400 protein-coding genes, 9 tRNA genes, 2 pseudogenes and 1 riboswitch (2 of these 412 running past the window's edge) are annotated in these 461,373 nt (G+C 53.5%); of the genes and pseudogenes, 201 read left to right on the top strand and 210 right to left on the bottom strand.

What is annotated here, in order from left to right:
• From aprB to qmoC, 5 genes are all read left to right on the top strand, one after another.
• Positions 1-399, top strand: partial view of an adenylyl-sulfate reductase subunit beta gene (aprB, locus tag DESAC_RS03650; RefSeq protein ID WP_013705729.1) — the 3' portion only. 27 nt of this gene lie to the left of the window's left edge; the window shows 399 of its 426 coding nt (coding positions 28-426); its start codon lies off the left edge, out of view; its stop codon occupies positions 397-399.
• A 40-nt stretch (positions 400-439) separates the two neighbouring features.
• A complete protein-coding gene (gene aprA / locus DESAC_RS03645; protein WP_013705728.1) occupies positions 440-2,404 on the top strand; it encodes an adenylyl-sulfate reductase subunit alpha in 1,965 nt (654 codons plus the stop codon).
• 325 nt (positions 2,405-2,729) lie between these two features.
• On the top strand, positions 2,730-3,986 hold the full coding sequence (locus DESAC_RS16860; protein WP_013705727.1) for a CoB--CoM heterodisulfide reductase iron-sulfur subunit A family protein: 1,257 nt from the start codon (positions 2,730-2,732) through the stop codon (positions 3,984-3,986).
• Between the two features lie 3 nt (positions 3,987-3,989).
• Positions 3,990-6,128, top strand: coding sequence for an FAD-dependent oxidoreductase (locus DESAC_RS03635; RefSeq protein ID WP_013705726.1), 2,139 nt, complete (start codon positions 3,990-3,992; stop codon positions 6,126-6,128).
• A gap of 11 nt (positions 6,129-6,139) precedes the next feature.
• Positions 6,140-7,288 carry a quinone-interacting membrane-bound oxidoreductase complex subunit QmoC gene (gene qmoC, locus DESAC_RS03630; protein WP_013705725.1) on the top strand — a complete coding sequence of 383 codons (1,149 nt, stop codon included), beginning with the start codon at positions 6,140-6,142 and terminating at the stop codon, positions 7,286-7,288.
• Between the two features lie 191 nt (positions 7,289-7,479).
• On the opposite strand, the gene DESAC_RS03625 is transcribed toward qmoC, so the two are convergent.
• Positions 7,480-8,511, bottom strand: coding sequence for a hypothetical protein (locus DESAC_RS03625; protein WP_013705724.1), 1,032 nt, complete (start codon positions 8,509-8,511; stop codon positions 7,480-7,482).
• 572 nt (positions 8,512-9,083) lie between these two features.
• Positions 9,084-9,398 (bottom strand): cache domain-containing protein, encoded by a 315-nt coding sequence (locus DESAC_RS03620; RefSeq protein ID WP_052301882.1) that lies wholly within the window; start codon positions 9,396-9,398, stop codon positions 9,084-9,086.
• 497 nt (positions 9,399-9,895) lie between these two features.
• Here DESAC_RS03620 and DESAC_RS03615 point away from each other — a divergent pair, with 497 nt between their 5' ends.
• Genes DESAC_RS03615 through DESAC_RS03600 form a run of 4 tightly spaced genes read left to right on the top strand, consistent with a single transcriptional unit; the run spans position 9,896 to position 13,106 of the window.
• Entirely contained in the window at positions 9,896-11,491 is a 1,596-nt protein-coding gene (locus DESAC_RS03615) for an NAD(P)H-hydrate dehydratase (protein ID WP_013705722.1), read from the top strand.
• A complete protein-coding gene (locus DESAC_RS03610) occupies positions 11,467-11,922 on the top strand; it encodes a CBS domain-containing protein (RefSeq protein ID WP_013705721.1) in 456 nt (151 codons plus the stop codon). Before DESAC_RS03615 ends, DESAC_RS03610 begins: the two co-directional genes overlap by 25 nt.
• On the top strand, positions 11,919-12,389 hold the full coding sequence (tsaE, locus tag DESAC_RS03605; protein ID WP_013705720.1) for a tRNA (adenosine(37)-N6)-threonylcarbamoyltransferase complex ATPase subunit type 1 TsaE: 471 nt from the start codon (positions 11,919-11,921) through the stop codon (positions 12,387-12,389). Before DESAC_RS03610 ends, tsaE begins: the two co-directional genes overlap by 4 nt.
• Positions 12,390-12,431: 42 nt before the next feature.
• Entirely contained in the window at positions 12,432-13,106 is a 675-nt protein-coding gene (locus DESAC_RS03600) for a YfgM family protein (RefSeq protein ID WP_013705719.1), read from the top strand.
• Positions 13,107-13,202: 96 nt separating this feature from the next.
• On the opposite strand, the gene DESAC_RS03595 is transcribed toward DESAC_RS03600, so the two are convergent.
• From DESAC_RS03595 to DESAC_RS03550, 10 genes are all read right to left on the bottom strand, one after another.
• The gene (locus DESAC_RS03595) at positions 13,203-13,715 is read right to left on the bottom strand and encodes a peroxiredoxin family protein (protein ID WP_013705718.1); all 513 of its coding nucleotides are present in this window, start codon (positions 13,713-13,715) and stop codon (positions 13,203-13,205) included.
• A gap of 300 nt (positions 13,716-14,015) precedes the next feature.
• The gene (locus tag DESAC_RS03590) at positions 14,016-15,098 is read right to left on the bottom strand and encodes a deoxyhypusine synthase family protein (protein WP_013705717.1); all 1,083 of its coding nucleotides are present in this window, start codon (positions 15,096-15,098) and stop codon (positions 14,016-14,018) included.
• A gap of 50 nt (positions 15,099-15,148) precedes the next feature.
• The gene (gene speB, locus DESAC_RS03585) at positions 15,149-16,033 is read right to left on the bottom strand and encodes an agmatinase (RefSeq protein WP_013705716.1); all 885 of its coding nucleotides are present in this window, start codon (positions 16,031-16,033) and stop codon (positions 15,149-15,151) included.
• 29 nt (positions 16,034-16,062) lie between these two features.
• The gene (locus DESAC_RS03580; RefSeq protein WP_013705715.1) at positions 16,063-17,223 is read right to left on the bottom strand and encodes an RNA-binding domain-containing protein; all 1,161 of its coding nucleotides are present in this window, start codon (positions 17,221-17,223) and stop codon (positions 16,063-16,065) included.
• Positions 17,202-19,856: a TrlF family AAA-like ATPase gene (locus tag DESAC_RS03575; RefSeq protein WP_013705714.1), complete on the bottom strand. Its 2,655-nt coding sequence runs from the start codon at positions 19,854-19,856 to the stop codon at positions 17,202-17,204. The genes DESAC_RS03580 and DESAC_RS03575 overlap by 22 nt, the downstream gene beginning before the upstream one ends.
• Complete coding sequence (locus DESAC_RS03570; RefSeq protein WP_013705713.1) at positions 19,856-21,223, bottom strand: sigma-54-dependent transcriptional regulator; 1,368 nt, start codon at positions 21,221-21,223, stop codon at positions 19,856-19,858. Before DESAC_RS03570 ends, DESAC_RS03575 begins: the two co-directional genes overlap by 1 nt.
• 210 nt (positions 21,224-21,433) lie before the next feature.
• On the bottom strand, positions 21,434-22,150 hold the full coding sequence (locus tag DESAC_RS03565; RefSeq protein WP_013705712.1) for a hypothetical protein: 717 nt from the start codon (positions 22,148-22,150) through the stop codon (positions 21,434-21,436).
• Between the two features lie 125 nt (positions 22,151-22,275).
• Complete coding sequence (locus DESAC_RS03560) at positions 22,276-23,667, bottom strand: sigma-54-dependent transcriptional regulator (RefSeq protein ID WP_013705711.1); 1,392 nt, start codon at positions 23,665-23,667, stop codon at positions 22,276-22,278.
• 8 nt (positions 23,668-23,675) lie between these two features.
• Positions 23,676-25,958 carry a sensor histidine kinase gene (locus DESAC_RS03555; protein ID WP_052301881.1) on the bottom strand — a complete coding sequence of 761 codons (2,283 nt, stop codon included), beginning with the start codon at positions 25,956-25,958 and terminating at the stop codon, positions 23,676-23,678.
• 40 nt (positions 25,959-25,998) lie between these two features.
• Positions 25,999-27,843 (bottom strand): sensor histidine kinase, encoded by a 1,845-nt coding sequence (locus DESAC_RS03550; RefSeq protein ID WP_013705709.1) that lies wholly within the window; start codon positions 27,841-27,843, stop codon positions 25,999-26,001.
• 355 nt (positions 27,844-28,198) lie between these two features.
• Here DESAC_RS03550 and DESAC_RS03545 point away from each other — a divergent pair, with 355 nt between their 5' ends.
• The 11 genes from DESAC_RS03545 (at position 28,199) to DESAC_RS03495 (ending at position 36,028) form a co-directional block, all read left to right on the top strand.
• Positions 28,199-28,801 (top strand): CDP-alcohol phosphatidyltransferase family protein, encoded by a 603-nt coding sequence (locus tag DESAC_RS03545; RefSeq protein WP_013705708.1) that lies wholly within the window; start codon positions 28,199-28,201, stop codon positions 28,799-28,801.
• 21 nt (positions 28,802-28,822) lie between these two features.
• Entirely contained in the window at positions 28,823-29,467 is a 645-nt protein-coding gene (locus DESAC_RS14995; RefSeq protein WP_013705707.1) for an HAD family hydrolase, read from the top strand.
• 200 nt (positions 29,468-29,667) lie between these two features.
• Positions 29,668-29,919 carry a hypothetical protein gene (locus tag DESAC_RS03535; RefSeq protein WP_013705706.1) on the top strand — a complete coding sequence of 84 codons (252 nt, stop codon included), beginning with the start codon at positions 29,668-29,670 and terminating at the stop codon, positions 29,917-29,919.
• The gene (locus DESAC_RS03530) at positions 29,912-30,124 is read left to right on the top strand and encodes a hypothetical protein (protein WP_013705705.1); all 213 of its coding nucleotides are present in this window, start codon (positions 29,912-29,914) and stop codon (positions 30,122-30,124) included. Before DESAC_RS03535 ends, DESAC_RS03530 begins: the two co-directional genes overlap by 8 nt.
• Positions 30,125-30,129: 5 nt before the next feature.
• Positions 30,130-30,504, top strand: coding sequence for a 6-carboxytetrahydropterin synthase QueD (gene queD / locus DESAC_RS03525; protein ID WP_013705704.1), 375 nt, complete (start codon positions 30,130-30,132; stop codon positions 30,502-30,504).
• Between the two features lie 6 nt (positions 30,505-30,510).
• Positions 30,511-30,921, top strand: coding sequence for a cytochrome c3 family protein (locus tag DESAC_RS03520; protein WP_041283782.1), 411 nt, complete (start codon positions 30,511-30,513; stop codon positions 30,919-30,921).
• Between the two features lie 529 nt (positions 30,922-31,450).
• Entirely contained in the window at positions 31,451-32,017 is a 567-nt protein-coding gene (pyrE, locus tag DESAC_RS03515) for an orotate phosphoribosyltransferase (protein ID WP_013705702.1), read from the top strand.
• A 102-nt stretch (positions 32,018-32,119) separates the two neighbouring features.
• Complete coding sequence (locus tag DESAC_RS14990) at positions 32,120-33,292, top strand: potassium channel family protein (RefSeq protein WP_169311496.1); 1,173 nt, start codon at positions 32,120-32,122, stop codon at positions 33,290-33,292.
• A 9-nt stretch (positions 33,293-33,301) separates the two neighbouring features.
• Positions 33,302-33,817, top strand: a complete 516-nt coding sequence (locus DESAC_RS03505; protein WP_013705700.1) for a cyclic nucleotide-binding domain-containing protein — start codon at positions 33,302-33,304, stop codon at positions 33,815-33,817.
• A gap of 71 nt (positions 33,818-33,888) precedes the next feature.
• The gene (locus DESAC_RS03500; RefSeq protein WP_013705699.1) at positions 33,889-35,586 is read left to right on the top strand and encodes a sensor histidine kinase; all 1,698 of its coding nucleotides are present in this window, start codon (positions 33,889-33,891) and stop codon (positions 35,584-35,586) included.
• Positions 35,587-35,623: 37 nt separating this feature from the next.
• A complete protein-coding gene (locus tag DESAC_RS03495) occupies positions 35,624-36,028 on the top strand; it encodes a response regulator (RefSeq protein ID WP_013705698.1) in 405 nt (134 codons plus the stop codon).
• A 60-nt stretch (positions 36,029-36,088) separates the two neighbouring features.
• On the opposite strand, the gene DESAC_RS03490 is transcribed toward DESAC_RS03495, so the two are convergent.
• The 19 genes from DESAC_RS03490 to xseA all read right to left on the bottom strand — a co-directional run bounded on the left by DESAC_RS03490 (position 36,089) and on the right by xseA (position 59,878).
• A complete protein-coding gene (locus tag DESAC_RS03490; protein WP_013705697.1) occupies positions 36,089-37,033 on the bottom strand; it encodes a L,D-transpeptidase family protein in 945 nt (314 codons plus the stop codon).
• 13 nt (positions 37,034-37,046) lie between these two features.
• Positions 37,047-38,099, bottom strand: a complete 1,053-nt coding sequence (gene mtnA / locus DESAC_RS03485) for an S-methyl-5-thioribose-1-phosphate isomerase (protein ID WP_013705696.1) — start codon at positions 38,097-38,099, stop codon at positions 37,047-37,049.
• Between the two features lie 55 nt (positions 38,100-38,154).
• Complete coding sequence (locus tag DESAC_RS03480; protein ID WP_013705695.1) at positions 38,155-38,724, bottom strand: pyruvate kinase alpha/beta domain-containing protein; 570 nt, start codon at positions 38,722-38,724, stop codon at positions 38,155-38,157.
• A gap of 150 nt (positions 38,725-38,874) precedes the next feature.
• Positions 38,875-39,222 (bottom strand): c-type cytochrome, encoded by a 348-nt coding sequence (locus DESAC_RS03475; RefSeq protein WP_013705694.1) that lies wholly within the window; start codon positions 39,220-39,222, stop codon positions 38,875-38,877.
• Between the two features lie 83 nt (positions 39,223-39,305).
• The gene (locus DESAC_RS03470; RefSeq protein ID WP_013705693.1) at positions 39,306-40,325 is read right to left on the bottom strand and encodes a dihydrodipicolinate synthase family protein; all 1,020 of its coding nucleotides are present in this window, start codon (positions 40,323-40,325) and stop codon (positions 39,306-39,308) included.
• Positions 40,309-43,545, bottom strand: a complete 3,237-nt coding sequence (locus tag DESAC_RS03465; RefSeq protein WP_013705692.1) for an Eco57I restriction-modification methylase domain-containing protein — start codon at positions 43,543-43,545, stop codon at positions 40,309-40,311. Before DESAC_RS03465 ends, DESAC_RS03470 begins: the two co-directional genes overlap by 17 nt.
• 107 nt (positions 43,546-43,652) lie before the next feature.
• Complete coding sequence (locus DESAC_RS03460; RefSeq protein WP_013705691.1) at positions 43,653-43,841, bottom strand: CooT family nickel-binding protein; 189 nt, start codon at positions 43,839-43,841, stop codon at positions 43,653-43,655.
• Complete coding sequence (locus tag DESAC_RS03455) at positions 43,834-44,253, bottom strand: DUF3842 family protein (RefSeq protein WP_013705690.1); 420 nt, start codon at positions 44,251-44,253, stop codon at positions 43,834-43,836. The genes DESAC_RS03460 and DESAC_RS03455 overlap by 8 nt, the downstream gene beginning before the upstream one ends.
• 726 nt (positions 44,254-44,979) lie before the next feature.
• Positions 44,980-48,705 (bottom strand): translocation/assembly module TamB domain-containing protein, encoded by a 3,726-nt coding sequence (locus DESAC_RS03450; RefSeq protein ID WP_013705688.1) that lies wholly within the window; start codon positions 48,703-48,705, stop codon positions 44,980-44,982.
• Positions 48,706-48,762: 57 nt separating this feature from the next.
• The gene (locus tag DESAC_RS03445; protein WP_041283779.1) at positions 48,763-50,292 is read right to left on the bottom strand and encodes an autotransporter assembly complex protein TamA; all 1,530 of its coding nucleotides are present in this window, start codon (positions 50,290-50,292) and stop codon (positions 48,763-48,765) included.
• Between the two features lie 22 nt (positions 50,293-50,314).
• On the bottom strand, positions 50,315-50,578 hold the full coding sequence (locus DESAC_RS03440; protein ID WP_041283778.1) for a POTRA domain-containing protein: 264 nt from the start codon (positions 50,576-50,578) through the stop codon (positions 50,315-50,317).
• A gap of 74 nt (positions 50,579-50,652) precedes the next feature.
• Positions 50,653-51,582: a YihY/virulence factor BrkB family protein gene (locus tag DESAC_RS03435; protein WP_013705687.1), complete on the bottom strand. Its 930-nt coding sequence runs from the start codon at positions 51,580-51,582 to the stop codon at positions 50,653-50,655.
• Positions 51,583-51,846: 264 nt separating this feature from the next.
• On the bottom strand, positions 51,847-53,262 hold the full coding sequence (locus tag DESAC_RS03425) for an SH3 domain-containing protein (RefSeq protein WP_013705686.1): 1,416 nt from the start codon (positions 53,260-53,262) through the stop codon (positions 51,847-51,849).
• Positions 53,259-54,290, bottom strand: coding sequence for a peptidase associated/transthyretin-like domain-containing protein (locus DESAC_RS03420; protein WP_013705685.1), 1,032 nt, complete (start codon positions 54,288-54,290; stop codon positions 53,259-53,261). Before DESAC_RS03420 ends, DESAC_RS03425 begins: the two co-directional genes overlap by 4 nt.
• Positions 54,287-54,856 (bottom strand): hypothetical protein, encoded by a 570-nt coding sequence (locus DESAC_RS03415; RefSeq protein ID WP_013705684.1) that lies wholly within the window; start codon positions 54,854-54,856, stop codon positions 54,287-54,289. The genes DESAC_RS03420 and DESAC_RS03415 overlap by 4 nt, the downstream gene beginning before the upstream one ends.
• 430 nt (positions 54,857-55,286) lie before the next feature.
• On the bottom strand, positions 55,287-57,269 hold the full coding sequence (dxs, locus tag DESAC_RS03410; protein ID WP_013705683.1) for a 1-deoxy-D-xylulose-5-phosphate synthase: 1,983 nt from the start codon (positions 57,267-57,269) through the stop codon (positions 55,287-55,289).
• A gap of 14 nt (positions 57,270-57,283) precedes the next feature.
• On the bottom strand, positions 57,284-58,174 hold the full coding sequence (locus tag DESAC_RS03405) for a polyprenyl synthetase family protein (RefSeq protein WP_013705682.1): 891 nt from the start codon (positions 58,172-58,174) through the stop codon (positions 57,284-57,286).
• A gap of 48 nt (positions 58,175-58,222) precedes the next feature.
• Positions 58,223-58,471 carry an exodeoxyribonuclease VII small subunit gene (xseB, locus tag DESAC_RS03400; protein WP_013705681.1) on the bottom strand — a complete coding sequence of 83 codons (249 nt, stop codon included), beginning with the start codon at positions 58,469-58,471 and terminating at the stop codon, positions 58,223-58,225.
• A gap of 75 nt (positions 58,472-58,546) precedes the next feature.
• Entirely contained in the window at positions 58,547-59,878 is a 1,332-nt protein-coding gene (gene xseA / locus DESAC_RS03395; protein ID WP_218915707.1) for an exodeoxyribonuclease VII large subunit, read from the bottom strand.
• Between the two features lie 187 nt (positions 59,879-60,065).
• On the opposite strand from xseA, the gene DESAC_RS03390 reads away from it, so the two are divergent.
• The 6 genes from DESAC_RS03390 (at position 60,066) to DESAC_RS03365 (ending at position 66,080) form a co-directional block, all read left to right on the top strand.
• Positions 60,066-60,575 (top strand): CarD family transcriptional regulator, encoded by a 510-nt coding sequence (locus DESAC_RS03390; RefSeq protein WP_013705679.1) that lies wholly within the window; start codon positions 60,066-60,068, stop codon positions 60,573-60,575.
• A 65-nt stretch (positions 60,576-60,640) separates the two neighbouring features.
• A complete protein-coding gene (locus tag DESAC_RS03385) occupies positions 60,641-61,660 on the top strand; it encodes a PIN/TRAM domain-containing protein (RefSeq protein WP_013705678.1) in 1,020 nt (339 codons plus the stop codon).
• The gene (locus DESAC_RS03380) at positions 61,635-62,630 is read left to right on the top strand and encodes an RluA family pseudouridine synthase (protein ID WP_013705677.1); all 996 of its coding nucleotides are present in this window, start codon (positions 61,635-61,637) and stop codon (positions 62,628-62,630) included. The genes DESAC_RS03385 and DESAC_RS03380 overlap by 26 nt, the downstream gene beginning before the upstream one ends.
• Positions 62,627-63,232 (top strand): dephospho-CoA kinase, encoded by a 606-nt coding sequence (gene coaE / locus DESAC_RS03375; protein ID WP_013705676.1) that lies wholly within the window; start codon positions 62,627-62,629, stop codon positions 63,230-63,232. Before DESAC_RS03380 ends, coaE begins: the two co-directional genes overlap by 4 nt.
• A 356-nt stretch (positions 63,233-63,588) precedes the next feature.
• Entirely contained in the window at positions 63,589-64,836 is a 1,248-nt protein-coding gene (gene rho / locus DESAC_RS03370) for a transcription termination factor Rho (RefSeq protein WP_041284178.1), read from the top strand.
• A 323-nt stretch (positions 64,837-65,159) separates the two neighbouring features.
• Positions 65,160-66,080 carry an MBL fold metallo-hydrolase gene (locus tag DESAC_RS03365; RefSeq protein WP_169311494.1) on the top strand — a complete coding sequence of 307 codons (921 nt, stop codon included), beginning with the start codon at positions 65,160-65,162 and terminating at the stop codon, positions 66,078-66,080.
• Positions 66,081-66,125: 45 nt separating this feature from the next.
• Here the strand turns inward: DESAC_RS03365 and DESAC_RS03360 are convergent, their stop codons facing one another.
• Positions 66,126-66,788, bottom strand: coding sequence for a PAS domain-containing protein (locus tag DESAC_RS03360; RefSeq protein ID WP_083800185.1), 663 nt, complete (start codon positions 66,786-66,788; stop codon positions 66,126-66,128).
• Positions 66,789-67,349: 561 nt separating this feature from the next.
• On the opposite strand from DESAC_RS03360, the gene DESAC_RS03355 reads away from it, so the two are divergent.
• From DESAC_RS03355 to DESAC_RS03350, 3 genes are all read left to right on the top strand, one after another.
• The gene (locus tag DESAC_RS03355) at positions 67,350-68,990 is read left to right on the top strand and encodes an NAD+ synthase (protein WP_013705673.1); all 1,641 of its coding nucleotides are present in this window, start codon (positions 67,350-67,352) and stop codon (positions 68,988-68,990) included.
• A 389-nt stretch (positions 68,991-69,379) separates the two neighbouring features.
• Positions 69,380-69,508, top strand: coding sequence for a hypothetical protein (locus DESAC_RS16730; protein WP_258164926.1), 129 nt, complete (start codon positions 69,380-69,382; stop codon positions 69,506-69,508).
• Between the two features lie 110 nt (positions 69,509-69,618).
• The gene (locus DESAC_RS03350) at positions 69,619-71,154 is read left to right on the top strand and encodes an SDR family oxidoreductase (protein ID WP_013705671.1); all 1,536 of its coding nucleotides are present in this window, start codon (positions 69,619-69,621) and stop codon (positions 71,152-71,154) included.
• A gap of 111 nt (positions 71,155-71,265) precedes the next feature.
• On the opposite strand, the gene DESAC_RS03345 is transcribed toward DESAC_RS03350, so the two are convergent.
• The 10 genes from DESAC_RS03345 to DESAC_RS14985 all read right to left on the bottom strand — a co-directional run bounded on the left by DESAC_RS03345 (position 71,266) and on the right by DESAC_RS14985 (position 84,238).
• Positions 71,266-71,499: a YMGG-like glycine zipper-containing protein gene (locus tag DESAC_RS03345; RefSeq protein WP_013705670.1), complete on the bottom strand. Its 234-nt coding sequence runs from the start codon at positions 71,497-71,499 to the stop codon at positions 71,266-71,268.
• Between the two features lie 12 nt (positions 71,500-71,511).
• Positions 71,512-71,892 (bottom strand): hypothetical protein, encoded by a 381-nt coding sequence (locus DESAC_RS03340; protein ID WP_013705669.1) that lies wholly within the window; start codon positions 71,890-71,892, stop codon positions 71,512-71,514.
• A gap of 151 nt (positions 71,893-72,043) precedes the next feature.
• Positions 72,044-72,256 (bottom strand): hypothetical protein, encoded by a 213-nt coding sequence (locus DESAC_RS03335; protein ID WP_013705668.1) that lies wholly within the window; start codon positions 72,254-72,256, stop codon positions 72,044-72,046.
• A gap of 9 nt (positions 72,257-72,265) precedes the next feature.
• Positions 72,266-72,787, bottom strand: coding sequence for a hypoxanthine phosphoribosyltransferase (gene hpt, locus DESAC_RS03330; RefSeq protein ID WP_013705667.1), 522 nt, complete (start codon positions 72,785-72,787; stop codon positions 72,266-72,268).
• 82 nt (positions 72,788-72,869) lie between these two features.
• Positions 72,870-73,868, bottom strand: a complete 999-nt coding sequence (gene gap / locus DESAC_RS03325) for a type I glyceraldehyde-3-phosphate dehydrogenase (protein WP_013705666.1) — start codon at positions 73,866-73,868, stop codon at positions 72,870-72,872.
• A gap of 685 nt (positions 73,869-74,553) precedes the next feature.
• Positions 74,554-76,266, bottom strand: a complete 1,713-nt coding sequence (locus DESAC_RS03320) for an alkaline phosphatase (RefSeq protein ID WP_083800184.1) — start codon at positions 76,264-76,266, stop codon at positions 74,554-74,556.
• A gap of 178 nt (positions 76,267-76,444) precedes the next feature.
• A complete protein-coding gene (locus DESAC_RS03315; protein ID WP_013705664.1) occupies positions 76,445-80,866 on the bottom strand; it encodes an FAD-dependent oxidoreductase in 4,422 nt (1,473 codons plus the stop codon).
• Positions 80,867-80,936: 70 nt separating this feature from the next.
• Complete coding sequence (locus DESAC_RS03310) at positions 80,937-81,788, bottom strand: CoB--CoM heterodisulfide reductase iron-sulfur subunit B family protein (RefSeq protein WP_013705663.1); 852 nt, start codon at positions 81,786-81,788, stop codon at positions 80,937-80,939.
• Positions 81,789-81,797: 9 nt separating this feature from the next.
• Positions 81,798-82,385: a 4Fe-4S dicluster domain-containing protein gene (locus tag DESAC_RS03305; protein ID WP_013705662.1), complete on the bottom strand. Its 588-nt coding sequence runs from the start codon at positions 82,383-82,385 to the stop codon at positions 81,798-81,800.
• An 869-nt stretch (positions 82,386-83,254) separates the two neighbouring features.
• Positions 83,255-84,238: a thioredoxin domain-containing protein gene (locus tag DESAC_RS14985; protein WP_013705660.1), complete on the bottom strand. Its 984-nt coding sequence runs from the start codon at positions 84,236-84,238 to the stop codon at positions 83,255-83,257.
• Between the two features lie 807 nt (positions 84,239-85,045).
• On the opposite strand from DESAC_RS14985, the gene DESAC_RS03290 reads away from it, so the two are divergent.
• From DESAC_RS03290 to DESAC_RS03245, 10 genes are all read left to right on the top strand, one after another.
• The gene (locus DESAC_RS03290) at positions 85,046-85,858 is read left to right on the top strand and encodes a class I SAM-dependent methyltransferase (protein WP_013705658.1); all 813 of its coding nucleotides are present in this window, start codon (positions 85,046-85,048) and stop codon (positions 85,856-85,858) included.
• Positions 85,859-85,975: 117 nt separating this feature from the next.
• Positions 85,976-88,195, top strand: a complete 2,220-nt coding sequence (locus tag DESAC_RS03285) for a TonB-dependent receptor (RefSeq protein ID WP_013705657.1) — start codon at positions 85,976-85,978, stop codon at positions 88,193-88,195.
• A 32-nt stretch (positions 88,196-88,227) separates the two neighbouring features.
• Positions 88,228-89,487 carry an MFS transporter gene (locus DESAC_RS03280; protein ID WP_013705656.1) on the top strand — a complete coding sequence of 420 codons (1,260 nt, stop codon included), beginning with the start codon at positions 88,228-88,230 and terminating at the stop codon, positions 89,485-89,487.
• A gap of 35 nt (positions 89,488-89,522) precedes the next feature.
• Complete coding sequence (locus tag DESAC_RS03275) at positions 89,523-91,316, top strand: ABC transporter ATP-binding protein (RefSeq protein WP_013705655.1); 1,794 nt, start codon at positions 89,523-89,525, stop codon at positions 91,314-91,316.
• Between the two features lie 116 nt (positions 91,317-91,432).
• Positions 91,433-93,205 carry an ABC transporter ATP-binding protein gene (locus tag DESAC_RS03270; RefSeq protein ID WP_013705654.1) on the top strand — a complete coding sequence of 591 codons (1,773 nt, stop codon included), beginning with the start codon at positions 91,433-91,435 and terminating at the stop codon, positions 93,203-93,205.
• A 30-nt stretch (positions 93,206-93,235) separates the two neighbouring features.
• Positions 93,236-94,246: a class I SAM-dependent methyltransferase gene (locus DESAC_RS03265; protein ID WP_013705653.1), complete on the top strand. Its 1,011-nt coding sequence runs from the start codon at positions 93,236-93,238 to the stop codon at positions 94,244-94,246.
• A 635-nt stretch (positions 94,247-94,881) separates the two neighbouring features.
• Positions 94,882-96,345 (top strand): IMP dehydrogenase, encoded by a 1,464-nt coding sequence (guaB, locus tag DESAC_RS03260; protein ID WP_013705652.1) that lies wholly within the window; start codon positions 94,882-94,884, stop codon positions 96,343-96,345.
• Between the two features lie 137 nt (positions 96,346-96,482).
• Positions 96,483-97,709 (top strand): P-loop NTPase, encoded by a 1,227-nt coding sequence (locus DESAC_RS03255; protein ID WP_013705651.1) that lies wholly within the window; start codon positions 96,483-96,485, stop codon positions 97,707-97,709.
• A 239-nt stretch (positions 97,710-97,948) separates the two neighbouring features.
• Positions 97,949-100,198 carry a replication restart helicase PriA gene (gene priA / locus DESAC_RS03250; protein WP_013705650.1) on the top strand — a complete coding sequence of 750 codons (2,250 nt, stop codon included), beginning with the start codon at positions 97,949-97,951 and terminating at the stop codon, positions 100,196-100,198.
• Between the two features lie 343 nt (positions 100,199-100,541).
• Positions 100,542-100,979 carry a CCDC90 family protein gene (locus DESAC_RS03245; protein ID WP_083800317.1) on the top strand — a complete coding sequence of 146 codons (438 nt, stop codon included), beginning with the start codon at positions 100,542-100,544 and terminating at the stop codon, positions 100,977-100,979.
• Positions 100,980-101,010: 31 nt separating this feature from the next.
• Here DESAC_RS03245 and DESAC_RS03240 read toward each other — a convergent pair whose 3' ends face one another.
• The gene (locus DESAC_RS03240) at positions 101,011-101,709 is read right to left on the bottom strand and encodes a DUF4198 domain-containing protein (protein ID WP_013705648.1); all 699 of its coding nucleotides are present in this window, start codon (positions 101,707-101,709) and stop codon (positions 101,011-101,013) included.
• A gap of 366 nt (positions 101,710-102,075) precedes the next feature.
• On the opposite strand from DESAC_RS03240, the gene DESAC_RS03235 reads away from it, so the two are divergent.
• The 6 genes from DESAC_RS03235 (at position 102,076) to aroA (ending at position 108,035) form a co-directional block, all read left to right on the top strand.
• Positions 102,076-102,885: a 2-amino-3,7-dideoxy-D-threo-hept-6-ulosonate synthase gene (locus DESAC_RS03235; protein WP_013705647.1), complete on the top strand. Its 810-nt coding sequence runs from the start codon at positions 102,076-102,078 to the stop codon at positions 102,883-102,885.
• Between the two features lies 1 nt (position 102,886).
• The gene (locus tag DESAC_RS03230) at positions 102,887-103,882 is read left to right on the top strand and encodes a 3-dehydroquinate synthase II (RefSeq protein ID WP_013705646.1); all 996 of its coding nucleotides are present in this window, start codon (positions 102,887-102,889) and stop codon (positions 103,880-103,882) included.
• A 221-nt stretch (positions 103,883-104,103) separates the two neighbouring features.
• Positions 104,104-105,189 carry a prephenate dehydratase gene (gene pheA / locus DESAC_RS03225; RefSeq protein WP_013705645.1) on the top strand — a complete coding sequence of 362 codons (1,086 nt, stop codon included), beginning with the start codon at positions 104,104-104,106 and terminating at the stop codon, positions 105,187-105,189.
• On the top strand, positions 105,186-105,863 hold the full coding sequence (aroD, locus tag DESAC_RS03220) for a type I 3-dehydroquinate dehydratase (protein ID WP_013705644.1): 678 nt from the start codon (positions 105,186-105,188) through the stop codon (positions 105,861-105,863). The genes pheA and aroD overlap by 4 nt, the downstream gene beginning before the upstream one ends.
• A complete protein-coding gene (locus tag DESAC_RS03215; protein WP_013705643.1) occupies positions 105,860-106,687 on the top strand; it encodes a shikimate dehydrogenase in 828 nt (275 codons plus the stop codon). The genes aroD and DESAC_RS03215 overlap by 4 nt, the downstream gene beginning before the upstream one ends.
• A 49-nt stretch (positions 106,688-106,736) precedes the next feature.
• The gene (aroA, locus tag DESAC_RS03210) at positions 106,737-108,035 is read left to right on the top strand and encodes a 3-phosphoshikimate 1-carboxyvinyltransferase (RefSeq protein ID WP_013705642.1); all 1,299 of its coding nucleotides are present in this window, start codon (positions 106,737-106,739) and stop codon (positions 108,033-108,035) included.
• 118 nt (positions 108,036-108,153) lie between these two features.
• On the opposite strand, the gene DESAC_RS03205 is transcribed toward aroA, so the two are convergent.
• The 4 genes from DESAC_RS03205 to DESAC_RS03190 are packed head-to-tail and all read right to left on the bottom strand — an operon-like array spanning position 108,154 to position 112,441.
• Positions 108,154-109,320 carry an ABC transporter permease gene (locus tag DESAC_RS03205; RefSeq protein ID WP_013705641.1) on the bottom strand — a complete coding sequence of 389 codons (1,167 nt, stop codon included), beginning with the start codon at positions 109,318-109,320 and terminating at the stop codon, positions 108,154-108,156.
• Positions 109,321-109,338: 18 nt separating this feature from the next.
• Complete coding sequence (locus tag DESAC_RS03200) at positions 109,339-110,490, bottom strand: ABC transporter permease (RefSeq protein ID WP_013705640.1); 1,152 nt, start codon at positions 110,488-110,490, stop codon at positions 109,339-109,341.
• Positions 110,491-110,502: 12 nt separating this feature from the next.
• On the bottom strand, positions 110,503-111,204 hold the full coding sequence (locus DESAC_RS03195; RefSeq protein WP_013705639.1) for an ABC transporter ATP-binding protein: 702 nt from the start codon (positions 111,202-111,204) through the stop codon (positions 110,503-110,505).
• Position 111,205: 1 nt separating this feature from the next.
• Complete coding sequence (locus tag DESAC_RS03190; RefSeq protein ID WP_013705638.1) at positions 111,206-112,441, bottom strand: efflux RND transporter periplasmic adaptor subunit; 1,236 nt, start codon at positions 112,439-112,441, stop codon at positions 111,206-111,208.
• Between the two features lie 219 nt (positions 112,442-112,660).
• On the opposite strand from DESAC_RS03190, the gene DESAC_RS03185 reads away from it, so the two are divergent.
• Together DESAC_RS03185 and DESAC_RS14980 are read left to right on the top strand one after the other, a co-directional pair.
• Positions 112,661-113,146, top strand: a complete 486-nt coding sequence (locus DESAC_RS03185; protein ID WP_013705637.1) for a hypothetical protein — start codon at positions 112,661-112,663, stop codon at positions 113,144-113,146.
• 821 nt (positions 113,147-113,967) lie between these two features.
• Positions 113,968-115,755: a DUF6600 domain-containing protein gene (locus DESAC_RS14980; RefSeq protein WP_013705636.1), complete on the top strand. Its 1,788-nt coding sequence runs from the start codon at positions 113,968-113,970 to the stop codon at positions 115,753-115,755.
• Between the two features lie 376 nt (positions 115,756-116,131).
• On the opposite strand, the gene DESAC_RS03175 is transcribed toward DESAC_RS14980, so the two are convergent.
• On the bottom strand, positions 116,132-118,399 hold the full coding sequence (locus tag DESAC_RS03175; RefSeq protein WP_013705635.1) for a heavy metal translocating P-type ATPase: 2,268 nt from the start codon (positions 118,397-118,399) through the stop codon (positions 116,132-116,134).
• A 266-nt stretch (positions 118,400-118,665) separates the two neighbouring features.
• On the opposite strand from DESAC_RS03175, the gene DESAC_RS03170 reads away from it, so the two are divergent.
• From DESAC_RS03170 to DESAC_RS03155, 4 genes are all read left to right on the top strand, one after another.
• Positions 118,666-120,075 carry an FAD-binding oxidoreductase gene (locus tag DESAC_RS03170; RefSeq protein ID WP_013705634.1) on the top strand — a complete coding sequence of 470 codons (1,410 nt, stop codon included), beginning with the start codon at positions 118,666-118,668 and terminating at the stop codon, positions 120,073-120,075.
• Positions 120,065-121,321 carry a (Fe-S)-binding protein gene (locus DESAC_RS03165; RefSeq protein WP_013705633.1) on the top strand — a complete coding sequence of 419 codons (1,257 nt, stop codon included), beginning with the start codon at positions 120,065-120,067 and terminating at the stop codon, positions 121,319-121,321. The genes DESAC_RS03170 and DESAC_RS03165 overlap by 11 nt, the downstream gene beginning before the upstream one ends.
• A 281-nt stretch (positions 121,322-121,602) precedes the next feature.
• The gene (locus DESAC_RS03160; protein ID WP_013705632.1) at positions 121,603-121,920 is read left to right on the top strand and encodes a TusE/DsrC/DsvC family sulfur relay protein; all 318 of its coding nucleotides are present in this window, start codon (positions 121,603-121,605) and stop codon (positions 121,918-121,920) included.
• A 274-nt stretch (positions 121,921-122,194) separates the two neighbouring features.
• Positions 122,195-124,069, top strand: coding sequence for a B12-binding domain-containing radical SAM protein (locus DESAC_RS03155; protein ID WP_013705631.1), 1,875 nt, complete (start codon positions 122,195-122,197; stop codon positions 124,067-124,069).
• 4 nt (positions 124,070-124,073) lie between these two features.
• Here the strand turns inward: DESAC_RS03155 and DESAC_RS03150 are convergent, their stop codons facing one another.
• Positions 124,074-124,268, bottom strand: a complete 195-nt coding sequence (locus DESAC_RS03150) for a flagellar biosynthesis anti-sigma factor FlgM (RefSeq protein WP_013705630.1) — start codon at positions 124,266-124,268, stop codon at positions 124,074-124,076.
• 413 nt (positions 124,269-124,681) lie between these two features.
• Between DESAC_RS03150 and DESAC_RS03145 the strand changes: the two genes are divergently transcribed.
• The 14 genes from DESAC_RS03145 to DESAC_RS16725 all read left to right on the top strand — a co-directional run bounded on the left by DESAC_RS03145 (position 124,682) and on the right by DESAC_RS16725 (position 134,004).
• On the top strand, positions 124,682-125,200 hold the full coding sequence (locus DESAC_RS03145) for a tetratricopeptide repeat protein (RefSeq protein ID WP_013705629.1): 519 nt from the start codon (positions 124,682-124,684) through the stop codon (positions 125,198-125,200).
• A 429-nt stretch (positions 125,201-125,629) separates the two neighbouring features.
• Complete coding sequence (locus tag DESAC_RS03140; RefSeq protein ID WP_013705628.1) at positions 125,630-126,724, top strand: sigma 54-interacting transcriptional regulator; 1,095 nt, start codon at positions 125,630-125,632, stop codon at positions 126,722-126,724.
• Positions 126,725-126,752: 28 nt separating this feature from the next.
• Positions 126,753-128,090 carry an amidohydrolase family protein gene (locus tag DESAC_RS03135; RefSeq protein ID WP_013705627.1) on the top strand — a complete coding sequence of 446 codons (1,338 nt, stop codon included), beginning with the start codon at positions 126,753-126,755 and terminating at the stop codon, positions 128,088-128,090.
• 66 nt (positions 128,091-128,156) lie between these two features.
• Positions 128,157-128,408, top strand: a complete 252-nt coding sequence (locus DESAC_RS03130) for a hypothetical protein (protein WP_041283771.1) — start codon at positions 128,157-128,159, stop codon at positions 128,406-128,408.
• Between the two features lie 42 nt (positions 128,409-128,450).
• Positions 128,451-128,774, top strand: coding sequence for a hypothetical protein (locus DESAC_RS03125; protein ID WP_013705625.1), 324 nt, complete (start codon positions 128,451-128,453; stop codon positions 128,772-128,774).
• 96 nt (positions 128,775-128,870) lie between these two features.
• Positions 128,871-129,293, top strand: a complete 423-nt coding sequence (locus tag DESAC_RS03120; RefSeq protein ID WP_013705624.1) for a hypothetical protein — start codon at positions 128,871-128,873, stop codon at positions 129,291-129,293.
• Positions 129,290-129,793, top strand: coding sequence for a tRNA adenosine(34) deaminase TadA (gene tadA / locus DESAC_RS03115; RefSeq protein ID WP_013705623.1), 504 nt, complete (start codon positions 129,290-129,292; stop codon positions 129,791-129,793). Before DESAC_RS03120 ends, tadA begins: the two co-directional genes overlap by 4 nt.
• A gap of 55 nt (positions 129,794-129,848) precedes the next feature.
• Positions 129,849-129,942 (top strand) — tRNA-Ser (locus DESAC_RS03110).
• Positions 129,943-130,210: 268 nt separating this feature from the next.
• Complete coding sequence (locus DESAC_RS03105) at positions 130,211-130,615, top strand: type I restriction endonuclease (RefSeq protein ID WP_041283768.1); 405 nt, start codon at positions 130,211-130,213, stop codon at positions 130,613-130,615.
• Between the two features lies 1 nt (position 130,616).
• Entirely contained in the window at positions 130,617-130,790 is a 174-nt protein-coding gene (locus DESAC_RS16185) for a restriction endonuclease subunit S domain-containing protein (protein ID WP_169311492.1), read from the top strand.
• Positions 130,791-130,792: 2 nt separating this feature from the next.
• Positions 130,793-132,133, top strand: coding sequence for an HD domain-containing protein (locus DESAC_RS03100; protein WP_013705622.1), 1,341 nt, complete (start codon positions 130,793-130,795; stop codon positions 132,131-132,133).
• A complete protein-coding gene (locus tag DESAC_RS03095; protein WP_013705621.1) occupies positions 132,120-132,665 on the top strand; it encodes a hypothetical protein in 546 nt (181 codons plus the stop codon). Before DESAC_RS03100 ends, DESAC_RS03095 begins: the two co-directional genes overlap by 14 nt.
• A 116-nt stretch (positions 132,666-132,781) precedes the next feature.
• On the top strand, positions 132,782-133,318 hold the full coding sequence (locus DESAC_RS03090) for a hypothetical protein (protein WP_013705620.1): 537 nt from the start codon (positions 132,782-132,784) through the stop codon (positions 133,316-133,318).
• On the top strand, positions 133,315-134,004 hold the full coding sequence (locus DESAC_RS16725; protein WP_218915704.1) for a hypothetical protein: 690 nt from the start codon (positions 133,315-133,317) through the stop codon (positions 134,002-134,004). The genes DESAC_RS03090 and DESAC_RS16725 overlap by 4 nt, the downstream gene beginning before the upstream one ends.
• 569 nt (positions 134,005-134,573) lie before the next feature.
• Here the strand turns inward: DESAC_RS16725 and DESAC_RS03075 are convergent.
• The 6 genes and pseudogenes from DESAC_RS03075 to DESAC_RS03050 all read right to left on the bottom strand — a co-directional run.
• A pseudogene (locus tag DESAC_RS03075) lies at positions 134,574-135,983 on the bottom strand (IS1634 family transposase); the annotation flags it as partial.
• Between the two features lie 179 nt (positions 135,984-136,162).
• On the bottom strand, positions 136,163-136,492 hold the full coding sequence (locus DESAC_RS03070) for a hypothetical protein (RefSeq protein ID WP_013705617.1): 330 nt from the start codon (positions 136,490-136,492) through the stop codon (positions 136,163-136,165).
• Between the two features lie 130 nt (positions 136,493-136,622).
• Positions 136,623-137,240 carry a hypothetical protein gene (locus DESAC_RS03065; RefSeq protein WP_013705616.1) on the bottom strand — a complete coding sequence of 206 codons (618 nt, stop codon included), beginning with the start codon at positions 137,238-137,240 and terminating at the stop codon, positions 136,623-136,625.
• A gap of 31 nt (positions 137,241-137,271) precedes the next feature.
• The gene (locus DESAC_RS03060) at positions 137,272-137,907 is read right to left on the bottom strand and encodes an ImmA/IrrE family metallo-endopeptidase (RefSeq protein ID WP_013705615.1); all 636 of its coding nucleotides are present in this window, start codon (positions 137,905-137,907) and stop codon (positions 137,272-137,274) included.
• Entirely contained in the window at positions 137,897-138,397 is a 501-nt protein-coding gene (locus DESAC_RS14975; RefSeq protein ID WP_148231170.1) for a helix-turn-helix domain-containing protein, read from the bottom strand. Before DESAC_RS14975 ends, DESAC_RS03060 begins: the two co-directional genes overlap by 11 nt.
• Positions 138,398-138,500: 103 nt before the next feature.
• A complete protein-coding gene (locus DESAC_RS03050; protein ID WP_013705613.1) occupies positions 138,501-139,049 on the bottom strand; it encodes a TIGR02594 family protein in 549 nt (182 codons plus the stop codon).
• Positions 139,050-139,141: 92 nt separating this feature from the next.
• Between DESAC_RS03050 and DESAC_RS03045 the strand changes: the two genes are divergently transcribed.
• Positions 139,142-139,234 (top strand) — tRNA-Ser (locus tag DESAC_RS03045).
• Positions 139,235-139,377: 143 nt separating this feature from the next.
• Here the strand turns inward: DESAC_RS03045 and DESAC_RS03040 are convergent.
• The 8 genes from DESAC_RS03040 to lipA form a co-directional block, all read right to left on the bottom strand.
• Positions 139,378-140,022 carry an Ntn hydrolase family protein gene (locus DESAC_RS03040; RefSeq protein WP_013705612.1) on the bottom strand — a complete coding sequence of 215 codons (645 nt, stop codon included), beginning with the start codon at positions 140,020-140,022 and terminating at the stop codon, positions 139,378-139,380.
• Entirely contained in the window at positions 140,019-140,372 is a 354-nt protein-coding gene (locus tag DESAC_RS03035) for a HepT-like ribonuclease domain-containing protein (protein WP_013705611.1), read from the bottom strand. Before DESAC_RS03035 ends, DESAC_RS03040 begins: the two co-directional genes overlap by 4 nt.
• On the bottom strand, positions 140,365-140,715 hold the full coding sequence (locus DESAC_RS03030; protein ID WP_013705610.1) for a nucleotidyltransferase family protein: 351 nt from the start codon (positions 140,713-140,715) through the stop codon (positions 140,365-140,367). The genes DESAC_RS03035 and DESAC_RS03030 overlap by 8 nt, the downstream gene beginning before the upstream one ends.
• Positions 140,712-141,986 carry a DNA methyltransferase gene (locus DESAC_RS03025; RefSeq protein WP_013705609.1) on the bottom strand — a complete coding sequence of 425 codons (1,275 nt, stop codon included), beginning with the start codon at positions 141,984-141,986 and terminating at the stop codon, positions 140,712-140,714. The genes DESAC_RS03030 and DESAC_RS03025 overlap by 4 nt, the downstream gene beginning before the upstream one ends.
• Positions 141,987-142,110: 124 nt before the next feature.
• Positions 142,111-142,590 (bottom strand): DUF2335 domain-containing protein, encoded by a 480-nt coding sequence (locus DESAC_RS15640; protein WP_013705608.1) that lies wholly within the window; start codon positions 142,588-142,590, stop codon positions 142,111-142,113.
• Complete coding sequence (locus DESAC_RS03020) at positions 142,568-142,771, bottom strand: hypothetical protein (RefSeq protein ID WP_041283765.1); 204 nt, start codon at positions 142,769-142,771, stop codon at positions 142,568-142,570. The genes DESAC_RS15640 and DESAC_RS03020 overlap by 23 nt, the downstream gene beginning before the upstream one ends.
• A gap of 327 nt (positions 142,772-143,098) precedes the next feature.
• Positions 143,099-145,405 carry a DNA translocase FtsK gene (locus tag DESAC_RS03015; RefSeq protein ID WP_013705607.1) on the bottom strand — a complete coding sequence of 769 codons (2,307 nt, stop codon included), beginning with the start codon at positions 145,403-145,405 and terminating at the stop codon, positions 143,099-143,101.
• Between the two features lie 164 nt (positions 145,406-145,569).
• On the bottom strand, positions 145,570-146,412 hold the full coding sequence (gene lipA / locus DESAC_RS03010) for a lipoyl synthase (protein WP_013705606.1): 843 nt from the start codon (positions 146,410-146,412) through the stop codon (positions 145,570-145,572).
• A 391-nt stretch (positions 146,413-146,803) separates the two neighbouring features.
• Here lipA and mraZ point away from each other — a divergent pair, with 391 nt between their 5' ends.
• The 15 genes from mraZ (at position 146,804) to DESAC_RS02935 (ending at position 165,592) form a co-directional block, all read left to right on the top strand.
• On the top strand, positions 146,804-147,238 hold the full coding sequence (mraZ, locus tag DESAC_RS03005; RefSeq protein WP_013705605.1) for a division/cell wall cluster transcriptional repressor MraZ: 435 nt from the start codon (positions 146,804-146,806) through the stop codon (positions 147,236-147,238).
• Entirely contained in the window at positions 147,226-148,182 is a 957-nt protein-coding gene (gene rsmH / locus DESAC_RS03000) for a 16S rRNA (cytosine(1402)-N(4))-methyltransferase RsmH (protein ID WP_308726345.1), read from the top strand. The genes mraZ and rsmH overlap by 13 nt, the downstream gene beginning before the upstream one ends.
• Before the next feature lie 98 nt (positions 148,183-148,280).
• Positions 148,281-148,640 carry a cell division protein FtsL gene (locus tag DESAC_RS02995; protein ID WP_013705603.1) on the top strand — a complete coding sequence of 120 codons (360 nt, stop codon included), beginning with the start codon at positions 148,281-148,283 and terminating at the stop codon, positions 148,638-148,640.
• Between the two features lie 5 nt (positions 148,641-148,645).
• Entirely contained in the window at positions 148,646-150,706 is a 2,061-nt protein-coding gene (locus DESAC_RS02990; protein ID WP_013705602.1) for a PASTA domain-containing penicillin-binding protein, read from the top strand.
• 352 nt (positions 150,707-151,058) lie between these two features.
• Positions 151,059-152,654, top strand: coding sequence for a UDP-N-acetylmuramoyl-L-alanyl-D-glutamate--2,6-diaminopimelate ligase (locus tag DESAC_RS02985; RefSeq protein ID WP_013705601.1), 1,596 nt, complete (start codon positions 151,059-151,061; stop codon positions 152,652-152,654).
• Positions 152,651-154,042, top strand: a complete 1,392-nt coding sequence (locus DESAC_RS02980) for a UDP-N-acetylmuramoyl-tripeptide--D-alanyl-D-alanine ligase (RefSeq protein ID WP_013705600.1) — start codon at positions 152,651-152,653, stop codon at positions 154,040-154,042. Before DESAC_RS02985 ends, DESAC_RS02980 begins: the two co-directional genes overlap by 4 nt.
• Positions 154,043-154,063: 21 nt before the next feature.
• Positions 154,064-155,143 carry a phospho-N-acetylmuramoyl-pentapeptide-transferase gene (gene mraY / locus DESAC_RS02975; protein ID WP_013705599.1) on the top strand — a complete coding sequence of 360 codons (1,080 nt, stop codon included), beginning with the start codon at positions 154,064-154,066 and terminating at the stop codon, positions 155,141-155,143.
• Positions 155,144-155,163: 20 nt separating this feature from the next.
• Entirely contained in the window at positions 155,164-156,546 is a 1,383-nt protein-coding gene (gene murD, locus DESAC_RS02970) for a UDP-N-acetylmuramoyl-L-alanine--D-glutamate ligase (RefSeq protein ID WP_041284158.1), read from the top strand.
• Positions 156,512-157,696, top strand: a complete 1,185-nt coding sequence (gene ftsW / locus DESAC_RS02965) for a putative lipid II flippase FtsW (RefSeq protein WP_013705597.1) — start codon at positions 156,512-156,514, stop codon at positions 157,694-157,696. Before murD ends, ftsW begins: the two co-directional genes overlap by 35 nt.
• Before the next feature lie 46 nt (positions 157,697-157,742).
• Positions 157,743-158,885 carry an undecaprenyldiphospho-muramoylpentapeptide beta-N-acetylglucosaminyltransferase gene (gene murG / locus DESAC_RS02960; protein WP_013705596.1) on the top strand — a complete coding sequence of 381 codons (1,143 nt, stop codon included), beginning with the start codon at positions 157,743-157,745 and terminating at the stop codon, positions 158,883-158,885.
• Between the two features lie 15 nt (positions 158,886-158,900).
• Positions 158,901-160,334: a UDP-N-acetylmuramate--L-alanine ligase gene (gene murC, locus DESAC_RS02955; RefSeq protein ID WP_013705595.1), complete on the top strand. Its 1,434-nt coding sequence runs from the start codon at positions 158,901-158,903 to the stop codon at positions 160,332-160,334.
• Positions 160,335-160,336: 2 nt separating this feature from the next.
• Positions 160,337-161,269, top strand: coding sequence for a cell division protein FtsQ/DivIB (locus tag DESAC_RS16720; protein WP_013705594.1), 933 nt, complete (start codon positions 160,337-160,339; stop codon positions 161,267-161,269).
• Between the two features lie 10 nt (positions 161,270-161,279).
• The gene (gene ftsA, locus DESAC_RS02945) at positions 161,280-162,509 is read left to right on the top strand and encodes a cell division protein FtsA (RefSeq protein WP_013705593.1); all 1,230 of its coding nucleotides are present in this window, start codon (positions 161,280-161,282) and stop codon (positions 162,507-162,509) included.
• A 49-nt stretch (positions 162,510-162,558) separates the two neighbouring features.
• On the top strand, positions 162,559-163,758 hold the full coding sequence (gene ftsZ, locus DESAC_RS02940) for a cell division protein FtsZ (protein WP_013705592.1): 1,200 nt from the start codon (positions 162,559-162,561) through the stop codon (positions 163,756-163,758).
• A 199-nt stretch (positions 163,759-163,957) separates the two neighbouring features.
• The gene (locus tag DESAC_RS02935; protein ID WP_148231169.1) at positions 163,958-165,592 is read left to right on the top strand and encodes a radical SAM protein; all 1,635 of its coding nucleotides are present in this window, start codon (positions 163,958-163,960) and stop codon (positions 165,590-165,592) included.
• 24 nt (positions 165,593-165,616) lie between these two features.
• Here the strand turns inward: DESAC_RS02935 and DESAC_RS14970 are convergent, their stop codons facing one another.
• Positions 165,617-168,457, bottom strand: coding sequence for a hybrid sensor histidine kinase/response regulator (locus tag DESAC_RS14970; RefSeq protein ID WP_013705590.1), 2,841 nt, complete (start codon positions 168,455-168,457; stop codon positions 165,617-165,619).
• 365 nt (positions 168,458-168,822) lie between these two features.
• Positions 168,823-169,014, top strand: a riboswitch (cobalamin riboswitch).
• Between the two features lie 289 nt (positions 169,015-169,303).
• On the opposite strand from DESAC_RS14970, the gene DESAC_RS02925 reads away from it, so the two are divergent.
• From DESAC_RS02925 to DESAC_RS02915, 3 genes are all read left to right on the top strand, one after another.
• Positions 169,304-169,561 (top strand): hypothetical protein, encoded by a 258-nt coding sequence (locus tag DESAC_RS02925; protein ID WP_013705589.1) that lies wholly within the window; start codon positions 169,304-169,306, stop codon positions 169,559-169,561.
• A gap of 39 nt (positions 169,562-169,600) precedes the next feature.
• A complete protein-coding gene (locus DESAC_RS02920) occupies positions 169,601-171,673 on the top strand; it encodes a TonB-dependent receptor plug domain-containing protein (protein WP_013705588.1) in 2,073 nt (690 codons plus the stop codon).
• Positions 171,674-171,844: 171 nt separating this feature from the next.
• Complete coding sequence (locus DESAC_RS02915; RefSeq protein ID WP_013705587.1) at positions 171,845-173,908, top strand: adenosylcobinamide amidohydrolase; 2,064 nt, start codon at positions 171,845-171,847, stop codon at positions 173,906-173,908.
• Between the two features lie 33 nt (positions 173,909-173,941).
• On the opposite strand, the gene DESAC_RS02910 is transcribed toward DESAC_RS02915, so the two are convergent.
• Positions 173,942-174,139, bottom strand: a complete 198-nt coding sequence (locus DESAC_RS02910; protein WP_013705586.1) for a hypothetical protein — start codon at positions 174,137-174,139, stop codon at positions 173,942-173,944.
• 317 nt (positions 174,140-174,456) lie between these two features.
• Here DESAC_RS02910 and DESAC_RS02905 point away from each other — a divergent pair, with 317 nt between their 5' ends.
• From DESAC_RS02905 to DESAC_RS02840, 14 genes are all read left to right on the top strand, one after another.
• Entirely contained in the window at positions 174,457-175,359 is a 903-nt protein-coding gene (locus DESAC_RS02905; RefSeq protein ID WP_013705585.1) for an ABC transporter substrate-binding protein, read from the top strand.
• The gene (locus DESAC_RS02900) at positions 175,356-176,366 is read left to right on the top strand and encodes a FecCD family ABC transporter permease (protein ID WP_013705584.1); all 1,011 of its coding nucleotides are present in this window, start codon (positions 175,356-175,358) and stop codon (positions 176,364-176,366) included. Before DESAC_RS02905 ends, DESAC_RS02900 begins: the two co-directional genes overlap by 4 nt.
• Positions 176,363-177,229: an ABC transporter ATP-binding protein gene (locus DESAC_RS02895; RefSeq protein ID WP_013705583.1), complete on the top strand. Its 867-nt coding sequence runs from the start codon at positions 176,363-176,365 to the stop codon at positions 177,227-177,229. Before DESAC_RS02900 ends, DESAC_RS02895 begins: the two co-directional genes overlap by 4 nt.
• Before the next feature lie 294 nt (positions 177,230-177,523).
• Positions 177,524-178,198 carry a MotA/TolQ/ExbB proton channel family protein gene (locus tag DESAC_RS02890; RefSeq protein WP_013705582.1) on the top strand — a complete coding sequence of 225 codons (675 nt, stop codon included), beginning with the start codon at positions 177,524-177,526 and terminating at the stop codon, positions 178,196-178,198.
• Positions 178,195-178,590 (top strand): ExbD/TolR family protein, encoded by a 396-nt coding sequence (locus DESAC_RS02885; protein ID WP_013705581.1) that lies wholly within the window; start codon positions 178,195-178,197, stop codon positions 178,588-178,590. The genes DESAC_RS02890 and DESAC_RS02885 overlap by 4 nt, the downstream gene beginning before the upstream one ends.
• A gap of 11 nt (positions 178,591-178,601) precedes the next feature.
• Positions 178,602-179,408: an energy transducer TonB gene (locus DESAC_RS15985; RefSeq protein WP_013705580.1), complete on the top strand. Its 807-nt coding sequence runs from the start codon at positions 178,602-178,604 to the stop codon at positions 179,406-179,408.
• A gap of 336 nt (positions 179,409-179,744) precedes the next feature.
• A tRNA-Sec gene (locus tag DESAC_RS02875) sits at positions 179,745-179,839 on the top strand.
• A 552-nt stretch (positions 179,840-180,391) separates the two neighbouring features.
• Positions 180,392-181,249: a substrate-binding domain-containing protein gene (locus DESAC_RS02870; protein WP_013705579.1), complete on the top strand. Its 858-nt coding sequence runs from the start codon at positions 180,392-180,394 to the stop codon at positions 181,247-181,249.
• Positions 181,242-182,036: a 4Fe-4S binding protein gene (locus DESAC_RS02865; RefSeq protein WP_013705578.1), complete on the top strand. Its 795-nt coding sequence runs from the start codon at positions 181,242-181,244 to the stop codon at positions 182,034-182,036. Before DESAC_RS02870 ends, DESAC_RS02865 begins: the two co-directional genes overlap by 8 nt.
• Positions 182,033-182,908 carry a radical SAM protein gene (locus DESAC_RS02860; RefSeq protein WP_013705577.1) on the top strand — a complete coding sequence of 292 codons (876 nt, stop codon included), beginning with the start codon at positions 182,033-182,035 and terminating at the stop codon, positions 182,906-182,908. The genes DESAC_RS02865 and DESAC_RS02860 overlap by 4 nt, the downstream gene beginning before the upstream one ends.
• Positions 182,909-182,982: 74 nt before the next feature.
• Complete coding sequence (locus DESAC_RS02855; protein WP_013705576.1) at positions 182,983-183,822, top strand: phosphate ABC transporter substrate-binding protein; 840 nt, start codon at positions 182,983-182,985, stop codon at positions 183,820-183,822.
• Positions 183,823-183,849: 27 nt separating this feature from the next.
• On the top strand, positions 183,850-184,809 hold the full coding sequence (locus tag DESAC_RS02850; RefSeq protein WP_013705575.1) for a PstC family ABC transporter permease: 960 nt from the start codon (positions 183,850-183,852) through the stop codon (positions 184,807-184,809).
• Positions 184,799-185,677: a PstA family ABC transporter permease gene (locus DESAC_RS02845; RefSeq protein WP_013705574.1), complete on the top strand. Its 879-nt coding sequence runs from the start codon at positions 184,799-184,801 to the stop codon at positions 185,675-185,677. The genes DESAC_RS02850 and DESAC_RS02845 overlap by 11 nt, the downstream gene beginning before the upstream one ends.
• Positions 185,661-186,440, top strand: coding sequence for a phosphate ABC transporter ATP-binding protein (locus tag DESAC_RS02840; RefSeq protein WP_013705573.1), 780 nt, complete (start codon positions 185,661-185,663; stop codon positions 186,438-186,440). The genes DESAC_RS02845 and DESAC_RS02840 overlap by 17 nt, the downstream gene beginning before the upstream one ends.
• Positions 186,441-186,751: 311 nt before the next feature.
• On the opposite strand, the gene DESAC_RS02835 is transcribed toward DESAC_RS02840, so the two are convergent.
• Positions 186,752-187,654 carry a SphA family protein gene (locus tag DESAC_RS02835; RefSeq protein WP_013705572.1) on the bottom strand — a complete coding sequence of 301 codons (903 nt, stop codon included), beginning with the start codon at positions 187,652-187,654 and terminating at the stop codon, positions 186,752-186,754.
• Between the two features lie 873 nt (positions 187,655-188,527).
• Here DESAC_RS02835 and DESAC_RS02830 point away from each other — a divergent pair.
• From DESAC_RS02830 to pyk, 3 genes are all read left to right on the top strand, one after another.
• A complete protein-coding gene (locus tag DESAC_RS02830; protein WP_013705571.1) occupies positions 188,528-188,845 on the top strand; it encodes a hypothetical protein in 318 nt (105 codons plus the stop codon).
• A gap of 53 nt (positions 188,846-188,898) precedes the next feature.
• Complete coding sequence (locus tag DESAC_RS02825; RefSeq protein WP_041283761.1) at positions 188,899-189,180, top strand: hypothetical protein; 282 nt, start codon at positions 188,899-188,901, stop codon at positions 189,178-189,180.
• A gap of 105 nt (positions 189,181-189,285) precedes the next feature.
• On the top strand, positions 189,286-190,716 hold the full coding sequence (pyk, locus tag DESAC_RS02820; protein ID WP_013705569.1) for a pyruvate kinase: 1,431 nt from the start codon (positions 189,286-189,288) through the stop codon (positions 190,714-190,716).
• Positions 190,717-190,777: 61 nt separating this feature from the next.
• Here pyk and DESAC_RS02815 read toward each other — a convergent pair whose 3' ends face one another.
• The 3 genes from DESAC_RS02815 to DESAC_RS02805 all read right to left on the bottom strand — a co-directional run bounded on the left by DESAC_RS02815 (position 190,778) and on the right by DESAC_RS02805 (position 193,489).
• Positions 190,778-191,179 (bottom strand): cobalamin B12-binding domain-containing protein, encoded by a 402-nt coding sequence (locus DESAC_RS02815; RefSeq protein WP_013705568.1) that lies wholly within the window; start codon positions 191,177-191,179, stop codon positions 190,778-190,780.
• A 45-nt stretch (positions 191,180-191,224) separates the two neighbouring features.
• Positions 191,225-192,892 (bottom strand): acyl-CoA mutase large subunit family protein, encoded by a 1,668-nt coding sequence (locus DESAC_RS02810; protein WP_013705567.1) that lies wholly within the window; start codon positions 192,890-192,892, stop codon positions 191,225-191,227.
• Between the two features lie 381 nt (positions 192,893-193,273).
• Positions 193,274-193,489, bottom strand: coding sequence for a hypothetical protein (locus DESAC_RS02805; protein ID WP_013705566.1), 216 nt, complete (start codon positions 193,487-193,489; stop codon positions 193,274-193,276).
• A gap of 558 nt (positions 193,490-194,047) precedes the next feature.
• Here DESAC_RS02805 and DESAC_RS02800 point away from each other — a divergent pair.
• Together DESAC_RS02800 and DESAC_RS02795 are read left to right on the top strand one after the other, a co-directional pair.
• Positions 194,048-194,815 carry an N-acetylmuramoyl-L-alanine amidase family protein gene (locus tag DESAC_RS02800; protein ID WP_013705564.1) on the top strand — a complete coding sequence of 256 codons (768 nt, stop codon included), beginning with the start codon at positions 194,048-194,050 and terminating at the stop codon, positions 194,813-194,815.
• A 275-nt stretch (positions 194,816-195,090) separates the two neighbouring features.
• On the top strand, positions 195,091-196,041 hold the full coding sequence (locus DESAC_RS02795; protein WP_013705563.1) for a sulfite exporter TauE/SafE family protein: 951 nt from the start codon (positions 195,091-195,093) through the stop codon (positions 196,039-196,041).
• A gap of 91 nt (positions 196,042-196,132) precedes the next feature.
• On the opposite strand, the gene DESAC_RS02790 is transcribed toward DESAC_RS02795, so the two are convergent.
• From DESAC_RS02790 to DESAC_RS02770, 5 genes are all read right to left on the bottom strand, one after another.
• On the bottom strand, positions 196,133-197,962 hold the full coding sequence (locus DESAC_RS02790) for a triose-phosphate isomerase (RefSeq protein ID WP_013705562.1): 1,830 nt from the start codon (positions 197,960-197,962) through the stop codon (positions 196,133-196,135).
• A 215-nt stretch (positions 197,963-198,177) separates the two neighbouring features.
• Positions 198,178-199,959: an aspartate--tRNA ligase gene (gene aspS / locus DESAC_RS02785; protein WP_013705561.1), complete on the bottom strand. Its 1,782-nt coding sequence runs from the start codon at positions 199,957-199,959 to the stop codon at positions 198,178-198,180.
• Between the two features lies 1 nt (position 199,960).
• Complete coding sequence (gene hisS / locus DESAC_RS02780; RefSeq protein WP_013705560.1) at positions 199,961-201,229, bottom strand: histidine--tRNA ligase; 1,269 nt, start codon at positions 201,227-201,229, stop codon at positions 199,961-199,963.
• 146 nt (positions 201,230-201,375) lie between these two features.
• The gene (gene ribD, locus DESAC_RS02775) at positions 201,376-202,503 is read right to left on the bottom strand and encodes a bifunctional diaminohydroxyphosphoribosylaminopyrimidine deaminase/5-amino-6-(5-phosphoribosylamino)uracil reductase RibD (protein WP_041283760.1); all 1,128 of its coding nucleotides are present in this window, start codon (positions 202,501-202,503) and stop codon (positions 201,376-201,378) included.
• Positions 202,478-203,374 carry a DNA-methyltransferase gene (locus DESAC_RS02770; protein ID WP_013705558.1) on the bottom strand — a complete coding sequence of 299 codons (897 nt, stop codon included), beginning with the start codon at positions 203,372-203,374 and terminating at the stop codon, positions 202,478-202,480. The genes ribD and DESAC_RS02770 overlap by 26 nt, the downstream gene beginning before the upstream one ends.
• Before the next feature lie 169 nt (positions 203,375-203,543).
• On the opposite strand from DESAC_RS02770, the gene DESAC_RS14965 reads away from it, so the two are divergent.
• Positions 203,544-203,891 (top strand): nucleotidyltransferase domain-containing protein, encoded by a 348-nt coding sequence (locus tag DESAC_RS14965; protein WP_013705557.1) that lies wholly within the window; start codon positions 203,544-203,546, stop codon positions 203,889-203,891.
• A complete protein-coding gene (locus tag DESAC_RS14960) occupies positions 203,863-204,285 on the top strand; it encodes a HEPN domain-containing protein (protein ID WP_237671381.1) in 423 nt (140 codons plus the stop codon). Before DESAC_RS14965 ends, DESAC_RS14960 begins: the two co-directional genes overlap by 29 nt.
• Here the strand turns inward: DESAC_RS14960 and nrdR are convergent.
• From nrdR to DESAC_RS02700, 13 genes are all read right to left on the bottom strand, one after another.
• Complete coding sequence (gene nrdR, locus DESAC_RS02755) at positions 204,276-204,755, bottom strand: transcriptional regulator NrdR (protein WP_013705555.1); 480 nt, start codon at positions 204,753-204,755, stop codon at positions 204,276-204,278. The genes DESAC_RS14960 and nrdR overlap by 10 nt on opposite strands.
• 96 nt (positions 204,756-204,851) lie before the next feature.
• Complete coding sequence (gene glyA, locus DESAC_RS02750) at positions 204,852-206,141, bottom strand: serine hydroxymethyltransferase (protein ID WP_013705554.1); 1,290 nt, start codon at positions 206,139-206,141, stop codon at positions 204,852-204,854.
• Between the two features lie 11 nt (positions 206,142-206,152).
• Positions 206,153-206,614 carry a ribose 5-phosphate isomerase B gene (rpiB, locus tag DESAC_RS02745; protein ID WP_013705553.1) on the bottom strand — a complete coding sequence of 154 codons (462 nt, stop codon included), beginning with the start codon at positions 206,612-206,614 and terminating at the stop codon, positions 206,153-206,155.
• A gap of 5 nt (positions 206,615-206,619) precedes the next feature.
• Positions 206,620-207,867 carry a beta-ketoacyl-ACP synthase II gene (gene fabF, locus DESAC_RS02740; protein ID WP_013705552.1) on the bottom strand — a complete coding sequence of 416 codons (1,248 nt, stop codon included), beginning with the start codon at positions 207,865-207,867 and terminating at the stop codon, positions 206,620-206,622.
• A gap of 50 nt (positions 207,868-207,917) precedes the next feature.
• Positions 207,918-208,151: an acyl carrier protein gene (acpP, locus tag DESAC_RS02735; protein WP_013705551.1), complete on the bottom strand. Its 234-nt coding sequence runs from the start codon at positions 208,149-208,151 to the stop codon at positions 207,918-207,920.
• Between the two features lie 263 nt (positions 208,152-208,414).
• Positions 208,415-209,161 (bottom strand): 3-oxoacyl-[acyl-carrier-protein] reductase, encoded by a 747-nt coding sequence (gene fabG / locus DESAC_RS02730; protein WP_013705550.1) that lies wholly within the window; start codon positions 209,159-209,161, stop codon positions 208,415-208,417.
• Between the two features lie 142 nt (positions 209,162-209,303).
• Positions 209,304-210,494: an electron transfer flavoprotein subunit alpha gene (locus DESAC_RS02725; protein ID WP_013705549.1), complete on the bottom strand. Its 1,191-nt coding sequence runs from the start codon at positions 210,492-210,494 to the stop codon at positions 209,304-209,306.
• 44 nt (positions 210,495-210,538) lie between these two features.
• The gene (locus DESAC_RS02720) at positions 210,539-211,324 is read right to left on the bottom strand and encodes an electron transfer flavoprotein subunit beta/FixA family protein (protein ID WP_013705548.1); all 786 of its coding nucleotides are present in this window, start codon (positions 211,322-211,324) and stop codon (positions 210,539-210,541) included.
• Positions 211,325-211,387: 63 nt separating this feature from the next.
• On the bottom strand, positions 211,388-212,545 hold the full coding sequence (locus tag DESAC_RS02715; protein ID WP_013705547.1) for an acyl-CoA dehydrogenase family protein: 1,158 nt from the start codon (positions 212,543-212,545) through the stop codon (positions 211,388-211,390).
• Positions 212,546-212,557: 12 nt separating this feature from the next.
• On the bottom strand, positions 212,558-212,740 hold the full coding sequence (rpmF, locus tag DESAC_RS15630) for a 50S ribosomal protein L32 (RefSeq protein WP_013705546.1): 183 nt from the start codon (positions 212,738-212,740) through the stop codon (positions 212,558-212,560).
• Between the two features lie 25 nt (positions 212,741-212,765).
• Positions 212,766-213,317, bottom strand: coding sequence for a YceD family protein (locus tag DESAC_RS02710; protein ID WP_013705545.1), 552 nt, complete (start codon positions 213,315-213,317; stop codon positions 212,766-212,768).
• 302 nt (positions 213,318-213,619) lie between these two features.
• Entirely contained in the window at positions 213,620-214,060 is a 441-nt protein-coding gene (locus DESAC_RS14955) for a DUF5661 family protein (RefSeq protein ID WP_013705544.1), read from the bottom strand.
• Between the two features lie 111 nt (positions 214,061-214,171).
• A complete protein-coding gene (locus tag DESAC_RS02700) occupies positions 214,172-218,050 on the bottom strand; it encodes a thiamine pyrophosphate-dependent enzyme (RefSeq protein WP_013705543.1) in 3,879 nt (1,292 codons plus the stop codon).
• A 347-nt stretch (positions 218,051-218,397) separates the two neighbouring features.
• Between DESAC_RS02700 and DESAC_RS02695 the strand changes: the two genes are divergently transcribed.
• Positions 218,398-218,485: transfer RNA gene (locus tag DESAC_RS02695), tRNA-Leu, on the top strand.
• Between the two features lie 82 nt (positions 218,486-218,567).
• On the opposite strand, the gene DESAC_RS02690 is transcribed toward DESAC_RS02695, so the two are convergent.
• The 14 genes from DESAC_RS02690 to DESAC_RS02635 all read right to left on the bottom strand — a co-directional run bounded on the left by DESAC_RS02690 (position 218,568) and on the right by DESAC_RS02635 (position 226,653).
• A complete protein-coding gene (locus tag DESAC_RS02690; RefSeq protein WP_169311490.1) occupies positions 218,568-219,575 on the bottom strand; it encodes a tyrosine-type recombinase/integrase in 1,008 nt (335 codons plus the stop codon).
• A gap of 80 nt (positions 219,576-219,655) precedes the next feature.
• Complete coding sequence (locus DESAC_RS15980) at positions 219,656-219,919, bottom strand: hypothetical protein (protein WP_013705541.1); 264 nt, start codon at positions 219,917-219,919, stop codon at positions 219,656-219,658.
• A gap of 506 nt (positions 219,920-220,425) precedes the next feature.
• Entirely contained in the window at positions 220,426-220,656 is a 231-nt protein-coding gene (locus tag DESAC_RS15625; RefSeq protein WP_013705539.1) for a hypothetical protein, read from the bottom strand.
• A gap of 90 nt (positions 220,657-220,746) precedes the next feature.
• Complete coding sequence (locus DESAC_RS02680) at positions 220,747-220,977, bottom strand: hypothetical protein (RefSeq protein WP_013705538.1); 231 nt, start codon at positions 220,975-220,977, stop codon at positions 220,747-220,749.
• A gap of 198 nt (positions 220,978-221,175) precedes the next feature.
• The gene (locus DESAC_RS16915) at positions 221,176-221,415 is read right to left on the bottom strand and encodes a transcriptional coactivator p15/PC4 family protein (RefSeq protein WP_013705537.1); all 240 of its coding nucleotides are present in this window, start codon (positions 221,413-221,415) and stop codon (positions 221,176-221,178) included.
• Positions 221,387-221,878: an ERCC4 domain-containing protein gene (locus DESAC_RS02670; protein ID WP_013705536.1), complete on the bottom strand. Its 492-nt coding sequence runs from the start codon at positions 221,876-221,878 to the stop codon at positions 221,387-221,389. The genes DESAC_RS16915 and DESAC_RS02670 overlap by 29 nt, the downstream gene beginning before the upstream one ends.
• Complete coding sequence (locus tag DESAC_RS02665; RefSeq protein WP_013705535.1) at positions 221,856-222,143, bottom strand: DUF1599 domain-containing protein; 288 nt, start codon at positions 222,141-222,143, stop codon at positions 221,856-221,858. Before DESAC_RS02665 ends, DESAC_RS02670 begins: the two co-directional genes overlap by 23 nt.
• Before the next feature lie 76 nt (positions 222,144-222,219).
• Positions 222,220-222,528 (bottom strand): 30S ribosomal protein S27ae, encoded by a 309-nt coding sequence (locus DESAC_RS02660; RefSeq protein WP_013705534.1) that lies wholly within the window; start codon positions 222,526-222,528, stop codon positions 222,220-222,222.
• A 36-nt stretch (positions 222,529-222,564) separates the two neighbouring features.
• A complete protein-coding gene (locus DESAC_RS02655) occupies positions 222,565-223,044 on the bottom strand; it encodes a hypothetical protein (RefSeq protein ID WP_013705533.1) in 480 nt (159 codons plus the stop codon).
• Positions 223,045-223,056: 12 nt separating this feature from the next.
• A complete protein-coding gene (locus DESAC_RS02650; RefSeq protein ID WP_013705532.1) occupies positions 223,057-224,121 on the bottom strand; it encodes a primase-helicase zinc-binding domain-containing protein in 1,065 nt (354 codons plus the stop codon).
• A gap of 201 nt (positions 224,122-224,322) precedes the next feature.
• Positions 224,323-225,321 (bottom strand): AAA family ATPase, encoded by a 999-nt coding sequence (locus DESAC_RS02645; RefSeq protein ID WP_013705531.1) that lies wholly within the window; start codon positions 225,319-225,321, stop codon positions 224,323-224,325.
• Positions 225,314-225,463 (bottom strand): hypothetical protein, encoded by a 150-nt coding sequence (locus DESAC_RS16180; RefSeq protein ID WP_013705530.1) that lies wholly within the window; start codon positions 225,461-225,463, stop codon positions 225,314-225,316. Before DESAC_RS16180 ends, DESAC_RS02645 begins: the two co-directional genes overlap by 8 nt.
• Complete coding sequence (locus tag DESAC_RS02640) at positions 225,460-225,657, bottom strand: helix-turn-helix domain-containing protein (protein ID WP_013705529.1); 198 nt, start codon at positions 225,655-225,657, stop codon at positions 225,460-225,462. Before DESAC_RS02640 ends, DESAC_RS16180 begins: the two co-directional genes overlap by 4 nt.
• Positions 225,658-225,783: 126 nt before the next feature.
• The gene (locus DESAC_RS02635; protein WP_013705528.1) at positions 225,784-226,653 is read right to left on the bottom strand and encodes a hypothetical protein; all 870 of its coding nucleotides are present in this window, start codon (positions 226,651-226,653) and stop codon (positions 225,784-225,786) included.
• 365 nt (positions 226,654-227,018) lie between these two features.
• On the opposite strand from DESAC_RS02635, the gene DESAC_RS02630 reads away from it, so the two are divergent.
• Positions 227,019-227,201, top strand: coding sequence for a hypothetical protein (locus DESAC_RS02630; RefSeq protein ID WP_013705527.1), 183 nt, complete (start codon positions 227,019-227,021; stop codon positions 227,199-227,201).
• Positions 227,202-227,239: 38 nt separating this feature from the next.
• Positions 227,240-227,680, top strand: coding sequence for a coiled-coil domain-containing protein (locus DESAC_RS02625; protein ID WP_013705526.1), 441 nt, complete (start codon positions 227,240-227,242; stop codon positions 227,678-227,680).
• A 220-nt stretch (positions 227,681-227,900) separates the two neighbouring features.
• Here DESAC_RS02625 and DESAC_RS02620 read toward each other — a convergent pair whose 3' ends face one another.
• Together DESAC_RS02620 and DESAC_RS02615 are read right to left on the bottom strand one after the other, a co-directional pair.
• Positions 227,901-228,413 carry a zinc ribbon domain-containing protein gene (locus DESAC_RS02620; RefSeq protein WP_013705525.1) on the bottom strand — a complete coding sequence of 171 codons (513 nt, stop codon included), beginning with the start codon at positions 228,411-228,413 and terminating at the stop codon, positions 227,901-227,903.
• A 140-nt stretch (positions 228,414-228,553) separates the two neighbouring features.
• The gene (locus DESAC_RS02615) at positions 228,554-229,111 is read right to left on the bottom strand and encodes a Slp family lipoprotein (protein ID WP_041284134.1); all 558 of its coding nucleotides are present in this window, start codon (positions 229,109-229,111) and stop codon (positions 228,554-228,556) included.
• Between the two features lie 658 nt (positions 229,112-229,769).
• On the opposite strand from DESAC_RS02615, the gene bioB reads away from it, so the two are divergent.
• From bioB to DESAC_RS14950, 5 genes are all read left to right on the top strand, one after another.
• A complete protein-coding gene (bioB, locus tag DESAC_RS02610) occupies positions 229,770-230,708 on the top strand; it encodes a biotin synthase BioB (RefSeq protein ID WP_013705523.1) in 939 nt (312 codons plus the stop codon).
• Positions 230,705-231,466, top strand: a complete 762-nt coding sequence (gene bioD / locus DESAC_RS02605) for a dethiobiotin synthase (RefSeq protein WP_013705522.1) — start codon at positions 230,705-230,707, stop codon at positions 231,464-231,466. The genes bioB and bioD overlap by 4 nt, the downstream gene beginning before the upstream one ends.
• Positions 231,467-231,601: 135 nt before the next feature.
• Positions 231,602-232,789 (top strand): 8-amino-7-oxononanoate synthase, encoded by a 1,188-nt coding sequence (bioF, locus tag DESAC_RS02600; protein ID WP_013705521.1) that lies wholly within the window; start codon positions 231,602-231,604, stop codon positions 232,787-232,789.
• Positions 232,780-233,475, top strand: a complete 696-nt coding sequence (locus tag DESAC_RS15620) for an alpha/beta fold hydrolase (RefSeq protein WP_083800177.1) — start codon at positions 232,780-232,782, stop codon at positions 233,473-233,475. The genes bioF and DESAC_RS15620 overlap by 10 nt, the downstream gene beginning before the upstream one ends.
• The gene (locus DESAC_RS14950; protein WP_013705519.1) at positions 233,472-234,269 is read left to right on the top strand and encodes a methyltransferase; all 798 of its coding nucleotides are present in this window, start codon (positions 233,472-233,474) and stop codon (positions 234,267-234,269) included. Before DESAC_RS15620 ends, DESAC_RS14950 begins: the two co-directional genes overlap by 4 nt.
• 67 nt (positions 234,270-234,336) lie before the next feature.
• Here DESAC_RS14950 and purF read toward each other — a convergent pair whose 3' ends face one another.
• The 3 genes from purF to DESAC_RS14940 all read right to left on the bottom strand — a co-directional run bounded on the left by purF (position 234,337) and on the right by DESAC_RS14940 (position 240,899).
• Complete coding sequence (gene purF, locus DESAC_RS02580) at positions 234,337-235,776, bottom strand: amidophosphoribosyltransferase (RefSeq protein WP_013705518.1); 1,440 nt, start codon at positions 235,774-235,776, stop codon at positions 234,337-234,339.
• 259 nt (positions 235,777-236,035) lie between these two features.
• A complete protein-coding gene (locus DESAC_RS14945; protein WP_013705516.1) occupies positions 236,036-238,504 on the bottom strand; it encodes a response regulator in 2,469 nt (822 codons plus the stop codon).
• Positions 238,497-240,899 carry a sensor histidine kinase gene (locus DESAC_RS14940; RefSeq protein WP_013705515.1) on the bottom strand — a complete coding sequence of 801 codons (2,403 nt, stop codon included), beginning with the start codon at positions 240,897-240,899 and terminating at the stop codon, positions 238,497-238,499. The genes DESAC_RS14945 and DESAC_RS14940 overlap by 8 nt, the downstream gene beginning before the upstream one ends.
• Positions 240,900-241,525: 626 nt before the next feature.
• Between DESAC_RS14940 and DESAC_RS02565 the strand changes: the two genes are divergently transcribed.
• The 3 genes from DESAC_RS02565 to DESAC_RS02555 all read left to right on the top strand — a co-directional run bounded on the left by DESAC_RS02565 (position 241,526) and on the right by DESAC_RS02555 (position 244,300).
• Positions 241,526-242,536: a radical SAM protein gene (locus DESAC_RS02565; protein ID WP_013705514.1), complete on the top strand. Its 1,011-nt coding sequence runs from the start codon at positions 241,526-241,528 to the stop codon at positions 242,534-242,536.
• A gap of 202 nt (positions 242,537-242,738) precedes the next feature.
• Positions 242,739-243,494 (top strand): TerC family protein, encoded by a 756-nt coding sequence (locus tag DESAC_RS02560; RefSeq protein ID WP_013705513.1) that lies wholly within the window; start codon positions 242,739-242,741, stop codon positions 243,492-243,494.
• Positions 243,495-243,496: 2 nt separating this feature from the next.
• The gene (locus DESAC_RS02555; RefSeq protein WP_013705512.1) at positions 243,497-244,300 is read left to right on the top strand and encodes a cytidylate kinase family protein; all 804 of its coding nucleotides are present in this window, start codon (positions 243,497-243,499) and stop codon (positions 244,298-244,300) included.
• An 87-nt stretch (positions 244,301-244,387) separates the two neighbouring features.
• On the opposite strand, the gene lptF is transcribed toward DESAC_RS02555, so the two are convergent.
• From lptF to DESAC_RS02540, 3 genes are all read right to left on the bottom strand, one after another.
• The gene (gene lptF / locus DESAC_RS02550; RefSeq protein WP_083800176.1) at positions 244,388-245,623 is read right to left on the bottom strand and encodes an LPS export ABC transporter permease LptF; all 1,236 of its coding nucleotides are present in this window, start codon (positions 245,621-245,623) and stop codon (positions 244,388-244,390) included.
• A complete protein-coding gene (locus DESAC_RS14935; RefSeq protein ID WP_052301874.1) occupies positions 245,590-247,245 on the bottom strand; it encodes a glycosyltransferase family 39 protein in 1,656 nt (551 codons plus the stop codon). The genes lptF and DESAC_RS14935 overlap by 34 nt, the downstream gene beginning before the upstream one ends.
• 184 nt (positions 247,246-247,429) lie before the next feature.
• On the bottom strand, positions 247,430-249,502 hold the full coding sequence (locus tag DESAC_RS02540) for a sodium-translocating pyrophosphatase (protein ID WP_013705509.1): 2,073 nt from the start codon (positions 249,500-249,502) through the stop codon (positions 247,430-247,432).
• Between the two features lie 687 nt (positions 249,503-250,189).
• Between DESAC_RS02540 and DESAC_RS02535 the strand changes: the two genes are divergently transcribed.
• The 6 genes from DESAC_RS02535 (at position 250,190) to DESAC_RS02510 (ending at position 256,872) form a co-directional block, all read left to right on the top strand.
• Positions 250,190-250,756 carry an HD domain-containing protein gene (locus tag DESAC_RS02535; RefSeq protein ID WP_013705508.1) on the top strand — a complete coding sequence of 189 codons (567 nt, stop codon included), beginning with the start codon at positions 250,190-250,192 and terminating at the stop codon, positions 250,754-250,756.
• A 3-nt stretch (positions 250,757-250,759) separates the two neighbouring features.
• Entirely contained in the window at positions 250,760-251,689 is a 930-nt protein-coding gene (locus DESAC_RS02530) for a D-alanine--D-alanine ligase family protein (RefSeq protein ID WP_013705507.1), read from the top strand.
• 18 nt (positions 251,690-251,707) lie between these two features.
• On the top strand, positions 251,708-252,814 hold the full coding sequence (locus DESAC_RS02525; RefSeq protein ID WP_013705506.1) for a serine hydrolase domain-containing protein: 1,107 nt from the start codon (positions 251,708-251,710) through the stop codon (positions 252,812-252,814).
• 179 nt (positions 252,815-252,993) lie between these two features.
• Positions 252,994-254,409 (top strand): UDP-N-acetylmuramate:L-alanyl-gamma-D-glutamyl-meso-diaminopimelate ligase, encoded by a 1,416-nt coding sequence (gene mpl, locus DESAC_RS02520; RefSeq protein WP_041284125.1) that lies wholly within the window; start codon positions 252,994-252,996, stop codon positions 254,407-254,409.
• Positions 254,410-254,472: 63 nt separating this feature from the next.
• Positions 254,473-255,210 carry a hypothetical protein gene (locus tag DESAC_RS02515; protein WP_013705504.1) on the top strand — a complete coding sequence of 246 codons (738 nt, stop codon included), beginning with the start codon at positions 254,473-254,475 and terminating at the stop codon, positions 255,208-255,210.
• Between the two features lie 63 nt (positions 255,211-255,273).
• Positions 255,274-256,872, top strand: a complete 1,599-nt coding sequence (locus DESAC_RS02510; protein ID WP_013705503.1) for an SIR2 family NAD-dependent protein deacylase — start codon at positions 255,274-255,276, stop codon at positions 256,870-256,872.
• A 19-nt stretch (positions 256,873-256,891) separates the two neighbouring features.
• On the opposite strand, the gene DESAC_RS02505 is transcribed toward DESAC_RS02510, so the two are convergent.
• A complete protein-coding gene (locus DESAC_RS02505) occupies positions 256,892-257,581 on the bottom strand; it encodes a class II aldolase/adducin family protein (RefSeq protein WP_013705502.1) in 690 nt (229 codons plus the stop codon).
• Positions 257,578-259,089 carry an HD domain-containing protein gene (locus tag DESAC_RS02500; RefSeq protein ID WP_013705501.1) on the bottom strand — a complete coding sequence of 504 codons (1,512 nt, stop codon included), beginning with the start codon at positions 259,087-259,089 and terminating at the stop codon, positions 257,578-257,580. The genes DESAC_RS02505 and DESAC_RS02500 overlap by 4 nt, the downstream gene beginning before the upstream one ends.
• Before the next feature lie 322 nt (positions 259,090-259,411).
• Between DESAC_RS02500 and DESAC_RS14930 the strand changes: the two genes are divergently transcribed.
• The 9 genes from DESAC_RS14930 (at position 259,412) to DESAC_RS02455 (ending at position 269,412) form a co-directional block, all read left to right on the top strand.
• Positions 259,412-261,700, top strand: a complete 2,289-nt coding sequence (locus DESAC_RS14930; RefSeq protein ID WP_013705500.1) for a sigma-54-dependent Fis family transcriptional regulator — start codon at positions 259,412-259,414, stop codon at positions 261,698-261,700.
• An 849-nt stretch (positions 261,701-262,549) separates the two neighbouring features.
• The gene (locus DESAC_RS02490; RefSeq protein WP_013705499.1) at positions 262,550-264,040 is read left to right on the top strand and encodes a CaiB/BaiF CoA transferase family protein; all 1,491 of its coding nucleotides are present in this window, start codon (positions 262,550-262,552) and stop codon (positions 264,038-264,040) included.
• Positions 264,040-265,479 carry a CoA transferase gene (locus DESAC_RS02485; RefSeq protein ID WP_013705498.1) on the top strand — a complete coding sequence of 480 codons (1,440 nt, stop codon included), beginning with the start codon at positions 264,040-264,042 and terminating at the stop codon, positions 265,477-265,479. Before DESAC_RS02490 ends, DESAC_RS02485 begins: the two co-directional genes overlap by 1 nt.
• A gap of 15 nt (positions 265,480-265,494) precedes the next feature.
• Positions 265,495-265,983 (top strand): hypothetical protein, encoded by a 489-nt coding sequence (locus tag DESAC_RS02480; RefSeq protein WP_013705497.1) that lies wholly within the window; start codon positions 265,495-265,497, stop codon positions 265,981-265,983.
• A gap of 33 nt (positions 265,984-266,016) precedes the next feature.
• Positions 266,017-266,253 carry a hypothetical protein gene (locus DESAC_RS02475; protein WP_013705496.1) on the top strand — a complete coding sequence of 79 codons (237 nt, stop codon included), beginning with the start codon at positions 266,017-266,019 and terminating at the stop codon, positions 266,251-266,253.
• A 1-nt stretch (position 266,254) separates the two neighbouring features.
• On the top strand, positions 266,255-266,593 hold the full coding sequence (locus DESAC_RS02470; RefSeq protein ID WP_013705495.1) for a hypothetical protein: 339 nt from the start codon (positions 266,255-266,257) through the stop codon (positions 266,591-266,593).
• 80 nt (positions 266,594-266,673) lie between these two features.
• Positions 266,674-267,099, top strand: a complete 426-nt coding sequence (locus tag DESAC_RS02465; protein WP_013705494.1) for a hypothetical protein — start codon at positions 266,674-266,676, stop codon at positions 267,097-267,099.
• A gap of 184 nt (positions 267,100-267,283) precedes the next feature.
• Positions 267,284-267,700: a hypothetical protein gene (locus DESAC_RS02460; RefSeq protein WP_013705493.1), complete on the top strand. Its 417-nt coding sequence runs from the start codon at positions 267,284-267,286 to the stop codon at positions 267,698-267,700.
• A 476-nt stretch (positions 267,701-268,176) separates the two neighbouring features.
• Entirely contained in the window at positions 268,177-269,412 is a 1,236-nt protein-coding gene (locus tag DESAC_RS02455; protein WP_013705492.1) for an MBL fold metallo-hydrolase, read from the top strand.
• Between the two features lie 17 nt (positions 269,413-269,429).
• Here the strand turns inward: DESAC_RS02455 and DESAC_RS14925 are convergent, their stop codons facing one another.
• The 10 genes from DESAC_RS14925 to DESAC_RS02405 all read right to left on the bottom strand — a co-directional run bounded on the left by DESAC_RS14925 (position 269,430) and on the right by DESAC_RS02405 (position 284,647).
• Positions 269,430-273,200, bottom strand: coding sequence for a PAS domain S-box protein (locus DESAC_RS14925; RefSeq protein WP_013705491.1), 3,771 nt, complete (start codon positions 273,198-273,200; stop codon positions 269,430-269,432).
• 304 nt (positions 273,201-273,504) lie between these two features.
• Positions 273,505-274,728 carry a glycosyltransferase gene (locus DESAC_RS02445; protein ID WP_013705490.1) on the bottom strand — a complete coding sequence of 408 codons (1,224 nt, stop codon included), beginning with the start codon at positions 274,726-274,728 and terminating at the stop codon, positions 273,505-273,507.
• The gene (locus tag DESAC_RS02440; protein ID WP_013705489.1) at positions 274,712-275,404 is read right to left on the bottom strand and encodes a DUF5752 family protein; all 693 of its coding nucleotides are present in this window, start codon (positions 275,402-275,404) and stop codon (positions 274,712-274,714) included. Before DESAC_RS02440 ends, DESAC_RS02445 begins: the two co-directional genes overlap by 17 nt.
• A gap of 310 nt (positions 275,405-275,714) precedes the next feature.
• A complete protein-coding gene (locus tag DESAC_RS02435) occupies positions 275,715-276,293 on the bottom strand; it encodes an RNA polymerase sigma factor (protein ID WP_013705488.1) in 579 nt (192 codons plus the stop codon).
• 285 nt (positions 276,294-276,578) lie between these two features.
• Positions 276,579-276,935, bottom strand: coding sequence for a hypothetical protein (locus DESAC_RS02430; protein WP_013705487.1), 357 nt, complete (start codon positions 276,933-276,935; stop codon positions 276,579-276,581).
• Positions 276,936-277,035: 100 nt separating this feature from the next.
• Positions 277,036-277,446, bottom strand: coding sequence for a hypothetical protein (locus tag DESAC_RS02425; RefSeq protein WP_013705486.1), 411 nt, complete (start codon positions 277,444-277,446; stop codon positions 277,036-277,038).
• A 53-nt stretch (positions 277,447-277,499) separates the two neighbouring features.
• A complete protein-coding gene (gene gyrB, locus DESAC_RS02420; RefSeq protein ID WP_041284121.1) occupies positions 277,500-279,878 on the bottom strand; it encodes a DNA topoisomerase (ATP-hydrolyzing) subunit B in 2,379 nt (792 codons plus the stop codon).
• A gap of 145 nt (positions 279,879-280,023) precedes the next feature.
• Positions 280,024-281,190 (bottom strand): DNA polymerase III subunit beta, encoded by a 1,167-nt coding sequence (dnaN, locus tag DESAC_RS02415; RefSeq protein ID WP_013705484.1) that lies wholly within the window; start codon positions 281,188-281,190, stop codon positions 280,024-280,026.
• 240 nt (positions 281,191-281,430) lie between these two features.
• The gene (gene ilvD, locus DESAC_RS02410) at positions 281,431-283,092 is read right to left on the bottom strand and encodes a dihydroxy-acid dehydratase (RefSeq protein ID WP_013705483.1); all 1,662 of its coding nucleotides are present in this window, start codon (positions 283,090-283,092) and stop codon (positions 281,431-281,433) included.
• Positions 283,082-284,647, bottom strand: coding sequence for an Rne/Rng family ribonuclease (locus DESAC_RS02405; protein ID WP_148231166.1), 1,566 nt, complete (start codon positions 284,645-284,647; stop codon positions 283,082-283,084). The genes ilvD and DESAC_RS02405 overlap by 11 nt, the downstream gene beginning before the upstream one ends.
• Positions 284,648-285,263: 616 nt before the next feature.
• Between DESAC_RS02405 and DESAC_RS02400 the strand changes: the two genes are divergently transcribed.
• From DESAC_RS02400 to DESAC_RS02380, 5 genes are all read left to right on the top strand, one after another.
• Positions 285,264-285,761, top strand: a complete 498-nt coding sequence (locus DESAC_RS02400; protein WP_041284119.1) for a peptidylprolyl isomerase — start codon at positions 285,264-285,266, stop codon at positions 285,759-285,761.
• A gap of 126 nt (positions 285,762-285,887) precedes the next feature.
• Positions 285,888-286,850 (top strand): methylmalonyl Co-A mutase-associated GTPase MeaB, encoded by a 963-nt coding sequence (meaB, locus tag DESAC_RS02395; RefSeq protein ID WP_013705480.1) that lies wholly within the window; start codon positions 285,888-285,890, stop codon positions 286,848-286,850.
• A 108-nt stretch (positions 286,851-286,958) separates the two neighbouring features.
• Positions 286,959-287,297, top strand: coding sequence for a P-II family nitrogen regulator (locus DESAC_RS02390; protein ID WP_013705479.1), 339 nt, complete (start codon positions 286,959-286,961; stop codon positions 287,295-287,297).
• A 39-nt stretch (positions 287,298-287,336) separates the two neighbouring features.
• A complete protein-coding gene (locus DESAC_RS02385; RefSeq protein ID WP_013705478.1) occupies positions 287,337-288,074 on the top strand; it encodes an ABC transporter permease in 738 nt (245 codons plus the stop codon).
• A gap of 442 nt (positions 288,075-288,516) precedes the next feature.
• Positions 288,517-289,185 carry a hypothetical protein gene (locus tag DESAC_RS02380; RefSeq protein ID WP_148231165.1) on the top strand — a complete coding sequence of 223 codons (669 nt, stop codon included), beginning with the start codon at positions 288,517-288,519 and terminating at the stop codon, positions 289,183-289,185.
• A gap of 95 nt (positions 289,186-289,280) precedes the next feature.
• Here the strand turns inward: DESAC_RS02380 and cobO are convergent, their stop codons facing one another.
• Positions 289,281-289,889 (bottom strand): cob(I)yrinic acid a,c-diamide adenosyltransferase, encoded by a 609-nt coding sequence (gene cobO, locus DESAC_RS02375; RefSeq protein WP_083800174.1) that lies wholly within the window; start codon positions 289,887-289,889, stop codon positions 289,281-289,283.
• Positions 289,890-290,050: 161 nt separating this feature from the next.
• Here cobO and cobU point away from each other — a divergent pair, with 161 nt between their 5' ends.
• Genes cobU through cobS form a run of 3 tightly spaced genes read left to right on the top strand, consistent with a single transcriptional unit; the run spans position 290,051 to position 292,426 of the window.
• A complete protein-coding gene (gene cobU, locus DESAC_RS02370) occupies positions 290,051-290,599 on the top strand; it encodes a bifunctional adenosylcobinamide kinase/adenosylcobinamide-phosphate guanylyltransferase (RefSeq protein WP_013705475.1) in 549 nt (182 codons plus the stop codon).
• Between the two features lie 25 nt (positions 290,600-290,624).
• The gene (cobT, locus tag DESAC_RS02365; RefSeq protein ID WP_013705474.1) at positions 290,625-291,689 is read left to right on the top strand and encodes a nicotinate-nucleotide--dimethylbenzimidazole phosphoribosyltransferase; all 1,065 of its coding nucleotides are present in this window, start codon (positions 290,625-290,627) and stop codon (positions 291,687-291,689) included.
• A complete protein-coding gene (cobS, locus tag DESAC_RS02360; protein ID WP_013705473.1) occupies positions 291,686-292,426 on the top strand; it encodes an adenosylcobinamide-GDP ribazoletransferase in 741 nt (246 codons plus the stop codon). Before cobT ends, cobS begins: the two co-directional genes overlap by 4 nt.
• Positions 292,427-292,536: 110 nt before the next feature.
• Here cobS and DESAC_RS02355 read toward each other — a convergent pair whose 3' ends face one another.
• The 6 genes from DESAC_RS02355 to gatC all read right to left on the bottom strand — a co-directional run bounded on the left by DESAC_RS02355 (position 292,537) and on the right by gatC (position 298,021).
• Positions 292,537-293,307, bottom strand: coding sequence for an ABC transporter ATP-binding protein (locus tag DESAC_RS02355; RefSeq protein WP_013705472.1), 771 nt, complete (start codon positions 293,305-293,307; stop codon positions 292,537-292,539).
• A gap of 22 nt (positions 293,308-293,329) precedes the next feature.
• The gene (locus DESAC_RS02350) at positions 293,330-294,097 is read right to left on the bottom strand and encodes an MlaE family ABC transporter permease (RefSeq protein ID WP_013705471.1); all 768 of its coding nucleotides are present in this window, start codon (positions 294,095-294,097) and stop codon (positions 293,330-293,332) included.
• Between the two features lie 306 nt (positions 294,098-294,403).
• Positions 294,404-295,033 carry a 50S ribosomal protein L11 methyltransferase gene (locus tag DESAC_RS02345; protein WP_041283749.1) on the bottom strand — a complete coding sequence of 210 codons (630 nt, stop codon included), beginning with the start codon at positions 295,031-295,033 and terminating at the stop codon, positions 294,404-294,406.
• Positions 295,034-295,156: 123 nt separating this feature from the next.
• Positions 295,157-295,969, bottom strand: coding sequence for an undecaprenyl-diphosphatase UppP (gene uppP / locus DESAC_RS02340; protein ID WP_013705469.1), 813 nt, complete (start codon positions 295,967-295,969; stop codon positions 295,157-295,159).
• A gap of 46 nt (positions 295,970-296,015) precedes the next feature.
• Positions 296,016-297,479: an Asp-tRNA(Asn)/Glu-tRNA(Gln) amidotransferase subunit GatA gene (gene gatA / locus DESAC_RS02335; protein ID WP_013705468.1), complete on the bottom strand. Its 1,464-nt coding sequence runs from the start codon at positions 297,477-297,479 to the stop codon at positions 296,016-296,018.
• A 257-nt stretch (positions 297,480-297,736) separates the two neighbouring features.
• The gene (gene gatC, locus DESAC_RS02330) at positions 297,737-298,021 is read right to left on the bottom strand and encodes an Asp-tRNA(Asn)/Glu-tRNA(Gln) amidotransferase subunit GatC (protein ID WP_041284118.1); all 285 of its coding nucleotides are present in this window, start codon (positions 298,019-298,021) and stop codon (positions 297,737-297,739) included.
• Positions 298,022-298,906: 885 nt separating this feature from the next.
• Here gatC and DESAC_RS02325 point away from each other — a divergent pair.
• From DESAC_RS02325 to der, 3 genes are all read left to right on the top strand, one after another.
• Complete coding sequence (locus DESAC_RS02325) at positions 298,907-300,250, top strand: S41 family peptidase (protein ID WP_013705466.1); 1,344 nt, start codon at positions 298,907-298,909, stop codon at positions 300,248-300,250.
• A gap of 95 nt (positions 300,251-300,345) precedes the next feature.
• Positions 300,346-301,674 carry a S41 family peptidase gene (locus tag DESAC_RS02320; protein WP_052301979.1) on the top strand — a complete coding sequence of 443 codons (1,329 nt, stop codon included), beginning with the start codon at positions 300,346-300,348 and terminating at the stop codon, positions 301,672-301,674.
• Between the two features lie 114 nt (positions 301,675-301,788).
• Positions 301,789-303,138: a ribosome biogenesis GTPase Der gene (gene der, locus DESAC_RS02315; RefSeq protein WP_013705464.1), complete on the top strand. Its 1,350-nt coding sequence runs from the start codon at positions 301,789-301,791 to the stop codon at positions 303,136-303,138.
• Positions 303,139-303,170: 32 nt separating this feature from the next.
• On the opposite strand, the gene DESAC_RS02310 is transcribed toward der, so the two are convergent.
• Together DESAC_RS02310 and DESAC_RS02305 are read right to left on the bottom strand one after the other, a co-directional pair.
• Positions 303,171-303,440, bottom strand: a complete 270-nt coding sequence (locus DESAC_RS02310) for a hypothetical protein (RefSeq protein WP_013705463.1) — start codon at positions 303,438-303,440, stop codon at positions 303,171-303,173.
• A gap of 165 nt (positions 303,441-303,605) precedes the next feature.
• A complete protein-coding gene (locus DESAC_RS02305) occupies positions 303,606-304,334 on the bottom strand; it encodes a creatininase family protein (RefSeq protein ID WP_013705462.1) in 729 nt (242 codons plus the stop codon).
• A gap of 392 nt (positions 304,335-304,726) precedes the next feature.
• Between DESAC_RS02305 and DESAC_RS02300 the strand changes: the two genes are divergently transcribed.
• From DESAC_RS02300 to DESAC_RS02240, 13 genes are all read left to right on the top strand, one after another.
• Positions 304,727-306,214, top strand: a complete 1,488-nt coding sequence (locus tag DESAC_RS02300; RefSeq protein ID WP_013705461.1) for an alginate export family protein — start codon at positions 304,727-304,729, stop codon at positions 306,212-306,214.
• A gap of 300 nt (positions 306,215-306,514) precedes the next feature.
• Positions 306,515-307,567, top strand: a complete 1,053-nt coding sequence (selD, locus tag DESAC_RS02295; RefSeq protein WP_083800172.1) for a selenide, water dikinase SelD — start codon at positions 306,515-306,517, stop codon at positions 307,565-307,567.
• A gap of 74 nt (positions 307,568-307,641) precedes the next feature.
• A complete protein-coding gene (gene yedE, locus DESAC_RS02290; protein WP_013705459.1) occupies positions 307,642-308,733 on the top strand; it encodes a YedE family putative selenium transporter in 1,092 nt (363 codons plus the stop codon).
• A 20-nt stretch (positions 308,734-308,753) separates the two neighbouring features.
• Positions 308,754-308,978 carry a sulfurtransferase TusA family protein gene (locus tag DESAC_RS02285; protein WP_013705458.1) on the top strand — a complete coding sequence of 75 codons (225 nt, stop codon included), beginning with the start codon at positions 308,754-308,756 and terminating at the stop codon, positions 308,976-308,978.
• A complete protein-coding gene (locus DESAC_RS02280) occupies positions 308,975-309,532 on the top strand; it encodes a putative Se/S carrier protein (protein ID WP_013705457.1) in 558 nt (185 codons plus the stop codon). The genes DESAC_RS02285 and DESAC_RS02280 overlap by 4 nt, the downstream gene beginning before the upstream one ends.
• Positions 309,520-310,401 (top strand): NAD(P)H-hydrate dehydratase, encoded by an 882-nt coding sequence (locus DESAC_RS02275; protein WP_013705456.1) that lies wholly within the window; start codon positions 309,520-309,522, stop codon positions 310,399-310,401. Before DESAC_RS02280 ends, DESAC_RS02275 begins: the two co-directional genes overlap by 13 nt.
• Positions 310,388-310,645 (top strand): hypothetical protein, encoded by a 258-nt coding sequence (locus tag DESAC_RS02270; protein WP_013705455.1) that lies wholly within the window; start codon positions 310,388-310,390, stop codon positions 310,643-310,645. Before DESAC_RS02275 ends, DESAC_RS02270 begins: the two co-directional genes overlap by 14 nt.
• A 464-nt stretch (positions 310,646-311,109) precedes the next feature.
• The gene (locus DESAC_RS02265; protein WP_013705454.1) at positions 311,110-312,387 is read left to right on the top strand and encodes a (Fe-S)-binding protein; all 1,278 of its coding nucleotides are present in this window, start codon (positions 311,110-311,112) and stop codon (positions 312,385-312,387) included.
• A 444-nt stretch (positions 312,388-312,831) separates the two neighbouring features.
• Positions 312,832-314,871, top strand: coding sequence for an elongation factor G (fusA, locus tag DESAC_RS02260; RefSeq protein ID WP_013705453.1), 2,040 nt, complete (start codon positions 312,832-312,834; stop codon positions 314,869-314,871).
• A 259-nt stretch (positions 314,872-315,130) separates the two neighbouring features.
• Positions 315,131-315,550: a nucleoside-diphosphate kinase gene (gene ndk / locus DESAC_RS02255; RefSeq protein ID WP_013705452.1), complete on the top strand. Its 420-nt coding sequence runs from the start codon at positions 315,131-315,133 to the stop codon at positions 315,548-315,550.
• 43 nt (positions 315,551-315,593) lie between these two features.
• Positions 315,594-316,595, top strand: coding sequence for a thiamine-phosphate kinase (thiL, locus tag DESAC_RS02250; protein WP_013705451.1), 1,002 nt, complete (start codon positions 315,594-315,596; stop codon positions 316,593-316,595).
• 475 nt (positions 316,596-317,070) lie between these two features.
• The gene (locus tag DESAC_RS02245) at positions 317,071-317,313 is read left to right on the top strand and encodes a hypothetical protein (protein ID WP_013705450.1); all 243 of its coding nucleotides are present in this window, start codon (positions 317,071-317,073) and stop codon (positions 317,311-317,313) included.
• 24 nt (positions 317,314-317,337) lie between these two features.
• Positions 317,338-318,591 (top strand): hypothetical protein, encoded by a 1,254-nt coding sequence (locus DESAC_RS02240; protein ID WP_013705449.1) that lies wholly within the window; start codon positions 317,338-317,340, stop codon positions 318,589-318,591.
• Between the two features lie 13 nt (positions 318,592-318,604).
• Here the strand turns inward: DESAC_RS02240 and DESAC_RS02235 are convergent, their stop codons facing one another.
• The 3 genes from DESAC_RS02235 to DESAC_RS02225 all read right to left on the bottom strand — a co-directional run bounded on the left by DESAC_RS02235 (position 318,605) and on the right by DESAC_RS02225 (position 322,978).
• A complete protein-coding gene (locus DESAC_RS02235; protein WP_013705448.1) occupies positions 318,605-320,278 on the bottom strand; it encodes a long-chain-fatty-acid--CoA ligase in 1,674 nt (557 codons plus the stop codon).
• 264 nt (positions 320,279-320,542) lie between these two features.
• Complete coding sequence (locus DESAC_RS02230) at positions 320,543-321,175, bottom strand: class I SAM-dependent methyltransferase (RefSeq protein ID WP_013705447.1); 633 nt, start codon at positions 321,173-321,175, stop codon at positions 320,543-320,545.
• 489 nt (positions 321,176-321,664) lie between these two features.
• Positions 321,665-322,978 carry an HPr family phosphocarrier protein gene (locus DESAC_RS02225; RefSeq protein WP_013705446.1) on the bottom strand — a complete coding sequence of 438 codons (1,314 nt, stop codon included), beginning with the start codon at positions 322,976-322,978 and terminating at the stop codon, positions 321,665-321,667.
• 524 nt (positions 322,979-323,502) lie between these two features.
• Here DESAC_RS02225 and fabF (DESAC_RS02220) point away from each other — a divergent pair.
• The 4 genes from fabF (DESAC_RS02220) to DESAC_RS02205 all read left to right on the top strand — a co-directional run bounded on the left by fabF (DESAC_RS02220) (position 323,503) and on the right by DESAC_RS02205 (position 328,502).
• Positions 323,503-324,828, top strand: a complete 1,326-nt coding sequence (gene fabF / locus DESAC_RS02220) for a beta-ketoacyl-ACP synthase II (RefSeq protein ID WP_013705445.1) — start codon at positions 323,503-323,505, stop codon at positions 324,826-324,828.
• Positions 324,829-325,166: 338 nt separating this feature from the next.
• Entirely contained in the window at positions 325,167-326,564 is a 1,398-nt protein-coding gene (locus DESAC_RS02215; RefSeq protein ID WP_013705444.1) for a two-component system sensor histidine kinase NtrB, read from the top strand.
• Positions 326,552-327,547, top strand: a complete 996-nt coding sequence (locus tag DESAC_RS02210) for an ABC transporter ATP-binding protein (RefSeq protein WP_013705443.1) — start codon at positions 326,552-326,554, stop codon at positions 327,545-327,547. Before DESAC_RS02215 ends, DESAC_RS02210 begins: the two co-directional genes overlap by 13 nt.
• Positions 327,540-328,502 carry an ABC transporter ATP-binding protein gene (locus tag DESAC_RS02205; RefSeq protein WP_013705442.1) on the top strand — a complete coding sequence of 321 codons (963 nt, stop codon included), beginning with the start codon at positions 327,540-327,542 and terminating at the stop codon, positions 328,500-328,502. Before DESAC_RS02210 ends, DESAC_RS02205 begins: the two co-directional genes overlap by 8 nt.
• Before the next feature lie 129 nt (positions 328,503-328,631).
• Here the strand turns inward: DESAC_RS02205 and DESAC_RS02200 are convergent, their stop codons facing one another.
• Complete coding sequence (locus tag DESAC_RS02200) at positions 328,632-330,347, bottom strand: protein kinase domain-containing protein (protein ID WP_013705441.1); 1,716 nt, start codon at positions 330,345-330,347, stop codon at positions 328,632-328,634.
• Positions 330,348-330,551: 204 nt separating this feature from the next.
• Here DESAC_RS02200 and DESAC_RS02195 point away from each other — a divergent pair.
• From DESAC_RS02195 to DESAC_RS02150, 10 genes are all read left to right on the top strand, one after another.
• Positions 330,552-330,627, top strand: a tRNA-Phe gene (locus DESAC_RS02195).
• Between the two features lie 175 nt (positions 330,628-330,802).
• On the top strand, positions 330,803-332,248 hold the full coding sequence (locus tag DESAC_RS02190) for a sensor histidine kinase (protein WP_013705440.1): 1,446 nt from the start codon (positions 330,803-330,805) through the stop codon (positions 332,246-332,248).
• 12 nt (positions 332,249-332,260) lie between these two features.
• On the top strand, positions 332,261-333,598 hold the full coding sequence (locus DESAC_RS02185; RefSeq protein ID WP_013705439.1) for a sigma-54-dependent transcriptional regulator: 1,338 nt from the start codon (positions 332,261-332,263) through the stop codon (positions 333,596-333,598).
• Between the two features lie 294 nt (positions 333,599-333,892).
• Positions 333,893-334,822 carry a sulfite exporter TauE/SafE family protein gene (locus tag DESAC_RS02180; RefSeq protein ID WP_013705438.1) on the top strand — a complete coding sequence of 310 codons (930 nt, stop codon included), beginning with the start codon at positions 333,893-333,895 and terminating at the stop codon, positions 334,820-334,822.
• A gap of 1 nt (position 334,823) precedes the next feature.
• The gene (locus DESAC_RS02175; RefSeq protein WP_013705437.1) at positions 334,824-335,594 is read left to right on the top strand and encodes a TIGR02186 family protein; all 771 of its coding nucleotides are present in this window, start codon (positions 334,824-334,826) and stop codon (positions 335,592-335,594) included.
• A 44-nt stretch (positions 335,595-335,638) separates the two neighbouring features.
• Positions 335,639-338,209 carry a PEP/pyruvate-binding domain-containing protein gene (locus tag DESAC_RS02170; RefSeq protein ID WP_013705436.1) on the top strand — a complete coding sequence of 857 codons (2,571 nt, stop codon included), beginning with the start codon at positions 335,639-335,641 and terminating at the stop codon, positions 338,207-338,209.
• 9 nt (positions 338,210-338,218) lie between these two features.
• Positions 338,219-338,605 carry a response regulator gene (locus DESAC_RS02165; RefSeq protein WP_013705435.1) on the top strand — a complete coding sequence of 129 codons (387 nt, stop codon included), beginning with the start codon at positions 338,219-338,221 and terminating at the stop codon, positions 338,603-338,605.
• A 40-nt stretch (positions 338,606-338,645) separates the two neighbouring features.
• Entirely contained in the window at positions 338,646-339,437 is a 792-nt protein-coding gene (locus DESAC_RS02160) for a hypothetical protein (protein ID WP_013705434.1), read from the top strand.
• A gap of 56 nt (positions 339,438-339,493) precedes the next feature.
• Positions 339,494-340,357 carry a universal stress protein gene (locus DESAC_RS02155; RefSeq protein ID WP_013705433.1) on the top strand — a complete coding sequence of 288 codons (864 nt, stop codon included), beginning with the start codon at positions 339,494-339,496 and terminating at the stop codon, positions 340,355-340,357.
• A gap of 52 nt (positions 340,358-340,409) precedes the next feature.
• Positions 340,410-341,273: a universal stress protein gene (locus DESAC_RS02150; protein WP_013705432.1), complete on the top strand. Its 864-nt coding sequence runs from the start codon at positions 340,410-340,412 to the stop codon at positions 341,271-341,273.
• 557 nt (positions 341,274-341,830) lie between these two features.
• Here the strand turns inward: DESAC_RS02150 and mnmG are convergent.
• Complete coding sequence (mnmG, locus tag DESAC_RS02145) at positions 341,831-343,726, bottom strand: tRNA uridine-5-carboxymethylaminomethyl(34) synthesis enzyme MnmG (protein WP_013705430.1); 1,896 nt, start codon at positions 343,724-343,726, stop codon at positions 341,831-341,833.
• A 363-nt stretch (positions 343,727-344,089) separates the two neighbouring features.
• Between mnmG and DESAC_RS02140 the strand changes: the two genes are divergently transcribed.
• Complete coding sequence (locus tag DESAC_RS02140; protein WP_013705429.1) at positions 344,090-344,287, top strand: hypothetical protein; 198 nt, start codon at positions 344,090-344,092, stop codon at positions 344,285-344,287.
• A gap of 40 nt (positions 344,288-344,327) precedes the next feature.
• On the opposite strand, the gene DESAC_RS02135 is transcribed toward DESAC_RS02140, so the two are convergent.
• Positions 344,328-344,714, bottom strand: a complete 387-nt coding sequence (locus tag DESAC_RS02135; RefSeq protein WP_013705428.1) for a hypothetical protein — start codon at positions 344,712-344,714, stop codon at positions 344,328-344,330.
• 285 nt (positions 344,715-344,999) lie between these two features.
• Here DESAC_RS02135 and DESAC_RS14920 point away from each other — a divergent pair, with 285 nt between their 5' ends.
• Positions 345,000-347,906: an ATP-binding protein gene (locus DESAC_RS14920; protein ID WP_169311489.1), complete on the top strand. Its 2,907-nt coding sequence runs from the start codon at positions 345,000-345,002 to the stop codon at positions 347,904-347,906.
• Between the two features lie 950 nt (positions 347,907-348,856).
• Here DESAC_RS14920 and DESAC_RS02125 read toward each other — a convergent pair.
• From DESAC_RS02125 to shc, 20 genes are all read right to left on the bottom strand, one after another.
• Positions 348,857-349,216, bottom strand: coding sequence for a type II toxin-antitoxin system VapC family toxin (locus tag DESAC_RS02125; protein ID WP_013705426.1), 360 nt, complete (start codon positions 349,214-349,216; stop codon positions 348,857-348,859).
• Positions 349,213-349,458 carry a ribbon-helix-helix domain-containing protein gene (locus tag DESAC_RS02120; protein WP_013705425.1) on the bottom strand — a complete coding sequence of 82 codons (246 nt, stop codon included), beginning with the start codon at positions 349,456-349,458 and terminating at the stop codon, positions 349,213-349,215. The genes DESAC_RS02125 and DESAC_RS02120 overlap by 4 nt, the downstream gene beginning before the upstream one ends.
• A 316-nt stretch (positions 349,459-349,774) precedes the next feature.
• Entirely contained in the window at positions 349,775-350,014 is a 240-nt protein-coding gene (locus DESAC_RS02115; RefSeq protein WP_013705424.1) for a hypothetical protein, read from the bottom strand.
• Positions 349,983-350,276: a BrnT family toxin gene (locus DESAC_RS16910; protein ID WP_013705423.1), complete on the bottom strand. Its 294-nt coding sequence runs from the start codon at positions 350,274-350,276 to the stop codon at positions 349,983-349,985. Before DESAC_RS16910 ends, DESAC_RS02115 begins: the two co-directional genes overlap by 32 nt.
• Positions 350,277-350,525: 249 nt before the next feature.
• A complete protein-coding gene (locus DESAC_RS02105; RefSeq protein WP_218915702.1) occupies positions 350,526-350,846 on the bottom strand; it encodes a helix-turn-helix domain-containing protein in 321 nt (106 codons plus the stop codon).
• Between the two features lie 136 nt (positions 350,847-350,982).
• A complete protein-coding gene (locus tag DESAC_RS02100) occupies positions 350,983-352,662 on the bottom strand; it encodes an ATP-binding protein (RefSeq protein ID WP_041284110.1) in 1,680 nt (559 codons plus the stop codon).
• 161 nt (positions 352,663-352,823) lie between these two features.
• Positions 352,824-352,994, bottom strand: coding sequence for a hypothetical protein (locus DESAC_RS02095; RefSeq protein ID WP_169311488.1), 171 nt, complete (start codon positions 352,992-352,994; stop codon positions 352,824-352,826).
• 126 nt (positions 352,995-353,120) lie between these two features.
• A tRNA-Asp gene (locus tag DESAC_RS02090) sits at positions 353,121-353,197 on the bottom strand.
• Positions 353,198-353,224: 27 nt separating this feature from the next.
• Positions 353,225-353,300 (bottom strand) — tRNA-Val (locus tag DESAC_RS02085).
• Positions 353,301-353,390: 90 nt separating this feature from the next.
• Positions 353,391-355,859: an endopeptidase La gene (gene lon, locus DESAC_RS02080; protein WP_013705420.1), complete on the bottom strand. Its 2,469-nt coding sequence runs from the start codon at positions 355,857-355,859 to the stop codon at positions 353,391-353,393.
• A gap of 25 nt (positions 355,860-355,884) precedes the next feature.
• Complete coding sequence (clpX, locus tag DESAC_RS02075; RefSeq protein WP_013705419.1) at positions 355,885-357,138, bottom strand: ATP-dependent Clp protease ATP-binding subunit ClpX; 1,254 nt, start codon at positions 357,136-357,138, stop codon at positions 355,885-355,887.
• Positions 357,139-357,399: 261 nt separating this feature from the next.
• Positions 357,400-357,999, bottom strand: coding sequence for an ATP-dependent Clp endopeptidase proteolytic subunit ClpP (clpP, locus tag DESAC_RS02070; RefSeq protein WP_013705418.1), 600 nt, complete (start codon positions 357,997-357,999; stop codon positions 357,400-357,402).
• A 2-nt stretch (positions 358,000-358,001) separates the two neighbouring features.
• Positions 358,002-359,321, bottom strand: coding sequence for a trigger factor (tig, locus tag DESAC_RS02065; RefSeq protein WP_169311487.1), 1,320 nt, complete (start codon positions 359,319-359,321; stop codon positions 358,002-358,004).
• A 102-nt stretch (positions 359,322-359,423) separates the two neighbouring features.
• A tRNA-Leu gene (locus tag DESAC_RS02060) sits at positions 359,424-359,507 on the bottom strand.
• A 387-nt stretch (positions 359,508-359,894) separates the two neighbouring features.
• Positions 359,895-360,599, bottom strand: coding sequence for a rhomboid family intramembrane serine protease (locus tag DESAC_RS02055; RefSeq protein ID WP_013705416.1), 705 nt, complete (start codon positions 360,597-360,599; stop codon positions 359,895-359,897).
• Positions 360,580-362,277 carry an ArnT family glycosyltransferase gene (locus DESAC_RS02050; protein ID WP_218915701.1) on the bottom strand — a complete coding sequence of 566 codons (1,698 nt, stop codon included), beginning with the start codon at positions 362,275-362,277 and terminating at the stop codon, positions 360,580-360,582. The genes DESAC_RS02055 and DESAC_RS02050 overlap by 20 nt, the downstream gene beginning before the upstream one ends.
• Before the next feature lie 83 nt (positions 362,278-362,360).
• Positions 362,361-363,623 (bottom strand): BamA/TamA family outer membrane protein, encoded by a 1,263-nt coding sequence (locus DESAC_RS02045; RefSeq protein WP_013705414.1) that lies wholly within the window; start codon positions 363,621-363,623, stop codon positions 362,361-362,363.
• Positions 363,624-363,644: 21 nt separating this feature from the next.
• Positions 363,645-364,643 (bottom strand): adenosyl-hopene transferase HpnH, encoded by a 999-nt coding sequence (gene hpnH, locus DESAC_RS02040; protein ID WP_013705413.1) that lies wholly within the window; start codon positions 364,641-364,643, stop codon positions 363,645-363,647.
• A 1-nt stretch (position 364,644) separates the two neighbouring features.
• Positions 364,645-365,640 carry a hopanoid-associated sugar epimerase gene (gene hpnA, locus DESAC_RS02035; protein ID WP_013705412.1) on the bottom strand — a complete coding sequence of 332 codons (996 nt, stop codon included), beginning with the start codon at positions 365,638-365,640 and terminating at the stop codon, positions 364,645-364,647.
• On the bottom strand, positions 365,633-367,588 hold the full coding sequence (shc, locus tag DESAC_RS02030; protein WP_013705411.1) for a squalene--hopene cyclase: 1,956 nt from the start codon (positions 367,586-367,588) through the stop codon (positions 365,633-365,635). Before shc ends, hpnA begins: the two co-directional genes overlap by 8 nt.
• A gap of 371 nt (positions 367,589-367,959) precedes the next feature.
• Between shc and DESAC_RS02025 the strand changes: the two genes are divergently transcribed.
• The 7 genes from DESAC_RS02025 (at position 367,960) to tsaA (ending at position 374,494) form a co-directional block, all read left to right on the top strand.
• Positions 367,960-368,355 carry a hypothetical protein gene (locus DESAC_RS02025; protein WP_013705410.1) on the top strand — a complete coding sequence of 132 codons (396 nt, stop codon included), beginning with the start codon at positions 367,960-367,962 and terminating at the stop codon, positions 368,353-368,355.
• Between the two features lie 79 nt (positions 368,356-368,434).
• Entirely contained in the window at positions 368,435-369,799 is a 1,365-nt protein-coding gene (locus tag DESAC_RS02020; protein ID WP_041283744.1) for an amino acid permease, read from the top strand.
• Between the two features lie 226 nt (positions 369,800-370,025).
• Positions 370,026-371,963: an ASKHA domain-containing protein gene (locus tag DESAC_RS02015; protein WP_148231164.1), complete on the top strand. Its 1,938-nt coding sequence runs from the start codon at positions 370,026-370,028 to the stop codon at positions 371,961-371,963.
• A gap of 224 nt (positions 371,964-372,187) precedes the next feature.
• Positions 372,188-372,340 carry a DarT ssDNA thymidine ADP-ribosyltransferase family protein gene (locus tag DESAC_RS16905; RefSeq protein ID WP_083800169.1) on the top strand — a complete coding sequence of 51 codons (153 nt, stop codon included), beginning with the start codon at positions 372,188-372,190 and terminating at the stop codon, positions 372,338-372,340.
• 65 nt (positions 372,341-372,405) lie between these two features.
• The gene (locus DESAC_RS02010; protein ID WP_052301872.1) at positions 372,406-372,741 is read left to right on the top strand and encodes a hypothetical protein; all 336 of its coding nucleotides are present in this window, start codon (positions 372,406-372,408) and stop codon (positions 372,739-372,741) included.
• Positions 372,742-372,864: 123 nt separating this feature from the next.
• Positions 372,865-373,800 (top strand): hydroxymethylbilane synthase, encoded by a 936-nt coding sequence (gene hemC / locus DESAC_RS02005; RefSeq protein ID WP_013705407.1) that lies wholly within the window; start codon positions 372,865-372,867, stop codon positions 373,798-373,800.
• Positions 373,801-373,921: 121 nt separating this feature from the next.
• Positions 373,922-374,494 carry a tRNA (N6-threonylcarbamoyladenosine(37)-N6)-methyltransferase TrmO gene (gene tsaA / locus DESAC_RS02000; RefSeq protein WP_013705406.1) on the top strand — a complete coding sequence of 191 codons (573 nt, stop codon included), beginning with the start codon at positions 373,922-373,924 and terminating at the stop codon, positions 374,492-374,494.
• A 169-nt stretch (positions 374,495-374,663) separates the two neighbouring features.
• On the opposite strand, the gene DESAC_RS01995 is transcribed toward tsaA, so the two are convergent.
• From DESAC_RS01995 to DESAC_RS01980, 4 genes are all read right to left on the bottom strand, one after another.
• Positions 374,664-375,956 (bottom strand): alpha-amylase family glycosyl hydrolase, encoded by a 1,293-nt coding sequence (locus tag DESAC_RS01995; protein WP_013705405.1) that lies wholly within the window; start codon positions 375,954-375,956, stop codon positions 374,664-374,666.
• Between the two features lie 367 nt (positions 375,957-376,323).
• Positions 376,324-378,555, bottom strand: coding sequence for a 4-alpha-glucanotransferase (gene malQ, locus DESAC_RS01990; RefSeq protein WP_013705404.1), 2,232 nt, complete (start codon positions 378,553-378,555; stop codon positions 376,324-376,326).
• Between the two features lie 91 nt (positions 378,556-378,646).
• On the bottom strand, positions 378,647-379,141 hold the full coding sequence (locus DESAC_RS01985) for an FKBP-type peptidyl-prolyl cis-trans isomerase (RefSeq protein ID WP_013705403.1): 495 nt from the start codon (positions 379,139-379,141) through the stop codon (positions 378,647-378,649).
• Between the two features lie 191 nt (positions 379,142-379,332).
• Complete coding sequence (locus DESAC_RS01980) at positions 379,333-380,292, bottom strand: YbgA family protein (RefSeq protein ID WP_041284105.1); 960 nt, start codon at positions 380,290-380,292, stop codon at positions 379,333-379,335.
• Between the two features lie 256 nt (positions 380,293-380,548).
• Here DESAC_RS01980 and DESAC_RS01975 point away from each other — a divergent pair, with 256 nt between their 5' ends.
• The 4 genes from DESAC_RS01975 (at position 380,549) to ahbA (ending at position 384,618) form a co-directional block, all read left to right on the top strand.
• Positions 380,549-381,802 (top strand): family 8 glycosyl hydrolase, encoded by a 1,254-nt coding sequence (locus tag DESAC_RS01975; protein ID WP_083800168.1) that lies wholly within the window; start codon positions 380,549-380,551, stop codon positions 381,800-381,802.
• A gap of 123 nt (positions 381,803-381,925) precedes the next feature.
• Positions 381,926-382,900, top strand: coding sequence for a porphobilinogen synthase (hemB, locus tag DESAC_RS01970; RefSeq protein ID WP_013705400.1), 975 nt, complete (start codon positions 381,926-381,928; stop codon positions 382,898-382,900).
• A gap of 159 nt (positions 382,901-383,059) precedes the next feature.
• A complete protein-coding gene (ahbD, locus tag DESAC_RS01965) occupies positions 383,060-384,151 on the top strand; it encodes a heme b synthase (protein WP_013705399.1) in 1,092 nt (363 codons plus the stop codon).
• A complete protein-coding gene (gene ahbA / locus DESAC_RS01960; protein WP_013705398.1) occupies positions 384,148-384,618 on the top strand; it encodes a siroheme decarboxylase subunit alpha in 471 nt (156 codons plus the stop codon). Before ahbD ends, ahbA begins: the two co-directional genes overlap by 4 nt.
• 104 nt (positions 384,619-384,722) lie before the next feature.
• Here ahbA and DESAC_RS01955 read toward each other — a convergent pair whose 3' ends face one another.
• From DESAC_RS01955 to DESAC_RS01935, 5 genes and pseudogenes are all read right to left on the bottom strand, one after another.
• Positions 384,723-385,169: a universal stress protein gene (locus tag DESAC_RS01955; RefSeq protein ID WP_013705397.1), complete on the bottom strand. Its 447-nt coding sequence runs from the start codon at positions 385,167-385,169 to the stop codon at positions 384,723-384,725.
• A 72-nt stretch (positions 385,170-385,241) separates the two neighbouring features.
• Positions 385,242-385,796 (bottom strand): peroxiredoxin family protein, encoded by a 555-nt coding sequence (locus DESAC_RS01950; protein WP_013705396.1) that lies wholly within the window; start codon positions 385,794-385,796, stop codon positions 385,242-385,244.
• Between the two features lie 79 nt (positions 385,797-385,875).
• Positions 385,876-388,053 carry an adenylate/guanylate cyclase domain-containing protein gene (locus DESAC_RS14915; RefSeq protein ID WP_013705395.1) on the bottom strand — a complete coding sequence of 726 codons (2,178 nt, stop codon included), beginning with the start codon at positions 388,051-388,053 and terminating at the stop codon, positions 385,876-385,878.
• Positions 388,037-389,065, bottom strand: a complete 1,029-nt coding sequence (locus tag DESAC_RS01940; RefSeq protein ID WP_013705394.1) for an ABC transporter substrate-binding protein — start codon at positions 389,063-389,065, stop codon at positions 388,037-388,039. Before DESAC_RS01940 ends, DESAC_RS14915 begins: the two co-directional genes overlap by 17 nt.
• Positions 389,066-389,238: 173 nt before the next feature.
• Positions 389,239-390,197 (bottom strand): annotated as a pseudogene (locus DESAC_RS01935) (DNA-methyltransferase).
• A 169-nt stretch (positions 390,198-390,366) separates the two neighbouring features.
• On the opposite strand from DESAC_RS01935, the gene DESAC_RS01930 reads away from it, so the two are divergent.
• Positions 390,367-390,984 carry an O-methyltransferase gene (locus DESAC_RS01930; RefSeq protein ID WP_013705393.1) on the top strand — a complete coding sequence of 206 codons (618 nt, stop codon included), beginning with the start codon at positions 390,367-390,369 and terminating at the stop codon, positions 390,982-390,984.
• 2 nt (positions 390,985-390,986) lie between these two features.
• Here the strand turns inward: DESAC_RS01930 and DESAC_RS01925 are convergent, their stop codons facing one another.
• The gene (locus tag DESAC_RS01925; RefSeq protein WP_041284100.1) at positions 390,987-391,967 is read right to left on the bottom strand and encodes a DUF814 domain-containing protein; all 981 of its coding nucleotides are present in this window, start codon (positions 391,965-391,967) and stop codon (positions 390,987-390,989) included.
• 213 nt (positions 391,968-392,180) lie between these two features.
• On the opposite strand from DESAC_RS01925, the gene DESAC_RS01920 reads away from it, so the two are divergent.
• Complete coding sequence (locus DESAC_RS01920) at positions 392,181-393,695, top strand: HD family phosphohydrolase (RefSeq protein WP_013705391.1); 1,515 nt, start codon at positions 392,181-392,183, stop codon at positions 393,693-393,695.
• Between the two features lie 172 nt (positions 393,696-393,867).
• Here DESAC_RS01920 and larE read toward each other — a convergent pair whose 3' ends face one another.
• From larE to DESAC_RS01905, 3 genes are read right to left on the bottom strand one after another with little or no spacing between them, the layout of a single operon-like run.
• A complete protein-coding gene (larE, locus tag DESAC_RS01915) occupies positions 393,868-394,644 on the bottom strand; it encodes an ATP-dependent sacrificial sulfur transferase LarE (protein ID WP_013705390.1) in 777 nt (258 codons plus the stop codon).
• 41 nt (positions 394,645-394,685) lie between these two features.
• Positions 394,686-395,906 (bottom strand): homocysteine biosynthesis protein, encoded by a 1,221-nt coding sequence (locus tag DESAC_RS01910; protein ID WP_013705389.1) that lies wholly within the window; start codon positions 395,904-395,906, stop codon positions 394,686-394,688.
• A gap of 58 nt (positions 395,907-395,964) precedes the next feature.
• A complete protein-coding gene (locus DESAC_RS01905; RefSeq protein WP_013705388.1) occupies positions 395,965-397,278 on the bottom strand; it encodes a B12-binding domain-containing radical SAM protein in 1,314 nt (437 codons plus the stop codon).
• 649 nt (positions 397,279-397,927) lie between these two features.
• Between DESAC_RS01905 and DESAC_RS01900 the strand changes: the two genes are divergently transcribed.
• Positions 397,928-398,815, top strand: coding sequence for a class I SAM-dependent methyltransferase (locus DESAC_RS01900; protein WP_013705387.1), 888 nt, complete (start codon positions 397,928-397,930; stop codon positions 398,813-398,815).
• A 55-nt stretch (positions 398,816-398,870) separates the two neighbouring features.
• On the opposite strand, the gene DESAC_RS01895 is transcribed toward DESAC_RS01900, so the two are convergent.
• Positions 398,871-399,176: a hypothetical protein gene (locus tag DESAC_RS01895; RefSeq protein ID WP_013705386.1), complete on the bottom strand. Its 306-nt coding sequence runs from the start codon at positions 399,174-399,176 to the stop codon at positions 398,871-398,873.
• 242 nt (positions 399,177-399,418) lie between these two features.
• Between DESAC_RS01895 and DESAC_RS01890 the strand changes: the two genes are divergently transcribed.
• From DESAC_RS01890 to DESAC_RS01865, 4 genes are all read left to right on the top strand, one after another.
• Positions 399,419-399,835: a cupin domain-containing protein gene (locus tag DESAC_RS01890; protein WP_041283740.1), complete on the top strand. Its 417-nt coding sequence runs from the start codon at positions 399,419-399,421 to the stop codon at positions 399,833-399,835.
• Between the two features lie 107 nt (positions 399,836-399,942).
• A complete protein-coding gene (locus DESAC_RS01885) occupies positions 399,943-400,662 on the top strand; it encodes a metallophosphoesterase family protein (protein ID WP_013705385.1) in 720 nt (239 codons plus the stop codon).
• Positions 400,663-400,760: 98 nt separating this feature from the next.
• A complete protein-coding gene (locus DESAC_RS01880; RefSeq protein WP_013705384.1) occupies positions 400,761-401,948 on the top strand; it encodes a pyridoxal phosphate-dependent aminotransferase in 1,188 nt (395 codons plus the stop codon).
• Positions 401,949-402,616: 668 nt separating this feature from the next.
• Positions 402,617-403,633 (top strand): DHH family phosphoesterase, encoded by a 1,017-nt coding sequence (locus DESAC_RS01865; RefSeq protein WP_013705383.1) that lies wholly within the window; start codon positions 402,617-402,619, stop codon positions 403,631-403,633.
• Positions 403,634-403,666: 33 nt separating this feature from the next.
• On the opposite strand, the gene DESAC_RS01860 is transcribed toward DESAC_RS01865, so the two are convergent.
• From DESAC_RS01860 to rpmE, 5 genes are all read right to left on the bottom strand, one after another.
• Positions 403,667-403,846: a hypothetical protein gene (locus tag DESAC_RS01860; protein ID WP_041283735.1), complete on the bottom strand. Its 180-nt coding sequence runs from the start codon at positions 403,844-403,846 to the stop codon at positions 403,667-403,669.
• A 296-nt stretch (positions 403,847-404,142) separates the two neighbouring features.
• Positions 404,143-405,033, bottom strand: coding sequence for a peptide chain release factor N(5)-glutamine methyltransferase (prmC, locus tag DESAC_RS01855; RefSeq protein WP_013705382.1), 891 nt, complete (start codon positions 405,031-405,033; stop codon positions 404,143-404,145).
• The gene (gene prfA, locus DESAC_RS01850) at positions 405,030-406,103 is read right to left on the bottom strand and encodes a peptide chain release factor 1 (RefSeq protein ID WP_013705381.1); all 1,074 of its coding nucleotides are present in this window, start codon (positions 406,101-406,103) and stop codon (positions 405,030-405,032) included. The genes prmC and prfA overlap by 4 nt, the downstream gene beginning before the upstream one ends.
• A 102-nt stretch (positions 406,104-406,205) precedes the next feature.
• On the bottom strand, positions 406,206-407,153 hold the full coding sequence (locus DESAC_RS01845) for a DUF1385 domain-containing protein (RefSeq protein WP_013705380.1): 948 nt from the start codon (positions 407,151-407,153) through the stop codon (positions 406,206-406,208).
• Positions 407,154-407,159: 6 nt separating this feature from the next.
• On the bottom strand, positions 407,160-407,393 hold the full coding sequence (gene rpmE / locus DESAC_RS01840) for a 50S ribosomal protein L31 (protein WP_013705379.1): 234 nt from the start codon (positions 407,391-407,393) through the stop codon (positions 407,160-407,162).
• 411 nt (positions 407,394-407,804) lie between these two features.
• Here rpmE and xerD point away from each other — a divergent pair, with 411 nt between their 5' ends.
• Positions 407,805-408,692, top strand: a complete 888-nt coding sequence (xerD, locus tag DESAC_RS01835) for a site-specific tyrosine recombinase XerD (protein WP_013705378.1) — start codon at positions 407,805-407,807, stop codon at positions 408,690-408,692.
• Between the two features lie 265 nt (positions 408,693-408,957).
• Complete coding sequence (locus tag DESAC_RS01830) at positions 408,958-411,609, top strand: CBS domain-containing protein (protein WP_013705377.1); 2,652 nt, start codon at positions 408,958-408,960, stop codon at positions 411,607-411,609.
• A 95-nt stretch (positions 411,610-411,704) separates the two neighbouring features.
• Here DESAC_RS01830 and DESAC_RS01825 read toward each other — a convergent pair.
• From DESAC_RS01825 to DESAC_RS01800, 6 genes are all read right to left on the bottom strand, one after another.
• Positions 411,705-411,780: transfer RNA gene (locus DESAC_RS01825), tRNA-Ala, on the bottom strand.
• A 113-nt stretch (positions 411,781-411,893) separates the two neighbouring features.
• Positions 411,894-412,895 carry a Tim44 domain-containing protein gene (locus DESAC_RS01820; protein ID WP_013705376.1) on the bottom strand — a complete coding sequence of 334 codons (1,002 nt, stop codon included), beginning with the start codon at positions 412,893-412,895 and terminating at the stop codon, positions 411,894-411,896.
• A gap of 224 nt (positions 412,896-413,119) precedes the next feature.
• Positions 413,120-414,340, bottom strand: a complete 1,221-nt coding sequence (gene tyrS / locus DESAC_RS01815) for a tyrosine--tRNA ligase (protein WP_013705375.1) — start codon at positions 414,338-414,340, stop codon at positions 413,120-413,122.
• 168 nt (positions 414,341-414,508) lie between these two features.
• Positions 414,509-415,078, bottom strand: coding sequence for a nitroreductase family protein (locus DESAC_RS01810; protein ID WP_013705374.1), 570 nt, complete (start codon positions 415,076-415,078; stop codon positions 414,509-414,511).
• Between the two features lie 173 nt (positions 415,079-415,251).
• On the bottom strand, positions 415,252-416,022 hold the full coding sequence (locus tag DESAC_RS01805) for a dihydropteroate synthase (RefSeq protein ID WP_013705373.1): 771 nt from the start codon (positions 416,020-416,022) through the stop codon (positions 415,252-415,254).
• Positions 415,973-416,920, bottom strand: coding sequence for a glycosyltransferase family 2 protein (locus DESAC_RS01800; RefSeq protein ID WP_013705372.1), 948 nt, complete (start codon positions 416,918-416,920; stop codon positions 415,973-415,975). The genes DESAC_RS01805 and DESAC_RS01800 overlap by 50 nt, the downstream gene beginning before the upstream one ends.
• A gap of 362 nt (positions 416,921-417,282) precedes the next feature.
• Here DESAC_RS01800 and DESAC_RS01795 point away from each other — a divergent pair, with 362 nt between their 5' ends.
• From DESAC_RS01795 to DESAC_RS01755, 9 genes are all read left to right on the top strand, one after another.
• Positions 417,283-417,579, top strand: a complete 297-nt coding sequence (locus DESAC_RS01795) for an AbrB/MazE/SpoVT family DNA-binding domain-containing protein (RefSeq protein WP_013705371.1) — start codon at positions 417,283-417,285, stop codon at positions 417,577-417,579.
• Complete coding sequence (locus DESAC_RS01790; RefSeq protein WP_013705370.1) at positions 417,576-418,001, top strand: putative toxin-antitoxin system toxin component, PIN family; 426 nt, start codon at positions 417,576-417,578, stop codon at positions 417,999-418,001. The genes DESAC_RS01795 and DESAC_RS01790 overlap by 4 nt, the downstream gene beginning before the upstream one ends.
• 314 nt (positions 418,002-418,315) lie before the next feature.
• Positions 418,316-419,263 carry a lytic transglycosylase domain-containing protein gene (locus DESAC_RS01785; protein WP_013705369.1) on the top strand — a complete coding sequence of 316 codons (948 nt, stop codon included), beginning with the start codon at positions 418,316-418,318 and terminating at the stop codon, positions 419,261-419,263.
• Between the two features lie 86 nt (positions 419,264-419,349).
• Positions 419,350-420,690 (top strand): amidohydrolase family protein, encoded by a 1,341-nt coding sequence (locus tag DESAC_RS01780; protein ID WP_013705368.1) that lies wholly within the window; start codon positions 419,350-419,352, stop codon positions 420,688-420,690.
• A 34-nt stretch (positions 420,691-420,724) separates the two neighbouring features.
• The gene (locus DESAC_RS01775; protein ID WP_013705367.1) at positions 420,725-421,474 is read left to right on the top strand and encodes a SagB/ThcOx family dehydrogenase; all 750 of its coding nucleotides are present in this window, start codon (positions 420,725-420,727) and stop codon (positions 421,472-421,474) included.
• Between the two features lie 20 nt (positions 421,475-421,494).
• Complete coding sequence (locus tag DESAC_RS01770) at positions 421,495-422,592, top strand: HlyD family secretion protein (RefSeq protein WP_013705366.1); 1,098 nt, start codon at positions 421,495-421,497, stop codon at positions 422,590-422,592.
• Entirely contained in the window at positions 422,589-424,334 is a 1,746-nt protein-coding gene (locus tag DESAC_RS01765) for an ATP-binding cassette domain-containing protein (protein WP_013705365.1), read from the top strand. The genes DESAC_RS01770 and DESAC_RS01765 overlap by 4 nt, the downstream gene beginning before the upstream one ends.
• On the top strand, positions 424,324-425,454 hold the full coding sequence (locus DESAC_RS01760; RefSeq protein WP_013705364.1) for an ABC transporter permease: 1,131 nt from the start codon (positions 424,324-424,326) through the stop codon (positions 425,452-425,454). The genes DESAC_RS01765 and DESAC_RS01760 overlap by 11 nt, the downstream gene beginning before the upstream one ends.
• Positions 425,455-425,526: 72 nt before the next feature.
• Complete coding sequence (locus tag DESAC_RS01755) at positions 425,527-426,684, top strand: ABC transporter permease (RefSeq protein ID WP_013705363.1); 1,158 nt, start codon at positions 425,527-425,529, stop codon at positions 426,682-426,684.
• Positions 426,685-426,754: 70 nt separating this feature from the next.
• Here DESAC_RS01755 and nifB read toward each other — a convergent pair whose 3' ends face one another.
• From nifB to DESAC_RS15605, 26 genes are all read right to left on the bottom strand, one after another.
• Positions 426,755-428,023, bottom strand: a complete 1,269-nt coding sequence (nifB, locus tag DESAC_RS01750; protein ID WP_013705362.1) for a nitrogenase cofactor biosynthesis protein NifB — start codon at positions 428,021-428,023, stop codon at positions 426,755-426,757.
• A gap of 88 nt (positions 428,024-428,111) precedes the next feature.
• Positions 428,112-429,515 carry a nitrogenase component 1 gene (locus DESAC_RS01745; protein ID WP_013705361.1) on the bottom strand — a complete coding sequence of 468 codons (1,404 nt, stop codon included), beginning with the start codon at positions 429,513-429,515 and terminating at the stop codon, positions 428,112-428,114.
• A 123-nt stretch (positions 429,516-429,638) separates the two neighbouring features.
• Positions 429,639-430,988, bottom strand: coding sequence for a nitrogenase iron-molybdenum cofactor biosynthesis protein NifE (gene nifE / locus DESAC_RS01740; protein ID WP_013705360.1), 1,350 nt, complete (start codon positions 430,986-430,988; stop codon positions 429,639-429,641).
• A gap of 262 nt (positions 430,989-431,250) precedes the next feature.
• Positions 431,251-431,556 (bottom strand): (2Fe-2S) ferredoxin domain-containing protein, encoded by a 306-nt coding sequence (locus DESAC_RS01735; protein ID WP_041284094.1) that lies wholly within the window; start codon positions 431,554-431,556, stop codon positions 431,251-431,253.
• A 115-nt stretch (positions 431,557-431,671) separates the two neighbouring features.
• A complete protein-coding gene (nifK, locus tag DESAC_RS01730; RefSeq protein ID WP_013705358.1) occupies positions 431,672-433,048 on the bottom strand; it encodes a nitrogenase molybdenum-iron protein subunit beta in 1,377 nt (458 codons plus the stop codon).
• 162 nt (positions 433,049-433,210) lie between these two features.
• On the bottom strand, positions 433,211-434,863 hold the full coding sequence (nifD, locus tag DESAC_RS01725) for a nitrogenase molybdenum-iron protein alpha chain (RefSeq protein ID WP_013705357.1): 1,653 nt from the start codon (positions 434,861-434,863) through the stop codon (positions 433,211-433,213).
• Between the two features lie 34 nt (positions 434,864-434,897).
• Positions 434,898-435,278 (bottom strand): P-II family nitrogen regulator, encoded by a 381-nt coding sequence (locus DESAC_RS01720; RefSeq protein WP_013705356.1) that lies wholly within the window; start codon positions 435,276-435,278, stop codon positions 434,898-434,900.
• Positions 435,275-435,631 (bottom strand): P-II family nitrogen regulator, encoded by a 357-nt coding sequence (locus DESAC_RS01715; RefSeq protein ID WP_013705355.1) that lies wholly within the window; start codon positions 435,629-435,631, stop codon positions 435,275-435,277. Before DESAC_RS01715 ends, DESAC_RS01720 begins: the two co-directional genes overlap by 4 nt.
• A gap of 138 nt (positions 435,632-435,769) precedes the next feature.
• Positions 435,770-436,594, bottom strand: coding sequence for a nitrogenase iron protein (nifH, locus tag DESAC_RS01710; protein WP_013705354.1), 825 nt, complete (start codon positions 436,592-436,594; stop codon positions 435,770-435,772).
• A gap of 410 nt (positions 436,595-437,004) precedes the next feature.
• Complete coding sequence (locus DESAC_RS01705) at positions 437,005-437,844, bottom strand: energy transducer TonB (protein WP_013705353.1); 840 nt, start codon at positions 437,842-437,844, stop codon at positions 437,005-437,007.
• Between the two features lie 3 nt (positions 437,845-437,847).
• Complete coding sequence (locus DESAC_RS01700) at positions 437,848-438,243, bottom strand: ExbD/TolR family protein (RefSeq protein ID WP_013705352.1); 396 nt, start codon at positions 438,241-438,243, stop codon at positions 437,848-437,850.
• Positions 438,240-438,935 carry a MotA/TolQ/ExbB proton channel family protein gene (locus DESAC_RS01695; RefSeq protein ID WP_013705351.1) on the bottom strand — a complete coding sequence of 232 codons (696 nt, stop codon included), beginning with the start codon at positions 438,933-438,935 and terminating at the stop codon, positions 438,240-438,242. Before DESAC_RS01695 ends, DESAC_RS01700 begins: the two co-directional genes overlap by 4 nt.
• A gap of 67 nt (positions 438,936-439,002) precedes the next feature.
• Entirely contained in the window at positions 439,003-443,202 is a 4,200-nt protein-coding gene (locus DESAC_RS01690) for a cobaltochelatase subunit CobN (protein ID WP_013705350.1), read from the bottom strand.
• Positions 443,189-443,527, bottom strand: coding sequence for a DUF2149 domain-containing protein (locus DESAC_RS01685; RefSeq protein ID WP_013705349.1), 339 nt, complete (start codon positions 443,525-443,527; stop codon positions 443,189-443,191). Before DESAC_RS01685 ends, DESAC_RS01690 begins: the two co-directional genes overlap by 14 nt.
• The gene (locus DESAC_RS01680; RefSeq protein WP_013705348.1) at positions 443,496-444,101 is read right to left on the bottom strand and encodes a MotA/TolQ/ExbB proton channel family protein; all 606 of its coding nucleotides are present in this window, start codon (positions 444,099-444,101) and stop codon (positions 443,496-443,498) included. Before DESAC_RS01680 ends, DESAC_RS01685 begins: the two co-directional genes overlap by 32 nt.
• Positions 444,101-444,865 carry a DUF2162 domain-containing protein gene (locus DESAC_RS01675; protein ID WP_013705347.1) on the bottom strand — a complete coding sequence of 255 codons (765 nt, stop codon included), beginning with the start codon at positions 444,863-444,865 and terminating at the stop codon, positions 444,101-444,103. Before DESAC_RS01675 ends, DESAC_RS01680 begins: the two co-directional genes overlap by 1 nt.
• 223 nt (positions 444,866-445,088) lie before the next feature.
• The gene (locus DESAC_RS01670; RefSeq protein ID WP_013705346.1) at positions 445,089-447,416 is read right to left on the bottom strand and encodes a TonB-dependent receptor; all 2,328 of its coding nucleotides are present in this window, start codon (positions 447,414-447,416) and stop codon (positions 445,089-445,091) included.
• A 349-nt stretch (positions 447,417-447,765) separates the two neighbouring features.
• Positions 447,766-448,830: a transporter gene (locus DESAC_RS01665; RefSeq protein ID WP_013705345.1), complete on the bottom strand. Its 1,065-nt coding sequence runs from the start codon at positions 448,828-448,830 to the stop codon at positions 447,766-447,768.
• Between the two features lie 23 nt (positions 448,831-448,853).
• A complete protein-coding gene (locus DESAC_RS01660) occupies positions 448,854-449,084 on the bottom strand; it encodes a hypothetical protein (protein ID WP_013705344.1) in 231 nt (76 codons plus the stop codon).
• An 81-nt stretch (positions 449,085-449,165) separates the two neighbouring features.
• Positions 449,166-449,528, bottom strand: a complete 363-nt coding sequence (locus DESAC_RS01655; RefSeq protein ID WP_013705343.1) for a hypothetical protein — start codon at positions 449,526-449,528, stop codon at positions 449,166-449,168.
• Positions 449,529-449,598: 70 nt separating this feature from the next.
• Positions 449,599-450,822: a DUF2325 domain-containing protein gene (locus DESAC_RS01650; RefSeq protein ID WP_013705342.1), complete on the bottom strand. Its 1,224-nt coding sequence runs from the start codon at positions 450,820-450,822 to the stop codon at positions 449,599-449,601.
• 192 nt (positions 450,823-451,014) lie between these two features.
• Positions 451,015-451,755: a hypothetical protein gene (locus tag DESAC_RS01645; RefSeq protein ID WP_013705341.1), complete on the bottom strand. Its 741-nt coding sequence runs from the start codon at positions 451,753-451,755 to the stop codon at positions 451,015-451,017.
• Between the two features lie 31 nt (positions 451,756-451,786).
• Complete coding sequence (locus DESAC_RS15975; protein WP_013705340.1) at positions 451,787-451,933, bottom strand: hypothetical protein; 147 nt, start codon at positions 451,931-451,933, stop codon at positions 451,787-451,789.
• A gap of 2 nt (positions 451,934-451,935) precedes the next feature.
• The gene (feoB, locus tag DESAC_RS01640; RefSeq protein ID WP_013705339.1) at positions 451,936-454,461 is read right to left on the bottom strand and encodes a ferrous iron transport protein B; all 2,526 of its coding nucleotides are present in this window, start codon (positions 454,459-454,461) and stop codon (positions 451,936-451,938) included.
• Between the two features lie 69 nt (positions 454,462-454,530).
• Positions 454,531-454,800 (bottom strand): FeoA family protein, encoded by a 270-nt coding sequence (locus DESAC_RS01635; RefSeq protein WP_013705338.1) that lies wholly within the window; start codon positions 454,798-454,800, stop codon positions 454,531-454,533.
• Between the two features lie 12 nt (positions 454,801-454,812).
• Positions 454,813-455,562, bottom strand: coding sequence for a metal-dependent transcriptional regulator (locus tag DESAC_RS15605; protein ID WP_013705337.1), 750 nt, complete (start codon positions 455,560-455,562; stop codon positions 454,813-454,815).
• 559 nt (positions 455,563-456,121) lie between these two features.
• On the opposite strand from DESAC_RS15605, the gene DESAC_RS01625 reads away from it, so the two are divergent.
• Positions 456,122-457,843: an FAD-dependent oxidoreductase gene (locus tag DESAC_RS01625; protein WP_013705336.1), complete on the top strand. Its 1,722-nt coding sequence runs from the start codon at positions 456,122-456,124 to the stop codon at positions 457,841-457,843.
• Positions 457,844-457,883: 40 nt separating this feature from the next.
• On the opposite strand, the gene thrC is transcribed toward DESAC_RS01625, so the two are convergent.
• From thrC to DESAC_RS01610, 3 genes are all read right to left on the bottom strand, one after another.
• The gene (gene thrC, locus DESAC_RS01620; protein ID WP_013705335.1) at positions 457,884-459,374 is read right to left on the bottom strand and encodes a threonine synthase; all 1,491 of its coding nucleotides are present in this window, start codon (positions 459,372-459,374) and stop codon (positions 457,884-457,886) included.
• A gap of 175 nt (positions 459,375-459,549) precedes the next feature.
• A complete protein-coding gene (locus DESAC_RS01615; RefSeq protein ID WP_013705334.1) occupies positions 459,550-460,917 on the bottom strand; it encodes a sigma-54-dependent transcriptional regulator in 1,368 nt (455 codons plus the stop codon).
• Between the two features lie 64 nt (positions 460,918-460,981).
• Positions 460,982-461,373, bottom strand: partial view of an ATP-binding protein gene (locus DESAC_RS01610; RefSeq protein WP_013705333.1) — the final stretch only. 1,069 nt of this gene lie beyond the right edge of the window; the window shows 392 of its 1,461 coding nt (coding positions 1,070-1,461); its start codon lies off the right edge, out of view — the gene reads right to left on this strand; its stop codon occupies positions 460,982-460,984.

Genomic DNA, 461,373 nt, shown 5'->3' with positions numbered 1-461,373 from the left:
TGTGACGGTTGTAAAGCGTTAGACAAGACCGCTTGTCAGTACATCTGCCCCAACGACCTGATGGTCTTGAATGCCGAGATCAAGAAGGCTTACAACCAGGAGCCGGACCAGTGCTGGGAATGCTATAACTGCGTTAAAATCTGCCCCCAGCAGGCCATTGAAGTCCGCCATTACGCTGATATCATGCCTTTGGGCTCCAGCACCATTCCGTTGCGCGGCACCGACTCCATTATGTGGACCATTAAGTTCCGGGATGGCAAGACCGTGAAGCGGTTCAAGTTCCCCATCCGGACCACGGCTGAAGGTTCCATTGATTGTTTTAAGGGCAAGACCCTGCCCAGCGATGTGGCCGATCTGAAGAAACCCGGTTTCTTTAGTGGCCCGGCCCGCACCGAGTAAGTCTATCTATCAGGGAATACAATAAGGAGGATTTTGAGATATGGCTCTGGAAAGAGAATTTTGTAAATGGTCTTTTTGTGCGAAACCGGAAGTGGTCACTATAGAAACCGACCTGCTGCTGGTGGGCGGTGGCATGGCCTGCACCGGTGCCGCGGTTGAAGCTGCAGCTTGGGCGAAAGCCACCGGCTTGAAGACCGTTTTGGTAGATAAGGCCGCTTTGGATCGCTCCGGCGCGGTGGCTATGGGTCTGTCCGCTATCAATACCTACGTTGGTGCGGAAAATAAAGTCGACGATTATGTAAAAATGGTCCGCACCGACCTCATGGGCATCATTCGGGAAGACCTGGTCCACTCCATGGGTTGCCATGTCGACCAAACCGTGCATGACTTCCAGGATTGGGGCCTCCCCATTTGGCAAAAAGACAACGAAGGCCACACCGTTGATGGTCAGGCCGCCCGTGATGAAGGTCTGCCCCTCCTGAAAGACGGTGGCAAATGCTGCCGTTCCGGTCGTTGGCAATGTATGATCAACGGTGAATCCTACAAGGTGATCGTGGCCGAAGCCGCCAAAAACGCCTTGGGGATGGATAACATCTATGAGCGTGTCTTCATCGTCAAACTGTTGACCGACAAGAATAACAGCAACCGGGTCTGCGGCGCCGTCGGCTTCAGCGTCCGGGAACACAAAACCTATGTTTTCAAATGTAAAGCTATGATTATCGCCTGCGGCGGCGTGGTCAACGTCTTCCGGCCCCGGTCCGTGGGTGAAGGTCAGGGTCGTGCCTGGTATCCGGTTTGGAACGCTGGCTCCACCTATGCCATGCCGGCCGAAATCGGCGCCAAGATGGTTCTGATGGAAAACCGTTTCGTGCCCGCCCGCTTTAAAGACGGCTACGGTCCGGTTGGCGCCTGGTTCCTGTTCTTCAAAGCCCAGGCCACCAATGCTTATAACGAAGACTACATGGCCAAAAACTGGGATCGGGTCAAGGCCGAATATCCCGGCTATGCCGATTCTCCCGGCACCTGTCTGCGGAACCATGCCGCCATGATCGAAATGCGGGAAGGCCGCGGCCCCATCATGATGCACACCGACAAGGCTATGCAGGAACTGGCCAAGGTTCTCTCCAAGAAAGAACTCAAGCACCTCGAAGCCGAGGCGTGGGAAGACTTCCTGGATATGTCTATTTCCGCCGCCTCCCTGTGGGCCTCCTTCAGCATGGAGCCTGACAAGGTTCCGTCGGAAATCATCCCCTCCGAGCCCTACCTGCTCGGTTCCCATGCCGGTTGCGCCGGACTGTGGGTTTCCGGTCCCTCCAAGGGATATCTGGGCGCCCCCGATGACTGGTTCTGGGGCTATGACCGTATGACCACCGTCGAAGGTCTGTTCACCGCCGGTGACGGCGTCGGCGCCTCCGGTCATAAGTTCTCCTCCGGTTCCCATGCTGAGGGCCGTATGGCTGCCAAGGGCGCTTTGGCCTTCATCCTGGATCACAAGGATGACAAACTGGAAGCCGCGCAGAATATTGACGAGGTGATCGCCGAGATCTATCTGCCCTTCGAGATCTTCGAGAAATACAAAAACTACAGCACCGCTCCGGAGATCAACCCCAACTACCTGATGCCCAAACAGGTTCAGACCCGCCTGCAGAAGCTGATGGACGAATATTGCGCTGGCGTTACCCCCATGTACATGACCAACAAAACTATGTTGGAAGAGGGCCTGAAGCGCCTCACCCTGCTGAAGGAAGACGCCACCCGGTTGGCCGCCAGGGATCTGCACGAACTGATGCGGGCCTGGGAGCAGTATCACCGGATCCTCGCCGGCGAGGCTCATCTGCGCCACATCCTGTTCCGGGAAGAGTCACGTTACCCCGGTTATTACTATCGCTCCGACTTCCTGTCCATCGACGACAGCAAGTGGAAGGTCTTCACCATTTCCCAGTATGATATGAAGACCAACGAGTGGAAGTTTGAAACCAAACCTTACGTTCAGTTGGTAAAGTAAATTTAGCCTGATCCCCGGGGCGCTCCGGCGCTCCGGGTTTTGCCATCTGTGGCCGTGGCCACGACCGGCCACGGCCAAATCTTTGTGAATGCAGTGAGACCCTCCAACCCCCCTTTAAGAATGCGGATTTATTCATATACTCCCCACATTGCGGCGACTTCCTCATTCTTAAAGGGTGGGTCGGGGGAATATCCGCCTGGGGTGGATCCATTTTGGCCAAAGTCCAAACCTCTAGCACACCCCTCCCACTTTGTCATGCAAATCCAGAAGCTTTGGAACTCCTTATCCCATATCCGATGCCGGGAAGTTCTGAAGGAGGTCTGATGTGAACGCAAGTAATAAGAAAATTCTTGTCATCGGGGGCGGTATGAGCGGCCTGACGGCAGCTTTGGAAGCTGCGGAATCGGGCGCCCAGGTAGTCTTGGTAGAAAAGACTCCCTATCTGGGTGGCCGCGTGGCGCAGCTCAACAAATATTTCCCCAAGCTCTGCCCTCCCACCTGTGGTTTAGAGATCAACTTTAGACGGGTAAAAACTAACCCGGATATTACCTTCTATACCATGGCCGACATTACCCAGATAACCGGCCAGGAAGGTAATTTTAATGTCACTATTAACCTGCGGCCCCGCTTTGTGAATGACAAGTGCGTCGCCTGCAACAAATGCGCCGAGGTCTGCCCGGTCGAACGGGTGAATGATTTCAATTATGGTCTGGACAATAACAAAGCCGCCTATCTGCCCTTTGATATGGCTTTCCCGCTCCAGTACGTCATCGATATGAACGTCTGTTTAGGGGAGGCTTGTCAGAAATGCGTTTCGGCCTGTGAGTATAACGCTATCGATCTCACCATGGCCCCTCAGACCGTCAATGTCGATGTTACATCCATCATCCTAGCCGGTGGCTGGGACCTGTATGACGCTAGCAAGATTGACAATCTAGGTTTCGGTCAGGTGGCCAATGTCATAACGAATATGCAAATGGAACGGTTAGCCGCCCCCAATGGCCCGACTGGCGGCAAGATCCTCCGTCCTTCGGATGGAAGGGAACCCAAGAGCGTTGCCTTTGTCCAGTGTGCCGGTTCCCGGGATGAAAACCATCTGCCTTATTGTTCCTACATCTGCTGCATGGCCTCCCTGAAACAGGTCACCTACCTCTTGGATCTGGATCCGGAGGCTCAAGCCACCGTATTTTATATCGATATCCGCACTCCGGGTCGGTACGAACAGTTCTATTGGAAAGTACGGGATCGGGAAAACGTAGAGCTTATCCGCGGCAAGGTCGCCAAAGTAACTCAGGCGCCCGGAGATACTGTTGAGGTCATCGCTGAAGACACCGCCACCGGCAAAAAGGTGCGGCGCGCCTATGACCTGGTGGTCCTGGCCACGGGCATGGTGCCTTCAACCAAGACCGATAAACTCCCGATGGCTCTGAAATACACCGATGAAGGGTTCATCGACCCCAATGGCCTGCCCGCCGGAGTTTATGCGGTCGGCAGCCTGAAGAGTCCCTTGGACGTGGCCAAGTCCGTCCAGGACGCCACCGGCGCCGCTATCAAGGCTCTTCAGAGCTCGGTAGGGAGGTAACAGATGGAAGAAAGAAAATATGGCGTCTATATCTGCAAGGGCTGTGGCATAGCAGAAGCCGTCAACCTCGAGGGGCTGGAAAAAGCCGCTCGTAAGTCCGGTAAGGTGCCTCACATTAAATCCCATGATGTCCTCTGTAGTGCGGAAGGCATCGAATTCATTAAAAATGATATCGCCGCCGAGGGCATTAATTGTTTTGTTATCGCCGCCTGCTCCTCGCGGGTGAAGTATGAAGAGTTCGATTTTCCCGGCTGTTTAGCGGAAAGGGTCGGTCTCCGGGAACTGGTGGCCTGGACCCAGGAGCCGATGTCCGAAGAAACCCAGTCGCTGGCCGAGGACTATCTTCTGATGGGCTGTTCCAGGATCAAGAAGTCCGACATTCCAGAGGCGGTCCCCGCCGAAATCGATCGATCCATCCTGGTCATCGGCGGCGGCGTCACCGGGCTGACCGCGGCTTTAGAAGCGGCTAATTTCGGCCAGAGTGTCGTCCTGGTGGAGAAAGAAGCCGAACTGGGTGGCCTCGCCGCCGGCCTGTATCAACAGACTCCCCGCTCCTACCCCTATCAAGAGCTGGAAATCCCGGTGGTCTTCAGTAAGATCAAAGAGGTGCTTTCCCACCCGAAGATTAAGGTCTTGACAAAGTCGGAAGTGGTCCAGACCGATGGCCAACCCGGTCTCTACGATGTGACCATCAAGACTGGCGGCAAGGAAAACGTCTATAAAATCGGTGCGGTTATCCTGGCCGCCGGGGCCAAGCCCTATGACCCCACGAAATTGGGTCATTTAGGATACGGCGCCTCCGATGATGTGGTCACCAACTGGGAGATGGAAAAATTAGCCGCCGAAGGCAAGATTCTCCGCCCCAGCAATGGCAAACCGGCACAGAAGGTGGTCTTCATCCAGTGTGCCGGCTCCCGTGACCCCGAACATCTGCCCTACTGCTCCGCCTTTTGCTGCAATACTTCGTTAAAACAGGCAAGATACGTCCGACAGATGAATCCCGACGCCCTGGCGTATATCATTTATCGGGATATGCGGACACCGGGCCAGTATGAGCTGTTTTATAAACATACCCAAAATGACCCGGGCATCCTGCTCACCAAAGGCGACATCACCGGCGTCAACGTGGCTGATGATGGCACTCTGGCGGTAATTGCCGAAAACACCCTGTTGGGCGAGAGGATCAAAATCGAAGCCGATTTGGTGGTTCTAGCCACCGGTCTGGTTCCGGTCACTGTTGATAACCCGGTGCTGAATCTGAATTATCGGCAGGGACCGGGTCTGCCCGATCTGGACCTGTTCCAGGGTTTTGCCGACTCCAATTTCATCTGCTTCCAGTATGAAACCAGGCGTACCGGCGTCTATGCCGCCGGAGCCGTACGCCAGCCCATGGATATCGCCACCGCCATGGAAGACGCGGCTGGCGCTGCCCTGAAGGCTTACCAGTGCCTGGAACATACCTCCAAGGGCATCGCCGTGCATCCGCGAGCCTGGGACACCACCTTCCCAGACCCATTTATGCAGCGTTGCACTTCCTGTAAACGCTGCACGGAAGAGTGTCCCTTTGGCGCCATCGAGGAAGATGAAAAAGGTACGCCCTTCTATAAAATCAATCGCTGCCGGCGTTGCGGTACCTGTATGGGCGCCTGTCCGGAGCGTATTGTCAATTTCAAGGACTTTAGCGTTGATATCGTCGGCTCCATGGTCAAGGCTCTGGATATTCCGGATGAAGGCGTCCGAATTGTTGCTTTTGTCTGCGAAAACGATGCCTATCCGGCCATTGACGCCGCGGCGCTCCACAAACTACGCCTGCACCCGGCAGTCCGGTTTATCCCCGTACGTTGCCTGGGTTCCTTTAACCTGGTGTGGATCGCTGACGCCCTCTCTCGCGGCATCGATGGCATCATGCTCTTGGGCTGCAAATATGGCGATGATTATCAGTGCCACTTTGCCAAGGGCAGTGAACTGGCGAACTATCGCATGTCAAAGCTGCAGGAAACCCTGGACCGTCTGGGCCTGGAATCCGAGCGGGCCCAGTTCTTTGAAGTAGCCATTTCCGATTTCGACAGACTGCCGAAGATGATCGATGATTTTGTGGCGCGGGTAGAAGAAATCGGACCGAACCCCTATAAGGAGTTCTAGGAGGTTAACACATGGCTGAAGAAACCGTAATCAAATCTGACCTTCAATTTGTCAAGCGCCTGCAGGAATATGGCGGTGAGTCACTGAAGAAATGCTTCCAGTGCGCCACCTGCTCCGTGGTCTGCAATATTTCCCCGGATGACAGCCCGTATCCCCGCAAAGAGATGATCATGGCCCAGTGGGGTTTGAAAGACCAGATCTACAAAGACCCCGATATCTGGCTCTGCCATTATTGCGGCGACTGCACCGCCTACTGCCCCCGGGGCGCCAACCCCGGCGAGGTAATAGGCGCCATGCGGCAGGCGACCATTGAACATTATTCCACCCCCAGCTTCTTGGCCCGGCTCGTCAGCCAACCCAAGTTCTTGCCTCTGCTCATTGCCTTCCCGGTATTGCTCATTTTGGCCATCATGAAGCTGGTAGGCACCTTGGGCAATATCCCGGCAGGAAAAGTCGTGTATTCCAACATGCTGCCGCTGCTGGTCATTGACGCTATTTTCCTGTCAGCAGCCGGTTTTGCCGTTTTCGTATTTTTAAACGGCATACGCACCTATTGGAAGGATCTCAATTCCGGTGTCAGCCCCTGGAAGGCCAAGCTGAGCAACAAGAGCGTCGTGAGTACCCTGATCGAGGTCCTCAAGGAGTTCATCGTTCACAAACACTTTAAAAAGTGCGTTACCCATTACGCCCGGGCTACTTCGCACCTGATGCTGGTCTTAGGGTTTATTTCCTTGGCCACTGTTACCGCCTGGTCCGCCTATTATGAATGGGCTTCCCGGTTCGGCCTGATTCCTCATAAAGAATCGCCTTTCAGCCTAACCGAACCTATCAAATGGTTGGCTCTGGTCGGTACAGTGTTACTATTAAGCGGAATTTACTTAATCTATCGGGAGCGGCAGAACAAAGCCAATTCCGCCAGCTTCGGCGGCTACTTTGATTGGCTCCTGATCTGGGTGATCATCGCGGTCGGTTTTACCGGCGCTTTGAGCTGGCTGCTGCGGCTGGCCAACCTGGCATCATTGGCTTATCCCATGTATTTTCTCCATCTGGTGTCGGTCTTCTTCCTGTTCTTTTACGCCCCCTACACCAAGATGGCTCACATGGTCTATCGGACCACTGCCCTTGTCTTCACCAAAATGCAGGGTCGCGAATTAGCTTAAACCTGATATTGTGACAAAAAAGCCGGTTCCCCGGGGGGGCCGGCTTTTTTTTATATTATCTATCAGAGTCGTAGCAGAGTTATAGGGCGGGAAAGCGGCGCGCCTCCCGCCTTCTGGGATGCTCCGACACCGGACACCGCCCACCATTCATTACTCTATTCCCTCAGACAACTGAAAAGCTACGCGTGAGTTTATTTTTTCATATCGGTATAGCGCAGGTTATGGTCTCCGATAATAATGATATTGTGATTCGGTCCCAGCGCCTTGATGATCGCCTGCCGCAGGGTCGGATAGTTGCCTTTGGGAGCCGGATGCGACCAGACCTCCAAGACTTTCCTGATATTGGATTCATTGGCGAATCCCACCACCTTGCCGGTAAAGCCCAACATCGCCCGACCTTTGGTGGAACTATCGATTCCCAGGCCTTGATTAATAGTCATAACCGGCTTTTGCGGATCGGCCGGAGTGGCGGTGTTGCAACCGTTTAAAATAGTCAGCCTGGGCATATTGGCCTCACCTACCTGCTGGCGGTGTGCGGCCAGCTCCTGGGCGGAGAGAAAGACCCCCTTGCCAACCTGCAGATGATGTTCGTCCCGCTCCTGGGGGTTGTTGCCATGCACATTGGCATAAAAAATATCAGCCCCGTTCATGGCATTCAGAAAATCGTTTTCGTTTTCGACGTCGCTGGTGTTAGTGTTCTGTTGATTATCAAAAACCTCAGCCAGATTCTCCTTGCCTTTGGAGCCGACGAAAGGCCCCCAGGAAGCCGCGTCATAGCCTCGCACTGCAGTAACCTGAACAGTATTTGGAGCTGGCGGAGAAGGTAGAGCGGGTGCGGGGGACGCTACCGGAGGCTTGGTGGTCGGCACCTTCTCCGGTTTTTCTGCAGTAGTTTGAGAACTGGCAGGTTTGCCGGTTTTTGGAGGCTTTGCTGCCGTCCCTGTAGTTTCGGCTTTTTCCTCCTGCTCGGTGGTCTCGGTTTCCTCTTTGGTCACCTGCTCCTCCGGTTTGGCTTCCACATATGGTCCCGGAGTCGACTGGCCATTGCAACTACAGCCCCCCGGTCCCAGACTCGTGGGGGTTTGCAGGCCCGTTCCTGAAACTCGTTTATCTTGAGAGACGGTCGGCAGTTCACGATTCTGGGTGGCAAAAAGCTGAGAAACATAGCCGCCTGCATACCAGAATATCATGACCACCAGTAATCGTACGATAAATTTTACCATTTACGGGTCTCCTTAAACGTTAGGGCGTTGATTAGGGTTCAGGTTACAGAGTATGGGAATCGGATCGCGCCAGAATCACCCATAAAAACATCTGGTCAAGTTTAACCGAATACCGGCCAGGGTTAATTTAAAACTGCGGTGCGGTTTATGCCATATCCTTACTATTGGATGCAGCCGTTGCCAGCTTAAAAAAGTTTGGCTAAAAGAAAAAAGGAATGCGCCCCCCTGGAAGGAGGAAAGATCACATAATCATATTGTTTTAGATTATTGACGTAATGGGATATTGTGGCGAATTCTCTATCTTATAAATATTATAGATTTATTTCGGTACTCAACTAAAATCTGTTCAATTTATTGAATAAGCACCAGCATTAAATTTCGCAGAAAAATTATAACTGCCTATTTTTTCTGCGTATTTCTATACTAACTGTCATAGGCCGGTGATTTGCGGAAAAAGAAGGAAGGTTTGACGGCGGGCGTCCTTGTCCGCCGGTAAGGTCTGCGCCGGTTAGATTGCCTTTGGTGCTGGTATCACTGTGTTATCCAGGGGAAGAAAACGCTTCGGAGAGAAGCTACTCGTTGTAGCCGGAACCGACAATGAGCCCGCCCTTGGTTTTTCGGGAATAGGTGCATTTCTTGGCGCCGCCCCATTCATACCTGACGTAGGCGCCTTCGGGGGTCCCCTTGGCGACTTCATCGTAGACGGGGCCGGCTTTGTCCTTCAGACTCTCTCCTACCAGCGTCGGATGTACCAGCAATTTCCCACCCGCTTCCATAATAAAAACATACGGATCTTTTGTCGCCCAGGCAGCGAATTCTTCCGGTTTTTTGCCGCCGTCGATGGCGGCAACAATTTCATCCACCTGTTTTTTCACAACGTCTTTCATAAGTCCTCCTTTTGATTAGGTTACCGTGGAAAGCCTTTCCTTTCCTGAGATGACCAATGGTCATCAACCCGCCAAGGACTGTTGAGGCGTCGTTTCATCCATGGCCGATTCCACACTTAGCATAGTTTTAAAAATATTTAAAGAAATTTTTCAACATTAGCCATGCCGGGGTATGCCATATGAGTCCTGACGGTACCGGCTGCAAACCGGCCCGATTATCAACTCCGGCTTCAGGTGAGAATTCCTTGCATCTTACCGAAATCATGCTATCTTTAAACACAGATATCTGATTCTGCTTTATATGGAGAAAAGTTTCTGGTCTCAGGTTGTTAACAAGAAAATAACAACTGCACCGGCAATAAAATCATAGCGTTTTGCCATGCAGGGTCCGCTGTACCAGAAGGCCGGTAGCGCCGACCTCCAGGTCCGCGTCATAATGACCATTATATCGGAGAAGTCGTGAGAACATTTGGATTCCTGGTCCAAAGGTGAGATAGATGAAATTATTGACTGCGGCGCAGATGCGCCAGTTAGATCAGCAGACCATTGCCGAGATCGGCATTCCTTCCGTGGTGTTGATGGAAAATGCGGGTAGGACAACATATCAAATCCTGCGGCGGGAATTCCCCGAATTGGGCGAACCGGTGGTGGTGTTGGCCGGCCGGGGCAACAATGGCGGCGATGGATTTGTGGTATCTCGCTACCTGGCCAATGCCGGTTTTGAAGTGGTAGTGCTGTTGTTGGCGGAAAAGAGCCAGATCGGCGGCGATGCCCGGATCAACCTGGAGGTCTTGGAGCATCTTTCAGTACCGGTGCGGGAAGTTACCTCAGCAGCGGCGTTGCAGGAACAGGTTCCCCTCCTGAAATCAGCGGCTTTGCTGGTGGACGCCATCTTGGGTACCGGTCTGAACAGTGACGTTAAAGGGCTTTATCGGGATGCTGTTGTCCTGATCAACGAGGTCGCAACGCCGGTGCTGGCCATCGACATCCCTTCGGGTCTGTCGGCGGATACCGGTCAGCCTCTGGGAATGGCAGTGGCGGCCGATGTTACCGTCACCTACGGCTTCCCCAAGATCGGACAGATTCTGCCTCCGGGGCGACACCTGGTCGGACGCCTGTGGCAGGTCGACATCAGCATTCCTCCCGACTTGGCGGAGATCAGCGTTATGGAGTTGTCCCAGGCTAGCGGTCTCAGGCAATTTCTCCCCCGCCGTCCGGTCGACAGCCACAAAGGAACGTTTGGCCACCTGTTCGTGCTGGCTGGCTCCGTAGGCAAGACCGGCGCCGCCGCTTTGTGCGGGGAGGCAGCGCTCCGGATGGGAGCCGGCTTGGTCACCGTAGGGGTTCCGGCCAGCCTCAACCCGATTTTGGAAGTGAAGCTTACCGAAGCCATGACCCTGCCCTTGACGGAGGTGCAAGGGGTGCAGGCCTTGGGTAAAAGGGCTTTGGAGGAGATTGCGGCTGATTGGCCGGGAAAAACCGCCTTGGCAGTAGGACCCGGCTTGGGGCGGCATCCGGAAACCGTGGAATTAGTCCGCCAATTAGTGCGCCGCAGCACCCTTCCCGTCGTGGTGGATGCAGATGGTCTCAACGCCCTGGCCCATGATGTCGACAGCATTCGTGAGGCCGCGGCGCCGGTTATCCTGACACCCCATCCCGGTGAAATGTCAAGGCTGCTGGGAGCCACTACTAAAGATATTCAAGCTGATCGGCTTGGCGCGGCCCGGGAGCTGGCGGAGCGTTCCCAGGCTATTGTAGTGTTAAAGGGCGCACAAACCATTGTGGCCAGTCCTATGGGGAAAGTGATGATCAACACCACCGGCAATCCGGCCCTGGCCCAGGGGGGAGCCGGAGATGTGCTCACCGGTATGATCGGCGGTCTGCTGGCCCAAAAAGTAGATCCCTTCAATGCCGCCTGTCTCGCGATCTATCTGCACGGCTTGACTGCGGATGTCCAGGCCGCCTGGCAGGGTGACTGCGGCCTGTTGGCCAGCGAGTTGTTAGACCAGATTCCCCACGTAATCAAAGAATTCGCTTCCGGGGCCTTGCCGCACATAGAGGAGCATATATGTTACAGGCTCGTGATATCATGACTAAAACGGTGATTACCGTTACTCCCCAGACCTCGGTATTGGACCTGGCCCGATTACTGGCGCAGCACAAGATCAACGGCACCCCGGTAGTGGACGATGACGGACGCCTGGTAGGTGTTATAACCCAGACCGATCTCATCGACCGGGCCAAAAAGTTTCAATTGCCCCACGTTGTCACCATTCTGGACGCCCATTTTTATCTGGAGCGTCCCAGCACCTTTAGAAAAAATCTGGAAAAAATGTTGGGCAATCAGGTGGCGGATGTGATGACAGCGCCGGCCATTACCATCACCCCGGAACTGTCGGTGGATGAGGTTGCCACCATCATGGCCCACCGCAACGCCCATACACTGCCGGTGCTCCAAGATGGCAATCTGGTCGGGGTTATCGGCAAGATCGATATCATCCGGGCCCTCTCTCAGGAGGGATGAGACTGCCGCCGGTTTTCTTAATCACCCATAGCCCCCGGCAAACCCAGATTTTGGGCGAAAAAATCGCCGCCAGGCTGCAGCCTGGCGATATCTTGCTGCTTCACGGCGATCTCGGGGCTGGCAAGACCGAACTGGTGCGCGGTCTGGCCGTGGGTCTGGGAGCACCGCCGGATGCGGTGAGCAGCCCTACCTTTGCCCTGGTGCACGAGTACCCGACTCGAATTCCCCTGATCCACGTGGACCTCTATCGGCTGCCGGTCATGGAGGCGGAGTTTATCCTCGAGTTGGAGGAATATTGGCAGCGTCCGGTGGTTGTCGTCATCGAATGGGCAGAGCGTTTGGGAGAGGAGTTGCCGGAGGACTATCTCGATATCACCCTGACCTGGACCGAGGACCAGGAACGCTCCTTAGAAATCCGCGGGGCCGGCCGCCGGGGTAAGGAGTTGGCCGAAGTCTGTGAGGCCTGACAGTCGAAAACATCTCGAGCAATCGAGACACAAGGATCATCTATGACCAAAATCAAAAAACCGCTATCTTCCCGGAAAAAGCTGCAAGAACCTGATGAATTCATCACCTTTGGGGCTAGAATGCTGGACCTCGCCAGAAAAAACCTTAGGACCATAGTCATCGGTTTTGCCGTTATCATCGTGGCCGGCGCCGCCTGGGGATATATCCAAAAGCGCCAGATGGATCGGCAGGAAAGAGCCGCGGAATTCTATCAAGCCAGCGTGGGGCGGGCTTCATCGCATGTCCCGGATTTACTGAAAGAGCTTGAGATTATTATCCAGGACTATCCTGACACTGGCGGCGCCCTGCAGGCCCGCTTGTATCTGGCCAATGTGCTCTTTGGGGAGAGGCGTTATCAGGAGGCTGCCGCCGCTTTCACCGCCTTGGGCGAGGCGGCACCCGAACTTCGGGTGTTAGTGGCGGAGAATCTGAGTTATTGCTATGAGGCGCAGAAGGAATACCAGAAAGCCTCGGCAGTTCTGGAGCCGCTGGTGCAGGATAAAAATCTCCCCTACCGTCAAGAACTACAACGCCGGCAGGCCCTGTTATACGAGCTGGGCGGAGAGCCGGCCAAGGCCCTAAAAGTCTTCAAGCAGATGCTGGAAGAGAAGCCGCCGGCAGATTTTATCCCGTATATCCGGGAAAAAATCAAAATATTGGCGGAGAAAAAGACTTGAGGCGGAAAAGACCGTTAGCCAGCTCCCCGCCTCTCTGAGGGGGCAAATACAAGATTCGCCCCTACGGAAGAATGTATTTTTAATTGTACCTTGGTATTACAGCAAGGGCTTGATTACCTGGAGAAATTCCGCTTTGGTACGGGCGCCGACAATCTTATCGACGATTTTGCCCTGTTTATTAATAACGAAGGTAGTCGGTACGCCCACGATCTCGCCATAGTCTTTGTTTACTTTGTCCGTTCCCACTAAAATGGGGTAGTCCAGGTTCATCTGCTTGGCGAAGAACCGCAGTTGGTTCGGATCGACGTTAAGGCAGACGCCTACCATCTGCAGTCCTTTATCTTTATTCTCATTATAAATGGCATTTAATTCCGGCATTTCGGCGCGGCAGGGTTGGCACCAGATGGTGAAGAAATTCACCACTACCACTTTCCCCTGCATCTGGCTGAGGGATATGGTTTTCCCCGTGGTGTCGACAAGAGCAAATTCCGGCGCCTGAGCGCCTTTGCCGATTTCGGCCGCCGGACTGCCGCCGGTTAGACAGAAAATCATTACTAAGCTTGCTATCACAGCTAATAGTGGCTGCTGAGGCATTTTCCAAACTTTCATGTTTTCTCCTTCTTGTGGATTTGAGCCCTTTCGGAGCTCGCAAGACGATCATTGATAAGACGATCAGGGTTGTGTTTAGATTACCCTAGAAAATGATTTAATCCAGAGAAAAATTCATCTGGAAATAAGTTTCGAGTTCCAAGTTCCAAGTTCCGAGTTATTGAGTTATTGAGAAATTAACAACGGCACAGGCTAGAAAGCTTGTGCTGCTGACAATTGATTTTCATGGTTTGCAGGTGCTTTTTAATAAACGATAATCAGTACGATTACGGTTGAGTCTGGCATAAGATACAACCTGGATTATCGTACCTGCTGTCGTTTAACCAAACGTTGAGCGACGGCCTTGATCAGGATCGGCCAGGCGATGGTGGCGTCGCAGAGGACCTCGGCAAACCGGCCGCCTTCGCTGGCCGGGACGAATTTGCCCCAGGAAACTCCCTCTCGGTAGGTGCAGCCGCTCAGCCCGCCCCAATGGACCGGCTCGGGACAGATGCGGACGCCATAGTGAAAACGGACAAAGGGCAGCTCAAGCCCCAGGCGATTCTGCAAGATATCGAAGAATGGCCCCACCTGTTGGGCCCAATTCCGCGGGACGCCGCCCCCGATGGTAAAAATCCCCAGCTTTTCAGCCTTGAAAATCTCCTGCCCATACAACCCTAAGTCAAGAAAAGGATTAAAATTTAAAGACAGGGTGGTGAAGGCTTCGGGGATGGTCTTACCCTCCTGACAGGCTTTTTGGATCATCCAGTTGGCAACGTCCAGACCCAATTCCGAATCCGTGAAGGCGGGAATAAAGACCGGTACGCCTTTTAGGTAGGCGTTGCGCAGGATACCCGGTTGGTCGGTTACTTCGGCCAGGTATTTCCCCAATTCCCGGCAGATAACCGTTGAACACAGGGTCTGCTCCTTGTCCATACGGTTCAGGACGGTTTTAAACACGGCCTCGGCGTAATCTAAATTGCTCTCCATTTCCAAGGTATCATACACGCGGTTGTAGCCCAGGCGATAGAGTTCCTCGTCCGAGCGGCCGGGATTATGCTTATAATGGACCTGACCGACCGCCTCGATGAGGCCGTGGGCCATCAGGGCACCGGTGCTGATGATGACCTGGAGCCAGCCCCGATCGATCATATCGCAGATCAGCAGTCCCATTTTGGCCACCGTCATCGCGCCGGAGAAGGTCCCGACGATGGTGACCTCCGGATCGGTGACCATGGCCTGAAGCACCTCTGCCGCCTCGCCCAAGGAACGGCCGCCGAAAGCGGTTAGACTGTAGCCAGCCAGCAGCTCGTCGAAATCCTGAATTTCCTTGATATCTAAAGGCCTCAAAGGGGTCAGGCCGTCCTGGGCCCCGTCATGAAATTCTTCTGGTTTACGCCGCACGTACAACTCCTTCTTTTTTAGGCAACCTGTTGCAGGTGCCAACTTCCGCTTTATTTTGCCGCCCGACGCCCCTGATAGAGGTATCCCAGAAATTTATAGATCAACCGGGCAGCGGTGAATTCACTCACCCGGTGTCCCGGGATGGGAGCCAATTCGGTGAGATCCAGTCCCACCACCGGACCTCGTTCGACAATAGCCTTTAAGATAGTCAGGGTCTGGTAATAATTCAACCCACCCGGCTCTGGCGTGCCGGTCGCCGGCATGACCGCAGGATCCAGGGCGTCCACGTCCAGGGAGATATAGACCGGCCCCTTAAGGCGTCTCAAATGCTCCAGCGTTAGCTGCAGATAGTCAGGGTCGACCAGGCTCCTGGCCTTGAGCAGGGTAAGGCGGGGGGCTACCCGGATAAAGTCGTATTCTTTAGCCGAATAACTGCGCACCCCGATCAGGGTCAGGGGTCGACCCAGTTCCCATACCCGCCGCATAACGCAAGCATGGGAAAAGGGACTGTGTTCATAGGTATCCCGCAGATCCGCATGGGCATCCAAGGCCACCACGGTCAGGTCGGGGTGCCGGGTCAGATAAGACTCCACTAAGGCCTGAGCAATGGTGTGTTCGCCGCCCAGGCTGATTAATAACTTACCCTCGGCGATCCAAGGCTTCACCCGCTTCTTGATTTTCTCGAGCATAGGGCCGGGGCCGCCGGCATCCGGGGTGATCTCGGCAGCCGTAGCCAGACGGATAACCTGGCTCGGGTCCCAATCCCCTTCTTCGTCCCACAATTCTACCTGCCGGCTGGCCGATAAGATAGCCTCCGGACCATAGCGGGTTCCACCGCCATAGCTGGTAGTGGCTTCATAAGGGATCGGCACGACAACTATCTCAGCCTCACGTACGCTTATCGGCTCTAAATCTAAGAACGTCCCTGAAGGCATATTTTAAATCTCCGCTGGATTTAACGGGCTTACCGCTTCAAATCTTTCCGTTTGATAACAGCTTTAAACTGATTACCCTCGTGATCATCCTCGAACTCAATGTCCGGATATACCTTAAGCGCTCGGATAATGCCACTTCCCAGTCCACGGTAAGGAAGAATTTTGGTGGCATAAGAGGCCAGAATTGGATTTCGTATATTTGAATTGCCCCTTTTAATATTATCGATGGTCAGGTTATTTGGCAAATGCCCCGGACTGATGATCTCTACCCGATCCCTGAAGATAAAAATTCTAACCGGCGCTGATACGAAATAATCCCGGTGAATTAAGGCATTGACTATCAATTCCTCCAGAACGAGGCGGGGGATTTCCGGTTCCCCTGGGGCATTGACGTTCTGGTCCCTTTGAATATGTCTGATATTGCGTAAAACAAAGCTCATACTTTTATAAAAGATATCACCAAGTTTTCCCGTAATATCCTGGCTGTCTAAATAATGCTCTACATGAATATCAATGCCAGGATAAGACACCGCTTTTACAATGAAGAGAGGAAGCCTGGAACTGGGATTTTTCGCGAACAGTAATGCCCCGCTGATATTCAGGACGCCTTGTTTCATTAGATTCATATTTTCCAGGAGAAGTGGCAACGGTAGATTCTGTGCCTCAACTGACTCGCCGAAATTTTTTTCAAAGAAATCTTTAAAATAATCAATGTTTAAATCGGCCAGGGTCAATCCGCTTGTCGGTATGCCATCGCCATGGATTAGGCCAGCGGTTTGATAAATCCTCTGGATTTCCTCTCTCGATGTGACCTTGCGTTTGTCCGCACCACTTTTTACCCAAATCGCCCCGCTGTTGTCCATATAGGGCTTGCTCACGCCGTCCGGCACAGTAACAACCATGACAAGGCCTCGGGACGTCGAGACGTTCTCGGTCTGGGGATTGATGGGAGGGCGAACGGATTGCGAGGCGGCGTTGGAAACAAGTTGGTTCAAACGGCCCATGTCTTCGCGGGTGAGCCCCGCAAAGGAGCCGTCATCGCTTACTCCGATGAATATCGTTCCACCCCCGGAATTGCTAAAGGCTGCCAATTCCCCCGCCAGAGAATTCACGTTGGTGAAATTTGCCTTAAACTGGTGCTTGCCATCTTCACCCCGGGCAATAATCTCTAAGAGCTCCGTGGTTTCCATATCTCGTATATCCTCTTGCGTTGCTTAAAGGCTTCTTCGCCACCTTCCATGATGTCAACGATCTTGCGTTGCATGTCAGGGCAGTCGATACTGCCGCTGGTTATGGAGATGGAGTCATCGGCATAGGCGCAGGATATGATCTGCTCCGCATCGCCCAGTACGGGAAAATTGGCGTTATGGGTAGCGAAAATAAACTGGGTACGAGGCTTGAGCGTGCGGATAAGTTTGATGACGTCCTCATAAATGGTCTGGTTATCCAGGTCGTCTTCCGGCTGATCGATGATAATGAGGTCGTTATCCTGTTGGCTCAATATAAAGAGGATAAGCGCTGAGGCCCGCTGACCCAGGGAGTGATGCTTCAATTCCTTGTCACGATACTTAATGACGAAGCGGTTAGGTACCTGCCAGGTAAGCAAGGACGCAAGATTTTCGGTAAAATATTTCTCAAAGACTTGTACTAAAGCGTTGCCAATTATTGTCTTAGCCTTATCTAACTCCCTAAAAATTGCTCCGAAATCCGTAAACTCCTTGGCAAGGTTTTCAAAAGTTGTTTGCCGAATACGGCTGCCCCCGAATACGTCTTTCATGAATCCTGCAAAGGCTTTTTTATCACCTTTGAATTCGGCCTTTATTTTTAGTGATGAATGGCTCCGGTTGACCTTGCCCAGCTCGGCTTGGACCGCTTGGTATTCCTCCAGCCAGAGGTTATTGAGTGTGGCGAGTTCCTGCAACAGCTCCAGGTTGAAGATAATCCTCTGATCCTCTTGTTTGTTTAATGCTTCCAACATCTGCTTGGCTTGGTCAACGGTCTTGCGGAGCTGGCGGAATTCATCCGGGCGGATGGCTTTGGCGCCGCTGCCCTTAAATTCTTCAAATAGTTTCCGTTCGATCTCTGCGAATTCTTCTTTGAGACCATCTTTTAGTATTTCGAATTCTTTGAATTTTTCCTGCAATTCGGAAAGGGTCTTCTTTCCATCCGCAAGTACTTCCTTGATCTGCAAAAAACCTGCGATCAACTTTTTATAATTAACAAAGAAAGCATCAAAGAATACCGTGTTCTGTCTTGAGGTGTAAATACATTCGTTCTTCAAGTCATCTTCGTATCGATTGATAAATTCTTCCAAACCAGCCAGGTAATCTTTCACCAAAGAAATGACATGGTGACATTTTCTTGAATCCGCATCGAAGTCCACCTGTTTTTGCAGTTTTTCTTCAACGCCATGATCTTTATAGAACTTAAGCCTGAATTCTGCGTCCCGTTTCTTTGATTCGTATTCCTCCTTCTTTTCAGCGACATTTGCAAGCCTCTCTAATTGGTTAATAGTATCGGATACTTTTTGGCGCTGAGCCTCAATTTTTGACCGTATGCCGGTTAATTTTTCCCCGACAAGCTTTTCAACCAGGTCTTTTTCAAACCCCTCTCCTGTGCTGGATAGGTCTTTCTGTCCGAAATATATAGGCTTGTGCAATATGGTTTCTCGGATCGAGATCCCTGGCTGAAGAATGCCCTCCACATACACATCAGGCCTTTCCCGGCAGATGCGCCGCACTTCATAACGCTGCCCCCTTCGATCAACGGCCTGAATCGTCACCTTGCCGCCGCTACCGAGCACATGGTCAACGAGGAACCGCTTGTAGTCCTGGTCAAGAGCCTTTTCCCCGAAGGGAATATCAAGACCGTAACGCATAGCCTCTAAGATTGATGACTTGCCACTGCCGCGGATGCCGATAAGGGTGTTCAGCTCCGGGGAAAAATAGATAGTTTTGCCGTCAAGCACCCCGCCGTCAAAGGTCGCACTGAGGATATGCGAGCTGTCGTGTCTGTTAAGTTCGCCGGATAAGCGGTTTGCATGGTCCAGGAGGGCATATTTTACTGCTGCAAAGGTAAAAGAACCGATCTTAAGATAGCAGCATCCCCCCTGGCCGATCTGATCTATGGACTTGCAGTCGGAACCTTCGACTTCGGCAGGATAAGCCTCTCCAAGCCAAGCCCGTACCTTTATCCGGCATTTCCTATCGGAAATGTCATGCGTCCGGACTTTTTGAAAAGCGAGAGACCTTCTACGGAAAAACTCATTTTCCCCAAGCTCTTGCATGCGGCCCCCATCCAACTCATGCCACAAGCCGCTCCTTTCTTCAACGTGAGCAAAAACTAGGAAGAAATCTCTTTGATAACCCTCTAGTTTTTTTATAGTATCAATCAAACTTAGAGAACTGCGACCATTTGCGTTCTCATATTCTTGCGGTGTCCTGCCTTGAAAAGCAACATTCAAGAACTGGTTTATATAATCTTGCCCGTTTTCCAACCATTCATCACTGAAGACAATTAGGGTGTGGATTCCATTGGCTCCGTCCCCCACGGAATGTTCGACCCCGGGAAGAAGAAAAATATTCTCCCGCTTCGCTGTCTGGCGCAGGGAATTAAACTCTGCCAAGTCAAATTTGTTGTGATTGGTGATGACTCCGATTCTTATCTCAGTCTTCTTCAATCCCTGAATATAGCTTGAGAAGTAGTAACTATCTTCGCCGGTGTAGCAGAATTCCCGATCCGCCCTGGTATGAAGGTGAAAATCAGCCCTAAGCCAACGGCTCCCATGGGAAAAGAAAGGTTTTGCTTGTTTATCTAAGGGCATCAAGACTCCTCAACGGTTACCTCTTTGTGTTCCATCTCTTTTAGTCGTCGGTACAGCGTTGCCAGGCCGATACCCAGGATGCGGGCCGCGACCTCTTTGTCTCCGCCGGTTTTTTTCAGGGTTTGCCTGATAGCCAGGCGTTCTATCTCTTCCATGGAAGCTCCCACCTGAACGACGATATGGTCCTCCGTCTGAGATTGTTGCCGCACTTCATCGGGCAGGTCATCCAGTCCCACGGTAGAACCGGTGCACAGAGCCACCGCTCGCTCTACGACATTTTCCAATTCCCGGACATTTCCTGGCCAAAGATAATTTTTTAAAGCCTTGAGGGCTTCCGGACTGAAACCCATAGGCGGACGTTCATTTTCAAGACAGAATTTATCTAGGAAATGCTGGGCCAACAAAGGGATATCCTCGTCCCGGGCCCTGAGCGGCGGCACTTCGAGATGGATGACATTCAGACGATAAAAAAGGTCCTTGCGAAAGACGCCAGCCGCTACCATATCTTCGAGATTCTGGTTTGTAGCTGCCACCAGGCGTACGTCTACTTTCAAGGTGCGGGCCCCGCCGACGCGCTCAAATTCTCCTTCCTGCAAAACCCGCAGCAGCTTCACCTGGGTGCTGAGCGGCATCTCCGCCACCTCATCCAGAAAGATGGTGCCGCCATCGGCCAACTCAAAACGTCCTTTACGCTGCTGATGGGCACCGGTGAAGGCGCCTTTTTCGTGGCCGAACAGCTCCGATTCAATCAGCCCTTCCGGCAGGGCGCCGCAGTTAACCTTCACCAGGGGTTTATCCCGCCGGGGACTGCCATAATGGATCGCCTCGGCAATAAGTTCTTTGCCGACGCCGCTTTCCCCGGTCAATAACACGGTGCTGCGCAAGGGGGCGATCTTATTCACCTGATGGATGATCTTTAAGAAGGCCTGGCTGCGGCCAATGATGCGACCGCTTGCCAACCGCTCCTGCAAGGCCTGCCGCAGCTTCTGGTTTTCCTGCAGCAGTTGTTGGGTCTCCAGGGCTTTATTCACCACTTTACGGATTTCCTGCATGCGGAAATCTTTGGTGATGAAGTCGTAAATTCCCAGCTTGAGGGCGGACACCGCCTCATCCACCGTAGCCCGGGCGGAGATCATAATGGCGATAGTATAGGGGCGGATGATGCGCATGGCTTCGAAGAGATCGGTCCCCTCCATGTCCGGCAGCTTGAGATCGATGATGGCCAGCTCCACCGGCTGCTGCCGGACTAATTCCAGCGCCTCGGCACCAGCCCCGGCCAAAAAGACCTGATGCCCGATCTTCTTCAAACTACCAGCCAATGCTTCCCTGGTATTGGCGTCGTCATCCACTACCAGAATTTCACTCATATCGTTGTCCTTACGTGAAGAGAACCGGCTTCGGAACCGATCTCTCTTTGGCTCAATAATTTCATGACCGGTAAATCACCTGCAAACCATGAAAATCACCTGCCGGTGGCCCAGCTTCCGGCCTGTGTAAATGTTATTTTCTTATTAATTTGGAATTCGAAACCTATTCTATGGATAATGTACGAGCTGCAAGGTTCGAATTGTGTCTGATCATAGGTCTTTTCTGTCATCCAACAATACTATCCGGGGTCTCCCCGATGCCAGCCAGTCGGCCAGGCTATCTCTTTCAGGCCGGGGCGCCAGATGTTCCCACCCGCCCAGATGCACCAGCCGGTTGTAGGTGCAGGCCAGCCTCTTGATCCTGCGGGCCATTATCTTTTCCCGCATGGCTGCTTGGGGCGAGGGCTTGGAAAAGAGCGCCGTCGGCGTTATCATCGGTCTGCCATAAATCGCCCGCCTGGCTCGCTTATATTCCCGCAGTATATATTGTCGCCAATCTCCATCGGCGGTCAAGGTCAAGTTACGCAGGTTGTCTAAGGTCAACAATTCTCTTCGATAACGAGGGAGATGTTCCCGGGCGATGCAGTTGAGATCTACGGCCTGCCACGGGATACCGTGTTGTCCGGCATAGTCTTGGGCCGCCTGAACTTCAAACGGGTAATCGATCTGCGCCGCGACTTTTTTGAGGGCCGGATGTCTCTGCTCCGCAGGCGTCAGAGTCTTCAGAAGGTCTTGAAATCGGAGATGCCACCGGCTTTGATATCTCCACCGATACAATAGAGAAAAATCACTGATTTCAACGCTGATGACCCGAGGCCGCACCTTCGCCAATAACTCTAGAGCCTTGTCGTGGCCCTCCGGGTCGCCGTGCACCACTCCGACCAGGAATATTTCCGGCTGCACCTGTGTCTTTTCCTGGGCATTCATACATTATCCCAAAATCCATGATCCAAACTTGCACCGGGCTCTCTGTGGCCATCCGTTGACGCTACCCAGCATCGGCATTATGGCATGAACGACGGCAGAGACCTCCGGTCTGCCGTCAGTCCGGCTCATCCTCCGTCATTCGCCTCTTCTCCCTCCCGTCCGTGTTCTAAACCATAACTGCGGATTTTTTTATACAGATGGGAGCGCTCCAAACCGATGGCTTCGGCTGTCAGACCGACATTACCTTGAAATTCGACCAACTTCCGTCGGATAAACTCCTTTTCAAACCGGGAGCGGGCTTCCTTGAAGGAGTTGATCTGAAGAAAGTGCGATTCCGATTCAGTTCGGGGTTTTTCCTGTCGAAGATTGTCCGGCAGGTGCGGGGCATCGATCACCCGTCCGGGAGTAAGTATGGCCAAACGATGTACAAAGTTCTTTAACTCCCGGACATTTCCAGGCCAGGGTTGGCGGCGGAGAATGTCCACCGCCTCCGGGGTCATGATTTTCGGCCGGCTGGCGTCAGCGCGAGCAAATTCTTTGAGGAAATACTCAATAAGAAGAGGAATATCCTCGGTTCTCTCCTTTAAAGGAGGCACGGCAATGGGTATGACGTTGATCCGGTAATAGAGATCTTCCCGAAACTGTCCCTGGCCGATGAGTTCCTCCAAGTTTTTATTAGTTGCGGCCACGACCCTGACATCGACCTGGATCGGGCGATTGCCGCCTACCCGTTCAAAGCGTTGTTCCTGGAGAATTCGTAGGACCTTTGCCTGCGTCTTGAGGCTCATATCGGCAATTTCGTCCAGAAACAGAGTTCCTTCGTGGGCCTGGTCGAATTTTCCCCGTCGTTTGGCGGTGGCGCCGGTGAAAGCGCCTTTTTCATGGCCGAACAATTCACTTTCGATTAGATCCTCGGGGATGGCGGCGCAATTGACTTCGACAAAGGGCTTGGCCGCGCGTTTGCTAAAGCGGTGGATGGCCCAGGCTACCAATTCCTTGCCAGTGCCGTTTTCTCCGGTGATCAGCACCCAGGCATTAGTAGGGGCAACGATACGCACCTGCTCGCGTAGTTGTTGCATTGCTGGTGATTGGCCGATGATTTCCTGGGGGTGAACCGCCCGCTGGCGGAGTTGCAGGTTCTCTTCGGTAAGCCGGGACATCTCCAGGGCGTTGCGAACCGTGACAATAATCTTATCGGCGTGAGGCGGTTTTTCGATGAAGTCATAGGCCCCCCAGCGAGTGGCTTTGACCGCATTTTCCACACTGCCGAAGGCCGAAATCATCACCACCGGCGTTAATGGCTGCTGTTCTTTAAGATGCCGCAGCACCTCCAGACCATCCATACCGGGCAGGGCAATGTCCAGAAACACCAAATCCGGCGTCTCCTCTTCCACTACTTTGAGGGCGGTTTCGCCATCTTGAGCGGTAAGCACCTCGAAGCCTTCATCTTGCAAGATGCCGGAGAGGGTTTGTAGGATAGGCGGTTCGTCGTCAACTACCAGAATGGTTCTGGCCATGGTGCTGATTACTCCGATGTCCCAATATCACCGGCTATGATCGGCGCCGGATCCGGTTCCTTGGCTAAACCGCCAGGTTCCGGCTCCTTATGGCTGACCGGCAGTTCAATGATGAAACGGCTGCCATGGGGGAGGTTATCCTCCACCCAGATGCGGCCGCGGTGTTCCGAGATGACGGCCTTGGCGATGGCCAGCCCCAGACCGGCGCCGGTGATTTTGGTAGAAAAATAAGGTTCAAAAATGCGTTCCTTATCTCGATCCGGGATACCTTTGCCGTTGTCGCCCACTTCCAGGCGAACCCGGTCGGTGGCCGGCAAGTGGCGGCACTGAAGCAAGATGTAACCTTGCCGGTTGACCGAGGCGATGGCGTTTTCCAAGAGATTAACCAGGACCCGCTTCAGTTGTTCCCGATCCAGCGGTATGAAAGGCAACTGGGGGTCAGGTTGGAATTCAAAGACTACCTGTGGTTCGCTCGCCTGGTAGAGCACCAGAGTCTCCCTGATAAGCTCGTTGACATCCTCGTGCGAAAGCGTCAGGTGCGGCAGGCGGGCGAAACGGGAAAACTCATTAACCAGATTTTTAAGCTCCTCTACCTGGTGAATAATCATCTGGGTGCATTCCTGAAAAACTTGAGCATCATCGCCCAGTCTATCGGCATAGCGCCGCCAGAGGCGTTGGGCCGCCAGTTGAATGGGAGTGAGGGGATTTTTCACCTCGTGGGCAATGCGCCGGGCTACCTCCCGCCAGGCGGCCACCCGCTGGGCCCGATACAGCTCCGTCATATCTTCAAACACCAGAACCATACCCACATAACTTCCCTCTTCGTCTTTGAGCACCGTCGACTTCACCATCAGGGTAAGAACGTGGCTGGCAAGGTTGAGTTGCAGGGGTCTCTCTATCGAGGTTCGAGCAGTCTGGCGCGCCCATGACATAATATCGGCCAACTTGGCTGATTCACCCTCCGGCAGCAGCCGGTGGATGCTCTGTCCCAACGCATCCTTGGCGGCCACTCCGAAGATAGGTTCGGCGGAGTGGTTCATCGTGGTTACACGATCCTCGGCATCGACTGAAATGACGCCGGCGCCGACGTTTTTGAGGATAATCTCCATGTACTGGCGTCTGGCTTCCAACTCCTCATTTTTCTGAGAAAGCTGTTGGTTGGCGGCGTCGAGTTGGGCGCGGCTCTGCTGCAGGTCCTGGGTCATCTTGTTAAACGACTGGACTAAAAAGCCGATCTCATCTTTCCCCTCCAGATTGATATGGATGTTGTAGTCACCGTCTGCCACTTTCAGGGCGCCCTCGGCCAACTGACGGATGGGCGTGGTTATCTCCCGGGCCATATACATGCCCAGCCAGACGGCGGACATGAGGACCAGCAGGCTTACGGCCCCCAGTGCCACGTAACGGCTTACCCGTACTGGCCGCAACAGATACTGCAGACGCCTCAACTCCGTTACACCTTGATGGATGTCGGCTACTTGTTTCAAAATCGGCCCCGGAATCAACTGGCTGACGACCAGGAAGGCCGAGGGCGATAGGGAATCAGGGACAAGCGGTATGGGAAAGATGCCGCGCACTACCTCACCGCTTGTCTCCATCTGTCGATGCACCTGATTATGATCGAGTTTTAGAAGCGCCGCCAAGAGGTCGACATCAGTGCCGGGAATCCCGTCTGGGGTGGTGTCCTCCGAGGTGAGACGATTACCGTCGGCAGTAAATACCTCAAGATTATCCAGTTGATATTGTTGTCGGCTCTGCCTGAGAAAATCATCTAATTCCCGGCCGTCCTGTCCCAATAGTTCCTGCTCCTGAATGATGCGAGTCAGCAGTTGGCCGCAGACCAGGACTTTTCTTTCCATGCCGCGCAGATAAGACTGGCTGAGAGCTAAGGATTTAGCCAGAGATCTTTCTACCTGGGCGCTGAGCTGATATTCGGTCCCGCCGGAGATAAACTCGAAGGCCACAAATGACATCAACAGGGTTGGCAAGAGCGACAGAAAGACAAAGGTTAACACCAGGCGGATGCGGAGTTTGGAACCGAATATCCGCTGGCGCCGTTCCAGCACTAGTTTGACCAGATTGCGGAAGATCAAGAAGGTCAGGAACAACAACAGAATAGTGTTGAGGTTTACTAGACCGAAGGCCAGCAGACTGCTGGTGATGGACTCCCCCCGATGCCGCACCAGATAAACTTCCACCAAGGTTATGGCAATAACCAGCAGGATGATGATCCCGATGATGATCTTCTCCCGGCGACGGCGTTTGAATTCTCCCTGCTGTTCTTGGTTCATGGGGAGTCTGGACGGTGTGGGGGCCAGCATGGCGGGCTCGCTACGACTGGCACGGCAGACTGATGGTGAAGGTGGTACCCCGATCTTTGGAGCTTTCAACGGTGATGGCGCCGTTGTGATCTTCGATAATTTTGTTAATGACGGCCAATCCGAGGCCGGTGCCCGTCTTCTTAGTGGTAAAAAAAGGGTTGAAAATCTGTGGCATGATCTCCGGTTGAATGCCCTTGCCGGTATCAGTCACCGACAGTCGCACCTGATCTTCCCAAGCCGAGGTGGAAATGGTAATAACCCCGCCGGAATCAGTTGCCTCCAGAGCGTTTTTTACCAGATTGATGAGCACCTGCTTCATCTGATTGGCGTCAAAATTTACCAGTGGCAGTGTATTGGCCAATTTGGTTTCTATCTTGACACCCATCTCTTGGGTCGCTTCTCCCATCATGGCGGCGACGTCCTGAACCAATTCGTTCAAATCGGCCTCCTGCTTAAACGGAGGCGCCGGACGGGTGAAATCTCGCAATTCTCCCAAAAAATTTTCTAAGCGTCTTACCTCATCAATAATAATTCGCAGTTTGGAGCTGGCGGTTTGGGATACTTCTGGATTTCTTTCGAGTTGGCGGGCAAAACCCCCGATGACCATGAGCGGGTTTTTAATTTCATGGCTAACATAGGCCGCGGCTTCTCCTACTGCGGCAAATCGTTCGGAACGCAACAGACGCTCATGGCTCTGCCGCAAGGCCTCAGTCTTGCTTTCCACTTCCTGGGCGAGTACCCGGTTCCAACCATAGACCGCGCCGATCAGCAGATAGCTGACGCCCATCAGCAGAAACAGGAAAAAACCGACAAACAGTCCTTGATTAATTTGAAAGGTCCTGACCAGACCATATACTTCTTCTATGGGTGCCACCACCCCTACACCCCATAGGTTCCTACCATCGCCTTCCACCTGTGTGATGCCGCGAATCATGCCTTTGTCAAAGCGGATAGGGGTGTAGGCAATCAACTTTTTAATTTCTCCCACCCGCTCGCGATGCCAGCCGGAAATATACCAGTCTGTGCCCTCGCGCCCCCGAAGCATATAATTGTTTACGATATTATCAATCCTTTCATAAGACAGCGTCGGGTTGCGTTCTTGCCGGACTATATTTTGTTGACGACCTATAAAAGGCTTTTCATAGTGTGCCAAAAAAAAGCCATCTTGATCGATTATCATGGGATAGCCGGTCTTGCCGGAGCGGATATCTCTGGTGACCATACCACAGATGAAAAGGGGGTCAAAAATAATCTCTAAGACGCCGTTAAATTGTGGGTGGGTGGTATTTTTTGAGTTAGGCATCAACCTGTAAAGCGGCGTCAAGATCGCCATTACCCGTTGTCCCCGCCAGGGGGGGCCGGGCCAGGTAAAGATTTCCGTAAGGAACAGGTGGTTTTTATTCTTTGGGTTTTTTGTCCAAGCAAGGTATTTCGCCGGTAGGGATTCTGAACGCGCTGGATCAAAAAAATCTCTAGGAGAAAGAGTATTCGCTAACTGCCCCTCAGTATCGTATACCCTTATCCCCAACATGCCGAAGTCTTTCAGATAGTCTATCTGGAGGGTCAGGAAATCCCGGAAAAGAGAAAGGCTGATGCCTTCCACCTGATATGCCTGGGCGTAGCTTACTAACTGGTATTCTAAGAAATCAACATAAACTTCAACATTATCGGCGATTTTGCGGGCTAACATGAGCTGCTGTTCGTTGAATTGGTCAGTGATAATCCGTTCCATTTTTTTGCCGGCCCAAACCCAGACCGAGAACAAACCGAGGGCAATGAGCACCGTGGCAATCAGGATCGATGCTATGACCGTGCGGACGCGCAGTTGACTTAAGCGATAAAAAAGAGGACCCATATCTTGGCAGCAACATCATGGAAATTAAATTTTAATAATATCATTGATAAAAAGCTTTCGCAAGCTCGACTTCCAGGACCGCGCGGGGCGTGCCGAGGCGGCATTGGTCTCATACCTAAAAAGGCGCAAACGGCTTCACTCCCAAATCTCATTGTCTCGCACCAGATAATTTGTTATGGTAACTAAAATAATCATGATTGTAAGTTCACCGCCATAATGAACAAAAATCCTCTCGGACTTCCTCTTGGAAAAGGGAAAGGATAGGGCAGCCTTCCTAAAATCGCCCCTGAAAAAGAAGGGATAGAGGGATTTTCATTGTAACCTCAAAAATCTATCCTTATCAGGTTATTCTACTATGACGCTGGCCAATATTATCACGCTGTGTCGTTTACCGGTGCTGTTTATTCTGTTGGTGCTGTTGCTCGCCCCACGTTTTGAGTTGAGATTTATCAGCCTTTTTCTCCTGATCATCTTATTCCTCATGGACTGGTTTGACGGTTATGTCGCCCGTCTGAGGCGTGAAGTGACCGATCTCGGTGCGGTGTTGGATGTAGCGGTGGACCGGGCGGTGGAAAATATTCTCTGGGTCAGTTTCATTTATATCGGACAGGCGCCCTTGTGGGTTTCGATAATATTTCTCTGTCGATCATTCATAGTAGACGGCTTGCGGGGGGTGGCCCTGCAGCAGGGGAAATCGGTCTTTGGTATGATGCATTCCTCTTGGGGCAAATTTTTGGTGTCCTCAAGATTTATGCGGGCCCTGTACGGGTTCGCCAAGGCCTGGGTGTTCTGCCAATTAACTCTGGCTTACGCCTTGGCCTTGCGAGATTGTCCGTATCTACCGGCCCTGGAGGCCATGAATCAGGCTCTCATTTACTTTGTCTCGGCCCTGTGTCTGGTGCGAGGTATACCGGTTCTGACTGACAGCAGGATTTATCTCTCCAAACAGACCACCTGAGACCGCTAAGATTATCCGATAATGATGGTTCCGGTATCTGATAAAGCTGCAATCTTTGATGTTGATCGCACCCTAATAGGGGTACCCACAGAGCGCCTTTTTTTTGGCTTCCTCATCTGGCGGAAAAAAATCGCCTGGCGGCAGGCCACCAGATATTTTCAGCAATTGATCGGTAATTGGGAAGATCGTTATACCAATAAATCATATCTGCAGGGGTTAGCAGTACGAGAGGTGGATAGCCTGGCGGACGATTGCTATCGAAGCCTTATCCGACCGAGACTGAGCCCCAAGGGTCTGACCTGCCTTAAGGACCATCGGCGCCAGAGACACAGGATTGTCGTGCTGACCGGGTCCCTGGAATGTCTTATGGCGCCGCTGCAAAGGGATTTGGATGCGGACTGGCTTATTGCCACAAAATTAGAGACTGCTGGCGAATGTTATACGGGCAGGATATCAGGTGCTCACCCAAGGGGAAAACATAAACTGGAGTTGCTGCAAGACTTGGCCCGGCGCAATGGGATTGATCTTTCTGTATCCACCGCCTATGCCGATCATTCCTCAGATCTGCCGCTGCTGCTTCATATTGGCCGACCAGTGGTGGTCAATCCCTCCTTCAGGTTACTGGTCTTGGCGCGCCAGCGCCGGTGGCCCATTTGTCGTTTTTAAGTGCCTGGCTCTCTTATTGAGGGCGTGTCTGCATAGCAATTGGGTATGACTGGCCGATTGACAGGACACCATTTTTGCGGTATCAAGAGGCGTATCTACCGTGAGGAAGGCTTTCTGGGCCCATGCTTGGGGTCTTAGGAACCACAGGCGGGCAGAAGGACGGTAGATTGGCTAAACAATCAATCAAGTGAGGAATGCCTATGAAGTGTCCCCACTGCGGCGGTGATTGGAAAATGCAGATATGCCCGCAATGTGGCGGAGAAACCTTGCCGGAAGGGAAATTCTGCTGCCATTGCGGAGCTGAGCTAGAGGTGGAATTGCCGCCTGATTTAGCTAACCGGATATTGTGCCCGGACGGCGCCTGTATCGGCATTCTCAATGAGAAAGGGGAATGCAGCGTCTGTGGTATGGCGTATAAGGCAGTCCTCGAATCGGAGCAGTCTGATGGATGAAGCCCTGATCAAGCAGATAAAAAACCGGCTCGAGAGCGAAATCCGGCAGCGGGAACAGGATGTGGTCGAATTCTGGCTGGAAGAGATTAAAAAGATCGACGCCAAGCGCCATAAGGAGTTGGCGGCCATGCAAAATGACCTCAAGAACCTGATCACCCGGATGCAAAATCGCCTGAAAAATCTTAAAAGCTCCAGAAGTGGATAACCATCATGTATGAGTTAAAAGTTATAACCCAATTTGCCGCCGCCCATCGGCTGGATAATTTTTACGGTAAATGCGAAGCCCTGCACGGTCATAATTGGAAAGTGGAAATCTTTCTTCGAGCGGACGGCCTGGATGAAGCCGGGTTGGTCATGGACTTCGGCAAGATCAAAAGCCGTGCCCATGAAATCCTGTCCGAAATTGACCACACATTTCTGAATGAGCTGCCGGCCTTTAAGACGCAGAATCCTTCTTCGGAGAATATAGCCCGTTATCTCTTTGAGCGTTTAGGAGCGGCAATCAATAATGATCGGGTGACCGTCTCGAGGATTTCCGTGTGGGAATCAGACAATACGAGCGCCTCGTATTTCCTCGCCGGCTAGATGCCGATGAAACCGCAGAGCGCCGGGTGTATGTATGGCCTGGTATTTTTCGTAATCCTGATACTTCTGGCAGTTCAGGTTTTTGGCCGTACCGAACCTAACCCAGAGACACTGCTGCAAAGCCGGAAACTTAAACCCTTGACCAAGGCGCCGGTATCTTTCAGCCATTCCACCCACGAGGCTGCCGGGGTCGAGTGCCTAAAATGCCATCATGAATATACCGGGGGGCGAAATCAGTGGCGGCCGGGAATGCCGGTACAAAGTTGCGAGGCCTGTCATACCCTGGAGACCGTCGGTAGGCGTTTAGACCTCAAGAATGCCTTTCACCACCAGTGTAAGGGATGCCATCTGAAACTGAGGCAGCACAGTCGCGCTGCCGGGCCGATACGGTGCCAGGACTGCCATCGCGTCCCTTAAAAAAGTCATCATGTTCTGCCGAACACAACGAAGCATGAAAGAATGATTGGTGGCATAGGCCTCCTGGCCTGTGCATCAGCGTGCCGGCTGCAAAGCCTGCACCACCTTCTTTCATACAAATTGGCATGTTCTGGTGATCACAACGAAATATGAAAACAGAACCGTGGCGGCTGCTCACAATAATGCTTTTTCAGCTCACTGCTCGCTGTTTTCATATAAATTTTTTCTCATCGACCAAGTTAAACAAAAGCGGCGGCCATGGGACGCCCTATCCCATTATCGATAATTTATTGGCAATTTACTCATAGGGCGGGCCGCGCCCGCCGTCTTTAAGAGCACTGTTTCCATATAAGTCCACATGTTCTGCCGAACACAACGAAGCATAAAAACAGAATCGTGGCGGCTGCTCACAATAATGTTTTCGCTGCTCACGGCTCACGGCTCACGGCTCACTGTTTTTATATAAGTTTCCGGTTTCCGGTTATCGGCCAGAAATTAAGTTCTGCACAGGTGAAAGGAAAATAGTGCATTGGATACATCAGCTCGCAACCGATTGCTTGCCTTGTTGCAGCGGCAGGCCGTAGCCCGGCGGGAGGTCGTGCTTTCCTCCGGAAGGCGCAGCAACTACTATATTGATTGCCGATGCATCACCCTGTCGGCCGAAGGAGCCTTTCTGACTGCCCAGATGATGTTGGAAGTCCTTTTACCATGCAAGGTACACGGCATCGGCGGCCTTACCTTAGGGGCTGACCCCATCGTCTCGGCCGTGGCAGCCCTGAGTTTTGCGAGGCACACGCCTATTCAGGCCTTTATAGTCCGGAAGGCATCTAAGGAGCACGGACAGCGCCGGTCCATCGAGGGGCCTAGTCTCCCCTCGGGCGCCAGAGTGGCAATAGTGGATGATGTGGCCACCACCGGCGGTTCACTCTTACAGGCAATCCAACGGGTCCAGGAGGAGACGGATTGGCAGATCGCCAGGGTGCTCTGCCTCGTAGATCGGCAGGAAGGGGCGCGAGAACGCCTGGGCCAGGCCGGTTTTGACTTAAACTCAATTTTTACCGGGCAGGACCTGTTGGCTCAAACTGGTGAGCAATAAGCAAGGTGAATGGACTTCCGCAGTTATTTCTTTATAACCCGAAGGTTGCAGTTCCGTCCAACTGACCTGGTGATCGGATTATGCCGGTCGAGCAGGCAAGGTTTGTGCTATCTGCGACAGTTCTTTCTCACCCTGCGACAGGAGAGGATCTTTCTCCTCCTGAGCGCCGTTTTGGGGCTTATTATACTGGGAGGTCTGGGCTTTGCCTTCCAAGAATTGGGAGAGGGATCTTTCAGGGAGCGGTTTGGACGTGGCATCTGGTGGGCGGTGGTTACTATCACCACCGTGGGATATGGTGATGTCGTGCCACAAACCATCGGCGGACGCCTGGTTGGCGTTGGGCTGATGATTGCCGGACTGATCTCCCTCTCCCTGGTGACTGCGACGATTGCCTCCATCTTTATTGAACGTAAAATCCGGAGGGAACGGGGTTTGGAAGCAGTAGGTGATCATGACCATATCATAGTCCTGGGTTGGAATCGGGGGGGGGAACAGGTTTTACGCAACCTGTTTTTTCGCTTGGGACAGCGGACTCCTATCGTTTTAGTCAACAGTCTGTTGCCAGACCAGTTCGAAGAAATAAAGGGCTCCTTTCATGATTATAATCTCCATTTTGTCAGGGGGGATTGCTCCCGTGAGGAGATACTCGTAAAAACCAACCTTAGTAAAGCCCGCAGGGTCATAATCTTGGCGGATAGAACCGATGAGGGGTTGCTTCGGGAACAGATTGACCAAAAAACTCTCCTCGTTGCGTTGACGGTAAAGGCCTTGAACCCCAAAATCAGGATTACCGCTGAACTCATTTTTCCCGAAAATCGTCCCCATCTGGAACGGGCCCATGTGGAGGATATTATTATTCGAGGGGAATATGACAGTGCCTTGATAGCCTGCACTACCGAAGCAGAAGGTCTGTATCGCATCCTGCAGCGTCTCCTGTCGCCCGAGGGCTCCAATTTCTGGGCAGTAAAAATCCCACCGCGTTTTCATGGCCAACAATTTAAGGACTTGGCAAAATTCCTGCGTGAGGAACATCAAGCCCTGCTCATCGGCTTATATTCCGAAGGATATAAAATCCGCCTGGAGGAATTGTTGTCTCCGGAGCCGACCGCCATTGATGAATTTATCTATCGCAAGTTTGCTGAAGCTGGTAAAACCCATCTTTTTGGACGCCAAAAAATTGAGTTCCAGATTAATCCGCCGGATGACCATCTCATTTCTCCTCACGAGGTAGCAGTAGTGATCGCCACCAAACAACCCTCGGCGTTATTGAATTAGGGGAAAGCCATGATCAGCACACCCGCCGAAGGGTATCTGACATATATTCGCAAGAATCATCTTCTCCAGGAATTAACCGATGAAGAATTACAGCAGATTTTAAGGGCAGCGGTGATGCGAAATTTTGGCGAAAACGAAGTCATCATGCAGGAGGGTGATTCAGGCGACGCCATGTATATCATGTGCGAGGGCATCGTGCAGATCACCAAACGCCTGGTGCTGGAGCTCGATGAGGAGACACCGCGGGACAAGGTCATTATCCGGTTTCGAGCCGAAGAAGGTGTCATCCTGGGAGAGATGGCCCTGATCGAAAGCGATGTGCGGTCCGCCACGGTCACTGCCCTGACTCCATGCCAGATGCTGGAGCTGCATAAGGATGCATTTTATCGCCTGTTAGAGCAGTTTCCCGAGATGGGGGTCAAGATCCTCCTGCGTCTAACAAAAAATCTCTCCCATCGACTCCGCAAGAGCAGTGATGAAGTGGTGAAGCTGACCACCGCCCTCGCTATTGCCCTGGAATCGTGAGGCGGTTTTTTTCTTTAATAAACGGGTTTCCAGACGGACACTAGTAATTCTCTGACCATAGAACTAAAACGTTGAACTTTTCGGATCAAAAATACCAGCAACTCAGCTTAAGAATAGAGATAACGATCATCATCTTCTGCGCTGCGCCGCTTTTGTTGTTAGGCTTTGTCCTGTACGGTCATTTCAGCCAGCAGTATGAAGCAAAAATACGCGAAAATTTAAGGATTCTGGCTGAAAATCGCCGAGGGGCGCTCGATCTGTTCCTGGGTGAACGCACCTCTCAGCTTTTTATGTTGGGAAATACGTCCGGCTTGAAACAGATGACCGATGAAGCCTTTCTCGGCCAGGCCTTCGAGGTCATGCAGCAGCGCTCCAAATCTTTCCTGGACTTAAGTATTGTGGATCTGGCAGGCAATCACTTAGCCTATGTCGGCCCCTATCGCAGCCTTTTGAGCGGGATAAACTATCAGAATGAGGATTGGTTCCAAGCGGTAAAACAGAACGGAGAATATATCAGCGACATCTTTTTAGGGTTTCGAAACATACCCCACTTTATCATCGCAGTTCTGGTGCGGGGCCAAGCTGCTCCTTATATCGTACGGGCCACCATAAACTCGGATATCCTGGAAGAGATTGTGCGCGGGGCCCAGATCGGCAAAACCTGCGACGCCTTCATCATCAACCGGGACAATGTCCTGCAAACCAGACCGCGCCACGGGGGAGAGGTGATGCAGCATCCTTCGGGACCGGATTTTTCGCAAACCCCAGCCATGACCGTGGCTATGAAGGTCCTAAACGGCAGGGAGCATCTCTATGCCGCGGTCCCCCTAATTCATAAAGACTGGGTTCTGGTTATCAATGAAGATCCCAAAGAGCCGCTGGCGCCGTTGCTGCGGGCGAAATATATCGTAGCTTTTCTCTGCTTGGGAGGATTATTATTGATTATCGGCGTGGCGGTCTACGCCATCCGGAAATTGGTGCAGCGCCTGATGGTGAGCGAGCGCCACCAGGCGGCCAGTGATGCTCTATTGCTACAGTCCAGCAAAATGGCCGCCCTGGGGAAAATGGCCGCCGGTATCGCGCATGAGATTAATAACCCGCTCGCCGTCATCGCCGAAAAGGCCGGGTGGTTGAAGGACCTGCTCAGAGAACAGGATTTTGATCGAACCTCCGACCTGGAAGAATTTCAGGATACGGTCGACAAGATCGAATACCATGTTGCTCGAGCCAAGAAAATCACCCACCGTCTGCTAGACTTTGCTCGCCGCCATGAACCTCTCCGGGAGAATGTCGATGTTAACCGGGTGTTAGAAGAAAGCATCGGGTTTCTAGAGAACGAAGCGCATTTCCGCAATATCCAGATCCACCGGGAGCTTGATCCCCACCTACCTTTGGTAGTAAGTGATACGGGGCAATTGCAGCAGGTTTTCCTGAATATCTTCGATAATGCTATTGATGCCGTCGGCAAGGGTGGAGAGATCACCCTTACAAGCCGATATCTAGAGAAGGACGGAAAAGTCTCCATCACCATCGCCGACAGTGGCCCAGGAATACCGGAGGAAATCCTGAAAAAGATTTTCGACCCATTTTTTACTACGAAGGAAGTGGGCAAAGGAACCGGCTTAGGTTTATCAATTACCTACAGCATCATCAAAAAATTAGGGGGAGAGATTACGGTGGCGAACAAACCGGGCCAAGGCGCGCTTTTTACCATTATCCTGCCAGCGTCCGAACCGATTGAGACAACTTCAGGCGCCGCCGATCAATAAACCGGAGCCTTTATCTAGGGTTAGGGGGGAACGTTAGATGAGTGAACTACGAGTTTTGCTGGTAGATGATGAAGAAGATTTTCGGGAAACTCTCCAAAAACGGCTGCGCAACCGCAACATCCAGGTGGAGGAGGCGGAAAACGGCAACAGGGCCCTGGAAATACTCCAAACCCAGGATTTTGACGTAGTCATCTTAGACGTTAAAATGCCCGGACTGGACGGCATCGAAACCCTGAAAATAATCAAGGCGCAAAAACCCGATGTCGAAGTCATTATGCTAACCGGCCATGCTTCGGTAGAGTCGGGCATCCAGGGAATGCAACTAGGGGCCTTCGATTATGTCATGAAACCGGCGCCGTTGGATGAACTGCTGGAGAAGGTGCGCCAGGCCTATGACCGCCGGACAATGGAAACGGCCCCCGGCGAGCCAAAAAGAAGATAGCTTAAACTGCTGCAGGGCGGGAAAGCGAAGCGCCTCCCGCCACACGAACCTCTTTGTTTCTCAATTCCGTCCCGCCGGAGTCCGGGAGACCATATCGCTCCCAGTCTTACTGACCTCCTCTGGCACGCCGAATCTCTCCTCTACCACTTTTAACACTTTCATCATATTGACCAGCCCGGCAACCTGGGCGGCTTTTAGGCGGCCCAGGGTATAGGTGAGCATGTCTGGCAGGCGGTGGTAGAAGTCCTGATTCACCGAGAGATAAATCCGGCCATTTCTGACGCCGATCATGACGGGTTCGTAAATATATTCCACCGAGGTTCCCACTTTGACCAAGGGGAATAGTTTTTCGATATGTTCCGGATACATCCGGGTGCAGCCATGACTTACCAACCTCCCCACCCCAAAGGGCTGGCTGGTGCCGTGAATACCGTAATCACCCCAGGATAAGGTCAGCTTGTACTTGCCCAAGGGATTATCCGGACCCGATTCCATCACCGACATGCCGTATTTGGCCTGCAGCGTCTTGGGAACAAACCAGGGAGGATTGGTTTTCTTCTCCGTCACTTTGAAGACGCCGGTAGGAGTTTTAAAATCAAGGACACCCATACCGATGGGATAGGTGATAACCTTGGTGAAATTGTCGGTGAAAAAATACAGCCGCATTTCGCCGGTATTGACAATAATCGGGTGTTCGGGATGATCGGGAACGATCCAGGTGGTGGGAACGACGATCTCGGCACCTACCGGCGGCAGGAAAGGATCCCAATGGCGATAGATATTGCCCAACTCCATATAACCCAGACCGTAATTGCGGGCGATATCCAACAGGTTGTCACCTTTCTGGATGGTATAGGATTGCCCCTGTCCAACCACAGTGCGGGCATTCAGGTCAAAGGTCTGCCCTGGAACAGGCAGACGGATGTCAAAAGGTCCGGAGGCCGACGCCGGCAACGTCAAGCCTAATATAAAAAGTAAAACAATCTGAAGACAGAACCGAGACACAGAACAGACTCCTCTAAGCCTGCCGTAAGGCCGATACAGATTGTGGGAGGGGCGGCCGGCAGACGCTTTTTTCCGTAATGATGCCGCTAATCAGGCCGTGTGGGGTAACATCGAAGGCCAGGTTGAGAGCCCGGCAGCCCTCCGGGGCAATGCGGCGACCTCGAATGTGGGTTACTTCCTCGGGATCCCGTTCTTCAATGGGGATCTGGCTGCCGTCGCTTAGAGTGAAGTCGAACGTAGACCGCGGCGCCGCCACATAAAAAGGGATCCGATGATACTGAGCCACCACAGCTACGCCATAAGTGCCGATTTTGTTGGCTGCGTCGCCGTTGGCGGCGATCCGATCAGCTCCGACCACGATGACATTGACCTTCCCATTGGCCATCAAGGCGGCGGCAGCATTATCGGTGATCAGGGTGTGGGGGATGCCCAGTTTCATCATCTCCCAAGCCGTCAACCTGGCGCCCTGCAAGATGGGCCGGGTTTCGTCCACCAGCACATGTATCTTTTTCCCCGCTTCCCAGGCGGCTCGGATGACGCCCACGGCCGTGCCGTAACCGCCGGTGGCCAGGCCGCCGGCGTTGCAATGGGTCAGCACCGTATCGCCGTCGTGAATCAATTCCTGTCCAAGGACTCCTATCTGCCGGTTGATGGCGATGTCTTCCTGCAATATCGCCTTGGCTTCGGCTACCAGCCGGGTTTTCAAGGCGGACGAGTCCGGATGAACATTCGCCGCCACTAGGCTCATCATCCGCTCCAAGGCCCAGGTAAGATTAACCGCAGTAGGGCGGGCGGTTCCGATAACTTGGCAGACGTCTCGGAAGTGTCGGCGGAATCCGTCGATGTCAGTATGTGGAAATCTCAAGGCGCCCAGGGCCGCGGCCATGGCCGCCGCTACGCCGATGGCCGGAGCGCCCCGGATGGCCAGGGTCCGGATAGCGTCCACCACCTCACGGTAGTCAGTGCAGCTTAAATAGATTTCTTCTTCCGGCAACCGCCGTTGATCGATAAGGACAACCTGATCGTTGTCCCAGCGGATGGTGTCATAACCCGGAATATCAGTCATCAATTCTCCTTTGTGCTCTAGTCGTATGCGGGTGGAATAATACACAGGAGGATTTTCAACCCCTGGGTTTGGCCCAGATTTCCAATACCACCAGGCTCAGGAACCGTTTCGAGGCCGCCGACCGCAGCAGGACAACGGCGTCCCAGCCCCGGGCCGATCCGGCGGCGGCTACTATCTCCTCGCCTTCAGGGATCAACCCGGCATCCACCGCCTCCATAACGATTTCGCAACAGACCTTGAGGCCATGGCCGAGACGCCGCAGGGTATTGGCAATGAGCAAAGTAGGGGCACTGCCTTTAAAAAGTTCCGCGACGCTCGTCTCCAGGGAGTGGGTCAGGATGGTGCCTTTATATACCTTACCCCCTAAATCGGTTATCTCCTGGTAGTGCCCTTCTTGAAATTCATCGACGTTCGGTCCGCGGAAACCGACCGAATGGCCTACTACCACCAAGTTAATCCCTGGACCACAGAGACGGCGGGCCGCCATAGCCCCGGTGGTTCCCGTCGTGGAGGCCACCACAAAATGTTTATAGCCTTCCTGTTTGGCCTTCTCCAACAACCCTAGACAAGCCTCGGTGTTTTCCGGCCCGACTTGCTTAAAATATAAGACTTCCCGGCGGATCATGCGATTCTCTCCCGTTCTGGACGTTTTTTATGGTTATATCTATTTTTGGGGCGACTGCCAAGGTTGATAATCACATCCTGAGTGTTTCAGGAAGGGACCTTAAAGACGGAGAATTCAGTCTGATCGACCAATCGCCTGTCTGGAACCGATTTATTGTAAGGTCAGCAGATAGTCGACCAAGGCTTTTTGTTCAAACGGCCGGATAAAAGCAAAACTCGGCATCCGAGAGTCTGGGTGTCGGCCGCGAGGTGTCTGGAGTTGACCCTCCAGTTCCGCTCTCGCTAGACGGTTACCTACCCCGTCCAAGTTAGGGCCGAGGTCAGCCCCCTGGCCCTGATGTTGATGGCAGCCCCAACAGGAGAGGCGTTGGGAGAGTTCCAAACCTTTCTGAATCGTGGTCTGTGGTTCACGAGGAACCGGTGGCGTCTCCTGGCAGCCAGCCAGGGACAGACAGAAAACCGCGTTGGCCAACGTTAACCATAACCGCCTGATCTTCATGGCAGAAATGTTACCATAACAAAACCGGTCCGTTTCATCTTTGCCAACTTCCGGGCAATACGCCGTGTGCGATTCAAAAGTCTTTATCTAGGGGGATTGAAATCGAGTCTTCCCTGCACCTGGGCCAACATTGCCAAAAACCGTTCTTGCACCGGTGCTGGAGGAGTCTCGGTGGACGGCCAGACGGCGGGAAAATCTAAAACTCCCAGATGGTGCAGGCCGGCCTTGAGGAGCGCCGCTGGATAAACCCGATACAAGTCATGAAGTCGCAACAACAACTCGCTCCATTCCCACACCGATCCCGATCGGCCGCCTTTATCCTTCATATCTTCGGGGAACCAACAGACCTGGGCTACCTGCTGCCAGATCGACGGGAAAAGCTGGGCGCCGGATGAAAACAGCCCCCTTGCTCCTGGGCGGGTGAGAAAGCGGTATTCATCGGCTTCATACAGGATAAAATCGGGGCGCGTCGCCAAGGCGGCGCAGTAATGCAGGAAACGCCGCATGTCGCCTTGGTAGATCAGACCTGAAACCTGGGGCAGCAAGGCTAATTTCTTAAATACCGCCGTGCGGAGGTTGATGTGTTTTAAAAACTTGGCTTTACTCCGGATTACCTGCGGATGATTCATCAGGACCAGGGGACGGCTGAGGTATTGCAACAGATTGTGGCAGCTTTGGGGCAGCCCGCGGTTGCTATGGCCCCAGAGCGGCAGGTCCACCCAATAGACCGGTGGCGGGATCGGGAAACGCTGCAACTCAGCCTCTAGACGCCTCGCCAGACTCAGGGTCTGATCCGGATGCGCCCCGGTGATGCCAAAAAACAATGGTAGCCAGTCCGGCAGGATCTGCAGCAGAGTGGTAAAGAGTTCCAGCCGGAGCGAATCAGGAAGATCCAAGCCCTCGCCCACGCCCGGAAGACCGGCTGCCAAGGCCGGAGACGCAGGAACAGTCCGCTTGACCAGCCGGGCAAGACTCTCCCGGTCCAGACCGCCGATGGGCGTCAGCGGGGTCGAAAGCTCAATGACCAATCCTTCGGGCAGAGAACATATCGTTGGCGCAGCAATCATGGTAGTATCATAGCTGTCGTTAGGCAGCAGGTTCACTGAACAACATCTGTACCAGGCGGTCTACCTCTTTTTCACCCGGCAGTGCTTCTTTCCGCCCCTGGTTTGCGGTGATCTCATGGAGAGCGAGAGATAGTCTGGCTAGTGTTCGGTGCAGCTCATTATCAGGATTAAATCCGGGAATGCCAACATGGCTCATAACCGAAGGCGCCCCGAACCCCCGGCCGGCCGCAGAATAGGAGGCGATGAATTCCCGCACCGGAGTGGAGTTGATGATCGCACAAAGATAGTGAGCCTCGGGTTCATTGTCGGCGGCAAATAAAGCAGTGGTATCCGTCGGGACAACCATCTTATAACCCAATATCGTTTTGTGCTGCGAGATAACCGCGGCTACCATATCGCCGGCCATTCTCTTCCAGACAACTTTATAGCGGGCGGCGGTGTAGGGTCCGATGCCAAACATGGCATAGAACGCCGTCCTCTCGGCCAGGCTGCGGACCGTCTTGGAACCGCGCGACAGGAGAATATCTCTAAACTTCACCAGATAGCCATAGGTCCGAGGCCACCGGCTCTTCATCTGCCCCACGGGATAGGGCTCTCTGGTGGCAGGATCCTGCGGCATTAAAAGAAAAATCCCCGGGATTGCCTGCCAGCGCTGTATATCTGATCCCCGGACGGCGGGAAAGACCAGGTCCGGCTCGATCCTTTCCTCTACCTTGAGAATGTTCCTCTTGCCTTTTTCCGGCAGATTGCGGATGATCAGGTCGCCGTCTGACAATACCTGCCTGACTTCCAGCCAAAAAACCCCGTAGGGTTCTGTGCTTGCACCTCTTCTCGCCTTATACCTGCTTGCTCCCCGGATGCCTGCCAAGCTTTGCCTTTTCTTATCAATTGTCTGCCAAGGTCCGGTAAGTCCCTTTATTGGTTGAGCAATTAGATTTTTTTTCCGGAGGAGCGGCAATGCCTCTTTCAGGGAAAGATTAGTCTTAATTTTGCCGATGCCCTGTTTCCTCAGCCAGAGAGTATAGGGGATGGGATACTCTGTGATCTCAGATTTCTTAATGATAATCCCAGCGGTCTTATTCACTGCCCCTTCAAATGGCTGCACCGCGGCGAAGTCATGGGCTTTTACCACCTTGAGCGGCTCCCGGTCGCCCAAACGAAAACGGCGGAATCCCTCTCCGGCGCCTTTCGATTTAAAGACCTCCTGAGTTATCAGAAATCCTAATGTACCGCCTCTTTTGAGATAGAAATCCGTTGCGACGTAAGTAAATAACATGGAGAAATCTTTTTCCCCGCCGCCCAATCGGGCGGCCTGGCCCTTCAGAGAAAATAAGCCATACTCTTTCCATAAGGGCAACGTGGCCTGGCGATATTCCTGGGAGAGATAACCCCACCGAATCCAAGGGGGATTGCCGACGACGAAATCAAACTTCCCGGCAACGCTGGGCGCGAAGGTGTTCTTTAAAAACCTGGCCCAGATGCCGTTCTTGCCTTCCTTTTCGAGCTCCGCAATTTCCGTGTAAAATTGTTCTACAGCCGGTTCATGGGGAGGAAAGACCAAACCTGCTTTTTGCAGCCTCTCGAGAGCCTCCGCCGCCGTATAGCCCTGTCTGGTCATCTGCTCGAGCAATGGCGCCGCCTGTTGCAGGAGGAAACCCTCAGTCTTGATCCAGACCAGCGGCACATGAAATTTTTTTACCGAAGTCTGGATTGCGACATGGTCGCCGCCGGCAAAATTTAGTTCGTTCTGAGAGGTTTTCCCGGGCCACAGCACCGAATCGGCGAGATAGACGGGAATCTCGAGGGACGGCAGCTCGGTTATCAGATCACCCAGAGCAAAGAGATAGTTGGTACGCGTTGCGATGACGGCTAAGGGATTCAGGTCAAAGCCCCAGATATGGGCAGCAATTCTCTTCGCCGTTTCCAAAGGCGGCAGCCGGTGTTTATGGGCGTATTGTCTGGCGCGTTGAATGGCCAGAACCAGGAAGGTTCCTGAACCACAGGCGGGGTCCAGCAATCGTTTCAGGGTATCCCCCTCATAGCCGACTTCGTTGAGGACCAGTTCCGCCAGCCAATCGGGCGTGTAGTACTCGCCCAACTTATGGCGCACCTCCTGGGGTACCAGGTATTGATAGAGTTTTTTCAGCAGGTCTCGGGCAGATTCCGGTATGATTGCGGTTGTGGCCGGTTCAAATTCCGCCAGGGCACGGGCTATTTCCCGGATAGCCTCTTCCAGACGGGGCGAGAGGGCGTCCAGATACCAGCGGAAAAAATCTCCCTCCAAGAAGTTCGTAATACCCCGTTTGGCATAAAGCCCGCCATTTTCTATATCGGTCAGTTGAGCCCGACACTCCTCTGGGGAGGAATGCACGAACTGGTGAGAAAAAGAAGAAGTCAGGGAGGTGTCCTTTAAGGTGACGAGCTCCGCGACAAAGAACTTCATCAAGAGGGCGAAATACGTATGGATGGCAAAAAGCATCTTCTGGAAATCAGGCTGCTTACCGATTCCGTACACCTGGGCTATGGTTCTGGCCTGTTTTTCGGGCTGCACCCGGAATTGCTCGCCGTAAACTAAGCCGAACAGGCGCTGCCATTCCTGGTAAAACACCGCTACCCGGTTGTCTGACCAGTTTTCCAGGGCATCCACCAGAGCTGAGACCGCCATCGGCGCGATCCGACTTTGGGGTCCGAATCTGAGAGCCAGATTTTCAGCGGTTAGGGGCAGACGGGCCAAAGCCCGGAGATCGGTGAGAAAAGTGCGGGCGCTCTCCACATTAAATGGATAAGGGCCGTGACGGGCGAAATCGCTCTTCCTGACCGCGGCAAGGTTATCTTCTTTTTCCCCTCGATAGCGCAACAGGAAAATGGAGCTGCCATCAAAACCGATGCCCAACAGGCGTTTTAATAATCCCCAGGGATCTGCCGCCTGTCCCTGGGCCTCAGCCAGCAGATAGCCGATTAATTGATCTTCGGCATGGACAACTGCTCTTTCCGACGACAGCGAACCCGGCGATTCATATTCGATGATGACCTGTCCATGCACTGCATCAGGGCGGCCGCGAAAAATAGTCCGGGATGCCGCTCCCAGGCTCTCATACCTCGGGGTTGAGGTAACGCCGAGGCCTCTGATGATGGGGTCCAAACACTTTTCAAAACCGATTCGCAGGTTTTCTTCAGTTCTGGCACCTTGCATGAGCTCCCGAGTGGAGCGTACCAGACCGTCCGCTAGGGAATGCCAAGACTCAGTCACCTGCATGTAACGCCCTAAAGCATCTCACTGACTATCTCTTCATGCTTGCCTGCCAGGTTGTTAGCGGGGTGAATTATTGGCGGCAACAGCTTCTTGGCCCTCCCGGCCTCCGGCTATCTTTCCTTGAGAATAACTTTGTGATTCACCAGATTCAGGCTTTGAATAGCAGCTTTGATAACTTTCTGCTCGCCAAAAATACTCACCAGACGCAGCTCATCCCCCTCAGGTTCGATGATATCGACGTCCTCCAGAAATAGCTCTTCTTTTCCGTTGCGGATAATATATGCGGCTGCTTCACACATGTTGAATAATCTCCTTCAATCGGATAGTTACGATATGTTCAACCAGATGCGGTAGGGGTTCGGGTTTGAGGCCGACGACTTCGATGCGTTCCTGGGTGAGAGGCAGAAGCAATTTCAGGGCCGGAGACGAGGCGATGGCCTCGGCCATGCGAGAGGTAAGTTCTCCCATCATGGAGTTGGCCAAAACGATGGCGATGGGGCCGATGATGACCTGAGCGGTTGCTACGGTCCGAACGATAGCGTTCTCCCCCGTGGCGCCTTTATTGGCTCTAGCCTTGAGCATCTGGGCGGTGGCGATGGCATTGGTACCGAGCGCGACAACCTCATGCTCTTCCTGATAGACATCTTTGATTCTTTTGATGATGGCAGCGCCGATGCCGCCTCCCTGACCGTCGATAACGCAGATTCGCACCTGAAACCCCTTATCAGCTTACCCTTTTTTTTCTAATTTATCTAATCCCTAAACCAGATGCAAGGTGCAAAGGAAAAAAACCCGCTCGATCTTACATATATGAAAACCGTGAGCCGTGAGCCGTGGGCCGTGAGCCGTGAGCCGCGAGCCGTGAGCCGTGGGCCGTGAGCCGTGAGCCGTGAGCCGTGAACCGTGGGCCGTGGGCCGTGAGCCGTGAACCGTGAGCCGTGAGCCGTGAGCCGTGAGCCGTAAGCCGCGAGCCGTGAGCCGCGAGCCGTAAGCCGCGAGCCGTGAACCGTGGGCCGTGGGCCGTGAACCGTGGGCCGTGGGCCGTGAACCGTGGGCCGTGAACCGTGGGCCGTGGGCCGTGAGCCGTGAGCCGTGAGCCGCGAGCCGTGAGCTGTAAGCCGTGAGCCGTGAGCCGTGGGCCGTGGGCCGTGAGCCGTGAGCCGTGAGCCGTGGGCCGTGAGCCGTGAGCCGTGAGCTGTGGGCCGTGAGCCGTGAGCCGTGAGCTGTGAGCCGTGAGCTGTGAGCCGTGGGTAGAAAAAAACAATTGCTCCTCAGGCCAACTTGTTCTCATGTCTCGTTGTCTTCCTGAAAACATGAAAACTTATGGAACAAGACCATTACTGAGCGGCGGGAAAGTGCACCGCCTACCGCCTTGAAAGTAAAAAAATTGTAATAAATCCTGAGTACTCTTATTTGAATACTATTTCAGGCTTCGTACTAAAAATCAAATTTAAACAAGACATCGGCACCAGTGGAGCGTTGGCCCTGCTCGGCTTGCAGTCCTAAATAGCGATTGACCCGATACTCCAGGCGCAGCTTGGTAGGATCATCTTTGGCACCGGGGCTGGTCTGCTGTTCGACCGAAAGATCGATTTTTTTAGTCAGAGGCTTGACCACCCCCACGGTTCCAGGAGTGCTCTTGACCGAGACGTTTCCCAAAAGGGGAAAATCCTCCCCTAACAGGTCTTGGATTTTCTGTGCCGTGATGCCTCCCAAAACGCCCACCGCCTGCTGACTGACATTGAACTCCTCCTGGCTCAAAGCGGAGGTAGGGCGGCCGAAAAGCAGATATGATAAAAGATCATTCGGCGGCATGGGCGGTGAACTGGACAATTCAATCTGAGGTTTATCGACCGGACCGGTGACATCGACCTGTAGGGTGGCATCGGTCATGTCGTGAGTTACCTGGGCCTCCACGTACGGTTGTTGGTTGATAACCCCGGCAAAATTCACCATGCCCTTTTCGACCTTAAACTTTTTGCCGAAAACGTTGATATCGCCATGTAATGATCTTACCATTCCCAGAAGTTGCAACGGCTCGAGGGGTTGTTTTTTAGCTCGCAGGTTCAGGCTGAGCTCAACCTGAGCCATCTTGTCCCTCACCCAGATGTTTTCCGGGGCCTCCAGGCTCAGGGCAATTTTCATCAGATCAAACGGTCCTCTCAGTGCCTCGGGAGGATGCCTGCCTACTTTTTCGCCAGGAACCTGACGTTTCACTAAGATAATATCCGAGTGCTTGCCAGCCGTTGGCCGAAAGAGAGCTGTACTCAGGGAGGCATGGGGAATTGTCAACTGTCCCTGCAACACCATGGCCGACCAGGGACCGGCCAGATTGATCTGACCGCTGAGCAAAGCCTCCGAACCAAGACGCTGCAGAAACTTGAAGTTGTCCGCCTGAACTTGCGTCTTTACCCTCTGTGGCCGATACCCCGCCAGATTCAGGTCGCCGCCGATGACCAGGGTTCCGGTGCTCGTCAAAGTCAATTGTGGCAGGGAGATCGTATTCTCCGTCCAGTTTACCACACCGGGAGAGACCTGATAACGCGCCCCAGCCTGGCGCAGGATAACATGTCCCTCATGCCAGCGTATTTGGGCATCGACGTCGGGTTGTCGCCAGTTACCTTGAACGCGTCCTTGAAGGTCAACAGGAATATCAGCCTCCGATACTTCCGGGGTTAATCTGGCCACCAGCCCCAGATTGGCCCGCTCGGATTTGAACCTAAAATCCAAACCGCTCCCAGGGAGATCGAACTGAAACGGGGTAAGGGACAGCCGCATCGGTACAGATCCGTCCCATGAAAGGCGGGAGCCTTCGGAGCTCTCCTGCGCCGCACCGCGTATGCTTAAAGCGTCGTTCCTTAAACTCAGAGCTGATTCAATGGACTGTAAGGAAAGGCTTTGCCATTTCAGGCCGGTTATACTGATCTGGGCATCCATCTGAGGGTGGTGGGTTGAGCCGGTCACCGCTGCCCTGGTCTGGATTTTCCCCTGTAATCCCTTTACCCGGGCGATTTCCAGAGAAAGGTTGCGGACTTCCAGGCGACTAGAAATTTGCTCTCCTTGCATCTGAGCCATGACCTGCACCGTCCCCCCATTTACTTCAAAAACTGTTTCGGTCAGGTCTAATCCGGGAGAAAATCTTGCCCTTACCGGCGTGCGGTTCAGAACCGAGACCCCGGCCAAATGCAGCCGCAACTGTTCCAGGTCCAGTGCCAGGGGACTACCCCCCAGGTCCAGGCGACCGGCAAGTTCGATCAGCGGCCCTGGAGGGGGAGAGGACGCCTTAAGGTCGAACCGCCAGCGATGGTCAACACCATTAGCGGCGAGGATTACCCGAGAGAATAATCCTGCCGGGGTTCCTACCTCTCGGCCCTGCAAGTTAAGCGTACCGCTGCGAGGAGGCAAATCCCGGCCCTCAGCCTTGAGAGAAAAACCTTGCAGCTTAATATCCCCCAACGATAGATGTGCGCCTTGAACCTGAAGCAGGTATTGTGGCTCCGACAAGGTCCCCTGGAGTCGGCCATCGAAGGTCAGACTTCCCTTGAGAGCGGTGGGAATCGGCCAGTCACCCTCGGGCAGAGTTCGGCCTTGGAGAGAGAAATCAAGTTTCTCCTTTCCCAGGGAGCCCTGCAGTTCGGTAGCGATATTCCCGAGCACGAGGCGGAAGGCGGGAATGGCCAAAATTGATTTTCCCCAAGTGAAGCGACCCGAAAAGGTCTTGAGGGGATGATCTCCCCAGGACCCGGAGGCGTTGATCTCTCCGGCAACCATAAGCTGTTCAGTCTGAGTGAGCTCGGGCAACTGAAATCTGGCTTGAAAAACACCGCTGCAGGTTGTCTTGGGCGGTAGATCCAGCCCGGCGAGGCCAGGTTGGAGATCTTCGGCCCGGAGGCTTATTTCGCCCTGAGGGGAGGTAAACAAAGAGCCCTCGGTTTTAAGGCTCAGACGACCAAAATTGCCCGAGATCAGGCCGTCAACGGTCTGCCGCAGCGCCGATCCGGAAGCTGAGACCTGAAATTGATCGATTCTGATCCCTCGAAATGTGAGCGGCTTGGCCTTGAGCTGCCAGGAAAATTGCCGCGGCGGCCACTCTAGTCCCACCCCTTTGAGTTGAAGATTGATACTTAGGGGAGAAGCCTCGCGATAGAGTACCGCCCGGGGAACGTCTAACCGGGCCAGCATCTCTGGAGTAACATCGGTCAGATTGACCTGGAAATCATATCCCCAGGTATCATCCCGGCGATTTAGGGATCCGTTCAAAAAATAGGAGGCCTTATGAAGAGAGCCGTTGAGCTGAAGTTTAAGATCAATCAGCATACCGTGAACGTGTAATTTTCCGTTGCCCCCCCATTCGGAAGGCCACTTTTGATAGAGGCGTCCCAGCAAAGCGGACGGCAGCGGGCCGATCTCTCCGGTTAATTCCGTGCTGCCGGTTTCGTTGAGATAGACTTCTCCGGAAAGATTCAAGAAATTTTTGCCATCCGCAGCTAAAGCAAATAAGGGCAGACGAAGGCAATCGCGGCTGAATGTCAGAGCGGTTGCCAGACTGAATTTACCCCAGGGCGTTGACACAGCTAGATTGGATTCCCCCAGTTCCACCCGCTGCTGCGGTGACAGGGGCTGCAACAGGCGCAGACCCAGATCGGCAGCCACGCCGTCAATAATTGTCTCTCCCTGGGGCTGCTGCATCACGACTGCGCCGTTGTCGATGAGAATCCGGGAAAAACTCACCGAACTAAAGGGGAGGGATACCGGCTTGGCCTCGCCTTGGGATGGTACCACCAGATTGCTCACATTCCACTGGCCGCTCTGATCCTGTTCCAGTCTAAGGATGGGATCGTAGAGAGCCAGCTTGTCGACTACCGGTTGCAGTTGAAAGATCGAACCCAACGATATCCGCAGCATGAAGCTCCTGACCCGCAGAACTGCCCCGCGAGGTGTTTGCAGTCTGAGGTCGTTAAAAAAATAGCCTTTAAAAGGGGTACCGGCGATCTCCCGGACCATGATTTCGCCGTGCAACTGATTATTAACTGTAATGATCAGCTTCCGCCCAGCCCAACGCCAAAAGGTCTCCGAATGCAGGACAAACCACCCGGAGCAGCAGACTGCCAGACAGAACAGGAGAAAGTAAAAGAAAATCTTTCGGATAAGGGTGAATTTCATTCCTGCTACCCTGACCATTTCAGGCTGGTTATTACCAACATTAACGAGTTAAGGGAATTAAAAACTCTGACCGATGGTGAAATAAACCTGATATTTGTGGTTTACCCCGCTACTTGGATTTAAAGGAAAGCCGACATCGACGCCCACCGGACCGATGGGGGTATTATACCTCAGGCCGAAACCGGCACCGTATTTCAGCCGTCCGGCGTCCAAATCGGCAATCTTAGGATAGACGTTGCCGCAATCCAGGAACCCCACACCTCGCAAATCCTGATAGATCGGAAATCGTAGTTCGGCACCGCCCTCCAGCAGGGCGTTGCCGCCGACGTAATTTCCGGCAGCGTCCCTGGGCCCTAACCGGAAAAGGCGATATCCCCGGACAGTATTGTAACCGCCGGTGTAGAACCGGCGGAAGATTGGTATTTCACCGGTATCCTGGATGGGCTGCAGTAAGCCGACTCCGGCTCGTAAAGCCAGAACAAGTTCTTTCTGCCAGAGATTGATATATCGGCGGCCTTCCGTCCGGGCCGAAGCAAATTGTAGGTTGGCTCCGAAAAATTTCGGCGATACCTCCCCGTTTAGGTAAAACAGGCCTCCCTGCGTCGGATACAAAGCATTATCAGTGGTGTCCCGTTGAAATCCCAGGAATACCAAGGAAGTGCGAAAGGTCTGGTCTTGCGGTTCCTTAAACATGACCATGGTAGTTGCCGGTATATTGGAGGGCTCGTCGAACTGGAGCAGATAACCTCCATAAACCTTCCAATTCCAGGGCAGGTCGCGCTCCAAACGATTATTGAAAAAAAGGGTCTTGTCGTCGAAGGAAGGATAGTCGCGGTACATCAGGCCGCTGCTCATGATCAGATCGGCATAGCTGCCCCATAACTGGGGATTGGTAAAGGTGCTGGCAAACTTCGAGTCGATGCTGGAAAATTTACCTTCAAAATCGAGGTAGCGGCCTCCACCTCCGATATTGCGCCAACGCAGGCCTAAACGGGCTCGCACCTGGTCTTCGGTCCCCCAACCGAGACCTCCGGTGAAGGACCGTTTTGGTTTTTCTTTTACCCTGATACTGATCGGAATATCGGCTTCGTCAGCGGCTGTTTCCTCCGGAGTGACGGCCACACTGCTAAAGAGATCTAACTTATATAAGTCCTTTTGACTCTGGTAAATCTTCCGGAAATCAAAGCGCTCCCCCGGTTTAAAGGTCATCTTTCGGAGGATAATATAATCGGGGGTTTCCGGCCTGCCAGCAACCCTGGACTCTCCGAAGGAAGAGAGAGGACCGGAAGAGATGGAAAGCACAATATCTGCGCTGTTCTTCTCCTCGTCCAGATAAACCTTGCCCTCTACATTTCCCCGGGGATATCCATGTTCCAGGAGATAATTTAAGTAGAGACGCTTCAGATTGTCATAGCTGCCTTCGATGAACCGGTCGCCTGTTTTTAGAGGGCGATCGCTCTCCAGTGGGGCTAGATCGAGGGCGGCATCCTGATCCAAGAGGCGTATTTCAATGTTGGCAACCTGTATCCACGGTCCTTCGTTCAGATGAATGGTTACCTCCGCTTGGCCTTTGGCGTCCTGTTGCACCGTGGAGCTAACCTCGGTGTGGTTAAAAACCCTGCTGCCGATAGAGGGCCTTGACCCTCTCCAGGTCTGCCTCCAACTCTCCCTCGGTAAAGGTCGGCAGTTTTTTCCAGGGCCAGATAGTAGGGAGGGAGATGGTTAACTGGCTCTTGATCGCTTTGCTAGAGATTATCTGATTCCCAATGATTTTGAGGGACTTAAGTTTTAGCGCCGCCCCCTCTGACACCGATTCGGCTAAACTCCAAGGAGGCCAGACAATCTGCCCCAACAGCCAGAAAGCCAACAACATCCCCCTTATCCACAAACGATAAAAGTCCGTCATAAACCTCGCGACAAGGGTTGATTAAAAATGAAAACGGCTTGTTATAAAAATCTTGACACCGATTTATCGGCTGCTTCGAGCCCTACACCCTGTCTGGGCTCTATCGCCATCCCGAATTTTCTGGCATATACCTGGGTAAATTCAGCACCAATAAAGATTATCTGGGCGGAATAGTAGACCCAAAGGAGCAGAACCACCATGGAGCCGGCGGCGCCGTAGGCCGAACTAACGCTGGTGCGGGCCAGATACGCCCCTAAAAGATTCTTCCCCAACCCGAAGAGGAGAGCGGTGATTCCCGCCCCGACCCCGACCGCCCGCCATGACAGCCTGACATCCGGCAACACCTTGAACAAGAGCGCAAACATGAGGGTAAACAGCAGCAGGGATAAGCCGGTGTTAAGAGTTTGGACGAGTATTACCGGCAGAGGAAAGTACATCCCGATGAATGAATCCGCCATCGCCACCACTGAACTAATAAGCATGGACAAGAAAAGGACCAGGCCGACAAGGATAACCGTGAAAAAAGACTTTAGTCTGTCGATGATCGAATTCACCAAGCCAGCGGGTTGATACTTGACGCCCCACATGGTGTTCAAGGCATTTTTTAGGGTGACAAAAATAGTCGTCGATCCCAGGAGCATCAGGGAAATGGCGGTTATGGTGGCTGTCAGGCCGGAACCCGGTTTATAACTTCTTTGGACAATATGCATGATATTCTTGGCATTTTCAAGACCAACAAATCCGGTCAACTCCTGCATCAGATAGATCTGAACCGATTCCTTTCCCAAAAAAAAGCCGACTACCGCCATGATGATGATTAAGATCGGGGCCAGTGAAAAAATGGTATAAAACGCCAATGCCGCTCCTAATTGCGGGGCGTTGTCAGTGCTCCACTCTTGATAGGTCTCCTTGAGCAAGGACCATACTGTCTGAACGAGGAGGGTGATTCTGGTCTCCAAAGTATCTGCCATGGCTACCTCTTCGGCAACGGAGCGAGATGTTGCCGCCGCAGGGTTGGAGATTAGGTCTCTTGGTCAGGTTTGTTTCGACAAATTCGAGGGTATTTCTTTTGAGTTGCCCGGTGCCGCCAGCGGGAAAAACCATTGCCCGCAGAAGCCGTGCGCCAGTCTTCTTACAGAATCGCTTGGGAAGGTAATCAATTGCCCTTACCTTAACCTTTATGCTAAAATCTTTCAACCGGAAACCGGAAAACAAAAAACGGAAACGCGGTGCTCTTAGGGTTGAGTCAAGCCGGCCTGCTCCCGCAACTGCTGCAACTTCTTGGCTAATTTCTCCGGTGACTCAAAACGAGATTCTATATGGGAACGGTGCTTACCTTTCACCAGTGCTTCTTGGAGTACGCTAATCAGTGCAAGGGTGCGGGGATTGCGACTATCCAATTTCAGGGCCCGTTCCAGATTATACAAGGCTGTACCGACTAATTGCCCTTTGGTACACAATATAGCCAAGGCCTCAAGATTATAGGCGGCAGGGTCAAAAGGAGTCAACTCCACCGCATAACTAAAACTATCCAAAGCACCGGAAGCATCCTTCAGGAACAATTGGGCAGCACCCTTGAACTGCATAGATGTGGCTAGATTGGCACGGTCGCCTAACGTATATGATTCCTCCCGAAAGCTGGTAAATTCTTTTATGGCGGCCCGATAATTCCCGGCCCGGTAGCGGTACAGTCCGGCCATAAAATGCACCGCCGGCAGAGAAAACTTCGGGTCTACCAAATGCCCGGCCACCCACCCCTGGGTGTCGCCCAGATCAATCTTATACCAGAGACCACGCCGGTAGCGCATGTCCAACACCCGATATTCTCCGTCTAAATACACTGTTCTGATTTTGCGGGAATCTTGCCCGGGGCCCTGGAAGAGGGTAGCGGTGTTATACTTGCCTTCCACCTGCCGCGGCGGCACTTCAACCAGACTGTTATCGACAAAGGCTTTGCCGCCGTCCGCAGTTTTGACCACAAACCAACCACCTTGCATGGCGGTAGCCGCCAGGGGCGTATTGGTTGGCACGGTCTGGAGCGGCCGACCGTTTGCCTGGGGTTCGGCGCGCAGCACCGCCGAGCGCCGGGTAACCACCGTCCGCTCAAAAAGGTTGTTGCGATTGGTTTGTACCAGAGCAAAATTATATCTGGTGCGGGCAATCTCCGCTTCCAGGCCAGGCACCGGCTTCAGTCGGATCAGCAGATCACCGCCCCGCACCTCCGGTAAGACAGACAGGAAGCTGTTGAGGAAGACCTGTTCCCCCTGTTCCCAGACCGCGCCCCACAGGGCCATGGAACACCGCTGGTCGCGGGCGATCTCCAGAGCGGCCAGGTGATAATTTTTTTCGAGCAGATCGACAATCCGTTCCTGTCCCGGGGGGTGGGCCAGAATCACTCCGGCCCCACTCTGGTCGCTGATGGCGGTAAGCACCTCGCGCCAGATCAGATAGCCCAGACACTTGCCCAAACCGGTATCACCGGGGTCAAGGAATTCGGCGATCAACCCCTTGTTCTGCAGATGGGGCAGAGCTTCCCGCCCCTTTTCGACGCCAGGTTTTGTAAATTGACGGGTAATCACATATCCAGCCCAAACATCACTATTAAAGGCCAGGCTGAGGACCACGGAGATGAGAAAAAGAAGCGTCTTCATAATCCCAACTCCTTGTTTACCAGTCCCAGCATCAGATCGATCTGGGAAACGATCTTGTCTTCCTCGGTCAACCCGGCTTTCTCGGCGATGAGGCAGGAACGCACCCGCTCGATCCCTTGACGGTCGCCCTTGGCCTTGGCCCGCTTGAAGTCGCGCAGGCTGAAGGCCAGCACCGTGCGGGAGAGCCAGAGTTTATTAAACTTCTGCGACAGCCTGGGAGAGTTGAGCAGGTCGGCCGGCAGCACATCTTCCACGGTGTCCGCAACCGGCAATTCTTTGAGCGTGGGAATCATGATATAGCGTGAGGAGATGTTGACCTGGTTGTGGCCCGCTTCGTCGCGGCGTACCTCCCCCATGCCGCCGATCATGGCCAGGGCGTTGAGAAAAAAGCCCAAACGCCGGATTTTCTCGGTGTTGGTCCAGGACATCTTGATCTCGAGAGGTTCCAAGCTAATGTCCGGAGACGAGGCAATGGCCGCCGAAGAAGAGGCCAGCGCCTGGAGGTGGGTGGCAATAGCCATAAAGAGGCCTCTAGCCAGATAACCGGTTTGCGGCGGGGCGACCGGCCCACCTTCCACCGGGGAGGCAATCTCGTAGGGCAACAGGTAGAGCGTGTAGCCTTCCCGACTGACTAACTTTTTTAAGGGTTCCTTGATTTCCGGGGCAATCTCAGCCTCATCAAAAACCATGGGGACAGTGACCTCTTCGCACTCGGAAGCCGCCCCTGCCTTGCAGGTCAGAACCCGGTGGGCCTTGAGAAACGACGGGGCGCTGAAGGTGAGGGTAAGGCTCTTGCCCTCCGCGGCCCATTCTGGCGCAACCTGATTCAGGTCAATTTCAAAGCGCCCATAGACATCAGTCTGGGCCACGTTGGCCTTCTTGTCCCTGAGATCGATGGTTACCCCCTCCAAAGGATGTTCCCCGACCTCGGAAATCACCCTGCCCCTGATCTTGCCGGAAAAGGGCGTCTGAGCTGCCGCCGTACCGGTCAAGAACGTCAGGACAACCAAGACTGCCAGCCTTTTCATGGCTCACCTCCACAAGCAAAGTGCACCGCAACCCGCCCTTGCCGCAATTCCCGCCGTCCCAAGGAAAAATCCTGAGTTTTACAACCCGGCAGACGGAGCCGCAGCATCCGGGGTGGCACATCTCCCCTTCGAGGGTAGGAGAGGACAAACCTGCCGTCAACCGTATCCACTACTCCCTCTTCTAACGAAACCTTACGGCCCTGGTAGTCCAGCAGCATCACCCGCAGGTCCGCCAGCCGCTCTTTGGTGGCGCTGTCCGCAACCTCAACAACCCCGGTTAACTCCCCTGGCAGGGGATAGCAAGCCTGTTCCACCCAACTGAACACAATACCCGCCATGATGAGACCCAAACCCACCAGCCCCATCACCTGGAAAAAAGGTTTTTTCTTCGCTTTCCGGAGCTTGATGAACAGCCAGCCGAATAATAATCCAACAATGATGAAGAGAAAAATCTGGACCAGGAGGATGGGCAGGTCGATGCCAACCTTTTGCAGCACGCCCAGCACTTTTTCCAGCATGGCCGGGCCAAAATCCAATACCGCAGTTATGCTCTCCGGCTCTTCCATGGCTTCCTCTGCCCCATTTTGGGTCTATTGCAATGAGTTGACAGCGATTTTAGGTAAACTGCTCCTCAATAGTAAAAATTATATGATAGTACATATAAAATTATTTTTGATTATTGTAAATATTTTTAACGGATTTAACCGGCGGAAAGGAAAAATATGAGGAAATACCTTTTCTCAAGCTGGTGCTTGGAAACCAGGGGAAAAGGCCGGACGCGCTTCGCTTTGCCGCCCCACATCAATGGCCATTGCCCTTTGGTCACTGGCTACTGACCACTGTATTCTTTGCTAAGAGGGAACCATCGGTAATATGGTTTACGAAAGATCGTTGTTCCGCAGATCGGATTGAGAGTGAGGTGATTCGGGCAGGGTTATCGTTCTGAAAGGATCGCACCAGGGGCTAACTTTGTATTCGCCCCTGGTGCTGGCAATATTACCCTTCGGAATTCTGAAAATTCCCCCAGATGACATTTTTTTTGCCGTTGGGATGTCCCAGAAGGTTCAAAGCACCCTCTAGAATACCCTGCGGGTCAAGGCCGTATTTGCGGCGCAAAATCTTCTGGCTGCCGTGTTCGACAAAAAGATCTCCCACCCCCAGACGCTTTACAGGGATCCCATGGAGACCGTGGTCCGATAGGAGTTCCAGTACGGCGCTGCCGAAGCCTCCGGCCGCAACATTTTCCTCGACCGTAAGCACCCGGCCGCACCGAGCCGCCAGAGAGAGTATTTGAGCCTGATCCAGGGGCTTAATAAAGCGGGCATTCACGACAGTAGCTTTGAAACCCTGTTCCTCCAAGCCTCTAGCCGCCTCCAAGGCCGGGTAAACGCTGGCGCCGACGGCCAGGATAAGCAGATCGTCGCCCTCGGTGAGAACCTCGGCTTGGCCCAGGGGGATTTTCTTGAGAACGGGAGAGAGGGGGGTGCCGACGCCGCCGCCTCGTGGATACCGCAAGGCAATCGGACCTACATGCGAGACTGCGGTATAGAGCATATGCCGAAGCTCGTCCTCATCTTTAGGGGCCATGAGGATCATGTTGGGCAGATGCCGCAGGTAGGACAGATCAAAGAGGCCCTGATGGGTTTCGCCATCCTCGCCGACAATGCCGCCCCGATCCAGGGCGAAGATAACCGGGAGATTTTGAATGCAGACGTCATGCAGCACCTGATCATAGGCCCGCTGTAGGAAGGTGGAGTAGATGGCCACCACCGGCCGGAAGCCCTCGGTGGCGATGCCGGCTGCAAAAGTGACGGCGTGTTGTTCGCAGATACCCACGTCAAAAAAACGATCCGGATAGTGCAGCCGGAAATCCACCAGGCCGGTCCCATCCGGCATGGCCGCAGAAACCGCGACAATGCGGTGATCCTCACGGGCCAGTTTGATCAGGGTGTTGCCGAATACCTCGGTGTAAGTAGGGATATCGCTGACGGTTTTTTTGGGTTCGCCGGTCTCCAGGTCGAAGCATCCCAAACCGTGAAAACAGGTAGGATTGCATTCGGCGGGTTCGTAGCCCTTCCCCTTGGTAGTAAGAACGTGGACCAAAACAGGACCATTGAGATTCTTGACATTTCCGAAGGTCTCAATGAGATGGTCAAAACGATGGCCCTGAACCGGCCCTAGATAATTAAACTTGAGGGCTTCAAACAACATGCCGGGAGTAAGAAAGGATTTGAAGGACTCCTCACTTTTTTTGGCCCACAGCATCAGCTCATCACCGATGCCGGGAACCATTTTAAGAAAGTTTTCAAACTGGCGGCGGGCGTAGACCACCGCCCGCTTGGTGAGCTTACGGCTGAGAAAAGAGGAGAGGGCGCCGACATTGGGCGAGATCGACATCTCGTTGTCGTTGAGAACAACAATCAAGTCCTTGCTCAAGTCGCCGGCATTGTTCAATCCCTCAAAGGCGAGGCCGGCGGTCATGGAACCGTCGCCGATGACGGCGATAACCCGCCTACGCTCCTTTTTGAGGCACTTTCCCACTGCCATGCCCAAAGCCGCAGATATGGATGTAGAACTGTGACCGGTGTCAAAGGCATCATAAGGGCTCTCCCCCCGCTTGGGGAAGCCGCTGAGACCGCCGGATTGGCGAAGCGTATGAAAAACATCTTTGCGGCCGGTGAGAAGCTTATGGGTATAGGCCTGGTGGCCGACGTCCCAGATGATCTTATCCCTCGGCGTATCAAAAACATAGTGCAAGGCGATGGTGAGCTCGACGACACCGAGATTAGGAGCCAGATGCCCGCCAGTAGTAGAGACTGTGCTAATGATCTGTTGGCGGATTTCTTGGGCTAGTTGGGGAAGTTGCTCCACCGCCAGCCTTTTCAGATCAACCGGACTGTTAATGGCATCCAGTAGGCTTTTTTTCTGCAGGCTTAATGCCTCAGAGCACACCGAAAATTGAGGTTTGGGATCGGACATGGCTACTCCTGTGACTATTGACGTCTAACAAGTAGATACCGGGCTAATTGCCGCAGCGGTTCGGCCCGTTCGCCGAAAGGCTGGAGGTCCACCAGGGCGGCTGCGACGAGATCGCGGGCCTGGTTCTTGGCCGCAGCAACACCCATCACGGCCGGATAGGTGGCTTTCTGACGGATGGCGTCCATACCGGTGGGCTTGCCCATTTCAGCAGACTCGCCTTCCACGTCTAGTAAGTCATCGGTAATTTGAAAGATTAAACCGAATTTTTCTCCATAGTGCGTCAGGGCCAGAATATCTCGGGCTGAACCACCGCCCAGCAGCGCCCCGGAGCGCACCGAAGCCGTGAGCAAAGCTCCGGTTTTCAAGCGGTGAATAGCCTCAACCTGCTCCAGGGTACTCGGTTGACCCTCAGCTAATAAATCGGCCATCTGACCCCCTACCATTCCTTGATAGCCAGCCGCCCTGGCGATGGTTTGGACTACTTCATGGTAGACGCTTGCCTGGGCCGGGTGATTGGTCGCAGCAGCGGCCAGGACCTCGAAGGCGGCGGTGAGAAGGCCGTCCCCCGCCAGGATGGCAGTGGCTTCGTCAAATTTTTTGTGGCAGGTAGGGCGTCCTCGTCTGAAGTCATCGTCATCCATCGCCGGCAGATCATCATGGATAAGGGAATAGGTGTGAATCATTTCCAAAGCGCCGGCTACCGGCATGACCTGTTCCACATTGCCCGCCACCGCCTCAGCCGCCGCCAAACAAAGGATCGGACGGAGCCGTTTGCCGCCAGCCAGCAGCGAGTAGCGCATAGCCTCCACCACCCGTTGGCCGGGGCCGTTGCCAGGGGGCAGATAACACTCCAACGCCTGATCAATCAGGGTCTTGCGTTCCGAGAGATAGGTTTTCAAGTCCATGCGAAACCCAACCTAGCTAGTGAATTCACTGTATGATTCTAGTGTGACTCAGACATCAGACCCCTTGGCCTCGTTGGGGGTGAGAAAAGGTCTGGTGATCAGATTGCCGGCCTCGTCCTGCAAGAGGATTTCCACTTTCCGGTCCACGGCATCAAGCTGTTCAGTGCAGAGGCGGATTAGGCGCATACCGGCTTCGAATCTGGCCAGCGCGGCCTCCAGGGGAAGATCACCATGTTCCAACTGTTGTAGAATATCTTCCAGCGCTCGTAAATTTTCTTCAAAACTATTTTTGGCCATGTGAGTTTCCGGTTTCCTGGTTTCCGGTCGGTATTCAGAAATTAATTCTGCCCAGTCTGGAAGCCGGTGCCGCAGTTATTTTGTAGGCAACGGTAAAGTTTCGTCGGTTATGGACGTCACCTGACATCTGAGAGCACCGTGGTGCAGGTGTACTAACACCGGCGCACCCACGGCAGTCTGTTGGGATGTCCGCAAAACCGCCCGGTCGGGCAGCGTTAAGGCCACGGCATAACCGCGGGCCAGGATGGCAGCCGGATTGAGAGGGCGGAGACGGTCGGTCAGATGCTCCAACAACCTTCGGTGATCACTCAGCCGGCGCCTAAGAACCTGTTGCAGTCGGCGGTTATCCTGCTGTAGCAATAAACGCTGGCCTTCGCTCCGACGGCGGACGCTCAAGAGAGAGAGGCGGGCGGCGGCCAGCCTGAGTTTAGCGGCGGCGTCCCGACGTTTGGTCTGCCAGAGACGTTGGAGCTGCTCGGCACGTTCGTCCAACCTGAGTCTGAGGTCGGCTACCCGTCGGCGTGGGTCTTTGAGGCGATGGCCTGAGAGCCGCAGACGCTCCCGGCCCTGCTGTAATAAGTTCAAAAATCGGCGCTGCAATGAAAGGCTTAGGCGCTGCAGCTCAAGCTGCAACTCCTCCAGGGGGCGTACGACAAGTTCAGCGGCGGCCGAGGGAGTAGGAGCGCGTCGGTCAGCTACAAAATCGGCGATGGTAAAATCAATCTCGTGTCCTACAGCGGAAATCACCGGGATGGTTGATTGAAAAATGGCCCGGGCCACCTTTTCTTCATTGAAGGCCCAAAGGTCTTCGAGCGAGCCGCCACCCCGGGTCAGGATAATGACGTCCAGGTCGGGCATGGTGTTGAGGGTGCGCAGGGCACCGACAATCTCTTCAGCCGCGCCGGCGCCTTGCACCCGCACCGGATAGACCAGCACCTGTATATTGGGAAAGCGGCGATGCAGAATCTGCAAAAAATCCCGGATGGCGGCGCCACTGGGAGACGTTACCACGGCCAGTCGATGCGGCAGATAGGGTAGAGGTTTTTTGTATCGCGGGTCGAAAAGACCTTCGGCATCCAGGCGGGCCTTGAGCTGTTCAAAGGCCTGGGCCAGCGCCCCCATCCCCAGAGGTTCGGTATAGTCGGCTAACAGCTGATACTCACCCCGAGGCTCGTAAACCGTGAGCTGACCGCGACAGACAATCTTTAAAGAGTCGACCGGTTTGAAACGCATCGCCTGGTAATAACTCCGAAAAATTACTACCCGGAGCTGGCTTGCCTCGTCTTTCAGGGTAAAATAACAGTGTCCGGAGTGCGGCGACCGCAGATTTGACACCTCTCCCTGCACCCAAACCAAGGGAAACTCCTGCTCCAGACGATCCTTGATCATTCTGGTCAGATCTGCCACGGAGTAAATTCGCGGGTATTCCGGCGATATCGGGGTAATAATTGACCTCATAAACAATTGTTTCAGTAAAACACATATGAAAGAAACTAGCAATGCCTTTTTAGCAATCGGCGGGCTTGGAAATTTACTTGGCGAATCGATTAAAATTTGATATTATTAGAAATAATTAGAAGATGGAGGCATAAGTATGTTCCAATTGGGCGACTTGGCCGTATATCCGGCACACGGCGTTGGGGTTATCGAGTCAATCGAGGATAAAGAAATATCGGGGAATCACCAGACGTTTTATATAATGCGAATATTAGATAATAACATGATCATTATGATCCCGACGCACAATGCGTCCAACGTCGGACTGCGTGGAATTATCGACGGTCAGGCGGTGACCACTATTTATGAGATTCTGGCAAAAAAAGACCGGGTGGTGGAACACCAGACCTGGAACCGGCGCTACCGCGATTATATGGAGAAAATCAAAACCGGTTCGTTATTTCATGTCGCCGAAGTCTTGCGAGACCTGACCTTGCTGAAGCTGGACAAGGATCTTTCTTTTGGCGAACGCAAGATGTTGGATACCGCCAAGAACCTATTAGTGAAAGAACTTTCCATCGCCGAGAAGAAGGAGGAAGACAAAATCGAACAAAAAATCAACAGCTTGTTGGAGTTAACCGCAATGGAGCAGGTTGCGTTGGCCTGACTGCCCTTATCCACCGCTATTCAACCCATGACCATGGAAGGATGAAGAAACAGAGGTGATTGCGGTTGTTTCAAAAGATTGTCGTCGGGTGTATTTTAGGGGGTGTTTGTGCGGTTAGCGGCTACTTAATCGGGAGCCAGATTCCACATCTGCAACATCTCTGGTGGGCCGGCTGGGCGGGAGGAGGCTTTGGACTCATCGTTGCCTTTCTCACCCTGCAGTTGGAACGGGTCGTTAAGCGGGTACCGCTTAAAACGATTATGGGTGGCACCTTGGGCTTGTTTACCGGATTAGGTATCGCCAAATTAGCGAGTTATCCTTTCGAACAATTCTTAGAACTGCCCACTCTACAGATTCCCTTGTATATCTTTTTTTCGGCAATATTCGGTTACGTCGGGCTGATGTTGGGCGGCAAAAAGGTGGAAGAGATCGTCTCGCCGCCTTTTTTAGAAGGGGGCAAAACCTTTCGCCACCTGCCCAAGGTACTGGATACCAGCGTCATCATTGACGGGCGAATTGCCGATCTCTGCGATACCGGTTTTTTGGAGGGAACGATGATCGTTCCCAAATTTGTCTTGAAAGAATTGCAATATATTGCTGATTCTTCCGATGATTTAAAGCGGATGCGCGGCCGCCGCGGTTTGGATATCTTGCACCGCATCCAGAAGCAGAATCGGGTGCGGGTGGAATTTTTGGATACCGATATTGAACGGATGGATGTTGATTCGAAGCTGGTGGAGGTAGCCCTCAAGCTGCATGCCAAAATCTTGACCAACGATTTTAATCTTAGCAAAGTAGCGCAGTTGCGCGGCATCGAAGTATTGAACATCAATCAATTGGCCAATTCTTTAAAATCCGCCGTGTTGCCGGGGGAGACGATGCAGGTGCAGATTCTCCGGGAAGGCAAATCCCAGGGTCAGGGGATTGCCTATATGGATGACGGCACCATGGTAGTAATCGAAAATGCCCGGCAATACATCGGTAAAGAAGTCAACGTGGCGGTCACCAGCGTCCTCCAGACTACTGCTGGCCGCATGATCTTTACTGAAATCAAGGACGATGGCGGTTCCCACGTCCGATCCTGATTACCCCCCACCAACCGGGACAACCCTTGATGTCGAGGCTGAAGAGGAAGGTCTGCGGCTGGATCACTTTCTGGTACGGAAAATGCCATCCTTTTCCCGAGCCCGCCTGCAGAGATGGATAAAAGCCGGTTTGGTGCAGGTTAATCAAGAAGAGCGGCAACCTCATTACCATATGCGCAAAGGCGACCGAGTGGCCGTCAGCCCTCCAGAGGTACAGCGCTGGCATCTGGCTCCGGAACCCATCCCTTTAAAGATATTGTATGAGGATGAAGATCTGCTGGCGCTCAATAAACCGCCCGGTCTGACCGTGCATCCGGGTGCCGGTCAGAGTTCCGGCACCCTGGTGAACGCCTTGTTGCACCACTGTCCCGATCTGGGAGGAATTGGCGATGTGCAGCGGCCGGGGTTGGTGCATCGGCTGGATAAAGACACCAGCGGCGTGATGGTGGTAGCCAAAACCGACAGGGCGCATCAGGCGTTGATCAAGCAGTTCAAAAACCGTCGGGTGGATAAGAGGTATCTCGCTTTGGTCTGGGGACGGTTTTCCGAAAACCAGGGTGAGATCGAAGAAGAAATCGGGAGGCATCCCACTCAAAGACACAAAATGGCCGTAACTTCCCGCCGCGGGCGGCCGGCGGCAACGTCCTGGCGGCGGCTGCAGGAATACCCCGGACCTTTTAGTTGGCTGGAACTCAAGTTACACACCGGCAGAACGCATCAGATCAGGGTGCACCTGTCTTCTCTGGGACATCCGGTAGTGGGCGATAAAATCTACGGCGCCGGTGACCGGCGATTGCTGGTCCTGCCCCCGGAGCTAACCGAGTTGCGTCCCCTGGTGCGCCGACAGGCACTGCATGCCTGGAAGTTGCACCTCAAACACCCCTGCCGAGATCTTGAACTAGACCTGGAGGCGCCGCTGCCGGAGGATTTGCAGAAGATCTTGGATTTTTTGGAGCAGCAGCGCCTATGATTAAGGTAGCTTTGACTGGTGGAGTAGCCTCCGGCAAGAGTACCGTCGCCGCGATGATTCGAGAGGCTGGTATTCCGGTCATCGACAGTGACCAATTGGCCCGCAGGGTTGTTACTCCCGGTCGACCGGCTTGGGAGGCGGTGCGGCAAAACTTCGGGGGGGAATTCTTCCAGAAAAATGGCACCTTGGACCGGGGGAAATTGGCTCACCTGGTCTTTACCCACCCTACGGCCCGGAGAAAGCTGAACCAGCTTCTTCATCCCTGGATCGCCCAAGAGCTGCAAGAAAATCTGGCGCAGCTCCAATCACAAGGGGTGCCCCTGGTGGTAGTAGAAATCCCTCTCCTGTTTGAGTTGGGTCTGGAAGGCCTGTATGATTTCATTATTGTGGTCTACGCCAACCGGGAGAGGCAGAAGCGCCGACTGGCCCGGCGTGATGTCCGGTCAGGGCCAGAGATCGAGGGCATCCTAGAGGCCCAGATTCCCCTTGACCAAAAGATCGAGAAGGCGGATTTTGTTGTCGACAACTCTTTCTCAATTGAGGAAACCCGCCAACAGGTAAAAAAGATAACCCTTACCTTAAGAAAACAGCTTGACAAATAAATCTAAAAAGTTTACCGTGACATAAAGCCTGCCTTCAGGAAGTTCGGTTTTGAGCCGATAAGATAAATCAGATTACATCCATACCCCCATGAAAATAATCTAAACGTTACCGGTGGAATAGGCGGTTATTCAATTCGCATCCCCAACCACAATATCCCGGTTTGCATAATTGGCCATAGATCAAAAGTATTTGGGAGCCGAGAAAGGCTCTAATCAGTAAAAACCACAGCCTGGCATTTTCCCTTCACTCAGCGGAAAAAGGCAGTAGACGATTGCAGTAATGGAAGAGGAAACTTTGTGAAAAAAAGTATTTGTCTTATTTTTGGAGGAGCAGTGTAGTGCGGAATGGGGAGTTTATGAATTTAACAGAGTTAAAAGAAAAGAAGATCGGTGAGTTAACCAGTTTGGCCAGGGAGTTTAATATTGAAGGGGCGGCCGGACTGCGGAAGCAGGAATTGATTTTTGCCATCCTGCAGGCCCAGACAGAAAAGAACGGCTTTATTTATGGTGAGGGCGTTTTGGAGATTCTGCCAGACGGTTTTGGCTTCTTACGCTGCCCGGATTACAATTATCTTCCCGGACCGGATGATATTTATGTCTCCCCCTCCCAGATTCGCCGTTTTAATCTGCGCACCGGCGACACTGTTTCGGGTCAGATCAGGCCTCCCAAGGAAGGCGAACGGTATTTCGCCCTGCTCAAGGTAGAGCACATCAATTTTGAAGATCCGGAGAGCACCCGGGACAAGATCTTATTTGACAACCTGACGCCGCTCTATCCCAATCAAAGACTGCATTTGGAAACCGGCCCGGATAATTTTTCCCCCCGGATTATGGATCTGATGACGCCCATCGGCAAGGGGCAGCGGGGGCTGATTGTGGCTGCTCCTCGGACCGGCAAGACCATGCTGCTGCAAAGCATTGCTAACAGCGTTGTGACCAATCATCCGGAAGTAATTCTGATCGTGCTGCTCATCGACGAACGTCCGGAAGAAGTTACCGATATGCAACGGTCCGTGAAGGCCGAGGTAGTGAGTTCGACCTTCGATGAACAGGCTCAGCGTCATGTGCAGGTGGCCGAGATGGTTCTGGAAAAGGCCAAACGACTGGTGGAGCATAAACGCGATGTCGTAATCTTGTTAGATTCCATTACCCGCCTGGCGCGTGCTTATAACACCGTGGTGCCGCCCAGTGGCAAGATACTGTCCGGCGGGGTGGATTCCAACGCCCTGCATCGCCCCAAACGATTCTTCGGGGCAGCGCGCAATATCGAGGAGGGTGGCAGCTTAACCATCATTGCTACCGCGCTGATCGATACCGGCAGCCGGATGGACGAAGTGATCTTCGAGGAATTCAAAGGCACAGGCAACATGGAGATTCACCTTGACCGCAAGCTGGTGGAGAAGCGTATCTTCCCCTCCATAGATATTAACCGTTCCGGGACCCGCAAAGAGGAATTGCTTCTTCCTCAAGATGACCTCAACCGCATCTGGATCTTGCGCAAACTGCTGTCGCCCTTGAATCCTATCGACAGTATGGAATTCCTCCTGGAAAAAATGCGCGGCACAAAGGACAATGCAGAATTTCTGGCTTCTATGAGCCGTTAACCCTCTGTATATTTTGTAATATCAGGTTAGCCGGCTCCATCGTTATCCGAACTTCGGACTAATTAATCGCTACGATCAGCGTCATTTTCTTCTGCAACGGCCTCTCATCCCATTAATGAACCAACGTTAGAAAAGAATGTTTGATTTTTGCCGTCTGAGGTGACTTTCTGACTTGACAAAACCGCTGGCCCTGAGGTTAGAATGCAACAGTGGCTGGATGGGGCGCGGTTGGCTGTCAGCAGCGGCATAAGATCAACTATCTCAATGCCGTTTGCCACGTGTTGATCGTTTATTATCTTTGAGGCATGAAGCGGGGGTATGTTATGGAACTTCCAGAACTTGGGTCTGCGACGGTCGAGATGGTGGTGGACAATTTTATTGATGTCTTTGAACCCTCTCTGCCCGGGGTAGTGGAGCGGATGACGCCCGGGCGTCTCAAAAAACCTCTCATCGCAGCCCACGGTCTGTCCATGCTCATCACTATGGAGCTCAACGGCCAGACAAAACGGATTCTCATGGATACGTCGAATTCGCCCTTGGTCCTCTTTAACAATTTGGAGGCCTTAGAGAGGTCGGTAGAGGATATCGAGGCGCTTTTTTTAAGCCATGGTCATCCCGATCATTACGGCGGTTTGCAGGAAGTGCTGGCCAGGCGCCAGTCCCCCTTGGAGGTTTATCTGCATCCGGACTGCTATCTGCCCAAACTGTTGATCACCCCCAGAGGACGGGTGGGACCCTGGACCCTGGAGCGGGAGGCGCTCGAGCGGGCCGGAGCCAGACTGCGGGAAAACACCCAGCCGACTCTGATCGCCGGAGGCGCCCTGATCAGTGGTCCCGTTGAGGCCAGCGTCAGCTATGAAACCCCGTTGCCGGGGGCGAAGCGGATAGTCAATGGGAAAGAAGAACGGGATGATTTTCGGGATGAGCAGGTGTTAATTATGAAGGTCAAAAATCGCGGCCTGATCGTCGTCGCCGCCTGCTCCCATCCCGGCATCACCAACATGATCCGATACGCTCAGAAACTCACCGGAGAGACAAAGGTAGCAGCGGTTATCGGCGGATTTCATCTGACCGCGGGAGGGGAGCAATTAATTCAAAATACCATCAAGGGCTTGCAGGAACTTGACATCGGCCTGATACTTGCTGGTCATTGTACCGGTTTTCGGGCCCTGGCGTCCCTCTATGCCGCTTTCCCGGAGCAGTTTATGGTCAGTTGCGTGGGTACTAAGGTGATGATCAGCTAGTCTTAAGGGCACTTTCCTGCCCGGACCTCCAGGAGAATGGCCGGTCTATCGGAGATGCAGGCTGGTGCCCTCAGCGGTAGCCTCATCCAAGTCGAACATGCGGCGGCCATCCGGTCGCTCGATGACGGCATAATGGTGGATATTTGAGAGTTTATGAGTTGTTAAACGGATGTTTTCCAACTGTTCCAGTATCTTGTTAAGATAACTGTAACACGGGTGTTCGGGGGTCAGTTCGAGGGTCAGCAGGCTGACATATCCCATGATAACCTGCAGGTATTGATTGAGCTTATGGGCCAGGGTATTACTGATTTCGGTGACGCCGATGAGGCGTTCTTCCTCTAACACCCTTCCGGCCAGGTTACAATGATCATGCATATCCTCTACCAAGAGGAGCTGACGGTACTGCCCGGACGGATCACCGGGAAGCGGCAGGCTGCGGCAAAACAGTTTTTGGCCTCTGCGGTTATAGCAGATCTTACCCGATGCCAAGTCTTTGAGACAACACTCACTGGAGCCTACCTGGTTGTTGGGATACAGAATGTTCGGCAGGTCAGGAAGAAGTTGCGAGCATGTTTCACCGTAAGCCTGATGAGGATTAAGGTTAAAGAGACGGCAGGCGGCGTCGTTGCCATAGATAAATTTACCTTGGTGATCAAAAACGAGCACAGCCAGGGGCAGATTTTGAATAATGTCTTCCATAACTGACATATGACCTCATCGACTTGGCAAAATTGCCGATTTGCTAGATAAATATCTCGCTTCTATGAAAAGTTTCAGTAATTACGTGAAGAGGTGCTCATGCTCCAATCGATTGAGTTAAACCAAGCATTCGGGGTATAAGAAGGGCGCTGTTTCTCCAAGCATAGCCACACAGTCAGAAACTGTTTAGCATTGAGCCTTTGGCAAAATAGCTTTTTGTGTCATCCTGAGCGAAGTGGAGGATCTTAAGCCTTTAGAAATATTAGATTCTTCGCTACGATCAGAATGATAATAACCCTATAATACGAGTTTTGCAAAAACCTCCACTATCTTTATTTTTACCACAAAAGATGTATTTTGCAAAATGTTATAGGTAGATCGGCATATATAAGCAATTACATAAATCTAAAAATATAATTCCGCTAAAATAGCTGCCTTGGAGATCCCGGAGACAGCAAATGATTTTTTCCGGCACAAAAAAATATGCGTATTTCTGCTCTGCTTGGCAACCTCCAATGACCGGCAGGAGATGATTTTCCTTTTTTATATTTTTCCTCAGCTCTCAGGACAATGAACATAACTATCGCCCAACTCGATGCCGTAGTGGGAGACATTGACGGCAATGCCGCCCGAGCGGTCAAGGTATTTAGCGAAGCTGCCGGAAATTCCGATTTAGTTGTTTTCCCTGAGCTCTATTTGACAGCTTATCCACCTCGGGATCTCCTGGAAAAACACTCGTTGATCAACCGGGTCCAACAGGCGGTGGAAGAGTTGAGAGAAGTATCCGCTCGGCATCCGGAGACGGGGCTGCTCATCGGGGCCCCCGTACCTACCGGTCTGGCTACCGGTAAAGGGCTATATAACGCCGCTCTGTTAATCTACCAGGGGCAGATAAACTGGCAGGCGAAATCGCTGTTGCCCACTTACGATGTCTTTGATGAATCCCGTTACTTTGATCCTCCCGCCCTGGTTCGGGTGTTTCCCTTTAAAGACGAGATCCTTGGTGTATCCATCTGTGAAGATGCCTGGTATGAATATGACGCCAACGCCAGACGATTATATCTGTTCAACCCCATCCAGGAGCTGGCCCAACAAGGAGCAACAATTTTTATCAATATCTCCGCCTCCCCTTTTCATTGCGGCAAAGAAGAGATCCGCCGCCGACTTATCCAAGGACATTGCCAGGCCTATCAGGTGCCCTTTATCCTGGTTAACCAGGTAGGGGGCAATGATGAGTTGATTTTTGATGGCAGAAGCATGGTCCTTGACGCCCAAGGTACGCCCGTAGCGGTGTTGCCGGCCTTCGAAGAAGCCGTGGTAACAGTGGATACCTCTGTGTCTGGACGGGCGGAGATATATCAGCCGGCGGCGGAAATTGCTTCGGTACATGACGCCTTGATATTAGGACTGAAGGACTACTTGCGCAAATGTGGGTTCAGCAAAGCGGTGGTGGGATTGTCGGGCGGGATTGACTCGGCCGTGACCTGCTATCTAGCCCGGCAGGCGTTAGGGCTCGAGAATGTCCTGGGGGTGATCATGCCTTCGCTATATTCTTCCCCCGGCAGTATCGCTGATTCGGAACGTCTAGCCGATAATCTGGGAGTAAAAACCTGTACTGTGCCTATCACCCCGATATACCAGGCCTACCTGAGTTCCTTGCCGGCCTGTTTCCCGGTAGGCGATCTGGACGTGGCGTTGGAGAACATCCAGGCCCGTATCCGGGGCAATATTCTGATGGCGTTTTCAAACCGGTTGGGCTATATGGTCCTTTCTACCGGAAATAAGAGCGAATTAGCGGTGGGTTATTGCACCCTCTACGGCGATATGAGCGGCGGTCTGGCAGTGATCTCGGACGTCCCCAAGACCATGATCTACGATCTGGCCCGCTATATTAACCGCCAGAGAGAACTTATTCCGCAGGAGATTTTGACCAAACCGCCTTCCGCCGAACTGAGGCCGAACCAGAGGGATCAGGACACGTTGCCTCCGTATGAAATTCTGGATCAGATATTAGAATATTACATTAACGAAGGGTGGGGTTATCAGGAGATTGTGGATCGGGGCTTTGATCCCGAGACAGTGCGCTGGGTAATCCAAGCAGTGGACCGCAATGAATATAAGCGTCGACAGGCGGCCCCGGGTTTAAAGGTAACCTCAAAGGCTTTTGGCAGCGGCCGGAGGATGCCCATTGCAGCACGTTACGAGACCTAAGCCATTGAAACCATAGCAATAGTACGAAACTCTGGCGCCATAGTTGTTTTTATCTACCCGAACAGAATGAATGATCTTAGCCTGTCAGATACCTTACCAAGAAAAAAAGTTTCAAGTTTCAAGCTATTAAAAAAATTCTGCCCAGGCTGGGAGCCTCGCCAGCGGCAGAGGGTTTTCATGGTTTGCGGGTGCTTTACAGGTCATGAAAATTAAATTATTCATTACGCTCGGAATGACAAGCAAGGGAAAATTTAGTTTTGCCAGAACCTCATATGATAGTACAATATAAATGAGTATTTTTTTTCTTATCTGACCATCAGACAGGGAGCATAACAGCCATGAAGGTATATGTGCCTAAAAATTGCGAGCATTGCTATGGGCGAGGATGTATGTGTGAAGAAGATATGAATTACCTGCCGCCGGAGTACCTCCTCAGCGAGGAAGAATATCAGCAACTGCCGCCGCAAGAGCAAGAGAATTGGGTCATCGTCTCTACCTGCGGCTGCGTGCAGAATTAACCGGCGCAACCACAGGGCATCTGGAACGGGCGGGCATTCCCGCCTTTTTCTATTTGTGGTGACAGGGGAATGTCGGAAAAGATTGCAGGATCAAAAGGGAGAGAGGAACTATGCGGTCTGAACCGGTATTAGTTACAGGAGCTACGGGATATATCGGCGGACGCCTCATCCCGCATCTGTTGGCGGCTGGCTACCGAGTGCGGGCCTTGGGGCGCTCTCTCAGTAAGTTGCAATGCCGCCCCTGGGCCAGCCATCCTGCCGTGGAGCTGGCTCAGGGAGATGTCTTGGATCCGGCGTCCCTGAAGCAGGCGACCGAGGGCTGCTGGGCGGCTTATTACCTGGTGCATTCCATGATGGCGGCGCCGGATTCGTATACCACGGCCGACCGGACCGGGGCCCATAATATGGTGCAGGCCGCAACGGCGGCGAATTTAAACCGCATTATTTATTTGGGAGGCCTCGGGAAACCGGAAGACCCCCATTTGAGCGAGCATCTGCGCTCCCGCACCGAGGTCGCCCGCATCCTGCAATCCGGTCCGGTTCCCGTCACCTTTTTGCGGGCAGCGATGATCCTGGGTTCGGGCAGCGCCTCTTTTGAAATCCTGCGCTATCTGGTGGACCGGTTGCCAGTAATGATTACGCCACGGTGGCTGCGCAATCCGGTACAGCCGATAGCCGTCAGCAATGTCTTAAACTATCTGCAGGGTTGCCTGGAGCATGATGAGGTGCTGGGGCAGACCTTTGACATCGGTGGCCCGGACATCCTCTCATACCAGGAATTGTTCAACATTTATGCCAAAGAGGCTGGTCTGGCCAGACGGTTGATCATTCCGGTACCGGTACTGACTCCCGGATTGAGCTCCTGGTGGATTCATCTGGTGACACCGGTGCCTGCAGCCATCGCTCGGCCATTAGCCGAAGGCCTGCAAAATCCGGTGATTTGCCAGGAAAATCGCATCCGGGAAATCATCCCCCAAAAACTCTTGACCTGCCGCGAGACCATCCGACTGGCCCTAAATAAAATCAAGATGCAGCAGGTAGACACCTGTTGGACTGATGCCAGTGCCTCGGTCCCACCGGAGTGGGTCTATTGCGGTGATGTCAATTATGCTGGCGGGACCATCCTGGAATGCGGCTATCGGGTAACCCTGAGGGCAACGCCAGCCGCCGTCTGGCAGTCTCTGGTCAGCATCGGAGGGGAAAACGGTTGGTACTTCGGCAACATCCTGTGGAAAGTTCGGGGTTGGATCGATCGGCTCATCGGCGGCATCGGTTTCCGGAGTGGCCGGAGGCATCCTTCCGAGCTCTACGTCGGGGACGCCCTCGATTTCTGGCGAGTATTGCAGGTGGAGCCTGAGAGCCGCCTGCTGCTGCTCGCGGAGATGAAGGTACCCGGAGAAGCGATACTTGAATTTGCCATCATACCACTCGGTCCGGAATTGGTAGAGCTGCGGGAACTGTCCCGATTCCTGCCGCGAGGTTTAGCCGGCATCATCTATTGGTATAGCGTCTATCCCCTGCACCAATACGTTTTTAAAGGCATGCTTAGGGGCTTGGCAGACAGAATCGGTCGCCCGATCACAGCCGGACCGGAGCGTTTTACCCCCACACTGCCCCACGCCTGCCGTCTGCCGCGGAAAAAATGAAGATGTGGACATAATAGTAATCTGATGTCAAATATAGAGTAATTGAAAAAACTATTGGTGGCACAGGCGTCCCGCCTGTGCTCTTTATAAGACAATTTTACCAATCGGCGATCAGGGCTCGCCCCGAGATTTTTTATAGCGGTCATAAAGGTACCCGCCGACAACTCCGGCGCCGGCCCCGATAGCCGCTCCGGTTCCGGCCGAACCGGCGATGGCGCCGATGGCAGCACCGCCAGCCGCTCCGACGGCTCCGCCACTCAGGGTGCGTTGAGTAGTATACGACATACCCGAACAGCCCACTGCCAGAAAACTCACCAGCAAGACTAAGACAATGATTTTCCGCATGGTTTATCCTCTTTATTTTGTTGGTTCAGGCGGGCACAGTTTCGTAGCCCGTCGTACCATGACCTCTAACACGCTGGTTTTTATTTTCTCCGGATTTTCCTGATAATATTGATCGATATCTTTGACAACATCGCCTACGGCTTTGGCCTTTAGCTCCTCCACCAGCATCTTGGCAACGCAAAATCCCCGGCCCGCCCCGCCGATCTGACACTCGAAGTCAGCCATATTGCACACGCCTTTGACATACGTTATCCGGGCGTCATACGACAGATCCTGCCACAGGGTGCCGTCTAAGATGAAGGCCTGCTCCGCCGCCCAACCGGGAAAGACCACTATCAAAACCAAGACCAGGCAGCTAAGCACAAACAAACGGAAGGAATTAACTCTGTGCATCTTCAAGCTCCTGTATTTTTCTTTCATCATACCCAAGCTATTCTCGACTGTCAACGTTGATGAATAGACATTACATCGTTTTTGCTCTTCTTCCTGCAAACGGAAAGAACGGGCCGGATGACGGGGATGGATCATCTGGACATGGTCCGGTTTATTCGATGCTGATCTCGGGGAACCTGCGTTGGTGGCGGGGAGGCGGCGGTTGGCCTTCCAATCTCTCCAAGCGGGCCAGGATTTCTTCCAGCAGGGCCAGGCGCTGATTGATCTTCCAATACCAGCAGTTAAACTCGCGCAGCATCAGAAAGATGACAATGGCCCCGATGATCAGTAGGACATAAAAGAGATCTATTCCTAAAATCTGCATATTTGACAGTTATAGTTGGATTTTACAGATATCCGGGTAGTGACGATGTTGTTCGGCGTAGTCCAGGCCGTAGCCCACTAAAAAGCCTTGGTCTATTGAAAACCCGACATAGTCCAGAGGCACAGAGACAGTGCGACGCTCTGTCTTATCGATCAGGCAACAGATTTTCAAACTCTCGGGTCGGCGGGTTTGGAGATGCTGCAGGAGAAATGCCATGGTAAGGCCGCTATCGACGATGTCCTCGACGATGAGCACGTGTTGGTCTTTGAGTGATATCTCCACGTCCTTGCGGACCAAGACCTCCCCGGAAGAAGTTGAGCCTTGGCCGTAGCTGCTCAGATGGACAAAATCTATCCGGACCGGCATCTTCAGCAGCCTTACCAAGTCGGCTAAAAAGATGAAGACTCCCTTGAGCACCCCGATAATCACCAGCTCCTGATTGTCGTAATCATGGTTGATCCGGGTGGCCAGGTCATAGACCTGCTCCTGAATCCGCTGCCGGGAAATAACAGGCGTTATGACAGGCGACATAGAAATCCCGAAAGAGAAGGTGTTGATTCTCCGACTGACTTTAATGGGGTGGGGGAAAACCCCACCCGGGTTGTTGTCTATTTTAGCCTTTGACGATGCGGACGGCTTCCCGAATCATCTGATTGGTGTAACCCCACTCATTGTCATACCAGCTCATCACCTTTACCAGATCGCCGTCCACGACCGTAGTCATGCTAGGATCGAAGATAGAGGCTCGGCTGTCGCGGATGACATCGGAGGAGACAATCTCATCTTCGGCATAGCCCAGAACGCCCTGGTAACGGGGTCCGGCTGCTTCTTCTTTAAATATCTGATTGATTTCAGCCACTGTAGTGGGGCGGGCGCTCAGGAGAACAATATCCACCAGAGAGCCCACTGGGACTGGCCCGCGCACGGCCACGCCGTCAAATTTGCCTTTGAGCTGGGGCAAGGCGACGGTAGTGGCCTTGGCGGCGCCGGTGGAAGTGGGCACGAAGTTGGCCGCGCCGGCCCGGCCGCGCCTGACTTTTTTCGCCGGACCATCGACGATGGCCTGGGACGAGGTATAGGCGTGAATAGTGGTCATGAGCGCCTTCTTGATACCGATATGGCGATCGATGATCTCCATCACCGGGGCAATGCAGTTGGTAGTGCAGCTCGCGCTGGAGATAATCTGGCATCGGCCTTCAGGGGTGTTGACGCAGTGCACCACCATCGGGATTTCGCCATCGCCTTTTACCGGAGCCGAGAGGATGACGTTTTTGGCGCCGGCCTGGATGTGTTTTTCCAGACCCTCTCTGCTGGTAAAGACGCCGGTGCATTCTAAGACGACATCGATGTCAAGTTCCTTCCAGGGCAGCTTGGTGGGATCTTTTTCACTAAAAAATTGTATCTCTTTGTCTCCCACCCGTAAGATGCCGCCAACGGCCGATACCGGTCGGTCATAGCGGCCGTAAACCGTATCGTATTTTAGGAGATAAAGCAGGTTGTCCATCCCCATCAGATCATTTACGGCGGCCAGATCGAGTTCCGGGGTGTTGAGGATAATCTTTAACGCCGCCCGGCCGATTCTCCCCATGCCATTAATTGCAACCTTTGCCATCGACGACCTCCTTTGTAATTGTCATTATTTATAAGTTCCCATGTTCTCAAGAACACAACGAAGCATAAAAACAGTCGACTTCCAACGGATTGCCAGGTGTCATTACCTCTTACCTCTTACCCCTTACCTATAACCTGTTTTTATATAAGTCCACATGTTCTGCCGAACACAACGAAGCATAAAAACAGAATCGTGGCGGCTGCTCACAATAATGTTTTTGCTGCTCACGGCTCACGGCTCACTGTTTTTATATAAGTTCACATGTTCTGCCGAACACAACGAAGCATAAAAACAGAATCGTGGCGGCTGCTCACAATAATGTTTTTGCTGCTCACGGCTCACGGCTCACTGTTTTTATATAAGATACCGGCTATCCGTTAAAAATAACCCTATATTTCCTTCATCCTAACCCTTTCTTAGAAGAAGGGAATCAGGAAAAACCAAAAACCCGAAAAAAAGTTATTTTTTTATTAACCTGAAACTCGGAAATCGAAACTTATTCTCTGATTAATTGTTATTGCCTAGCGGCCACCCGCGAACTAGAAAAATCATCTGCCGGTGGCCCAGGCTTCCAGCCTAGGTAGAATTTTTTTTATTAGCTCGAAACTTTTTTCTTGGTAACAAATTTTCAGATAAGCCAGTGACGTGGAATAGCCTAAAAGTGTTGATTAATCTGTACTATACTTTATTTCGTAATCGGAGGCAACGGTTTGGATTCCCCTTTAATGGCCTGTATTGCCTGAACCGGAAGATACGTTGTCTCGGTTTCCGGAAGGTAGACCACGACCCCTTCGAGGGGAAGAACCTCTTCCCCCCAATAGAGGAGGTTTTTGTTCACCGGCAACGATGCCTGCCGGTCATGATAACTGATCCTGACTACCGGATTATAAGGGTCGGTGTGATCAAGCCGCACCGCCTGGGCCGGGAAGGCTTGCCGGGCCTCGACAAAGAGACGTGCACTAAGCAGGTTTAGATCCAGATCCATGGCCTCAGCGGTGAGGCGACCGATGTCAGGGGCATCGAGCAGACCGACGGGACGATGGGGGCCGCAGGCGAACAAAGGGATATCACCGCCGGTGTGCCCGTGGGTGGTCCAGCCGATATCAGTGTATTTCGGGCAGATTACCTCTCCAAAGGCGTTGTGGGCATTCTTGCCGTACTGTTCCGCTTTCTTGAGGATCTCCTGGGCATCTTTCTCGGTCAGTTGTATTCCCCAATATCTGATAACCGTGTCCTTGATTTTTTCAGGGGTCTTATCTTTGCCCACCCGACGCCAAAGGGTGGGTGCGGAAAGCTGCATTTTCTTCAGGGGGGCAATGAGGGCTTCCGGCTGCAACCGGGTATAATAATGATCAGAGCACTGATTGCCGATGCTCATGCCGCCGGTATTGTGGTCCGGTAAGGCCAGGAGTAAGGTCTGGCCATCTTTCTGGGCAAAATCTAAAGCTGCCTGAACTGCCCGGTCAAACATAAGCAGATCGCCAATCAGATGGGCCGGATCGTGGGCGTGGCAGGCCCAATCAATCTGGGAACCTTCCACCAGAAGAAAAAAGCCGGCCGGATTAGCGGACAAGAGTTGAATGGCCTTGCGGGTCATTTCCGCCAGTGAGGGTTGTTCGGGAGCACATTCCAGGCGGTCAATTTCAGCTTCGAGGTGGTTGGACGCAAACAGCCCGAAGACTTTACCTTTGTCAAGCTTGTGCAGTTCCGTCCGGTTCTGGATAACCCGATAGCCATGGGTCTGCAGCACACTGATAAGGTCTTCCTGATCTTGCCGGTTACCCCCGGCGGATTGGGGCCGGAAATATTTTTTCCCTCCGCCCATAACCACATCGATATTTTGGTACACAGCCTGCTCTGTGATGTCCTCATCCATTTTCCGGGAGGGTGTATGCGCCATATAGGTAGCCGGCGTGGCGTGGCTGATGCGGCAGGTGACCACTACACCGGTGGACTTTCCCAATAAGCGTGCCCCTTCCAGGACGGTAGCGCAAGGTTGTCGCGGCGTTTTTAGGGTGTGAGCGGGCGCTGGAGGAATAGTTGTAGTTTTAGGACTTAAACTGACCACCCCGCTATTGGTGCGAACCCCGGCAGCATACGCAGTGCCAGCCGAGGCAGAGTCGGGGATGACCGAATCGGCATTATATGTCTTGACTGCTCCTACCCGAATGGCGTCTAGGGCTAAGGGACTTCCCTTGTACCAGCGGGCCAGAGTGAGCTGTTCGTCCCCGCAACCATCCATGATCAGGACGATGACGTTCTTGACCGCGGCTATTGCTGTTGCGGGATAAACGAGGGAAAGAACAATGACAATCAGCATGATCGGACGGAGAATAAATTGCTGGAGGACCGTAGCGTTAGGGCTTCCCATATCCGGCGATGATGAATGATTTCCCATGATAAGTGCCGTCACTGTCCTGCGACATGGAACTATAAGGTGTTTAAAGAATTTTCATAATACTTCGGTTGCTGAGGGCAAACACAAGGTTCGCCTCCACATGGCATTATCTCTTCCCATTAAAATGGGTTGTTTCGCATCGGCTTTTTTTTCGTTCGAGGGTGTCCCATCCGATGAATTAAATTGCCTTTAACAGCGATTCGAACTGCGCACCCTTACTGTGTTTGATGTCGATAGCCATCGCCGGGCAGGTGGCGCAGCAGTTGCCGCAGCCATGGCAGGAGGCCGGGTCGATGACGATGCTGTCCAATTCCCGGTTGAACTCGGGCACGCCATAGGGACAGGCCCGCAGGCAATTAAGGCAGCCGACACAGGCATCCGGGTTGACATACGCCACGGCACCGCTGATTTCCATAGTGGCCCGGGAAAGGATGCCCATAGCCCGTGCCGCGGCCCCTTTTCCCTGGGCAATAGCCTCCTCGGTAAACTTAGGTGAATGGGCCGTTCCCGCCAGGAAAAACCCGTCACTGGTAAAATCCAGGGGCCGCAGCTTAATGTGGGCCTCCAGGAAGAAACCGTCCATGTCCAAAGACAGCTTGTAGACCCGGGCGGCTTCGGCCATGCCGGGGCTGGGACGCAGCGCCGCAGCCAACACCAGGCAATCAGCCGGCAGGAGGATGTTGGTCCGCAGGTTTTGATCAAAGACCGAGACTCTGAGGCCATCCGCTTCTGTTACCACCTCTGGTTTGTTTTCCCGATCAAAGCGGATAAAACGCACCCCCAGTTCTCGCGCCTTCTGATAGTAGAGTTCATTGAACCCGAACGTACGAATATCCCGGTAGAGTATAGCAACCTGGGCCGATGGGTCTTTTTCCTTAATCCAGATGGCGTTATTGATGGCTTTGGTGCAGCAGACCCGCGAGCAGTAAGGATGTTCGGGCTCCCTGGAGCCGACGCACAGGATCATGACGACACTGCCGCCTGGGGTTGGCTGCCACCCGCCAGCAGACTTCTCCTCCAGTTCCATTAAGGTCATAATCCGGTCAGATTGACCATAAAGATATTCTTCCGGCCGATATTCTACTGCGCCTGGCGCCAGTATGGCGGCACCGTGGAAAACTTCCCTGCGACTGCCGTCGCCGGTCTGCACAATGCTGGTAAATCTCCCCAGATGGCCGTTGAAATCAACAACCTTGGCTTCGGTAAGGACTTCGATCCGTGGATGGTTTCGCACCCGCCGGATCAACTCTTCCATGAAAGGGGTGACCAAGTGGCCGTCCCGGGTGAAGTGCGGCCGCCGGGCCATCCCCCCCAGTTCGGGTGTTTTTTCCACCAAGGTGGCTTCGTAGCCGGCCTCAGCCAAGGTCAGGGCCGCAGTCATGCCAACCAGACCGCCGCCGATAACCAGGCCGCGCTGGACTACTTTAAACTGAGTCTCCCGAAATGACTCCAGCTTCAGGGCTCGCCCGACTGCCATCCGGATGAGGTCCTTGGCCAACTCGGTCGCTCGCGCCGGTTCTCCCTGGTGAACCCAGGAATCCTGATCCCTGATGTTGGCCATTTCAAAGAGATACTTATTGAGACCGGCCTGGCGTAGATTGTCCTGAAAGAGAGGTTCGTGGGTTCGGGGGCTGCAGGAGGCCACCACTACCCGATTCAGCTTATGCGCTTCGATAATCTCCTTCATTTTCTCCAGAGAATCGTTGGCACAGGTAAAGGTGTAATGATCGGCGTAGGTGACGTAGGGAAGGGTCTTGACGTATTCAGTGACCTGGGCCACGTCCACGACCCCGGCGATATTGATGCCGCAGTGGCAGACAAAGACGCCCACTCGGGGTTCTTCTTGCGAAACGTCTCTCTCAGGGGGATAGGTCTTCTGTGACAACATGCTGCCCTGGGCCTCGGTCAGTAAGGCGGCGGCAGAGGCGGCGGCAGACAAAGCTTGGGTCACGGTCTCGGGAATATCCTTCGGGGCCTGATAAACGCCGCAGGTAAAGACGCCGTCACGGGAGGTAGCCACCTCATCAAAAGGACGGCTAATCGCATAATTCCATGGGTTAGTCTCGATACCCAAACACTCTCCCAACGGCAGGGCATCCGGGTGCACGTCCAGTCCGACTGACAAAACCACCAGATCAAATTCCTCTGTGGCAATAGTGCCGTTGGCGTCTACGAAGGAAAGTTCCAGGTTCTTGGTCTGGGGTTTCTCGGCGATGCGAGAGATCATTGAGCGGACATAGCGGACGCCGATTTCCTGCGCCCGTTCATAATAGCGGTCGAAACCTTTGCCATGGGCCCGCATGTCAATAAAGAAGATACTAGGTTCCACCTGAGCATCGTGTTCTTTGGCGATGATTGACTGCTTAGTGGCGTACATACAACAGACCGAGGAGCAGTAATTCCGGTTGATAGACTTGTCCCGGGAACCGACGCACTGAATCCAGGCGATCTTTTTAGGAGACTGACCGTCAGAAGGACGTTGAACGTGGCCATGAAACGGTCCGGTAGCAGACAGAATGCGTTCGAACTCCAGAGCCGTGACGACGTTGGCGTAGCGCCCGTAGCCATACTCAGCTTTCTGCCGGGCGTCAAAGGGGCGGTAGCCGGGGGCCAGAATAATCGCTCCTACCTGGAGTTCCTGGAGCTGCGGTCGTTGATCATGAATGATGGCCCCAGCCTGGCAGGCCGCCACGCACTGCATACACTCGGAGCAGCCGCCGCAGTTTAAGCACCGCGCCGCCTCGGCTCTGGCCTGCTCTTCGGTATAACCCAGCTTCACTTCATCAAAACAGGTGCAACAGAGTTCGTGCGGCAGTTGGGGCATGCCCTGACGAGGATGCTTCTCTTCATCCAGGGGAATGTCCATCCAGTGCTGCATGGCCTTGGCTTCTTCACTCAACCCCCGGCCCGCACCCAGGTCCCGGCCCCATAGAAACCGGTCAATAGATTCAGCCGCTTCTTTGCCTCCGGCCACGGCGCCGATGGCGATCCAGGGGCCGACGTGGACATCACCGGCAGCGAAGACGCCTTCCCGGGAGGTCATATAGGTGATCGGGTCGGCTTCGATGGTGCCCCACCGCGTGGTCCGGATGCCTGCACCGGTGATGCCGTTGAGGTTTGCCCGCTGGCCGATAGCGGGGACGATCATGTCGCAGTCCACCACAAATTCGGTCCCAGGTTTGGGGATAGGCCGCCGCCGCCCGGAAACGTCGGATTCTCCCAACTCCATGCGGATGCATTGCAGCCCCACGGTTACGCCGTCTTGGACGATGACTTCCTGGGGGGCGATTAGGTATTGGATATCGATGTCTTCACATTCGGCTTCTTCAATTTCCTCGATATTGGCCGGCATTTCCGTGCGGGTGCGGCGATAGAGGATGGTCACCTCCGAACCCAGCCGCCTGGCGGAGCGGGCGACGTCAAAAGCCACATTGCCGCCGCCGATAACCACGACCTTTTTGCCGATCGCCGGTTCTTGACCCAAAGCCAGCTGGCGCAAGAGATCAACTCCCTGAATAACCCCGGCAGCCTCCTCTCCGGGGATGCCCAGTTCCCCGCCCATGTGACACCCGAGACCCAGAAAGACCGCCTTGTAACCATTTTTAAAAAGATCATCCAGGGAAAAATCTGCTCCCAGGGCGGTGTTGGTCTTGATCTCGACGCCCCATCGCTGGATGTAGGCAATTTCCTGGTCCAACACGGTCTTGGGCAGACGATAGTCGGGGATGCCGACGCGCAGCATGCCTCCTGCAACCGGCAGGGCCTCGAAGATCGTGCACTGATAGCCTCGCCGGGCCAGTTGATAGGCGCAGGAAAGACCCGCCGGGCCGGAACCGATAATAGCGATTTTTTCCTTCTTTTTGGCTATCATGGGAATGGTCAGGCTGGCTGGATCCACCTGATCGGCGGCAAAGCGCTTCAGGTTGCAGATGGCTATGGCTTCGTCTATTTCTTGCCGGCGGCAGGCGCTCTCACAGGGATGCGGGCAGATGCGGCCCAGAACCCCCGGCAGGGGCAGGTCGTCCATGATTAACCTGACCGCTTCCTCGTATTTCCCCACCTTAATCAGTTGCACATATCCCTGAACTTTGATATTCGCCGGACAGGCGTTGACACAGGGAGGCCGGTCAAACTTTTTAATAGCATACTGGGCCGGAATGGCCTGTGGAAAATGCTGATAAGCAGCCCGGCGGAGGCCCATTCCCTCATCGAAGGCCGAAGGCATTTCCACCGGACAGACCTTGGCACAGTCGCCGCAGGCATTGCATTTTTCTAAATCAATGTACCGTGGCTGTTGTAAAAGGGTGACGGAAAAATTGCCGGGCTCTCCTTCCACCTTCTTGACCTCGGCCTGGGTGATAATCTCAATATCAGGATGCATACCTACTTCGATCAGTTTCGGGGAGAGCATACAGGTCGAACAATCGTTGGTGGGAAAGGTTTTGTCCAATTTCGCCATAATGCCGCCCAGGGAGATATCCTTTTCCACCAGATAAACTTTGAAACCGGCGTTGGCAGTGTCCAGCGCGGCTTGCTGACCGGCGATGCCGCCACCAACCACCATCACTGCCCCGATGGTTTTTTTTGCGTCCGTCACCATAGAAGTTCCTGTTGTAAGTCTGAAGTCATATTTTCTGCAACCGAAAATCCGGTTGCGGATTAAAATATAGTTATATCAAGCCCTTGTCCTGCAGCAGGGGCAAGGGATCGACAAAGTGGCGGCTAAGCCAGGTCTGAACGTCCGGGTGGCCCAGTGCCAGACCGATCAGTTCAGTAAAATAGAGCACTGGCAGGTAATAATTTTGGCCGGTGTTCCGGGCGATTCGCTCCTGCGAGATATCCAGATTGGCCTGGCACATCTGGCAGGAGACCACGAAACATTCCGCTCCGGCCTCGAGGGCCCGATCATAGAGGCGCTTGACCAGGGTGTCGATAATATCAGGCCGGGAAATCGTAAAGCCCGCCCCGCAACAATCGGTCTTGTAGGACCAGGGGTATGGATCGGCGCCCAAAGTTTTTACGAGTCTGTCCATATTGGTAGGGTTTTCACAATTCCTGCTGCTAGTGATCTTAGGCGGCCGGGCCACCATGCAGCCGTAATAGCAGACGGTCTGCAGACCCTTTAGGGGCTTGGCAATTCTGTCTCTGATCTGATCCAGGATTGCCTCTTGAGTCAAAAAATCCAGCAGATCCCAGACCCTTATGGTACCTTGGTAATCCATCCCGAGCGATGCCTGCTCGGGTCCCAGCAGGGCGTGTTCCGCCGCCTTAAGGCGATTAAAGCACAGAGCGCAGGGGACGACGACATCCTGGCCGATTCCTTCGGCATGGACCAGATTACGGGCCGGAAGGGCCAGGGATAGGTATTTGTTGAGGCTGTGCGCCGCAGTAGCGCCGCAGCAGTTCCAGTCCGGAATTTCCTCAAGCTGGACGTCCAGCAAACCCGCCACCGCCTCAATAGACTCCTCATAATCTCTGGCGCTGTGCTCCAGGGAACAACCAGGGTAGTAGGAAACTTTCATATTTTCATCCTACGACTTTGCTTTCTTAAAAAGGTTCTTCAACTCCGCCTTGGCCTGCACCTTCTGGGGCGGTTTGATACTGAGACGTCCTTTCTGAAACATTTTGAAACCCAGCTTAAGGTCGTCCGTCATGGCACCGGTCATCAGTTTGGTCAAAAGGCCCTTCCGCCGCAAGGCAAACAGGCCCATCAGAAGCGGTTCGTTCAGCCGCCCTCCCGAAAGTCGAATGTCAGCCAGAAAGGACCTATGAAAGGCCAGCACGTCTCGCTGCGGCGACGGTCGACCGGATTTAACAGCCTGTTCTTTAAGGTAGTCCATGACGCCGGCAATATCAATATCGTTGGGGCAACGCGTTGTGCAGGTTTCACAGGCGGAGCAGACCCAGATGGTATTGCTGCTCAGAACCAGGTCTTTTTGACCTAGCGCCGACAACCGGATGATCTGATGGGGCAGCAAGTCCATGGCAAAGGTGAGCGGGCAACCCGAAGAACATTTCGTACATTGATAACAATCCGTCACGGCGATGTGGCGGTCTTGCAGGATTTCATCGCTAAAACTAAAATCCGGCGTCAAATTTTGGGGTAAAGCCGTTTCCATCGGCGCTCCTCGAAGTATGGCATTTCACTCGCGGCGATGACAAAGATTTTCTTCTCGCCTGTCTGCTGTTTTGAACGAGACAAAGAATCTTGTATAAAAACAGTGAGCCGTGAGCCGTGAGCCGTGAGCAGCAAAAACATTATTGTGAGCAGCCGCCACGATTCTGTTTTTATACTTCGTTGTGTTCGGCAGAACATGTGCACTTATATAAAAACAGTGAGCCGTGAGCCGTGAGCAGCAACAACATTATTTTGAGCAGCCGCCACGATTCTGTTTTTATGCTTCGTTGTGTTCGGCAGAACATGTGCACTTATATAAAAACAGTGAGCCGTGAGCCGTGAGCAGCAACAACATTATTTTGAGCAGCCGCCACGGTTCTGTTTTCATGCTCCGTTGTGATCACCAGGACATGCCAATTTGTATGTCAGGAATTTAAGATTCTTCCAAACGATCAGGACAGCTAGCAAATTGGCAAGAAAATCAGTGCCATGTAAGTGAGAGGCTATTGTATCCTGCGGTCGAGCGGGGGATCAGACTACCAGGGGGGCAATGCGCCGCACCCTTCAATATCAAACCGAAGATGTCTAAAAACTTAAACCCGTTGGCCACATTATAAGATAATCGCAACAGTCTCAATTCCTGGCAATCAATGGAATATTCAGTTCTTTAATGATCGACTCCCAATTGATTCAAGTAATCTATTTAACTCAAGAGAAATATAAAATCAATCATTGGATCGGCTTCGGGGCAGTGGCGGGAAGCTGGCCATTCCGGACCATAATAAATAATAATAAATATTTCTTGAAAAAATTCAAGCTCCGAAGCCTCAGTTGTATAGTCAAAATCTTCCGGGAATTTATTTCACAAACTCAGTTAGCTGATTTCTGAGCAATTTTCGTTAGCGCCTCCTCAAGACTTTCCCGTAGCTCCGCCGCCTCGGTATCGACCAGGGCAGCTTCCAGAACCGGCAGCCAGGATGAGTCACCCCACTCGCCGATAAGATAGAGGATATCACCCTGCACCGCCATCTCATGCTGAGGATACTCCTGCCACAGCCAGGGCAAAACGCTGGCGGCCAGGACGGGGTCGACTTCACCTATCGCCTCCACCGCCACCATGGCCCCCAAGCGGACGTTGATCTCCGGATGCGTCAACAACGGCAGAAAATTGGTAAAGATAGCGCCATGGGCCAACATCATCTCAGCTACCCGCGCCGCCTGCCCGTCGGTGAGCATTCTTTCTAAAAAAGCCGCCGGCAGTTGGGCGGGGTCGGCCTTTTCCAATAGGTCCAGGAGCTCGTCCACCTGAAAAGCCCCGGTGAGCCGGTAGACGCCGTTTACCAACAGGGTCGGAACCGCTTTAATCTCAAACTGCCGGGCCGTTTCCAGAAACAGACTGGCATCGATTAAGGTGATCAGGGCCTGAGGTGGCACTATCGTGAGAGGAATCAGGCGTCGGACCATCTGAGGACAAAAAGGGCACTGAGGGGAGATGAAAATGGTCAACTCCGGGGCCAGGGGCAACTGTTGCCACCGATTCCGCCAGGTCTCTTCCCCGACCGAAACAGCGCCGTTCAAAGCCGCTAGAATTTCTCCCAACAGGATCAGCTTGATGCCCTCCGGCACGGCGTGATATCGCCAGACTTTCCCGACCGCCAACCCTGGAAGCTCATCTTCGGGAATGGCTTCGGTGATGACCGGCGTTGATGGGACATGTTGTTTGAATAACTCCAAGAACGGCATCAGCAGGTCGCTCTCCGGCCGTTGATTCTTAAGAAACCGCAAGGGGAGTGATCGGGTCAATTTGACCTGCCATTGCTGCAGATCGCATATGTCAGATGCTGTCAGCCCCATACTGCTAGGCCTTTCTTTGCGTAAATGATCGCTGAGTTGTGAGCTGAGATCCAAAGAGGTTGATGAAATACGGGGAAATTGATTGTATGTCTGGAAAAAAGAGGGGGTGGGGAGTCATCCCCTTCTTTGCGATCCGTCAATTTAGGCAATTGGGTGTTGTTCATGAGTTTGAAGAAGCAGCGATACAATTCTAATATAAATTTTGAATATTAGCAGAGCTTAAACCATTTGCAAAGTTTAATCTGGATCAAAGGCGAAACCGATGCATGGCGATGCTTAATTACTGGAAACTACGCGATATGATGACAGACTCAAATTAAATGCCAACAGGCTAGTTCCTCAACATATTAACGGCTTTGAAATTACCCTGTCCCAAAAACAAAAAAAGCTTGACAGATATTCATCTCGGAATGTAATGTTTTACACGTCAAACATTTTGAAGGAATTGATGCATGAACTGTCAAAACTCCCTACGGTGGGAGCTGATGGCGGACTCCAGGGGCAGGGGATTTTTACAGCCTTAGATATGGAGCTATCCATCAGGCCGCAACCACCGGCGGCCTCATCCTGGAGGCAACTGCCGTAGGCCCATGGGGTAGGACCTAATCAAAAAATGAATCTGGGTTAATTTTTTTTTTGTCCTAAATGTTTGATATATCATACATTGTATTAATCATCATACATTTATCTGGGTTGGTCGGATAAAGTTGGGCGGCAAAAGGGCCTGGCAGAGCGCGGTGGCGTAATTTTAACGGTAAGCGGTGTGAGTTAGATAAAAAAAGTTAAAGCCAGCAAAGGAAAATAATCATGGAAAACCCGGAGTTGCACGGCATTCCGGAAACAATGCTCATCAATCTGTGGGCCCGCGCCGCGGAATCCCGGCGGTCGCATCCCATCATCGTCGATGACAAGGCCGGCGAAATTGTGGCCTGCCTCCACTATGATTTTTCCCGCTTTGAGAGGGCCTGGATGACGCAAGTTGGCGTTTCCATCCGGTCGATGCTGCTGGACGCGGCCACCCGGGATTTCCTGAAACGCCACCCCCAGGGCATCATCATTAATCTGGGCGCGGGTCTGGACACGCGTTTCGAGCGTCTAGGCCTCCCGCAGGTTCGCTGGTATGACCTGGATGTGCCCGAGGCCATCGCCCTGCGGCAACGGTTTTTCTCTAAAGACCGGTTGGATCATTGTATCGCCAAATCCATCTTCGATTATTCCTGGATAGACAACCTGGGCGCCAGGGACGATCCGGTTCTCTTCATCGCCGAAGGTGTATTGATGTACTTCGCCATAGATGAGGTGAAGTCTTTTTTGGCGCACCTTATTCCCCGGTTTCCCGGAGCGGAGATGCTGGTCGACGTGCTCGGGCCGCTGCTTGCGGGCCGGAGCAAATACAACGACTCGATCAAGAAGATCGACAGCACCGTGGAGTTTAAGTGGGGAATGAAGAACAGCCGGGAGTTGGAAACCTGGCATGCAGGCCTGCGATTGGTGGAGGAATGGCACTACCTTGACTACTGCAAGGATCGGTGGGGCTGGGTCGGCTTCCTCATGCGACTTCCTCTACTAAGATCACGATTGTCGTGCAGAATCGTACACTTGCATTTCACCTCGCCATGAGTCTATCCCTTTCTGTGAGGTGCCGCTGAATCGGCGCGGAAGGCTAAGAATAATCGTCCATGACAACAAATTGCCCCGTTCAAGTTAAATCTCGATCGAAAAGGAGGTGTCAAGCAAGTGGGTCAGAAGAATTCCGGAGAAGAAAGGGGCCCCATCAATGGCTTTATGCGGCGTCTGAGGAATGTGGCGCGCGCCGCCTCCCCGTTACTGGGAATCATGGCGGCGGCTTTGCTGTTCGCCGCCCCAGCATACGATAATGCCTGGGCGGAGGAAACCGCGGTGGAGACAGCGGAGGAGACAAAGGATACGGCCGAGGCGAAATCCGTAACCCTGGAAGCCATTGCCGTAGAAGCGAACCGGATGGAGGAAGACATCGGCAGGGTTCCCCAGAGCGTTTCGGTCATCGACGAATCTGAGATCGAAGACAAGGAGATAAAAAATATCCCCGATGTCATCAAAGAGATTCCCAATATGAACACCAGCCCCTCTCACGGCAACGCCGTAAATATCCGGGGTCTGAACGCCTCCATGTTCACGAACAATAATCCGGTGGTCATGTATATCGACGGGGTGCCGTACACCGACAGGTGGGGTTTCGACGCCACCATGGCTAATGTGGAAAGAATCGAGGTATTGCGGGGTCCCCAGGGGGCCCTCTACGGCAAGGACGCCATCGGCGGGGTAATAAACGTCATTACGAAAACGCCGACCAACGTCTGGCAGGGCAGAATCGGCGCCGAGTACGGCAGTTTCAACTACATCGAGACCATCTTCAATGTGCAGGGGCCGGTAGTCAAGGATAAGTTCTTTGTCAGCGCCTACGGCCAGTACGAGCAGGACGACGGCTGGATCAAGAACACCTACCCAGGCATGGATAGGGATGCGAACAGCAAAAACGACAGGTGGTTCGGCGGCTCCCTGCTTTACAGACCCACGGACAGACTGAGCGCCAGGCTTAACCTGTCCTACGACTACGTAAGGCAAAACTGGATCGACGGCTACGGCCTCCCTGGGGGGACTCCGCTCGCCTCCTTCAACCGGGGAGACGCCGAATATGTAAATTTCGATGTGCCCTCTTTTGATAAAACGGAAAGCTTCTCCCAGAGCCTCAACCTGGCCTATAACTTCGACGCCGTGAACCTGACTTCCGTCACCACCCATAGGAAACTGGACATCGACCACAAATACGACGGCGATTACGGCAACAACAGCTACTATAACGGACTGCTTATATTCGACGAGCACAAACTCGATACCTGGACCCAGGAGTTCAGGGCGTCGAGCAACAAAAAGGAAGGGTTCCGCTGGGTCGGCGGCGTCTATTTCGATTTCGAGCAGCGCAAACAGGGGCCCTACGGTATGCAGTTTCCCACCTTCTTCGGCAATTATGAAATGAACGCGGTATCATGCGCCGACAGCAGCACCCAGGCCGTGTTCGGACAGGTGATGGTGCCCCTGATCGCGGGATTCGAACTTACGGCGGGCGGGCGATACCAGAGAATAGAGAAGGAGATCGATCTAAATACGTACTATCTGCCGGTGGGCGGCAGCGGTCCCCCCATGTACACGATGAACGGCAAGAAAACCTGGAACGTCTTTCTGCCTAGGGCGGCCCTGTCCTACTTGATCAACGAACATTGGACCCCCTATTTTTCCTGGTCGCAGGGTTATATGCCGGGCGGCTTCAATTATTTCGCCACCAGCGGCACAGTCGAAGACAACAGCTTCAAACCCGAGAGATCCACGAACTACGAACTGGGCGTGAAAGCCTCGTATGATCGCCTGCGGCTGGCCGCCTGTCTCTTCAGGATGGACATCAGGGATATCCATGTCTACAAGGCGGTGGGAACGGGGATCTGGGTCACCAGCAACGCCAGTAAGGCCCATTCCCAGGGGGCGGAATTAGAGGCGACGTATCTGCCGATTAACAGTGTCGAACTGAGCGCCGCGGTGGGCTTAATCGACGCCAAATACGACGACTACGACACGGGTACGGTAAATTTTGGGGGCCAAAGGATCGAAAACACCCCAGCCCATACCGTGAAAATCGGCATTGCCTATAATCACCCGAAAGGTTTTTACACCCGGACGGATGTCCGGAACCAGGGCGCCACCTGCTATTATGATGACGCCAACAAAATCTTCGCCAAGAAAGGAAACTATACCGTCTTGGACATGAAGATCGGCTACCGGTTCGGCTACTGGGACATCTACGCCTACGTGAAGAACCTGACCGATGAAGCGTACGTCACCGCATTCCAGTCCATGTCGACAGTGGCCGTGGCCGGTTTTGGCCAGCCGAGGACATTCGGAACGGGCCTCAGGTTCCGGTTCTGATCGCGGCCGGGGAAAACCAAAGGAGTCTCGAATTGAAAGAGCCTCGCCGCTCCTTACGGTGGTATCTCCTGCTGCTCTTCTCGCTGTACATTACGCAATACCTCGGGATCAGTTTCATCTTGGAGACGCTGGTGGCCGTATTGCGCCGGGGAGGGATGCCGCTGGAACGCCTGGGCTTCGTTTACCTCCTGGGACTGTTCTGGGGGATTAAGTTTCTCTGGGCGCCGGTCCTGGACCGCTATTCCCTTGTAAAGAGCGGTCACTTCAGGGGATGGCTCCTGATTCTCCAGTCGCTCCTCGCCATCTCGCTGCTGCTGACGGCGGGATTCGATCCCCAATCAGGGGGTCCGGCCGTTTTCTTTCTCTGCATGTTCATCTGTTTCTTCTCCTCCACGGGTGATATCGCCGCGGACGCGCTGGCCTACCGTCTGCTGACGGAAGACGAGCGGGGATACGGCAACGCAGTCAAAACCGGCGGCGGGCTCCTCGGGTATATGTTGGGCGGAGGCGTGGCGCTGATGCTCTATGCGCGCCTCGGCTGGACTCTCACTCTGCTGATCCTTGCCGCCGTCACCTTGCTATCGCTGGTGCAACTGATCTTTCTCAGGGAACCGGCCCACGTTCCGTCCCGTTGGGAGGAAACGGGGTACCTGAAACGCTTTTACAGCTACTGGACCGCCCCAGGAAGAAGCAGATGGCTGGTACTTCTGGTGCTTTACCCGCTGGCGATCAGCATCGCCTACGGCATAATCATTCCGATGCTGGTGGATGCCGGTTGGAACCTCGCACGCATCGGTTTCATCGTCAATATCGCCGGCGCCCTGATCGGGGCCAGCGCCGCCATGGGAGCGGGGTGGCTGATCCGGAAAGTGGGCCGCCGTTCCATGCTGGTGGGCACGGCCCTCGCCCAGGGACTGGGAATTCTGCTCCTACTGCTCCCCGCCTGGGGAAGACACGACATCTTCAGCGTCTGTCTGGCGGTGGGAGCGCTCATGTTCCTGCACACCCTTGCGGCAACCGTAATGTCCACGGTAATGATGGATCAGACCGACAACACCTCCCCGGCCACGGACCTGGCCATGCAGCACAGCCTGTATCAAGTCGTGGGATTCGTCGCCAGCGCGGTCAGCGTAACCTTTGCCGGCAAGTTCGGCTACGCCGCGACCATTTGCGCCGCTTCCGGCCTGGCGTTTCTCTCGCTGGCCGCCTCCGTAAAGCTCTATGCCCCCGGAACGCGGCGAGTCGGGGTTTCGGGAGCGTTCTCTCCCGCCATCGACAAACTGGAAGCGTAAGACAACAGGCAGGATTTTAAAGAGAATAGGCAACTATGAAACAGACCAAAAGGAAATCCGGGCTGCCCCGTCTCATCGAGATCGCAGGCGCGAAGAAATGGTGGCTGATCGGTTCCATGGCCTTGGCGGTGCTGTCCGCCTTCGCCCTGTTCACCCCTTATGTGGCGGTGTACCGGATTCTGACGGAACTGGCTCTCCATGCGGACGCCCCCGCAGCGATCAACCGGGACTTTATCTGGCGCTGGGGCTTCATCAGCCTGGGAGGCGTCTGCGCCTTCGGCGTGCTCTTCTATATTTCCAACATGCTTTCCCATATCGCCGCCTTCAACATTCTCTATGAACTGAGGGTGGCGCTGGCGGGCAAACTGGCGCGTCTGCCGCTGGGGTACTTCGACAAACGGGCTTCGGGCGACATCAAAAAGGTCATGTCCGAGGACGTGGAGCGGGTGGAACTCTTCGTGGCCCACCATATCCCGGATGCAACCACGGCCGTCGTCTTTCCCCTGATCATCCTCGGTTTCCTTTTCGCCGTCGACTGGCGGCCGTCGCTGGTAATACTCCTGGTGTTCCTGGGCGCGGTTCTCATTCAGTCGTCCATTTACTACGGTCCCAGATCAAAAGCAGTATATGAGAATTACCTCAAGTCACTGGGCCGGATGAACGCCAGCATCGTCGAGTACGTGCGGGGAATTCAGGTAGTCAAGATCTTCAGCCGCTCGGTGGAACCCTTCGAACGGCTCCAGAGGGCTATTCTTTCATATCGGGATTACGCATTGAATATCACAAGGAAATTCGCATTGACGTATACCGGATTCCTGACGATGCTTTCCTCTACCATCCTGTTCCTGACGCCGGTGATCATCTTTCTCCTCCTGAAGGCGCCGTCCTATTCCGCCTTTATGCCCACGGCCATTCTCTTCCTGATTTTTGGAGGAGGGATGTTCTTTCCCCTGCTGAAACTGATGCATATCGGCGGTCTGCTCAAACAGAACAGCATCGGCGTGGGTCTGATAGACGATATCCTCCACAAGCAGGAGATGACCGAACCCGAAGACCCCCGGCAACCCGCGGGAGCTTCCGTGGAATTCCGCCACGTCACCTTCGCCTATGATGAGGAAACGGTGCTCAAGGGGATCTCCTTCCTTGCCGAACCGGGCTCCATCACCGCCCTGGTGGGACCTTCGGGTGCGGGGAAGACAACGGTGGGCCTGCTTGCGGCGCGCTTCTGGGACGTGAATTCCGGAGAAATACTCATCGGGGGCGTTCCCATTCGCCAGATCAGGACGGAAGAGCTCATGCGCCTGGTGGCCTTCGTCTTCCAGGACAATATGCTCTTCTTCGACACCATCGAGGAAAACATCCGCATGGGCAACGACACCGCTTCCCGGGAAGAGGTGATGGAGGCGGCCAGGGCGGCCCAGTGCCACGAGTTCATCGAACAACTGGAAAAGGGGTACGACACCCTGGTGGGGGAAGGGGGCACCTATCTCTCCGGCGGTGAGCAGCAGCGCCTAGCCCTGGCCCGGGCCATTCTGAAAGACGCGCCCATCGTGGTGCTGGACGAAGCCACCGCCTTCGCCGATCCGGAAAACGAAGGCAAGATCCTCGCCTCTTTTTCCCGGCTGATCAGGGGAAAAACCGTGCTGGTGATCGCCCATCGGTTGAGCACCATAACCGGCGCCGACCGGATACTGGTAATTGACGCAGGAATAATCGCAGAACAGGGCAGACACGAAGAATTGCTCTCTCTGGAGGGGCTGTACGCCAAGATGTGGCGAACTTACACCCAATCGCGCCAGTGGGTGCTGGGGTCGATGACCGACCGCTGAAAGCGTGGCGCCTGCCCCGGCGGATCGCCAGCCGGCGGAGGCGCCGCCACGGATCGTGCATTATTTCCGCGAAAACCGGATGCCGACACCATCTCTTCAGTAAAGGGACATACACCATGAACCTCATAGCGCTCATCAATGCCGCCACCATGGGCCAACCGCGCCGGGTGCGGCCGCTCATCATCTGGACCGTGCTCGAATATTTCCTGCGGGGGGCTCCCTACGGTATCCTTCTCCTCGTCGTCTGGGAAATTTTCAACCCCCTGGAGCATCCGGGAACTCCCCTGAACGTCACCCGGGTCACCTGGTTCTGCGTCGCTCTCCTGGCATCCCTGATCATCCTCTACCTGGTGAGCAGAAAGGCCTATTTCGCTGCATACAAAAGCAGTTACGAGATCTGCGCCGACGGCCGTCTGGCCATCGTGGAACATCTCCGCCGGCTCCCCATGGGATTTTACAACAGCCGCGATCCCGGAGATATCGGCGCCTACATCGTCTCCGATTACGCCAGCGTGGAACAGATATTTTCCCATTACCTGCCCCAGTTTTGCGGCGCCCTGGCGGCTCCCACGGCCCTCCTGGCCGGTCTGGCGTTCATCAACTGGAAACTGGCCCTGGCCGCGGCCCTGGTGATCCCGTTGTCCCTCCCCCTGACCTGGATCTCCGTGAAAATCATCACCTACCTGGGCAAGAAGCACCAGAAGCTGCGAGTTGACTCGGCCTCGAGAATGATCGAGTATATCCAGGGAATCCGTCTCATCAAGGCGTTCAATCTGAGAGGCGTGAAATTCGAACGTCTGGAAAAGACCTTCCGCCGCCTCAAATCCATCAGTATCCGCCTGGAAGCAGGAGCAGGGCCCACCATGATCCTCGGTTCCTTCGTCCTGCACGCCGGGCTGACGCTCATTATCCTATACGGATTCAGCCTCATTCTGGCCGGCGAGCTAGCCATCCCGGTTTATGTCATGTTCCTTGTCCTGGGGGCGCGCCTCTACGAGCCGCTCCTCTTCGCCCACATATTTTTCGGCGAAATGAACTATTTCAAGCTCGGCGTGGAACGGCTGGAAGACCTGCGCCTGACACCTCCCCTGCCGGATGGAAACGCCGGCGGAAGCCTCGAAGGCAGGGAGATCGAGTTCAAAAACGTGACCTTCAGCTACCACGACGCTCCGATCCTGAAAAGATTAAACCTGAAGATTCCGGCCGGGTCACTCACGGCCCTCGTGGGGCCTTCGGGGGGAGGCAAAACTACCCTTACCCGGCTCATCGCCCGGTTCTGGGATGTGGACCAGGGTGAAATCCGCATCGGCGGGAAAAACCTCCGCAGCTACCGGACCGACGATCTGCTGGCGAATATCTCCGTCGTGTTTCAGGACGTCTACCTCTTCAACGACACCATCTACAACAACATCCGCCTCGGCCGCCCGGACGCCGGTCGCGAGGAAATCATCGCCGCGGCCCGGGCCGCCCGCTGTCACGATTTCATCGAGCGCCTGCCCGACAGATACGATACCATGGTGGGCGAAGGCGGCAGCACCCTTTCAGGGGGTGAAAAACAGCGGGTCTCCATTGCCCGCGCCCTGCTCAAGGACGCGCCCATCGTCCTGCTGGACGAGGCCACCGCGTTCCTGGATCCGGAGAATGAGGTCTTTATCCAGGAGGCCATCAACGACCTGGTCAGAAACAAGACGGTCGTGGTGATCGCCCACCGTCTCAACACCATCACCGGGGCCGACAAGATCGTGGTGGTCGACCAGGGGAAGGTCGTGGAAGAAGGAAGACACGACGAGCTGCTGGCGGGCAACGGGCTGTACGCGGCGCTCTGGCGGGAACAGCAACGGCTAAAGGAATGGAAATTCGGCGACGTTCCCGCCCTTAGTCCGGCTTGACCCTATTCTGCCGTGAAGGAGGTTTTACCGATGAAACAGCTACCCGAATCAAAAGGAAGTTACGGACGTTTCTGGCGGATGCTCATGGGCGCCATGCCGGCCAGGATACTGATGAGCGCCCTGGACCTGGGGGTCTTCGATCTCCTGGACGACTTTCGTTCCCCCGCCGAAGTGGCCCAACGGCTCGACACACATCCCGCAAACACCCGCCTCTTTCTCGACAGCCTGGTTACCGCGGACCTGCTGGAAAAACGGCACGGCCTCTACCGGAACCTCCCGGATACCACCCACTTTCTCAAGCGGGGCACGCCCCTGTACCTGGGAGATCTGCTCCGCTTCTCATGGGGGCTCTGCGTCGATCCCCTAAAGGACCTGCCGAAGCTGCTCCGGGAAGGCCCCGCCCCGGGGCCGGGCATCGAAGACGAAAACCTGTGGGCCGAGGCGTCCAGGAGCAACGCCGCCTGGGCGTTCGGGGAAATGGGCAGGATGATGGCCGGGATCGTTTCGGAGCTGGACGGCTTTCCGGGCTTTGCAAGGATGCTCGACCTGGGGGGCGGACACGGCATTTTCACCCTCTATTTCGTTCAGGCCCACCCTTCGATGACCGGGGTGGTCTTCGACAGACCGGCCATTACCCGGGCGACCAGGGAATTCATTGAAGAATACGGCATGGCGGAACGGGTCGGCATCGCTCAGGGGGATTACCTAACCGACGACCTCGGTTCCGGCTACGACCTCATATGGGCTAGTAGCACCCTGAATTTCGCCAGGCAGGAACTGGATTCCCTGCTGACCAAGATATACGCCGCGCTCAAGCCGGACGGGTACTTCGCGGCCTTTCAGGACGGGCTGACCCATGAGCATACCAAACCGGATGTGGCGCTCGGGTTTCTGCCCGGGGCATTGCAAAGCGGCGCCGATTTCGGCTTCGACCAGGGAGAGATCGCGCAAGCCATGCTCAAGGCGGGTTTTCGCTCGGTTCGTTCCCACTCCCTGGACACGCCCATGGGAACAATGGATCTGGATATCGCCCGGAAATAGGAACGTGGTTCAGAATAGGAGGTTTACCTTTCACCATCAAAAGGAAAATGGAAAAAACGGCCCTCACCTGTCTTAATGTGACTAACATTTTCCAGGCATTGCGTCGCCTGGCTGCTAAACCACATTTAGCCCTGCGTTTCCTTGGCCTTTCATTATAGCCTCGAATTACTTATTTCTCAGAAGGATAGGGAGAAAACTGTCCTTACCACCCCAAAGTTTCTTTTTTTCCCTGCTAACCTCTGGTTTATTTTCCTACAAACAGGGATAAATTCTTGCCAAAACCCACCTCCATTCTTTTTTGCTCCACAAAGTTCTCTCGTTAACGGCTTTGAAATTACCCTGGTTCCTTTTGATCCTGGCATTGACTACGAAAAAGAATAAAATTATAATATAAAATTTAATATAAAATTATCGCGGTTAACCGCATGGCAGGTCTATCTTACCTGATAAATGGCAGGCTCGGACTTCGAGGTATCACCAACCTTCCGGTCTGTGCCGTTTGGATACCATCCGAAGGTGAGCGTTCCGGTTTCTACGTCGCGGTAACGGAATGAGTAACTTTAAATAGCTTCTATTTTAGCTGTTCAACTATTATTTTTTAGCCGAACGTTTATAATTATTGAGGAGAGTTTGCCATGGCCGGAGATCAGATTACTAGTGCTTTTACGTTCGACGACCTATTGCTGTTGCCAGCCGCTTCTGCGATTCTTCCCACCGATGTTGATTTAGAAACCCGTCTGACGAAGAACCTGAAACTCAATATCCCCCTATTGAGCGCCGCCATGGATACCGTGACTGAAGCCGAAACCGCCATCTGTATGGCCCGGCAGGGCGGTATCGGCATCATCCATAAAAACATGGATATCGAACGTCAGATACTAGAAGTAGAAAAAGTCAAAAAATCGGAATCCGGGATGATCTTGGACCCGGTCACCATTGAACCCGATGCCAAAATCAGTCAGGTCCTGGAACTCATGCGGCTGTATCGGATCTCCGGCATTCCCGTTGTGCAAAACCGTAGATTAGTCGGCATCGTCACCAACCGGGACTTACGCTTTGAAACCAATCTGGAGCTTCCCGTCAAAGACGTCATGACCAAAGACCGTCTGGTCACTGCCCCGGTAGGCATCACTCTAGAAGACTCGAAGGCCTTACTGCATCAATATCGCATTGAAAAACTCCTGGTAGTTGATGACGATTTTCAGCTCAGGGGGTTAATAACTATAAAAGATATTGAAAAAATTAGAAAATACCCTTACGCCTGCAAGGATGCCTATGGTCGCCTCCGGGTCGGCGCCGCCGTCGGGGTCGGCGCTGATCGGTCCACCCGCATCGAAGCCCTGGTTAAGGTCGGAGCCGATGTCATCGTTATTGACACGGCCCATGGACACTCTCAAATGGTCCTGGATGCCGCCATGGCCAGTAAACAGGAATTTCCTCAGATTGAGCTCATTGTCGGCAATATCGGTACTTATGAAGCCGCAGTAGACCTCATCAAAGCCGGGGCTGACGCCGTTAAAGTCGGCGTCGGCCCCGGTTCCATCTGTACTACCCGAGTTATTGCTGGCGTTGGCGTTCCCCAGATTACTGCCATTGCAAACTGTGCCCGCGCCGCCCATAAATACGATGTTCCGGTCATCGCCGATGGCGGGGTTAAATTCTCTGGCGATATTACCAAGGCCATTGCCGCTGGCGCCGACAGCGTTATGATCGGCAGCCTGTTCGCCGGCACCGACGAGAGCCCCGGCGAAACCGTTATCTTCCAGGGGCGCAGCTACAAGGTTTACCGCGGCATGGGCTCCCTGGAGGCGATGAAAGAAGGCAGCAAAGACCGCTATGGTCAGGAGGCCATCGAACTAGAGTCCAAACTTGTCCCGGAGGGCATAGTTGGTCGTGTTCCTCATCGCGGTAAATTGGCAGACATTGTCTACCAATTGATGGGCGGACTGCGCTCCGGCATGGGATATGTCGGCTGCCGCACTATTAGCGAACTTATGAACAAAGCTCGCTTCGTCCGCATTACCCCGGCTGGCTTAAAGGAATCTCATGTGCACGACGTGGTCATTATGAAAGAATCCCCCAATTACCGTCTGGATTAACGGGCTTAGGGGGTAGATCGGGGTAGTTTGACGCCGTGCCCGAAAATCTTACCGGAATCATCTCCCAGGTCAAAGGATTGGCCTTTGCATTATTGACCCTTTGAAGATTTCGGCATTTTAAGGAGGTCTTGGACATCATGACCACTTTTTCCTTTCTTACAGACATCATCCCTAACGAAACCTCTGAACTCCCACAAACCTCAGGTCAAGAGGCCCATCCTGACGAACACCATCTGCGTTGGAATCTGGATCAGATCCGATACAAGTTGTTCATTCTGAGTGGTAAAGGCGGCGTCGGCAAAAGCAGCGTTGCTGTCACCCTCGCCCTGGCCCTCGCCCGCCGGGGTTTTGACGTCGGTCTTCTTGACGTTGATCTTCACGGCCCCGACGTCTATCGTATGTTGGGTCTTGGGAAACCCTTGAGTTTAATCCATGGGGAACACTCTCTTCCCGAAGACCTCAAACATTTAAAAATTATCTCGGTGGAAGCGATGATGCAAAACCGGGACGCCGCCATCATCTGGCGAGGCGCCGTAAAACACAAAATCATCCGCCAATTTCTCTCCCAAATAGAATGGGAAGCCCTGGATTTCCTCATCATTGATGCTCCCCCGGGCACTGGTGATGAGCACCTTGCCATTGCCGAATCCATCCCGGAAGCCCGGGCCGTTATCGTCTCCACTCCCCAGGAAATTTCCCTCGCCGATGTCCGCAAGTCTATCAATTTCTGCCAAAAAATAGGCCTGCAGATAATTGGTGTCGTAGAGAACATGGGCCATGTCGTCTGCGCTGACTGCGGCACTTCCATTCCTCTGTTTCGGTCCGGCGTCGGCGACCAGGCCATGCGCTCTCTTAACCTTAATCTGCTGGGCTCTTTGCCCTTTGATCCCCAGATCGTCGCGGCCGCCGACGATGGGCGTCTAAAAGACCTTGACCCTGCAGACAGCCCCTTCTTCCAGGAGCTCGACACCGTCCTTAACAACATCTTCACCGCTGTCGGTCAAACTGAGCCCCAAAAATCTCTGGCTGCGGGCGAGCCAGGGGTGACCAGATTTGCCGTTCCGGTCCAAGATGGCCGGCTGGCGGAACAATTTTCCCAGAACCAGCATTTTGCTCTAATAACCGTGCGCCGAAACCAGATCGTTGAGCAACGAGAGGCCATTCCACCCGATTTTAAGCCCGGCATCCTCCCGGCCTGGCTAAAACGAGAGGGGGTTACTCATATCATCGCCGCCGGACTAAAGACTTCGGTGCAGGATTTTTTCAACCGCCAGGGCCTTACGGTAATCCTTGCCTCATCCGGCCTCTCCCCTGAAACCCTGGTCAAACAGCACCTTGATAACCTGTCGGCCAAGAATGATTGAGTCGGTATATCCTGCATCGCAATACTTCAGCTATTTGAGAGAATAGATCAAGGCATGGTGGGTGGCGACCACCCTACAGCACTACAGCACCGGCAGGCCCACCCGTAGGGGAGAATCTTGTATTCGCCCCAAACAACTGAATTGCTACCCTGCATCAACCGCAATCATGTGGCAATCTCAGCGAACCCGACCCCGATAGGATCATCCTCCAGGTCTGTCCCAAAGTTTAAGGGCAAAGAGTGAACCCATCGCCAACCCCGGTAAATAGTCTAACCCCAAACGGCTTGGTCGAAGTGGCGGTCACCCTCCCCCTCTTCCACACTCTGACCTATCGATTGCCCGAGAAATTGGCCACTGGCATCGGGATCGGCGTCCCCGTTCTGGTACCGGTGGGACGGCGTCAAGTAACAGGATATATCCTTGGCCCGGCCCGAGCAACTCCAACGGTCACCATAAAAGATGTCAACGCCATTCTCGACTCCTGGCCCAGATTCGACGCCGCACTGGTTCCCTTCTTCCGCTGGCTGGCTGATTATTACCAGCACCCCATCGGCGAGGTCTTCAGGACCGCCCTCCCCACTCCCCGGTCAGGGAAAAATGACGGCCAAGAATATTGGGTCACCCTTAACCTGACCGGCGCCGATGTCCAAAAACCGGGCCGTCTCGGTCCCAAAGCCAAGGCTATCCTGGCATTTTTAAAAGATATCGGTAGCTGCCCGCTCGCGCATCTATCCCGGTTTATTCCCCGGCCCCGCGAGACTCTCGGACGGTTAGCGCGAGCCAATCTTGTCATTCTCGCGCCGCGTGCCCGGCATTTCGATCCCCTTGCCGAAACACCTGCAGCCGCGCCGCCGCCCGTCTTGAGCCCTGACCAGGAGGAGGCCTGTCAGGCCATCCGTCTCGCCTTGAGGCGGCAGGGTTTCTCTCCCTTTTTGGTGTACGGGGTGACGGCCAGCGGAAAGACCGAGGTATATCTTCAAGCCGCCCAAGAAGCCTTGGCCTTGAAAAAAAGCGTTTTGGTGCTGCTACCCGAAATCGCCCTGACACATCCCATAGGCCAAGCCTTCCGGCAACGCTTCGGCCCTCGGGTCGCCCTGCTGCACAGTGGTCTGTCTGATAACGCCCGCGTCGATCAGTGGCGCCGTCTGGCGTTGAAAGAAATGGACATCGCGGTGGGCGCCAGGTCAGCCGTTTTTGCCCCCCTAGCCGACCTGGGCTTGATTGTGGTGGACGAAGAACACGACCAGTCTTATAAGAATGAAGGCGGACTGCCTTACCAGGCTCGAGACGCAGCCCTTTACCGCGGGCAATTGGCCGGAGCCGTAACGCTTCTGGGTTCGGCCACGCCATCGGTAACCACCTACTACCGGGCACAACGGGGAAAATACCAATATATCAGCCTGCCCGAGCGGGTCACTCCGCAATCCCTGCCGCAGGTCCATCTGGTAAACCTCAGGGAACACCGGGAAGGGCGTCGCCTACCGATCATCTCTGCCCCGTTGCGCCTGGCTATTGCAGAAACTCTCAGTCGCAAAGAACAGGTCCTCCTCTTCCTCAACCGGCGTGGTTACGCCAACGTTTATTTCTGCCTCTTCTGCAGCCACATCTTTCAATGCCAACACTGCAGTGTCAGCCTCACCCTGCATCGCCAGGAGGGAAAACTGCGCTGCCATTATTGCGGCTATCAGGAACCACTCCCGGTCGTCTGCCCCCAGTGCCAGTCCACTGCTTTAAAGCACTATGGCTTAGGCGGAGAATTTCTCGAAAGAGAGGTCCGCCGGCTCTTCCCAGAGGCCAGGATAGCTCGATTAGACCGCGACACCGCCTCTCACCGCGGCAAGGCGATCCAGATCTTAGAAGAGATGAAGACACACCGGCTGGACATCCTCATCGGCACTCAGATGATCACCAAAGGGCATGACTTTCCCCAGGTTACTCTGGTGGGGGCAGTGGCCGCCGATCTCAGCCTCTATTTTCCGGAGTATCATGCCGGGGAGCGGACCTTCCAACTTTTGACCCAGGTAGCGGGTCGGGCCGGGCGGGGAGACCGTCCCGGGCAGGTCTTCATCCAGACGTATCATCCGGAGCACTTTGCCCTGACTGCCGCCCAGCGGCACGACTATCAGGCTTTCTATGAAGCCGAACTGGCAGCCCGCCGCGACCTGGGTTATCCCCCCTTCACCCGCTTGGCGCTTCTCCGTCTCCAGGGCAAGAACGCCGCCACCGTAGAGGCCGCGGCCCATAAAGTTGCACGGGCGGCCCAAACCATCCTTCGCACGCATAACTTGGAGAAACACCTGCGAATATTAGGACCGGCACCAGCGCCGCGCTCTCGCCTCAAAGAGCAGTACCGCTGGCAGATATTGCTCAAAAGCTACGGCCGCCAACCCCTGAGCGCACTATTAGACCAGCTCCGGGCTAGCGGCGGCAAGGGTTGGGGACCGGATGTGACCCTCCTGGTCGATATGGATCCCGCCGGAATGCAATAGAACCCGAGACAAAAATCAACAATTCATTGAACATGTTCTCGGTTAAACTCATTCAATAGGATAGCCAGGAGGGTGGCGCCGTTTCCACTATGGTTCCCTCAAGAGTGCTTCCATCCGATACCACGTTATCTTCATGGTAGGTGGACGACTTACACACCATGAAAATTACCAAGGAAATAAGTTTCGAGTTTTGAGTTCCGAGTTAATAAGAAAATGACTTCCGTACCGGATGGAAGTTCATGCCACCGGCAGATGATTTTCATGGTTTGCAGGTGGCCGCTAGATAATGGCAATAACCAAGAAAAATTTGACATCTTTTCAAGAGATGATCATAATATATATTATGAAAGCCATCGCCTTCGATACTTTAGAGTTTGCCAATAGGCTCAAAGCCGCCCATTTCACCGTGGAACAGGCGGAGACCATGACCACGGCCATCGCTTCGCTGATCAACGACCAGGTAGCCACTAAACGCGACATCGAAGAACTCCATGCTGCTACCAAACGCGACATCGAAGAATTGAAAGCCAGCATCAAACTGGACATCGAAGAGTTACGAGCCGCCACCAAACATGACATCGAAGAGCTCCATGCTGCTACCAAACGCGACATCGAAGAATTGAAAGCCAGCACCAAACGCGACATCGAGGAACTCAGGATCGAACTCAAGCGCGATATGAAAGAACTCGAACTTCGCCTCCGACACGACCTCACCCTACGCCTTGGCGGCATGTTGGTGGCCGGCATCGGCATCGTCGCCGCCCTAGTCAAACTGCTCTAAAAGATTGACTTTTTAACTGCAACGCTCTATTTTATTTAACCGAAAAGCTGATATTGGCAATTTCGATTAAAACGTCGGCATCAGGATCGTTGACCGTGGGGGTCTTGCGTCTAGCCTTTACCACATTGAGGCCGTCCCTTTTGATGATCACCTCCGCCCGGCCATTGCCATCGGTTTTCAGTGAATCTTTCTCTATTCCTTCAGCTATCACCGCAGCCCCTGGCAGGGGGTGGCTATCATATAGTACCTGGAAAGGCAGCTTATCCTCAACCTTAAGGACAAGAGGATTTTTCAGTGGCAGAAGTTCCATTTTACCACCCAAAGGTTTAGCAAAGCGATCGTTCCACTGCCAGAAATTCTTATTCAATATTTCCGCTCTAATAGAATCAATAGCGTCTTTGGCATCGCGCTTGGAGATATTCTTATATCCTTCCGGAGTTTTACAATAAACTCCGGGGCTATAAACGATGGACACCAAAGCCGGGGGCTGGGCAGGAGCTAAAAGGGTTCGAGTGCCCTGCGGGATTACCCGTACTGCCACCTCTCTCCCGGATGAATCAAAGCCCTTGGCTGTCTTGACAAATTCCGGTTTATAAGGATCACTTTTGCCATCATGCTTAAACATAACCACCAGGTTACCTTTCTCTTTAGCCACCCAGAGTTCATGAGCGGAGAGGAGATCAATAAAAAGCAAAGTTAAGGCCGCCGCGATCACTATATTTTTTTCCATAGATATCTACCTCTCCCCGCTTGCGGGTGTTTTTGAAAGAATGACAATTACATCTGGCAATTTTCTTCCTGCGAGAAATATCCTTGACAGCCCCGGATAAATCTGTTTTATTATATTTCAATAAATTGAGGGGAATGGGAATCCATGCAGGTTCGGTCGGAAAGCCAGCAGAGCAGCACTTTTTATTTTTACTTTTATTATCTCTGGCCCTGAACCTGCGCCCTCCTTCTGCAACAAGTAACTACCTAAAATAAATAGTAAAAGCTGTGGCGCAGGTGAAGCGGCCACGGCTTTTTTTATGTCGGAGGCCGAGGGTTGTTTCAGTATCAGGGCGATGGCGCCACAGAAAACAAGGAGGCCCGTATTATGATCGGCAAAATGATCCGCCTGGAACGCATCCTGAATCGTGAGACCGGACGCACCGTAATCGTCCCTATGGACCACGGCGTCACGGTCGGCCCCATCGAAGGTTTGATCGATATGAAGACCACGGTGAATAGCGTGGCCATGGGGGGGGCCAATGCCATCGTTATGCACAAAGGCTTGGTGTCCACCGGCCACCGTCGCCGCGGTCGCGACGTCGGCCTAATCATCCATCTCTCAGGCTCCACCAGTCTCTCTCCCTTTCCGAACGCCAAGACCCTCGTTTGCAGCGTTGAGGAGGCTATCAAATTAGGGGCCGATGCGGTTTCCATACATGTGAACATCGGCGACGGTACTGAACGGGAGATGCTGGCCGACTTCGGACAGGTTTCCCGAGAGGCCAGGGATTGGGGCATGCCGCTGCTGGCCATGGTTTACCCGCGCGGGGAAAAAATCAAAGACGAATACGAACCCCGAGTTATCAAGCATGCGGCGCGCTTAGGGGCGGAATTGGGCGCCGACATTGTCAAAGTATCCTATACCGGCGCAGTGGAAAGCTTCCGGGAAGTGGTGGCCGGCAGTCCGGTGCCCGTGGTTATCGCCGGCGGTCCCAAGATGAATTCCGACCGTGAAATTCTCGAAATGGTGAAGGGTTCCATCGAGGCCGGCGGCTCCGGGGTCTCCATTGGCCGTAATGTCTTCCAGCATCGTAATCCGACGCGGATGGTGGGCGCTATCAGTCTGCTGGTACACGAAAACAGCACAGTGGACGAGGCCCTGGCCTTCCTGCAAACCCCAGATCTGGAGCGCTGAGATGAAACAGGTATGGGTTAAGGTAGACCCCTGGGACAAGAAGCGGGTGACTACGGCCCTGGAAGGGGGTGCCGACGCAGTCTGGACGCCCCCCGGCTATGCCGCGGAAGTAAAAACCCTGGGAAAGATTCCCGTCATCGCCCCGGATGGAGACCTGGCGCCGGGACAGGACCTTTTCGAGGTGACGCTCAGCAGGGCCGATGATGAGGCCGATATCGCGGCCAAGGCCAAGACCCATCCGGTGGTGGTGCATTGCGCGGATTGGACCATCATCCCACTCGAAAATTTAGTGGCCCAATGCCCTGCCAATCTTTTTGTTGAGGCCGCCACGGTGGAGGAAGCCCGCACCTTTCTGGGGATTCTGGAGCGCGGGGTCGACGGTCTGGTCATCACTGCCGCAGATTTAGGCGAGGTCAAGCAGTTACTCCGACTGGTCAAAGAAATCTCACCGCCGGTGGAACTGACACCTGCCACCGTAGCCTCGGTGCACCTCCTGGGCATGGGTGACCGGGTCTGCGTGGATACCTGCACCCAGATGGGTCGGGGCCAGGGTATGCTGATAGGCAATTCTTCCGCCGCCCTCTTTCTCGTGCACGCCGAATCCCTCGAGAATCCGTATGTCGCCGCCCGGCCCTTCCGGGTCAACGCCGGGCCGGTGCACGCCTATATCCGGGTTCCAGGTGGAAAGACCCGATATCTGAGCGAACTTAAGGCGGGAGATGAAGTCCTGGTAGTGGATTACAGCGGCCGCACCCTGCCCGCCACCGTCGGTCGGGTAAAGATCGAAAAGCGGCCCTTGATGTTGATTACGGCCACCCACGAGGGCCGGGAATGCAGCACCATTGTCCAGAATGCCGAAACCATCCGACTCACCCGGCCCGATGGGGAGGCCGTCTCGGTGGTGCAGCTATCCCCCGGCGATCAAGTATTGGTGGCCCTGGAAGAAGCCGGACGCCATTTCGGCTACAAGGTTACGGAGACTATTCTGGAAAAGTAAGTTAAGGTCTGGATTTCGGTTTCCAGTTTTCTGCTTGCCGTCTGAGGGTGCAAGAAACGTAATACTTCGGCTATCTGAGAGAATAAATCAAGGAATGGCGGACCGTATCCACCCCACAGCACCGACAGGTCCATCCGATAGGGGCGAATCCGGTGTTCGCCCCAAACAACTGATGTGTTACAATTCAGTTCTCATCCTGACTTTAGAGGTATCGGCTCCTCATGACAGATAAAAAAAGCGTTCGGCGTCAGATTGACATCACCGATGAACAGCTCTTGACCCTCATCAACCAGCGGTTACAACTGGCCCAAACCATCGGGGAAATCAAGAATCGGGAAGATCTGGCCACACTTGATCCCAAGCGGGAGCAGGAGGTCCTTGACCGTCTCAAGCGGTTCAACACCGGACCGCTTACCGAGGAGGGGTTGCGCAATATCTTCCGAGAGATCATCTCGGCGGCGCGCCAGGTACAGCGGCCATTGTCGGTAGCCTTCCTGGGTCCGGAGGCCACCTTCACCCATCTGGCGGCCATCAAAAAATTCGGCCGCTCCACTTTTTTTAAACCCCTGCCCACCATCTCGGAAGTCTTCATGGCGGTGGAGAAGAGCAACCATCATCTTGGCGTCATTCCCATTGAGAATTCCACTGAGGGGGTAGTAAACGAGACCCTGGACCAGTTCGTTGAAACCAAGCTCCAGATCTGCGGCGAAATCTATCTGGAGATCTCCCACGACCTGATATCCCGTTCCGGCCAGATAAACGATATTGAAATTATCTATACTCACCCCCACGCTCATGGCCAGTGTCGGAAATGGCTGCAAGGACACCTGCCCCAGATACCGGTGTTGGAAGTCAGTTCCACCGGTCTGGCGGCCCAGAAGGCGGCCCACAACCCCAATTCGGCGGCCATCGCCAGTGGTTTTGCGGCCTCCCTATACGAGTTGCGGGTAGTGGAATCACGTATTGAAGATCACCGGGAAAACGCCACCCATTTTTTTATCATCGGTCCCTATGCCCCCGGGGCTACCGGGGCGGATAAGACATCAATCATTTTTGCGGTAGCCGATACCCCTGGGGCATTGTATAACATGCTGCGGCCGCTGGCGGAGCGGGGCATCAATATGACTCGCATCGTCTCGCGGCCGATGAAGACCGTTGCCTGGCGGTATCTCTTTTTTGTCGACCTGGACGGTCATCTACAGGAGTCCGCTCTTCAGGAATGCCTGCACGAAATGGAAGAGATGAGCGCTTTTTTCAAGATCTTGGGATCGTTTCCCAAGGCTGAGGCCATCGAGAAAGTCAGTTGAGCTCCATCAGAATCTGCATCCCGGTGGTAGAGACCGACTGCGACGCCGCCTGCCAGTGCCTGGCCCGGATACATGCCCAGGGCTTCCTGGCAGAACTGCGGCTGGATTATCTCATTCAACCTGATTTGCAGCATCTACTCCACGCTCCGCGTGGCCCCGTCATCGCTACCAACCGCCTGCCCAACGAGGGAGGGCGGTTTTCCGGTCCGGAGTCAGCGCGTCGGCGTTTGCTGGAACAGGCCATAGATTTGGGGGCGGATTATGTAGATGTGGAGTTCAACGCCGATCCCTTCTGGCGAAATGACCTGTTGGCCCACCGCGGCGCGGTCAAGCTAATCCTCTCCTGGCATGACTTTAAAGGTCCCTCGACTCCCCCCCGGCTGCACGAGATTATGACGGCCATGATCGACTGCGGCGCCGATATTATCAAGCTGGTCACCTATGCCCATCACCCCTCAGACTGCCTCGCCCTATTGGGTCTCATCCCGGCAGCGCAGCAGCAGGGCCAGGACATTATCGCCTTCTGCATGGGGTCGGCCGGGAAATACTCCCGCGTCATCGCGCCGCTGTTGGGCAGTTATCTGACCTTCGCCGTCCTGGAGGCGGGGAAAGAATCGGCGCCGGGTCAACTCACCGTCCAGGAAATGACCTCCATCTGGGAGATGTTGACATGATTACCGGTGCAACCATTATTTTCGGCATCCTGGGCCGCCCCGTAGCCCATTCCCTCAGTCCGGCGATGCACAACGCCGCTTTTGCCGCCCTTGGCCTCAACGCCGTCTATGTTCCCTTTGCCGTTCAGGATTTGGTAGCAGCGGTGCAGGGATTACGCGGATTAAACATCGGCGGCGTCAGCGTCACTATCCCATTTAAAGAAGAGATCATCCCCCTTCTGGACGAGGTGGACGAGGAAGCTCAAACTATCGGCGCCGTGAATACCGTCGTGAACCGCCAGGGATGGTTGTGGGGTTGCAACACCGACTGGCAGGGAGCGCTGACGCCCTTGCAGGAACAGATTGCATTATCCGGGCAACAGATCATGGTTCTGGGCGCCGGCGGCGCTGGCCGGGCCATTGTCTATGCTGTTCGCCGGGCTGCAGGACTGGTAACCGTCGCCGACCTGAACCCAGATCGGGCCCGAAACCTGGCCCAGGAGTTTGGGGTCGCCTGTCTGCCTTTGGAGGAAATCGACCAAAGCACCGCCACGGTGCTAATCAACGCCAGTCCGGTGGGCATGGCGCCCCATATAGAGGCGACGCCGCTTCCGGCCAGGTGTTTAGACCGGTTCCAGGTGGTCATGGATATTGTCTACCAGCCCCTGCAGACGCGTCTGCTGCGAGAAGCGGCGGCACGAGGGGCTCGCACCATTGACGGCCTGCAGATGTTGATACATCAGGGTGCTCGGCAATTTGAGCTCTTCACTGGCCAACCGTCGCCGGTGGAGACCATGCGCCGGGCGGCTTTAGAGGCGCTGGGAAAAGAGCGAGCTGAGTCCTGAGTTTCGAGAAAAAAATATTGGAAACCTATAACGATTAAAGGTGTCGTGCTTGATTTACAAGGAAATTCAACCTGTAAAGGCAATGGAAGCGGTTATCACCCTTCCCGGCTCCAAAAGTTTCAGTCACCGGGCTCTCATCGCCGCCGGACTAGCCAGAGGAAGCAGCTCCCTGAGGAATCTCTTGCGCGCCGATGACACCCTCATGACCGCTCGGGCATTGGAACAATTGGGGGTCCGAATAACGTGGCAGGAAAAGGAGTGTCTGCTAGAGGGCGCCGGCGGCAGGCTAAAGGTTCCGACTGAGCCGATATATTTAGGCGATTCCGGCACCTCAATGCGATTCCTGACGGCCGTGGCGGCATTAGGGAATGGCCGGTATGTCCTCACCGGCTCGCCCCGTCTCTGCCAGCGCCCTATTCAGGACCTGCTTGACGCCCTGACCCTTCTCGGAGTTGTAGCCCACTGTGAGAACCACAACGGCTGCCCTCCGGTCATAATTCAGGCCCGAGGGTTGGCTGGCGGTGAATCCCGAGTGTCCGGGGGTATCAGCAGCCAGTTCCTCTCCGCCCTCCTGCTGATCTCGCCTTTTGCTGCCAGGGACGTAGAGATTGAAGTAGTGGGGGAACTGGTGTCGCGGCCGTACGTCGATATTACCCTTAGCGTCATGGAGGCCTTCGGCATCGCTTACTACCGTCGGGGCTACCAGAATTTTTGCGTCCCGGCCGGCCAGCGGTATCAGGCTCGAGACTACGAGGTGGAGGGGGACGCCTCCAGCGCCTCGTATTTTTTGGGCGCCGCCGCCCTTACCGGCGGGCGGATTACTCTGACCAACTTGAACCCGCAATCCTGCCAGGGAGATATCGGCTTCCTTGAGGTTCTGCAGCAGATGGGCTGCCAGGTGGAGCCGACCGGAAGCGGCGTGGTGCTCAGGGGCAGACAACTTCAGGCCATTCGGATTAACATGGCCCATATGCCTGACCTTGTCCCGACCTTGGCGGTGTTGGCCGCCTACGCTCAGGGCGAAACCGTCATCACGGGCGTCCCGCACCTCAGGCATAAAGAATCCGACCGCCTCCAGGCCGTGGCCACGGAACTGGCAAAGATGGGCATCACGGTTAACCAGACCAAAGACGGCCTCATTATTCAGGGAGGCAAACCGCGCGGGGTGGTTATCGAGACCTACAACGACCACCGCATCGCCATGAGCTTTGCCCTGGCCGGGCTTAAAACCCCTGGCGTGATGATCGCCAACCCGGACTGTGTAGCCAAATCCTTCCCTGATTTCTGGGATTATTTTGCCAAACTGGGAACGAACTCTGCTCTTTCAGCTTCGAAGGAGAACAGCTAAAGGAATGGAAAAGCAAGCCGCAAAACTCCATCTTCCCCTGATAACCCTGGCAAAGGCGCTTGCCGCCTTGGAAGACGCCCTCAGGGAACCGTACGCCCCGGTCGTCCAGGATGCCCTTCTATAACGCCCTGAGGGCTTCCACAATATTCATCCGCGCCCCCCTGAGGGCCGGCAGGAAGCCGCCCACCAACCCCATGCCCAGGGCAAAGAGCAGACTCTTGAGGAAAATATCAGCCGTGAGAGAGAAATTGAAGGCTACTTCGGAAAAGGTCTGCCAATTGGTAGTGGAGATAGTAAGAAACTGCATCAAGGAGGCCGCCCCCAAACCGACGAGGCCTCCCATCAGGCCAATAAGCAGGGACTCCAGCAGGATGGCAGTGAGGATGTTGCCCCGGCTGAAGCCCAGGGCTCTCAAGGCGCCGATCTCCACCGTGCGGCTGGCCACTGCCGCGTACATCGTGATCATGGCCCCCAGCACGGCGCCGATGCTGAAAATGCTGGTGAGTACCAGACCCAGCAGCCGGATAAAATCGGCCATCCGCTTAGACTGCTGCTCATAAAAGACCGTCTCCCGCTTCACCTCCACCGGCAGGCGGGGGTCGCCCTCCAAGCGGCTTTTTAGACTAAGGAAATCCCCAGGCTGGCGCAGGCGCAAAATGACGCTGGAAAAGAGAGGCCGGCGGAAGGCCTGCTGCATCTGATCGATATCCCCCCAGATTTCAGAACTGAAGGCAGTCTTGCCGGCATCGATGATCCCTACCACGATCCAATCCCGCATTGCAAATCTCAGGGTTTCTCCCAACCCGGCACCGCCAAACCGCTGGGCGATATCCCGGCCGGTGACAATCTCCGAAGAACCGGGGCGGAACATGCGGCCGGCAACAAGTTTGATCTCCGGGCGTAGTTGCACAGAGATTGGCGACACCCCGCGAATCGTAACGTTCGAAGGACTGTTTGACCCGCGCTTGCGCAGGTTCAGGAGCACGATCAACTCCCGGGCTGCCAATGGACGGCCCTCTTGATCAATGGCGATCTCCGGTTGGGCCGTGACTATGGCCGCTTTGTCCCGCTCGATGATGCTCTGCACCTCTGATTCAGCGGAAGCCCGGAGCACTATGGCATTGTCAAAGGAGCCGGTTGCCACCAGGGTCTGGCGCAGACCCTCCGCCAACATCAGCACCGCAGCAAAGACAAAGACCACCAGGCTCATCCCCCCCGCCGTAAGGGCCGTGGTCATACGCCGGGTGACCAGATTGCGGTAGCTGTAGGAGAAAGGAATCTTCACGGTGTGAACAACCCCTTTTTACCCAATCCTTCGCAGACCCTCGGCGATTGGCACCCGGGCGGCCCGCCAGGCCGGAAAAACAGCCGATAGGGCACCGATGATCAGAGCGATAGTTAGACAGATGGCCAGGGTTGCATCAGAGACGCTGAAGACCCGGAAATAGTTGCCCAGGGCAGTCCGGAAAAAATGCGCCGCCGGGAAGATGGCGATCAGACCGGCCACCCCCCCCATCAGAGCAATGGCAATCGATTCGCCGGCGATAAGGATTATTAAGTGTCGGCCCTGAAACCCTAAGGTCTTCAAAACGGCATGCTCACTCTGGCGTTCTCGGGCGGTCATAGCCATGGTGTTGGCCAACACGATCAGAATGACAACGATGACCACGTATGACACGATCTGGATGGCCATAACGATGGCTTTGGTCATGGAGACGAAGCCCATCTGAAAAGCCTTTTCGCTTTCGGTGAGGGTTTCCGCCAGAGAGTTTTTAAAGGCGTTATCGATCTGAGCGGCAATGGCTGGCGCTTGATCGAGATCCGCCACCTGAACGATAAACCAGCCTACCTGATTGGCCAGTTCTGGAAGATTTTTCTTATTGGTTTCGTTAACGTAATCCCAGTGAAAGAAAAATCGGCTTTCGTCGGTGGTATCCTCCGCTCCTTGATAGATAGCCCGCAGAACCAGCTCCCAATTACCGGGAAAGATGGTTCCTTTCAGGGTAATGATGTCTCCAAGCTTCCAGCCGAAACGTTGGGCCAGTTTACGGCCGGCGATACAGGCATTCCGCTCTTTGAGTAAGACCTGCCGCTGTTCCGGGGGAATCAGGAACTCGGTGTACATCTCGAGATAGGGACGCAGGTCCACGGCGAATTGAGGGAAAAATTTTTTTTCATCGATATAGACGCCCCCGAACCAATAACCGTATGACACCCGTTTGATCCCTTCCATGGGTTTGATTTTATAGAGGTAGGCCAAGGGAAGGCGGAAGAGCAAGGAGATGGCGTTGCGGGTGACCAGGCGGTCCGCCGCCGCGCCTTCCACCCCGGCATACCAGGCATCTACCACGGTGCGCAGCAGGCCGAAGGAGAGGATAGCGATAGCCATCCCTAAAACAGTCAGTGCCGTACGCAGTCGATGGCGCGTCGCATTGCGGAAGATCAATTTAAACATTTGACAAATATGCTAGCCGGTGCAGGGTTTGAGAACCCCTTTATCCAAATGCTGCAGCCGGGTGGATTTTTCCGCGGCTCGCGGGTCGTGGGTTACCATGATGATAGTCTTGCGCAGCTCCTGGTTGAGGCGGGTCATCAGATTGAGGACCTCTTCGGCTGAGACCTTATCGAGATCGCCGGTAGGTTCGTCGGCAGCGATAATGGTCGGATCGGTAACAATGGCACGGGCGATAGCCACCCGCTGCTGTTGACCGCCGGAAAGTTGCCGGGGATAGTGATCCCGCCGATCATAAATGCCTACCAACTTTAGGGCCAATTCAGCGTGCTGTCTACGCTTTGCTTTCGGGAGATCCGACAGCATGAGCGGCAGCTCCACATTTTCCAGTGCCGTGAGGACCGGGACCAGATTATAGAACTGGAAGATAAAGCCAACGTTGCGGTGGCGCCAGACGGCCAGTTCCGATTCCGATAGCCGGGAGATATCCACCCCGGCCACGCGTAAGATTCCGGCATCCGGCTGGTCAATACCGGCAATGAGGTTCAACAGGGTAGTTTTGCCGGAACCCGAAGGCCCCATAAGGGCCAGAAATTCACCTTCCTGAATGTCGAGGCAGACATGCTGCAATACTGGGATAATCTGGGCGCCCCGGCGGTATGATTTACTGAGATCTTTGATCTCAACGATGACCGGTAGGCCGACCTCGGATGCCATCTCAGCCTTCCTGGACCTGCACGCGATCACCGCTGGCCAGATTTTTCGGGGGCCGCAGCACTACTTTATTACCTTCCCGCAGTCCGGCGCGGATTTCTACCAGATCGCCCATCTTGGGGCCAACCTCCACCGATACGGCCTCCACCCGGTTTTCCTTGAGGACAAACGCCGTAGATCGGCCGTCCTGTTGGACTAGAGCCTCGGAATGAACCACTAAGCGGAGTTGCTGCTCTTCCGGCCTGAGGGAACGGGACAGAAAGGCGGCCTTGGCGCTCATTTCAGGCAGGATGCGGGGGTCCATCTCGTCAAAGGCGACTTTCACCATAATAGTGGCCTTGCTGCGATCTGCAGTCGGGACGATCATATGAACTTTGCCAGAGAAACGCTCCCCCGGAAGGGCGTCCAGGAGAATTTCGCAGGGCTGGTCTACTTTTACCTGATTAATGTTGGCCTCTGAAACATCGACCTCAACCATGAGCGAGTCCATGTCCGCCATGGTGGCCACTGCCGCCCGCGCGTTGGCGGCGGCGCCGAAGGGTGCTACAACCTCCCCTACTTCGGCGTTCTTGGTCAGGACCACGCCATTGAAAGGGGCTCGAATGAAGGAGTATTCCACTGCGGTCTGGGCTTCGGCCAGGGCCGCCACCGCGGCCTTGATCGTGGCTTGAGCATTGGCCACGGCCGCTACTGCTTTGCGATAGCGAGCCTCGGCGGCGTCGAAGTCCTGGCGTGAAATCAGGTTCTGGGCCAGCAGTTTTTCCTGGCGGACATAATTCAAACGGGCGTCGGTCAACTCCGCCTGGGCCTGCTCCAAGGTGGCCGTGGAGGCCTTAACGTTAAAGGCGGCCCGATCCCGGGCGGCATTCAGGTCGTCATTCTCCAAACGGGCAATGATCTCACCCTGTTGTACCCGACTGCCTTCTTCGATACCTAAATACGACAAACGGCCGGTGCTCTTGGAAGAGACGGAGGCCTTGCGCTGTGCTACCACGTAGCCGCTGGCGTTGAGCAGCGTGACAGCCTGAGAGGGATAGATTTTGAGAACCGTGGTCACCGCTACCTTCTGACCCCACAGAGCACCGGACCATACCCACCAGACGCCGGAAACCACCACAAGGATGATGAGGGAAAAAAACATCAGGTTGCGGCGTCGCCGGGAACGGATATAACGCAGCTCGGTCTCGCCCCGTTCTAGACGCAGGGATTCGAGATCGAGAGGATTTTCTGGGGATTTCAATTAAAACCTCAATATCAGGCAGGCGAAGTTGGGAGTTTCAAGTTTAAGGTTTAGAATGAACGAAAACATATTATAATTCTATCGTATCGATATGGATAGGGTGATCTTTCCTCAAACTCAAAACTCAAGTTAACGTTTTTTTATCCCGATTGATTCTAAATTATACCGGTTTCTTACAGATATCAATTCCCCCAATAAAAAATTGCACCGGAGGACTCTATGCACCTTTCCTTTTTCGGAGATCAAACATCCACCAGATCCAATCGTCTGCTAGCACTCATAACCCTGTGCCTGGCAGTCTTCGGCGGTTCCTTGACCACTAATGCCACCCAGACTATCACCTTGCCCCAACAGATTATTGGTCCCGGCGAGGCCACCTTGAAAATTGAACTACAATTACCACCTAACTGCAAATTAAATCAGGAGGCCCCCTCCACTGTGGCAATCCACTCCGAAGATAAAAAAATTGTCGGTCTGACCCAAAGTCTCGGCCAGAAACTGCCCGCCGCCAATCTGCCTATAACCCTGAGCGCCCCGGCGGCGCCCGGACGCACCGCCCTGCAGGCCGAATTCCGCCTTAATTTTTGCGATGATAAAATAGGCTTGTGCTTTTTTAAAGAGACCCTGTTGATCCTGCCGGTCGAAGTAAGCAAGACCTCGGTCAATAAGCAGTTGAGCATGAAATTAATTGTAAAAAACGAATAGCGGATGAGTTGTTTGGGGCGAATACAAGATTCGCCCCTACGGGTGGGCCTGCCGGTGCTGTAGCGCTGTAGGGTGGTCACCGCCCACCATGCCTTGATCTATTCTCTCAGATAGCTGAAGTATTGCGGAGGCTTTTTAAAGAATGGCAATTACTGTTGGAAAGTCTTCCCCGGATTAATTTTTTAAACCTCCATGAGGCTGCCTTTCCCACTGATATCCCTGCCCTAAACCTATCACCGGATACATCCCCGAGCAATTCTCGCGGCGCCATTATCAGATTGAGAGTCATAAGTCAAATTATTCTGTCTCATTTTCCCACCCCGACAAGATAACTTGACTGCATTTCGCAACTGCCACTTCATCGGTTGATATATCTCATTATATCAATCTGTTGCAGGTGTCTCGGATGGCACATTATTTGCTATTGAATTATTTGGAACACTTCAGTTATCTGGGGCGAATACAAGATTCGGCTCTACGGATAAGCCTATCGGTATTGGAGTGCTGTAGAGCGGGAAAGCGCAGCGCATCCCGCCTTCCGGCATGGTCCGACACCAATTTTTATGGTTTGCGGGTGACCTACAGATAATGGCAATTATCGGGAAATCGAGGTTTTTCAATGTATGGTGGGCACTACCTACCATTCCTTGATCTATTCTCAGATAACCGAAGTATTACGATGTTTTCATTTAAATTGGCATGTTTTGGTGATCACAACAAAACATGAGAACAGAACCATGGCGGCTGCTCGCAATAATGCCTTTTCTGCTCACCGCTCACCGCCCATTGCTCACTGTTTTCGTTAAAGAAGGAGAAAGGCGATGATAAAGATATTCTGGCGCACCTTTCCGGTGCTGTTGTTGATCTGTGCTCTGGGTATGGGGGCCGGGGTGCTGGCCCCGGCGCCAGGGCAAGCCGGACAGCAGGACGCCGCGCTCTTTCAGGAAGCCCTGTCCAGATTCGGCCAATGGCTGCATCACGGTCAATATGGCCCGGTCTGGCAGCCTCAGCAGGTCAATCAGGGGTGGCGGCCCTATACCAACGGCCGTTGGGTTCCCACCCAGGAAGGCTATGTTTTTGAAACGGATGAACCCTGGGGATGGGCCACCTACCATTACGGCAACTGGGCCAACACCAGTGACTATGGCTGGGTCTGGGTCCCCGGCCGTACCTGGTATCCTCACACAGTAAACTGGCGGACCAATGATGAATATATCGGCTGGAGCCCGGTAGCGCCTCCGGATACTGCTTCCTTAGGAGAATACTCTTCGGGAATGTATGCTGCGGAAGACTATCCTCAGCCAATGGATTTAGGGGCTGGCAGCGCCTGCATGTATCAAAGCTCGCCCCTGTCCTGGATTTTTACCCCAGCCTCGAATTTTCTCCTCGGTTGGGGAGAACCGTATTCGTCGTCCTATTCCTACGCCTACGCCAATGCCCTGGCCTCCTCCCAGTATATTCCAACCATTTATGAGCGGACCGTGTATGTCAACAATTATGTCTCTCCCAGCTATGCCCCGAGGGCCTGCTACAACTGGGGACCGCCCGCCACCTACATCAACAAAGTAACAAACATTAATATCGAACGCGACTGCCGCTATAAAAATCTCCGTCTGGCTCATCTGCGCCAGGCGCTGCCGCCCGCCAACCTGAAGGCCAGACACCCCGCTTGGCGGGAAATCATGCCGGCCTCGCTTGCCAGCCATAGATTCACCACCCGTCAGGTGGAACCCGCCAGGATACGGCCGGGAGAGGTAAACCGCCCGGATGCCATCGCCGCCCCGGCCTCGCTCAGCCGCTCCCGTGCGGGACTAGATAGCCGGCGGGAAGGGCGCCAACCGTTTTTGGGACAGCGGGCCCAGATATCGCCTTCATCCTGGGAAACAGCCGATGCGACGTCAAATTCCCAATCGGATCAGAGGCGCCGTATGATTTCTCAAACGTCTGGCAACCAGGGGGGCTCCCCCTCCGGCACTGATGGTAGGCCGAGGATTTGGCAACGCCAGTCCGCTCCATACCAGACAGTTTCGGCAACTTCGCCAACAGAGAGTAATGAGCCCACTCCGCCCCGGATGGGTGAGGCCAGACGTACCGGAGCCTCTCTCGAAAGCCAAACACCGCCGCAATCCCTGGACCGCGTTCAACCCCGACGCCGGTCATGGCCTCCCGAGGTCCGGAGAACGGCTTCCAATACCTCCCGTCCCCAAACGGTCAATACACCAGCAAACCAGGTGGTAAGACCGAACCCTCTACCCGCGCAGCAATCACCGCGTTGGCAACAGCAGGAGGAGCGGCGCCGCCGGGAACAGCGGCTCCAGCAGCAGCGGCGTTCGGTGGAACAGCAAGTCCAACAGGATCAGCAATTCCGCCGCCAGCAGCAACTTGAGATGGCGCGGCAACAACAGGAGACCCGGCTCAGACAGGAACAGCAACGCCAACAACAGATGCAGGGGCAGATACAACAGCAACGCCAACAGCAGATGCAGATTCAACAACGCCAGCAGCAGATAAGGCAGCAACGGCAGATGGCGGCCCCCGCTCCACCGCCGCGGCAAGCCCCGCCTCCACCTCAACGACAGAAAAAGCAGGAGAACAAGAGCCAGCCATGATCAGGGGGAGGTAAGCAAGGTTTCCGGTTAAATAAATCGATAATCTAGTGGCAATTTACTCATAGAGCGGGCCGCGCCCGCCGCTTTTAAGAGCTGTTTTCATATAAATCCTCATATTCTGAGGAACACAACGAAATATGAAGACAGAACCGTCGAATAGCCCATTATCCTGGCAAGGTGAAAGGCCTGCTCAATTAACTGTGCTCCAACCCCTTGTTTTCGGTGCTCAAGAATAACTGAAACAGGCCCCAGGAGAAAAATAGGATAGGTATTGCCCACCGCAGAACTCTGTTTAAGATGTTGTGAGCAGCAACAAACCGTGAACGGGGGGGAACTCTCCCTGACCAACATGGAAATATGAGAACCGGAAACCGTCTTAGGCGTTAAACCGCCGCAGTCGCAAAGAGTTACTTACCACGGTAACCGAGCTCAGGGCCATAGTCATAGCGGCCAAGGCCGGGTTGAGGAGCCAACCGGTAAGGGGATATAGGACCCCGGCGGCCACTGGAATGGCCACGACATTATAGAAAAAGGCCCAGAACAGGTTCTGCCGGATGATCCGCATCATCTGGCGGGAGAGGGCCACGGCTTTCGGGATCAAGGTAAGGTCGTCGCTCATTAGGGTAATATCCGCTGCGGCTAGAGCCACATCGGCGCCGCTGCTCAAGGCCAGGCCGACATCGGCTTGGGCCAGGGCCGGACCGTCATTAATCCCGTCGCCCACCATGGCGGTTACCCGTCCGCGGCGCTGCAGCTCAGCGATCCGGGAGGCCTTGTCTGCCGGCAGCACCTCCGCCAGGACCTTGGTGACTCCTACTTCATGGGCCACTGCCGTGGCCGTCTGCGTATTGTCGCCGCTGAGCATCCATACCTGCAAACCCATGTCGATGAGGGTTTTGACGGTCTGTGGGGCTTGGGGTTTTAGTGTATCAGCCACCCCGATTACTCCCGCTAATTGGCCGTCAACGGCAACCAGGATGACCGAGCGGCCAGCCTGGGTCAATCTCTGTACCGTAGGTTCGGCGTATAAGATCGACATCCGCAACCGGGAGAAGTAGTGGGGACTGCCCACCAGCAGTTGTTTGCCATCAACCTCGGCCTTAACTCCCAGTCCCGGAACGGCCTCAAACCGGGTAACTTCGGGCAGAGCGCTGGCCCCGGCCTGAAAGCGGCGGAGGATGGCAGCAGCTAACGGGTGTTCCGAGCGTTGTTCCACTGCCGCCGCCATGTTGACGATGTCTTCCTCTTGCCAGGGAGAAAAAGGAATGACGTCGGTCACTTCTGGTCTGCCCTGCGTCAGGGTGCCGGTCTTGTCGAAGATGATGTCCGTCAGGGCATAGGCCCGCTCCAGGGGTTCTCCGCCCCGGATGAGGATGCCCAATTCCGTTCCGCGGCCGACGCCCACCATCACTGCGGTGGGGGTAGCCAGTCCCAGGGCGCAGGGACAGGCGATGATCAGCACGGCCACCATGTTCATCAGCGCTCGGGAGAGGGCCGGGGAAGGACCGAACCAGTACCAGCCCAGAAAAGTAAAAACGGCAAGGCCGAGGACCACCGGAACGAAGATGGCGGCAACCTGATCAGCCAAACGCTGGATAGGGGCCTTGGAACTTTGGGCCTCCTGGACTAGATGGATAATCTGAGAAAGGACCATGTCCCGGCCCACCCGAGTGGCCTGGAAGACCAGGGAACCGATGGTGTTTAAAGTCGCCCCCCAGACTTCCTCACCCGGGCCTTTGCTCACCGGCAGACTTTCCCCGGTAAGCATTGATTCATCGACGGCACTGGCTCCCTCCACCACCACCCCGTCTACGGCGATCTTCTCCCCCGGTCGAACCACGATCAGGTCTCCCACCCGAACCTGCGACAACGGAATTTCTTGTTCCATGCCATTCCGGCGGACGGAGGCCCTCGGTGGCGCCAGGGCCATCAAACGCTGGATGGCTTCGGAAGCCCGCCCCCGAGCCCTGGCCTCCAGCCAACGGCCCAGGAGGATAAAGGTGATGATCATGGCACTGGTGTCGAAATACACCTCCGGGATGACACCGGCGGCGGCAAAGGCGTGAGGCCAAAAAGTGGCTATCAGGGAGTAAATATAGGCTGCCCCGGCACCCAGGGCGATGAGCGTGTTCATATCGGCGCTTTTACGCCGGGTTGCTTTCCAGCCGCCTCTAAAGAACGGGGCGCCGGCATAGAACATCACCGGCGTCGTCAACCCAAAGAGGAGATAATGCAACGTTTGGGGTGCCAGACCGAGCCAATGGGGGAGTGGATGGACCATTGATCCCAAAAAAATCGGGATGTTCAAGATCAGGGCGGTCAGAAACCGGTATTTAAAATCCTGGATATCAGGGTCCGGGCGGATCTCCTGGATACCGGTAGTATCTAGTTCTTCCTGCCCTTCATAGCTGAAGCCGGCTTCTTGAAGTGCCTGGGCAAATTGGGTCGGGTCGGCCTGGGAAGTGTCAAAGGTTACATGCGCCTGCCGGGTCGCGAGATTTACCATTGCCTTCTGTACTCCGGGAACAGCCTGCAAGGTTCTCTCGACCCGGGCGACGCAGGCGGCGCAATGCATCCCGCCCACTCCAATGACGATCTGGCGTTGGGGTGAGGCGGCGGATACGGTAGTTGATTGAGCGGTCATGATGAATACTCTCGCACTCGAATTCAAGCAGACGTTCGGCTTACTGAAAGTAAATACTATGAAACAGTGTTCTAAGCAATTTTTATGAGACTAGAGATATTCTAAGTAGTTGATTATCCAATAAGCATGGTTATAAAAAAACGGTTCTGTTCTCATGCTTCGTTGTGTTCCTCAGAACATGAGGATTTATATGAAACTAACCACCTCCAGTATGATAATCTCAAAACTTGAAACTCGAAACTCGAAACTATAGAATATTTATTAACATGATCCCTGCCAATGTCCTTAAACGTCTTCGAGCCATCATCGGATCGCCCAATCTGCTTACCGACAATGCCGATCGTCAGTGCTATGCCTATGACGCCGCCAACCTGATCTATACCCCTGAGGCGGTGGCCTTTCCGGCCGATGCAACCGAGATTTCCCAGATTCTGCAATTGGCCAATGAATATCACTTCCCGGTAACGCCGCGGGGGGCCGGTACCGGCACTACCGGCGGCGCTCTGCCGGTTCAGGGCGGTTTAATATTAGTCACCACCCGCCTGAATCGAATCTTGGAAATCGATCCGGACAACTTTATCGCCGTGGTTCAGCCCGGAGTCATCACCGGGAGCTTGAAATCCGCAGCGGCGAAATTCGGCCTCTTTTATCCACCCGATCCCTCCAGTGCCAATTTTTGTACCATCGGGGGAAATGTTGCGGAAAACGCCGGAGGCAGCGCCGCCGTGAAGTATGGCGTTACCCGTGATTATGTCCTGGGGCTTACCGTGGTCCTGCCCACCGGGGAGATTATTGATACCGGGGTCAGAACGGCCAAAGGAGTGGTGGGCTACGATCTTACCCGGCTCATTGTCGGTTCCGAGGGTACTCTGGGCGTTATCACCCGCATCATCCTGCGACTCATACCGCAGCCTGCTGCCAGACAGACGCTGTTGGCCGGATTTACCGACCTGCACTTCGCTACTCAAACTGTGGGCCGTATACTTCAGGCCCGTCTAACGCCCAGCGCCTTAGAGTTTTTAGATCGGACCTCCCTGGAGTGCGTACGGGAGTTATTGCCCTTTCCGATTCCAGAGGCGACCCAGGCTCTATTGCTCCTGGAGGTTGACGGTCATCCGCATGATGTCCGGGAAAGGGCGGAGGCCATGGAATCCTTCTGCCGGGCTCAGAACGCTGCCCTGGTAATGACTGCGGACGGAGCCGACGAAACGGCAAAACTCTGGCAGGCCCGTAAACTGGTCTCCCCAGCCTCTTTTAAGCTCAATCCACATAAATTGAGCGAAGATGTGGTGGTCCCTATCAGCCGCATTCCCGATCTCGTTGCTCGAGTGGAAGCCATCAGCCGCGACGCCAAACTGCCGATTCTGTGCTTCGGCCACGCCGGCGATGGTAATATCCATATCAATGTCATGTATGACCGGCAACAGGTCTCCCAAGCCCAGGCCGCTGCCACCGCCGTGAAAAATATCTTTGTCGTGGTGCGCGAGCTGGATGGCACCCTCTCGGGCGAACACGGCATCGGCATCACCAAATCCCCCTATCTTGGCCTGGAATTGTCGGCAGCCGCTATCGACCTCAGTAAGCGCGTGAAAAAGGCTTTTGATCCTCATAACATCATGAACCCCGGGAAAATCTTTGTCCCGCCATCCATTTCTACCGGCGTCCATGACATCTGATTTCAGTCAGACACTCAAAGCGGCCACAGCCTGCATCCGGTGCGGGGCCTGTATGGAAGTCTGTCCGCTTTACCAGAAGACAGGCCGAGAAGCCGCAGTGGCCCGGGGCAAGCTCAGCCTCCTGCAGGCGTTTCTGGGTGGGACCCTCTCTCCGAGCGGCCGCCTGCTGGAGATCCTGGAATATTGTCTTCTCTGCGGCGCCTGTGTTGAACGATGCACCGCCAAAATCCCTATTCCTGATCTGGTGAAGGCCGGACGGGCGGAAATCTATGATCGTTTAGGACATAACTGGAGTCCGAATCTCGCCCTGGCCCATTTGAGTCTCCATGCCGATCGCCTGCTTCCGGCCCTGAACGCCAGCTCCTCCCTCCTGCCGCGGCTAATCTCCTTGCTGGGGCGGAAAAGCGGTCTGCTTTATCGATTATGGCCCTCCCTGGCGGGCCTGGTGGAGCGTCTGCCGCAGCCCGCTTCGCAGCCCCTGACAAACCTGGTGCCAGATTTTTTGCCGAGCGCCGGAAAGCAGAAAATCGCTTTCTTTATCGGCTGCGGCTTGCAGGCCCTCTTCCCCCAGGCCGGGCTGGCCTTTTTAAAAATCTGCCAGCGGCTGGGCATCGAAGTCATCATACCGAAACAACAGAATTGCTGCGGCCTATTGGCCACGAGCGTCGGGGACCTGAAAACGGCCCGGCTCCTTGGCCGGAATGTCATCAGACAATTTGCCGGTCTCAAGGTGGATTACCTTGTCACCGCCTGCGCTTCCTGCAGTTATCAATTGAAACGCTTAGACCGGCTCTTCCCTGATAGTCTGGAAAGGGAACAGGCGGGAAGCCTGGCACTCAAAGTTAAGGAGGCCAGCGAATATTTGGCTGATTTAGAAAGACTGGATCACCTGCATTTCCCTGCTCGCGTCCCCTCCACATCCGTGGTGTTCCATGATCCCTGCCATGGGCGTCGGGGGCAGCAGATTGTGCGGCAACCCCGCCAGGTGCTTGCCGCCCGGCCCCGGCTGGAGCTGCGAGAACCGCACTCACCGGTAGCCTGCTGCGGACAAGGCGGCCTCTTCGGCATCTGCCACCCTGACATGGGAAAAGCTATCGGCCTCGACGCCCTGGCAAGCTACCAACAGACAGGAGCCGACCTGCTGGCGACGTCTTGCAGCGGCTGTTTAGTACAATTGATGAGTCTGACCACGCCAGCATTGCCGGTACGCCATTTTTTGGAAATTTTGGCCGAGGCCCTCGAATAATCAGGAAGAGGGGGCCGGTTTGAAACAATCAGCTTGCAGTTAAAACAATATGTTGCCTGTAAGCCTGTAATCTGGGTAGATTATTTATAATTTCCTTTCTCAATGATTTCCTCCATTAAGCCAACTGCTCAACCCTCCCGATAAGGATAATCAGCCTTCCTGGCCGATTTAATATATCTTGGCGATTTTCCTTGTTGACAAGGATTGCAACCTATAGTAAAAAAAATCACATGGCCCCGATCAAAAATCGTACAGATTAAAAATAACTAAGGAGGATATGTATGGCCACGGTAGAATACCAAGGTAAAACTTTTGATGTCGACGAAGATGGTTTCCTCGAGAATCTGGATCAATGGTGTATGGAGTGGGTTGATTACGTCAAGGACTCTGAGGGCATTAAGGAATTAAATGATGATCATTGGAAAGTAATCAATATGCTGCAGGATTACTACAAGAAGAATGGCATCGCCCCCATGGTGCGGATTCTTTCCAAAGTCACCGGGTTCAAACTGAAATATATCTATGAGCTCTTCCCCTCCGGACCGGGAAAGGGCGCCTGTAAAATGGCAGGCTTGGCCAAACCGACCGGTTGCGTCTAAGACGTTCTTCGGGGCAGGGCAGAACTCGGTTTAGGGGAACAACTCCCTCTCACCCTGTCGATTGTACGCAGACATCTTTTGAAGCAGATTCTTACCAATAGATGGTTGAATCTGCTTCAAAACCTTCCTAAGCTCACTCGGATCTTGTCTCCTAACATTCCCCTAAGGAACTATTTATTCAAAATATTTTGACTTTTAGTTGAATATAAGTTTTACTCTAGAAGAATTATCCAGCGGCTTTTCCGGAAGAACGCCCTAGTGAGGAGGGATTATCATGGGCCGACCGATCCGTCGCGTGCTGTTTATTGAACCGAGGAATCCCCGTCCGCATATATTTTCGCGGGTGGCGATTCCGCGCCTGGGCAGCATCCTTTTAGGAACAATCCTGAGAGATCAGGGCTTTGAAGTAAAGGTTGTCGTGGAAGAGGTACACCGACCTGATTTGGAAACGCTCGATTTTAATCCAGATCTGGTCTGTATCTCCTCTATCACGCCCACTACCCCCCGAGCCCATCTTTTAGGGGACTATTATCGGCAGCAGGGTATACCGGTGGTCCTGGGAGGGCCGCATCCGAGCTTTACCCCCGAGGAGAGTCTGGAACATGCCGATTTCGTGGTCTGCGGTGAGGGAGATGAAGCCCTGCCGGAGTTGATTGCGGCCCTGAACGGCGAACACGGTTTTGAGACCATCGGCAACCTTTGCTACCATGATAACGGAACCATAAGAAAAAATCCCTGGCGGCCTTTCTTTCAGGATTTAGACAGCCTTCCGATACCCGATTACAGCCTCATCCATGGCTGGCGGTCAGGGAAACAAGCCGTCATTTCTATTGCAACGTCACGGGGCTGCCCCTTCGGCTGTCGCTTCTGTTCGGTTATTCTCCTGTTCGGCCGGCAGTTTCGCTATAATTCGGTTGACCGGATCATGGCAGAAATTAAACAGAACGGCACCCAAGCCAATCACATCTTTTTCTGCGACGATAATTTTACTGCGGATCGGAACCGCTGCAAAGAATTGTTGGAGCGGATCATCGCCGAGAACTTGAAGATAGAGTGGAGCGCCCAGGTAAGGGTAGAAGCGGCAAAAGACCCGGAACTCCTGTCACTCATGGCCCGCAGCGGCTGTTTCCTGGTGTACATCGGTCTGGAATCAATCAATCCGGCTACCCTCAAGTCATACAAAAAGGCCCAGACAGTTGAAGACATCCGCTACTGTGTTGATACCTTCCATGATCATGGGATCAAAGTTCACGGTATGTTCATCTTCGGGTCCGAGGAAGACACCATCCAGGTCTTGCGCGATACCGTCGGTTTCTCACAGGAAATAGATGTAGATTCTCTGCAGTACCTGATTTTGACGCCCATTCCGGGAACGCCTATTTATGATGAACTGCAGAGCCAAGACCGGCTCCTACATCATGATTGGCAGTACTATGACGGTCACCATGCCGTCTTCGTCCCCCGCTATATGACCCCGTATGAATTGCAGATGGAAACGCTGAGGGCCATGAAGCACTTTTATACCTGGCCGTCGGTGCTTAAACGGCTCTGGCGGCGGGACTGGTTTTTCGCCAAACTAAAGTCCCATGGCCGCCTGCACCTGCGACGATCCTTTAAAGAAGTTAAGGCAGGCTATTTCCAGCAGCTAAAGGAACAACTTTTTGGTAAGGCCAGACAGTGGCGGCGGTTGACTCCTCACCGTCGAATCAGAAGGGTGGGGATACCAGAGGATATCTGGGGTCTGACGGCCTGGGAGTCCGGACCGCGGGAATTCCTGCTAAATTTCCTGAGTAAATTAGGGGTGGAGATTGTGCGGGAGGGACCTGAGACAGAAACCGCAACGACCGGTCTGGCTGACCAGGATCAGACCGCACGGTTGATGGCCGAAGTCGCGCGCCTCCAAGAAAAGACCGATATCGTTTTATTACCCATCTGGGAAGGGATCGAAAACGTCCGCCAAAAGGCCCGCGAGGCACAGCAGGAATTAAGCCAACTCTTGGCAACACACCGGCAGGCGTTGGCCTTAAGCTTCAATCCTACCCTCTTTTATAACGTCTGCATGCAGTTAGGCCTATTATTCAAGTCCCGGCCACGCCTCATACGTCGAATCTATTTTCAAACCCTGGGAGAGCTCGGGACCGCGGTTTAAAAACCTAAGGCTTCTTGAGGCGTAGATCTTCCCACTGCTCCTCAAGAAGCCGGCAGAGCAGACGATCTGTCAAGACATCGACATCGGGATGATAGGCTCCCTTTTCAACGGCCTCTTTTATGGCCGCGACCTTGGCCGCCCGCTTCTTTGCAGCCTGCTCTTCATTGGATGAAGGGGGAGCAGTCGCCTCTGGCTTCATAAAAATATGTCATACCCCAAAGTTAGGTCCGGCGAACCAGATCTCGTCAGGTTTTCTTTACCTTGAGCCCAAATCAATGGCTCACCATGTCTCCCTTTTAGATGATTCATATTTTATGCCAAAAATATATGTGAGTATATCTATCTACTTAGCTAACCTCCAGAATGGATACTAGTTCAGATTTTTGGACTTTTGTTACAATTTGTAAACAAAACAGAATCAATCCCTATTCGGGCAGGCATTTTATGGTTCGGGAGACCCGTTTTTTCCCCTTGGAAGTCGGATAAATTTATTTCCTGAAAAATGGGGCGTAAATTTATTGACATTTGAGGTATAATGGCCTTATTATTAAGGTTCAAGGGCGGCGATAACATCCAATTTATCACTTAATATCAGAAGGAGAGGAAAGCAATATGAAGAAGGCGCCGGTAGCGATTATCGTCTTCATGGTAGGTCTGGTCCTGTGTTTGGGTGTGGCGGTGGCGCAAGAATATTATGCTGTATGCCCCCCGGCCAAGATCGGCAGCCCTGTAGAAAAGAAACTATCCACTGCTTTTTGCCTGTACAACTCCTACAAAATTGATAAAAAGAAAAAATACCTCACTGATGCCACCAAGTTATTGGAATCCGTGTTGAAAGAAGATCCCGGCAATCCTATTGCACTGAATAATTTGGCCGCGATTAATGTCACGGAAGGCAAACTGGACAAGGCTGACACGCTGCTGGGCCAGGCTCTGGACAGCCTGAAACAAAAACCCTGCCTCGTACGGCTTAACCGGGTCTGCGACGTCAACAATATCTGCGTAGCCGTAGAACCGGTGCAGATAGGCGGCGGCAATCAAGACCTCGAACCTATGGTGAAATTCAACAAAGAAATGGTCAAAGACATGATGGCCAACCTGAAGTCACCTAAAGCAAAGGTCGGTCAATAATTCTTTTCCGCCGCCCTCGGACGGAAAGCAAACCGTAAACCTGGAAGAAAGAGGATTGGGCAAGAGGTCTCAGTCCTCTTTTTTTTCCCTTGCACAGACTGCGCTCAACCGCCACGTATGGCTACGCCCGTCCCTGACCGGACAGGCAACCGCCTGAAAAGTCCAAAGTGGGATACAAACCGAATGTGCAGGAAATTAAACAAGAAGGTAAATCGCCTTTCAAATCAAGCTGCGAATCCTTTAAGAACTTGAAAAAACAGCATTAAAAATGGTTTTCAGTATCTATTTGAAATAATTGTATAATCGTATATCTTTTTGAAATTATAAAAAAACTATTTACAAATAAATTGCATTGTAGTATATATTAAATTCACCATTTATAGAAGTTGATTTAACAATAGGTTAACCCGGTGTTGCAAGGAGGCAACCATGAAAAAGATCAGGACAGATCGCCGAGGTCAGCCGTTGGAAGCTTCGGGAGGAAATGAAGGGGGCCGACGATCGTCGTTGGCAAATGTTGTCGGCGGCGCCACTTCCCGCTATGCCCCCTGGCTTGCTTTAAAAAGGCCTATCCTGACCAAAGACTCCCGTTTTCAAAAGATTCTCAGCCTCATCCCCTTATATGCCCGCACAGATCTACCAATATTGATCACCGGCGAACCTGGAACCGGCAAGGAGCTGGTCGCCGAGGCCCTCTGGACCCATAGTCCTCAGGGCGAAAGCCAGTTTATCAAGTTGAACTGTGCTGCCCTGGTGGAGACCGTGGCTAACAGCGAACTGTTCGGACATGTCCGGGGGGCCTTCACGGATGCCCATCGCAGCAAAAAAGGGAAGTTTGAGTTGGCCCACCAAGGAACGTTATTTCTGGACGAAATCGGCGACCTGCCATTGTCGGTGCAACCGCGGCTGCTTCGGGCGGTGGAGTTGGGCGAGATTGAACCGATAGGCAGCGAGGTGCCGATTGCCGTAGAGGTGCGTTTGATTGCCGCCACCAACCAGGATTTAAGATCATTAATGTCCCAGGGGCTCTTCCGTCGGGATCTTTACGATCGACTGAGCACCTTATTGCTGCACCTGCCGCCGCTGCGAGAGCGGCCCGCCGATATCCTGTTCCTGGCTAACTATTTCGCTACCCAGACCGCTCAGGATTATGGCCTGGGACCAGTATACCTGGCAAATACGGTGGAAAAGAAATTGCTGGCCCATCCCTGGCCGGGAAACGTGCGGGAGTTGAAAAACGTCGTCACCCGGGCGGTGTTGTTGCGAGAGGACATTGCGGTAACAGAGGTGGAGTTGGACTCGGAATATGAGGCGGCCGGCTGGCGAGAACCGACCTCGGGAGCCGGGGTAGCCACCCTGCCGACACGACCGCCCAGAACCGAGTTAGTAGAGCTGTTACGTTTGGAACAGGGCAACATTTCGGCCATATCTCGCAAACTGGGGGTGTGCACCAAGACCATCTATCGATGGCTAAAACATTACAAGATCGAGCTCGAACAGTTCCGACAGGTAAGCGGATTATAAGATAACCCGGCGATAGAACGACCTAGCAATGCCTTTCGATCATCTCATTCATCAGGCGCTCCTGCTCACCATGGAGCCCCGGAGTCGACCGCTGGCACACGGCTTCGTGGCCATTCAAGGTACCGAAATTGTCGCAGTGGGCCAGGCCGAAGACCGGGAAAATCTCCCGCCGGCACGGCAGTATTGGGATATGAACGGCGATCTCGTCATGCCGGGATTGATCAATAATCACTGTCACGCCGCCATGACTTTATTCCGCGGATTAGCGGATGATCTTCCTTTGGACGAGTGGTTGCAGCAGCATATTTTTCCGGCCGAAGCCCGGTGGGTGGATTATGAATTTGTCTACACCGGGACGTTGTTGGCTGCAGCAGAGCTTATCCGAGGAGGGGTAACCGCCGTCGCTGATGCCTATTTTTGGGAAACCGCAGCCCGCCAGGCCTTTGCCGAGTCCGGTTTGCGGGGAGTGGCAGCCCAAGGCGTCATCGACTTCCCGGCCCCCGGCGTCCCCAATCCGACCGATAATATCCGGGTTGCGCAGGAGTTTATCGATTCCGGGAGTGCTTCGTCTCCCCCTCTGATCACCTCCACCCTGTTCTGTCATTCACCTTATACCTGCAGCGCCCCTACCCTGAAACAGGCCAAGGACCTCACCCGCCAGCGAGGTCTGTCCTTTTTCATCCATCTGGCCGAAACCCGATGGGAGGAGGCACAGATCCGGCGGCAGACCGGTCTGAGTCCCGTAGCCTATCTAGACAGCCTCGGCATTCTCGATGAAATGACGGTCGCAGCCCATGCGGTCTGGGTGGACCCGGCGGATCAAGAGATTCTGGCCCGCCGCGGAGTAAAAATCTGCCACTGTCCGGAATGCAACCTGAAGCTGGCATCAGGCGTTGCCCCCATTCCAGACCTCCTGGCCCGGGGGCTGGTTATCGGCTTAGGAACCGACGGCGCCGCATCCAATAACAATCTCAATATATTTGGTGAAATGAACCTTGCGGCCAAGCTGCATAAGGCGATCCGCCTGGATCCTACCGTAATGTCGGCACGTGAGGTCGTAGAACTGGCCACCTCCAAAGGTGCCCAGGTACTGGATCTGGGAGAGATAACGGGAACCCTGACCCCGGGCAAATGTGCCGATCTAATCGTCGTAAATCTCCACCAACCCCATCTAACTCCGCTGTACGATCCCTATTCCCACCTGGTGTATGCCGCCGCCGCAAGTGATGTCCAACACGTCATGGTGCATGGCCGCTGGCTCATGCTAGACCGGAGGCTGCTGACCCTCGACTGGCCGACTATCAAACGCAAAGCCTTGGCGTTGGCCGAGCGGATTAATTCGACTGCGGCCAGATTCCCCGCCTGACTTTTCCAGCTAATTGACAAACCGCTGAAATATTGCTAAGTTGATGAGTAAAGGAATTGTGTGGAGATGCTCAGCATGGAATATTTCCTGGGGCTGGGGACCGGCCTGGTTTTAGGTGTGGGCGGTACGTTAGCTGTGGCCAAGTTTAGGAATTTATTCAAAAACTCGGAAGTAAAAAAACTGCGGGACGAAGTCCGGCATCTCAAGCGTCGCCTGGATGAAAAAGACCGCCATGTCTCCCGTATGCTCACCGAGACCGAAAAGTTGGTCCAGGGCCTGTCCCAACTTCGAATACCGCCGCCGTCCCAGCTCCAATAACCTCAAGGTTTCTAGACAGCCGGAGAAGGGAGAATTCTCAATATGGCCAATACCAATATCTCTGTACGCGGCGCCCTGGCTGGCGGACTCACCGGCTTGGCCGCTGATCTGGCCATCGCCGAACTGACCGGACACCACATCCTCACCGGTCTGTGGGAACTGATCGGGGCTGGAGTGGGCATGTTCCGATTAGACCGGCGCATCTATGAGGCCATTCAGGACACCCTGAGAAGAGCCAAGGTTCAAGAGGATGAAGACTACCGTCAGGTAGCAGAACGCATCGATGAAATGACCATGGACCTGCCAGAGTTGCGGGAGACCATTCTGCGCCTGGTGGAAGCCGGCATCTCGGCCCAAAAGGCCTAAAAAGAGTTTGACCCAAAATCGGTTTTTTTAAAGGATAATAGCTGCTGGCAGCATGGGATGCTACTAGTCAACGTTCGAATTTGGGAATAAGGTTACATGGCATTAGGGATAAATCTGCTCTTTCGGATGGGCCGGAAGCTGGTGGCTGCGCCATTGGAGGATTCCGGCCTCCTTCCCAACAGATATTACTATTCCCAGGCGTTGGACGCCCTCGAGGGAAATGATTTTCCCGAATGCCTCCGTTACCTGCGCCTGGCCGGAGCAGACCAGAGACGCAAGGCCCGTTTGGTGTCCCAGCTCCTCATTCTGCGCTGTCGCATGCTTCAGGAGCAGCATAAACTGCACGTCCAGACCCTGCAGGAGATGCTGCGGATTAACTGCGGCGACGGCTTGGACCGCCGATACCAGGAAATCCTCACCGAAGAACAAAAGGCCATCGGGCTTCTCGAGGGTTATGTCCGCGATGCCCAGGGTCTTTTTGCTTTAATCCCAAACTCAATCTCGGTGACGCCGCATTGAAAACAAGTCAACCGCAGCTAAACGACCCCACCCTAATTGACCAGGAGGCGATTGACCAAGCGTATATGTGCCTGGCCATCGGAGAGGCGAAGAAGGCCTCGAGTCTTCAAGAGGTGCCGGTGGGAGCCGTAGTGATCGATAAAGCAGGAAAGATTATCGGTCAAGGCCACAACCAACCCATCGCCAGCCACGATCCCTCCGCCCACGCCGAAATCGTTGCTCTACGTCAGGCGTCAGCCTGCAGCCGAAATTACCGATTGCCCGACTGCACAATGTATGTTACCTTAGAACCTTGTATAATGTGCATCGGAGCCGTGTTGCAGGCCCGACTGCGGCGGCTGGTCTATGGCGCCGACGATCCGAAAGGCGGCGCCTGCGTTTCTCTCTACCGCCTGCCCGAGGATACCCGCCTAAATCATCGGCTGGAGGTCGTTCGGGGGGTGTGCGAGGCTGAGTGCCGCACCCTGCTGCAGGAGTTTTTCCGCCGGCGCCGACTGTGAGTTAGTACCATCATATCGAAGGAGATATTGACGGTCACCTTGCAGGAAATACTGCGGAGGGGTACCGAAGAGGCCGTAACGGGGTCGACTCGAAATCGACTTGGGGGCTCATCACTCCCACGTGGGTTCGAATCCCACCCCCTCCGCCAAGTTTTATATATGATATCAAATAATCATTTCTAAAAATCAGGCAGTATCACAGGCCTCCAAGAGGCTCCGACCCCCACAAATCATGCCCTGATGAGATGCAAAAACATTGCCCCCGCAGGGAGGGCGGCTTTTTTTGTAAAACAAATGCCTTATGACCTGCCCGTTATTCTTTTGACATTTTCTTAGCTACCAGATAACATGGTAGATTAAGGTATTGTGAAAATATTATCAAAGGCTGCCCTATCGCTATTATGAGGTAAAACGGGGATGTTCTCTACGGAAGCTGACGCCAGGATGAAAATCGATCAGCTTCTGAAAGAAGCCGGTTGGAATATTCACAATAAAACCCAGATATCCACCGAGGAGGCAGCGGCGGACGGCAGGGCCGACTACCTTCTGAAAAACTCCCGCACGCAGCCTCTGGCCGTAATCGAAGCCAAACGGTTTACCACCGATCCTTACAGCGCCAAAACCCAAGCAAAAGCATACGCTCAAGCCCTCTCCGCCCCTTTTGTTATCCTTAGCAACGGTCAGGAGCATTATTTCTGGGATTACGCCGACGGCGATGCCCGCCCGGTTCTTGGAATTCCCAACCAAGCAGATTTGGATCGTCGGGCTAATCTAAAAATTCACCAGATTCACCGCATATCAATGCCAACTAAGGGCTTTTAAGGTGCCAAAAATCCCACCCCAAGAACAGCGCTATATTGTGGATTATCTGAACAGCCTCCAGGTCAAAGCCGACGAGTTAAAACGCCTGCAGGCAGAAACCGAAGCAGATTTAGCGACACTTGTCCCGACGCTCTTCGCTAAGGCCTTCCGGTGTGGAGTTGTAAGAGAAATTTAATCATGGCTAAAAATATTCATGAGATTCGTGACTCTATTCATGTATTCATCCGTTTGGACGATCAGGAGCGGAAAGTCTTAGACTCCCGTCCCTTTCAACGCCTCCGTCATATTCATCAACTGGCGCTCACATACCTCATATATCCCGGCGCCACCCATAAGCGCTTTGATCATTCCCTGGGGGTAATGGAACTCGCTAGTCGAATCTTTGACGTGGTTACAAATCCAGATAATGTCACAGACGATGTAAGGAATTTGCTTCCGGAATTAAAAGATCAGAATAAACTCCAGTATTGGAGGCTTGTTCTTCGCATGGCGGCACTTTGTCATGACATTGGGCATCTTCCATTCTCCCATGCTGCCGAAAAAGAGTTACTACCTGAAGGTTGGAACCATGAAAAATTAACTCGTGAGATTATTCAAAGTAGTGAAATGCAGGAAATATGGAATAGTATAACTCCTCCACTTAGAGCTAATGACATTACAAAACTTGCCGTGGGCCCAAAGGAGGCTTCGGACCTAACATTTACAGATTGGGAAACTATTCTATCGGAAATTATTGTTGGAGATGCCTTCGGTGCTGATAGAATGGATTATTTACTAAGAGATTCACATCATATTGGTGTGGTTTACGGTAAATTTGATCACTATCGTTTAATAGATACGTTAAGGATTCTATCATTTTTACCATCATGCGAAAAAGGGGCTTCAGTAGAGCCGGCACTTGGTGTTGAAGAAGGTGGCATTCACACCTCTGAGGCCCTGATGCTAGCACGTTATTTTATGTATTCACAAGTTTATTGTCATCCAGTTCGTCGTATTTATGATATTCATTTAAAGGATTTCCTTAAGGAATGGCTACAGAATGGCAAATTTTCTACTGATATACAGCAACATATTAAAATGACAGACAATGAAATTACAGTAGCATTTATGGAAGAAGCGTTTGATGAAAGCAGGCCGATTCATCAACACGCTCGTAGGATTCTACGGCGAGAACATTTTAAAGTGATTTATGAGCGCAACCCCAATGATGTGAGGATCAATCCTGAAGCAGGGCAGTCAGTCTTCAATGCTCTCAAACAAGAGTTCGGAGAAGAACATTTTCGGCGTGACCGTTATCCACAAAAAGGAGGTGCTCCCGATTTTCCGGTCCGGCTCAGAGGCGGGCAGATTGTTTCGTCACTTGCCAAATCGGATACATTAAAAAGCGTTCCCATCGTCTCAGTCGACTACGTCTTTTGTGATCGCAAGATATACGGGAGGGCAGACGAGTGGCTGAAGGCAATCCGGGATAAAATCATACTACCTAAAAGAGAGGAGGATATTAATGGACAGAATTAAAAACGCCGCAATAATCCTGAGGCTGATTGATAAATTACGGGAAAAAGGGAGCTGGTGTGGCGAAACCCATATTCAAAAGGCCACATTTTTTCTTCAAGAGCTCATGCAAGTTCCCATGGAGTTTGATTTCATTTTATACAAGCACGGACCTTTCTCGTTCGACCTGAGAGATGAACTTACTGCGTTGCGCGCAGATGGTCTAATCGAGCTTGAACCACGATGGCCGTGTGGCCCTAGATTAGCCTCAACGGACCTCAACGAATATATTCAAAAATTATATTCAAACACAATTGCACGGTATGACAAGAAAATTACTTTCATTGCCGAGATACTCGGCGACAAAGGAGTGACAGAACTCGAACGTTTGGCTACGGCATTATATGTTACTAAAAACAGAACCTTTGAGACCTTAAACGCTGAAAGAGCTGAAGAACTCACAGAACTGAAGCCACATATCACGCTGGAAAGCGCCAAAAATGCTATCGAGGAAATTGACAGTATTACGAACGAGGCGAGGGTGCACATTAATTGAAGCTGAGGCAAAAAGGAAATTTGTCTCCATTACCCTCGCCCCACTTAGTGGCTAAGGCCTTTTGGGGGAGTTGTAACTTTTTTTAAATGTTCCAAGAAAAAGGATATTTCCCCTGAATGACATTAGAAGATGTGGAAAAGTTGGAATTGACCAGATTGTGTCAGGAAATTCATTATCTTACCCCAGAATTTGGCTCTTGTTTGATGCAGGCTGGAGCGATTTGTTTGGAAGATCAGGGTCATTTCGTCGGTGTTAATCTAACAATTAATGGCGAATTTAACAGAATCTTTGCATTATATTGGCCTGCTGTTACTGACCAAATGCGGAGGACCTGGCAGGATGAAGAAGTAGCAACCGAACACGGCGCTTATGGAATAGCTTTTCTCTTAATTCTGGACCTCACTGGATTAACAGTCATTGAAAGATCAATTAAAGGGACTGGTTTTGATTATTGGATTGGAGATGACAGCGGGGAGTTATTTCAAAATAAGGCTCGTTTGGAAGTCTCCGGCATACGTAGAGGAGATGATAGCTCCATAAAGGCGAGGGTGAAAAAAAAGATCAAGCAGACCCAAATATCTGATGGCTTTAACTCGGCTTATATTGTGGTTGTGGAATTCAGCCGACCTATTTCCCAGATAGTGAAAAGATGAAAAGTATTACACAACTCCATCGAGAAGCTATGAATCTGGCAGAATTGGCCTTTGCTGCTAAATTACAGGGAGACTTAGAGAAATCAAAGGCCCTGCTTCAACAGGCTTTTGAACATGAATTTAAACCAGCACAATTGATAGCTAAAGATTTGAGTGCCGAACCGAGTCGTGCGATTCTCCATAGAAGTGCCGCCACCCTAGCAATGGATTGTGGTTGTTTAAGGGAGGCAGAACGCCTGGTGGCAACGGGACTTGCTGGAAATCCCCCGGACCAAATCGCTGATGAACTCCGGGACCTGTTTAATCAAATAAATTTTCTCCGGCACTTGGAGCTGCGTGGCATTTCTTTAGAAGCCAATGAGTTTCAGCTTGCTATCGATGGTAAGGTTGTATCCCATGGAATGGCCCAAAGCGATGAATTTGTTGAGAGAGTTAAGTATACGGAAACACTATTATCTAGAACTGCGCAGCGCAAGGCAGGGAGACCATACCAGGAAAAAGGGAGAACTAAAAAAGATATAAAAGAAAGTTTTGAATTATATTTGTCAATACCGCGAGCGGCAAGTTTTGCCGTGACATTCAGAATAGGCGTCCCACAGCAACAACTCCTATTACCTGGATTTGATATCCAGTCAGATATCATCGATGAAATAATGGAGTGTTTAGAATTTGCATATTCCGACTGATTCCGGCCACTGATTCCGGAGTAATCCGGCCACCCATTCCGATTCAATCCGGCCACTGATTCCGCTGGAAGGCGGCCACTGATTCCGGGCGAATCCGGCCAACTCTTGTAGCACGGCCCAAGCGAAGCACGCTGATATAATCACCCAAGCATTGAGTATGACGATCGCAGATAAAGTCTGACCGGCGGCGGTTTGCGCTTTGGGGACTTAGCCCGCCAGCCTTGGCCGGGATAAGTTTATTGGTGCCATGAGGGGCGGATTCGGCCTGCCCCGCAAACGCTTGGTGCCGGCAGGCCGAATCCGCTTTGGCCGGCCGGCGGCTGGAATGGCTGCCTGCTTCACCCAGGCGAATGTCCTGAAAATAACCGGCTTGGTCAACATATAGGCGATGGTCAATTTACCCAACGGTGATATGTATCCTCTGTATTATTATAGGAGGAAGCATATGCCAGCAGAGAGATTATCTATGCGTAAGATAAAAGAGATTCTCCGGTTAAAATGGAGCTGTGGATTAAGTAATCGAAAGATCGCTCAATCATGTGCTATCTCCAGATCCACCGTCGCCTTCAGTATTGGTGGACGACCTCTGCTGGTGACAGCGTTTTGTTGGTGGTTTCCAAGAGGAGTTTACCGTCGATGAGCAGTTCCCAGCGGCGATTTTCCTCATCCGGATCACAGGCCACCCGGCCCTGTTGGTCAAGCCTGAGTTGATAATAGCGGCTCAGTTGCCGTTTTTTCAGATAGTCGTGGAGATGAACCAGGGTTTCCGGATGAGTGAGAGTCTTCCCCGGCATGTGCAAGCCGGTTTCCTGGTTCTGCAAGCGAGCCAAGCGACCCCGGATATACTCCGTGGCTACGGCCAGTTTCCGCTGTCGGGTTTTTTTGGTCTGCCGGGCAATTTCGGCCTTATAGGCCACGACAAAGCGGCGGCCGTCAAGGGTGACTTCCCGGAAACATTCTTGCTCCTCCAGGGGGGTGCCATCACTCTTCCACCGTTTGATTTGTGCCTGAACATCCTGAGCCGTGGCCTGGATGGCCTGCCGGGAGATGAGATTATGCCTCAAAGGCCGGGCGACGATATAATCCAGCTGAGCTTCGCCCAGGACCGCCAGGTTGTCTTGGCTGAGCAGTCCCCGATCACTGACCACGACGCAGCGTTGCACCGGGAAGCGGGCTTTGACATCGAGAATAACTTTCCGGAAGATCGCTTTATCAGTGGTTTCTCCAGGAAACACCTGATGACAGAGAGGAATACCATCTTTGGTCATGACCAGTCCCAGCACTACCTGAGGGCAACCGGAATGGTCCCGATCATAGCCGTAATTTTGCAACGTCGGTTTATCCGATTGGGAGGAGGGATTTCGGACCTTATCCGCTCGCTCAATCTCACAATAGCACGAGGTCAGGTCGTAAAAAACCAAGTCCAGGGGTGCGTCGAAGAGGGTCAGGATCGGCCAGGCCAGTTTGGGCTCCAATTCTGCTTTGTGTTCAATGAGAAAGTCCAAAGAGCGTAACAAGTGATTATAATCAACCTGCTGCCGGTCGATACCGGGAAGGTGCACCCCCTCGAGCCAATCCAAGAGGTGGAGTTTGGCCATGGGATCTAAGAGACGCTTGGCTACCATAACTTTGAGGTTGGCAATGACATCGAACTCGAACTGCCTACCCTGGAGGAATTTTTTGAAAACCTGGGTCCAGTCCATCTCCTCCCAGAGGCGGAAGATGGTATAAATGGAGCCGAAATCCAGGCTACCCGTAGGAGGGATGCTCTCTTGCGGCTTTGCTTCTTCGAGTTTAAAGAATATTTTCAATCCTGCGATAATTTCTTGGATTTGTTCAGAGGAGTATTGCGAAGCCGAGCCGAAGTTAACCAGAATCCGCTGCCGAACTTTGCCCTCTTTAGTCCGGTAAGATTCGACGATGTGGAGGGACTGATAAATCTTATCGCCCCGTTTTCGAGTGGTCGTCCGCAAGTACATGACGCCACTATAGCATGGTAGCTTAGATTGTCAATATATAAAGATATTATATATATTTAGTATTATATGCCGACACTACAGGATGGTGATTTTTCGTATCTAACCGATTGAATTTGTTCAGGGGCAACCTGGAATTTTGCGTTATACTGATAATCTCCGGTAATTTCTCATTAGTCAGCTTATTTTTTTGAAATCCGAATTTTTTTGCTTTTAGTCCCACTAAGATTCTCTACGTTGCCCGAAACACCGATAGCGCGCATGGCTGCCACAGCGACATCCATATCCGTCTGCGGAACTTTAAGTACCTTCTGGGGCGCTTCAGAAGCCTTGAGCCGGCGTGCCGCCTTTTCCAACTTTGCGGCATCTCCGCTACGTTCAATCTCAGTTGCACGTTTACCACTTGCCGTCAGGGCATCAAGGCGACGATTCCCTGAAAGCTGAACTTCGGTTTCCCCTTTTTTTCCGGCGGCTTTGGTTTTTGCTTTCTTGTGACTCTCGGTTTCACCCATGACCAAATTCTCCTTATCTTTATATTCTAAATCTGAGATATATTGATCTTAGCTCCAGCCCGCCTTCGATCTGATCTCTCTTCTCACTGCCATCTTAGACCGAGACTTCAAGGGATAGTTATAAGGGATTTTATTGTCTTTCTTGATATAAAACCCCTGTCTTCCTTAACTTCCTCAGCAAATCATTAACAGTTATTTTCATATCTGCATGATATTTTTTTATTACCTTTGCATATTCTATTAATAAGGTCCATGAATCATCAACATTTTTTGCTAAGGTGGGGTCTTTAGACTGCTGATAGAGCCTAAACCAGAATTCATTTTTTTGAACTAACTCATTATTTAACCTTATTGTATCTATCATAGCGCGAGCTTTTGTATACGTTGTAACAATTGACTTGCGCAATTCAACATCAAATATATGGCCGATTAATATTGCATTGCCAGTATATATTGTAAAATAGTCTTGAAGTATTGGAAATAAATAATTTAAAGGATGATTATCTGGTAAGGAATCAATTTTCGCACCTAATTCACTTGAGTAATGTTCCCATAAAGTTTCAATCTCGTCGTGAATTGCCTGTAGCAAAGCCTTTATAATATTTTCCTGATTGACCTTCTGCAGTTCTAAATTTTTTGCAAATGTTTTTTCAACTGCTCTAAAAGTATATCTTCCGCCTAAATACGCCGCTAATAAAGCCGCAACTACAGAACCTAATGCAGTAAAAAAAATTTCTATTCCTGTCATTGGTACCCTTTACTCTTAAATTTTATATCTTTCAGAAATCAGGAGGCCAGAGATTTTCCCTTTTGAGCCGGCGTTCAATAACTTCTTCCGAAACTCCAAAAGGCTTTCGGAGTACAGGAGACACCCGAGAAAGAACTGCATCAGGGTCTTTTTTCAGATACGTTGTCAATTCTTTATTCTGTTTAATCAGCTTTATTACTCCATCCAGCCGAGCTTTGAGAAAATTGTGGGGTACCAAGAAACGACCGGCAAATTCATTCGCTTGCCACTCGAAATCGCCATACTCGTCCTCTGGTACATTTATGATAAAATTTTTCCATTCTTCGGCGGAAGTAAGGTTTAATTTCAGGTAAACATCCTTATGAAGAATATAATGCCCAAGTTCATGCGCTAAAGAAAACCTCAAACGGTTGGCATATCTTGCTTCCATGTAGGAATCATAGTCAACTACGATGCCGCTTAAATCCATTTTCAAGTAAGCATCCATATCAATTAGATTTAACAGACCATGGGTCGGTTCAACATTAAGCTGCAGTTTTAATTCAATTATTTCCTCCATATCTATGGGTAGTTTTTCTTTGGCCCAAAGCTCATCTCTTGCCCGATCGGCAATATCCCATATGATTTTTTTGTCAATCCAGGCACACCTAAAATCCTTATAGTTCAATATCTTTATCCTTTCTTAAGATTTCTATGAGGACCTCCAGTTCTTCTTGTGTGGGTTTATCGCTCCTGATGGTGCGAAAAAACATTGGTAGGGCGTTGACTATCTGTTGATCTGATAAAATGTCTTTGGGGATCAGTCCTGCATCAATATTGGCGCTGTCCCGCAGTTCTTTCCAAGAGTCAGAGTTTAAGGGGATTTCCAGGACCTGGGCTATTTCCTGGAGCTTTTCCTCATCCTGAGGAGGTGAGAGCAAACCTCTCTCGACCTTGCTCCAATTGCTGGCATCCACATTCAGCCTTCGGCAAAATTCCCTTAACGTTATGCCCTGACTGACCCTCCTCCTTTTAATAAATTCGCCAAACATTTCTTCCTCCTCACCGTTGCCTCCATGGCTTTGCAAAATTATCAATTTTCTCTTTGTGGTAATTATAATACCACAATTAAATGAAGTCAATAAAATTTCGCCCAACTTTAAAAGGAAGATAGACAACACCAGCTTTTTGAAAGCAGGCTCATTAAATGGAAAGAGCAAAGAAGGTTTTAGGAAATCTATTTAGCAGGTGTCTAGATAGATTAAAATTTTTTGTTTTGTACTAATTCATTTTTCTTGGCACTCCTCTCCGAGCTACCAAAATAATACCCCACCACTGAAGTGGCGATAGAAGATAAGGCCCCGATAACCATAAACAGGACTTTCTCGTTGGCACCGTCCAGCCTTGTCGCTCCCGATACCCCAAGAGGTTAGCCTTGGGGAACCAGGCGATGGTTGCGGCGTTGCCCTGGTTGCCGCCTAGGACCTGGATGCGGGTGGCGTCTTCGGCCAGGTAGAAGCCCACATGCCCGGCGTTAGCTTTTCGGGAAAAGACCGCGATGGTCCCCGGTATCGGCTCGTCGGCAGCGACGCCCCAATTGAGCCAGGACCGAGCCCAGGCGGAGTTGGTCCGGGATTCGATGCCGGCCTGTTTGAGTACCCAATTCACGAAACCACAACACCATGGTGTTTCGTTATTCTCATTTCCCGGCCGACCCAGGGGCGTGGCTTCCAAGTATTCTACTATCCGCAAATTATCACTAGTTTCAGGAGCCCCTTTGACGCCCAGTTCCTGCCAGGCGATTCTCAACCACGCGGGTTCGAAACCCACCCCCTCCGCCAAAAATGTTTTTTAGTAGTTGACAACTAATAAGCAAAAGGTCACACTAAAGAAATATTTCTTTTCCGAACCGTCCTTTTCCCGGAGAGATGCCCGAGCGGCTGAAGGGGCGCGACTGGAAATCGCGTGAACGCCCAAAAGGTGTTCCGAGGGTTCGAATCCCTCTCTCTCCGCCAGCTTTATGGAAACAGAGGGCGAGCGCCATAAGGCTTTGTACTCCTCTCAGGACTTTTCCCTACCAGGCGCGAGATAATACAGACAGGATACTAGCCCGCCGTTCTTACCCTTCTGACACCAACTCGGTATTCTTGCAACAGAATTATGTTCTTGAGACAGACACAGGACCGAGGCTGCGGTATCCGGCTCGGGTAATAGTGGCGAAGTAAAAGGGCGGACCGATTCCTTCCTGCAAACCCGAGACTTTTTCCAAAAAATCCCGACACAAACAAGCCAATTCGTCCAGACCGGCGCCTGCGATCAGGGCCTTATGGAACCGCATTTCCATGCTCAGATTGCGGGGCATTACCAGCAACGGCTTTACCGGGGTGATTTTGAACGGCAGGGCGTTGTTTTCGCTTTCCACCAGATAAATCTGATACTGGTGGTCTGGGTCTTCCAGGGAATAGCCGGCGATGATGAAATTGAGCCGCCGCAGCTCCTCCTCTTTTTCCGGACCATGCACCGCCAGATAGTCAGCGTAGCGCGCCGACAGAAAAGGCTCGGCATATTCCAGGATGTCCTCCACGGCCAGCAGCCTGCGTTGGACTACCTCCTGGCGCAGACCATGGGTGAGCGGTATGCTGACGCCGGAGCCGCCGCTAACGATGCCGGCGTAGCGGCCTAAAGGAAATAGTTTCTCTACCGAAAAATATTCTTTCTCCCCTCGAGCATTAAAACGGGTAGCTCGGCTGTCGGAAGCCATGATAATGCCGTGTCGGTTGAATCCCGCCAGGGTCTGGGTCATTTTTCCTGCCTCAGGTCGGTAAGAACTGCCTCAATTTTGGCTTGCAACGTTTTGAGTTCTTCAGTGGCGATAGTCCAAACGATCTCATAATTGATACCAAAATAGTGATGAATCAACTTATCCCGAGCCCTGGCCATATCCCTCCAGGGTATCTGGGGAGAAGTTCTTCGCAACCGAGGAGACAGGTTTTTAACCGCCTCACCGATGACCTCGATATTTCGTATAACCGCATCCTGGGTTTTGGTATCATGCCAGAATTCCTCATAGGATAAATCGGCCGTATAAGCCTCGAGACGATTTAAGGCCTCAATAATATCCAGCACGTAATCGTGGTCACGGCGTTTAGACATAAATGAGTGACTTTTTAATATCCCGCACGATAGGCTGATGGCGAGGATTTGCCTCACTTCGGGTCAGGGTTTCGAAAGTCGTCAGGTCAACTTTGCGACCCAAAGCCTTTTCCAAATCAAAAGCTAAAGCGATAAAATCAAACCCCAGGGGTTTTATCAGGTGCACCAGGATATCGACGTCACTCTGCCCATGAGACCTTGCTTTGGCAAAGGAACCATAAAGAGCCAACCTTTGGATACCATACTTTTCTCGTAACTTAGGTAGTAGTTCTCTCAATAAGTTTAAAATCTGAGCCTGAGAAAGTTCCTGGGGTCGCTTATTTTTATCGGGTTTGGTTCTCATAAGCAGTTTTTTTTCAAAAGCACGATCCTATTGGTATTCGTCCCTTTCTTGAGATTGTCCACTCCCCAGCAATTGGCAGTCTTAGTAAAGGCCTGATTGTTGATGATAACCATGAGAGGCTTCAGTCCGGCTGCCTGAGCCGCAGGCACCACCAAAGTTTCCAACAGCAGTTTCCCCCCTCGAACCTCGCCCACTTCAAAGGCCACATGGCCCCCAGGCTTTAAGACTCTATTCAGTTCGGCAAAGACCTGCTGCATCCGTTCCTGCCACTCCAGTGGTCTTTTCACCTGCCAGATCCGGACCTGGGAGGCGTCCAGGCCATTGAACCAACACCTGAGCCAATTATCCGTCTGATAGTTGACAATGTCAAGGAAGGGTGGAGAGGTGACGACCAAAGACACGGTCTGATCCGGGATGGCGGGAGTATTCTCAGCCGAGCCGGTGAGCAGGAGGGCATGGGGGGCGTTTTCTTTCAAGGCCTGCCGGTCTGAAAGCGTCAATTTGCCCAGCAGGGAACGGCTTTTCTTTAGGATAATATCCGGAACATTTCGCCAGGGCGGGATTTGCTGGCGTTTTTCATTAATCCGCTGCTGTGACGCCACCGACACCGCCTGATTGGGCGGCATGGTATAGACAGAAAAAAATCCCTTGGAATGCCCGGTCAGCCGGTTAGTGGCCACCAGGCGAATCCAGGCATCGATCCGATCAAGCTCACCTCCCCCGGCCCGCTCTAACAGATAAGTGCGCAGATTGGTGATGGCGCGCAGGGTCTCAGGGTGATAGAAAACCAGCAGGTCATCCAAGATGTCAACCGGCTGATTAAAATCAATAGCAGTAAGCCTGGATTTCACTTCTGAAATATCCGGTGGGTTTAATCGGGGACGTATCAGTATCTCACTCAGGGGGTTGATATCGCAGCCGATTGGCACCCTCCCCCACAGAGCCGCCTCAATCAGGGTGGTGCCCCGCCCCATGAAAGGGTCGTAGACCACTTCGCCCAAGCGCGTCAGGCGCTCGATAAAAAATCGCGGCAACTGCGGTTTAAAACAGGCCCGATACGATATTTCGTGCAGAGAATGGGCCGCCCGCTGTTTGGCAGTCCAGAATTCATTAATATAGACCGGAATGTTGACTGCCTGGTCGGGGAAGACAAAAACTTGGGTTGCCTTGCCGAACTCATCAAACTTTTCAATTTCAGCGACAAACTCCGCCTCAGAACAATGCAGATTACAGGGTCCGACAGAGAATAAATCAAGCTGGTTATGCGTCATAAAAAATGCGCCCAAGTAAATTTATGGCCTTGGTGCGGCTTATTTTGGTGGTAATTCCAAGTTCACCGTTTATCCACCATTCTTCCACAATCAGCTATGGTATTCGCCGAAATTGAATATTCCGTCATTTTTTTTGGCTTTTACGTTGATTTTGGAAGGCAAGATATTTATGTTCTCGTTCAAGACGCCGTTCGCGAGTTCCATAAATAAAAGTTCCCACTAAAGAGGCTAAACTTATACCGCCGATTGTCGCTCCTGCAGCATCATGACCAGAATAAATACATAAACCGCTAGTTAAAAGGCCGAGCGTTCCCAGAAACCATCCCGCTAAAATTCCGAGTAAACTATTTCTTCCTTCTATAGATAGCGCTTTAACTTCCAACCTTTGCCTATGATTTGATTGAGCCTCAGCCATTAAAAATATTCGCTGGGCCGCTCCAGGCAAAATAGATTCATAGGCTTCTAATTCTGAAGGAAGAGGTAGTGGCGCCGATCGGGCTGCACTTAGAAATTGTAAATTATTAGGACTTGGAGAACTGGATGGGAGTGGGGAACAAGAGGAAAGGTCCCCTTTGTTTTTTTTATTCTGCCGGTTTTTTGGCATATAAGTTCACGGCAGTACTTATATCATCACCAACAGTGCGCCAATCGGAGAATAAGGCTTTTCTATCAGCTTCTTCGGGTGTAGGAGAATCATTATAGACAACCATTGTGCCACCGATGTCAACAACTCTGGCCAAGCCTTCAAAAAAACCAAAGCTTCCAAAGAGAAATAAATTAGTCATAATCCACCCGTGGGAGGATTGTATCTAGAATAATCATCCAATGTCAAACTAAAAATTTATAATTACCCCACCTTGGTTAATTAACTCTTTTTTCAATTTTATAACTGAACCAAATCCGCTAGATTCTCCAGAACAGTAGTTTATACTGTCCCTTTCATTCCACTATCCAGAATTTTCCAATAAACTGCCATCCATGAGAATTTGAAAATGATACATTACTATTTTTGGGCTTCTTTAATTGACAAGCTTTTTGATAATATTGATGGCCAATTAATAGGTTTTATCTAAATATGAAAGTTCTTATATTCAAAAAGCCAGGGAAAAGATTCACCGCCGCGGGACATACACCTCCCGTGCCTTGATGCCGTCGGACGGTCCCACCAGGCCCTCTTTTTCCATCATTTCGATGATGCGGGCGGCCCGGTTATAGCCGATGCGCAGCCGCCGCTGCAGCATGGAGATAGACGCCTGCCGGGTCTCGGCGACGATTTCAATGGCATCGGCGTATTTCTCATCTTTGTCCCCCATCTCCTCCTCTTTGGCCTCTTCTTCCTGCATCTCTAAGATGCCCACCTCAAAAACCGGCGCCTGCTGGGTTTTAAGATACTCGACCACCCGTTTGACCTCGTCTTCAGAGACGAAGGCGCCGTGGATACGTTTCAGCCGGGAGGTGCCGGGCGGAATGAAGAGCATGTCGCCCATACCCAGGAGGCGCTCGGCGCCGATGGTGTCCAGAATAGTGCGGGAGTCCACCTTGGAGGAGACCTGAAAAGAAATCCGGGTGGGGAAGTTGGCTTTGATGAGGCCGGTGATGACGTCCACCGAGGGCCGTTGCGTAGCCAGGATCAGGTGGATGCCGGCGGCGCGCGATTTTTGGGCCAGGCGGATGAGATATTCCTCCGTCTCCCGGGAGGAGACCAGCATCAGATCGGCCAATTCATCAATGATTATGACAATATAAGGCAGCAGGCGCAGCTTTGGCTCATCCTCGTCATCGGTATAGACCTGCTGCTCTTTGATCAGCTTCTGATTATAGTTTTCGATATTGCGCACTTCCATATCGGAGAGCAGACCATAACGCCGCTCCATCTCCTCCACCGCCCAGCGAAGGGATGTGGTGGCCACCTTGGGATTGGTAACCACCGGATGCAGGAGGTGAGGAATACCTTCATAGGTGGATAATTCAATGCGCTTGGGGTCCACCATGAGGAAGCGCACCTCTTCCGGGGTAGCCTTATAGAGAATGCTGATGATCATGGCGTTAAGCCCGACGCTCTTGCCCGTGCCGGTGGCCCCGGCGATGAGCAGGTGCGGCATTTTAGCCAGATCCGCTACCACCGACTGGCCGGTAATGTCCTTACCCAGGGCAATGGTCAGGCGGGAAGGGGATTTGTGGTAGATCTCATGGCTGAGCACTTCCCGCAGGGTGACCAACTGGCGTTTGGGATTGGGAACCTCGATGCCGATGACCGCCTTGCCCGGCACCGGGGCGACAATGCGGATGGACAGGGCCTTGAGGGCCAGGGCCAGATCATCAGCCAGACCGGTGACCTTGCTGATCTTGACACCCAGGGCCGGTTCGAATTCGATCATGGTGATCACCGGGCCGGGGCGGATGGCCACCACCTTACCTTCTACACCGAAGTGCATCAGCGTGTTTTCCAGCTTCCGGGCCTGGGCCAGTAGGGCTTCCTCCTGAACCTGCTGATCATAAGGCGGCGGCGGAGACAGAAAATCCACCGGCGGCAACTGGAAGTTACTGATAGGCGGCATTTTGGCCTTTTGGGTGCGTTTGCCGGATTTTTCCGGTCCTCCGGGCGCAGGTGCCGGTTCCGGCGTAGAGGCCGGGGGAGTTTCTAGAACAGGACTGGCAGGACCAGCCGAGGCAATAGGAGGTGCAGCTTCCTGTTTGACCGAATGATTGATCTCCAAGGCGGTAACTTTGGATAAAGATCGCTGCCGTTCGATGACCGGTTCCCGTTCACCTTCAGAGTGCGGCGCTGATGGCCGGGACCGGGCCAGGTTTCCCAACACTCCCGCCAACCGACGCAAAACGGCAACATAGGAAAGACGCGTAACACCCATAAAAGCGGCCAGGGAAGCAGCCGTCAGTACTAACACCGTCCCGGCTAGATTCAACACCGGCTGCGACAGGTCGGTAAGCCACCTCCCCATTGCGCCGCCTCCCCATAGCAGACCGCTCCCCCAGTTGAGGACAGGCCAACCCAACGCCAGAAGACCGGCGCTGGTCAGTGGCAATGCCAGGTAGGCAACCACCGTCCAGGGCGACAACACCCCGGCGGTCCTCTGGTAACATTGCAGGGCTAGCCAGCTCACCATGATGGGCAGCCAGAAAGCCGCCAGACCGATGGCGCCCATGAGCCAGGCCGACAATAAAGCCCCCGCTTTACCGGCCCAATTCGCTACCGCCGCAGCCTTGCCGAGGGCCGCCAGGGTTTGGGGGTCCGCCGGGTTGTAGGAGGCCAGGCTCAAAATCAGAAAGGCATCCAACACCAGGAGGACGAGGGCACCCAGTTCCTGACCGAGTCGCCGAACCGGGGGCGGTGCAATCGGTGGGGCTGGCCGACGGGAAACGGCGACGGCCTTCTTTTTTACTTTTTTATTGGTAGGCATAGAAAAATATTGGATTTTAATTGGCTCATGGTAGCCGCTCGGAAGCCGGAATGCAACGTCTATTAAAAAGTGAAGTCAGCATACTCAGCAGCGCCTCCAACGGCGATTTTTGAGGCATTATTGCCAATGAACCTTTCTCGCAGGAGATAATTTTCAGCTAGCGCTTACGGGGAGGAACTTCGAACCAATGGTCCGCTTTTAACTTTTGCAAAGCCCAGGCTGCGGGCGAAATTACCCCAAAAGTCAAATTCCGCCGGGACAACGTAGCGCGCTGCCGGAACGTGGCGTCGTGAGGGAGCCAGGTACTGCCCGAGGGTCAGATGCTGAACTCCTGCCTGTCTGAGATCGTGCAACACCTCGGAGATTTCCTCCCCGGTCTCTCCCAGACCTAACATCAGTCCGGATTTAGTGATAGTTCCGGGCTGGATCGTTCTGATCTGCGCCAACAACCGCAAAGAACGACGATAATCGGCACCGAGCCGGATGCTCGGGTAGAGCCGGGGAACGGTCTCAATATTGTGACCCCAGACATCCGGGCCAGCGGCGGCTACGGCCTTCAATGACTCGGTCTGACCCTGAAAATCCGGGGTCAGAAGTTCTAGGACGATGCCAGGAACCCCGCGGCGCACTACCCGCACTACTTTGGCAAAGTGCGCTACGCCGCCGTCCGCCAGATCGTCGCGGGTAACCGAGGTTACGACCAGATGCCTCAACTGCAACTCCTGCGCAGCCCTGAGCAGTCGCCAGGGTTCATCCTCCTCCACCTCCCTGGGTTTGCCGGGCCGGAGATTGCAGAACCGGCACCCCCGGGTACAAATCTCTCCCATGATAAGAAAGGTTGCCCTCCCCTGGGACCAGCAGTGCGCCTGATTGGGGCACCGAGCTGTCTGGCAAATAGTTCTTAACTCCAGGTTTCTCAGTCGATACGCCAGCTTTTCAGACTCTGCACTCCGCTCCGGGCTTAACCTTGAACCCAAGAGCCCCTGCAGCCACTCTGGATAAGCCATAATACCCTCACTTATCCAAGGCAACCCGGCTGGAAGGACAAAACAACATCCTCAACTTCTCCCGCAAGATCTCTAATATTTTTGGCCTTTTTTTTCCCTTGTGGTCACCCCGAGCTTATCTTTGTTTATTGTACCAAATTATTGGCAATATTACCTCCAATAAAAAAACGCGGTATGCTTCCCGCCGGTAATGACGGCATAGTTGAGACCGGTCCTGTTTTTAGAATCAGAAAATGTCTGTCCTATTGCCACGGCTTAGGTAAATGGAAGAGCATGAAATATTTTTCACAATAATAATTTTTTCTTGACAAGAACAATGAATAACCGTATTTTGCAGGTAAGTGGGAGAAAGTGGTACTAAGTGGTTAAATTTGGGGAATAGGGGGCCACATTGTTTCGGGGGCGCTTTTTCCATGTCATGGATGACAAGGGGCGCATTACCATCCCGCCGCGCTACCGTGAAATCCTTCAGGAGCGCACCGACAGGCATCTCATTGTCACCAACCTGGACGGCTACCTGATCGCTTTCCCCCAATCGGAATGGGAGGTCATCGAACAGCGATTAAGCCAGCTTTCTTTTCTCCGGAAGGATTTTCGTGCCTTTCAGCGGCTGTTTGTTTCCGGAGCGTCTGAATGTCCATTAGACCGGCAGGGCCGGATTCTCCTCCCACCCAGTTTACGGGAATATGCTAAGTTGGACAAGGATGTTGTTTTAGCAGGGGCGGTGCGTTGTTTTGAAATCTGGGACCGGCAGCTTTGGGATCAGGAGATGACGCGTATTGAAGCCATGGACAGTGACGAAGTGAGAAAGGAATTAGGGATCTAGCCATTGATACGGGAATTCTCCATGTCCCGGTGATGGTGCAGGAAGTTCTGGCGGAACTGCAGTGCCAACCCGGCCACATCTATGTCGACGGCACGGTTGGGTTGGGTGGACATGCCGAGGCTATTTTGCTCAGAAGCTCTCCTACCGGTCAGGTAGTGGGCTTAGACCAGGACTCGGCGGCCCTGCAGATTGCGGCCCTGCGATTGCTCCCTTACGGTCCCCGGGTATATCTCATTCACAGTTGTTATACGCAGTTGGCGGAGATTTTACAGCAGCGGCGGATAGAATCCGTCGACGGCATACTGCTTGATCTTGGCATCTCCACCGAACAGCTCAAGAGCTCTGGCCGTGGTTTCAGTTTTAAAGGGAAGGAACCCTTGGACATGCGGATGAATCCTGATGTTCAGACAACAACGGCCGCTGATCTGCTCAACACCGAACCTGAAGCCCAGTTAAGCCGGATGTTCTGGGAACTGGGGGAAGAGCGCTGGGCCCGCCGGATTGCCCGCAATATCGTGCGGGCGCGTCAACAGGCCCCCCTGATAACCACCAATCAATTAGTGGAGGTTATCCTCCGATCCCTCCCACCCAAGACCGGTATGAAACGGATTCATCCCGCCACGCGGGTTTTCCAGGCCCTCAGAATTGCAGTTAATCAGGAACTGGAAAAAATATCCGCGTTTATTCCCCAGGCTATCAAGGTCCTGGCCCCGGGCGGACGGTTGGTGATTATCGACTATCATTCTCTCGAAGACAGGATTGTAAAGCGGGCCTTTATCGAGGCGGAGCGGGCTGGATCAGTCCGCCGTCGATATAAAAAACCGCTGATTCCCGGCGAAGCGGAAGTCGCTAGCAATCCCAGCGCCCGCAGCGCCAAGATGCGGACAGTGGAGAAACTGCCCGCTTCCCCGGACAAAAACCTAAAAACCGGTTCAAGGAGGTGACTCAACCCGATCGTTTAGTCTACGGTGCATGCTTCCCCTGTAATTCAGGCGGTTCTTCTTGCCAACCACTCACCTGCAAGGAAAGGATCGAGGCGCCCATGGCTCGCAACAATGTTCGCACGATTGCATTAGACAAAGTACTCTTGGGTGATAATCGACGGTTCGCTTCAGCCAGTCCGGTTCCACAGATTGGGGCGGCAAAAATGATGGTCATTATCGTCCTGCTGGCCGGTCTGGTTTTTACCGGCCTGCTTTTTACCTGGTCGCATCTGCAATATCTCGAACTCAGTTCCCAGATCTCGCAGACCTACAATGACCAGAAGGAATTGCACAATTTAAACCGCAAGCTGCGGATAGAACTGATGAATCTGAAATCTCTGGCTCGGTTGGAAAGTTTGGCTACGGAAAACTTCAGCATGGCACCACCGGAGTCACATCAGGTGGTCAACCTGAGGTAAACGCCATGCTTGGCAAGTGGATACGTGTCCGCATAATTCTCGTGGGCTTGGGGTTGGGTATTTTCTTCCTGGCGGTGTTCTGTCGGATTGTAGAATTAAAATTCATCCGAGGCCCGGCCCTAGAAGAGATGGCGGTGCGAGAACATGAGAAGCACTGTCCCGTCCTACCTATTCGGGGCTCGATAATGGATCGCAACCAGGCGGAACTTGCCATCAGCACCTTTGTAAAATCCCTGGGAGCACACCCGCGCCGTCTTACTGAAAAGAAACTGCTTAGTAGAAAGCTTGCTCCTCTTATCGGTATACCAGCGCCTCAATTACTTGAGCTTTTAGCAAGAGACCGGCCGTTTATCTGGGTTAAACGCCACCTGACGCCACAACAGACCGAAGCAGTGGAAAACTTTAAAGCCAACTATGAGAAAATAAATTTAGGTCAGGAAAAGAATATTGACAGCAAAGATGCCAGTCTAGACGCCATGTATCTGATTCCGGAGGCACGACGCTATTATCCCCACCAGTCTCTGGCCGGACCGATCCTCGGATTCTGTGACATTGACGGACGCGGTTTGGAAGGTTTGGAACGCCAGTTCGATGAGTATATTTATGGCAAACCGCAGAAGTGCATTAACATACTGGACGCCCGCGGTCATATCGTTATCTCGAGCGAAAAAGAATTAATCGATGACACTATGGGCGACAACATAATCCTCAGCATCGATCGAACGATTCAATATATTGCAGAGAAAGAATTACAGCAAGGGGTCAATAAGTGGCATGCCGCCGGTGGTTATGTCGTGGTAGCCGCGCCTCAGACCGGGGAAATCCTGGCCATGGCCCAGATCCCAGGCTTTGATCCAAATCACTATTTTCAATATACTAAAGAACACTATCAGAATCGCAATGTAACGATGGCCCTTGAACCCGGTTCAACTTTTAAAATCTTTACTGTGGCGGCGGCCTTGGATGCCAAGGTGGTAAAGCCCATGGATAAATTCCACTGCGAGAACGGCGCCTATAGTCTGGGGGCATGCGGAGTGATCCATGACGTTCATCCTTACGGCGGCCTTACTGTCAGTGAAATAATCAAGAAATCGAGCAACATCGGAGCCGCCAAGATAGGTCTCAAGCTTGGCCCGCACCGAACGGCGCATTATTTAAAGGGCTTCGGCTTCGGTCAGCGGACTGGAATCTGTTATTCGGGAGAAAATTACGGTCTGGTGCGCAATATCACCTCCTGCCGGTCCCTGATTGATCGGGTCACCGTCTCCTTCGGCCAGGGCATCACTATCACACCGCTGCAGATGACCATGGCGCTGGCGGCGTTGGGCAACGACGGCATCCTTATGCAGCCCTTGCTTGTTAAAAAAATTATCGATCATAAGGGGGAAACCGTCAAAAATTTCCACCCCACCGCAGTTCGCCAGGTACTATCCCCCCAGACCGCGAAAACAATGCTGGACATGATGAAGACCGCAACTGAACCGGGCGGAACGGGGACCGAGGCGGTACCGCCAGGCTACACCGTAGCTGGCAAGACGGGCACGGCCCAAAAAGTGGTAGGCCGGGCCTTTTCCAAAAGCAAGTACAATTCTTTGTTTGTCGGATTAACGCCGGCCGAAAACCCCGTCTTGGCCATTGTGGTGGTCATCGATGAACCAAAAGGGGCGATTTACGGCGGTGTGGTGGCCGCACCCATCTTTCGGGAAATTGCCGCCCAATCGCTGAGATTTTTGGGTTATTACCCCCAACAGCACCCCCCCACCACCCCGACTTCGCCTCCGCTTAAGTCGCCGAAACCACCTTTGAAAGAGACTCCGACCCCGACGCCCGAACCATTGCCGACGGTGCAGGCCAGCCTGACAAGCATTCCGCTAGAAACCGATTCTCTCCAGCAGATGCCGAATTTTAAGGGTATGACCATCCGCCAGGTTATCTCTCTGCTCAACCGGGCGGGAATGCGTTATCGGATCGAAGGCCGGGGCTTCGCGGTGGAACAGCGGCCGGCACCCGGAGAGCCGCTGCCATCAGATAAATTCTGTTGGGTGAAATTTAAACCCCAGTCCTGAATTTTAAAGCATTCAGTGGCCCTTATGGAAAAATTTGATTTCAACCGTATTACCGAGAAAATACAACCGGTAGGGCGGGAAAGCGAAGTGCCTCCCGCCGCAGTGAGAAAATTACTTTTGCCCAGGCTGGGAAATAACCCTAAAAGCGTGCAGCCAACAGCGCCCCGACAGAGGGAATCTTCCTCGTGTGCGAATAATTATTTATAATGCTAATTACATACAAATGAATTATTTCTGGGTTGGAATATGAACTTGCAAAGAGAGGGGAGTTCAGTTAGTCTAAAAAGAACTTCACTAAATTCTCATCTTCTCCAAAATAATTTCTAAGCTGGCAAGAGTTAAAGGAATATTTTTGTCCGGATTAGACGGCCCAGCCGGTAAAAACCTGGCACAACTCTTGAGTGGGTTGAAGTATCTGCGTATCTGGGGAGACGAACAGGTCCCGGTTCAGGGATTGGCTTACCATTCCGGCAGAGTAGCCTCGGGTGAGGTTTTCGTAGCCCTCAAGGGCTGCCAAACAGATGGTCATCTCTATATCGACAAGGCTATCGAGAGAGGCGCAGCCGTCGTGGTGCTGGAAGATGCAGTCGAACCTACTCCTGGAGTGGTTTGCGTTCAAGTTCCTGATACCCGCCTGGCACTGGCGCATATGGCGGCGGCCTTTTATGATCATCCTTCTTGCAACCTGACCGTGGTCGGCATTACCGGCACAAACGGCAAAACCACGACATCGTATCTGTTAGAGGCTATCTGGCAGGCCAGCGGCGCCCAAGTGGGGGTTATCGGCACCGTGAACTGCCGTTTCGGTTCCCAGGTGCGCTCCTCGCCGGTAACGACGCCGGAGTCGCTGGACCTGCAAGATTTACTGGCTGAAATGCGGGCTGCCGCGGTTGATTGCGCCATAATGGAGGTATCCTCTCACGCCCTGGATTTGAAGCGGGTGCAGGCGGTGCGGTTTGCTGCGGGACTGTTCACCAATCTATCGCAGGACCATCTGGATTATCATGGCGATATGGAATCGTATTTTGCCGTTAAGAGCCGTCTTTTCTGCGAACTGTTGACAGACTGTGGCGATGGCCCGCAGTTGGCGGTGATCAATCGGGATGACCCCTGGGGGCAGAAACTGCTGCCGCAGACCTCGCCGCCGGTGTTGACCTATGGGTTTGCCGCGGGCGCTGATATCCGGCCAGAGGACATTACCCTGACGCACCAGGGTATTCAGGCTCGGTTACATACTCCCTATGGCAGATTGGACATTGTTTCGCCCCTGATGGGTCGCTACAATCTCTATAATATCCTTGCCGCCAGCGGAGCGGCCCTGGGTCTGGGGATCAGTCCGGAGCACGTAGTCACCGGGTTGGCCAACATCACCGGGGTGGATGGCAGATTAGAGCCGGTAGCGGCGCCCGGACAGCCCCTGGTCTTGGTTGACTATGCCCATACGCCGGACGCCCTGGAGAAAGTCCTGGCCGCTTTAAAGGCACTAGATTTCGACCGGATAATCACTGTCTTCGGCTGCGGCGGCGATCGGGACCGGCGCAAACGCCCCCTGATGGGCCAGGTGGTGGCCCGGGGCAGCGATGTGGTCATAATTACCAGCGACAACCCGCGTACGGAGGAGCCTTTAGCAATCATCGAAGATATTCTTGCAGGCTTGAGAGAGATGAACTGCCCCCGACTCGATGTTTCTGAAGCTCGAGAGGGTCACCGGGGCTATCTGGTGATTGCCGACCGCCGGCAGGCTATCCGTCAGGCGATCGCCATCGGCAATCCTGGTGAGGTTATCTTACTGGCCGGTAAAGGACACGAAACCTACCAGATACTGGGAACCAGGCGGATTCATTTTGATGATCGGGAAGAAGCGGCGGCGGCGTTATCTGCCAGGGCCAAAAATGTAACAGATCCTGACAAGCTGCGACAAGCTGCCAATCGGAGGAAGGGGGCATGAGTGCAGTTTTTTCCGTCCGGGACATTATCGCCTGCACCGGCGGCCGGCTGCTCCAACCCGGCGCTGGCGGTAATTTCGTCGGCGTCTCCACCGATTCCCGGACCGCCCAGGCCGGAGAGATTTTTATCCCTTTAAGAGGTGAGCGTTTTGACGGCCACGATTTCATTGATCGTGCCATAAAACGCGGCGTCAGAGCCCTGGTGGCGGCAGAGGCTTGGTGGCAGCGCCAGAACCACCAATTCCCCAAAGACCTGACAATTGTTCTGGTTCCCGAGACGCTCAGGGCTTTAGGTGACCTAGCCCATTGTTGGCGCCAGCGGTTTTCTGGTCCGGTCATTGCGATCACCGGTAGCTGCGGCAAGACCACCACCAAGGAAATGATCGCTCTGGTACTCGCCAGCCGCTTCCGGGTCCTGAAAAATGAATTGAATCTCAACAATCTCATCGGCTTGCCCCAAACCTTATTAGCCTTAAACACCGGCCATGAGACGGCAGTAGTAGAAATGGGAATGAACCATTTCGGGGAAATCCGCCGTCTGGCTCAAATTGCCCGACCCGATATCGCCGTCGTGACCAATGTGCATGCCGCCCATCTGGAAGGCTTGGGCAGCCTGGAAGGGGTAGCCCAAGCCAAGGCGGAAGTCATCCAAGGACTGAGAAACAACGGCTTGATCATCTATAATGCCGATGACCAACGGCTGAGAGCGGCGCTCCACCATTTTAAGGGACAAACGCTGAGTTTTGGCTTCGATCCGGGAGCTCAAATCCAGGCTGGACCTCCCTGCCAGTGCGGGGTTTGGGGGCAGCGGGCGGAAATTCGCCACCAGGGCAAGATCTGGCCCCTGGAACTCCAGCTTCCCGGTCGCCACCAGCTCTATAACGCCCTGGCGGCGGCGGCAGTGGGATTGGCCCTGGGTCTCCCAGCGGAGCAGATCTCTCAGGCCTTAGGCCGCTTCGCCGGCTTGAAGCATCGGAGCCAGATGCAATGCCATACCTCTGGAATACATATCTTCAATGATTGTTACAATGCCAACCCGGGCTCTATGGCCATGGCTTTGCAGACCCTGGCCAGTTTGAAAAATCAAGGCAGGGCAGTGGCGGCCCTGGGAGACATGTTGGAGCTGGGTCGGGAAACCATCCCGGCACATCGGCAGTTAGGGGCCCTGGCGGCACAGCTGCAGGTCGATCTATTAGTTGTCTGGGGAAAATTTAAGGACTCGGTCCGACAGGGGGCTTTGGCGGCGGGCATGCCTCACTCCCGTATTTATCTGGTGGCGTCCCATGCCGAGGGCGCCGACATTATCAGAGGGTTTTGTCGCCCCGGAGATACGCTGTTAGTCAAAGGCTCTCGCGGCGCAACAATGGAAAAGCTCCTGGCCTGCCTATAATTAGACCAGAGAAAGAAAACCGTGCTCTATCATCTGCTCTATCCACTCAAGACCGTATTTGGCGGTTTTAATGTCTTCCGCTACCTGACCTTCCGCTCCATCTACGCCATCTTGACCGCGCTGATTATTGCGTTCATCCTGGGACCTTGGGTAATCCGGCAATTGCGCCGGCACCAGATCGGTCAGTATATCCGGGAAGACGGTCCCGCCTCCCATCTCTGCAAGGCTGGCACGCCAACCATGGGAGGTATCCTGATCATTGCGGCTACGATCGGCTCAACCCTCTTATGGGCAGATTTAAGTAACACGTATGTCTGGCTGCTTATCTTTGTAACCCTGAGTTTTGGCGGCATCGGTTTTCTGGATGACTATCTCAAGGTCATAAAAAAGCACAACCGGGGGCTCAGCGGCCGGGGGAAGCTGGTCAGCCAGATTATTGTGGCTGCGGTGGTGGCGGTCTGGCTTTATTCCCTGCCCGGCTTTGAGACAACCCTGACACTGCCTTTTTTTAAGGAGCTAAATCCCGATCTCGGGTGGGGTTTCTTGCCTCTGGCGGTCTTCGTGATCGTCGGGGCGGCCAATGCCGTCAATCTAACCGACGGTTTGGACGGCCTGGCTATCGGTCCGGTGACTATTGCCGCCGCCTTCTTTATGATCCTGGCCTATTTGAGCGGCAATATCAAAATCGCCGACTATCTGCAGATTTCCTATGTGCGGGGCGTTGGTGAACTCGCCATCTTCTGTGGCGCCCTGGTAGGCTCCGGCATCGGCTTCCTCTGGTATAACTCCTATCCGGCCGAGGTCTTTATGGGTGATGTGGGGGCCTTAGCCTTAGGCGGCATCTTGGGAACGATAGCCATAGCCATCAAGCAGGAAATCCTTTTGGCGATCGTGGGCGGCATCTTCGTCGTCGAAGCCTTGTCGGTGATCCTTCAGGTAAGTTTTTTTAAGGTGACCAATGGGCGCAGAATTTTTCGCATGGCTCCCATTCACCACCATTTTGAATTAAAGGGTTGGGCTGAACCCAAGGTCATTGTGCGATTCTGGATTTTGGCGATCATTCTCGGGCTCTTGGCCTTGAGCACTCTCAAACTGCGGTAATGTTTCCCGGAGCTCCCGGCGTGGAATTAAACGGCAGAAAAATCTTGGTGGTAGGGTTAGGAAAAACCGGCGTCGGTCTGTGCCGTTTTCTGGCCTCCCAAAAGGCGCAAGTGACGGTAACCGATAGCGCCCCCGCGGCCGACCTGGCCCAGTCGCTAACGGCCATTCAAGACCTTGACCTCACCCTGGATTTGGGACGGCCGCAACCTGCCGATTGGCTCAACTTTGACCTGATCATTCCCAGCCCCGGAGCCCCGCCGGAACAGCCCTGGCTTCAGGACGCCGTGGCTCACGGTATCCCTTTATGGGGAGAACTGGAAGTGGCCGGATGGCATCTCAAACGGCCGGTGGCAGCCATCAGCGGCACCAACGGCAAGACCACCACTACGACCCTCGTAGGAAAAATGTTGCTAGCTTCGGGGAAGCGCCCGCTGGTGGGCGGCAATATCGGTACCCCCCTGGTGGACCTGTTGTCACAACAGGCCGAGGCCGATTGTATAATCCTGGAGGTCAGCAGTTTCCAACTCGATACCGCGCCTTCTTTCCGGCCCCGGGCCGCCGCTCTGCTTAACATCTCCGAAGATCATCTGGATCGCTACCCGGATTTTCAAGCCTACGCGCGCTCCAAGGCTGGGCTCTTCCGGCGGCAGGGCCCTTCGGAGACGGCGGTTCTTAATGCTGATGACCCTAAGGCAGCCGCCTTGGCCGACCAGGTGCAGAGTCAGGTTTATCTTTTCTCAACTCGAAAGAAATTAACCTTTGGCGCCTGGCAGGCGGGAGAAAGCCTCCGCGTCTGTTTAGCCCGCGGTCCGGAGGCGAAATTCCCCCTAAATAAGATTGTACTGCCGGGGAGGCACAATCTGGAAAATATCATGGCCGCCTTGCTGCTCGCCCTGGAGATGGGGGCCACGCCCCAGGGGTGCGCCGAGGCTCTAGCCCGTTTCAAGGGATTGCCGCACCGCCTGGAGTGGGTGGCGAATATCGGCGGGGTCGATTTTTATGACGATTCCAAAGGCACCAACGTCGGCGCAGTAGTGCGGTCGCTGGAACACTTTGACCGCCCGGTCGTCCTGATTGCCGGAGGCAGGGATAAGGGGGGGGATTATCGTCCGCTGTCCGCCCTCCTGCGCCAGCGGGTCAAGAAGGTAATTCTGCTGGGAGAAGCTCAGGATAAAATAGCTGCCGCCTTGAGTGGCGCAGCACTGATGCAACCGGCCGCCGATATGGCTCAGGCGGTGGAACTGGCCTATGCGGCGGCTTCTTCGGGGGAGGTCGTGTTGTTATCGCCGGCCTGTTCAAGTTTCGATATGTTTCGGGACTATACCGAAAGAGGTCGGGTATTTCAGGAAGCCGTAAGGAGTTTAGCACATGAAAGACACAACTCCCGCATCTGCGCCGCCTGAATGCGACCATCTTTTGATGATCGCCCCCCTGTTGCTTTTGGGCATCGGCCTGGTCATGGTATTCAGCTCCAGCGGGGTGCTGGCGGTGGACAGGTACCAGGACCCCACCTTTTTTCTGAAGAAACAACTGCTTTATGCAGTACTGGGAACCGGCCTGATGTTGTTTATAAGGCGGATTCCCTACCAGTTATACAATCGCCTGGCCTATCTTATTCTTTTTATCAGTCTGTTTCTGCTGATAATCGTCTTGATCCCCGGGGTGGGGGTGAGGATCCGCAGTGCCTCCCGCTGGTTGAGGTTAGGACCTCTGGTCATTCAGCCTTCGGAGTTTGCCAAATTGGCCATCATCATCTTCCTGGCTTATTCCATGGCCCGCAAACAGGAAAAAATCCGCTATTTCTCCATCGGTTTTCTCCCTCACATTATTATTGCCGGCATCTTTATCGTTCTCATCGAAAAAGAACCGGATTTTGGGACGGCCATGGCCCTGGCGGGAATAACCTTCCTGATGCTGTTTGTCGGGGGGACTCGTCTGACCCATATTTTCCTGGCAGTTATCGCGGCTTCACCACTCGTGGTATACGTTATCTTGAAGAATAAGATGCGTCTAGAGCGGATGACCACCTTTATCGACCCCTGGAAAAACCCCCAGGAGGCTGGCTACCAACTGGTACATTCGCTTCAGGCCCTCGGCTCCGGGGGCTTCTGGGGATTAGGCATCGGCAAGAGCCGGGAAAAGTTATTTTATCTGCCTGATTCCCATACAGATTTTATCTTTTCTATCCTCGCCGAAGAAATCGGCTTCCTCGGAGTCCTGATCGTTATCTGCCTGTTTCTCATTATTCTCATGCGGGGAATAGCTGCCAGCCTAAAGGCCCAGGATAACTTTGGCGCCTATCTCGCCATTGGCTTGACGGCGTTAATCGGCCTGCAGGCTGCTATTAATATGGCTGTGGTGAGCGGCATCCTCCCGACCAAAGGTTTGTCGCTGCCCTTCCTCAGCTACGGGGGCTCATCGCTGATTGTCAACATGGTAGCCATCGGGATTCTGCTCAACATCAGCTCTCAAGGGCGAGGGACCAAAGAGGCTCTGACGCGAAGCCCCAAAGGCGCCATAATACCTGCGAGAGGCGTACAGGCGGGCAAATAAGGCCTGCAGCGGGGGATCTAAGCTCCACTCCGGCGAGTCGACTCTGATGAGAACAGAATGTTTCAAGGAATCATCGTTATCGCTTACGGTCATGGGTGCTAAAACGACAAAACCCTGCAAGGTGCTGATTGCTGCGGGAGGTACGGGCGGCCACCTGTTTCCCGGTCTGGCCGTGGCCGAAGAATTCCGCCGCACCCTGCAGGCCAGGGTAGGCTTTATCACGACGCCAAAGCCGGTAACCCTTAATATCATTGAACAGTATGATTTCCCCAAGCAGATACTTGATGTCCGAACCCTCCGGGGAGGCGGCAAGGGACGGCGGCTGCTGGCCTTGGCTCACCTGCCGCTCAGTCTATGGCGGGCGCGGGGCATCCTCAGCCGGGAGAAACCTGATTTGGTAGTGGGAATGGGGGGCTATATTTCCGGGCCAGTCGGTTGGGCGGCACGTCGCTTGAAAATACCCCTGGTAATCCACGAACAGAATGCCGTCCTGGGAACCACGAACAGGATGCTGGCCGGAACGGCGGCAAAAATATTCCTTTCCTTCCCGCAGACCGAAAATAATCCAGCCCCGGAAAAGTCAGTATGGATAGGTAATCCGGTTCGAACCGAGTTCAGTCTGCCATCCCCGGCCAAACGGGAGGATTCGCCTTTCACAGTACTCGTGATGGGCGGGTCACAAGGGGCGCATCATCTAAACCTGGCAATCTTGGGTGCTTTGCCATTACTGGCATCCTACAAACAACAGATGCACTTCATCCATCTCACCGGCGAGGCCGACGAGGCTATGGTCCGGGCAGGATACAAACAGTTTTGGAGCAGCGCCACAGTAACGGCGTTCAGTCCGCACGTCATGGAGTTTATGCGTCGGGCGCATGTGGTCGTCTGCCGGGCCGGCGCTTCAACCCTGGCAGAGTTGACGGTACTGGGAAGAGTAGGAATACTGGTACCCTATCCCTACGCAGTCAACCAACATCAGCGGAAAAATGCTGATTTTCTTAGTAATGCCAGGGCGGCGTTCCTTGTCTTAAATGAAGAGTTGACGGGAGAGAAAATTGCTGCGATGATAGAAAAATTAATACTCCAACCCCTACAACTAACTGAGATGGAAGAACGCAGTCGGGTTTTGGGCCGTCCCCAGGCAGCCAGCTTATTCGTCGGGGAGTGTCAGAAACTGCTGAACTCCTGAGCAATGGACCTTTACATGCATCCAAAGACAACACATTACCACTTTATCGGCATCGGCGGCATTGGGATGAGCGGCTTGGCCGAATTACTCGTCCGCCGGGGTTACGCGGTAAGCGGCTCCGACCTCACAGCCAATGCGCTGACCGAAAAATTACAGCGCTTAGGAGTGACCTTTTTCCAAGGCCACGCCCCGGAAAATCTCTTGGAATCTGAGGTGGTCGTAATCTCCTCCGCTATCGGACTGGATAATCCGGAACTCAAAGCCGCCCAGGCGAGGGGACTGCAAATCTTATCCCGGGCCCAAATGTTGGCAATGCTCATGGCGGGAAAAACCCAGATCGCCATTGCCGGGGCGCACGGCAAAACTACTACTACTTCCATGACGGCCTCAGTCCTACGACAGGGAGGTTTGGCGCCTTCCGTGGTAATCGGCGGCATCGTAGATTCTCTGGGCGGCAACGCCGTGTTGGGTCCAGGCGACTATTTCGTTGCCGAAGCCGATGAAAGCGACGGCTCTTTTCTGGTGTTCAATCCTCACGTCGCGGTGGTGACCAATGTCGATCGAGAACATCTGGACCACTATCGAGACCTGGCGCACATCCAGGAAGTATTCGCCAAATTCATTCATCAGGTTCAGCCCGGCGGGGCAGTGGTGGCCTGTTACGACGACCCTAATCTGCGACCCTTGCTCTATGGCGTCCAAGGACGTTTAATCACCTACGGCCTCAAATCTGGTGGCAACTACCGGGCCGCACATATCCAGGTAACCGGCGGCGGCAGCTCTTATACACTGCTGCGACAGGAGAAAAAACTCGGACAGATCACTATTCCTTTGGCCGGATGGCATTATGTCGCCAATTCTTTGGCTGCAGCGGCAGTCGGATTCGCTCTGGGCCTGGATTTTCGCGATATTCAAGCCGGTTTGGCTCAAACCGGCAGAATCAAGCGCCGTTTCGAGATTAAGGGAGAGAATCAGGGCGTAACGGTGATTGATGATTACGGCCACCATCCTACCGAGATCCGCGCGACTTTGGACGCCATGGCCCAAGCCTTTGCCGGCCGCAGATTGGTCGTGGCCTTTCAGCCGCACCGTTTTAGCCGAACCCAGGCCCTGTTACCGGATTTCTTCGACATCTTTCAGCAGGCCCAATTACTGTTTTTAACAGATATCTACAGCGCCGGAGAACGGGTTATCCACGGTCTTTCCGGGCGCGATCTCTACCGCGGCATCAGAGAAGCCGGACATACTGCGGTGCAATACGTTGGGAACCGGGAAGAATTGGCACCTGAGCTTTGGAATTATCTGCGTCGCGGAGATGTCTTAGTAACTATGGGGGCTGGAGATATCTGGAAAACCGGTGAAGAAATGCTTCGGCGCCTGGCTTCCCATCCATTGCATGCCAGCGGCGGCTCGCGGTGCTTTGCCGTCCGATCGGGAGAGGTGTGTTAGCTATGACCTACGCCCGCAGTTACGCCAGCAGCCGCAGGTCAACGCGGTCAAATGCGTTTCATCGCAGTCACAAGAGAAAAATCGAAAAGATCAACTTCAAGCGAAATGCGTATCGACGGAATTCCCGCTCCTGGCAGCTCCCCTGGCAGGGGATAAGGCAATTTCTGGTCCGGTCATTTTATGTATTCGCCGCCACCTCTGTCGTAGCCGGGATCAGCCTCCTGTTTGTGCTCAGCTATCATTATTTGCTGACGCTGCCTTATTTCTGCATCAAAGACCCTGCAAGCCTGAAAATCGAGGGCCAGGCACGCTCACATCCGGAACAGGTCTTACAGGCAATGCAAATCAGGCCGGGCACCAGCCTTTTGGCAATTCAACCCTTCAAAGTAGAAAAAGCCCTGCTGCAGCAACGCTGGATTGAAAAGGTGGAACTGACCAGGCAGTGGCCTGATCAACTCCGGATCGTGGTGTATGAACACCAACCCTATGCCCTGGTGAAAATAGGCAAGTTTTATCTCATAAACCCACAGGGTATTTTATTCAAAGAATTGGAGCCTGAAGACCCTCATGATCTGCCAGTCATCACGGGCCTGCATTTTGAACATTTTAATCGGGTTGAAGGTAAAATAGCCCCTTTGCTGGCTAAGGTCTTTACTTTTATGGAATCCTTGCCAAAGGAAAACGATTCATTAAATCTAGCGAGCATTTCGGAAATCCACGTAGACCCAGAGAGAGGCTTAACCATCTACCCCTCCGGGCTGGGGGTTGGTGTAAGTATCGGATTTCAGGGTCATCAACAAAAATTAGCCGGTCTGCAGAAAGTAATGCCGCTTCTAAAACAGAGAGGCGACTGGCAGAAAATCGAAAAAATAGATTTGAATTATCCGCAGCGAGTACTGGTAAGTTTAAGAAATACAGAACCTCAAACACCTTAAGGGGAACATTGTGGGGCAGGATCTCATAGTTGGTTTGGATATTGGGACGACTAAGATATGCGCCGTGGTGGGCGAGTGGCGGAATAATTGTGTGGAAATCATCGGCATCGGCACTCATCCCTCACAAGGCTTGCGCAAAGGCGTCGTCGTTAATATTGAAAATACCGTCAAGTCAATCCGCCAGGCGGTTGAGGAGGCGGAGTTGATGGCCGGCTGTGAAATCCGCTCCGTGTACACCGGTATTGCCGGCGGTCATATCAAAGGGTTTAACAGCCAGGGGATTATCGCTATTAAGAGTCGGGAAGTCCTCCAATCCGACATTAATCGGGTAATAGATGCCGCCAAGGCAGTGGCCATCCCGCTAGACCGGGAGGTAATCCATATTCTCCCCCAGGAATTCAAAGTAGACGGGCAAGACGGTATCAAAGACCCCATCGGCATTCATGGTGTGCGTCTGGAGGCCGCGGTTCACATCGTCACCGGAGCCGTCGCCGCGGTAAATAATATTATCAAGTGCTGTAATAAGGCCGGGTTGGATGTGGCCGATATTGTCCTGCAGAGCCTGGCCTCGGGTGAAGCGGTAATGGCCGAGGAAGAAAAAGAGGTTATGGTAGCTCTCATCGACCTGGGGGGGGGAACGACTGACCTGGCCATCTTTAGCGACAATTCCATAAAGCATAGTTGGGTGCTGGCCCTGGGCGGCAATAACCTCACCAATGATATCGCTGTGGGGCTGCAAACGGCCTTGCCTGAGGCCGAGAAACTGAAACAGATTCACGGTTGCACCCTCAACGTGTTGGAAGATCGGGATCAGTTGATCGAGATTCCCGGTCTGGGCGGCCGCAAGGCCAGGACCCTGTCGCGAGGTATTCTGGCAGAGATTATCCACCTCAGGGTAGAGGAAATCCTGACCATGATCCAGAAAGAGATCATCCGCGCCGGCTTTGAGATGCCGATGATCTCTGGGGTGATCGTCACCGGCGGTGGATCTATGCTGGTGGGAATGCCCGAACTCTGCGAAGAAATTTTAGGCGTGCCCACTCGGCGCGGCTATCCCATAGGAGTGGGCGGATTGACTGATGTCATCAATAACCCAGCCTATGCTACGGCAGTCGGTCTGGTCCTCTACGGGGCCCGGGCACGCACCAGGCAATCCAAGGATACTTTTCGGATCCGGGATCAGAATATTTTTAATCGTATTCTATCGCGGATGAAAAGATGGTTTAAAGAAGTAATTTAATATACCGGTGGACGAACGGGCGCTATACCTGAGAGGGAGGGTGGATTAGATGAAGGTTCAAATGGTGGAAAATGAGTCCTCTGCCAAGATCAAAGTCGTAGGCATCGGTGGGGGCGGCGGCAACGCCATCAATGACATGATTCAGGCCCAGTTGATGGGGGTGGACTTCCTGGCCGCAAATACCGACTCCCAGGCCCTGGGACTGAATCAGGCGCCGGTGAAGATAAATCTCGGCACCAACCTCACGAAAGGACTGGGAGCCGGCGGCGATCCGGAGGTCGGCCGCAATGCCGCTCTGGAAGACGCCGATATCATTCGAGAAGCCCTGAAAGGCGCCGATATGGTCTTCATCACCGCCGGAATGGGCGGCGGCACCGGGACTGGCGGTGTGCCGGTGATTGCTGAGATCTGCAGAGATTTGGGCGCCCTGACCGTCGCGGTGGTCACCAAACCTTTCTTCTTTGAAGGCCGGAAGCGGATGAAACAGGCCGAGGCCGGCATTGAGGCCACCAAAAAAGTAGTTGATACACTGATCACTATCCCCAATGACCGTCTGCTGAGCGTTGCCGCCAAGAACACCCCGGCGCTTGAAGTCTTTCGACTGGCAAACGAAGTCTTGGTCTACGCTGTGAAAGGTATCTCCGATCTCATCATGGTGACCGGCCATATCAATGTCGATTTTGCCGACGTACGCACTATCATGGGCGAGATGGGCATGGCCCTGATGGGTACCGGCATCTCCTCGGGCAATAACCGCGCCGTAGAGGCGGCCCAGAAAGCCATCTCCAGCCCGTTGTTGGAAGACCTTTCCATCCGGGGCGCTCGGGGTATTTTAATTAATATCACCAGCGGCATGGAAATCTCCCTCGATGAATTGAAAGACGCTGCCGCCCTCATCCAGGAAGAGGCGCATGATGAAGCCAATATCATCTGGGGATGGGTGGTGGATGAAAACCTAGGTGATGAAGTGCGGGTGACGGTGATCGGCACCGGCATCGGCAAAAAACCGGATATCGAGGAGACCGCCCGACTTGCCAAAAAGGTCATGGTAGAACCGGAAGAGCTCGACGTTCCCACCATCATCCGCAAAGGAGCCGAACAGATTCAAACGCCTGACCGCGCCCGTACGGACAGCAAAAAACGTTCGCGCCTGGAATTGTTGCATTCTAAGAAGAATATAGTACATCCGGATCTCCATTATGAGGAGGATGAGCTCGATATACCCACCTTTTTGCGCCAGGCGGATTGAAAACCGGGTTCAGGGGGTTCCGGATGAGAATTAGTCAAGCGTCCAAAAGTTAGGAGTCAGGAAAAAACTGGGTTCTTTATCGAGAAAGATCATCGCACATCTGCAGCACCGACTGGGGCGCGAGCAAGGCGCCATCATCCGGGAATGGGGTCATCGACGACCGGTGGCCCTGGTTTATCCTCACGAATATGAAGTGGGGATGAGCAACCTGGGTTTTCAAACCATCTATCACCTGCTGAATGAACACCCTGATTTAACCTGCGAAAGGGCCTTTCTGCCGGGCCCCGAGGAATTACTAGAATACCAGCGCACCCAGACCCCGTTACTGACCCTTGAATCCCAGCGGCCTTTGACCGACTTTGCTGCCGTGGCTTTTTCCATCTCCTTTGAACCCGATTACCTCAATGTCCTCAGGATCATGGAGCTGGCCCGGATACCGCTGTTAGCCGCAGAACGGCAGGGGCAATTCCCCTGGATCGTCGCCGGGGGTATAGCAATCTCCATGAACCCCGAGCCTCTGGCGCCTTTCCTGGATGCCTGTTTTTTAGGGGAGGGGGAGCGCGATGCGGCAAGGTGGTTTGAGACGCTTACTGACGCGAGCCGCCCGGAAAACCGTCTCACCCGCTTGCAGTACCTAGCAGCCAATATTCCCGGAACATATATCCCCACAAGCTATCGGCCGGAGTATGATGAAGATGGGACTATGCGCCGCATGGCCGTCGCTCCGGGTTTTCCCGCAACCATCAGACCGCCACACCTGATGAATCTGGACGCTTATCCGGTCCACAGCCGACTGTTGGCCCCGGGCGGCGAATTCAGCCGGATGTTTCTGGTGGAGATCAACCGTGGTTGCGGCCGGGGCTGCCGCTTCTGCGCCGCTGGTTTCATTTACCGGCCGCCGCGCAGCCGCTCCGCCGCCACGTTGCACGATCAGGTTCGATTAGGCTTGGCCACCGGCGCCAAGATCGGGTTGGTAGGTACAGCGGTGGCCGACCACCCGGAGATTTTAGACCTGTGCCGTTGGATCACCACCGCCGGGCAACAGGTAGGGCTGAGTTCTATCCGGGCCGATCGCGCCGACCGCGAGCTCTTCGACCTCTTGAAAAAAGGCGGCGTTAAAAGCGTGGCCCTGGCCCCGGAAACCGGCAATGAAAGAATGCGGCGGGTTATCAACAAGGGGCTCTCAGAGGTCCAATTGGAACAGGCGGTGATCAATCTGCATGCCGCTGGCCTGTCGCATCTGCGCCTCTATTTTATGGCGGGGCTACCCACCGAGACCAGGCAAGATATAGCGGACATTCCCCACCTGACTAAACGGCTGCAACACGCAGTAGTCAAGCACAGCCAAGGGCGCTCCCGGTTGGCCGGCATCACCCTCAGCCTGAACTCTTTCGTGCCCAAACCCTTCACCCCTTTCCAGTGGTCGGCCTTTGCCGGGGTGGCCGAACTCAAAGACCGCATCAGGATGGTGAAGCGCGGGCTGCGCGGGGAGCGGGAGGTGCGGGTGCATGCCGACCTGCCCAAGTGGGCTTATATTCAGGCACTCCTGGCCCGAGGCGACCGCCGTGTGGGAACATTACTCCTGACGGCCCATCGCGCTGGCGGGGATTGGACTACAGCCTGCCGCCAGAGTTCTTTAAACCCGGATTTTTTTGTTTTGCGGGAGCGCCGCCAGGATGAGGTCTTCCCCTGGGATTTTATCGATCATGGCATCCATAAGGAGTATCTCTGGGAAGAATACCAAAACGCCCTGGCCGCGCGGGAGACTCCACCCTGCCAACCCGATATCTGCAGTAGATGCGGGGTATGCCCAAAAAGCCGAGATGCGGTATGAAGTGCTTGTCTCTCCCCCGCTTCCCTATTTCTTCTTCCCGGCCCTTATTATAACGCGACTGAGTTCCACTATGTCCACCGGCTTGGCGATAGCCTCACAAAAGCCATAGTTCTGATAATCAGACAGAATAGGATCGTCAGCATAACCGCTGGTAACGATGACCCGCGCCTGTGGATCGATGGCCTTGATCTTCGCCTGAGCCTCTTTTCCTCCCATACCTCCGGGAACTGTCAGGTCCAGAATAACCGCATCGAAGCCCCGCCCCTCTTTGTGGGCTGCAGTATAGCGCTCAAAAGCCTCCTGGCCATCTTCGGCAAAATCGACTTCATAACCCAAACGCTGCAGCATCTTTCCCAAGGTCTCCCGGACATCGGTCTGATCGTCCATAACGAGAATGCGCCCATGCCCAAAGGCTACCTGTTTCCGTTCGGGGATGACCGATGATACTTTTTTCAAGGAGGCTGGCAGATGGATGACAAAGACGGTTCCCTCCCCCAAGGTAGACTGTACGGAAATATCGCCGCCGTGCTTTTTGACAATAGAAAAAACGGTGGTTAATCCCAACCCGCTGCCTACCTGTTTGGTGGTGAAATACGGGTCAAAGACTTTTGCCAGATATTTGGGAAGAATGCCAACGCCCTGATCGGTTACTGTTATCTTCACGTATTCCCCAGGCGGCAGGGAAAAGCCTGAGCTGGTTTGTAGGACGGCATTTTCGGCCTGCACCCGAATTGCACCTCCGGTAGGCATGGCTTGAACGGCATTGATGGCAAGATTGTGAAAGACCTGACTGATCTGCCCGGCATCGATCTCGGCAGCCCAGAGGTCCGTGGCCAGATTGAATTCACACCGGACCGGGGAACCCCGGGTAGCAAAAATGAAGGTTTCTTGAATCAGCTCTTTCAGATCCGATAATTTTTTTACCGGCACCCCGCCCTGAGCGAAAGTGAGCAATTGCTGGGCCAGGGATTGGGCTTTGAGACAGGCCCCCTCGATAACGATGAGGTTATTCAGTTCCCGGCTGCCGGCTGGCAGGCTTAGGAGGGCCAACCCGGCATTCCCCCGGATGACCGCCAGAATATTGTTGAAGTCATGGGCAATGCCGCCGGCCAGGAAACCTAAAGATTCCAGTTTATCAGCCCGAGCCTGCTCTTCTTCCAACTTCTTCTTCTCAGTAATCTCGGTCATGATACCAACATATCGCAGCCCCCCTTTATTTTTACCTTTAATGGGGTTTAGCACCACCTGCCAGACCGAGGTTGGCTCTCCCCTTAGAGACATTTCTCCTTCAAAAGCCGCCGGACGCCCCTGCTCCACCTGCTGTTTGGCCGCCGTCAGGATGGATTGCATTTCACGAGGCCAGAGTTCACAGAAAGATTGGTCGGGGATACTCCCTTCCTGGACGCCTAATCGGTCCAGACCGACACGGTTAATAGCCAAGAAGCGCCATTTCTGGTCTAAGAGACAGATAATATCAGGTGAACCTTCCACCAGGGTGCGGTAGCGTTCCTCGGACTCCGAAAGGTGGCGTCCGGCATCAAATAACCGCTGTTGAAAAATGTATAAACCGGTGAGGAGAAGGGTAATGAGCAGGGTCAGGCTAAGTGGCAGGAGGCGGTGCAGGCGAATCTTCTTCTGCCAATCCTTGGCATCTACATCCATTCCGACTACAGCCAGATTCTGACCGGTGCTCGCCACCCTAATAAACTCAAAACCGGAAATCCAGGTACCCCAGCGATCAGAGTTAGGACCTTTTACGAAAGCCTGCCCTTGTTGGAGCAAGGTCTTCAGTTCGGCACTAGCTTCATAGTAAATCTGGCCGGGGGGTGAATAATTAGCGCTGCTAACATCCTCACTGTCTACCAGCAAAACCGGATAGGGCGACCGCCAGACCATGAGATAGACAAACCGGCAATCGCCGTTGGCCTGACGGATCGATATTAACTTCTTCTTCAAGTTTTCATAGACCTCGGTTCCCAGATCAGCCTCATTGCCCTGAAGTTGCTTGATAGCCTCGGGGTTGAGTGCCGAAGCCAGTGTTCGGACTCTGGTAATTAATATCTGACGCATATCTGCGTCCAGATACCGGCCATACCAGCCCGTGGCCAGACCTCCTATACCGAGGGTCAAAAAGATGACCAGAACCAAAGCAAACGAGCCGTACAGCGGCCATCTCCAAAGTGCTGCCACCTCTGCCGTCCGCTGCCAAAGCTGGTTCTGGTAGTAAATCCATAATGTTAGCGCCAGACACAGACTAAATAGACTCCGCAGGACCGACATCTGGATTATGTCCGGCGCAGCCATAAAATATTGCTCCCAGTTCTGCCAGGGAACGATTCCAGGATACAACGGTAGAGCTTGGCTCAAAAGCAACCCCGCTAATGACAGAGCCGCACCATGCAGGATACCGGACTTGGTAGAGATAGCTACCTGCCAAAGAGCCACGATAGTCCAAATTGAGGTGGCCAACCTGGCGATAACGGCAGCCGGAAGCCAGACCTGGGAAAGCCCGACCCAAGCACTGGCAATCAGCCCCACTAGATAAAGTCCTGCCAGGGCTCGCCCCCAAACTCGCCATTTCAGGGGCAGGATAATGGAGACCCCAAACTCGGTGAGAAAGACGACATTCGCCAATAGTTGCAGCAACTTCAATCGTTCGCTCAGGACCGGTCCCCCCAGCACCGGCATAATGAGCGAAAACCACTCGAAGCAACACTGACAGAGAGCAAAAAAACCCAGCCAGATAAAAGAGCGGGGGAATTGGGGATGGCGCCTCAACGTCAAGCCGAGAAGAAAGACGAATAAGCAACCTAATCCGGTCAGGAAAGACAGGTAGTCTCTTTGAGCCTGCAGAAGAGCCAGCATGTTCTTTTAACCTACTGCGATTATGGATTAATCCTTTCACACCATATCGTGATGGTAGCCGAAATTTCAAGACCAGCCTGCGGAGTTGCCACTCACAACCCGAGGCGACTCTAACTGGTCCTCCCTGCTCCACCCAAAACTTAAAGACAGAGTGCTCTGACAACGGACAAGAACCCGCTGAACCTGCTCTCACCTAATAGCAATAATAATTTAATATGCAGAATTAATTCGGATATCGGTAAGTCTTTACTCTCTACTGTATCTTAAATTAGGTTATTAGGAAAATAAAAAAATGCTAACAGGCTTAACGCCGTAAGCCGATACCCCATTTTTTGCTTGACAGGAAGGATGTTATTCTATTATAAATGGCCCTAGTTGGTTCAGGTGCTCCATTATGGGGCTTAATAGGGAAGCCGGTGGAAGTCCGGCGCGGTCCCGCCGCTGTAACCGGGGACAAAACCTTGCGAGGTGCCACTGTCTTGGGCTAATAAGATGGGAAGGCGCAGGGAAGAGGATGATCCGGGAGTCAGAAGACCTGCCTGCAATCTTTGTGCTTTTACCCAACGCCAGATTGGGTCAGGCCAGGCTGAGCGAGTTGAGGTAAAACTCTTCAGTCAATCCTAAGGAACAAGCTAAGCTGGGTGCAATCCTTGGGTCCACACGGACTCAGGGATTATTTTTTGGGCAGGCCTTACTCTTTCCTGACGCAGCAGCGTGGCACGGATTACCACTTTTATCTTTTGCCGGAGGTGTCTCCCTTGATTTATCCTCCCTCTCGCAGGCGAGCGGATCAAGGTGCGGGACAAAAGAAATTACTCTGGGGAAATATTCTACAGGAGGAAAGCTATGAAGACAGGGGTGATTGTGTATCTCGTCGGCGGGCAGGAAATTCCGGAGCCCTACGATCTTAAGAACCAGTGCGAGCAGGCAGGGGTCAAAGCCGACCGAGTTGAGTTGGTGGGGAACTACCAGGGCTATTTCACGGTGGAGGACGCCTGGCATTTTTTAACGAGTCGAGGCTGCGGCCATGTCAGCCTTTTGGTAGCGCAATGGGAGCAGCAGCATCTGCAGCCCATGCGGCCACCGGTACGGCTCTGCGGCTGAAACTGTACCGATTATGGTTTCGGGGGGGGGAGAAAAACTATGAAGAGAATACTGTTTTTATTGATATGCTTGGTTTTACATCCGGGGATTGGCTTGGCCCAGGAAACGGCGTCCAGCGAGGGGGTGAATCCGGAGGAAACGACGAACGTCGCAGCCTTAGGGCAATCCACATCCACTTCCGAGGATGTCCAGAAGGTGGATGAGATCATCATTACGGCCACCGGTACGGAGGAGCAGTTGAAAAAAACCAGTGTTTCCTCCACGGTAATCACCGCGCCGGAGATAGAAAAGCGCCAGGTAACCCGGGTGGAGGAAATGCTCCGCTCGGTACCGGGAGTGGTGGTCAACCAGACCGGCAGCCAGGGCGGCAACACCTCTTTATTTATGCGGGGTGGAAATTCCAATATGAGCCAAGTCCTGCTCAACGGCATCCGGCTCAATAATGCCGGTGGCACCTATGACTGGGCCAACCTGACGGTTGACAATGTGGAGCGGATCGAAGTCGTTCGGGGTCCCATGAGTTCGCTCTATGGGGCGGACGCTATGACCGGGGTTACGAATCTCATCACTAAAAAGGGCGTGGGGCCGCCAACTTTCACCTACTCCGGGGCTTGGGGGGCCCATAGCGAAAAAGGACAGTTCATCAGTGAAAATCGCTTCAGTCTTATGGGGAGCGCCAAAGATCGGTTTGGCTATTCCATCGGTTTCAGCCGCATCGACGATCAGGGCATCCTGCCGATCAACAACCGCTTCGGCAGCAACGTGCTAAATGGCCGCTTCGACCTGGACCCGACGGAAAAACTCTCTTTTACCTTCTCTACCCTTTTTATCGACACCTACTTTGGCTATCCGACCGAATATGGTGACCGGGTAGATCCTGCACCCGACCCGAATCAGAACCAGACGCGGACCGACCTCTTATTTGGCCTTACCACCAAATATTCCCCCTATTCCTGGTGGGAAAACGAACTGACCCTGTCTACCTACCACCGGGATTGGAGCTATGATGACGCCTTCGATCCCGTGGACATCTTCGGCGGTTCGGTTTTCCATCCCATTGAGGACCGTTCCAGTCTGGATTATCGCTCCAACCTGCGTTTCAATTTTAGTGATCGGATAGGAACGACTACTACTATCGGCTTGGCAGCCTTTACGGAACGCCTGAAACAGAGCTATGAGAGTTTCGGAGTCTGGCCTTATAGTTCGGAAACCAGAGCCCACCGCCGCAGCGTCGATTTCTATTTTCAGGAACAGATCAGTTTCTGGGAGCGGTTGTTTCTTACCGCCGGTATGCGTCTGGAAGACAATACCGCCTTTGACGGGACCGAGTTCAGCCCGCGGGCCTCGGCCGCCTTTCGGATCACCGAGACCGATACGACCTTGCGGGCCGCCGGGGGGCGGGCCATTAAGGCGCCTACCTTCAGTGAACAGTATTACCAATCCACCACTGCCGTGGGCAATCCCAACCTCAAACCCGAAAAAAACACCTCCTGGGAGGTGGGGGTGGACCAATACGCCCTCAATGACCGGCTGAAGTTCGGACTGACTTATTTCGAAAACCACTTCACCGACCTGATCGCCTACATCACCCGGGCCTGGCCCGCCACATCCTTTTACGGCAATATCAGCGACGCCCGCGTCCGGGGGCTGGAAACCAGCCTGACGGCCAAACCCTTACCTTATTTAACTCTCTCGGCCTCCTACACCTATCTTTTGTCGCAGGTGCTCAGTACCGGGGGCGAAGATCTGGGCCTCAACTACGAGGTCGGCAAACCGTTGGTAAGACGCCCCAAACATACCGTCAGCTTTACCATCAACTATGACCACAAACCCTTTAACGTCAATCTGAATGGCCTCTACGTCGGCAAACGGGATGACTTTTATTACATCACCGATCCTTTTTTTGTCACCCATACCGGCAGGGTCTTTAACCCGAGCTATCTCCTCTTTAATCTGGCCGCAACCTATGATATTGCAGAGAACCTGCGGTATGCCAAAAAAATGCAGCTTCAGGCGCGGATTGGAAATCTTTTTGATCAAAATTACCAGGAAACGTATAATTACTCATCTCCAGGCTTCAATTTTGTAACCGGTTTGCGGTTTGTTTTTTAACCGGTTCTCATCTGGAAATAATGGCTTGAATCTGGTTCCCACGCTGGAGCCTGGGAACAAAGAATGACAGGCAAGAGCCTGGGAACCAGGGAAATGGCAAAATTGAAAAGGGTGAGTTTTGCCAGAGCCTGTTTGGTAGAAAATTTCCACCGGTGGTAATGAGGTTAATTCATGAGAATGGTGCGGAACGGAAAACGATTGCCCGGTAAAAAATTTTATCACAAGGGTTTGTCCAACCTTAGTGTCTCTCTGATCTTATTGAGTGCGGTACTATTCCATACAGCTTCAGCTAATGCCGCCCTCAACCTCACCGATGCCTGGAACCGTCCCCTGACCATCACTCAGCCACCGCAGCGAATCGTCTCCCTGGTCCCTGGAGTTACCGAAATGCTGCTGGCGTTAGGTTTGGGGGAGAGATTGCAGGGCGTTACCATATACGACCACGTCCCCCCGCAGACAGGGAAGCCCGCGGTGGTGGGCGGCTTTTTCTCCCCTAATCTTCAGGCCATCGAACAATGCCGACCGGATTGTATCTTTGTCGCCGATTTGCAGAAGGAGGTGCAGCAGCGATTTAAGGATTCAGGGATTCCCGTGATCAATCTGTCGGCCCGGGCGGTCCAGGACATTTTTGCGCATCTGCGCCTACTCGGGGCTCTGTTTCAACAGGAGTCCAAGGCCGAAGAGTTGTGCCGCCACCTCCAGGCACAACTGGACCTCATCGGCAAGAAAACCGCTCAAATACCCCCTGTGAAAAAACTGCGGGTAGTACGGCTCATGAGTAACCGGGAGATGTTGACACCCGGGGATGACTCTTTTCAGAATGATTTTATCCGGCTGGCTGGCGGCATCCCACCTACCTGGGGGAAAAAGGGTCCCGTAGTTCCCGTCACCCTCTCGGAATGGCAGCAGTTCAATCCTCAGGCCATTTTCGCCTGCGGTCATGACTGGAAGAGATTTCATCAGTTGGTGCAGCAGCCGGGCTGGCAGGAGGTGGAGGGGGTCCGCCAGGGCCGGCTGCTCACCTTTCCCTGCGAACTGACCTGCCGGGCCTCAGTCCGTACCGCAGACTTTATCTCCTGGCTGGCGACCTCTTTATACCCTGAAGAACTCAGCGATGTCCGAAAGGTCGTCCTGAAACAGGAAATACTCGCCCGTAAGCCTCTGCATCTGGACCTGCCGTATGTCCGCCAGACTGAGGTCGTCACCAGCCGCATCCTGGACTTTGAACATAAATCCCTGGTCATCGATTTCACCACACCGGTGCAGGTCATCTCCACCCTCGAAGGACCCCGCAGCGGCATCCTGACGGCAGGCAATCATTATACCCCGCCCCCGTGCTGGCCCATCAGCCACTATCTGGGTCTGGAGAAAGACCGTCGTCTGGTGTACAATGTTCTGAAAAAAACCGAGGGCAAAACATCCTTCCTGTTTACCGGCGCTGACATGGGGAATCTCTCGGTTCAGAAGGCTGACTTCAAGGACCTCAAGCTTTACGCCCTCGTAACTGCCGGGGTGGAGAGCAACGCCCTGCGCCTCTCCCAAGATGAGGGCCGTTACTACGAACCCGGAACCATCAATATTATTGTCTTAAGCAATTATCGATTGTCTCCCCGGGCCATGAGCCGGGCTCTGATCGCGGTTACTGAGGCCAAGACCGCGGCACTGCAGGACCTGGATATTCGAAGCACCGAACAACCCCTGACCTATCAGGCGACGGGCACTGGCACCGATAATAGTATTGTGGTAGGAGGACAGGGCAAAACCTTGGATAACGCCGGAGGGCATTCCAAGCTGGGAGAACTGATCGGCAGGGCCGTTTATCAGGGAGTCCGGGAGGCCGTGGGGAAACAGAACGGTCTGGGCGCCCGCCGACCGATCTGGCAGAGGCTGCAGGAACGGCGGCTGGATATCTACGATGTCATAACAGCTTCCCTGCCACCTCAAGCGCGTCCACAAATCTTGCAGGCCTGGGAGGCCGTTATCTTGCAGCCGCGCTACGCCGGCTTCTTGGAGGCGGCTCTCAGTTTGAGCGACGCCTGGGAACAGGGACAGGTTCAGGACCTGGAAGCCTTCAAGGTCTGGTGTGAGTCTATCTCCCAAGAGTTGGCGGGAAGGCCCCTGAAACAGGAGGAGGAAAAAGCGCTGTCAACGGAGCTCCCCCTTCCGCTCAAAATGGCCGGTCAAGCCATTATCAGCGGCCTAGCGGTAAAATATCCCGCTACCACCAAGCAGTAAGGGGGCGGGCCTTCCCGGCAACCGGTAAAAAACTCAGACTTTCACTGCTACCAAGGAAATCCCTAAGCGGTTTTCCAAGGCCTGAATCTGGCTGAGCTGCGCCGAACTCATCTCAGCAGGCTTCAAATCATGGCAGGAAAAGGCCAACAGCGGTGTTGCCAATTCCTGCTCCAGGGTATTGATGGCCTGGAGCTCTTCGGGCCCCAATTTTGTAGAAAGACTGCATAACATGGTTTTTTCCCCTCCTTTCTGGTATTAGATTAACTATAATCACTGCGATGACGGGTTCAAGGGAATAATCGTATCTTTCCTGACCGCCGGACAGGATGGGAACCGATACTATTTGAAGGGCTGGCAAAATCCATCTTTGCCTTTCGGGTCAATTTGAGCGCAGCGAAGAATTTCTTGTCCTTAAAAGGTTAAGATCCTTCACGGCTTTGAGGACGATCACAATAGATATTTTGCAAGCGTTTCCTTCTTTATACTGAAAGCTGATAACTGAGTCCCTTTTTTCATTGATTGCTGCACGCCTACAAATAATATTGCCAATGACAATCATAAAGGTTATTTACACTGTTTGTCTGGTGCTGTATTTTGCGCTCCTGCCTCCCCCGGCATTTGCCCGCACCGTGAGCGACCAGTTGGGGCGGGAGGTAAAAATTCCAGAAAATCCTCAGCGCCTCGTTACCCTGGCTGCCAGCCTCACCGAAATCGTCTTCGCCCTGAACCAGGAACATCGGCTCGTTGGCGTCGAACAATTCAGCAACTATCCGGCGGCGGCGGAGAACCTGCCCAAAGTAGGTTCGTACATCAGTCCCGACGTCGAGCGCATCGTCGCCTTGCGGCCCGACCTCTGCCTGGCCATCAAAGACGGCAATCCCCGCCATCGGGTGGAGTGGCTGGAGAGTCTGGGCATCCCGGTTTATGCGGTTGACCCCCGCAATCTCGAGGGGGTAATTGCTACCGTGCACGAGATCGGTCATCTGTTAAACGCCGGGGATCAGGCCGAGACCCTGGCAAAAGACCTTTTTCAGAGACGCCAGCACATCATTTCCCTCGTAGGCCGCAGTGTTCACTGTCCTCGGGTATTTTTGCAGATCGGCATCTCTCCCATTGTCTCTGCCGGTTCTCATACCTTTCTCGATGAACTGATTACCACCGCGGGAGGGGTAAACCTGACCGCCGGCAAAGTTCCTTATCCCCGCTTCTCTCAAGAACAGGTATTGGCGCTGCAACCGGAAGTGATCATTATTACCTCTATGACTCGGGGGGAAATTTTCGAGCGGGTCAAAGCCTTCTGGCATCAGTGGTCGACGCTTCCGGCCGCCCGGGACAACCGCATCTATTTGGTGGACTCCGATATCGTCGATCGCCCTTCGCCCCGTATCTTTGCTGGCCTGGAGGCGTTATTCGGGCTGCTGCACCCTGAGCTGGCCGGAGGGTTGCAATGATCCTTTCCCAACCTCATCTTCTGCGCCGGCTGTTGCTCGTGAGCGCTCTCTTAGGTCTGGTGCTGGTCTTGAGCCTGTTGGCCGGTCTTCTCTGGGGGTCATCCCAGGCCGATTGGCGTCAATCTTTGTTGGCTTTGATCGGATTCAGCCCTACGGATGACATCCTCCCTACGATTCTGTGGCAGATCCGGTTTCCGCGGGTGGTCTTGGCTGCTCTGGTAGGGGGAACGCTGTCTCTGGGCGGGCTGGTCTTCCAAGCCCTGCTGCACAATCCTCTGGCAGAACCGTATATCCTGGGCATCTCCGGAGGCGCCGCGGTTGGAGCCATCATCGGCATCCTTTTGGGTTTGGCGCCGTTTCCGGGTGTAGCCGTCCTGGCCTTTTTAGGCAGCATGGGGGTCATGGCGGTAGTCATCTTCCTTACCCCCCGGCAGACCGGCGGGGGTAAGGACGCCCTGCTGCTTTCGGGGGTTATGGTCAACGCCTTATGCACCGCCCTCATCCTGTTTTTCGTCACCATTACTCAGGACTCCCGCCTGCACAACATCCTGCATTGGCTTATGGGAGACCTGTCAGTGGCCCTACCGCAGCAGATCCTGGCCCTGGCGATTCTATTGCCGCCCTGCCACCTGATTATTTTTATCCTCGCCCGCCCCCTCAACCTCCTCTCCATGGGCGAGGAACAGGCCAGTTATCTCGGGCTGGCCGTAACTACGGTGACCTATATCCTGCTCGGGGTGACTTCCCTGATGCTGAGCGCTACGGTCTGCCAATCCGGCCTGGTCGGGTTCGTCGGCCTGGTTGTCCCCCATCTCCTGCGCCTCTGGTTGGGGCCGGAGCATCGGGTCCTGGTTCCGGCTTGCATTTTGGGTGGAGGCGCCTACCTAGTCTGGTGCGACCTGATGGCACGCGTCCTGCCCTCTCAGGGAGAACTGCCGGTGGGGGTGATAACGGCTCTCATCGGCGCCCCGCTCTTTATCTTTCTGCTGCAGAGGTCTCGGTTATGAACCCAGCCGTTTGTCTTGAACAGGTTTTCGTAGGCTACGGCGACCGCCCCATCCTCCATGACCTCTCCTTTGAGGTAGCCACTGGGTCTTTTTTCATCGTCATCGGTCCTAACAGCTCCGGAAAAACGACTCTTGCCAAAACCCTGGCCGGGATAATCCGGCCGCTAGGCGGCAAGGTGGAGATTCTCGGCCGCCCGCTGGCCAGCTATTCAAGAAAATCCCTGGCGCGCCAGGTGGCGGTAGTTCCCCAATATTCTCCCATTGAGGCGCCATTTTCCGTCACCGAAGTAGTACTCATGGGCCGCTCTCCCCACCTGTCCCTGGCCGGCCTGGAAACAAACCGGGATCTAAGAATTGCCGCCGAGGCCATGGAGGCCACTAATGTCACACACCTGGCCAAACGCCGGCTCAACCAATTGAGCGGTGGAGAATTGCAGCGGGTCGTCATCGCCCGAGCCATCTGCCAGCAACCGCAGATCATTATCCTGGACGAACCTACCGCCTCCCTGGATCTGGCCCATCAGGTGCATATCATGGACCTGATGGAAAAACTGAAAAAAGAACGTGGTTTCACGATTATTATGATCTCTCATGATCTAAACCTGGCAGCGATGTATGGCGATACCCTCCTGTTGCTGCATAAAGGACGGGTTGCCAGCCAGGGATGCCCCTCCACTGTCCTTACCTATGAACAGTTGGAACAGATTTATGGGTGCATTCTCTTGGTAGGTGAAAATCCCCTCATGCACCGGCCCCAGGTAACCCTGGTTCCCGGGCGGTTTATCCAGGAGAATTTACAGGGTGTAAGTCAAATTAAAAGCAGAAACGCTTCACCTTTCCCCCAGAAGATCGAAAATCAATGATAAATGCAGATGTTAGCCTATATCAGATTCATTATCAGGGAAAGGCGGCGGCCAGTTTCACCTCAGGCGCAATCGCCACTGCCTCCCCCATGTTGAAAATTATGAGAACTTATCTGGCTCTTGATTAATCATCACTGATAACTTGATTTCTCCGGGGTCATGTGATAATTTACCAAAGTAATCGGAAAATGAATTTCCAGCAGACAGGTTTACCGCAATCGCACGTCCATTTTAGCCATGAAGGCTGTTGTCCATTCGGGACGATTTCCTCGTGGCTTTTTTTTTGGGGGATCAATGGATATTACTAAAAGTATGCTTAATTTGGCACTGGGAGGCGGCACCTGGGTACTCTGGCTTTTGGTGGTCTTGAGCATTATCTCTGTGATAATCATGGTTGAACGGGGGCTGATGTTCTATCGCTGCCGCTTTAACGATCAGGCCTTTGTCGATGAATTAACCCCTTTGCTCCAAACTCAAAACTGGCGGCAGGCCACAGCATTGTGTGAAAATTCAACCGCAATGGAACCGCAGATTCTCCTGGCAGGCTTGGGTCAGGTTTCGGAAGGGAAAGAAGCGGCGAATGAATCCATGGAGGCCGAGCGCATCAAGGCTGGCCTGCTGATGGAAAAGGGGCTGAATTTTCTCGGTACTCTCGGCGCCAACGCCCCCTTTATCGGCTTATTCGGCACGGTGTTGGGCATCATCCACGCCTTCAAAGACCTGGCCCTGACCGAGGGCGGGGGCGGCCCGGCGGTCATGGCCGGTATCGCCGAGGCCCTGGTAGCCACTGCCGTAGGTTTACTGGTAGCCATCCCGGCAGTAGTGATGTATAACTTTTACCATCGCCGCCTCCATATCGTTTTGGAACGCTCGCAGCGTTTGGGGCGGCTGCTGTTGGCCAGCTTAAGCCGCCAACCACAAGAGTTAGAAACTCCTTTGACATCTCGCAAAGCCGGGGGACTGCGGTGAAGCTGCACCGGCACGGTCCCATCACCGAGATCAATATGACCCCTTTTGTCGATATTGTCTTGGTCATTCTCATCATCTTTCTCCTGACAGCGACGGTGATGATGCCTCGCACCTTTTCCATCTGCCTCCCCCAGGCCACCCAGGCCGACAGGCTGGAAAAGGCGGTCGTCATCATCAGTATTGACCAGGAGGGTCGGATCGCCATCAATGGTATAAAGGTCAACCAAGACAACGACTTCAACCAGATTTTCACCGCACAGGTGCAGGGCAAAGAACCCCAAGCCGTCATTGCCGCCGACAAACACACCCGGCATGGACGCCTCATCGAAGTGATCGACCGGCTTAAGTGCCTCCAAGTGCAGCGCATCGGCATCGAAGTGGATCAGCCCTAAAGGAAAACGCAGTGCTGGACAGGGTTTATATTGCCGAGCAGGTAAAACACTGGGGACCGGCGGTGCTGGCCTCCCTGGTGATGCATGGTCTGGCTCTCTTCGTCATATTAGCCGCACCATTGGCCCTCCCGCCAGCCAAACGGGTTGTACAGGTGGAACCTATCTGTCTGACGAGATTAGAACCCAAACCTGAAGGCGGCGGTGGCGGCGCGCCCACCAGTGCCCCCAAACCGCCCCAACCTGAGCCTCAACCGATTAAACCGAAACCGCCTGAAAAAAAACCGGTCTGCAAACCGCCTAAAAAGGCAACTCCCGAACCGGAATCCATTCCCAAACCCCTGGCCATGTCCCGCCCGGTCCCCTCGCTGCCTTACCCCAATGTCGGTTCCTCAAGTGCCTCAGCAGCGAGTGGCGCCAGTGCAGGATCGTATCGCGGCAGGGGCGGCTCCGGTTCGGGCAGCGGCGCCGGTCGAGGCGGTTCCGGCAGCGGCTCGGGCACCGGCCGGGGCTCCGGATCCGGCACTGCCTTGCAGGGCTATTTGCACAAGGTGCGCAGCCTGTTGGAAAAATATAAAGTTTATCCCCCCATGGCCCGGCGGCGGAATGAAGAGGGCGTGGTGGTGCTCCGCTTTAATATCTCCGCCGACGGCGGGATCGCCAGCGTGTCCGTAGCCCGGTCCTCAGGTCATAATCTCCTGGATCAAGGCGCCACCGAGACTGTCTCCCGAGTCGGCAAATTCCCCCCGATTCCCGCCGAACTGCAAAAATCCAGCCTGCGCATCGAAGTACCATTGTCCTTCCGCCTGCAAAGCAGTTAAACAGGCGCTCAGTCATCAGCATCCGGCCTGTCGCGCCAACTTTCGGTCAGATCTCTTTATTACCAAGAAAATAAGTTTTGCGTGGAGTGGGTCTGAGACCAACCCCTGCGATAGCAACCCTCAATCGGTCAAAACTTGCATGAAAGATGGTGATGCAGTCTTCCCAGTTGGCGCGCTGATGCACAGGCCAGGAGGCCTAGGCTACCGGTAAACCATTTTCATGGGGCGCGGCTGGCCGATAGGCATTGAATAGTATTCTCTTAGGAAAAGGATTTGCCAATACCGGGGTTATTGTTATACTAAAAACGTCTCGCACCTAAGCGACAAAAACAGCATGGAAGTGCAAGGCTCACTGGTGGGGCCCCCGGACTTCAAATCCGGTGTATCGTCGCGAGGCGATGGGTGGGTTCGATTCCCATGCACTTCCGCCAAAGAATCTAACAACTGATACTTTTCTCTATCCTCTGCCGTCCTAATTTATTTTTTGCCCTTTGCCGTCACAGGCCTCCAGACCTCTTTAAACCTTGCCCACGACTTGTTCCGAGCAGAACAAACACGCCTCTGACTGCTAGTTCCCCTCCCGTCTAAATAAATATGGTATGTATCCGTAGCTAACCATCCAGGATTTATCTATATATCTTCAACTTGCTATAGATATTAGCGATTTGACATATTAATAATATCTAGATTATAGTGATTACATTATCAGGGAGTCTGTTGATATTATCCTTCGTTACTGCTTGAGTTTGCCCCATTTCTGCCTTGGGAGCAGGCACTCCTTGCTTTTGGTGCTGCCGCATCTTTCTTTTTATCCCAAATGAGGCCTAATTGAAACGAGGGAATCCAAAGCCGACAGGTACCTGAAAAATTGCGTGTCATTATTGTCATTACCTTAACCTTCTTGGTCGTTTGTATCTCTGCGACTGTATGATCTTAAAGCCTTGCTGACTTGCAACAGCCATTATTGCGGAAGGAAAATTTTTATGGAGCAACACCACGATGGTTGGAAACGACGGGATTTTTTAAAAACGGCCGCTCTCACGCTGGCCGGAGTCGCAGTTCCTTTCACCTCGGCCCAGACCCGGCAGTTTTCCCAAACCGACCTTCAGGTCTGGTCTTGCGGTGGGCTGGCCGAGGCCATGATGCCAGCTCATGAGCTATATGAACAACGCACCGGGGTCAAAATATCCTACACCGGCGCCTTTGCGGCAGCGTTAGGGAAATCGCTCCTGGGCAGTGCTCAAACCGAGGTTTTTTGCGGCCGAGTCCTGAGCCTGTCCCAAAAACTCCGTCAGACCGGCAAAATGGTTTATTTCAAACCCCTGTGCTTCACCTCGTATGTTGTGGTAACCCCTTTAGGCAACCCGGCCGGCATCCGGGAATTGAAAGACCTTGCCCGTCCGGGTATTAAAGTTGTATTGGCTCCAGACGCCTCCCCACCCGGTGGCAAGGCCGCCGATCTCATCCTGAAAAAAGCCGGTTTATATGAGGCTGTTCGGAAAAATGCCGTTGTTTTGGGAACTTGCGTTCAACGAACTCTAGAGGACATCATCACTGGCAGGGGTGACGCCTCGGTAGTAGAATTTCGCCTGACCAAAATACCCCGTTTTGCCAACAAAGTGGAAGTCATTCCTATTCCCGACAGATTGTTCCCTCCCGGTCCCCTGACTTTCACCGTGGGCGTCATGCAGTCTGCCAAAGACCGGACCCTGGCCGATGATTACGTCGATTACATTACCTCTCCTGTTGGTCAGGCTTTTTTTGAAAAATTCGGGTTTATTCCCGCCATATCAGCCCAGGGACAAGAATTAACCGAAAAATTAGGAGTGAAAGATGTCTGAAGCGATAACCGCGGCGCCCTCCTCCCCTCAGACCCGCGCCATCCCCGGAACCAGGCTGACAATCTGGCGGCGGTTAAGCCAGGTGGTTTTTTTAGGGATCTTAGGCCAATGGTCCTTTTATGGCATCTTCCGTTGTCCTTTTTTAGTTCCTTACGTAAGCTGTCAAAACTGTCCGGTCATCACCTGCCACGGGGCTATCTTTTCCATGTTTTGGGGTTTCTGGCTGCTGCTGCCGGTTTCGGCCCTAATTTTCGGCCGGGCCTTTTGCGGCTGGGCTTGTCCAGGCGGCCTGGTCACCCAACTCTTCGGCCTGCTGTCGAACTACCGCACGCAAGCTAACGGTCTTTGGGAAAAAGTCGCCCCTTACGGAAAGTATCTGGCTATCGTCATCTGTCTCTATCTCTATTTCGGCTTGGGTCAGCCCAGGTCAGACATACCCATCCGGGTGGGCGGATTTTTCCCCTCCATCGGGCTGACCTTCGAACACGCCGACCTGTCATGGCTAGTTCGCACCGCCTTCGTTCTCAGCTTTTTGGTCCTGGGTCTGGTGTTAACCAATGCCTGGTGCCGCTACGTCTGCCCTACGGGGGGCCTCTTGGAGGTTATCAAGCCTTTCTCTCTGTTTAAAGTGTATAAAACCCGGCGCTGCAACTTATGCGGCCGGTGTCGGGAGGTCTGTTATATGGAAACCCTGCCGGGCGAAGCGAACTGTACCAACTGCGGCGATTGCCTGAATTCCTGTCCCCGGGATGCCATCAAGATCGGCCGCAGGAAACAAGCCCCATGAACGATTCTACGGCAGACCAGCTCCTGAGACACCCTTGCTTTAACGCTAATGCCCGCCACTATTTCGGCCGCCTGCACCTGCCGGTGGCCGCGGGATGCAATATCCAGTGCGGCTATTGTGACCGAAAATACGATTGCCCCAATGAAAGCCGCCCGGGCGTGACCAGCCAGTTGCTCACACCACAGGAAGCAATTGACCATGTTGAATTTATCCTAAAAAATCATCCTACAATTTCAGTAGTAGGCATCGCTGGTCCCGGTGATGCTTTTCATAATCCGGCTGTCACCCTCGAGGTCTTGGCTCGCATCCGCGCGGCCCACCCTGATATCATCCTCTGCGTCTCCACCAATGGCCTCAATCTGCCGGATTATGTGGATTATTTGTCCAGACTGCGGGTGAATTTCGTTACCGTTACCATCAACACCTTGACACCTGCCATCGGCACCAGGATTTACGACTATATCTCCCACCATGGCCGTATTGTTCAAGGCCCAGAGGCTGTTACCATATTAACCCGGCTACAACTCCAGGCCATCTCCCTCTTGAAAAGAAAAGGCCTCCGGGTGAAAGTAAATACGGTGATCATTCCAGGAATCAATGACGCCGATATTTCATTGACCGCAGCTCGGCTAGCCGACTATCGGGTAGATCTCATGAATTTAATCCCTTTGATCCCGGTACCTGGGACCCCGCTGGCCGACATCCCGCCGCCATCAGCGGCCCTTGTGCAGCAGCTTCGTTGGCAGGCCGGGAAGTTTGTTCCTCAAATGACCCACTGCGTTCGCTGCCGAGCCGACGCCGTCGGACTGCTTAACCAGAATAATACTCTTTTTGACTTGACTGATACACAAACGAAAGAATCCTTCGGGTAATTATTTTCCTGCCTTCGGCAATAGGAAAAGGACCATTCGACCACCTTGCAAGTACACCAAAAGGGGATAAAATTATGTTTGGGATAAAATCATGTGCAGTTTTCGTATTTTCATCGTTGTTTGTCTTTCTGTTAGCTGCAGCCTCCGCTCAGGACAATCCTTTACAACGCTTTCAAGGTCTGCAAGGCAACCTTGATATCGCTGGAGGCACGGCCCATATCCCGGTGATGAAAGAGGCAGCGATGCTCATCATGAAAGCCAATCCCAACATCCGCATTACCGTGGCCGGCGGCGGCTCCGGTGTGGGAATCCAAAAGGTCGGCGAAGGATTGGTAAACATCGGCAACACCGGGCGGGCCCCCTCTAAGGATGAAATCGAAAAATATGGATTAAAATCCTTTCCCTTTGCCATTGACGGCGTGGCGGTGGCAGTTCATCCAAAAAATCCGGTAAGTGACCTGACCCCGGAAAAAGTGCAGGCTATCTACGCCGGCGCCATCACCAGTTGGAAGGACCTCGGCGGCCCGAACGCTCCCATTAACCTCTACACCCGGGATGAGGCCAGCGGCACTCGGGAGGTCTTTTGGAAAAAGCTTCTTAAAAAAGGTCCCGTAGCGGTCAAGGCCAATGTCGTGCCCTCCAATGGGGCCATGAAAGTTGCCATTGCCCAGGATGTCAACGCCATCGGCTATTTGGGAATCGGCCATGTGGATAAAACGGTAAAGGCGGTGAAGCTTAACGGCGTTGAACCCACCCAGGAAAACGCCAAAAGCAGCGTCTATCCGGTGGTTCGTCAACTCTATATGAATACCAAGGGAGACCCGACCCCGCTGGCCCAGGTCTTTATCGACTTTATTCTGAGCCCCGAAGGCGCTCAGATCAGCCGGAAACACGGTTATATCCCTTTGCAATAGCTAAAGGTTAAAGATATTGTGACATTTATGGTTCGGAGAAAAAAGGCGGGCGGAACAACTTCCGGCATCAAACATGGCTTGGACCACCAGATGGCACCGCCATTAGCCCGCGCCCTCCGCCGGGAGCTCTGGATCAAGAACCTTTTGGCCATCGCCGCCACCATTGCCTCGCTGTCAGTTTTGGTCATCTTCTGTTTTTTGGTATATTTTTCTGCACCGCTTTTCGGGGGAGGACAATTGCCTCACATTCTTTCCTGGCAATGGCGGCCTTTTCAGGGGCAATTCGGCATCCTGCCGATGGTGGTCGGCTCTGTCTGTCTTTCGTTCTCGGCCCTGGCACTGGCCTTCCCCCTGGGTCTGGGCTTAAGTGGTTTTGTCTATCTCAAAAGTCATCAGCCCATTGGTCGCCTGGTCTTCTCGGTTGTTCAATTTATGACCAGCATTCCCACCGTGGTTTACGGATTCGTGGCCGTTTTTCTGTTGATCCCGTTACTGCGGGAAAGTTTTAGCGGGACCTCCGGATATTCCTGGCTGGCCGCCGGGCTTATTCTCAGTCTGTTGATCTTGCCCACCATAGTCTTACTGATGCACAGCCAACTATCCCAGGTAGACGCCAATGTGCGTCTGGCCACCGCCTCCTTGGGGCTCACCCGCGTGCAGGAACTGCTCTGGGTAATCCTCCCTTTAAGTTTTCGGGGAATGTTGGCTGCCGGAATTTTGGGGTTTGGCCGGGCTCTCGGAGACACCCTGATCGCCTTGATGCTGTCCGGGAACGCCCCGCAGGTGCCGCATTCGCCTTTGGATGCGATCCGCACCCTGACGGCGCATATCGCCCTGGTGATAGCCACCGACAGCCAGAGCATGGCCTATTATTCCATCTTTGCCAGCGGGTTGATCATCTTCTCCCTCACCGTAGCCATAAATCTTGCTTTACGCTGGCTTAAATCCCAATCCCTCTCCCATGAACCGGACTCCCATGAAAAATAACCTTGCCCGGTTCTTCGTGGGATTTTCCTGGCTGGCGGTGCTGGCAACCCTGGCCGCAGTCATCCTCCTGGTGGGTTTCCTCCTCTACCGGAGTGGGCACATCTTAAATATTAGACTCTTTTTTGGTGAAACACCGCTCTGGCCGGCTATCATAGCCGGGACACCAGTTTTTGACGGTATCTGGCCGGCCTGCGTGGGCACTTTCTATCTCATCAGCCTCTCCTCTCTCATCGCCCTGCCCTTGGGCATCAGCAGCGGCATCTACCTGGCGCAATATGCCGCCGGACGCCCGAAACGGCTCATCAGCCTGGGAGTAGAAGTATTAGCCGGAGTCCCTTCAATTATCATGGGCCTGTTCGGTTTTGCCCTGATTCTCTTCCTGCGCCAAACCCTGTTGGCCGCCGCCAATACCGGCCTGCTCCTGGCCGCCGGGTGTATCACCTTACTGATTCTACCCTATCTTATTCTTACAACCCAGACCAGTCTGGAAGGGGTGCCGGATTCTCTCAAGCTGGCGGGTGTAGGCCTGGGCCTCACTCCTTGGCAGAACATCCGCGCTATCTTGTTGCCGGCCGCCAGTCGCGGGATCTTAAGCGGGGTGATTCTGTCCGTAGGCCGAGCCGCTGAAGATACCGCGGTGATCCTGCTTACCGGGGTAGTGGCCAATGCCGGGTTGCCCCGACATCTGACGGACAAATTTGAGGCATTGCCTTTTAATATTTATTACCTGGCAGCGGAACACCGGACCCAGACAGATCTTGATAGAGGCTTCGGCTCGGCTCTGGTGCTTCTCGCTTTAACCAGCGCCCTGTTCCTGGGCGCTCATCTGCTGCATAGAACTATCACACGACATGGCAACACAACCTAGCAATAATCTTATCCTGTCCGCGGTAGCGAAAAACCTCACAGTTGACTTTGTTGGCCGCCGGGTTTTACATGGAGTGCACCTCGAACTGCACCCAGGTCAGCTTACCGTCATCATCGGGCGCTCCGGCTCTGGGAAAACGACCCTTTTACGCACCTTCAACCGCTTGAATGAACATTATCCTGCTTGTGCCAGCTCAGGCACCCTTAAACTGCACTTTCAGGATGGCTGGCAAGATATTTACCAGGACGGGATCAATCTGGCCGAACTGCGCCAGCGGGTCGGGATGGTCTTTCAGAACCCCACTATTTTGCCCTTCAGTGTGGAGAAGAATATCTCTTTACTTCTGAAGCTCATCCTAAATCTCCCGCGATCGGAGCTAGAAGGCCGGGTCGAATCGGCGCTACGCCAGGTTCACCTCTGGAGCGAGGTCAAGAATCGCTTACGAACCCCGGCCGCCGTCCTCTCCGGGGGACAGCAGCAGCGCCTCTGCTTGGCCCGGACCCTGGCCCTGGAACCGGAATTCTTGCTGTTAGATGAGCCGACCGCCAACCTGGATTTTCGGATTGCCCAAAAAATTGAAGAACTGCTGCTGGAACTCAAAACCCGATGCCAGATAGTCGCCGTTTCCCACAGCCTGAACCAGGCCCGCCGTCTCGCCGATCAACTCCTGGTTCTCAAAAACGGCTCTTTAATGAGCACCCTGTCACCCGCCGAATTCCAACAACCCGAACGGTGGCAGGACCTGCTGACAGAAATGTTTTAATCTCGCCTGAATCAGGGAAGAGGGAAAAGGGATTAGTCAGAAAATAAAGTTTCCGGCTTCCGGTTGTTGGTCAAAAGTTAAGCTCTGTCCAGGTTAGAAAGCCAGCTCCGCCAGTAAACCATTTTTATGGCTTGTGAGTAATTTGTGAATGATGCCAATTAGTTTGGAATAAATCGACAAAGGGGAGCAGCGGATCGAGCCAGGCCCTCTCTCACAGAGCAGAGGGCCTTTGTTTTATGGCAGATGCTACCCCCCCACACCCCTAACAGGCGGGTAGTCAAAGCAGGACAGTTGCTTTCTTCCCGTGATACTCAGAAAGCATACCAGATTCTGACCCAGTTGCGGACGCCTTCGGGACGGTTGAGGGCCGCCATCTCGAATTGATTAATGACGCAGAAACTGAAACGGCCATAGTCATATTTGATGGCCGGCCCGATAGCAAACTCACGGCCATGAAAGCCGATTTTCACCCCATCGGCGGTGTCCCCGGTGGTTTGGGTGTAGTAATAGCCGGCCGCCCCCAGGCGGAGGTTGGGAAGGACGGCGTAGTCAACGCAGTAGTCAAAGTGGAAGGCCTGCCCGGAATGATAATGATCCCGAGCGCCGGTGATGGTCAGAGGCTCATTATTGCGGGTCGGGAAGTCATACATCATTTTGACGTTTATCCCCAATCCCCACTTGGGCATCCAGGCAAAGGCGAGAATTGGTTCAAAGGTGAAATAATTGCGTGACGGGCTGGCCGGATTATTGCGATTGTAGGATCCGGGAAATTGAATTTCGAGGGCCGAGGTCACATGAAACTCCTCGAAATGCCAGGCCAGGATGATGGGATCAAAGGCGGTGTTGGCGAATCCGAAGCGGCGGTCATCGGCGATAATGAAACCCGGGACCTCCGAGTTTAGGTCGGTATAGACCAGAGGCACCACCAGATGGGTTCCCCAATTGGCGCCCAGGATTTTAATCTTGCTGGAGTAGATAAACCGCAAAACCTCAGCGAAGATAAAGGCCTTGGGATTCGGCGGCCCCCCGCGGAATTGATCGGCCTTATAGAACAGCAAGTAATTCTGGTAATAAAACCCTGGCGGCGGAAAAGCCCCGGCAAAAAAGTTCTCTATACCGTCCGGATAAGAGGTCAGACCCAATTCCGTGCCTGCCGCCGGCGCCGGCAACATCAAAGCGGCGATCAGCAACCCTAAAATAATTCTCTTTCTCATCTGCGCATCCCCCCTTAAGATTAGAAACACCTGATTATTATCGTAGAGTTTCGCGTTGCAAGATTATTTCGAGAAAAAGCATCGTGTTGTCCAATGGATACGGATATCACATCCCTTCTCAAAACTCGAAACTCGAACCCCTACCCTCCAGCAGCATCAGTACTTCAAAAAATTAAGCGACTCGAACGCCCCTGCGGCACTCCGAGAATGGGTTGATTGGCCAAATGAAACATCCCAATTTTTGTTCCTGGACTCCCCAGTCCAGAACCAGCGGCAGAGGCGATCTCTCCCCAACTTTTCATGCCTGCCGAATTCACTGTCGATCAGTCCCTGATTGACCGGAAATACAAAAAATCCGCAAGATCCAGTGTATAGTTTATAACTTATTAATATATTTACCTATAACATCATAGCTCCGGTTCGGCTGAGATTTTTTCCGTTATTTTAAACAAAATTTAAATGAATGCAAAAATAATTATCCTTAAAAATAAGAACCCTCAAACCAATGTCTCGGGTACGGCCGATAATGCCTAAGCCGGACCTGGAGATGATGCGCTGTCGATAAATATTCAAGATACAGCGTGGTTTGGTCTACAATTCTTTTGGACCGCGAATCTGTTTCGCTTTATGGAATTCAAATACTGGGGTAGTTTTTTAGAGCTAGACCTCACTTAGGGGTCTTGATTTATGCGAGTTTATAGGCTAATATCCAGGTTATGGACAAGTCTTACCACTATCAGGCGAGCAAACTACTCCCATACAAATGGTTGGATAAAAAATATCTGACCAAGAAAATTGAACCGCCCTGTTTGATTGCCTATGCATGGAAATCAGCATCCGAATCTCACCAGTCCAATGAGGAAGAGGTCCAACATGAAAGAAGACATGCTGCGCACCGTGATACTGAGGAGCCAGACCTTAAAGGAGATCATGGAGAGGGACATCCAGGCCCTGATCAACTTGAAGCCGACAAACCTGATCGGGGAGAAAGAGATGACCTCGCTGATTCAGATGGCAAAAGAAGAAAAAGCCGGAGTCGAAGTAAGGACGATAAACGAGAAATGGAAGGTCTGGGCTGACACATACTCCCGAGTTCTCAACAAGTTCTCTATGCTCCAGGAAAAATATGGAGAACAAGAAATTCAGGAACTTTTTGACTCGGCGGAGGGTGAGTTAGTAAAAAGGGACTGATCAGAAAAGACCGGTCCGGCCTCAGGGAGCACCTGGCGGCCACCCGATATCTTTTGGGTTTGGAACCTCTCAAAGAAATCCATATCTTTATGGATGCTGCGGCAAAGCGATACACCGGCCCCGGTCATCGTCTCTTTCACCACACCTTGGAGACCGCAGTGATGTTTGAAAATTACTATAAAAAATTTGACGTGGGGTTATCCCATCAAGCCCGCCTGGAAGTCGCCCTGCACATCGCCTTTGATAAAGGCATTATCAATGGCCTTGACCTTGCCCTGATGCGGGAGCTTACCAAGGCTTGGTCACCGAAAAAAAAAGGCAGCCGGATTTTTTGATTTTTGGTGTAGTATCGATAGGTACTGAAAACCGTATGTTTAGTGCGTACGGTTTTTCTTTTTGATGCACGATCAACATGGAGCCTTGATGAGACGGAGTCTGCTATGGGGTTGCCCAACCACAAGACCAAGATTGTAGCCACTATCGGCCCGGCTTCGGAATCCTTGGAAGGAATTCAACTGTTGCTTAAAGCGGGAATGAATGTGGCCCGGATCAATTTTTCCCATGGTGATTTCAACTATCATAGACGGTTAATCCATAATGCTCGCCGGGCGGCTCACCTCACGAATAGCCGTCTGGCCATCATGGCGGACCTGCCCGGACCCAAAATCCGTCTGGGACAGATCGACCCGGAGCCGGTAGAGTTGAAATCAGGGGAAACATATTTCCTGACCACCGAAGATATCGTGGGGGACCGGTTTGGCGCCTCGGTAAGTTTTGCCGGTCTGCCCCAAGCAGTGAAGCCGGGGAATATCATATTTTTAAACGATGGCCTGATCCAGCTTGCCGTGGAGCAGGTAATAAATAATGTAGTGCACTGCCGGGTAGAGGTGGGGGGCGAGTTGCGCTCCCGCAAGGGACTGAATCTCCCCGGCATTCATCTCGGAATCAGCGCCTTTACGGAATATGACCGGCAGTGCCTGGAATTCGCCCTGGAGCATGGAGTAGACGCCGTGAGCCAGTCTTTTGTAGAGTCTGCCCAGGACATCACGGCAGTACGGGAGGCGGCCCAGGACATCGGTTGGCAGCCTTTTATTATCGCCAAGATCGAACGCCGCAACGCCCTCGACCACCTGGACGGGATCATCAAAGCGGCGGACGGGATTATGATTGCCCGTGGCGATTTGGGGGTAGAAATTCCCATTGAGCAGATTGCCGGAACCCAGAAGCGAATCATGCGCAAGGCCAACCTGGCCGGTAAACCGGTGATCACCGCCACCCAAATGCTGGAGTCGATGGTATCCAACCGGCGGCCGACCCGGGCCGAAGCCACTGATGTGGCCAATGCTATTCTGGACGGCGCCGATGCCGTCATGCTTTCGGAAGAGTCGGCCATGGGACAATACCCGGTAGAGGCCGTGGCCATGCTGGCCAAGATCGCCGCAGCTATCGAACCCCATCGGCCAGGGTCCCATATTAGAGGCATCCTGAAGGAAATATCCACTCAAAAACACCTTAATCTCTCGGAACTCATCGCTCTGAGTGTAGAGGCAACCCTGGAGCGGATCACCCCGGCGGCGGTATTTGTTCCTACCCGCAGCGGCGCCACGGCCCGCAGTATCTCCCGATTCCGGCCGTCGGTGTGGATCATGGCCCTAAGCTCTCTGGAGACCACCTGCCAGCGATTGATGTTCACCTATGGAGTCTGGCCGATTCACGAACCGGATCACCCGGAAGACTGGAAAGATTATATCCGTGGCTACCTACAGCGGTTTGAGCTGCCAGGCGATATCGTGTTGCTGACCGAAGGCCCGTCTTCCAAACACCCGCAGGTTAACAACCGCATGGAGTTATTTGATCTGTCAAAAAGATAGGGACAGACATTCTTTCCGATAAAAAGATCTATCTGTCCCTTTACATACATGAGGAGGGCGGCTAATTTCTCTTGATATTGGCCTTAATGAAATTAATAATCTCGCTCGTGGTGGCGCCGGGGGTGAAGATATCGGCGATACCCGCCGCTTTCAAAGAAGGAACGTCTTCTTCCGGGATAATACCCCCGCCCAGAACCAGGATATCTTCAACGTTTTTCTCTTTCAAAAGTTCAGTGACTCGAGGGAAGAGGTAGTCATGGGCGCCGGAGAGGCAACTCATCGCGATGACGTCCACGTCTTCCTGGATGGCGGCGCTGACGATCTGTTCCGGGGTCTGACGCAACCCGGTGTAGATAACTTCCATGCCCGCGTCTCTGAGGGCGGCGCAGATGACCTTGATACCCCGGTCGTGGCCATCGAGACCGGGTTTGGCGGCCAACACGCGAATTTTTCTTTCAGGCATATATATTCTCCTTCCGCAAGGCGTTAGGGTGATAAACGGGCGATCTTATACAAACGGCGCGGCCTCATACTCTCCAAAGACCCCTCGCAGGGTGTCGCAGATTTCCCCGAGGGTGGCCAGAGAGCGCACCGCCTCCAAAATCGGCGGCATCAGATTGGCGCCGGTCCGGGCCGCATCTTTGACTTTGGCAAGGGTTTCCTGCACCTGCTGTTGATTGCGCTGGCCTTTGAGTTTTTGCAGGCGTTCAACCTGTTGATCTCGCACGCTGGGATCAACCTTCAGGAGCTCTTTGGGTTTTTCTTCCTGGACCTGAAATTTGTTCAGGCCGACAATAATACGGTCGTTGGCTTCGATCTCTTTCTGATAGCGATAGGCGCTCTCCTGAATTTCCTTCTGAATATAGCCTTTCTCAACCGCAGCGACGGGCCCGCCCATCTTTTCGATGGTGTCGATATATGCCTGGGCTCGGGCTTCAATCTCGTCGGTAAGCTTTTCGATATAATAAGAACCGGCCAGGGGGTCTACGGTATCGGCGACGCCGGTCTCATAGGCAATGACCTGCTGGGTGCGCAGGGCCACCTGCACCGCCTGCTCAGAGGGCAGGGCCAAGGCCTCATCCATGGAGTTGGTATGTAGGGATTGAGTCCCGCCCAGGACGGCGCTCATGGCCTGGAAGGCCACCCGGACGATATTGTTCATGGGTTGAACCGCGGTGAGGGTACAGCCGGCAGTCTGGGTATGGAACCGCAGCATCAAAGTGCGGGGGTCTTTGGCACCGAAGCGCTCTTTCATCGTCTTGGCCCAGAGGCGGCGGGCCGCCCGGAATTTGGCCACCTCCTCCAGGAAGTCAAGGTGAGAATTGAAGAAGAAAGACAGACGGGGTCCGAAGACATCTACTTCCAGGCCGGCTTTGACGGCGGCCTCAACATAGGCAAACCCGTTGGCCAGGGTAAAGGCAACCTCCTGCACTGCGGTGGCTCCGGCTTCCCGGATGTGATAGCCGCTGATGCTGATGGTGTTCCACTGCGGCACTTCTTTGGAACAGTAGGCAAAGATATCGGTAATGATTTTCATCGATGGCCGGGGCGGGAAGATATAGGTTCCCCGCGAAGAATATTCTTTCAAAATATCGTTCTGGATGGTACCCCGCAGTTTATCAAAGCCGATGTTCTGCTGTTCAGCCAACACCAGATACATGGCCATAAGAATGGCGGCAGGTGAGTTGATGGTCATAGAAGTGCTGACTTTATCTAAGGGGATTCCCTTGAACAGGTTTTCCATATCCCACAGAGAGTCGATGGCTACACCCACCTTACCTACTTCACCCCGAGCCAATTCGTGGTCGGAGTCGAAGCCGATCTGAGTGGGCAGGTCAAAGGCCACGGACAGCCCGGTCTGGCCGGCATTTAAGAGATAATGGTAGCGCTGGTTAGTCTCCTCAGCGGAACCGAAGCCGGCATACTGCCGCATGGTCCAGTAGCGGCCGCGATAAGCAGTGGGTTGCACGGCTCTCGTATAGGGAAATTGACCCGGCATTCCCAATTTTTCCAGATAGTCGAAATCCTCCAGGTCTAACGGGGTGTACACCCGCTCCACCGGAATGCCCGAAGTATTGACAAACTGGTCCTTGCGTTCGGACATTTTCTGCAAGGTCTTGGCGACTTTCTCCTCGTATTTGGCTTTCGCCGTTTTAATGCGTTCCAAGGCTGACATCTACATCCTCCCTCTCCCGGATGAGCGGCGCATACTCATCCTCAAGGTTTTTGGCAATGATCCCGACATCCCTTCCCGGAAACCGGGAATGGCCGGCGGGTGGCGGCAATCTCAGTTAAATCGGCGCAGTGGCTGAGACTACCCAGATACCAATATAGCTAAAGTTGGAAGGCGAGAAAACAAGAAAGTTTGGAGGAGTAAAGAAATTCTTGATTAGTAATAGCTGTACGGCCGGTTCCACAGGGGAAAAAACGCAAAATTTATCGTTGCGGAGATGGATTGAAGAAAAGCTTGGCTGCTAATGCAATGCACATTTTCGGACGCGGGGTCAGGTCCCGGTTTACTTTTAGCCTGACCTGACCCCGGATATTCTAATCTTAATTACTTGGTTTCAGCCGGCTTGGTCTCCGCCGGTTTGGTTTCAGCCGGTTTTGGCGCTTCCGTTGCTTCTTTCTGGACCGGCGCCGGCTGAGCCGGGGCTACCTTCTGTTCTGCTGCCGGTTTCGGAGCCTTGGCAGGTTCTTCGGCCTTGCCACAGGCCAGCGCTAACGTTGCCATGAGAAAGACCATACCCAGGAGCAACACCAATCGTTTCATATGCAATACCTCCTTTTGGAATAATGGGGAATACCGTTGAAACATTTCAACCATTAGAAATGACTACGGATTCCGGATGTTTATGAATGAAAAACCCATCTTCGCTAGTAAAATATTTTCCATTCATAACCTGTCTATTCAAGGTAATAATATTAACTTACGAATCCGGGAAAGAAACCGACAGGCGGTTTCAGCCATCTTGAATATCAAATGATTATTTCAATCTAGGAAGAAGATATTCGGGGTCGTCAAATTGAGTGCAATATCTATGCTGAAAACCTAAATCGTTCAACTATGATATCTTATAAAAGTTTCCCTTGCTATGTCAACCCCAAGAGCTTTAAAAAAGGCTGTTTAGAGCTTGATAGTGTTGGCAGGGAACCTTGAACCTGTCGATCAGATTGAAAGGTTTAGGGTTTTCTGCTAACGTAATCCGTATACGCAAGGGCATTTTTGGGTTATTTTCCAAGTTTACCCGAGCCCGTGCAACCCGATAACCTTATGCGCACCCTGAGACAGGCGTGAAGGCAACAGATACCAGGGGATTAGGAAATAATAATGCAACTTAATAAGAGCTGGCCGCCGGTTTTTTTTCTGATACTACGGTGCCTCTGGGGTTTGGGAGGCTTGATCTGGCTCAGCGGCGACTGCTGGGCCAAGGATGCCGTCGTTGCCATCGATATCGGGCATACTCCTGAACGTCCCGGCGCTATCAGCGCCAGAGGACGTGCGGAATACCTCTTCAATAAGACCATCGCCGCCCTGGTGTATACGATGCTCCGAGGTGACCAGCGTTTTGAAAAGTCATTTATCATCAACGAAACCGGGTCTGACATCTCCCTGGCCGGCAGAGCTGCCCTCGCAAACAGCCGGGCGGCCAATCTGCTTGTCTCTATTCATCACGATTCCGTGGAACCCAAAGATCTATCCCTCTGGTGTTTCCAGGGGGAAATCATGCCCTATTGCGACAAATTTACCGGACACTCCATCTTTTATTCTGAAAAGAACGTCTGTCCGAACGATAGCCTGACCTTTGCCATTATCCTGGGTACGGAGATGTTAAACGCCGGCTTCTGCCCCACTCTACATCACGCCGAGAAATTTACCGGCGGCGACAAGGACCTGATCGACCGCTCCCGTGGCATTTATAAATACAACAACCTCATCGTGCTTAAAAAAGCAGCCATGCCCGCCGTATTATTTGAATGCGGCATCATCAAGAACAGAGAGGCGGAAGTGCAATTAAGAAATCCAGCTTATCAGAAGAAAATAGCCGCTGCCCTCTTTCGAGCGGTAAGGAAATATTTCCAGCTGGACAATCCCTAGCACTGTAGTGTGATTTTGCGGCATTCCAGACCTAAGAGCCGCTAACTAATTCTTATTCTATCAAAAAGCATTTGCGCCTTATAAAAATGTTTTGTTGCTAGCAGAGGCTTGTTATATTGTCCCGAAGTTTTTTCCATGTAGCTCATTCCTCATCGCATGACGCAGACCTGGAGTTCTGCGCTACCGATCTTTTGGTACCGCAGCCGCCGTTTGGTAAAGCGATATGATTTCCTGGCCTAGGCGAAACTTGCTTTCTTTGTAACAAAGGATTTGCCATGATTTTTCCTGTCAGCGGCGTTGAAACCAATCCTGCCGTGCCTTTTCTGGTCGCCCTGGTTGTCTCTTTCTTCACCTCTATGGGCGGTGTTTCCGGAGCTTTTTTGCTCCTGCCATTTCAGGTAAGTGTTCTAGGTTTTACCAGCCCGGCGGTCAGCCCCACCAACCTGGTCTTCAATGTTGTCGCCATCCCGAGCGGCGTCTATCGCTATATCCGAGAAGGCCGGATGGCCTGGCCTTTAACCTGGGTAGTAATCGCGGCGACGCTGCCGGGAGTATTTATCGGGGCCTTTCTCCGCATCCAGTACCTGCCGGACCCAAAAGCCTTTAAGCTGTTTGCCGGATGTGTCCTGCTCTATATCGGTCTTCGCCTCATGAACGACCTTTGGCGCCCCCGTCCCAGCATGAAGGCCCTGGAGGCAAAATTTAGCGAACGGGTTGCTGCCATGAAACAGGCTTCCCGAAGCCGGGTCGCCGCCGGATTGCCTCCCGAAGCAGTAGTATGCACCAAGAAGTTTACTGCGACTCGCATTGCTTATGAATTCTACGGAGAATGTTTTGAGTTTTCCACGTGGGGGATTTTTGCCTTGAGTTTTATCGTGGGGATTGTGGGGGGGACATACGGCATCGGCGGCGGGGCCATCATTGCCCCCTTTTTTGTGGCCGTTTTCGGACTGCCGGTTTATACCGTGGCTGGCGCTGCCCTGATGGGAACCTTCATCACCTCGATAGCGGGGGTAGGCTTTTATATGTTCATCGCTCCCTGGTATCCACAACAGGCCGTTTCTCCTGACTGGCTATTGGGTATCCTTTTCGGGTTGGGAGGAATAGCTGGTATGTATTTAGGAGCCCGCACCCAGAAGTTTGTCCCGGCAAAATTGATTAAGCTACTATTGGCGGCTATTCTGCTTTATCTGGCTCTCAATTATATCATTGGCTACTTCAGATAGCCCCGGGGCATCCGATCATCTGCCCGGTACACAAAGAGGGCGCCCCTCCCGGAGCGCCCAATCGTGCACCAAATACTTAACTTACTGTTCCCTAAATCTCCCCATCTCTTTCCATCTTGGCCAGGTCTTTAAAACGGATATCCAGACCCAGGACGCCCTGCATTTCATCTTCTTCATTGCGGATAGGAACGCTGACAGTAATGCAAAGCGCTCCGGTAAAGCGCGAGGTGTAAAAATCGGAGACAAATACCTTGCCGCTTTTCAAGGGATTGATAAACCAATCGCGGTTGGACAGATCTTCGTCCATATGAGCTGTCTCATATTTGGCCCGATCAGTTATGTGAGTAATGTTGCGCGTTGTCTTCTGTCCGTCCAGGTTGGTGATATACATAAACTGGATGAAGGGATTGGCATCAAGGGTGGCCTGCATGACCGGTTCCTGGCGTATCGGATCCATGGAACGAATTGCTTCATGCTCGGCCAGTTCTTCGGCCAGGGCGGCGGCCAGGTGTTCGGCTTTGGCCTTTAAGAGATCGAATTCGGAGACAAAGTATTCCGGCAGATACTTGCGGGCTAAGCTCTCCATCTCCTCATTGGAAATGGAGGTAATACGGCCAGCTTCATACATATCATTAATTTTATTATTGATCTTGACAACGGCGGGATGGCGTTTGTCAACTCTGGCTTCGCCGGCCAGATTCAAGCGGGAATTGAGCCAATGGACCACCCCGGCCCGGCCGGTTTTGTCGGTGATGGTGATCGTCAGGGGACGTTTCAAAATCTTTTCGGTATCGAAGATATTATAAATTTCCGGATTTTTCAGGACGCCGTCGGCGTGGATGCCAGCGCTGGTAGCGTTGAAGTCCTTGCCTACAAAAGGATAGTTATGCGGTATCTGATAGTTTAATTCCTTTTCAAAATACCGGCCGATGTCGGTGATGACCGTCGTATCGATGCCATCATTCTGCCCCCGGAAGGCGATATATTCAATAATCAAGGCCTCGATCGGGGTGTTGCCGGTTCTTTCTCCAAAGCCCAAAAGGGCGCCGTTGACTGCGCCGCAGCCATAGAGCCAGGCAGTAGTGCCATTAATGAAGACCTTGTGAAAATCATTGTGGCCATGCCACTCCAGGAGATGGCCGGGAACACCGGCGTCTTCAATGAAGGCCCGAATCAGGCGGGGGACGCTCCGGGGCAGGGCGGCCCCGGCATAGGGGACGCCGTAGCCCAGGGTGTCGCAGAGGCGGATCTTAACGTCAATGCCGTATTCCTGACGCAATTTCATCAGTTCCAAAGCAAAAGGGATACAAAACCCATAAGTATCAGCCCTGGTAACGTCTTCGAAGTGGCACCGGGGAATGACCCCCAAATCCAGGGCGGCTTTGACAATACCTAAATATTGGTCCATGATCTTCTGTCGGTTGCCGCCCATTTTGAAGAAGATATGGTAATCGGAGACCGAGGTAAGGATACCGGTTTCCTTGAGGCCCAGGTCCTTCACCAGGGGCAGGTCTTCGGCTTTAGCCCGAATCCAGCCGGTAATTTCGGGATACATATAACCCCGCTCCATACAGCTTTGGACCGCTTCCTTGTCCTTATTGCTGTAAAGAAAGAATTCACTCTGCCGGATAATCCCCCTGGGGCCAGAAAGTTTATTCAACATATCAAAGATTTCGACAATCTGTCGTACGGAATACGGGGGGCGGGCCTGTTGGCCATCCCGAAATGTAGTATCGGTAATGAGCATCTGTTTAGGGGGACTGGGCACGACGAATTTATGATCGAAATCGATGCGGGCAATCTCTTCGTAGGGAAAAATCTCCCGCATGAGATTGGGCTGATCCACATCTATGAGGCGATGTTGCCAGATAGTAGTGTGTTCATGATCCAGGAGTCGACGCTCCTTGTTCCAGCGAGCCATGTTTTTACTCCAGCTTGAAATAGTATTATAGTTTCGAGTTCCGAGAGGAAATAATAATATCCGTATCTATGGGATAAGTCTATAGTATATTTCCTTTTCTTTTAATATCAAAACTGGAAACTCCAAACTATAGGTGTTATTGACAATATAGAGTGTTTTACGGGAAAAGCAATGTCAGAGACCGCGTTGCCCCCCCCTTCGCCGTCCGAATGTGCTTAGCGATCCAGGCGGATGCCCAACTCCAGCAGTTGTGCTACATCTACCTCCGAGGGGGCCTGGGTCAATAAACAGGTGGCCTTCTGCGTTTTGGGAAAGGCGATAACCTCTCGGATAGACTTGGCCCCTGCCAGAATCATAACCAGGCGGTCAAATCCAAAGGCCACGCCGCCATGAGGAGGAGCGCCGTATTCCAGGGCCTCTAACAGGAAGCCGAACTTCTGTTGGGCCTCTTCCGGAGATATCTTTAAGGTGTCGAAGACCTTCTCCTGGACCTGGCGTTGGTGAATGCGGATGCTACCCCCTCCGACTTCGTTGCCGTTGAGAACCAGGTCATAGGCGCGGGCCCGCACTGCACCAGGATCGGTCTGCAGCAGTGGGAGGTCCTGCTCCAAAGGAGAGGTGAAAGGATGGTGCATGGCGACATAGCGTTTTTCCTCGGCATCGTATTCCAGCAGCGGAAAGTGGGTTACCCAGCAGAAGTCATAGGTCTCGGGCAGGATTAGATGTTCTTTCTTCCCCAGGTGAAGACGGAGTTGGCCCAAGGCGGTATGGACGATCTGGGGAATATCGGCAACAAACATCAAGAGGTCTCCCTGTCGGGCTTGGAGGCGGTCGTTTATGGCAGCCTGCTGCTCAGGGGTGAAAAATTTGGTCAGAGGGGACTGCCATCCCGTGGGAGTCAACTTGATCCAGGCTAATCCTTTCGCCCCGTAGATGCCTACAAAGCCGGTCAGTTCGTCCAGCTCCTTGCGGGGCAGGCGGGCCAGGCCTTTGCCGTTAATGGCCTTCACTACGCCTCCGCGGGCGGCGACATCCGCAAACGTGCGAAAATCGGACCCGGCCACCAGGTCGGTGACCTCCACCAGCTCCAGGCCGAAACGCCGGTCGGGTCGATCCACGCCAAAGCGCGAGATACATTCGGCATACGTGAGTCGAGGGAAGGGAAGAGTAACTTCCCGGCCTAAAATCTCTTTAAAGAGGATGGCCATCATCCCTTCAACCACATCATAAATATCCTCTTCGGAAATGAAGGACATTTCCATATCAATCTGGGTGAATTCCGGCTGCCGGTCGGCACGCAGGTCTTCATCCCGGAAACAACGGCAGAGCTGATAGTAACGCTCCAGGCCGGCCATCATCAAAAGCTGCTTGAAGAGCTGGGGGGACTGAGGCAGAGCGAAAAACCGACCGGGGTTGGTGCGGCTCGGTACCAGGTAGTCTCGCGCTCCCTCCGGGGTGCTGCGGGTTAATACCGGCGTCTCAACTTCGATGAAACCCTGCTGGTTCAGATAGTTGCGCACCACCTGGGCGGCTCGGTGGCGCAGCCTGAGATTGCGCATCAGGCCGGGTCGCCTCAGATCCAGATAACGGTAGCGCAAGCGAATGGCCTCGGAGGTATCGAGTTTAAAGTCTTCCAGCTCATAGGGCGGCGTCAGAGAAGTGTTCAGCAGGCGCAGTTCCGACGCCGCTACCTCTATCTCACCGGTTGGCAGACTGGGGTTAGCCATGCCCTCGGGTCGGGCGATAACCACGCCCCGGATAGCAATGACAAATTCGCTCCGCAGAATATCGGCTTTGGCATGGGCCAGATCGTTGACTTCAGGGTTGAAGACCACCTGGGTAAGGCCTTCCCGGTCGCGCAAGTCCACGAAAATCAGGCCGCCGTGATCCCGGCGGCGCTGCACCCAGCCCATGAGAATCACTTCTTTATTTAAATCATCGAGGCGCAGCCCGCCGCATGAATGCGTGCGCTGCATGCCGTCCAGTGAATCCAACACATTAGACTCCTTTTAGCTCCGGCTGCAGGTCGGCCAGGATTTGAGGCAGAGTATCCAGCGAGACCAGATGCTGTTCGCCGCGGCGCATGTCTTTCAACGGCGCCCGGCCGTCGGCAAGTTCCTGATCCCCCAGGATTAACACCCAGGCGGCGCCCCGTCGATTGGCCATAGTCATTTGAGCCTTGAGAGAGCGGTTGGTGAAGTCCAGGTCTGCGACGTAGCCCTGATGCCTGAGAGCCTGGACCAATTCGAAGGCCCGATCCCGAGCCGCCTCACCCAGAACGGCCACGAAGAGAAGCGGTTGCTGCAACAAGTCGGCGTCTTGCTGACTTAAGAGAGTAGCCAACCGTTCCTGACCGATGGCGAAACCGATAGCGGGAAGGTCGGGGCCGCCCAGATCTTTGATCAGACCATTATACCTGCCGCCGCCGGCCACCGCGTCCTGCGCCCCCAATTGCGTCGTGACTACCTCAAAGGCGGTGCGGGTGTAATAATCCAAACCGCGTACCAACCGGGGATTGCGCCGATAGGGAACCTGAAAGCGGTCTAAAAGTTCCAGGACGCGAGCCTCATGGCGCTGGCAATTGTCACAGAGTTTATCGGAGATAGTTGGCACCTGAGCCAAAAGTTCCTGGCACGTCTTGGACTTGCAATCGAAAACCCGGAGAGGGTTGGCGGCGCTCCGGCGTTGGCAGTCCGGACAGAGGTCGCGCAGACCCCGGGCAAACAACGCAGTGAGCTCCATAAGATAGGCCGGACGACATTGAGGACAGCCCAAGGAATTCACCACCAGTTCGAGACCGGTTACCTTAAGACGGCGAAAGATTTCCATAAGCAAAAGAATCAGTTCAGCGTCCAGCTCCGGCGCCTCTCCTCCGATGGCCTCGCAGTTGATCTGGTGAAACTGACGATAGCGACCTTTTTGAGGCCGCTCATAACGAAACATCGGGCCCATGGTGAAATACTTCTTCACCTCGGCACCCTGGTCAAGCCGGTTCTCAATAAAGGCCCTCACTACCGAAGCGGTAGCCTCCGGCCGCAAGGTCATAGACTCGCCCCGCCGGTCAAGGAAGGTATACATTTCCTTTTCCACGATATCGGTGCTGGCACCGATAGAACGGCTGAAGAGCTCGGTGCGCTCCAACAAAGGCAGGCGAATCTCCTGAAACCCATACGAGACAAAGACGGCGCGGGCCACGGTTTCAAGGTAATGCCAGCGGGCTGTTTCCGGGGGCAGCAGGTCTTTCATACCCCGAACCGCTTTGATCATAGGTTCACTCCCGATAAAATCATAAAAAATTAATATTTTAACACTTATTCTATGAGATGCAAGAATTATATGCCGGACGAGCAATATCAGGTTGAGTTCCTGCAGATGCCCAAATAGTGTAGGGTGGGCACCGCCCACCATCCCTTTTATCCTGCAGGGGTGGTAAGGTAGCCGCTAATGAGGATATCTTCGCCGATCCGACGTATGGAAAGATCGTGGGCTAGCTGGGCTTCGGCCAGGCGGGAGGCACCCAGGCCGCCCAGAATACCAGGGGCCTGGCGGCCACCGATAAATTTCGGGGCCAGGAAGAGGTGGAATTTATCCACCAGGCCGGCGTCAAAGAAGGCGCCCTGAACCTCGGCGCCGCCTTCCACTAAAAGGCTCTGAATGCGGCGCTCCCCTAAAATTTTCAGCAAGGTTCGAAGCTCGACCCGGTTCTCGATGGCGGGAGTGATTATAACCTCCGCCCCCAGTTCCTGGATAGCGGTGATTTTTTCTGAAGGCGCCGAGGGGGTGCAAACCATCCAGGTAGGGGCAGCAGAGATTTGCGTCAGCACCTTGGCGTTAAGTGGCAGGCGTAGACGGCTGTCAAGCACGAGTCGGATGGGGTCTTTGCCCTGTCCTCTAGGCAGCCGGGTGGTGAGCTGAGGATCGTCGGCCATAACAGTTCCCACCCCGACAAGGATAGCATCCACCTGGTGGCGCAGGCGGTGTACCCAGGTTCGGGCCGGAGCTCCGGTAATCCATTGCGAGTCGTTCGTCCGGGTGGCGATCTTGCCGTCCAGAGAGGCGGCCGCCTTTGCAATGACGAAAGGCTGGCCGATGGTCATGGCCTTAAAAAAAGCTTCGTTAAGTCGACTTCCGGCTTTCGCCAGGAGACCGCTTTGGACGAGCAGGCCTTTGGATTGCAGGTAGGCGGCGCCGCCTCCGGCAACATGGGGATTTGGGTCGGAATTGGCGATAACCACCCGACGGATACCGGCGGCCAGGATAGCTTCGGTGCAGGGCGGGGTCTGGCCGTAGTGGTTACAGGGCTCCAGGGTGACATACAGGGTAGCCCCGTCAGCCTGAGAACCCGCCTGGCGCAAGGCCTCCACTTCGGCATGGGGGCCGCCGTAGCGGCGGTGATACCCCCGGCCAACGATGTACCCGTCTCTGACTACCACCGCCCCCACCATAGGATTGGGAGAGGTGCAACCGACCCCCCGGGCGGCAAGCTTCAGGGCCAATGCCATATATCGTTGGTCTTCAGTATTTAGGATCGTAACAGACATTACTATTGCATTTTCCTATGAAGGCATAACCACTCCATTTGAGTCTCTCTCTGGCCAAAACAACATAATTTTCATTAATTTCGATACCGATAAACTTCCGGCCAAGCTTCAGGCATACTTCCCCAACTGTACCGGAACCAAAGCAGGGATCTAATACCGTATCCCCGAACTCAGAACCGGCAAGCAGACACAGTGCCACTAACTTGGAGGGAAAGGTGGCAAAATGAGCCCCCTTGAAAGCTCCGGTATTGATAGACCAAACTGTTCGCCTATTGCGTTTGCCGTGAGAGTTTGAGGTTTCTAAGATTGCCTCATAGTTATAATAATATTTTTCAGTCTTGGAGAAGAGAAAGATATACTCATGAGAGCGGGTAGGCCGGTCCTTCACGGATTCCGGCTGACAATTGGGTTTAAACCAGATGATATCACTGCGGAGATACCAACCTTGTTCTTGCAGGGCAATGGCAACCCTCCATGGTGTTCCAATAAGATCCTTGGGCTTAAGACCTTTTGGGGTGGGTGGGCGGTACCGCATATAACGGGCGGGATTTTTTTTATCGATGTCTCGCCAGGTGCGGTTGCCACTAGTATAAGAGTCTCCGAGATTTAGCCATAGTGTTCCATCGGGAGTTAATACCCGGTGTATCTCAGTGAAAATCTCTACCAGATTTTTTATGTAGTCTACAAGATGAGTCTCCGCCCCTATCTGATGGTCGGTGGGAACACCGTAATCTCTTAATCCCCAATAAGGCGGAGAGGTAATGCAGCAGCGACAGATGCCAGATTCAAGGTTGCGGAGTACGCTCAGGGCATCCCCACAGATGACCTCACCCGCTTTAGCTTCCTTGAAAAGAATTGCAGTCTGCACCATGCATACATTTTCCCATGGGTGAGGGGCGATTGTCAATATTGTAGCTTCACCCTAACCATACATTTCAAGGAACCGGAGGAGAAATACCATGACTCGGTCGTATGGTTGACAGATCAACTCATTTCGAGGTATTATCCTGATTAAATAAGCCAAGGTGATTGTTTGAGATATGGACCCCATCCTGGGACGCTTTCAAAAAATGCTTCAAACTGCCAGTGTCTGGGGCCAAATCCGGGAGATGTATTTATTCGGCTCCCGCTCGCGGGACGATTGGCGGCCGGATTCCGATTATGATCTGTTAATCGTCCTGGATCGGAAAGAACGGGAGATTATCAGTATTTTCTATGATGCAGTGATAGATATCCTGTTGGACACCGGCAGGTTGATCTCCTTAAAAATTTTCACCGTCCAGGAATTTAACCGGCTCAGGGCGATTCCCACCCCCTTTATGCAAAGGGTGACGACTGAAGGAATTAAACTTGCAGGCAGTGCGCGAACTGATTCAGGCATATCTTGAGAAGGCCCGGAAAAAATTAGAGGTGGCCAAAAAATTACTGGATCTCGGCGAGTTTGAAGATTCAGTGTCACGAGCCTATTATGCCGTTTTTCATGCCGCCCAGGCTCTGCTCCTTTCCGAAGGGCAGAAAGCAGAATCACATAAAGGTGTCATTACTCTGTTTAGCCTGTTATTTGTCAAAACCGGAAAAATGGACAAAAAGTTCGGAAAATATTTGACCGACTTGAAGGATAACCGGGAAACCTGCGATTACGAGTTATTTGCCTACGCCGAAGCGGAATCAAGCCAACGAGCCCTTCAAGAGGCCGAGGCCTTCGTGACGGAGACCGAGATCTATTTGACTGACGTGTTGGAAGGCGGCGTGGGGGTGGAAGGGACAAAAACTCAGGAATGATTGCCTTCTTTGGTGTTCTTGGAGGCCGCCAGCTTCTTGATTTCTTCCATAAAGGCGGTGATGTCGCTGAAATGGCGGTATACCGAGGCAAAGCGGACATAGGCGACGTCATCCCACTGCCGGAGCTGGGCCATGACTTTTTCGCCGATGAGCGTGGACGGAACTTCTTTCTGGCCTGATTCCTGGAGCTCCCGCTCCAGGCCGTCGAGGAACTGCTCAATGTCATCGATGCTGATGGGACGTTTCTCGCAGGCCTTTTTTATGCCCTCGTAAATCTTGCTCCGGTTGAAGGCCTCCCGCCGCCCGTCTTTCTTGATGACCAGAGGGGTAATATCTTCCACCTTTTCGTAGGTGGTGAAGCGTCGTTTGCAATCCAGACATTCCCGGCGCCGGCGGATGGCATTGGCCTCTTTGGTGAGCCGGGAATTGGCGACGCGGGTCCTGAGGCTATGGCAATAAGGGCAACGCACGTGGTCAGACGGTCTTCCCTTTAATTTTCCCTCGCCCCTTGAGAGAAGCGGGTCAGGGTGAGGGGTAAAATGCTATATCCCGTCGCAGTCCTCGGATCACTGCACCTCACAATACCATTCCGGTGAGAAAAGGGGATAGGTGCGGCAGAAGTCTTTTACCTCTTTCTGCAGATGTTCCAGGCTGCTGACATCGGTGGGTGCCGAGAGGGCCCGATGAATAAAATCAACGACCTGGCGCATTTCCGGCGCTTTCATCCCCCGGGTGGTGAGGGCTGGGGTGCCGATACGGATGCCGCTGGTGACTTTGGCCGGCCTCGGGTCAAAGGGGATGCGATTCTTGTTCACCGTAATACCGGCCTGATCCAGCGCTATTTCGGCCTGTTGTCCGGTGAGGCCGGTCTTGCTCAGATCGATGAGGAGCAGGTGATTGTCGGTGCCGCCGGTTACCAGCTTATAGCCCCGCTGGAGAAATTCTTCAGCCATGGTGCGGGCGTTGAGCAGAATCTGCTGCTGATACCGTTTAAAGGCGGGACGCAGGGCTTCTTGAAAGGCCACCGCCTTAGCGGCGATGGTATGCATTAAAGGACCGCCCTGAATACCGGGGAAGAGGTAGAAATCCAATCTCTGGGCATAAAACTCTTGTTTTCCCTGAAGCTCGATCTCCCGATTTTGGGCCAAAATCAGCCCCCCCCGGGGGCCGCGCAAGGTTTTATGAGTGGTAGAGGTAATGAAATCGGCCGACGGTGTCGGCGAGGGATGCAGTCCGGCTGCTACCAGACCGGCAATGTGGGCGATGTCCACCATGAGAAGGGCGCCATAGTGCCTGGCCAGTTGTGCGAAGCGTTCAAAGTCCAGGGTCCGGGGGTAAGCGCTGGCACCGGCTACCAGCATTCTGGGCCGGTGTTTTTTTAAACAGGCCTCGATGCCCTCAAAATCAATCTCCCCTGAATCTTTCTTTACGCCATAGGATAATGATCTATAGAGCTGACCGGAAAAGTTGACTGCGGCACCGTGGGAGAGATGCCCGCCGTGGGCCAGATCCATCCCCAAAATAGCGTCTCCGGGCTTTAAAAAGGCAAAATAGATAGCCATGTTGGCCTGGGTGCCGGAGTGGGGCTGGACGTTGACATATTCGACCCCGAACAGTTGTTTGGCCCGGTTGATCGCCAGGGTTTCGGCCGTGTCCACATGCTCACAGCCGCCGTAATAACGGCGTCCGGGATAGCCTTCAGCGTACTTATGGGTCAGGATAGAACCTTGGGCCTCCAGTACCGCCGGGCTGACAAAATTCTCTGAAGCAATAAGCTCTAATTTGGTAAGCTGGCGCTGTTCTTCTTGTTGAATGGCAGCATAGATCTCGGGGTCGATCTGAGCCAAGGAACTCATGTATATTCACCTTACAAATGATCTTTGGGATCGGGGTGCCAGGAATCGATGATATTGAGACGCTCCTGATGGCGTCCTCCCTCGAAAGGAGTGCTGAGCCAGACGCGTACGATCTCGCGTCCTAAACCGCTGCCGACGATGCGCCCCCCCATCACGAGAATATTGGCGTCGTTATGGAGACGGCTCATCTTGGCAGTATAGAGCTCTTGGCAGAGGGCGGCGCGAATGCCGGGGAAACGATTTGCAGCAACAGACATGCCCAACCCGGTGCCGCAGATGAGAATGCCGCGATTCTCCGGATTCGCCAAAACCGCCTCAACCACTTTTCTGGCATAGAGGGGATAGTCAACCGAAATGGTTTCGCTATCGCAACCCATATCCAGGACGAACAGGGACATATTCTGCAAAAGATCGATGATCTCTTTTTTTAACCCGAAGCCGGCGTGATCCGAGCCTAAAAAGATGTTTGCCATAACCGCTATCCGTTAAATTGTCTAAATATTAGCACGGCATTGGCACCGCCGAAGCCGAAGGAATTGGACATAATCACCCGCATGGGTAAGGAGCGGGCCCGATTGGGAACGTAGTCAAGATCACAGTCTGGATCAGGGGTTTCATAGTTAATGGTGGGCGGCGCGATACCATGCAACAGGCTCAGAACCGAGATAACCGCCTCTATGGCCCCGGCTCCCCCCAGGAGATGGCCGGTCATGGATTTAGTGGCACTGATGGGAATATTGTAGGCGCGTTTCCCAAAGACCCTTTTAATAGCCATAGTCTCGGAAGCGTCGTTCAACCCCGTGGAGGTGCCATGGGCGTTGATATGATCTACGTCTTCCGGGGTGAGGCCGGCATCGGTTAGGGCATGTTGGATACTCAAAATAGCACCGGCGCCATCGGGAGAGGGAGCGGTCATGTGATAGGCATCACCGGACAGCCCGTAACCGACAATCTCCGCATAGATTCTAGCACCGCGGGCGCGAGCAAACTCCAATTCTTCCAGGATCAGGATACCACCGCCTTCGGCCATGACAAAGCCGTCCCGATCCCGATCAAAGGGACGGGAAGCCCGTTCAGGCTCGTGGTTGCGAGTGGAGAGGGCTTTGAGGGCGTTAAATCCCCCTACCGCCAGGGGGGTGATGACCGATTCAACGCCGCCGGCAATCATGGCCTGGGCCGCGCCCCGCTGGATGGTCTTAAAGGCATCGCCAATAGCGTGGGCTCCCGAAGCACAGGCGGTTACCGTGGAGGTGTTCGGCCCCTGGGCCCCAAAGTGCATGGCCACCATACCCGGTGCCATATTGGCGATGAGCATCGGAATGAAGAAGGGGCTGATCTTTTTAGGGCCTTTTTCCAGTAAAACGGAATGATATTTCTCAATGGTGGCCAATCCCCCCAGACCAACGCCCACGATAACGCCGATCAGGGGCTGCAAAGCCGGGGTAATCTCCAAACCGGCATCCGTCATCGCTTGTACTGCGGACGCTACCGCTAATTGCGTAAAGCGGTCCATCCGCTTAATCAATTTTGTTGAGATAAACTCCTCGGGGCGGAAGTCTTTGACTTCCCCGGCAATGGTAGTGTCAAAGCCGGTGGCGTCGAAACTAGTGATCGGTCCAATGCCGGATTTGCCGGCGATTAAACCGCTCCAGGTCGGCTTAACCCCGATTCCCAATGGCGTTATCATTCCCAGGCCGGTGACCACGACCCGTGCGCGCGCTGCCAAATCCTCTCCTTATCCTCCTAAAACGACACAGTTCATGTTAAAATAACTGCTTATGAGTGAGCTTTGATGTAATTGATTACATCCTGGACAGTCCTCAGTTTTTCGGCTTCTTCATCGGCAATCTCCAAGTCAAACTCCTCTTCCATGGCCATAATTAATTCTACCAGGTCAAGAGAATCAGCCCCCAGGTCATCAATAAAAGCAGCTTCGGGTACGACTTCAGATTTATCAACCCCCAACCGGTCTGCAATGATATTTATTACTCGCTCTTCCATGTCTGACATCAGTCTTTACCTCCCTCTTTAAGCTGATTGAATCGTCACAGTGAAATAATATTTTTGAAAATTATTGCTGATTGCACCTTCGAACGTATAATCTCCTGCTGGTCTTGCAAGCCAGCCGGTTCTGTCATCCTGCACCTAGTGAAGCATCCGGACTTTGCAGTAATGTTATATTCTTCACCAGGCCATAATGATCGCGGCAAGAAAAATGAATTCTGCAACAGCCTTTAGTGCTTATAAAAACCCTTCCGCCGGTGGTTGACAACTTATGCCATAATCAAGCCGCCGTTGATGTGAATGACTTCGCCGGTGATATATCCGGCCGCTTCGGAAGCCAGGAAAGCAACCAGCGCGGCAACTTCTTCTGGAGCACCGAACCGGTTGAGCGGAATCTGAGCCAACATGTCGGCTTGAATCTTTTCGGGTAGCCCGGCGGTCATGTCGGTAGCAATAAAACCTGGGGCAATGGCATTGACCGTTATCTGGCGAGAGGCCAACTCCCGGGCTGCGGCCTTGGTTAAACCCACCAACCCGGCCTTTGAGGCGGCATAATTGGCCTGCCCAGGATTGCCCATAAAGGCCACCACCGAGGAGAGGCTGATAATGCGGCCCCACCGCTGTTTCATCATGGGGCGGGTGGCAGCCTTGATGCAATTGAAGGCGCCCTTCAGATTAACGTTCAGCACCTGGTCCCAGTCCTGCTCTTTCAGTCGGGCAATTAGATTGTCTCTGGCAATACCGGCGTTGTTGACCAGAATATCGAGGCGGCCTTGACTCTTAACGATGGTGTCGACGGCGGCGGTAACATCGGCAGGATCGGCAACATTGAAACCGAGCACCTCGGCTTGGGCGCCTTGGGCCCGCGCCTGTTCACAGGTCTCAGCCGCCTGATCAAAATTGGCCACGTCGTTCACGTAGAGCATCATCTTAGGTTGGGCCAGGGCGATGACACAAGCCCGCCCGATACCTCGTGAAGCGCCAGTCACCAGTGCAACGCGATGTATATCACTCAAGGCTGCTCCTTCATAAGCGGCTGTTTAGCTGACAAAGGGAAAAAACATCCATTGAACCGACTATCGTAGCATATATTAATCAACCCTATCCTGCCAACTAATTGTTTGAATTCCAATGTAAACTCACCGTGGCGCTCCCGCCTCAGCGGCTGGCCTTGATCTGTTGAATCAGAGCCGGAATGATCTCAAACATATCCCCCACTAGACCGATGTCGGCAATCTGAAAGATAGGTGCCTGAGGATCACTGTTGATGGCGACAATAAAATCCGACGACTGCATTCCCACCAGGTGTTGCGCCGCGCCTGAAATACCACAGGCGAAATAGAGCCGCGGGGCCACGGTTTTCCCGGTCTGGCCGATCTGATGCTGATAAGAAATCCAGCCAGCGTCAACTGCGGCCCGGGTAGCTCCTACCGCCCCTCCCAAGAGGTCAGCCAGTTCTTCAAGGAGTTGGAAGTTCTTGCCATCCTGCAGTCCCCGCCCCCCGGCGACAATAACCTCGGCTTCGCCCAAGGGGATGGCTTCGGTGATTTCGGAAACCGTCTCTAAAAAGCGAGAGCGGAAAGGCTGTTCCAACTCCTCCAATCTGACCGGGATGACGGTTCCCTCCCGATCCGATTGCAGAGCAAGTTTTTTCATGACGCGAGGCCGCACGGTGGCCATCTGGGGATATGACCGGGGTGTGAGGATGGTGGCCATGATGTTGCCGCCGAAGGCCGGCCTGGTTTGCAGCAGTAGGTTGGTCTCCGTCTCGAGGTCAAAGGCGGTGCAGTCAGCGGTAAGGCCGGTATCTAGCAGAGCAGCGACCCTGGGAATGAAGGCCCGCCCCAAATAGGTGGCCCCGGCCAGGATGATCTCAGGCTGCTCGCGCCTGGCCAAAGCCGTCAGGGCGGCAGCATAGGGTTCCTCAACGAAATCCGCCAGGCGGGGATGATCCACCAGATAGACCTTATCGGCCCCGCCGGCAATCAACCCGGCGGTTAGCTCCTGGACCTGGTGGCCGAAAAGCACTGCCGCTACGGGAACCTGCATCCTAGCCGCCAAACGGCGCGCTTCCCCCAAAAGCTCCAGGGATACCGGAGCCATGCGGCCACCCCGTTGCTCAGCAAAAATCCAGATGCCCCCATGAGGGCGATAAACTTCCGAAGACCCCGCCTCAGTGGCAGGGAGGCTCAGAGCGCCGTATTCACAGACCTCTACACAAGCGCCGCAGAGCGTACAGCCGTCATCGACCATAAGCCTGCCATCAAGCAGATACAACAGGCCAAACGGACAGGCATCCAGGCATTGCCCACACCCGGTACACCTTTCGAGATTGATAATGACAGACATTAACTCTTAATAGTTACTATAATAACAAGTAGTTATCAATCTATCTACCGCCGCTGCAACTGCTGCAACCGGGACCAGAGAGTTGCGGCCATCTCTGTAGCGGTACCGGCTAAGATCTCCCGCTGTCCGCGCGGCGGCGGGGGAAAAACCTTCACCACCCTCGTAAAAGAGCCTTTAAAACCAACCTGTTCTTCGCCAAGCGACAGATCGGCCAGGCCATAAACCGGAATGGTAGCAGATTTAGCCCGCAACTTGGCTTTAAAAGAAGGGAGGCGGGGCTCATTGATTTCTTTGACTATCGTGATCAGGGCCGGTAATTGAACCTCGACGCGGTCATAGCCGTGGTCTAGCAACCGCTCTACCTGTAGCAGCTCCGGCCTGACAAAAACCAGTTTACGGGCCCAGGCTACATGTGGAATATCCAGGAAAGCGGCCATTTCCGGCCCGACCTGGGCCGTATCGCCGTCGATGGCCTGTTTGCCGCAAAAGATCAGGTCGGCGCCACCCAGACGGCGCACGGCAGCGGCCAGGGTGAAGGCAGTGGCCCACGTATCAGCCCCGGCAAACGCCCGGTCAGATAACAGAAAGGCTTGATCGGCACCATAGGAAAGCGCCTCCCGCAGCGCCGCTTCGGCCTGGGGGGGACCCATGCTTAATACAATAACTTCACCGCCCTGCTGCTCCCGCACCCGCAAACCTTCTTCAAGGGCATAGAGGTCAAAAGGGTTGATGATACTTTTGACTCCCTCGCGTTGCAGGTTGTGAGTCGCCGGATCCAGGCGTACATCCTGGCTCTCGGGAACCTGTTTCAGACAGACAATAATCTTCATAATTGCTGGCGGTGCCTCGGCTACGAGGTTACCAAAAGCGGCAAGGCCATGAATCGCATCACCTTAGCGTTTTTTGCTGAATTCCTTATTAAGGGCCTGACCGATGACATTGCGCAAGATCTGGTTGGTACCCTCAAAAATCTGCAAGATTTTGGCATCCCGCATCATCTTCTCCACCGGGTATTCGCGCATATACCCATGGCCGCCAAGGATCTGGACTGCATCGGTGGTTACCTGCATGGCCATATCGGTAGGAAATAGTTTGGCCATGGCAGATTCTTTGGAAAACTCTTTGGGATCATGATCAATAGCCCGAGCTACGGCATAGACCAGTGCCCGGGCCGCCTCAAGCTGGGTGGCCATATTCGCCAGCATATGCTGCACCGCCTGAAAAGAGATGATCGGGTGTCCGAACTGCTGGCGCTCTCGGGCAAAGATCACCGCCTCCTCCAGAGCGGCCTGGGCCAGACCCAGGGCCAGGGCGCCCACCCCCGGACGAGAAAAGTCCAGGGTCTTGAGGGCGATGACAAAACCGAAGCCTTCTTTGGCAATAAGGCGATTGGCCGGAATCCGGCAGTTTTGGAAGACAATCTCCCGCGTTACCGAGGCCCGGATGCCCATTTTCTGTTCTTTTTTGCCAAAGGAGATGCCAGGATCATCGGCTTCGACAATAAAGGCACTGGCCCCGCGGGCTCCTTTGCTGCGGTCGCTCAGGGCGATCACCGTATAGATACCCGCCTCGCCGGCATTGGTGATCCACTGTTTCGTACCATTGAGGATATAGCTGTCGCCATCCCGTACCGCAATGGTCTGGATAGCACCGGCGTCGCTGCCCGCCTGCGATTCGGTTAAGGCAAAGGCGGCTAAATGGTCTCCCTTGGCTAAGGGCGGCAGATAACGCTTTTTTTGGTCTTCCGAGCCATACAGCAGGAAGGGGTAGGCGCCCAGAAAGGTGGCCGCAAAAGTGGTGGCAATCCCGACACAACCGGTGCTGAGAGCCTCCAATACCAGACAGTTTTCCATGCAGCCCAACCCTAAACCGCCATACTGCTCCGGAATAATCACCCCAAAAAGATCGGCCTGGGCCAGATCCCGCATGAGTTCAGTCGGAAAAATTTCATGTTCGTCCAGCTCCGCCCGCACCGGCTTGATGCGGTCATGCGCGATCTGGAGGGCCAACTCCTGGAGCATCTGCTGTTCTTCCGTCAGCAAGTAATCCATGGCCTGACCTCATTATTCCTCGGATTTGGGGATAACCAACCGGCCTTTATAAACGCCGCAATGCGGGCAGGCGTGATGCGGCAACCGGGGTTCGCCGCACTGAGGGCAAACGGCGACTTGAGGAAGGGTGAGGTGGTCGTGAGAGCGCCGCATGTTCCGTTTGGATTTAGAAGTGCGATGTTTCGGTAGGGCCACGGTTTAAACTCCTTTAATTCGTTAATCAATCCTGTTTTAATTTCTCTAACCCGGCAAAAGCGGGGTTAAAACCGGAAGAGCGGCAGGAACAGCTCTCTCGATTCAAGTTTGCTCCGCAGCGCCAACATAAACCGGCACACTCTGGCCGGCACAGCGGCTTCAGGGGCAGGGCTAAGAGAATCTGCTCGCGCAGATAAATATCGAGATCTAATTCTTCACCGCTGATATAGTCCTCGTTTAATTCCTCGCCGGTGAGTTCCCTTTCCTCATCCGGCACTGCCGTCTGGGAACCCTTAAGAAAAATTTCAAAGGCTAAATTCAGAGGTTCGGCAAAGACGTCCAAACAGCGGCTGCAGGTGTAGATGAGCTCCCCCTGGAGATTGCCGCGCAGCAAAATGGCATCGTCGTGCTTTTCCAGATGGACAACACCCGTAAGAGGCTTCCCCAGAGAAAACTCAAGGTCCGGGGCCTCCTGAAGCCACCGGGCAAACCATTCCTGTCCCAACGACACCGGTAGATCTATCCCCTCCCAGGTTATCTGCTCAATGGAAACGATGAACGATGATTTTTTTTTCATGGTGTAGTAGTGACTGGCTTGCCTGGTTGGGTCACAGTCGCTTATATAAAAACAGTGCGCCGTGAGCAGAAAAAAGCATTATTGTGAGCAGCTTCCACGGTTCTGTTTTCATGCTTCGTTGTGTTTGTCAGAACATGATGGCTTATATGAACATAAAATATTTATTATAATGAAAAAGAGACCCCTGTCAAGTTTTACCGGGGCTTAAAATTTCGATGCCGGGCCGTCCCGGCCAGACCCGAAAGTCCTGCCGTATAATGAGGTTGTCAGGGTATCGCCCGCATTTTGGCGTCTGGGCTCTCTCAGGCAAATGCCTTGGCTTCCAAGACCGCCAGGGCAGCCCGGGCCTTCAAGAGGGCCCGATACTTCTTTTCAGCCTTATCGAACTTTTTTGCGACCATGGCCTTGAGTAGATCGCCTTCGAGCTCCGCGATATCTAACCGTTGATAATAATCCATGGTCTCCTTCAGGTGAGCCAGGACAATCTTGCCGGTCAATATGGGGTGGTTGTTGGTGACGTTGGCATCCTTGAATCGCGTTCCATGTTCTAATTCCACTTCCAAACCGGTGATAAAATCCTCCAAAGGTATATCCATTTTTTCGACATTAACAACCTGCAGAATTTTTTCCGCCTCGTCCGGCAGCACCTGAGGGGGATCAGGGAGCTGGGTCCAGTCCCGGATGCCAAGCTCCTGACATATCCGTTGTACTTCGACAATAGGAACATAATCAGGCAATTGCATGAGACATCCTCCTGTCGGTAGAAAATATTAAGGGGAAAGATAGTGTTTCTCTCCCCCATTGAGTCCAGAGGCCGCAAAGTGGGAAGGAGAAGTGCATCCCGCCTTTAGGATTTACAACTGGTAGCGCTCTTCCACGATACGCTCCACTTCCTCTTCGGTGGGCATGGTGTCGCGGTAGCCGGCCATGTATTGGTTCCGCAGCCACCGGAAGAGGCTGACGGTTTCGTTGATGCGGACGATTTCCGGGATAACGCCGCTCTCCTGGGTCTTAATATGCTGGTTATATTGTCCCAGCATACTTACCACATCATAGAAGGTGGCGGCTTCCCGTTTGATGCCCTTCTTGAAAGACTTGCCTTCAGAGGGATAGATCTGTTCCGGTTCCGGGTTGCCCGAGATATCAACCCGTTGGAAAGGCCGACGCACCGCTATCTGCCATTTCCGGGATTCTACCATCATTCGGGACACGAGCGGTCCGGCCCAGTCGTGGCTCTGATGACCCTGCGGGCAGAAGGAGAAAAATTCGACCATAGACGGCCCGTTATAGGCAATGGCCTCCTTCAAGATTTTAATAGCATACATGGGATTGTCAATAGTCAACTTGGCAGCGTAGACATGGGAAATGGCCATAGCCTGGCTGATAACCCGGCGGTGCAGGGTTGTCTTACCGGCAAATTTAGCCCCGAAGGGTGAAGTGGAACGGTCGCTGCCGAATCGGGTGGCCCCGGATTTCTGCATGCCGGTATTCATATAACCTTCGTTGTTATAGATAATCCAGGTAATATCGAAGTTTTCCCCGAGGGCGTGGTTAAACGGTCCGTTGCCGATGTCATAGATGGCACCGTCGCCGGCGAAGACGATAACCTTGGTGAGGACGTTATTGTAACGGTTCTCATAGGCTTGATCCAGGCTGAACTTGGCGCCCAACGCCGCCGCGGAGGCAGTGCCGAAGCCATAATGCCCGCTCTGATAGATCCGGGTGTTGAAGGGATTCCCCAACTCCGAAACCTGGTTGCAGCCCGTGGCGTTAATAGTGTAGATGTTGAACCCATAGTCCAGCATATGCTCTATGGCCCGCTGGGTTTTATCGGAAAGAATCTTGATCCCCTGGTAGAAGGTGGCAATCCCCTCAGGGTTGTTGCGCAGCGATTCTGCCGCAAAAAAAGTCAGCAGGTTGATGGTCGGCTCACTGCACCCCGGACATAGCGTGTGTTTCCCGGGATACATCTTGGAAAAAACAAACAGCGCCTGATGCATCAAGGTCATCTGATGCACGTGCGGGGCCAGGCCATAGGTATTATCATAGTCCTTGCAGGGTTCAGGCAGAAAATCGCGTTCAGTCAGTTTGGTCTTATCCACCATGCGCAAGGCGTTGGTGGGGCAGACGGCGGCACACACCCCGCAACCTTTGCAGGCGCTGGGAACGGCATCGATATTCATGGCGAACCGCTCCCAGGGCACGCCCTTAGGCGGTTTTTTAAATACCTTGAAGAAACGTTCGTATTCCTCCGGAATAGGCCGTTCCGTCACGGTACAAAAGAGCGCCGAATCCGGGCAGGACGCCGTACACGTACCGCAGGCGGTGCATTTGGCCGCGTCCCAAACCGGCAGTTGCGTTCCGATAAAGCTGACGTCCCGGTATCTCGTAGTGGCGGCGGGCACCACCGGCAGGAAATGATCCCAACTGATCCGGCGCCCTTCAATCAGCGGGTGCACCATCTCCAGATAAAAGATCTCCTGGTAGTTAGGAATGAGGTTTACGGGCTTAATGGCACCCAGTTCATCCTTTTCTTTGACCTGCACCGGTAGCCCGGCGGAGCCAGGCGTCAGGCCGAAGTCCTCGGCTAGGGGCGGTTTGTAGCCCACCCCGCAGGCTTCGATCGCCGCCAGGCCGTTAAGTCCTTCTAACCCCCTCGTTCCCGCTTTCTCGATCCCGTATCGCAAGAGGGAGATGTTGGTGTCCAACACCGCCTTACCTTTCTTTCCTAATTTCCGTTCCAGAATGCGGATAAAGCGCGCCTCGAATTCCTTTTCCGGCAGGATGCCCATTTCCTTGTTGATCAGGCCCAGAATAGGCGCGCCGGGAAGGTTTTTCTTCATCTGCTTAAGTGCAGCCCACGTGGCGTCAATAGCCTTTAAGCGAATCTTGCGATATTGAATCAGGGTCTGCACCTGAGGCGGAAATCCCGCCATAATTTCTTCCGGGTCCTTTAGGGTATTGACCACCAGCAGGCCATTTTCTTTCAGTCCTCCCACATATTCCCGCAGAATCTGGCCTTCTAAAAATTTCTCATTGAAGAAGGCCAGCACGTCCCGTTCGGTCAATTCCGAACTGTTGCGGATGGGCAACGGACTGATGCGCAGGTTCATAAATACCGGCGACCCCTTGCGGGCGGCGCCATAGCGGGCCCCGGTCTGGATGTAATTGGTGTGTCCACCGCTTTCCTCGGCATAGATCAGCGCCGCTGATTCCAGGGCGGTCTTGACGCCTTCGGCACCGATGCCGATAAAAGTCATGCCCAGTTCCCGCTCCGGAAAACCGGGCAGCGGCGCCGGCTTCAAGGTGTAGGGACCTTCGATTCCGGCGGAAAAATCCCGCAAAAAGCCGCCCCGCTTTTTCTCAAAGCAGGCCGCCATGTTTTCCACTACCGCGGCAGCATCGTATTTATTGAAGTCTTTGCTGCCCAGACCATACACCCCGTGCAGCAACGTCGGCATGGAGGTCCGGCCGTAAACCTGGTGTTCCGGCTTGCCTTCCCGCCCCGCCCGCAAGGAGATTTGCAAGGCCGCCTGCAGGTCTGCCAACATCAACTGGTTGTGAGTAGTCCCGGTCCGCTCCAAGACCGTAATAACCCTGGCATTGCGCACCCCGTAGGCCAACTCCTCATAACAGGGAGGATTAAACAACACCGGCCGCACCACCCCGATCTTGTAGCCCTTGGCGTCGCGGTAGTAATCTACCACGTCTTTCACCACCCCGGCCGCCGATCCCATCACTATGACCACCATGTCGGCATCCTCGGTGCGATAGCACTCCACCACCTTGAGATTAGACCCCAGAATCTTATTGGCGGCATTCATGGCAGCGATATAGGCCTTGCGCATAAAATGGTAGGCAAAATCCTGGCCGATCTGCCCTTCCATGGTCAGATCGGTATCCGTAAACGTACCCGTCAGGATGGGATAAGAAAAATTCGGCTGATAGAACCGGTTGGGCGGTCCGACAAAATAGCGCAGGAACTCATCCGATAACTCCTTGATATTTTCAATGGCGTGGCTTTTAATAAAACCGTCGCCAATCACCATGCACGGCAGCATCACCTGCCGCATTTCGGAAACCTTAAAGGCTACCGGCAGGAGCTCATGCAATTCCTGGTTATCTCCGGCCACCAACTGGGCCCAACCGGCGTTGCGCACCGCGTAGAAATCCGTATGGCCGCAGTGAATGCTTAAAGAGCCTTTATTCACCTCCCGGGCCATCACCGTCATCACTACCGGCAGCCGCTTCCCGGCAACCGAGAACAGATTTTTGGTCTTGAGCAACAATCCCTGCGACGAGGTGTTGTCGGCGTAACGCCCCCCCTGACAGGCCATGGCCTCCACGGCGGAGATAGCCGACAATTCATCGCTGGGCTGGAAATACATCAATTCGTGCCCGAAAATATTACTGGCACCCTGGGACGAGGCCCGCGCAAACGTCTCGGCAATTGGCGTAGACGGGGTAATCGGATAGCCGCATAAGCCATCGACCAGCCGGGTCAGGATAGAGATCGCTCCCTGGTTGCCATCCATCAATACATCCCGGCGTTTTCGCATGGACTCCAGTTGCGATTCGGGGATTGTCGCCAGATCAAAATCGAACAATTGCTTGGCGTCAAAACGTTCCCACTCGGCTTGCCAATCGATCTCTACCTTACGACCCAACTTCTCCTTCAGGTTGTAGTAGGGCAGATTCATCTGGAGAGTCAATAAATTAATCCTGGATTCCATGCCACATCTCCTCAAACAAAATATCCGTCAACCTCTCGCTGGCGACGGCTTTTTCCCCGGCAGACTTATGACCTCTTCGCCGACGATAGAAAAGTGTTATATATTAACATATGATTCATAACTTGGCTACCGCCCGGTAAGAATTTCCGGTTTTAGACCATATTTTTCATTTTCCGCACCCGCTAAAACCCGGAATCTCCACTGCCTGGACTGAACAATTCCTTGCCAATCCGGGGAGGCTAGGGTACAATAACGCCGCAAAGAGCCTGATTCAGGCTCGGTTCCTTTCCAAGGTGCTGCTGCTTAACGTGCTCATGATGGGCAGTGGTGGCGGCTCTCACCGCATTGCCTGGGTGGCGGAATGGGTAGACGCAAGGGACTTAAAATCCCTCGGGGTTCATCCCCGTGCCGGTTCAAATCCGGCCCCAGGCACCAAGAATATTAAGAGGTTAGCAATTTCGCCAACCCCTCTTTTATTGTCTGACAAATCCTTGGTGAATATATAGGTGAATACCAATCAAATTTTCTCCCTCACCAGGGCCCTGAGTTCATCCCTGCCCACGGTGTTATATCTCAAAAACATGGCCGTGGTCTTGTGGCCGGTAATTGCCATAATCACAGAATCATGAATACCCGCCCGCCTCATGTTAGTCGTGAAAGTATGCCGGAGATCGTGGAAAGTAAAGTCGGTAATGTTTGCTTTTCGACAAGCCGATTGAAAGCTTTCACGAATTGACGTTATGGGGTTCCCGTTTTTCAGGAAGACCCTCAACTGTGGCAACCCCCTGGGTATGCCCTTAAATAAATCCATAAGTTCTGAATTGAGGGGAATTAGCCGGGCTTCGTTAGTTTTGGTATCTTCGGGCCGCAAGGTGATAAATCCCTCCTTCAAATCTATCTGTCCCCACGTCAAAGAAAGAATTTCCCCCTGTCTCATGCCGGTATGATAGGCAACCTTGACAATCGGCCTGAGGTATCCAGGGCATTGATTTATTAAATTTAAATACTCCGCTTCCGATAAAACCCGGTCCCTGGCATTATTTTCTTTGAGCATCTTCAAGCCTTTAACGGGAGTTTTTTCGGCTTTTTCGTTGGCTATAGCCTTGTTGAAGATAATTTTCAGTAATGCCATTTCCCGGTTTACGGTGGCCGGTTTTGTGGGGTTTCCCCGGTAAGATAGTTCGGATAACCTATCCTGCCGGTATTTCTCGACCATTGCCGGGGTTATATCCTTCAAGAGTTTGTCGCCAAAAACCGGGAGAAGTTTTTTCAAGCTCCTTTCATCCCGGCTATAACTCCGCTTGGCCTTAACTTCCGGGAGGTTTAAATACCAGTCAGCCAGGGTTTTGAATGTGGTCTTCGCATCAGGGCATTTCCTGACAAACCTCCCCTCAGCCAGTAAGCTCCTCACTTCCCGATACCGCTGCTCCGCCGCCGCCTTGTTGGGGCCGATCCGCTCCCGCCGCAGCCGTCGCTCATGATCGTAATACTCAATCCACCAAATCCGCCCGCTGTGCTTCGCCAAGAGGAAACCACAACCCTTACAGGCTTTCTCTTTTGCGGGGTTACGCCGCTTACATTGTGGACATTCGATTAACAAGGCCATTATTTGCACCGCCCATTTATCAATACCAACTTCTTTTTTCGTTTGCGCCGATTCAGCGCTAACCGATTTTCTTTTTCTCGTCTGTATTTTATGGCACATGCGGTATTATGATACCGTTTGACAACTACTTCAAATTCACGTTTTTCACCTTCAGGGAGCAGCATTAATATTTCAATCACATCGGCAAGGCATAACGCACCTGCACCATACGAACCATATAATATACGTTCGGCATGATATAAATATTCTTTTACCTCTTCCATTGCCTGCCTCCAAAAAGAAAAATGCCTGGCATTGTCAGGGAGCACTACACTCCCCCCGGTCCTTACGGAGTCGGGATGCCAGGCAACTTTATTTTCGGTGGAAAAAAAATCCTCATAACGGTGAGGTCTCCGGTAGTGGTGTTTTGACATTAGGATTAGAGCACACTTCCCCCGGCCTGTCAAGAAAAAGTATCCATGTTGATTTATTCGCCGGGAGTGGGTATATTTTGATCATCAAGTTTGCTTCGGCCTTGAGCGTCGGGCGCTCCCTGACCGGTAGCATTTTCAGGAGAGCGAGCGAAGGGGGGCTTTTCGCCGGAAGAAGTCGTATCGGGTGCGCTCCGATCCTGAAGCAGTTCTTTGTTTTTTAAGTACACTACACCCTCACCTTAATCCCCACAATTCCGCTTTCCACCCATGTTTCCCCCTGCCGCTCAAACTCCTGCGCAACCTCCTGCACTACATCATGGATAGAGAAGGTTATATACTTCAATAACCCGCTGTTATCAACGAGCCAGGCGTAGTAGTCTGCTTTTGGGATTTTCACTAAATCGCTCCTCTAAGGCATTTAGCCTGGTCTCAAGCTCACTGGTTTCGATTGCCCGGATAATGATGTTTGTGATATACGCCAAACGTCCAGCTATGTTCGGATCAAGCGTCCCGGCTTCCAAACGGTTGATGACGTTCGCCAGATACCGCCGACAATCCTGTGATGTATTTAGGCGTCTTCTTGGCATAATATACCCCCTTGATTTTATTAGCATATTATCATAATAGCTGCATTTAGCACGCCAAAAAGGAGTGTTAGCCGCCTATTTCCGGCCAATTCAGTCCAATCTCAGTCTTGCTTCCAACAAGAGATGAGTCATGTGAGTGACCAAAACCGGCGTTCCGTATACCTGCCTTTCGAAATCCAACTCCTCAGCCGAAACTTCTGCGCCGTCCACGCGCTTCCCGAAAATTCTAAACGCCTCGGCGATCGCCTCCTCCCCCTCTACAGTAATCTGGTTGCCGGAGAGTAATTTCTCCAATCGCTCAAGTCGTCTTTGGATTCGCATATCATCACCTCCAGCTTCTTTGCGTACTAATATCGCCTATCTTCGTGATATCAATAGATATTCTTATAATTTTCACCTACGCAACGGCCTCTACCTCGCATATGTAATGCGACGGCCATCGCTGCAACTAACCGATTCAAATCACTTATTTTGGCCGCTGTCATCCCAGTGAATACAGGGGTGAATATCCGATTTTTTTCACCGCTCAATCAACTTCCTCCTAACGAGTTCAGCCTCGACCTGGTCTAGGGCCGCCCTGAAATCACGCCAAAGAGAAGGTAATACAGTAATCCCCTTTTTTGTGGGGTGCCAACTCTGCTCATCATCGGCCAGGAAGTGCAGCCGCACGTCAACGAACTTGTGGCCTTGATACTCCCTGATGCTAAAATGGTATCGTTCTTTTGTGTTCTTATTCACTGTTACCAAGGGTTTTTCCATAATTCCCGCCTTTCACGGCCTGTTTATAGCGTTCCTCAATTTCCCTCAGATATTTCGCCAAGAGGGAAAAGGTCATATACTCAGCCCCCTGCCGGTCCCCCGCCCATACGAACGGCACCCGGTAGCGCACTTGAAAAGCACACAGGCTCTGTAGGGCTGCGTGGGGTTTCATGGCACTGCGATAGTCCCCCCGCCTCACGTCCTCAAGGGCCGCTTCCACTACCACGGCAAAAAGCTCATAGCTTTTTCCTTTCGCGAGTTCCCTTTCAAACCGGTCCCGGTTTTTATCCATCAAACAGGCAATCAGGTCGTTTAACTCCTTACGTTCAATAGCCACACGGTCCACAAAACCGGGCAAAGAGTAATCCCCCACTGGCAGGGCCGCCGGTTCCACAGCCACGTCATAGCCGCCAAAAGAGAAAGGCACCTGTTCCCTGGTGTCAACGAGAATATTCAACCGCACCCCGATCTCGCAGAGCCAGCATCGCCAGCACTGAGTAATTTGCCAGATCAAGAAGAGTGTCAGCAAGACTCTCATCGGCCACCGCCGCCTGTCCGCTGCGCACCAGGTTAGCAGCCCGGCTTACCTTGTCGATCATCCTGCTGAGCAACACTTCCACCACGGGCCGCCCTAAGAGGTCTGCCGCCAGTTCAAAAGAATTGCCATAGTCGGCGTTCTTGGCTTCGTGAACCGCCTGCATCTGCTTCAAGACCATTTCGAAAGTCATTTTCCCTCTTTCTGGATCGCCAGGATGCCCCACACGGCAAGTTTATGTGGCAACCCATGGGTTAGTATTCGTTTTTTTAATGACACACGCCTGCCGTATACGGGAATAGCTTCTCAATGCAATTCCAGTCCGGCGGTTCGCACTTGGCGCAGTGCTGCTCGCCAGTGTGGTCGGAGTAGAACACGCAGCCGCCGCATCTTGGGCAGTACACCCGCAAAAACAGAATGGCGGCGTCCCGCTCGGCCTTGATGGCTTCAAATAATGGCGCCACCGCTTCCATGTCCGGTTTGCCCTTGCCGCACCAGTCATAGCGAATCTTGTCACCATTCATCTTGAAGCGAAAACCCATTGCCGTAAGCTTCATGATTGCTGCACCGGGTTTCATAGATCACCCCCGTCAGAAAGTGTGTTTTTTTTTCCGTCAGCTTTTTTTCTGAGATGAAAATTTATCGTCACTACCGTCACTATCGTCGCCGTCATGGCTCACGTCTGACCGCTGCTTGAGCAAGTCTCTAAGCCGTTCAACCTCTTCAATTAAAGCCTTGATATCAGTAGGAGCGTTGGCAATAAGCTCGGCATCAGCAGGTAATGGCACCACGCCCAATAGAGCCTTTCCCTTAACCTGCGCCCACCTCAACCCAATGATATGGGGAAAATCATATTCATCTACATCCCCACATAAAATATTAAACGGGGTTAGTTCAGCAGCATGTTTGCTCGGTGGCCCGGCCAACAGCATCACCCATGCCTGGTCTGCCTTTGCCCCCGGCCTTGCTCGCCATTTCCCGTTACGCATCTTTTCCATATATTTCGGCCTGAAATCATTCTCACGCCACGCCCATGGCCCCGGTGTAGCTTTAGCCACGCGTTCTTTAATTGGCTCTAAATCTAATGGTTTCATACCACCTCCTGCTTATTTATAACTATTCGATATAATACGGTTTATAGTTTTATATTCGTCAATGCCTGCCCCTACCCATGCCTTGAGGTCAACCCATGCCTGCCACATTTCGCCGGGGTCTTTACCGCCCACAGGCGGCCACCGCCGGGCCTGGGTGAAGGTCTTTAGCCACCACTGCCAGCTTGCCACGGCCCCGGCCTGGTCAGCGTCCAGGGCCACAAGTATCAACTTGCTTTTTGCCAGAATAGCCGCCGACCCGGTGTCCGGTTTACTCTGAGCATTGCCAAGAGCAACTACCCCGGCCATGTCGCCGCAGTCCTGGGCAAGAAGAAAGCCATCAAGTTCGCTTTCCACCACTATGATAACATCCCCTTCCGGCCCTAATACCATCGGCCCCATGTAAGAACCTGACACATTCCAATACCGATCTTCCACGGCCTCTTGCCGCCGTATCCGTACCCGGGCCACCTTGCCGCCGATGAAATAGGGAATGACTACCCCGGCAGGAAGCCAGAGATCTTTTTCTCTGTCATGCTGGGTTAGCTGTTTCGGCAACCCCCACGGCCCCCGCTTGACGTATTTCTCAGCCGGTAACAGCCCCAACCGCCGGGCCTGTATGGTATCATCGGCCAGCCCCCGCCCGTTTAGATATGCCCATGTATCGCTGTTCAGCTTGCCCGCCGCATACTCTACCAGTTTCCCGGCCTGCTCCTGCCATTGTTCACCCGGCAAAGAAGAGGTCTTAGGTTTCCACGGCCCCGGCCCCTCTGTGGGCCTCGCCGCCGATCTCGCCCCGGTGGACGGCCCCCGGCCCCCAGCTCTCCCGCCGTTCAACTTATCTTCCCGGCCAGCTACTCGGCAGGCATCCGGAAATGACAGCCCCCGCTTATCCCTGAGATATTGAATAACGTCCCCTTTTTTGCCACAGCCCCGGCACCAATACCGCCCGGTTTCCGGCCATACCCTAAACCTGTCATTCCCGCCGCACCACGGACATGCCCCGGCATATTCGACGCCCTTGGTGGTCGCCACCTTTTTCAGTTCTGTATCTGCCTGACAAAGAGAAAGTAAATTCATTTTCTATAAACTCTTATTACTCTTGTGACTCTGTGACTCTTGTCTTGTATCTCTAATAAATTCAACAATATAAAAAATCCCAAGAGACACATTTGATAGAATATAGAATGTGACTCTTTGTGACTCTTTAAGCCAAGAGACACAAGAAACACAAGAGACATAATAGTAATAAGAGTAATAAGAGTAATATATTTATTATATTTATATACAGTATTTTCCGTATCCTGTTTTCTTAATTAATTCAGTATCTAACAGTATTTTTAGAATGTTTTTCACGTAGTTTTCGCCTATGTCTGTCATTTGAGAAATTTCTTTCGGTTTCAATGGTTCGCTCGAATTTTTCAAGCAATTTAAAATAGTTTCCTGGTTTTGACTAATTCTTACTTCCTTAGCATTGCCTAAATATGTCCAAAGGCAGTTTTCAAATTTAAGTGCAAGCTCGATCTCTGGAATATCCTTCCCGGTAATTTCGAGTATCCCGGTATTTTCCCGCCGCCCCCTAGAAAGCTGTGCAACAAAGTCCGGTGCTCCGGTTATCCCGGTGCTTCCTGCCAGTTCGTCTATAAAATCCCCGGTTTCAGACTTGCTTTTCCTGGTATGGTGGACGGCCAAGAGGCATACATGATATTTGTGGGCAATGGCCTGTAATTTCCCGCCGATCTCCATATCATTTTCATAGGCATCGGCCCCACGTTTAAGCCTGGGTTTCACTCTTGCCAAGGTATCCACTGTGACAAGTCGGCAGTCGTTGTAAGCTGTGAGATATGCTTCCAGGGCCTCTATGCCGCCCTCGTGCAACCGCTTCCATTCCGTTGTAAGGTGCAACCGTTCCGGCCCCCCGGCCTGCCCATTGAGTAAAACCGCTTGGCGCTCTTGAAGTCGGCGCTCGTGATCTTCCAAGGCAAGATAAAGAGCCGTTCCCGGGTCAACCGGATATTCGTTACTGCCGATAGCATAGCCGCCGCTGGCAACCGCCAAGGCAATGTCAAAAGCAAGCCATGACTTCCCGATCTTTGGACGGCCCCCGAGTATCCCGTATCCTTCCGGCAGTAGTCCAGGGACGGCCCACCGTATTGGTGGGAACACTTTGCCGGCCAGGTCGGCCCCGGTGATAGTTTTAATCCCGTGCTCATTCTGTAATTTCTCGGCCTTTATTCTTTGCCTGGCCTCATCAGCGATATTGATAATTTTGTCAGCCATTGCCGCCCTCTTCCAGGGTCACGATTAGCCGGTCGATTGCCAAGGACAGCCCACGGTCGAAATAAGAGAAGTCAATCAAATAGGATAACAGGGCAAGCCGCAGAACATAATGAAGGTTCTTAGCAATTTCCGCCGCGGTCATTTGCCAGCTTCCCGCCGGGGTTTGGCCGCCACCTTCCGGGACTGCACATAATCGCGCAAATCTGCCAAGTCAAACAGGGTCCGCCGCCCGATCTTCACGTATGGCACCATACCGCGGGATACATACCCACGCAAAGAATGAGGGGAAATGTTTAAAAATTCAGCCGCTTGTTGATTGTTTAAAAGATGCTCCATTTGCTTACCTCATCTGTTTTTTCTTTATGGTAAGCAATAAGGCGCAAGGGAAAAACTGAAGAAAGAGGGGAGGTTTATATTTCAGTACTGTAAAATGAGGGGGAGATTATATTTCAGTACAGCAGATTATTGTAGCAACTTTCCTTGTTCTCCTATTAATTTCTGTGCTTTCTTATAAAGCTGCCTTATTTTGTCATAAGCTGATCTTATTTCCTGTTGTGGAATTAATTCTTTTGCCACCTGCCATTTTGTTTTGTGCTCGTTTTGAACCATATCCCAGACAAGAAAAGGATTAATTTCATCATCATGAGCAATTGCCCTTTTGCCTTTGGAATCCCCACTTACCTCATGGCGATATTTGTTAACCCATCTTTCAACAAAAACCATTACCTGCTCTTTTGGGCAGGTCAGATCAATCTTGAGATTTAAATATCTCTTATTCTCTAAGTGAGAAGAAGGCCATATCATGCTATTGGTTTTGGGGTCAACCCGCGGTTGTTCGATACTGGTAGCAATAACGGGGAAGGTATCATAAAAAATAGGTTGATCTTTAGCGAATTTACTAACCCATGGGGGATTATGAGGGGGGAAAGGCATCACTAAGCCGCACTTCACCGCCAGGGACCGCCCTTCAGGGGAAGTTATAAATTCACCTTCTAACCTTTCCGGAGTCCATTGCTCATGAAATTTTCGGTCTCGCCATGATGGGTCGAGGATCATGGCATAGATGTTATTCCGGTCGGTTTCCCCATCATAATCATCAGAAGAGAAAACCATTTCCCTTTTGAGTCTGGCCTCCATAGCTTCAAAAGCTGCCTGATACGCCCCCCGGTATGCTTCCGATCTTCTTAGGGCCTCCCATCTATAAAGGTTTCGCCGTACTAAATCCTTGTGGGCCTCTTCCTGGTGTTTTTTCATGCCCCTTTTTGGGGTTTTTTGGGGTAAAATTTTTTTCTTTGCCTTGCATCGCGCCAGGGCTTTTGCATCTTCTTCCAAGTTCCACCTCCTTTAGTGGTCCTTTATGAATAGCCCCCCAAGGTGATAAGGAAGTCACCCTGTCCCCCGGTTCATGACGCCGCGGTTAGGGGAGCAAAATCTTAGATAATGTTATGGACATTCGCTTATTATTTTGGTGAATATATAGGTGAATATTCACCCCACAAAACAGGCTATTTCAGGCTTACTCAGGCACAATTTAATAAAACCTATCATATTAATACTGCTAAGTAAATATCACTTGCGCTTACTCAGGGTAAAAGGTAAAATTGACACTTAAAATCCCTCGGGGTTCATCCCCGTGCCGGTTCAAATCCGGCCCCAGGCACCAATGATTATTAGGGAAAAAAGAAGATATCACCCTGTTGCAACGTGACAACCGTGAACCAAATGCCCGGTTGCAACGGAACATCGATGAAAAAGTCGCTGGGTTGCACCGCAACATGCAAGAACTAGAACTCCGCCTGAAACACGACCTCACCCTGCGCCTGGGCAGTATGCTGGTGGCAGGCATCGGCATCGTCGCCGCCCTCGTCAAACTGCTTTAGAAATTGACTTTTTAAAATTTCCCTCGTATATTAACATCATGCCCACTGTCGACACCCTTAAGGCCTACGAAGCCCTCACCGCGGCCGACATGCCCGACCGCCAAGCCCGGGCCTTGGTTACCATCGTCCAGGAGCTTCAAGAAACCCGCCTCGCCGAGGTGGCTGGCAAAGCCGACATTGGCGCCTTGAAAACTGAACTGAAAGAGGATATCGGCTCCCTCAGAGCCGAGATGAAAGAGGACATCGCCTCCCTCAGAGCTGAATTGAAAGAGGATATTGTCTCCCTCAGAGCCGAATTGAAAGAGGATATTGCCTTCCTCAGAGCCGAGATGAAAGCCTTGGAAGCCCGTCATGAGATCAAGTTTACCGCCCTGGAAGCCAAAATCGACCGGGTTAAATTCGACCTGCTTAAATGGTTTATCCCACTGATCCTGGGCCAGGCCGCCTTCGTCGTCACCCTGCTCAAACTGCTCAAATAGCTCAACCCAAACGATAGAAGCCGCACCGGCCTCCTATCCAGGCAGTCCGGCCTTCTCCCCTCCCTGGCGGTCCCGCGGCTAGCCGCCCCATCCCCGACGGCGTCTTATTTGGTGTCAAATATTTTAGGTTCAATAGCGATTGAAAATCTTGTCAATTTATTTCTTAGGGTTTTTACGCTCCCCTACCCCAAGAAATTAGACATTAGGGCTACTGTTAATATCAAAACAGTCCTTGGCGCAGGTCGGCCCAGAGGTTTTGAAAAAAGGCGATGGCGTTCGGGTCGTGCCGGTCCGGGCTCCACAAAAAATAGGCCAGCCCTAATTGCCCCAGACCGTAGTAGGCCAGCACCAACTGCCCGATAGCAACGTAACCGCTGGCAAACTGGCCGACACCGGCTGCCAGGGCTACGGCAAATTGGGCCAGGGCGGTGAAGCCGAAAATAAACTGGCCGAATCCGAAGAGCAGGCCAACCCCGAATTGAGCCACGGTGATCACTCCCACGGCGAACTGACCGATGGCGATGATGCCTTTGGCTACACGGCGCTTGCCTCGGGCGTCTTTGCCAAAGGCGACATGAACTAGGGGGTAGCCCCAGACAGTCCGCTCTGACCGCCATTCATAGCCGGTACCGCGCCACTGCTGGTCGGCGGGCCGGGGGGCGCCGCAATGTGGACAGGAAACGGCTTCGGCGCTGACTTCACGGCGACACTCCCGACAGGGTGACAGGGGCATAAACCCTCCTTGCATGACATGAACCGAAGTTGGAGGTCATAGCCATAAGTTATCCAGCCAATCGTTGCCAATACACTGAATTTACCGAGTACTTATCGGCAAGATTCGACTAACCATCCAGTTTTGCTAACGAATTAGTATCAGGGGAGCAATAATGGACCGGTTCCCCAAGGACCCCAATAATACGGCCCCCAATAATAAGGATACCCCCAATAATAGGGCGGCGGCATCGGCCGGGGTTTGGGCCACAGTTTCATCTCCATAGCTTTAACGACCGGGTAGCGATAGTCTAATTCATCCAGTTTCCGGGTCTCGCTGCCGATCACTTCTCCTGCCACCGTGATTTTGCGGTCTTTCTTATAAATCTCCGGATCCAGGAACCCGTCGGCTCGGACCAGGAATCTTCCGTCGGATTTGTCCTCATTTTCCGGCTCGTTAAAGAAATCCAGGTTCTTTTGGACGATTTCTACCTCTGTCTCTCCCGGTTTCGGGGTCGTCTGGATGATGACCCCGCCGAGAATGACAATTTTGCCTTTGTAATTCTCCGGATCGGCGCTCAATAGTCCGAAACTGAGGCTTTTGTCCACCTGCTGCCGGAGTTGTTTGGAGATGACCGGAGCGCAGGAGCTGACCAAGAAGAGCATCATGACAACCGAAGCGACCCCGCACCCGCCGCGTCTGCAAGGAATTGATTTCATACACCAAATCATGGCTGTAGCTCCCTGGGTGAAATGAAGGCATCCGGTCCGCACGTCGCAATCTGGGACCGGGAGAGTATAATGTTTTTTTAACCGAAATACCGAAAGTTAACAAGAGCAATCATATTATTGTCAACTTTGCAGGCTTGCTAAAGTTGACAATCTTGATACAATTGATGGCGGTCGGCTGGCAGATACGGATCAACCTTCGGAGTTTCGCGTTTCATGGAAAATAATTTTGGCACAGGCTGGAAGCCGGTGCCACCGGTAAATAATTTCCCTGGTTTGTGGTTGATTTAGAATAATGACAATTAGATTGGGAAAAGGCTGCGATAGATTTAATTATCAATATCTCTTCTCAAAATTCATAATTCAAAACTTGAAGTCCGCAACTTGAAGCTCATACAAAATTGGCATGTTCTGGTGATCACCACGAAGCACGAAAACAGAACCGTGGTAGCTGCTCACAATAATGCTTTTTCTGCTAACCGATCACTGCTCACTGTTTTCATACAATCTTTTTCTCATCGACCATGTTAAACATAACCGGCGGCCATGGGCCTCCCTATTCCATTATCGATAATTTATTGGCATTTTACTCATAGGGCGGGCCGCGCCTGCCGTCTTTAAGAGCACTGTTTTTATGTAAGGCCAGAATATGCAGTTATCCGAATGGCAGGACATTTTTTGTCTTGATTTAACCGGCATTTGGGCCATATTTTCTCAAACCGCCCGTCTGCGGGAAGATCGATGCGGCAAGGGGGTCAGTCTCTGCGTTATTATCAACGCCAAGTCCGGGCAGTGCGGTCAGGATTGCGCCTATTGTGCCCAATCCCGTATTTCACGGGCGTCTATTCGGAAGTATCCCCTGCTTACCTCGGAAGAGTTGGTTAGGGCGGCGCAGCAGGCCGCAGCCCAGGGGGCGGCTCGCTTCAGCATCGTCACTTCGGGGCGGGGGGTGGGGAGTCCACAGGAACAGGAGACTATTCTCCAGGCTGTCGGTGCTATTCGCGCCTCTACCCCTCTTAAAGTCTGTGTTTCCCTGGGCATTGTGGAGCAGGATTTTCTTAAGGCCTTAGCGGCAGCCGGCGTACATCGCTATCACCATAATGTGGAGACGGCGGCCTCGTTCTTCCCCCAGATCTGCACGGCTCACACCTATGCCGAACGCCTGGCGACGATTCGCCGAGCCAAAGCAGCAGGACTGCCGGTCTGTGTCGGCGGTATCTTCGGGCTGGGGGAAAGTTCCGCCCAGCGTTGGGAGATGGCGCAAACGATCCGAGAACTAGAGGTCGATTCCATTCCCCTGAATTTTTTGCTGCCCATCCCCGGTACGCCTTTAGAGCATCGCCAGCCGATGGCGCCCCTGGAGGCCCTCCAGACCATTGCCGCTTTTCGGCTCTTTTTCCCGCACAAGCGTCTGATCATTGCCGGAGGCCGGGAATTTGCTCTGAGAAGCCTGGCGCCCCTGATGTTTGCGGCCGGGGCCGATGCCCTGATGACCGGAGATTACCTAACCACTAAAGGCCAACTGCCATCTCAGGACCTCGGGATGTTGCAGGACTTGGGTTTGCATGCGGTCCAGGAGGTTGTATGACTCAATCTTGGCCTGTAGTTCCAGGGGTGCGAGGGGTGTTTGTCACCGGCACCGATACGGATGTGGGCAAAACGGTGATCGCTGCCGGTTTGACTGCGGCGTTGCGCTCCCGCCAGGTTCGGGCAGTCTACTTTAAGCCGGTACAAAGCGGCTGCCGGGAAGAAGATGGCCAACTCATCGCGACCGACGCCCGCTTTGCCCAAACCCTGGCTGGATTAGGCGAACCGCTTTCCCGGCTCACCCCGATCACTCTCAAACTTCCCCTGGCGCCAGCCGTGGCCGCGGCCCAGGCCGGAGTTACCATCGACTTGGAGGTCATTGCCGCGGCTTACCGGGAGTTGGCCGGGCGCTACGATTTTCTGGTGGTGGAGGGAGCCGGGGGATTATATGTGCCATTGATTGACTATGACTTCCTGGTGCTGGATTTGGCCCGCTGGCTGAGACTCCCGCTGGTGATCGTGGCCCGTCCGGGTCTCGGCACTATCAACCACACCGTCATGACCGTCAAGGCCGCCTTGCACGCCGGGTTGTCGGTGGCGGGCGTCATTATCAATCAGTATCCGGAGCACCCGAACCTGGCGGGGCGCACCAACCCGGAGATCATCGAGGCCCTGAGTGGTCGGCCGATTTTAGGGAAAATACCGCTGATTAGTGATTTGCAGAGTGAGGCCGGGAAGACTGTCCTGATAGAATCGTTGGCGGATGTCTTGGCGGCCCCGACTTGGAGGCGATTTGGCGGACCGGTAATCAGAAAATAAGTTTCCGGTTTCTGGTTTTCGGAGGCTTGAAGGCGGGATGCGCTTCGCTTTGGCTTACGCCGATCTGCGATTCCCGCCCTCCATTGGAGCCAACTGTTGAGAGTAACAGGGGATTGATGGGAGAGGAAGAGATTATTGGGGTTTGATTTACAACCAGAACTCGAGGCCCTGGAGGCGCAACATTTGCGGCGGCGTCTCCAGGTCATCGATCAGGTGCTGCCGGGCGGCAAGGTCATAGTTGGAGGGCGGGAATTTCTCAACCTGTCTTCCAATGATTATTTAGGGTTGGCCCTTGACCCGCGTCTGATCGCGGCGGCGCAGGCTGCGGCGGGGCGTTGGGGGGCAGGCAGCACCGCCTCCCGCCTGATTACGGGTACCCTGGCCCTGCACCAGCAGGTGGAAACCGAGGTTGCCGATTTTAAGGGCACGGACCGGGCCATTATCTTTAATACCGGCTACATGGCCAATGTAGGTGTTATCTCCGCCCTGATGGGTAAAGGCGACGTCATCCTCTCGGACCGGCTCAACCACGCCAGCATCATCGACGGCATGCGGCTTTCGGAAGCCGGTTTTTACCGCTATCCCCATCGGGACCTAAACCGCCTGGAAGATTTGCTGAAGAAATACTGCGCAGTTAGGCGTCTGCTTATCGTCACCGACAGTGTCTTCTCGGTGGACGGCGATCTGGCTCCCCTGGCCGACCTGGTCAGGCTGAAAGAGCGCTACGGAGCCTGGTTGATGATCGACGAAGCCCATGCCACCGGAGTCTTGGGGGCGACGGGCGCCGGTCTGGCCGAAGCTTTGGGATTGTCTGCCGGCATCGAGATCCATATGGGCACCTTTTCCAAGGCCCTGGGGAGCTTCGGGGCCTATGTGGCCGGATCCGCGCCTTTGATCGACATGCTGCACAACCGGGCCCGAGCTTTTATCTATTCCACTGCCCTGCCGCCGCCGGTCCTGGGCGCCATGCAGGCAGCCCTGGCCATCGTCCGACAGGAGCCGGAACCCAGGGACTATCTGCTGGAGCAGGCCACGCTCTTTCGGCAACGACTGCAAGCCGCCGGTCTGGATACCCTGGAGAGTGAGACTCAGATCATCCCGGTGCTGGTGGGAGATAACCGGCGATCGCTGGAATTTGCCGCCCGGCTGCGGCAGATAGGACTCATGGCCGTGGCCATCCGGCCACCCACGGTGGCCGCCGGAAGCGCCCGGCTGCGGTTTTCCCTTTCGGCCGCCCACCAGCCGGCGGATTTGGCAAGGGCGGCGGAGCAGATTATTGCGGCGGGGCGGGAGATGGGGTTGAACAAGAGGACCTGCTCCTGACCGACCTGATTCTCTTACATGGCTGGGCGGCGGATGGCCGTATCTGGGGCAGACAGCAGGCCGTTTTTCAAGACCGGGTCAACCTGTGGGCGCCGGACCTCCCGGTCTGGGAAGCGGACTGGCTGCTGCAACGGTTGGAGGCTCATGACCCCGGCCAAACCATCCTGGTCGGCTGGTCCCTGGGAGGTATGCTGGCCCTGGAGGTCTGCGCTGCGGGTTTCAGACCGCGCGCGGTAGTCACCATCGCTGCTTGCGCCAGCTTTTGCCGCCGGCCGGACTATGGTCTGGGCGTCCCGGCGGCGGTGCTGCGAGCGATGCGGCAGAGACTCACAACCGAGCCGGAACAGGTTATACGGGATTTCCATAGCCGGTTGTTATCCTTGGGAGAAAGGAATTGGCAAGAGACCGTGCCGGCGTTGTTGCCCGAACGCTTCAATGGCGCCTGGCTGGCCCAGGGACTGGATTATCTCCGCCGGAAAGACCTGCGTTCTATATTATCCGAGGCGAAGGCGGAGGAGTTCGTTATCGTACACGGTTTTCGGGATCGGATTACCCCGGTGAGCCAGGCTTACGTTCTGGCCGAGCAACTGCCGTCGGCCCGCCTCATCATCCTGCCGTCGGCCGGCCACATTCCTTTAGTGACACAGTCTCAGGTAGTCAATGATTTAATAATGGAATTTTTATGAGTCTTGACAAGCATCGTTTAGGACACAACTTTGGCCGCCGGGCCGCCGGATACCATCGCTATGCCCTGGTGCAGGGCGTTATGGCCGAGCAGTTGCTGGCGGACTTGAAGCAATACGGGCGGCAGTATAGCCGCATCCTGGAGATCGGCTGCGGCGTCGGCCACTATACCCAGATGCTGCGGCGCGCCTTCCCGGAGGCCCTGATCACCGCCGTTGACCTGGCCCCGGCCGCCATTCAAGTTGCCCGGCAGAGATTGGCGGCGGAGAAAAACATCGAGTGGCTGATGGCCGACGGCGAGGAGATAGTGAGAGGCAGGTTTGACCTCATTACCGCCAATTCGGTCTTCCAGTGGCTCTCCCAACCCGACCGGGCCTGTCGGTTGTATTGGCAGAGCTTGCAGCCAGGTGGATGCCTGGCCTTTACGACGCTGGGGCCGCGGACTTTTAGCGAACTGGCTGCCAGCCTGGTCCGAGCCAGCCAGAAGTTTCCCGGATTAAGGCTGCCGGAGGTTTCGGCGCAGACCTTCGCCGCCGCCCCTAACTGGCGCAATTGTATGGCACAAGCCGGTTTTGAACAGATTGTCGTCCACGAAGAGCTCCGGCTGGAATACCACCCCGACTTTTGGAACCTGCTCCGGGCCATTCAGGGGATGGGGGCGACCTCTACCCGGCCGACTTTTATCCCGAAGCGCTTACTTACTGCGGCGGAAGAGTATTATGAGCGCAATTATCGCCGCAATGGCTGTATTCCGGCGTCTTATGAGGTCATCCGGGTGCAGGGAGTGAAAAATTAGGAGAAAGGGAGAGCCGGTCAGGTTTATTCCTTCCACTATACGGCTCAGGGCGTCGATTACCCGCAGTCTAGCGGGCCAGGCAGCTTTCGAAGCAGGTCTTGGAGAAATCTCCCGATAATTTGACGGCATAGTCTCCATTGAAACAGGCAAGGCAGAAGTTCTCTTCGTTCACCCGGGTGGCCGCCGCCATTCCCGGCAGGCTTATATACCCGAGATAATCCAGCCCCAGATAATCGCGGATCTCCGCTACCGTTTTATGGGCGGCGATGAGTTCGCCTTTGCTGGAAAAATCAATGCCGTAATAACAGGGGTAGCGAGTAGGGGGGCAGCTCACCACCATACTCACTGCTTTGGCCCCAGCCTCCCGCAGGGTCTTGACCCGGATACGGGAGGTAGTACCCCGGATAATGGAATCCTCTACAACCACAACGCGTTTCCCCTGAAGCAACTCCCGCACCGGATTGAGCTTTACCCGCACCGAAAAGTCCCGCATACTTTGAGAGGGCTGGATAAAGGTGCGGCCGACGTAATGATTGCGGATCACCCCCATTTCGAACGGAATGCCCAGGCCCTCGGCATAGCCCAAACCGGCATAGGTGCCTGAATCCGGAAAAGGCATTGCCAGATCGGCAGCCAGCGGATGTTCTTGAGCCAATCGGAGTCCTAAACGTTTTCTGATCTGATAGACGTTGTGGCCAAAAATGAGGCTGTCCGGCCTGGCGAAATAGATAAACTCGAAGATGCAGAATTTCTTGGGGGCCGGCGGCAGATTTTTAAAGGAGGTGAGGCCGTTTTCATCAAAGACGACGATTTCTCCCGGCTCCACATCCCGCAGATATTCGGCCTGCACTAGATCCAGGGCGCAGGTTTCCGAGGCCAGCACCAGGGCGCCGTTGAGTTGGCCGAGGCAGAGGGGTCGGAAACCATGGGGGTCGCGGACGCCGATGACCTTGTCTTTTGTGGCCAGGATCAGGGAATAGGCGCCGCGCACTTCTTTCAGGGCCTCGGTCAGGGCCTCCACCAAGCCTTTCTGAAAATGCCGCGCCATGAGGTGAACAATGACCTCGGTATCCATGGTGGACTGAAAGATGGAACCTTCTTTCTCAAGGCGGCGGCGGATCTCCGTGGCATTCACTAAATTGCCATTGTGACCGATAGCGAGGGTTTCACCCCCATGGTGCACCACGAACGGTTGCGCGTTCCTCAAGAGGGTAGAGCCGGTGGTAGAATAGCGCACATGACCGATGGCCAGGTGCCCCTTTAGGGTGTCCAGTACCGTTTGGTTAAAGACTTCCGGCGCCAAACCCAATCCTTGGTGAAACCGCACCCGGAAACCGTCGCCGGAGACGATGCCACAGGATTCCTGCCCGCGGTGCTGCAGGGCGTAGAGGCCGAAATACGCCAGACGCGCCGCTTCCGGGTGGCCATAGATGCCGAAAATACCACAGTATTCTTTAATCCGGCTTTTATCCGGAGGAAATAGTGGGGTTGGCTGAAATAAGTTCATAATTGCTGTGAATAATTCACCTTCCCGCCCCCGGCTCTGTGGCGGACGGGATGTGCTCGTCTCCCAAATCGGAAGGCGGGAGGCGCTTGGCTTTCCCGCCCTATATTTTCTATGAATTTACCAGGATTTAAAAATTTGACAATACTTTTTCGACCGGACGATATTCTTCGTAAGGATATCGGGGCAGGTTGACGATCAATTGCCGTAGCCTGACCTTGATGCTGGCAATTTGCGCCATAATTGCCTTAAGGCCGGTTGTTTACTCTTTAGAGGTAGCCAGGATGCGTCTTATGGTCTCGCCATAGGTTCTGGCGCTGATCGGTTTCATGAGATACTCTTTGATGCCGATTTTTCTCATTTCGGCCGCTACGGTGATATCGCTGTAGCCGCTGCACAAAATTATAGGCAGATCAGCCCGCCGTTGCAAGATTTTGCGCGATAATTCCAGTCCGGTTAAATGGGGCATGGTCAGGTCGGTGATCACCAGGTCGAAAGCGTCAGGGTTGGCTTGAAAAATCTTCAGGGCCTCCTGACTGTTAGTAACGGCGGTAACCTGATATCCTAACCGCTGGAGAAGCTGCTGCACCAGATCGGCGATCGGCGGCTCATCATCGACGACTAGAATCCGTTCCTGACCTCGGGGGATGCTTGCGGCGTAATCCAGCCTGGGGACGCTAGTGCCTTTCCAGTGGGGAAGATAGATCTGAAAGGTCGATCCCCGACCCGGCTCGGAATACACTACAATGGCCCCGTTCAGGTGCATGACGATGCCATGAATCACTGAAAGTCCCAGACCGGTGCCTTCCCCTGGTTTCTTGGTGGTGAAGTATGGTTCGAAGATTCTGTCCTTGACCCAGGCATCCATGCCTTGCCCCGTGTCCCGGACGGTGAGCTTGACATAGGAACCTTCCTGCAACTGGGGAATTGTCTGGATGGGTTCGTTCCTGAGTAGGATGTTGGTTAAAGACACCCGCAAAATACCGCCACGCTCCTGCATGGCCTGGTAGGCGTTGGTACACAGGTTCATGACCACCTGATAAATCTGGGCCGGGTCGGCCCATACCATATCATCGCCATTTTTAGCATCCAAATGAGCCTGTATCTCGATCGTTGTAGGAATCGAAGGGCGCAGGAATTTGAGTGCTTCCTGAACCACGAGGGAAACTTGCACGGGTTTTTGCTTCTCCTCGCTCTGGCGGCTGAAGGTGAGAATCTGCCGCACCAGGTCGCGGGCCCGGTTACCCGCCTGGATGACCGCCTCCAGGTTTTTCCTAATCTGTTCCTGATCGGGTTCTAAATCCAGGCCAAGCAGGCTCAATTCCGTATACCCTAATAAGGCCGCCAGGATATTATTAAAATCATGGGCGATGCCGCCGGCCAGGGTGCCGATGGCCTCCATCTTTTGAGTCTGTCGCAACTGTGCTTCAAGTTTGACCCGGTTTTCCTCTTCCTGTTTGAGATCAGTGATGTCGACGCTCATGCAGATAAATTCTTTGGAACCCTGCTCAACCGGTATAGAAAAGATGGTAGCTTTGGCAATGCCCTGGTGTCCCGCGGGATTATGAAAAACAAACTCTTGGGGGCCGTAGGGCAGGCCGGTCCGGTCCACCTCCGCTAAGATCATCTTCAGATTCTGTCTGCCGTTTTTATCGGTCAGGAGATCATCGAAGATATCAGCCACGCCGTTTATTTCAGGGCGGCCAAAGATGGCTTCGGCCGCCTTGTTCCAGAACAACATCCTGCCTTGGCGATCGAACCCCTGGATGGCGACGTTGGGCGCGTAGCTAAAGATGGCATGCAGCCTGGCCTCGGTCTGGCGCCGTTCTTCCTCTGCCAGCCGATTCTTTTCGGTCAGATAGATGCCGTGAATAGCAAAGGCAAGGTCTCCGGCCACTTCTTGGAACAATGATTGCTCCTCCACATCCCCGAGCATAGCTTGGGGCAACGCCACTCCCATAAGGCCGTATGGTTCGCCGGCTATTTCCAATCGGGTAATAAAAGCCCCTTCTTTCTCATAGTATTGACGCAGTGGACAGGTCGGACAGGAGTCAGCTAGAACTGACAAAATCGTTAACCCTGGTTGGTGAAAGAACCCGATACACCCCGGCCTCAGTCGCTGTTCCAGAAGTTCCAGCATCTCTCGGTCGCGTTCTGCGGATCCGGCGGTAGCGGTTTTGAAAATCTCAAGATCGGAGTCTAAGAGAAAAATCCAGGCCTGGTGATAGCCCCGGGTTTCTACCAGCAGACGGCAGGCCTGTTGGATAAGCCGGTCCAGGTCCTGTTCCCGGACGATCAACTGGTTGACGTTGCGCACGGCGCGCAAGACGGCGTTGAGGTGGGCGATGCGTTTCTGGGCCTGGCTCTTATAGAGGGCGATTTCTATGGCTGTATGTAGACTCTGATCCTCAAAAGGCTTGAGGATGTAGCCGAAAGGTTCGGTGACCTTGGCCCGCTCGAGGGTAGCTGCATCGGCATAGGCGGTAAGAAAGATTACGGGGGTCTGGTGGCGGGTCTGGATGACTTCTGCGGCTTCAATACCGTTCATCTTTCCCTGCAAAACAATATCCATCAGCACCAGGTCGGGGTTAAACTCAGCGGTCTTGGCCAATACCTCTGCTCCGGAGGAGACCATGCCCACAACCTGGTAGCCGAATTTCTCGAGGGTCCGGCGGATATCCTCGGCGACGATGGCCTCATCTTCGGCGATGAGGATTCTCTTTTTATCCATGGTCTTTTGCCTTGCATCTGATGGAAAATTCGGTTCCGTTGGTTTGATCCAGCCCAACCAACCCTTCAAGTTGTCCCGTTAATAATTGCACTAAGCGGAGTCCTAAAGAGGTGGTGTTACGAATGTCCAGGTCTGGGGGGAGTCCCACTCCGTCGTCCCGTACCACGAGCTCAATCTCCTGATCAGAGGTTTTTTGGACGGTGATACACACCACGCCCCTCCGTCCTTCCGGAAAGGCGTATTTAAGGGCATTGGAAACCAGTTCGTTGATAATCAGACCGAACGATAGAGCCTGGTCCACCTCTAAGTTCAGTTCCTCAGCCTCCAACTGCAAGGTTATCTGCTGCGGATCGATCTGGAAAGACCGACGCAGACCCTGGATCAGGGTCTCGAGGTAGGAGCTAAAATTGATCCGGGCCAGGTCGGGGGATTGATAGAGCATCTCATGCACCAAAGCCATGGAGCGGATGCGGTTCTGGCTCTCCTGGAAAACATTCTGCACTTCGGGGTTGACGACCTTGCCGGATTGCAGTCGGAGCAGGCTGGAGATGATCTGCATATTATTTTTTACCCGGTGGTGGATCTCTTTAAGCAGCACTTCTTTTTCGCACAGTGAATCCCGGAGCCGCTTTTCAGCCAGCTTTTTTTCAGTGATATCAATGGATATACCGACTACTGCAGTGATCTCCCCTCTGTCATTGCGCAAGGGGAACTTGATGGTTTGAAAAGAATAGGTTTCGCCTGCTATAACGAATACCTCTTCCGATTGTTTGGGTTGTCCACTGCTGATAACGTTCCAGTCATGTTCTCTGAGAGGTATGGCAATGGCTGGGGGATAGACATCATGCAGGTTGCGACCCTTCACCTCAGCCAAGCTTTTCCCGGTAAAGGCCTCCCAGGCCGGGTTGACCATAATATAATCACTGTCCCTGTTCTTGACATAAATAGGGACCGGAGCGTGGTTCAGAATCGAATGCAAAAATTCCTCGGTCTGGCGCAGGTTCTCCTCCGCCCTTTTGCGGTCGGTGATATCTCTGAGGGTGGCCAGGACCGAAATTTCTGAGATATGCGGGTTGGTCAGCGGCGTCAAGATATAGTTATAATATTTCATGCCGTGCAAGGTGGATAAGCTGATTTCGCCCTCACGTGAGCGTCCGCTTTGCCCGACCTGGGCAATGCCCTGGGCCAGGCGCCGCCCGTTTGCCGCCAAAAGCCGGGATTCCTGGATTTTTTCAACTGCCAGAGACTCTTGGTCGATTCCCCAGGCCTTGCCCGCCGCTCGATTGGCATATAAACATCGGCCCTCTTTGTCGAAACGATAGATCTGATCCGGGGTAGCCGAGAGGATGGCATCCAGCTTCTGCGCCTGTTCGGCTTCCAGCAGGGCCGTCTGGAGTAGAAATTCCAGATGTTGTCGCCGCCACAATAGGACCAGAGCCAGGCCGGCGGCCAGGATCATGACTCCCGCCAGACTGGCGCTGCCCAAGGCATAGTTATGCAATCCGGCGAAGATCTCCTGCCGGTCTTCTTTGGCAACCAAAAACCAGGGAGAACCGGGAATCCGCCGCATTACCGCCAATACCGGGATATTGCGGTAATCCCGGCCCCAGATAACGCCCTCCCGACCTGACGCTGCCAGGCCGGCAGGAAAATCCGGGGCTCCGATCGGCAGCCAAAGGGAGTAGGAGGCAAATTTGATGTGCCGAGGTTCATTGAGAAAAACTACGTCATCACCCTCCCACCGGCAGAGCAGTGTCTCCGCCGAAGTGCTGGGAACGGGCCAGGTCTGAATCATAGGAAAAAGAGACTTGCTGGGATCTATGCGAAAAAGGATCATTCCTTGGACGATGGTCTGGTCCCCCTGCCGCTCCAGGATGGGCGCCAGGAGACTGAGAGCCAAAGACTCAATTGCCGGGTTCCAGTAAAAGTCGGAAAAGAGCACCTGTGGTTTTTTAATTACCTCGGCAATCAGTTCCCGATCGCATGGATAGAGATCAGCCGATTCTTCCGATGACGCCAGAAGAGGTTTGCCCCGATGGTCCAGGAGGACGACGCTGTGGCAATGGTTGGCATCTTTAATGGCCAGCAGCCACTTGACAACGTCCGCCTGACACGGCAGGGGCTGCTGAAATCTGATCAAATGCTGCAAATGCTGCCTCAAAAATGGACTGGCGGAGAAAACCCGGGCGCCGTTTTCAAGCTCTTGACGCCAACGGACGATCTCCTCCACCTTTAGATTGCCTACAGCCTGCAATTCATCAACTTTTACTTTCTCCAGTTGGCGTTTCTGATTCCGGTAAAAATCGTAGCCCGCCCCGACTATAGCCAGAGAAAAAATCAGGAATACCGCCATCAGAGTCAGAGAATAATTTTTCTTGCGACGTGGCGCGGACATTTAAGATATCCTATGGACTGACCTTGAAGACCAGATGAAATTCAGCTCCATGGTCCCGATTGAGGGCTAAAGTTCCGTTCAGTGGCTTCATCAAAAGGCAGGGATCATATAAAAAATCGGGTTTTGAGGTATTGGGCCAGTTCCGCGGTCCGCTCCTGCACCCGCTCCTCCAGGGAATTGTAGACCAATCTAGCCTGGGCCATATTTTTTCTTTGTATTTCAGCCTGTTTGATCGTTGTCTGGCTGCCGCCTGGTGATATGTATAAGAGTGTCGAGTCCCGAGTTTTGAGAAGGGATACTAATATTGTCTCAAAGAATGTCGATTTACCGCTTGTAGCGCCGAATCTGGTATTCGCCCCGGAATGTGGGTGAACCCAGGGCTTACCCCTACAGGGACATTTTCTGGCCTTTTAATCTCGCATCTCCAAACCCGAAACTTGAAATTATTATCGGTAATTTTGATAGATTCGAATAAGAAAGTAAACAAATTTTAACGGTTATGATAATCTGAGCTCAGAGCCTCGATCTCATGATTTGGGGAAAGGCCTTCCTGTCTCTATAAAAATAGGCGGACTTGCGTCTGCCAGCGGCTTTGGTTTCCGACCGAAGAATCTGAGGATCATAACATGTGGTATGCTTGGCTGGGGCGGATGTTCCCCAGGAGATTTGACTGGCTCCAGGTAGAGGTGACGTCGCATTGCAATGCTCGGTGCGCCTACTGCCCCCATACGGTCTTTCGCAGTACCTGGACTAGCCGTCATCTTTCTTTAACGACCTTTCGGAATTTGGCGCCAGATCTGAAAAAAGTAAATCTGGTTTTTCTCCAGGGGTGGGGAGAGCCTTTTCTGCATCCTGATTTTTTCCACTTTGTTTCTCTGGCCAAAGAGGCTGGCTGCCGGGTGGGGGCTACCACTAACGGTACGCTTCTGACCGGGGAAAACATCAATCGCGTCGTTGAGTCAGGAATAGATCTGTTGGCCTTCTCACTCGCCGGGGTGGGAGAAGCTCATGATTTTTGGCGGGCGGGCGCCGGTTTTCAGCAGGTCCGGGAGGCGATCGCGGCGCTTCAGGATCGCAGGCGCCGTTTAGGAAAGAGCACTCCTCACGTCCATATCGCCTATCTCCTGCTCCGATCCGGCCTAGGGGAGCTGGAAAGACTGCCCGCCGCGCTCCGGGGGCTGGATATCGGCCAGGTGGTCATCAGCACCCTCGACCTGGTGCCATCCCCGGAGCTGGAGGAAGAATCGTTAGCTGGCCTCTCGCCTCGGGAATCCGCCGATATCATTGCCCGCCTCCAGAAAGTGGCCGAGACCGGTCTACCGGTCTATTTTCCCCGACACCCGGCTGGAGTGCAGAAAGCGGCCTGCCCGGAAAACGTCCTGCGGGCGGCAGTCATATCTGCAACCGGGGACGTATCTCCGTGCGTCTTTACCAACATCCCGGCTACCGGCGCCGTGCATTACCTGCATGGTCGACCATATCCCCTGCAGCCTTTGTGCTTCGGCAATGTGCAGGATGTGTCTTTTCGAGAGATCTGGCGCCAGCCGACGTATGCCAGCTTCCGCCGATCTTTTGAGGCCGGCGTGCTGGCCGAACCTTGCCGTCACTGTCTCAAACTCATCGGTTCGGAGGATTAATACCGATTCGCCGCCAACCGTAGATTCTACCTATAGGCGCGAATCTCGTATTCCCCCGTATCTTCCGCTGCACCGGCTAGAAAGCCTGTGCTACCGGTAAAAAATTGTTCTAATTGGCAAGTGGTAGGAAAAAGCCGGGGACGATTGATCTTCATGATATAATGACAGATATCTTTATTATGAGAAGGGTTGGAATCTTGCTATGGATTTAGCGGCCTGGGGCCTGGATAGATTGGATTGGAAGTTTTTTGCCGGCATCCTCAATATTGTCATCATCGATATCATTCTGGCCGGTGACAACGCCGTGGTGATTGCTATGGCGGTGCGTTCCCTGCCCCGGAGACAGCGGCAATGGGGAATCATCCTGGGCGCCGGGGCGGCGGTGCTGTTGCGGGTAGTGCTGACTTTCTTTGTGGCCAAGCTCCTGACGGTTGAATTCATCAAACTGGCGGGCGGGGCGCTCATTGCCTGGATTGCCGTCAAGCTCTTTGTGGAGGGGGCGCCGGAACAGGCTGACAAGGAGGCCAAGACCCTGATTCAGGCCATGTGGCTCATTGTGGTGGCGGATATCACCATGAGTACCGACAACGTTCTGGCGGTAGCCGGCGCCTCGCACGGCAACCTCTTTCTGCTGCTCTTCGGCCTGGCCCTTTCGATCCCGTTTGTGGTTTTTACCAGCAACCTCTTATCGATGCTTATGGACCGCTATCCCATCATTATTTATCTCGGGGCGGCGATCCTGGGCCGGGTGGCGGCCGAAATGATTTTTACCGATCCTTTAGTCGAGAGTTGGTTGATGCCGCCGACCTGGTTCAGATACGCCATGGAGGCGCTCTTTGCCTTGGGGGTTATTGTCGTGGGCAAGCTATGGCTCTGGTATAGTTTTCGAAAGGCCGAGAAGGCGGCGGTAGTCCTTAACGGCTGTGTTCCAGTTGAACAATCAGGAAAGGAGGAGTGAGCATGGCGATTCTGGCAGTTTCCCGGGAGTATGGCAGCGGCGGTCGGGAGATCGGCCGGCGCCTGGCGGCGCGGCTGGGATATGCATATGTGGATAAAGAACGTCTGTTTCAGGATTTAGACCACCGCGGGAAACGCTGGGGGCGGGCGGCGCGAGAATTGGACGAAGTCTGCCCGACCCTCTGGGAGCGCCATGATTGGCAGTATCAAGGGTACATATCCCTGGTGGAGTCCCTGATCCTGGACTACGCCGTCCAAGACCGGGTGGTGCTCATCGGGCGGGGCGCCGTCATACTGCTCCAGGGGGTTCCCTTCTGCCTGAAGGTACGTTTGACCGCACCGCTGGAAGTCCGGGTGGAACGCGTCATGTTAGAGGAGAGTCTTGACCGGGAGGCGGCGGCACAACTCATAACCCGGGTGGATCAGGACCGCGCCTGCTACCTGCAGACCAATTACAGCAAGGTTTGGAATGACGCGGGCAATTACGACCTGGTCCTTAACACCGGCAGGTTGGGCTATGATCAGACGGTGGAGCTGTTGCTCGCGGCGCTGGCCGAAAAAGAGAGCCTGGCAACTCCTGGTGCGAGGGATCGGCTGGCTGACCTGGCCCTGGCCTGCCGCCTCAAAGCGCGTCTGGCTACTGATTCACGGATATTGGCGCCTACCTTGAAGGTCCGCCTTGATGACGGCGGCGCCATCATCGTCTCCGGAGTCATCCACACCCCCAAGGAAATGCAGTTGGTGCAGGAAATTGCCGGCGAAGTCTGCGGATCGAAGGCCTTGCAGTTTGATCTTAAACGCCGGTAGCAATTTATAAAATCCTCATGTTCCGAGGAACCCAACGAAGCATAAAAACAGAACCGTGGCTGCTGCTCACAATAATGCTTTTTCGGCTCACTGCCCACCGTCCACTGTTTTCATAAATTTTCGTTTAATCCAACGTTTCACCTCAAAGGCGCCAGCGCCGATGGGAATGTCCCGCCGCGATCGCCGCCATAACCCCCAAGCCAGAAATAGAAAAATAAAGTCCGGCAGCCAGGGGGCCAATCCGGGGGGAATAATGGCGTGCTGGCCCAACCGCCAGGCTGCGGTGAGCAACAGATAGTAGAGCAGAAAGATGACCAGCCCCATGATGAGCCCCACCGCCCGACCCTTGATTTGAGTTGAGATGCCTAACGGCATGGCGATCAGGATCATGATGCAGGCCCCCACGGGCAGGGAAAACCGGCGGTTGAGTTCAACGAGCAGTTTGTTGTAATCCAGGGTTCCGGGTTTGTGCTGCGCTAGGGCCTGACGGAGTTCGCCGAGGAACATCTCATCTTCGGATTTCGGTTTGGGGACGAACTTAAACAATTCCAGAGGCACCTGGTATGTTTCAAATTCGATGCTATGAAATGAGGTGGCATCTTCTGACAGCCGCAGGACCCGACCCTGAAACAACTGCATGATCAGACGTTCCGACTTCAGATCGAAGAGCAGCAGGGCCTTATCGGCAGCGATAGTAATCGGCACCTGGGGATCGCGGTCATCGGAGAGAAAAACGCCCTCCATGGGTCCCCCGGAGGTGGGGACGCGATTCACAAAGAGGACTACATGCTCGAAGTCGTTATTAAAAACCTGTTCTCGAATCCCGAGATCAGCCCGCCGTTTCGTAACCTCCGAGAGAAGGCGCCGCATCTCTTGATTGCCCCAGGGAGTAGCATAAAGGGAGAAGAAAAGCGCGGTGCTGGAAATCACTAGAGCGAAGGCCAGTATCGGCGGCAAGAGCTGCAGGACACTGACGCCGCTGGTTTTCAGCGCCATGATCTCGTTGTCATTGGAGAGGCGGAGAAAGGTGATCAGCACTGCAATCATCGCCGCCATCGGTACGGTGAAGAGGAGCAGATAGGGCAGCAGCAGCACGCAGAATTTGCCGATATCAATGAGACTGACGCCCTTGGTGATGATCATCTGCATCACCCGGGTTATCCGGCCCATAAAGACAATAACGGTAATAGCCAGCAGACCGACGGCAAAGATGTCCCAGCATTCGCGCCAGAGATGGCGGTAGATGATCAGCGGCCAATGAATACGGTAGAAAGGAGCAGTCAAGCGGTTCATGGGCTGACTGCCAGCAGATATTTTTTCCATGGAGTTAGAATTCTCAGCGGCTTCGAATAAACCGCCTGAAAGGTCGGCAGCTCCTCAGGACTGATGAGCAGAAAAAACCGATGGCGGCGGTGCAGCAGTTCGCTCAACTCCGCTTCCGTGTTCAGGTAATACGGGTTGTGAGGAGACTGCCTGATGCCAAAATCCAGCTCCCCCCGTATCTTATATAGATAAAATGGCTGGCCGGTGTAGAATGACAGGCCCTGCGAATACAACTGGTAGCCCAACAGGATACCCTCAGGAGGCATATGGGAATTAATCACCTGAGCTGCCTGGCGCGGGGAGCGGATTTCACTGAGGCGCTCGCTGCCCATCATCAGGATGACGTTGAGTACGAGTGCGGCGGCCAACAAGAGGCGGCAACGGCCTCGGGGTGAGAATGGTTTCAGCAACAACAGGGTGGGTGTTGCCGCCAGGGTCAGGGTGAACAACCAGAGCAACGGCGCCAGATAAGCAATTTTATCCCATGCCTTGGGCAGTAGGGGCGGCAACCCCGCCAAGAGAACGATTAGCAGAACCGCCAGACCGAACCAGAGCCACAGTGTCAAGCGCCAGGCGCTGCCGTCAGGGTCAGGATTGGAGGAGGCCAGGGCTCGGCCTAGCATTATCGCCGCCGGTGGCAGGGCAGGCAGGACATAGGACGGCAGCTTGGCCCGGGAGAGAGAAAAAAAGATTACAATGACCCCAAACCAGCAGACAAGAAACATTCTGTCGGCAAAAAAATGCTCCGGAGCCCTCTCACCGGATTGTGTCAGCCAGGCCCAGGGCAGTAGAAAGGTCCAGGGGAGACAGCCTACCAGCAGCACCCCCAGATAATAATACACCGGCTGACCGGCGTGAATGCGCGGTGTCAGAAAACGCTGCAAGTTCTCCTGCAGGAAAAAATAGCTTATAAATTCCGGATTTTTCAAGGATACGAGGATATACCAGGGAAGCACCAGGGCCAGAAAAATCAGCATTCCGCCGGGATGCCAGAGCTGGACAATACCCCGCCATTGTTTTTGACTCAACAACCAGGCCAGGAAGATCAGGCCGGGTAATATCACCGCCACCGGGCCTTTGCTCAAGACTGCCAGCCCGAGACAGCCATAGGCCCAGGGGAGGTATCGACGCACCTTATCCCTGATGGCCAGATAGCCCAGTACAATCCCCCAGGTCATAAAACAGGTCAGGGTCATATCCAGGGTAAGGATGCGGCCCAGGATAAGATAGCCGAGGCTGGTGGCTGTTACGGCAGCGGAGATAACCGCAGTGGACGTATCCCATATTCTGGCGGTGAGCCAATATACCGCAGCCAGGCCACCGACGGCGCTCAGGGCCGGGATGGTGCGGGCGGCCCATTCGTTCAGACCCCCCCAACTCAGGCACAGAGACGTGAGCCAGTAGACGAGGGGCGGTTTTTCCAGGTAGGGCAGAAAATTGAGCTGCGGAGTGATGAGATCTCCCGTCACCAGCATCTCTCGGGCGATCTCGGCATAGCGTCCTTCATCGGGGTCCATCAGGCCGGGGACGCCCAGGCGGAAAAAGAAGAGCAAAGTCAGCAAACCCAACCCAAAAAGATGAGATTGAAGAAGCTGGCGGATCAGGGAAGGTGAATTGGTCATGGGCGATTGATGCTTTGGTTTTCTAGACAAATATTCGAAGAAGAATTTTAGGGTCGAATATACCATACCTGTTAGGAGAGGGGAAGTCTCGAAGGCTTGAGTATTTTCATTGAGCTGAGGACCTAGAAAGATAAAGGCCGGCTGATAAGCCGGCCTTGGCAGCATGAAAAGTTATACGATCAGATTATTTGGCCAACAAGGGCACGATCAAGAGGGCGACTATGTTGACGACCTTGATCATGGGGTTGATGGCCGGGCCAGCGGTGTCTTTGTAGGGGTCGCCGACGGTGTCGCCGGTGACTGCCGCTTTATGGGCATCGGAGCCTTTGCCGCCATAGAGGCCGTCTTCGATGGCCTTCTTGGCGTTATCCCAGGCGCCGCCGCCGGAGGTCATGGCGATGGCCAGGAACAGACCGGTGACGATGGAGCCGATGAGCATGCCGCCCAGGGCCACGGGACCCAGGCCAGGCATAAAGCCGACGATGACCGGGGACAGGACCGGGATCAGGGCCGGGATCATCATCTGTTTCAGAGCGGCTTTGGTGACGATGTCAACGCAGGTGCCATACTCGGGTTTGGCAGTGCCTTCCATGATGCCGGGGATTTCCCGGAACTGACGGCGGACTTCGTCCACGACGCCACCGGCCGCTTTACCCACGGCTTCCATACACATGGCGGCGAAGTAGTAGGGCAGCAGACCGCCGATGAACAGACCGGCCAGCACCCGCGGATCGGCCAGTTCAAAGGTCAATCCGCCTGGGAAGGAGCGGGAGTATTCGGCAAAGAGCACCAGGGCGGCCAGACCGGCGGAACCGATGGCATAGCCTTTGGTGACGGCCTTGGTGGTGTTGCCGACTGCATCCAGCGGATCGGTGATGTTGCGGATTTCATCGGGCAGTTCCGCCATCTCAGCGATGCCGCCAGCATTGTCAGTAATGGGGCCGTAGGAGTCGATGGCCACGACGATGCCGGTCATGGACAGCATGGCTACGGCGGTCAGGGCGATGGCATAGAGGCCGGTGCCCGCGTTAGCTAAACCGCCACCCAGGTGGAAGGCATAGAGAATAGCAGCGACTATAACGATAACCGGGGCGCCGGTGGCCTTCATGGAGATGGCCAGACCCTGGATGACGTTCGTGCCATGGCCGGTGGTGGATGAGGCAGCAATCGATTTCACCGGCTGGAAGCTCTTGGAAGTGAAGTATTCGGTGATGATCACGATGAGGCCGGTAAGGACCACACCGATAACTGCCAGCATAAAGACGTTAAAGGGTGGAATGACATGGCCGGCGGCAGCGCCTTTAGCAGCTTTGGCAGCAACACCTGCCATGAATTTGTTGGCCAGAGGGAAGAAGGCGATGGTGGCCAAAACGGCCGAAACCGCCAACCCTTTGTAGAGGGCACCCATAATGTACTCGGATTTGCCGAGCTTCACGAAGTAGGTGCCGATGACCGAAGCGATGATGGAGACGCCGCCGATAACCAGCGGGAAGATGACCGCCGGGGAATCGGCGCCATAAACGGTGGAGGCCAGCAGCATGGCGGCGACCACGGTCACGGTGTAGGTTTCATAGAGGTCGGCAGCCATACCGGCACAGTCGCCAACATTGTCGCCGACATTGTCAGCGATAACTGCAGCGTTGCGGGGGTCGTCTTCCGGAATCCCGGCTTCCACTTTACCTACCAGGTCGGCGCCGACGTCAGCGGCCTTGGTGTAGATACCGCCGCCCAACCGGGCAAAGACGGAGACCAGGGAACAGCCGAAGCCCAGACCTACCAAGGCGTGCATGGCGGTGACGGGATCAACCTTGGCAATGCCGGTAAGGAATTTGTAATAACCGGCGACGCCCAAGAGGCCCAAGCCGACCACCAACAGGCCGGTCACCGAACCGCCCCGGAAGGCTACGGTCAGCGCGAAGGCCATGCTCTTAAAGGCTGCCTGGGCGGTGCGGACATTGGCCCGCACGGCCACATACATGCCGATGTAACCGCAGGCGGCAGAACCGACAGCGCCGATGACAAAGCCGATAGCGGTATATTTGCCCAAGCCGAAGAGCAGTACGAAGAGTACCGCGCCGACCATGGCTACCGATTTATACTGCCGGTTCAAGAAAGCCCCAGCGCCTTCCTGGACGGCTGCAGAGATTTCCTGCATCCGTTCAGAGCCGGGATCCTGTTTGAGCACCCAGGTGGTGGTAAACAAGCCGTAGGCTACACCAATGGCGCCACAGATTAAAGCAAAATTCATAATGTCCATCAACTTCCTCCTTAAACGTTAATTCTACTTCCTCAGGAATCCGCCCAGCAGATCCTGAATAGCCGCAGATAGAACAATAAGACCTCCAAACCAAATTACAGGTGCAAATAAGCCTTAGAAAACCACCTCCTTAATAATAGTTAGTTAAATTAAGTAATCAAATCGGTTAACACCAATTCCGGGGTTTTGGCGCTTTACCCTGAGCTTGACAATGTGCAAACATTCACACAGTGGGAATAGCAAATCTCAGGGAAATTGTCAATATCTTTAAGTTCACAAACAGCTAACAAATCGTGCGGCAGGACCGTTGTGGCACAGATTTCTTGGATATTTTTCAAGGGAAGCGAAAAAATTATTTTACCTAGCCCATTTTTGAGTCGTATTGTAATTGGGTATGAGCTGCTCCGGGGTCTAAATAGCCTCCATCCGGAAGGTCCTTTATTCTTGGGGTTATCCCTTGCAGGGGCAAGGTAACCCCGTCTTTATAATCAAGATTTCCGCAGGGTGTTCAAGTTCGCAAGACTCACAGCCTAGGATAAGTACAAAATTTGCTCCTACGGGTAGAATCTACGTTTAACGGCTCAGGGATCCAGCCGGGATAACTCAGCCCCAGACTTGCATTATCAGGAGAATTTAATTATAATCCGGTTAATTTGGGATGCTTGTGAAGAATCGTCAAGGAAGGTAATGAAAGTTATGGGTCGGGGTCATCCTTCGGAGACCGAATGCCTGCGTTTGATGGATGAATATGAGATGCTTCCCAATATCCGGGCCCATAGTCGGCGGGTGCATGACGTTGCCCTGCTGTTGGGAGAACACCTTTTCGAGGCCGGATTGAAACTGGAACTGCCTTTGCTCAAGGCTGGTGCCCTGCTGCACGATATCGCCAAGACCGCCACTATCAATAATGGCGGCGACCACGCCCGCCTGGGGGCCGAATGGCTCAGCCGCCGGGGACATCCTGCCGTGGCGGAGATTATTCGAGAACACGTCTGTCTGAGCCGCAATCCCGAAGAACCCTGGCCTCTACGGGAAGTGGAGATTGTCAATTACGCCGACAAACGCGTCCTGCACGATCGGGTGGTGACCCTGAACCAGAGGTTTGATGACCTGCGACAACGCTACGGCCGGACAGAAGCGGCTCTCAGCCGTATTACGGCCAATCAACGGCGCAGTCAGTGTTTGGAACAGAAGATTTTTGCCCATATAACTATCTCCCCTGACGATCTTCTGGCTATCAATGAGTGGAGTTAAGAGATGCGGAAATTACGGCTGGCCTTGTTGAGCGGCGGCAAATCCTCGGAACGCGAGGTCTCCTTAAAAAGCGGCGGCCAGGTCTTTGAAGCCCTGGATAAAGCCAAGTATGATATTTACCGCTATGATCCACAGACCGATCTCCGGCAGCTTATTAACGATGCCCCTAATCTCGATGTCGCCCTGATCATCATGCACGGCCGTTGGGGGGAAGACGGCACCATTCAAGGGTTATTGGACCTTTTGGGATTGCCTTATCAGGGATCGGGGGTGATGGCCAGCGCCCTGGCCATGAACAAAGAACTCAGTAAAACGCTCTACCGTCAGGCGGGCTTGAAGGTTCCGCGAGCGGTCTTTTTTTCCCGGCAAGATGCCATAGACCCGCGCGCTCTCGAAGCGGCGGTGGGGCTGCCGGCGGTCATCAAACCGGTCAATGAAGGTTCCAGCATCGGGGTAACCGTGGCCCGCCATCTTGACCAGTTAGGGGCGGGCATTGGAGAGGCCCTGGCTTATGATCGCCGGGTGCTAGTGGAGGAGTTCATCTCCGGGATGGAAGTTACCGCCGGGGTGTTGGGCAACGATGCACTGCTGCCCTTACCGCTGGTAGAGATCGTTCCGGACAAATCCCATCCCTTCTTTAACTACGAAGCCAAATATCTGCCTGGTGCTACCGAGGAGATTGTCCCGGCGCGCCTCAGCCCCGAGATGACAATCAGGGTGCAGGAATGCGGCCTGACGGCCCATCGGGCCCTGGGCTGTTGGGGCTACAGCCGCACCGATACCATCGTGCGGGACGGTGAGATCTATGTTTTAGAGACCAACACCATCCCTGGCATGACTGCCACCAGCCTCTTCCCGCAGGCGGCCAGGGCTATGGGATTGGATTTCCCGGCCCTCCTCGACCGGCTGGTTGAACTGGCCCTCGAAAAATAGCCGGTCACGCAGGAAAGTATGACGGCGCGCTGGCGGCGGGTGGATGAGATCCTGCATTTCGGACTGGAAAACGGAGTATATACTGCCGCCGTCTTGTTAGCTGGAACTCAAGGGGAAGTCGCCTATGAGCAGGCATTGGGCCGTTTAAGTGCAGCGGTTGACAGCCCGAAGGTTACCCCGGATGCGGTCTTCGACCTTGCCTCGCTTACCAAACCGTTTGCCACCGCCCTGGCCCTCTTAACCTTAATACAGGATCAGCGCCTATCCCTGAAAGCAGAGTTGGGTGAGGTAGTACCGACTGGATGGCTGCCGCCGGATAAACGCCGCCTCTCCCTGACCTCATTGCTGGCCCATAATGCCGGTCTGCCTGCCTGGAGGCCGTTTTATCAAACCCTCCTTAAGGCACCGGCGGCAGAGCGGCCAGGGCTCTTGGAGCGATTGGCGGCTGCTGAACCCTTGGATCATCCTCCCGGTCGGACGATGGTCTATAGCGATTTAGGATTTATAATCTTAAAGGCTGTGGTGGAGGCGGTTGCCGCAGAGGATATGGACGCTTATTGCCGCCGGCGTCTCTACCGGCCCCTGGGTCTGACAACCGTGGGCTTTAATCCGCTGAAGCAGCCTGGCGGGGATAGGCTCACCTATCCGGCCACCGAAACCGGTTTGATTCCCGGACGGCGGATTCAGGGAGAAGTGCATGACGAAAACGCCTGGGCGGCGGGCGGCCTGGCCGGCCATGCCGGTCTCTTTGGCACCGGGCGGGAGGTCTTCCGTCTGGCGGTGGAGATATATTACGCGTATCATGACAAGAACTCTCCCTTTTTCTCTTTTGACCTGGTGCGCGCCTTTCTGACGCCGCCGCCGGGCTCTGAGCGCGCCCTCGGGTTTGATCTTCCTGCTGTCCAGGAAGCCAGTTGCGGCCGCTGCTTTTCTCCCCGCAGCGTCGGCCATTTAGGTTTCACCGGGGTTTCGTGCTGGATTGATTTGGAGCTGGGACAGATTGTCGTGCTGTTGACGAATAGAGTGCACCTCGGCAGAGACAATGCTATGATAAGGTCATTTCGTCCCCGGTTGCACGAAGCCACCTCTCGGGCGTTAGGATTTTTCCAGATATACAGGACATAAGACCGGGGTTGGTTTCCATTTTCGGGTTAAAGCCTCGGTCATGAGACAAGGTGATCCTCATCACCGATAAAACGCCCGCAAACCATGAAAATTTGAACCGGCAGCACAGGCTCCCCGCCGGTGCACCGGTTATGTTCCAACTATCTCGAACCTCGAAACTATATGACCCGGATACTAAAGTGGATTTCACCGAACCTCATCACCTGCACCTGTTAGGTATCTGCGGCACCGGCATGGCGGCCCTGGCCGGCATCCTGAAGGAACAGGGGTATCAGATCAGCGGTTCTGACGAACATACCTATCCGCCTATGAGCACCTTCCTGGAGCAGTTGGGTATCAACGTCTGCAATGGCTTCCGGCCGGAAAACCTTCAACCCCGGCCCGACCTGGCGGTTATCGGCAATGTCATCCGGGCTGAAAATCCGGAAGCCCAGGAAATCCTCCGGTTAAGGTTGCCTCATCTGTCCATGCCCGAGGCACTCAACCGCTTTCTGGTACAGGATCGCCAAGCCCTGGTAGTCAGCGGTACCCACGGCAAGACTACCACATCGTCGCTCCTGGCCTGGCTGCTGTTTGCCGCCGGTTTGGACCCCGGCTTTATGATCGGCGGTATCGTCAGAAATTTTAACGCCAATTACCGGGTCGGTCAGGGCCCTTACGTCGTGCTGGAGGGGGATGAATACGACACTGCCTTTTTTGACAAGCGTCCCAAGTTTCTGCTCTTTCACCCCCGGATGGCCATCCTTACGTCCGTAGAGTTTGATCACGCCGATATCTATCGAGATCTGACGCACGTCGCTCAGGCCTTCACCACCTTTGTGAGCCAGCTCCCCCCGGATGGAGAGTTGTTGGCCTGGGGGGATGCCCCCTTGGTGCGTCAGGTAGCATCCCAGGCCTCGTGTCAGGTAGCGTATTATGGCCTGAACTCTGACGCCTTCTGGCAGGGGCGCAATCTGACCCCCAAAGGCGCTGGCATGAACTTCGATGTGCACCGGCAGGGGCGATTCTGGGAGAGCTTCTATGTTCCCCTGGCTGGCCGGCATAATGTCCTCAACACCCTGGCGGCGCTTGCCGTCCTGAATGACCTGGGGGTGGACCGAAGAAGCCTTAAGGAGGCACTACCTGATTTTGTGGGGGTAAAGCGACGTTTGGAGGTCGTGGGTGATGTTGCCGGCGTCACGGTAGTGGATGATTTTGCCCACCATCCTACCGCAGTGGCCGAAACCCTGCTGGCGGCGCGGGGCCGCTTCCCTGGCCGGCGTCTGTTAACGGCTTTCGAACCCCGGACCAACACCAGCCGCCGGCGGATATTTCAAAGCGATTATGTCAATGCCTTGGCGGCAGCCGACCTAATCCTGGTGCGGGAGCCTCCGGATTTGTGGAAAGCGCCGGAAGATGACCGGTTTTCGTCTGCCCAGCTTGTGGCCGACCTTAACCGGCAGGGACGCCCGGCCTGGTATTTCCCCGATACCGATACCCTGTTGGCTGCCCTGATAGCCAAAGCGGAGCCGGGGGACGTGGTCCTGGTCATGTCCAACGGCGGTTTTGACGGTTTGATCCCCCGCTTCTGCCAGGCTTTGGCCCAACCATCTTGACCGATTGATAAGACATCTATCTTTCGTACTATCGATAAAAAGGCTGTTCAGGAGATAGAATCCATGGAAGATAGCAAACCAGCAGAGCCGAATAAATCCGATCACCGGGAAAAATTGTCGATCTGGATAACCTGGACCTCCATCATCGGGGTCCTCGGGTTGTCAATCGTCATGATCATCTCGGCCTGGCAAGATAAGGACACCAGGACTATGGTGTTCACCGCCGCCTTGCCGCTCTTCGGCGCCTGGGTCGGTACTATTTTGGCTTTTTACTTCGGCAAGGAGAATTTTGAGGCCGCCACCCGAAGCGTCACGGCCATTGCCAGGACTGTGGGGGTTATGGAGAAGCTCACCGAAATCCCGGTGAGAAACAAAATGATCCCCAGAAATGAAATGCTGGTGGAAACGTCGCCTCCCGATAAAATTATTCTGGTCGACGCCTTACAAAAGTTGCAGGAGAAACTCCGACTGCCCATTCTCAATGACCAAGGCCACGTCACTTATATAGTACATCGCAGCGCCATTGATAATTACCTGGTAAAAAAGGCGCTCCAGACGCCTACCCCGGATCTCAAGACACTTACCTTACAAAACCTTCTCGATGAAGATGCCGAACTGAAAAAATGGCTGGGAGAAAGCTTTGCCACCGTTGAGGAAGGAGCTTCCTTAGCCAAGGCCAAAATCATTATGGATAATCTGGATAAATGCGAGGACATCTTCGTCACCCGCAACGGCACTAAAAAAGAGCCGGTCATCGGCTGGGTCACCAACGGCATTATTCAAGAGGCGGCAAAACTCTGAGACATGAAGAACTATTGCGTCTAACCTGCTTTTTGTCAATCAGGCAGCGTTGAGGAGGTTGGCATGGATCGGTATGCCAGCAACAAAAATTACGCGTTGCTCGTACAGGCTTTGCAGAAAGGCCTCATTGTCCCTGTCGTCGGGGCCGGGGTAACTAAGGCTGTTTGTGAAACGGTTAATTGGACCGAATGTCTGGAGCAACTCATTGATGAAATTTTGAGCCGAGCTGGATCAAAGAGTAATCCTTCGATATCTGAACTTTTCCAGGCAGCAAAGCATAAAATAACCCTTGACGCGGGCGACAAGGATCCTTTATTTACGGCAGATCTATGCCGCACATATTTACAAGAGGACTTTGAAACATCCGTCGGGAGCATTATTAAAACGCACCAGGTATGCAATGTAAAGGCCGCGGATGGACTGAAAGCGTTTCTAGAACTGCCATTTTATCGCATTATTACCACAAACTATGACAACCTGTTGGCTGACCTGGATCGTCAGTTACACCCCGATAAACGGATAGAATTCTTCACTCATAAAAAAAGCGAGGAATTCGTCGAATTTCTCAGAAGTGGAGACACCTTTCAACACCGCAAGATTTTTCACCTGCACGGGAATTTAGAAGAACCGGGCTCTATCATTTTTTCAGAGTCTGATTACCAGAAGCTGTACACCAATGAGAAGGTTTTGGATCTGCTCCAGGCCATCTTCTTTTCCAAGTCAGCCCTCTTCATCGGCTTTAGTTTAAACGATTACGACGTCATGCAGACTTTTCGGCAACTAACAGGAAAATTTCCCTCCCCTGACATCAGACATTTTGCTATCTTCCCCCGACCCCTCAAAACTCAGGCCGAGTGCTGGCTGGAGACCTTGCGCTTTAATTACAAATATAGTGTGGGCCTCTTGTACTATGACTTGGAGCCAATTCCGGGAACCGATACATTTTGCCATGACAACCTGTGGAAACTTATTGGCGCTTTGCGAAAAGATGTCAAAGTCTCAGTAAAAGAACCGGTGGGCCGGATTGCCATCCTCTTGGACCAGGGATTTTCCTATGGGCCAGCCGTTGTCAAGCTTATAGATTATCTGAATAAAGTTCAGTCTGAGATCAGATATGAGCTTTTAACCGCGTCCGAAGTAGAAGTAAATTTACCAGACCGGTTTATCGGGGTTGATAAGCCAAAAGATCCGGCTTTTAAACCGGTAGATAGGTACAGCCAGGATCATCCGGATTTATTTGACGGCTATTTTATCTTTACCGATAAGAATGAAAGTAAGAATTATTTTTTTTACAATCGGCAATATTTAGGATGGGCCAGCACCTGGTTCTGGAAGAAATTTGTCGGCAGTCGTCCCACCATGGATGAATTTCTTCTACATGTATTAGTGCTGCTGACCTTATATTTTTTTGACGCGAAGTTAAACAAGTATAAGAAAACCGGAATAGAAAGAGCGTTCCTGAAACCTCATCCGACTGATGTTGGTTGCCTCTTTGATTTTACCGAAAAACTCCGGAATAGGTTGGCTATTATAAACTACCCGAGAATCTGTGAGGAGCACCAGGCAAAACTCGTAGAAGCCTTTAGGGGAAAACAGCTGAGAAATAAGGAACTATCCCTTGGCGTCGACTGGATCCGCCGGGTCATACCTCTCGCAGAATAACTTGCACCGGCCTCCGGCCTTATCCCGCCCCCGACGGCCGGTAGCCCTTGCTGATTCCCAGGTCGGTCAATTTTGCCACTTCCTCGGGAGGCAGCGGCCGGGCGGCGCCCAACTGTCGGGCCAACAACACGGTCAGAGCGGCATGTTCCACCTTTTCCATTTTGTTATAGGCGTCCCATAAGTCCCGGCCCAGCGTCAGGGCACCGTGGTGGTCCAGTAATATGGCGTCATAAAATGGAAGCAGATCCCGGACCGCCGTCGCCATCTCGGGAGTCCCGGTGGTGGCGTAGGGCGCCGTCGGGATAGCCCCCAAGGTCAGTACCACCTCCGGCAGGATGCCTTCCAGGAGAGGAACGCCGGCTATGGTAAAGGCGGTGGCGATGGGCGGATGGGCGTGGACCACTGCCTGAACCTCCGGCCGCACCTGATAGACCTCCAGATGCAGCAGCAACTCGGTGGTAGGCCGCCCGGAACCGGCCAACACCCGGCCGCTCAGGTCTACCATGATCATCTCTTCTTCCCGGACAAATCCCTTGTTGACTCCGCTCGGAGTAATGAGGAGGTTCTCACCCCAACGCACGCTCAGGTTGCCATCCGTGGCCGCCAGCAACTTTTTCTGGGAAAGCGCCCGGCACACCTGCACCAACTCCCGCTTCTGCTCTGCCAGCGCCTGTCTAATTCCCTTTTCCCTTTTCCCTCTTCCCTTCACTTTGCCTTTCCTTCCCGGTTTTCCCGCTCCCCGGTCATTGCATCCGCCAATAAACCCCTCACCAACTCCAAGGCCTCTTCCCGGCTGGTAATCTCTCCTGCCAAGGCCGCTTCCTCTACGGCCGTCAGCAGCTTGCTAAAAACCGGGCCGGGATTGAGGCGCAATACTCGTATCAGGTCATCCCCGGTGAGCAGCCGGGGGCGCTGCTCGAGGGGTTCCAGCCGTTCCTTTAGAAAAACATACACCTGATCGCAGAAACCGGCCAGGGCGGCTTCAGAGTCGGGAGGCTTAGCCGGTCCCTGACCGCCCAGGCTGTCGGCCATGGCCAGGAGAAATACGCCCGCCAGCTCGGGCCGGGCCGCCTTGATAAACCGACCCAGAGCCCGTTGGCTGAGCTTCCCCTGCCGATAATCCGGCAGCAGCAGAAAAGGCCGCATATGCAGTTCGATGAGCCGGGCGACAGTGCGGCTCTCCTCCTGGGAAAAACGGAGCCTGGCGGCAACTTGCAGAAAAATCTCCACCCCCAGCCGTTCATGATGGTAAAAGGTGTAACGCCTCTGATCCTCCCGAAACTGCCGAGTGAGCGGTTTGCCCACATCATGAAACAGCGCGGCCAACTTGAGGAGGGCCGCTTTTTTATCCTGTCGGCTATAGGTGGTGACATATGACGCACATTCCTGGAAATAGTTTTCCGGCGCGGCCAACAGCTCCTCCAAATGGCAGACGGTGCTGAGGCTGTGTTCGAAGACGTCCAGGTGATGGTAGCCGTCCTGGGCCACCCCTTTCATATCTTCCAGTTCCGGGAGGAGGTGGCCTAAAAATCCCAATTGATCCATCAGTCGGAGCACCGGATGCGCTCGCGGTGCACTGAGCAACCGGAAGAGCTCCTGGCGCTGGCGCTCTCCTGCCGCGGTGGCAATGGCCGGTCCGTATCGCTGAATGACTCTGCGCAATTGCGGCGACAGGTCGAAACCGTGGGTGGCGGCAAACCGGAAGGCCCGCAGCAGACGCAGGGGATCGTCCAAGAAATTTTCCGGCAACAGGAGTTGCAGCCGCCCGGCCGTCAGGTCCGCCCGGCCTCCCCAGGGGTCGATAATTTGCGGGGTTGACGGATCCAGCAGCTCTTCCAGCGGAATGGCCATGGCATTCAGGGTGAAATCCCGCTTCCGCAGATCTCCGGGCAGATCCGGGGCCCGGAATTCGGTCAGATCCAGCTCCCGTCCCTGCCAAACCACCCGGGCCGATTTTTCCCGTTCATCCAACAATACATAGGAACCGCCGATAGTCTGGGCCAACTCTTGACCTACCTCCAGGGCCTGCCGGTCCACTGCCAGGTCCAGGTCGTGCGTCTCGCGTCCGAGGAGGAGTTCCCGCACTGCGCCACCCACCAGGTAGACTTTGAGTCCTCGGGAGGCTGCCAACTTCGCTAGCACCTGCAGCATCGGCGCCCCGCCTAAAACCTGCAGGCGGCCCCCTAGTTCTTTGGGGGGCGGTGGATAGGATTTCATATAATGTTGTTATCTTTTTTTGCTCCGTCCGGCAAGCTTGGCCTCCCCCTAAGTCACGGTTTGAGCGCTTTTTTTTTCACGTGAGGACACATTTCCTTTTGACAATGCCCCATCTTCGTGCTATGGTAGTATAAAAAGTGACCCCCTAATGATGAAAATATCTGTTAATCGGAGTAGTTAATCTCATGTAGGAACACATCGCGATATCGTGCCGCTGCTTCTCATCTCTAGATGCCATACTGAACTGTGCGCTCAATCCCACATGGAAGTCTGGGTTAAGTGATGCTGCTGCGAATCAGTAGCGTAAGAAGGAGCATTTTGTATGACCCAGCTAACTGAAGCTTCTCTCGTGCGTATCTTTAACAGCGTCACCGATCCATTTGTTGTCTATGGACGCGATTACCGCATCCTGATGGTCAATCCGGCATTTGCTGCCACCTTTCAACGCCCTTCGCACAATCTCATCGGCCGTCGATGTTACGAAGTTTTGTATAATCGCCTCGATATCTGTGAAGATTGTCACATCAAGGAGATCTTTGCTACGGGCGAGCCCCGGACCAGGGAAATCCTCCTGACCTTGCCGGATAACAGCCAGAGGCACTTTGAGGTGCGTTCGCATCCGGTTAAAGACGCTGATGGTAATGTTATCCAGGCCTTTGAACATAGCCAGGATATTACTGAACGTAAGAGTTTGGAGCTGCAAGTTCGGACCTCGGAAGAGAAGTACCGCACAATCGTCGAAATGGCCCGGGAGGGAATCTTCATCCTGGATTATAAGGCCCGTTTCACCTTTGCCAATGAGTGTCTGGCCCAGATGTTGGGCTATACCCCGGAAGAATTTTTAGGGCGCACCCTGTGCAGTCTGATGGACGAAGAGACGCGCATTCGCGGCAAGGCTCAATTCAATCAGAATCGCAAGGGACTTCCATTGGCCCAGGAGCTGAGGCTTAATCGCAGAGATGGTTCTCCCCTGCACTGCTTGGTATCCATCACCCCTTTAATGGTGGGCAACGATTTTTTCGGCTCCATCGGTATCGTCACCGATATTTCACAGTTAAAACAGGTGGAGACCGAATTACGGGCCGCGAAAGACGCCTTGGCGGCCCAGGCCTGGGAGCTGCAGAAAACCCAGCACCAGTTGGAGACACTCCTCGAAATCTCCCGCCAGGTAAACGCCAAGGGCTCCCTGCCCGAAATATTCAACTACATCCGTGACATCAGCCGCAAAATCTTCACCGACGCCGAACCCATCTTTCTCATCCTGGATTCCGGCCGAAATGCTTTTCTAACATTAGATGATTGTCCGACCAAAATTGCCGCGCCGTTGGGACGGATGCTGCGGCAGTTGGAGAAGGGCGAGGCTGCTGCCGATCTCCTGCACTATCTGGATAAAATCAAAAACAGCCAGATTATTACCAAAACCCAGAATAATTCAGTGCCCCCGCAACTGCGCCAGGCCGTAGCGTCTTATCCCTCCTGGTTTGGCCTGCCGCTGATGACTCCGGATCAGTGTATCGGATTTTTTCTATTAGGGTCGAATACCGCGCTGGATTATGCCCTCGATGATCTGCGCTTTTTTCAGACCCTCTTTGCCCAAATCTCCGGTTATATCCGACAGCTCGTCGTGCGGGAGGCGGAGATTCGCTGTTTATTGCAGAAGGTCAGCGAACGCGCCTCTTACGGCGAGATCATCGGCCAGTGCGGTAAGATGCAGGAAGTTTACGAACTTATCGATCTAGTGGCCGGCTCCGACGCCACTGTCTTTATCACCGGCGAGAACGGCACCGGTAAAGAATTGGTGGCCCGGGCGATTCATGAGCGCAGCCATCGGCGGAAGGGGCCGTTCATTGTGGCCAACTGCTCCGCCTATTCTCCCACCTTGCTGGAGAGCGAGCTCTTTGGCCACGAAAAAGGGGCGTTCACCGGAGCCATCCGACAGAAGAAAGGCCGGATCGAGCGAGCCCAGGGCGGGACCTTGTTTCTGGATGAGATCGGCGATATCGCTGCCGCCACGCAGATTCTGTTGCTCCGTTTCCTCCAGGATCACTGTTTCGAGCGAGTCGGGGGTGAAGATACGATCATGGCTGATGTCCGGATTCTGGCCGCCACTAATAAAGACCTCTATAAGGAAGCAGAGGCCGGCCGATTCCGGGAAGACCTCTACTATCGCCTGAATGTTATTTCCATTCCACTGCCGGCGCTGCGGGAACGTAAAGAAGACATCCCCCTGCTGGCCCAACATTTCCTGGAGCGATTTAACGCCAAAGAAGGTAAACAGATCCAGCGTTTTTCCCCCAACACTTTGCAGGTGCTCATGGACTTCGACTGGCCGGGCAACGTCCGTCAACTAGAAAACGCCGTCAGCCACGCGGTCATTGTCTGCCAAGGCGATGTCATCGGCCGCAAACACCTGCCCCGCTTCCTCAAAGATAAACCCGAGGAAACCGTCTCTACCTCTCTGGCTGAGCAGGAACGCCGCCTGATCCTGCGGGTGCTGAAAGAATCCAATTGGAACAAACATGATGCCGCCCGCCGTTTGAAACTTAGCCGCAGCACCCTCTACAGTAAAATCCGCCGCTATAATCTAGCCCCCCTTGCCGCTGTTGTTTAAAATAAAAACAAGGGGGTCTTATTTTGAACATATTTAAAAATTATAGGGCAATTCAAAGAATTTCCTTTTGGTACGGCGGTATACATGAATCAGGGTCATAATTCATACAATACAGCCTGCGGCAGCGCACCCTTGGCGTCGGCCGAAAATTTTTCTGAATTATTACAACTCACTAATTATATTGCAAGAATAACTATAGATAAAAATCTTGGGCAGATTTCGGCGTTACGGCAGGATTCTTGTAATATCATGCTGAGGAGCAACCTCACCGACGCCTAGCTCGGGAAAGATTATAGAGTCACTGGTCGGGTTTTTTATACGGCACAAAGTATTGAAAGTGGGAAGGAGGTGAAAGTTCGTTGTCAGGATGACGCCAGGGTGGGCTAGGCCCAGTTAGGTAGAGCCCCTCGGACGGCGTGGTTGTAAGAGTTTCTTGTAGATGGCCTACGATGATCGACTAGGAATATGGTAAAGAGCTTGTCACGACAGGGATCCTTTCATGGCTAAACCAACTAAAGACAGCGGCCAGCCCCAGGTGGGCCGGTAACCTTCAACATGGGGACAATGAGGTTCCTATGAATTATATACATGGAAAAAATCAATTCCTCGGAAAGGAGGTGACCGGGCCAAAGAAGACAGCCTTTCAGGTGAGGCGTCTTTTTCCGCTCCTCGGATAGCATAACCTGGTGCGGAATATTTTGCGCCCTCAGGTAAGGGAGTGGCATGGGCCATACAGTGCAGTGAGCGTGTTGAGGTGGTTGTGATATAAGGAGGACCTTCGTGTTCAAGTTGTTGAAGTCATGGTTCAAGTCGTTCAAGTCTCAAGAGAGCAAAATGGGAGGTCTTAATATGGCAGAAAAAAGGGACATTGAAATCAACAGTCGGGCTGACACCATGGATTTGATGAATCCCGACATCCGCCCGTGGCCGGTAACGCCACCGCCCGATGCCGAATGGGTGATGGCCAATACCTATGCCAAACGGAAGGCGGAGGATTTCGGTAAATGGTGCGAGGACAATCTGAGGTATGAGTATGCCTTTGGCAAACCGGAAGCCCTGCAGGGATATCGGTTTCTGTGCTGCGGCCAATGGAGATTAGGAAACAAATTCTGCGCCGCCCTCTTGTGCGAGGCCGGGGCCGAAGTCATTAACATAGAACCCCCTGAGGGCGACCCCCTCCGGAAGCTCACCCCCTTCGGTCGGGAAGAGTACATGCTGGCCGACAAGTTCACCGGAGAAAAGTGCGGCATAGACTTTCTCCATGAAATGCGGGGTCAGAAATCCGTCACCCTGAATCTGGAGTCCGAAGAAGGCCGGGCCATCTATCAGAACCTGGCCGGCCAGGTGGACGGCATTATCGATGAGATGCCTCCCGGCTATATGGATAGCCTCGGGCTGGGCTACCGCCACTTTAAAAAGATCTACCCCAACCTCGTGTATTGCAACATCGCGGTGCGAGGCACCTGGGGTCCTTATAAAGACAAAGTATCCAAGTATGGTCAGTGGACCCTGGAGCCCTTTGGCGGCTGCGCCAACTCTTTCGTGCACAATACCGGCTTTCCCCAGGATCAGTGTCCCCGCGGCAAGGGCGGCGACCCCTGCCGGTCCGGCGTCTGGTTCGCCGACTACGTCGCCGGGGAACAGGCGGCCAATTCCATGCTGGCGGCCCTGTATTGGCTAAAAGCGCTGGGCGGCGAGGGCCAGTTCATCGAAGTGACCGGGGCTGAAAGCCAGATGGACATCCTGGACTTCGACATCGGCTGGTACGGCTTCAATGGCTCCATCAAGGCCCGCACCGGCGCCTGGGACCCCAACCTGAACCAGTATGAGTGGAACCCCTGCCGGGACGGCTACATGATGATCGGCGGGCAGACCGACCGTCTGTGGTACCGCATCGGTATGTGCATCGAGCGGGACTTCCCGCAGTTCGGACGTCTGATCCACGAAGATCCCATCCTCAAAGAGATGGGGGCCAGAAACGCTTTGGCCATGTTGATTAAGACCTACACGCTGACCACCCGCTGGCTGAGGGACATTAACCGCATCGAGGCGGAACAGAAGTTGATGGAATACGAAATCGCCGCCGGGCCGATTCTGTTCATCGACGAAGTTTCCGAGTTCCCCCACTTCAAGTATCGCCCCTGGGTCTGCACCATCGACACCGATCATTACGGCACCATCCTCTTCTCGGTGTCTCCCAACAACTACCAGATGCGGACGCCCCACCGGGTCAAGGTGATGGGCCGCCCCTTGGGTTTTGATACCTATGAGGTGATGCAGCGGTACTGCGGCATTGGCCAGACCAGGGTTAATGAGCTCAAGGAAAAGGGGGTAATCTAATGACCACCAAAGAAGAAAGACAGCAATATAAGCACCTGATAGACACTCCCTTAGAGGAGCAGTACGGCCCCAAGAGCAAACAAGAGCTCGACGAAATGAAGATGCCCTATGAGGATTTCTGCCGGGCCGCCTTCGCACCGGGCCATGAGATGGGCAAACCCGAGTCTCTGAAGGGGATTCGGTGGATGAGCACCACCATGTACATCTTCACCCCCCACTCCGTCTCCAACCTGGCGGAACTGGGGGCCGAGGTCATCAAGTTTGAGATGCCCCGCATGGGCGACCCCATGAAGCACACCTCGCCCTTCAACGAGGCCTATCTCTACCCGCTGCACGACACCCGGCCCATGACGGGCACGGGGTATGGCTTCCTGAACGCCAACCCCAATGAATACTACATCAGCATGGACTACCATCTTCCGGAGATGAAGGAGGCCTTTTACCGCATCGTCAAGATGTCCGACGGCCTCACCGAGTGCTACCGGCCCGGCACCTTCGACCGCTGGAAACAGAGCTACCGTTTCCTCGCCGAACTCAATCCCCGGTTCATCTATGTCTGGGGCGGCGGCTTTGGCTATGGTCCCAAGTGCTTCGGCGGTTCCTATGACATCCTGGGGCAGGCCCATGCCGGGTTGTCTTCGGTCACCGGCCATCATGAATTCATGGGCGGCCACTGCACCAAGCACTCCAACTGGTGTATTGACTGGTACTCCGGCTCCCAGATTACCTACGGCATCCTGGCAGCCATCCTCTGGCGGCTCAAGACCGGCCTGGGAACCATGATCGAGTTCTCCCAGGTGCAGGCCGCCACCCGCTGCCTGGGGCATGCCGCCCCCATGTATGGCCGCTTCGGCATCGTCCGCCAGCGCTGGGGCAACTGGGATACCCAGCTCTGCGTCCACGGCATCATTCTCTGCGGCAAGTCCGACTTCCCCGATGCCGTCAATCCGCAGGATCGCCTGGAGGCCCGCTACGCCATGGTCTCCGCCTTCCAGGATGCCGACTTCAAGGCCTTGTGCGACGTCATCAAAAAACCCGATCTGTACAGCACCTATAAGACTCACAAGGACCGGGTGGAAGGCGAAGCCCAGGTGGACATCTACGCCCAACTGGAAGACTGGGCCAAAGACAAGTCCCGCAGCGAAGTGGTCAGGGTGTTGCAAAATGCCGGGTTGCTGGCCGAACCGGTGCGGAACGACCGCGAGGTTTACGAATGCGAACACTTTAGACAGCGGGGCACCGTCCGCTGGATGGAAGACCCCCTGTTCGGCGATGTGTTGCAGCATGGAACGTACAGCGCTGGGCTGCTGTCCAAGACCCCCCGGAGACTCTACTGGATCTGGCGGCCGGTGGGTGCCGACAACGTCAAAATCTACCACGAACTCTTAGGCTATCCCATTTCCAAGGTTCAGGAATGGTACGACAAGGCCTGGATCTAAAAGGAGGAGAGCGCTGTGTGTGATATTATCTGGTGCAAAAAAGATGTAGACGGCAAGCCGTGCAACACGGTGAATTACCTCGACCCTTACTGCTTCTGGAACTGGAAGGGGACGGTTAACTGCGCCAATTGCGGCACGGTGTATTATATCCACATGATCCAGGGCCACATGTATGAGGGACCCACCGAACAGGCGGCTGGGACCAAACCTGATACCAGCCCGCTGTATGCCGACAAGCCGTTAGAAGGGTATACATTCATCACTATGGGGACTCCCGGTAAAACCCGGCCCTTTGAATGCCTGCCGCGGCATATCTACCTGGGCGTGCCTGATATGGTAAAGTTCAGCATCCGGGGACGGCCGGTGAGAGGCTGGCGGCCGCAAAAGGCCTCAGCCGGCATTGCCGGACAGTTCCCCTATCACTGGGATCTGAAAAATCTGGCGCCGGAGGTTTGGGAAGAATATCAGCAAAAAATCGCCAATGGAGAAGTGAAAGATTGGTAGATAGGTTCCGGTTCGTAGAGAAAGGAGTCGCACATGATTGAAGCGAAAGGGCTAACCCCGAGGCAATTCCTGGATAAGGTCCTGGAGCCGGAGAAGGAAAGTGATCACATCTGTTGGAATTGTGAATATCTTAAACCGGTGATCAAAGGCTCCAGCTTCCCCCCAGCAGACATCATCGGCTGGTGCATGAAGATTCACTGGCCCTATTATTGGTGCGTAGCCGACTTCAACGTCGTGAAAAAGTGCTACGCCTTTAAACAAAAGTCCTAGCATGGAAGAGAACGTTCGCCAGGAACTTGAGTCCATGGAAAAGATGGTGCTCAACTGGAAAAAGGTGTATTTGGACGATGCAACGCCGGATGGTAATAACGACTTCCTCATAGAGGAATTCGAAGAAGAAATTATTACCTACGTCTGTCCATACGTCCGCCGTTTGTACCAGTGCGAGTATCTTACCGCCAATGAGTCCCAAGAGTTCCTGAGCTTTTGTCAAGGCCAAGTGGAAGATCTCCGTAACCTCATCAAGGAAGTGGAGACCCCCCCAGCAAAGCCAGGATTTTGGCAAAAGATTGTGAAAGAGACCGTGATCACCTGGCGGAAAGCAACCTGATTTTTTCCCTGCGGATTGTCGGGCAAAACCGCCAGGTGTACAACCTAATAGGCGATTATTATAATAAAAGGAGAGTGAGCATGCCAGCAAAGGCCCGCGTTGGTGTCTGCGGATTCGATCCCATGCTCGTCAAGGGTTACTGCAAAACAGGATTCCGAGCCCTGTGGTGGCATATACCCGATGAGTTATTTGAATCATTTAACGTGAAACCCAATGATCATATCTCCGGCAAGCTTCTTAAAGTTTTTGCCGGCAAAACCGGGCAGATGACCCACGAACCCAATGAGTCGTTCCATTGGAAATTCTCCAAGGAATCAGGGTTGGCAGTCCTCATACCCGCAGAAACCATAGTCAAATACGAACTCACCGAGTTCCATTTCATCGAGGTGCTCATCGAGAAAATCAACGACCAGCCGGTTTATGCTGGCGAAGAGAAAGAAAGCACCAAGATGTGGCCCATGGAAAGAATGAAACTGGGGTACACGGTAGATTTCATTGCCCCGTAGAGCAGGGGCATTATCTCCTGGCGGGGTTCCTGAGCGGTCGGGCTTGATGGCCCGAAAAAACTGGGCCAAGCCAAGGAGGAGGTCCTGAGAAGAGAACCACATCCCCCTCCCTTATGAGGTTATCCAAGGGGAGGGGGATTTTTTATTGCAAATTGTCAAATTATTCACTCAGTGAAGTAAGTCTATGCATTGCCCCAAATGCGGTAAACTCATTGATCCTGCCCAGCATGGGGATTTAGTCTTTGACAGCCAGGTATGGTGCTCCCAATGCTTCAGCTACGAGGTGGGGCTTACGGAAACGCGAGAGTTTGCCGAACTGGTGGAATGGAGCCAAAAAATCTGTGCCGCCTTCTGCCAGGAACCAGTGTCCCTGGAGCGAGATCCAGAGTACCTCCCTGATCCCCGAAAATATTGGCGCGACAACACCTTTCTGTTGGCCGAAGCCGACCACCAAAAACGGCTCATCATGCTTTACCCGCCGGGAATGCGGCTTACAACACTCTGCCACGAGCTGGCCCATATCTTTACCGGCCAGGATCATACCGCAGAATGGGCCAGCATAAACGCCAAATTGACCGCCTGGGTCAAGTCGTTGTTATAGCTGCTTTCGTATAATTATTATCCTCGACCATGTTAAACATCTGCGGCGGCCACGGGCCGCCCTATCCCATTAAACGATACTTTATCGGCATTTTACTCATAGGGCGGGCCGCGCCCGCCGTCTTTTAGAGCATGAATACGAAAATCTTTTCGCAACTTTTATAACTTCATTAGGGCTGATTTCCCGCAATCACCTTGAGACTTGGAGACATGCAATGATCCACACACCCCATACCGATGTTAAACATCTGCGGCGGCCACAAGCCGCCCTATCCCATTAAACGATATTTTATCGGCATTTTACTCACAGGGCGGGCCGCGCCCGCCGTCTTTAAGAACATGAATACGAAAATCTTTTCGCAACTTTTATAACTTCATCGGGACTGATTTCCCGCAATCACCTTGAGACTTGGAAGTGATTCGGTTATAGTTATCTGTAGAAATAGAGAAACCGGCAATGGCAAAGGAGATGACACGATGGGAAAGGCCCAGGACGAGGAAAAACTGAATTTGCAGGCCGAGCAGGAACCTCAAGAAGCAAACGAAGAGGCGCCAGCCGAAGAACCCCAGCACCCAGGCTGGCTGACCCTCTCGGAGGTGTATGGCTTCTCCGACCCATTTTTCGATAACTTCCTTTATTTACTGGGTTATGATTACTCGTCCAATGTGTATGTCATCAAGGGCGATTATCTCACCGTCATCGACCCCGGCAACGATTATACCGGTTTGATGGACCTGTTCCGACGTGACCATCGCCCCGAGGATATCAAAAAAATCGTTTTGACCCACGGTCACCGAGATCATTCCATGGGCGCGGTCGAACTGTTGCGGGCCTACCCCCACTTCGCCGAAGGGGGAGGTTTCGAGCTGATCCTCCATCCCGAAAGCCCCGCGGAGCTAAAGGAAGTAATGAAAAAGTTCGGCTGTCAAGTCACTGAAGTCAAGGGTGGCGAAATCCTGGATCTTTGTGGGATGCCGTGGGAAGTGATCTATACCCCAGGTCATACCATCGATGGTCTTTCTTACTACCATGCCCCCAGTAAAACCGTTATTACCGGTGACACATCCCTCCCGCACGCCATGGCCAAGCCGGATGAAAACGCCGGAGGCCGGCTGGATCATTACCTCTATGGCATCAAAGCACTGCTTAAGAAAGATATTGTCAACCTCCTGCCGGGACACGGAATTCCTGTTGCCGAACTCGGCAAGTTCGTGGTGGAGCAGACCTATGAAAGCCTGTTGTTGAAGATCATCGGCATTGAGACCCAAATCCCCTGGATCGAGGGGGCGGAAAAACTGGTGGAAAAGGGGCTGTTGGAAGAAGCCATTTTTTGCGTAGACAAAGACCTGGCCCGCGACCCGGAAAATTTACGGGCCTTGCAGTTCAAGGCGTTCTGCCTGACCGACATGGGCCGCTGCGAGGAGTCACTCACCTACCTTGATAAGATACTAGACCAACAGGCCGATAATTTCCATGCGCTGCTGGCGAAAGGGCATGCCCTCCTGGGAATGGGGAAATACGACGATTGTCTGCCCTACTTCGACCGTGTTTTAAAACAGCATCCCAACGTCCGAGAGGCCTACATCTTTAAAGGCATGGCCTTATTCCTTTCCGGCCGAGTCGATGAGGCCATGGACATCCCGGCCTTTAGCACGGAATTCTCCGGCAGGTTTAAGGAGCAGTTGGAAAAACGGTCACAAACGGCAAAATGAAAGGCCGCGCCATGCCATCAAGGCTTATTGTTCTCCTCCTCTAAAATCTCCCGAATTTTTTCCAAAAGTTCAGTTAATCGAAATGGCTTCTGGATGAAGGAAATTTCTGGTTCCAGAATTCCATGGTGAACAATAACATTGTCGGTATAGCCCGACATGAAGAGCACCTTCAGATCCGGTCGCAGGGTTCTGAGACGCCCAGCCAGGTCGCGTCCGTTCATTTGCGGCATTACTACATCCGTCAGCAAGATATGGATGCGGGCAGGGTGATTTTCGCAGAGCAGTAAGGCGTCGCCGCCATTTCGAGCTGACAGCACCGTATAGCCATAGAGCTTAAGACTGCGATCGATCAGGTCTCTAAGCACCTCCTCATCTTCCACCACTAAGATCGTTTCCGAACCATGGAGATTCAGGGTAGTGGGTTTAGTCTCGGGGACCACAGAAACCGCTTCCTCAACCTGGGGCAGGTAGATTTTGAAGGTGGCGCCAGCCCCGATTTCGCTGTAAACCTGAATATGCCCGCCACTCTGTTTGACAATCCCGTAGACCGTTGAGAGGCCTAAACCAGTGCCGTTGCCCATCTCCTTGGTGGTAAAAAAAGGTTCGAAGATTCTTTCCCGCGTTGCCGCATCCATGCCCTGGCCACTATCGCTTATAGCCAACATTACATAAGGACCGGGAATGACGTAGGAGTGGCTGTCGGTGTAAGACTCATCCAGATAGACGTTAGCGGTTTCTATAGTGAGCTTCCCTCCCATAGGCATGGCGTCTCGGGCGTTGATGACCAGGTTCATGACAATCTGATCGATATGTGCCGGGTCGGTTTTCACTGTTCCCAAGGCAGGGTCGAGAACCAACAATACTTCAATGTCTTCGCCGATAAGACGCTCTATCAGAGTTTGCATACCGGCAAGATGGTCATTAAGGTTCATGAACTTTAAGACTGATATTTTTTTGCGGCTGAAGGCCAGGAGCTTGTCTGTCAGGGAAGCTGCCCGCTCAGCCGCTTTCCTGATTTCGGCCAGATATCCGACCAATGGGTCTTGCGGGGAAAGATCTCGACTCATGAGTTCGCAATAGCCTATCACCACTTTCAGCATGTTGTTGAAGTCATGGGCCACTCCGCCGGCCAACCGGCCCACCGCCTCCATCTTTTGTGCCTGAAGAAACTGGCTTTCCAGGTTCTTGCGCTCGCTGATATCAAGAAAATAGCCTAGGGCTGTCCTCTGATCCTGGTAAATCGTAGAAGTAATTTTTTCCATAACCCATTTTGTTTCACCATTTTTGATGATAACGGGAAACTCGATGGGCAGATCAAGTTCGCCTTTGAGCATTTTCAAGGCCTTTTGGCGCACCATTCTGCGGTATTCCGGCACGACCAGGCTTAAGCTGTCACGGCCTAATATTTCCTCTGCCTTGTAGCCGGTAATGTTTTCAAAACCAGGGTTAACCATGACAAACTTAAGACCCCGCAGGATAAAGATGCCTATAGGGGCGTTGGTTACCAGGACGTGGAAGGCCTCCTCGGCCTGCTTGCGTTTGCTAATATCCTGCCCCTGGGCGATGGTGGCGATGATGGCGTTTCCTCTCGAACCATAGATGTTAGCAGAGCTCCACAGCACCGTTCGTATTTCGCCGTCCCGGCGAAGGATTGGTATTTCTTGGGATTCCCAGGATTCACCTCTCATGACGTGGGATAATTGGTTTAAAAATTTCTCCTGATATTCTTCAGGCAGAAGGAAGAACAGCTTCTGGCCGATGACCTCCGAAGCTTTGTATCCGGAAAGGTGCTCGAAGGCCCGATTGAATCTGGTCACGACGAAGTCCGGGTCCCAGACGATGATAGGGGCATTGGCGTAATTGATCAGGTTGTTGAGATACTCATTGCTTTCCTGCAGTGCCTCCGCCATCTCCCTATGTCTCAAGATCTCCCACATCTTGTTGAGCAGGGAGGACAGGGCATTGATATCATCGGTAGTATAATCGGTAGCTTTATTGGCCACCGCGGCCATGGCCACCACCCGGCGGTCATCCAACACCGGAACGGCCAGAAACCGCCGGATGGGGGCATGCCCTTCCGGCAGGCCTTTATTGCCGGGATGAGGGGCCGGGTAATCATTGACCACCACCGCCTGCCGCAGCCTGATACAATCCGCCCACCTGCCCGCTTTCGCCACCGGGAAGTGGATTGGCTTATTGGCCATAGAGCATTCATCCATTACCTGCTTTGACCACCGGTGGATGGTCATCTCTGACTCATCCTCGTTTATCAGGCCGATAAAGGAAAATTCGCTCTGCAAAGTGGAGCCGACTGCCTCCAGACCAAAATCCAGAATCTCTTCCCGGGGGGCAGATGCCAACTGATGGAGGTCCACCAACGCCTGTAATCGCGTGGTATGCAGGGCCAGCTCTGCTCCGGTCTGCTTGCGATTGCTGATATCCCGAACGATCTCCTGGACATACTGCCTTCCCTCCACCTGGATAAGATTGACGCTGACCTCCACAGGAAAGATGCTGCCGTCCTGGCGACGGTGGTAACCTTCATAGATCTTCCCCTGCTCGGCCAACAGCTCCTGGCTCCACTGATATAAGGCCGGCACCTCGGCTTCCGGCACTATATCCCTGATATTAAGCTGCAATAACGTTTCCCGGGTGTAACCGTAAGCCGCCACGGCTCGGTCATTGACTTCTATTAAATTGCCGTCCTGGTCCATCAGGAGAATGATGTCGTTGGCGTATTTCACCAGGTATTCAAAATGCGACAGGAGAGCCTGGCGTTCCCGTTCAAGGTGATAGAGGGTTTCGTAATGCCACTTTCTTTGGATGGCGAGTATCCATCCCAATACGGCCCCCACCATCAGGATCAAGGCAACAACACCGGTAATGATCAATCTGGCCTCACGATATAGCGGCTGATACATCTCCTCGGTATCGATTTTGGATACTATCTGCCAGGGAGTTTCGGGAATGGACCTGGTAACCGCCAGTACCTCAACACCACGGAAACCGATGCCTTCCATAGCTCCCTGCCAGCCCTCTACAGCCCGGGCAACCGGGTGTCTCCTTTCGGTTAGGGGAACTCTCAGGGTAAGCGGGGTCCCTTTGGTATGCCGCAGTTCGTTGAGAATCACCACTGCATCGCCCTCCGGTTTAATTAGGAAGGTCTCGGCAGTGGGGCTGGGGGTGAGCCAGGATTGGATCAGCGGATAGAGGAACTTACCGGTGTCGATGTTGAAAATAATTAGGCCTGCTACCTCATCTCGATGGTTCCGCCGAATGGCAACAGGGGCAATGAGATCGAGGCGAACCGTCTGGCGTACCTGATCCCGATAGAAATCGCCGAGTACCGCCTTTTTTTTGGTCAAGGCTTCCTGAAACAACCGGTGGGTTGATTCATGGATCGTTCCGGGATGCTTTTCACCGATGCTGAGGATACCCTCTCCCTTTGTATTCAATAATCGAATATTGGCATAGTCGTCCAGGGATAAAATGGTTTGCAGCCGGGAGACCAGCTCTTGCGTCTCCCCCGGGAGCCTTGCCTGATCCTGGAAAAATGTACTGAGTAAACCCCATTGCGAGATGACCAGGGCATCATTCAGGCGATCCTGACGCCATTCCACGATCTGATTTCTTTTAAGTTCGGTGATGTGACCTAAGGTTTCCTCCCAGTTTTGCCGCACCAGTTTTTTCTGATTGCCGTACCACCAGACCCCCCCGATTATGATGCAGGCTGAAAATATGCCAAAGACAAATAAGATAAGTATTGTATTATTCGGTTTTTTCTTCATACAAATTATACGCCCTCAGCCTGAAGAGAATGTGAAATTATTCCTTTGAAAAATTATTCATAGCTTGGATGAGAGATGGAAACGATTGTTGAAGCAGGGCTATAAGTTATAATCCAGCAGCTTCGAGATAACATCAAATTTCCGACTACTGAAAATTATTATTCAATCATATGATCAATAAATCACTTTTGTCTATAATTATTTTCCGGTTATTTTGACGCAAGCAGATGAGAAGTGATGCTTAAAGAACGGATGGGGGAAAAGCGGCTTTCCCCCGGCCGGCATGCATCGGATCGTCCAGAAGCTACAGTTCGAGAACCCGGCTGGTGGGATTGTTAATGAAGATCATCAGGCTGAGGAAATCACGGATATGTCTGGTGATGAGAAAATGATTGCGCACGAATTCTTTGGCCAGCCGGCCCATGCGGCGAGACATTTCGGGGCGGTGCAGGAGGTAGCGGATGCGGAAGGCGCAGCCCTCTGGGGAGTGTACCAAAAAGCCGGTGTGGTAATCACGGAGTTGCAGCACGATGCCTCCGACGGCGCCGCCGATGACCGGTTTGCCCTTCCACATGGCTTCAGTAACCGTCAGGCCGAACCCCTCCCGGATGGATTTTTGGACAATGACGTCGGCGGCCCGCTGCAGGGCATTGACCTCATAATGGCTGTCCGGGGGCAACATCAGCAAGGTGATATCGGTTTCGCCGGCGGCTGCCTCTTGGACACGGGCGAAGATCTCAGGTCCTTCCGGATCGTCGGTAGCCTCTCCGCCCACCAGCAGCAATTGACAGGGGGTATGGCGCCGTACTAACTGAAAGGCCTGAATAACGCCCAAGGGATCTTTAAAAGAATCGAAGCGGGACACCTGCAGGATTATCGGACGATCGTTGACCACACCTAATCTGGCAAGAACAGCCTGAACTTCCCCAGGAGTAAGTTCACGGTTTTTATCGCTGAAAGGATCGATGGAAGGATGGATAATGTATTGGGGATGAGCCAGGTTTTGCGCAAACCTGGACATGGAAAAGACAGAAGCATCATATTGTTTAACGAACTTGCTGAGAAATTTCCAGACCTCAAGCCGTGGCCGGGAGGCATCGATATGACAGCGCCAGACCCAGTTTTTGGCCCGGGGACGCAGATCCTCTATCAGGGCAGCAGGCTGGGGATCATGGACCAGAACGAAATCCGCTTCCCAGTCAAAGCGTCGGGCGTTTTCCCGGTTGATCTCCCGATAATGAGCCGTCATGGCGGGAGTAAATTTGACCTTATCACCCTGGAGGCCGTTGTGCATGGCCTTGGTAACTTCAAAAAAGTCAGGGTCGCCGAAGATCACCTCCCATGATGTTTCCAGGCCTAGTTGATTGAGCAGGGGCACAGCCCGGGAGAGAATTTCGGCTACCCCACCGCCGCTGCGAGTAGAGTTGACGTGTACGAAACGGGAATTTTGGAGACGATCCGCCAGCCGCCGAAGCTGGTCGATGACTTGCTGGCCAACAATGGGAATATAATCACTCAGTTCGCTCACAGGCAGCCTCCAGGTGTTCGGTGATCAGGGCCAGCAGAGTCCGGCGCAACTCAGGCAGACTATAAAAATAAATGTCGATATCCCGGATGGCCTGCACCAGTTTCGGCAGGTCGAAATTATATTCGATCCAGAAGGAAAAGTCGTCCACCTTGTGAACTTTGAGGCGCCAGCGGGCTTCAAAGAAATGGTAATAAAATGAATCCAAACCGATTCTTTGCAGTCCCTGGCAGAATTCCGTCAAGGTATTGACGGGTGTCAATGACTGAATGATGGCAGTGGAGGCCTGGCAGAGATATAGCTCAAAACCCGGCCGCGCCCATGGGATGTAGGGAAGATCCCAGAGATACTCTTCCAGAATCTCCAGCACCGCCTCCCGCACCTGAGCCATATCGGAATAATCGAAGGGATCGAAGGAACTGAGTTTCTCTGCCAGCTTGGTATCCTGCAAGGCTTCCGCGGCCCACAGGGCGAAATCATTAGGATATTCAACCTCCGGATCGGTGAGGGCCAGACGTGCTTGAAAAACATGGTAGTACAGCACATCTTCAGAAACATCGCGGAGAATCTGCAACAGCTCCCGCAGATTGCTGGCCTTCAGACCGATCGGCATCCGCAACAGGAAGCAGTCACGGAACCAGAAGGGATCATGGGCCGGTTGATTGAAAATATCATTCACGGTCGATCTTCTCTCAGGGTAATTAGTAAGATGTCCGAGCTGTTCAAAGGGATGTAAGCCATTATATCAAAAACGCCTAAAACAAACACGATGAACTAGCATATGAATCGGCATTTTCTGGTGATTACAACGAAGCATGAAAACATAACCGCGGCGGCTGCTGACGATAATGCTTTTTCTGCTCACCGCTCACGGCTCACGGCTCACGGCTCACGGCTCACTGTTTTTATATAAGCCATTTTTCGCCCTGGGGCAAAACGCTCCGGTTAATAAAAGGGCGTCCAGGCTCAGTACTGCCAACCGGCATGGTCTAAAAATACTCTGCCAGCACCTGTCTTAATCTCTGCCGGGCTCGTTTAATTAAGCCATCGACGGCGGAGGCGCTAATACCTAATAGCTCCCCAATTTCCTGGTAGGAAAAATCGCCGTCGCGTTTGAGCAGCAGGGCCTGGCGTTGATTCTCAGGCAGAGCGGACAGCGCTTCCTGTAATTTGATCGCCAACTCTTTCCCGGCCAGAAGTTCCCCAGGATCGTCGTTTGAGGTAACTAATTCTGAAAGATCATAGGCGGGCGCATCCTGAGCTTGAGGCCTTTCCAGAGGAACTTCTTTTCTGACTGCCTGGGAGCGCAATCGGTTCAGGCAATGGTTGGCAGTTATGCGGTTGAGCCAGGCAGCCACCGTACCACTGGGGGTAAAACGACTGGCATGTTGAAAGGCTTTGAGAAAAACCTCCTGAGCAGCATCTTCGGCTTCCTGGGGACGCCGGAGCAGTCTCAGGGCCAGCCGATACACCCGGTCCTGATGTCGGCGCATAAGCTCTGCAAAGGCTTGTTCATTACCTTTGGCCACCTGCCGTAGAAGTGCGTAATCCAGATCAACGACATCCATGGCGGGTTATCGGCGCCGCTTTATAGAGATGTTCTCGAAATAGCTCGGAGGGCCAGCAAGCAGCGTTACTACAATAATTATATGCATGGAAATAATCATGGCCGATTCTGGCCTCCCCCGGAAATGGAAATTTCCTGGTAGGGGCGCAGCAGCCCAAGCCCCTACAGCCGGGAGATTTGCACAGAAAAATAACTCATGCACGGAATAACAGGCAAGTACCACCAACAGATAATTTCCGTGGTCCGTCAGAACCTTGTAAAGAAAGACGGTTCCATCTTTTTTTCATTAAAACAGGGTGATGGCCCTGCCATCCGATTTTTTGACGCCCCGCAGCAGTTCCATGTGCCTCAAGACGGTGAACTCCTGCTGCAATTCGGTTTGACTCCACTTCAATCTGGCCGCGGCCTCGATCATATCGACCTCTTTTTCAGCCCTGATCAGGGCCAGGAGTTTTTCTTGATTTGGGGTCAACCGCAACCCTTGAACAGCCAGCGTGCTTTTGGCGCTGTGCACCGCCCAAGGGTCGCAAGTCTTGCTGATCTCGACTCGATTGATGTAGCAGTCTTCGCATAAACGCTCACCGCCGTATTCTCTTAGTTCCTCTTCCTCGCATATCGCCTGACATGAACTACACGTCGCCATTAAATACCTCCTTCTTATCGACCCCAAAACCGAAAAGACCCGGCTGCGCGATGCTGTAGCCGGGTCTTGTGCAAACCCTTGCAGATTGCCGGCTCACTCCTCATAACTCATAATCGCCGTCGATTTCCAGGATATACTCATCGGGTTTGGTGCCGCTGCTCACCTTAAAGGTTCCCTGTCCTTTGATGTTTTTCAATTTGCCAACGCCTTTATAGGTCTTCCAAGTTCCAGTAGTGGTTTTGTTTTTAGCATCCCGTTGGCCTTCGTAACGGCTGTAAACCTGTCCTTCCTCAAACGTGGTGACGGCATAACCCTGCATCGGTCCAGACCCCTTGATGCGGTCATGGAAGCCCACACTGCGTCGAGAGACAAACTCCCCCGCTACACCTTTTTGGTATTCGACGGCCTCACCTTCCATGGCAGTTAGCGTCAGGGTGTGGTCCATCTCATCCCCGACGTAGAGCATTTCCCTCTGGATAGTAACGATCCGATATTTCGCTTTTCTCTTCATCTGACGCCTCCGTGCTCTTTAATGATTAAATGGTTGGTCTAGTCAACGGCCGGTTAGATATCGAGTTGGCTCAGCTCCAGAGCGTTATTTTGGATAAAATCCCGACGCGGCTCAACTTTATCTCCCATCAGGATGGTAAAGATTTCATCGGCCGCTACGGCGTCTTCGATATTGACTTGCAGGAGTGTCCGGGTTTCAGGGTCCATCGTTGTTTCCCAGAGTTGTTCGGGATTCATCTCTCCCAAACCTTTAAATCTCTGAACGCTAAGACCTTTTTGGCCTTCGTTCAAGACCACCTGCACCAGCTCCTCTAAGGTGGCTATTTCCCATGTCTTAGCCCCCTCCTGAAGCCGGTAGGGCGGCTGCCGCAACTCAGCCAGAGCCTGTTGTAATTTTACCAAAGTCTGAAAATCACTGCCACTTAATAATTCCCAATCCACGCACCAGGGATTTCCATCGTTAACACCAGGGTTATAAACTAATAACTTCCAGGCCTGATGTTCCTCATCTGCTTCCAGGCGGATTTGCAAGCCTGTAGACCGGAGAGCTTCGCCCCATGTTTGCATTTTCTCCCGCTGGCGCAAGAATTCTTTGTCAATAAGACCTAGATCAATAATTCTTTTCAGGAGTTGACGATCCACTCCCCGCTTCTCAAACCGATCCATGGAATGCTGGTGAGATATCACCTTTTTCAGATAGGTAATTAAGGCGGCGTTGGTTATGGTTTGAGAATTGCCCAAGGTCAGAGTTTTTTTATCCAGACCGCGGGCCAACAGGTAGTCCTGAAACGGCCCCTCGTCTTTGAGATAAATCTTTTCGTTACCGCGGGTCAGACGATACAGAGGAGGTTGCGCAATGTAGAGATATCCCCGGCTGATCAGCTCTGCCATCTGCCGATAGAAAAAGGTTAGCAAGAGGGTACGGATATGGGAGCCGTCCACATCGGCATCCGTCATGATGATAATGCGATGATAACGGAGCTTTTCCAGATCCTGTTCTTCTTTGCCGATCCCGGCACCCAGGGCCGTAATCAGCGTCCGGATTTCCTGGCTTTGCAGCATCTTATCATAACGGGCTTTTTCGACGTTCAGGATCTTGCCTTTAAGAGGCAAAATAGCCTGAAAACGGCGATCCCGGGCCTGCTTGGCCGAACCGCCGGCGGAATCGCCCTCCACCAGGTAAAGTTCCCGTCGGGAAGGGTCCCGCTCCTGGCAATCGGCCAGCTTTCCCGGCAAGGCCAGTTCGCTGAGGCCGCCTTTTTTGCGGGCTAATTCCTTGGCCCGTCGGGCCGCTTCCCGAGCCCGGGCCGCTTCTATCACTTTGGCCAGAATCTGCTTGGCAATGGTAGGATTCTCGCCCAAATAGGTCAACAGATTCTCATAGACCAGATTTTCTACCAGACCCTTAATATCGCTGTTCCCCAACTTGGTCTTGGTCTGGCCTTCAAATTGCGGGTCCGGCAATTTGATGCTGATCACCCCGGTGAGTCCTTCCCGGACATCATCGCCGGTAAGGTGTTCTTTTAAATTTTTCGGCAGATCAGCGGTCGCCATGTACTGATTGATACAACGCGTCAGACCGGCCTTAAAACCACTCAGGTGGGTGCCTCCTTCTCGCGTATTGATGTTGTTAGCATAAGTGAAAATCTGTTCGTTATAGGTATCGTTGTATTGAAAAGCGATTTCAATGATGACCTCGGCCCTGCTGCCATTCAGGTAAATTGGCGGTTCGTGCATCAATGTCTTATTACGGTTGAGGAAGATGACAAATTCCTGGATGCCGCCTTCATAGTAAAAATCATTCTTTTTACCGGAGCGTTCGTCTTCCAACATGATACGCACGCCGCGGTTGAGAAAAGAGAGTTCCCGCAGCCTGGTGGCCAAAATATCATAACTGAAGGTGGTTTCTGAAAAAATCTCCGCATCCGGTTTAAAGCTGATCTTGGTGCCCCGCCGCTTGGTCTCGCCGGTGATCGCCAACTGCGTACTGGTATTGCCCTGTTCATAGCGCTGATGATAGACTCTACCATCCCGGCGGATTTCCACTTCCAAATATTCCGACAAGGCGTTCACCACCGAGACCCCAACGCCATGCAGGCCACCGGATACCTGGTAAGTTTTATGGTCAAATTTGCCGCCGGCGTGGAGTTTGGTCATCACTACTTCGACAGCGGGCAGATTTTCTTCTTTATGCAGGTCAACCGGAATACCCCGGCCATTGTCTTCCACGGTAACGCTGTTGTCTGAATGGATGGTGACCTGAATCTGGTTGCAATAACCGGCCAGGGCCTCGTCAATGCTGTTATCCACCACTTCATAGACAAGATGATGCAGCCCCTCCGGGCCGGTATTGCCGATATACATCGACGGCCGCTGGCGGACTGCCTCCAATCCGCCCAGCACTCGAATATTGTCAGCCCCGTAGTCGAGCATTTCTTCGGTATAACCAACTTCAGAATTTACCAAAATCTAGTCAGCCTCCTTTGCAAAAAACAGCCGGGAGCGGCGATTCTACGTTTGTACCGTTCCTGTTACATCCGTACCGTTAGCCGCCCGCTTTTCCAGGCCCTCAGGCCGCTTATAAGTCCATGGGCATTACGATGCTAAGATACTTCGGGTCATTGGCATCCCGTAAACAGAGTGGCTTTTTCTTTTTTGTCAGCTCAAAATATATTTCATCGCTCTGCATCACACTCAGCGGCTCTATCAAATAACGGGCATTGTAGCTCAGCCGGATCGGCAGGCATAATGTTTCCTCATCGCGTTCCTGTTCAGCAACAACCTCACTGTTCAGGAAATTAACAGTGATAGGCAGACGCTCATCGCCTCCGCCGATTTCGGGGTTGTGATAACGAATATCAAGCCAACCCTCGCTGACCATCATAATTACTCCCTTAAATTTTTCGGCGGATAATAAACTGATCCGTTTTAAAACGTCTAGAAAGGCACGTCGGCCTACGGTGATTCGAACTTCCGGACTTGCCGGGATTATCCGTCGATAATCGGGATATTTTTTATCTAATAGGCGAATATAGAGATACTTATCTCCCTGTCTGAGAATGATGCTCTTTTTCTCGATGCCCAAGGCGCATCGCTCTTCTTCACTGATGAGCCGCAACATCTCCGCCACACCTTTGCGGGGAATAATAATTGCTTTCTCCAGGTTGATCTGTTCGATGGCCGGGATTTCCCGATCTATCAGGGAGAGACGATGACCATCACTTGAAACGAGGCGTACGATGATCCTGCCGTCTTCGGTAATTTTTTCTAAAAGCACCCCGGTTAAATGCGGCTGAATATCATCGGCGGCAATGGAAAAAATGGTTTTTTCGAGCATCTCGCTCAGTACCGAATTTGACAGCTCTATCATCGGTTGATTTTCCAGTTTGGGCAGTGGTGGAAAATTTTCGACCGGCAACCCTAAAAACTGGTAGCGGGCATCACCCACCTGAATGACGAGATTGCTGTTCTCGGTGCTTTCAAGGCTGATCGTCCCCGCCGGCAATTCGCGCAGGATATTATAGAAACTGACGGCCGGAACCGTCAGGCCGCCTTCTTCTTCCACTTGGGCCGGATAGTAACCGGAAAAGCTCACTTCATAATCTGTTGCCGAAATTTTTAGCTGGTTATTGCCGGCTTCAAGTAAACAGTGAGATAAGATCGGGGTATGTCCCCGACGATCGATAACGCCTTGAGTTCGACCTGCTCCTTGTAGAAGGGCGTCCTTCTCGATATGCAGTTTCATGTTTTCCTCAAGATTAAAATTAGCTTATTCTTTAATAACCTTTATAAAGGCTAACGAATGTTTATATTGTACTTAACATATTAATATTATAGCATTTTTTATCAACATAACAGTTTCATTTTTCGACTTTTCAGGCAACGCTAAACGAGATCTTAGGGAAAGGGAAAGCCGACAGCCCATAAGCATACTAATGTTCCCGGATAGATTCAAACTTGTGATCATAACGGCTTTCCCATCGGGTTAATCCTGTAGAACAGCACCCTGGCTGCCGGAGGTCACCTGGCGGCTGTAGCGATAAGCATAGCCGTGTTTGATCTTGGGTTCCGGGAGCTTCCACTGGGCCCGACGCCGGACCAGCTCGGTTTCGTCCACCTTCAGGGTGAGGGTTTTGCCGGGAATGTCGATCAGGATAGCATCACCCTCTTGAATGAGTCCAATGGGGCCGCCGGCGGCCGCTTCGGGGGAGATATGACCGATGGCTGCGCCCCTGGTGCCGCCGCTGAAGCGGCCGTCGGTCAGCAAAGCCACCTCTTTGTCGAGACCCATCCCGGCGATGGCGGCTGTGGGAGTCAGCATCTCCCGCATACCTGGTCCACCCTTGGGGCCTTCGTAGCGGATGATCACAACATCGCCGGGGTGGATGGCGCCTCCCAAAATAGCGTTAGCGGCTTCTTCCTCTGAGTCAAAGACTCGGGCCCGGCCCTCGCGAACCAACATCTGGGGATCAACGGCGGATTGTTTCACCACCCCACCTTCCGGGGCAAGATTACCCTTTAAAATGGCGATGCCTCCTTGGGTATGGTAAGGGTGGTCAAGGCTGCGAATGATTTCGTCATCCAAGACCCTGACCCCGGCCAGGTTTTCTGCCATAGTTTTCCCGGTAGCGGTCAACGGCTCGCCATTGATCAGACCGGCCTGCCAAAGCCGCGCCATAACTGCCGGCACCCCGCCGGCGCGATGCAGGTCTTCCAGATGGTACATCCCGCCAGGGCTGAGGCTGCAGATATGGGGAGTTTTTTCACTGATGGTATTGAATAGATCCAGTGGCAAGTCTATCCCGGCTTCATGAGCCATGGCTGGAATATGCAAAACGGTGTTGGTAGAGCATCCGAGGGCCATATCCACCGTCATGGCATTTTGAAAGGCGGTGAGGGTGGCGATCTGACGCGGTAGAATCTGTCGGCGGACCAGCTCCATGATCTGCCTGCCGCCTTGTTTGGCCAAGCGATAACGGGCCGCAGAAATCGCCGGGATGGCACCATTGCCGGGCAGAGCCAATCCCAAGGCCTCACTCAGGCAGTTCATAGAATTGGCGGTGAACATACCGGCGCAGGAGCCACAGCCCGGACAGGCGGCGTCTTCGATCTCCTTGAGTTCCGCTTCGGTCATTTTTCCGGCTTTGACGGCGCCGACGCCCTCAAAGACCGTGATGAGGTCAATAGCTCGGTTTTGCAGGCGGCCAGCCAACATCGGACCGCCGCTGATCACCAGGGCAGGGATGTTCAAACGCAGGGCGGCCATTATCATGCCTGGAATAATTTTATCACAGTTAGGAATCAGCGCCAGGCCATCGAAGGGATGGGCCATAGCCATGACTTCGATAGAGTCGGCGATTAATTCCCGGGAAGCCAGGGAATACTTCATACCGACGTGATGCATGGCGATGCCGTCACAGACGCCGATAACGCCGAATTCGATCGGTGTGCCCCCGGCCATCCGGATGCCGGCTTTAACCGCTTCGCTGATTTTGTCCAGGTGTATATGGCCAGGGATGATTTCGTTTTTGGCGTTGGCAACGCCGATGAGCGGCCGCTGCAATTCTTCTTCGGTGTAACCCATGGCCTTCATTAAGGACCGATGCGGTGATTTTTCCACACCGGTTTTCATCAGATCACTCCGCATGAAACAATCCTTTCTGATCTTTTAAACGTTCCTCGATGAGCCCCTCGAGTGCGGCTTTGGTTTTCTCCTGGTCTATCTGGCGTTTGATAAATTCCAGGCGGCTTTCCGTCCAGGCCAATCCCTCTTTGGAGGCAATAAACAGGCGCAGCTGAAATTTTTCTTCGAGGGAGACCAATTCCTTGCGTTTTTTATTGAGCAGGTAATTGGTGACTTCCTGAGGCAAGAGGGCCCGAACTTCCTGAATGTCGTTTTTCGCGGCTTCATGGCAGATTTTTCGAATCAGACTCAAGCCGCTGGCTTCCACCGATTTGATGAGACCGCGTCCCTGACAATGCGGACAGGTAATATACAGGCTTGTCTGCACTGCCGGACGCAATCGCTGGCGGGAGAGTTCCAGCAGCCCGAATTTGGAAATCTGCCCGACTGTTACTCGGGCCTTCTCTTTTTTAAGTGCCGCCTTCAGTTCTTTTTCTACTTCTTTGCGGTGCTTACGGTCTTTCATATCGATAAAATCGATGACGATAAGACCGCCTAGATCGCGCAGGCGCAACTGCCGGGCAATCTCTTGAGCCGCCTCCAGGTTGGTCTTAAAAGCCGTCTCCTCCACTTCCTTGGGGGAAATGCAACGCCCGGAATTGACGTCTATCGCTACTAAGGCCTCGGTGGGATTGATAACCACGCCCCCTCCGGATTTTAACGGCACCTGGTTGTCGTAGAGACGCTCGAGTTGCTCTTCGATCTGATACTTGGAAAAGATGGGGCGCTTTTCTTTATAGAGTTTCAATACATTGGTATGCTTTGGAGAAAAGGCCTTGAAAAAATTCTTTATCTGGGTAAAAGTCTCGACGTCATCGATAAGGATCTCGTTGATATCGGCGGTGTAATAATCTCGAATAGTGCGGATGACAAGATCTAACTCTTTGTAGATCAAGGCAGGTGCCGGAGATTGCCCGGCGTTCTTTTTGATTTCCTGCCAGATATTGTTCAGGTATTGATAATCTTTTTGTAACTCACGCTTCTTGGCAGCCTCGCTGGCCGTGCGTACAATCAGGCCCATGCCATGGGTCAGATTGAATTCTTTGATAAGTGCTTTGAGTTCCTGCCGTCGGGCCTCTTCTTCGATCTTGCGGGATATGCCGATCTGTTCCTGACCGGGCAGGAGGACCAGAAACCGTCCTGGCAGGGAGATATAGGTCGTGAGATAGGCGCCTTTGGAGGCGATCTCTTCTTTGATAACCTGGACAAGAAGTTCCTGTCCCTTTTTCAGGACTTCTTGAATCTTGGGCCGTGATCGCTGTGGGGCTTCGGGCTGAAAATATTCCGGATGTATTTCTGAGATCGGTAAAAAACCCTGCCGCTCGGCGCCATAATGAACAAAAGCTGCCTGGAGACTGGGTTCGATATTCGAAATGACGCCTTTGTAAATGTTGCCTTTAAGCTGTTCTCGACTGGCCGCCTCCAGGGCAAATTCCTCTAACTTGCCATCTTCAACGATGGCCACCCGGAATTCTTCCGGATCGGAGGCGTTAATCAGCATTTTATGGATGGGACTCATACAGTTATTGAAAAAGTTCCCCTTGGACCAGCGACCGCTTTCTGCTTCCGCCGTATCTTATACCAGGGCCCGTTCTGCTTCCTTTGTCTGTTGATGATTGGTCGGGAGGTTGAAAAGCTGTTCACTATGCCTAAATTAGAAATAATTTTAAATGGATAATTGTTTAATTGTATCCGCTTTTTTTTTGAGTGTCAATGACATCTTCGGATATAAGAAAGAATTATTGCCTTCGACATTTCAGAAAACGGCCATAGCGGATCCCGGAAGACTACCATTGGCCCAAGTCCTTAAGTTTGATCTCAATTTAGTGTAAGACATTGTAAAAACATATTAATTTATTCAAAAAGCGAATTAATTGTTGGAAATGTTTGTGGTCTGTATGATACTCTTTCAGTGAAAAAGGCGATCATGGAATGATGATCCTGAGAGATTGCCGGTCTTCACGAAATTTTTGGCCTTCTCAATGTTCTCATTAAGTAAGAAAGGAACGATGATGTTTAAACAGATGCTGCTTCTAGTCTTTACCCGCCAAAGGCTTGCCGGGATCTTGGCCCTGTTCGTCTGCGTGTCAGCCTTCGCCTGGGTAGGCGAGGTCGAAGCAGTGAGGAGACCCGTCATGGTAAAATTACAAACTTCCTTAGGTGATATTGTACTTGAGCTCAATGTGGAGAAAGCCCCAAATACGGTGGCAAACTTCCTGCGGTACGTCAAAGACGGATTTTACGACGGCACTATCTTTCACCGAGTGATCAACGGATTTATGATCCAGGGTGGCGGAATGGACGCCCAGATGAAGCAGAAGGCCAACCGGCCGCCCATTAAGAACGAAGCAGATAACGGGCTTACCAACGATGCCTACACCATTGCGATGGCCCGCACTGCCGTCCCGGATTCCGCCACCTCGCAGTTTTTCATTAACGTAGCCGATAATCAAAGCCTCAATCACACCGGCAAGAACCCTGCCGGTTGGGGTTATGCCGTTTTTGGCAAAGTGGTGCAGGGAAAAGACGTGGTGGACAAAATCAAGGCCGTTCCCACTACCAGCAAGGGCTTTCATGCTGACGTTCCGGTGACGCCGGTAACTATTATCCAGGCCAGTATTATCGAACCGTGAGGAGTGGGGAGTCCTCGGAGGGCACAGGAAACAGCGTCCTAGAGAGGTAATTTTTATGTCTTGCGGGGGCCTTGTAAAGAATAACAATTAATTTTTCCTCGGCAAACAGTACTAGGGACATCAATTATGGACATTATTCAGCAGGTGCGGCAAGGCGACATCCGGGCTACGGCCCGATTAATGCGGGACCTGGACGAGGGTGATCCCGCCGCTCGGGAAATCCTCAAAGGCCTCTACCAGTATACCGGCCGGGCGCATATCATCGGGATTACGGGATCCCCCGGAGTGGGCAAGAGCACTCTGACAGACCGCATGATCCAATTGCTGCGCCAGCAGGGTCTGACCGTAGGTGTGGTGGCGGTGGATCCGACCAGCCCCTTCTCCGGTGGCGCTATCCTGGGAGATCGCATCCGGATGCAGCGTCACGCCACCGATGAAGGCGTCTTCATCCGCTCTTTAGCTACCCGCGGGCATTTTGGGGGGCTAACGGCCTCGTCCCGGGCCGTCGTCAACGTCCTGGATGCTATGGGTAAGGATTTTATCCTGGTGGAAACAGTAGGCGTGGGTCAGGACGAGGTGGAGATCGCCAGCGCCGCCCACACTACCATCGTAGTGACGGTTCCGGGAATGGGAGACGATATTCAGGCCATCAAGGCAGGTATTCTGGAAATCGGCGACCTGTTTGTTATTAATAAAGCTGATCGGGAAGGAGCTGACCGCACCTATCAGGATCTGGTGAACATGATTGATCTGCGCCAGCCGAATCGGGAGGACGGTTGGCGTCCTTTGGTCTTCCGGACCGAAGCCCCCAAAAATTTAGGTGTTCCCGAACTTATGGCCGCCGTATTCGAGCACCGGGACTATCTACGCCGGGAGGGCGGCCGGGAGCTGGCCCGGGTTATGGCTCCCCGACTGCGGGGGGAGCTAATGGACCTCATCATGCAGGGCATTCGGGAGCAGATCATTTCCCATATGCTGTCGGCGAATGGCGTGAAACAGATATTGGCCGACATCGCCGCCAAAAAAACCGACCCCTACTCCATCAGCGATGAGATCGTGGCCCAACTGCGGCGGAGATGCGATTTGTAAGTTAGGAAGCCGGGGGTGAGGGAAAAAACCGGATCAAGCTAGCCTAAAGGTGTCTTAAGTAATATTCGTTCAAGTTGCAAATCTATCCGGTCCTGTTGAGGAGGCTGCGTGAAGAAAATCGAAGCAATTATCCAACCCTTTAAACTGGAGTCTGTGAAAGAAGCCTTGCACCAAATTAATATTCAAGGGATGACGGTTACCGAAGTAAAGGGTTTTGGCCAACAAAAAGGCATGCGGGAGGTTTATCGGGGCATGGAGTACCAGGTGGATTTTATTCCCAAGGTAAAGATCGAAATCGTAGCTCCGGATGACAAGGTAGTGGCCATTGTGCAGGCGATTCAGGAACAGGCGCGCACCGGACGTATCGGCGACGGCAAAATCTTCGTCTACCCGGTCTCGGAGGCCATCCGCCTCCGCACCGGCGAATCCGGAGATACGGCGCTTTAAAAGCCGGGGAAAGGGAGGAGGCAAAAGGCAAAGGGGAAGATGAACTGGTATCCCATCTTTCTTAGAGAAATACTGATCTTTAAACGGCGTGTGCTGCGGTTGGGTTTTGTCCTGTCCACCATGTTGACGCCGTTGCTCTATCTGTTGGTCTTCGGCGTCGGTCTCGGGCGGCGGGTGTCCATCGGTGGCAGCAGTTATTTGGACTACCTGATGCCGGGTTTGGTAGCGGTGACCTCGATGATCAATTCCTATACTTGGATCGCCAATGGCATGACCGTTTCCCGCCTGTTCTTCCGAACCTTTCAGATTTATATCCAGGCGCCGGTGAGTGCAGGTGCCATCATGTGGGGCGAAGTGCTTGCCGGCATGGTGCGCGGGCTGTTTGCCTCAATCATTCTGTTGGGTTGCGGTTGGGTGGTGGGCAGCCGTCTGGCCCTTAATGGTATTTTTCTAACCGCCTTGTTGGTCAATTGTTTTCTGTCGGCATCCATGGGAGTTATCGTCGGTTTAAAATCCCGCTCGCATGACGATGCCGCCAGTTTCACCAATTTTTTTATCATGCCCATGGCCTTTTTTAGCGGCACCTTCTTTCCGGTGGAGGAGATGCCGTGGGTGGTACAGAAGTTTATCTTCCTCCTGCCCCTGACGCACACCAACATATTGCTGCGATACCCGGAATGGTCAATGTCCTCCCTCGTTTCTTTTGCCTTTTTGGTCTTTTATGGTTTGGCCACCTTCTGGCTGGGGATTCTGCTGATCCGTCGCTACGACGAATGAGAGACATATTGGGCGGTAGCAATCAGTCCTGCTGATCGCCTGCAAAACAAGATTGCCATTTTTGGCTTTGTGCTGCGAGGGGCACCGCTGCAGTTTCCGGATGAACCGTAAATAAATCTTATCATTTCATATCAAAAAAAATTTAGAAATTTTACAAGATGCCGATGTCTCATTAGTATGAGATTTCGGTAACTCCTTATAAGAGTATGCTGTCTGTAGCACAGCCGATAATCCAATCCATTCAACCGATTATAGTCCCAGGAAGGTATAGTGCATGTTAAAAGGATTGTACTATTTAATTCAGAGTACCACGGAACCTTTCTATACGGTGATTTGGCAGACTCGATATTTTTTTATTGATTACTGGTCCCTGGTGCATTTCGCCAACGGCTTCATAATTATGCTCATTCTGCAAAATATGAAGGTCAGGCGCCCATCTGTAATGCTCACGTTCTTGCTGTTGCTCTGGGAAATAGTCGAACTCTGGTTTGTCTACGCCGCGATCGATGTATTTCGACCTGAGATTATTCCCGATCAGTTTACTGATCTGATTATTGGCCTGTTAGGCGGATTGGCGCGCCTAAAGGTTTCTTGCCGCCAGAAGGCAACCCGCTGGCGCCTGGGAGGGGTGTACCAATTTTCCCCGGACATGTTGGCGGAACTGGCTGTTGCCGTGGGCATGGCCTGCATCTGGGTAACCTACTATGATTATACTTACAACGTACCCTTTTTTAATTCTCCCGGTCTCAACTGGTTTGCCTGTACGTTATGGAGCCTTTGGCTGTTCTTTATTCTCTGCGTCTACAATTTCTGGCACTATCTGCTGAATAGTACACTCATGAGTCTGGCGGCAACCTGGCTTGTTTATTTTCCTCTTCTGCTGTTATTTGAAGGCATCGGTTATTATATCTTGGAAATCCGCCTCGTAACTACCGAAAGCCCATTGATGTTCGGCTTAATCCATGGCACCCCCACACTTAAGGGGTTTTATCTGATCGCCTGTTTTCTGGCGGTTTTTTTAAGTTATGCATTTAAAGCGGCAATAAAAATGTGTTTTCCCAAGGCCCAGCCAATCCTTTGGAAAGATCAAAAAATAGGATTTAATTCCTGATAATTGCTATTACCCTTCGGCCACCTGCGATCCATGAACACCATCCGAAGTCATTTTGTTATTGACTCGCCACTTGTTTTCTTGGTAATGAGCATTTACGATTCAATTCCTTTGCGGGCCTTTACGCCGGCGTGATAGTAATGCTTGATGTTTTTCATCTCGGTGACCAAATCGGCGGCCTCAATGATTTCTTGAGGAGCATAGCGGCCGGTGAGGACTACTTCTACATGGGGAGCTCGAGCCTGCAGTAATTTCAGAACTTCAGGTACGGAAACCAGTTCAAAGTAGAGCGCGACATTGATTTCATCCAAAATGACCAGATCATAATCACCCCTACGGAGAATATCTTTAGCTAAATTCATAGCTTCTTTAGCCCGCTGGGCATCTTCCGGACCGGCTTTGCCTTTGCGGATGAACCCTCCCAAACCGGTCTGGCGGATGACAAACTTATCCCCGAACTGCTGTGTCGAAAACAATTCTCCGGTATCATCGCCCTTGAGAAACTGCAACATGAATACTTTTAAACCACGGCCCAGGGCTCGCAGCGCCAATCCGAGGGCAGCGGTAGTCTTGCCTTTTCCTTCTCCGGTGTAAATCTGCACCAGACCCTGTTCTAACTTTCCCACTAGTATCATCCCTTCCTTGCTGCAGTTATGTCGGGCAGCCTCGTGCTCCCAACATGGTTTTTTATACCATGAAATCATAGGATCACAACATATTTCAGTTGCTTGCCTGCCCTTTTCTGATCCCGCCCTCGACACTGCAGAACATTACTGCAAACCCGTTTTGAGGCTAACCACTTGACGGTAGCCTAGAATAAGCATATTCTTAGCGGCAATACAACGTACCAGAAGGAAATCCGAGTATGTCGATAGTGCCGCCATTTCGGGTGGCTTTCCTGAGCGGCGGAGCTAAAAGTGGCAAGAGTACTTTGGCGCAGCGGTGGGCAGAGGCTCTGCCGCCGCCGCGTCTGTATGTGGCTACGGGTGAAGCCCTGGACGAAGAAATGGCCGCCCGTATCGCCCATCACCAACGGGCACGCGGGCCGCAGTGGCAGACCTGGGAAGAGCCCCTGGCCCTGGCCGCAGTTCTGCACGAGGCCAATGGCCGCTATGGGGTTATTCTGGTGGATTGTCTGACGCTATGGCTGTCAAATCTTCTAACTCATGATCATCAATTCGGCCATCCGGAAAGCGCCGCCGACCAATTTTGCAAGACTCTGGAAGGCTTGACTACACCGATCATTCTGGTCAGCAACGAAGTGGGCTGGGGAATCGTCCCCGAGAATTCCCTCGCCCGACGTTTTCGCGATCTGGCCGGCCGGTTGAATCAACAGGTTGCCGCCCTGGCGGATGTGGCTGTCCTGGTGGTAAGCGGTTTGCCGCTCTATCTTAAGGGGAGGCAAATCTTATAATTTCCACATGGGGTGAGTGTATTTTATGAATTCAGCAATAATTCAAGAGACCGCCAGCCGGATTCAACCTCTGAATCCGGCATGGCGAGCTCAAGCTCAGGCGCGCCTGGACCGGCTGACCAAGCCCCAGGGCAGTTTGGGGCGTCTCGAAGAACTGGCCGCCTGGTATGTCGCCGTTCGCGAGGACCTGAAGTCCTCCTTGAAAAAGAAAGTCGTGATGATATTTGCTGCCGACCACGGAGTAGTGGCTGAAGGCGTCAGCGCCTATCCCCAGGACGTCACCTTTCAGATGGTGGCCAACTTCCTGCAGGGGGGGGCCGGCATCAATGTCTTGGCCCGGCATGTAGGCGCCGAAGTGCAGGTGGTAGACATTGGCGTCAAATATGACTTTAGCGGATTCTCAGGTCTCATCTCCCGCAAGGTGGCTTTTGGCAGCCGCAACCTGGCGCAGGAGGCCGCCCTGAGCCGCGCAGAAGCCGAAGCGGCTATTAACGTCGGCATCGAACTGGCCCAGGAGAATATCGCCGCCGGGGCGGATGTGCTGGCCACCGGTGAAATGGGTATCGGCAACACGACGCCGGCGGCGGCCCTCGCAGCCGTCTTTACCGGGGAGCCGGCCGCAACTGTCACCGGCCGCGGCACCGGAGTGGACGACGCTGGCTACCGCCGGAAGGTCGAAGTGATTGAGCGTGCTCTAGCTCTCCACCAACCAGACCCTCGAGATCCTGTCGAAGTCCTGGCCAAGCTGGGCGGGTTGGAGATCGGCGGCCTGACCGGACTCATCTTGGGGGCCGCGGCGGCCCGGCGGCCGGTACTGTTGGATGGTTTCATTGCCACTGCTGCCGCCCTGGTGGCGGCCCGTCTCTGCCCGGCAGTATCGGATTATCTCAAAGCGGCTCACCGATCCGCAGAATTTGGCCATCAGGTAATGTTAGCATCCCTGGGTCTCAGGCCCCTGCTGGACCTGGACCTGCGTCTGGGGGAGGGAACCGGCGCCGCCCTGGGCATCAACCTGCTGGAGGTGGGCCTAAAAATTTATCACGAGATGGCTACCTTTGCGGAAGCCGGGGTGAGCGGCAAAGATTCATGATCAAAACCTTGAGCCTGGCCCTCACCTTTCTTACCATTATTCCCTGGCCGCGCCAGGCCACGGCCGATCACCAGGAACTGGCCAACTCCATGGCCTGGTTCCCGCTGGTAGGCCTCTTGCTGGGCGGCATCTTATCGGCCGCCGCCCTGGGTTTAAGCCACATTCTCCCCCCGGTAGCTGCGGCAGCCTTGCTGACGGCCCTGCTGACCATTGCCAACCGGGGGTTGCACCTGGATGGATTGGCGGACACCCTGGATGGCTTAGGAGGTGGCCGGGGTCGGGAAGATTCCCTGCGCATCATGAAGGATCACGCGGTGGGGGCCTTCGGAGCAGTGGGAATTGTCCTCATTCTGATGGTTAAATTCAGTTTCTTGGCTGGCGTGTTAGAGCAAAAGGCCTGGTGGCCAATCTTGATCTTTCCGGTGGTAAGCCGGGGAGCCATGGTGCTCCTGGCCTATCTGTCGCCCTATGCCAGAAGTGAGGGGGGATTGGGAGAGGCCATGACCACATTTACTTCGGGGCGCACCTTGATTTTTGCTAGCAGCAGCGCCCTCCTGATCGTAGGCCTGATCGGCAGTTGGCGCGGGTTGGTATCTCTAATCGCCGCTGCCGCCGTCACCATTCTGGCGGCCATTTACTTCTGGCGGCGCCTGGGGGGCGTTACCGGGGATGTATTCGGAGCATTGAATGAAGTTCTCGAAGTCCTGGTACTCGCAGTCTGCCTGATTCAGGTCTGATGGCAATTCATACTCAAATTAGGAAGCGTTGCCCACCATCCGGTTAAAAACCTGCACCCAGTTTCTTCTGCAAGAAGAAATTACCCAGTATCTTCTGTAAACCTGATCTCTTATACCTCAGCCGTCTCTAACCTGTCTGGCTGACCTTGTAAAAACTGCTGGACCGGCTCCAACCGGGACTGACGGAAGCTCTGAGGATCGGTGTGGCTGATTATCTGCCCCTGGTGTAAAAAAGCGATAGAGTCGGCCAGGGAGAAGGCCAACCCGAGATCGTGGCTGATAATAACGGCGGTTACCTTGAGCCGCCGGACGGTGGCGGCGATCAACTCGCCGATGGTGGTGGTCATGATCGGATCCAGACCGGTGGTCGGTTCATCAAAAAGCAGAATTTCCGGCTCCAGTACCAGGGCTCGAGCCAGCGCCACTCTTTTGCGCATACCGCCGGAGAGATCACCCGGCATTTTGTCTAAAATACCGCTTAATCCGACCTGATATAATTTTTCGCGCACTGCTGCTTGAATCCTGGCGCGGTGCCAGTCGGTGTGCTCGGTCAGGGGGAAGGCCACATTTTCGCCCACCGTAAGCGAATCAAAGAGGGCGCCATGCTGGAAGAGGTAGCCGAAGCGTTGCCGCAGGGTAAAAAGTTGTTTCTCTGATAAATTAGCCAGATCCTGTCCCATTACCTGCACCTGACCGCGGTCCGGGGACATCAGGCCCAGAAGATGCTTTAAGAGAACACTTTTACCGCCGCCGCTGCGCCCGAGGATGACGGTGATCTCCCCCGGAGTGATGGCGAGGCGAACGCCCCGCAATACCTCCAAGCCATTAAAAGATTTATGGACATCGATTAACTGAATGATTGCCGCTACTGCTGTGGTCATACCTCGAATCCACCTGCAAGCACTAGAATAACAAGGCCGTCAGAATATAATCGGCAATAAGAATGGAAATGGCGGAATAGACTACGGCTCTGGTGGTTACCAGCCCGACCCCCTCGGCGCCGCCTTTGGCCTGCAGGCCCTCGTAACAACTGATGAGAGCCAACAGCAGGCCGAAGATGACGGACTTGAACAGACCGTTGTAGAGGTCGGAACTATTCACCATTTCCAACATTTTTTGCATAAAGGTGCCAGGGTTGACGTCCAGGAGAATGACACCGACAAAATAGCCCCCGACAATACCGATATAAACCGCTATTACCGTTAAGAGCGGCGTCATGATGACAGCAGCCAACAGACGGGGCAGGGCCAGGTAGTGTACCGGCTGCACTGCCATGGCCAAAAGAGCGTCCACCTGTTCCGTTACCTTCATGGCGCCCAACTCCGCGGCCATGGCGGAGCCGGCGCGCGCCGCCACCATCAGCGAAGTCAAGACCGGGCCGAGTTCCCTGGTCATGGAGAGGGCTACGGCGCCGCCTAGGAGACTTTCGCCCCCAAACTTGCGGAAACCATAATACGCCTGCAACGCCAAGACCATACCGGTAAACAATCCCGTCAGGACCACGATAAAAAAGGATTTAACCCCGATAAACTCGAGTTGTCGGAAAAAATGCCGCCACCGGTAAGGACGCCGGGGCAGCCAGAGCCCGGCTTGAGCCAACAACAGGGCCATGCCGCCCAGCTCCTGGAGGAAATGGACCCATAACCGGCCAAGAGTAGTAAGAAAAAGCACAATACAATCCTTCCAGAGACTTATGGAATGGCGTCAGGAGTTAACCCGGCGCGCCGGGCACTTGAACGCCCGTCCCATGAATGGCTATGCTTCGGGGCGATTGCGATATCCCCAGGAAACCGCCTTCGACTTTTATTCGATAATACTCAATTTAATATACCAGGCGAGCAGGGGTCAAGCATCTAGAAAATAACCCCAGCAACCGAAGCTTTGGGGCTCAACTTTAAGCCAGCAACAGCAAAATATCCTTAAATGATCTGAACTTCAAATTGAAACGTCGGATTACCGGAGCAATAAACCTGGAAACTACCGTCTAGTATCATCTGCTACGAGATACAGTCCTACCCAGGTGTAACTGAGTTCGACCGGCGGCTCCGGCTCCCAGCGGTCCCGGGTGAGCCGCTGGCTAAGCCGCCAACCCTGCTCGAAGTAAAAATCGGCAACGAGACCTTCCTGGGAATCTCGGAAACCTGAAAGAATCAGTCCGCCTCGAAAGTCGGCCAGGCGGAGCAATTCCTCCTGTTTCTCCATCTGCACCACAAAAGGCAGATTGACGACAATGAGATGGAAACCGGGTTTCAGGGCTTCAGTGGAGCCGTGCAGCCAACAGACGCCGGTGGTCAAGCGGTTGCGCTGAGCATTTCTCCGGGAAGTGCGCAGGGCACGGCCGGAGATATCGCAGCCGAGGATCAAAGGGATGCCCAGCAAGGCCCCGGCCAGCGCCAAGACCCCGGAGCCGCAACCTAAGTCCAGCAGCGAGGCAGGTTGTTGCTCCTGGCAGGCCGCGACCATGAGCTCCAAACAGAGTCGGGTGCTGGGATGGCTGATGGGAAAAGTGCCGGAGTTGGACAGCCGCACCACTTTCTGCCCCTGCCGGGGCCAACAGGGGCGCCAGCGGGAACAGAGAAGGATTTTTGGGGTCAGAGATAACAGCATCCTTCCAAAATTGAGTCAGGAAACATAATGTTTACCCGGTATCAGGAGACGGGTAGATGCCCTGTGTAGTCCCGATTTTGAAAATATTCATGCTCTTGGTCTTTCCCAGATTCTCAGCCGCCATCACTTCGGCCCCACCTGATAATACTCCAACCCTAATACCACAAAGGCCAGGAGCAGACGGTAGAGGACGAAGATTATGAAAGTGTGGCGCTGCAGAAACCGCAGGAGGTAGCGGATGGTGAGATAACTCGACACGATGGCTGCCAGAAAGCCCAGGACATACGGCAACGTCAAGAAATTATTAGCGCCGCTCTTCAACAATTTGAGGCCTTGATGCACTCCGGCCCCGAAGATAATGGGGGCGGACATGAGAAAGGAAAAACGGGCAGCCGTTTCGCGGGTGAGCCCCAAAAATAATCCCATGGTCATGGTGCTGCCGCTGCGGGAGACGCCCGGCATAATAGCCAGAGCCTGGGCACAGCCGACGAGCACGGCGTCCTTCAGGGTGATGCCGGGCAGCCGCCGCTGATGTCGGGCTACCCGGTCTGCCAGGTACAACAAGATGCCTAACACTGCCAGGAGGACGGCAATCCGGGTAGGCGTCCGAAAGATGGTCTCCGCCTGCTTTTCCAGGAAATAGCCGGCGGCGGCGCCTGGAAGGGTGGCAATAACCAGGTACCAAAAGAGGCGGCGTTCGAAACGGTTGTGCCGCCCGGGACGCCAGAGCGCCGCTGCCATACCCTGCCAATCCTGCCAGAAGTAGGCGATCAACGCTACTAAAGTCCCAACATGCAACAGTATATCAAAAGTAAGCCCGGCCTCCTGAACTCCCAAGTAATGCTCCAATAAGACCAAATGGGCAGAGCTGGAGATCGGCAGAAATTCCGCCAGACCTTGGATGATCCCTAACAAAATGGCGTGTGCGATGTCCATGTCGTGAATCTCTCTTTCTTACTGCTTGGGCCACTGCCGGACAGAATCAAATAGGTGGTTTAAGAAGGTGAAAGGTGGAAGCCTGTTCAAAGGCGTGCGCGGCCTTAAGGAGCGTCGATTCGTCAAAGTGCCGGGCCAGGAGTTGCAGGCCGATGGGGAGCCCCCCGGAGTTGAGGCCGCAAGGCACCGAGATGCCCGGAATGCCAGCCAGATTTGCCGAGATAGTAAAAATATCAGAAAGATACATAGTCAACGGATCGTCCATCTTTTCCCCCAAGCGAAAGGCCGTGGTGGGCGCCACGGGGGTGGCTACAATCTGACAGGTCTGAAAGACCTCGTCAAAGTCCCGGCGGATGAGGGTTCTTACCTGCGAAGCCTTTTTATAATAGGCGTCATAATATCCGGCAGACAAGGCATAGGTCCCGAGCATAATGCGGCGTCGGACTTCAGCTCCCAAACCCTGGGCCCGAGTAGCGCAGTACATATCCATTAGATCGTTGGCCTCAGCAGCGCGGAAACCATACTTGACGCCGTCATAACGGGCCAGGTTAGAACTTGCTTCGGCCGTAGCGATGAGGTAATAGACCGCCACGGCGTATTGAGTGTGCGGCAGGCTGACCTCAACCAGTTCAGCCCCTAATCCCTTAAAGGTCTCGAGAGCGGCTCGCACCGCTTGCTCCACCTCCTCCTCCATGCCGGCAATGAAATATTCTTGCGGAACGCCGATTTTTAATCCTTTGATGTCTTGATTGAGGGCCTGAGAATAGTCCGGGGTCGGAACCGGCGCCGAGGTTGAGTCTTTTGGATCATAGCCCGCCAGAAACTGGAGCAGCAGGGCGCAATCGGCAACATCCTTAGTAATAGGGCCGATCTGATCCAAAGAACTGGCAAAGGCGACCAATCCGAACCGGGAGACCCGCCCATAGGTGGGTTTCAAGCCGACGACGCCGCAGTGGGAGGCCGGTTGACGGATAGAACCGCCGGTGTCACTGCCCAGAGAAGCCAGGCAAAGGTCGGCCGCCACCGCCGCGGCGGAACCCCCACTAGAGCCACCGGGGATGCAATCAAGCCGCCATGGATTGCGCGTTGCTCCAAAAGCCGAATTCTCCGTAGAAGAACCCATGGCGAACTCATCCATATTCACTTTACCGAGGATGACCGCACCCGCCTCCCGCAGCCGGTGCATAACGGTAGCGTCATATGGCGGCACATAGTTTTCAAGCGATCTGGAGGCGCAGGTAGTGCGAAGCCCCTGGGTAACGATGAGGTCTTTGATGGCCAAGGGGATGCCGGTCAAGGGTGTTGCCCGGCCGCTGGCCAACCGCCGGGTTGCCTCTTGGGCCTGGGCGAGGGCCTGCTGGGCCTCTACCGTTATGTAACAGTGCAAAGTGTCATCGAATTGGGAAATCCGGTCTAAGAATCCTTGGGTCAGCTCCACCGGAGAGATTTCCCCTCGCAGCATGAGAGGATGCAATTGCTGGATGGTCAAAGATTGCCATGATACGGTCATCAGTCCGACTCCATATGATGCGGATATCACCCAAGGCTGTTGCCGGATACCGTATCCTGGCAACACGCCAGAGAAATTCAGAGTTTAAATTTGAAGCAATACTTCAGCTATCGGATACAATAAATCAAAGAATGGGGGGCAGTGCCCATCCTACAGCTCTACAGCACCGACATGCCCATGCGTAGGGGCAAATTTTGTATTCGCCCCGAACAACTCCGTTCGCCTCTGGCCCCGGCTTTTATCAATAGCTGCCGCAGTTAAATTACTCTGGGAACGACAAAAAAAAGGCGTTGTGCCGCTGGCGCATTAGCCAAGGCCTCTTCCACAGACAGGCTGCCTTGGGTAGCATCATCTCGGAAAGCGTTCTGCACGTCCAGGACATGCGCCATGGGAGGAACATCCGTGGTATCCAACTCACCCAATTTTTCGACATAATTTAAGATATCATTCAACTGTCGGGTAAAAAGCTCCACTTCGCTTGCGGCTAACGTCAAACGGGCTAAGCGAGCTACCTGTTGCACTCTTTCTGACGTCAAGGGCATGCCAAAATCCTCGCGTGCTTCAGGAGATTGTAATCGAAAAAGACTAGACAGCCACGGTACGATGTTCTTGCGGTCAACCTGTCGGTTTCCTTCCACCGCCAGCTCAATGCCGCCAAAAACGTCCATGATCTCTATAAAACAGGCCGGGGAAGCTTTCCCGATACCATATAGTTGCGTCTAGAATTTGTATCGTGAAGAATTTATACCATAGGAAAAAAAAAGCAACGGCTCTTTCACCTCTTAGACAGGAAGGACCAGGAAAGCAATCGAGGCCCAATTGAGTTGTGAAGCAGACCGGAGGGTTCTTGGGGGATTGATAAATAAGTTGGCATGTTCTGGTGATCACAACGAAGCATGCAAGAATGATTGGTGGCATAGGCCTCCTTGGTCTGTGCATGGGTATGCGGGCTGGAAAGCCGGCACCACCTTCTTTCATACAAATTTTTTCTCATCAATCATATTAAACATAAACGGCGACCATGGGCCGCCCCATCCCATTATCGATAATTTATTGGCAATTTACTCATAGGGCGGGCCGCGCCCGCCGTCTTTAAGAGCACTGTTTTCATATAACCAGAATTGCCACTTGCGCGACCGCTCTGATTATGCTACCAAATAGCAAGGGAAGGAATAATTTGCCCGAGGCTAGCCCACCTGTAAAATTCAGTTTCCCGTCAGCGCTTAAAAATGAGTTATGGCAGTCAAAGGGCAAGAGAAAAGCTAGCGACGCCCAAACTCTCGAGGAGCCTTCCGGGACTGATGTTAATCGCCTGGCAGACCGGGGATTTCTGGACCCTTAGCCAAAAACCTTAGGAAGTCGACCTTATTTTACCAAAGATGAAGACAAACAGATACCGCTATCTCACCAGACCCTCTACACGAAGCATGTGGGTTTTCATTGTTTCTCTCTTTTTCTTCGGTGTTCTCTGTTGCGGGAGCGGTCCTCCGGCTGCGGCGACATCTTCCGAAGCTTATGCCCAACTGCGCCTGCTGGTGGAGGCCTTGTATGAGATAGACCAGAAGTATGTCACCGAAAAACAGGATCGCGATCTGATTTACGGGGCTATTCGCGGCATGGTGTCTTCTTTGGATGCCAATTCCTCTTTTCTATCGCCTTCGGAATATCAGGAAATACAAGCCGGCGTGAAACAGCCGGAAGCCAGTGCTGGGATGGAGCTGTCCATCAAAGATAACATCCTGACAGTGGTGTCTCCGATAGAAGGCGGACCGGCCTGGCGAACTGGCATCAAAGCGGGCGATCACATCCTGAAAATCAACAACCAAACCACCCGCAACCTAACTCCATTGGAGGCCGTCAAAAAGCTGCAGGGACCGCCGGGCACAAAAGTTAAGCTGCAACTTATCCGCAATGGTTTTGTTAAACCACTAGATCTTGAGCTGACGTTGGAGAAGCTGGCGGTGCCATTGGTAGCACATTATCAGTTAGAAGAGGGTTACCACTACCTACGGCTCAGATCTCCTCAAGAGGGCGCTGCCGCAGAGTTACAGCAGATATTGCGCTCGATACAAGCCAATGCCTCTCCCAAAAAAGGCCTCATCCTGGATCTGCGCAATACTGCCGGTGGCCGCCCGGATGATGCCAGACGCATTGCCTCGTCATTTCTGGGTAATGATGTCATTTATATTGTTAAGGGCCGCCATAGCGAGCAGAAACAGATAGTGAAAGGTTTGAAAGAATGCCTGGTCCTCAAGAACAAACTGCCATTGGTTATTCTGGTCGACCACGGCACCGCCCAGGCGGCGGAAGTTGTTACCGGTGCCTTACAGGCGCAATGGGGCGCTTTGCTTTTAGGGTATAAAACCTTCGGAGAATGCGGTGTTGTTCAGACCTTTCCGTTGAAGGATGGCTCCGCCCTGGTGATCAACGTGGCGTTTTGCTATACGCCTAAAGACCTTCTCATACAGGGACGCGGTTTGGAACCCGACCTGCCGGGACCTAAGAAAGACCCGGAAGAGCAACCGGTCCGGGAAGACTCCAAGGATCAGGAAAAACCCAGAAACCTACCTGATGTGCATGAGATCATGCAGGATCCTTTAGTCCATCAGGCCCTCTTTCAATTGAAAAACTGGGGTTCGGGACGCGCCATTCAGTCCCCTGGTGAACGCTCGCTTAAGAAAAATCAGGCAGCCTGCTTCCACTCCGAAGAACAGGAAATTACTAAGATCTCCATCTTGGGAGACCAGGAGCATTCCCTCTTCCAAGCTTGAGGCTCCTCCGCAACCATCAAACAAGAGGACAGAATCAATTGTCTATTTTCTCCATTTCCTCAAGGCGCCTGAAAAATACGACCGCAGGCCGGGCAGTGGCGGATACGTTCAGAGCTTGGGGTTTTCTCCTCTTAGCAGTGGCGTGGCTCCTGTTGGTCCAGGCAAAACCCGCGTGGTCGTTGTCCGAAGATACCCGCGAGCAATTATCAGTATTCGCTGAAGCCTTGGGAATCATTGAAGATAATTATGTAGAAGCCAAAGATACCAAGAAACTCATCTATGGTGCCATAAAAGGGATGGTAAGCAGTTTGGATTCCCATTCCTCCTTCATGGCTCCGGAGGAATTCAAAGAGCTGCAGATCGAGACCAAGGGCAGCTTTAGCGGCATCGGTATTGAAATAACCCACAAAGACGGACTGTTGATCGTGGTCTCACCTATCGAGGGGACGCCGGCGTACAAAGCCGGATTGCAGGCTGGCGACCGCATCGTCAAAATCGACGGGGTCAACACCAAGAATATGACCCTCATGGAGGCGGTCCGCCGTATTCGAGGCGCCAAGGGTTCCACCGTCACCCTCGGTATCATGAGGGAAAACCTCGGCAAACTCAAGAACTATTCCCTGGTCCGGGAAATCATCCCCATACGCAGCATCCGGACGCGCTACTTTGAAGACGGCATCGGTTATATTCGAATCACCAACTTTCAGGATAAAACTGATCATGATCTCCGGCGGGCTATCAAAGATCTGACGGCGAAATGCAAACCGCTCCGAGGTTTGATAGTGGATCTGCGGAATGACCCGGGCGGTTTATTGGACCAGGCCGTCAAAGTAGCTGATGAATTTTTATCCTCCGGTCTGATTGTTTACACCGAAGGCCGCAACAAGGCCCAGACGCATCGATTTTACGCCAACCAGGAAAACACCGGTTTAGAAAAAAGCATCCCGATAGTCGTGCTCATCAACGAAGGCAGCGCCTCAGCTTCGGAGATCGTTGCCGGGGCTATTCAGGATCAGAAACGGGGGCTGCTGGTGGGAGCGAAAAGCTTCGGCAAAGGTTCCGTGCAAACCATCATTCCGTTGGAGGATGGCTCGGCCTTGCGGCTGACCACAGCTCATTATTATACCCCGTCCGGCCGCTCTATCCAGGAAAAGGGCATCCAACCGGATCTCGTGGTGGAGGCGCCGCCGATTCCGGAAGGCAAAAGCGTGAAAGACCTGCGCCAAGAAGCCCTGCAACGACGGATGAAGGGAGAAGGGATCACTGATAAACCTTGGACAGTCCCTATTTCCTCGGAGGAGCTGGAGAAAGACCCCCAATTGGCCCAGGCGGTTCAGGTTGTGCGTCAAGGGCCGCCGAAAAAAACGGCGGATACGGCCAGCAAACCCAATAACGAACCTCCCCCGCCGCAAAAAGTCAAATAGTTCGCCAACGTCAGACCGGAGGTGCGATCCTGGGTCGCACCCGTTCCAGATTTCCGGAGGGAGCGGCCGGTTTTCCTGCCGCTTGTCTCTGTTTAGAGGATGACCCCCTGTCTAATGAAACCCCTTGTTGCCCTGATCGGCCGTACGAACGTCGGCAAATCGACGCTCTTCAATCGGCTTACCCGACAATCGCGCGCCTTGGTCGATGACCAACCGGGGGTTACTCGGGATCGCCTCTACGGCGATGTCACTTGGGAGGATCATGCCTTTCTGCTGATTGACACCGGCGGGTTTGGGGATACCGAAGATGCCTTAAGCAGTCGGGTGCGGCAGCAGGCGGAACTAGCGGCCGGGGAAGCCGATCTGGTGCTCTTTATGGTCGATGGCCGACAGGAGATCCAGCCTGATGACCTGGAAGTCGCCCAATATTTGCGTCGTTCGGGGAAACCGGTTTTGTTGGTGATCAATAAGATCGACGGTCCTAAACAAGAAACGCGCCTACCCGAATTTTATCGCTTCGGTTTGACTCCTTTGTTTCCCATTTCAGCGCAACATGGCCTGGGGGTGGGTTCGCTATTGGATGCCGTAGTCCGGTATCTTCCCGCTGCACCAGACGCCGGCGAGCCTCCCGAAGGTATTCGGGTGGCAGTGTTGGGCCGCCCCAATGTAGGAAAATCCTCTTTTATTAATCGGGTCTTAGGAGAAGAGCGTCTGATAGTAAGCGATACCCCCGGCACAACTCGGGACGCCATCGATGCCCCCTTGATCTGGGACAACCGTCCTTATGTCTTGATTGACACAGCCGGTATTCGGCGCCGGAGCCGCATCCACCAAAACCTGGAGCGGGGAATGATCTGGCAGGCTTTGCGGGCCCTGCAACGGGCCGAGGTCGTATTATTGCTACTGGATGCTCAGGAAGGATTAACCGAACAAGACCTGCGGATTCTCAATTTTATTGCGGTTGCCGGAAAGGGCTGTCTGATCGGAGTGAATAAGTGGGATGTGGTAGGCAAGGACTCCCAAACGCAAAAGGCGGCCCTGGACCGCCTCAACATGGGTTTGCAATTGATATCGTATGCCCCGGTGCTCCCTCTTTCGGTGCTCACCGGCTATCAGGTATCCAAGGTTTTTCCACTACTGGACGAGATTTACCGGCAATGCCAATTTCGCGCCGCCACCGGGGAACTCAACCGGATTTTTGCCCAGATAGTAGCCGCTCACCCACCGCCGAGATACCGCCACCGCAGCGTAAAATTTTACTATCTAACACAGCCGGACAGCCGGCCACCCACCTTTGTGGCGTTTACGAATATCCCCGGAGCAACGCCAGACTCGTACCGGCGTTATCTCATAAATCAATTGCGAGAGCGTCTCGGTCTCCCCTATGCGCCCATCCGCCTCCATTTTAAGGGCAAAAAACACCGCCGAGGCTCAAGGATCGCCTCCGGCCAATCGAAGGATTAACCTCAACTGCGTCCTGCCTGCAATGTGTTTGATTATTTCACCACTCGTAAGCGAGTCTGCTGGCGATGCGGGTCTGGTTGAGAAAATTGAAACAGGTTGTTTCTGCGCGACTGGGCATCCATCAGATTATTTTTGACCCGAACGCCGTTGATCAAAAAAAAGGCAATAACAGCTTTTTCCCACTCCGGGGTTGGGCTAAAATCTTCCATGATTTTTTTGTAGTGCTTTAATTGCTTTGCTAAGCCATCCTCGTCCAAAGATAAAACTGTTGCAGCTAAATCCTCTACGGTTTTTTGTATCATAGAAGGTTTGCCTCCGGGCTTAGATAAGCCTCTCCCCCTATTTGTTGGCAATATATTAAGACATTGCAATGCCTTTTGTCAACAAAAGAATGCATCTTTTTGTGCAAAATATACTTTGTTATATCATATAGTTATGTTGCCATTGAGAAAATTGTGCCCCCTGCCTTAATCTTCCATATTATTCATAGTGTTAAGCAATTCTAAGAGAAATTGCACCTCGAGATTAAGAATCTGCTCGCCCTGTTCAGCATTGGCCTGGGTTGGATCGCCCCATACCCCACCCGGCCAGAACTTGCGCTTGCGCCGGACGAGAACGAATTTTGGGAAACGGGGCCACTCGGCTGGCGCTTTGCCGGACACTAATTCAGGTCGAGCGGCTAACATGATTGCGGTCTCAACTTCTCCGGCATGGGAGTCGCCCGGGGTGTGGACCAGTCCCGGATACTGCACTAATACCTCCCGCAAAAGCTGCAGGATGTTGACCACTGCAATCTTGAGGTCTGGCAGCTCTACCAACAGCCGCTCCCCCGCTTCAATGAGAGCCGCAACATGGGTGCCCCCGGCATGTCCGGTAAGCAGGATCAGGCGGCGACAGCCCTGGCGATAAAACTCCCTTCCCAGGTCCAAAGCCAGAGTTCTCAAGGCATCACCGGAGATGCTGATCGTTCCAGGATGCTCGCGGGTTGAACGGCAGATGCCATAATGTACCGGCGCTGCTACCAGCATCGGGCATCGCTTTGCCAGCCGCGCGGCCACCTCCTGGGCATGCATAGTATCGGTGCTGAGCGGCAGGTGCGGCCCATGCTCCTCCACCGATCCGAAGGGAATGACAACCGTCTCGGTTTTGGCCATGGCAGCTTCGAATTCCGGCATCGTGAGCTGAGATATCAACATAGCGTTTATCCTCTTTTCTACTGCTCGTGGGCAGATGTCAGCCCGATCAGCTCTGGTTAACGAGAGTGAGGGCGATAAACAATGGATACGCGAATATAAATCGATTATTCCTATTTGACTAATCTACCTGGCCGATTATACTTTCTTTCAACTTATCAATAGTTATAAATTTATAATTTAATTAACCATGAGAAAATTAGCCCTAGAAGAACTTAAAGTTACGTGTATCGAGTTTTAAAAAATGATCATGATATCCTTGTCTATTGGCCAACTCCAGAATATGTTCCCTTTTATTGTATTCCCGAAACTTGAAACCCGAAACTTGAAATTCTAATCTCTTTTTTGGGGGGGGATCAGTCGTTCAGTCCATATCATAATCTAGCGGGGGAGTTATGAAAAAAAACGTAAGTCGGGGATTTTCGCTTTTTCTGGCCTTTTTCCTGGTGGGATGGGGCGCACTTCAGGCACCGGCGCGGGCGGAGTTTGACCTGGAGCGTTTTACCAGGTTCAATGACCATTGGCGTCTCGTCGGCCTCTGGCGGACCCGTTTGGAGGTCACCAATTTTTTTAACCCGAAAAGTACGGTTGATTTCCGCAATGCCTATGCTTACCCGGCAATATTGGGACGGCTGGGAGTGCAGATGAACTATCCCTGGATTGAGGGGTTGGCGGAGGGACAGTTGAGCGGCCTCTGGAATCTGCCGGGAGCGGCGGACGGATATGGTCCCGGAGCTTCGTATTTTGGCAACCGGCCGGTTCATAATCAGGCACGTGTCTTTTTGCATCAAGGCTATCTCCGCCTCAAGCCTCCGGCGCTGCCCGGATTAGCCCTGCAAGCAGGGAGGTTTGAATATTTTATGGAGGACGAGTTCAAAACCGGCGATAAGGCCATGGATTTTCTCCGTACCATCAGGTTGGGGCAGCGTCTAGTGGGTCCTTTCGGCTTTTCCCACGTCTGGCGTAGTTTTGACGGCATCTTAGCGAATTATAACGACTCTCGCCTGAATGTCACCTTCACCGCCTCACATCCCACCCAGGGGGGCTTTGATATCGGTGGCATGGATGAAATGAGCCATATTGACCTGTTGACCGGGGTGGCTACCCTCAAGTCCGGAGTCCTCCTGCCTCAGACTGAATTTGCCCTGTTTCACGTTACCTATAAGGATCAGCGGGGTGTGACCCCGACTGACAACCGGGTTCTGGCGGGCCTGCCCAGACCGCGTTTAGACGTGGACCCCTTGGAAATCTACACCTTAGGGGGACACGTTTTAGGAGTGTATCCGACTGATCGCGGCGCCCTGGATGCCCTCGGATGGTGGGCGGTGCAATGGGGTAATTGGGGCAATCAAGACCATCGGGCCTATGCCTATGCCCTGGAAGCCGGCTACCAGTTTCGCCAGGCGCCCTGGAAGCCCTGGATGCGACTGGGCTGGTTCATGAGCTCCGGCGACCCGGATGCCGATGACAGCACCCATGAGACTTTTTTTCAAATCCTGCCAACGGCCAGGCTCTACGCCTTTTTTCCCTTTTATAACCTGATGAACAACCAGGACTTATTTTTTCAATGTTTCTTATATCCCTACAAACAGGGTTTTATCCGGTTTGACTATCACTCCTTATGGCTGACGGACGCGTCCGACCTGTGGTATTTCGGTGCCGGGGCAACCCGCCGGAGTACGGTTTTCGGCTACGCCGGCCGCAACACCGGAGGACATCGCAGTCTGGCTCAGGTTCCCGAGGTGACCTTCCGACATAATTTCAATAAGTACGCCTGGATGGAGGCTTATTATGCCCACGCCTTCGGGGGCGCTGCCGTAGACCAGCTCTTCGATAGCCGGCAGGCCGACTTTTTCTTCCTGGAGTTCAACTTCAAGTTCTAATAGAGGGGTAGAATGTTCATCTTATCTTCTATACCTTGGTTCTCTATCATTATATTTTCCGATTTGACAAATAACTAATACCTAGGTGATAATGAGTTATGATAACGAGAACCCTTTTGATCTTTCCTGCCGTTTTCACCTGAGTACGCCTCATATCGGCTGCCGGGATCAAGTAAGCCGCACTATTCGTTCTTTCAGATCTCATTTCATAACATTTCCGGCAGTTGGCAGTATCCTTGGCGGGACCAGCGTCTCAAGATCATAATAAACCGGAGGAAAGTCGTTGCTAAGGGGAAAGGTATGACTGAAACACCCCATAAACCATTAATGGAGCAGGTGCGGGCGGCGGGTTGAGCTGCCAAGATTCCTCCCGGGGAATTGGAGGAAATCTTGGCGGGTCTGCCCCGGCAGAAGCATCCCAATCTCTTGGTAGGTCTCGAGACCGGCGACGATGCCGGGGTATACCGTTTAACGCCGGAGATCGCCCTCATCCAGACAGTGGATTTCTTCACCCCCATTGTCAATGACCCGTATCTGTTCGGTCAGATTGCGGCGGCCAATGCCTTAAGCGATGTCTATGCCATGGGGGGCAGGCCGCTCACGGCCATGAACATCTTATGTGTCTCGTTTAAGGCAGTGTCCAAAGAAGTGCTGCAGGCCATCCTGGCAGGGGGAATAGATACGATTCACGAAGCTGGAGCTTTGCTGGTAGGCGGCCATAGCGTCGAAGATCAGGAATTAAAATACGGCCTGGCGGTAACCGGGGTGGTCCACCCGGATAAGATCTTAACCAACGCCGGGGCGCAGGTGGGCGACAGCCTGATCTTGACCAAACCCTTGGGGGCGGGAATTATTGCCACGGCCAGCAAAGGCCGGTTGGCCTCACCGGCGATCGAAGCCCGGATTGCAGAGGTTATGCGAACCCTGAACCGAATACCGGAAGATGTTTTGGCCCAGGGCGGTATTCATGCCGCCACCGATATCACCGGCTTCGGGTTTTTCGGCCATGCCCTGGAGATGGCCGGAAATAGCAACGTGATCATGACCGTTTACGCCTCTCAGGTGCCGGTTTTAGATGCAGCCCGAGATTTTGCCCGCATGGGCTTGATTCCGGCCGGCAGCTTTGCCAACCGCCGCTTTTGCGCCAGCCATCTGCAACCTGCCCTGGGGATTGATCCGCTCGTGTTAGACCTTTTGAGTGATCCCCAGACCAACGGCGGTTTACTGTTATCGGTGAGTGCGGCCGCGGCAGCCGATATCGTTGCCCGTTTTCAGGAAGAAGGTCAGGAATCGGCCGGGGTAGTGGGAGAAATCACGGCGTCGGGAACAGGAACTATCCGTCTGGAAGTTTAGCAGGAAGATTTTTGCGGTCATACCGGATCATTGGGCAGGTTGCCGCCAATTCACTTGGATAGGGGGGGAACAGCATGGCAGCGCAGTGGAATTTTTTTGCCACTCGTAATGGTATCATTACAGTAGGGGCCGTTATCGGCGTGTTGGCCCCATTGCTGCAAAAATTCGGCAATCCCGGGAATATGGGCATCTGTGTGGCCTGTTTTGAACGGGATATCGCCGGGGGAGTGGGGTTACACCGGGCTGCAGTAGTGCAGTATATCCGACCGGAGATCGTTGGCTTTGTTTTAGGGGCGATGCTCGCCGCCTATCTTTTTAAAGAATTTCGTTCCCGGGCCGGCTCTGCTCCCATCGTGCGGTTCATTCTCGGCATGTTCGCCATGATCGGCGCCCTGGTCTTTTTAGGATGCCCTTGGCGGGCGTTATTTCGATTGGCGGCTGGGGACGGCAATGCTATCTTCGGCCTGCTCGGACTCGTCGGCGGCGTCGGCCTCGGCGTCCTGTTTTTCAAGAGCGGTTATAATCTCGGGCGCAGCCAGACGACGTATGCCTCGGTAGGCTGGCTTCTCCCCCTGGTAATGCTTGGTCTGCTGATTCTGATGTTGCTCTTTCCCCAGATTCCCGGCAAGGACCTCAGCGGCATCCTGTTTTATAGCGTCAAAGGGCCGGGAGCGCAGCATGCCCCCCTGCTCATATCGCTGGGCATCGGTCTGCTGATGGGCGTGATCTGCCAGCGCAGCCGTTTCTGCACTATGGGAGCCTTTCGGGATCTGCTGTTATTCCGCCAGGTCCATCTGCTTTCCGGCATCATCGCCCTTTTGGTAACCGCCTGCATTACCAACCTGGTGTTGTCGCAATTCAAGCCGGGTTTTGAAAATCAACCGGTGGCCCACACCATGGAGTTATGGAATTTCGGCGGCATGGTGTTGGCCGGATTGGCCTTCGCCCTGGCGGGCGGCTGTCCCGGACGGCAGCTCTTTCTGGCCGGAGAAGGTGATGGCGATGCCGCCGTCTTTGTTCTGGGCATGATCGTAGGGGCCGGCATCGCCCATAATTTTCTGCTGGCCAGCTCCCCTCAAGGTGTAGGCCAATATGGCATTGCCGCAGTTGTCATCGGCCTGCTGGTCTGCCTGGGCATTGGATTTACCATGAGACAGAAGGTTTAGGGTCCGGAGGAGTTATAGTTATGAGTTCAACGATTGACGCGAGAGGCCTTTCGTGTCCGCAACCGGTATTGCTGGCTCTGCAGGCTATGAAAAAGATTGACCGGGGACCGCTCATCGTGCTGGTGGACACAGATACCTCGAAAGAAAATGTCTTACGAGCCGCCGCCAGCCAAGGTTGGCGAGAAGAGGCAATCCAAGAGCAGGGCGGGGAATATCATATCACCCTGACTAAGGCCTCATTGTGAGTTTTTTTAATCTCTTTAAGAGAAAAACGGCGCCGTTAAGTTTAAATGAAACCTATGGTCAGGGTGCCGGTATTCTGATATTTGCCCATACGAGCGAAGTTATCCGGGCAGAAAAGGTATTAAAAAACGCCGGCTGGCCCATTCGGGTCATGGGGCCGCCGCCTGAAATTCAGACCGGCTGCGATCTGGTCATCGAATTTCCCCTGATGGAAAAATTGCGCCTCCTCCGCCTCTTAAAAGAGGTCAGGACAACACCCCTGGCAGTAGTTCCGGTCAACAGCCCTCTGCTCCAGCCGGTGGACCTGTTTCAGATCAAAGACTTCGGGGACTATCTTATGGTACGAGCCGCTAACATGAAGCTCACCCTCGATAAAACCAGCCGGCGCATCGTCAACGTCTCCGGCGGCGGCTGTCCTGACGTGCCTTTTCTGGCTCAGCGAATGGTTGGCCAGATCCTCGAGTCGGCGCCCTTGCCGCGGGACATCGGCCATACCCTCTGTGGCTACGCCCTGCAGTTGGCCTTTGAGGAGATGCAGCGCCTGTGCTCGCAGTAATCGGCACCGTCCCGGATACGGACTTTCCACTGACTCTCGGGGAGCCGGAATTGCAGGGTGAGCGTCTTGCCGTGGCCGGGCATACCTGTTCGCTGAACCGAGGTACGGCCGCGCTTTTGGCCGCAGCCGTCAAAACCGCCCAAACCTTGAGCCACCCTCGGCCCTGGGCCTATCTCATCGGCGACATCGGCTTGGGCGATGGCAGTAGAAAACTCTATGAACATCTCAGCCGTCATTTGGGCGAGACGGACTTTAGCACCTTATGTTTCCATTACCTCATGCCGGACGTGGACTGGCATAATAAAGTGCTCTTTGCCGTCCAGGCTATGATCGCCCGTCCTCTCCTCATTGCCGACGCCGGTTTTATGTATGCAGCCAAGATGAGCGGCCAGGCCGCGGAATACGACCTCTTTACCCCGGACGTCGGGGAACTGGCTTTTCTGGCAGATGAAAAGGCGCCGCATCCTTTCTATACCCGCGGGTTCATCCTGCAAGACAATAACCAGGCGCCGGATCTCATGGCCCGCGCCTACAGATACGACAACGCCGCCAGATATCTTTTAGTCAAAGGCAAGGTTGATTACGTTGCCGACCGCCATGGCATCCTGGCCACCGTGACAGAACCGCATATCGCCGCCCTGGAGGCCATTGGCGGTACCGGTGACACGATCACAGGTATTGCCGCTGCCCTCATCGACGCGGGCATGGCTATCCCGAAGGCGGCCTTGATTGCGGCCAAGGCCAACCGGCTGGCGGGGTTTTACGCCAACCCCACCCCTGCTACCCAGGTGGCGGCTATTATTGATCTTATCCCGCAAGCGCTCAAAGAGGCGTTGGCCGCATCTCTCCCAGACAATGGATCAAGCTGACGGGTTTCAAAAGGACCCCATCACTCCCCAGATGACGCTGATCGACATCATTTACCGCTGGCGATCTACCGAGCAGGTGTTTGTGGCTTACGAAGAACAGGCCGGAGTCTGTCTCCGCTGCCGGGCCCTGTTTGACACCCTGGCCGCGGCGGCCGAAAAATATGGGTTGGATCTCAACAGATTGTTGGCCGATTTAAATGCCTTGGCTCGAATATCCGATTGTGAAAAGGGTGATTTCCCCTGACCGCGCCCAAGCTTGCCTGCCGGGAATTTATCTATGAAATCGTAGATATGCGCTATGGAATCGATTCCCCCGCTCCCCTGCCGCCGCTTCCTTGTACCCAAAAATATATCTAAATTATAATTATTCTTTTGCCATTGTTGAATTGAAGTTTATAATAAGATGGCGGTGGACCAAAGGCCTCGAAATGACCCGTAACGGCGTTTCGCTGGCCTGTTAGGAAGCAGCCGAGGGCGAATACAAGATTCGCCCCGACGAAAAGAAAATATGTTTGTGGGCAAATGAGGGGGAACGCAAGATTCGCCCTTACAAGTAGAATATGCGTTTGACGGCAAATAAGTATTAATGGTATTAGAGGAAACAGGTGGAACCTTTAAAAAATGGAAATCAGCAATCGGTGGCTTCGACCTCAGGGTTTGTGGTAATGACAATTGCCATCAATGTTGATTATTGAAAGGAGACCTACCATGGAAACCATGGATTTGGGCAATCTGGCTGAACGGAGACAAAAGAGTATCTTTCGTGATATTATTCCGGAATCGTATATGCAAGCCTGCCTCACCTGCGGCACCTGCTCCGCCGGGTGTCCCTTGACCGGCATGGAGAGCTATCAGGACGAGAATTGGGATGCCCGTATGGTCCTCCGTATGGCCATGTTAGGTATGGACGAGGAGGTGATCAATTCCCGTTTTGTCTGGATCTGCACCGGCTGCCAACGCTGTGAGTACGGCTGTCCCATGGGCATCAAGCTGGTAAAAGTGTGGATAGCTGCCAAGGGGGCTCGGCCGCGTGAGAAAGTCCCCGGCGTCCTGCATAAAGGGGTGGACATGGTCCTCAGGACCGGCAATAACATGGGCATCCCAACCGACGATTATGTCACCCTGCTGGAGGAGTTGGGAGAAGAGCTGGCCGAGGATGAATGCCCCGGTTTTGTAACTCCGATAGACAAGGAAGACGTGGACTATATCCATTTCCAGAATTCCAAGGAGGCCTACGCCGAACCTGATGACATGAAGTGGTGGTGGAAGATTTTCTATGCCGCCAAAGCAAGTTGGACCACCTCTTCGACCAACTGGGAGTCGGTGGATTGGGGCATCTTTACCGGCAACCTGGAGGCCAGCAAAGAAATTGCCCGGCGCAAGGTAGAAAACATGAAGCGCCTGAAGGCCAAGACCTTCATCCTGCCCGACTGCGGTGGAGCTTCCTACGGCACCCGTCTCAATCTGGAGAAGTATTTCAAACACGAGTTCGGGCCGGAAACCGGACATAATTATATCTATTTCTATGATGTCTTGTTGAAGTTCCTGAGAGAGGGCCTCATCAAGGTAGATAAGAGCGTGCACGCCGACCGGATTGTTACCTGGCACGACTCCTGTAAACATATGCGCGCCCCCTATCTGACTTTTGGAGACGCTTCCAACCTGGAGAAACCGCGCGAGATTCTCTCCTATCTGATCGACATGAAGAATTTCCGGGAGATGCCCCACAATCGGTTAAACGCCTACTGCTGCGGCGCCGGATCGGGCAACTGGCCGGGGCCCTTCGAGAAGGAGAAAACCGAACATGGCGGCTTCAAGGCCAGGGACATCCAGGCTACCGGCGCTGACCTGGTAATCGCCGGCTGCTCCAACTGCCGGGATCAGATCATGAAAAACATAAAGCCGAAATACAAACTTGATATTGAGGTGAAGTACATCTGGGAGATGATCGCCGACGCCCTGATCTTGGATGAGGAAGAGGAATAATCTGCCTGCCATTCTCTCAAGTGGCGGTGTCATTTCGGCAACCAAGGGACCACAGCCGCAGGTCCTGTGCTTAATACAAACCGGAAGAATGAAAAACACCGGGGTGCGAGGCGCCGTGCCCCGGTGTTTGAAAGCGAAGCGCCACCCGCCTGTTGGCCGCCACCGTTTATTTTTCTCACCCGTCTCCACATCCGGTTGCCCACGGATCTAATGCCGATGCGCCCTCATATGTGGGTGAACAATTAGTTTCGCCCTTACATTCTAATGCCTTTTTAATTGCGAGTCGGCATAAGGAGCTGCTTGCCATTTTTTCCCGGCCAGGCCCGGGCAGTGGTTTTCCTGGTTGACAGCAAGGATAAATTTGCCTAAAAAGAAAGGGGCTTAACGGGCTGACTGCAGATGTGGGCCAGCCTACGGGATCATTGGGGGCATGGGGAAAGAGGCATGAGCGTTGCCGCTAGATTGAAAAATATCCGCAATATTGGCATTATAGCCCACATTGACGCGGGCAAGACAACCCTCACGGAGCGCATCCTGTACTATACCGGCAAAACTCATAAGATGGGTGAGGTGCATAATGGCGCCGCAGTTATGGATTGGATGCCGGAGGAGCAGGAAAGGGGTATCACCATCACTTCGGCGGTCACCACCTGTCAGTGGCGCGAGTGCCTGATTAACATCGTCGATACTCCGGGGCATGTGGATTTTACTATCGAGGTAGAGAGGTCTTTGCGGGTTTTGGATGGCGCCATAGGTGTCTTCGATGCTGTAAGCGGTGTAGAGCCGCAATCGGAAACCGTCTGGCATCAGGCGGATAAATATCGCGTTCCCAAGATTGCTTTTATCAATAAGATGGACCGGGTGGGAGCTGATTTTGAAGCGGCGGTGCAGAGCTTGCGGGACAGATTGGGGGTGCAGCCTTTGATCATCACGATGCCGATGGGGCAGGAAGATCGGTTTCAAGGTGTTATCGACGTCTTGCGGCAGAAAGCGATTGTCTGGGATGAGGTGTCTTTGGGTGCGGTCTTTCAAGAAATAGATATTCCCAAAGCATATGAGGAAGAAGCTTACCAGGCTCGCGAGGAGATGATTGAAGCCTTGGCGGAAGTAGATGATCAGGTGATGGAGTCGTATCTGGCGGAAGAGTTTTTGCCCCCGGAAGATTTGACGGCGGGCATTCATCGGGCCACGGTTGCCCTGAAAGCGGTCCCGGTTTATTGCGGCGCGGCGCTCCGAAATAAGGGGGTGCAGCCCCTTTTGGACGGTATTGTGAGGTTTTTGCCCAACCCGACTGAAGTTCCGCCCATCGAAGGAGAAAATCCACATACCGGGCTACGCGAATCACGCCCGGCGCGTCGCGAAGCGCCTTTGGCGGCCCTGGCTTTTAAGATCGCTATGGATCAGGGCCGTCGGCTAACCTACGTTCGGCTCTATTCCGGAACCTTAAAACCCGGACAGGATGTCTATAATCCGGTGAAAAAGGTTCATGAAAAGGCCGCTCGCATCCTTAGGATGCACGCCAATCAGAGAGAGCGCCTGGACGAAGCGCGGGCCGGCAATCTGGTCGGCATTATGGGCCTGAAATACACTACCACCGGAGACACCCTGTGCAGTCCGGAGGCGCCTATCCTGTTAGAACCGATAGGCTCTTATATCCCGGTCATGTCATTAGCTATAGAGCCTAAGACCAGGGATGATCAGGAAAAACTGGAACTGGCTCTCAACCGCCTGATGGAAGAAGATCCCAGCGTCCGGGTGGAAACAGATGAAGATACCGGCCAGATAATCCTTTCCGGAATGGGTGAACTGCATTTAGAGGTTTTGATCCACCGCCTGGAAAGAGATTTTAATACCCACGTGCTTGCCGGACGTCCCCAAGTGGTACATCGGGAAACGATTCACCAGACTGCCGAGGTCCTGGCCGCCTTTGACCGGGAACTGGCCGGTAAACGCCACTATGGCGCGGTTAAGGTACGGGTACAACCTCGAAGGCGTGGAACGGGAAACCAAACTGTCTCCCGCCTGCCCGAGGGGCATCCAGGATTAGTGTATTTGCCAGGTATCGAAGAAGCAGTGCAGAGCGCCCTGCTGGCCGGGGCGGCTTTCGGCCATCCGGTGGTAGATGTCTTGGTGGAGCTGACTGACGTCGAAGTAAGAGAGGGTCTGGCCAGCGATATGGCCTTCCGCATCGCGGCCATGCAAGCGGTGAAGCAGGCCTGCCGCGAGGCGAATCCAGTCTTGATGGAACCCATTATGAGAGTGGAGATTATCATTCCCGATGAATTTTTGGGAGAGGTAATCGGGGACTTCAATGCCCGCAAAGGGAAGATCGAAGACATGCAATCGAAAGGCACCAGCAAGGTTATTACCGGCCTGGCGCCGTTGTCAGGCATGTTCGGCTATTCGACCGCGCTGCGTTCGGCGACCCAAGGTCGGGGAACCTTTACCATGCAATTCCACCACTACGGTTCTAGCGACAAATGATGCAGACCGGCCAAACCGGCCAGATGATGAAACAGTGGCTTTGGCCGAGGCGCTCCGGTGGCATAGCAGAGCACGGAGGTGGAGGTTTGCCCCTTTCAATTGAGTTAAGAATGGGCTAGGCAAACAATAACTTCTGCATAGGTTAGAAAACCTGTGCTACCGGTAAACCATTTTCATGGTTCTCGGGTGCTTTTGGAAGAATGACAATGCGCAATGGGATGTAGTTCTAGACCTGAAGGGAAAGGAGGATCGGAACGCTATGGTGGTAGAACAGACATTATCCTTGATCAAGCCGGACGGGGTGGCTCGGGGATTGGTAGGGGAGGTCATCGGCCGTTTTGAACGGGCCGGCCTGAAGCTGAAAGCGATGAAGATGCTGCACCTGACCAAACAGCAGGCTCAAAAATTTTATGAGGTACATCAGGAAAAAAAATTCTTCGACAGCCTGACGGATTTTATGAGCTCGGGGCCCATCGTGGCAATGATCCTGGAGGGCCAAGGAGCTATTCTGAAAAATCGGGAGCTTATGGGCGACACCGATTATCAAAAAGCGGCGCCGGGAACCATCCGGGCCGATTTTGCCCGAGACATCGAAGCCAATATTGTGCACGGCTCTGATGCTCCGGATACTGCCGAAAAGGAAATCAATTTCTTTTTCAACGAATTGGAGAGGATATAAGCCCACCGCTGCTAAGACGCGGTTTGGTTCAGGAGATGCGGCCATGACCGGAGAGCGAGACCTGATAGATGAGCTAAGCCGGATTTTCGGCCTCCCCCCTCCCCAGGTAGTGTGCGGCATCGGCGATGATGCAGCCGTTATTGCTGGACAGGGGGGCGAATATCTTCTCTGGACCGTTGACGCTCTTATCGAAAAGGTCCATTTTGACCTGACCTACATGCCGCTCAGACAACTCGGCCGCAAGGCCCTGGCAGTAAATCTGAGCGATATTGCCGCCATGGGGGGAAAACCGCGGTATGCCCTGCTGGCTCTGGGATGGCCCCCGGAACGCGATCTGTTCGGCGCCCTGGAACTGGCCAGAGGTATGCAGGAAGTGGCGCAGGAAACCGGGGTGACCGTAATCGGCGGGGATACGGTGAGTTCACCAGGGTCGTTATCCATGAGCCTGACAGTATTGGGGCAGGTGAAAAAGGAGGAATTGCTCCGGCGGGATGGGGCGCAGATCGGCGAGCTGATTTATCTCACCGGTCCGGTGGGACTTGCGGCAGCCGGTTTAGAGACGCTCAGGAGGGGTTTAACCCTGACCGAGACAGAGCGCACGTTATTGCTGCAGGCGTTTTTCGACCCCCAACCCCAGATCCTGGCGGCCCGGGTTCTGGCCCGCAATCATCTGGCCACCGCCCTGATCGACCTTTCGGACGGGGTGGCTTCTGACCTGTTCCAGATCTGCCGTCGCAGCAATGTAGGAGCGGTAGTTGAGAGCACCCTGATCCCAGTTCCCGCTCCGGTAGCTGAAGTAGCGGCACAGATAGGCAAAGACCCCTTGGAGTTGGCCCTCAAAGGAGGTGAAGACTATCTGCTCCTCTTTACCTCGCCACCTGACCGGGAAAAAGCCCTATACTTACATTTCTCGGAAGCCGGCCTCGGAACCCCAATCTGTATCGGCAAGATCGTTCGGGGCAACAGGGTATGGCTACGACGGCCTGAAGCAACCCAGGATATCTCCGGCATGGGCTTTGATCACTTCAGGCTAAAGGAGCTTTGAGGGTAAATCTCCTATCGCTTGAAAAGGCCAGCCTTTTGCCGAATAGCCTTTTTTGTCGTCCTGAACGACGCAAAAGATCTTAAGCCTATAAATACATTAGTTGCTTCGCTACGCTCAAAATGACCGTATTCTGAAAGCTTAACTCTTTAGTTGTTTGCGGCCAATACAAGATTCGTCCCTATGGATGAGCCTGCCGGTGCTATAGTGCTGCAGGGTGCGCACCGCTCACCACTCCTTGGTCTATTCTCTCAGATATCTGAAGTGCTACATCCAATTTCACGGCAGTAACATTGGCTTGACAAATAGAGAAAAGTAATTAAAAGTAAATCGAGAGTACGAAAGATATCCAGACCTTCGGGCTTGCGCCCAGATTGCCTGTCTGGTATTGCAGTGAGTTTGAAGGTCTGCTCATGCTAAAGAGGTCAGGGAAGGAAAAACCCAAAGTTTCTGGGTCGGGAAGCCAGGAGAAGAAACTATGTCGATGAACATCGAAAAAAAGCGGGTGTTGCGGGTCATTCTCGATAAGGGCATGGTTCGCGGGGGCGAATTGATGCTGGAAGCCGGTTTGGAGCCCAAAGATTTGGTCAAAGAAGTGCAAGAACTGGTTGACGATAACATCGTTTTTAAGACTGGCAAAATCGATGAGAAAAATATTTTCTCGGCCCGGTTCCAGGTCCTGCCGGGAGATAGGGCATCTGTCAAGAATCTTTTGAAATAAGAATACAAAAAGATGTAAAGCCGGATGAGTCAATTTACCTCCCCAGATTTAGATGCCTGGCAATGCTACCTGATTGTGGCTTTGTTGGGTCTGGTGATTGCGGTTGTAAGGATAGTCCGTCTCAATGATGGGAAGGAACTGCCGGGCCGGTGGGTGTATGTGCAGACCTGGCTTCTCCTCTTTGTCTATGTGTTCATGCCGCTGCTCTTGTTCGCCATCCTGGACTGGACCGGGGTGATCAATGACACCTCGCTGTTGGCCGCGGTAGTGGTGGCCCTATCGTATGACCGCATCCTGGCCGGGGGAATGGAGGGAGTCAAGGCGCCCGTTTTTATCCTCTTCTGGTGGCAGAGCATCAAGAACTGGTCTAATGAGGTTTCTCAACACCTCCAGGAAAGAGAGGATTACAGGGAAGAACGGTTTAAAGATCGCCTGCAATACCAAGTATCCCGCGATGATGAGAAGTTTGTGAAGTTGAAGGGCCTGGCGCTCACCTGCAATAACAAAATCATTGATCAGAATAACTTGAATAATAATTTGAATAATATACAAATAGCGGGGTATAATACCATTACATCGCAGGAACTGCAAGTCCGGGAGATTTTGGAGAGAATCTTAGATCCGAAGGCCTTCAAATATAACCTGAGAAAATACGGTATTATCGATTGGTATGACGTGAGATATTTTTGGGAGCAACCCCGGGTAAAGACGGTTTTCTTGTTTCTAACCGTTATTGCTATTATACCGTTTCTTTCCTTTCCGGTGAGCAGTTATCTTCAACGTCCTGAGGTGCAGGACCGATACTATGCCTGGCGTCTGCGCAAGGCCGATACCACGGAGTTAGATCTGCACCGGGCCCGGGAGTATTTTCTGGCTGTTGTAGGGGAACAGAAAGAAGCGCGTCTATCCAGGCTTGCGGAGGTAATGATTCATCCGCAGTTGTCGGAAAATCGGCGCGAGGTGGTGATGCAGTTACTGTTGGCCCAGAGAAATACTGCTCCGGGAAGCCAGACCTCGCTGGCGGATGTATTGATCCCGTTGTTGCGCACTCAGAGCGCCATGGTACGTACCCAGGTGCACCAGACCCTGCTGAAACTGGCCCAGGACCGGAAAGTCACCATCAAAGACAAGGATCTAAAGACCTGGCAGCCTGATGGCAAGGAAACAGGTCTTGAGGTGGAAAAGCGGCTAGAGCAGTGGCAGGGCGTTTTTTCACCTTTACCCCAGCAAACCCCGGCATCTTCAGGCCGCATGACCGGAAAAAAGAGCCGAAGGTAAAAATCAATTCCCCTCAATCCGCTCCTTTCAGTTTAGCCTCTGCTTCGGCGCGCAGCTCGCGCCGGAGAACCTTCCCCACTGCAGTTTTGGGCAGTTCCCGTCGGAATTCGATAATTTTAGGGGTTTTGTAGACTGCCAGGCGCTGGCGGCAGAAGTCGAACAGGTCTGGGGCCGTCACCGGCATGCCTGGTTTTGGCACAACCACGGCCATGACCGTTTCGCCGCGATAGGCATCGGGGACGCCGAAGGCGACGGCGTCCTGAACAGCCGGGTGTTGGTGGAGGACTTCCTCCACTTCCCGAGGATAGATATTGTAACCGCTGGCAATAATGATATCTTTTTTGCGGTCGACGATATAAAAAAACCCATCTTCATCCATGCGGGCCAGATCACCGGTATAAAACCAGCCGTGGCGCAGGGCCAGAGCCGTCTCCTCCGGGTTTTGCCAGTATTCGGCCATTACCTGCGGACCCCGGAGCAAAAGTTCGCCGACATCCCCCGGCGGCAGATCGATAAGCCCGCTCTCGGCATCGACAATCCGGCAGGACGTATTGGGGAAGGGAAGGCCGATGCTGCCGGGCCGGCGTTTACCGGCAATGGGATTGAGATGCGTTACCGGTGAGGTTTCGGTCAAACCATAGCCCTCGATAATCCTGCCCTTGGTCAGGGCCTCAAACTGCTCCTGGACATCCTGGGGCAGGGGGGCCGAGCCGCTGATGCAACCCCAAAGAGAAGAGAGGTCATAACGCCGCAGGTGTGGATGGTTGATCAGGGCGATAAAAATCGTGGGAGCCGCCGGAAAGACCGTCGGACGCCGTTGGTGAATAGTCTTCAATACCTGGGCGGCGTCGAAACGGGGGAGGAGGAGGATGGCGCCGGCCAGATTAATGGGCCAGTTCATGGATGCGGTCATGCCAAAGACGTGAAAGTAGGGCAGCACAGCCAACACCCGTTCGCCGCCCCTCTGGCAATGGGGCAGCCAGGCATTGATCTGGGCGACGTTGCTGACCAGATTGCGGTGCGTTAAGGCTGCGGCCTTGGGCAGGCCGGTGGTGCCGCCGGTGTGCTGCAGTATTGCGACATCGCTGCTGCTGGCGGCCAGTGCAGGCGGGGCGTGGTCAGTGAGAAGGTCTTGAAAACTCATCTGCCCTGTTCCAGGGCGCGGTCCTACCTGTTGCCCCTTTCTCCTTGCCCGGAAATTATAGAGCCACTTCCAGGGAACGGGCAGGTAATCCGCCAGACTGGCGATGATCAGGTGTTTGAGATTGAGCGCCTTACGGACCTCTTCGACCTTGGGCGCCACATGATCGAGCGCCACAACCGTGTCGGCCTCGGTGCGCTGTATCTGGTCCAGGATCTCCCGCGGCGCGGCCAGCGGATTTAACATTACGATGATACCGCCCAGATGCAGGGTGGCATAATAGGTAATCACCGTCTGGGGGCAGTTGGGCAGGATCATGGCCAGCCGCTGCCCGGGTTTAAAACCGAGTCGGGCCAAGCCGGCAGCCGCCTGCCAGACCGATTGTTTTAGGCGGCGATAGCTCAGGGTGTGGCCTAAAAAGATGATTGCGGGATTATCTGGAAAATCGGAGGCGGAGCGGTATAACAATTCTGGGAGGGTGACGTCTGGTATATCGACCTCAGCGGGTACCTCCGGATCATAGTGCCGTCGCCAGATGCAATCCATGATTTATTCTTCCCGGCCTGATAAGTTCAAGGTTCAGTGAGCAGAAAAAGCATTATTGTGAGCAGTATCCACGGTTCTGTTCTCATATTTTGTTGTGATCACCAGGGATTGCCAATTAGTATGGCAGGTTCGCCAAAGCATGTCTGGTAATAATTTATACCACCGGGACGGGAAAAAGGAGGATTGTTGTGCATCCGGGGATTGAAGGAAAAAGGGAAGATGTTCTTCCCCTTTCCTGAAAGTTCCGCAGAGTCTCGAGGTTCCCTATCTTTTGGTTCCGGTAATGAGGCGGTGCAATTTAAAGATATTACAGCCGCAGATATGTTCAATGGACATACCGGACTCCCGCATAACCCGAACGACGTCTAAATCTGTAGTAAAACCGATGCGGACAAACAGGGGCGCCAAGGCGTCTTTGGCCTTTTCCAATAAGTGGCCATTTTCCCCGCGGGAATGTTGGACGGCAATAATCTGTCCACCCGGGCGGATAACTCGCAGGATTTCTTTACAGAGCCTATGGGGGTCAGGAACCGTCGTAATAACATAGGAGGCGATAACTGCGTCGAAACTCTCATTGGGAAATTCTAGATTGCAGGCGTCCATCACCTTGAGTTCGACATCATGGCCATTTTTTAGGGCTGCCAGCCGTTTTTTCGCCTTTTTGATCATGCCTTCGGAGATATCGATGCCGATGACCTGGGTGTGGGGGGGATAGAGGGTTAAACTGGCGCCGGTGCCGATGCCGATCTCCAAAACTTTTTGATGGGGGCGGGAGGAGAGGTATTTAAAAGCCTCCCTCCTGCCGGGCTCGAGCATCTTACCGAACACAAAATCATAAAAAGGAGAGTAAAAGGAATACAGACGTTCCATATATTGGCCATTGATCTTGGTTTTCATCTTTCAGCCTCGCTTGATCACACTAATTTCGCAGGTGCCAACCGGAAAAGTTTATCAGGTGCAAACATGCAGCAATCAGCCTGCAACCGCCGACTTCAACGGCAGAGACCAATGATGAAAAATCATCTTGCAAAAGAGCCTGCTTCACCCCACTCAATATCGTGGGGAATCTTAACAGGCTGAATACATAATATTCTTCGCTTTGTACAGAATGACAAGCCGGAGAAATATGCAATTATGCAAGAATCATAAGAGAGTAGGATGAGCAGCAGCATGCCGTCCTACCTCGCTTAACTAGCTGTTTTGGTTGCTTGCTGAACGCTTACAGCCAGACATTGGCACCGGATTGTTTATTGTGCAGTTTAACGCAAAGAATATTAAAATGTAAACCCAAACTTTGCATAATTTGCATAAAGATTGTCCAGACCTGAAAAGTTTTTTGAGTGAAGCAGGTTTCCATATTCCATTGATGGTGCCTGGGCCGGGAAATCACCGTAAATAGAACAACTCCGGCGGCAGGGGTATGCCTTTGCCCATGGTGTCCTCGCCGTAGTTAATGCTGGCCAGTATCTGGATGTCGGCTAAGGCTCGAACGTCGCCCTGAAATTTCACCTGGGAGAGGTCTTCGCGGTGGACTTTGCCGCCGGCCCACTGCAGATCAAGTATGGAGCTGGCGTCGAAATGGTCCTCACCGACGATCATCTCCACCTGGCCGCCGTAATGCTGTACGATTTTTGCCACCAACATGCACGGCCGACTGTGGAAGCCGAGCTTAACGGGAACACCGGCAGTGATTTCGCCGTGTTCGATATATTGATTCAGGAGGCTCTGGGCTAATGATTTGCCTTTGGAGAGAAATTCAGTACAATAATAAACCGCGTAGTTGATGATGGCGTCGAGCAGGAATTCGGTTTTAATCAGTCGACTCAACAGTCGTTGTATCTCTTGAAAAATACCGATGCGGCCGACGTCAAAGAGGTGACGTTCAAAATAATGGGACATACGTCCGCTTAATTCCAACAGATGCAGGGAGATGGAGATATGGTCCCGCAGGCTCTTAAATTTACTGCTCTCGGTGCGGCTGCTATCCCTGCCGATGTAGGTATCGTAGGACGACTGCAGGTTGTGAATAATCATCTCAAATTTGCGCAGAATTTCTTCGTTAATCCGGGCAGGAATAACAGCTCGAAAATCTTCGGCTTTAAATCTCTTATAAAAACCCAGGGCTTCAAAATCCCGGTTGATATTGAGGTACGCCGTAGTAATACGGACGATATGATGTTTCTCGCCATGTAAGTCTTGGGGGGAGACATCGAATTCCAGAAACCGGTTTGAGGACAGGTTGGAGAATCTGTCCCATTCCAGGGCTGGGGGCGTTAACCTGATCCCCAATTTTCTGGACTCAGCGATCAATTCTTGACAGATATTGATAAGGGTGTTAATCAAGAAGCGGTGCACGAGTCGGCTGGTGAAAATAAAAGAGCTGTCAGCGCCGATTTCGTAGAAGGAGATGCGGCTAACAATATGTTTCATCGTAAAGGCGGCAGAAGCAAAATTCAACACCGACGCCACTAGTTCGCGAAATTTACACCATTTTTGGTTGTTTTTGGCGCCGTGGTAGTCCAGCAGGTCTTCCACCAACTTAGAGGCGTAGCACAGGCGGGCGTAGAGACGTTCGGTGTCAGGTAGCTTCTCCTCGTAGTGAGCTACAAAAAACTGGCACAACTCAAGTAACTCGTCGGCAAAATAATCCACGAGTTCAAGAAATTCAGTACATGAAATAGTTTCTAATCTGGATGTCATAATTGCCTGTGATTGGTTTTGAAGCTGCTAGATCAATCGGCTAAAGATTTTGCCAGTTACGTAACAGTTCAGCGTGTTGAGGAAAAGATGAAAAACAGCCCCACCCTAACCCTCCCCGTAAGCGGGGAGGGAACTTTCCCCCGGTTTACGGGGGGATAAGGGGGGGTAAACATAGTAGCATACCTAAACCCTCAGAAGACTGAACTGTTGCCCAGTTACTATCTTTAATCTTTCCTGCCGTATTGTAATCCACCGATTAACACTAGTCTATCAAAAGTCAACGGTGCTGCTGGCAAGGGGTGCAATTTTAGATTGCTGCAGTAAAGCTTCTCCTTTGCGCCGGCTCAGCCTACCAGACAACGATAGATTGTTGGATGGCAGCGATCGAACTGCCTTTCGTAGAAGTATACGGCAAAGGAAGAGGAGTTTGACAGAAAAATTGTCTCTGACGTCCGATTTCCAAAAAGAATACAATGATCCCTCCACTCTTTTGATACTCGGGAAAAATCCCGCAGGAGATATACATGTTCACTAATAAAACCGTGGAATTGCGCCGGGTGGTAGTTACCGGTATGGGTCTTATCAGCCCCTTGGGAAATGACGTGCCTACGGCCTGGCGCCGACTATTGGCCGGTGAATCTGGCATCGGCCCCACAACCCATTTTGCCCAAAATGTCGCAGAATTTCAGGAGCGATTTCGGGCTCCGGATGATTTTCCCCTCATTGCCGGGGAAGTCAAAGACTTTGAGATAAAAACCATCTTGAGACAGCGCAAGAAAAACCAAACCAGGGAAGATAATAAGCTGATCAAATATACGGATCACTTTACTCAATATGCCCTGGCTGCCAGCCTCGAGGCAGTGAATAATTCGGGATTGGCATTGGAGCAGGAGAACCCGGACCGGGTCGGCATTATCATTGCCAGCGGCATGGGCGGCGTCGGCAGTTGGGAGGAGCAACATGAGAACCTTTTAACCCAGGGTGTGAAAAAGGTTTCTCCCTTCACCGTTCCCAAGCTTCTTCCCAACCTGGCGGCCGGCAATGTCTCCATCAGTTTTCAAGCCCGGGGGCCCAATGCCGCGCTTTCCACGGCCTGCGCCGCGGGGGCGCACGCCATCGGTTCGGCGTTCCGTTCGATTCAATTAGGGGAAGCCGAACTCATGGCCACGGGAGGAGCCGAAGCCGCTATCACCCCACTGACGGTAACCGGTTTTTACCGCATGGGGGCCCTGGCCACCGGTTACAATGATCGGCCGACGTTGGCCAGTCGTCCCTTCGACCGGCAGCATCAGGGTTTTGTCATGGCGGAGGGCGCCGGTATTTTGATTCTGGAAGAATTGGAACACGCCCGGCGCCGCAATGCCAGGATTCTGGCGGAATTAATCGGTTTTAGCACGACCGGAGATGCCCGCCACATTACCGATCCTGATATCAACGGTGCCGTCCGCTGTATGCACATGGCCTTGCAGGATGCCGGTTTGACCCCGGCACAGATCGATTACGTCAACCCGCATGCCACTTCGACGCCCACCGGCGACCGAAACGAGGCCGCGGCCTTAATCCAGTGCTTTTCTTCCTGTCAAAGGATGCCCTTGGTCAGCGCCACCAAATCTATGACCGGCCATATGCTCGGGGCCGCCGGCGCTGTAGAAGCGATCTTCGTAATTCTCTCCCTTTCCCAAGGGCTCATACCGCCGACCATCAATGTAGACGAAATCGACCCGGAATGCGTCGGCCTGAACCTGGTCCGAAATAAAGCCCTGGAAATACCCCTGCGCTATGCCCTGTCAAACTCCTTCGGATTTGGCGGGACGAATGCCAGCCTGGTCTTTAAACGGTATGAAGTATGATGAGAGTACGCCTCGGGATAATTCAATAGGTGTGACCGCGCCGCAGATTACTTTACAAGTGAGTATATCATTTGTATAGTTAGAAAATAAGTTTCCAGATTCCGAATTATTGGAAACATCAATTCTGCCCAGTCTAGAAAGCCTGTGCTACCGGTAAATGCTTTCATGGTTCGCGGGTGATTTTGAAAGCATGATATTTTTAACGCAACAAGCGTTCCAAGATCAGTAGTCAGAGTTTTGAAAAAGAGACCGCGATATTCGTATCTATCTGATAAATCCATGATTTATTTCTTTGCGCGGTAATCGTAAAACCTTATTGAGTAAATAATGGATCTATTATGAGCCTCAAATCGATCTTGCGAGTTGCTCTTCTGAAGAGCCTCCCGGAGGTCAGGCAGACTGTCGTCTCTCATCCGTACAGCCATGACATCTGTCCCCGGGTTGAGGTAGTGGAGTTAGGTCTGCCTCCGGGTCTCTCATCGGAGGCGTTTAAGGATGTTTGGAGGAATCTCAGCGATCCTGAATTCGATCTGATTCTCGATATGCGGGAGCAAAGATCGGGTGATCCGGACCTCGGGAAGATCATCAAGGCCAACCGTCTGGTCTCAGAGGCGGCGGCGCCAGTGGTATGGGATCTTTTGGAGCAGTTGCAGCGTACCTGTTCAACCGGCGAAATTCAGGCCGACATTATTGACAGCGCCGCTGACGCCATCATTACCATCAATGAAGATCACCTCATCGTGGGTTATAATCAAGGGGCGGCGACAATTTTTGGCTTCGACCGGGATGAGGCGATCGGGGCTGATCTGAATATCATCATCCCCCCGCCGTATAAAGAAAAACACCGGGAGTATGTCAGGCGTTATATCGCCACTCGGAAACCGCATCTGATCGGCAAACATGTCCAATTAAACGCCATCCGCAAGAACGGGGAGGAATTCCCCATGAGCATCTCTTTTTCGGTGGCGGACATCGGCGGCAACCTGTATTTTACCGGTATTGTCCGGGATATGAGCGAATATGTTGCCATGGAGGAGAGGCTGCGCCAGAGCGAACGGTTGGCAGCCGTCGGCAATACCATTTCTCATATTGTCCACGAGATCAAAAATCCCCTGATGATAATCGGCGGGTTTGCCCAACAGCTTCTCAAGGCTGGCACGCTGGACACCAAGGGTCTGCAAAAACTAGCCATCATTGCCGAGGAAGTCAGTCGCCTGGAGACTCTGATGGCCGAAATGAAGGATTATTCCAGACCGCCGGCTCTGAAGCGTCAGTCCGGGGAAATCGCCGGCCTGCTCCAGGAGGTCATTCAGCTGTACAGTGAAAATCTCAAGGAAAAAAATATCACTCTGACGCTGGAGCCGCCGGACCCGATGCCGCTCTGCAGCTTAGATTATCAGCAGTTGAAACAGGTGTTGATGAATCTCATTAAAAACGCCTCGGAAGCCATGCCCTCAGGAGGCCGGATTACTATTACGGCCCACCGGCGTCCCCCGTATTTCGAAATCGCCGTCGCTGATACCGGCGAAGGGATGACGTCGGATGTCGTAGAGCACATCTTTACTCCCTATTATACCACCAAAACCAAGGGCTCCGGTCTGGGGTTGGCCATCTCCCGGAACATTGTCCAGGCCCATAACGGCAATCTGGAGGTGGTCAGTCAGCCCGGCAAAGGCTCGGTTTTTACCATCAAACTGCCGTTGGTGGAAATCGAAACGGGCGTATGTCTCAGATAGCCGGGACGCTCTTAGAGGTTCGAGACCTGAGGACCGCTTTTCATACCCCGCTTGGTCTGGTCCCGGCAGTCAATGGGGTCAGCTTCCGCCTCGGAACCGGCGAGACGATGGGGTTGGTGGGGGAATCGGGATGTGGCAAAACGGTGACGGCCCTTTCCATTCTGCGTCTCCTTCCTGCACCGATCAGTCAGCAGAGCGGCCAGGTGATTTTTCAAGGTCAAGACCTCATGACCTTGAAACCGGCCGAGCTCCGTCGGATTCGAGGCAATCACATCGCCATGATCTTTCAAGAGCCTATGACCGCCTTGAATCCGGTATTGACCATCGGGGAACAGATCGCCGAGATCTTGCGGCTGCATCGGGGCTTGAACCGGACAGCCGCCTGGGGGGAAGCCGGACGCGGCCTGGTGCGGGTGGGGATTGCCGATCCCGAACAGCGCCTCCGCCAATACCCGCATCAACTTTCCGGTGGCCTGCGGCAACGGGTTCTGATCGCCATGGCCCTGGCCTGTGAACCGCATCTGATGATTGCCGATGAGCCGACGACGGCACTGGACGTCACCATTCAGGCCCAGATCCTGGCGCTCATCTCCCGGCTGCAGGCCAAACTCGGCCTGGCCCTGCTGCTCATCTCTCACAATCTGGGGGTAGTGGCCCAGATTGCCAACCGGGTAGCGGTCATGTACGCCGGTTTTATTGTCGAAACCGGCCCCACGACCGAGTTGTTCGCCCGGCCGCTTCACCCTTATACCCGCGGCTTACTCGATTCGGCCCCAAAGCTGAATTTCAACGAACACACCGAAGACCTGCCAACGATTCCCGGGCACGTGCCTAATCTTTCTGAACTACCGGCGGGCTGTCCATTCAGGCCTCGTTGCCCCGAGGCCTTGACGGTCTGTTCGCAACCCCCGCCCTGGAAAGTCTTCAATCAAGGGCGCGGCGTGAGTTGTTGGCTATATCGGGATGGCAGTGACGATGTCTGAGCCGCTTCTGGCCGCCCGCCGTTTAAGCAAAACCTTTACCGTGTCCGGCGGCTGGACGGCGCCGCGACGCCTCCTGCAAGCAGTGACCGAAGTTTCTCTGGAGGTGGCGGCGGGGGAGACTCTGGGTCTGGTAGGCGAATCAGGCTGCGGCAAATCAACCCTCGGACGCCTGGTGTTGGCTCTCATACCACCTACTCAGGGCGAGGTCTTTTTTACCGGGGAGGAATTGTGGGGTCTCAGCCGGGAGAAGCGGCGGCAACTGCGGCAGAAAATGCAGATTGTCTTTCAAGACCCTTATTCTTCGCTTAATCCACGTCTGACCGTCCGGCAGATTCTGGAGGAACCGTATATTATCCATAAGCTGGGTTCCAAGAACCAACGCCGGGAGTGGTGCGAAAAGCTTTTGGATGACGTCGGTCTGACCGGCGAAGCGCTCCACCGGTACCCACATGAGTTTAGCGGCGGCCAGCGCCAACGCCTGGGCATCGCCCGGGCCCTGGCCCTCAATCCTCAGCTAGTCGTAGCCGATGAGCCGGTCTCGGCCCTGGACGTCTCCGTGCAGGCGCAGATTCTCAACCTGTTTAACGACCTGAAAAGAAAATTAGGTTTGACCTATCTTTTTATCTCCCACGATTTGAGCGTTATCAGCCACATCAGCGACCGCATCGCCGTTATGTACCTGGGCCGCCTGGTGGAACTGGCGCCTCGGCAGATGTATAGCCAGCGGCGGTTACATCCCTACACGGAAGCCCTGCTGGAGGCGGCGCCCGTTCCCGATCCCCGGCGGCGGCCACCCACCCCGCGCCTGAAAGGCGACCCTCCCAGTTCGCTGCGCATCCCACCCGGCTGCCCTTTTCACCCCCGCTGTCCGGAAGCTCACTCCATCTGTCGGGAATTGCTTCCGGAGTTCCGGCAGGTAGGGACGGATCATTGGTTGAGTTGTCATAGGCGCTAACCGGATTTAGGCGAAGGAGTTCTTATGTTCCGGTTTTCGGCGACTAAAGCAGGATCAAGTTGTTATGATCACGGTTTGCTGCAGGGAAGATCGAAGTCGGGATGAGCGGAAGAATAGCGGTGCTTGAGTTCAAGGGGATCGGAGTTCTCCCTCCAGTTGCTCAAGTTCGACGGGTTCGGCGCCGAACGAAGGGAAGTGAAGCACAAGGTCATCCCGCAGGGCCTGGGCGTCGGGATAGCGTTTGCTGAGGTCTTTTTCCAGGCACTTGAGGATAATGGCCTCCAGAGCCAGCGGAATGTCTGGGTTTTCCTCGTGTGGCGGGATCGGCTCGCTTTCCAGGATCAGGTCGATGAGGTTTTTCTCCAAGTCGTCGTAAAACGGCAGCAGACCGGTATAAAGCAGGTACATAATAACGCCGATGGCCCAGACGTCGCTGGGGCGCTGGCTTTGGCCCATGATCTGCTCCGGGGCCATATAAGGCCGCGAACCCACCATCGTGGCGCTGATATCACGGTCCTTGAGTTCCTTGGCCGCGCCGTAATCCAACAGTTTGATAGTGTCATGCGGTCCGATAATAATGTTATTGGGCTTGATGTCCCGGTGCATGATGTGATGGCTGTGAGCAAAGGCCACGACATCGATCAGCTTCAGGATGATGCGCTCCTTCCAGGAATCCGGCAATTCTCTTCCCTCCAATAAATCCTGCAGAGTGCGGCCCCGGACATACTCCTGAATAATGATGAACCTTCCGGCCTCCTCTACCGAGTCAATCAAGGCGACAGCGCCGGGATGAGGCGCCAGTTTCTGGCAGATATCCGCCTCCTTGCGGAAACTTTTGTTATAGCCTCGGGAAAAGGGAATTTTGGCAACGTAATAGTGATCCTGTTCCACGGCTTCGGTATCCAAAACCAGCCAGACTTCACCGTAGCTGCCCTGTCCTAGTTTCTTTACCTTTTCGTAGCGTCCACCCAACAGTTCCGTCAGTTTTAGGACCGAGAGGATGTTGCCGGCAAAAGGGAGCAGACGGGAGATCATATTGAGCAGCGATTTTTTCCGGGACGGACGGCCGCTCAGAGAAGCGATGTGAGCGGGCAGGTGCGCCGGTGCCTCTGATAAATCCAGGTCAACATCGGCATAGGCGATGACGCGATCCGGTTTGCCCTTGACTACCTGGCCGCTCATCAGGACGGTGACTTTGTGGCCGTCACGATGCTTCAGGTTTACCTTGACCTTGCCGGTTTCTCCCTCACGGTTCAGCATGGCGTAAAAACGCTGATAGTCGGCGGGGGTATAGAAGAGATCCGCGGCCAGATCGAATTCGGTTATCTCGGTTGCCGCCTCATAGCCCAAGAGAGCTTTCAGGGCCTGGTTGCAATCCAACAGGCGACGGGTTTGATCGGTGATGAAGATTCCCTGGGGACTATCCTCAAAGAGGCGCCGATAACGATCCCGAACCGCCTGCAGCCGCAACTCATGTTCCCGAACCTTGAGGGCGACTGCAATGCGGGCCAGTATTTCACCTCCCTGAAAAGGCTTCAGGATAAAATCCTCGGCGCCGATTTCCAAACTGCGAGCGGCAAGATCAGTGCGGTGGGTGGCGATGATGAAAATGAAAGGAAGGTGTTTTAAAAAGTCCTGGCTCTTGAGTTCCCGGAAACGCTGTAATCCGAATTCCGTTTGAATATTGAGGATGACCAGATCAGGAGAGAATTGTTGCGCTTCCATCAGGGCATCGCTGTGCTCCGGCAGGAGGAATAGTTCATGTCCTTCTGAAGTCAGGATCTCCGCCAACGCCTGATAGTCTTCGGCGGCGAGGTCAACCAGCAAAATTCTGTATCCAGCCATGCCTGTGTCCCCTATTTTTCCATTAGAGGGTGCATGGTAGCAGATTTCCCCGTCTTAGTCTACCTTTTTATCAGTAGTTGAGATGGCTTGAATCTTGTCAGCCTTATGAGGGTGGAGTTCAGCAACGTTAGCCGGAGACAAGCCAAATATAGCTTGACATAGATCACAATATTCTATAAATAGATTTATTCGTAATCAACTTACGGCGGGGTAGCTCAGTCGGTAGAGCAGCGGACTGAAAATCCGCGTGTCCCCAGTTCGATTCTGGGCCCCGCCACCAGGTAATTCATGGGGTTAGCCGAAAGGAGCCCCCTTTTTTATAGGTTAATAATAAGTGTCTGACACATTTTATATCTATTTATGTTGTTGGCTTACATATATTATTTGGTATATTCTTCCTCCAAAAGGCGTCAAGCCGGACAGCCAAAGGCATCGGTCCGTTTCAGGAGGTTTTGGTGGATAAGGCTGCATTCAAAATCAGGCACCGGGTGATCACCCTCTTTCTCTTCTGCGTTATGTCGGTGGTGGTTTTTGCCGGTTTCAGTTTTCAGATACATCGGGATATCGGGCGGCGCCTCCGGCTCCTGGAGCTGGCCGGTGATCTCTTTTCCAATATCCTGGAGGCGCGGCGCTTTGAAAAAAACTTCTTCCTGTATAAACAGCCCGTCAGCCTACAAGAGGCGATGTCGTTCGTGCAGCGGGTAGACGATCTCTATAACAGCCATGTCGAAGAAATACTGCGCTTGAAACAGGGCTCCAAAGACCCGGAGTTCGGTCACACCTTGTCAGCCTATAAAACCGTTTTGACCCGGATTCAGAGCCAGATTCTCCTGCGCGGCGGAGATGGATCATCAGATTTTTCTAAGTTGGAGGATTCCCTGCGCAATCTGGGTCAGAAATTGGTTGAGGTGACGGAGCGCTGGCAGAAAGAGGAACGGGTTCAGATCGACCTACTATTCCAGCGGGCCATCTATCTTTTTCTGGTCTCGATCGGCATCTTCGTGGTATTGGGCATTCTGGTGGCATTTTATCTGGCCCGGTTATTGGTGCGTCCTATGAATCAGATGCAGGGGGCGATGGAGAGAATTGCCCATGGAGATTATTCTCCCATCCCGATATCCAGCCGTTCCGAAGAATTTCGCAGTCTGTTTCGGGCCTTTAACCGAATGATCCAGGAGCTGGAAGAGCATCAGGAACAGCTGCTGCAATCCCGCAAGATCGCCGCTATCGGCACCCTGACGTCCGGCATCGCTCATGAATTGAACAATCCCATTAATAATATTGTGCTGACGGCCGAAACCCTGAAGGAGGATTTCCGTCATGTAGGAGAGGAGGAGGCCGTGAGCCTGTTGCATGATATCCTGGTGCAGGCGGATAGGGCTTCCGAAATTGTCAAAGGGTTGCTGGATTTTTCCCGCTCTGAGCGGCCGGAATTTGAGCTTTTGACCATTCCTGCGGTAGTCGATGAAACTCTCAAATTGGTACGCAACCAATTGATGCTCTCCGGTATTCAGGTTGACAAGGAGGTTCCGGCAGAGATGCCGCTGATTTCCGGAGACCGCAAGAGCCTGCAGCAGGTTTTTCTGAATATTTTTATCAATGCCATACAGGCCATGCCTGACGGTGGTTATTTACGTATCAAGGTGTACCCGGAAGAGGATCACTGGCTGAAAATTGATGTCGGGGACACCGGCGCCGGTATTGATCCCGAGCACCTGCCCCGCATATTTGATCCTTTTTATACGACGAAAGAAGTAGGTCGGGGTACGGGTCTCGGCCTGTCGGTAACCTATGGCATCATCGAAAAACATGGAGGCCACATAGAGGCTCACAGTAAAAAAGGGGAGGGAACCGTCTTCACCATAACCCTGCCGATTGCCAAAGGAGATCATTGCTCTTAGCTCGAGAAGACTATGCGTATTGCCGTCGTTGATGATGAGGAGATTGTCCGAAAGCGCCTGCAGAAGACCCTGGAGAAGGAGGGGCACCGGGTGCAGACTTACCCTTCCGGAGAGGCCTTCTTGGGAAGCCTGGAAGGGGCCTCCTTTGATTTGGTCTTTCTGGACGTGATCCTTCCGGGGCTCGGCGGCATGGAAATCCTGCAGTCTATCAAGGCGCGCACCCCTGACCTGGAAGTTATTCTCATCACTGGGCATGCCTCCCTGGACGCAGCCATCGAAGCCGTGAAACTGGGCGCTTTTCATTATGTCTCCAAGCCTTTGAGACTGGAAGAGATCCGGCACCTGACCCGGAAGGCCCTGGAGCACAAACGACTTTTAGAGGAAAATCGCCAACTCAAAGCGCGCCTTGAGCCCCTGCAGGGCTGGGAAGAGATGATCGGAGTCAGCCCGGTTATGAAAGAGGTGTTCCAGATGGTCCGCAAGGTGGCCCCCCTGGATTGTAGCGTCCTCATTCAGGGCGAAAGCGGCACCGGCAAGGAACTCGTGGCGCGCCTCATCCACCGGGAAAGCTCCCGCCGGGATCAGCCCTTTTTAGCGTTCAATTGCGCCGGTTTTACCGAGGAGCTGATTGCCAGCGAACTCTTCGGTTACGAACGGGGTGCTTTCACCGGAGCCACGGCGACCAAGATCGGTTTCATGGAGGCGGCCCACCATGGCACCATTTTTATGGATGAAATCGGCGATATGCCTCTATCCATGCAGGCGAAACTCCTGCGGGTCATCCAAGACCGCCGGATATTCCGGGTGGGGGCCAGCCGCCCTATCCAGCTTGATCTCCGCTTTATCGCCGCTACCAATAAAGAATTGAAGCAGGAAGTACAGGCCGGGAGGTTTCGAGAGGACCTCTTCTTCCGCCTCAAGGTAGTGGAAATCACCCTGCCGCGGCTGGCAGACCGTCCCGAAGATATTCCTCTGTTGATGCAATTCTTTCTCTCTCGCTACAGCCACAGATTTGGCAAACAGGTCAGGATATTTAACCCGGACGTCCGGGAGATACTCCTCTCCTACGACTATCCCGGAAACGTCCGCGAACTGAAAAACCTCCTGGAACGGGCTGTAGCCCTGGCCGAAGGGGAAACCATCACCGTAGCTGAACTGCCACCGGAGATGCGGGAATCCGTGCGAGATTCTTCCGAGCCGTACACCACCCTGGAAGATCGGGAACGGGAGTATATCCTGAGGGTTCTACGGCATACCAACTTTAATGTGGGCGACACAGCCCGCATCCTTAATCTGCCGCGCACCACCCTGTGGCGCAAGATGAAGAAATATAATCTATCCAAGGCGTAATACCTACCTCATCCAATCCCCGCCAGCTATTTCATCATTTCGTTTCATACTGAAACAGTTTCCACGCTTCATTCCATTCTTTCTCCACTAAAGTCAGATAAAATTTCATAATGAAACATTATTAGCCAACCCCGATTCCCGGAACAATATAACTATCGGTATTGCCTTGTATTATTTGTTTGGCATGTTTGATGCTAATACCTTAGTAAGGCTGATAGAAGTCGGGTGTGGTGTGGGAGTGCAAGGCATCACAAGGCAAGGGTTTTTATCGATACCGAAAGGGGAGAGTGTGGTATGGTATTGAGTCTGTATCTGCCTATTTCTGGTAATGCCATTAACATATTAGTGCTCTTTGGGTTGGGAGGGGCGGTAGGGTTTCTCTCCGGGCTCTTTGGCGTCGGGGGTGGGTTTTTGATGACGCCCCTGCTCATTATGGCGGGTATACCCTCCACCGTGGCAGCAGCCAGTGATTCGAATCAGATTGTGGCGGCATCAACCTCAGGAACTTATGCTCACTATCGCTTGGGCAACGTAGACTTCAAGATGGGTTTTCTGCTGCTTCTGGGCGGAGTGGTGGGTGGTACTCTGGGGGTGCAGCTCATCATGGTTCTCAGGGCCATGGGGAATGCAGATTTTGTCATCAAAATCACTTATGTCATCATGTTAGGGGTTATCGGCTCCTACATGTTTGTGGAAAGCCTTCAGAGTATGCGTCAGAAGGTTCCGGAGGCAAGGCCGACAGGTCCTTCCCGGCCTTCGGCATATGCCCGTCTGATTCAAGCCCTGCCGTGGCAGATGAAATTCGAGAAGTCCGGCATCACCCTTTCCGGTTTCCTGCCTCTGATCCTGGGTGTTTTTGTAGGGGTACTGGCGGCGATTATGGGTGTGGGTGGAGGCTTCATCATGGTGCCGGTCATGGTCTACCTGTTGCGCATGCCGATGCATGTGGTGGTGGGCACGAGTCTTTTTCAGATCCTCTTTACCTGTATCAATGTTACCGTGATGCAGGCCATTACCAATCATACGGTGGATCTGGTTCTGGCCATTATTCTGCTCTTGGGCTCCACTCTGGGGGCGCAGTTCGGAGCCCGCCTCAGCCGTCATCTTAAGGCGGACCAATTGAAGATTCTCCTGGCCTCCATCGTGCTCGTCGTGATGGTGCAGATTCTCGTGGGTCTGGTCTGGCCCCCGCACCTGATGCTGAGTTACAAGGGGGGACACTGAGATGCAGGAAGGAGTAGGAAAAAGAGCGGCGATTATCTGGGGGTTGACAATCTTTTTGCTTTTAAACCTGATTGGTTCCGTCCGGGCTGAATCGGTCACTTTGAAGCTAAACCCGGCGGTAGTGGAAATCAATTCCTTCTATCAGGGATGCGAGGTTGCCATTACCGGAACAATACCTGCTGGGCACGAGGCAGTAGCGGAGATAGTGGGACCGACTGGAGAGGAAATTCTGATGCGCAAAGGGCGCCGAGGGCCGCTGTGGATGAATGTGGGAGAGTTGAAAATCAGCGGTGCTCCATCACTCTATCTTATTCTGGCCAGCGCCTCGGATCTTTTAACTGGGGCCGCGTCTTGGGGATTCGGAGCTATGAGGCAGCGTATTACGGTCGCCGGGCAGGTGCCGGCGGGCCAGGAGGACAAGTTGCGGGATCAATTTCTGAGGTTGAAAGAAAGCGAGGAGCTCTATGCCGCGGTGCCCGAGGGACTCAAGGTATCACCGGCCAAGGACGGCCGCTTGTCAGTTATTGGAAGCTTCTGGCTTCCTGCCAATGTAAAGCCCGATACCTATTCGGTCTGCCTGATGGCCGTTGCTGGAGACAGGTTGGTGGAACGGCAGTGTATGGCTCTGTCCGTGAAAATGGTAGGCTTCCCGGCTCTGTTCATGTCGTTGGCCTACCAGCACTCGGTTATTTATGGCGTCCTGGCGGTAGTCATTGCCATTCTGACCGGTTTCGTTATGGGACACCTCTTTAAAGGCGGAGGGGGTCATTAGAGCAGGGCCTCTCAACTCTGGTGGAAGGTCTTGAGGCGGGAAACATGGCGTATCTGCTTACGTCCTTGAAAAGGTTATTGGAAAGAATTCGCCGGTCGAAACCGGAGGCGGCATCATTTCCCGGAATCTTTGAGCAATTCCAAACACTATTACAGGATCATCAGCAGGTTATGGAGCTCATTGCCGATCTGGGAGAGAAATCCGGCGGCGAATACATTTTCGACCGGACGTATCTCATTGATACAATAAAAATTATGCACACGGTGTTATTACGTATGGTGAACAGCTTGAACCATATTGCGTCCAATCGCTATCTGGAGCTCTACACGACCCTCGATCGCATTTTCCAACCATTGGAAGCGGAATTAAGAGGAAGGCTGCTGCTTTCGGATGAGATGGCGTTGGTGGTTGACTTGCAGGACCTTCCCTTGGATCACCCGGAGTTGACGGGCGGCAAGGCAAACGCCTTGGGTCGCGTCCTCCAGAGTCTCAAGCTGCCGGCGCCGCCCGGGTTTGTTATCACGACCCGGGCCTACCGAAGATTTTTGGAGAGCAATCAACTTGAGGAACGCATTCATGCCTGGCTGGAATCTTGGGCTTCCGGAAAGTTGGATATCGGACAGACGTCCCGACAGATTCAGTACAGCATTTTGGCCGGTCTGGTGAGCCGGGAAGTGGCAGGGGAGATCAGACGCCGGACAGCCAAGGAAGGTGTTTATTGGGCCGTGCGAAGCAGCGCCTATGGCGAAGACGGCGAACTGTCGTTTGCAGGGCTCCATGAAACTCGCCTGCATGTGCCACCGACGAAGATCATCTCGGCCTACAAGGAGGTGCTGGCCAGTCTCTTTAGTCCCGGTGCCTTGAGCTACCGGCAAAAGATGGGGCTTTTAGGAGAAGAGGCAGCCATGGCCGTTCTCTGTCAGGAAACCATTGTCAGCCGAGCGGCTGGGGTCATTCAAACCCTGGATTTGTCTTGTCCCGGAGCAAATCACCTGGTGATCTATTCCTCTTTCGGGTGGGGGCGCTCGGTAGCGGAAGGGCGGGCCACGGTCGACCGGTTTGTGCTGGAGAAAGACCATTCGAATCATATCCTGGTTCGGGAGATCGCCGCCAAGCGGTTCATGGTAGGGCCGAAGCCGGGTGGCGGCGAAGAAGAAGTGCCCGTTCCCCAGGAAGAACAGCGACATCCCTCACTGTCGGACGAAGCCATCAAGACGCTGGTCAAATGGGCTCTCCACCTGGAGAGGTATTTTAAGCGGCCCCAGGAGATTGAATGGGCCCAAGATGAAAGCGGCGCCCTTTGGCTGCTGCAATCGAGGTTTATGAATATCTCGAAGACGGCTATGCCGCCGCAGGAGGACATTGCTCTAGTTGCGAGCCGCTATCAAGTCATTCTGAGAGATCAGGGGGCGGTAGCCCATGCCGGAGTAGGTTCCGGTCCAGTCTACCAGGTTGATTCTGAGGCCAAACTCAGCCGTTTTCCGGAAGGAGCAGTCCTGGTAATCAAATATACGGCGCCCTGGCTGACCCCGGTGGTGCCCAAGGCCGCGGCCATTATTGCGGAGCGGGGTTCCGCGGCGGGACATCTGGCCACCATTGCGCGGGAGTTCCGGGTACCGACTCTGGTGGGAGTGGAAGGAGCGTGCGAGCGTCTCCCGGCAGGTATCAAGATCACCGTAGATACCAAGCAGCGGATGGTCTATGCCGGCCGGGTCAAAGAACTGCTGCACTATGAGTTGGTTAAAACCCCGGCCTTCGAAGAAACGCATGAGTTTCGGCAGCTTAGGAGACTCTTGAAGCGCATCGCCCCTTTGCATATCATCGATCCTCAGGCGGTGGATTTCACCCCCCAGGGCTGCGAGTCGGTACATGATGTCGTTCGCTTTATTCATGAAAAGGCTGTGAATGAGGTGATCGACCTGCCGAGATTATTAAAGCGATTTAAAGGGGTGAAGATTTTTTCTCTGATTTCTGATGTACCACTCGACCTGAAGATTTTGGATCTGGGAGGGGGAATCACGTCTCCTCAAAAAGGAGATCGGGTTCTACCGGAAGGTATCCAATCGTTGCCTCTCAAGGCCTTGTGGGAAGGAGTCTCGGCCCCCGGGGTCTGGAGTACTGAGCCGGTGTCAGTAGATTTTAAAGGCATGATGTCGAGCCTCACGCAGACTCGGGCCGAAACGCCCGGCGCCTCGGCCTATATGGGATTCAACCTGGCGGTCATCAGTGAATTTTATCTGAACCTGCATCTACGGCTGGGTTATCACCTGAATCTGGTGGATGCCCGCATGCATCCGGAGCCGCAGCACAATCACATCTATTTCCGCTTCGTGGGCGGGGTAACGGACATGACTCGAAGATCGCGACGGGCGCAGCTCCTGGCTAACATTCTGTCAAAATTTCATTTCAAAGTGGATGTTAAGGGGGACCTGGTGGTGGCTCGGGTTCTTCACCTCCCCCAGGAAGAGATGCAGGCGCGCCTCATCGTATTGGGCCGGTTGATCGGGTTTACCCGCCAACTGGACATTCAATTGAAGAGCGACGCCGACATCCCGCAATTTATGGAGTCATTCTTTCAACCTGACTCCCAAACTCGTGAAACACCTTTGGCCTAGGAGGGGAAAATGAGCACGAAGCTCAAAATTATGGTCTTGGATGATGAGCCCATTGTCTGCAAGCGTCTGCAACCGGCCCTGGAGAAGCTCGGATACGAAGTTGAGACCTTTACCCAGAGCCTGGAAGCCTTGCATGAGATTCAGGAGAAAACCTATGACATTATCATCACTGATCTCAAGATGAAGGGCATCGACGGGATGCGCTTTTTGCAGGAAGCGAAGAAGCAACATCCCGCCACGGAAGTTATCGTTATTACCGGTTTTGCTACCTTGGAAACGGCCAAAGAATCCTTTCAAAAAGGGGTTTTTGACTTTATTGCCAAGCCGTTCAAACTGAGCGAAATCCAGGAAGTGGTCACCAGGGCAACGGCCAAGATTCAGGGGGCAAAAGCCTGAACGTTAATCCTCGGTTTGAAGCATCAAGGAGTTGTTATTTATGGTTAAGACACTTGTAGCCATTGAAGTGGACCTAGCCTCCAGCTTTGCCATCCGATTTGCCTGCCAGTTGGGCAACCTGATTCGGATGGAGATCCACCCGATCTACGTGAAATTTCCCTCTGCCGAATTTCCCATAACCGGTGTCGGTTGGGTGCGCTATAGCTGGGAAAGGGAGGTCGTGGAAAAAGGCCGGATTGAAATTCAGGAGATGCTCTCTGCAGAGACTGACTCCTGCCCGCTCATGCAGGAACCCCGGGTAATCTATGGCGACCGGGAAATCGAACTTCTCCACGTCATTGAGCAGGAACCCTTTGATCTATACATTGAGGGAGCGCCTTATCCTTTTACCCCGGCCACAATTTATAAGCGTTGGCATACTAAATTTTACCAGCGTTTGATCTGCCCCTTGATCTGGCTTCGGAGCGTTCGAAAAATTGATCAGGTGGTGGCAGTGTGCTTACATCCCGAGGGCCTCAAGGTCCTGGTCGAGGCTCTGAAAAGACTTTTTGTCGGAAGCCCTCTCCCCCTGAATCTGGCCTATGCCAAAAGCGGTGGGGGAGGAGACGATATGTTGCCTATGGTCCAGAAAGCTGTAGCAGATCTGAAGGCCCAAGGCTGCCAGGCGGCAGTGGGAATCGCCTTTACTCCGGGGGAGGGCGGACCTCCTCCGGAACTTTCCAAAACCTCCGGGTTAGTGGCCGTAGCTCTAGGCAGAGGGACTAGAAAAGACTCTCCCCCACTTTCCTGGCTGCCGCAGATAAGCAACCCGCTGTTACTGGTTCAGCTTTAACGATGAAACAACTAACCGGGCCGTCACAATAAGGCTTTAGAAAGGATGGGAGCGGTATGAAAATCCTGTTTGCCGGTGATGAACACCCATACAGCGCTTATGCCCTTAAAGAGGTAATCCGGCTGGCCCGGAACACTTGGGCAGACGTCACGATGTTGGCCGTGGCGCCGGGAGATAAAGGGGTTCCTAAGTCTGATCATCTTCTTATCCAGGCCCTGCAGGGGTATCGGGAGCATTTTTTAAAAAGTTCGGAGGCTGAAGGCTCACCTTATGCCCGGAAAGAGTGGCGTTATGAGTGGCTTCCCTTAAAAAACGGGGTTTGGGAGGAGCTCCTGGTCTGCCGGGGTGACAAAAGGGACGTCCGGGTCTGTTTCCGGGTCGGGAATATCGTTCAGGAAATCGTGGCAGAAGCAAAGGATGAGGAAACCGACCTGATCATTGTGGGCTGCACCAAGGGACGGGAATGTATCTGGCAGGACGCGGCCGCAGTGCCCCAAAAGGTGGTAAACGATGCCGATTGTTCGGTGCTCCTCGTAAAAGAAGAACAGCCTCTCAATCGCATCCTGGCCTGTCTCGACCAGAGTTATATCAGTCAGGAATCGCTGGAGATGATCAACCAGATAGCCACGATTCATCAGGCGGAGGTAGAGTTGGTCGGACTGAGCCAATCTGGTGATATGAAAAAGGATGTTTACCGGCGGCTCATTGAGATCGGCGACTATTATGAGGACCGCCAGATCAAGGTCTCTACTAAGCTTACGGATATCGGGGATTTTGAAAGTTTTGTCTCCGATGAATTGCAGCAAGACCTGTTGGCTCTCTGGATGGGGCGTAAATCCCTGCTGGACCGGGTCTTCCCGCGGGATTGGGTGGGGCGTTTTGTCAGTAAGTGTCAAACCTCAGTGCTGGTCATGCGCTAAAGGAACCTGTCTGACTATCGCTAGTTTTTCTTTTTGGTTATGAGGTGATACCATGAAAATTCTCGTTGCTGTGGACCAGAGCGAAGAGTCGCAGGAGGCCCTGCGCTGCACCTGCCACCTGCTGGAACACTTTGAGGCTAAAGTAGACGCCCTTTACGTTCAGCCCGATGTAGTGGAGATGGTGGCCGATAGTTCCTATGCGCCGTTCGCCACTAAAGCTGATGTGGAACAAGCGGTTGCGGCCGAGGCCGAAAAGGTATTGGATACGATTCTGGAGTCGTGCGAAATCTGCATGGGTGGCAAGATTCCCTGCACGCCTCAGATCGCCGTCGGCGACCCGACCGAGGAAATTCTCAATTTTGCCGAAAAGGGCCGCTATGAGCTTATCGTCTTGGGGGCCCACGGACGTTCTTCGCTCCGGGGATTCCTATTGGGGACGGTCCATAGCAAGATTCTGCACCACGCCCTGCAACCGGTGCTGATCCTGAGAAATTTCCGTCCTATTCAAAAGATCCTCGTGGCTTACCGTGGTTCCCAGTGCGATCAGGGAGCGTTGCAGTTTATTGCCCCTCTCTTTGCCAAACAGAAGCCGGAAATTACTATCATGCACGTGCAGGAAACCGAACTAGGGGAGAGCGAGGAGTTTGCCCAGGCCTGCGTGCTTACCGGGGAAGACACCCTGCGGGAGTGGGGCTACACCCCGATCAAGAAGGTGGCCAAAGGCGACTTTGTGGACGAAATTTTAAAGGCTGTTGCAGTGCAGCGGTATGATCTGCTGGTCCTGGGCGCTTATGGCCATCAACGTCCCAAGTACCTCAAAATCATCAGTGACGAGGCCCTTAATCTGGTGCGCCTGACTACGCGTCCGGTACTGGTATATAGAGATTATGGCAGTAAGATGATTTCACCAGCATAATTTGCCGGATATTGAATATTCGCAATACATCAGGTAATACTTCAGCTATCTGAGATAATAGATCAGGAACATGGTTGGCGGTGCCCACCCTACAGCACTACAGCATCGACAGACCCATCTGTAGGGGCGAATCTTGTATTCGACCCAAGCAACTGAAGTGTTACGGTGGTGCAGGCTTTCCAGCCGGTACGCTGATGCACAGGCCAGGAGGCCTATGCCACCAATTATTCTTTCATATTTCGTTGTGTTCTTGAGAACATGAGCACTTGTATTTGTCCCAAACAACTGAAGTGTTACTACATCAGTTATCTGAGAGAATAGATCAAGGAATGATGGGTAGTGCCCACTGTACATTTAAAGACCTCGATTTCTCGATAATTGCCATTGGCTGTAAGTCACCTGCGAACCATGAAAATTGGTGTCGGGGCATTTTAGAAGGCGGGATGCGCTCCACTTTGGCTTACGCCGATCTGAGATTCCCGCCCTTGACACTGTAGTACCGATAGGTCCATCCGATAGGGGCGAGGCTTGTATGCGCCTCAAACGGGAAACAGGACTCAAAAAAGGGAATCAGTAGGCCTCAGGGTGGGCCAGCGTTTGAGGTAGACCAACAGAATAGCAATGGCTGCCGGAGTGACTCCGGAGATGCGGGCGGCCTGACCCAGGGATAGGGGCCGGATGTCTTTGAGTTTCTGCCTGACTTCATTGGAGAGGCCAGGGATGGCGTCGTAATCGAAGTCCTGAGGAAGGCGTTTTTTCTCCAGGTGGACAAATTGCTTAACCGCTTCAAGTTGCCGGTTAATATAGCCCTCGTACTTATGTCGGATTTCCACCTGTTCCAGGATGGCCGCTGGGGCCCCGGGGACCTCGCCAGCCAGGGTGTAGAGCGTGGGCAGATCGAGTTCGGGCCGTTTCAGAAGTTTTAAAAATGGCGTCGGCTCTTTGAGCTCGCTGGAGCTTCGGGAACGCAGGGCTTGATTGACCTCGGGCAGGGGAAAAAGTCTTTTTCCAGCCAGTCTGGCTTCCTCTTCGGCCAGGAGCCGTTTTTTTTCCTGTAAAGCCTCCAGTGCCTGTCTATCTACAAGACCTAACGCAGCTCCGATTTCTGTAAGTCTCAGGTCGGCGTTGTCCTCGCGGAGCAGGAGACGGTATTCGGCGCGAGAGGTGAACATCCGGTACGGCTCGCGGGTGCCTTTGGTAACTAAATCATCCACCAATACGGCCATATAGGCTTGGGAACGATCGAGCAGGAAAGGCGGTCGGCCGAGAATCTGGCAGGCGGCGTTGACTCCGGCCCAGAGGCCCTGAGCGGCGGCTTCCTCATACCCGGAGGTGCCGTTGATCTGTCCGGCCAGAAACAGACCGCGGATGGCTTTGGTTTCGAGGGTGGGGAGGAGTTGGGTGGGATAGACATAATCATACTCAATAGCATAGGCCGGCCGCATGACTTCGGCAGCCTCCAGGCCGGGAACGCTGCGAAAGAGTTGGAGCTGGATTTCCACCGGCAGGCAGTTGCCCAGACCCTTGGCATAGATTTCCACCGTATCCAGGCCTTCCGGTTCCAGGGTAACCTGGTGGGAGGTCTTCTCGGGAAAGCGCATGACCTTGTCTTCCAGGGAAGGACAGTAACGGGCGCTGATGCCTTTGATGACGCCGCTGTAGAGGGGTGAATGCCGAATATTATCTCTGACCCAGCGATGCGTGGTGCCATTGGTGTGAGTAACGAAACAGGAGATTTGAGGTCGGTCTACCCGGGTGCTGCGCCAGGAGAAATGATAGGGTCGATCGCTCCCCTCGAGGCGATCCATTCCTGAAAAATCAATACTGGAGGCGCGCAACCGGGGTGGAGTTCCGGTCTTCATGCGTCCCAGGCGGAAACCCAATTCCTGGAGATTGGCGGCCAATTTAGTAGAGGCAAATTCACCGGCTCGGCCAGCCGGAGTTTGATGCGGGCCGATGTGGATAAGACCGTTTAAAAAGGTGCCGGTGGTAATGAGTACGGCCCTGGCGCGGTAGCAGAAACCGTAGGATTCCTGGACGCCTACGATGCGACCATCTTCGGTCAGAAGGCGATCCACCATGGCTTCCCGGATATGGACAAGCGGCTCTTTTTCAAGATGAGCCTTCATGGCCAGACGATAAGCCTGCTTGTCGCATTGAATGCGGGTGCCTCGGACTGCCGGGCCTTTTGAAGTATTCAGCAGCCGGAATTGAATGCCGGTCTGATCCGCCAGGTAGCCGATAACCCCCCCCAAGGCATCAATCTCTTTGACCAGATGACCCTTGGCAAGCCCACCGACAGCGGGGTTGCAGGCCATATGGGCGATGGTGTCCAGATTAAGGTTAAATATCAAGACCTTAAGACCCATACGGGCTGCTGCCAAAGCACCCTCACAGCCGGCATGGCCGGCGCCGATGACAATTAGATCATATGATTCGGGATGGAAAGCCACGGATGATTGAGTTATGGGCCCGGCGGTCAGCAGGTTGTCCCCAGCTTACATTTCGGTGCTGCCGAACAGGTTCTCATCAGAAAAATACGAATGGTCATTTTTTCAATAGTATCCACAAACCATGAAAACATCTTTCGGTAGCGCCGGCTTCCAGCCAGGGTAGAATTTTTTTATACAATCGAAAGTCGGAACTTGAAACTCAAAAAATATTTTCTCGGAAATGCCGGAACCGGAAACTTTATTTCCTGACTGACCGACATTATTAGGTTGAAATGAAACAGGTTATAGTTTAAACATAAAAACTGTTGATGTGGATCTATTGTCGGGGGGATCCCCTGCATCTTTACACGAGGAGAGAAACCTATGAGCGGGCAGCATCGTACTTTTGAGACCTTCGAACCCAAGGGTGAAATAGCAGTGGTTGAACGGCCGGATAGACTGATAAAGCTAGTCTTCTATCCGCAAGGCGGCCAATCCATGGAACTTGTAATGGAAAAACAAAAAGCGTTTGATCTGGCTATGGATATGCTGCAACACCTCTATCGTCTGGGCGAAGCCTAAACTAAACTGTGTGCCGACTAAATCCGGGAGGAGGGCGCAGTTATTGCCAGTCTACCTCCCGGAGTAGTTCGATGAATTCCGTTGATTCGATATATGCCTTCACTGATTCCTGGTAATTAAGCCAGTTCTGCCAGACATCCAGCCATTCCTGGTTGTGCCAATAATAGGGGCTTGGCTCACCACTCTCCTTGATTCTGATAAACTCCTCATATTCCTCCTGACAGCCGACGCAAAAGCGGTAAGGGCTTTTGTGGCGCTTGTACAGATCCTGGGTTTCAAACTGCACCCCGCACATGGCGCACCGGGCCAGGCAGCGTTTGCACTGCAGGAATTTGCGGATAAATTCGAGTTTCTTAGCCTTGTCTATCTTAGCCTTCTTTTTTTGTTCCTGTTGCAGGCGGTATTCGATATCAATGACCTTGCTCATCTCTGTAAGTCCTTACAATAAATAAAAACAGCCGATAATTCCTTTTCAATATAACCATGATCCAGGAATCCGTCAATCCCGCTTCACCCCCCAGCAAGGGACTGATGACAAACAATTAATGTTAGCGCCCCCTTGTCATTATTCCGTTCTCCTCCTTCATATTAAAGTTATTTTTTATATCCTTAAATTAAACTTTCGGATAATTATGCCGATTATTAATTATTCCTTTGGGAAAATTATTGTAACAGTGATATAATGAAAAAAACTATTCCCCATGCTAAGCATATGGAAAAGCATCACAGTTGCCTCACTACTCGGGCAGTGATCGAGTTTTTTCAGGAAAATTATCCTGAGGAAGTGGTGCGGCTGTTTGAGGGACTGGGCTCAGAAATAGACGCCTTGCCAGACCCGTTGGAATTTTTGACTGAGGTTAATAATTGGGTCTCCAGCGATGTCGTCCTCCGGATGTTTGAGAATGCCAAGAAAATTTCCGGAGATGATGATGTGGTTTATAAAATAGGCTATGAATCTGCAGCCCGGAAAAAGTTTAGTTATATCCAACGGATTTTACTCTTTGCCTATAAAAATCCGCGCCGTAGCCTAAAACGCGCCCAAGCCATCAACGATAAGTTCAACCGCACCAAAAGCGTCGAAGTTGTTCAAACCACGCGCGACAGCGCCGTCATCCGCTTACATTGGTTTAAAAATATCCCGACCTCGAGGGATTTCTGCCGTTTCAATCAGGGAATTTACCGCGGTTTTCCTACGGTCTGGAACCTGCCTCCAGCTCAGGTAATCGAAACCAAATGCTTTTTCGATGGTGATGAATACTGTGAATACCACACCAAGTGGGAGATGAAATTCTCCTGGCGCAAAAAATTAGCCGAAATATTTATCCCCTGGCAAGCACTGCGTTTCAGTATTGAGGAGATGGAGCAGGACAAAGAAAAACTGCGCCAGAACCTGGACGAGGTGCACAATCTCTATATCCAGCTTCAGGAAAAAAATCTGGAGCTGGAGCAGAAAAATATCAAGTTGAGGGAAAATTCCGAACTACTGCGCCAAAGCTTGCAAGAGGTCAATAATCTTAATATCCAGCTCCAGGAAGCGAACCTGAAATTAGGAGAGAGGAACATCCAGTTGAAGGAAAAGATCAATCAACTGGAGTGCCTCCAGGAAACCGGCACCACTATTTTATCCATCATCAATCCGGAAGAACTTTTTCAGGTGACCCTGCGGATGCTGGTGAATTTCGGTCAGTTGGACCGGGCCGGGATATTTTTGTTGGACGAAAAATCTCAATTTCTGCACTTTGCCTATGCCGTCGGGGTTGGAGAGCAGATGCTGCAAAAACTTAAAAACTACCAGATTCCTCTTTATAAAGTGGACAATTTGATTGCCCGGGTCGCCATGACCGGCCAATCGGTGTTAGTGGATGACGTGGCTCAGAGCAAGCTAAACCCCAATAACCCGATCTTACAATTATTCCGTCCCAAGACCTTCATTGCGGCTCCACTTACCGTCCGCAGCAAGGTAAAGGGTGTGCTTTTGGCTGACAGGGTGGCCTCCGACTCCAAGATCACCGCCAGTGACAAGGATTTTGTGGTGAGCTTTGCCAATCAGATTGCCATAGCGTTGGATAATGCCAACCTCTTCCGTCAGATCGAACTCTCCGAGCGCCGTTATCGGGAGGTGTGGGAGAATGCCCTTGTCGGTATCTGGATGCTTGATGAATTGGGCATCATCCGTTCCGTCAACCAGCGCATGCAAGAAATTTGCGGGTATGCCGATCAAACCGGTCGTCATATGTATGACTTTTTTGATCCCGACAATCAGAAGCAGTTGCAGCATATCATCACTCAGAACCGAGAAGGACGGGCTATCCAAGAAGAGCTGGAAATCACCTCCAGAAACCGCGGTCAGGTGGCAGTGTTGATGAGCTCGGTTCCCAATATCGATGAAAACGGCCTTTACCTCGGTTCAGATATCATGTTCATCGATATCAGTGAAAAGAGAAGCATGGAGAAACAACTCCATCAGGCTCAAAAAATGGAGGCCATCGGTACCCTGGCTGGCGGCATTGCCCACGATTTCAACAACGTCTTGATGGCGGTGATGGCATATACCGAGGATGCCATGCAAGATGTGCCGGATGATTCGGTATTGCGCTATAAATTAGGCCGAGCGCTCCAGTCCGGCCGCCGGGCCGCGGATTTGGTCAAACAGATTCTGACCTTCAGCCGGCCGCAGAAACACGAGCGCCAACCTATCCGTTTAAGTCCGATCGTTACCGAAAGCCTGAAGATGCTGCGGGCCACCCTGCCATCTACCATCATCATCCAACAGGAAGTTGACCATAATACCGATGCCATCCTTGGAGATGCGACCCAGATGCATCAGGTACTGCTCAATCTGTGTACTAACTCAGCCCACGCCATGCGCGAAAAAGGTGGCATCTTAAAGATTGCCTTGAAAAATACGCATCTGGACGAAGCCGCAGCCGCCAAGTGGCAGAATGCCGCTGCCGGCTCGTACGTTCAACTTACGGTCAAGGACAATGGCGTGGGCATGGATCGCCAGATACAGGAGAGAATCTTCGAACCCTTCTATACTACGAAAAAGCCAGGGGAGGGAACCGGTATGGGCCTGTCCGTCGTGCACGGGATCGTTAAAGCCCACGGTGGCGATATCTCTTTGGAAAGCTCTCCGGGACAGGGAACCACCTTTCACCTGCTCTTTCCCATTTATATCTCCTCCGAGCGGGAAGTTACGGCCGAACCGGTTGAAGTTACCAAGATACCTCGGGGACGCGAAAGGATTCTTTTCGTGGATGACGAAACCACCCTGATGGAAATCGTCAAACTCATGCTCGAACGCCTCGGTTATGAAGTGGTGGCTAAATCAAGCAGTTTGGAAGCCCTGGAGACGTTCAAGTCGCAACCCGATGCTTTTGACCTCATCATTGCCGACCAAACAATGCCTCACATTACTGGCGTTGCCCTGGCCCATGAAATAAATCGCATCCGCCCCGACCTTCCTTTCATCCTTTGCACCGGCATGATCGATAGTTCGAAGTTAGAGCCGGAAAAAGCCGCCAGCATCCGGCAGGTTCTCACCAAACCGGTATCTCTCAACGAATTGGCCCGAGTAGTGCGGCACACCCTGGACACGAAGTCGGTCTCCCTGCATTAGCCCCTTTCTTTCAGCTTGCATCGAACATACCCGGTTCGCGGGCAAGAAAGTCTGAACTACCGGCAAACGATTTTCATGGTTTGCGGTTTATAGCGATTGCCCACAGTCCTCATGTTCTCAGGAAAACAACGAAGCATGAAAACAGATTCGGAATAAATAAATATTTGGAAACCCCGGCGGCGCTGTGGGCCTCATGAGGTTGGAAATAGGGATGGAGAAATTGGCTAGGTTAAATAAAAAGGGGTTGAGATTGTATCTAACCCCCTGATTGAAGATTGTCAATGAAAATTGACCCCTTTGGTCATCGAAAACTGACCCCCCTGGTTAGCAGAAAAGTTGCTGTTAACGAGGGCCAGCCTTGGCCGGGGTAGACTTATTGGTGCCATGAGGGGCGGATTCGGCCTGCCCCGCAAACGCTTGGTGCCGGCAGGCCGAAGCCGCTTTGGCCGGCCGGCGGCTGGCAAGGCCGCCTATCTCTCGGGTAGACTTTATCCTTGATCTAAAAAACATCTAAAGGAGGCAATAGATATTCACTGGTGGGGTAACGGGAATACTAATTGTCGTTGACAAGAAAAAATAGTTGACGCTGATCAGTTTGAGGTTAGTCACGCTTGGCAGGGTTATCATTATGTTGGTTGATTTAAACATCACTTGCCTTGATCAAAAAGTCTTCGAGATCCCGATAAGCTGAAGATAAGGTCTGCATGCATATTGAAACCGGAAAAAATAATGTTTGGGTGCGGCATCAACAGTAGATATTCATTTCACCAGAGATTACTCATTTGAGAAAAATGAAGATGCTGGGATAGTTAATCGAAAAGAAGGGGGAAGGATTCGTCTTCGGCCCCTAGAATGGTGGTTACGGCCTCTTGCCCAATTCATAAGTACTTTAGGATGTCTCCGGCTTATGAAATGCCGCAATAGTAAAACCGCGCTCCATAAAATGCCTGTCAAAGGTGTAAGCCGTAGGGACCCCCCCAAGCCTCCATAATCTCAAAACTGAGACAGTCGGTGAGGCTGACGCTGCGTTTCTTTTCGACCTGAAGTCGTTGTACGGCCCTGGAGTGCCAGCCCGCGTCCGCCCAGACAACCTCAAGCAGCGGCATGATTTTGTGGTTGAAGTCCCACACAGATTCCAGGCTAACCCGCCGTTGCAACAGCGTCAAAGTCTCGAGCAGCACGTAAGAGCTGGTCAGAAGCTGAGTATGGTTTGCCATAAAATATTCGAAATTGGCTTTGGCGCGCCCATGCATGTCATCATCATGAACCAGAAGTGCGAACAGGGCGGAAGTATCCGCAAAGACCATCATGCTCCAAACTCCTCTTCGAGATAGCGGTCATGATTGACGGAGAGGTCGTGCATCCCGGCTTGGTATTTTCCCACTACGGACATGGCCTGGCGGTAAAGGGTACGGTGCTTCGGCTGCTGTTTCGCCAGATATTGGTCCAGTGCTTTGCGAATAATGGCCGCAATGGACTCGTTGCCTTCGTGTGCCAATTCTTTTAATTGCGCCGCCTGTTCCTCAGTTAATTGAATCTGAGTGCGGACCATACTACCTCCTATAAATAGCATGTTATCATTTTAATACATTATGATAACAATACCATCATGTCAATATGAAAGGTTGTGTTATCAATAGAGGAATATCACCCACCCGCCATCACAGTTCAGGAAACATTTGTCTCTTTTCTGAAGATTCTTCTCTAACAAAATGAGGAAGCTTTGCTTGCCACATAACTTGCCACTTCCGGAAATTATCTTTGAAGCGGGAAATATTCAAGATAAGATTTGAATATTCAAACCGGCAGCCGGGTCGGGTATTATCAGGATAGGCCAACCTTCATTGTCTCGGGGGGGATAACTGCTACTAAGTTATTTTTTCTTCTGATCGTGGAACCTTGGTTAATTTGATTACCAGACGGAGGGCTTCATTGACAGCTTCGTCGTTTGGAAACGCTTTGGCCACATCCCCATCCAACAAGACAATATTCGTTTCTTCTTGATACCGGCCAGCGTATTTGCCTTGAGTGCCGCTTTTAAGTAATTTTCCCAAGTCGTATTCTGGGCGAAGGTCGTCACTTTTTCCTTCTGTTAATTTCTTCTTCATAAGCTTTTCGCTCCACTTTGGTAAGTTCTCGAGAGCTAATGATGCGAATCTGGTCAACGCGCTCCGTATGGGCAACCATAAGAAGTCGGCCGATAGTGGAAAACCCAACGATCACAAAACGATCTTCTTCCTCGGAATGATCAGGATCATAAAAAGTAATGCTTAGGGGGTCCCGAAACACAGTAGCGGCCTCTTTAAAAGAAACACGGTGCTTTTTTTGATTTGCTTTCTCTTTTGCTGGATCCCATTCAAACCTGAGCATATGTCGTGAGGCCGAACTAGATTTTTAATTTCAATCATTCACATAGTATGAATATAGGAAAATTTGGTCTGAAAAGCAAGAATATGAGATTTTCCTAAGTTACATTCAAAAGAACCGCATATCTTGCCACTTCCGGAAATTATCTTTGAAGCGGGAAATATTCAAGATAGGATTTGAATATTCAAACCGGCATCCAGGCCGGGAATAGATTCAATAGGGACGGGGTAGTATTTTCTGGTTCCCTCGGGATTAACCGAGCGCGGCTAACCCCTTGCGCTCGATAAGATCGAGAAGCCGTTGCGCCGGGCCGCTTGGCTTCTTCTGGCCCTGTTCCCACTGCTGGAACGTAGTCTTGCCAGTGCCTATGATCGCGGCAAACACGGCCTGGCTGACATGATTCGCCAAGCGGATACGGCGGATATCCTCAGGCCGGAACTCCCGCTTAGGTGGCAAGCAGAGCGCCTTAACCTGGCGCATGGTAATTTCGCCCATGGCCCCGGCCCTAAACAAGTCTTGCGCCATATCATTGGCAATATCCAAAATTTCACTCATGGTGCTGTACCTCAACAATGGAACCTTCCTTGTTTGGAAACGCATTGGCCACATCCCCATCCAACAAGACAATATTGGTTCCTTCTTGATAGCGGCCAGCATATTTGCTTAAAACATTTTCCCTTGTAACATTTATCGTCAGGCCAATTCATGGCTATTCTGACAAGACGATATGGGCCGAGCGTCCCTTGTCCACCAGCCGTACCATGCCTTCGGCTTCCAAACCTTTGATTAAGCGATACACTTGGAGGCGATGGAAACCGGAGAAACGTCTAATCTCAGCATTGGTAAGCCGGCCGCGTTCTTTCAAAAGAGCTATTATTCGCAATCGCACCGCTTCCTCGTCCAAAGGCAGTTCCGCATCCACTGCGGCTCGGCCTCGGAGGCGATCCGCCAGTTCCCGCCGCAATTCATAACTAGCCCCACGCCCCCGGCCGCGGACTGCCAGATACCCGCGCTGACGCAAGCTGGCCAGGCGTTCGGCAGCTTCTTCTTCGGTCAGTTGCAAAACTTGGGCGGCCCGCCAACGATCTAGGAGGGAAAAGCGCAGAAAGGCTCGTAAAATCAAGAGGTCGTCCAATTCCAGGGGCCGCTCCCGGCGCTCTTCTTGTGCCACAAACATAGCGAACCCAGAATTCGTAGCCAAGGGCATTGTAAGGCGTACATGCACCTCGTCCGCGGTGTAGCGAGGGACATCTTTTCCCAGGCGCAATAGCTCCTCATAAATGCGGTCCACTCCCAGGCCCACTCGGTTCACTAATCCCACAGAATGAAGGGCACGGGCCAGTAATTCGTTTCGGTGCGCCGGTGGGTGCCGGAGAATATTGTCTGGGTTGATGCCAGCGATAAACCCTCCGGGACTAGTTATCTCCAGTCGGTCTTTGTAAAGCTCTACCATTACTCCCTGGCGTTGGAAATAGTCCCGGTGTGTTACAGCGTTAAGGACCGCTTCCCTGGCTACTTCCCAGGTAAAATCAGGGAACTCCAACTGCCCAAACCCCTCTTCTTGGACGGTGCGAATGCGGTTGTTGATGGACACTAGTTGTTCCATCTCCCGAAGCACGGCCAAGAGCGGACCCTTAAGGTCTCGTCGCTGGTCGTAGCGGGTGCGCTGTCGGTACCTAAGAAAAGTGACCTCGTGCTGAGGCACATACTGCTTCAAAGGTTCGGCCTTTCCCAAGAGCAAAAGTCCCGCCAGGGTGACCCCTTGGTCCGTTATCAAACCTAAGGCTTCCAGCAAAGGACGGTCCCCTAAACGGACAAGATCGGCGCTCTGGGCCTCCCGACGGATAATCTGACGGAGCTCGGCCATCTCCTTTGGGTCCAGGTCTTCTTCGCCAACGTCGGCCACGATCTCTTGGGTAGGGTCCACCTGGCCTCCCGCAGCCAGCATCTGAGCCATAAGGCGGCCGGTGAGCGGTTGGCAATCCTTGCCAATGCGGACCTTGGCAACGCCATCGCTGGTGGTGTGTGGGGGTAAACCTCGTGGCACATGCACCAAGAGGAGTGTACCTTCGGGCTCTGTAAGTTCCTCGATCTCCACCAGGATGTGGGGGTCGGTGCCGCCATATATTGCCCGCTTGAGTCCGAAGATGTCGTAGCGGCCCACCCCCTGTATAGCCTCCCGCCTGGTTCTAACTCTGTCTCTGACACCCAGGACAACGGTGCCTCCCCGGGCGTTGGCCAGGCACACCACCGCTTCGCGAAGGAGACGATGCAAGGTCTTCAGGTCGCCCTCCCAGGGCTTAAACTCGAGGCTCTCGTCTTCCAGAGCATCGGCAGGCTCTCCATCCAGGCGCTTCAACAAGATACGGATTTCTGCTTTCGATCGCATGATCACAAGATACCAGAAGAAATGAGAACTTACAATAATAATATATTTTATTAAATGTTTATTATACATTTAGGTTGCAATGAACGATTCATTTCATCTTAGGAATTTCGAGGGAGTGGCACAATCACGCAGGTGAGGAATGCACCAACTCTATCCGGCCGTCAGGTCCAAACAAACGGTGGTGGCATGTTGCTGCGAGCGCAAAATTTGGCAAACTGCAACCGCGCCATGGTGGCCTCGGTCACTTTGAAGATGACCTGGCCTGCATGCCGCACAATCTTGGCAGCCACGTCGATAACCTGACGCCGCAGGGTGGTGGTGTAGGATTCCAAGGGCACCACCTCTCGACAGACATCCTCTGGGCTTTGGTAGTGAGTATTCAGGCTAATGTGTGGGATAGAATGAGGGGGAAGAATAAAAGAGAGGTTAGCTTAGATTGCTAACCCCCTTGATATTCATGGCGGGGACGACGAGACTCGAACTCGCGACCTCCGGCGTGACAGGCCGGCGTTCTAACCAACTGAACTACGCCCCCGATTAGGCTGACTTTTTTCTGCAAGGTTGGTAGGCGGAACAGGGTTCGAACCTGTGACCCCCGGCTTGTAAGGCCGATGCTCTCCCAGCTGAGCTATCCGCCCGCCTCTGCGTAAGTTTTAATGGTATATCAAACGACCCCATGGTTTGTCAAGCTTAGTGCTTGCTTAATTCACCCGTGATCTTAACCTTGCCTAGTGGGCATGAATCTCGTGGTCACCGGGGGTCTCGGCCGCAGCCGGCAGAAAGGCCGGGGACGGCATCTGATCGGCGTCTGGCCTGGGCTTGAATAAAGTCTCAGGTTTTTCGAGGACCAGGGCCCGCAACAATACTTCATCCATGTGCTCCACCGGAATGACCTCGACGGCCTTGAGAATCCGGGGTGGAATATCTTTCAGATCCTTTTCGTTATCCTTCGGAATAAGTACGGTTTTGATCTGTCCCCGGTGGGCGGCGATGATCTTTTCCTTTAGTCCGCCGATAGGTAGTACTCGTCCGCGCAGAGTTATTTCGCCGGTCATGGCGATATCCCGATGCACCGGAATCTTGAGCAGGGCCGAAACCAGAGTAGTGGCCAGAGTGATGCCGGCCGAGGGACCGTCTTTGGGTATGGCCCCTTCGGGAATGTGGATATGAATATCCACCCGCCGGTAGAAGTCCAGGGGCAGTCCGAGATCGCTGGCTCGAGAGCGGACATAGCTCATAGCGGCCTGGGCCGATTCCTGCATCACTTCGCCCAGCTTGCCGGTAATGATAAGTTTCCCGCGGCCGGGGAGGATAACTACCTCGGTCAGAAGGAGTTCACCGCCGAATTCGGTCCAAGCCAACCCGGTGGTGAGACCCACTTCGTCTTTTTCCTCGCTGCGGCCGAAGCGAAATTTAGGTACACCCAGGTATTTGGAGACGGTTTGACTAGAAACCCGGACTTTATGTTCCAACCCCTCTTTAGCTACTTCCCGCGCCACCTTTCGGCAGATGCCGGCAATCTCCCGCTCCAGATTCCGTACTCCGGCTTCCCGAGTGTATTGGCGGATGACGTTCAGGATAGCGTTTTCGGAAAATTCGATATTCTCCGGGGTCAAGCCATTAGCCTGCCGCTGCTTCGGAATTAAAAATAACTGCGCAATATTGAGCTTCTCCACTTCGGTATAACCCGGAATGCGGATAATCTCCATCCGGTCCTGCAGCGGCAGTGGAATAGAATAGAGGGTATTGGCCGTAGTGATGAACATGACTTCGGAGAGATCATAGTCCATGTCCAGATAATGATCGTTGAAGGCGTTGTTCTGTTCCGGATCCAAGACCTCCAGCAGGGCGGCGGAGGGGTCACCCCGGAAATCGGTGCTCATTTTGTCCACTTCGTCCAGACAGAAGACCGGATTGTTTGTTTTAGCCTTGCGCAAGGACTGGATAATCTTGCCGGGTAGAGCGCCGATATACGTCCGCCGGTGACCGCGGATCTCGGCTTCGTCCCGGACGCCGCCCAAAGAGAGCCGCACAAAATTGCGCCCCAAGGCCCGAGCCACGGACTTGGCCAGCGACGTTTTGCCCACACCCGGTGGACCCACCAGACAGAGGATTGGCCCTTTCATTTTTTTCACCAGGCTCTGGACCGCCAGATACTCCAGGATACGCTCCTTGGGTTTCTCCAAGCCATAGTGGTCTTCATTGAGAATCCGCTCGGCTTCGACGATGTCGAGCTTATCTTTGGTCTTCTCATACCAGGGAAGGGCCAGCACCCAATCGATGTAATTGCGTACCACCGTGGCTTCGGCCGACATGGGGCTCATGAGTTTCAGCTTCTTGAGCTCATGGCGCATCTTGGTGCTGGCTTCGGAACTCAGCCGCTTTCTTTTTATGCGTTTTTCAAGGTCCTGAATTTCACTGCGTAGATCGTCCTTCTCACCCATCTCCTTCTGGATGGCCCGGATCTGCTCGTTGAGATAGTATTCTTTCTGGGTCTTTTCCATCTGTTTCTTGACCCGGCTTTTAATACGACCTTCGATCTGCAGCACCTCAATTTCCCGCTGCATGACATAGAGGACTTTCTCCAGGCGTTTCACCGGATGGACGATCTCCAACAAGGGCTGTTTCTCTTCGATCTTAATGGCCAGATGGGAGGCGATGTTATCCGCCAACCAGCCCGGATCGGTGAGTGTGTTGATGGCCTGAAGGACTTCCTGGGGAATCTTTTTGTTTAACTTAATATATTGCTCGAATGACACCAGGTTCGTTCTCATGAGCGCCTCTACTTCGGTAGTGTGCTCATAAGATTCGACAATTTCCTCTACTTCAACGATGAAATAATTCGGGTTGCTCAGAAAATGACGGATTTCAGCCCGCTTCTTGCCTTCGATGAGGGCCTTCACCGTGCCGTCCGGCAGCCGCAAGAGCTGCAGAATATTCCCCAGAACACCAACCCGGTAGATGTCATTTTCACTCGGGTCATCTTTTTTGGCGTCTTTTTGGGTGCACAGCAGTATCAGACTGTCCTGTCCCATGGCGTGTTCCAAAGCGGCGATAGACCTCTCCCGACCGATGAACAATGGCACCATGATGTGAGGGAAGATGACAATGTCCCGCAGGGGCAGCAAAGGGACCATTTCAATCTCTTTTTTAAAGCCTTCCGTCGAGGATTTGGGCCGGTTCAATTTAAATATCATACGTTATTCGCTTCCTCCGGCGCGGCTAAGCGCTTTCAGCTTGAGGCTCAAAAATGAGAATTGGTTTATCGTGTTTCAAAATAACTTCCTCATTGATTAGGCACTCCCGGACATTTTTCATGCTGGGGATATCATACATGATATCCAACATTGCCTGTTCCAAAATCGCCCTGAGACCACGAGCTCCAGAGCGGCGCTTCAGGGCCTCGCGCGAGATAGCCGCCAAGGCTCCCTCGGTAAAGCGCAGATGTACCTGCTCCATCTCCAGCAGCTTCTGGTATTGTTTGACCAGGGCATTGCGTGGCTCCTTCAGGATGCGGACCAGGGCTTCTTCGTCCAGTTCCTCCAAGGTAGCGATTACCGGCAACCGACCGACAAACTCGGGGATGAGGCCGAACTTTAAGAGGTCCTGCGGTTGCACGAGGGCCAGGGTCTTGCCCTGTTTGCGGTGTACCCGGCTCTGAATGTCGGCTACGAAACCCATAGTCTTTTTCCCAATGCGGGTATTGATGATATCTTCCAAACCGTTGAAGGCACCGCCGCAGATGAAGAGAATGTTGGTGGTATCCACCTTGACGAATTCCTGCTGGGGATGTTTGCGGCCGCCTTTGGGAGGTACCGAAGCCATGGTGCCTTCGATAATCTTTAACAAGGCCTGCTGCACACCCTCTCCGGAAACATCCCGAGTAATCGATGGACTATCGCTTTTGCGGGCGATCTTGTCAATTTCATCGATGTACACTATTCCGCGAGTTGCCTTCTCAATGTCGTAATCAGCTACCTGCAGGAGATTCAAGATAATATTTTCAACGTCTTCACCCACATAGCCAGCCTCAGTCAAGGTAGTAGCGTCGGCGATGGTAAAAGGCACGTTGAGGATTCTAGCCAGGGTTTGGGCCAGCAAAGTCTTGCCGGAACCGGTGGGTCCGATCAGCAGGATATTGCTCTTGGTGAGCTCCACCCCGTCCATTTCCACCCTGGAGTTTATACGTTTGTAATGGTTGTAGACCGCTACCGACAGAATTTTTTTTGCCCGTTCCTGCCCTATGACATATTCATCGATCTGGTTTTTGATCTCTGCCGGATCCGGAATGGAAAGACGTGCGTTTTTGATTTCTTCTTTCTCATTTTCTTCGGCGATGATGTCATTGCACAGCTCAATGCATTCATCACAGATATACACGCTGGGGCCGGCGATCAATTTTTTGACGTCACTTTGCGACTTACCGCAAAAGGAACATAACAAATCTGAGTTCTTATCGCTTCCACGCTTGCTCATAAAGTATTCCTCCCAAACTCCGAGTGGTGCCCTTTAACCTGAGAGGCAACCTCCCGTGTCAAGTTTGGTTTACTGGGTGGCGTTCTCCTCATCCACCCTTCAACTAAAGGTTCGGCATGTTTCACGGTTTTCTTAAAACAGCCTCGAAAAGATTAAATTCCCAAATTCAAAGATAAGAACTGATCTCAAAAGTTCAAGCTCGAAAAATCGCCCATCGCTGTGATGCTCAGTGCCTACCATGGTTGGTCTGCCGTTGACGTATCATTCTTTCAGAGTTAACATCCGTGTCGTGATGACTTCATCTACCAGGCCATACTCTTTGGCCTGATCTCCAGACATGTAAAAATCCCTTTCCGTATCGGTATTGATCCGCTCTCTAGGCTGCCCCGTATGGCGGGCCAGAACTTCATTCAATTCCTCACGCAGCCGCAGGATTTCCCGGGCTTGAATTTCAACGTCCGTGGCCTGCCCCTGGAAGCCACCCAGGGGCTGGTGAATCAAAATGCGAGCGTGGGGTAAGGCAAAGCGCTTTCCCTTGGCGCCAGCAGCCAACAACAAAGCCGCCATGCTGGCCCCCAGACCCATGCACAACGTGGAAACCGGAGGTTTGATATATTGCATGGTATCATAAATCGCCAGTCCGGCGGTGACCAAGCCGCCGGGTGAGTTGATATAGAAATGAATGTCTTTATCCGGATCTTCGGACTCCAGGAAAAGCAACTGGGCCACGATGAGATTTGACACCTCATCATTTATGGCTGATCCTAAAAAGATAATGCGATCCCGCAGCAGGCGGGAGTAAATATCGTAGGCCCGCTCCCCTCGGCTGCTTTGTTCCACCACTATTGGTATCAAAGGCATGTTTAACTTTCCTTTTCCGCCGTTTCGGTCGCCGCCTCTGTCGGATTTGTGATACTGGCCTTGTCAATCAAAAACTCTATAGTTTTTTCGCCGCGTATCTGGCCCCTGAGGTCGTCGACCAACTCTTTTTCCTGATATATTTTTTTAACCATCTGCGGGGTATCGCCCGCCTGCTCGGCAATCCGCTGGTAACCGGTTTCCAGGTCTTCTTCTGTGACTATCAGACCTTCGCGGGCGGCAATTTTTTCTAAGATAAGATTGATCTTGGTCTGCTTCTCAGCAGCCTCCTGCGCCCGCTCCAATAATTTTTCCGGGTCTAGAGCGGCAACATTGAGACCTTGACGGTGTAACACGTTGAGTTGTTGCCGTACCGTCCGCTCCTGTTCCTGACGGACGAGAGAGGGAGGGGCATCTACAGGATTGCTCTCGAGGATCTGCTCCAGTGCCTGGCGCCGCAATTCTTCATAGCGTTGCTGCTCCCCGCGCCGCTGCAAATCTGCCTCCACCACCTGCCGCAGATCAGCTAGAGTAGAGAATCTTTCTGACAGTGACTGAGCCAGGGCGTCATCCAATTCAGGAATCTTAAGTTCCTTGATATCGATAATCCTGATCTTAAAATCCGCGGTCCGACCGGCTAATACCGGGTTGATAAAGTCAGCCGGGACTTCCAGGGGGAAGGCTGTCTCTTCACCTTTTTTCAGGCCAATCAGGTGAAGTTCAAACTCAGCCGGGAGTTTACCAGCCCCTATTTCCAGGTAGGCGTTGTCGCTGTTTCCACCTTCAATAGGCTTGCCCTCTGCAAAGGCTTTATAGTCGATGACAACAATATCCTTGTCCTGGATAGGACGATCTGCTGCAATCGGCTCCAAGGTTGCCTGCTGTTGCTGGATCTCATGCAAACGTTGTTCGACCATTTCCTCGGTTACCGCCACTTCGGGTGCGGTCAGGTTTAGGTTGAGATAATTTTCCGGCGTAAACTCAGGCGCCACCTCAAGTTCAATGCTGTACATATAATCATCACCGTGCACTATGGGCGGTAATTGATCCGGCGGCCGCAAGGCGACTGGCTTGAGATTGGCTTCTTGTAGCGCCTCATTAAGCGACTGGTGAAAGAGCTCCTGCGAAACTTCTTGTTCAATTTCTTTCCCATAGTAACGCTGTAGGATGGACCGGGGTGCCTTGCCGGGACGGAAGCCTTTGATCTTCGCTTTTCCACCCCATTTACGATAGGCTAAGTCCATCTGTTTATCCACCTTCTGTGAGGGCACGAGCACGGAAAGTTTGCGCTGCACCGGGCTGATTTCTTCTAATTCCACTTTCATAGAGAGCACCATGAGTTCCTATTTCTCAGTTTTCTTCTTCCGGCTTAGAAAAATTTCAGATGTCAATCGGTCGGATTTGTTTTCCGAAGCGCCGCCTTTTCCTGGTGCGAGAGGGGGGACTCGAACCCCCACGGTCGCCCGCTGGATCCTAAATCCAGTGCGTCTGCCTAATTCCGCCACTCTCGCGCTGTTATGGTAAGGTAATTTCTGCCAGCGTCGAAGTCAATCTGAATAATTCCAACCCAGAGATAATTCTATTTTATATTCATCATCTTATCAAGTCAAGGAGGCTGCAATGAAACTAATGGTATCATTCTATCCGACTTCGCCGCACTTTGTCAGAAGCGACCATATGAGTTGGAGGTTCCAAGATCAAATTGTTGTCAAGCGTAGGTTCTTATTGAAGGGCAAATCTTGTATTCGCTTTAGGCGAACCTCTTTTACAGGCTATATTAATTGGCATGTTCGGCTGATCACAACGAAGCATGAAAACAGACCCGTGGCAACTGTTCTCAATAATGCCTTCTCTGCTCACCGCCCACTGCTCACTGTTTTCGTAAAGAGAATCTGCTATTATTCCTCCTCACCCGGCTCTGGTTTTACCAATCGGACTGCCCCTAAGAGAAAGACCAGCAATGCTCCTGCAACAAATCCTCCTACATGGGCCCAAAAGGCGACCCCTCCCTGGGCGGCCCTGGGTCCCAGGACCGAAAAGGCTCCGCTAAAGAACTGCAGCAGAAACCACACCCCCAGAAAGACGTAAGCCGGAACTTCAACGATGGGAGCAACAAGGAAAAAAGGCAAGAAGACCAGGACTTGTGCGTGCCGAAACAGGAGAAAATACGCCCCCATAACGCCAGCAATGGCCCCACTGGCACCAACTAAGGGCACCCAGGAATGGGGCGATAGAACGGCATGCAAGAGAGAGCCAACCACTCCGCAGGCAAGATAAAACAACAGGAAGCGTCCGTGGCCCATGCGGTCTTCAACGTTGTCGCCGAAGATATAGAGGGTCCACATATTGGCGATGAGGTGCAGCCAGCCGCCATGTAAAAACATGGTTGAGAGAAAAGGGAGATAAATGGCCAGGTATTGTTCCGGATGCGTCTCCAGCAGTGCAAAAAAACGGGCCGGGATAAAACCGAAAACGGTAATCACCTGCTGCAGATAGCGGCCGCTGGCCAGCTCCAGCAAGAATCCGAGGCAATTTAATCCGATGATACTGTAATTGATAATCGGGCGGCGTTGAGACGGAATGTTATCGCGTAAAGGTATCATATGATCGGTTGGCGTTTTTTTCTTGCGGGGGCAGTTCCATCTTTAAATATAGTGGGTCGGGAGAAGGTGGTAGGTACTGCGCTCTTTGATAAGCATGGTTGACAATAAGCCGTTTACCGCCCCTGGCCTGCAACACCGTGGTGTTCGGGAGATAATTTTCGGGGGAACAGTCGTCCACTAACAGAAAGACTCGTTGCGGACCCTTCCAGAGTTCCAATAATGTATCGGTAGTTATGAGAAAATTTTCCGAGGGCTTCAAGGGAAATCCAAAAGCTGGCAGCTCACCGCGCTGGACCATGAGCACCCGCCTTTGGGTGTAAAATCTTAGGCTCATGCCATATTCGAATTCTTCGATGTTACCCATGACCACTGCGTCTCCGGGTTGGACCTGATCCCGAAGAAAATCCCCCACCCAGGCGTCGCTGAGGTGGGGGGACAGTACCCTTAGACTCTGAAAAGTAAAGAAGAGCAAGACCAGCGCAGCTCCAAAAAGACTGAACAGACAAAAATGTGGAACCCCCCGCCAACAGGTAATGGTTGTAGCGACCAAGAGTATTGCGAATACCAATGCCGACCGATGTGCCAAGGGTTGCAGTTGTCCAAACATCCCGATAAATTCCCGGCGATTGTTCACACAGATGCTCTCCAGCACCGGCAGCAGCGCAATCATGCCTATAATCAAAAAAGCATACAATAATATGCTCAGTTTAATAGCCCGGGTGTGCGGTTCCTTGAGATAGAGTTCCAGGCGCCAGCCGATAATCAGAGCCAGGGCGGGTAACGCTGGCAGAGTATAATATTCAATCCGAGTGGAGGAGAGACTGAAAAATAGTAAGACAACCAGAGCCCACAGCACCAAAAGTATCCGTCCCTCCTCCTCTGGGGAAGGCGACATAAAGTTTTTGGGCCAGATAGCAATGCATGCCGTCGGCAGGAAGGGGGTCCAAGGCATCAGCCAGATGAAAGAAAAAAGCCAGAATCCTACCAGAGGAAGTGATTGGACATCCGCCGGGAAACGTTTTCCCAAAAAACGCATAATCTGTTCGTTGACCAGATGAAAGTTCAGAAAACCGGGATGGCGCAGTTCCATCAGCCAGAACCAGGGTACGGTTAGAGCTATAAATCCTAACAGGGCGCCGGGGTGGGAAAAAAAACGCCAGAATCTTCGCTGGCGTGTGATCAACGCAAAGGTCACACCGATGGCCAAGGGGAAAAACAGCCCGATAAATCCTTTGCTCAACAACCCGAGGGCGCAACAGAAATAAAAACCCAAGCTGTAATACCATCGGGGCTGGCTCCGCCAACACCAGAGGAAAATGATAGAGCAGATCAGCGTCAAAGTGATCAGGTGGTCGGGAAGAATCTGTTGGTGCATGGCAAAAAAACCGATAGAGCTGATCAGGACAATGGCCGACAGCCACCCGGTCAGGCGAGAGAAGAGCAAGGCGCCTATCACTAAGGTCGCCAATACTTCTCCTAAACCGATCAGGAAGGTTGTCCAGCGGACGGATTCTCCCGATATCCCCCCCACTTTAAAGGCTATGAGATTCATCCAATACAGGAGAGGCGGTTTATCCAGGTAACGCGCCCCGTTCAACCGCGGGGTCAGCCAATCCCCCGATTGCAACATCTCCAGGGGAATTTGAGCATACATCGCTTCCGGACGAATGAGCGGCAACTTTCCTAATGTAGGCCAAAAAATACACAGCCAAATAACAATCAGGCCGGCTACCATGCCAATGCTTTTCCAATTCTCTCGGCTCAAAACGGATACCCCAATCCCATAAAGACGGCGTTATCTCCTCCTCTGCCGACGCCCACTTCCACGTGGCCCACCACCTGGGGCCGCACCACCGCCCGCAGGGCGATTCCTGCTGAGGGGTGAAAATAGTGGAAGTTGAACTTGCCAAAAGTGGGGAAAACCTTTCCCACATCAATAAAGGGCGCCACCTCCCAATGGCTCACTACTCCGAAATGATTTAATTGAAAGACATCGATCCGCTGTTCCAGGGAAAAGGCCACCATGTTGCGGTCAATCCAACGCCATTGGCCATAACCGCGATCGGTCTCGAAACCGCCCAGCGTCGGCAAGCGATAGAAGGGAGTACCACTTTCCCGGGTCATGAAATCTCCTACCAGGCGCACCGCCGTGATAAACCGCCGATCATCCGAATCCCAGGGTTGAAAGCCTTTGAATTCAAATCCCAGCCGGTCGTACGAACTGTCGCTGCCCAGGTCTTGGCGGGCCGTTTGAACATACATTTTTGCCAAGAAGCCGCACGTCGGGGTATCTTTATAATCCCTGGTGTCATAATTGCACCGGATTTCATGGATTACCGCAGTATTCCGGCGATCGGTCATCACCCCGGGGAACATGGACGCAGTCGGCGGCAGGTTTGCCAGATGATTGTCACTCAGTGATATCTGACTAAAGGTCTCACTGAAGCAGAGTTCCAAATTATCCGTTATCCGGTAACCGAATGATCCCTGCAGTATTCGATTCCGGGAGGTATAGCTGGTTTCTTTACTCGAACTGCTGGCGTTACCGAATCCATAGAAACGGGGAAAGATATCCGCATCATAGGTGAAGAGAACCGAATAGAGCCATTCCTGGGGCTGCGTCGCGCTCTTCTCATAAGAAAATTCGTAAAAACTGTTGATCTTGGTGGATTGATCGACAATTATCCGATATTGGGTCTCCTTGCTGGGATAGGCCAACAGGCGGAAAGCCAGCGATGATCCTGCCACTTCGTTATAAATCGCCGAAGGCGCCAAAATCATGCCGATCGCTTTGTCCTTCCGGGGAAATACCCAAACCGGCAGAAAACCATAATCCTCGCCGCTGTTGGGGTCCGTCGCCATTACCGGCAAAGGAAAAAGAGTTGATTTAACCTGATTGTTTTCCCGCTCCACCGGCAGAGGCGGTGGCAGCATCACGGAGGGAAAGGAAGAACTACAGCCGCTCAGGCTGATACTTGCCAGACTCAATAAAAATATTCCGAACCAACCTTGCCAGTGCTTCATGGCATCGTCTACTCCGCCATCTCAGGATAGGTTCCACCGTAGCATCTCCCAGAGATCACGGATATTCTTGCCTAAAGTGCGGACTATCGTAGGTTCGAAACCCGAATGCATCATGCATTGGCGACAACGCGGGTCACGTTCGACGCCGTATCTTTCCCACTCCGTCTTCTCCATGAGATCAGCAAACGTTGGGAAATGATTATCGGCGATCTGGTAGCAAGGCGACCGCCAGCCCTGGGGGTTGCAAGTCGGATTGGCCCAGGGGGTACACTCATAAGACCGCTCTCCCCGGAGAAACTTAAGATATAAGGGTGAGTTGTAAAATTTATATTCCTGGCCATTTTCAGTTAACTGCTGGAATTTTTGTCGGATTTCCTCTCGAGTGAGAAAAAAATCCTTTTCAACCGCCTCAAAGCTAAAGCCCGGAGATACCATCAGGCCGTTGATATCAAGCTGCGTTAGGTAGGCAAAGAGAATTTCGATCTCCTGAATATCGGTTTCGCGATAGATGCTTGTATTGGTGCATACCTGGAAACCTGCCTTTTTGGCCGTCTTAATGGCACTTATCACCTGCTGGAAGCCCCCCGGCCGACCGATAACATGATCATGCGTGGCCGCCAAGCCATCCAAATGGACACTCAAAGTCAGCCTGGGAGAAGGTGTCAGCCGCGGCAGGACCTTGCCCAGCAGCAGGCCATTGGTGCACAGATAGATATGTTTCCGCCGATGCAGCAGTTCTTGAATCAGTTCGACTACCGGCGGGTAGACCAGAGGTTCGCCGCCGGTGACAGTCACCACCGGGGCGCCACATTCCTCCACTGCAGCTAAACACTCCTGCAAGGTCATCATCTGGTTGAGGGTTCCCTGGTACTCTTGAATACGGCCGCACCCCAGACATGAGAGGTTGCACAGGTGGGTCGGCTCCAGCATCAGCACCAATGGAAACTTTTCCCGCCGTTGCAGCCGTTGTTTGGCCATATAGGTAATGAGGGCCAGATTGAGGCTGGGGGGAAAGCGCATCTTAATTCTCCTTCACATAACCCTGAGCGCGAAACCAATCCACCGCTTCCCTCAAGGCCGCGACCACTGGGGTTTGCGGCAGCCCCAGTTCCCGAACGGCTTTTTGAGGATCGAAGTACATAATTTTTTTCGCCATTTTGACAGCAGTAAGGGGTACCCGGGGAGGCCGCCGGGTAATCCAAGTCGACCAGAATTCATTGACATAGGCCAGACCTAAAACCGGGTAGTAGGGAAGGCGCCATCGGGGGGCAGAGAGGCCGCTGATCTTAGCCAACAGCCCCAAAATCTCCGCCAGGGTCATGTTCTGATTACCTAAGATATATTTTTCACCAATTCTGCCCTTGGCTTCGGCCAGGATATGTCCCCGGGCCACATCCCGGACGTGAACAAGATTCAGGCCGGAGTCCAAAAAGGCCGGCATCCTGCCCTTCAAAAAGTCGACGATTACCTGCCCGGTAGGAGTAGGCCGTACATCCCAAGGGCCCACCGGTGTACTGGGATTGACAATCACCAGAGGTAATCCCTGCCTGGAAAAATCCAAGGCCACCTGCTCGGCCAGAAATTTTGATTTCTTATAGTGTCCTACCATCTCCGTCAGGGTTACCGGAGTATCTTCGGTACCGGGAGTGCCATCTCCGGGGTTTCCCAGGGTTCCGACGGTGCTGGTATAGACCACCCGTTCCAAGCCGAGTTCTAGCGCAGTCTGCAACAGCGATCTGGTCCCTTCGATGTTAACGGCGTACATAGCCTTAGGGTCGGGAACCCAGAGCCGGTAGTCTGCGGCTACGTGGAAGAGTCGGGAGCAGTCCTGCAGGGCCGATCGCAGCGACGCTGCATCGGTTAAATCGCCCCGAACGATTTCCACTTCCAGACCGTGCAAGGCGCGATGCTGGGGGTGGCGGGCCAGAACTCTGACCTCTCGGTCCTGGGCCAATAATTCCGTCGTTACGGCGCGACCGACAAAACCGGTGGCCCCGGTAACCAGTGTTTTAGACATCAGGATAGTGTCCCCGGGACTTCAAATAATTTCCCAGGGCCATTAGGGGAAAATAGTCCCGATAGAGATGATAGCGAATCATAAAGTGTTGGGGGAAGCCGGTACCGGTGAAATAGGGCTCTTCCCAACGTCCTGAAGGAGTCTGCGTCTGGACCAGATAGCGGATGCCTTTGGCAACGGCAGGGCTGCCCGCTTCTCCCGCCGCAATCAGGCCAAGCAGGGCCCAGGCCGTCTGAGAGGCCGTGCTCGGACCCTGTCCACGCAGTTCCGGATATTTATACGACGCACAGGTTTCACCCCAACCACCGTCTTCATTCTGGTGATCCTGCAGCCAGGCCACGGCTCGCCGGATATAAGGGCTGGACATATCTTCACCGATGCCCTTCAGCCCGCAGAGCACGGACCAGGTGCCATAGATATAGTTTACCCCCCAGCGGCCATACCAACAACCATCCGGCTGCTGAGCGCTTTTTAAAAAGGCAATGGCCTTGGAGGCGGCGACATGATCGGCCGTGTAGCCAAACATCCCCATCATCTCCAATACCCGGCTGGTGACGTCTTCAGTGGGTGGATCAATGAGCGCCTTCAGATCGGCAAAGGGAATGTGATTCAGCCAGGCCTTGGTATTGTCGGTATCGAAGGCGGCAAAACCGCCGTTTTGCGACTGCATGCCCAGACACCAGTGGACGCCTCGATCCAAGGCCGTGCGGTGCTGCTGAGGTTCCTGCAACCCCTCTGCCAAGGACATCAAAACAACCGCGCTGTCGTCTATGTCCGGGTACCAATTGTTGTGGAATTCGAAGGCCCAACCGCCAGCCGCCAGATAAGGATTCTTCACGGACCAATCGCCCCGACGAAAAATCTGTTGCTGCAGGATCCATTGGCAGGCCTTGGAGACCGCCGGATGCGTTCCCTGAAGCCCCGAAGCCGTTAATGCCCTGACGGAAAGGGCTGTGTCCCAGATCGGTGAAATGCAGGACTGCAGCCATAACCGGTTCCCCGCCGCCAGGGTGAAAAATTCCATTGCCTCCAATCCGAGTTTAATGGCCCGATGTTTGTTGCTATACCCTAAACAGTGCAAGGCCAGGATGGAATTGAGCATGGCCGGTTGAATGCCCCCCCAGTCTCCGGTTTCCTCCTGATGGGTCAGGATCCATTCTTCGGCTCGGCGCAGCGCCCATTGGCGCAGGGGTGGATAGGGGTGGCCCTGGTAAACCTTGAGGAGCTTATCGCTGAAGACAAACAGATTGTCCAGGCTCAAACCGTTCTTTTTCAGTCGTACCCGGTGATCCCGGAGGGGATCTTCCCATGGATGAAACAGTTCCCTCACTCCCCGATCCGGCGGCAATGGGCAGACCGGCTGATAAGCCATCACCACCGACAACGGCACTACGGTTGCCCGGGACCAACTGGATAACTCATAGATGCTCAGTCCGGTCCACAGCGGCAGCAATACGAATTCCACCGGCATGGTGGGAATGCCCCGCCAACTTACCTGGCCGAACAGTGCCAAGAAAATACGGGTGAAGACCCGGCTTTGCAACGGTCCTCCCCGACTTAAAATAAATTGGCGGGCCTGCTGCATTTCCGGCATGGTGGTCTGAAGTCCGGCCAATTTTAATGCCAGATAGGCCTCTACAGTAGTGCTCAGGTCTCCGCCATCACCATGATAGATCGACCAGCCGCCATTGTCCAACTGCTGGGACAGGATATAGTTGGCCATCCGAGAAAATCTGTCGGCGTCGGCCAACCCGAGAAAGGAGCGCAGCATGATATACTCAGACGTGATTGTGACATTGGCTTCCAATTCCGCCCACCAATAGCCATCCGGATGCTGCAGCTCGAGCAGCGCTTTCTGGGCCTTCGCGGCAGCCTGCTCAACCTTGTCGCTGATATAAGCATCGGCCCAAGAAAGAACGGTCTTGTGCGGTTTTAAGGCCCTGAGCAAACCCGCCACCTCCTCTTAGATGTTGATCTATTAATCAATAATTTTGTGAGATATGCGATAATAGTATTAACAGGTGATGTTACCACTATTGCAGCTAAAATCAAGCAATTTATTCAACAAAGCCTGTGACTGGCCGAAAAATAGTTTTTTCTCTTTAACCTGTCGCTGACCTGTGGATCATGCGGCAACCGAAGATTATTTGCTGGGAAATGCAGCTTCTTGCCAGGGAGGAACTTTCGGAGTAACTGCACCTCCTTTATGAGGTGGAATAAAATTCCGTAATCGGGTAAGGTAAAAAAAGAGGAAAGGATATCAAGAAAACCATCGACAAACATCATGACCGACAGTAACCGGGTGAAAGGAGGATGAGAATGGTCAGCAAAATATTGTTGCTCTGGGCGGTGCTGCTTGTGGTCTTGGCTGGGGCCGTTCGGGCGGAGGAACTTATTCCCGATCCGGATGTGGGACCGAAAATTTCCGGGTGTCGTCAGGCTGTCACCCTGACCGGCAAGATTGCTTATGCCAAAGAGGTGGGGGGTTATTTTTTCCAGACAGGTCAGGCCGGAGACAAGGTAATCCTAAACCAGAATTATGACACCTTAAAAAAACTGGCCAGGCGCAATAAGGCCGTAAAGATGGGGGGCAGGGTGAATCCTTTGGATTTGGAGGCCCGCTATCTCTTCATTGAAACCCTGGATGGCAAACCCTACTATGGCGACAAGGCACCTTTGGTAATAAAACCGAAAAAATCAAACCCTTTCTTTTGAAACTTTGCCGCCGCCTTTTTTTCTATGAGGCCTGTTTCCCAGTTGAAAATTGTCGCCTATACTGTAACCGTTAAAAGAGATTTTTCTCTTTTACAGGGAGAAAGCTACGAATCAGCAGGTATCCCTTGATCGCTGCCTCAGCCGCTTTGACCTAATAATTATCGGTGTGGCCCAGATAATCGGCGCCGGCATTTTTGTCATCGTCGGGGTCGGCGTGAAAATCGCCGGACCGGGCATCGTTCTCTCTTTTGCTATTTCAGGTTCAGCGGCTATGCTGGCGGCTTTGTGTTATGCTGAAATGGCCGCTATGCATCCGGCGGCTGGAGGGGCGTATTCTTATGCTCATGCCATCTTTGGGGAAATCTGCGCCTGGATCATCGGCTGGGACCTCATCCTGGAATATGGCATGGGTGCAGCCACCGCCGCCGTGGGTTGGTCATATTATTTCCAGGAATTGCTCAAGGGTCTGAACGTGGTTCTTCCCGCCTGGGCGGCTGGTGGGGCTTTGAGCCGCGCTGATGGCCTGATCAATCTCCCCGCCGCTCTGATAGTTCTCCTCTTGGCGGCACTCCTGATATTGCGCACCAGAACCAACGCCCTGGTAGCCCGCAGTCTGGTCTTTCTGAAGGTTGGGATTTTGCTGGTGGTTGTGATGGTCGGAATATTTTACGTGCGACCGGAACACCTGACCCCTTTGGTACCCAAGGGCAGCTTCAGCTTGATCCAGGGTGCCTCGCTGGTATTCTTCGCTTACCTCGGTTTTGACGTTGTGGCTATCACTGCCGAGGAGGCCCGCCGACCCCAGCGGGATATCCCGGTAGGCATCATCGGTTCCTTGATAATCTGCACCTTCATCTATATTGCCGTGACGCTGGTTTTGGTAGGTATGGCACCCTACCAGGAAATCGATGCGGCAGCTCCTTTTGCTGTCATATTCAAACAGGTGGGACTCGACTGGGTGGCGGCACTGGTGGCTTTAGGGGCGCTTGGGGGGATTACGAGCGTTCTCTATATATTGCTCCTGGCCCAACCCCGGGTGCTCTTTGCCATGGGGCGGGACGGACTGTTGCCCTCCTGGACGACAAAGCTGCATTCCGGCTTTCAAACCCCCCACGTCACCACGTTGGCCTGCGGCTTGATGGTAGCGGCTCTCGCCGCCTTCACCCCTATCGAAAAACTGGCCTTCCTCTGTAATATCGGTACACTTTTTGCGTTCTTTGTCGTCTGCTTAGGGGTCTTTATCATGCGCTGGACCCGGCCAGCCGCTCCTCGTCCCTTCCGCATCCCTGGGGGCAGGCTGGTCTCCTCCCTCGGGGCCCTGACGTCTTTGAGTCTGATGTTTTCCATGCCTTTAGATTCCTGGCTGCGTTTGTTTCTCTGGCTCCTTTTGGGGCTATTCCTGTATTGGTTTGCCGGTTTTCGGCGGAGAAGGCAGGGTGATTAAACCTCCTGGCATGACTGACTATTCCGACCAAACTCCGACTCTTGGTTTGCGGTTAGGATGAGAGGTTGATCTCTTAGCCGTGGTTTCTCTGATTTTCGCCTTCCGCGCTGAGGACCAAGCACCTTAAGCGATTATCTGCGGGTTAAGGTTTTCATTAACGGTCCGGTATGGTAAAATGCCCCTGATATTAAGTTCAGCTAATTAATCCAAGCCGATGGTGTTGCCCGTGAAGAGATCTGTGCGGTTTTTGCCCTATGATATTGTGATTGAGGTCGAGGAGGGAGAGAATCTCCTCCATGCCGCTATGGAAGCAGGGGTTCACATCAATGCCTCCTGCGGTGGCGAAGGCGTCTGCGGCAAGTGCAAGATAATCCTCGAAAGTGGTGAGCTCCGCAGCCAGCGTGGGGCAGTGCAGACCGACGAGGAATGGCAACTGGGCTTTCGCCTGGCTTGCCAGTCTCAAGTGGCCTCCGACATAGTGGTCCGCATCCCTCCGGAATCGCTTTTTGACCGCCGCCTGCTGCGTCAGAAACCGCCGGCCGCCCGACTGCGGCCGATGCCTTTTGATGCGGCGGAACTGCGGGAGGCGGGTAAATACGAACCGGCATTTCAGAAAAAGTATCTGATCCTCCCGCCTCCGACGCTGAGTGATAATGTCTGCGACCTCAGGCGGCTGCGGGAAGGTTTGAAGAAGCAATATCGCCTGGATAACATTACGATGGATTTCTTCCTGACCCGAAAGCTGGCCGAAGTCATGCGGGCCAATAATTTCGAGGTCACCGCCACCCTCGATTTCGCCCAACGCCGCTCCCGCAAGCCGCGTCTGGTGCAGGTGGAGTCGGGAAATACGACCGGCCGCCACTACGCCATCGCCATCGATATCGGCACCACCACAGTTTGGGGGCAGTTGCTGGACCTGACCGGTGGGGAGATCCTGGGGGCCTTGGGAGAGTATAACGCCCAGATCAGCTACGGCGAAGACGTCATCAGTCGCATCATCTACGCCGGTAAGCCGGGCGGGTTGCAGCGGCTACAGGGGCTGGTGGTTGGCAATATCAATTCGGTCGTTAAGGCCCTGTTGAAAAAGAATAAACTCAAGGTCGAAGACGTCTCCCACCTTACCCTGGCGGCCAACACCACCATGACGCACCTTTTTCTGGGAATCGATCCCAAATATATCCGCCTGGCTCCCTACACCCCGACGGTCTGCGCCGTGCCGCCGGTGCGGGCCCAGGATTTAGGCTTGGATCTGGGAGAACATGTCTACGTCTATTGTCTGAGTTCGGTCTCCAGCTACGTGGGCGGGGATATCGTCTCCGGCGTTTTAGGCTCCGGCATGTACCAGGAGGGCAAATTAACCCTGTTCATTGACATCGGCACCAATGGCGAAATCGTCGTGGGCAACCGCGACTGGATGGCCTGTGCCGCCTGTTCTGCCGGTCCGGCCTTCGAGGGGGGCGGCATCCGCTTCGGCATGCGGGCCACCCAGGGGGCCATCGAAGACGTCAGTATCAATCCGGACACAGGCGAACCGATGCTGATGACCATCGGCATGGTCAAACCCAAAGGCATCTGTGGTTCGGGATTGATCAATATCCTGGCCACGTTAATGGAGGCGGGATTCATCGAACCGAACGGCAGGTTTCGCGAGGACCTCCCGACGCCCCGTATCCGCTCCGGAGAGAGCGGCCGCGAATACGTCCTGGCCTACGCCTCGGAAACCCAGGTCAACCAGGACATCGTCCTCAGCGAGGTTGACATCGACAACCTGATGCGGGCCAAGGGAGCCATGTATGCCGGCTACATCACTCTGTTGGAGAGCGTCGGCCTGTCCATCCACGACCTGGAACAGATCATCCTGGCCGGGGCCTTCGGCAGCTTTATCAATATTGAAAACGCCATTACCATCGGCCTGCTCCCGGACCTGCCCCTGGAAAAATTCACCTACGTCGGCAACGGCTCCCTCCTGGGCGCCACCTGTGTCGCCTTTTCCCGCGAGATGCTCGAAGAAGAACGCCGGGTAGCCCTGATGATGACCAACTTCGAACTCTCGGAGACCGCCGGTTTCATGGACCGCTACATGGCCGCCCTGTTCCTGCCCCACACCCAGCAGGAGTACTTTCCCACGGTGATGAAGCGGCTGGCGGAGGCGGGGCGGAGGTAGGCTCTTGCCGGAGTAGCTCGGAAAGAAGATTGGACGCCTCAATTTCTTCGATTCTCTCGGTGAGGCGGAAGCAGAAAGATTTATTTCCTTTATCTTGCGCGAGCCGTTTGATTATACGATTTGCAGAGATCGCTCTTAGAAGATAAGACAGTGGCTAAAATAAGCATGGTTTACTAGTGTTTTTGACGGTCTAGGCTCGGTTCTGGGCAAGTACGCCTGAGGATATGGACCGTCAGCGCCGAAAGCAGGCGGAATTTTTGATTTATCGCTTTTGCCCGTGGGACCTAATTCAGGAGATTGCGGTTGTCAATGTGGGCCTGCGGGACCGGGTTAGGGATATCCTGCCTACTTCCTCCAGGAGGCTGGCGAGCCTCTGAGATTAAATTATGAAGCGGGGCATTATGGACCTTATGCCGATAATTTGAACAAGGTCTTGGAGATTATGGAAGGCCATTATATTCGGGGTTATGGCGACAGCCAGAAACCGGACGTGGAGATCGAACTGCAACCTGGAGCAACGGCTGAGGCGGATCGTTTCCTGTCGGACAAAGAAGGCTCTAAAGATCGCCTGGAAAAAGTCGGAAGACTGATCGAAGGGTTTGAGACGCCTTACGGCATGGAGCTCCTGTCCAGTGTGCATTGGCTGGCAGTTCACAGCAAGCCGCCTGCCACTGATATGGACACAGCTATTGAGCAGATGATGAGCTGGAGTACTCGAAAACGCAAGATGTTTAAGCCTAATCATATAAAGGTAGCCTGGCAGCGATTGCAGGAATAGAGCGGATATCGCTCCGGAGATACTGTATGAGAACATCCTCGATGCCTTTGGGTTACGCCGTCAACCGGTCTAAAAGGAGCCGTTAGGTCTTTTCATTAATAAGCGAAAAAGAACAGGTAACTCGTGAAAAACCACCTCCGCATCGGCACTCGGGGCAGCGCCCTGGCTCTGGCCCAGGCTGCCTGGGTGCAGCAACAGATTCAAGGACGCTATCCCCAGATAACCGTGGATTTAGAGATCATCAAAACTACCGGGGATAAGATTCAGGACGTGGCGCTGGCCAAGATCGGCGGCAAGGGCTTGTTTACCAAAGAGATTGAGATGGCCATCCTGTCCGGAGAGGTGGACCTGGGCGTCCACAGTATGAAGGACGTGCCTACCGAGATTCCCCTCGGTTTGGTCATCGGCATCACCACGGTCCGGGAAGATCCTCGGGACGCCTTTATCTCCCGAAAATATCGATCATTGGCGGAAATCCCCTTAGGCGGCCGCATCGGCACCGGCAGCCTGCGCCGCCGGGCCCAGCTCCTGCACCTGCGTCCGGACCTGGAAATAGTTCCGCTGCGGGGCAATGTCGACACCCGTTTGCGGAAGCTGACCGAAGCAGACCTGGACGCCATCATCCTGGCCGCCGCCGGTCTGCACAGGTTAGGACGGGCGGCAGAGATCACCGCCATCCTGCCGGAGACCCAGATGCTGCCGGCCATCGGCCAGGGGGCCTTGGGGCTGGAATACCGACAGGATGATGCTGTTACCATGGAACTGTTGGAGTTCTTGGATGATCCCGAAACCAGGGTAGCGGTGGCTGCCGAGCGGGCATTTTTGGCAAGACTGGAAGGCGGTTGCCAGGTGCCCATTGCGGCCATGGGTACATTAAAAAAAGGCGAGCTCTTCCTGGACGGCCTCATCGGCGATCTCGCAGGCAGCCGTATCTACCGGGAGCAACTCAGCCGCCCGCCCGCGGCCGCCGCTGACCTGGGCCAGCAGTTGGCAGAAACGCTCCTGAAACGGGGCGGGGCGCAGATCTTATCGGAGGTCTATGGACGGGTGTTTGACTGATTAATTTTTTTCGTATTCCGCCTAAGAGCAAACCAAAGGTTACTCGCAAGAGAGAGTCTGTTGCCGGGATTTGTAGTCTATTCTCAGGGATAGCCTTAAACGGCTTGGGCAAGGAGAAGAAATGGAACTGCCGGAAAAGTTGCCTCAGGGTAATAATGCAACCTCTTGCAGCATGATGCTGCAGCCTGTAGGAGTTATCAAAAGTAAAATCAAAGAACCTTTCCTGTCCGCTACAGACGACGGCATTAAAATGCAGGGAGAAATCGACGCCGTCAGGAAAAAAATCCGGCAGGCGCAGGAGGAGATCTCAGACATCATCATCAATCCACATCTGTTGGACATCCTCGACGGCATTGAGCAATATTCTCACCTCATAGTGTTATATTGGGCACATAAGGTTCCGGAACAGGGCCGTTCACTGGTTAAGGTGCATCCTATGGGGAGAAAAGAATTCTCGCAGGTAGGCATCTTTTGCACCTGCAGTCCGGCCCGGCCCAATCCTGTGCTCATGTGCGTCGTGAAGCTGTGCGGACGCCAGGAGAATGTGCTGCAAGTCACCGGACTGGATGCAATAGATGGCAGCCCCGTGGTTGATATCAAGCCGTACGTCAGGAGATTCTACCCTGAAGAAGAGATACTGATCCCGGAATGGATGCAGCGGCTGCACCAGGAAATTGACGCCGGGGACCGGTGATAAATTTAATGACTGATGCCAATATCCCCTCAAAGGTCATCATGTTCTAAAGAGTGCAACGAAGCATGAAGGAATGATTGGTGGCATAGGCCTCCTGGCCTGTGCATCGGTATGCAGGTTGGAAAGCCTGTACCACCTTCTTTCATACAAAAAGTTAAATCTTCCCAGTCTAAACCTTGGCGCTATAAAACAGCCGCATCTCCGCCGGTTCCAGGTCAATCTTGATGGTATCCCCCGGCAACATCGTTGCCGCTTGCGGGGTGAGTTCTTGGATCGTGCCCCCGGGTTGTCCGAGGAGTTTGGGCCAATTCAACTTAACCCCGGTTTGGGAGCTTAGCGTGGCATTAATCAGGGCTAAAACCTGACCGGGGTGGGTTTCCGATGATTTCCGCAGCAAGACCACCGGCCGCCCCGACCTGGTCAGCCTTCTGATCGGTCCTTCTCCCCAAAGTACCGGACAGGCAAGTTTCATCCGGTTCACCTGGGCGATAAAATCCGTCAGATCATACTGCTTTTCCTGCCACTGGTCCGGCCGGGTGTGGACCACGTTCAATCTTGCGGGCAGGCCGAACTCGTAGCCCATGGGCATGAGCAGACCTGTGGAGAAGAAGGCGGCAAAAAGATAGCGTTGCTTTACCACCGCCTGATTGCCACCAACCTCGGCGATCAGCCGGGGGGTGTCGTGGGTTTCGGGAAAACTGATGGAGGGAGCAATTCTGCGATTGGCCCGATACTGTTCCAGGCACCAGGATGCCTGATAATCCCACCACTTGGAGCTGTTGTAAAGAAAGTCAAATCCCGCCTTTTTTAACTGCCTGATCTCCGGTAGACGGCAGCCGAGGGTTTCGGCTACCAAGCAGACATCGGGATTTATCCGGCGGGTGCGGCCAATCAGGCGGGCCCAGAATTCCCCCGGTACCTTGTAGGCGGCATCGCAACGGAAGCCTCGGAAACCTACCTCTAAATAGCGGCTTATGACTCCTAAGAAATAATCCAATAATCCATCGGGGTCGGGCAGCGGCCAGTAGGCCAGTTCGGCCAGGTCACCCCACACTGTTACTCTGGTGGCATCCGCCGGATCAATACAGGACGGGTGCTTGATACTGCCGTCCGGGTTTTTGGCATACCACTCGGGATGTTCGGTCACCAGCAAGGCGTCGCTGGCCGTATGATTGAGGACCAGGTCTAGCATTACTGACAACCCTCGGTCCCTGGCCTCACTGACAAAATGTCCCAAGGCGTCAAAAGGGTCGCCCGTGACTCCCGCAATACAGCGGGGATGAAAAGCGTAATAGTCCTTGACGGCGTATAGACTGCCGGAAAAGCCGGGATAATGAAACGGATTCAGGTATATCCAGTTAAAGCCCATCCCGGCGATCCGGTCCAGGTGCCTCTCCCATTGAGGTATGGAACCGGCTAACAATGGAAACAGATTATAGATTATAGGAGGTTGGCGAGTCATCTGCATCTCACAATGAATTGCTTAGGTTGTTTGGTATCCTGGCAAAAGCCGGTGCTTCTCAAAAGTCCTCATCTTCTCAGGAACGCAACGAAATATGAAAGAATGACTGGTAGCTTAGGCCTCCTGGCCTGTGCATGGGCGTGCCGGCCGAAAAGCCTGCACCACTATCTTTCATACAAATTGGCATGTTCTGGTAATCACAACGAAATATGAAAACAGAACCATGGCAGTTAAACATACGCGGCAGCCATGGACCGCCCTATCCCATTATCGATCATTTATCTGCAATTTACACATAGGGCGGGCCGCGCCCGCCGTTTTTAAGAGCACTGTTTTCATACAAAAAATTATCAAGAGTCCCAGCATCCTAATCCCGAAAGCAGCCGATAATCTCGGCTGCCTGTTGCGGCTCCTTCGCCTTTTCGATTTCCTCAAGGAGTTTAGGTAACTTCACCCGCCAATTCGGGTACTCATCTTTAGTGCCCGGCAGATTCTGTTGGTCCAGCCAGCCGAAAATATCCTCCAGGCTCAGAAGCAGCAGGCGGCAGGGCGTTTGGGCCAGGTGCGAGATTACTCTCCATTTTACCTCTTCTGGCAGTTCCGGCGATTCCGCCAGATTCTGCGCGGTATCGGGGGGTAGCCAGCCTTTGTGCTGCAGCAGGCTCAAGATGGCCAGTTTGGCTCTCCGACGGTCTTCCCAGGCTCGGGTTGCCGCCTGGTTGTTGGGGAAAAGGTTTAACTGTTGCCGCATCTGGATATCTTGCCCCTGCCAGAAACCGGCCAGGGTGGGAAGATCGTGGGTGGTGATGGAGGTCGCCACCCAGTCCGGATAATCTTCGGCCGGGGTGAATGAACCGTCATCCCGACGCTCGAAGTAAAACAACCGGGTGGACAGAATCCGGTAGCCGCCCAAAATATCGCGGATATAAGGGGCCACGGTACCCAAATCCTCCCCGATAATGGCCGTCTGCCTCCGGACGCTCTCCAGGGCAAGGATCTTGAGCATTTCTTCAGCAGGATACTGCACGTAGACCCCCTCCGCCGGACTGAGTCCTTTGGGAATCCAATAGAGGCGAAAGAGGCCCATAACGTGGTCCAGCCGCAGGGCCCCCACGGGGGGGCAGTTGTGGCGCACCATACGGATAAAATACCGGTAGCGGCTCTCCCGCAGGTGTTCGGGGAGCAGCGGCGCCAGACCCCAGTTTTGCCCCAAAGGACTGAATTCATCCGGGGGAGCACCAATATCGGCGTCCAAGGCAAAGAGGCCCGGCTCGGCCCAGGTGTCAAAACCTCCGGGATTGACGCCCACGGCCAGATCGAAGTATAACCCGAGGGGCAGATTCCAAGCCGCCGCGGCCATCGAGGTATCCTGCAGTTGTCCGGCCAGCAGCCATTGAGCATAGGCGTAAAGCAGGATCTGGCGTTGGTGGGTATAGGCGAATTCAGCCACAGCCGGACCTTGAGGGTTGTGATAGACCGACGGCCACTCTTGCCAGGTCGCGTAAGAACAGCCTGCTGTTCGCCAGGATTCCGAGAGCGCCAGAAATGTCGCAAAACGCTGCAGGGGTTCACCTTCGCACGCCAGGAAGGCGGCAAAATCCCTGCCGCGTGTGGTCAGAGGTAAAGCCGGAAGGCCGTGCTGCTCCAAAAAGGTATTTAACAGCATCTCCAGCACTTTGAATTTCAATGTGGCAACGGCAGGATAGTTAATCCGCTGGCCCTGCCGCAGCTCATCCAATTGCCGTTGCACCTGGGGTTGGGCCAGGTATTCCTGAGCCGATCGACAAGTGGCCAGTTCCGGTACCTGACTGAGGTCAAGATAGAGAGGATTGGAATAACAGCGGCTGGTGGGATAATAAGGACTGACGTTCTGGTCTAAGTGCAGGCCTAGATGATGCAGCGGGTTGAGACCGATAACGCTGGCTTGGAGCCCTGCCGCCCACCCCAGCAGGCGCTGCAGATCGCCCAGATCACCTATGCCCCAGTCGGTCTGGCTGCGGAGGGCATATAACGGAACGCTAAAACCCCACAAGCGTCTGGTGAGCAAGGCCATCGGGGTATAAACCCGCTCCGGTGCGATGATGAGCAGCGTCCGGCTCTCCCGCTCGAATCCGGAGGTCTCCACCCGGACTTTGAGATCATAATAGCCTAGCGCCAATGTCTGGGGCAACGGGATTGCAGTCCGGCCAAAACAATCGGTTCCGAAATTTTTGACCTCTATTACCTGCAGTTCCGGGCCGAAGTCGGCGGAATGAATACACTGACCGGATTCATCCAGAATTTCCCAGGAGCCTTTCAGGTCGTGGGGAAGCCGCCCTCTCTGCAAGAGGGTGTGAAAATCCCAAACCGCCGGGTACTGCGACTGGCAGAGGGCCAACACCGGCGGTGTCAGCCTGGTCCAAGGCAGACAACGGCGGCGATTCAATTCCTCTCGCAGAGCAACCTCACTCTGGCACTGAAGACCCATGGTCCTGAGAATGGCGGCCTGGGTTGAGGAGGTGGTGGGATGGTTCTGGCCGGCGTTATCGGTGTAAGAAGGTGCCAGGCCGTAGAGGGAGGCTAACTCAGCCAGCAGAAGTTCCTTGTTAGATCCCGTCATCTTTGCTTTGATACAAAAAGATTCCAGTCAAGGCAACTGAGGATTTGAGGAATTTTTCGGTTAGGCCGGACCCTAAGCCCGGCCTGACCGATCAGCCGCTGCAACCCGAGCCGCAGCTTGAGGGATCAGCCCCGCAGGAACAGCATGTTGCCTGGGTGGGGCGATCTGTGATGCCTACTAAGGTAAGTTGAAAGGTTAGATTTTTCCCGGCTAACGGATGGTTAAAATCGACCGTGAAATTATCCGGCGTCAGCGAAACGACCATGCCCGTTACCGGCCCGCGCGGACTGTTAAACCAAAGATTCTGGCCCGGTTCCACCGTATTCTTGCCAAGGGCGGTTATCGGAAATTCTCGCAAAAGATTATCCTGTCGTTCGCCATAGGCCTCCATTGGCGATAAGGTGATCTTCTTCTGTTCATTCAAGGCCATTTCCAGTACGGCCTGCTCAAAACCCGGAATCACCCCCTGGCGGCCTATCTGGAATTCCAGGGGCTGTCCTTCCCGACTGTCGTCAAAGACGGTGCCATCATCCAGTGAGCCCACGTAATGTACCTGGACATACATGCCATCCTTTACTTCCACCATTACACTCTCCTTAAATATCGGCCTCGCCTTATCCGGACAAAAAAAGAGGAACCGCCTTTTGAACGCTCCTCCAGGGAATAGTTAACGGGCCAACGGTTTTATGCTGCTCAATATAAACATAGCCGGTGCTAATGTCAAACACTCCAAGCCCGACAGACCCGCAGGGAGGGAAAGCGCAGCGCATCCCGCCTTCAAAACCTGAGGTGCAGCTCCACGGGATGGGGATGCAGATAATACTGCTCCTTCAGGTAGGGCTGCTGATATTTCCGCACGTAGTGATTGATCAGGGTCAGGGGAACGATGAGGGGCACATCACCCCGCTGATAATGATTGATTATTTCTAATAGTTCCTGCTTCTCGTCTCCGCTTAATTCCTTTTTGAAATAACCCAACAGGTGATATAATACATTAAGATGCTTCTTGACAGTGGTTTTTAACCGCAGGCTTTCCAAGAGCAACTGCTGATAACGGGAATATAATGCTTCGACCGGCTGTTCCCTGCCATGGGCGACCAATCGCCCCATCTGTCGGTAGTGAGCCTGGCTGTGGGACAGGATGAGCAGCTTATGCCGGGTGTGGAAATCCACCAGCTTTCTGACGTTATATCCCCCTGCCAGGGTGTCGCGCCAGCGTTTAAACGTGAAAATTGCCTCGATAAAATTCTCCCGCAACTTGGGATCATGCAGACGGCCCTCATCTTCCACCGGCAACAGGGGGAAGTGTTCCATAAAAGTTCGGGCGAACAGGCCAACGCCTTTTTTTACCGGGATGCCTTTGTCGTCATACACCTTGACCCGCTCCATGCCGCTGCTGGGCGAGTTGCTCTTAAAGATAAAGCCGTGGAGATTATCAGCTTCCAACTCCTTTACCCGGTTCATGGCCCAGGTGAGCATCTGTTGGGTATAATCGATCTTGCTGCGGATAGTCTGCAGGCGGGGATGATCAATCTCACCTACTAACCGCATAGCCTCCCGCGGGATACCCAGACCGCACTCCACTTCGGGGCAGACCGGCTTAAATTCCACATAGCGGCCCAAGGTCTCGGTGATAAAACGATCCAGTTTATGGCCTCCATCATAACGAACCTTCTCACCTAACAGGCAGGCACTGATGCCAAGCCGAATTTTGCCGATGACTGTCTGTTCTTCCATAAAAATAGCCATGTTCTAGTGATTACAACGAAATATGAAAGTAGAACCGTGGCGGCTGCTCACAATAATGTTTTTTCTGCTCACCGCTCACTGTTTCCAAATAATTTTTCTCATCGACCATGATAAACCTAAGCGGCAGCCATGGGCCGTCCTATCCCATTATCGATAATTTATTGGCAATTTAGTCATAGGGCGGGTCGCGCCCGCCGTCTTTAAGAGCTGTTTTTATATGAAGATAATATAATACTTTTAAGTTATGGCCTCAATGTTTATGTTGCCCCAGAAACTCCGCCGTACCGTACTGTATTACTGCCTCCTGGCTCATCTCCGGTACCGCTGGCATTTGGTTGGCGCTGCCGGATTGATCCTGGTCTCGACTCTGGCAAGCCATTGCGTCGCGCCGCCCGAAAAAGAATTCCTGCAGCGTGTAGACGCCGCCTTAGCTGCCAGTTGGGAATTTTATCGAGTCCATTATATCCTGCCCGATGGCAGAGTAAGGCGTTCAGAAAACCGTGACGACGCCATCTCCGAAGGACAGGCCTATGCCCTGCTGCGGGCCGTGTGGAGCGATGACCAATTCACCTTTAACCGGGTGTATTCCTGGACAAAAAACCATCTTTCCCAACAGCCGCTCAAAGGCAGCCATCTTTTGGCCTGGCATTGGGGACAGAGTGAAGGTGGACAATGGCGCCTCATAGATATCAACAGCGCGACTGATGCCGATCTGGACTACGCCCTGGCTCTCATCCTGGCGGAACGGCGCTGGGGGCGGTCCACACAACCTCTACCGGATTACCTGACGCAGGCCAAACTCGTACTCCAGGACATTTTGGCCAAGGAAACCTGTAGGGATCCCTGGGGCCGCCTTTGGTTGACACCGGGGGACTGGGCGGCCTGTAAACAACCCCTGCTGCTGAATCCATCATATTTTTCGCCAGCCTGGTACCGGGTATTTTTCGACCTGACGCAGGACCCCCGCTGGCTGGAACTCGCAGAGAGTACAGCCTGGGGACTGGAGCAGATAAGCGCTCACTTGGGCGATCAAGCCGGTGTCGGTTTGGTTCCGGACTGGTGCCTGTTGACCGAAAACCAACGTTTTGCTCCGGCTCCCGGCCAGAGCCACTTGTTCGGCTGGGACGCTATCCGGGTACCCTGGCGGGTAAGCCTCGGGGTATTGTGGTTTCACGATATCCGGGGGAAAAAATTCCTTGCCAGGACATTCATCCCTTTCTGCCGACACCAATGGGCGGCCACCGGCAAGCTCTCTGCCATTTATGACTATACCGGGCGCCCGGCGGCGGAGTATGATAGTCCGGTGCTTTATGCCAGCCTCGTGGGGGCGGCCCTGGCTGTCGGAGATCGCCCGCTGGCGCAGCAGGCGGCCGAGAAGATTCTCGGTTTTTATCATCAGACACCAGACGGCGGCTACTTCAACCGCCCGGATGATTACTACGGCAACAACTGGGCCTGGTTCGGGTTGGCGACGTATCGCGGTCGGGTAAGGCCATAAGGGAGGGAAGACCGGGAGACGCTTTTCTTGCCCGTCCTGCACTCCTCTCTAATCGACTTGACATCCTGGCAGGGTTGCGATACGTACAAGAAAATTGTAGAAAATTTTTGCCAGGAGGCTGAAATGGAGTTGCCTTATCGCCCCCGTCGGCTGCGCCGGAGAGAACCGTTGCGCCGTCTGGTCCGGGAAACCTGCCTGCATCCGGATGATTTCATCTACCCGCTTTTTGTGGCGCCGGGGAAAAAGGTCAAAGACCCTATTGCCTCCATGCCCGGTATCTACCGCTGGTCTGTGGATCTGGTAAGCGGCGAAGTCGAAGCGGCTTATAACGCCGGGGTTCCGGCGATATTACTCTTCGGCCTGCCGGAGCAGAAAGATGAGTTGGGGAGCGAGGCCAGCAAACGCACCGGCGCGGTCCAGCGGGCCATCAAGCAGATCAAAAAAGCCGTCCCGGAGATGCTGATCATTACCGATGTCTGCCTCTGCGGCTATACCAGTCACGGGCACTGTGGCCTGGTTCGAGAAGGGGAGGTTGACAACGACGCCACCCTGGAGCTGCTGGCGCAGGTAGCCCTATCCCACGCTGAGGCCGGGGCTGATCTGGTAGCCCCTTCCGATATGATGGATGGGCGGGTTCTGGCCATTCGGGAGGCCCTGGATGAGCGCGGGTTTGAAATGACAGCCGTTATGTCCTACGCGGTAAAATACGCCTCCGCCTTCTACGGGCCGTTTCGGGAGGCGGCAGAGTCTGCCCCTCAGTTCGGTGATCGGCGCTCTTATCAGATGGATCCGGCCAATATCCGGGAGGCCTTCCGGGAAGCGGCCCTGGATATCGAAGAAGGGGCCGACATCATTATGGTAAAACCGGCCTTACCCTATCTGGACGTCATCTCCCAGTTGCGGGGAGAGATTGATCAACCCCTGGCCGCCTACCAGGTAAGCGGTGAATACAGCATGATCAAGGCGGCCGCAACCAACGGCTGGCTGGACGAATCGACCGCCATGCTGGAATCCCTGCTTTGCATCAAGCGGGCCGGGGCGGACATGATCCTGACGTATTTTGCCAAAGAAGTAGCCAGTCTGCTCAGGTCAGCATAGGGTTATAAGGGTCGGGAAAGGGATGCTCGGTACTGCCTACCCCTCCGGCGCGATATTCCCCCCAATGGCGAGTGCCCCGCATAACGCAGCAGCTTCCTTATTTTGCGTGCCATTCCCAAGAATCAAACCGGGTCCTGCTGAGGTTTAACGAAATATATTATGATTAAACCACTTGACAAAACAACATGTACCGGTAATCCCCAGACCCCGCCGCTGCGCCTCCTGGCCTGGGAGACTACAAGGCGCTGTAACTTGGCCTGTGCTCACTGTCGGGCGGCCGCCGGGATGGGGCCCTACGAGGGCGAGTTGACCACCGCCGAGGGCAAGGCCCTGTTGGACGATGTGGCAGGCATGGGACCGGCGGTGATTATTCTGACCGGGGGGGAGCCGCTGCTTAGGAAAGACATCTTTGAACTGGCCGCCTATGGCGCCGGTTTGGGTCATCGGATGGTCATGGCGGTGAATGGCACCCTGCTAACTCCTGAAATCGCCCGGCGGCTCAAAGAAGCTAACATCCAGCGGTTGAGCATCTCTTTGGATGGGGCCAGTGCCGCCAGCCATGACCGGTTGCGCCAGGTTCCTGGGGCTTTTGACGCTGCTTTACACGGGATCAAGGTTCTTCAGGAGGCCGGCCTGCCCTTCCAGATTAACACCACAGTCATTGTCGCCAACCGGAATGAACTGCCGGCCATTTACGATCTGGCCCAGAAGCTCGGGGCGGCGGCGCATCATGTGTTTGTGTTGGTTCCCACCGGCCGGGGGGAGCAGATCAAAGATCAACTGCTGTCAGCCGAGGATTATGAAGAGACCCTGTGTTGGCTATTGGCCCGTCAGCGTGAGGGCCGTCTTCATATCAAACCCACCTGCGCCCCGCAATATTATCGCCTCTGGCGGCAGGACGCCGCTGCTAGAGGAGAGAAAATCTCCCCCCTGACCCACGGTATGGAGGCCATGACCAAAGGCTGTCTGGGCGGCCAGGGTTTTGCTTTCGTCTCATATCGGGGGGTAGTGCAGCCCTGCGGCTACCTGGAGTTGCCGGCGGGTGATATCCGGCAACAGGCATTTTCCCGCATCTGGGTCGAATCGCCTCTTTTTGCCGCCCTCCGCCACCTGGAAGGCTACCATGGCAAATGCAGCCGCTGCGAATACCGCAAGGTCTGCGGCGGTTGCCGGGCCCGGGCCTACGCCTTGACCGGCGATGTTTTAGGGGACGAGCCGCTTTGCCTCTACGAACCGAGAAACGCATCATGAACCATCCCCCTCACGCCCCTTTGGATGAATTGGATAAGGCTATTCTCAACCAGATCCAATCCTTCTTCCCGATTGCCGTCCGACCCTATCAGGTTGTGGGGGACAAATTAGGTTTATCAGAAGATAAGGTGCTCGAACGGGTGCAGAGAATGGTGCAGGATGGGGTAATCCGCCGCATCGGGGCCAACTTTAATTCCCGGCGTCTGGGTTATACCAGTACCTTATGCGCCGCCCTGGTTCCGGAAGATCGGATAGAACAATTTATTCGGGTAGTAAATCGATATGCCGGCGTTACCCACAATTATCTGCGACGCCACCGGTTTAATGTCTGGTTTACCTTAATTGCAGAATCAACTGAACGGATCGAAGAGATTTTGCGGGAAATCAGAGAAGAAAGCGGCATTGCCGAGATTTATAGCCTGCCAGCCAAGCGGATCTTTAAAATTCAGGTGGATTTTGCCTTTTAGGTGGTTGGCTAGCCCGGGGCAATAACCCGCAGAGGGCGCAGCCAGCAGCGCCCCCTTCCCGAGGTGAATTTCATGGTTTTTGCTTGATTTATAAGTAGCGACAATTATTTCGGAATACACAAGACGGGGCAGGGGAGCAATCGCACGACCTTTTCGGCGGTGGAGCCGAAGAAGACCTCTTCGATTTCACTCCGTCCCCGCCTGCCAAAGCCGCCCATCACCACCAGATCAACGGCCAGATCGCGGGCCAGTATGGCGACCTCCTGGAAAGGGGTGCCGGTGGCGATGATAGTGTCTACCTCGGTTTCACCGGATTTCCACTGCTTCATAAAGGCTGCCATCTCCTTCTCGGCCTTGTGACGCAGGTCTTTGCTGACCTCTTCTTTAGTCTTGCCGAGGTGGCTGCTCAGTTTATCTAGAAAATTCTGATTGATGACGTGCAGCAGGATCAAACGGGCGTCGAAACGCTGGGCCAGAGTTTGGGCGGCGCTGAAAGCAACACCGGAGCATTCGGAAAAATCAGTGGCTACCAGGATCGAATTGAATTCCATAGGAAAACAACCTTATTGGATGTGGGGCTCATGTGCTATCCGGGCGGCGCTGGGACCGCCCAGAGGCTGCCGTTATTTCACTTTGGCGGACAGTTCTTTTAAGAAGGCCTCGGCGCTCTCAAAGGCCCCGGTATGAGCCTTGAGGACATTGCCGTTTTTGTCTAACAGGATGGTGGTGGGTGTACCCAGAATGTTTAATTTACTGGTGGTCTTGGTATCGGTATCGGGTAACAGGGGAAAAGGAACCTTGAGTTGTTTTTTCCACATTGTGAGACCGAATTGATTGTCGCCCCCACCGACGCCGACGATTTTAATTTTTCCATTTAGTTTGCTATCCTGGCCGATTAGGTTATAGAGCTTGTTCATCTCTACTGCCTGTTGATAACAATGCGCACAGGAAGTGGCAAACGCCTCTATCAAGACATAGGGCGCCTTGACCTGGCTCAGTTTAAACGGTTTGTCGGCCGCTACTCCCAGATAGTTAGCATCCTCCGGGCTTATCGGTGCCGGAAAATCCAGGTCACCTAGCTTATCCCCATCTTTCACGGTTCCCAGGGCCGGCATAGCTGTCAGAATGAGCGCCAGCGCCATGATCACTGTTACCCAAAACGAAGATTTTTTAACCATTTCCTCCATCCTTTCCCATTAAATTTTTTGCCATATTAAAATATTCGGGAGAAAATAGCAAAATAAAATTAAGTTAGGATCAGTTATGCGGTGAGAAGTCCTTTTTTAGCAATTTTTCTAAAAAGGTCTGTGCTTCGGGGGAAACCGAGGTAAACCGGATTTTGGCTTCGCCTTGGCCCTGGCTGAGTTTCAGGACGATGACCTTGGCAAATATTTTACCGGCGCTCTCTCCCCCGGTTTCGTCCAGCAGATGGAGGCGGACATCGTCCCATTCCTTAAGAACGCCGCTAAATGTAGCTACGGCCTCCTGGTTGGAGAGGTCGGTGATCCACACCCGGTCGATAGTATCGGTAATGATCTTGTCTTTAATGCGGTGGAGCCGGGCTGGCTGAGGTTGGGGCAGAGGTTTCAGGTCCTCTGCGAGGTCTGGCAAAACAACCTCAATCGGTCCATGGACGGCTCGGATATCATATAAAGTTACCGGCTTAGGTACACCTTTCATCTCAACCTGAAAACTTTTGCGCACCTCAACCTGATCTTTCAGGCGCGCTAAGGTGGAGGGGCTGATCAGTACCTGGCCTCCCACAGTGTAGGATTCCATCCGGGCGGTAAAATTTACCTGGGCGCCGACGATGCTGTATTTGGTCCGTCTTTCTGAACCGATGTTGCCTACCACGACATCGCCGGTGTTGACGGCGATGCCCATCTCCAGACGCGGAAAGCCTTCAGCTTCATTGAGGGCATTGATCTCAGCCATGGCCGCCTGCATTTGCAAAGCGCAGGCCACGGCCTGGAAAGGATGATCCTCCATCGGTTGCGGGGCGCCAAAAAAGGCCAGGATGCCGTCGCCGATAATTTCGTCGATGACGCCCCGATGATCCATCAGAATCTCGATCATCTTGGCCAGGTATCGATTCAGAAAGATCACGACCCGCCGGGGTGACATCTCTGCCGTCAACGCCGTAAACCCCCGGAGGTCGGACATAAGGATGGTGAGTTCCCGATCCTCTCCGCCGAGTTCCAGGCCGTTGCGGGATTCCATTAATTTACTCACCACCTCTTGGGTAACATAGCGGCCAAAGGTATCCCGGATAAAATCCCGTTTTTCGATATACTCGATCAACTGCCGTCCCAGACGGTTGAAAGCCTGGGCCAGGTGTAGGATTTCACGCGGACCGGTCTCTGCCACAGTCACGGCAAAATCACCTTGGCCGATCGCCTCGGTGGTCGTCGCCAGAGTTCTCAGAGGCCTGGTGATTGTGCGAGAGATGATAATGATCAAAAGAATGAGCAAGACCAAACCGCCGAAGCCGATGAGAGCTAATTTCAGGCTCATCTGTCTAAGACCAGCGAAAAGTTCATCTTCAGGCAGAATAATACCCAAGGACCAGCCGTTGGAGGGTAGCGGTGCATAATAGAGGACAGATCTTTTCCCACTGGCAAAGTCAGTTATGCAGGCGTAACCTTCGCTCCCTTGAACCATTTTTCGGCCCAATTCCCGAAGCTGGGCGTCTCCTCGGGCTTCAGCGACGCTGAAGATACTCTCCCGCATGATCAGGCGTTCTTGCGGATGGGTGATGAAATCCCCATTGCGGGAGAGCAGAAAGGCATATCCGGATTGGAGAATTTTTACCCGCGCAATAATTTCCTCCAGCCAAAACAATGAGATATCCGCAGTTATAACTCCCCCAAATTTTTTGTGGTTATTGACGGTACGATACATGGGAGCCGAATAAGTAGTCATAATAATATTGCCGCCACCCTCATCGTAGTAAGGTTCACTCCACATGGCCCGCCCCAATTCCTTGGGCAGCGTGTACCAGTCCCATAACCAATACCGATAATTTTCGCTGCCCAGATGAGTTATAACCAGACCACTATCACTGCGATGGATGTAAGGGCAGTAATAATACCTTTGGGGTTTAAAGCTATACGGTTCAAAAGCGGCGGCCATACCATAGATTGCGGGGTTTTGAGCCAGGAGTGCTTTTAAGAATGGTTCCAAAGTTTCCGGCTGCTGGCACTCGCATTCCAGATAATTAGCCAGACACTCGGGTACTTTCTCAATCGAGTTGAGCGTAGCTTCAATCTGGTATACGGTTTTTAGGGTAAGATTTTTGACATTGTCGCCCATTTCTGAAAGCACGGTTTTCTTGGAGGTCTGGTAGTCATACATCAGAACCCCGACAAAGATCAGGGCGGTGGCGGAGACAATAACAACGATCAGTTTTGCCGCCAGGCTAGCGTTTTTCCACATCGCTTTGACAGTCCCGATAAAATTCCTCGTAAGGCGGAATTGTTTTAATCAGTAAATAGTTCTGCAACTCTTGAGCTACTTGCCGGTAGGTTTGGGGAACCAGCAAACCCATGGGGATGGCTTTGCCGGGCGGCTCAATCAATTCCTGCAGTTGGGCCAGCATCCATTTTTGATGCACCCGATTGGTCTTGATGTGCGCTTCGGTGACATACCTCATAACAATGTCTAAAGTCTCTTCGGGGTGGGCAAAGGCGTAGCGCCAGCCAGCCAGCGAGGCGGCTACAAAAGCCCGGCAGCGGGAGGGATGCCGCCGCCAGGTCTCCTCCAAACAATAGATGCCATCTTCCGGGAAATCGAAGCCATGTTCGGCCATATCAAACACCGTCAGCTCCTCCGGGTTTAAACCGGAATTGAGCAGCAGATGGTATTCGTTATACCGCATGGCTGAGGTGGCGTCGAGACCCTGGCGCAGAAACAGATTCACCCCTTCGCCCATAGGGATGATTTTAACGAACAGATTGTATTTATGGAAAAAAAGCCTCGGCTGAATCTGAAAATCGCCGGCCCACAGACCAACTCTTTTGCCCATAAGATCCTGGGGCCGGAGAATCCCATGTTTTTTCTGGGATACCAATAACAGTCCCGATTTCTGCACAATCTGGGCGATGTTGATGATTCCTATCCCTTGGGCCCTTTTCTCAATGCCCGCAGTAAGGAACATGGTTCCAAAATCGGCCTGGAAGTTCTGGACGCACTCTGCGGCACAGCTATGAGGTCCGCCTCGCCGGATCTCCACCGCCAATCCGTGTTGCCGGTAAAAACCTTTCTCATGGGCCATATAATAACCCGCAAACTGGGCCTGGGGCAGCCACTGCGGTATGAAGACGACCTTTTCCAGGTTTGCCGCCAGTGCCGCTTCCCAGAGCGGCAGACACCCAATACCCAACATCAGACAGATTATCAGCAACGGATGGCAGAGCATGTTAAAATAAAGCGAAAGAGAGCTTTTCATATCACTCCGGCGCGGCGCATTTTCATGAGCTGGTTCCTAAAAGATGATAATGCCAGCTCGGATCGCTCATGAAGAGATTGATAATCTGTTGCCGATATATCGGCAGGATCGCACCCTAACACAAACCGGGCAAGGATTTTTATACTTCATGTTTTGCCGATTGGGAATAAATCTCAATAATCTTCATTTGGGGAGTAATTTGATTTATTATCCAATAATTTTAATTGGATGTCTGCAAGTTGATTTTTCCACGGTGTTATTTTCAGACTCTCGCAGGCATCCTCAGGATTATAAATAGGTCGGCCCATTGGACGAGTTTTCAATGTTCCAGCCAGCTCCTGCTTAATCCTCTGTTTTGCTATTTCAACGTATTCAGGTACAATCTCAGCACCGGCCCCCCGACCCCGGTGGCGAATGGCAGAAATTATGGAAGTACCTGTTCCGAGGAATGGATCAAGTACCCAATCTCCCTCATTTGTCATTGACAAAACCAACCTCTCAATCAATTCAACGGGAAATTGACAGGGATGTTTGGTTTTTTCAACGTGATTAGATTTGACATTGGGAACGGGCCATAAATCTCCAGGATTTTTTCCTAAAGGATTACAGGAGTATTTTCCGGTTTTTGGCCCTTTAAAATATTTTTTCCCTGGGTATTTTTGGGGAATTCTAACCGAATCCAGGTTAAAGACATATTGATCTGTTTTGGTGAACCAGATAATCGTTTCGTAGCGCCCTGAAAAACGGCGACTGCAATGCAAGCCGTATTCAAAGTGCCAGATGAGCCGATTTCTCATTTTTAAACCGAATCTTGTAAAGATTGGATACAAGACTGCGTCTAATGGTATTATTGAACCCTTTTCGACATAATTTCCTACCTGCCAGCATATACTACCATGGGGGAAGAGACAGCGTACGCATTCTCTTATAACAATAGTCTGTTGATTAAGATACGCTTCCAATTTGAGCCGCTTCTCATACTCTTTACCGATATTATATGGGGGGGGGATGTGACAATGAGTTGCAGGCAATTATCGGGAATCTTTCTTAAAAGCTCCAGACAATCCCCGGGATGAATAACTATATGTTCCGAGAGAACGAATTTATCGACTATTTCTCGACTATCAAGCATGGACTTGCTATATCAATGGAAGTATTTTGAAATCAGGTGCCTACTGACACTTTTCCCTCATGTTACTTTAGCAGAAATTTTCTCTTAACAGCCATATTATAGGATAATCCGGTTCGAAAAGCAAAATGCTTATCTTCGATGTCGAACGGTTTCTCAGGAGGGCCAACTTATGGCAATGACGGAAGATTTGGAGAATTACTTTAGGGGCCTGGTGCCGCCGAGATCTGAGTTTCTCAGGAGCCTGGAGGAGGAGGCCAGACAGGAGCGCATCCCCATAGTGGGGCCGGTGGTGGGCGAACTGCTCTTTATTTTGGCCAGGGTGGTGGGCGCCCGGCAAATCCTGGAATTGGGCACGGCCACCGGCTACTCTGCTATCCATCTGGCGCAGGCGGTAGAAAAAGAGATCGGCAGGGTGGTAACCCTGGAGGCCGAGGCGGCCATGGCGGAGCAGGCCCGCCATAACATCGCCCGAGCCGGATTGGCCGAACGGGTTGAGCTCCGGGTCGGTCCGGCGCAATCGCTCATGGCTGCTATGAGCGGTCCTTTTGACCTGATTTTTCTGGATATCGATAAAGAAGGCTATCTTCCGGCCCTGACGGAATGCCATCGTCTGCTGCGGCCGGGAGGCTTACTGGTTGTCGATAACACCGGTTTTCAAGGGGCGGCGGATTTTAACCAGGCACTTCTAGCCGACCGGCGTTGGCGATCGGTCAATCTGCTCTGCTGGCTGCCGGAGCACTCGCCGGAAAAGGACGGATTGGCCTTGGCGGTGAAAGTTTCCCCCTGACCTCAGATGAGCAAGCCTTGAAAAGCATCCCGCCGACAGCGGCGGCTGATCAATATTTGTTGGCCCGGACGCCCGGTGACCGCTACGGCGATCTCCTCCCCGAAAGGAGCATTGCTATAGCTCACGCAGATTTCGGCGGCAACCCTCAGGTCTGCGTTTGGCGATGAGTACGGCAACAGCACCAGGGGGCCGGGGTAATGCTGTACCTTGATGACTGCGTCCTCTGGCCGGACCAGGGGTTCGATGGCCAGATTGTCGCGCTGATCGCGGCCTACAATCAGCTTGATGTCGGAAGACAGCCGGAAATGGCGTCCCCATTGCAAGAGTTCTAAATCGCGGCGTTCGAACCGGGGTTGATGCTGCAACAAGTCCTGCAACCGGGCAGCATACTTCGGATCGGCGAGCAGACAGCCGCCGGCTGGGGCGGGGTATGAGGTAAGTCCGAACCGGGTCGCCAGTTCCATCTGCCTTTTACGGCCGCGACCGCTGATATTGAGGAGCTGCTGCCGATCGAGGAGTTGTTCCCGCTCCGGCCTGGTCTCCTTCAATAAACGGGCGCTGAGCGGCCGCACCAGGAGATCAGGATAACCGGATTGTTTGGCGATCAGATTCAAGGAGCCTTTATTCTGGCTGAACGGTCTCTGGCCCAACACCTCGCCGGTAAAGAGAAAATCATATCCTTCTGTTTCCATGATCTGTCCCGCTGCTCGCAGCATCAGCAGGTGGCAGTCGATGCAAGGATTCATCCATCTGCCGAAACCGTGGGGCGGATCGAAGATGAGCGGCAGAAAACGGTCAGTGAGATCCTCAATTCTTAAAGGCAGGCTGATCGCCGCAGCAGATTTTTCGGCTTGAACGGCGTCGAAAAAAGGAGTGACAAAGACCAAACCGGTAACCTCGATATCCTGTTGACGGAGCACCAAGGCGGCCAACATACTGTCCAAGCCGCCGGAAAATAACCCTAATCCCCTTGTTTGTCTCATAATCATGCTGTAAGGTGACGATAGTTTCGAGTTCCGAATAAATAATTCCGAACGGATACCACCCACCATTTAATTTGCGGAATAACTTCTGCCGCTAGCGCAGGCTTTCAGCCGGTAGAGATTATTCTTATTAACTCGAAACCGTATTTTCTTTGTAACATATGACAGGCAGAAGAAAAGTCAATTCTTGCAAGGGCCTCTGAGGAACTTCCTATGCTGGGAAGCTGTTCTCCCCAAAGATATCTGTTAGAAAAACAGAAGCTTATTGAGATTAGCATCGCCTTGACCAGCGAAACCGATCTGAATCGCCTCTTGACGAAGATTATCACCGAACTGCGCCGTCTTACTGCGGCGGAAGGTGGAAGCCTTTATCTTACCGACAGGGATAAACTGAAATTTGAAGTGGCCCAAAACGAGGCCTTGGCGCGGCGTTTCGGCAGCGATTTGAGGTGTCTTAAATATCATGAAATCCCGATCAACCAGAAAAGTATCGCGGGCTACGTCGCTCTTACCGGCAAAACCCTCAACCTGAAGGATGTCTATCAAATTCCAGACAACCCACCATATCGATTCGATTCCTCCTTCGATCGGCGGAACGGATATACTACCAAGTCAATGTTAGCTGCACCCCTCAGGGACCAACAGGGAGAAGTAGTCGGGGTTATTCAACTCGTCAACGTTCTGAGCGACTCGGGGCAGATTCTATCCTTTTCCCCGGAAGACGAGGGCCTGGTATTGGCTCTGGCTTCCCAGGCGGCGGTAGCAATCAATAACGTTCGCCTCCTGGCGGCGATACGCGAGCTTTTTGAGGCCCTCATGATCTATTCGGTCTCTGCGATTGATGCCCGCAGTCCGCATACCGCCGGGCATTCCCGCCGGGTAGCAGCCTATTCTATGGCGCTTGCCCACGCAGTGAACAACTGTCAGGAAGGTCCTCTCGCCGCCGTATCGTTCAATGAGCTGGAGCTTGAGGAACTGCGTTTTAGTGCCTGGCTGCATGACATCGGTAAGATCGGCGTCCGAGACGCCCTGTTAGAGAAGAAACAAAAGTTGACCACCGATCAGATGGAGGTCATCCGCTGGCGATTTTATCTGGCCCGAATGCAGGCCGCAAGTGCTCTAGAAGCGGCCGAACTCGAGCAGGACTTTGCCTTCTTAGAGCAGCTAAACCGTTCGAATCACCTGCCGGCCGAGGCAGCGGGGCGTTTGATTGCCCTGGCCCAGAAAACGATCAGTTTGAACCCCGATGTTGGCCATCTCAGGCTGACCGGGCCGGGAGTCCAAAACCTGCGGCAGCCGTTGCTGAGCCCGCCAGAGCTGATGGCCCTGTCAGTTCAGCATGGCAACCTGACACCGGGGGAATATGCCGAAATCCAGCAACACGTCCTTCATACCCTGCATATTTTGGAAAAGATTCCGTTCCGCAAACATCTTTCCCAGGTGCCTCGATTGGCCGCCTCACATCATGAACGATTAAACGGTTCAGGATATCCCTTCCAACTGACTGCCTCTGAGTTGTCGTATCAATCCCGCATCCTGGCCATTGCAGATATCTTCGACGCCCTCACCTCCCTGGACCGGCCTTATCGCACTGCCGATGACCTTGAAAAATCCCTGGCGATTCTAAAAGAGGAGGTAGACAGGGGAAGACTTGACCATGATCTGGTGGACCTTTTTATTTCCGGCCGGGTTTATGAAGGCGTTATCGCTGAGGAAAACCAGGCTTGAGTTGATGCCCAGGGAAAATATGTTCCGAGCTTAATGGCTGGTAGCCATCAAAAAGATCGGCAGCGCAGACCGAGGGGTCTGCATTATGAAGAACCCGTAATGAACACAGCCCTGAAGGTTTGTGCCTTTCAACCGGGTCAGGCTGGCAAGCCTGTGCTGCCGGCAGATGAGTTTATTCTTTAAGATTCATGCTGCCGGTCTGATACCCCCGCAAATCGAGGGTCGCATAGCGCCAGCCTTGCTCCCGGATCATCAGATTAAGGGCTGTCAGGGTTTCAGGCTCTAACAACCGGAACCGCTGCTTGAGTGGAAGTTCCAGTCGTACCAGGTCGCCGTGCACCCGACATCGAACCGGACCGAACCCTTTATCCCCTAAGAATGTCTCAACCTGGTCCACCTTTTGGAGATCCTGGCTCTGAAGATGGGTGTAGGCCGGAAAGCGGGTGGCGAGACAACTCTGGGGTGGACGGTCCCAGCCCGGCAGTTGCCAAACCCGACTCAGTTCGCGGATATCGGCTTTCCGCCAACCGATCTTAAGGAATGGACTTCGTACCCCCATCTCCTGCGCCGCTTTTAGACCGGGACGGGTGTCGTTCAGATCATCCAGGTTGGTCCCGTCTAACAATACCTCCGCTTCGAATTTGGAGGCGATTTCCCAACCGCGTCGGTACATTTCACACTTACAGGCATAGCAGCGTTCGGGGGTGTTTTCCCGGAAATCCGGCAGGCCAAAGGGATCGAAGTCTTCTGTGAGGTGTCTTACGCCCAGTAGCCGGGTTATTTTCCGGGCTTCTAACGTCTCTCCCGTCGGCCGATGAGGTCCCTCGAAGGTAAGGGCGGCACTGTTTTCCCCAAAGAGATCGGCCACTATCTTCAAGAGAAGGGTAGAATCGATGCCGCCAGAAAAGAGAACCAACACGCGGCGCCAGGTGCGCAGCAGCGCTCGCAAGCGTTCTAAATCCGGCGACTGCGCCAGGCTATGATCTGGTTTCAGGAGATCTCCCCACCTTCCAGCGCCGAAGGCGATCTGAAATCCATTCGGGGAACGGAGGGCAGGAGTTCCACCGGTTCGGTGAGGAGGAAATCCCCCGCCAAAATCCAATTTTTCAAGGTTGCGGCGATTTCCCGCGAACGCACCATACTGGTAAGCGGTGCAGTATTGATCTGATGACCCTCAACTTCGATAACTCCCTGTTTTAATTGGGCATAGGTAACGTGGGTGATTATCCGGCCGGTGGCATGAGGATAGTCCTCGCCATAATCCACCACCGGCACCAGGATGTCCTCATCCGTAACCGCGCAGTAGCGGGCGATCTCCTCGTTTAACAGGGGAATGGGAACGCCCAATCCTACTGCCAGAGAGCAGCCATAGCCCAGAAGACTGACTCCTATCAGATATCGGGGGTGCATCTGCTTGAGGTCTCCCATAACCATTAAGGTGCCGGCCGGTTTCATCGGCACCCCGTTTTGGGCCCGAGGAACCTGTGGATTATGTTGGGTGCCCGGCCAGGCGACATAGCCCACCCCCCCTCCTAAAAAGATACGCGTGCCGATGCCGATGGTGAGATAATATGGATCATTGAGCAAAGGACTGAGTTGGCCGGCGGTGCAATAATTGGCATTACCCAGCCTCGGGCGCAGCGGACCCATATAGGTATAGATAATTTTTTGGGTAGCGTTCACGGCACAGTTATAATTCTGATAGCCATTACGGGGATTCAGGAGAACGGCGTTCACCAGTTCGGACAGGGTGAAGACGCGCTCCCACTTTTTGCGGGGATAACAATCAGTTCCGTATGACTCGGCCTGTAGGTGAACTTTCTTGCCCGCTACCAGGTCTTGGATGACATGCCCGCCGCCATATTTAAATTCCCCCGGATAGACTTTGTTCAGGGGATCATCGATGGTCGGTTCGGTGGCGCCCAGGTAAAGATCAACTGCGGCCAATCCGGAATAGGCGGGCACCCGGTTGATCCAGGACTGCGAGATTCTTATCGGCGGCTGGCTGTGGCCCATATTGAGCAGGACACCGGAAGAACACATGGGGGAGAAGGTGCCGGTGGTGACTACATCAACCGTCCGCGCGGCGGCCACCTCCCCTTTCTGGCGCACGATATCGATGATTTCTTCCGCCGTCACCACCACTGCCTGACCTTTTTTGATTTTTTCATTAATTTCCCGATACGTTTTATTTACTTGATGTGTTGCCATGGCCTTTCCTTGTCAGGCTGGGTTATTACGGGGGGCCTCATCCCGGAATTCGAGGTGTTCAATAGAAATCCACCGGATCGATGCGCTTATTGACCACAAAATGAAAATAGAGATTGCTGGGCAATCCCTGAAAAATATACCCGTTTGGGGGCGCCAACAGACGCCGAAAGATCGAGGGATAGGAATAGAACTGCTGAAAACACCGCCACACCCCGGCTTCACATTGCTCCGGGGTCATATGTTTCGGCAGGAAATTGCAGACCATGCCGAGATACTTCTCCGCCTCCGGTTTATGTACCCGACCCTCTTGGGAGAGCTGCTCCCATAGTGGTGTTCCTCTGCGGGGGGTGATGGAATTGAAGAAGGCCATCGGGGCCTTGATGCGCTCGACAAATTCCAGGGTTTTGTCGAACAGCGCCATGGTATCGCCGTCCAAACCGAACATAAAATTCAGGGAATAAAAGAGCCCCCGCTCCCGCAATCGCGCTAAGAGCCACTCATACTCCTCCACTGGGTTTTGTACCTTGGCGATAGAGTTAATACTCTCGGGGCAGACATTCTCGATGCCGATGTTGATGTGGTAACAGCCTGCTTTTTTGGCTAGATCCAGTAGCTCCACATCCCTTGAAGTATTAATGGTCCACAGGCAGCTCCAGTGAATATTGAGAGGCTGCAATCCCTTAAACAACTCTTTGGCGTAATCTCGATGACCGGTAAGATTATCATCGACAAAATAGATTCTCCGCAGGCTGGTAACTTTTACCAAGGTTTTGATCTCATCCAGAACCTCACCGATCGGCCGCCGGCGATAGGTATGGCCATACACAATGGGAACTTCGCAAAAACTGCAATGATAAGGACAACCACGACTGGTCTGGGTCGGGATGATCTTGACCCGATAACGGCGTAAGTTCATTAATTCTACCCGGGGTCGGGGCAGACCCGCCATATCGTGAAAGCCCTGGGCCTGATAGCGGGGTTTTAAACGCTTCAGACGGGCGTCTTCCAATACCTGCTCCCAGACAGACTCTGCTTCTCCCACCACTACCGCGTCGCAATGTTCCAGAGCCTCCTCCGGGTGCAGGGTTATGTGGAAACCGCCCATAACTACGGGAATACCCCGCTGGCGAAACTCCTGGGCAATCTCATATCCTCGGTCGGCGGTGGCGCAGGTGGCGGTAATGCCTACCAGATCATAGTGTCGGTGAAATGGTATAGGCCCTAAGCGATCATCCGCTATTTCGACGGTCACATGCCGAGGTGTCAGGCCGGCGATGTAAGGCAGGGTGAGACCCAACAGCCAACGCGTCTTACTGTGCAGAGCTTTTTTCCCCCAATAGTACGTCGTGGGCTGAACCAATAAAATCCTCATTACTCTCGTTCCTCATAAACCACAGGTGATCAATGTAAGATTGCTGTTGGTAAAATGTCTGGGAGTTCTCATACTCCAAGGCGAGGCATGGCAAGACCGGGCGAGGGTGCCGAGACTGGGCTTGGCTCCGACCCGCCAGATCTGACCTCCGAACCAGTTGAATTTCTAACCAGCCTCAAATTATCCGATTGTTTAATTTTTTAATTGCCAGGGGAGAAAAAATCAATATATTTTTCTTTACCGGCCGATAGAGTCTCTCAAGTAAGACCCAGACAGTCTAATCTCTTGAGTTATACCATGTTCTCTTTGAGACGCAACAAACTCTTGAAGATAGCCGGCGCCGAGGGGTTTTGTCATGCAGTGGCTGTTGTTCCAGAAAATCGGTTGCCCAGACCTTCAGGTCTGCGTCAAAAGGACCCCTTGAGGAGCACAGATTCAAAGGTTCCTGCCTTTCAATAGGATTTGCCGTGAGCTACATGGAAAAAAACTTCTGCCCCGGAGAGAAGGCCTGGGCCACCGGCATATGATTTCCATAGCTTGCGGATGCTTTTGAGAGAATGACAATTTGTAAGATAACTTGGGAATATACTTTTATTGTTATCTCGCCGCGAGAAACCGAAAACTCATAATTTTAGCAACATTATACCATATGCAACCTATCCTGTGCCCTTTATGTCGACAGAACGATACCCTCCCCGTATGGCGGAAAACGTATGGCGACTTGCAGGTTACCACGGTTTTGTGCCGATCCTGCGGTCTCGTCTACCATAATCCCGTGGTGCAGGACAGTGATCGGGAACGATTAGGCCTGACGCATCGCCAACTTCATACTAATGAGGCCATAAATCAGCGCCACCGCCGCCGGGTGCAGCAGCGGGTGGATCGGCAGACAGATTTTTTAGCCCCGATAATCCGGCCGTCCTGGCAGACCCTGGAGATCGGCTGTGGGTTGGGCGTCTTCAGTGATTGGCTGCACCGGCAGGGGTGCGAAGTTGTCGGTATTGAACCGGACTCGCAACAGGCAGCCTACGCCAGAGAGCACTACGGCATCGAGGTCATCAACGACCGCTTCGAAGAAATAGCCATCACCTCAGGTTTTGATTTTATTGCCAGTTCGCACGTTATAGAACATTTTCCCGCACCTTTGGCCTTTTTGCAGAAAGTCCGCTCCCTGGCCAAGCCCGAGGCCTGGCTCTTCCTGGAGACGCCCAATATTTTGGCGCCTAAGGTGGGGCCGCGGCGGGTGTTTTCTCTGCCGCATAATTATTATTTTTCCCCCCAAACCCTCACCGCGCTGTTGGCGCAAGCCGGCTGGCACGTTGAAAAGATGCGGGTTTTCCGACGGGATAGCTTTCAACTGGTCGCCCGGACTGCACCAGCGCAACCGGCTGTAACCGACGGCCTTCATGCCCGGGAGGTGCTCCAGGCCATTCGTCGCCACCGGTGGGTATATTATCTCTATCTCTTGTTCTTATGGCGCAAAATTCCTCTCTGGCAACGCAAGTGGATGTATCGTTTTCAGGATTATCTCTCTTAGCGAGGATAGTCTGATAGCAAAACAAGTTCCGAATTCCGGCTTGCACAGATAAGTTCTAAGGCTTTCTTTTTAGGGGAATGATCTTCCCCTTGCTGTCCGACTCCGGAGCCGGAGGAGGCGAAAGTTTTATTTTGGGAGAGATAAGTTCCAAACGCACCGGGGCCCCTCCCATAGTAAACTCTTCCCCCTGCAGGTGGCCTTCCTCTAAGATCCAGACGATACTCTGCAGAGGCAAGCCAAGAACCAGCAGCTCTACCTGATACCACCCGCGTTTCACATCAGCATTAATATCGTTTATCCGTGCAAAAAATGCCGGTTTATTTTCGATATGCACCAGCACTAGATCATTGATAGTTGCCATTTCAGCCCCGATTACCTATAATCGTACAAGACTCTTGCAAAGATCGGTTTTACTTCTGTGGGTTATATCGAGCCAAGTGGAGCATCTTCCCTTTTTTCTATGAAAATCCTTCACGGCCTAAGAATGACTAAAACCATCATCGTGCAAGGGATTCGTACGGCAGATTTAATCAGGTAACTTATCAATAATCAATCTCTAAAGCAAGTTTTCCAATGCCGTGAAAGTATTCGGGAGATCAGGTCGTGCACCGGGACGATGTTCAATTCTTGGCTTTAGGGGACGCCTTGCGACAGGATGAGCGCGGCTTTGTTTACTTTCCATTCCAGCACCCGCTGGCCGTAAGTCCCTCGTTAGAGATGCTGACCAGTTGTCATATAATTTCAATTCTGCCATCTCAGATGCGTGGTCAACATCAACACCCGTATAAGACGGAATGGCTTTACGTGTTTCATGGCCAGGGGCTGTTTTTCTGGCGTGATCGGGATGATTATCTGCAAAAACGACTTCTGGACGGCAACCATACGCTGGTGGTTATTCCTCCGGGTATACCCCACACTCTGCGCAATGAAGGTCCCGATTCTCTATACCTGCTTTCCTGGCGGGTGACGCGAGGTCCGGATCAGGACGAACCTGACACCGTACCAGCCCTTTTGGTGTGAGACGTTAGTCCTGGCGGTTTTCGCAGCGGTAATGCTGTATTGCTACGGAGAAGAAAATTTATTAAGGATAGCCAATTTATAGCCGTGATTATGAGAATGACCCTTTTATGAGCCGTTTTGCTATCATCTCGGATATTCATGGTAATCTGCCCGCCCTGGAGGCGGTGTTGGCCGACATCGAGAGGCAGGGAGTCAACGAAATCTACCATCTCGGGGATCTGGTAGGCTACAATCCTTTCCCCAATGAGACCGTCGCGCTGATTGCCTCCCGAGGCATTCCAGGTCTGCGGGGTAATTATGATCAGGCCGTATTAGGCCAGGTGGCAGATCCCGTCGGTGAGTTCCTCAACGCCCGAATCACCCCGATGGGTCTGGAGATTTACCATTGGACGTTGCAGAAGGTCAACGACCAGACCCGCAAATTCCTGGCCAGCCTTCCCCAGCAGATGACCGTGGCCAAGGAAGGTTGGCGATTTCGATTGACCCATGGCAGTCCCCGACATATTAAAGATTATGTCCGCCCAAGCTGGCCGGATGAGATGTTTTTGGAATTGTTGGCGGAGGTGTCGGAAGAGGTCTTATGCACCGGCCACACTCACATTCCGCTTATCAGGCAGTTCGATCGACAATGGCTGCTAAATCCCGGCAGTGTCGGCTTTCCCAAAGATGGCAACCCCCTGGCCTCCTATGCGCTGGTGGCGGTCGACCAGGAGTTGACCATCGAAATCAGGCGGGTGGAATATGATATCGAACGGACGGTCCGGGCTATTGGCGAACGAGGGCTGCCCCCCAAAGCCGCGGCCGACCTGCGGGCGGGCCGAAGGTAAGGTAAAAAAATTTTTACAAAATATGTAGAACTGTTTCATGTCGGCCGGAAGGGATAATACCGGCCTGCCGGAGAGATCGTTCCTGTTAGGATGAGAATATGGCTATTGCTGATAAAATGACCGCGGCGATGCAGTCGTCTTCCTGGATCCGCCGCATGTTTGAGGAAGGGGCGGAGTTAAAGGCACGCCTGGGGGCGGATAAGATTTATGACTTCACCTTGGGAAATCCTGATTTGGAGCCCCCGGACGCACTCAAAGCGGCTTTACTGGAGGTAGTGCAGGATTCCCGCCCTGGCCGACACGCCTATATGTCCAACGCCGGTTTCCTGGAAACCCGCCAAGTCCTGGCCGCGCACCTGAGCCGGGAGCATCCGTTGTCTTTCTCTCCCGATGACATTATCATGACCTGCGGGGCGGCTGGCGCTCTCAACGTTATTCTCAAAGCCCTATTGAACCCCGGAGAGGAAGTAATCATTCTTGCCCCTTTCTTTCCGGAATATATCTTTTATATCGATAATCACGGCGGCACCCCCCGGGTGGTGGAGACAGATGCGCTCTTCCAACTGGACCTGAACCGGTTGGAGGAGGCTATTAATACCCAGACCCGGGCGGTGATCATTAATTCCCCCAATAATCCCACCGGTCAGATTTACGAAGCCGCCCGATTGAATGCCCTCGGGGAACTGTTGACCGCGCACAGCAAAAAACATGGTCGTCCCATTTACCTTATTAATGATGAACCGTACCGCCGATTGACTTATGACGGCATCTCGGTACCCAGTATTTTTCAGGCTTATCCGAATAGTCTGGTGGCTACCTCATTTTCCAAGGACCTTTCTCTTCCCGGAGAGCGCATCGGCTATCTGGCAGTGAGCCCTCAGGCCCAGGGCCGCCAGGAACTTCTGGCCGGGCTGATACTAGCCAACCGGATTTTAGGCTACGTCAATGCCCCGGCCCTGATGCAGCGATTGGTGGCAAAAATGGCAGTGGTCACGGTCGACCTGACGCCTTATGTGCGGCGGCGGGAGCTTTTCTGCCAGATTTTGGCGGATGCCGGCTATGATCTGGTTAAACCTCAGGGAGCCTTTTATCTCTTTCCCAGATCGCCGCTAACTGATGACATCGCTTTTGTCGCGGAATTAAAGAAAGAAAACATCCTGGCTGTCCCCGGACGGGGCTTCGGCCGGGGAGGCTATTTCCGGCTGGCCTTCTGTACCCCGGAAAGCGTTATCTCGGCCGCCGCCGCTGGTTTTGCCAGAGCCAGGGCGAGAGTTGCCCAGGTTTAAACCGGGTTTCGAAAAAAGGTTAAGAAGTGAGCCGGCGGGGTCTGGAGGGCAGGTTGAGAAGATTCAGTCTGGTTGTGCTCGCCGGGTATCTTCTTTCCTATATTCCCTTGAGTTTGAGCGGATATCAGGTTGTCGCCAACCATGGCGGGGCAGACTGGCGGCAAGAATGGTGCCCTCGATTTCTGGTCGAGGATTATATCGCCCCAAGCGGGCGGACAAGGACTGCCTTGACCGGCCTGGGCATGTTGTACTGGCCTTGTATAAGCCTGGATCATATTTTATGGCACCGAACCGAGAATTATCCCTGAGCCTTAGGCTTATCGATAAAGCTCGATAAGTCGGCAGTAGGGAATATAACTCGTACATAAGCTGGAAGGCTTGCCTCTCGATGAACGCACCTGCTGCAATCCGCCTGGCGGAGCTGCTTCCATACGCGCTGTGCCTGCCGATTGCGGCTATTTTTAGGTCAAATGCACTAGTGAAACGCATCAGGAAGACATTGCGCCAAGGGTTGCCGAATGATTGGAGACTCTTGGTTGCCGATCGGGCGGCCCCGGATAAAGTGCCGATGGAGGTCCAGTCCGAACTCCGAAGGTTTAAATAACGCCGAACCTCTTGCGATAACCCCTGCTTTGGTTTAAGGTTATATAAGGGAAGGCGAGAGGTCTATGCGAGATCGCTTAGGAAAGCTGTATCAGTTATTCGATCATGAAGACAGCCTGCTTATTCTGATCGACGCCGATCCCGACTCCATTGCCAGCGCCCTGGCCCTCAAGCGGCTTCTGCGAGGGCATCTGACCACCCGCATCATCTCACCCATTCGACCCATAACCCGCCCTCAGAATTTAACCATGGTCCGCCTCCTGGAAATTCCTCTTGCTCCTTTTGATCAGATCCGGGCGGCTGATTTTAACCGGTTCGCCTTAGTGGACTCACAGCCCTCGCACAACCCGCGCTTTAGCGAATTTAGTTATGATCTGATCATTGATCACCACCCTCTGAATGCCCACACCCAGGCTCCATTTCTGGACATCCGGCCGGAGTATGGGTCCAATTCCACCATTCTGACCGAATATCTGCGACTGGCCAAGATCAAACCCTCCCTTAAATTAGCTACTGCCCTTTACTATGCCATCAAAACCGACACCCGGAATTTCGAACGATCTTCCAACGAAGCCGATATGCGGGCCTTTCACTTCCTGTTCCGCTATACCCGGCACGCTCTGGTCCGCCGCATCGAGAGCACGGAGCTCTCTCTGGAGATGCTTGAGTATTTTAAGCAGGGTCTTAATGCCTGTAAGAGGCTTAACGATCGGATGTATTGTTTTGTAGGTCGGGCGCCCAATCCCGATATTCTGGTTATCTTAGCCGAGTTTTTGCTGCGCGTGGTGGAAATCGGTTGGAGTTTTGTGGGCGGGGTCTATCAGGACAACCTGATCGTTATTTTTCGCAACGACGGCATCCGCAAACAGGCCGGCAAACTGGCAACTAGGGCCTTTGGTAAACTAGGATCGGCTGGTGGCCACGCCTCCAGCGCCCGGGCCGAAATTCCTTTAGCCCAGCTCCCTTCCTTGCCGAAGCCGGAGCGGCTAGAGGTGTGGAGACAATTCCTCATCGACCGGATCGAGGGCAACTGGCGGTTGAAAAAAACCAGGCCTGCCGCTCCGGCGCCGCAAACAGAATAGCCAGACCCTGGTTAATTTTTAGATCATAAGAAACTAAAAGACTGGATAGCTGATAATCATATCGGATTTTTGGCCGGAGGCAAGATCGCAGGATTGGGTCATGATAATAACGTCCTGGACGCCCACATCGAAGCCAAGTTCATCGTTTTCTTCTGGGAGGGGCCAGGGTAAATTTGCCGGAGGCCGGAAGACCGGGCAATTTTCTATTATCATTGTCTTATTCATATTCCTGCCCAAAACCTAACAACTTATTTTCATTTAAATATATCCCCCAAAGCGGTCAGAGTCAAATTTGGTGGCCCGCTTCCATATGGAGTGTATATTCTTTAGCATTTTCGGATAAATATGAAAAGAACAAAAACGACAGGTTTGGGCGAATCTGGTATCCACCTTTAGCTAGGAGCGAACACAAGATTCGTCGCCACATATGATAACAACTATTTTATGGTAATATTTTCAGCCCCGACCGGTAATTTCCTTTTGGGTGCGAACAGGTATGAGAAGCGGTATTAATTCAGGCGGCGAGCCGACACTACTCGGGGGATATACTGAAAATCACGCCGGATTTCCGCCGGAGTAAAAGCGCCGCCGTGGGCCAAAAGCTGTTCCACCGCCGCCGACTGACCCTGGCCGACTTCCAACGCCAACAGCCCCCCTGCTTTGAGATAGCCAGGCGCCGCCTGCACCAGCCGACGGATGACGTCCAGGCCATCCCCCCCGCCATCCAAGGCCAGACGGGGTTCATAATCTTTGATGTCCGAAGGTAGACGCAACCATTCCGCAGTAGGAACATACGGAGCGTTGGAAACAATCAGGTCAAACTGAGCTTCGGGACGGAGCGCTGCCAATAGGTCGCCCATGATAAACCGGATACGCTCCTCCACTCCATGCCGCCGGGCATTTTGCCGGGCCAGGCAGAGAGCTTCCCACGACTGGTCCAACGCCGTCACCTGCGCCTGCGGATGCTCTTTGGCCAGCACCACGGCCAGCACGCCGCTGCCGGTACCGACGTCAATAAGCCGCACAGAGGTTTCTTCGGCTCTTTGCCCTTGCAAATAAGCCGCCGCCACTTCCACCAACAACTCGGTCTCCGGTCGGGGAATGAGCACGGCCGGAGTAACCAGAAAGTCCAGGGACCAGAACTCTTGCCGACCGGTAATATATTGGGTCGGCTCATGCGCCAGCCGGCGTTTCAGCAACTTTTTATAGCAGCTCAGCTCGTTCTCGCCCAGGGGTTGATCGTAGTGGAGGTAGAGGTCAAGGCGGCTGCCGCCCAGGCAGTGGGCCAGCAGGACTTCGGCCGAGGGCCGGGGTTCGCTGACGCCCCTGGCCTCCAGATAGCTGCAGCTCCAGCGGAGAACTTTGAGGATGGTCCAGGCAGTGGATGGGGCCGAGGTCATGCCGCCTGTTGTTTTAGGGCTTCGGTGCGGTAATAGGAAACCAGGGCGTCCAGCAGCTCATCGAGTCCTCCTTCGAGAAAGGCCTCCAAACGGTAGAGGGTGAGACCCAGCCGGTGGTCGGTGACCCGTCCCTGAGGGAAGTTATAGGTCCGGATGCGTTCACTGCGGTCGCCGCTGCCCACCTGGCTCTTGCGATCCTGGGCCATTTTCTGGTGTTGTTCCTGTTGCTTGATATCCAGCAAGCGGGCCTGCAGCACCTTGAGGGCCTTGGCCTTGTTCTTGTGCTGGGACTTTTCATCCTGACAGGTAACCACCATCCCCGTAGGCAGATGGGTGATGCGCACCGCCGAATCAGTGGTGTTCACGCTCTGGCCGCCGGGGCCGGAGGAGCGGAAGACGTCGATTCGCAGCTCTTCCGGGCTGATCTGGACATCCACGTCCTCGGCCTCCGGGAGGATGGCCACGGTCACGGCCGAGGTATGGATCCGTCCCTGCGATTCCGTAGTCGGCACCCGCTGCACCCGATGCACCCCGCTCTCGTATTTGAGCAGACTATACACCTGCTGACCGGAGATCAGGGCAATGATCTCCTTCAGCCCCCCGATGCCGGTGGGATTGTGGCTCAGGATTTCAACCTTCCAGCCGTGTTGTTCGGCAAAGCGGGTATACATGCGGAAAAGCTCGGCGGCAAACAGCGCTGCCTCCTCGCCGCCGGTTCCAGCCCTGATTTCCAAGAGGATGTTTTTGGCGTCGTTCGGATCTTTGGGCAGCAGGAGGAAACGCAATTCATTTTCGAGATGTTCGAGCCGCTCTTTTAACTGCTGAATTTCTTCCCGGGCCAACTCTTTTATCTCTTCATCTGTTTCAGTTTTGAGAAGCGCCTGATTATTGTCGCACTCTCTCTCCACCTGCTGGTGCTGCCGAAAAATCTGGATTAACGGGCTCAGTTCGGCATGTTCCCGGGCATATTGCTGGTAGAGCTCCTGGTTCTTGATGGTCTCCGGTTCGCTCAACCGCGCTTCCAACTCCAGGTATCTGTTTTCAATGGCATGCAGCCGTTCAATTAACATAAGAATAGTGTTGCCAGCAAGCTGGCCGCTAAAAGGTTCATTCAGAAGTGTAGGCGTCTAGGGCCACACTGATAAGGGTAAAAAGGCTTGACTGGGGAGACGCTAAAGAACCGGCGGGGAAAGCTTGCACTCCTGGCCGACAACAGCCCGCAGGGCCTTCAACGCCACCTCCAACTGCTCATCGGAAGGCTCCTTGGCGGTCAGGCGCTGCGTCATCAATCCCGGCCACAAGACCACCTTACAGAGAGGATGGTCGGTATAACGCCCTCCAAGGCGGATGACTTCGTAGGAAATCGACGCAATCGGAAACATGAGGAGGATCTTGATCCCCACCTGTAAGAGATTAGTGGTAAACCTGCCACCGACCTGCAGTCCGGGCAACAGAGGGAAAAGCACGGTAAAGACAACAATACTGATTAACAGCACCACCAGGATAAAAGAAGTACCGCAACGGGGATGCCAGATCTGATGTTTCCTGGCATTTTCCACTGTCAGGGCCTCACCGGCCTCAAAAGTGAAAATGGATTTGTGTTCGGCTCCGTGATACTCAAAGACCCGGCGAATGTCTTTCAGGAACGAAATAAACCAGACGTAAAGGAGGAAAAAAACGATCTTGAGAACGCCGTCAACTACATGGAAACTGAAATTGTCCACTGTCAACTGTGCTCCCCAGAGCCACCCCGCCAAACCGCTCAGATAATGAGGCAATAGCCCGAAAAAGGCGATAGCCATGCCAAAGGCAAAAAGGATGGTCAGAAACATCTGCCAGGACGACAGCTGTTCCTCTTCTTCGTCCAAAGAGGCATGAGCTGAAAAACTCAGGGCCTTAATGCCGTAAACAATGGCCTCCAGGAGGATCACCGGACCGCGCAGGAAAGGCCACTTGAGAAAAGGAAACCGCTGTGCCAGGGTGTGCAGGGTATCTTCCTTCAGGACGACGGAGCCGTCAGGCCGTTTTACGGCAATGGCCAACCGATCTTGGGCCCGCATCATCACCCCTTCGATCACCGCCTGCCCACCCACCGGAAACGGGGGTTGATTACCCGCCATGTCGCCTTACTCCTGAGCCGCGTCGGCCTCGGCATTCTTGTTAAACTTCGCATACCGCTTGACAAACCGCTCCACCTGGCCGGTTGAGTCGATCAGTTTCTGCTTACCGGTAAAAAACGGATGGCACTTGGAACAGATCTCCACCCGGATATTTTCCTGCGTGGAGCCGGTAGGGAATTCAAAACCGCAGGCACAACGTACCGTGGTCTGATAGTATTTAGGATGAATGCCTTTCTTCATAGCGTGATCATCTCCTCATCTTACATTCCGGGTAACACTACCCGATTGTCATAACCTTTAAATTATAAACACATTTTTATAAAAAAACAAGCAGCAAATTGAACCAGTCTCTATCGAGGGGGAACCATCCGAGAGAAGGGACATCACCCCAGGATTATCTTCGGCTCCGCCGGCAGGAGACGGTAAAGCAAATGTCTTAGCGCTATTTCCTTGCCGGCACCTCTTAATACAATATATATTATCGTTTACTGATTTTCATAACCTGTAAATTACCCGCAAACCATGAAAATCATTTGCCGGTGGAACAGGCTTTCTAGCCTGTACAGACCCTAATTCTTGACCAACAACCGGAAACTATATTTATTCAGTAAAACCGCGGGCTTATAATTCTGCAAGAAAGATCACTGATGCATGGACGCCGCCGTAGAACAGTTTTTCCAGCATCTCATCGTTGAACGTGGTCTGGCCCCCCTGACGGTGGAAGCCTATGCCCATGACCTGGCGGGATTGCGTTCCTTCCTGACAGGACTCGGCCGCAGCCGGTGGGATGAAACGACCCTGGAAGATCTGCAATTTTTCTTGAATCATCTCGAAGAGCAAGGCGTTGGCCCCCGCAGCCGGGCTCGTAAACTCAGTGCCGTCCGACAGCTCTATCGTTTCCTGCTGCGCCAGGGAACGACTTCGCATAATCCCCTTGAATGGCTGGACTCTCCTAAGCTCCCCAAAGGTCTGCCTACGGTATTGGGGCTGGAGGAAGTAGATCGCCTGTTGGCTGCCCCTGATCCAACTACGCCACTAGGTCAACGCGATGACGCCATGCTCGAATTGCTGTATGCTACCGGTATGAGGGTGTCGGAGTTGGTGGGTTTGACCGCCTCGCAACTCGACCTTCGCCGCGGTGTGGTTTTGGTCCGGGGTAAGGGTGGTAAAGAACGCCTGATTCCTATGGTCATGCGGGCGGTGGAAAAGCTGCAGCTCTACTTGCAGTATGTCCGCCCGGTTCTGCTCAAGCGACAGAAAACCCCAGAGCTCTTTTTAAACCGCTCCGGAACCGGTTTAACCCGTCAAGGTTTCTGGAAGATTTTGAAAGGCTACGCCCGGCAAACGGGTCTTCCCAAGGACCTCAGCCCCCACACCCTGCGGCATTCTTTTGCCACGCATCTGTTGTGGCAGGGCGCCGACCTCAGGGCCTTGCAGCTCCTCTTGGGACATGCCGACATCTCCACGACCCAGATTTATACGCATCTCCACACCGCTAGATTGCAGGAAATTCATCGGCAGGCCCACCCGCGCGGGTAATGCCTGGTGCAGACGATAAACTTTCACGATATAATGAGATTGAATCTGTCGGCCAAGCTTCCCGCAGGTGCAGAGAAGCTAATCTCCGCCCTCCGAAGCCGCCGCCGATGGCACGGAATCTGGTCCCCAAGCTTCTCTTGATTAGACCTTCCCGTGGAGCCAGGTCCGACAGGATAGGCAGTTGGGACGGGTATTGCTGGTACCCGGTTATCGGCGACTATAGGGCGTAAAAAATTCAATACTTAGAAATCTTACCGGGACTGCTGTGACGAAGAGAACCTTAGAAGTTATCACTACCCATATCAATGCCGACTTTGACGGCTTGGCCTCGATGGTAGCGGCCAAAAAGCTCTATCCGGATGCTATCTTAGTCTTTCCCGGGTCTCAAGAGAGGAACCTGCGGGATTTTTTTGTCCGCTCCAGCCTCTATTTCCTCAACTTCGCCAAAATCAAAGATATTAAGCTGGAGGACGTAAAACGCCTGATTCTGGTGGACACCCGCCAGGCTACCCGTATCGGTAAATTCGGCGACCTGTTTCCTAATGACGAGGTGGAGATCCATATTTATGATCACCATCCCGACTCTCCTGACGACCTTGTTGGCACGGTGGAAATTGTCCGTCCGGTTGGCGCTACTGTCAGCATGCTTATCCAAATGATCCGGGAACGGGGGCTCTCCCTTTCTCCTGATGAGGCTACCATCATGGCCTTGGGAATTTATGAGGACACGGGCTCATTCACGTTTGCCTCCACCACGCCGCTGGAGTTTGAAGCGGCCAAATTTCTTCTGGAGCATGGGGCCAATCTCAACACCGTAGCCGAAATGCTCACCCGGGAACTTACTGTCGATCAGGTGGCCCTGTTAAACGACCTGATCCGCAATGCCGTCACCATTAATATTAGCGGCATTGAGATTGTCCTGGCCCAGGCTTCAGCCTCCCAATACATCGGTGATTTTGCCGTCTTGGCCCACAAGTTTATGGATATGGAAAATATCCAGGTCTTATTTGCCCTGGCCCAGATGGAAGAACGGGTATTCATCGTCGGCCGCAGCCGTTTGGGGGAGGTTAACGTCGGAGAAATTCTGGCCGAGATGGGTGGGGGAGGCCATGCCTACGCCGCCTCCGCCACCGTTAAGGCCGTGCCCTTGGCCCAGGTAGAGGAGAAGCTGCGGAAAATTCTACAGATCAAGATTCACCCCCGGCGCAACGCCCGAGATCTCATGTCCTACCCGGTGATGTCGGTTGATCCCGCCACCCCTTTGGCCGAGGCTCACCGCTTCATGACCCTGCATAACATCAACGCCTTGCCAGTTATGGTCGACGGAGATCTCAAGGGTTTGATTAATCGCCAGATTGTGGAAAAGGCCATCTTCCACGGTTTGGAGAATCTGCCGGTGCAGGAGTACATGACCACGGAAATTGCGGTTGTAGATCCTGAGGCCACCCTGTCTGAAATTCAGGATCGGCTGGTCATCAACAAACAACGATTATTGCCGGTCGTGGAGGATGGTCGGGTATTGGGGGTCATAAGCCGTACCGACCTGCTCAATCTTTTGATGGCTCCGGATATCGGTACCGAAGAGAATACCGATAAAGAACACGGCCCGATGATCCGCAAAAAAAATGTCAGCGGCGTCATCCGGGAACGCCTGCCTCAAAATATTCTTAATATTCTCAAACAGGTAGGCCGGGTAGCAGATGAGTTGGGGTATAATGCTTATGTGGTCGGTGGTTTTGTGCGCGACCTTTTCCTGCGGCATGAAAATCTTGACATCGATCTGGTCATCGAAGGAGACGCCGTCACTTTTGCCCGACACTATGCCTCGCGCTTCCAAAATGTCCGGGTGCGGGTTTTTCAAAAATTTAAGACCGCAGTGATTATTTATCCCGATGATTTTAAGGTGGATGTGGCTACGGCGCGCACGGAATATTACGAAACCCCGGGGGCCTTGCCGATTGTGGAACGCAGCTCCCTGAAAATGGACCTCTATCGCCGGGATTTCACCATCAACACCCTGGCGGTGAAACTCAACGAAAGACACTTTGGCATCCTCATCGACTACTTTGGGGCCCAGCGTGACCTCAAAGACGGCCGCATCTCGGTGTTACACAACCTCAGCTTTGTAGAAGACCCCTCGCGGGTTTTTCGCGCTATCCGCTTTGAGCAGCGCTTCGGCTTCAAGATCACCAAATTAACGGCCAACCTCATTGAGAATGCCGGCCGCATCAACTTCTTTGACCGCCTTTCCGGCACCCGCCTGTTCAGCGAACTGAAGCTGATCCTCATGGAGGAGAATCCCATCCCGGCCATCTCCCGGTTGGCGGAGTTCGATCTGCTCAAGTTCATCCACCCCATGTTGCGCTACGACGCCAACACTACCTGGCTCCTGGACCAGATTCGCGGAGTCCTCTCCTGGCATGACCTGCTGTTCCTGGAAGACTCTTATGAACGCTGGTACGTCTATTTTCTAGGTCTCATCGAGCCCTTAAAAGAAGAGCAACTACTGGAGCTGACCCGGCGGCTCAATATGCAGACAAAATTTGCCGAGACCCTGCTCTGGGCCAAAGGGGCCGCCGACCATACCCTCTTCCGCCTCTACCAGAGGGAAAATCCTTCTCCCAAAGAGATTTATTATCTCCTGCACGAACTCTCGACCGAGTTTCTGCTCTATATGATGGCCAAAACTCGCCGGGAAGGCTCCAAGAAGGCTATTTCGCTCTTCATCACCCAACTCAGGAACGTTCGACCTCACCTGGCCGGGAAGGACCTGTTGGATATGGGCTATGAACCCGGTCCTCGCTACAAACGTATATTGCAACACCTGTTAGACGCCCATTTGGACGGTCAGGTGCAGACCAAAGAGGACGAAATCGCCTCTGTCCTTAGGCGCTTCGGACCGCCGACCAAGGACTGAGTAAAAATAGCACCAGCCGGGATGCAGGATATTGGCCGGCATGAAAAGAAAAAGAGCCGCCCGGGAAAACCCCAACGGCTCAAAAGATGCACTTTTGGTGGAGATGGCGGGATTCGAACCCGCGACCTCTAACATGCGAGGCTAGCGCTCTCCCGACTGAGCTACATCCCCATATACTTTATGGTATTCTATTTCATTGACCATTGTCAAGCAGCCGGGGCGAATACAAGATTCGCCCCAACGATTAATATCTGTGGTTTATGGCAAATTGGTGCAATGATACCTCATCCTCCGGGCTGAGTGATTGCCGTCAGTTTCCAGGGGCCATTGCCGATCGGGCGCACAAAGGTCCAATATTCTTCAAATTTCACCGGCTCGGTATCGCTGCCGGCCAGGACTTGGTTGGTTCCGGCATCCACGGTGTAATCCAGCAGATTGGCCAGGAAGCCGACGGTAATAAAATCCTGTCCTTGCTCCTGCCAGGCCTCGGAGATTTCCACCTGCCGAACGGCGATGTTTTCTAATTTATTTATCTGACCCTTGGCCTTCAGCTCCTGTAATTCCTTATCCAGGATATCATAGAATTCCGGTGTGGTCAGATCTCTCATGCTAGAGACTTCCTGGCGCATCCAGGCACCCTGCAGTTTGAAGAAGACATCCTGAACCATCTCCTTGAACGTCGCTTCGTTGAAGCTCGGGTCCATCCGGCGGATAGGCTCTAATTCGGTCTGCAAATCGAAGGCTGGCAACTGCGGCGCCGCCGGTTCGGGATAAAGGAGTGTAGCCCCATAGGTTTTGCCGCCTCCTCCACCGGACTGATGGGCTTGCTGCCGCCGCCGATTCAACAATCGATAGCCCAGATACAAGATGCCCCCGATAATAAGAATTTCAAACAGCCCGATGGAAGAACATCCCCCACCGCCGGTTGCGGCCCCGCCGGCATGACCGGAACTGCCAAAGAGCATGTTGCCGATCATACCGCCCAGAAGACCGCCAGCCACTCCGCCAGCCACACCCCGCCAAAAACCGCCGGTTGCCGGTTGCGGTTGCGGCGTCGGGGTCGCCATTCCCGGACGCGTCTGGGTTCCCGGGGTTACGGTCTGCGGCCGGGACGGCGGCGGGCTAAAGGTCTGCCGCGGCGGTGCCGTTGAGCGAGAACCCCTAAAACCGCCGGAGCGGCCCCCGCCAATCCGGGCCTCGGCCAGATCCACCAAGGCGGCGGACATCCACAGAAACGTACACAATACCCCAAAGACGGCCCAAACACCGTTCATTCTCTGTTTCATAAACACTCCTCTTAGGTTGATGAACTCGTTAAAAGTCACGATCAAGGATAATAACCCTCAGCTAAGCAATAAAGCGTTCCAACGCTTATGAAAATAAACTCGACAACCGTTGACTTTTACGGGATCATCAGGAGGTGGAGTTTCATGCTGCTGCTGATATAATGAATATATTAATAATGTTAATAATATTTTTCCATTATGGCAAGGGTAATCCTTTTCTGCCCTTAGAAATCGGCCTGTAATTCTACTTTTTTAAATTTTCGCTTTCCGACCCGCAGCAGATAGGTCTGTCCTACGGGCAACTCCAGCTCCACGCTGCTGACCTTCTCGCCGTCCACCTGAACGCCGCCCTGTTGAATCAGGCGGCGGGCTTCCGAGGTCCCGGCTGCCAGACCGGCCTGGTGCAAGACCTTGGGCAGCCAGATCGAGTTTTCAGTCACTGCCAGGCATATTTCTTCAATCTCCTCGGGCAACGCCCCCTCCCGAAAGACGGCGGCAAACTGTCGTGCTGCCTCTTCGGCCGCCCCTGGGCTGTGGTAACGGGCCACCATCTCCTTGGCCAGATTTTCCTTGGCCAGGCGGGGATGTAGGACGCCGGAGGCCAGGTCGTCTTTCAGACGCGCCAAAGCTCCCACCGACAGGTCACTCAACAGCTCATAATAGCGCAGCATGAGCACATCAGAGATCGACATGATCTTACCGAACATCTCTTGTGGGGGTTCATCGATGCCGACGTAATTCCCCAGGGATTTGCTCATCTTGTTAACGCCGTCCAAACCCTCCAGCAGGGGCATGGTGAGCACCACTTGGGGCTCCTGACCGTATTCCCGCTGCAGCTCCCTCCCGACCAGCAGGTTGAACTTCTGATCGGTCCCTCCTAACTCAACGTCGGCCCGCAAGGCGACCGAGTCGTAGCCCTGGACCAGGGGATAGAGGAATTCGTGAATACTGATAGGGGCGTGGTTGACGAAGCGCTGGTGAAAATCCTCCCGCTCCAGCATCCGGGCGACGGTGTGTCTGGCGGCCAGCTCAATCAGCCCCTGGGCGCTCATAGCCTTCATCCAGCGGCTGTTAAAATCGATCAGGGTCTTTTCCGGGTCCAGGATTTTATAGATCTGGCGCTCATAGGTGAGGGCGTTGGCCTTAACCTCCTCTTCGGTCAACGGTTTTCTGGTCTCGCTCTTGCCGGAGGGATCGCCGATCATGCCGGTAAAGTCGCCGATGAGGAAGATCACCTGGTGGCCTAATTCCTGAAAATGTTTCAGCTTTTGTATCAATACGGTGTGGCCTAAATGCAGGTCCGGGGCCGTGGGGTCAAAACCGGCCTTGATCCGCAGAGGCTGGCCGCTGGCCAAAGATCGTTTGAGTTTGGCGGCCAGTTCCTCTTCCAATAAGATTTCCACCGCCCCTCGGCGGATAAGGGCCAGTTGGTTGTCGACGGTCATGTGTTGCTGCTTCTCCTTAATCAAAAAATATAGTTTCTGGTTTTTGGTTTTCGGTTATTGGCCAAAAATAAGTTCTGTACCGGCTAGGAAGCCTAGGCTGCCAATAACCCATTTCCTTGGTTTGTGGGTGATGTAGAAATAATGACACTTACATCTCTTGTCTTGGAATCAAAATCCCAGCCATCGTACCGGCCGCTCTTTGCGGGGGACGGGCGGCGGAGTCTTGGCGGAGTAGCCGATCGGGGTAATGGCCAATAGGTGCCGGTCCTCCAAACCGAGATATTTCAAGAGTTCTTTCTCCCGGCTGAGAACGCCCGACATCCAGCAAGCCCCCAAGCCCTCGGCTTCAGCAGCCAGCAACAGATTTTGCATCAAGGCGGCGCCACTCTGCACGTACATTTCCTGGGAGAACGGGTCCGGATCGCGCCAGACGGTGACGGCGATGACCACCGGGGCGCCGCCCAGGTTTTTAAAAAACTGGGTGACAAAGGCGACCCTCTCTTCATCAAAAAGCTTACTCAGTCTGGGTGCCATATCCTCAGCCGCCAGGGAGGCCAGGGCGATAAATTCTTCCCGAAACTGGCCGGTCAATACCGTAATATCCCAGGGCTGTAGATTAGTCCCCGACGGCGCCCATAAGGCCGCTTCCACCACCCGCTGCAGGACTTCCCGAGGTACCGGATCGGGCTTATACATCCGGTGGCTGCGGCGGTTTTTGATAGTTTCATAAACGTCCACGGCGATACCTCCAGGTAGATTCTTGACGTCATCCACAAATAAGAGGGCAGATATTCATAACCAAAGGATACAATTTATTATATATTAGCCCTATCCTAACCCTCTTCCCCAACAGGGCAAGAGGATCAGAGGAAAAAGGCATAGAATCTCTAAGCCAAAAACCTAAAACCGTCTCACTCACCCGGCTGTAGCTGTTGCACCAGATGCACCCGTCGCCATAGATCGGGCTGCAAGGCGTCCAACAGAGCGATATGCAGACCGGCGCCCGCCAGGAGGCTGAGGCAGGTTATTTCTACCTCTAGCGGATACATTTGGCGGAGGCCGCTGCGCAGATTGGAAAGTCCCGCCATGGTGCGGCCCGGCTCTCCCAAAATGGCGCCGCTGGCCAGCAAACGGACGGTTTTGACCACCGCCGCAGTCTGATCAAAGGCGTCCGGCCAGCTCAGGTTGGGCAGCACCGGATCGAAAATCAGCCGCGTCGGCTCCAGTCCGGCGCTTAGGGCTGCTTCCCGAAGGCGCAGCGCCAACAGGATCTTCTCCTCCAGGGTCGGCGGCGTCATGGAACGTTCGTCCAAGAGTAACAGTACCAGATCGGTCCGGGCCGCCGCCGCCAGCGGCAAAATTTTTCTGAGCTTTTCCTCCTCCAGGGTCAAGGCGTTGAGAACAGGCGGCCGTTCGCACGCGGCCAGGCCCCTCTGTAAGATCCGAGCGTGGGGGCTATCCAACATCAAGCGGGTGCGGCTCACCTCCTGAACCGTCTCTACCAGAAAGGTCATCCGGTCTTCGTTTCGGAGCGAGAGATACCCCGGATTGAGATCGAGGAGATCGATGCCGGTCTGATCCAACCGGCGCACTAGTTCCTGTAAGGGTCGTTTATCTAACCGTTCAAGAGCCTCAGCCACCACCGGGTTCAAAACGTTGAGATTGTCGGCCGCAATGAGCATGGCTTGAACAAGGCTCCCATTCTTCACCTGTCAACCCGAACGGGGTTGAAGGGGTATTTACGGCTGCTTCCCTCGCCCATTCGGCCAACCGATAATAATAATCGGCTTCGGCGGACTTCCCCCGCCTGGCGCAACCCTGGGCGTAGACCGTCGCCTTAGCTGTCAGGGTATCTCTGACCCTGGTCCGGTAGTGCTCCGGCAGATCGGCGTCGCCCATCAGCTTCAACAGGGCTTGCACCCGGAAACGATCCAACCCCCATTGGCGGGATAGTTGATCAGGGCGTCCTCCCCGCTTGACCACCAAAGGCTCGGGAATCAGGTTCACGTCAACCCGCCAGGCCAACCGCAGCCAGAGGTCATAATCTTCACAGGCCGGCAGGGTCTCATCAAAGCCGCCCACCTGCCAGAATACCTGTCGGCGCAGCATGACCGCCGACGGACTTACGAGGCAGAGCTCCAGCGAGGGGAGAAAGATACTCCCTCCCCGCTTGCGGTGCCTGCGGCCCGGATTGACTCGCACTCCCCGGCGCAGCCAGACCTCTTCGGTCTGGCAGATGTCGACCCCCCGGTGGGCGCCGATAAAAGCCAACTGCACCTCCAGTTTCCGGGGTAGCCAGAGATCATCGGAATCCAGAAAGGCCAGCCACTCCCCTCCGGCCTGCCGGGCGCCAGTATTCCGGGAGGTGCTCACCCCCTGGCGCCTCGCCTGGCGGATAATCCGGATGCGGTCCTGATAGTGGGCCAAAATCGCCGCCGTCCCATCCTCGGAACCGTCATCCACCACTATCAGTTCGAAATCCCGGCAGGTCTGGGCCAGCACCGAGTTTATGGCTTCTCCCACCACATCGGCCCGGTTGTAGGTGGGAATAATGACACTGACCAGGGGGGCTGGCATCATAAGCTTACCTTATCATGACCTCCGGGGCTTGACAACAAAAACACCCAGTTAGCTAAAAAACGGCGCCGGTGGCAGTCACCTGAGGTTTCTAATTGACAGCCGCAGGTCTTTTGATACAAACCTATCCTATTGCCATCTTATGATTTTATCCAATAAGCTACAACCAGACTTAAGAACCGGAAAAATTACCTGAAATGATTATACACGCGAGTTGCCCAAATCAGGAAGTCAGTTTGGATTATGCTCCATAGATGATTTGACAAAATATATCAAATTCTTATAATAAATTCATAATTACATAAAATGTGAAGATACACAAGAGAACACAAAAGAGAAGGCAAGCTTACCAGGAGCAGACAGCCATGCCTCTAGTAAAAATGATCCGGGGTGGCCAAGTTACTTTTCCGAAAGTCTTCAGGGATAAATTTGGCCTTAAGGAAGGCGACCTGATGGAATACGAGATCAGGGAAGACGGTATCTTCTTCAAGCCCAAACAGGTGATCGACCGGGGAGGAGCGTTAAAAACCTTTTCCCGGGCGATCGCTAAAATACAGGCAAGGTCTGGAAATAAATTCAAGCACCTGAGCGAGGAAGAGCTTTATGGCCTCATAGAAGAAGCGGTTGAGTCGGTCGACAAGCCCAAGTCCAAAAGAAGATGATCAAAACCGTTATCGACGCCAATGTCTTCGTAAGCTCCGCATTAGCGCCAGGATCAAATCCGGACAAAGTCATCGGCCTCGCCAGGAAGGGCAGAATAACCTTGTTAATTTCGCAGGATATTTTAAAAGAGATCAGGACCGTTTTTATGTATCCCGAGATAAAACGACGGCTTAAGATTACGGCCAAAGAGATTGACGAGTTTCTAGCAGAAATTGCCAAGCCGGCCCTGATTACCCCAGGCGTCCTAAATCTCAAGGAGGTTAAGGCCGACCGCAAAGACGATAAATATTTGGTTTGCGCCGTGGAAGGCCAAGCTGATTATATAATCTCGGGCGATAAGCATCTGCTCAATCTTGATAATTACTACGGCATAAAGATTGTTACCCCGGCTGTTTTCTTAGAAATGTTTATGGATTACTAAAAAAATACAGTGGGCAGTGGGAATTTGTGTGGCGGGAATCGCAGATCGGCGTAAGCCAAAGCGAAGCGCATCCCGCCGCAGTTGGAAAATGATTGCTGCACCGGCAACAAAGCCTGTGCCACCGGTTGATGATTATCCTGGCGTGCGGGTGCTTTTGAAAGAACGGCAATTATTAGGTATTTTAGGCACCCATCCGAGGTTTCTACTTGACAGCCGCAGGTCTTTTGATACAAACCTATCCTATTGACATCTTCTGATTTTATCCGATACGCGACAAACCAAAGTCCACGAATGAAAAGATAAGGCCTGCCGCCATGCCTTGCATTATTATTATCCTGGCCGCCCTGTGGATCTGGCCGGTTAGTCTGATCGCCACGATGGCAGCAAACCAGCCGCCGCCACGATCGGAGGCCGGACTCAAGACGTATTATCCGCTCCCGGGCCGTATTGCCCTGTGCGGCAGTGAAGTTCCCTTACAGGAACCGGACGTCAGGGAAGATCTGGACCGGGAATTCACTATCATCCTCTGGAGCCGCACCCAGACGACCCTCTGGATTAAACGGGCGGCCCGTTACTTTCCTTATCTGGAAAAACGCCTACAGGAAGCCAGGCTGCCGGAGGACCTGAAGTATGTCGTCATCGTGGAGAGCGACCTGCGCCTGGAGGCCCGTTCCCCCAGCGGGGCCATCGGTCCCTGGCAGTTCATGAAACCCGCCGCCAACCGGTTTCTGCTCAAAACCGAGGTAAAAATTGATGATCGCTACGACTTTATGCGATCCACCGAGGCCGCCTTGCAGTACCTGGCCATACTGTATCGCGATTTTAAGAACTGGCCCCTGGCCCTGGCGGCGTATAACTGCGGTGAGGGCCGGTTGCGAAAGGCCATTCAGGAACAGGGTGTAGCTGACTACTATCGACTCGATCTTCCGGACGAAACCGACCGTTATGTTATGCGGCTGATTGCCGCTAAGATTATTCTCAGCGATCCGGCAGGCTACGGCTATGACGTTCCTGCCGAAGACCTCTATCCCCCGCTGCAACCTGATCAGGTGGAGTTTGTCTTGGACCAGGAAATTCACCTGCGGCAGGTGGCCGAGGCCTGCGGCAGTTATTATAAGAAGCTGCGTCGTCTAAACCCGCGTCTACAGTCTGCCACCTTGCCTCCTGGGATGTATCGGCTGAATGTCCCGGCCGGAACCGCCCCTCGTTTTTACGACGCCTATATTCACGGTCGGCTGGTGGCCGAGAAAAAGGGACCGTAACCCGGAAAAACGGGAGGCGCGGCGATTTTCCGTCCTACAGATTGACCACTGGCTACTGACTACTGATACCCCGAGGTCTAAAAACCGTGTCCCAACCCTTGTCCGCCGCCGTTGACCTGATTGTGTTGGGCGGCATGATCCTGACTCTGAATGAGGCCAACGACATTCATCAGGACGGCGCCTTAGCCATTCGAAAAGACACCATCGTCGCCGTAGGGCCGCGGCCGGAAATTCTGGCTCGATTTTCGGCCGCCACTGTCTTGGATTATGCCGCTGACATCATCCTCCCCGGTCTCATTAACGCTCACACCCACGCCGCCATGACCTGTTTCCGGGGTCTGGCGGATGACCTCCCGTTAGAGGTCTGGCTCAACGATTACATCTTCCCGGCCGAACGGCAGATTTCGAGAGACCTGGTCTACTGGGGGACAAAATTGGCCATCGCCGAGATGCTGCTGTCCGGCACAACCACCTTCTGTGATATGTATCTTTTTGCCGATGCCGTGGCCCAGGCGGCTCGGGAAGCCGGAATGCGGGCGGTGGTGGGCGAAGTCCTCTATGACTTCCCTTCCGCCAACTACGGCCCCAAGGATAACGGCCTCAGGTTTACCGAAGAATTGATCCAGACCTGGCGTCATGATCCGCTCATCCGGGTAGCAGTACAGCCGCATGCGGTCTATACCTGCTCTCCGGATCTACTCAAACGCTGCGGCGAACTGGCCGAGCGCCATGACACCCGCCTGATCATCCACCTGTCTGAAACCCGGCAGGAGGTGGCCGACTGCCAACAGCACTATGGCGCCTCCCCGGTGGAGCATCTCTTTAACCTGGGTTTATTGAATACCCGCCTGGTCGCCGATCACGGCGTGGCGCTGAGCCACCATGATCAAGATTTACTGGCTGCTCAAGGGGTTAGCGTCGTGCACTGCCCGGAAAGCAACATGAAGCTGGCCTCCGGCGTCGCCCCGATCGTCAGCCTGTTGGCCAAAGGCGTCAACGTTGCTTTAGGAACTGACGGTTGCGCCTCCAACAATAACCTGGACCTCTTTCAGGAAATGGACACTGCGGCAAAACTGCATAAGGTATACCATCTGGATCCTACGGTCATGTCAGCCAGCACGGTGCTTCATCTGACTACAGTGAGCGGGGCCAGGGCGCTCAACCTGCACGATCGCATCGGTTCGCTGGAACCGGGGAAGCAGGCCGATCTCATTGTCATCGACTGTGACCGGCCGCACCTGACGCCGATGTATCAGCCATATTCCCAGTTGGTCTATGCCGCGATGGGCGCCGATGTGCGCACTGTCGTCATCGCCGGGCGCCCGGTTGTGCAAGACCGCCGTTTGTTAACCCTGGATGTTGAGGAAGCCATGGCAAAAGTCCGGGAGTATGCCCGGCAGATAAAGGCCAAGGTGGAACCTCGTTAGTATGACTTGGCTGTCTTAAAAAAGGGAGGAGCTCATGGACAAATCCGCCTCAGATATCGGCTTTCAATATCTCAGGGAAACCAGGTACATGCGGGACAATCTGCGGGCCGAACCTCTGGTCCACTACCCCCGCAGCCCGCTATATAAGACCTATCCGCCGGAAACCAGACGTCTCAAACTTCCTGCGGTGCCTCAGACCCTCCAGGCTGACTTCTGGCGCTGCGTCCATCAGCGCCGGTCACTGCGGGACTATACCGCAGACCCGATTACTCAGGAACAGCTTGCGGCCCTGCTTTGGGCCAGCCAAGGGATTACCGCCAGTCAGCAGAACTTCGCCTATCGGGCGGCCCCCTCCGCCGGCGCCCTCTATCCGGTAGAGACATATGTCGTGGTACACCGGGTGGAAGAAATTCCACCTGGCGTCTGGCATTTCCAGGTTCCCGAATTTTCCCTGGAGATGGTGACCCCCGGCGATTTCCGCCGCTCCATCGTGTTGGCCGGACTCAATCAACAATTCCTGGGAACTGCGGCCGTGGTCTTTATCTGGACTGCTATCCTCGGACGCTCGCTCTGGAAATACCGGCAGCGGGCGGTCCGCTACCTCTTTCTGGATGCCGGCCACGTCTGCGGCAACCTGCAGTTGGCTGCTACTGCTTTGGGGCTCGGCTGCTGTCCGGTGGCGGCTTTTTTCGATGATGAAGTGGAAAACATTGTCCATGTCAAACCTGAAGAGGAGATCGCCGTCTATCTGGCAGCAGTGGGGCGGTTGGCTGGTAAGGTCTGACTCTATTAACTGAGAACTCGATGAACTCCCGTAAAAAACTCATTTTCACCGTCGTGGCGGGCCTGCTCCTCCTGGGTGCGGCCCTGTCAGTATTCTCGCAGTGGCGGCAAGGACTTCCCGATGGCCTGCTGCATGCCAACGGCCGCGTTGAGGGGGATGAAGTGGTCATTGCTCCCAAAATTGCCGGCCAGATAGAGGCGGTCTTTAAGGACAGGGGCGAGACCGCAGCTCGACGAGAACTTTTGGCCCGCTTGTCCTCGGATCAGATTCAGGCCCAACTCGATCAGGCCCGGGACCGGATGCTGTCCTGGCAGGAGCGGGTGCAACAGGCGGAGATCGATCTGGATTATACTGCCAGCCAGGTCCAAACCGACATTGCCGCCAGCCAGGCGCGGGTGGCGGCGGTGAGAGCCCGCATTGAGGAAGCTGCGGCGGTTTTGGAAAAAAATCGCCTGGATTTCCACCGCTACGACTCACTCTATGCCCGTCGGGTGGCCCCCAAACAAAAACTGGACGACGCGGTGGCCAACTATCAGGCTGCTGATGCCAATAAAGCGGCGCTTACCAAAGAATTGTCCCTAGCCCAGGCCCAGTTGGACAGAGCCGAACTCCTGCCCCGCACGGTGGAGTTGAAACGGGCGGAGCTGCAGATGGCCCGAGCCAGCCTGGCCGCCGCTCAGGCCGCGCTGCGGGAAGCTGAAGCCAATCTGCAAGATACTTTTATTTATTGTCCGGCGGCTGGCATACTCCTTACCCGAGAGATTGAACCCGGCGAGGTGGTTAATCCGGGGACACCTTTGTTTACCCTGGTCGATTTGAACCAGCTCTATTTGAAGGTATTCATTAACGAACCGGACATCGGCAAGATCAGATTGGGCCAGGAAGCCCGCATTTATGTCGATGCTTTCCCTGACCGCCCTTTTAAGGCCAGGGTCTCCCGAGTCTCGCCACGGGCGGAATTTACCCCCAAGTATGTAGAGACGCTGGAAGAACGGGTGAAACTGGTCTTTGCCGTGGAACTGCGGGCCGAAAACCCTGAGGGTTTTCTCAAGCCTGGTATGCCCGGAGAAGGAGTCATCCGCTGGAAGGATGAGGTTCCCTGGGCCAGACCTAAATGACTGTAGCACAGACAATCATAGAAGTAAATGAGATCGCCAAATCCTACCGCCAGACGCCTGCGGTTCAGGGGGTCTCCTTCAACGTCCGGGCGGGAGAGGTTTTTGGTCTGCTGGGGCCCGACGGAGCCGGTAAATCCAGCCTCATACAGATGTTGGCAGGAGTACTGCGGCCGAGCGGGGGCGAGGCTATCGTTGCCGGGTATAGCATCCAGGCCGACCCCGAAGCCATCAAGACCCGTATCGGCTACATGCCCCAGGGGTTGGGACTGAATCTCTATGATAACCTCAGCGTCGAGGAGAATATCGATTTTTTCGGCGACCTGAGGGAGGTTCCCCCTGATAGCTTCAAAGCAAATAAGGCGGAATTGCTGCATATCACCCGGCTGGAGCCTTTCCGGGAGCGTTTGGCCTCTCACCTCTCCGGCGGTATGCGGCAAAAACTGGCCCTCTGCTGCACCCTCATCCATCTACCTCAGATTATTTTTCTGGATGAACCCACCACCGGCGTCGATCCCATCTCCCGGCGGGATTTCTGGTTGATTATCAACCGCCTGGTAGTGGAGCGCGGGGCTACGGTTCTTATGACTACTTCATACCTGGATGAGGCGGAACGCTGCCAGAGGGTGGCCATGCTCTATAAGGGGAAGATCATTGCCCACGGGGATACCGCCGGGCTCCAGGCTGAAGCCGGGTCTGACGTCCAGGGGCGGCCTTGCAGTCTGGAAGAAGTTTTCATCCGGGCCATGGCCCGACAGACCCCGGAAGCAGTGTGGACGCCGACTACACCCTCCCCGGCCCCGCCCCGGACAGAGACGGTGATCCGGGTAGAGGGTCTAACCAAAAAATTCGGGACCTTCACCGCGGTAGACCGGGTCAGCTTCGAAGTATATCGGGGTGAAATATTTGGTTTTTTAGGGCCTAACGGTGCCGGCAAGACCACGGTCATCAAGATGCTTAGCGGCATCCTGCCTCCTACCCGCGGCCAGGGGTATATCACCGGTCTGGAGATCGGGGCCGACAACCATCAAATCAAGACTCAACTCGGCTATATGTCGCAGAAATTTTCCCTTTATCGTGACCTTTCGGCCCTGGAAAACATCCGGCTGTATGGGCGGGTGTATGGCATGTCGTGGTCCGAGTTGGCATCACGGGAACCGGAAATTATTGCCCTGGCCGACTTACAGGGACAGGAACACCGGTTGGCCAGCGACCTGCCGTTGGGCATCAGGCAGCGCCTGGCCCTCGGCTGCGCTATTCTACACCGACCCCACCTGGTCTTTTTGGACGAACCGACCTCCGGGGTCGATCCCCTGGCCCGGCGGCAGTTCTGGCGGCTCATCCAATCCCTGGCCGCCGAAGGAGTGACTATTTTGGTCTCCACCCACTATATGGATGAAGCACTACATTGTCAGCGACTAGCCTTTATACATCAAGGCCGACTGGCGGCGGTAGGAGAGCCCGAGGAATTGCGCCAGCAGGCGGAGGCGGCCTGGGGACGGCGCCTGGAGGTGAGCAGCCCTGAATTCGGGCAGGCCTTCCTGACCCTGCGGCCCCATTTCCCCCGTGCCTTCCTGCACGGCAGCCGTATTTATCTGCCCACCCAAGAACCCGACCGGGATCGGGAGCAGATTATCAGGCTTCTGACGGCATCGCACCTGCGGGTGGACCGAATCACCATGAGTCCTTTGAGTATGGAAGACACCTTTATCTATTTCATTCAGGCCGAAGACAATGTTCCTTAAGCGTCGGCGCCTCTGGGCGGTTGTTTGCAAAGAAGGCAAGGAGATCGTTCGGGATAAGCTGTATCTGGCGCTGGCCTTCGGCGTGCCGCTGCTGCTCTATCTCCTTTTCGGCTTCGGTCTGACCGTGGATGCCACCAATATCCCGTTCGCGGTCATCGACCAGAACCGTTCGCCCCTGTCCCGGGCTCTCATTGATCGTCTGGTCCATTCCCGTTATTTCTCTATTCGTGACTTTCTGACTGATACGCCAGAGCTTCATGCCGGGCTGCTGGAGGGCCGTCTCCGTCTGGGATTGATCATCCCGCCGCAGTTTGACCGCACCCTCTACACCGGCAGAGCCAGCGAGGTTCAGGCCTTGATCGATGGCGCCTTCCCGGACCGGGCGGCCGCCATTTTGAATTACCTCGATATTATTACGTGGGAATATAACCGGGATTTGAACATTCCCGGTCTCACAAGCCCGTGGACGGGGCCGGTGATCCAGGTGGAGACCAGGGCCTGGTTCAATCCCGATCTCGAAAGCAAAAATTATATTGTCCCCGGCCTCATCGCCACCAACCTCTTCTTTTACCCGGCCCTGCTGGCCTCCATCGCAGTGGTGCGGGAGAAGGAAAGCGGTTCCATCTTCAATATTTACTGTTCCCCCATCCGCCCCTGGGAGTATGTATTGGGAAAACTGCTGCCCTATTGGGCGATTGGGTTTGCCAACTATTTTCTGCTTTACGTCATCGCCCACTACATTTTCCACATTCCTTTCCGGGGCAATTTCCTTTTTCTGACCATGGCCGCCTTTCTCTATGTGGGCGTCTGCGCCTGTCTGGGATTACTTATCTCGATCCTCCTGAAGACGCAGGTGGGATCCATGCTGCTAACCACGGTCATCACCCTGATCCCGGCCTTTATCTACTCGGGGTTTTTTATCTCGGTTCCCAGTATGGGCACCGAGGCTCAGGTCATGGCGCATCTTCTGCCAGTAACGTATTTTATGGAGATTGTCCGGGGGGTCTATCTCAAAGGTTTGGGCCTTATTGATTACTGGGACAATCTCCTTATTCTGTTGGGGTTTCTGGCAGCATTCTATGGTCTTGGCCTCAGGCGATTGAAAAAGAGGGTAGGCTGAGATGCTCCGCCGGCAGATACGTATATTGTTATGGTTTTCCCGTTCTTTGAAGGGCAAAGACCGGGGTAAGGAATGAACCAGACACACCGCCTACAAGCAACTATTGCTCGCCTGATGGCGTTGTTGCGGAAGGAATATCTCCAGTTTTTCCGGGACCGGTCACTGATCTACATCGTTTTATATGTCTTCACCCTCGAAATCTACCTGGCCGGCACCGGCTTCAATATTGAAGTTCGTAACTATCCCACCGCCATCTTTGATCGTGACCGGACCCAATGGAGCCTGCAGTTGGCGGAAAAATTCCGGATGCCCCATTTTCGGGTGGATTATCTGCTCCACAGCGAGGCCGAGATGGTGGATCTGCTCAACCGGGGGGCGGTTTCCCTGGTGGTAGTTATTCCCCACGGCTTTGCCCAGGCCCTTTTGGAAAAAAATCGGGCTTCGGTCCAGGCCATTACCGACGGTACCCTGTCCAATACCTCACTGCTGGCTCTGGGCTATGCCGACCAGATGGCTCACATTTTTGCCCTGGAGTTGGGTCAGCGTCTGGGGAAGATTAATCCCCAGGAGGAACACCTGCAACCGCAGGTGACAATGAAGCCTCAGGTGTTGTACAATCCCAATCAAAAGGGCGAATGGTTTGCCAGCCTCATCGAACTGTTCAGCGTCATCACCCTGGTGTCCATCCTGTTGCCGGCGGCGGCCATGGTGCGGGAAAAAGAGTATGGCACCATTGAGCAACTGCTGGTGACGCCGATTAATCCGGTGGAGATCATGTCGGCCAAGATTATTTCGATGTCCTCCATCATCCTGACGGCCTCGTTAGCCAGCCTCTTTCTCATCATCTTCCCGGTTTTTAATCTTCCCTGGCGGGGCAGCCTGCTGCTGTTTCTGGGGGCTACCAACCTATATGTCTTCTGCGCCACCGGTTTTGGCATGTTTATCGCGACCATTTGCCGGAATCTGCCTCAGACCATCCTGTTGGTGATCATGATCATCGCTCCCATTCTCTTCCTGTCCGGCTCCTGGACCCCGCTCGAGGCCATGCCGCCGGTGCTGGGCTTTATCACCTACCTGTCGCCGCTGAAACACTACCTCAACATCGCCTATAACATCCTCCTCAAGGGCGCCGGTCTGGCCAACCTCTGGCAGGACTTTTTAAACCTCAACATCCTCGGCTTCGGGCTTTTTGCCATCTGCGCCTTCCAGTTCCGGCGGCATTTCGGCTAGAGGAAAACATTTTCCTCTGGCGAAGAAGCTCATAGAATGCGTTAGGTTAGATTCTTCAGTGCATATCTGGTCACATGCAGCCGCCACCTGGATTTAAGGCGCTGCCGCTGCAGCCCCCGCCTACCCCTCGGCGGCGGTTTTTCAGGGATGATGGGTCCCCGCCCCGGTAAACCACCTGCAGTCCCTGATCAATAAAACCTTGCATGACTACAGGCATGATGCCCTGCTGGCGCAATACTTCTCGGGGAGTGTCACCGATGGCGCTGACCAGAACTGCCCGGCAATCCTGCAGGGTTTCGGCGAGGGCCTGCCAACGCTGGAGGCCTCCTCCCGGCGGCGGGGCCGGACGTTCTGCTATCAGGTGAAAGCCCTGCCCGTCGGGACCCCAAATCTGGAATCGGCCAACCTCTCCCAGATGCTGGTTTACTAAGACTCCTTCAAGAGTGCCAACTGCGACATAGGGGCGTCCGGAAAGATCCGGAGCCTTGCCGGCAGACGCGCTCAGGCAAGGTCGCAGTTCTGCGGTGCGGTCCTGATCCAGTAGACCGACGGCATCGGCCCGGCAACGGGTGCAATGGCGCATCTGGGGGAGATATTTGCCGGCTTCAGCCTGTATTGCGGCCATCCGGGCCGACGTCGGCTCCGGGATGTCGGCAAAAGGCGTGTCCGCATTGGGATAGAGAGGCATACAATTCAGGATGTCAACTCCCCGATCAGCCATGGCCTTGGCCACCTCTACTACGTGGGCTTCATTAATCCCGGGGATAACGATGGTATTGACTTTGACCACCAGATTCCGGGCCTTCAAGCCTTCAAGGACGGCCATCTGCCGTGCGAGGAGCAGTTTGGCCCCGGCCAGCCCCCGATAAATCACCTTGCCGTCCCGAACCCAACTATAGATCTGTCTGCCGATTTCCGGGTCCACGGCATTGACCGTGACCGACACATGCGAGACGCCGATGTCCGCCAGTTCATCCAGGAAGGGCGGCAGGCCCAGACCGTTGGTGGCCAGGCACAGAAGCAGATCGGGAAATTGCCGTCGAATGCGCCGCAGGGTCTCCAAGGTTTCCCGGGGATTGGCAAAGGGGTCGCCCGGCCCGGCAATGCCGGCCACGGTGATCCGGGGTTCGGCCTGCAAGACCTGCCGAACGTAGTCCTCGGCTTGGGGCGGGGTGAGGACGGTGCTGGTAACGCCGGGCCGACTCTCGTTGACACAGTCATACTTGCGGTTGCAGTAGTTGCACATGATATTGCACCTGGGCGCCACCGGCAGGTGCATACGGCCGCACCAGCCCTTCACTGCAACATTAAAACAGGGATGACGCTTGATATCTAACATGGTTTATTCCTTAAGGTTCGAGTTCCCTTAAATACAGGGAAGAGGGATAAGGGAAGAGGGAATAGTAAAAAATCCTTTTCCCTTTTCCCTATAAATAGCCGTAGCCTACCGGAGAATCCTCCTGTTTTTTGGCCAGGATAGCATTAATGATCCGATCCAGCAGTTGTTGCGCCCCTCGGTACCCCAAGTGCAGTATACGGTGACCGCCGAAACGGTCATGGATGGGGAAGCCGACCCGAATCAATGGGATCTTCCAGCGCCTGGCCAGGTGATAGCCCTTGCTGTGGCCTACGATCAGGTCCGGGGCCAGGCTCCCGGCTTCCTGGGCAATATCGTAAAAATCCACCCCTCCCCGGATTTGGGGCGGATTCGGCAGCAGGTCCGCGGTGACCGCAGTTATGGCTTCTTTTAGGTAGCCGCTGTCGCCCCCCGAGGCACATAGGACTGGATGAATCCCGATTTCAGCCAGAAAGGCGGTCAGACCCACCACCAGGTCTTCTTCGCCATAGACCACGGCCCGTTTACCGAAGACATACTTATGGCCATCTACGAGGGCATCTAACAGACGTCCCCGTTCCAGAACATGCTTTATCGGGGTCGGGCGACCGGCTAGAACCTCCAGCAGACCGAAATAAAAGTCGGTTTCCCGCAGGCCGATCGGTTGACCTACCTGGTAGAGTGTACCCCCACCGCGGGTTTCCAGAAGTTTTCCGGCGGTATCCTGGTTTTTGAGAGTAGCGCCGAACTCCAGAGTGGCCTGGGAGCCGCTCATAATCTTGATGTCTGCCAACGGAGTACCACCTGCAGGAATCCTGGCATACGTTGCTAGGATGGGGCCGTCCAAGGTTTCGGAAATATCAGGCAAAATTATGGCCGTTAGGCCGAAGTCAGTCATAATTTCTTTGATATGGCGGATATCGGCAGGGGACCCGAAACCGGGAAGCAGGTTCACGGAGGCGGTCCGTTCGGCGGGTTCGGCCAACCGGTCTATTAGGGCCCGTACAGCCTGGTGAAATCCTTCCATGTGAGTGCCATGATAGCTGGGCGAGGAGACGGTAACAATCAGGGGCATTGCTGCTTCATGGCCGTTGCCGCCGTGTTCTTCCTGGAACTCTTTGACGAACATAGGCACATTATCGCCGATGGTTTCGGTGAGGCAGGTGGTGGCCACCCCGATGAGTTGCGGGCCATATTTGCTCATGACGTTCTGCAAACCCTGTTTCAAGTTTTGACTGCCGCCGTAAATGGCATGTTTTTCCCCCAAAGACGAAGAGGCGATATCCACGGGTTCCCGGAAATGACTGATGATATACCGCCGCATGTAGGTGGCGCAGCCCTGGGAGCCATGCAGGAAGGGAACAGTGTTTTCCACTCCCCGAAATGCCAGACAGGCACCCAGGGGGGTGCAGAGTTTGCAGGCGTTGGTAGTGGAGACATAGGGGGCTGACTTCGGCCTGGCCAACTTCAGACTAGTTTTACGAGCTGGATTCATGGTATCTCACCCTGATCCTGACCCCCTTCCCTTGAAGGAAAAGGGGAGAAGAAAGGTTGGAACGCCTGCCAGAGAAACCCTCGATATTTTTTGCTTAGCGAGCATTGTGCTAGAGGTGTCGGTTCAATGGCTTGCCGATCGCCGGGGGAGAAAGCGCCAGACCGGACTCATGACGGTATTGTAGACTTCCCGGGCAAAGTAGAGCATGCCGATGAAACCCTCCAGGGGTTCTTTGCGTTCATGGTTGTGATCGCAGAAACCTACTCCGAGCTTATAGGCGATGGGACGTTCCTTGACGCCGCCGACGAAAATATCTACCTTTTTTTCTTTTAGGAAGCTGGTGAGCTCCAGGGGGTTGGAGTCATCCACGATGATGGTGCCATCGTCGGTTATTTCTTCCAATTCCCGATAATCCTCTTCGGTCCCGGTCTGCGACCCAACCAGGACCACCTGCATACCCAACAGCCGAAAGGCTTTGACCAAAGAAAAGGCCTTGAAGGCGCCGCCCACATAAATAGCGGCCTTTTTGCCGGACAGGGCCTTTCGATATTTCTGCAATTGGGGGTAGAGAGAGATTAATTCCTCCCGGACCACTTCCCGGGTACGGGTCATGATTCCCGGTTCCTTGAAAAACCGGGCCACGTTATAGAGAGATTCGGCCATATCTTCCACCCCGAAGTAGGACACCCGGATAAAGGGGATACCATATTTTTGCTGCATCATCTTGGCCAGGTCCATGGTGGCTCCGGAACACTGGACAACATTCAAGGCCGCGCCGTGGGCCCGTTGGAGATCCCCAACTCGCCCATCTCCGGTGATATTGGCGACCACTTCCAGACCCATGCGCTTGAAATAATCCCGGATAATCCAGATTTCACCGGCCAGATTGAAGTCTCCCAAGATGTTGAGACTGTGGGGGGAGATGCCCTCGGTACTGCCCGTACCCACCAGTCTGAAGATAGCCTGACAGGCGGCGTGGTAGCCGGCCCGTTTGTTGCCCTTGAAGCCTTCGGATTGTACCGGTATAACCGGTAGGCCCTTTTCCCGGCTGACCTTTTTACAGATGCCCTCCAGGTCGTCCCCGATAATCCCGACAATGCAGGTAGAGTAGACAAAGGCGGCTTCCGGATGATGCCGGTCGATGAGTTCCACCAGGGCTCGATAAAGCTTCTTTTCCCCGCCGAAGATGACGTCGGTTTCCTGAAGATCGGTGGAAAAGCTGAGCCGATGCAGTTCGGGACCCGAGGACAGCGCCCCCCGGATGTCCCAGGTATAGGCGGCGCAACCGATGGGACCGTGAACCAGATGCAGCGCGTCGGCAATGGGATAAAGCACTACCCGCGATCCACAGAAGACACAGGCCCGCTGACTGACGGCACCGGCCAGGCTTTCTCGGTTGCAGGCCATTCGAAAGGGCTGTTCCCCCACGCGGTGAATCTGATCGGCCCTTTCGGAAAAGATTGCAGGTTCCATAATTATCCTCCCAGCTTGAGTTCTGAGTGCTGAGTTAAAAACATTGATTTCTTGCAGCGAAAGATTTGTGGGTGATTACTACCCACTGTGGCCTTAAACCGGTTTCATTTTGGAGAGCGGTGTCCACCCTGTTCATTTTTTCGAACTTTGAACCTAGATCATCATGTTCTGAGGAACACAACGAAGCATGGAAACCGAACCGTGGCGGTTGTTGACAATAATGTTTTTTTCTGCTCACCGGCCGCTGCCCACTGTTTTCATATCAAGCGAGAAGATAATTCTGCGCTGCACCACCATTTTCCAGGGCATCAAGAATGGCGTCGACGGCGCCCTCTCCATCTACTCCGGCATACCAATAGCCGTTGGGATACACCACCACAACAGGACCTTTATCACAAAGCTTAAGACAGCCGGTGGTTGATACCATGACGTTGTTCATGCCCCGGTCGGCCAGCTCAGACTCCAGATAGCTCAACAGCTCTTGAGCATTTTTGCGGATGCACTTGCCCTTCGGCTCCAAGCCGCGAAAACTCATGCAGACGAATATATGATATTCCGGTTTTTCCATAGTTATGGACCCCTTGTTTTCAGCCCCCATCCCAGCCCATTTCCTTGGAAGGGGGGGAGGAAAGATGCAAAAGTTGTACTGTTGTGAGGAGACAGGCGGCCTGTTCCGCCATTCATTACATTACCAGTTCAAAGCTTTCCTCCGGCGCGTCCCGGTCCTGGCGGTCCAGGAGGGCGTCCAGGATTTTTTCCAAAAGACGCAAACCACCCCGGTATCCTATGGTGGGAAAATAGATGTGGCCAATGCGGTCCAGGATCGGAAAGCCGAAGCGTACCAGGGGAATATCCTCATCCCGGGCGATATACTTCATATAGGTGTTGCCGATGAGCAGGTCCACGGGTTCGTTCTTAATCCACTGGTGCAACAGGAACAGGTCGCCGGTAGCCTTGACGTTCACCGGATGGGGGACCTCTTTGGTAATCTCCTTGATCCGAGACTCGAACTTTTTCCCGGGCGTACCGGTGACAATATGGATAGGCCACATATCCACCGAGACCAGAAATTCCGTCAGCGATATCAACTGATCCGGGTCCCCGGCCAGGGCTGCTGTGCGGCCGAAGAAGTATTGGTGCATGTCGGTCATGACGTCCAGGAGCCGTCCCCGCTCGATGTTCAGGGAGTCGGGGACGGAGACCCCGGCGATCTGTCGCAAGGTGTCGATGAACCGGTCTGTGGCCATGAGACCGATAGGCAGGTCCAGGATTTCACATGGTACCTTACATTTAGCATCCAAAGTTCGAGCGGCTAATCCGGAAGCCAATCGACCCAGGGCGACGGTTCCCATGCTGCCGCCGGTGCGGATCAGATCCGCTACGGTAACGCCGCCGGCGGGAAACATGGCATAGCGCCCGGTCTGGGGACCGTTAAGCACATTGGATGTATCCGGAAACATGATAGTGGATATCCCCATATCGCTGGCGATCCGTTTGATCTCCTCCATGTCAGCCGGTTCCACATAACCGGGGATAATATTAATCCGGTTTTCCTTGCGGCCGTCAGCGGCGGCAAAATAATCAACCATGCCCTTGACCATGTTGGCAAAGCCGGTGACATGTGAGCCCACGTAGCTCGGGGTGTTGGCATGGATGACATATTTCCCTTTGGGGATCTTATTCTCTTCCCTGGCCTTGGCAATGATCTGGGTAATATCATCTCCAATGGTCTCCGACAGGCAGGTGGTGTGCACTGCGATGACCTCTGGTTCATAAATGGCGAAAATATTGTTGATGGCCTGAAGCAGATTGGCCTGCCCCCCAAACACCGAGGAGCCTTCGGTAAAAGAACTGGTTCCCGCCATTACCGGCTCCTTATAGTGCCGGGTCAGGGTGCTGCGGTGGTAGGCGCAGCATCCCTGGGAACCGTGACTATGCGGCAGGCAACGGTTAATTCCCAAAGCGGCGTACATGGCTCCGATGGGCTGGCAGGTCTTGGCCGGATTAATGGTCAAAGCCGTCCGCTCGGCAACTGTATCTGGGGTATGTCTCAATAACATGGCGCTATCCTTACGTCTGATACTCAGATTGTTGTCCGGGCCACTCCTCACCCAGACCCTCTCCCCGTATGGGGGAAAAGGGAAAAAATAATCGAAAAACCTTCGGTGTTCGATATAACCGGTTAAAATCAGGATCCGGGTTACCCAAGACCGGGAACCGGGTTATTCCCACACATATGTAGCGGCCAATTCCGGGTGCTCCTGCCAGGGGGCCTTCAGATATTTCCAGACCTTGCTGTTGACCATCCGATCGATCTCCCGGTAGAAGTTGATGGCTCCTTTGAACGCGGCGTACGGTCCGCCAGTGTCATAGCTGTGAAGCTGTTTCATGGGAGTGCCGCTTTTTTGAATGGCGTACTTTTCTTTAATACCGGCACAGACAATATCCGGCCGGAAGATTTCGATGAGCTTCTCGGTCTCGAACTGGCTGATATCGTCGATAACCAGAGTGCCATTGGGCATTTCGGCCATCATACCGTCGTAGTCCTTGAGTCTGAGGCCGGTTTTTTCCAGACGGTCTATCTGTTCCGGACTTATCCGGACCTTGTAGCGGTTGGGGTCCGGTTCCACGTGCAGTTCCTCAATATTGCGGCTGTCGGCATCCACCTTGATATTGGGCAGCACCCGCCGGCCTTCATAATCGTCTCGGTGGGCGAATTCATAGCCGGCGCTGACAATCTCCATGCCGATCTCCCGGAAGAGCTCCTGGTAATGGTGCGCCCGGGAGCCGCCTACGAAGAGCATGGCGCGTTTACCGGCGCACCTGGTCTTGACCTCGGCCCGTACCTCCTCGACTGCGGGCATTTCCCGGGCAATGACTTCCTCTACCCGGGCCGCCAATTCAGCATCTTCGAAGTATGCGGCAATCTTCCTGAGAGACTTGGCAGTAGCCGACGCCCCGATAAAGTTGATCTTGATCCAGGGAATGCCGAACTTGGTCTCCATCATTTCGGCCACATAGTTGATAGAACGGTGACACATAATGAGATTGAGGTCGGCGGTGTGAGAGTTGGTAAAATAATCATAGCTGGAGTTACCGCTGAATGTGGAGATAAGCGTCAGGCCGCAGTCCTTGAAGAGACGCTCGATCTCAAAGGCGTCGCCGCCGATGTTGTACTCCCCCAGAAGATTAATCTTGAATTTGCCTTCCGACACCGTATCGTCCAGACCCACCACGTGGGTGAAGATGCCATTATTGGCGATGTGGTGGCCGGCAGACTGGCTGACGCCCTTGTAGCCCTCGCAACTGAAGGCGAAGACGTTGATCCCGAGTTTTTCTTTCATCTCCCGGGCCACGGCATGCACATCGTCGCCGATCAGACCTACCGGGCAGGTGGAGAAGATGGCAATGGCCTTGGGTTTCAAGATGTCATAGGCCTCCTGGATGGCCTGGCGCAGCTTCTTCTCGCCTCCGAAAATGATCTGCTCATCCTGCATGTCGGTGGAGAAGCAGTAGGTCATAAAGTTGTGATCGGTGGGGCCGTTCGGCTTGGTCTGATTCCGGCGGGTGAGCCAGGAATAGAAGCCGCAGCCTATGGGACCGTGGGTGATGTTAACGATGTCTCGGGTTGGACCCAAAACCACACCCTTGCAACCGGCGTAGGTACAGCCCCGCTGGGTGATAATTCCAGGAATGGTCCTGACGTTAGACTGAATCTCCGGAACCGAGCAGTCTGGTCCCACCTCGTTGATGATGATCTGCCTGGCCCGTTTGCGCGCCACTTTGGTGGGATACCTTTCCAGCAACTCTTTTTTTACTGCCATCGGCTGGAGGGCGGACGGTTTAGGGCTTATAGTATCCAGAACTTCGGACATGGATTATTCTCCTCAAGAGAGAAATCGAGATTTATCAGACTTCATCCAAAACCTGGTCGCCGGACTCGCCGGTACGCACCCGGACAGCATCCCGGACCGGCATGACAAATATCTTGCCATCCCCGGATTTGCCGGATCGATTTACCTTAATGATCGTGTTCACGGTTTTCTGCACCAGCCGGTCCGGCACGACCACGAAGAAGACCCTCTTGGGGACCAGACGCTGAGTCTGTCCCAGTTGGACCACGGCTTCTTCATAGCCCTTTTCGGCGCCTTCCAGCAGGGTTAAATCAACCAGGCCTTTACCCCGTCCGAGGGCGTCCCGGGCGGTGATGGAAGAGATGCCGGCCTCGGCCAGGGCCTTTTTGGTCTGGTTCATCATATTGATGCGTACTATGGCCATGATCTCTTTCATGGCTGTACCTCTTCGATTTCCCCGGAAGCGGATTCCTTGATGCCCGAGCTGATGGTGTATACCTCTTCTACCGGAGAGACGAAGATTTTGCCGTCGCCGTAGGCGCCTTTGTCGCCGGTGCGGGCGGCCTTGAGGACGGTCTTGATGACAAAATCCTTGTCCTGATCCTTTACCACTGTCAACAGCAGTTCCTTGGGGATTTCGTCATAAGTGACCTCTCCGATCTTCAGTCCCCGCTGCTTACCCCGACCCACTACTGACATTTTGGTTACCGCAGGGAACCCGGCTTCCATTAAGGCGGCCAGGACGGCATCCACTTTTTCGGGCCGTACGACTGATCTAATCATAATCATTATACTTTCTCCAAATTGTGTCGGTCTTTGCCAAAATAAAGGGCTACATTGCCCTTCGCCCTAATCCTCTTCCCAAGAGTGAGAGGGAATGGTAAGAGTATCATGACAGCATGTTTTCCCAGGACATTTTCCTTTTGATCAACCGGCCAGCCCGTATTCGATAAGCAAGCTTTCCAATTCGTCAGTACTCATGGGTTTGGGGATGACGTGCATGGTATTAGCCTCAATTTTTTTGGCCAAAGTCCGGTATTCATCAGCCTGAGGATGGCCGGAATCATAATCGATGACAGTTTTCCGATGAATTTCGGCCCGCTGCACGATGTTGTCCCGAGGAATGAAGTGAATCATTTGGGTGCCTAGTTTGACAGCCAAAGCCTGGATCATTTCTTCTTCGTTTTCCACCTTCCGACTGTTGCAGATCAGGCCTCCCAAACGTACCCCGCCGGCCTCGGCGAACTTGACAATACCTTTGCAGATGTTGTTAGCCGCGTACATGGCCATCATCTCACCCGAGACGACGATGTAAATCTCCTTGGCCTTGCCTTCGCGGATGGGCATAGCGAAACCACCGCAGACCACATCGCCCAAGACGTCGTAGAAGGCGTAATCCAACTTTTCACTATCGGCATAAGCGCCCAACTGCTCCAAGAGATTAATAGAAGTAATGATCCCGCGGCCGGCGCAACCCACACCGGGTTCCGGCCCGCCCGATTCGACACAAATGATTCCAGAGAAACCAAGACGGCGGATATCCTCCAGATCAACGTCTTCGCCCTCCTCTCTGAGGGTGTCCAGAACACTTCTCTGGGCTAGTCCCCCCAAAAGGAGGCGGGTGGAGTCGGCCTTGGGATCACAACCCACAACCATGACTTTGCGGCCCATTTCGGCCAACCCGGCAACTGTATTCTGAGTGGTGGTGGACTTGCCGATGCCGCCCTTGCCGTAAATGGCGATCTTACGCATGCTGGTCTCCTTCCGAAAAGCTTTGTCATACTTTTTCTGCAAAACGGGGGCCAACCTCATTATAAAATTAAATAGAATGATATATTAATGGGTTATAGATGTTCCAGGTTGCGGTCGGGAATTATGTAGTATACATATATGTCATTATATAATACATAAATGTTGTATTGTATGATATCCGACGCCAGGATAGGATGATTCAGGGAGTAGCAGAGGGCAAGGATGACGGGGGTAAAAGTGAAAGATGTTCAGAAGGGTTTATGAACTAAGTTGATTCAAGACAGAAGGTGGGAGGCGCCGCCCTTTTCCGCCCTCCGGTTTTTGGTTTGGTCTCAGGAAAAATCATCTTCTCCGAAGTTTTTTACGGTAACTTAAGCACCAGAGCCATCAGGGACATGAGTCATTTCCGTCTATTCGTTGTTCAAACAAAATGCCAGGGGGACCGCAACGGTCAACTTCTGGCGCTTCAGGTCGACGGGGATGGGGGGGAACCGTCCGACCCGGCGGACGGTGTTCCGGGCGGCTTCGTCCAAGAGGTCATGACCCGAGGAGCGGCTCACCTGTGATGCATCGACCTGGCCGCCAGAGGCGATAGTAAACATTACCACTACCATCCCCTGGATATTGCGGCGGCGGGCCATCAGGGGATATTCTTTTTGTTTCTCCAGGAGCCGCCGGATTTCCCGCAGATAGCCCTGGAGGGCGGAACCGGGTCCGGAACCGGGTCCGGAGCCTCGTCCACGGCCAGGTCCAACTCCGCCGCCGGCCCCGGTTCCTCGGCCTCCCTGGCCAGATACCGAGCTGCCAACGGCGGCGCCGGAACTGCCAGCCTGGCAGGCGGCGACGGTGGCAGGCGATGATTTGCCCCTGGTTATGGCAGGAGGCGATGCCGGGGTAGGGATCACCGGCGCCATGGTGGGTTCCGGTGGCGGTGGAGCCAGTCTGGTTTTGAGCACCGTTTTAGGCTTGACCTGAGGCCTGGCCGGGGGACATACCGGTGAGGGCTTCGGAGGAACCGCCTCGGGCCGGGTGGCGGCCGCCGGCCGGCCGCCGCCGCCCCCCTTGGGCCCCGGCACCAGGGCAATGGCTTCCACCGGCACCACCACGCACTTTTTGGCAGGGTGGCTCATAAAAGACGTCAGCATCCCGGCAACGAGCAGGCCGTGCACCAATAGAGAGCCTAGAATTGCCCAGGTCCAGTTATCCTTGGTTTTCCAGGTGCTTATCCATTCCTGATAATGACATTCCATAATCTACTTCTGCTCCACCTCGATGCCGATGCGTTCCACCTTCAGACCGCGTAGACGGTCGATCACCTCTATGAGCCGACCATGGCGGTTGTCGGTATCTGCGGCGATAATGGCCTGAGGTTCTTTCCCCTGTTTTTGGGCCGTAAAGACCTTCTCAAAGTCGCCATCCTGCGCCAGCTTGACTCCATTGATGGCAATACTGCCCTCCCGGTCGATGCTGATAATAATGGGAACGCCCTCCAGCCTGTCGGCCTGGGTGGCCTTGGGCAGAGCGATGGCAAAGGTGCGGGGCATCATCACCGTGGCCGTCAGGAGAAAGATGATGAGGATGACCAGAACAATATCCACAAAGGGGGTCATATTTATTTCGGTGAGGGGGCCGCGCATATCGGCTTTCATACCAATCTCCCGGCTTTTCGGAAGGACTTGAAATATTCCGTATCCGGAATGGAAATCCCGGCGGTTCCGGCTTCTTCGTCCAGGCGGGCCAGGAGAAGCTGCTCCAGAATCCGGGAGCGCTCCTGCACCACTTGGAGGCGGCGATGAAAGAAGTTGTATAACACCACCGCCGGGATGGCCACCAGGAGACCTACGGCGGTGGCGACCAGGGCCTCGGCGATGCCCGCCATAACCGCCGGGCCGCCGCCGCCTTCGGCCAGGGCTAAGTCTTTGAAGGCGTGGATGATCCCTAAGACAGTGCCGAACAGACCGATGAAGGGTGCATTGGCTCCCAAGGTTCCCAGAAAACCTAGTCTCTTCCCTAGATAAAGTTCCACCCGCAGCCGCTCCCCTTCCATGATATGTTGGACTTTCTCCTTGCTCCGGGAAATTTCCCGGAGGGCGGCTAACAGCATCCGGGCTTCCAGACCGGATTCCTGCTCACACCGGGAAATGATTTGTGGCCAGTCTCCTTGCTGCAGGAATGGTTCAATCTCGGCCACAAACCGGTCCAGGTTGAAGCGGTAACGATAAAAGGTCAAAGCCTTGTCGATGGCGATCGCCAACGAAACGACACTTAACCCTAACAGCAGCCATAGCACGCCGGTGCTGCCGCCGACCGTCAGGTTAAGCATGCTTTTCGTTAAATCCATCTTGATCTCCTAACAATGAAAATGCCGCGAAGTCATGATCTTTCTGGAGCCACCCGAACATTATTGGTTATCTTCTTCTCAGGTCGCCCTTCTTTCTCCAGCCTGCCCTGATGAGCAACAGGAAGACTATGAAACCCGCAATGAACAGATAGGGGATGGGGGTAGCTGAAAACCCGCCTCGGTTCACCTCTTCCACTTCGAGTCCCTCAACTTTTTGACTCTTGGCGTCAGGAGAGGCTTGAGAAGGCTTCGCCTGGGAATCTGCCGGCGGAGTCTTATCATCCGGAGACTTTTGAGCACCCTTAGCCTGGGAATCTGCGGACGGACTGGTAACATTCGGAGAAGCCTGCGAGTTCAAGGCCTTTGAAGGCTGCTGGATATTTTTTACCGCATCCAGGGCCTGCTTAAATTCTTTTGCCTTGGTTTCCATCCCGGGCACGGACATCAGCACTGCGGAGGTGAAGTCGGACAGCATAGGATTATTGCAGGTGTGTTCGCAACAGGCCATGCCCACTTCTTTGGCGCTCTCGGCATACTCCTTGGACAGGGTATCAATGACCTTCTGATCCGGCTGCCAGTATCCCTTCCGCACCGTCTCCAGCATCCGGGCCACCAGGGATTGATAGGCCCACATATTCTGGGCGTCCTTGAACATCTTTTTGATATCCAGGCCGTTTTTATCCAGGACATAGGTCTCATACATCTCATTCCATTTGGCCGCGTCCACCGCCTCGGGCACCGTCACCTGCCAGCCCCAGAGATTCTCGATGACCTTATCGACGAACCGGGCCCCGGCATAGCCCTCTTTCATCATCGCCTTGATCCATTTGGGATTGAGGTATCGTGACCGCATCTCCGTGCCCATCACTTTTTCCAGGGTCTCCTGTTTGGGACTCACCGGATTGGACATGTTGGTGACATAGGTCTCCGGGGTCTTGCCATCAAGGGCTCGAATAGTCATGGCCATGCCGCCGAGCTCTCCGTAGAAATCATCGCTGTCCAGGGTGCAAATCAGGTTGCTGGACCGGCTGTGCACCGCCATCTTGGTACCGGACAGGGCGGATTTAAACAGGGTCAGGCTGATATCCTCGGCCTTCCGGGTATTCTTATCCAGGTTCTCAATTTTGTCCCCCCAAAACCCTTGCCCATATACATGGCTCATCTGTCTAAGATAGATGTCCGCCAGTTGTTCGTCCTTGTCCCAGGAGTTGGATTGGACAATGGCCTTATCCAGATTGGTCCCGTAAGCGCCGGGAGGGGTGGTGAAGAGCCTCACTGCGGCCAGCCTTTCTGCCAGCTCCAGGGCAACGCCTTTCTCCAGGAGCATCTGCCGGGTGCGCCTGATATTGTCCCGGAGCAGGTTGTCAGCTTCATCTTGCTGTTTGGCCAAAGTCACTGCTTGATCAAGCAGGTCCATGAGATTGGGGAAAACGTCCCGGTAAAGCCCGGACGGCGCCATGGTGACATCGATCCGGGGCCGGCCCAGCTCCTTTCTGGGTATGGCTTCCACCCCGACAACCCGGCCCCGCTCATCCCACTTGGGCTTAATCCCCAGGAGATACATAATCTGGGACTCCATCACCCCTTCATGCCGGATGGTTTCCGTAGCCCAGAGGACAAAGGAGAGTTTGTCCGGGTATTGTCCGTGTCTGGCCTGGTAGCCATCGATCAACTCCCGAGCTAGTTTGGCCCCCATCTCATATATCTTTGGCGAAGGAAGCCGGGTGGGGTCAAAAGAATAAAAATTTTTCCCCGTGGGCAACGAATCGGGATTTCTGATCGGGTCGTTCCCCTGGGCGGCCGGGATGTATTGGCCCGAGAGGGCCGCGGTAAAGGCATCCATCTCACTGGGGCCGGAGCGGTTTATCCGGTCCTCCAAGTCTGCCAGCTTCTTTTTTCTTTCCTCTTCGGTTAACCCTTTCTCAATGGAAAGAATCGCCTCCGCTGTACTTTTGCGATATCTCTCCTCCGGTGATTTTCCTAAGGTATGCAACCCCATGGGGGTCTGTTTTTCCGCAATATCTTTAAGGTAATGTTCCACCTCTTCTATCTCGTCCTCGGTCTTGATCTCCGTCAGCTTGAGGTCGGTGAGCAACCCCATCTTTTTGGCCAGTTCGTTAATCTCTTTGAGCTTGGTACCAGCCAAGGGGGGGCTCTTTTCCTTGGCAACCCCGTAATCGCTGAAAAGGCTGGCAAGTTCCTTCAGCTCTTTATTCAACCCGGCTTTATCAAAAGGCGGGGTCATATAGTCGATGATTACCGCCATGCCCCGGCGCTTGGCCTGGAGTCCTTCCCCCACATTATCGACGATGTAGGGATAGATATTGGGCAGGTCCTGGATCAAAAGCTCCGGCGGGTCTTCTCGGGTGAACCCTACTTCTTTTCCCGGCAGCCACTCATGGGTGCCGTGTGTGCCGATGTGGGCTACGGCATCGGCCTGAAAGCCGTGTTTCAGCCAGAGATAAAAGGCGACATATTGATGATGAGGAGGGATAGTGACGTCATGAAAAACTTTTTTAATATCCTGTTCCCAGCCACGGGCCGGTTGGGGGGTGAACAGGAGGTTGCCGTATCGCACCGCAGGTATGACCAGATATTGCTTACCGTCCGTATCCTTCCAAATCATAATGTTGCTCTGCTCCACCGGACCCCAGCTTTTTATCATGGAATTTTGCAGGCTTTCGGGCAACTGGGCGAACCATTTTTTATAAATCGCCAAGGGAATCAGCACCGGTCCCCGGCTACTACCCTCCTGGGGTTTTCCGGGAAAGACCGTTTTCCCCCCCGCCTTCACCAGTTTATCGATCTCTGCCGGGGCCCAGTTGCTGATATTCCGGCCATAATCTTGGATTTCCTGAAAAAGTTCCTCCTTGCGAAGCTCTTTCTCCTGCTTTCCTGAACCCGGCCCCCCGAGATCATAGCCTTCCGACTTAAGCCGGAGGAGTATTTCCCATAGACTCTCGGGCAGCACATTGAGGTAGGAGGCCCCGATGTTCTGTTTACCCGGCGGATAGTTGTAATAGACCAGGGCAATCTTCTTATCCTTATTGGGTTTATCCTGAAGATTAACCCAGGCCTTCACTCGGGCGGTAAGCCGTTCTATCCGATCCGGTATCGGTTCTTCCTCGATATACTCGAACCCCGTAGCTTTATCTATCCTTCTCTCCTTGGAGGCGATAATCGTCGGCTGAATCATCCCAACTATCTCCGGAGTGGCTATCTGGAAGGATCTGGAAAAAATATCCAGGCCCGCGGGAGACTTTTCCCACTCCTTCCTTGATTGGCCCAGAAGTGATATGGCATTGACCACGGGGACATTGAGCCGGCTCAAAAGCGGGATCGTGGCTTCAGGCTTTACCCCCCAGCCGTGCTTTATCCCGAGGGCAATAACCAGCCGCACCCGGCTGCGGTCGTTACCCTGACCTCCTTCCTTTCCGGAGTCAGGGCCGTTAACGGAATCGATCTCCCGGCAGAAGAATTTTTCTACGGCCTCTGCCAGCGACCCGTAAACCGGCAAGACATTGAAACCCGCGCCTTCCAGGTTGCGGATGACGGCGTCAAGGTGCTTGTTCTCTCCTGAGCCAATGTTATATTTAGAAAAATGTACCCCTATCCAGGGATTGCCGGCTCGATACGCGGTATAAGCCTTTTTATATTCCTCAAAGTCCCTGAAAATCTTCCTGGTTTTGGAGTCATAGATGCCCAGGTGGGGATATTCTATCGGCGGATTAAAGGAAACATTAAATGAGCAGTCCTTCTTGAGGGCATAAAGAATCATGTTCTTCATATTTTCCAGGCCGCCTTCGCTAAAGTAATTCAGCATTTGCTTATCGACCTTGATGCCCATCTCCTCGTGTTCGTCATAATAAGAACCGCTTACACAATAGACCTTGGCCCCCTTTTTAATCGCCATTTCCAGCTCGGGTTTTACTGCCTTGACCAGGTCGGCACCTTTGAGCATGATGAATATTAATTTCGACTCGCTCACAGGGGTCAGGTCGTTTTTCCGGGTGCCGGTCCGGAGGCTGGGATAGATATGAAATTCCACCTGTTGCTTTAAATTGGGATAGTCTAGATAGATGGCCTTCACCGCTTCAATGCTGGTCTTGGTCGGCGCATCGGTAAGCAGCAGGGTGACTTTTTGCTTAGCGGCATAAGCCGGTCCCGAGGAACAGAACAGCCAACCCAGCATACATCCCAGAAAAAAGATTACTTTGGTGTGTAGCCCAGGATTTCTGCCCTCTACAGCCTTTTCATTCCGGCACATACACCACTCTCCCGTCTTTGAGCTGATAGGCCGTTCCCAGACGGACGCCTTCGCCGCTCAACTTCTTATCCGTCACCTTTTTAACCTTGATTTCCTTGCCGCTTTTGGTGATGATCTCCATCTGGCCGTCGGCGTTCTTTTTGGTGATGGTCATTTCTGACTTGGGATTCATCATATCCAGCATGTTATACGCCATGAACAGGGCGATCATCATGCTGACGATAAAGGCCACGCTGGCGTCAAAGAGGTTGGCCACGCCGGAAATGGGGTCTTCCAGGGGTTCGTCGTATCTGTCAAACCGTCGCTGTCTTTTTAAGAGGCTCATTATCCCCCTCCCCCTTGTCCTCCGTCCTCGGGCCTTTTCCCTTCCTGAGGCGCATTTCCGTCAGATATTCCATCTCGCGCATGTCTGCCCGAACCCATTTTTCCCGCACCAGGGACATCAGATAGGCGGCCACGCCGCAGGCCAGACCCACCACCGTGGCGGTAAAAGCGGTAACCATGCTCCCCGCCATTTTCGGCATATCTCCCTGGGCCAGGGCCGCCAGGGAGATGCCCATGGGGATCAAAGTTCCCATCAAGCCCACGGCCGGGCCCACCCGGATGGCAAACCTGATCTTATCCAGGCCTTTAATCAGCTCCAGTTCAGCCTCCTGGAGCCGCTTCTCCAGCTCCAGATCAAGATTCGCTGACCGGGTTATCAATTGGGGATCAAGCATTCTGCGATACTGCTGCAAGCTCCTCGACCCGCCCTGCCTGCGGTCCAGATATTCCCGCAAGAAGCTGCCGAAGGAAATCACGATCCAGAAGGTAAGGAGGATAAGACCCACTACCACCGGATAAAACAAGGCCGAAGATATGACATAGAGAAATGTTTCCAGACCAGCCATGATGTTCATCAACCAACCTCACTTCTATTATAAGTAAAGAAACTAACCAATATTGCCCCCAATAGGAGCAGAAATACCCCGAGGTGGTCGCTCAGAGCAATATTACCACCTTCGGTAGCAAAAGATTGGTAGATATTCTTGGCCCCCTCAATATGGGCTGGAAGAAATAGTGAAGTCAGGAAATAAAGACCGATCACTATCATGCTGAAGCCGAGACTAATCCCTTTATTTAAGAAGGTTGAATTCAGAGTAAAAAGCCTTACAAAAAAATAGGTCAGGAGCGAGAGAATGGTAAATACTGCTCCCAACCCAAATCCCACCAGCCAAGGGGGTAGTTTAATAACATTTAAGGCTGCCCAGGTGGAAAAGGTGATAGCCGTGAGGCAGACGGGGCAGGGGACGAGAAGAAACCATACCGAGTGCTGCGTAACTTGGGGTGAATATTCGCCTTTGGCGCCGTGGTGGATGGATTGACCATCGAGCGCCGAATTCTGACCCGTTAAATGGCGTATGACATAGATACCCCAGGCAATCATCCCCAAGGCCATGGCGGCATGGAGATAGGGTCCTTTTCTCACCACCGGCTCCAGGATTTTGATTAAGCTGCCGGAAAGAAGCGCGGCCAGGATAAAAATCCCCATATACAATAACAGGGTCAAAACTATTGCCTTCCATCTTATCCTGCCCAAAGCCAGGCCAAAGCCTACCTTCACCACAAAAATGCTCAGGCTGAAGAGCATCCCGCCCATCCACAAAATGATGTTTAAATCCATCTCTTGATCCTTCGCTCTGTCGAATTTTAGGGTTTGCCGACCCCCAGTAGTTTCGAAGATTGTTCCGGATGAAAGCCATTTTTTAACCTCACTTTCGCCTGAAGTGTCATCCTGAGCGCAGCGAAGCATCTCATATTCTCGAGTCGTTGAGATACCTTACTGCCGTTAGAATGCTAGAAAAGGAAGTTTATAAATGAATTCCAGCAGTTGTCCGAAGTCTTCCTTAATATTTCAAGGTTACCTGGGTCCAAAACGTCTGCCCAGGGGTGCGATAATAGGAATAGTATTCCCGGTTGAGCATATTATTCACGGAAAAGGAGACGTCCATATACTTCACCGGGGAGAAGATCACCTTGGAGTCCAGGGTGAAGTAGGGATCGTAAGAGCCGTAGACATTATTAACGACGTCGCTGTTGTTGTCCGTAGCATAAAGTTTGCTAACATAGCGACCCGAAAGATTGGCCTGGAACTTCCAGTAATTCGCTGTGACCCCAAAATTGAACATCTGCCGGGGTGTCATGGTGATCTTCTTGCCCACCGAGGCCTGATTATACGGGTTCTCATTGATCCGGGCGTCCACCAGGGTGGTATTGCCGAACACCTCCAGCCAGGAGCAGATTTTTTGGTTAATCTCCAGTTCCACCCCTCTGATAGTGGCTTTGGCGGCATTCTCGATGATCTGGGTCCTGCCGGTTGGGTCGGTGGGGTCGGTAACCCGGTAAATCAGGTCATCCACATAATTCTCGAAATAGGTGCTAGTAAAGACCGTACCCTCAAACGGTTTCAAGGTGGTGCCGATCTCCCAGGAGAGAGTGGTCTCGGGCTTGAGATCAGGATTGTTCTTGTACACATAGGTGGCGGATTGGTGGGCGCCGTATAATTCATAGATGTTGGGGGCCCGGAAGGAGGTGCCCACCGAGGCCCGCCAGGCCATCCACTGCCAGGGGCGATATAGAACCGCAAACTTGGGGCTGACTGCCACCTTGCTCCGGCTACCCAGGTCGATCACGGGAGTGCCGGCTGCTGCCATGTATCTCCCGCCATAGGTTTCCCACCAATCCAGACGCAGCCCCGCGACAGTATTGATCTTGGGATGCCAGGCGATTTCGTCCTGGAGGAATATACCGGTATTCCGGTCCCGCCCCCCCGACATTTTGGTCAAAATGCCCTCCATGTCCGGTTTCCGCCAATTGTCCAGGTTGTTTGTCTCACTGCTGGCGCTTCCGGTGTTGTACGAAATGCCGCCCACTAACTGATGTTTGTTGCCGATGGCCTGATCCACCTGCAACTCTGCCACCCAGTTCTGGCTGGGAAAGCTGACCTTGCTCCCCGGGCCGCCATAATAGGTAGTTTGGGGGCTAGAAGAATTGGGAGTGACGCCCCAGCTTTCCGGCATGTTTAGCAGACCGGCATGAAATTTGAGTTTGGTGGTCTCGGTGAGGCTGTGTTCGGAAGCAAGATTAAAGACTTGCGTGCGGTTTCGCACATTGCTGCTTAAGAAAGCCCCCTCTTGGAGGTTGCTGAATTTCGTATCTGTGCCGAACAGACCCACCGTACCGGTAACTACTTTGGCGCCGGTGGCCGTATTGGTGAGGTAGGAATTGAACAGGTCATAGCCGGTGTTGGAATAGCTCACCAGAGTGTTGAAGGTTACCTTATGGCCCTCAGCGATATCCCAGCTGGCCTTGCCGTTTAAGTTGTAATCACTCCAGTAATTATCGCCGTTATCCCCGATAATGTTCGTGGGGGAGCCGGTGGTCGTCGTGGTGGGACTCCATCCTAAGACGGTGGGGCTGGCTGCCCCACTGCTGGCCGTCTTTCGCACCAGATTGCTGGCATAACCCGCAGTGTAGCGATAGTTGAAGCCCCCTTGGATGCTCAGCTTATCCCAAAGGCGGTCTCCCGCGCCGAGATAGTAGGTCCAGGAATCATAGGTGCTGTAGCCGCCCTGGGCCAGGAACTCCAGTTTTTTGGGAGTCCTGGTAATGATATTGATGACCCCGCCCATGGCACTGCCGCCGTAAAGGGCGGAGAAGGGACCCCGGATCACTTCAATCCGCTCAATATACTCCACCGGCATGCTGTTCCAGGACACGGAATTGGAGTAACCGCTGGAGATATTCTGGCCATCCAGCAAGATCAGGGTGCGTTTCTGGCTTTCGGCTGGAAAACCCCGGAGATTTACACTCGCAGAGTGGGCATCCGTCCAGCCTTTGCTACGTTTTTGAAAAGTCCCGGGGATCTGAGCCAAGGCCTCGTCCACCGTCTGGATGTTCTGTTTTCTAATATCTTCCTTGGTAATCACCGTGATACTGGCCGGCACGTCATCGGGGTTGCGCGCTGTTTTGGTGGCCGTTACCACAATCTTCTCTACGTCTTCCACTTTATCCTTTTTAGCTGTAGCAGGAGTCGAAGTTTCCACCTCTTGGGTTTCTTCCGGTTCTATGACTTTTATCACTCCCTCGGATTCTTGAGCCTGGGTTTGGGACAGTATTCCCGAGATCAAAAATAGGAATGCCATGACTCCGGTTAACCAGAGCCGATGCCACATTCGCTCTCTCCTTTCATTTCGGCTTGCGTGTCGGCCCTGTTTATGGTACAAAAAAAAGAGCCGATCTTTTCGCATTAAGGATTGGTCGTAAGGAGGAGCGGCGACTCTTGGCGGGGTACCGCTCCTTCTCCTTTTTCTAGTTATTCAGGTTTCTCCTTCGCGCTCTTGGAGCCTTAATATTTTAGGGAAAGAAAAAACATTTACTCCAAGAACTGACCCAAAGATTGCCCCCCTTTTTACTTGATCCCCAGGAAAAGCTTCTATAACTCGGAGACAAAACCATATCCCAAAACAATGAACCTGGGAACAGAAGCCGGAAACTGATAACCGGCATCATTCTCGCGGGTATTTAAAAAGCGTAGACCATGGAAAGCAACGGGGTTATAGCTGCGTCGGCGTTTTTCCCTACCGCGTCGATGTTTAAACCGAGGGCCAGGGAGAATTTTTCGGTAGCCATGTATTCAATTCCCGGCATCACCGAAAGCAAGGCGCCTGGCGGCGTATTGGCTTTGTGCCCGATCAAACGTCCACTGTCCCAATAGCTGGTTAACTCCATGAGGGCTACCCATTTTTCGGTGATGGGATACTCGGCGGCCAGATTGAGGGTGACGAAATCCCGCGGGTTTTGCCGGCCATCGTCGGTGGTGTAATCAGTCCGCATGGTATACCAGAGGTTGCCATACACTATCAAGGGTTTGATATACTTGGACAGGTTCAACCCGGTGGTGAAGGCACAAGTACCCCCCCCAATTTCATCGGTACCGAGAAATCGGGGATTGAGGCGCTTGAAATGGCCGGTAGGGAAATCCATGGCGAATAAGGCGGTCAACGTCGGGCGGGTGTGGGTCTCCTCCAGCAAACAGTATTTAAAGGTCAGGTTGATGTCGCCGATGCCCCCGAAGTCGGCGTCACGTTCCCCACTGGGACCCGGTTCGTTGACGCTGCTGGCCCATTTGTGGGCATAGGGAATCACCACGAAGGCCTCGAGGTTGTTCCACAGACCATAGGTGAACTTCCAATCCATGGCGAAAGACGAAAAATCGCCTCCTGCCGACACCCGGCGCCAGCTCTGGGTTAAGCTGTCAGTTATGAAGCTCAGGCCGAAGGTAGGTTGGACAGCGAATTTGCCTTTCTCGATGGGAACGGCGGTGTCGGTGATGATGGGTCCGAAGGTAGCGGGGCATTCATCTCCTGCTGCCTCTTCCTTGCTCCCTTCCTCTTTGGCTGCTGCTCCCCCTTCTGGCTCAAAGCCTTCTCCACGCCCCCCAGATCTGGTTTCTCCTTCTGCCCTGGCAGATTCCGAAGCTATCCGGACCTCGTCTTCCGTGGCGCCAGCCGGGATGACTCCACCAACGTTCAGCCAACAGGCGCAAATCAAAGAAAACCAGATTAACCAAGTTCTTCCAAACAACATGTCATTTTCTCCTTTTTCTCCTCTTATTTTTTCTCTTGCAGCCCCTGTTTCGCGAGTGCGTCGTAAACGTCCAATTGATGGAGCGAGGACGTTACGGTGTCTGTCGATGACTCGAAATAGGGCGCAAAAAGGTCATAATCCAGGCGCAGCATCAGGTCGCCGCAGTCATGGCAGAGAGCCACATGGTCATCCAGCCCCCCTATGCGGATCTCCTCGACTTGACAACTGACACATTTGTAAAGATACGCGGGCATAGTTCCTCCCTGGTATGACACCGATAAAATCAAAGGATGGCCTATAATCGTTTTCCAACAGAGATCTTCAAGAATACGAGGTCACCCTGTCTTTTTGGCCTTCTCGCCGGTGCGGGAGCGGCAGGGGCAATTCTCGCAATTATTGCAGCAATGGCATATTTTCTCCGGCGGCGATCCTTGCAAAATCCACTTTTCAGGTTCGAGACCCAAAATCAGTTTTTTTTCGCTCACCAGTTGCCGCAGCCCTTCTTCCAGCCGGGTCAAAGTGTCAGCCGTCGAATTTTCCGCCCCCTGCAAATCCACCACAACTACTGGAAAGACCCGCAGCCCGGCCTGGGCTGCACCCAAAATCTGTTCTACCCCGCTCCCTGTCAGTTTGCCCAAAGGAGCCACCCGCAAATGGCTATCCAACGCCTGCAGATATAACCTGAATTCATGTGACATGTTTTACCTCGCCTCTATGACGATATGCTATTTATATCAATCGTTAATTTCAATCCCTCGCCTCAGTCCCTTATTGGAGCAATATCTCGCCCTGTACTTCGCTTTGGAACATTTCTTGTTCCACCATATTCGTCAAGGCCTGCTTTAGAGCTCCCAGACCCGGCTTGGCTAACATGACACACGGCTTATTGAGTCTTTTGCACAGCTTCTTGACGCATAAGCAGGCGTTATGGCTACTCATTCCTACCGGACAGATGACGACATGGGCTTTCTTGACCATACTCATAAGGCAGGAATGACCCTGGCGAAAGTCTCCGTCATGACGGTAAAAAACCCCGCCAAAATCTCCTTCAATGATGCCGCGATAATACGGTGTCAATTTCTCCAGACCGCCCACCAGAAGAATATTTTTCTTACATAATCTGGGGCAATTCTCACCTTGGCCCAGGGGGCAATCATCAGCTAAAGCTGCCGGGCATTTGGCCGGGCAACTGCCAGGTTCCGAAATCTGACAGCGCCGACAAGGGCGGTTTTGTATCTTTTCTCTAAGATTTTCCAGACGTCTTTCCGCCCTATTCCTGAGGGCCTGTTCTTGAGTCAACTGGGTCCGCAGAGCCTTGTTCTCTTTTTGCAGCATACTATGCTCTTTTTTAAGTACAGACAGGGCCTCTGTATTCTCATAACTTTGCAAAGCCTTGGTCATCTGTGCTGACTGACGTCGGAATTGGCGGAGTTCAATTTCTTTCTGACTTAGGTGGCGACGGAGTTCCTCTTTTTCGGCGCGCTGCCGTTCCAGCATAGACCGAGTTTTTTGCAGTTTCTGGATAATTTGGTTATTTTCCCGCCGCAGAGAGTCAAAGGCCTTGAGTTCGGTCCGGACTTCAGCCGCCTGGAGATGGGACATCATGTGGACTTCCCCGAAAACTTCCTCTATAATAGCGTCCGGAACGTCCAGTCGGGTAAGAATGGCCCAAAAAGCCCCGGCTACCTGGCCCTCCTGGACGGCCGCGATCCAGGCAGAAAGCAATGCCTCTCCTTCAAATTCATCTAACCGTTGCATCACCGAACGATATTTTTCGCACAGATATTTCTGGAGATATTTGCCCACGGCGGGCGAATTTTTACCGGTCCTGATTAACCAGGTATGAAGTTGATAGGGAGTGGATTCCCCATCATACTTAAACCTCCGGCCTATCTTGTGCAGTTCTTTGAGAGTCAGACAGGTGCCGATGATCGGACAGAGAAAATCCTCCATTGCCGCCAGGGGCCTTCTGATTCTTTTAAAAACCGTCATGTGTTTTACCTTCTATGTCCTTCGATCCAGGGATGGCGATTTCATCCATTTTATCACCAGCCCTGGGGAAAAAGTTTTTCCTTGGTTTCCGCTCCGGATCTATCTGAAAACGCTAACTTGTACAGGATATTCAGCTATTTTGGGTTGCCCCGCAGGAAAACCTTCGACAACGCTGCCATCAGGTTAGATTAACTATTCCGGGTCCTTGGGCCGGACTATCCTTCTGCCCATGCCAACCAGACCCAGAAGACTCGAACCGAGAAGCCAGCCCGTTCCGGGAATCGGCACCGCACTCACCTCAAACCATGTTTCTCCCTTGAGATTGTCTACAATCTGCGGCCTGAGGATGGTACTGAAATAATTCTTTTTAGGATCCGATCCGCTCGTAGTTTGAAAATATGTCCGGTAATCAAAGAAATCCCAATCCTCGACGTAACCTGCATGATTGATGTCCGGGGAAAATCGGTAGTTGTCATAACTGCTGCTAACCTTGTAGGTGGCACCCATATAGGAGAACTCGTACCAGGCATCCGTTAGGGTCAGAAGGGAGCCAGGGGTTATAGGATCAGCGTAAGAAAAATTGACCCCTTCTACCCAGGGCATACTTTCTACAAACAACTCCTCGGGGCCATCGGTGTTCCAGCCGGTGGTGATGTTTATCTGGGCACTGGGCAGGTCGTTGTTGGAGAGATAAATTCCCAAGGCCTGAAGGGCCCGGAAGGCTGTCATTTTGCAGAGGCAGGCCTTATATCCGGTACCTGATACCTCCCACATGAGACCGCTGTAGTCGGGTGGAACACTAACCAGCGTATACGAGGTGCCATCCACGGTTATCGTACTCTCTGCGCCTACCGTTACCGAAGCCGCACCAGCCAGGCTGAAACTCATGATCAGAAATAAAACGGCGCTTACCAATACCAAAGACTTCTTCATCCAATATCTCCTTTCTGTTCCATGGTAGGGGTTAAGAGTTTTTATGCATCTGTTTTGAGGGACAGGTCTCGGAATTGCATCCCGGACAACGTCCCTGTTTCTGCCAGAAATAGCGGTAAAGCGTGAAGAGGGCCCCCCCGATTATTGCCGCGATCAGAAGAATTTCGAGCCATGCCATGGTCAGCCTCCTAATCCCAGAAGCCTGCCGCCCTGATAGACGAACAGGGTTACCAGATAGGCCAGGAGAGTGAGACCCCCCAACTGGAAGAGGGCCCAACCGGTAGAGCCGGTCTCACGCCGAGTTACTGCGATGGTGGCGATGCATGGGGCACTGATCAGGCAGAACAACATGATACTGAAGGCTTGCAAGGGGCTGTAGTTCTCCTGCAGCCGGTCACGCAGGGCTTCAGAACCTTCCTCCGCCTTACCCACAGAATAGACAATTCCCAACTGGGCCACGAACACCTCTTTGGCAGCGAAGGCACCTATCAACGCCGTGCCGATCTTCCAATCGAAGCCGAGGGGTGTGAGGAGCGGCTCTAAAGTATGACCGATGCGACCGGCTACGGAATAGGAGAGGTCTTCGGCTTCCTGGGCCTGCTTTATCTTGGTCAAGCGCTCCTTATAGGGAATCTCCAGATCTTCCCGAAACTTGGCCACTGCGGCGTATACCTGTGGGTTTACCTTCTCCGCCTCAGCCAACTTTGCGTCCCGCTGTTTCTCCGTAGCTTCATATTCGGGGCTTCCTTGCTCCAAACCCGCCTCCGCCACGGTTTGATCGAATTCCTGGTGTGCCTGATCCACCTTCTCCCGCATCTCCAAGAAGGTTGTCAGCAAAGGACCTCCCTGACCTTCTTTGAGTTCCTGCAGACGGTGGTCATACCTTTCCTGAGCTTGGGCATAGCCGACTTCATGTTCATAATAGTTTTCCTGTTCGGCCTGTTTTGCCAATTCAGCTCCTATGGCCTCCGTTAAGAGCGGGGAGTTTACCGCGAGACCCAGGTCTGAATTAAGGTCTCTTATCTTTGCCAGGAAGTTCTCTTCCGTTTGCATGGTCATAGCCTGATAATCCTGGTCGTATTTTTCCTTCTTGGGATAACTGGTCAGGGCCCACAGCAGCACCGACAACGCCAGGATGATCGTACCGGCCTTCTTCAGGTACAACGATCCCCGTTCCCACATGTGGATGATAACGCTTTTTAAGGTCGGCAGATGATACGGCGGCAGCTCCATAACAAAAGGGACGGTCTCACCCCGGAACAGGGTGCTGCGAAGGATTCGGGCACTAACTACGGCCAGGGCAATGCCGATGAGATAAATGAGCCACAGCATCCAGCCCTGGAGTCCCACGGGGAAGAAGGCCGGTATGATGAGGGCGTAAATCGGCAGGCGGGCGCCGCAGCTCATCAGCGGCGCCACCATGATGGTCGTGAGCCGATCAGCCCGATTATCGAGGGTGCGGGTCGCCATGATCGCCGGTACGGTGCAACCGAAGCCGAGCAGCATGGGAATGAAACTCTTGCCATGTAAGCCGATCTTGTGCATGATACGATCCATCAGAAATGCCGCTCGAGCCATATAGCCCGAATCCTCCAGAATGGCGATGGCAAGGAAGAGCAACAAGATATTGGGCAAGAATACTATTACCGCACCCACCCCGCCGATGATGCCGTCCACCAACAGGGATTTGAGGGCGCTCTCCGAGGTTTTCGGCCACCAACCGGATACAATTCCGCCAACCCATTCAAAGGCCGATTCGATCCACCCCATGGGCGGTTCCCCCAGGGTAAAGACCATTTGAAAGACCAGATACATGAGGCCCAAAAAGATCGGCAGTCCCAGCCCCCGGTTCAACAGGACGGCGTCAAGGCGATCCGACATCTGCCGCCTGGTCTCAACCGAACTGCGCACCGCTTCCTGGCAGATTCCAGCAATATAACCGTAGCGAGCCTCGGCGATCATAATCTCGGGCGGGCTACCCGATAACTCCTTGAGCTTTTTGGCACTTTTAGTCAGAGCTCGCAATATCTCCGGCGAGATTTTTTGCTTCCGGAGGTCTTCGTCTTTTTCCAGCAGTTTCACTGCCAGCCAGCGGGGAGGATATTTATTCGCCAGAGAATTCCCCTGTTTCTCAATCACTTGCTGGATGGCGGCGAGCTCAGGCTCCAGATCACGGCCATACTCCACCCTGAAAGAGGCCGGGTGATGCCCATTGGAGGCCAGGGTGACGACCTCATCCAACAGTTCCCGGATCCCCTCACCTTTATGCCCGATGGTGGGGACAACCGGAATGCCCAGGACCTTGGAGATAGCCTGACAATCAATTTCGATACCCTGATTTCGAGCCACATCGCTCATATTGAGGGCCAGGACCATAGGAACCCCGAGTTCCCGGAGCTGGGTAGTGAGATAAAGATTCCGCTCCAGATTGGAAGCATCAGCGACATTGACTATCACATCCGGCTTCTCCTCCAGGATGTAATTCCGAGCCACCACCTCATCAATGGAGTACGCCGTCAGGCTATAGGTTCCCGGCAGATCCACCACCTGAATCTGCAGTTCACCACAAGTACAAAGCCCCTCTTTTTTCTCTACGGTCACACCCGGATAATTCCCCACATGTTGCCGGGCGCCGGTTATATAATTAAAGATGCAGGATTTCCCCGCATTCGGATTGCCAGCCAAGGCTATCGTAACCTTTGCCATCCTGTTCCCATCCTTATGTTTTAAGTATCTGACTATGTTTGATTAACCAAACATATAGGCCAAAAAAAATTATTCCACATATATTTTTTGGGCCATGCACCACCCAAGCGCCAGACGGCTGTTGCCGATCCGAACCAGGATGGGACCATGATCTGCAGGGGCCTTATGGATAACCTCCACCTCGATGCCGGGAATCAAGCCCATGGCCAGAAGGTGTCCCTGGAGTCCACATCCAGCCTGCACTGCAACCAGGTGAACCCGCTGCCCTACCGGCACCAGCGTCAGAGGCCTCCCCAGAGGCGGCGCTATTGCAACCCCAGCCCTTCTTTTGCATCTCATAGCCGCCTGACCTCAGTGCAATTCTACGGTTATCCCCGTAGCTTCGTCCCGGCGCAAAGACAGGTGATATCCCTTGACCTTGATGTCGATGGGGTCACCAAGAGGCGCTACCCGCTCGACCTCCACCAAGGTACCAGGGGTTATGCCCATGTCTGCGATCCGTTTACCGAGATCACCTTCATTTTTTACGGCGAGGATTTTTCCTTTCTGGCCGGGTTTTAGTTCCCTGAGGGGTAGAGTCATCATTCCCCCTTCTTGTTTCTGTTTTTTTTTCACATCATCTAGGCACAGACTGATGCAACGCTCGCAGTTCTGCTGTTCCAGGGCGTCATCGCAAAAGTGCTGAAAACCGCGAATCCATTTTTTGCCAGCCCGTGGGCAAACTTCCAGGAACTCGCTGAAGAGGATCAGTCGATCTACAATAACCCGCGGCATGGCATGCTCCATTCGACAGGCGGCCTCTTCTGCCAGGGTCTTATCAATAGTCAAAACCTTAACGAAAAAATCGCTCAGGGCTTCATGACGGCGCACCACATCCTTTGCCAGGGTAGCTCCCTGCGGGGTTAGGGTTATCACGTCATAAGGAGCGTAGTTGACAAGCTTGCGGTCGGCCAGGTTCCGCAGTGCTGCGGTTACCGAGGACTTATGCACCTTCAGGCGGCTGGCGATATCCTTGACCCGGGCAACCTGCTTTTCCAGCACAATATGAAAAATTGCTTCAAGGTAATCTTCCAGACTCTCGCTTAGGGATAGGCTATTCATATTTATTTTCCTAACAAAGTTTTATGTCTAAAACATTATATTGAAGACAAAACATATGTCAAGCTTTTTTTAGTTCGCGCAGATATGGTGCTACGCTTTCCCGTCTCACAACACTGCAGCGGCGGCAGGCTCATCCGTAGAGGCGAATCTTGTATTCGCTCCAAACAACTGGAGGGATAAAAAAATGCTTATTCGATCTCCTAAAGCTTACGCGTCTCTTGAAGAAACTTCGACAACAATATCACCTTAAAATTCCTCCTGTTAAGGAGAAAGTTAATAGGGTTGAAAGCCGCCAGAGGTTTTCCTTGCTTCTCAGTATACTATGAGACACAATGAACCTTCGGTGGAAGTCGGCCAAACCGGGCCAACATAAAAGGTTTAAGACCAATTTGCCGCCCAATGCAGATGCTCCCTGCTGGGTAGAATCCGGTATTTACTTTAAGCTGTGACGGCACACCGGGTTTGCCGCTAGCATGATGATTTATGTTTGAGTAGCAATGGCATAATCGTTTTTTCTAACTTTAGGCGTTAAGCCGTCAGCATAATGAGGAGAAAATCTATGGCATGCGAAAGGATTCTGATTATCGGCGGTGGGGTTCTCGGACCTAAAGTCGCCTGCCGGTTGAAGCGCCTGAAACCGGAGTGGGACGTAACCGTGATTGATCAGCAGGAGGAGATTGCCTATTCCGCCTGCGGGATCCCGTATTATATCTCAGGTGACGTAGGGGAACTTCAGGGGTTGATGACAGCCAGTTTTCAAATGGTGCGCAGCCCTGAATTCTTTGAAGATGCCAAAGATGTGCGGATCAAAACCAGGACCCAGGCGCTTGCCTTGGACCGTCAGGCCAAGCAGGTCCGGGTCCGGCAGGTAGAGACTGGTGCGGAGGAGAAATTATCCTATGATAAACTGGTCTTGGCCACTGGCCGACGGCCCAAACCCCTGAACGTCGCCGGAGCCGAACTGCCCGGAGTGGTGAGTGTTGCCACGCTGATGCAGGCTGAGGCAGTGAAGAGGCGCATATCTCAAGGAGAAGTGGCTAAAGCGGTCATCATCGGCGCCAGCCCCCGCGGATTGGAAATGACTGCAGCGGTGAGCGATTTGTGGGGCGTGGAGACCACGTTGGTTGAGCCGGGCTCTCAGGTATTGCCGGGTTTATTGGATGTGCCCCTGGCCCGCATGGTGCAATATGAGGTTCAGTGTCGGGGAGTACAGGTTTTTTTAGAGGAGTCGGTCCAGGAAATCCTGGCCGCTCCGGGAGAACATTCTCTGGAGGTGATCACCTCAACCCACCGTTTGCCGGCGGACCTGGTAATCGTCGCCTTAGGGGCGGAACCCAGGACAGAATTGGCCGTTTCCGCCGGGCTGCTGGCCTCCCCCAATGGGGGGCTGTTGGTCAATCAGCGGCTGCAGACATCAGATCCCGACATTTATGCTGGCGGGGGCTGCATTGAGTATCCTCATCTGCTCACCGGAAAGACCATCTACTTCCCCGAAACTTCCCTGGCGCACCGGCAAGGTCGGGTTATTGGCACTAATATCGCCGGGGGTTACGCCACCTTTCCTGATATCGTAGGCAGCTTTACCCTGAAAGTCTTTGATCTCGGCGTTGCGGGTACCGGCCTCACCCTCGAGACCGCCCGCAATGAGGGTCTGACGGCTGAGGCGGCTTTGGTGGTGCAGCAGGATCATGCGCACTTCTATCCCACCCAGGAGCTCATCTACTTGCAGTTGGTGGTGGACAGCAGCTCCCGACGCCTTTTGGGGGCTCAGGGGATCAGTCCCAACGGCGACGCAGTGGTAGGCCGCGTCAACAGCATTGCGGCGCTCCTGGGGCAGCATGGGAACCTTGAGGACCTCGCTCATTTGGAGGTAGCCTATTCGCCGCCCTATGCCACGGCCTTGGACATTGTTAACACCGTCGCCAACACGGCCGAGAACCTTGTGACCGGTTTCAATCAATCCATCAGCCTAACGGAGTTTCAACGCCTGTTCCTGGAGGAAGCCAGGGACGATGTCATCTGTCTGGATGTCAGGGGAGCGGCTAATGCCGCGCCCTTTGTGGCCCGCTTCCCAGAACGTTGGCTTAATATCCCCCAAGAGACTTTGAAATACCGTTTCAAAGAGGTTCCCAGAGATAAGCGTCTCATCTTGATCTGCAATGCCGGCATGCGCTCTTACGAGGCCTTAAGGCAGTTGCAGACCCAGGGGTTTGACAACGCCGTGGGTTTACAGGGAGGGGTTGCCGCCTTGAAAAAGGCCGGTATCCTCACTCTAGAGTGAGAATGGCGCCAGTTCGGGCTAGACGCCGGCTAGCGATAGCTCACTTGGGTTTCAAGCCCAATACTGCGGCTACCTGACGCACCATGTCCTGGGTGAATATCCTCTGTTCTGCCTCCGACCAGGGGCTTTCCCCGGGGGGTGATTCGGGAATAAGCAGTTGGGGGTGGTTTTGATATTCCGGTTTAGGGATAATCTCGAACTCCGACGGAAAGGTGTTGTCGAAGTACATCTGTTGAAAACCGATGAATTTTAAATGGTGCGCCGTGGCGTCTACCACGGCCACTTCGTTTTTCTTCACCAGTCCGGTCTTAAGCGCCATCTGCAGTCCGGCTAGGGATTCCCCCCCCTGGGTGCAGGCGATATGGCCGTTGCGGTTGGCTAGCAGCATGGCGTCCATGATTTCCTGCTCGGTTACCTCCACCACGGCAAAACTTCCTTCACCTGCCCTCCGGGTATATTCCGCGGCCAGACGGATAACTCGGGGCATGGACACCGGTCGGCCGATCATGGCCGCCTGGGCGACGCTGGGCTGCACCACCACGGGTGTAAAGACGCGTCTCGCGGGATTGCTCTCCAGGTAATAGGTAAACACCGGGTTGGCGTGCTGCGACTGCACCCCAATGACCTTGGGGAGTTCTGCAATTATCTGCAGGTCGTGAAACCGGAGCAGTCCCTCCAGGACGGCGGTAATGTTGCCGGCGTTGCCGATAGGGACTACGATAACCTTGTGGGCCAGATCATAGTCGAACCATTGCGCTATTTCATAGGCGTATGATTCCTGTCCCCGGATGCGCCAACTGTTTTTGGAGTTGAGCAAGGCTACATGGTAGTGTTCGGACAAAGCCTCCACAACCCGCATGCAATCATCGAAGACGCCGGGAATTTCTAAGACCCGGGCCCCGGCCCCGAGAGGCTGAGAGAGCTGCTGGGGTGTCACCTTGCCGTAGGGCAGAATCACTGCTGAGGTTACTTTGTCTCCTAAATAAGCGGCGTATAGGGCTGCGGCTGCCGAAGTGTCTCCGGTAGAGGCGCAGATGGCCAATACTCCTGTAAGGTTTTGGGTGCGGATCAGGTAATTGAGGTAGCTCAAGGCCGCAGCCATGCCCCGGTCTTTAAAAGAAGCACTGGGATTCTGGCCATCGTTCTTGAAATAAACGGTCATCCCCACTTCTTCCTGAAGTCGGGAGTTGGCCTGCACCTGGGGGGTATGGCATTCCCCCAGATAGACGATATCTTCGGCAGGAATGACTGGGGCTATCAGTTCATGGAAGCAGAAGGCGCCCTGCACCGCCGGGTCATGGAGCATCCGCCGGTAGTCGAAGAGCCGGCGCCAGAAGGCTCCCGAATGCTCTTTGAGCTGTTCCTCGTCTAAATCTACCAGTAAGAAAAGGCCCTGGCACTTTGGACAGGTATAAAACAGGTGGTCAATGCCGAATTCGGCGCCGCAATCCAGACAACGGTATACCATCCTGCCCCGGGGGCGGGGAAGTAGATGGGGCTGGAGGTCTTCCGGAAAATCTTTCAGTTTCACCAAGCACTCCCATTCATTTTCAAGGCCTTGTTGTGAGCCTTTGAGGTCGCCACCCAATAGTCGTCCAGGACAACAGAAATACCTATAAAAGCCCGGTCTTGAAATACTGTGCCTGCTATTATGGGGTTTTGAGGTAATTCCGAACACTCGCTATTGATCAATGACCACCTCTCCGTCAATTGGTTATCTGGTATTTTTTCAACTTGTACTGCAGGAGGCTTTTTGTAATGCCCAATAACTCCGCCGCCCGCACCTGCACGTAGCCGGACTGGTTGAGAGCTCGCCGGATCATTAATTGTTCAATTGTATCAAGAGCTTCAGGAAGAGGAATGTGCTGGGGCACTAACAGGTCAATATTAAACTCGGTTTCCGGGGCTTCGGCGACGTTGGGGGGCAAATCTGCAATAGTGATGGTATCGCCGCTGCAAAGAATCACAGCCCGCTCTATCACATTTTCCAATTCCCGGACGTTTCCTGGCCAAGGATAGCGCAACAGGATCTTCATTACTTCGGGGTCCAGCCGGATATCGCCTCTGTTGTTTACCCGGGCAAATTTTTGCATGAAATGTGTCACGAGAAGCGGAATATCATCGGTGCGCTGGCGCAGAGGTGGAATGGCCAGGTGGACGACATTAAGCCGATAAAAGAGGTCTTCCCGAAAATTACCTGCTCCCACTTCGGTCTTCAGGTCGCGGTTGGAGGCCGCCACGACCCTGACATCAACCCGGATGGTGCGGCTGCCGCCTACCCGTTCGAACTCCATCTCCTGCAGCACGCGCAGCAGTTTCACCTGCAAACCAGGAGACATTTCAGCAACTTCATCCAAGAAAAGGGTGCCGCCTTCGGCCAGCTCGAAGCGGCCTTTACGCATAGCTACGGCATGGGTGAAGGCTCCTTTTTCATGGCCGAAGAGTTCGCTCTCGAGCAGGGTTTCCGTCAATGCTCCGCAGTTGACGGAGATAAAGGGACCCTGATTCCTCGGACTGCGGTGATGGATGGCCCGGGCGATCAGTTCTTTGCCGGTACCGCTCTCCCCGGAAATAAGCACCGTGGCCCGGGTCTGGGCTACTTTTTCCACCACCGCAAAGATACTCTGCATGGCCTTACTGTTGCCCACAATATTATCAAAACGATGGCGTTGCTCCAGATCGTGTCGGAGTCGGCGGTTTTCCGTTAAGAGGTGGCGCAGCTCCAGGGCCTTGGCGATGGTTAATAAGATCTCTTCGTTCTTAAAAGGTTTCAAGATGTAATCAAATGCGCCCTTCTTCATGGCCTCCACCGCCTTTTCGACGGTGCCATAGGCGGTCATCATGATGACGGGCAGGTCGGGATATACCTGCTTGAGCTGTTCGAGAAGCTCAATACCGCTCATGCGGGGCATCTTCATATCAGTAACGACTAAATCCAGGTCATTGCGCCGGGTCAGTTCCAGGGCAGTCTCGCCGCTGTCAGCGGTGAAGACTTCATATCCGGCTCCGGCCAACAGGGTCTCCATGACCAACAGGTAATTTTTTTCGTCGTCAACAACTAAGATTGTGTCCATAATAAGTTATGTATACATAAATTTCGGTTAGCCTGCTACTCCTGGCGGCAGGGGTAACTCCTTCTTAGGCCTCCAGCTCGGGCAGCGTGATAATTACTTTGGCTCCGCAGTTGAGGTTGCTCTCAATGTGAATCTGACCCTGGTGGCTCTCCACGATTCCTTTGACAATGGACAAACCCAGACCGCTGCCCTTGTCTTTGGTGGTGAAAAAGGGGTTGAAAATCTTCTTAACATTTTCGCTGGAGATGCCCTCGCCAGAGTCCTGGATGATTATCCGGGCGCCTTTGTTCTGCGGACCGGGTTCTGTCGCCACAATGAGCCGGCCACCCTGCGGCATGGCCTGAATGGCATTGATGAAGATGTTGAGAAAGGCGCGATACAGAAGTTCCGAATCCGCCTTCAGTACCTGGCCGTTGAGCTGGTAGTGTCGTTCCAGGGAAATCTGGCTGCGGTCAA

The sequence above is a fragment of the Desulfobacca acetoxidans DSM 11109 genome (assembly GCF_000195295.1).
Classification (GTDB): domain Bacteria; phylum Desulfobacterota; class Desulfobaccia; order Desulfobaccales; family Desulfobaccaceae; genus Desulfobacca; species Desulfobacca acetoxidans.
The sequence above is the reverse complement of the archived record's forward strand: the minus strand, read 5'-3'. Positions and strand labels throughout refer to the sequence as shown.

Coding starts and splice junctions, on each gene's coding strand:
- aprA (WP_013705728.1), top strand. CDS start 440: ATGGCTCTGGAAAGAGAATTTTGTAAATGGTCTTTTTGTGCGAAACCG.
- DESAC_RS03635 (WP_013705726.1), top strand. CDS start 3,990: ATGGAAGAAAGAAAATATGGCGTCTATATCTGCAAGGGCTGTGGCATA.
- qmoC (WP_013705725.1), top strand. CDS start 6,140: ATGGCTGAAGAAACCGTAATCAAATCTGACCTTCAATTTGTCAAGCGC.
- DESAC_RS03625 (WP_013705724.1), bottom strand. CDS start 8,511: ATGGTAAAATTTATCGTACGATTACTGGTGGTCATGATATTCTGGTAT.
- DESAC_RS03620 (WP_052301882.1), bottom strand. CDS start 9,398: ATGAAAGACGTTGTGAAAAAACAGGTGGATGAAATTGTTGCCGCCATC.
- DESAC_RS03615 (WP_013705722.1), top strand. CDS start 9,896: ATGAAATTATTGACTGCGGCGCAGATGCGCCAGTTAGATCAGCAGACC.
- DESAC_RS03610 (WP_013705721.1), top strand. CDS start 11,467: ATGTTACAGGCTCGTGATATCATGACTAAAACGGTGATTACCGTTACT.
- tsaE (WP_013705720.1), top strand. CDS start 11,919: ATGAGACTGCCGCCGGTTTTCTTAATCACCCATAGCCCCCGGCAAACC.
- DESAC_RS03600 (WP_013705719.1), top strand. CDS start 12,432: ATGACCAAAATCAAAAAACCGCTATCTTCCCGGAAAAAGCTGCAAGAA.
- DESAC_RS03595 (WP_013705718.1), bottom strand. CDS start 13,715: ATGAAAGTTTGGAAAATGCCTCAGCAGCCACTATTAGCTGTGATAGCA.
- speB (WP_013705716.1), bottom strand. CDS start 16,033: ATGCCTTCAGGGACGTTCTTAGATTTAGAGCCGATAAGCGTACGTGAG.
- DESAC_RS03580 (WP_013705715.1), bottom strand. CDS start 17,223: ATGGAAACCACGGAGCTCTTAGAGATTATTGCCCGGGGTGAAGATGGC.
- DESAC_RS03575 (WP_013705714.1), bottom strand. CDS start 19,856: ATGCCCTTAGATAAACAAGCAAAACCTTTCTTTTCCCATGGGAGCCGT.
- DESAC_RS03570 (WP_013705713.1), bottom strand. CDS start 21,223: ATGAGTGAAATTCTGGTAGTGGATGACGACGCCAATACCAGGGAAGCA.
- DESAC_RS03565 (WP_013705712.1), bottom strand. CDS start 22,150: ATGAATGCCCAGGAAAAGACACAGGTGCAGCCGGAAATATTCCTGGTC.
- DESAC_RS03560 (WP_013705711.1), bottom strand. CDS start 23,667: ATGGCCAGAACCATTCTGGTAGTTGACGACGAACCGCCTATCCTACAA.
- DESAC_RS03555 (WP_052301881.1), bottom strand. CDS start 25,958: ATGAACCAAGAACAGCAGGGAGAATTCAAACGCCGTCGCCGGGAGAAG.
- DESAC_RS03550 (WP_013705709.1), bottom strand. CDS start 27,843: ATGGGTCCTCTTTTTTATCGCTTAAGTCAACTGCGCGTCCGCACGGTC.
- DESAC_RS03545 (WP_013705708.1), top strand. CDS start 28,199: ATGACGCTGGCCAATATTATCACGCTGTGTCGTTTACCGGTGCTGTTT.
- DESAC_RS14995 (WP_013705707.1), top strand. CDS start 28,823: ATGATGGTTCCGGTATCTGATAAAGCTGCAATCTTTGATGTTGATCGC.
- DESAC_RS03535 (WP_013705706.1), top strand. CDS start 29,668: ATGAAGTGTCCCCACTGCGGCGGTGATTGGAAAATGCAGATATGCCCG.
- DESAC_RS03530 (WP_013705705.1), top strand. CDS start 29,912: ATGGATGAAGCCCTGATCAAGCAGATAAAAAACCGGCTCGAGAGCGAA.
- queD (WP_013705704.1), top strand. CDS start 30,130: ATGTATGAGTTAAAAGTTATAACCCAATTTGCCGCCGCCCATCGGCTG.
- DESAC_RS03520 (WP_041283782.1), top strand. CDS start 30,511: ATGAAACCGCAGAGCGCCGGGTGTATGTATGGCCTGGTATTTTTCGTA.
- DESAC_RS03505 (WP_013705700.1), top strand. CDS start 33,302: ATGATCAGCACACCCGCCGAAGGGTATCTGACATATATTCGCAAGAAT.
- DESAC_RS03495 (WP_013705698.1), top strand. CDS start 35,624: ATGAGTGAACTACGAGTTTTGCTGGTAGATGATGAAGAAGATTTTCGG.
- mtnA (WP_013705696.1), bottom strand. CDS start 38,099: ATGACTGATATTCCGGGTTATGACACCATCCGCTGGGACAACGATCAG.
- DESAC_RS03480 (WP_013705695.1), bottom strand. CDS start 38,724: ATGATCCGCCGGGAAGTCTTATATTTTAAGCAAGTCGGGCCGGAAAAC.
- DESAC_RS03475 (WP_013705694.1), bottom strand. CDS start 39,222: ATGAAGATCAGGCGGTTATGGTTAACGTTGGCCAACGCGGTTTTCTGT.
- DESAC_RS03465 (WP_013705692.1), bottom strand. CDS start 43,545: ATGCAGGTGACTGAGTCTTGGCATTCCCTAGCGGACGGTCTGGTACGC.
- DESAC_RS03460 (WP_013705691.1), bottom strand. CDS start 43,841: ATGTGTGAAGCAGCCGCATATATTATCCGCAACGGAAAAGAAGAGCTA.
- DESAC_RS03450 (WP_013705688.1), bottom strand. CDS start 48,705: ATGAAATTCACCCTTATCCGAAAGATTTTCTTTTACTTTCTCCTGTTC.
- DESAC_RS03440 (WP_041283778.1), bottom strand. CDS start 50,578: ATGTTGTTGGCTTTCTGGCTGTTGGGGCAGATTGTCTGGCCTCCTTGG.
- DESAC_RS03435 (WP_013705687.1), bottom strand. CDS start 51,582: ATGGCAGATACTTTGGAGACCAGAATCACCCTCCTCGTTCAGACAGTA.
- DESAC_RS03425 (WP_013705686.1), bottom strand. CDS start 53,262: ATGAAGACGCTTCTTTTTCTCATCTCCGTGGTCCTCAGCCTGGCCTTT.
- DESAC_RS03420 (WP_013705685.1), bottom strand. CDS start 54,290: ATGAAAAGGCTGGCAGTCTTGGTTGTCCTGACGTTCTTGACCGGTACG.
- DESAC_RS03415 (WP_013705684.1), bottom strand. CDS start 54,856: ATGGAAGAGCCGGAGAGCATAACTGCGGTATTGGATTTTGGCCCGGCC.
- dxs (WP_013705683.1), bottom strand. CDS start 57,269: ATGTCCGATCCCAAACCTCAATTTTCGGTGTGCTCTGAGGCATTAAGC.
- DESAC_RS03405 (WP_013705682.1), bottom strand. CDS start 58,174: ATGGACTTGAAAACCTATCTCTCGGAACGCAAGACCCTGATTGATCAG.
- xseB (WP_013705681.1), bottom strand. CDS start 58,471: ATGGCCAAAAATAGTTTTGAAGAAAATTTACGAGCGCTGGAAGATATT.
- DESAC_RS03390 (WP_013705679.1), top strand. CDS start 60,066: ATGTTCCAATTGGGCGACTTGGCCGTATATCCGGCACACGGCGTTGGG.
- DESAC_RS03380 (WP_013705677.1), top strand. CDS start 61,635: ATGGCGGTTCCCACGTCCGATCCTGATTACCCCCCACCAACCGGGACA.
- coaE (WP_013705676.1), top strand. CDS start 62,627: ATGATTAAGGTAGCTTTGACTGGTGGAGTAGCCTCCGGCAAGAGTACC.
- rho (WP_041284178.1), top strand. CDS start 63,589: ATGAATTTAACAGAGTTAAAAGAAAAGAAGATCGGTGAGTTAACCAGT.
- DESAC_RS03365 (WP_169311494.1), top strand. CDS start 65,160: ATGGAACTTCCAGAACTTGGGTCTGCGACGGTCGAGATGGTGGTGGAC.
- DESAC_RS03360 (WP_083800185.1), bottom strand. CDS start 66,788: ATGTCAGTTATGGAAGACATTATTCAAAATCTGCCCCTGGCTGTGCTC.
- DESAC_RS03355 (WP_013705673.1), top strand. CDS start 67,350: ATGAACATAACTATCGCCCAACTCGATGCCGTAGTGGGAGACATTGAC.
- DESAC_RS16730 (WP_258164926.1), top strand. CDS start 69,380: ATGTGTGAAGAAGATATGAATTACCTGCCGCCGGAGTACCTCCTCAGC.
- DESAC_RS03350 (WP_013705671.1), top strand. CDS start 69,619: ATGCGGTCTGAACCGGTATTAGTTACAGGAGCTACGGGATATATCGGC.
- DESAC_RS03345 (WP_013705670.1), bottom strand. CDS start 71,499: ATGCGGAAAATCATTGTCTTAGTCTTGCTGGTGAGTTTTCTGGCAGTG.
- DESAC_RS03340 (WP_013705669.1), bottom strand. CDS start 71,892: ATGCACAGAGTTAATTCCTTCCGTTTGTTTGTGCTTAGCTGCCTGGTC.
- DESAC_RS03335 (WP_013705668.1), bottom strand. CDS start 72,256: ATGCAGATTTTAGGAATAGATCTCTTTTATGTCCTACTGATCATCGGG.
- hpt (WP_013705667.1), bottom strand. CDS start 72,787: ATGTCGCCTGTCATAACGCCTGTTATTTCCCGGCAGCGGATTCAGGAG.
- gap (WP_013705666.1), bottom strand. CDS start 73,868: ATGGCAAAGGTTGCAATTAATGGCATGGGGAGAATCGGCCGGGCGGCG.
- DESAC_RS03320 (WP_083800184.1), bottom strand. CDS start 76,266: ATGGGAAATCATTCATCATCGCCGGATATGGGAAGCCCTAACGCTACG.
- DESAC_RS03315 (WP_013705664.1), bottom strand. CDS start 80,866: ATGGTGACGGACGCAAAAAAAACCATCGGGGCAGTGATGGTGGTTGGT.
- DESAC_RS03310 (WP_013705663.1), bottom strand. CDS start 81,788: ATGAAAGTTTCCTACTACCCTGGTTGTTCCCTGGAGCACAGCGCCAGA.
- DESAC_RS03305 (WP_013705662.1), bottom strand. CDS start 82,385: ATGGAAACGGCTTTACCCCAAAATTTGACGCCGGATTTTAGTTTTAGC.
- DESAC_RS14985 (WP_013705660.1), bottom strand. CDS start 84,238: ATGGGGCTGACAGCATCTGACATATGCGATCTGCAGCAATGGCAGGTC.
- DESAC_RS03290 (WP_013705658.1), top strand. CDS start 85,046: ATGGAAAACCCGGAGTTGCACGGCATTCCGGAAACAATGCTCATCAAT.
- DESAC_RS03275 (WP_013705655.1), top strand. CDS start 89,523: ATGAAACAGACCAAAAGGAAATCCGGGCTGCCCCGTCTCATCGAGATC.
- DESAC_RS03270 (WP_013705654.1), top strand. CDS start 91,433: ATGAACCTCATAGCGCTCATCAATGCCGCCACCATGGGCCAACCGCGC.
- DESAC_RS03265 (WP_013705653.1), top strand. CDS start 93,236: ATGAAACAGCTACCCGAATCAAAAGGAAGTTACGGACGTTTCTGGCGG.
- guaB (WP_013705652.1), top strand. CDS start 94,882: ATGGCCGGAGATCAGATTACTAGTGCTTTTACGTTCGACGACCTATTG.
- DESAC_RS03255 (WP_013705651.1), top strand. CDS start 96,483: ATGACCACTTTTTCCTTTCTTACAGACATCATCCCTAACGAAACCTCT.
- DESAC_RS03245 (WP_083800317.1), top strand. CDS start 100,542: ATGAAAGCCATCGCCTTCGATACTTTAGAGTTTGCCAATAGGCTCAAA.
- DESAC_RS03240 (WP_013705648.1), bottom strand. CDS start 101,709: ATGGAAAAAAATATAGTGATCGCGGCGGCCTTAACTTTGCTTTTTATT.
- DESAC_RS03235 (WP_013705647.1), top strand. CDS start 102,076: ATGATCGGCAAAATGATCCGCCTGGAACGCATCCTGAATCGTGAGACC.
- DESAC_RS03230 (WP_013705646.1), top strand. CDS start 102,887: ATGAAACAGGTATGGGTTAAGGTAGACCCCTGGGACAAGAAGCGGGTG.
- pheA (WP_013705645.1), top strand. CDS start 104,104: ATGACAGATAAAAAAAGCGTTCGGCGTCAGATTGACATCACCGATGAA.
- DESAC_RS03215 (WP_013705643.1), top strand. CDS start 105,860: ATGATTACCGGTGCAACCATTATTTTCGGCATCCTGGGCCGCCCCGTA.
- DESAC_RS03200 (WP_013705640.1), bottom strand. CDS start 110,490: ATGTTTAAATTGATCTTCCGCAATGCGACGCGCCATCGACTGCGTACG.
- DESAC_RS03195 (WP_013705639.1), bottom strand. CDS start 111,204: ATGGCATCCGAGGTCGGCCTACCGGTCATCGTTGAGATCAAAGATCTC.
- DESAC_RS03185 (WP_013705637.1), top strand. CDS start 112,661: ATGCACCTTTCCTTTTTCGGAGATCAAACATCCACCAGATCCAATCGT.
- DESAC_RS14980 (WP_013705636.1), top strand. CDS start 113,968: ATGATAAAGATATTCTGGCGCACCTTTCCGGTGCTGTTGTTGATCTGT.
- DESAC_RS03175 (WP_013705635.1), bottom strand. CDS start 118,399: ATGACCGCTCAATCAACTACCGTATCCGCCGCCTCACCCCAACGCCAG.
- DESAC_RS03170 (WP_013705634.1), top strand. CDS start 118,666: ATGATCCCTGCCAATGTCCTTAAACGTCTTCGAGCCATCATCGGATCG.
- DESAC_RS03165 (WP_013705633.1), top strand. CDS start 120,065: ATGACATCTGATTTCAGTCAGACACTCAAAGCGGCCACAGCCTGCATC.
- DESAC_RS03160 (WP_013705632.1), top strand. CDS start 121,603: ATGGCCACGGTAGAATACCAAGGTAAAACTTTTGATGTCGACGAAGAT.
- DESAC_RS03155 (WP_013705631.1), top strand. CDS start 122,195: ATGGGCCGACCGATCCGTCGCGTGCTGTTTATTGAACCGAGGAATCCC.
- DESAC_RS03150 (WP_013705630.1), bottom strand. CDS start 124,268: ATGAAGCCAGAGGCGACTGCTCCCCCTTCATCCAATGAAGAGCAGGCT.
- DESAC_RS03145 (WP_013705629.1), top strand. CDS start 124,682: ATGAAGAAGGCGCCGGTAGCGATTATCGTCTTCATGGTAGGTCTGGTC.
- DESAC_RS03140 (WP_013705628.1), top strand. CDS start 125,630: ATGAAAAAGATCAGGACAGATCGCCGAGGTCAGCCGTTGGAAGCTTCG.
- DESAC_RS03135 (WP_013705627.1), top strand. CDS start 126,753: ATGCCTTTCGATCATCTCATTCATCAGGCGCTCCTGCTCACCATGGAG.
- DESAC_RS03130 (WP_041283771.1), top strand. CDS start 128,157: ATGCTCAGCATGGAATATTTCCTGGGGCTGGGGACCGGCCTGGTTTTA.
- DESAC_RS03125 (WP_013705625.1), top strand. CDS start 128,451: ATGGCCAATACCAATATCTCTGTACGCGGCGCCCTGGCTGGCGGACTC.
- DESAC_RS03120 (WP_013705624.1), top strand. CDS start 128,871: ATGGCATTAGGGATAAATCTGCTCTTTCGGATGGGCCGGAAGCTGGTG.
- DESAC_RS03105 (WP_041283768.1), top strand. CDS start 130,211: ATGTTCTCTACGGAAGCTGACGCCAGGATGAAAATCGATCAGCTTCTG.
- DESAC_RS03100 (WP_013705622.1), top strand. CDS start 130,793: ATGGCTAAAAATATTCATGAGATTCGTGACTCTATTCATGTATTCATC.
- DESAC_RS03095 (WP_013705621.1), top strand. CDS start 132,120: ATGGACAGAATTAAAAACGCCGCAATAATCCTGAGGCTGATTGATAAA.
- DESAC_RS03090 (WP_013705620.1), top strand. CDS start 132,782: ATGACATTAGAAGATGTGGAAAAGTTGGAATTGACCAGATTGTGTCAG.
- DESAC_RS16725 (WP_218915704.1), top strand. CDS start 133,315: ATGAAAAGTATTACACAACTCCATCGAGAAGCTATGAATCTGGCAGAA.
- DESAC_RS03070 (WP_013705617.1), bottom strand. CDS start 136,492: ATGGGTGAAACCGAGAGTCACAAGAAAGCAAAAACCAAAGCCGCCGGA.
- DESAC_RS03065 (WP_013705616.1), bottom strand. CDS start 137,240: ATGACAGGAATAGAAATTTTTTTTACTGCATTAGGTTCTGTAGTTGCG.
- DESAC_RS03040 (WP_013705612.1), bottom strand. CDS start 140,022: ATGACCCAGACCCTGGCGGGATTCAACCGACACGGCATTATCATGGCT.
- DESAC_RS03035 (WP_013705611.1), bottom strand. CDS start 140,372: ATGTCTAAACGCCGTGACCACGATTACGTGCTGGATATTATTGAGGCC.
- DESAC_RS03030 (WP_013705610.1), bottom strand. CDS start 140,715: ATGAGAACCAAACCCGATAAAAATAAGCGACCCCAGGAACTTTCTCAG.
- DESAC_RS03025 (WP_013705609.1), bottom strand. CDS start 141,986: ATGACGCATAACCAGCTTGATTTATTCTCTGTCGGACCCTGTAATCTG.
- DESAC_RS15640 (WP_013705608.1), bottom strand. CDS start 142,590: ATGCCAAAAAACCGGCAGAATAAAAAAAACAAAGGGGACCTTTCCTCT.
- DESAC_RS03020 (WP_041283765.1), bottom strand. CDS start 142,771: ATGACTAATTTATTTCTCTTTGGAAGCTTTGGTTTTTTTGAAGGCTTG.
- DESAC_RS03015 (WP_013705607.1), bottom strand. CDS start 145,405: ATGCCTACCAATAAAAAAGTAAAAAAGAAGGCCGTCGCCGTTTCCCGT.
- lipA (WP_013705606.1), bottom strand. CDS start 146,412: ATGGCTTATCCAGAGTGGCTGCAGGGGCTCTTGGGTTCAAGGTTAAGC.
- DESAC_RS02995 (WP_013705603.1), top strand. CDS start 148,281: ATGGCTCGCAACAATGTTCGCACGATTGCATTAGACAAAGTACTCTTG.
- DESAC_RS02990 (WP_013705602.1), top strand. CDS start 148,646: ATGCTTGGCAAGTGGATACGTGTCCGCATAATTCTCGTGGGCTTGGGG.
- DESAC_RS02980 (WP_013705600.1), top strand. CDS start 152,651: ATGAGTGCAGTTTTTTCCGTCCGGGACATTATCGCCTGCACCGGCGGC.
- ftsW (WP_013705597.1), top strand. CDS start 156,512: ATGAAAGACACAACTCCCGCATCTGCGCCGCCTGAATGCGACCATCTT.
- murG (WP_013705596.1), top strand. CDS start 157,743: ATGAGAACAGAATGTTTCAAGGAATCATCGTTATCGCTTACGGTCATG.
- murC (WP_013705595.1), top strand. CDS start 158,901: ATGCATCCAAAGACAACACATTACCACTTTATCGGCATCGGCGGCATT.
- DESAC_RS16720 (WP_013705594.1), top strand. CDS start 160,337: ATGACCTACGCCCGCAGTTACGCCAGCAGCCGCAGGTCAACGCGGTCA.
- ftsZ (WP_013705592.1), top strand. CDS start 162,559: ATGAAGGTTCAAATGGTGGAAAATGAGTCCTCTGCCAAGATCAAAGTC.
- DESAC_RS02935 (WP_148231169.1), top strand. CDS start 163,958: ATGAGCAACCTGGGTTTTCAAACCATCTATCACCTGCTGAATGAACAC.
- DESAC_RS14970 (WP_013705590.1), bottom strand. CDS start 168,457: ATGCTGGCTCTTCTGCAGGCTCAAAGAGACTACCTGTCTTTCCTGACC.
- DESAC_RS02925 (WP_013705589.1), top strand. CDS start 169,304: ATGAAGACAGGGGTGATTGTGTATCTCGTCGGCGGGCAGGAAATTCCG.
- DESAC_RS02920 (WP_013705588.1), top strand. CDS start 169,601: ATGAAGAGAATACTGTTTTTATTGATATGCTTGGTTTTACATCCGGGG.
- DESAC_RS02915 (WP_013705587.1), top strand. CDS start 171,845: ATGAGAATGGTGCGGAACGGAAAACGATTGCCCGGTAAAAAATTTTAT.
- DESAC_RS02910 (WP_013705586.1), bottom strand. CDS start 174,139: ATGTTATGCAGTCTTTCTACAAAATTGGGGCCCGAAGAGCTCCAGGCC.
- DESAC_RS02905 (WP_013705585.1), top strand. CDS start 174,457: ATGACAATCATAAAGGTTATTTACACTGTTTGTCTGGTGCTGTATTTT.
- DESAC_RS02900 (WP_013705584.1), top strand. CDS start 175,356: ATGATCCTTTCCCAACCTCATCTTCTGCGCCGGCTGTTGCTCGTGAGC.
- DESAC_RS02895 (WP_013705583.1), top strand. CDS start 176,363: ATGAACCCAGCCGTTTGTCTTGAACAGGTTTTCGTAGGCTACGGCGAC.
- DESAC_RS02890 (WP_013705582.1), top strand. CDS start 177,524: ATGGATATTACTAAAAGTATGCTTAATTTGGCACTGGGAGGCGGCACC.
- DESAC_RS02870 (WP_013705579.1), top strand. CDS start 180,392: ATGGAGCAACACCACGATGGTTGGAAACGACGGGATTTTTTAAAAACG.
- DESAC_RS02865 (WP_013705578.1), top strand. CDS start 181,242: ATGTCTGAAGCGATAACCGCGGCGCCCTCCTCCCCTCAGACCCGCGCC.
- DESAC_RS02860 (WP_013705577.1), top strand. CDS start 182,033: ATGAACGATTCTACGGCAGACCAGCTCCTGAGACACCCTTGCTTTAAC.
- DESAC_RS02855 (WP_013705576.1), top strand. CDS start 182,983: ATGTTTGGGATAAAATCATGTGCAGTTTTCGTATTTTCATCGTTGTTT.
- DESAC_RS02850 (WP_013705575.1), top strand. CDS start 183,850: ATGGTTCGGAGAAAAAAGGCGGGCGGAACAACTTCCGGCATCAAACAT.
- DESAC_RS02845 (WP_013705574.1), top strand. CDS start 184,799: ATGAAAAATAACCTTGCCCGGTTCTTCGTGGGATTTTCCTGGCTGGCG.
- DESAC_RS02840 (WP_013705573.1), top strand. CDS start 185,661: ATGGCAACACAACCTAGCAATAATCTTATCCTGTCCGCGGTAGCGAAA.
- DESAC_RS02835 (WP_013705572.1), bottom strand. CDS start 187,654: ATGAGAAAGAGAATTATTTTAGGGTTGCTGATCGCCGCTTTGATGTTG.
- DESAC_RS02830 (WP_013705571.1), top strand. CDS start 188,528: ATGAAAGAAGACATGCTGCGCACCGTGATACTGAGGAGCCAGACCTTA.
- pyk (WP_013705569.1), top strand. CDS start 189,286: ATGGGGTTGCCCAACCACAAGACCAAGATTGTAGCCACTATCGGCCCG.
- DESAC_RS02815 (WP_013705568.1), bottom strand. CDS start 191,179: ATGCCTGAAAGAAAAATTCGCGTGTTGGCCGCCAAACCCGGTCTCGAT.
- DESAC_RS02810 (WP_013705567.1), bottom strand. CDS start 192,892: ATGTCAGCCTTGGAACGCATTAAAACGGCGAAAGCCAAATACGAGGAG.
- DESAC_RS02805 (WP_013705566.1), bottom strand. CDS start 193,489: ATGAAACGATTGGTGTTGCTCCTGGGTATGGTCTTTCTCATGGCAACG.
- DESAC_RS02800 (WP_013705564.1), top strand. CDS start 194,048: ATGCAACTTAATAAGAGCTGGCCGCCGGTTTTTTTTCTGATACTACGG.
- DESAC_RS02795 (WP_013705563.1), top strand. CDS start 195,091: ATGATTTTTCCTGTCAGCGGCGTTGAAACCAATCCTGCCGTGCCTTTT.
- DESAC_RS02790 (WP_013705562.1), bottom strand. CDS start 197,962: ATGGCTCGCTGGAACAAGGAGCGTCGACTCCTGGATCATGAACACACT.
- hisS (WP_013705560.1), bottom strand. CDS start 201,229: ATGATCAAAGCGGTTCGGGGTATGAAAGACCTGCTGCCCCCGGAAACA.
- ribD (WP_041283760.1), bottom strand. CDS start 202,503: ATGTCTGTTACGATCCTAAATACTGAAGACCAACGATATATGGCATTG.
- DESAC_RS02770 (WP_013705558.1), bottom strand. CDS start 203,374: ATGGTGCAGACTGCAATTCTTTTCAAGGAAGCTAAAGCGGGTGAGGTC.
- DESAC_RS14965 (WP_013705557.1), top strand. CDS start 203,544: ATGGACCCCATCCTGGGACGCTTTCAAAAAATGCTTCAAACTGCCAGT.
- glyA (WP_013705554.1), bottom strand. CDS start 206,141: ATGAGTTCCTTGGCTCAGATCGACCCCGAGATCTATGCTGCCATTCAA.
- rpiB (WP_013705553.1), bottom strand. CDS start 206,614: ATGGCAAACATCTTTTTAGGCTCGGATCACGCCGGCTTCGGGTTAAAA.
- acpP (WP_013705551.1), bottom strand. CDS start 208,151: ATGTCAGACATGGAAGAGCGAGTAATAAATATCATTGCAGACCGGTTG.
- DESAC_RS02725 (WP_013705549.1), bottom strand. CDS start 210,494: ATGTCTGTCATTATCAATCTCGAAAGGTGTACCGGGTGTGGGCAATGC.
- DESAC_RS02720 (WP_013705548.1), bottom strand. CDS start 211,324: ATGAAGATTATTGTCTGTCTGAAACAGGTTCCCGAGAGCCAGGATGTA.
- DESAC_RS02715 (WP_013705547.1), bottom strand. CDS start 212,545: ATGGATTACTTGCTGACGGAAGAACAGCAGATGCTCCAGGAGTTGGCC.
- DESAC_RS02710 (WP_013705545.1), bottom strand. CDS start 213,317: ATGAAAAAAAAATCATCGTTCATCGTTTCCATTGAGCAGATAACCTGG.
- DESAC_RS14955 (WP_013705544.1), bottom strand. CDS start 214,060: ATGCAATTGCCTGATTATGTTCCTATTGTCGAAGTACAACGGATATGT.
- DESAC_RS02700 (WP_013705543.1), bottom strand. CDS start 218,050: ATGGAATCCAGGATTAATTTATTGACTCTCCAGATGAATCTGCCCTAC.
- DESAC_RS15980 (WP_013705541.1), bottom strand. CDS start 219,919: ATGGAAGAGGTAAAAGAATATTTATATCATGCCGAACGTATATTATAT.
- DESAC_RS15625 (WP_013705539.1), bottom strand. CDS start 220,656: ATGCCAAGAAGACGCCTAAATACATCACAGGATTGTCGGCGGTATCTG.
- DESAC_RS02680 (WP_013705538.1), bottom strand. CDS start 220,977: ATGCGAATCCAAAGACGACTTGAGCGATTGGAGAAATTACTCTCCGGC.
- DESAC_RS16915 (WP_013705537.1), bottom strand. CDS start 221,415: ATGGAAAAACCCTTGGTAACAGTGAATAAGAACACAAAAGAACGATAC.
- DESAC_RS02665 (WP_013705535.1), bottom strand. CDS start 222,143: ATGACTTTCGAAATGGTCTTGAAGCAGATGCAGGCGGTTCACGAAGCC.
- DESAC_RS02660 (WP_013705534.1), bottom strand. CDS start 222,528: ATGAAACCCGGTGCAGCAATCATGAAGCTTACGGCAATGGGTTTTCGC.
- DESAC_RS02655 (WP_013705533.1), bottom strand. CDS start 223,044: ATGAAACCATTAGATTTAGAGCCAATTAAAGAACGCGTGGCTAAAGCT.
- DESAC_RS02650 (WP_013705532.1), bottom strand. CDS start 224,121: ATGAATTTACTTTCTCTTTGTCAGGCAGATACAGAACTGAAAAAGGTG.
- DESAC_RS02645 (WP_013705531.1), bottom strand. CDS start 225,321: ATGGCTGACAAAATTATCAATATCGCTGATGAGGCCAGGCAAAGAATA.
- DESAC_RS16180 (WP_013705530.1), bottom strand. CDS start 225,463: ATGACCGCGGCGGAAATTGCTAAGAACCTTCATTATGTTCTGCGGCTT.
- DESAC_RS02640 (WP_013705529.1), bottom strand. CDS start 225,657: ATGGAGCATCTTTTAAACAATCAACAAGCGGCTGAATTTTTAAACATT.
- DESAC_RS02625 (WP_013705526.1), top strand. CDS start 227,240: ATGCCCACTGTCGACACCCTTAAGGCCTACGAAGCCCTCACCGCGGCC.
- DESAC_RS02620 (WP_013705525.1), bottom strand. CDS start 228,413: ATGCCCCTGTCACCCTGTCGGGAGTGTCGCCGTGAAGTCAGCGCCGAA.
- DESAC_RS02615 (WP_041284134.1), bottom strand. CDS start 229,111: ATGAAATCAATTCCTTGCAGACGCGGCGGGTGCGGGGTCGCTTCGGTT.
- bioB (WP_013705523.1), top strand. CDS start 229,770: ATGCAGTTATCCGAATGGCAGGACATTTTTTGTCTTGATTTAACCGGC.
- bioD (WP_013705522.1), top strand. CDS start 230,705: ATGACTCAATCTTGGCCTGTAGTTCCAGGGGTGCGAGGGGTGTTTGTC.
- DESAC_RS14950 (WP_013705519.1), top strand. CDS start 233,472: ATGAGTCTTGACAAGCATCGTTTAGGACACAACTTTGGCCGCCGGGCC.
- purF (WP_013705518.1), bottom strand. CDS start 235,776: ATGAACTTATTTCAGCCAACCCCACTATTTCCTCCGGATAAAAGCCGG.
- DESAC_RS14945 (WP_013705516.1), bottom strand. CDS start 238,504: ATGGATAAAAAGAGAATCCTCATCGCCGAAGATGAGGCCATCGTCGCC.
- DESAC_RS14940 (WP_013705515.1), bottom strand. CDS start 240,899: ATGTCCGCGCCACGTCGCAAGAAAAATTATTCTCTGACTCTGATGGCG.
- DESAC_RS02565 (WP_013705514.1), top strand. CDS start 241,526: ATGTGGTATGCTTGGCTGGGGCGGATGTTCCCCAGGAGATTTGACTGG.
- DESAC_RS02560 (WP_013705513.1), top strand. CDS start 242,739: ATGGATTTAGCGGCCTGGGGCCTGGATAGATTGGATTGGAAGTTTTTT.
- DESAC_RS02555 (WP_013705512.1), top strand. CDS start 243,497: ATGGCGATTCTGGCAGTTTCCCGGGAGTATGGCAGCGGCGGTCGGGAG.
- lptF (WP_083800176.1), bottom strand. CDS start 245,623: ATGGAAAAAATATCTGCTGGCAGTCAGCCCATGAACCGCTTGACTGCT.
- DESAC_RS14935 (WP_052301874.1), bottom strand. CDS start 247,245: ATGACCAATTCACCTTCCCTGATCCGCCAGCTTCTTCAATCTCATCTT.
- DESAC_RS02540 (WP_013705509.1), bottom strand. CDS start 249,502: ATGGACATTATGAATTTTGCTTTAATCTGTGGCGCCATTGGTGTAGCC.
- DESAC_RS02535 (WP_013705508.1), top strand. CDS start 250,190: ATGAAAGTTATGGGTCGGGGTCATCCTTCGGAGACCGAATGCCTGCGT.
- DESAC_RS02530 (WP_013705507.1), top strand. CDS start 250,760: ATGCGGAAATTACGGCTGGCCTTGTTGAGCGGCGGCAAATCCTCGGAA.
- DESAC_RS02525 (WP_013705506.1), top strand. CDS start 251,708: ATGACGGCGCGCTGGCGGCGGGTGGATGAGATCCTGCATTTCGGACTG.
- DESAC_RS02515 (WP_013705504.1), top strand. CDS start 254,473: ATGGAAGATAGCAAACCAGCAGAGCCGAATAAATCCGATCACCGGGAA.
- DESAC_RS02510 (WP_013705503.1), top strand. CDS start 255,274: ATGGATCGGTATGCCAGCAACAAAAATTACGCGTTGCTCGTACAGGCT.
- DESAC_RS02500 (WP_013705501.1), bottom strand. CDS start 259,089: ATGAAATCCTATCCACCGCCCCCCAAAGAACTAGGGGGCCGCCTGCAG.
- DESAC_RS14930 (WP_013705500.1), top strand. CDS start 259,412: ATGACCCAGCTAACTGAAGCTTCTCTCGTGCGTATCTTTAACAGCGTC.
- DESAC_RS02490 (WP_013705499.1), top strand. CDS start 262,550: ATGGCAGAAAAAAGGGACATTGAAATCAACAGTCGGGCTGACACCATG.
- DESAC_RS02485 (WP_013705498.1), top strand. CDS start 264,040: ATGACCACCAAAGAAGAAAGACAGCAATATAAGCACCTGATAGACACT.
- DESAC_RS02475 (WP_013705496.1), top strand. CDS start 266,017: ATGATTGAAGCGAAAGGGCTAACCCCGAGGCAATTCCTGGATAAGGTC.
- DESAC_RS02470 (WP_013705495.1), top strand. CDS start 266,255: ATGGAAGAGAACGTTCGCCAGGAACTTGAGTCCATGGAAAAGATGGTG.
- DESAC_RS02465 (WP_013705494.1), top strand. CDS start 266,674: ATGCCAGCAAAGGCCCGCGTTGGTGTCTGCGGATTCGATCCCATGCTC.
- DESAC_RS02460 (WP_013705493.1), top strand. CDS start 267,284: ATGCATTGCCCCAAATGCGGTAAACTCATTGATCCTGCCCAGCATGGG.
- DESAC_RS02455 (WP_013705492.1), top strand. CDS start 268,177: ATGGGAAAGGCCCAGGACGAGGAAAAACTGAATTTGCAGGCCGAGCAG.
- DESAC_RS14925 (WP_013705491.1), bottom strand. CDS start 273,200: ATGAAGAAAAAACCGAATAATACAATACTTATCTTATTTGTCTTTGGC.
- DESAC_RS02435 (WP_013705488.1), bottom strand. CDS start 276,293: ATGGATGTCGTTGATCTGGATTACGCACTTCTACGGCAGGTGGCCAAA.
- DESAC_RS02430 (WP_013705487.1), bottom strand. CDS start 276,935: ATGGCGACGTGTAGTTCATGTCAGGCGATATGCGAGGAAGAGGAACTA.
- DESAC_RS02425 (WP_013705486.1), bottom strand. CDS start 277,446: ATGAAGAGAAAAGCGAAATATCGGATCGTTACTATCCAGAGGGAAATG.
- gyrB (WP_041284121.1), bottom strand. CDS start 279,878: ATGCTCGACTACGGGGCTGACAATATTCGAGTGCTGGGCGGATTGGAG.
- dnaN (WP_013705484.1), bottom strand. CDS start 281,190: ATGAAACTGCATATCGAGAAGGACGCCCTTCTACAAGGAGCAGGTCGA.
- ilvD (WP_013705483.1), bottom strand. CDS start 283,092: ATGCGGAGTGATCTGATGAAAACCGGTGTGGAAAAATCACCGCATCGG.
- DESAC_RS02405 (WP_148231166.1), bottom strand. CDS start 284,647: ATGAGTCCCATCCATAAAATGCTGATTAACGCCTCCGATCCGGAAGAA.
- DESAC_RS02400 (WP_041284119.1), top strand. CDS start 285,264: ATGGTAAAATTACAAACTTCCTTAGGTGATATTGTACTTGAGCTCAAT.
- meaB (WP_013705480.1), top strand. CDS start 285,888: ATGGACATTATTCAGCAGGTGCGGCAAGGCGACATCCGGGCTACGGCC.
- DESAC_RS02385 (WP_013705478.1), top strand. CDS start 287,337: ATGAACTGGTATCCCATCTTTCTTAGAGAAATACTGATCTTTAAACGG.
- DESAC_RS02380 (WP_148231165.1), top strand. CDS start 288,517: ATGCTCACGTTCTTGCTGTTGCTCTGGGAAATAGTCGAACTCTGGTTT.
- cobO (WP_083800174.1), bottom strand. CDS start 289,889: ATGATTTCATGGTATAAAAAACCATGTTGGGAGCACGAGGCTGCCCGA.
- cobU (WP_013705475.1), top strand. CDS start 290,051: ATGTCGATAGTGCCGCCATTTCGGGTGGCTTTCCTGAGCGGCGGAGCT.
- cobT (WP_013705474.1), top strand. CDS start 290,625: ATGAATTCAGCAATAATTCAAGAGACCGCCAGCCGGATTCAACCTCTG.
- cobS (WP_013705473.1), top strand. CDS start 291,686: ATGATCAAAACCTTGAGCCTGGCCCTCACCTTTCTTACCATTATTCCC.
- DESAC_RS02355 (WP_013705472.1), bottom strand. CDS start 293,307: ATGACCACAGCAGTAGCGGCAATCATTCAGTTAATCGATGTCCATAAA.
- DESAC_RS02345 (WP_041283749.1), bottom strand. CDS start 295,033: ATGCTGTTATCTCTGACCCCAAAAATCCTTCTCTGTTCCCGCTGGCGC.
- uppP (WP_013705469.1), bottom strand. CDS start 295,969: ATGGACATCGCACACGCCATTTTGTTAGGGATCATCCAAGGTCTGGCG.
- gatA (WP_013705468.1), bottom strand. CDS start 297,479: ATGACCGTATCATGGCAATCTTTGACCATCCAGCAATTGCATCCTCTC.
- gatC (WP_041284118.1), bottom strand. CDS start 298,021: ATGCCCTTGACGTCAGAAAGAGTGCAACAGGTAGCTCGCTTAGCCCGT.
- DESAC_RS02325 (WP_013705466.1), top strand. CDS start 298,907: ATGTGGGTTTTCATTGTTTCTCTCTTTTTCTTCGGTGTTCTCTGTTGC.
- der (WP_013705464.1), top strand. CDS start 301,789: ATGAAACCCCTTGTTGCCCTGATCGGCCGTACGAACGTCGGCAAATCG.
- DESAC_RS02310 (WP_013705463.1), bottom strand. CDS start 303,440: ATGATACAAAAAACCGTAGAGGATTTAGCTGCAACAGTTTTATCTTTG.
- DESAC_RS02305 (WP_013705462.1), bottom strand. CDS start 304,334: ATGTTGATATCTCAGCTCACGATGCCGGAATTCGAAGCTGCCATGGCC.
- DESAC_RS02300 (WP_013705461.1), top strand. CDS start 304,727: ATGAAAAAAAACGTAAGTCGGGGATTTTCGCTTTTTCTGGCCTTTTTC.
- yedE (WP_013705459.1), top strand. CDS start 307,642: ATGGCAGCGCAGTGGAATTTTTTTGCCACTCGTAATGGTATCATTACA.
- DESAC_RS02285 (WP_013705458.1), top strand. CDS start 308,754: ATGAGTTCAACGATTGACGCGAGAGGCCTTTCGTGTCCGCAACCGGTA.
- DESAC_RS02270 (WP_013705455.1), top strand. CDS start 310,388: ATGGATCAAGCTGACGGGTTTCAAAAGGACCCCATCACTCCCCAGATG.
- DESAC_RS02265 (WP_013705454.1), top strand. CDS start 311,110: ATGGAAACCATGGATTTGGGCAATCTGGCTGAACGGAGACAAAAGAGT.
- fusA (WP_013705453.1), top strand. CDS start 312,832: ATGAGCGTTGCCGCTAGATTGAAAAATATCCGCAATATTGGCATTATA.
- ndk (WP_013705452.1), top strand. CDS start 315,131: ATGGTGGTAGAACAGACATTATCCTTGATCAAGCCGGACGGGGTGGCT.
- thiL (WP_013705451.1), top strand. CDS start 315,594: ATGACCGGAGAGCGAGACCTGATAGATGAGCTAAGCCGGATTTTCGGC.
- DESAC_RS02245 (WP_013705450.1), top strand. CDS start 317,071: ATGTCGATGAACATCGAAAAAAAGCGGGTGTTGCGGGTCATTCTCGAT.
- DESAC_RS02240 (WP_013705449.1), top strand. CDS start 317,338: ATGAGTCAATTTACCTCCCCAGATTTAGATGCCTGGCAATGCTACCTG.
- DESAC_RS02235 (WP_013705448.1), bottom strand. CDS start 320,278: ATGGATTGCATCTGGCGACGGCACTATGATCCGGAGGTACCCGCTGAG.
- DESAC_RS02230 (WP_013705447.1), bottom strand. CDS start 321,175: ATGAAAACCAAGATCAATGGCCAATATATGGAACGTCTGTATTCCTTT.
- DESAC_RS02225 (WP_013705446.1), bottom strand. CDS start 322,978: ATGACATCCAGATTAGAAACTATTTCATGTACTGAATTTCTTGAACTC.
- fabF (WP_013705445.1), top strand. CDS start 323,503: ATGTTCACTAATAAAACCGTGGAATTGCGCCGGGTGGTAGTTACCGGT.
- DESAC_RS02215 (WP_013705444.1), top strand. CDS start 325,167: ATGAGCCTCAAATCGATCTTGCGAGTTGCTCTTCTGAAGAGCCTCCCG.
- DESAC_RS02210 (WP_013705443.1), top strand. CDS start 326,552: ATGTCTCAGATAGCCGGGACGCTCTTAGAGGTTCGAGACCTGAGGACC.
- DESAC_RS02205 (WP_013705442.1), top strand. CDS start 327,540: ATGTCTGAGCCGCTTCTGGCCGCCCGCCGTTTAAGCAAAACCTTTACC.
- DESAC_RS02200 (WP_013705441.1), bottom strand. CDS start 330,347: ATGGCTGGATACAGAATTTTGCTGGTTGACCTCGCCGCCGAAGACTAT.
- DESAC_RS02185 (WP_013705439.1), top strand. CDS start 332,261: ATGCGTATTGCCGTCGTTGATGATGAGGAGATTGTCCGAAAGCGCCTG.
- DESAC_RS02180 (WP_013705438.1), top strand. CDS start 333,893: ATGGTATTGAGTCTGTATCTGCCTATTTCTGGTAATGCCATTAACATA.
- DESAC_RS02175 (WP_013705437.1), top strand. CDS start 334,824: ATGCAGGAAGGAGTAGGAAAAAGAGCGGCGATTATCTGGGGGTTGACA.
- DESAC_RS02170 (WP_013705436.1), top strand. CDS start 335,639: ATGGCGTATCTGCTTACGTCCTTGAAAAGGTTATTGGAAAGAATTCGC.
- DESAC_RS02165 (WP_013705435.1), top strand. CDS start 338,219: ATGAGCACGAAGCTCAAAATTATGGTCTTGGATGATGAGCCCATTGTC.
- DESAC_RS02160 (WP_013705434.1), top strand. CDS start 338,646: ATGGTTAAGACACTTGTAGCCATTGAAGTGGACCTAGCCTCCAGCTTT.
- DESAC_RS02155 (WP_013705433.1), top strand. CDS start 339,494: ATGAAAATCCTGTTTGCCGGTGATGAACACCCATACAGCGCTTATGCC.
- DESAC_RS02150 (WP_013705432.1), top strand. CDS start 340,410: ATGAAAATTCTCGTTGCTGTGGACCAGAGCGAAGAGTCGCAGGAGGCC.
- DESAC_RS02140 (WP_013705429.1), top strand. CDS start 344,090: ATGAGCGGGCAGCATCGTACTTTTGAGACCTTCGAACCCAAGGGTGAA.
- DESAC_RS02135 (WP_013705428.1), bottom strand. CDS start 344,714: ATGAGCAAGGTCATTGATATCGAATACCGCCTGCAACAGGAACAAAAA.
- DESAC_RS14920 (WP_169311489.1), top strand. CDS start 345,000: ATGGAAAAGCATCACAGTTGCCTCACTACTCGGGCAGTGATCGAGTTT.
- DESAC_RS02125 (WP_013705426.1), bottom strand. CDS start 349,216: ATGATGGTCTTTGCGGATACTTCCGCCCTGTTCGCACTTCTGGTTCAT.
- DESAC_RS02120 (WP_013705425.1), bottom strand. CDS start 349,458: ATGGTCCGCACTCAGATTCAATTAACTGAGGAACAGGCGGCGCAATTA.
- DESAC_RS02115 (WP_013705424.1), bottom strand. CDS start 350,014: ATGAAGAAGAAATTAACAGAAGGAAAAAGTGACGACCTTCGCCCAGAA.
- DESAC_RS16910 (WP_013705423.1), bottom strand. CDS start 350,276: ATGCTCAGGTTTGAATGGGATCCAGCAAAAGAGAAAGCAAATCAAAAA.
- DESAC_RS02100 (WP_041284110.1), bottom strand. CDS start 352,662: ATGCGATCGAAAGCAGAAATCCGTATCTTGTTGAAGCGCCTGGATGGA.
- lon (WP_013705420.1), bottom strand. CDS start 355,859: ATGATATTTAAATTGAACCGGCCCAAATCCTCGACGGAAGGCTTTAAA.
- clpX (WP_013705419.1), bottom strand. CDS start 357,138: ATGAGCAAGCGTGGAAGCGATAAGAACTCAGATTTGTTATGTTCCTTT.
- clpP (WP_013705418.1), bottom strand. CDS start 357,999: ATGCCTTTGATACCAATAGTGGTGGAACAAAGCAGCCGAGGGGAGCGG.
- tig (WP_169311487.1), bottom strand. CDS start 359,321: ATGAAAGTGGAATTAGAAGAAATCAGCCCGGTGCAGCGCAAACTTTCC.
- DESAC_RS02055 (WP_013705416.1), bottom strand. CDS start 360,599: ATGATACCTTTACGCGATAACATTCCGTCTCAACGCCGCCCGATTATC.
- DESAC_RS02045 (WP_013705414.1), bottom strand. CDS start 363,623: ATGAAGCACTGGCAAGGTTGGTTCGGAATATTTTTATTGAGTCTGGCA.
- hpnH (WP_013705413.1), bottom strand. CDS start 364,643: ATGCGCTTTCCCCCCAGCCTCAATCTGGCCCTCATTACCTATATGGCC.
- hpnA (WP_013705412.1), bottom strand. CDS start 365,640: ATGTCTAAAACACTGGTTACCGGGGCCACCGGTTTTGTCGGTCGCGCC.
- DESAC_RS02025 (WP_013705410.1), top strand. CDS start 367,960: ATGGTCAGCAAAATATTGTTGCTCTGGGCGGTGCTGCTTGTGGTCTTG.
- DESAC_RS16905 (WP_083800169.1), top strand. CDS start 372,188: ATGGACCGTCAGCGCCGAAAGCAGGCGGAATTTTTGATTTATCGCTTT.
- DESAC_RS02010 (WP_052301872.1), top strand. CDS start 372,406: ATGGAAGGCCATTATATTCGGGGTTATGGCGACAGCCAGAAACCGGAC.
- tsaA (WP_013705406.1), top strand. CDS start 373,922: ATGGAACTGCCGGAAAAGTTGCCTCAGGGTAATAATGCAACCTCTTGC.
- DESAC_RS01995 (WP_013705405.1), bottom strand. CDS start 375,956: ATGACTCGCCAACCTCCTATAATCTATAATCTGTTTCCATTGTTAGCC.
- malQ (WP_013705404.1), bottom strand. CDS start 378,555: ATGACGGGATCTAACAAGGAACTTCTGCTGGCTGAGTTAGCCTCCCTC.
- DESAC_RS01985 (WP_013705403.1), bottom strand. CDS start 379,141: ATGGTGGAAGTAAAGGATGGCATGTATGTCCAGGTACATTACGTGGGC.
- DESAC_RS01980 (WP_041284105.1), bottom strand. CDS start 380,292: ATGGAAGAACAGACAGTCATCGGCAAAATTCGGCTTGGCATCAGTGCC.
- DESAC_RS01975 (WP_083800168.1), top strand. CDS start 380,549: ATGGCCTCAATGTTTATGTTGCCCCAGAAACTCCGCCGTACCGTACTG.
- hemB (WP_013705400.1), top strand. CDS start 381,926: ATGGAGTTGCCTTATCGCCCCCGTCGGCTGCGCCGGAGAGAACCGTTG.
- ahbD (WP_013705399.1), top strand. CDS start 383,060: ATGATTAAACCACTTGACAAAACAACATGTACCGGTAATCCCCAGACC.
- ahbA (WP_013705398.1), top strand. CDS start 384,148: ATGAACCATCCCCCTCACGCCCCTTTGGATGAATTGGATAAGGCTATT.
- DESAC_RS01955 (WP_013705397.1), bottom strand. CDS start 385,169: ATGGAATTCAATTCGATCCTGGTAGCCACTGATTTTTCCGAATGCTCC.
- DESAC_RS01950 (WP_013705396.1), bottom strand. CDS start 385,796: ATGGTTAAAAAATCTTCGTTTTGGGTAACAGTGATCATGGCGCTGGCG.
- DESAC_RS14915 (WP_013705395.1), bottom strand. CDS start 388,053: ATGTGGAAAAACGCTAGCCTGGCGGCAAAACTGATCGTTGTTATTGTC.
- DESAC_RS01940 (WP_013705394.1), bottom strand. CDS start 389,065: ATGAAAAGCTCTCTTTCGCTTTATTTTAACATGCTCTGCCATCCGTTG.
- DESAC_RS01930 (WP_013705393.1), top strand. CDS start 390,367: ATGGCAATGACGGAAGATTTGGAGAATTACTTTAGGGGCCTGGTGCCG.
- DESAC_RS01925 (WP_041284100.1), bottom strand. CDS start 391,967: ATGAGACAAACAAGGGGATTAGGGTTATTTTCCGGCGGCTTGGACAGT.
- DESAC_RS01920 (WP_013705391.1), top strand. CDS start 392,181: ATGCTGGGAAGCTGTTCTCCCCAAAGATATCTGTTAGAAAAACAGAAG.
- DESAC_RS01910 (WP_013705389.1), bottom strand. CDS start 395,906: ATGGCAACACATCAAGTAAATAAAACGTATCGGGAAATTAATGAAAAA.
- DESAC_RS01905 (WP_013705388.1), bottom strand. CDS start 397,278: ATGAGGATTTTATTGGTTCAGCCCACGACGTACTATTGGGGGAAAAAA.
- DESAC_RS01900 (WP_013705387.1), top strand. CDS start 397,928: ATGCAACCTATCCTGTGCCCTTTATGTCGACAGAACGATACCCTCCCC.
- DESAC_RS01895 (WP_013705386.1), bottom strand. CDS start 399,176: ATGGCAACTATCAATGATCTAGTGCTGGTGCATATCGAAAATAAACCG.
- DESAC_RS01885 (WP_013705385.1), top strand. CDS start 399,943: ATGAGCCGTTTTGCTATCATCTCGGATATTCATGGTAATCTGCCCGCC.
- DESAC_RS01880 (WP_013705384.1), top strand. CDS start 400,761: ATGGCTATTGCTGATAAAATGACCGCGGCGATGCAGTCGTCTTCCTGG.
- DESAC_RS01865 (WP_013705383.1), top strand. CDS start 402,617: ATGCGAGATCGCTTAGGAAAGCTGTATCAGTTATTCGATCATGAAGAC.
- DESAC_RS01860 (WP_041283735.1), bottom strand. CDS start 403,846: ATGATAATAGAAAATTGCCCGGTCTTCCGGCCTCCGGCAAATTTACCC.
- prmC (WP_013705382.1), bottom strand. CDS start 405,033: ATGACCTCGGCCCCATCCACTGCCTGGACCATCCTCAAAGTTCTCCGC.
- prfA (WP_013705381.1), bottom strand. CDS start 406,103: ATGTTAATTGAACGGCTGCATGCCATTGAAAACAGATACCTGGAGTTG.
- DESAC_RS01845 (WP_013705380.1), bottom strand. CDS start 407,153: ATGGCGGGTAATCAACCCCCGTTTCCGGTGGGTGGGCAGGCGGTGATC.
- rpmE (WP_013705379.1), bottom strand. CDS start 407,393: ATGAAGAAAGGCATTCATCCTAAATACTATCAGACCACGGTACGTTGT.
- xerD (WP_013705378.1), top strand. CDS start 407,805: ATGGACGCCGCCGTAGAACAGTTTTTCCAGCATCTCATCGTTGAACGT.
- DESAC_RS01820 (WP_013705376.1), bottom strand. CDS start 412,895: ATGAAACAGAGAATGAACGGTGTTTGGGCCGTCTTTGGGGTATTGTGT.
- tyrS (WP_013705375.1), bottom strand. CDS start 414,340: ATGACCGTCGACAACCAACTGGCCCTTATCCGCCGAGGGGCGGTGGAA.
- DESAC_RS01805 (WP_013705373.1), bottom strand. CDS start 416,022: ATGCTCATTGCGGCCGACAATCTCAACGTTTTGAACCCGGTGGTGGCT.
- DESAC_RS01800 (WP_013705372.1), bottom strand. CDS start 416,920: ATGATGCCAGCCCCCCTGGTCAGTGTCATTATTCCCACCTACAACCGG.
- DESAC_RS01795 (WP_013705371.1), top strand. CDS start 417,283: ATGCCTCTAGTAAAAATGATCCGGGGTGGCCAAGTTACTTTTCCGAAA.
- DESAC_RS01790 (WP_013705370.1), top strand. CDS start 417,576: ATGATCAAAACCGTTATCGACGCCAATGTCTTCGTAAGCTCCGCATTA.
- DESAC_RS01785 (WP_013705369.1), top strand. CDS start 418,316: ATGCCTTGCATTATTATTATCCTGGCCGCCCTGTGGATCTGGCCGGTT.
- DESAC_RS01775 (WP_013705367.1), top strand. CDS start 420,725: ATGGACAAATCCGCCTCAGATATCGGCTTTCAATATCTCAGGGAAACC.
- DESAC_RS01770 (WP_013705366.1), top strand. CDS start 421,495: ATGAACTCCCGTAAAAAACTCATTTTCACCGTCGTGGCGGGCCTGCTC.
- DESAC_RS01765 (WP_013705365.1), top strand. CDS start 422,589: ATGACTGTAGCACAGACAATCATAGAAGTAAATGAGATCGCCAAATCC.
- DESAC_RS01760 (WP_013705364.1), top strand. CDS start 424,324: ATGTTCCTTAAGCGTCGGCGCCTCTGGGCGGTTGTTTGCAAAGAAGGC.
- DESAC_RS01755 (WP_013705363.1), top strand. CDS start 425,527: ATGAACCAGACACACCGCCTACAAGCAACTATTGCTCGCCTGATGGCG.
- nifB (WP_013705362.1), bottom strand. CDS start 428,023: ATGTTAGATATCAAGCGTCATCCCTGTTTTAATGTTGCAGTGAAGGGC.
- DESAC_RS01745 (WP_013705361.1), bottom strand. CDS start 429,515: ATGAATCCAGCTCGTAAAACTAGTCTGAAGTTGGCCAGGCCGAAGTCA.
- nifE (WP_013705360.1), bottom strand. CDS start 430,988: ATGGAACCTGCAATCTTTTCCGAAAGGGCCGATCAGATTCACCGCGTG.
- DESAC_RS01735 (WP_041284094.1), bottom strand. CDS start 431,556: ATGGAAAAACCGGAATATCATATATTCGTCTGCATGAGTTTTCGCGGC.
- nifK (WP_013705358.1), bottom strand. CDS start 433,048: ATGTTATTGAGACATACCCCAGATACAGTTGCCGAGCGGACGGCTTTG.
- nifD (WP_013705357.1), bottom strand. CDS start 434,863: ATGTCCGAAGTTCTGGATACTATAAGCCCTAAACCGTCCGCCCTCCAG.
- DESAC_RS01720 (WP_013705356.1), bottom strand. CDS start 435,278: ATGAAAGAGATCATGGCCATAGTACGCATCAATATGATGAACCAGACC.
- DESAC_RS01715 (WP_013705355.1), bottom strand. CDS start 435,631: ATGATTATGATTAGATCAGTCGTACGGCCCGAAAAAGTGGATGCCGTC.
- nifH (WP_013705354.1), bottom strand. CDS start 436,594: ATGCGTAAGATCGCCATTTACGGCAAGGGCGGCATCGGCAAGTCCACC.
- DESAC_RS01705 (WP_013705353.1), bottom strand. CDS start 437,844: ATGGAATGTCATTATCAGGAATGGATAAGCACCTGGAAAACCAAGGAT.
- DESAC_RS01700 (WP_013705352.1), bottom strand. CDS start 438,243: ATGAAAGCCGATATGCGCGGCCCCCTCACCGAAATAAATATGACCCCC.
- DESAC_RS01695 (WP_013705351.1), bottom strand. CDS start 438,935: ATGGATTTAACGAAAAGCATGCTTAACCTGACGGTCGGCGGCAGCACC.
- DESAC_RS01690 (WP_013705350.1), bottom strand. CDS start 443,202: ATGTGCCGGAATGAAAAGGCTGTAGAGGGCAGAAATCCTGGGCTACAC.
- DESAC_RS01685 (WP_013705349.1), bottom strand. CDS start 443,527: ATGAGCCTCTTAAAAAGACAGCGACGGTTTGACAGATACGACGAACCC.
- DESAC_RS01680 (WP_013705348.1), bottom strand. CDS start 444,101: ATGAACATCATGGCTGGTCTGGAAACATTTCTCTATGTCATATCTTCG.
- DESAC_RS01675 (WP_013705347.1), bottom strand. CDS start 444,865: ATGGATTTAAACATCATTTTGTGGATGGGCGGGATGCTCTTCAGCCTG.
- DESAC_RS01670 (WP_013705346.1), bottom strand. CDS start 447,416: ATGTGGCATCGGCTCTGGTTAACCGGAGTCATGGCATTCCTATTTTTG.
- DESAC_RS01665 (WP_013705345.1), bottom strand. CDS start 448,830: ATGTTGTTTGGAAGAACTTGGTTAATCTGGTTTTCTTTGATTTGCGCC.
- DESAC_RS01660 (WP_013705344.1), bottom strand. CDS start 449,084: ATGCCCGCGTATCTTTACAAATGTGTCAGTTGTCAAGTCGAGGAGATC.
- DESAC_RS01655 (WP_013705343.1), bottom strand. CDS start 449,528: ATGTCACATGAATTCAGGTTATATCTGCAGGCGTTGGATAGCCATTTG.
- DESAC_RS01650 (WP_013705342.1), bottom strand. CDS start 450,822: ATGACGGTTTTTAAAAGAATCAGAAGGCCCCTGGCGGCAATGGAGGAT.
- DESAC_RS01645 (WP_013705341.1), bottom strand. CDS start 451,755: ATGAAGAAGTCTTTGGTATTGGTAAGCGCCGTTTTATTTCTGATCATG.
- DESAC_RS15975 (WP_013705340.1), bottom strand. CDS start 451,933: ATGGCATGGCTCGAAATTCTTCTGATCGCGGCAATAATCGGGGGGGCC.
- feoB (WP_013705339.1), bottom strand. CDS start 454,461: ATGGCAAAGGTTACGATAGCCTTGGCTGGCAATCCGAATGCGGGGAAA.
- DESAC_RS01635 (WP_013705338.1), bottom strand. CDS start 454,800: ATGAGATGCAAAAGAAGGGCTGGGGTTGCAATAGCGCCGCCTCTGGGG.
- DESAC_RS15605 (WP_013705337.1), bottom strand. CDS start 455,562: ATGAATAGCCTATCCCTAAGCGAGAGTCTGGAAGATTACCTTGAAGCA.
- DESAC_RS01625 (WP_013705336.1), top strand. CDS start 456,122: ATGGCATGCGAAAGGATTCTGATTATCGGCGGTGGGGTTCTCGGACCT.
- DESAC_RS01615 (WP_013705334.1), bottom strand. CDS start 460,917: ATGGACACAATCTTAGTTGTTGACGACGAAAAAAATTACCTGTTGGTC.